This window comes from Mycolicibacterium sp. SMGY-1XX (assembly GCF_059132455.1).
In genome coordinates this window covers 1087558-1547711 of the sequence record NZ_CP101139.1, presented here as the reverse complement: position 1 = coordinate 1547711, position 460154 = coordinate 1087558, and the positions used below count along the sequence as shown (strand labels likewise).

General features: G+C 66.3%; 467 protein-coding genes, 6 tRNA genes, 4 pseudogenes and 1 riboswitch (2 of these 478 only partly in view). Of the genes and pseudogenes, 204 read left to right on the top strand and 273 right to left on the bottom strand.

The window, feature by feature from the left end:
• Nucleotides 1–455 carry the 3' portion of a YciI family protein gene (locus NL241_RS07655; protein ID WP_487691478.1) on the top strand. Its footprint begins 247 nt before the window's first position, so only the last 455 of its 702 coding nucleotides appear in the window; the start codon falls outside the window, past its left edge; the stop codon is at nt 453–455.
• Nucleotides 456–461: 6 nt separating this feature from the next.
• On the top strand, nt 462–1682 hold the full coding sequence (locus NL241_RS07650) for an RNA polymerase sigma factor (protein WP_494397213.1): 1221 nt from the start codon (nt 462–464) through the stop codon (nt 1680–1682).
• On the opposite strand, the gene NL241_RS07645 is transcribed toward NL241_RS07650, so the two are convergent.
• The gene (locus tag NL241_RS07645; RefSeq protein ID WP_494397212.1) at nt 1676–3181 is read right to left on the bottom strand and encodes a sugar transferase; all 1506 of its coding nucleotides are present in this window, start codon (nt 3179–3181) and stop codon (nt 1676–1678) included. The genes NL241_RS07650 and NL241_RS07645 overlap by 7 nt on opposite strands.
• 243 nt (nt 3182–3424) lie before the next feature.
• Complete coding sequence (locus NL241_RS07640; RefSeq protein WP_494398262.1) at nt 3425–3940, bottom strand: arsenate reductase/protein-tyrosine-phosphatase family protein; 516 nt, start codon at nt 3938–3940, stop codon at nt 3425–3427.
• A 334-nt stretch (nt 3941–4274) separates the two neighbouring features.
• Here NL241_RS07640 and NL241_RS07635 point away from each other — a divergent pair, with 334 nt between their 5' ends.
• The 3 genes from NL241_RS07635 to NL241_RS07625 all read left to right on the top strand — a co-directional run bounded on the left by NL241_RS07635 (nt 4275) and on the right by NL241_RS07625 (nt 8410).
• Nucleotides 4275–5474, top strand: a complete 1200-nt coding sequence (locus tag NL241_RS07635; protein WP_494397211.1) for an acyltransferase family protein — start codon at nt 4275–4277, stop codon at nt 5472–5474.
• A gap of 325 nt (nt 5475–5799) precedes the next feature.
• On the top strand, nt 5800–7128 hold the full coding sequence (locus NL241_RS07630) for a UDP-glucose dehydrogenase family protein (RefSeq protein WP_494397210.1): 1329 nt from the start codon (nt 5800–5802) through the stop codon (nt 7126–7128).
• Between the two features lie 277 nt (nt 7129–7405).
• Complete coding sequence (locus NL241_RS07625) at nt 7406–8410, top strand: hypothetical protein (protein ID WP_494397209.1); 1005 nt, start codon at nt 7406–7408, stop codon at nt 8408–8410.
• Nucleotides 8411–8452: 42 nt separating this feature from the next.
• Here NL241_RS07625 and NL241_RS07620 read toward each other — a convergent pair whose 3' ends face one another.
• From NL241_RS07620 to NL241_RS07605, 4 genes are all read right to left on the bottom strand, one after another.
• Entirely contained in the window at nt 8453–9616 is a 1164-nt protein-coding gene (locus NL241_RS07620; RefSeq protein WP_494397208.1) for a sialate O-acetylesterase, read from the bottom strand.
• A gap of 133 nt (nt 9617–9749) precedes the next feature.
• A complete protein-coding gene (locus NL241_RS07615) occupies nt 9750–11114 on the bottom strand; it encodes a flippase (RefSeq protein ID WP_494397207.1) in 1365 nt (454 codons plus the stop codon).
• Nucleotides 11115–11247: 133 nt separating this feature from the next.
• A complete protein-coding gene (locus NL241_RS07610; protein WP_494397206.1) occupies nt 11248–12231 on the bottom strand; it encodes a nitroreductase family protein in 984 nt (327 codons plus the stop codon).
• Nucleotides 12232–12556: 325 nt separating this feature from the next.
• A complete protein-coding gene (locus NL241_RS07605; RefSeq protein ID WP_494398261.1) occupies nt 12557–13285 on the bottom strand; it encodes a WecB/TagA/CpsF family glycosyltransferase in 729 nt (242 codons plus the stop codon).
• Between the two features lie 779 nt (nt 13286–14064).
• Here NL241_RS07605 and NL241_RS07600 point away from each other — a divergent pair.
• Nucleotides 14065–15183, top strand: coding sequence for a polysaccharide pyruvyl transferase family protein (locus tag NL241_RS07600; RefSeq protein WP_494397205.1), 1119 nt, complete (start codon nt 14065–14067; stop codon nt 15181–15183).
• 1241 nt (nt 15184–16424) lie between these two features.
• On the opposite strand, the gene NL241_RS07595 is transcribed toward NL241_RS07600, so the two are convergent.
• From NL241_RS07595 to NL241_RS07565, 7 genes are all read right to left on the bottom strand, one after another.
• Nucleotides 16425–17309, bottom strand: coding sequence for a glycosyltransferase family 2 protein (locus NL241_RS07595; RefSeq protein ID WP_494397204.1), 885 nt, complete (start codon nt 17307–17309; stop codon nt 16425–16427).
• Nucleotides 17309–18346, bottom strand: a complete 1038-nt coding sequence (locus tag NL241_RS07590; protein WP_494397203.1) for an O-antigen ligase family protein — start codon at nt 18344–18346, stop codon at nt 17309–17311. Before NL241_RS07590 ends, NL241_RS07595 begins: the two co-directional genes overlap by 1 nt.
• Nucleotides 18347–18648: 302 nt before the next feature.
• Nucleotides 18649–19635, bottom strand: a complete 987-nt coding sequence (locus NL241_RS07585; protein WP_494397202.1) for an NAD-dependent epimerase/dehydratase family protein — start codon at nt 19633–19635, stop codon at nt 18649–18651.
• Between the two features lie 142 nt (nt 19636–19777).
• On the bottom strand, nt 19778–20590 hold the full coding sequence (locus tag NL241_RS07580) for a glycosyltransferase family 4 protein (RefSeq protein WP_494397201.1): 813 nt from the start codon (nt 20588–20590) through the stop codon (nt 19778–19780).
• Nucleotides 20591–21012: 422 nt separating this feature from the next.
• Nucleotides 21013–22491 carry a tyrosine-protein kinase domain-containing protein gene (locus tag NL241_RS07575; protein ID WP_494398260.1) on the bottom strand — a complete coding sequence of 493 codons (1479 nt, stop codon included), beginning with the start codon at nt 22489–22491 and terminating at the stop codon, nt 21013–21015.
• A gap of 163 nt (nt 22492–22654) precedes the next feature.
• Nucleotides 22655–24511 carry a DUF4012 domain-containing protein gene (locus tag NL241_RS07570; protein ID WP_494397200.1) on the bottom strand — a complete coding sequence of 619 codons (1857 nt, stop codon included), beginning with the start codon at nt 24509–24511 and terminating at the stop codon, nt 22655–22657.
• A 149-nt stretch (nt 24512–24660) separates the two neighbouring features.
• A complete protein-coding gene (locus NL241_RS07565) occupies nt 24661–25062 on the bottom strand; it encodes a hypothetical protein (RefSeq protein ID WP_494397199.1) in 402 nt (133 codons plus the stop codon).
• A gap of 1079 nt (nt 25063–26141) precedes the next feature.
• On the opposite strand from NL241_RS07565, the gene NL241_RS07560 reads away from it, so the two are divergent.
• Nucleotides 26142–27146, top strand: a complete 1005-nt coding sequence (locus tag NL241_RS07560; RefSeq protein ID WP_494397198.1) for an endonuclease/exonuclease/phosphatase family protein — start codon at nt 26142–26144, stop codon at nt 27144–27146.
• A gap of 58 nt (nt 27147–27204) precedes the next feature.
• On the opposite strand, the gene rplA is transcribed toward NL241_RS07560, so the two are convergent.
• The 13 genes from rplA to NL241_RS07495 all read right to left on the bottom strand — a co-directional run bounded on the left by rplA (nt 27205) and on the right by NL241_RS07495 (nt 33689).
• Entirely contained in the window at nt 27205–27915 is a 711-nt protein-coding gene (rplA, locus tag NL241_RS07555; RefSeq protein WP_494397197.1) for a 50S ribosomal protein L1, read from the bottom strand.
• Between the two features lie 70 nt (nt 27916–27985).
• A complete protein-coding gene (gene rplK, locus NL241_RS07550) occupies nt 27986–28414 on the bottom strand; it encodes a 50S ribosomal protein L11 (RefSeq protein WP_011895939.1) in 429 nt (142 codons plus the stop codon).
• A 28-nt stretch (nt 28415–28442) separates the two neighbouring features.
• On the bottom strand, nt 28443–29243 hold the full coding sequence (gene nusG, locus NL241_RS07545; RefSeq protein ID WP_487691496.1) for a transcription termination/antitermination protein NusG: 801 nt from the start codon (nt 29241–29243) through the stop codon (nt 28443–28445).
• Nucleotides 29244–29307: 64 nt separating this feature from the next.
• Nucleotides 29308–29757 (bottom strand): preprotein translocase subunit SecE, encoded by a 450-nt coding sequence (gene secE / locus NL241_RS07540; RefSeq protein WP_494397196.1) that lies wholly within the window; start codon nt 29755–29757, stop codon nt 29308–29310.
• Between the two features lie 95 nt (nt 29758–29852).
• Nucleotides 29853–29925: transfer RNA gene (locus NL241_RS07535), tRNA-Trp, on the bottom strand.
• A 140-nt stretch (nt 29926–30065) separates the two neighbouring features.
• A complete protein-coding gene (gene hadC, locus NL241_RS07530) occupies nt 30066–30569 on the bottom strand; it encodes a (3R)-hydroxyacyl-ACP dehydratase subunit HadC (RefSeq protein ID WP_487691498.1) in 504 nt (167 codons plus the stop codon).
• 3 nt (nt 30570–30572) lie between these two features.
• Nucleotides 30573–31001, bottom strand: a complete 429-nt coding sequence (hadB, locus tag NL241_RS07525; RefSeq protein WP_487691499.1) for a (3R)-hydroxyacyl-ACP dehydratase subunit HadB — start codon at nt 30999–31001, stop codon at nt 30573–30575.
• Nucleotides 30988–31440 (bottom strand): (3R)-hydroxyacyl-ACP dehydratase subunit HadA, encoded by a 453-nt coding sequence (hadA, locus tag NL241_RS07520; RefSeq protein WP_487691923.1) that lies wholly within the window; start codon nt 31438–31440, stop codon nt 30988–30990. Before hadA ends, hadB begins: the two co-directional genes overlap by 14 nt.
• Before the next feature lie 96 nt (nt 31441–31536).
• Nucleotides 31537–31704 carry a 50S ribosomal protein L33 gene (gene rpmG, locus NL241_RS07515; RefSeq protein WP_068915518.1) on the bottom strand — a complete coding sequence of 56 codons (168 nt, stop codon included), beginning with the start codon at nt 31702–31704 and terminating at the stop codon, nt 31537–31539.
• A 35-nt stretch (nt 31705–31739) separates the two neighbouring features.
• Nucleotides 31740–31813: transfer RNA gene (locus NL241_RS07510), tRNA-Met, on the bottom strand.
• 36 nt (nt 31814–31849) lie between these two features.
• Nucleotides 31850–31922, bottom strand: a tRNA-Thr gene (locus tag NL241_RS07505).
• 133 nt (nt 31923–32055) lie between these two features.
• A complete protein-coding gene (locus NL241_RS07500) occupies nt 32056–33243 on the bottom strand; it encodes a globin domain-containing protein (protein ID WP_494397195.1) in 1188 nt (395 codons plus the stop codon).
• A complete protein-coding gene (locus NL241_RS07495) occupies nt 33240–33689 on the bottom strand; it encodes an Rrf2 family transcriptional regulator (protein ID WP_487691501.1) in 450 nt (149 codons plus the stop codon). Before NL241_RS07495 ends, NL241_RS07500 begins: the two co-directional genes overlap by 4 nt.
• 124 nt (nt 33690–33813) lie before the next feature.
• On the opposite strand from NL241_RS07495, the gene NL241_RS07490 reads away from it, so the two are divergent.
• From NL241_RS07490 to NL241_RS07475, 4 genes are all read left to right on the top strand, one after another.
• Nucleotides 33814–34536 carry an MBL fold metallo-hydrolase gene (locus tag NL241_RS07490; RefSeq protein ID WP_494397194.1) on the top strand — a complete coding sequence of 241 codons (723 nt, stop codon included), beginning with the start codon at nt 33814–33816 and terminating at the stop codon, nt 34534–34536.
• 72 nt (nt 34537–34608) lie between these two features.
• On the top strand, nt 34609–35307 hold the full coding sequence (locus NL241_RS07485; RefSeq protein WP_494397193.1) for a crotonase/enoyl-CoA hydratase family protein: 699 nt from the start codon (nt 34609–34611) through the stop codon (nt 35305–35307).
• A gap of 2 nt (nt 35308–35309) precedes the next feature.
• Nucleotides 35310–35957, top strand: coding sequence for a TetR/AcrR family transcriptional regulator (locus NL241_RS07480; RefSeq protein ID WP_494397192.1), 648 nt, complete (start codon nt 35310–35312; stop codon nt 35955–35957).
• A gap of 162 nt (nt 35958–36119) precedes the next feature.
• The gene (locus tag NL241_RS07475; RefSeq protein ID WP_494397191.1) at nt 36120–36494 is read left to right on the top strand and encodes a hypothetical protein; all 375 of its coding nucleotides are present in this window, start codon (nt 36120–36122) and stop codon (nt 36492–36494) included.
• 14 nt (nt 36495–36508) lie between these two features.
• Here the strand turns inward: NL241_RS07475 and NL241_RS07470 are convergent, their stop codons facing one another.
• Nucleotides 36509–36964, bottom strand: a complete 456-nt coding sequence (locus tag NL241_RS07470; RefSeq protein WP_494397190.1) for a carboxymuconolactone decarboxylase family protein — start codon at nt 36962–36964, stop codon at nt 36509–36511.
• Between the two features lie 87 nt (nt 36965–37051).
• Here NL241_RS07470 and NL241_RS07465 point away from each other — a divergent pair, with 87 nt between their 5' ends.
• On the top strand, nt 37052–38032 hold the full coding sequence (locus tag NL241_RS07465) for a pirin family protein (protein ID WP_494397189.1): 981 nt from the start codon (nt 37052–37054) through the stop codon (nt 38030–38032).
• Nucleotides 38032–38364, top strand: coding sequence for a GNAT family N-acetyltransferase (locus NL241_RS07460; protein WP_494397188.1), 333 nt, complete (start codon nt 38032–38034; stop codon nt 38362–38364). The genes NL241_RS07465 and NL241_RS07460 overlap by 1 nt, the downstream gene beginning before the upstream one ends.
• Nucleotides 38365–38377: 13 nt before the next feature.
• On the opposite strand, the gene NL241_RS07455 is transcribed toward NL241_RS07460, so the two are convergent.
• The 3 genes from NL241_RS07455 to NL241_RS07445 form a co-directional block, all read right to left on the bottom strand.
• Nucleotides 38378–38572 (bottom strand): hypothetical protein, encoded by a 195-nt coding sequence (locus NL241_RS07455; RefSeq protein WP_487691509.1) that lies wholly within the window; start codon nt 38570–38572, stop codon nt 38378–38380.
• A 153-nt stretch (nt 38573–38725) separates the two neighbouring features.
• A complete protein-coding gene (gene usfY, locus NL241_RS07450; RefSeq protein ID WP_487691510.1) occupies nt 38726–39022 on the bottom strand; it encodes a protein UsfY in 297 nt (98 codons plus the stop codon).
• Nucleotides 39023–39466: 444 nt separating this feature from the next.
• A complete protein-coding gene (locus tag NL241_RS07445; RefSeq protein ID WP_494397187.1) occupies nt 39467–39685 on the bottom strand; it encodes a hypothetical protein in 219 nt (72 codons plus the stop codon).
• Nucleotides 39686–39954: 269 nt separating this feature from the next.
• Between NL241_RS07445 and NL241_RS07440 the strand changes: the two genes are divergently transcribed.
• The 4 genes from NL241_RS07440 to NL241_RS07425 all read left to right on the top strand — a co-directional run bounded on the left by NL241_RS07440 (nt 39955) and on the right by NL241_RS07425 (nt 43285).
• Nucleotides 39955–40980: an acyltransferase family protein gene (locus NL241_RS07440; RefSeq protein ID WP_494397186.1), complete on the top strand. Its 1026-nt coding sequence runs from the start codon at nt 39955–39957 to the stop codon at nt 40978–40980.
• Nucleotides 40981–41526: 546 nt separating this feature from the next.
• Entirely contained in the window at nt 41527–41892 is a 366-nt protein-coding gene (locus NL241_RS07435; protein ID WP_487691513.1) for a PASTA domain-containing protein, read from the top strand.
• Nucleotides 41893–42139: 247 nt separating this feature from the next.
• Nucleotides 42140–42499 (top strand): PASTA domain-containing protein, encoded by a 360-nt coding sequence (locus NL241_RS07430; RefSeq protein WP_494397185.1) that lies wholly within the window; start codon nt 42140–42142, stop codon nt 42497–42499.
• A gap of 561 nt (nt 42500–43060) precedes the next feature.
• Entirely contained in the window at nt 43061–43285 is a 225-nt protein-coding gene (locus tag NL241_RS07425) for a hypothetical protein (protein ID WP_494397184.1), read from the top strand.
• A gap of 80 nt (nt 43286–43365) precedes the next feature.
• On the opposite strand, the gene NL241_RS07420 is transcribed toward NL241_RS07425, so the two are convergent.
• A tRNA-Tyr gene (locus NL241_RS07420) sits at nt 43366–43448 on the bottom strand.
• A gap of 136 nt (nt 43449–43584) precedes the next feature.
• Here NL241_RS07420 and NL241_RS07415 point away from each other — a divergent pair.
• Nucleotides 43585–44076, top strand: a complete 492-nt coding sequence (locus NL241_RS07415; protein ID WP_487691517.1) for a YajQ family cyclic di-GMP-binding protein — start codon at nt 43585–43587, stop codon at nt 44074–44076.
• A 74-nt stretch (nt 44077–44150) separates the two neighbouring features.
• On the opposite strand, the gene NL241_RS07410 is transcribed toward NL241_RS07415, so the two are convergent.
• The gene (locus NL241_RS07410) at nt 44151–45407 is read right to left on the bottom strand and encodes an MFS transporter (RefSeq protein WP_494397183.1); all 1257 of its coding nucleotides are present in this window, start codon (nt 45405–45407) and stop codon (nt 44151–44153) included.
• Nucleotides 45408–45563: 156 nt separating this feature from the next.
• On the opposite strand from NL241_RS07410, the gene NL241_RS07405 reads away from it, so the two are divergent.
• The 6 genes from NL241_RS07405 (at nt 45564) to NL241_RS07380 (ending at nt 54469) form a co-directional block, all read left to right on the top strand.
• Complete coding sequence (locus NL241_RS07405; protein WP_494397182.1) at nt 45564–47096, top strand: flavin-containing monooxygenase; 1533 nt, start codon at nt 45564–45566, stop codon at nt 47094–47096.
• 2372 nt (nt 47097–49468) lie between these two features.
• Nucleotides 49469–50803, top strand: a complete 1335-nt coding sequence (locus NL241_RS07400; RefSeq protein ID WP_494397181.1) for a fibronectin type III domain-containing protein — start codon at nt 49469–49471, stop codon at nt 50801–50803.
• A 19-nt stretch (nt 50804–50822) separates the two neighbouring features.
• Nucleotides 50823–51020: a dTDP-4-dehydrorhamnose 3,5-epimerase family protein gene (locus NL241_RS07395; RefSeq protein WP_487691521.1), complete on the top strand. Its 198-nt coding sequence runs from the start codon at nt 50823–50825 to the stop codon at nt 51018–51020.
• 399 nt (nt 51021–51419) lie between these two features.
• Nucleotides 51420–52460 carry an NAD-dependent epimerase/dehydratase family protein gene (locus NL241_RS07390; RefSeq protein ID WP_494398259.1) on the top strand — a complete coding sequence of 347 codons (1041 nt, stop codon included), beginning with the start codon at nt 51420–51422 and terminating at the stop codon, nt 52458–52460.
• Nucleotides 52461–52503: 43 nt separating this feature from the next.
• On the top strand, nt 52504–53523 hold the full coding sequence (locus NL241_RS07385) for a transferase (protein WP_494397180.1): 1020 nt from the start codon (nt 52504–52506) through the stop codon (nt 53521–53523).
• The gene (locus tag NL241_RS07380) at nt 53516–54469 is read left to right on the top strand and encodes a TIGR03621 family F420-dependent LLM class oxidoreductase (RefSeq protein WP_494397179.1); all 954 of its coding nucleotides are present in this window, start codon (nt 53516–53518) and stop codon (nt 54467–54469) included. Before NL241_RS07385 ends, NL241_RS07380 begins: the two co-directional genes overlap by 8 nt.
• A gap of 103 nt (nt 54470–54572) precedes the next feature.
• Here NL241_RS07380 and NL241_RS07375 read toward each other — a convergent pair whose 3' ends face one another.
• The 14 genes from NL241_RS07375 to NL241_RS07310 all read right to left on the bottom strand — a co-directional run bounded on the left by NL241_RS07375 (nt 54573) and on the right by NL241_RS07310 (nt 71790).
• Nucleotides 54573–55979, bottom strand: coding sequence for a tyrosine-protein kinase domain-containing protein (locus NL241_RS07375; protein WP_494398258.1), 1407 nt, complete (start codon nt 55977–55979; stop codon nt 54573–54575).
• Nucleotides 55980–56084: 105 nt separating this feature from the next.
• Nucleotides 56085–57494: a glycosyl hydrolase family 28-related protein gene (locus NL241_RS07370; protein ID WP_494397178.1), complete on the bottom strand. Its 1410-nt coding sequence runs from the start codon at nt 57492–57494 to the stop codon at nt 56085–56087.
• Nucleotides 57495–57528: 34 nt separating this feature from the next.
• Nucleotides 57529–58899 (bottom strand): O-antigen ligase family protein, encoded by a 1371-nt coding sequence (locus tag NL241_RS07365; RefSeq protein ID WP_487691524.1) that lies wholly within the window; start codon nt 58897–58899, stop codon nt 57529–57531.
• A 29-nt stretch (nt 58900–58928) separates the two neighbouring features.
• Nucleotides 58929–59642 carry an SGNH/GDSL hydrolase family protein gene (locus NL241_RS07360; protein ID WP_494397177.1) on the bottom strand — a complete coding sequence of 238 codons (714 nt, stop codon included), beginning with the start codon at nt 59640–59642 and terminating at the stop codon, nt 58929–58931.
• The gene (locus NL241_RS07355; protein WP_487691935.1) at nt 59639–60307 is read right to left on the bottom strand and encodes an acyltransferase; all 669 of its coding nucleotides are present in this window, start codon (nt 60305–60307) and stop codon (nt 59639–59641) included. The genes NL241_RS07360 and NL241_RS07355 overlap by 4 nt, the downstream gene beginning before the upstream one ends.
• Before the next feature lie 5 nt (nt 60308–60312).
• Nucleotides 60313–61422, bottom strand: a complete 1110-nt coding sequence (locus NL241_RS07350) for an MATE family efflux transporter (protein WP_494397176.1) — start codon at nt 61420–61422, stop codon at nt 60313–60315.
• 145 nt (nt 61423–61567) lie between these two features.
• Entirely contained in the window at nt 61568–62575 is a 1008-nt protein-coding gene (locus NL241_RS07345; protein ID WP_487691527.1) for a glycosyltransferase, read from the bottom strand.
• Nucleotides 62572–63666, bottom strand: coding sequence for a glycosyltransferase family 4 protein (locus NL241_RS07340; protein ID WP_494397175.1), 1095 nt, complete (start codon nt 63664–63666; stop codon nt 62572–62574). The genes NL241_RS07345 and NL241_RS07340 overlap by 4 nt, the downstream gene beginning before the upstream one ends.
• A 47-nt stretch (nt 63667–63713) precedes the next feature.
• Nucleotides 63714–64853: a DUF1972 domain-containing protein gene (locus NL241_RS07335; protein WP_494397174.1), complete on the bottom strand. Its 1140-nt coding sequence runs from the start codon at nt 64851–64853 to the stop codon at nt 63714–63716.
• Nucleotides 64846–66075, bottom strand: coding sequence for a methyltransferase domain-containing protein (locus NL241_RS07330; protein WP_494397173.1), 1230 nt, complete (start codon nt 66073–66075; stop codon nt 64846–64848). Before NL241_RS07330 ends, NL241_RS07335 begins: the two co-directional genes overlap by 8 nt.
• 2 nt (nt 66076–66077) lie before the next feature.
• Complete coding sequence (gene rfbF, locus NL241_RS07325) at nt 66078–66845, bottom strand: glucose-1-phosphate cytidylyltransferase (RefSeq protein WP_487691531.1); 768 nt, start codon at nt 66843–66845, stop codon at nt 66078–66080.
• Between the two features lie 46 nt (nt 66846–66891).
• Nucleotides 66892–67794, bottom strand: coding sequence for a glucose-1-phosphate thymidylyltransferase RfbA (rfbA, locus tag NL241_RS07320; RefSeq protein WP_494397172.1), 903 nt, complete (start codon nt 67792–67794; stop codon nt 66892–66894).
• 2 nt (nt 67795–67796) lie between these two features.
• Nucleotides 67797–69428, bottom strand: a complete 1632-nt coding sequence (locus NL241_RS07315) for a sugar transferase (RefSeq protein WP_494397171.1) — start codon at nt 69426–69428, stop codon at nt 67797–67799.
• Nucleotides 69429–70596: 1168 nt separating this feature from the next.
• Nucleotides 70597–71790 carry an MFS transporter gene (locus tag NL241_RS07310; RefSeq protein WP_494397170.1) on the bottom strand — a complete coding sequence of 398 codons (1194 nt, stop codon included), beginning with the start codon at nt 71788–71790 and terminating at the stop codon, nt 70597–70599.
• Between the two features lie 75 nt (nt 71791–71865).
• On the opposite strand from NL241_RS07310, the gene NL241_RS07305 reads away from it, so the two are divergent.
• The gene (locus NL241_RS07305; protein WP_494397169.1) at nt 71866–72423 is read left to right on the top strand and encodes a TetR/AcrR family transcriptional regulator; all 558 of its coding nucleotides are present in this window, start codon (nt 71866–71868) and stop codon (nt 72421–72423) included.
• On the opposite strand, the gene NL241_RS07300 is transcribed toward NL241_RS07305, so the two are convergent.
• Entirely contained in the window at nt 72398–72718 is a 321-nt protein-coding gene (locus tag NL241_RS07300) for an ArsR/SmtB family transcription factor (RefSeq protein WP_494398257.1), read from the bottom strand. The two genes, NL241_RS07305 and NL241_RS07300, sit on opposite strands and share 26 nt — an antisense overlap.
• 100 nt (nt 72719–72818) lie before the next feature.
• On the opposite strand from NL241_RS07300, the gene NL241_RS07295 reads away from it, so the two are divergent.
• From NL241_RS07295 to NL241_RS07285, 3 genes are all read left to right on the top strand, one after another.
• Nucleotides 72819–74021, top strand: a complete 1203-nt coding sequence (locus NL241_RS07295) for an MFS transporter (RefSeq protein WP_487691535.1) — start codon at nt 72819–72821, stop codon at nt 74019–74021.
• 259 nt (nt 74022–74280) lie between these two features.
• A complete protein-coding gene (locus NL241_RS07290; protein WP_494397168.1) occupies nt 74281–74592 on the top strand; it encodes a hypothetical protein in 312 nt (103 codons plus the stop codon).
• Between the two features lie 67 nt (nt 74593–74659).
• Entirely contained in the window at nt 74660–75685 is a 1026-nt protein-coding gene (locus tag NL241_RS07285) for an NAD(P)H-dependent glycerol-3-phosphate dehydrogenase (protein WP_487691537.1), read from the top strand.
• Between the two features lie 25 nt (nt 75686–75710).
• Here the strand turns inward: NL241_RS07285 and NL241_RS07280 are convergent, their stop codons facing one another.
• Nucleotides 75711–76583 carry a S1C family serine protease gene (locus NL241_RS07280; RefSeq protein WP_494397167.1) on the bottom strand — a complete coding sequence of 291 codons (873 nt, stop codon included), beginning with the start codon at nt 76581–76583 and terminating at the stop codon, nt 75711–75713.
• A 257-nt stretch (nt 76584–76840) separates the two neighbouring features.
• On the opposite strand from NL241_RS07280, the gene NL241_RS07275 reads away from it, so the two are divergent.
• Nucleotides 76841–77320, top strand: a complete 480-nt coding sequence (locus NL241_RS07275; protein ID WP_487691539.1) for an NADPH-dependent FMN reductase — start codon at nt 76841–76843, stop codon at nt 77318–77320.
• Between the two features lie 134 nt (nt 77321–77454).
• Here NL241_RS07275 and NL241_RS07270 read toward each other — a convergent pair whose 3' ends face one another.
• Nucleotides 77455–77988 carry a hypothetical protein gene (locus NL241_RS07270; RefSeq protein WP_487691540.1) on the bottom strand — a complete coding sequence of 178 codons (534 nt, stop codon included), beginning with the start codon at nt 77986–77988 and terminating at the stop codon, nt 77455–77457.
• Between the two features lie 353 nt (nt 77989–78341).
• Here NL241_RS07270 and NL241_RS07265 point away from each other — a divergent pair, with 353 nt between their 5' ends.
• Complete coding sequence (locus tag NL241_RS07265) at nt 78342–79754, top strand: hypothetical protein (RefSeq protein ID WP_494397166.1); 1413 nt, start codon at nt 78342–78344, stop codon at nt 79752–79754.
• A 7-nt stretch (nt 79755–79761) separates the two neighbouring features.
• On the opposite strand, the gene htpX is transcribed toward NL241_RS07265, so the two are convergent.
• Nucleotides 79762–80661 carry a zinc metalloprotease HtpX gene (gene htpX, locus NL241_RS07260; RefSeq protein WP_487691543.1) on the bottom strand — a complete coding sequence of 300 codons (900 nt, stop codon included), beginning with the start codon at nt 80659–80661 and terminating at the stop codon, nt 79762–79764.
• A 75-nt stretch (nt 80662–80736) separates the two neighbouring features.
• Nucleotides 80737–81744 carry a nonaprenyl/(2E,6E)-farnesyl/geranylgeranyl diphosphat synthase gene (gene grcC1 / locus NL241_RS07255; RefSeq protein WP_494397165.1) on the bottom strand — a complete coding sequence of 336 codons (1008 nt, stop codon included), beginning with the start codon at nt 81742–81744 and terminating at the stop codon, nt 80737–80739.
• A gap of 21 nt (nt 81745–81765) precedes the next feature.
• Here grcC1 and menJ point away from each other — a divergent pair, with 21 nt between their 5' ends.
• Entirely contained in the window at nt 81766–82998 is a 1233-nt protein-coding gene (menJ, locus tag NL241_RS07250) for a menaquinone reductase MenJ (protein WP_487691545.1), read from the top strand.
• A 66-nt stretch (nt 82999–83064) separates the two neighbouring features.
• Here menJ and NL241_RS07245 read toward each other — a convergent pair whose 3' ends face one another.
• Complete coding sequence (locus NL241_RS07245; protein ID WP_494397164.1) at nt 83065–83943, bottom strand: ribokinase; 879 nt, start codon at nt 83941–83943, stop codon at nt 83065–83067.
• A complete protein-coding gene (locus NL241_RS07240) occupies nt 83940–84965 on the bottom strand; it encodes a LacI family DNA-binding transcriptional regulator (protein ID WP_494397163.1) in 1026 nt (341 codons plus the stop codon). Before NL241_RS07240 ends, NL241_RS07245 begins: the two co-directional genes overlap by 4 nt.
• A 160-nt stretch (nt 84966–85125) precedes the next feature.
• Between NL241_RS07240 and NL241_RS07235 the strand changes: the two genes are divergently transcribed.
• From NL241_RS07235 to NL241_RS07210, 6 genes are read left to right on the top strand one after another with little or no spacing between them, the layout of a single operon-like run.
• Nucleotides 85126–86124, top strand: a complete 999-nt coding sequence (locus tag NL241_RS07235; protein ID WP_494397162.1) for an ABC transporter substrate-binding protein — start codon at nt 85126–85128, stop codon at nt 86122–86124.
• A gap of 11 nt (nt 86125–86135) precedes the next feature.
• Nucleotides 86136–86828 (top strand): M24 family metallopeptidase, encoded by a 693-nt coding sequence (locus NL241_RS07230; protein WP_494397161.1) that lies wholly within the window; start codon nt 86136–86138, stop codon nt 86826–86828.
• Between the two features lie 46 nt (nt 86829–86874).
• Nucleotides 86875–87630 (top strand): glutamine amidotransferase, encoded by a 756-nt coding sequence (locus tag NL241_RS07225; RefSeq protein ID WP_494397160.1) that lies wholly within the window; start codon nt 86875–86877, stop codon nt 87628–87630.
• Nucleotides 87627–88382, top strand: coding sequence for an ABC transporter ATP-binding protein (locus tag NL241_RS07220; RefSeq protein WP_487691552.1), 756 nt, complete (start codon nt 87627–87629; stop codon nt 88380–88382). Before NL241_RS07225 ends, NL241_RS07220 begins: the two co-directional genes overlap by 4 nt.
• Complete coding sequence (locus NL241_RS07215; protein ID WP_494397159.1) at nt 88382–89218, top strand: ABC transporter permease; 837 nt, start codon at nt 88382–88384, stop codon at nt 89216–89218. Before NL241_RS07220 ends, NL241_RS07215 begins: the two co-directional genes overlap by 1 nt.
• A gap of 14 nt (nt 89219–89232) precedes the next feature.
• Nucleotides 89233–90042 (top strand): nitrilase-related carbon-nitrogen hydrolase, encoded by an 810-nt coding sequence (locus NL241_RS07210; protein WP_487691554.1) that lies wholly within the window; start codon nt 89233–89235, stop codon nt 90040–90042.
• Here NL241_RS07210 and NL241_RS07205 read toward each other — a convergent pair.
• The gene (locus tag NL241_RS07205; protein WP_494397158.1) at nt 90027–91112 is read right to left on the bottom strand and encodes a M20 family metallopeptidase; all 1086 of its coding nucleotides are present in this window, start codon (nt 91110–91112) and stop codon (nt 90027–90029) included. The two genes, NL241_RS07210 and NL241_RS07205, sit on opposite strands and share 16 nt — an antisense overlap.
• Nucleotides 91113–91221: 109 nt before the next feature.
• Between NL241_RS07205 and NL241_RS07200 the strand changes: the two genes are divergently transcribed.
• Complete coding sequence (locus tag NL241_RS07200) at nt 91222–91641, top strand: GAF domain-containing protein (protein ID WP_494397157.1); 420 nt, start codon at nt 91222–91224, stop codon at nt 91639–91641.
• Nucleotides 91642–91796: 155 nt separating this feature from the next.
• Here the strand turns inward: NL241_RS07200 and NL241_RS07195 are convergent, their stop codons facing one another.
• Entirely contained in the window at nt 91797–92171 is a 375-nt protein-coding gene (locus NL241_RS07195; protein ID WP_487691557.1) for a hypothetical protein, read from the bottom strand.
• Between the two features lie 131 nt (nt 92172–92302).
• Here NL241_RS07195 and NL241_RS07190 point away from each other — a divergent pair, with 131 nt between their 5' ends.
• The 5 genes and pseudogenes from NL241_RS07190 (at nt 92303) to NL241_RS07170 (ending at nt 95834) form a co-directional block, all read left to right on the top strand.
• Nucleotides 92303–93490 (top strand): sensor histidine kinase, encoded by a 1188-nt coding sequence (locus tag NL241_RS07190; protein ID WP_487691558.1) that lies wholly within the window; start codon nt 92303–92305, stop codon nt 93488–93490.
• Nucleotides 93487–94134 carry a response regulator gene (locus NL241_RS07185; RefSeq protein WP_487691559.1) on the top strand — a complete coding sequence of 216 codons (648 nt, stop codon included), beginning with the start codon at nt 93487–93489 and terminating at the stop codon, nt 94132–94134. Before NL241_RS07190 ends, NL241_RS07185 begins: the two co-directional genes overlap by 4 nt.
• Nucleotides 94135–94231: 97 nt before the next feature.
• Nucleotides 94232–94702: a pyridoxamine 5'-phosphate oxidase family protein gene (locus NL241_RS07180; protein WP_494397156.1), complete on the top strand. Its 471-nt coding sequence runs from the start codon at nt 94232–94234 to the stop codon at nt 94700–94702.
• Nucleotides 94703–94720: 18 nt separating this feature from the next.
• Nucleotides 94721–95335: pseudogene (locus NL241_RS07175) on the top strand (ABC transporter ATP-binding protein); the annotation flags it as partial.
• A gap of 202 nt (nt 95336–95537) precedes the next feature.
• Nucleotides 95538–95834: a phosphorylase family protein gene (locus NL241_RS07170; protein WP_494397155.1), complete on the top strand. Its 297-nt coding sequence runs from the start codon at nt 95538–95540 to the stop codon at nt 95832–95834.
• Nucleotides 95835–95841: 7 nt separating this feature from the next.
• Here the strand turns inward: NL241_RS07170 and NL241_RS07165 are convergent, their stop codons facing one another.
• Both NL241_RS07165 and NL241_RS07160 read right to left on the bottom strand, forming a co-directional pair.
• The gene (locus NL241_RS07165) at nt 95842–96558 is read right to left on the bottom strand and encodes an SDR family oxidoreductase (RefSeq protein WP_494397154.1); all 717 of its coding nucleotides are present in this window, start codon (nt 96556–96558) and stop codon (nt 95842–95844) included.
• 99 nt (nt 96559–96657) lie between these two features.
• A complete protein-coding gene (locus tag NL241_RS07160) occupies nt 96658–97113 on the bottom strand; it encodes a winged helix-turn-helix transcriptional regulator (RefSeq protein WP_494397153.1) in 456 nt (151 codons plus the stop codon).
• Between the two features lie 323 nt (nt 97114–97436).
• On the opposite strand from NL241_RS07160, the gene NL241_RS07155 reads away from it, so the two are divergent.
• Nucleotides 97437–97790 carry a glycine betaine ABC transporter substrate-binding protein gene (locus NL241_RS07155; RefSeq protein ID WP_494397152.1) on the top strand — a complete coding sequence of 118 codons (354 nt, stop codon included), beginning with the start codon at nt 97437–97439 and terminating at the stop codon, nt 97788–97790.
• Here the strand turns inward: NL241_RS07155 and NL241_RS07150 are convergent.
• The 3 genes from NL241_RS07150 to NL241_RS07140 are packed head-to-tail and all read right to left on the bottom strand — an operon-like array spanning nt 97744 to nt 100048.
• On the bottom strand, nt 97744–98538 hold the full coding sequence (locus NL241_RS07150) for an SDR family NAD(P)-dependent oxidoreductase (RefSeq protein WP_494397151.1): 795 nt from the start codon (nt 98536–98538) through the stop codon (nt 97744–97746). The two genes, NL241_RS07155 and NL241_RS07150, sit on opposite strands and share 47 nt — an antisense overlap.
• A complete protein-coding gene (locus NL241_RS07145) occupies nt 98538–98981 on the bottom strand; it encodes a cupin domain-containing protein (protein WP_494397150.1) in 444 nt (147 codons plus the stop codon). Before NL241_RS07145 ends, NL241_RS07150 begins: the two co-directional genes overlap by 1 nt.
• A 20-nt stretch (nt 98982–99001) precedes the next feature.
• Complete coding sequence (locus tag NL241_RS07140) at nt 99002–100048, bottom strand: zinc-dependent alcohol dehydrogenase (RefSeq protein ID WP_494397149.1); 1047 nt, start codon at nt 100046–100048, stop codon at nt 99002–99004.
• A gap of 275 nt (nt 100049–100323) precedes the next feature.
• On the opposite strand from NL241_RS07140, the gene NL241_RS07135 reads away from it, so the two are divergent.
• Genes NL241_RS07135 through NL241_RS07125 form a run of 3 tightly spaced genes read left to right on the top strand, consistent with a single transcriptional unit; the run spans nt 100324 to nt 104106 of the window.
• A complete protein-coding gene (locus NL241_RS07135; protein ID WP_494397148.1) occupies nt 100324–101451 on the top strand; it encodes a sugar ABC transporter substrate-binding protein in 1128 nt (375 codons plus the stop codon).
• A complete protein-coding gene (locus NL241_RS07130) occupies nt 101444–102997 on the top strand; it encodes a sugar ABC transporter ATP-binding protein (protein WP_494397147.1) in 1554 nt (517 codons plus the stop codon). The genes NL241_RS07135 and NL241_RS07130 overlap by 8 nt, the downstream gene beginning before the upstream one ends.
• Before the next feature lie 2 nt (nt 102998–102999).
• Nucleotides 103000–104106, top strand: coding sequence for an ABC transporter permease (locus NL241_RS07125; protein WP_494397146.1), 1107 nt, complete (start codon nt 103000–103002; stop codon nt 104104–104106).
• A 2-nt stretch (nt 104107–104108) separates the two neighbouring features.
• Here NL241_RS07125 and NL241_RS07120 read toward each other — a convergent pair whose 3' ends face one another.
• A complete protein-coding gene (locus NL241_RS07120) occupies nt 104109–105020 on the bottom strand; it encodes a LysR family transcriptional regulator (protein WP_494397145.1) in 912 nt (303 codons plus the stop codon).
• Between the two features lie 136 nt (nt 105021–105156).
• Between NL241_RS07120 and NL241_RS07115 the strand changes: the two genes are divergently transcribed.
• The gene (locus NL241_RS07115) at nt 105157–105942 is read left to right on the top strand and encodes an SDR family NAD(P)-dependent oxidoreductase (RefSeq protein ID WP_494397144.1); all 786 of its coding nucleotides are present in this window, start codon (nt 105157–105159) and stop codon (nt 105940–105942) included.
• A 68-nt stretch (nt 105943–106010) separates the two neighbouring features.
• On the opposite strand, the gene NL241_RS07110 is transcribed toward NL241_RS07115, so the two are convergent.
• From NL241_RS07110 to NL241_RS07090, 5 genes are all read right to left on the bottom strand, one after another.
• A complete protein-coding gene (locus NL241_RS07110; protein ID WP_494397143.1) occupies nt 106011–106868 on the bottom strand; it encodes an SDR family NAD(P)-dependent oxidoreductase in 858 nt (285 codons plus the stop codon).
• Between the two features lie 55 nt (nt 106869–106923).
• A complete protein-coding gene (locus tag NL241_RS07105) occupies nt 106924–107658 on the bottom strand; it encodes an SDR family NAD(P)-dependent oxidoreductase (RefSeq protein WP_494397142.1) in 735 nt (244 codons plus the stop codon).
• Between the two features lie 38 nt (nt 107659–107696).
• Nucleotides 107697–108572: an SDR family oxidoreductase gene (locus NL241_RS07100; RefSeq protein ID WP_494397141.1), complete on the bottom strand. Its 876-nt coding sequence runs from the start codon at nt 108570–108572 to the stop codon at nt 107697–107699.
• A gap of 75 nt (nt 108573–108647) precedes the next feature.
• Nucleotides 108648–109664, bottom strand: coding sequence for an alcohol dehydrogenase catalytic domain-containing protein (locus NL241_RS07095; protein WP_494397140.1), 1017 nt, complete (start codon nt 109662–109664; stop codon nt 108648–108650).
• Nucleotides 109665–109703: 39 nt separating this feature from the next.
• Nucleotides 109704–110423: a hypothetical protein gene (locus NL241_RS07090; RefSeq protein ID WP_494397139.1), complete on the bottom strand. Its 720-nt coding sequence runs from the start codon at nt 110421–110423 to the stop codon at nt 109704–109706.
• 125 nt (nt 110424–110548) lie between these two features.
• On the opposite strand from NL241_RS07090, the gene NL241_RS07085 reads away from it, so the two are divergent.
• From NL241_RS07085 to NL241_RS07060, 6 genes are all read left to right on the top strand, one after another.
• Entirely contained in the window at nt 110549–113320 is a 2772-nt protein-coding gene (locus NL241_RS07085) for an AAA family ATPase (RefSeq protein ID WP_494397138.1), read from the top strand.
• Nucleotides 113321–113921: 601 nt separating this feature from the next.
• Nucleotides 113922–114806 (top strand): MBL fold metallo-hydrolase, encoded by an 885-nt coding sequence (locus tag NL241_RS07080; protein ID WP_494397137.1) that lies wholly within the window; start codon nt 113922–113924, stop codon nt 114804–114806.
• 384 nt (nt 114807–115190) lie between these two features.
• Nucleotides 115191–115976 (top strand): sugar phosphate nucleotidyltransferase, encoded by a 786-nt coding sequence (locus NL241_RS07075; protein WP_487691560.1) that lies wholly within the window; start codon nt 115191–115193, stop codon nt 115974–115976.
• On the top strand, nt 115973–116635 hold the full coding sequence (locus NL241_RS07070; protein WP_494397136.1) for a PIG-L deacetylase family protein: 663 nt from the start codon (nt 115973–115975) through the stop codon (nt 116633–116635). Before NL241_RS07075 ends, NL241_RS07070 begins: the two co-directional genes overlap by 4 nt.
• Nucleotides 116623–117678, top strand: a complete 1056-nt coding sequence (locus NL241_RS07065; protein ID WP_494397135.1) for an NAD-dependent epimerase/dehydratase family protein — start codon at nt 116623–116625, stop codon at nt 117676–117678. The genes NL241_RS07070 and NL241_RS07065 overlap by 13 nt, the downstream gene beginning before the upstream one ends.
• On the top strand, nt 117659–118888 hold the full coding sequence (locus tag NL241_RS07060; RefSeq protein WP_494397134.1) for a methyltransferase domain-containing protein: 1230 nt from the start codon (nt 117659–117661) through the stop codon (nt 118886–118888). The genes NL241_RS07065 and NL241_RS07060 overlap by 20 nt, the downstream gene beginning before the upstream one ends.
• Here the strand turns inward: NL241_RS07060 and NL241_RS07055 are convergent.
• Entirely contained in the window at nt 118875–119423 is a 549-nt protein-coding gene (locus NL241_RS07055; protein WP_487691564.1) for a dTDP-4-dehydrorhamnose 3,5-epimerase family protein, read from the bottom strand. The genes NL241_RS07060 and NL241_RS07055 overlap by 14 nt on opposite strands.
• A gap of 14 nt (nt 119424–119437) precedes the next feature.
• Between NL241_RS07055 and NL241_RS07050 the strand changes: the two genes are divergently transcribed.
• Nucleotides 119438–120493 (top strand): class I SAM-dependent methyltransferase, encoded by a 1056-nt coding sequence (locus NL241_RS07050; protein ID WP_494397133.1) that lies wholly within the window; start codon nt 119438–119440, stop codon nt 120491–120493.
• On the opposite strand, the gene NL241_RS07045 is transcribed toward NL241_RS07050, so the two are convergent.
• From NL241_RS07045 to NL241_RS07030, 4 genes are all read right to left on the bottom strand, one after another.
• Nucleotides 120446–121780 (bottom strand): lipopolysaccharide biosynthesis protein, encoded by a 1335-nt coding sequence (locus tag NL241_RS07045; protein WP_494397132.1) that lies wholly within the window; start codon nt 121778–121780, stop codon nt 120446–120448. The two genes, NL241_RS07050 and NL241_RS07045, sit on opposite strands and share 48 nt — an antisense overlap.
• On the bottom strand, nt 121777–122670 hold the full coding sequence (locus tag NL241_RS07040) for a glycosyltransferase (RefSeq protein ID WP_494397131.1): 894 nt from the start codon (nt 122668–122670) through the stop codon (nt 121777–121779). The genes NL241_RS07045 and NL241_RS07040 overlap by 4 nt, the downstream gene beginning before the upstream one ends.
• Entirely contained in the window at nt 122667–123545 is an 879-nt protein-coding gene (locus NL241_RS07035; RefSeq protein ID WP_494397130.1) for a glycosyltransferase family 2 protein, read from the bottom strand. The genes NL241_RS07040 and NL241_RS07035 overlap by 4 nt, the downstream gene beginning before the upstream one ends.
• Nucleotides 123546–123943: 398 nt before the next feature.
• The gene (locus NL241_RS07030; protein WP_487691569.1) at nt 123944–124639 is read right to left on the bottom strand and encodes a demethylmenaquinone methyltransferase; all 696 of its coding nucleotides are present in this window, start codon (nt 124637–124639) and stop codon (nt 123944–123946) included.
• Nucleotides 124640–124731: 92 nt separating this feature from the next.
• Here NL241_RS07030 and NL241_RS07025 point away from each other — a divergent pair, with 92 nt between their 5' ends.
• Nucleotides 124732–125556: an SDR family oxidoreductase gene (locus NL241_RS07025; RefSeq protein ID WP_487691571.1), complete on the top strand. Its 825-nt coding sequence runs from the start codon at nt 124732–124734 to the stop codon at nt 125554–125556.
• Nucleotides 125557–125616: 60 nt separating this feature from the next.
• Here the strand turns inward: NL241_RS07025 and NL241_RS07020 are convergent, their stop codons facing one another.
• Nucleotides 125617–126744 carry a glycosyltransferase family 4 protein gene (locus tag NL241_RS07020; RefSeq protein ID WP_494397129.1) on the bottom strand — a complete coding sequence of 376 codons (1128 nt, stop codon included), beginning with the start codon at nt 126742–126744 and terminating at the stop codon, nt 125617–125619.
• Between the two features lie 103 nt (nt 126745–126847).
• On the opposite strand from NL241_RS07020, the gene NL241_RS07015 reads away from it, so the two are divergent.
• Entirely contained in the window at nt 126848–127519 is a 672-nt protein-coding gene (locus NL241_RS07015; protein ID WP_494397128.1) for a DsbA family protein, read from the top strand.
• On the opposite strand, the gene NL241_RS07010 is transcribed toward NL241_RS07015, so the two are convergent.
• Genes NL241_RS07010 through NL241_RS06995 form a run of 4 tightly spaced genes read right to left on the bottom strand, consistent with a single transcriptional unit; the run spans nt 127500 to nt 131768 of the window.
• A complete protein-coding gene (locus NL241_RS07010; protein ID WP_487691941.1) occupies nt 127500–128000 on the bottom strand; it encodes a DUF3592 domain-containing protein in 501 nt (166 codons plus the stop codon). The genes NL241_RS07015 and NL241_RS07010 overlap by 20 nt on opposite strands.
• Nucleotides 128001–128005: 5 nt before the next feature.
• Nucleotides 128006–129616: a 2-succinyl-5-enolpyruvyl-6-hydroxy-3-cyclohexene-1-carboxylic-acid synthase gene (gene menD, locus NL241_RS07005; protein ID WP_494397127.1), complete on the bottom strand. Its 1611-nt coding sequence runs from the start codon at nt 129614–129616 to the stop codon at nt 128006–128008.
• A gap of 12 nt (nt 129617–129628) precedes the next feature.
• Nucleotides 129629–130438 (bottom strand): alpha/beta fold hydrolase, encoded by an 810-nt coding sequence (locus NL241_RS07000; protein WP_487691942.1) that lies wholly within the window; start codon nt 130436–130438, stop codon nt 129629–129631.
• A gap of 49 nt (nt 130439–130487) precedes the next feature.
• Nucleotides 130488–131768, bottom strand: coding sequence for a glycosyltransferase (locus NL241_RS06995; RefSeq protein WP_494397126.1), 1281 nt, complete (start codon nt 131766–131768; stop codon nt 130488–130490).
• Between the two features lie 39 nt (nt 131769–131807).
• Between NL241_RS06995 and NL241_RS06990 the strand changes: the two genes are divergently transcribed.
• On the top strand, nt 131808–132455 hold the full coding sequence (locus NL241_RS06990) for a TetR/AcrR family transcriptional regulator (protein WP_487691576.1): 648 nt from the start codon (nt 131808–131810) through the stop codon (nt 132453–132455).
• Here NL241_RS06990 and NL241_RS06985 read toward each other — a convergent pair.
• The 4 genes from NL241_RS06985 to NL241_RS06970 form a co-directional block, all read right to left on the bottom strand.
• Nucleotides 132404–133159, bottom strand: a complete 756-nt coding sequence (locus tag NL241_RS06985) for a DJ-1/PfpI family protein (protein ID WP_494397125.1) — start codon at nt 133157–133159, stop codon at nt 132404–132406. The two genes, NL241_RS06990 and NL241_RS06985, sit on opposite strands and share 52 nt — an antisense overlap.
• Before the next feature lie 8 nt (nt 133160–133167).
• Complete coding sequence (locus NL241_RS06980) at nt 133168–134139, bottom strand: GlxA family transcriptional regulator (RefSeq protein ID WP_494397124.1); 972 nt, start codon at nt 134137–134139, stop codon at nt 133168–133170.
• A 54-nt stretch (nt 134140–134193) separates the two neighbouring features.
• The gene (locus NL241_RS06975; protein ID WP_487691579.1) at nt 134194–134622 is read right to left on the bottom strand and encodes a DUF1707 domain-containing protein; all 429 of its coding nucleotides are present in this window, start codon (nt 134620–134622) and stop codon (nt 134194–134196) included.
• Between the two features lie 87 nt (nt 134623–134709).
• Entirely contained in the window at nt 134710–135678 is a 969-nt protein-coding gene (locus NL241_RS06970; RefSeq protein ID WP_487691580.1) for an o-succinylbenzoate synthase, read from the bottom strand.
• Nucleotides 135679–135741: 63 nt separating this feature from the next.
• On the opposite strand from NL241_RS06970, the gene fadD8 reads away from it, so the two are divergent.
• Nucleotides 135742–137352, top strand: a complete 1611-nt coding sequence (gene fadD8 / locus NL241_RS06965) for a fatty-acid--CoA ligase FadD8 (protein WP_494397123.1) — start codon at nt 135742–135744, stop codon at nt 137350–137352.
• A 26-nt stretch (nt 137353–137378) separates the two neighbouring features.
• Here the strand turns inward: fadD8 and NL241_RS06960 are convergent, their stop codons facing one another.
• Genes NL241_RS06960 through NL241_RS06945 form a run of 4 tightly spaced genes read right to left on the bottom strand, consistent with a single transcriptional unit; the run spans nt 137379 to nt 140333 of the window.
• Nucleotides 137379–137978, bottom strand: coding sequence for an SAM-dependent methyltransferase (locus NL241_RS06960; protein ID WP_494398256.1), 600 nt, complete (start codon nt 137976–137978; stop codon nt 137379–137381).
• A gap of 2 nt (nt 137979–137980) precedes the next feature.
• Nucleotides 137981–138718, bottom strand: coding sequence for a PIG-L deacetylase family protein (locus NL241_RS06955; protein ID WP_494397122.1), 738 nt, complete (start codon nt 138716–138718; stop codon nt 137981–137983).
• On the bottom strand, nt 138718–139635 hold the full coding sequence (locus tag NL241_RS06950; protein WP_494397121.1) for an acyl-CoA dehydrogenase family protein: 918 nt from the start codon (nt 139633–139635) through the stop codon (nt 138718–138720). Before NL241_RS06950 ends, NL241_RS06955 begins: the two co-directional genes overlap by 1 nt.
• A complete protein-coding gene (locus tag NL241_RS06945) occupies nt 139632–140333 on the bottom strand; it encodes a glycosyltransferase family 2 protein (RefSeq protein WP_494397120.1) in 702 nt (233 codons plus the stop codon). Before NL241_RS06945 ends, NL241_RS06950 begins: the two co-directional genes overlap by 4 nt.
• Before the next feature lie 31 nt (nt 140334–140364).
• Here NL241_RS06945 and NL241_RS06940 point away from each other — a divergent pair, with 31 nt between their 5' ends.
• The 10 genes from NL241_RS06940 (at nt 140365) to NL241_RS06895 (ending at nt 149728) form a co-directional block, all read left to right on the top strand.
• A complete protein-coding gene (locus NL241_RS06940) occupies nt 140365–141084 on the top strand; it encodes an HAD family hydrolase (RefSeq protein ID WP_494397119.1) in 720 nt (239 codons plus the stop codon).
• 9 nt (nt 141085–141093) lie between these two features.
• Nucleotides 141094–141549 (top strand): nitroreductase family deazaflavin-dependent oxidoreductase, encoded by a 456-nt coding sequence (locus tag NL241_RS06935; RefSeq protein WP_494397118.1) that lies wholly within the window; start codon nt 141094–141096, stop codon nt 141547–141549.
• 4 nt (nt 141550–141553) lie between these two features.
• Nucleotides 141554–142453, top strand: a complete 900-nt coding sequence (locus NL241_RS06930) for a 1,4-dihydroxy-2-naphthoyl-CoA synthase (RefSeq protein WP_494397117.1) — start codon at nt 141554–141556, stop codon at nt 142451–142453.
• A 127-nt stretch (nt 142454–142580) separates the two neighbouring features.
• Entirely contained in the window at nt 142581–143159 is a 579-nt protein-coding gene (locus tag NL241_RS06925) for a hypothetical protein (protein ID WP_494397116.1), read from the top strand.
• 344 nt (nt 143160–143503) lie between these two features.
• On the top strand, nt 143504–144769 hold the full coding sequence (locus tag NL241_RS06920) for a glycosyltransferase family 4 protein (RefSeq protein ID WP_487691590.1): 1266 nt from the start codon (nt 143504–143506) through the stop codon (nt 144767–144769).
• Between the two features lie 2 nt (nt 144770–144771).
• Entirely contained in the window at nt 144772–145806 is a 1035-nt protein-coding gene (gmd, locus tag NL241_RS06915; protein WP_487691592.1) for a GDP-mannose 4,6-dehydratase, read from the top strand.
• Nucleotides 145803–146777, top strand: coding sequence for a GDP-L-fucose synthase family protein (locus NL241_RS06910; protein ID WP_494398255.1), 975 nt, complete (start codon nt 145803–145805; stop codon nt 146775–146777). Before gmd ends, NL241_RS06910 begins: the two co-directional genes overlap by 4 nt.
• Nucleotides 146774–147310, top strand: coding sequence for an LbetaH domain-containing protein (locus tag NL241_RS06905; protein WP_487691593.1), 537 nt, complete (start codon nt 146774–146776; stop codon nt 147308–147310). Before NL241_RS06910 ends, NL241_RS06905 begins: the two co-directional genes overlap by 4 nt.
• 22 nt (nt 147311–147332) lie before the next feature.
• Nucleotides 147333–148469, top strand: a complete 1137-nt coding sequence (locus NL241_RS06900; RefSeq protein ID WP_494397115.1) for a glycosyltransferase — start codon at nt 147333–147335, stop codon at nt 148467–148469.
• On the top strand, nt 148466–149728 hold the full coding sequence (locus tag NL241_RS06895) for a right-handed parallel beta-helix repeat-containing protein (RefSeq protein WP_487691595.1): 1263 nt from the start codon (nt 148466–148468) through the stop codon (nt 149726–149728). Before NL241_RS06900 ends, NL241_RS06895 begins: the two co-directional genes overlap by 4 nt.
• Before the next feature lie 6 nt (nt 149729–149734).
• On the opposite strand, the gene NL241_RS06890 is transcribed toward NL241_RS06895, so the two are convergent.
• The 10 genes from NL241_RS06890 to NL241_RS06845 are packed head-to-tail and all read right to left on the bottom strand — an operon-like array spanning nt 149735 to nt 161210.
• Nucleotides 149735–150490 carry an SGNH/GDSL hydrolase family protein gene (locus NL241_RS06890; protein ID WP_487691597.1) on the bottom strand — a complete coding sequence of 252 codons (756 nt, stop codon included), beginning with the start codon at nt 150488–150490 and terminating at the stop codon, nt 149735–149737.
• A complete protein-coding gene (locus tag NL241_RS06885; RefSeq protein WP_494397114.1) occupies nt 150487–151776 on the bottom strand; it encodes an O-antigen polymerase in 1290 nt (429 codons plus the stop codon). Before NL241_RS06885 ends, NL241_RS06890 begins: the two co-directional genes overlap by 4 nt.
• Entirely contained in the window at nt 151766–152923 is a 1158-nt protein-coding gene (locus tag NL241_RS06880; protein ID WP_494397113.1) for a YveK family protein, read from the bottom strand. Before NL241_RS06880 ends, NL241_RS06885 begins: the two co-directional genes overlap by 11 nt.
• Before the next feature lie 25 nt (nt 152924–152948).
• Nucleotides 152949–153713, bottom strand: a complete 765-nt coding sequence (locus NL241_RS06875; protein ID WP_487691601.1) for an SGNH/GDSL hydrolase family protein — start codon at nt 153711–153713, stop codon at nt 152949–152951.
• Complete coding sequence (locus NL241_RS06870) at nt 153710–155050, bottom strand: Wzz/FepE/Etk N-terminal domain-containing protein (protein ID WP_494397112.1); 1341 nt, start codon at nt 155048–155050, stop codon at nt 153710–153712. The genes NL241_RS06875 and NL241_RS06870 overlap by 4 nt, the downstream gene beginning before the upstream one ends.
• A 27-nt stretch (nt 155051–155077) precedes the next feature.
• Complete coding sequence (locus NL241_RS06865; RefSeq protein ID WP_494397111.1) at nt 155078–155893, bottom strand: hypothetical protein; 816 nt, start codon at nt 155891–155893, stop codon at nt 155078–155080.
• Nucleotides 155890–157116: a lipase family protein gene (locus NL241_RS06860; RefSeq protein ID WP_494397110.1), complete on the bottom strand. Its 1227-nt coding sequence runs from the start codon at nt 157114–157116 to the stop codon at nt 155890–155892. The genes NL241_RS06865 and NL241_RS06860 overlap by 4 nt, the downstream gene beginning before the upstream one ends.
• Complete coding sequence (locus tag NL241_RS06855; protein WP_494397109.1) at nt 157113–158345, bottom strand: MATE family efflux transporter; 1233 nt, start codon at nt 158343–158345, stop codon at nt 157113–157115. Before NL241_RS06855 ends, NL241_RS06860 begins: the two co-directional genes overlap by 4 nt.
• Nucleotides 158346–159593 (bottom strand): hypothetical protein, encoded by a 1248-nt coding sequence (locus NL241_RS06850; protein WP_487691606.1) that lies wholly within the window; start codon nt 159591–159593, stop codon nt 158346–158348.
• Between the two features lie 27 nt (nt 159594–159620).
• Nucleotides 159621–161210, bottom strand: coding sequence for a sugar transferase (locus tag NL241_RS06845; RefSeq protein ID WP_494398254.1), 1590 nt, complete (start codon nt 161208–161210; stop codon nt 159621–159623).
• A 735-nt stretch (nt 161211–161945) separates the two neighbouring features.
• On the opposite strand from NL241_RS06845, the gene NL241_RS06840 reads away from it, so the two are divergent.
• The 5 genes from NL241_RS06840 (at nt 161946) to NL241_RS06820 (ending at nt 167118) form a co-directional block, all read left to right on the top strand.
• Nucleotides 161946–163109 carry a beta-ketoacyl synthase N-terminal-like domain-containing protein gene (locus NL241_RS06840; RefSeq protein WP_494397108.1) on the top strand — a complete coding sequence of 388 codons (1164 nt, stop codon included), beginning with the start codon at nt 161946–161948 and terminating at the stop codon, nt 163107–163109.
• Nucleotides 163109–164020 (top strand): hypothetical protein, encoded by a 912-nt coding sequence (locus NL241_RS06835; RefSeq protein WP_494397107.1) that lies wholly within the window; start codon nt 163109–163111, stop codon nt 164018–164020. Before NL241_RS06840 ends, NL241_RS06835 begins: the two co-directional genes overlap by 1 nt.
• Before the next feature lie 93 nt (nt 164021–164113).
• Nucleotides 164114–164923: an SDR family oxidoreductase gene (locus NL241_RS06830; RefSeq protein WP_487691948.1), complete on the top strand. Its 810-nt coding sequence runs from the start codon at nt 164114–164116 to the stop codon at nt 164921–164923.
• 98 nt (nt 164924–165021) lie between these two features.
• Complete coding sequence (locus NL241_RS06825; protein WP_494397106.1) at nt 165022–166659, top strand: FUSC family protein; 1638 nt, start codon at nt 165022–165024, stop codon at nt 166657–166659.
• 90 nt (nt 166660–166749) lie between these two features.
• A complete protein-coding gene (locus NL241_RS06820) occupies nt 166750–167118 on the top strand; it encodes a VOC family protein (protein ID WP_487691610.1) in 369 nt (122 codons plus the stop codon).
• Nucleotides 167119–167170: 52 nt separating this feature from the next.
• On the opposite strand, the gene NL241_RS06815 is transcribed toward NL241_RS06820, so the two are convergent.
• The 3 genes from NL241_RS06815 to NL241_RS06805 are packed head-to-tail and all read right to left on the bottom strand — an operon-like array spanning nt 167171 to nt 169029.
• The gene (locus NL241_RS06815; protein ID WP_494397105.1) at nt 167171–167479 is read right to left on the bottom strand and encodes a DUF3349 domain-containing protein; all 309 of its coding nucleotides are present in this window, start codon (nt 167477–167479) and stop codon (nt 167171–167173) included.
• A gap of 11 nt (nt 167480–167490) precedes the next feature.
• Nucleotides 167491–167766, bottom strand: coding sequence for a hypothetical protein (locus NL241_RS06810; protein ID WP_487691612.1), 276 nt, complete (start codon nt 167764–167766; stop codon nt 167491–167493).
• A gap of 21 nt (nt 167767–167787) precedes the next feature.
• Nucleotides 167788–169029, bottom strand: a complete 1242-nt coding sequence (locus NL241_RS06805; protein WP_494397104.1) for an inorganic phosphate transporter — start codon at nt 169027–169029, stop codon at nt 167788–167790.
• Between the two features lie 244 nt (nt 169030–169273).
• On the opposite strand from NL241_RS06805, the gene NL241_RS06800 reads away from it, so the two are divergent.
• From NL241_RS06800 to NL241_RS06790, 3 genes are read left to right on the top strand one after another with little or no spacing between them, the layout of a single operon-like run.
• Nucleotides 169274–169576, top strand: a complete 303-nt coding sequence (locus NL241_RS06800; RefSeq protein ID WP_487691614.1) for a DUF3349 domain-containing protein — start codon at nt 169274–169276, stop codon at nt 169574–169576.
• Between the two features lie 41 nt (nt 169577–169617).
• The gene (menE, locus tag NL241_RS06795) at nt 169618–170709 is read left to right on the top strand and encodes an o-succinylbenzoate--CoA ligase (protein ID WP_494398253.1); all 1092 of its coding nucleotides are present in this window, start codon (nt 169618–169620) and stop codon (nt 170707–170709) included.
• A 38-nt stretch (nt 170710–170747) separates the two neighbouring features.
• Complete coding sequence (locus NL241_RS06790; protein ID WP_494397103.1) at nt 170748–171362, top strand: pyridoxamine 5'-phosphate oxidase family protein; 615 nt, start codon at nt 170748–170750, stop codon at nt 171360–171362.
• On the opposite strand, the gene NL241_RS06785 is transcribed toward NL241_RS06790, so the two are convergent.
• Nucleotides 171350–171706 (bottom strand): DoxX family protein, encoded by a 357-nt coding sequence (locus NL241_RS06785; protein ID WP_487691616.1) that lies wholly within the window; start codon nt 171704–171706, stop codon nt 171350–171352. The genes NL241_RS06790 and NL241_RS06785 overlap by 13 nt on opposite strands.
• Nucleotides 171707–171753: 47 nt before the next feature.
• Between NL241_RS06785 and NL241_RS06780 the strand changes: the two genes are divergently transcribed.
• The gene (locus NL241_RS06780; protein WP_494397102.1) at nt 171754–172563 is read left to right on the top strand and encodes a sigma factor; all 810 of its coding nucleotides are present in this window, start codon (nt 171754–171756) and stop codon (nt 172561–172563) included.
• A 91-nt stretch (nt 172564–172654) separates the two neighbouring features.
• A complete protein-coding gene (locus tag NL241_RS06775) occupies nt 172655–173470 on the top strand; it encodes an LLM class F420-dependent oxidoreductase (protein WP_494397101.1) in 816 nt (271 codons plus the stop codon).
• Nucleotide 173471: 1 nt separating this feature from the next.
• On the opposite strand, the gene NL241_RS06770 is transcribed toward NL241_RS06775, so the two are convergent.
• Nucleotides 173472–173798, bottom strand: coding sequence for a branched-chain amino acid transport AzlD family protein (locus NL241_RS06770; RefSeq protein WP_494397100.1), 327 nt, complete (start codon nt 173796–173798; stop codon nt 173472–173474).
• Nucleotides 173791–174468: an AzlC family ABC transporter permease gene (locus NL241_RS06765; protein ID WP_487691620.1), complete on the bottom strand. Its 678-nt coding sequence runs from the start codon at nt 174466–174468 to the stop codon at nt 173791–173793. The genes NL241_RS06770 and NL241_RS06765 overlap by 8 nt, the downstream gene beginning before the upstream one ends.
• Before the next feature lie 74 nt (nt 174469–174542).
• Between NL241_RS06765 and NL241_RS06760 the strand changes: the two genes are divergently transcribed.
• Nucleotides 174543–175886 (top strand): hypothetical protein, encoded by a 1344-nt coding sequence (locus tag NL241_RS06760; RefSeq protein WP_494397099.1) that lies wholly within the window; start codon nt 174543–174545, stop codon nt 175884–175886.
• Here the strand turns inward: NL241_RS06760 and NL241_RS06755 are convergent.
• The 5 genes from NL241_RS06755 to NL241_RS06735 form a co-directional block, all read right to left on the bottom strand.
• On the bottom strand, nt 175812–176306 hold the full coding sequence (locus NL241_RS06755; RefSeq protein WP_494397098.1) for a hypothetical protein: 495 nt from the start codon (nt 176304–176306) through the stop codon (nt 175812–175814). The genes NL241_RS06760 and NL241_RS06755 overlap by 75 nt on opposite strands.
• Complete coding sequence (locus NL241_RS06750) at nt 176303–177394, bottom strand: molybdopterin-dependent oxidoreductase (protein WP_494397097.1); 1092 nt, start codon at nt 177392–177394, stop codon at nt 176303–176305. The genes NL241_RS06755 and NL241_RS06750 overlap by 4 nt, the downstream gene beginning before the upstream one ends.
• A gap of 76 nt (nt 177395–177470) precedes the next feature.
• A complete protein-coding gene (locus NL241_RS06745) occupies nt 177471–178106 on the bottom strand; it encodes a methyltransferase domain-containing protein (RefSeq protein WP_494397096.1) in 636 nt (211 codons plus the stop codon).
• Nucleotide 178107: 1 nt separating this feature from the next.
• A complete protein-coding gene (locus NL241_RS06740; RefSeq protein WP_494397095.1) occupies nt 178108–178749 on the bottom strand; it encodes a TIGR04282 family arsenosugar biosynthesis glycosyltransferase in 642 nt (213 codons plus the stop codon).
• Complete coding sequence (locus NL241_RS06735) at nt 178749–179402, bottom strand: glycosyltransferase family 2 protein (RefSeq protein ID WP_494397094.1); 654 nt, start codon at nt 179400–179402, stop codon at nt 178749–178751. The genes NL241_RS06740 and NL241_RS06735 overlap by 1 nt, the downstream gene beginning before the upstream one ends.
• 89 nt (nt 179403–179491) lie before the next feature.
• Here NL241_RS06735 and NL241_RS06730 point away from each other — a divergent pair, with 89 nt between their 5' ends.
• Both NL241_RS06730 and NL241_RS06725 read left to right on the top strand, forming a co-directional pair.
• Nucleotides 179492–180223 carry a response regulator transcription factor gene (locus NL241_RS06730; protein WP_494397093.1) on the top strand — a complete coding sequence of 244 codons (732 nt, stop codon included), beginning with the start codon at nt 179492–179494 and terminating at the stop codon, nt 180221–180223.
• Nucleotides 180210–181238: a sensor histidine kinase gene (locus NL241_RS06725; protein ID WP_494397092.1), complete on the top strand. Its 1029-nt coding sequence runs from the start codon at nt 180210–180212 to the stop codon at nt 181236–181238. The genes NL241_RS06730 and NL241_RS06725 overlap by 14 nt, the downstream gene beginning before the upstream one ends.
• Before the next feature lie 46 nt (nt 181239–181284).
• Here NL241_RS06725 and NL241_RS06720 read toward each other — a convergent pair whose 3' ends face one another.
• Nucleotides 181285–182601, bottom strand: coding sequence for an aspartate aminotransferase family protein (locus tag NL241_RS06720; RefSeq protein WP_494397091.1), 1317 nt, complete (start codon nt 182599–182601; stop codon nt 181285–181287).
• A gap of 116 nt (nt 182602–182717) precedes the next feature.
• Between NL241_RS06720 and NL241_RS06715 the strand changes: the two genes are divergently transcribed.
• Both NL241_RS06715 and NL241_RS06710 read left to right on the top strand, forming a co-directional pair.
• The gene (locus tag NL241_RS06715) at nt 182718–183728 is read left to right on the top strand and encodes a phosphotransferase enzyme family protein (protein ID WP_494397090.1); all 1011 of its coding nucleotides are present in this window, start codon (nt 182718–182720) and stop codon (nt 183726–183728) included.
• A 63-nt stretch (nt 183729–183791) separates the two neighbouring features.
• Complete coding sequence (locus tag NL241_RS06710; RefSeq protein ID WP_494397089.1) at nt 183792–185168, top strand: FAD-dependent oxidoreductase; 1377 nt, start codon at nt 183792–183794, stop codon at nt 185166–185168.
• On the opposite strand, the gene NL241_RS06705 is transcribed toward NL241_RS06710, so the two are convergent.
• Nucleotides 185123–186256, bottom strand: coding sequence for a nitronate monooxygenase (locus NL241_RS06705; protein ID WP_494397088.1), 1134 nt, complete (start codon nt 186254–186256; stop codon nt 185123–185125). The genes NL241_RS06710 and NL241_RS06705 overlap by 46 nt on opposite strands.
• 170 nt (nt 186257–186426) lie before the next feature.
• Between NL241_RS06705 and NL241_RS06700 the strand changes: the two genes are divergently transcribed.
• The gene (locus tag NL241_RS06700) at nt 186427–187275 is read left to right on the top strand and encodes a hypothetical protein (RefSeq protein WP_494397087.1); all 849 of its coding nucleotides are present in this window, start codon (nt 186427–186429) and stop codon (nt 187273–187275) included.
• A gap of 60 nt (nt 187276–187335) precedes the next feature.
• Here NL241_RS06700 and NL241_RS06695 read toward each other — a convergent pair whose 3' ends face one another.
• Entirely contained in the window at nt 187336–188364 is a 1029-nt protein-coding gene (locus tag NL241_RS06695) for an NAD-dependent epimerase/dehydratase family protein (protein ID WP_494397086.1), read from the bottom strand.
• Entirely contained in the window at nt 188361–189137 is a 777-nt protein-coding gene (locus NL241_RS06690; RefSeq protein WP_487691642.1) for an S-methyl-5'-thioadenosine phosphorylase, read from the bottom strand. The genes NL241_RS06695 and NL241_RS06690 overlap by 4 nt, the downstream gene beginning before the upstream one ends.
• An 86-nt stretch (nt 189138–189223) precedes the next feature.
• On the opposite strand from NL241_RS06690, the gene NL241_RS06685 reads away from it, so the two are divergent.
• The 4 genes from NL241_RS06685 to NL241_RS06670 are packed head-to-tail and all read left to right on the top strand — an operon-like array spanning nt 189224 to nt 191783.
• Entirely contained in the window at nt 189224–189886 is a 663-nt protein-coding gene (locus tag NL241_RS06685; protein WP_487691643.1) for a DUF1345 domain-containing protein, read from the top strand.
• A 21-nt stretch (nt 189887–189907) separates the two neighbouring features.
• Nucleotides 189908–190780 (top strand): 1,4-dihydroxy-2-naphthoate polyprenyltransferase, encoded by an 873-nt coding sequence (locus NL241_RS06680; RefSeq protein ID WP_494397085.1) that lies wholly within the window; start codon nt 189908–189910, stop codon nt 190778–190780.
• A 59-nt stretch (nt 190781–190839) separates the two neighbouring features.
• Nucleotides 190840–191139 carry a DUF2510 domain-containing protein gene (locus NL241_RS06675; protein WP_494397084.1) on the top strand — a complete coding sequence of 100 codons (300 nt, stop codon included), beginning with the start codon at nt 190840–190842 and terminating at the stop codon, nt 191137–191139.
• A 2-nt stretch (nt 191140–191141) separates the two neighbouring features.
• On the top strand, nt 191142–191783 hold the full coding sequence (locus NL241_RS06670; protein WP_494397083.1) for a hypothetical protein: 642 nt from the start codon (nt 191142–191144) through the stop codon (nt 191781–191783).
• Here NL241_RS06670 and NL241_RS06665 read toward each other — a convergent pair.
• From NL241_RS06665 to NL241_RS06655, 3 genes are read right to left on the bottom strand one after another with little or no spacing between them, the layout of a single operon-like run.
• Nucleotides 191749–192003: a metallothionein gene (locus NL241_RS06665; protein ID WP_487691648.1), complete on the bottom strand. Its 255-nt coding sequence runs from the start codon at nt 192001–192003 to the stop codon at nt 191749–191751. The genes NL241_RS06670 and NL241_RS06665 overlap by 35 nt on opposite strands.
• Nucleotides 192004–192050: 47 nt before the next feature.
• Entirely contained in the window at nt 192051–192614 is a 564-nt protein-coding gene (locus NL241_RS06660) for a Clp protease N-terminal domain-containing protein (protein ID WP_494397082.1), read from the bottom strand.
• A complete protein-coding gene (locus NL241_RS06655; RefSeq protein WP_494397081.1) occupies nt 192614–192838 on the bottom strand; it encodes a helix-turn-helix domain-containing protein in 225 nt (74 codons plus the stop codon). The genes NL241_RS06660 and NL241_RS06655 overlap by 1 nt, the downstream gene beginning before the upstream one ends.
• Nucleotides 192839–193146: 308 nt before the next feature.
• On the opposite strand from NL241_RS06655, the gene NL241_RS06650 reads away from it, so the two are divergent.
• Nucleotides 193147–193470 (top strand): hypothetical protein, encoded by a 324-nt coding sequence (locus tag NL241_RS06650; protein ID WP_487691651.1) that lies wholly within the window; start codon nt 193147–193149, stop codon nt 193468–193470.
• An 82-nt stretch (nt 193471–193552) separates the two neighbouring features.
• Here NL241_RS06650 and NL241_RS06645 read toward each other — a convergent pair whose 3' ends face one another.
• Complete coding sequence (locus NL241_RS06645; RefSeq protein WP_494398252.1) at nt 193553–194590, bottom strand: aminotransferase class V-fold PLP-dependent enzyme; 1038 nt, start codon at nt 194588–194590, stop codon at nt 193553–193555.
• 76 nt (nt 194591–194666) lie between these two features.
• Here NL241_RS06645 and NL241_RS06640 point away from each other — a divergent pair.
• A protein-coding gene (locus NL241_RS06640) for an IS3 family transposase (RefSeq protein ID WP_316512199.1) occupies nt 194667–195829 on the top strand; the annotation gives its coding sequence in 2 pieces (ribosomal slippage) (nt 194667–194951 and nt 194954–195829; 1161 coding nt in all).
• A 13-nt stretch (nt 195830–195842) separates the two neighbouring features.
• Here NL241_RS06640 and NL241_RS06635 read toward each other — a convergent pair.
• A complete protein-coding gene (locus NL241_RS06635) occupies nt 195843–196133 on the bottom strand; it encodes a DUF4229 domain-containing protein (RefSeq protein ID WP_494398251.1) in 291 nt (96 codons plus the stop codon).
• Nucleotides 196134–196208: 75 nt separating this feature from the next.
• Here NL241_RS06635 and NL241_RS06630 point away from each other — a divergent pair, with 75 nt between their 5' ends.
• Nucleotides 196209–196373 carry a hypothetical protein gene (locus NL241_RS06630; protein WP_487691652.1) on the top strand — a complete coding sequence of 55 codons (165 nt, stop codon included), beginning with the start codon at nt 196209–196211 and terminating at the stop codon, nt 196371–196373.
• 3 nt (nt 196374–196376) lie between these two features.
• Here NL241_RS06630 and NL241_RS06625 read toward each other — a convergent pair whose 3' ends face one another.
• The 7 genes from NL241_RS06625 to hemL all read right to left on the bottom strand — a co-directional run bounded on the left by NL241_RS06625 (nt 196377) and on the right by hemL (nt 203833).
• Nucleotides 196377–197630: a MinD/ParA family ATP-binding protein gene (locus NL241_RS06625; protein ID WP_487691953.1), complete on the bottom strand. Its 1254-nt coding sequence runs from the start codon at nt 197628–197630 to the stop codon at nt 196377–196379.
• A gap of 349 nt (nt 197631–197979) precedes the next feature.
• Nucleotides 197980–198963, bottom strand: coding sequence for a c-type cytochrome biogenesis protein CcsB (gene ccsB / locus NL241_RS06620; protein ID WP_487691653.1), 984 nt, complete (start codon nt 198961–198963; stop codon nt 197980–197982).
• Nucleotides 198960–200492, bottom strand: coding sequence for a cytochrome c biogenesis protein ResB (gene resB, locus NL241_RS06615; protein ID WP_494398250.1), 1533 nt, complete (start codon nt 200490–200492; stop codon nt 198960–198962). Before resB ends, ccsB begins: the two co-directional genes overlap by 4 nt.
• Before the next feature lie 47 nt (nt 200493–200539).
• On the bottom strand, nt 200540–201304 hold the full coding sequence (locus NL241_RS06610) for a cytochrome c biogenesis CcdA family protein (RefSeq protein ID WP_487691654.1): 765 nt from the start codon (nt 201302–201304) through the stop codon (nt 200540–200542).
• Nucleotides 201301–201906, bottom strand: a complete 606-nt coding sequence (locus NL241_RS06605; protein WP_487691656.1) for a TlpA disulfide reductase family protein — start codon at nt 201904–201906, stop codon at nt 201301–201303. The genes NL241_RS06610 and NL241_RS06605 overlap by 4 nt, the downstream gene beginning before the upstream one ends.
• The gene (locus NL241_RS06600; RefSeq protein ID WP_487691955.1) at nt 201906–202496 is read right to left on the bottom strand and encodes a histidine phosphatase family protein; all 591 of its coding nucleotides are present in this window, start codon (nt 202494–202496) and stop codon (nt 201906–201908) included. Before NL241_RS06600 ends, NL241_RS06605 begins: the two co-directional genes overlap by 1 nt.
• A gap of 17 nt (nt 202497–202513) precedes the next feature.
• A complete protein-coding gene (hemL, locus tag NL241_RS06595; protein WP_487691657.1) occupies nt 202514–203833 on the bottom strand; it encodes a glutamate-1-semialdehyde 2,1-aminomutase in 1320 nt (439 codons plus the stop codon).
• Nucleotides 203834–203946: 113 nt separating this feature from the next.
• On the opposite strand from hemL, the gene NL241_RS06590 reads away from it, so the two are divergent.
• Nucleotides 203947–205347 carry an alpha/beta hydrolase gene (locus NL241_RS06590; RefSeq protein WP_494397080.1) on the top strand — a complete coding sequence of 467 codons (1401 nt, stop codon included), beginning with the start codon at nt 203947–203949 and terminating at the stop codon, nt 205345–205347.
• A 2-nt stretch (nt 205348–205349) separates the two neighbouring features.
• Here the strand turns inward: NL241_RS06590 and NL241_RS06585 are convergent, their stop codons facing one another.
• Nucleotides 205350–206099, bottom strand: coding sequence for a GTP pyrophosphokinase (locus tag NL241_RS06585; protein ID WP_487691659.1), 750 nt, complete (start codon nt 206097–206099; stop codon nt 205350–205352).
• An 87-nt stretch (nt 206100–206186) separates the two neighbouring features.
• On the opposite strand from NL241_RS06585, the gene NL241_RS06580 reads away from it, so the two are divergent.
• Both NL241_RS06580 and NL241_RS06575 read left to right on the top strand, forming a co-directional pair.
• A complete protein-coding gene (locus NL241_RS06580; RefSeq protein WP_494397079.1) occupies nt 206187–206564 on the top strand; it encodes a nitroreductase family deazaflavin-dependent oxidoreductase in 378 nt (125 codons plus the stop codon).
• A complete protein-coding gene (locus NL241_RS06575) occupies nt 206564–206944 on the top strand; it encodes a nitroreductase family deazaflavin-dependent oxidoreductase (protein ID WP_494397078.1) in 381 nt (126 codons plus the stop codon). The genes NL241_RS06580 and NL241_RS06575 overlap by 1 nt, the downstream gene beginning before the upstream one ends.
• Nucleotides 206945–206998: 54 nt before the next feature.
• On the opposite strand, the gene NL241_RS06570 is transcribed toward NL241_RS06575, so the two are convergent.
• From NL241_RS06570 to NL241_RS06505, 14 genes and pseudogenes are all read right to left on the bottom strand, one after another.
• Nucleotides 206999–207481, bottom strand: coding sequence for a pyridoxamine 5'-phosphate oxidase family protein (locus tag NL241_RS06570; RefSeq protein WP_487691662.1), 483 nt, complete (start codon nt 207479–207481; stop codon nt 206999–207001).
• 18 nt (nt 207482–207499) lie between these two features.
• Nucleotides 207500–208099: a TetR/AcrR family transcriptional regulator gene (locus NL241_RS06565; protein WP_494397077.1), complete on the bottom strand. Its 600-nt coding sequence runs from the start codon at nt 208097–208099 to the stop codon at nt 207500–207502.
• Nucleotides 208096–208962, bottom strand: a complete 867-nt coding sequence (locus NL241_RS06560) for an oxygenase MpaB family protein (RefSeq protein WP_494397076.1) — start codon at nt 208960–208962, stop codon at nt 208096–208098. The genes NL241_RS06565 and NL241_RS06560 overlap by 4 nt, the downstream gene beginning before the upstream one ends.
• Before the next feature lie 128 nt (nt 208963–209090).
• A pseudogene (locus tag NL241_RS06555) lies at nt 209091–210977 on the bottom strand (copper-translocating P-type ATPase); the annotation flags it as partial.
• Nucleotides 210978–211030: 53 nt separating this feature from the next.
• Nucleotides 211031–211247, bottom strand: a pseudogene (locus NL241_RS06550) (heavy-metal-associated domain-containing protein); the annotation flags it as partial.
• Nucleotides 211248–211262: 15 nt separating this feature from the next.
• Nucleotides 211263–211514 (bottom strand): hypothetical protein, encoded by a 252-nt coding sequence (locus NL241_RS06545; protein ID WP_487691666.1) that lies wholly within the window; start codon nt 211512–211514, stop codon nt 211263–211265.
• On the bottom strand, nt 211511–212140 hold the full coding sequence (gene mce1N, locus NL241_RS06540; RefSeq protein WP_494397075.1) for a transport-regulating membrane protein Mce1N: 630 nt from the start codon (nt 212138–212140) through the stop codon (nt 211511–211513). Before mce1N ends, NL241_RS06545 begins: the two co-directional genes overlap by 4 nt.
• A complete protein-coding gene (locus NL241_RS06535; protein ID WP_487691668.1) occupies nt 212133–212585 on the bottom strand; it encodes a hypothetical protein in 453 nt (150 codons plus the stop codon). The genes mce1N and NL241_RS06535 overlap by 8 nt, the downstream gene beginning before the upstream one ends.
• A 276-nt stretch (nt 212586–212861) precedes the next feature.
• Nucleotides 212862–213308: a hypothetical protein gene (locus NL241_RS06530; RefSeq protein ID WP_494397074.1), complete on the bottom strand. Its 447-nt coding sequence runs from the start codon at nt 213306–213308 to the stop codon at nt 212862–212864.
• Nucleotides 213305–214276 (bottom strand): porphobilinogen synthase, encoded by a 972-nt coding sequence (hemB, locus tag NL241_RS06525; protein WP_494397073.1) that lies wholly within the window; start codon nt 214274–214276, stop codon nt 213305–213307. Before hemB ends, NL241_RS06530 begins: the two co-directional genes overlap by 4 nt.
• Before the next feature lie 16 nt (nt 214277–214292).
• Nucleotides 214293–216002 carry a bifunctional uroporphyrinogen-III C-methyltransferase/uroporphyrinogen-III synthase gene (locus NL241_RS06520; RefSeq protein WP_487691671.1) on the bottom strand — a complete coding sequence of 570 codons (1710 nt, stop codon included), beginning with the start codon at nt 216000–216002 and terminating at the stop codon, nt 214293–214295.
• Between the two features lie 15 nt (nt 216003–216017).
• Nucleotides 216018–216944, bottom strand: a complete 927-nt coding sequence (gene hemC / locus NL241_RS06515; RefSeq protein ID WP_487691672.1) for a hydroxymethylbilane synthase — start codon at nt 216942–216944, stop codon at nt 216018–216020.
• A gap of 20 nt (nt 216945–216964) precedes the next feature.
• Nucleotides 216965–218332, bottom strand: coding sequence for a glutamyl-tRNA reductase (locus NL241_RS06510; RefSeq protein ID WP_494398249.1), 1368 nt, complete (start codon nt 218330–218332; stop codon nt 216965–216967).
• A gap of 139 nt (nt 218333–218471) precedes the next feature.
• A complete protein-coding gene (locus NL241_RS06505) occupies nt 218472–218738 on the bottom strand; it encodes a glutaredoxin family protein (protein WP_494397072.1) in 267 nt (88 codons plus the stop codon).
• A gap of 85 nt (nt 218739–218823) precedes the next feature.
• Between NL241_RS06505 and NL241_RS06500 the strand changes: the two genes are divergently transcribed.
• The 3 genes from NL241_RS06500 (at nt 218824) to NL241_RS06490 (ending at nt 221202) form a co-directional block, all read left to right on the top strand.
• Nucleotides 218824–219717: an HAD family hydrolase gene (locus tag NL241_RS06500; protein ID WP_487691675.1), complete on the top strand. Its 894-nt coding sequence runs from the start codon at nt 218824–218826 to the stop codon at nt 219715–219717.
• A gap of 67 nt (nt 219718–219784) precedes the next feature.
• Nucleotides 219785–220285, top strand: coding sequence for an FAS1-like dehydratase domain-containing protein (locus NL241_RS06495; RefSeq protein WP_487691676.1), 501 nt, complete (start codon nt 219785–219787; stop codon nt 220283–220285).
• A gap of 11 nt (nt 220286–220296) precedes the next feature.
• Nucleotides 220297–221202 carry a cyclopropane mycolic acid synthase family methyltransferase gene (locus NL241_RS06490; RefSeq protein WP_494397071.1) on the top strand — a complete coding sequence of 302 codons (906 nt, stop codon included), beginning with the start codon at nt 220297–220299 and terminating at the stop codon, nt 221200–221202.
• A 164-nt stretch (nt 221203–221366) separates the two neighbouring features.
• Here the strand turns inward: NL241_RS06490 and NL241_RS06485 are convergent, their stop codons facing one another.
• The 9 genes from NL241_RS06485 to NL241_RS06445 form a co-directional block, all read right to left on the bottom strand.
• Nucleotides 221367–222434: a lysophospholipid acyltransferase family protein gene (locus tag NL241_RS06485; protein WP_494397070.1), complete on the bottom strand. Its 1068-nt coding sequence runs from the start codon at nt 222432–222434 to the stop codon at nt 221367–221369.
• A 36-nt stretch (nt 222435–222470) separates the two neighbouring features.
• Complete coding sequence (locus tag NL241_RS06480; RefSeq protein WP_494397069.1) at nt 222471–223562, bottom strand: SDR family oxidoreductase; 1092 nt, start codon at nt 223560–223562, stop codon at nt 222471–222473.
• 122 nt (nt 223563–223684) lie between these two features.
• A complete protein-coding gene (locus NL241_RS06475; RefSeq protein ID WP_003402602.1) occupies nt 223685–223786 on the bottom strand; it encodes a 30S ribosomal protein bS22 in 102 nt (33 codons plus the stop codon).
• A gap of 133 nt (nt 223787–223919) precedes the next feature.
• Nucleotides 223920–224180, bottom strand: a complete 261-nt coding sequence (locus NL241_RS06470) for a helix-turn-helix domain-containing protein (RefSeq protein WP_487691681.1) — start codon at nt 224178–224180, stop codon at nt 223920–223922.
• A gap of 139 nt (nt 224181–224319) precedes the next feature.
• On the bottom strand, nt 224320–225207 hold the full coding sequence (proC, locus tag NL241_RS06465; protein ID WP_487691682.1) for a pyrroline-5-carboxylate reductase: 888 nt from the start codon (nt 225205–225207) through the stop codon (nt 224320–224322).
• A gap of 71 nt (nt 225208–225278) precedes the next feature.
• A complete protein-coding gene (locus NL241_RS06460; RefSeq protein ID WP_494397068.1) occupies nt 225279–226121 on the bottom strand; it encodes a thioesterase family protein in 843 nt (280 codons plus the stop codon).
• 10 nt (nt 226122–226131) lie between these two features.
• Nucleotides 226132–226989 (bottom strand): sugar phosphate isomerase/epimerase family protein, encoded by an 858-nt coding sequence (locus NL241_RS06455; RefSeq protein WP_487691684.1) that lies wholly within the window; start codon nt 226987–226989, stop codon nt 226132–226134.
• Between the two features lie 22 nt (nt 226990–227011).
• Complete coding sequence (locus NL241_RS06450) at nt 227012–228100, bottom strand: Rv0497 family membrane protein (protein WP_494397067.1); 1089 nt, start codon at nt 228098–228100, stop codon at nt 227012–227014.
• Nucleotides 228097–229113: a Ppx/GppA family phosphatase gene (locus NL241_RS06445; RefSeq protein WP_494397066.1), complete on the bottom strand. Its 1017-nt coding sequence runs from the start codon at nt 229111–229113 to the stop codon at nt 228097–228099. Before NL241_RS06445 ends, NL241_RS06450 begins: the two co-directional genes overlap by 4 nt.
• Nucleotides 229114–229199: 86 nt before the next feature.
• Here NL241_RS06445 and NL241_RS06440 point away from each other — a divergent pair, with 86 nt between their 5' ends.
• Entirely contained in the window at nt 229200–229994 is a 795-nt protein-coding gene (locus NL241_RS06440; protein ID WP_487691688.1) for a DUF3109 family protein, read from the top strand.
• A 139-nt stretch (nt 229995–230133) separates the two neighbouring features.
• Here NL241_RS06440 and regX read toward each other — a convergent pair whose 3' ends face one another.
• The 6 genes from regX to NL241_RS06410 form a co-directional block, all read right to left on the bottom strand.
• Nucleotides 230134–230820, bottom strand: coding sequence for a two-component sensory transduction protein RegX (regX, locus tag NL241_RS06435; RefSeq protein WP_487691689.1), 687 nt, complete (start codon nt 230818–230820; stop codon nt 230134–230136).
• Nucleotides 230821–230828: 8 nt separating this feature from the next.
• Nucleotides 230829–232019: a sensor histidine kinase gene (locus NL241_RS06430; RefSeq protein WP_494397065.1), complete on the bottom strand. Its 1191-nt coding sequence runs from the start codon at nt 232017–232019 to the stop codon at nt 230829–230831.
• 160 nt (nt 232020–232179) lie between these two features.
• On the bottom strand, nt 232180–232926 hold the full coding sequence (locus NL241_RS06425; RefSeq protein WP_487691691.1) for a phosphoglyceromutase: 747 nt from the start codon (nt 232924–232926) through the stop codon (nt 232180–232182).
• 28 nt (nt 232927–232954) lie between these two features.
• A complete protein-coding gene (locus NL241_RS06420) occupies nt 232955–233452 on the bottom strand; it encodes a type III secretion system chaperone family protein (RefSeq protein ID WP_487691692.1) in 498 nt (165 codons plus the stop codon).
• Nucleotides 233449–234771, bottom strand: a complete 1323-nt coding sequence (gene mshA, locus NL241_RS06415) for a D-inositol-3-phosphate glycosyltransferase (protein ID WP_494398248.1) — start codon at nt 234769–234771, stop codon at nt 233449–233451. The genes NL241_RS06420 and mshA overlap by 4 nt, the downstream gene beginning before the upstream one ends.
• Nucleotides 234772–234910: 139 nt before the next feature.
• The gene (locus NL241_RS06410; protein ID WP_487691693.1) at nt 234911–236236 is read right to left on the bottom strand and encodes an ROK family protein; all 1326 of its coding nucleotides are present in this window, start codon (nt 236234–236236) and stop codon (nt 234911–234913) included.
• 177 nt (nt 236237–236413) lie between these two features.
• On the opposite strand from NL241_RS06410, the gene NL241_RS06405 reads away from it, so the two are divergent.
• Nucleotides 236414–237181, top strand: coding sequence for an SDR family NAD(P)-dependent oxidoreductase (locus NL241_RS06405; RefSeq protein WP_494397064.1), 768 nt, complete (start codon nt 236414–236416; stop codon nt 237179–237181).
• A 32-nt stretch (nt 237182–237213) separates the two neighbouring features.
• Here NL241_RS06405 and NL241_RS06400 read toward each other — a convergent pair whose 3' ends face one another.
• Together NL241_RS06400 and NL241_RS06395 are read right to left on the bottom strand one after the other, a co-directional pair.
• A complete protein-coding gene (locus NL241_RS06400) occupies nt 237214–238512 on the bottom strand; it encodes a L,D-transpeptidase (protein ID WP_494397063.1) in 1299 nt (432 codons plus the stop codon).
• A 48-nt stretch (nt 238513–238560) separates the two neighbouring features.
• Entirely contained in the window at nt 238561–239625 is a 1065-nt protein-coding gene (locus NL241_RS06395; protein ID WP_494397062.1) for a UDP-N-acetylmuramate dehydrogenase, read from the bottom strand.
• A 26-nt stretch (nt 239626–239651) separates the two neighbouring features.
• On the opposite strand from NL241_RS06395, the gene NL241_RS06390 reads away from it, so the two are divergent.
• Together NL241_RS06390 and NL241_RS06385 are read left to right on the top strand one after the other, a co-directional pair.
• Nucleotides 239652–240149: a DUF2505 domain-containing protein gene (locus NL241_RS06390; RefSeq protein WP_487691698.1), complete on the top strand. Its 498-nt coding sequence runs from the start codon at nt 239652–239654 to the stop codon at nt 240147–240149.
• Between the two features lie 7 nt (nt 240150–240156).
• Nucleotides 240157–240672 carry a DUF2505 domain-containing protein gene (locus NL241_RS06385; protein ID WP_494397061.1) on the top strand — a complete coding sequence of 172 codons (516 nt, stop codon included), beginning with the start codon at nt 240157–240159 and terminating at the stop codon, nt 240670–240672.
• Here the strand turns inward: NL241_RS06385 and NL241_RS06380 are convergent.
• The gene (locus NL241_RS06380; protein WP_494397060.1) at nt 240669–241148 is read right to left on the bottom strand and encodes a MarR family winged helix-turn-helix transcriptional regulator; all 480 of its coding nucleotides are present in this window, start codon (nt 241146–241148) and stop codon (nt 240669–240671) included. The genes NL241_RS06385 and NL241_RS06380 overlap by 4 nt on opposite strands.
• A 70-nt stretch (nt 241149–241218) precedes the next feature.
• Here NL241_RS06380 and NL241_RS06375 point away from each other — a divergent pair, with 70 nt between their 5' ends.
• From NL241_RS06375 to NL241_RS06365, 3 genes are read left to right on the top strand one after another with little or no spacing between them, the layout of a single operon-like run.
• Nucleotides 241219–242403 carry an FAD-dependent monooxygenase gene (locus NL241_RS06375; protein WP_494397059.1) on the top strand — a complete coding sequence of 395 codons (1185 nt, stop codon included), beginning with the start codon at nt 241219–241221 and terminating at the stop codon, nt 242401–242403.
• A complete protein-coding gene (locus NL241_RS06370) occupies nt 242396–243073 on the top strand; it encodes a dienelactone hydrolase family protein (protein ID WP_494397058.1) in 678 nt (225 codons plus the stop codon). The genes NL241_RS06375 and NL241_RS06370 overlap by 8 nt, the downstream gene beginning before the upstream one ends.
• 7 nt (nt 243074–243080) lie before the next feature.
• Nucleotides 243081–243857, top strand: coding sequence for a class I SAM-dependent methyltransferase (locus NL241_RS06365; RefSeq protein ID WP_494397057.1), 777 nt, complete (start codon nt 243081–243083; stop codon nt 243855–243857).
• Between the two features lie 37 nt (nt 243858–243894).
• Here NL241_RS06365 and NL241_RS06360 read toward each other — a convergent pair whose 3' ends face one another.
• A complete protein-coding gene (locus tag NL241_RS06360) occupies nt 243895–245409 on the bottom strand; it encodes a high affinity choline transporter 1 (RefSeq protein ID WP_494397056.1) in 1515 nt (504 codons plus the stop codon).
• 24 nt (nt 245410–245433) lie between these two features.
• Nucleotides 245434–245539, bottom strand: a riboswitch (guanidine-I (ykkC/yxkD leader).
• Between the two features lie 303 nt (nt 245540–245842).
• Between NL241_RS06360 and NL241_RS06355 the strand changes: the two genes are divergently transcribed.
• Together NL241_RS06355 and NL241_RS06350 are read left to right on the top strand one after the other, a co-directional pair.
• Nucleotides 245843–246658: a carbon-nitrogen hydrolase family protein gene (locus NL241_RS06355; RefSeq protein ID WP_494397055.1), complete on the top strand. Its 816-nt coding sequence runs from the start codon at nt 245843–245845 to the stop codon at nt 246656–246658.
• Nucleotides 246655–247677 carry an LmeA family phospholipid-binding protein gene (locus NL241_RS06350; protein WP_487691703.1) on the top strand — a complete coding sequence of 341 codons (1023 nt, stop codon included), beginning with the start codon at nt 246655–246657 and terminating at the stop codon, nt 247675–247677. Before NL241_RS06355 ends, NL241_RS06350 begins: the two co-directional genes overlap by 4 nt.
• On the opposite strand, the gene deoC is transcribed toward NL241_RS06350, so the two are convergent.
• The 6 genes from deoC to NL241_RS06320 form a co-directional block, all read right to left on the bottom strand.
• Nucleotides 247674–248348: a deoxyribose-phosphate aldolase gene (deoC, locus tag NL241_RS06345; protein WP_494397054.1), complete on the bottom strand. Its 675-nt coding sequence runs from the start codon at nt 248346–248348 to the stop codon at nt 247674–247676. The genes NL241_RS06350 and deoC overlap by 4 nt on opposite strands.
• Complete coding sequence (locus NL241_RS06340) at nt 248348–248758, bottom strand: DUF2599 domain-containing protein (protein ID WP_487691705.1); 411 nt, start codon at nt 248756–248758, stop codon at nt 248348–248350. Before NL241_RS06340 ends, deoC begins: the two co-directional genes overlap by 1 nt.
• Before the next feature lie 4 nt (nt 248759–248762).
• A complete protein-coding gene (locus NL241_RS06335; protein ID WP_487691959.1) occupies nt 248763–249044 on the bottom strand; it encodes a DUF2516 family protein in 282 nt (93 codons plus the stop codon).
• A gap of 44 nt (nt 249045–249088) precedes the next feature.
• Entirely contained in the window at nt 249089–249784 is a 696-nt protein-coding gene (locus NL241_RS06330) for a heparin-binding hemagglutinin (protein ID WP_487691706.1), read from the bottom strand.
• A 76-nt stretch (nt 249785–249860) separates the two neighbouring features.
• Complete coding sequence (locus tag NL241_RS06325) at nt 249861–250277, bottom strand: helix-turn-helix domain-containing protein (protein ID WP_487691707.1); 417 nt, start codon at nt 250275–250277, stop codon at nt 249861–249863.
• Nucleotides 250278–250382: 105 nt separating this feature from the next.
• Nucleotides 250383–251708, bottom strand: coding sequence for a DUF445 domain-containing protein (locus NL241_RS06320; protein WP_494397053.1), 1326 nt, complete (start codon nt 251706–251708; stop codon nt 250383–250385).
• A 125-nt stretch (nt 251709–251833) separates the two neighbouring features.
• On the opposite strand from NL241_RS06320, the gene NL241_RS06315 reads away from it, so the two are divergent.
• Both NL241_RS06315 and NL241_RS06310 read left to right on the top strand, forming a co-directional pair.
• Complete coding sequence (locus NL241_RS06315; RefSeq protein ID WP_487691709.1) at nt 251834–252535, top strand: TetR/AcrR family transcriptional regulator; 702 nt, start codon at nt 251834–251836, stop codon at nt 252533–252535.
• Between the two features lie 26 nt (nt 252536–252561).
• A complete protein-coding gene (locus NL241_RS06310; protein ID WP_494397052.1) occupies nt 252562–253419 on the top strand; it encodes a polyphosphate kinase 2 family protein in 858 nt (285 codons plus the stop codon).
• Between the two features lie 167 nt (nt 253420–253586).
• Here NL241_RS06310 and NL241_RS06305 read toward each other — a convergent pair whose 3' ends face one another.
• The 4 genes from NL241_RS06305 to NL241_RS06290 form a co-directional block, all read right to left on the bottom strand.
• A complete protein-coding gene (locus NL241_RS06305; protein WP_487691711.1) occupies nt 253587–254462 on the bottom strand; it encodes a cyclopropane mycolic acid synthase family methyltransferase in 876 nt (291 codons plus the stop codon).
• Between the two features lie 216 nt (nt 254463–254678).
• The gene (locus NL241_RS06300; protein WP_494397051.1) at nt 254679–255539 is read right to left on the bottom strand and encodes a 3-hydroxybutyryl-CoA dehydrogenase; all 861 of its coding nucleotides are present in this window, start codon (nt 255537–255539) and stop codon (nt 254679–254681) included.
• 149 nt (nt 255540–255688) lie between these two features.
• Nucleotides 255689–256975, bottom strand: a complete 1287-nt coding sequence (gene aceA / locus NL241_RS06295; RefSeq protein ID WP_487691714.1) for an isocitrate lyase — start codon at nt 256973–256975, stop codon at nt 255689–255691.
• A gap of 305 nt (nt 256976–257280) precedes the next feature.
• Nucleotides 257281–258099: an acyl-ACP thioesterase domain-containing protein gene (locus tag NL241_RS06290; RefSeq protein WP_487691715.1), complete on the bottom strand. Its 819-nt coding sequence runs from the start codon at nt 258097–258099 to the stop codon at nt 257281–257283.
• A 143-nt stretch (nt 258100–258242) separates the two neighbouring features.
• Here NL241_RS06290 and ramB point away from each other — a divergent pair, with 143 nt between their 5' ends.
• The 3 genes from ramB to NL241_RS06275 all read left to right on the top strand — a co-directional run bounded on the left by ramB (nt 258243) and on the right by NL241_RS06275 (nt 261839).
• The gene (gene ramB, locus NL241_RS06285) at nt 258243–259658 is read left to right on the top strand and encodes an acetate metabolism transcriptional regulator RamB (protein ID WP_487691716.1); all 1416 of its coding nucleotides are present in this window, start codon (nt 258243–258245) and stop codon (nt 259656–259658) included.
• Entirely contained in the window at nt 259655–260194 is a 540-nt protein-coding gene (locus tag NL241_RS06280) for a carboxymuconolactone decarboxylase family protein (RefSeq protein WP_494397050.1), read from the top strand. Before ramB ends, NL241_RS06280 begins: the two co-directional genes overlap by 4 nt.
• A 103-nt stretch (nt 260195–260297) precedes the next feature.
• Nucleotides 260298–261839, top strand: a complete 1542-nt coding sequence (locus tag NL241_RS06275; RefSeq protein WP_494397049.1) for an HNH endonuclease signature motif containing protein — start codon at nt 260298–260300, stop codon at nt 261837–261839.
• Here the strand turns inward: NL241_RS06275 and NL241_RS06270 are convergent.
• From NL241_RS06270 to NL241_RS06250, 5 genes are all read right to left on the bottom strand, one after another.
• A complete protein-coding gene (locus tag NL241_RS06270; RefSeq protein ID WP_494397048.1) occupies nt 261836–262882 on the bottom strand; it encodes a hypothetical protein in 1047 nt (348 codons plus the stop codon). The genes NL241_RS06275 and NL241_RS06270 overlap by 4 nt on opposite strands.
• A 1-nt stretch (nt 262883) precedes the next feature.
• Entirely contained in the window at nt 262884–264278 is a 1395-nt protein-coding gene (lpdA, locus tag NL241_RS06265) for a dihydrolipoyl dehydrogenase (protein ID WP_487691722.1), read from the bottom strand.
• A 61-nt stretch (nt 264279–264339) separates the two neighbouring features.
• Nucleotides 264340–264888 carry a hypothetical protein gene (locus NL241_RS06260; protein WP_494397047.1) on the bottom strand — a complete coding sequence of 183 codons (549 nt, stop codon included), beginning with the start codon at nt 264886–264888 and terminating at the stop codon, nt 264340–264342.
• Nucleotides 264881–265159: a putative holin gene (locus NL241_RS06255; protein WP_487691725.1), complete on the bottom strand. Its 279-nt coding sequence runs from the start codon at nt 265157–265159 to the stop codon at nt 264881–264883. Before NL241_RS06255 ends, NL241_RS06260 begins: the two co-directional genes overlap by 8 nt.
• 27 nt (nt 265160–265186) lie before the next feature.
• On the bottom strand, nt 265187–265684 hold the full coding sequence (locus tag NL241_RS06250) for a DUF779 domain-containing protein (RefSeq protein ID WP_494397046.1): 498 nt from the start codon (nt 265682–265684) through the stop codon (nt 265187–265189).
• Between the two features lie 62 nt (nt 265685–265746).
• Here NL241_RS06250 and NL241_RS06245 point away from each other — a divergent pair, with 62 nt between their 5' ends.
• On the top strand, nt 265747–267738 hold the full coding sequence (locus NL241_RS06245; protein WP_494397045.1) for a prolyl oligopeptidase family serine peptidase: 1992 nt from the start codon (nt 265747–265749) through the stop codon (nt 267736–267738).
• Between the two features lie 8 nt (nt 267739–267746).
• On the opposite strand, the gene NL241_RS06240 is transcribed toward NL241_RS06245, so the two are convergent.
• Together NL241_RS06240 and NL241_RS06235 are read right to left on the bottom strand one after the other, a co-directional pair.
• Nucleotides 267747–268415, bottom strand: a complete 669-nt coding sequence (locus NL241_RS06240) for a hypothetical protein (RefSeq protein ID WP_494397044.1) — start codon at nt 268413–268415, stop codon at nt 267747–267749.
• Nucleotides 268416–268426: 11 nt separating this feature from the next.
• A pseudogene (locus NL241_RS06235) lies at nt 268427–270002 on the bottom strand (putative alpha/beta hydrolase).
• 136 nt (nt 270003–270138) lie between these two features.
• Between NL241_RS06235 and NL241_RS06230 the strand changes: the two are divergent.
• A complete protein-coding gene (locus NL241_RS06230) occupies nt 270139–270438 on the top strand; it encodes a DUF2563 family protein (RefSeq protein ID WP_487691730.1) in 300 nt (99 codons plus the stop codon).
• 44 nt (nt 270439–270482) lie between these two features.
• Here NL241_RS06230 and NL241_RS06225 read toward each other — a convergent pair whose 3' ends face one another.
• The 3 genes from NL241_RS06225 to NL241_RS06215 form a co-directional block, all read right to left on the bottom strand.
• Nucleotides 270483–271337 (bottom strand): hypothetical protein, encoded by an 855-nt coding sequence (locus tag NL241_RS06225; protein WP_494397043.1) that lies wholly within the window; start codon nt 271335–271337, stop codon nt 270483–270485.
• 28 nt (nt 271338–271365) lie between these two features.
• The gene (gene ppk2 / locus NL241_RS06220; RefSeq protein ID WP_487691732.1) at nt 271366–272223 is read right to left on the bottom strand and encodes a polyphosphate kinase 2; all 858 of its coding nucleotides are present in this window, start codon (nt 272221–272223) and stop codon (nt 271366–271368) included.
• A gap of 63 nt (nt 272224–272286) precedes the next feature.
• On the bottom strand, nt 272287–273798 hold the full coding sequence (locus NL241_RS06215; RefSeq protein ID WP_487691733.1) for an aldehyde dehydrogenase family protein: 1512 nt from the start codon (nt 273796–273798) through the stop codon (nt 272287–272289).
• A gap of 90 nt (nt 273799–273888) precedes the next feature.
• On the opposite strand from NL241_RS06215, the gene NL241_RS06210 reads away from it, so the two are divergent.
• Nucleotides 273889–274689 (top strand): acyl-CoA thioesterase, encoded by an 801-nt coding sequence (locus tag NL241_RS06210; protein ID WP_487691734.1) that lies wholly within the window; start codon nt 273889–273891, stop codon nt 274687–274689.
• A gap of 47 nt (nt 274690–274736) precedes the next feature.
• Here NL241_RS06210 and NL241_RS06205 read toward each other — a convergent pair whose 3' ends face one another.
• Together NL241_RS06205 and NL241_RS06200 are read right to left on the bottom strand one after the other, a co-directional pair.
• Nucleotides 274737–275252: a mycothiol transferase gene (locus NL241_RS06205; protein ID WP_494397042.1), complete on the bottom strand. Its 516-nt coding sequence runs from the start codon at nt 275250–275252 to the stop codon at nt 274737–274739.
• Nucleotides 275253–275271: 19 nt separating this feature from the next.
• Nucleotides 275272–275703, bottom strand: coding sequence for a VOC family protein (locus NL241_RS06200; protein ID WP_487691736.1), 432 nt, complete (start codon nt 275701–275703; stop codon nt 275272–275274).
• Between the two features lie 22 nt (nt 275704–275725).
• Between NL241_RS06200 and NL241_RS06195 the strand changes: the two genes are divergently transcribed.
• A complete protein-coding gene (locus NL241_RS06195) occupies nt 275726–277447 on the top strand; it encodes an N-acyl-D-amino-acid deacylase family protein (RefSeq protein ID WP_494397041.1) in 1722 nt (573 codons plus the stop codon).
• A gap of 8 nt (nt 277448–277455) precedes the next feature.
• Here the strand turns inward: NL241_RS06195 and NL241_RS06190 are convergent, their stop codons facing one another.
• Complete coding sequence (locus tag NL241_RS06190; protein WP_487691738.1) at nt 277456–278277, bottom strand: SDR family NAD(P)-dependent oxidoreductase; 822 nt, start codon at nt 278275–278277, stop codon at nt 277456–277458.
• A 50-nt stretch (nt 278278–278327) separates the two neighbouring features.
• On the opposite strand from NL241_RS06190, the gene NL241_RS06185 reads away from it, so the two are divergent.
• Nucleotides 278328–278699 carry a pyridoxamine 5'-phosphate oxidase family protein gene (locus NL241_RS06185; RefSeq protein WP_494397040.1) on the top strand — a complete coding sequence of 124 codons (372 nt, stop codon included), beginning with the start codon at nt 278328–278330 and terminating at the stop codon, nt 278697–278699.
• A gap of 83 nt (nt 278700–278782) precedes the next feature.
• On the opposite strand, the gene groL is transcribed toward NL241_RS06185, so the two are convergent.
• Nucleotides 278783–280408, bottom strand: a complete 1626-nt coding sequence (gene groL, locus NL241_RS06180) for a chaperonin GroEL (RefSeq protein WP_487691741.1) — start codon at nt 280406–280408, stop codon at nt 278783–278785.
• A gap of 172 nt (nt 280409–280580) precedes the next feature.
• Nucleotides 280581–281138, bottom strand: coding sequence for a TetR/AcrR family transcriptional regulator (locus NL241_RS06175; RefSeq protein WP_494397039.1), 558 nt, complete (start codon nt 281136–281138; stop codon nt 280581–280583).
• Nucleotides 281139–281237: 99 nt separating this feature from the next.
• Here NL241_RS06175 and NL241_RS06170 point away from each other — a divergent pair, with 99 nt between their 5' ends.
• The 3 genes from NL241_RS06170 to NL241_RS06160 all read left to right on the top strand — a co-directional run bounded on the left by NL241_RS06170 (nt 281238) and on the right by NL241_RS06160 (nt 284487).
• Nucleotides 281238–282134 (top strand): SDR family NAD(P)-dependent oxidoreductase, encoded by an 897-nt coding sequence (locus NL241_RS06170; protein ID WP_494397038.1) that lies wholly within the window; start codon nt 281238–281240, stop codon nt 282132–282134.
• 70 nt (nt 282135–282204) lie between these two features.
• A complete protein-coding gene (locus tag NL241_RS06165; RefSeq protein WP_487691744.1) occupies nt 282205–282696 on the top strand; it encodes a cupin domain-containing protein in 492 nt (163 codons plus the stop codon).
• Between the two features lie 87 nt (nt 282697–282783).
• Nucleotides 282784–284487, top strand: coding sequence for a DEAD/DEAH box helicase (locus tag NL241_RS06160; RefSeq protein ID WP_487691745.1), 1704 nt, complete (start codon nt 282784–282786; stop codon nt 284485–284487).
• A gap of 48 nt (nt 284488–284535) precedes the next feature.
• Here the strand turns inward: NL241_RS06160 and NL241_RS06155 are convergent, their stop codons facing one another.
• Genes NL241_RS06155 through NL241_RS06145 form a run of 3 tightly spaced genes read right to left on the bottom strand, consistent with a single transcriptional unit; the run spans nt 284536 to nt 287333 of the window.
• Nucleotides 284536–285351: an HAD-IIA family hydrolase gene (locus tag NL241_RS06155; RefSeq protein WP_487691746.1), complete on the bottom strand. Its 816-nt coding sequence runs from the start codon at nt 285349–285351 to the stop codon at nt 284536–284538.
• 43 nt (nt 285352–285394) lie between these two features.
• The gene (locus NL241_RS06150) at nt 285395–286846 is read right to left on the bottom strand and encodes a PH domain-containing protein (RefSeq protein ID WP_494397037.1); all 1452 of its coding nucleotides are present in this window, start codon (nt 286844–286846) and stop codon (nt 285395–285397) included.
• The gene (locus NL241_RS06145) at nt 286836–287333 is read right to left on the bottom strand and encodes a PH domain-containing protein (protein WP_487691748.1); all 498 of its coding nucleotides are present in this window, start codon (nt 287331–287333) and stop codon (nt 286836–286838) included. Before NL241_RS06145 ends, NL241_RS06150 begins: the two co-directional genes overlap by 11 nt.
• A gap of 24 nt (nt 287334–287357) precedes the next feature.
• Between NL241_RS06145 and NL241_RS06140 the strand changes: the two genes are divergently transcribed.
• The 11 genes from NL241_RS06140 (at nt 287358) to mnhG (ending at nt 299747) form a co-directional block, all read left to right on the top strand.
• A complete protein-coding gene (locus NL241_RS06140; protein ID WP_494397036.1) occupies nt 287358–288284 on the top strand; it encodes an SDR family NAD(P)-dependent oxidoreductase in 927 nt (308 codons plus the stop codon).
• Between the two features lies 1 nt (nt 288285).
• Nucleotides 288286–289494, top strand: a complete 1209-nt coding sequence (gene moeA, locus NL241_RS06135) for a molybdopterin molybdotransferase MoeA (protein WP_494397035.1) — start codon at nt 288286–288288, stop codon at nt 289492–289494.
• Nucleotides 289495–289563: 69 nt separating this feature from the next.
• The gene (locus tag NL241_RS06130) at nt 289564–290259 is read left to right on the top strand and encodes a phosphatidylserine decarboxylase (RefSeq protein ID WP_494397034.1); all 696 of its coding nucleotides are present in this window, start codon (nt 289564–289566) and stop codon (nt 290257–290259) included.
• Nucleotides 290259–291113 carry a CDP-alcohol phosphatidyltransferase family protein gene (locus NL241_RS06125; RefSeq protein ID WP_487691752.1) on the top strand — a complete coding sequence of 285 codons (855 nt, stop codon included), beginning with the start codon at nt 290259–290261 and terminating at the stop codon, nt 291111–291113. The genes NL241_RS06130 and NL241_RS06125 overlap by 1 nt, the downstream gene beginning before the upstream one ends.
• Before the next feature lies 1 nt (nt 291114).
• Nucleotides 291115–293283, top strand: a complete 2169-nt coding sequence (locus tag NL241_RS06120; RefSeq protein ID WP_487691753.1) for an AAA family ATPase — start codon at nt 291115–291117, stop codon at nt 293281–293283.
• Between the two features lie 313 nt (nt 293284–293596).
• Nucleotides 293597–296491: a Na+/H+ antiporter subunit A gene (locus NL241_RS06115; RefSeq protein ID WP_494397033.1), complete on the top strand. Its 2895-nt coding sequence runs from the start codon at nt 293597–293599 to the stop codon at nt 296489–296491.
• A 5-nt stretch (nt 296492–296496) separates the two neighbouring features.
• Nucleotides 296497–296967 (top strand): Na(+)/H(+) antiporter subunit C, encoded by a 471-nt coding sequence (locus NL241_RS06110; protein WP_494398247.1) that lies wholly within the window; start codon nt 296497–296499, stop codon nt 296965–296967.
• On the top strand, nt 296967–298565 hold the full coding sequence (locus NL241_RS06105) for a Na+/H+ antiporter subunit D (RefSeq protein WP_494397032.1): 1599 nt from the start codon (nt 296967–296969) through the stop codon (nt 298563–298565). The genes NL241_RS06110 and NL241_RS06105 overlap by 1 nt, the downstream gene beginning before the upstream one ends.
• A gap of 23 nt (nt 298566–298588) precedes the next feature.
• Nucleotides 298589–299143 carry a Na+/H+ antiporter subunit E gene (locus NL241_RS06100; RefSeq protein ID WP_487691961.1) on the top strand — a complete coding sequence of 185 codons (555 nt, stop codon included), beginning with the start codon at nt 298589–298591 and terminating at the stop codon, nt 299141–299143.
• Nucleotides 299140–299418, top strand: a complete 279-nt coding sequence (locus NL241_RS06095; protein WP_487691757.1) for a monovalent cation/H+ antiporter complex subunit F — start codon at nt 299140–299142, stop codon at nt 299416–299418. The genes NL241_RS06100 and NL241_RS06095 overlap by 4 nt, the downstream gene beginning before the upstream one ends.
• Nucleotides 299415–299747, top strand: a complete 333-nt coding sequence (mnhG, locus tag NL241_RS06090; protein ID WP_487691758.1) for a monovalent cation/H(+) antiporter subunit G — start codon at nt 299415–299417, stop codon at nt 299745–299747. The genes NL241_RS06095 and mnhG overlap by 4 nt, the downstream gene beginning before the upstream one ends.
• Before the next feature lie 6 nt (nt 299748–299753).
• Here mnhG and NL241_RS06085 read toward each other — a convergent pair whose 3' ends face one another.
• The 6 genes from NL241_RS06085 to napA all read right to left on the bottom strand — a co-directional run bounded on the left by NL241_RS06085 (nt 299754) and on the right by napA (nt 303696).
• Nucleotides 299754–300371, bottom strand: coding sequence for an LON peptidase substrate-binding domain-containing protein (locus NL241_RS06085; RefSeq protein ID WP_494398246.1), 618 nt, complete (start codon nt 300369–300371; stop codon nt 299754–299756).
• A 17-nt stretch (nt 300372–300388) separates the two neighbouring features.
• The gene (locus NL241_RS06080; protein WP_487691759.1) at nt 300389–300826 is read right to left on the bottom strand and encodes a hypothetical protein; all 438 of its coding nucleotides are present in this window, start codon (nt 300824–300826) and stop codon (nt 300389–300391) included.
• A gap of 20 nt (nt 300827–300846) precedes the next feature.
• The gene (locus NL241_RS06075) at nt 300847–302007 is read right to left on the bottom strand and encodes a glutamate--cysteine ligase (protein WP_494397031.1); all 1161 of its coding nucleotides are present in this window, start codon (nt 302005–302007) and stop codon (nt 300847–300849) included.
• Entirely contained in the window at nt 301961–302689 is a 729-nt protein-coding gene (sodC, locus tag NL241_RS06070; protein WP_494397030.1) for a superoxide dismutase[Cu-Zn], read from the bottom strand. The genes NL241_RS06075 and sodC overlap by 47 nt, the downstream gene beginning before the upstream one ends.
• 218 nt (nt 302690–302907) lie before the next feature.
• Nucleotides 302908–303372, bottom strand: a complete 465-nt coding sequence (locus NL241_RS06065; protein ID WP_487691761.1) for a LytR C-terminal domain-containing protein — start codon at nt 303370–303372, stop codon at nt 302908–302910.
• A 15-nt stretch (nt 303373–303387) separates the two neighbouring features.
• The gene (gene napA / locus NL241_RS06060; RefSeq protein ID WP_491315479.1) at nt 303388–303696 is read right to left on the bottom strand and encodes a nucleoid-associated protein NapA; all 309 of its coding nucleotides are present in this window, start codon (nt 303694–303696) and stop codon (nt 303388–303390) included.
• A 127-nt stretch (nt 303697–303823) separates the two neighbouring features.
• Between napA and NL241_RS06055 the strand changes: the two genes are divergently transcribed.
• From NL241_RS06055 to NL241_RS06040, 4 genes are all read left to right on the top strand, one after another.
• Nucleotides 303824–304417 carry a peptide deformylase gene (locus NL241_RS06055; RefSeq protein WP_487691763.1) on the top strand — a complete coding sequence of 198 codons (594 nt, stop codon included), beginning with the start codon at nt 303824–303826 and terminating at the stop codon, nt 304415–304417.
• Nucleotides 304417–305307 carry an N-acetylglutamate synthase, CG3035 family gene (locus NL241_RS06050; RefSeq protein ID WP_494397029.1) on the top strand — a complete coding sequence of 297 codons (891 nt, stop codon included), beginning with the start codon at nt 304417–304419 and terminating at the stop codon, nt 305305–305307. The genes NL241_RS06055 and NL241_RS06050 overlap by 1 nt, the downstream gene beginning before the upstream one ends.
• Before the next feature lie 2 nt (nt 305308–305309).
• Complete coding sequence (locus NL241_RS06045) at nt 305310–306131, top strand: exodeoxyribonuclease III (RefSeq protein ID WP_494397028.1); 822 nt, start codon at nt 305310–305312, stop codon at nt 306129–306131.
• Between the two features lie 81 nt (nt 306132–306212).
• Entirely contained in the window at nt 306213–307568 is a 1356-nt protein-coding gene (locus tag NL241_RS06040) for a sensor histidine kinase (protein ID WP_487691766.1), read from the top strand.
• On the opposite strand, the gene NL241_RS06035 is transcribed toward NL241_RS06040, so the two are convergent.
• Nucleotides 307565–308200, bottom strand: coding sequence for a class I SAM-dependent methyltransferase (locus NL241_RS06035; RefSeq protein WP_494398245.1), 636 nt, complete (start codon nt 308198–308200; stop codon nt 307565–307567). The two genes, NL241_RS06040 and NL241_RS06035, sit on opposite strands and share 4 nt — an antisense overlap.
• 57 nt (nt 308201–308257) lie before the next feature.
• On the opposite strand from NL241_RS06035, the gene NL241_RS06030 reads away from it, so the two are divergent.
• Nucleotides 308258–308566 carry a DUF222 domain-containing protein gene (locus NL241_RS06030; RefSeq protein WP_494397027.1) on the top strand — a complete coding sequence of 103 codons (309 nt, stop codon included), beginning with the start codon at nt 308258–308260 and terminating at the stop codon, nt 308564–308566.
• Nucleotides 308567–308574: 8 nt separating this feature from the next.
• On the opposite strand, the gene NL241_RS06025 is transcribed toward NL241_RS06030, so the two are convergent.
• The gene (locus NL241_RS06025; protein ID WP_487691768.1) at nt 308575–310209 is read right to left on the bottom strand and encodes a fatty acyl-AMP ligase; all 1635 of its coding nucleotides are present in this window, start codon (nt 310207–310209) and stop codon (nt 308575–308577) included.
• Nucleotides 310210–310449: 240 nt separating this feature from the next.
• On the bottom strand, nt 310450–311406 hold the full coding sequence (locus NL241_RS06020; RefSeq protein ID WP_494397026.1) for a 4-(cytidine 5'-diphospho)-2-C-methyl-D-erythritol kinase: 957 nt from the start codon (nt 311404–311406) through the stop codon (nt 310450–310452).
• A gap of 354 nt (nt 311407–311760) precedes the next feature.
• On the opposite strand from NL241_RS06020, the gene NL241_RS06015 reads away from it, so the two are divergent.
• Together NL241_RS06015 and NL241_RS06010 are read left to right on the top strand one after the other, a co-directional pair.
• On the top strand, nt 311761–312630 hold the full coding sequence (locus NL241_RS06015; protein WP_487691770.1) for a serine/threonine-protein kinase: 870 nt from the start codon (nt 311761–311763) through the stop codon (nt 312628–312630).
• An 89-nt stretch (nt 312631–312719) separates the two neighbouring features.
• The gene (locus NL241_RS06010) at nt 312720–314207 is read left to right on the top strand and encodes an amino acid permease (RefSeq protein WP_487691771.1); all 1488 of its coding nucleotides are present in this window, start codon (nt 312720–312722) and stop codon (nt 314205–314207) included.
• A 52-nt stretch (nt 314208–314259) separates the two neighbouring features.
• Here NL241_RS06010 and rsmA read toward each other — a convergent pair whose 3' ends face one another.
• The 3 genes from rsmA to NL241_RS05995 form a co-directional block, all read right to left on the bottom strand.
• Nucleotides 314260–315165 carry a 16S rRNA (adenine(1518)-N(6)/adenine(1519)-N(6))-dimethyltransferase RsmA gene (rsmA, locus tag NL241_RS06005; protein ID WP_494397025.1) on the bottom strand — a complete coding sequence of 302 codons (906 nt, stop codon included), beginning with the start codon at nt 315163–315165 and terminating at the stop codon, nt 314260–314262.
• Nucleotides 315162–316289, bottom strand: a complete 1128-nt coding sequence (locus NL241_RS06000; protein WP_487691773.1) for a resuscitation-promoting factor — start codon at nt 316287–316289, stop codon at nt 315162–315164. Before NL241_RS06000 ends, rsmA begins: the two co-directional genes overlap by 4 nt.
• Before the next feature lie 126 nt (nt 316290–316415).
• Nucleotides 316416–317249, bottom strand: a complete 834-nt coding sequence (locus NL241_RS05995) for a TatD family hydrolase (RefSeq protein WP_494397024.1) — start codon at nt 317247–317249, stop codon at nt 316416–316418.
• A 45-nt stretch (nt 317250–317294) separates the two neighbouring features.
• Here NL241_RS05995 and metG point away from each other — a divergent pair, with 45 nt between their 5' ends.
• The 4 genes from metG (at nt 317295) to NL241_RS05975 (ending at nt 322265) form a co-directional block, all read left to right on the top strand.
• The gene (metG, locus tag NL241_RS05990; protein WP_487691775.1) at nt 317295–318842 is read left to right on the top strand and encodes a methionine--tRNA ligase; all 1548 of its coding nucleotides are present in this window, start codon (nt 317295–317297) and stop codon (nt 318840–318842) included.
• Between the two features lie 89 nt (nt 318843–318931).
• Nucleotides 318932–320110, top strand: coding sequence for an NAD(P)/FAD-dependent oxidoreductase (locus tag NL241_RS05985; protein ID WP_494397023.1), 1179 nt, complete (start codon nt 318932–318934; stop codon nt 320108–320110).
• Nucleotides 320110–320994, top strand: a complete 885-nt coding sequence (locus tag NL241_RS05980; RefSeq protein WP_494397022.1) for an RNA polymerase sigma-70 factor — start codon at nt 320110–320112, stop codon at nt 320992–320994. The genes NL241_RS05985 and NL241_RS05980 overlap by 1 nt, the downstream gene beginning before the upstream one ends.
• Nucleotides 320995–321020: 26 nt before the next feature.
• Complete coding sequence (locus NL241_RS05975) at nt 321021–322265, top strand: aminodeoxychorismate synthase component I (RefSeq protein WP_494397021.1); 1245 nt, start codon at nt 321021–321023, stop codon at nt 322263–322265.
• Here NL241_RS05975 and rsmI read toward each other — a convergent pair.
• The gene (gene rsmI, locus NL241_RS05970) at nt 322235–323065 is read right to left on the bottom strand and encodes a 16S rRNA (cytidine(1402)-2'-O)-methyltransferase (RefSeq protein WP_494397020.1); all 831 of its coding nucleotides are present in this window, start codon (nt 323063–323065) and stop codon (nt 322235–322237) included. The genes NL241_RS05975 and rsmI overlap by 31 nt on opposite strands.
• A 35-nt stretch (nt 323066–323100) precedes the next feature.
• Between rsmI and NL241_RS05965 the strand changes: the two genes are divergently transcribed.
• Entirely contained in the window at nt 323101–324645 is a 1545-nt protein-coding gene (locus tag NL241_RS05965) for a dolichyl-phosphate-mannose--protein mannosyltransferase (protein ID WP_487691781.1), read from the top strand.
• Nucleotides 324646–325193: 548 nt separating this feature from the next.
• Nucleotides 325194–326024: a type IV toxin-antitoxin system AbiEi family antitoxin gene (locus tag NL241_RS05960; protein ID WP_487691782.1), complete on the top strand. Its 831-nt coding sequence runs from the start codon at nt 325194–325196 to the stop codon at nt 326022–326024.
• A 6-nt stretch (nt 326025–326030) separates the two neighbouring features.
• Here NL241_RS05960 and arcA read toward each other — a convergent pair whose 3' ends face one another.
• Nucleotides 326031–327239, bottom strand: a complete 1209-nt coding sequence (gene arcA, locus NL241_RS05955) for an arginine deiminase (RefSeq protein WP_487691783.1) — start codon at nt 327237–327239, stop codon at nt 326031–326033.
• A gap of 47 nt (nt 327240–327286) precedes the next feature.
• Between arcA and soxR the strand changes: the two genes are divergently transcribed.
• Both soxR and NL241_RS05945 read left to right on the top strand, forming a co-directional pair.
• On the top strand, nt 327287–327718 hold the full coding sequence (gene soxR, locus NL241_RS05950; protein ID WP_487691784.1) for a redox-sensitive transcriptional activator SoxR: 432 nt from the start codon (nt 327287–327289) through the stop codon (nt 327716–327718).
• 55 nt (nt 327719–327773) lie between these two features.
• Complete coding sequence (locus tag NL241_RS05945) at nt 327774–328379, top strand: alpha-ketoglutarate-dependent dioxygenase AlkB (RefSeq protein ID WP_487691785.1); 606 nt, start codon at nt 327774–327776, stop codon at nt 328377–328379.
• A gap of 7 nt (nt 328380–328386) precedes the next feature.
• Here the strand turns inward: NL241_RS05945 and NL241_RS05940 are convergent, their stop codons facing one another.
• From NL241_RS05940 to NL241_RS05930, 3 genes are read right to left on the bottom strand one after another with little or no spacing between them, the layout of a single operon-like run.
• Nucleotides 328387–329070, bottom strand: coding sequence for a DUF5642 family protein (locus tag NL241_RS05940; RefSeq protein ID WP_494397019.1), 684 nt, complete (start codon nt 329068–329070; stop codon nt 328387–328389).
• 11 nt (nt 329071–329081) lie between these two features.
• Nucleotides 329082–329759: a DUF5642 family protein gene (locus NL241_RS05935; RefSeq protein WP_487691787.1), complete on the bottom strand. Its 678-nt coding sequence runs from the start codon at nt 329757–329759 to the stop codon at nt 329082–329084.
• Nucleotides 329760–329786: 27 nt separating this feature from the next.
• Nucleotides 329787–330263: a TspO/MBR family protein gene (locus NL241_RS05930; RefSeq protein ID WP_487691788.1), complete on the bottom strand. Its 477-nt coding sequence runs from the start codon at nt 330261–330263 to the stop codon at nt 329787–329789.
• Between the two features lie 93 nt (nt 330264–330356).
• On the opposite strand from NL241_RS05930, the gene lpqN reads away from it, so the two are divergent.
• Nucleotides 330357–331064: an envelope biogenesis lipoprotein LpqN gene (gene lpqN, locus NL241_RS05925; protein WP_487691790.1), complete on the top strand. Its 708-nt coding sequence runs from the start codon at nt 330357–330359 to the stop codon at nt 331062–331064.
• A 4-nt stretch (nt 331065–331068) separates the two neighbouring features.
• Here the strand turns inward: lpqN and NL241_RS05920 are convergent, their stop codons facing one another.
• The 21 genes from NL241_RS05920 to NL241_RS05820 all read right to left on the bottom strand — a co-directional run bounded on the left by NL241_RS05920 (nt 331069) and on the right by NL241_RS05820 (nt 351957).
• Nucleotides 331069–331890 (bottom strand): shikimate 5-dehydrogenase, encoded by an 822-nt coding sequence (locus NL241_RS05920; protein WP_494397018.1) that lies wholly within the window; start codon nt 331888–331890, stop codon nt 331069–331071.
• Between the two features lie 13 nt (nt 331891–331903).
• The gene (pat, locus tag NL241_RS05915) at nt 331904–332884 is read right to left on the bottom strand and encodes an acetyltransferase Pat (protein WP_494397017.1); all 981 of its coding nucleotides are present in this window, start codon (nt 332882–332884) and stop codon (nt 331904–331906) included.
• A gap of 134 nt (nt 332885–333018) precedes the next feature.
• A complete protein-coding gene (locus tag NL241_RS05910; protein ID WP_494397016.1) occupies nt 333019–333798 on the bottom strand; it encodes an urease accessory protein UreD in 780 nt (259 codons plus the stop codon).
• The gene (ureG, locus tag NL241_RS05905) at nt 333795–334400 is read right to left on the bottom strand and encodes an urease accessory protein UreG (protein WP_487691794.1); all 606 of its coding nucleotides are present in this window, start codon (nt 334398–334400) and stop codon (nt 333795–333797) included. Before ureG ends, NL241_RS05910 begins: the two co-directional genes overlap by 4 nt.
• Nucleotides 334397–336103, bottom strand: a complete 1707-nt coding sequence (gene ureC / locus NL241_RS05900; RefSeq protein ID WP_487691795.1) for an urease subunit alpha — start codon at nt 336101–336103, stop codon at nt 334397–334399. Before ureC ends, ureG begins: the two co-directional genes overlap by 4 nt.
• Nucleotides 336100–336732, bottom strand: coding sequence for an urease subunit beta (gene ureB, locus NL241_RS05895; RefSeq protein ID WP_494397015.1), 633 nt, complete (start codon nt 336730–336732; stop codon nt 336100–336102). Before ureB ends, ureC begins: the two co-directional genes overlap by 4 nt.
• Nucleotides 336733–336740: 8 nt before the next feature.
• Nucleotides 336741–337400 (bottom strand): urease accessory protein UreF, encoded by a 660-nt coding sequence (locus NL241_RS05890; protein ID WP_494397014.1) that lies wholly within the window; start codon nt 337398–337400, stop codon nt 336741–336743.
• Nucleotides 337393–337833, bottom strand: a complete 441-nt coding sequence (gene ureE, locus NL241_RS05885; RefSeq protein WP_494397013.1) for an urease accessory protein UreE — start codon at nt 337831–337833, stop codon at nt 337393–337395. The genes NL241_RS05890 and ureE overlap by 8 nt, the downstream gene beginning before the upstream one ends.
• Nucleotides 337833–339230: an amidase gene (locus NL241_RS05880; RefSeq protein WP_494397012.1), complete on the bottom strand. Its 1398-nt coding sequence runs from the start codon at nt 339228–339230 to the stop codon at nt 337833–337835. The genes ureE and NL241_RS05880 overlap by 1 nt, the downstream gene beginning before the upstream one ends.
• Before the next feature lie 14 nt (nt 339231–339244).
• On the bottom strand, nt 339245–339439 hold the full coding sequence (locus NL241_RS05875) for a hypothetical protein (protein ID WP_494397011.1): 195 nt from the start codon (nt 339437–339439) through the stop codon (nt 339245–339247).
• An 11-nt stretch (nt 339440–339450) separates the two neighbouring features.
• Nucleotides 339451–340809 carry an amidase gene (locus NL241_RS05870; protein ID WP_494397010.1) on the bottom strand — a complete coding sequence of 453 codons (1359 nt, stop codon included), beginning with the start codon at nt 340807–340809 and terminating at the stop codon, nt 339451–339453.
• A 10-nt stretch (nt 340810–340819) separates the two neighbouring features.
• Nucleotides 340820–341626 carry an ATP-binding cassette domain-containing protein gene (locus NL241_RS05865; RefSeq protein WP_487691802.1) on the bottom strand — a complete coding sequence of 269 codons (807 nt, stop codon included), beginning with the start codon at nt 341624–341626 and terminating at the stop codon, nt 340820–340822.
• Entirely contained in the window at nt 341616–342494 is an 879-nt protein-coding gene (locus NL241_RS05860; RefSeq protein WP_487691803.1) for an ABC transporter ATP-binding protein, read from the bottom strand. The genes NL241_RS05865 and NL241_RS05860 overlap by 11 nt, the downstream gene beginning before the upstream one ends.
• Nucleotides 342494–343429, bottom strand: a complete 936-nt coding sequence (locus NL241_RS05855) for an ABC transporter permease (protein ID WP_487691804.1) — start codon at nt 343427–343429, stop codon at nt 342494–342496. The genes NL241_RS05860 and NL241_RS05855 overlap by 1 nt, the downstream gene beginning before the upstream one ends.
• A complete protein-coding gene (locus tag NL241_RS05850; RefSeq protein ID WP_487691805.1) occupies nt 343426–344385 on the bottom strand; it encodes an ABC transporter permease in 960 nt (319 codons plus the stop codon). The genes NL241_RS05855 and NL241_RS05850 overlap by 4 nt, the downstream gene beginning before the upstream one ends.
• Complete coding sequence (locus NL241_RS05845) at nt 344382–345986, bottom strand: ABC transporter substrate-binding protein (RefSeq protein WP_487691806.1); 1605 nt, start codon at nt 345984–345986, stop codon at nt 344382–344384. The genes NL241_RS05850 and NL241_RS05845 overlap by 4 nt, the downstream gene beginning before the upstream one ends.
• A gap of 201 nt (nt 345987–346187) precedes the next feature.
• Nucleotides 346188–346886, bottom strand: a complete 699-nt coding sequence (locus NL241_RS05840; RefSeq protein ID WP_487691807.1) for a response regulator transcription factor — start codon at nt 346884–346886, stop codon at nt 346188–346190.
• A gap of 86 nt (nt 346887–346972) precedes the next feature.
• Nucleotides 346973–347734, bottom strand: coding sequence for a Rieske (2Fe-2S) protein (locus NL241_RS05835; protein WP_494397009.1), 762 nt, complete (start codon nt 347732–347734; stop codon nt 346973–346975).
• A complete protein-coding gene (locus NL241_RS05830) occupies nt 347731–350148 on the bottom strand; it encodes a N,N-dimethylformamidase beta subunit family domain-containing protein (protein ID WP_494397008.1) in 2418 nt (805 codons plus the stop codon). Before NL241_RS05830 ends, NL241_RS05835 begins: the two co-directional genes overlap by 4 nt.
• On the bottom strand, nt 350145–350585 hold the full coding sequence (locus tag NL241_RS05825) for a N,N-dimethylformamidase alpha subunit family protein (protein WP_487691810.1): 441 nt from the start codon (nt 350583–350585) through the stop codon (nt 350145–350147). The genes NL241_RS05830 and NL241_RS05825 overlap by 4 nt, the downstream gene beginning before the upstream one ends.
• A 160-nt stretch (nt 350586–350745) precedes the next feature.
• Complete coding sequence (locus NL241_RS05820; RefSeq protein WP_487691811.1) at nt 350746–351957, bottom strand: cytochrome P450; 1212 nt, start codon at nt 351955–351957, stop codon at nt 350746–350748.
• Nucleotides 351958–352149: 192 nt separating this feature from the next.
• Here NL241_RS05820 and NL241_RS05815 point away from each other — a divergent pair, with 192 nt between their 5' ends.
• Nucleotides 352150–352719 carry a TetR/AcrR family transcriptional regulator gene (locus tag NL241_RS05815; RefSeq protein ID WP_494397007.1) on the top strand — a complete coding sequence of 190 codons (570 nt, stop codon included), beginning with the start codon at nt 352150–352152 and terminating at the stop codon, nt 352717–352719.
• A gap of 112 nt (nt 352720–352831) precedes the next feature.
• Here the strand turns inward: NL241_RS05815 and NL241_RS05810 are convergent.
• The 5 genes from NL241_RS05810 to NL241_RS05790 form a co-directional block, all read right to left on the bottom strand.
• Nucleotides 352832–352904, bottom strand: a tRNA-Ala gene (locus NL241_RS05810).
• Between the two features lie 45 nt (nt 352905–352949).
• On the bottom strand, nt 352950–354014 hold the full coding sequence (sepX, locus tag NL241_RS05805; RefSeq protein ID WP_487691813.1) for a divisome protein SepX/GlpR: 1065 nt from the start codon (nt 354012–354014) through the stop codon (nt 352950–352952).
• A gap of 155 nt (nt 354015–354169) precedes the next feature.
• Nucleotides 354170–354823 carry a GNAT family N-acetyltransferase gene (locus NL241_RS05800; protein ID WP_487691814.1) on the bottom strand — a complete coding sequence of 218 codons (654 nt, stop codon included), beginning with the start codon at nt 354821–354823 and terminating at the stop codon, nt 354170–354172.
• A gap of 5 nt (nt 354824–354828) precedes the next feature.
• Nucleotides 354829–356097 carry a molybdotransferase-like divisome protein Glp gene (glp, locus tag NL241_RS05795; protein WP_494397006.1) on the bottom strand — a complete coding sequence of 423 codons (1269 nt, stop codon included), beginning with the start codon at nt 356095–356097 and terminating at the stop codon, nt 354829–354831.
• Between the two features lie 59 nt (nt 356098–356156).
• A complete protein-coding gene (locus NL241_RS05790; protein ID WP_487691816.1) occupies nt 356157–357068 on the bottom strand; it encodes a UTP--glucose-1-phosphate uridylyltransferase in 912 nt (303 codons plus the stop codon).
• 83 nt (nt 357069–357151) lie between these two features.
• Here NL241_RS05790 and NL241_RS05785 point away from each other — a divergent pair, with 83 nt between their 5' ends.
• From NL241_RS05785 to mscL, 4 genes are all read left to right on the top strand, one after another.
• Nucleotides 357152–357754 carry a 5-formyltetrahydrofolate cyclo-ligase gene (locus tag NL241_RS05785; RefSeq protein WP_494397005.1) on the top strand — a complete coding sequence of 201 codons (603 nt, stop codon included), beginning with the start codon at nt 357152–357154 and terminating at the stop codon, nt 357752–357754.
• Between the two features lie 60 nt (nt 357755–357814).
• Nucleotides 357815–358138 carry an FmdB family zinc ribbon protein gene (locus NL241_RS05780; protein ID WP_487691819.1) on the top strand — a complete coding sequence of 108 codons (324 nt, stop codon included), beginning with the start codon at nt 357815–357817 and terminating at the stop codon, nt 358136–358138.
• A gap of 73 nt (nt 358139–358211) precedes the next feature.
• Nucleotides 358212–358889, top strand: coding sequence for an SAF domain-containing protein (locus NL241_RS05775; RefSeq protein ID WP_494397004.1), 678 nt, complete (start codon nt 358212–358214; stop codon nt 358887–358889).
• Nucleotides 358890–358980: 91 nt separating this feature from the next.
• Nucleotides 358981–359445: a large-conductance mechanosensitive channel protein MscL gene (mscL, locus tag NL241_RS05770; RefSeq protein WP_487691821.1), complete on the top strand. Its 465-nt coding sequence runs from the start codon at nt 358981–358983 to the stop codon at nt 359443–359445.
• An 85-nt stretch (nt 359446–359530) separates the two neighbouring features.
• Here the strand turns inward: mscL and NL241_RS05765 are convergent, their stop codons facing one another.
• The 8 genes from NL241_RS05765 to NL241_RS05730 form a co-directional block, all read right to left on the bottom strand.
• Nucleotides 359531–359902 carry a hypothetical protein gene (locus NL241_RS05765; protein ID WP_494397003.1) on the bottom strand — a complete coding sequence of 124 codons (372 nt, stop codon included), beginning with the start codon at nt 359900–359902 and terminating at the stop codon, nt 359531–359533.
• Nucleotides 359903–360274: 372 nt separating this feature from the next.
• Complete coding sequence (gene mspA / locus NL241_RS05760; protein WP_487691823.1) at nt 360275–360934, bottom strand: porin MspA; 660 nt, start codon at nt 360932–360934, stop codon at nt 360275–360277.
• A gap of 721 nt (nt 360935–361655) precedes the next feature.
• Complete coding sequence (locus tag NL241_RS05755) at nt 361656–362192, bottom strand: MogA/MoaB family molybdenum cofactor biosynthesis protein (RefSeq protein ID WP_487691825.1); 537 nt, start codon at nt 362190–362192, stop codon at nt 361656–361658.
• 29 nt (nt 362193–362221) lie between these two features.
• Nucleotides 362222–363616, bottom strand: a complete 1395-nt coding sequence (locus NL241_RS05750) for a S1C family serine protease (RefSeq protein WP_487691826.1) — start codon at nt 363614–363616, stop codon at nt 362222–362224.
• A 54-nt stretch (nt 363617–363670) separates the two neighbouring features.
• Nucleotides 363671–365242 (bottom strand): HAMP domain-containing sensor histidine kinase, encoded by a 1572-nt coding sequence (locus tag NL241_RS05745; protein WP_487691827.1) that lies wholly within the window; start codon nt 365240–365242, stop codon nt 363671–363673.
• An 18-nt stretch (nt 365243–365260) separates the two neighbouring features.
• Nucleotides 365261–365947, bottom strand: a complete 687-nt coding sequence (locus NL241_RS05740; RefSeq protein WP_487691828.1) for a response regulator transcription factor — start codon at nt 365945–365947, stop codon at nt 365261–365263.
• A gap of 99 nt (nt 365948–366046) precedes the next feature.
• Nucleotides 366047–366220, bottom strand: coding sequence for a 50S ribosomal protein L32 (gene rpmF / locus NL241_RS05735; RefSeq protein ID WP_487691829.1), 174 nt, complete (start codon nt 366218–366220; stop codon nt 366047–366049).
• 119 nt (nt 366221–366339) lie between these two features.
• Nucleotides 366340–366729, bottom strand: coding sequence for a hypothetical protein (locus tag NL241_RS05730; RefSeq protein ID WP_487691830.1), 390 nt, complete (start codon nt 366727–366729; stop codon nt 366340–366342).
• A 110-nt stretch (nt 366730–366839) separates the two neighbouring features.
• On the opposite strand from NL241_RS05730, the gene NL241_RS05725 reads away from it, so the two are divergent.
• The 7 genes from NL241_RS05725 to NL241_RS05695 all read left to right on the top strand — a co-directional run bounded on the left by NL241_RS05725 (nt 366840) and on the right by NL241_RS05695 (nt 375979).
• Entirely contained in the window at nt 366840–368537 is a 1698-nt protein-coding gene (locus NL241_RS05725; RefSeq protein WP_494398244.1) for an acyclic terpene utilization AtuA family protein, read from the top strand.
• A complete protein-coding gene (locus tag NL241_RS05720) occupies nt 368534–369682 on the top strand; it encodes an acyl-CoA dehydrogenase family protein (RefSeq protein WP_487691831.1) in 1149 nt (382 codons plus the stop codon). Before NL241_RS05725 ends, NL241_RS05720 begins: the two co-directional genes overlap by 4 nt.
• A gap of 109 nt (nt 369683–369791) precedes the next feature.
• Nucleotides 369792–371387, top strand: a complete 1596-nt coding sequence (locus NL241_RS05715; RefSeq protein ID WP_494397002.1) for an acyl-CoA carboxylase subunit beta — start codon at nt 369792–369794, stop codon at nt 371385–371387.
• Nucleotides 371388–371392: 5 nt separating this feature from the next.
• A complete protein-coding gene (locus NL241_RS05710) occupies nt 371393–373363 on the top strand; it encodes an acetyl/propionyl/methylcrotonyl-CoA carboxylase subunit alpha (protein WP_494397001.1) in 1971 nt (656 codons plus the stop codon).
• Nucleotides 373360–374532: an acyl-CoA dehydrogenase family protein gene (locus tag NL241_RS05705; protein WP_487691834.1), complete on the top strand. Its 1173-nt coding sequence runs from the start codon at nt 373360–373362 to the stop codon at nt 374530–374532. Before NL241_RS05710 ends, NL241_RS05705 begins: the two co-directional genes overlap by 4 nt.
• Nucleotides 374532–375308: an enoyl-CoA hydratase family protein gene (locus NL241_RS05700; protein ID WP_494397000.1), complete on the top strand. Its 777-nt coding sequence runs from the start codon at nt 374532–374534 to the stop codon at nt 375306–375308. Before NL241_RS05705 ends, NL241_RS05700 begins: the two co-directional genes overlap by 1 nt.
• Before the next feature lie 62 nt (nt 375309–375370).
• A complete protein-coding gene (locus NL241_RS05695; RefSeq protein WP_487691836.1) occupies nt 375371–375979 on the top strand; it encodes a DUF1707 SHOCT-like domain-containing protein in 609 nt (202 codons plus the stop codon).
• A 43-nt stretch (nt 375980–376022) separates the two neighbouring features.
• On the opposite strand, the gene NL241_RS05690 is transcribed toward NL241_RS05695, so the two are convergent.
• The 13 genes from NL241_RS05690 to NL241_RS05630 all read right to left on the bottom strand — a co-directional run bounded on the left by NL241_RS05690 (nt 376023) and on the right by NL241_RS05630 (nt 389402).
• Nucleotides 376023–376322, bottom strand: a complete 300-nt coding sequence (locus NL241_RS05690) for a DUF4193 domain-containing protein (protein ID WP_487691837.1) — start codon at nt 376320–376322, stop codon at nt 376023–376025.
• Nucleotides 376323–376592: 270 nt separating this feature from the next.
• Nucleotides 376593–376850, bottom strand: coding sequence for a hypothetical protein (locus NL241_RS05685; RefSeq protein WP_487691838.1), 258 nt, complete (start codon nt 376848–376850; stop codon nt 376593–376595).
• Between the two features lie 2 nt (nt 376851–376852).
• A complete protein-coding gene (locus NL241_RS05680; protein ID WP_487691839.1) occupies nt 376853–377248 on the bottom strand; it encodes an STAS domain-containing protein in 396 nt (131 codons plus the stop codon).
• A 138-nt stretch (nt 377249–377386) separates the two neighbouring features.
• Complete coding sequence (locus NL241_RS05675; RefSeq protein ID WP_494396999.1) at nt 377387–379378, bottom strand: vWA domain-containing protein; 1992 nt, start codon at nt 379376–379378, stop codon at nt 377387–377389.
• Nucleotides 379371–380762, bottom strand: coding sequence for a sigma 54-interacting transcriptional regulator (locus NL241_RS05670; protein WP_487691841.1), 1392 nt, complete (start codon nt 380760–380762; stop codon nt 379371–379373). The genes NL241_RS05675 and NL241_RS05670 overlap by 8 nt, the downstream gene beginning before the upstream one ends.
• Nucleotides 380763–380853: 91 nt before the next feature.
• Nucleotides 380854–381516, bottom strand: a complete 663-nt coding sequence (locus NL241_RS05665; protein ID WP_487691842.1) for an LpqN/LpqT family lipoprotein — start codon at nt 381514–381516, stop codon at nt 380854–380856.
• 197 nt (nt 381517–381713) lie between these two features.
• On the bottom strand, nt 381714–383276 hold the full coding sequence (gene purH / locus NL241_RS05660; protein ID WP_487691844.1) for a bifunctional phosphoribosylaminoimidazolecarboxamide formyltransferase/IMP cyclohydrolase: 1563 nt from the start codon (nt 383274–383276) through the stop codon (nt 381714–381716).
• Nucleotides 383273–383902: a phosphoribosylglycinamide formyltransferase gene (gene purN / locus NL241_RS05655; RefSeq protein ID WP_487691845.1), complete on the bottom strand. Its 630-nt coding sequence runs from the start codon at nt 383900–383902 to the stop codon at nt 383273–383275. The genes purH and purN overlap by 4 nt, the downstream gene beginning before the upstream one ends.
• A gap of 34 nt (nt 383903–383936) precedes the next feature.
• Nucleotides 383937–385373 (bottom strand): cell division protein PerM, encoded by a 1437-nt coding sequence (locus NL241_RS05650; protein WP_487691846.1) that lies wholly within the window; start codon nt 385371–385373, stop codon nt 383937–383939.
• A 49-nt stretch (nt 385374–385422) separates the two neighbouring features.
• Complete coding sequence (locus NL241_RS05645; protein ID WP_494396998.1) at nt 385423–386334, bottom strand: DUF5336 domain-containing protein; 912 nt, start codon at nt 386332–386334, stop codon at nt 385423–385425.
• A gap of 207 nt (nt 386335–386541) precedes the next feature.
• A complete protein-coding gene (sfnG, locus tag NL241_RS05640) occupies nt 386542–387678 on the bottom strand; it encodes a dimethylsulfone monooxygenase SfnG (protein WP_487691848.1) in 1137 nt (378 codons plus the stop codon).
• A 31-nt stretch (nt 387679–387709) separates the two neighbouring features.
• Nucleotides 387710–388906 carry a type III PLP-dependent enzyme gene (locus NL241_RS05635; RefSeq protein ID WP_494396997.1) on the bottom strand — a complete coding sequence of 399 codons (1197 nt, stop codon included), beginning with the start codon at nt 388904–388906 and terminating at the stop codon, nt 387710–387712.
• Nucleotides 388875–389402, bottom strand: a complete 528-nt coding sequence (locus NL241_RS05630; protein WP_494396996.1) for a hypothetical protein — start codon at nt 389400–389402, stop codon at nt 388875–388877. The genes NL241_RS05635 and NL241_RS05630 overlap by 32 nt, the downstream gene beginning before the upstream one ends.
• A gap of 107 nt (nt 389403–389509) precedes the next feature.
• Here NL241_RS05630 and NL241_RS05625 point away from each other — a divergent pair, with 107 nt between their 5' ends.
• Entirely contained in the window at nt 389510–390358 is an 849-nt protein-coding gene (locus tag NL241_RS05625; RefSeq protein WP_487691851.1) for an LLM class F420-dependent oxidoreductase, read from the top strand.
• Nucleotides 390359–390459: 101 nt separating this feature from the next.
• Complete coding sequence (locus tag NL241_RS05620; RefSeq protein ID WP_487691852.1) at nt 390460–390606, top strand: hypothetical protein; 147 nt, start codon at nt 390460–390462, stop codon at nt 390604–390606.
• A gap of 10 nt (nt 390607–390616) precedes the next feature.
• Here the strand turns inward: NL241_RS05620 and NL241_RS05615 are convergent, their stop codons facing one another.
• Nucleotides 390617–392149 carry an acetyl-CoA acetyltransferase gene (locus tag NL241_RS05615; RefSeq protein ID WP_487691853.1) on the bottom strand — a complete coding sequence of 511 codons (1533 nt, stop codon included), beginning with the start codon at nt 392147–392149 and terminating at the stop codon, nt 390617–390619.
• 144 nt (nt 392150–392293) lie between these two features.
• Here NL241_RS05615 and NL241_RS05610 point away from each other — a divergent pair, with 144 nt between their 5' ends.
• The 3 genes from NL241_RS05610 to NL241_RS05600 all read left to right on the top strand — a co-directional run bounded on the left by NL241_RS05610 (nt 392294) and on the right by NL241_RS05600 (nt 396533).
• Nucleotides 392294–393445 carry an AAA family ATPase gene (locus NL241_RS05610; RefSeq protein ID WP_487691854.1) on the top strand — a complete coding sequence of 384 codons (1152 nt, stop codon included), beginning with the start codon at nt 392294–392296 and terminating at the stop codon, nt 393443–393445.
• Between the two features lie 11 nt (nt 393446–393456).
• Nucleotides 393457–394536: a MarR family transcriptional regulator gene (locus NL241_RS05605; RefSeq protein ID WP_494396995.1), complete on the top strand. Its 1080-nt coding sequence runs from the start codon at nt 393457–393459 to the stop codon at nt 394534–394536.
• 116 nt (nt 394537–394652) lie between these two features.
• Nucleotides 394653–396533, top strand: a complete 1881-nt coding sequence (locus tag NL241_RS05600) for a S9 family peptidase (protein WP_494396994.1) — start codon at nt 394653–394655, stop codon at nt 396531–396533.
• A 55-nt stretch (nt 396534–396588) separates the two neighbouring features.
• On the opposite strand, the gene sucD is transcribed toward NL241_RS05600, so the two are convergent.
• Together sucD and sucC are read right to left on the bottom strand one after the other, a co-directional pair.
• Entirely contained in the window at nt 396589–397491 is a 903-nt protein-coding gene (gene sucD, locus NL241_RS05595; protein ID WP_487691858.1) for a succinate--CoA ligase subunit alpha, read from the bottom strand.
• 15 nt (nt 397492–397506) lie between these two features.
• Nucleotides 397507–398670 carry an ADP-forming succinate--CoA ligase subunit beta gene (gene sucC, locus NL241_RS05590; RefSeq protein WP_494396993.1) on the bottom strand — a complete coding sequence of 388 codons (1164 nt, stop codon included), beginning with the start codon at nt 398668–398670 and terminating at the stop codon, nt 397507–397509.
• Between the two features lie 270 nt (nt 398671–398940).
• Between sucC and NL241_RS05585 the strand changes: the two genes are divergently transcribed.
• Entirely contained in the window at nt 398941–400032 is a 1092-nt protein-coding gene (locus NL241_RS05585; protein WP_494396992.1) for a M23 family metallopeptidase, read from the top strand.
• A 4-nt stretch (nt 400033–400036) separates the two neighbouring features.
• A complete protein-coding gene (locus NL241_RS05580; RefSeq protein WP_494396991.1) occupies nt 400037–400669 on the top strand; it encodes a hypothetical protein in 633 nt (210 codons plus the stop codon).
• Nucleotides 400670–400723: 54 nt separating this feature from the next.
• Here NL241_RS05580 and pcrA read toward each other — a convergent pair whose 3' ends face one another.
• A complete protein-coding gene (gene pcrA / locus NL241_RS05575) occupies nt 400724–403036 on the bottom strand; it encodes a DNA helicase PcrA (RefSeq protein WP_487691863.1) in 2313 nt (770 codons plus the stop codon).
• Between the two features lie 199 nt (nt 403037–403235).
• Between pcrA and NL241_RS05570 the strand changes: the two genes are divergently transcribed.
• Nucleotides 403236–403571 (top strand): chorismate mutase, encoded by a 336-nt coding sequence (locus tag NL241_RS05570; protein ID WP_487691864.1) that lies wholly within the window; start codon nt 403236–403238, stop codon nt 403569–403571.
• Here the strand turns inward: NL241_RS05570 and NL241_RS05565 are convergent.
• The 3 genes from NL241_RS05565 to NL241_RS05555 form a co-directional block, all read right to left on the bottom strand.
• The gene (locus tag NL241_RS05565; RefSeq protein WP_494396990.1) at nt 403565–404074 is read right to left on the bottom strand and encodes an NUDIX hydrolase; all 510 of its coding nucleotides are present in this window, start codon (nt 404072–404074) and stop codon (nt 403565–403567) included. The two genes, NL241_RS05570 and NL241_RS05565, sit on opposite strands and share 7 nt — an antisense overlap.
• Complete coding sequence (locus tag NL241_RS05560; RefSeq protein WP_487691866.1) at nt 404071–406104, bottom strand: SGNH/GDSL hydrolase family protein; 2034 nt, start codon at nt 406102–406104, stop codon at nt 404071–404073. The genes NL241_RS05565 and NL241_RS05560 overlap by 4 nt, the downstream gene beginning before the upstream one ends.
• A gap of 63 nt (nt 406105–406167) precedes the next feature.
• Entirely contained in the window at nt 406168–407616 is a 1449-nt protein-coding gene (locus NL241_RS05555) for an NAD-dependent succinate-semialdehyde dehydrogenase (protein ID WP_487691868.1), read from the bottom strand.
• Between the two features lie 49 nt (nt 407617–407665).
• Here NL241_RS05555 and pgi point away from each other — a divergent pair, with 49 nt between their 5' ends.
• Nucleotides 407666–409321, top strand: coding sequence for a glucose-6-phosphate isomerase (gene pgi / locus NL241_RS05550; RefSeq protein ID WP_494396989.1), 1656 nt, complete (start codon nt 407666–407668; stop codon nt 409319–409321).
• 82 nt (nt 409322–409403) lie between these two features.
• On the opposite strand, the gene NL241_RS05545 is transcribed toward pgi, so the two are convergent.
• The gene (locus NL241_RS05545) at nt 409404–409865 is read right to left on the bottom strand and encodes a hypothetical protein (RefSeq protein WP_487691870.1); all 462 of its coding nucleotides are present in this window, start codon (nt 409863–409865) and stop codon (nt 409404–409406) included.
• A 327-nt stretch (nt 409866–410192) separates the two neighbouring features.
• On the opposite strand from NL241_RS05545, the gene NL241_RS05540 reads away from it, so the two are divergent.
• Genes NL241_RS05540 through NL241_RS05510 form a run of 7 tightly spaced genes read left to right on the top strand, consistent with a single transcriptional unit; the run spans nt 410193 to nt 416296 of the window.
• Nucleotides 410193–410819, top strand: coding sequence for a flavin reductase family protein (locus NL241_RS05540; protein ID WP_487691871.1), 627 nt, complete (start codon nt 410193–410195; stop codon nt 410817–410819).
• Nucleotides 410812–411648, top strand: a complete 837-nt coding sequence (locus NL241_RS05535; RefSeq protein ID WP_487691872.1) for a carbon-nitrogen hydrolase family protein — start codon at nt 410812–410814, stop codon at nt 411646–411648. The genes NL241_RS05540 and NL241_RS05535 overlap by 8 nt, the downstream gene beginning before the upstream one ends.
• Nucleotides 411627–412868: an FAD-dependent monooxygenase gene (locus tag NL241_RS05530; RefSeq protein ID WP_487691873.1), complete on the top strand. Its 1242-nt coding sequence runs from the start codon at nt 411627–411629 to the stop codon at nt 412866–412868. The genes NL241_RS05535 and NL241_RS05530 overlap by 22 nt, the downstream gene beginning before the upstream one ends.
• Nucleotides 412869–412894: 26 nt before the next feature.
• Nucleotides 412895–413917, top strand: coding sequence for an ABC transporter substrate-binding protein (locus tag NL241_RS05525; RefSeq protein ID WP_487691874.1), 1023 nt, complete (start codon nt 412895–412897; stop codon nt 413915–413917).
• Nucleotides 413918–413949: 32 nt separating this feature from the next.
• Nucleotides 413950–414684, top strand: coding sequence for an ABC transporter permease (locus tag NL241_RS05520; protein ID WP_494396988.1), 735 nt, complete (start codon nt 413950–413952; stop codon nt 414682–414684).
• Nucleotides 414681–415490, top strand: a complete 810-nt coding sequence (locus NL241_RS05515; RefSeq protein ID WP_487691876.1) for an ABC transporter ATP-binding protein — start codon at nt 414681–414683, stop codon at nt 415488–415490. Before NL241_RS05520 ends, NL241_RS05515 begins: the two co-directional genes overlap by 4 nt.
• Entirely contained in the window at nt 415487–416296 is an 810-nt protein-coding gene (locus NL241_RS05510; protein WP_494396987.1) for an ABC transporter permease, read from the top strand. The genes NL241_RS05515 and NL241_RS05510 overlap by 4 nt, the downstream gene beginning before the upstream one ends.
• A 2-nt stretch (nt 416297–416298) precedes the next feature.
• Here NL241_RS05510 and NL241_RS05505 read toward each other — a convergent pair whose 3' ends face one another.
• A complete protein-coding gene (locus tag NL241_RS05505) occupies nt 416299–417309 on the bottom strand; it encodes a LacI family DNA-binding transcriptional regulator (protein WP_487691879.1) in 1011 nt (336 codons plus the stop codon).
• 97 nt (nt 417310–417406) lie between these two features.
• On the opposite strand from NL241_RS05505, the gene NL241_RS05500 reads away from it, so the two are divergent.
• Nucleotides 417407–418429: a 2,5-dihydroxypyridine 5,6-dioxygenase NicX family protein gene (locus NL241_RS05500; protein ID WP_494396986.1), complete on the top strand. Its 1023-nt coding sequence runs from the start codon at nt 417407–417409 to the stop codon at nt 418427–418429.
• Nucleotides 418426–419814 carry an amidase gene (locus NL241_RS05495; RefSeq protein WP_494396985.1) on the top strand — a complete coding sequence of 463 codons (1389 nt, stop codon included), beginning with the start codon at nt 418426–418428 and terminating at the stop codon, nt 419812–419814. Before NL241_RS05500 ends, NL241_RS05495 begins: the two co-directional genes overlap by 4 nt.
• Here NL241_RS05495 and NL241_RS05490 read toward each other — a convergent pair.
• Nucleotides 419807–420670: an Fpg/Nei family DNA glycosylase gene (locus NL241_RS05490; protein WP_494398243.1), complete on the bottom strand. Its 864-nt coding sequence runs from the start codon at nt 420668–420670 to the stop codon at nt 419807–419809. The genes NL241_RS05495 and NL241_RS05490 overlap by 8 nt on opposite strands.
• Before the next feature lie 60 nt (nt 420671–420730).
• Here NL241_RS05490 and NL241_RS05485 point away from each other — a divergent pair, with 60 nt between their 5' ends.
• Entirely contained in the window at nt 420731–421282 is a 552-nt protein-coding gene (locus tag NL241_RS05485; RefSeq protein ID WP_494396984.1) for a chorismate mutase, read from the top strand.
• 65 nt (nt 421283–421347) lie between these two features.
• The gene (locus tag NL241_RS05480) at nt 421348–422229 is read left to right on the top strand and encodes an LLM class flavin-dependent oxidoreductase (RefSeq protein WP_494396983.1); all 882 of its coding nucleotides are present in this window, start codon (nt 421348–421350) and stop codon (nt 422227–422229) included.
• Between the two features lies 1 nt (nt 422230).
• On the opposite strand, the gene NL241_RS05475 is transcribed toward NL241_RS05480, so the two are convergent.
• Complete coding sequence (locus NL241_RS05475; protein WP_487691887.1) at nt 422231–423211, bottom strand: aldo/keto reductase; 981 nt, start codon at nt 423209–423211, stop codon at nt 422231–422233.
• A 100-nt stretch (nt 423212–423311) separates the two neighbouring features.
• Here NL241_RS05475 and NL241_RS05470 point away from each other — a divergent pair, with 100 nt between their 5' ends.
• A complete protein-coding gene (locus NL241_RS05470) occupies nt 423312–424163 on the top strand; it encodes a helix-turn-helix transcriptional regulator (RefSeq protein WP_487691888.1) in 852 nt (283 codons plus the stop codon).
• Here the strand turns inward: NL241_RS05470 and NL241_RS05465 are convergent.
• On the bottom strand, nt 424139–424939 hold the full coding sequence (locus NL241_RS05465) for an enoyl-CoA hydratase/isomerase family protein (protein WP_494396982.1): 801 nt from the start codon (nt 424937–424939) through the stop codon (nt 424139–424141). The two genes, NL241_RS05470 and NL241_RS05465, sit on opposite strands and share 25 nt — an antisense overlap.
• A gap of 124 nt (nt 424940–425063) precedes the next feature.
• Between NL241_RS05465 and NL241_RS05460 the strand changes: the two genes are divergently transcribed.
• Complete coding sequence (locus NL241_RS05460) at nt 425064–425723, top strand: PAS and ANTAR domain-containing protein (protein WP_494396981.1); 660 nt, start codon at nt 425064–425066, stop codon at nt 425721–425723.
• A 24-nt stretch (nt 425724–425747) separates the two neighbouring features.
• A complete protein-coding gene (locus NL241_RS05455; RefSeq protein ID WP_494396980.1) occupies nt 425748–427619 on the top strand; it encodes an acetate--CoA ligase in 1872 nt (623 codons plus the stop codon).
• Nucleotides 427620–427659: 40 nt separating this feature from the next.
• Here the strand turns inward: NL241_RS05455 and NL241_RS05450 are convergent, their stop codons facing one another.
• Nucleotides 427660–428262, bottom strand: a complete 603-nt coding sequence (locus NL241_RS05450; protein ID WP_487691894.1) for a TetR/AcrR family transcriptional regulator — start codon at nt 428260–428262, stop codon at nt 427660–427662.
• Nucleotides 428263–428353: 91 nt separating this feature from the next.
• Here NL241_RS05450 and NL241_RS05445 point away from each other — a divergent pair, with 91 nt between their 5' ends.
• Together NL241_RS05445 and NL241_RS05440 are read left to right on the top strand one after the other, a co-directional pair.
• Nucleotides 428354–429283 (top strand): metal-dependent hydrolase, encoded by a 930-nt coding sequence (locus NL241_RS05445; RefSeq protein WP_487691895.1) that lies wholly within the window; start codon nt 428354–428356, stop codon nt 429281–429283.
• 7 nt (nt 429284–429290) lie between these two features.
• On the top strand, nt 429291–430448 hold the full coding sequence (locus tag NL241_RS05440; protein WP_494396979.1) for a DUF7802 domain-containing protein: 1158 nt from the start codon (nt 429291–429293) through the stop codon (nt 430446–430448).
• Here the strand turns inward: NL241_RS05440 and NL241_RS05435 are convergent.
• On the bottom strand, nt 430389–431201 hold the full coding sequence (locus tag NL241_RS05435) for a DUF1206 domain-containing protein (RefSeq protein WP_487691897.1): 813 nt from the start codon (nt 431199–431201) through the stop codon (nt 430389–430391). The two genes, NL241_RS05440 and NL241_RS05435, sit on opposite strands and share 60 nt — an antisense overlap.
• A gap of 82 nt (nt 431202–431283) precedes the next feature.
• Here NL241_RS05435 and rnhA point away from each other — a divergent pair, with 82 nt between their 5' ends.
• Entirely contained in the window at nt 431284–431742 is a 459-nt protein-coding gene (gene rnhA, locus NL241_RS05430) for a ribonuclease HI (RefSeq protein WP_494396978.1), read from the top strand.
• A 30-nt stretch (nt 431743–431772) separates the two neighbouring features.
• Here rnhA and NL241_RS05425 read toward each other — a convergent pair whose 3' ends face one another.
• The 7 genes from NL241_RS05425 to NL241_RS05395 all read right to left on the bottom strand — a co-directional run bounded on the left by NL241_RS05425 (nt 431773) and on the right by NL241_RS05395 (nt 440044).
• Complete coding sequence (locus tag NL241_RS05425; protein ID WP_494396977.1) at nt 431773–434046, bottom strand: ATP-dependent DNA ligase; 2274 nt, start codon at nt 434044–434046, stop codon at nt 431773–431775.
• A 23-nt stretch (nt 434047–434069) separates the two neighbouring features.
• Nucleotides 434070–434723 carry a cysteine hydrolase family protein gene (locus NL241_RS05420; protein WP_487691901.1) on the bottom strand — a complete coding sequence of 218 codons (654 nt, stop codon included), beginning with the start codon at nt 434721–434723 and terminating at the stop codon, nt 434070–434072.
• Nucleotides 434724–434733: 10 nt separating this feature from the next.
• A complete protein-coding gene (locus NL241_RS05415) occupies nt 434734–435813 on the bottom strand; it encodes an ABC transporter ATP-binding protein (RefSeq protein WP_487691902.1) in 1080 nt (359 codons plus the stop codon).
• Nucleotides 435814–435822: 9 nt separating this feature from the next.
• A complete protein-coding gene (locus NL241_RS05410; RefSeq protein ID WP_487691903.1) occupies nt 435823–436692 on the bottom strand; it encodes a carbohydrate ABC transporter permease in 870 nt (289 codons plus the stop codon).
• A complete protein-coding gene (locus NL241_RS05405; protein ID WP_487691904.1) occupies nt 436692–437657 on the bottom strand; it encodes a carbohydrate ABC transporter permease in 966 nt (321 codons plus the stop codon). Before NL241_RS05405 ends, NL241_RS05410 begins: the two co-directional genes overlap by 1 nt.
• The gene (locus NL241_RS05400; protein WP_487691967.1) at nt 437657–438973 is read right to left on the bottom strand and encodes an ABC transporter substrate-binding protein; all 1317 of its coding nucleotides are present in this window, start codon (nt 438971–438973) and stop codon (nt 437657–437659) included. The genes NL241_RS05405 and NL241_RS05400 overlap by 1 nt, the downstream gene beginning before the upstream one ends.
• A gap of 90 nt (nt 438974–439063) precedes the next feature.
• Nucleotides 439064–440044, bottom strand: coding sequence for a sugar-binding transcriptional regulator (locus NL241_RS05395; RefSeq protein WP_487691968.1), 981 nt, complete (start codon nt 440042–440044; stop codon nt 439064–439066).
• 177 nt (nt 440045–440221) lie between these two features.
• On the opposite strand from NL241_RS05395, the gene NL241_RS05390 reads away from it, so the two are divergent.
• The 3 genes from NL241_RS05390 to ku all read left to right on the top strand — a co-directional run bounded on the left by NL241_RS05390 (nt 440222) and on the right by ku (nt 443632).
• The gene (locus NL241_RS05390) at nt 440222–441628 is read left to right on the top strand and encodes a mannitol dehydrogenase family protein (RefSeq protein WP_494396976.1); all 1407 of its coding nucleotides are present in this window, start codon (nt 440222–440224) and stop codon (nt 441626–441628) included.
• A 102-nt stretch (nt 441629–441730) separates the two neighbouring features.
• Complete coding sequence (locus NL241_RS05385; protein WP_487691907.1) at nt 441731–442651, top strand: carbohydrate kinase family protein; 921 nt, start codon at nt 441731–441733, stop codon at nt 442649–442651.
• Between the two features lie 45 nt (nt 442652–442696).
• Complete coding sequence (gene ku / locus NL241_RS05380) at nt 442697–443632, top strand: non-homologous end joining protein Ku (RefSeq protein WP_494396975.1); 936 nt, start codon at nt 442697–442699, stop codon at nt 443630–443632.
• On the opposite strand, the gene NL241_RS05375 is transcribed toward ku, so the two are convergent.
• The 3 genes from NL241_RS05375 to NL241_RS05365 are packed head-to-tail and all read right to left on the bottom strand — an operon-like array spanning nt 443629 to nt 446226.
• Nucleotides 443629–444657 (bottom strand): NAD(P)/FAD-dependent oxidoreductase, encoded by a 1029-nt coding sequence (locus tag NL241_RS05375; protein WP_494396974.1) that lies wholly within the window; start codon nt 444655–444657, stop codon nt 443629–443631. The two genes, ku and NL241_RS05375, sit on opposite strands and share 4 nt — an antisense overlap.
• Nucleotides 444654–445175 (bottom strand): isoprenylcysteine carboxyl methyltransferase family protein, encoded by a 522-nt coding sequence (locus NL241_RS05370; protein WP_487691911.1) that lies wholly within the window; start codon nt 445173–445175, stop codon nt 444654–444656. The genes NL241_RS05375 and NL241_RS05370 overlap by 4 nt, the downstream gene beginning before the upstream one ends.
• Nucleotides 445176–445179: 4 nt before the next feature.
• A complete protein-coding gene (locus tag NL241_RS05365) occupies nt 445180–446226 on the bottom strand; it encodes a type III polyketide synthase (protein WP_494396973.1) in 1047 nt (348 codons plus the stop codon).
• A gap of 166 nt (nt 446227–446392) precedes the next feature.
• On the opposite strand from NL241_RS05365, the gene NL241_RS05360 reads away from it, so the two are divergent.
• From NL241_RS05360 to NL241_RS05310, 11 genes are all read left to right on the top strand, one after another.
• The gene (locus NL241_RS05360) at nt 446393–447184 is read left to right on the top strand and encodes an SDR family oxidoreductase (protein ID WP_494396972.1); all 792 of its coding nucleotides are present in this window, start codon (nt 446393–446395) and stop codon (nt 447182–447184) included.
• 188 nt (nt 447185–447372) lie between these two features.
• Nucleotides 447373–449487 carry an HNH endonuclease signature motif containing protein gene (locus tag NL241_RS05355; RefSeq protein ID WP_494396971.1) on the top strand — a complete coding sequence of 705 codons (2115 nt, stop codon included), beginning with the start codon at nt 447373–447375 and terminating at the stop codon, nt 449485–449487.
• Between the two features lie 543 nt (nt 449488–450030).
• Nucleotides 450031–450273, top strand: a complete 243-nt coding sequence (locus NL241_RS05350) for a hypothetical protein (protein ID WP_487696181.1) — start codon at nt 450031–450033, stop codon at nt 450271–450273.
• Between the two features lie 7 nt (nt 450274–450280).
• Nucleotides 450281–450529: a hypothetical protein gene (locus tag NL241_RS05345; RefSeq protein WP_487696180.1), complete on the top strand. Its 249-nt coding sequence runs from the start codon at nt 450281–450283 to the stop codon at nt 450527–450529.
• Between the two features lie 58 nt (nt 450530–450587).
• A complete protein-coding gene (locus tag NL241_RS05340) occupies nt 450588–450839 on the top strand; it encodes a hypothetical protein (RefSeq protein WP_487696179.1) in 252 nt (83 codons plus the stop codon).
• A gap of 65 nt (nt 450840–450904) precedes the next feature.
• The gene (locus NL241_RS05335) at nt 450905–452131 is read left to right on the top strand and encodes an Nramp family divalent metal transporter (protein ID WP_487696178.1); all 1227 of its coding nucleotides are present in this window, start codon (nt 450905–450907) and stop codon (nt 452129–452131) included.
• Between the two features lie 2 nt (nt 452132–452133).
• Entirely contained in the window at nt 452134–453192 is a 1059-nt protein-coding gene (locus NL241_RS05330) for a poly-gamma-glutamate hydrolase family protein (protein WP_487696177.1), read from the top strand.
• Nucleotides 453089–453595: an ANTAR domain-containing protein gene (locus NL241_RS05325; RefSeq protein ID WP_494396970.1), complete on the top strand. Its 507-nt coding sequence runs from the start codon at nt 453089–453091 to the stop codon at nt 453593–453595. The genes NL241_RS05330 and NL241_RS05325 overlap by 104 nt, the downstream gene beginning before the upstream one ends.
• Before the next feature lie 141 nt (nt 453596–453736).
• Nucleotides 453737–454510: a DUF1365 domain-containing protein gene (locus NL241_RS05320; protein WP_487696187.1), complete on the top strand. Its 774-nt coding sequence runs from the start codon at nt 453737–453739 to the stop codon at nt 454508–454510.
• Nucleotides 454511–454540: 30 nt separating this feature from the next.
• Nucleotides 454541–455122, top strand: a complete 582-nt coding sequence (locus NL241_RS05315) for a sigma-70 family RNA polymerase sigma factor (protein ID WP_487696175.1) — start codon at nt 454541–454543, stop codon at nt 455120–455122.
• Entirely contained in the window at nt 455119–455823 is a 705-nt protein-coding gene (locus NL241_RS05310; RefSeq protein WP_494396969.1) for an anti-sigma factor, read from the top strand. Before NL241_RS05315 ends, NL241_RS05310 begins: the two co-directional genes overlap by 4 nt.
• Here NL241_RS05310 and NL241_RS05305 read toward each other — a convergent pair.
• Nucleotides 455816–456877: a glutamate--cysteine ligase gene (locus tag NL241_RS05305; protein ID WP_494396968.1), complete on the bottom strand. Its 1062-nt coding sequence runs from the start codon at nt 456875–456877 to the stop codon at nt 455816–455818. The two genes, NL241_RS05310 and NL241_RS05305, sit on opposite strands and share 8 nt — an antisense overlap.
• Before the next feature lie 59 nt (nt 456878–456936).
• Here NL241_RS05305 and NL241_RS05300 point away from each other — a divergent pair, with 59 nt between their 5' ends.
• The gene (locus NL241_RS05300) at nt 456937–457758 is read left to right on the top strand and encodes a TIGR03621 family F420-dependent LLM class oxidoreductase (RefSeq protein WP_494396967.1); all 822 of its coding nucleotides are present in this window, start codon (nt 456937–456939) and stop codon (nt 457756–457758) included.
• A 126-nt stretch (nt 457759–457884) separates the two neighbouring features.
• Here NL241_RS05300 and NL241_RS05295 read toward each other — a convergent pair whose 3' ends face one another.
• A complete protein-coding gene (locus tag NL241_RS05295) occupies nt 457885–458085 on the bottom strand; it encodes a CsbD family protein (RefSeq protein ID WP_487696171.1) in 201 nt (66 codons plus the stop codon).
• A gap of 66 nt (nt 458086–458151) precedes the next feature.
• Between NL241_RS05295 and NL241_RS05290 the strand changes: the two genes are divergently transcribed.
• The 4 genes from NL241_RS05290 to NL241_RS05275 form a co-directional block, all read left to right on the top strand.
• Nucleotides 458152–458224, top strand: a tRNA-Arg gene (locus NL241_RS05290).
• A 99-nt stretch (nt 458225–458323) separates the two neighbouring features.
• Complete coding sequence (locus NL241_RS05285) at nt 458324–459391, top strand: LLM class flavin-dependent oxidoreductase (protein ID WP_494396966.1); 1068 nt, start codon at nt 458324–458326, stop codon at nt 459389–459391.
• Entirely contained in the window at nt 459388–460119 is a 732-nt protein-coding gene (locus tag NL241_RS05280; protein ID WP_487696169.1) for a DUF1684 domain-containing protein, read from the top strand. Before NL241_RS05285 ends, NL241_RS05280 begins: the two co-directional genes overlap by 4 nt.
• Nucleotides 460116–460154: the 5' end (the start) of an LLM class flavin-dependent oxidoreductase gene (locus NL241_RS05275; RefSeq protein WP_494396965.1), read on the top strand. Its footprint extends 1068 nt past the window's final position; the window shows 39 of its 1107 coding nt (coding positions 1–39); the start codon lies at nt 460116–460118; the stop codon falls past the right edge of the window. The genes NL241_RS05280 and NL241_RS05275 overlap by 4 nt, the downstream gene beginning before the upstream one ends.

The window sequence follows — 460154 nt, the reverse complement described above, 5'->3', positions numbered from 1 at the left end:
ACAACCTCGACGACGTTCTGGAGTTGGCCCGGCAGATGCCGGCATGCCGGGACGGGGCGGTCGAGGTGTGGCCGATGGTCGCGTGGGAGGCGCCGACGGAGCAGGTGGGCGCGGATTGGCTGGCGCTACTGCTCGAACCTCCCGGCCAGGTGTGCGGACCCGCCGACGAGGAGCAATGGGCCAACGGCCTGTGCGAGCACCAGGCGTTCGGCAAGGCCGCTGGTGATCACATTCTCGGTGGCGCTCCCCTGCATCCACCGTCGACGGCCACCACCGTGAAGGTTCGCGACGGTCAGACCCTCTTCACCGACGGTCCGTATGCCGAAGGCGCCGAGGTGGCCAACGGGTTCTATCTGCTGCGGGCCGCCGACAGAGACGAGGCCGTCAAGATCGCGTCGATGATTCCCGCTTCGGCGGTCGAGGTCCGGCAACTCATGGGTTGGGCGGTCGCGTAGAACGCCGTGTCAGACCTGGACGGCGTCTTCCGGCGCGAATGGGGTTCCGCAGTGGCGGCGTTGGCGCGCTGGTGCGGCGATCTCACCGTGGCCGAGGACGCCGTTCAGGAAGCCTGCGCCGAGGCACTGCGCGCGTGGAGCCGCGACGGTGTGCCGGACAACCCGCGCGCTTGGCTGGTCACGGTGGGCCGCAACCGTGCGCTGGATCGCCTGCGGCGCGAATCTGCGCGTCCGGGAAAGGAATTGGCTGCCGTGGCCGATGGCATGCTGGTCCGCGCCTCCGGCAGTGAACCGCACCCAGTGCGCGACGATGAGCTGCGGATGATGTTCACCTGCGCACATCCCGCGTTGGAGCGCTCTTCGCAACTGGCGCTGACGCTGCGCCTGGTGTCGGGGTTGACGGTCGCCGAGATCGCTCGTGCGTTGCTGATCAGCGAGGCCGCCGTCGGTCAGCGAATCACGCGCGCCAAGAACAAGATTCGGCACGCCAACATCCCGTTGCGGGTGCCGCCGGCGGAGCTGTTGCCGCAGCGGATGCCGCATGTGCTGTCGTGTGTGTATTCGGTGTTCACCGAAGGCTATTGGTCCACCGGCGGCCCGTCGGCCATCCGCGATGAACTGTGCGATGAGGGCATCCGCCTGTCCGGTGAGTTGTGTGCATTGATGCCGGCCGACCGGGAATCTCACGCCTTGGCTGCGCTTGTGCTGCTGCACGATTCGCGTCGCGGCACCCGGGTGGACGCCGCCGGCGCATTGGTTCCCCTGGATGAGCAGGATCGCCGGCGGTGGAATCAATCCAAAATCGCGCGTGGGCTGGAGCGGCTGCGCAGGGCGCAGGGCTCGTCCGGGCCGTATCTCCCCCAGGCGGTCATTGCCGCCGTGCATGCCTGCTCCCCCAGTTGGGAGCAAACCGACTGGGCCACCATCTGTGCGGCGTATGACCGGTTGGCGACGATGACGGACTCGCCGGTGGTGCGGGCCAACCGTGCGCTGGCGGTCGGCTTCCTTCGGGGTGCGGCAGCCGGGTTGGCCGAGTTGGAGAAGGTCGCCCATGATCCGCGCCTGGCCCGGTCGAACCTGGTGCCGTCGGTGCGTGCCGATCTGCTTCGGCGCGCCGGACGGCACGCCGAAGCAGGGCACTGGTATCGAGTTGCTTTGGATTACAACAGCTCAGAGCCCGGCAGGGCGTTTCTGCGGCGCCGGATCGCGGAGTGCGGGGCTCAGTAGGCGCCGGAGCTGGAGAAGACGGCGCGGACCGTCTTCACCGCGATCACCATGTCGGAGATCATGGTCCAGTTCTCGACGTAGAACATGTCGAGGCGAACCGAGTCCTCCCAGGAGAGGTCGGAGCGTCCGCTGACCTGCCAGAGGCCGGTGATACCCGGCTTCACCAGCAGGCGCTTCTTGGCGTAGTCATCGTAGGTCTTCACTTCGCGTGCCAGTGGAGGACGCGGACCGACGACGCTCATATCGCGCTTGAGCACGTTGATGAACTGTGGCAGTTCGTCGATGCTGAACTTGCGCAGAATGCGGCCGACGGTGGTGACGCGGGGGTCTTCCTTGATCTTGAACAGGACCCCGCCCTCGCTCTCGTTCTGCGAGGCCAGCTTGTCGACCATCTTGTCCGCATCGACCACCATGGTGCGGAACTTGATCATCTCGAACGGTTTGCCGTCGATGCCGATGCGCTCAGAGAGGTAGAACACCGGGCCGCGGCTGGTGAGCTTGATCGCGATGGCGACGGCGATCAGGATCGGCGAGGCGAAAAGTAGCACTGCGCTGGAGAACACAACGTCGAAGAAGCGCTTCTCGAACCGCTTCGCGCCGTGGTACTGCGGCTTCTCGACATGGATGAGCGGCAGGCCGGCGACCGGGCGCATCTGCAGCCGCGGCACCGCAACGTCGACGACGCCCGGCGAGACCAGGAGGTCGATGTTGTGCTTCTCGAGCTCCCATGACAGGTCACGGATGCCGCGGCCGTCGAGACGCTCGGTGGCCGTTACCGCTACCGCCTGACAATCCGTAGCCGCCACGGCGGCCGGAATATTGGTCTCGTCACCGAAGGTGCGGATGGTGCCCACGCCCGGGACGTCGATGTATTTGCGTTGTTCCGGGCCCGCAATGCACGCACCGACGACGCGGTACTCCGTACCTGGGTCTCGTGCAAGCGCTTTCGTGAAATCGCGAACGGCTGGGGCATTGCCCACAACCAGAACCCGGGTAAGGCAATGGCCGTCTTGGCGCGCCTTGACGATCTGGCGGCGGGCCAGCCAACGGAACAGCGCCAGAATCAAAATGCCGGTGGGCAACGCGATCATCAGATATCCGCGTGCGATCTCGAGCTTGAAGAGCATCGAGATGACGGCGACAGAACCGAACGTCGACAGCGTCGCGAGGACTACACGTCGGTACTCCTCAGCGCCGGAGCCGATGATGCGCGGTGAGCGAGAACGGTTGATGGACAACGCCAACATCCAGCCGGCGGCGATAGCGATGGAGACACTGGTGTAGCTCGAATAATGAAGAGCGTGATCCGCTCGAGGCAATTCGCCGAACCGCAGCCATTGCGCAAGTCCAATTGCCAAAACGACACCGAAAAGGTCCACGGCGATCAATCTGCGGGCATATTCCCGCTGCCAACCTGGAACTCGTTTCGGAGAAGGCACGTAACGTTCGTCGCTTCGCATGTTTGCTGACGGGCCTAGGCGGTCATCCACAGCAGTCATTCGTTCCCCCACACATTTACCCCCTTGTGCTGCAACTTTAGACCATCTGCTGTGACGTTCTCAAGGTCAGCACAGCCTTCGCTCAGGAAACTATCACGGCCTGTCCGGTAGCGAGCGAATCGCCGGACGAAATTCACCCCTGCGTAACTTACCGCCAGTGGGCGGCCAGATCCCCGCCCGAAGCATACACCGAAAGGTCACCATTCGGTAACGGGAAATGGTGGCCGGGTGAACGAATAACGCCTAGTCAACTGGCACTGATCGGCGGCACAGCTCCAGTATGGGCGGCAAAAGCTCGGCAATTTGTGTACCAACTTGGATGAAAAATTCGGAGTTCTGCCCGATCGGATCTGGCACGTCGGCGAAGCTGTCGCCGGCGAGCTGAGGGCGGAGGGCAGCAAGCTCAGCGATGTTCTCCGCGCTACCAATCGATACGAGCTTGGCGGCTTCGGTTAAAGTGAACACGCGACGCAAGAGCCGCGGCGCTAGTTCGAGAACCTTGTCCCGGTGCCCCCTCGTCATAGTGAGGATCAAATCTGGGCTTGATGCGACGCGCGCTGTGAGCTGCCTTGCCTGGAAGTTCGACGCATCGCCGCCGAGGTCTTCCAACACTCGCGCCGCATCAAAATGAATGGGATCTCCAATCACGGCCCGCGTCCCCGCGCTTGAAGCAACGAGGCCGGGGATCTCCAAGCGCCTGCCGTATGCGGCCGCGAGCCTCTCTGCGGTTGGCGACCGACAGATGTTCCCGGTACAGATGAAGAGAATATGCAGCGCAAGCCCCTCACTCGGTTTGTGGATGAACGTCCGGCCGCCCCCGCGAACAACTGACAGCCTTGAAGGGTAGACCGCCGTTCAGCGACAAGCACCCGTATGCCTCGGCGAACACGTTACCCATCACACCGCACGCTAATCCCATACTGTTGAAGGTATTCTGCCGCGGGGGTCACCACGCGTCATAGAAGCACCGGCGCTTCGAAGTCGAATCTTCTCTGCGATCCCTTCCCGGGATCTGGAGTTCGGTGCTGCCCTAGTTGCGCCGCGGTAGCGGGCATAGTGCAATGGGTCTCGTTAAGAAGGTGGGGGTGTTTCGGTGGGATTTCTGTTGCGTGGCCGGCAACGAAGGCAAGCAACTGCGGGCCGGTATGCGCACATCGACGCGATGCGTGCGTGTGCGGTGATGCTGGTTGTCGTGGCACATGCGGGAGCGGGTCATATCGTTCCGGGCGGTTCAGGTGTCACCATCTTTTTCGCAATCTCCGGTTTCATCATCACGACACTTGTGCTGAAGGAATCTCAACGAACCGAGCGGTTTGACATCGGCGGCTTCTATGTGAGGCGCGCAGTTAAGCTGGTTCCACCTCTGTTGGTGGTGCTGGTGCTGCCGACAGTCATTTTCGATCTCGCGGGCGGCTCCATCAGTTGGAAAGCCGTTGCTGGGCAGATGCTCTTTTACTACAACTGGATCAAGCTGGACGAGCCTGACGTTTTCCCTGGCTCTGCCGTTGTCTGGAGCCTGTCGATTGAAGAACAGTTTTACATCGTCTTCGCCATCTTGTGGCTATGCCTGGTTAGGAGCCGGCGGGCGGTGCCCTACCTGGCAATTGTGGCGACCGTTTCGATCGTTGCCAGCACAGCACTTCGATTAGTCATAGCGAACCCGTCCAGCGAAGCTGCCGCGGATCGGATCTACTACGGTTCCGACACTCGAGCAGACAGCATTGCGTGGGGCATACTTGCCGCGATTGCTCTCTTTAAATGGCAGAAGCGTGACGGTGAACCTAGCTTGGCCCAACGATTAAGTGGTAGTGATTGGGCGCTGTTCATCGCGCTACTCGTCTTCCTGGCGAGCCTCGTGATTCGAGATGAGTGGTTCCGTCAGACTTTCCGATACAGCCTGCAGAGCGTCACGACCTGCGTGATCGTGCTGTACGGGTTCGCAGCGAGCGAATCAGTAGTGTGGAGAGGCTTTTCCGCGATATGCCGGCTCCGAATCCTCCAGATCGTCGGCCTTGCCAGCTACAGCATCTATCTAGTCCACTTCTCAATCACGAAGTACGTCCTGTCAAGCGCCCCACACATGCCTCGGGCATTGCTGATGTTGATCGCAACGCTGTTAGCAGTCGCCGCCGGCATACTCATCTATCGAACCGTCGAAATCCCTTCGCGGGCTTACTACGACCGCCTACGTGCACGCCGGACCGGGGGCCAGTCACGGACCGAAGCCCCCCCCTCAGTCGTTGTTGCCGCCCCCACGTCAGCTGGCTTAGAACCGCTACCCCCACAGCGCTAATCTTGAGGACCCCATGCGGTGGCACAGTCCGCAATAAAGATCAAGGTGTACAGGAGGACAGTCGGCGGCTGCCGGGGGGACTAGTCAAGTTTCCAAGCGGCGCAAGACTTTTGGTATTGCGAGCGGAACCTTGGCAGACAGGGTGTCCGGATATTGGCCCTCGACTTGGGATTGACATTGGTGTGTAACACACAACACAAGGCACCCAACGGGGTTACGACGTTTGAGCTGAGCCGATAACCTTTTTTACAGCCCTGCTTTCGAAGCGAAGTTTGCAATCCATCCAGTTAGGATGACGCGCGATCACATAAAGGGGAGGAATCGTATGAGCCGCCGTATTGCAGTGTTCGGCACGGGTTACCTTGGCGCAACACACGCCGCGTGTATGGCCGAACTCGGGCATGAGGTTCTCGGGGTGGATATTGACGAGGGGAAGCTAGCGAAGCTCGCCGCTGGGGAGCTTCCGTTCTATGAACCAGGCCTACCTGAGGTACTACGGAAAAACATTGACGAGGGCCGGCTGCGCTTCACCACCTCGTACCAAGAGGCTGCGGGCTTCGCCGATGTCCACTTCATCGCGGTGGGCACACCTCAGAAGCATGGCGAGTTAGCCGCCGACCTCCGTTTCGTCGACTCAGTGATTGAGTCGCTAGCGCCGCTACTCACTGAGCCCGCCGTGATTTTCGGTAAGTCGACAGTGCCAGCGGGGACCGCCGCACGCCTGAGCGCACGGGTGCGCGAGCTGGCCCCCGCCGCCGAATCTATAGATCTGGCATGGAATCCGGAATTTCTCCGCGAGGGTTTCGCAGTTAAGGACACCCTGCATCCAGACCGCATAGTGCTCGGGGTTGAGTCCGGCGGTGGCGGAAACGCCGAGTCAGTGGCCCGCGAGGTATACGCGGCCATCCTCGAGGAAGATGTCCCGTTCCTCGTGACTGATCTCGCAACGGCAGAACTCGTGAAGACTTCGGCCAACGCATTTCTGGCAACAAAGATTTCGTTTATCAATGCGATTGCGGAAGTTTGTGAGGCCACAGGCGCGGATGTTTCTGTTCTAGCTGACGCCATCGGGCATGATGCACGAATCGGGCGGCGGTTCCTTAATGCCGGTATTGGATTTGGTGGCGGTTGCCTACCGAAGGACATACGGGGATTCATCGCAATGGCAGGCGAGCTCGGAGCAGGTCAAGCCTTCGGCCTGTTGCGAGAGGTCGACAGCATCAACATGCGTCGACGAAATAAGATGGTCGAATTAGCCCGACATGCGGCGGGTGGATCCTTTGTTGGCGCGAGGGTCGCAGTCTTGGGAGCCGCCTTCAAGCCGGATTCTGACGATGTCCGAGATTCACCGGCCCTTAACATCGCCGGACAGATCCAGTTGCAGGGCGCGGCCGTGAGTGTTTACGACCCAGAAGCGATGCAGAATGCGCGCCAATTGTTCCCCACGCTGCAATACGCCTCAGATATCGCGTCCGCATGCCGCGGCGCGGATGTCGTTATGATTCTCACTGAATGGAAGCAGTTTGTGGCAATGCATCCCGATGAACTCGCCAAAGCGGTGCGCCAACGCGTAATCATCGATGGTCGGAACTGCTTAGCTCCCGAGACGTGGCGGAAGGCGGGTTGGACCTACACAGGCATCGGCAGGCCTTAACCAAGCCCCGCCATTTGGACACTGTCCGCTTGCGCGACGCCAACGCCGTCTAGCTCGTGGTGCACTTTCTCAGCGCCCAGATGAAAAGTGTTGTACGCCAGGTTAGGCGCCGTTCTGAACAAGCTCACCCGAGCGGACCGGCGCCGCGTGGGGCCTGGGTGACATTGCCCACGCGGGTCAGCCGATAGGCGCGTTCTGGCTGGGGGTTTCCTCTCCTCCGGGTGTGCGCGGGCCCCTCTAGTTCTCGCGGTGGCCGAATAGCTGCTATGAATGGCGCATGGGCACCAGAACTCCAGCGCTTGTGGCCACCGCAATTCTGACCAGTCTGTCCCTCATGCTGGGCTTAATCGTGGTCTCGGGCGAACCGGCTACGGCCGAGGATCGCGGGAAGCGCTCCGCGAGCAAGTTCCCATTCGCAGTTGACGCACCTGTCAATACACCGCTCGGCTCCGATGCCATCTATGCAGATACTACTGATCGAGGTACCGCCGCTTTTCTGGCGGGATTTCCAGAGTTGAACAGTCCAAAATGGACAGTGAGCGTTACGCGGGCCGACGAGGATGATCCGCTCGCGGAGATTCGAGATCCGGAAACAGGCGAGGTAAAGGGAACTGCACGAATTCCTAGGGGAAGTGTCACCTCCGACCCACCGAAATCAGAGGGCGGAGATAGCTGGTTCGCGGCAATCCAACCCGACGGACGCACCGTGGTCGAGTGCTATGGGATGGCGCGCGTCACTGACACTGAATGGACCTCAAAGTATGTCGTCGTTAATGACCTCCGAGGCTCTGGAATAACGGGCGGAACGAGAGCGTCTGGAACGTCCTTACTGATGGGGCTTATTCGGCAAGCCGATATCGAACAGGGACGGATCGAGCACGCCTTGGCGCTCAGCTTGCCGAATGAGACCCTCAAAGCTGGTTACGTCTGGCCGGCACGTCTCGAAGATAATGATGGAGAGCGTAGCTATGAGGGGGTCGTCCCCATGGGAAGTCTCTTTGCCATTCCACCAGGGATCGACGTCACTAGCCTTGGCCTTGATGAAGACGGATTGATGCTCGCGCGAGCGCTGCAGAACTACGGCGCATATGTCGTGGCGCGCTCGAGTACGAATGCGCTTGTCGCAGAGGTTGAAGCAGACCCCAAGAGAGTAGCTAAGCTGCGGGCCGCCTGGAAGAACGTTCTTCACGGCTTGATGCGCCGAGTCTCTAATAGCAGCGCGGAAAACGTGGCGGGAGGTGGCACCCGGCGCCAACCACCCCTTGCTCCTCTAGCGGACTAAGCCGGAGTCCAATGAACGATGGCAGCTCTAGTTCTCGAGCGTCTAGGCCGACGCGGAAACGTACGGCGACGTATTTGTGTCATTGGTGGTAGACGCCCGGACCTGGACACCTCGAGCAGGGTCTGCATCGGCAATAGCTGACAAGCCAATCTCACCCGCCGGTTTCACCATAGGAGCCCACGTCGCCCCGCCGTCGATTGAGTACTCAATCGTAAACAGGGTGTGCCGCGTTGGCGGCGGTTCGTAGGTTGCGGTCACGATCGCTCCCGAACGGACGACACGCAGGTCCTGCGGAGGTATGGCTTTCGATTCGGTGAAATTCCAACGTGCACGGTCGAGCGCGCGCACAAGCGATCTAGCGCGCTCTAGGTTACCCGCAGTAGCGAAGTGAATACTGGAAGCTTGATCCGAACGCATCATTCCCTCGGGTCCGTACACGTATGCGCTATTCAACACGCGCCGCGGCGTATCTGTCAGCGCGTTCTGAATTGCGTTCTTCTCCGTTCGTTTTGACCCTCCACTCACGAACTCAGGCACCATCGAACCCACTACCACTGGAAGGGTTGGGTTAGAGATCGATTCACGGAATGCCGAGACCATGCCGTCCAAGGAGGCGGAGTACTCGGATTGCGACAACGAACCAACATCGCTCTCACCCTGAGACCAGAACAGGCCTACTGCTTTTGATTTCGGTGAGAGTCTCACAACATCGAGGTAATCGTTGACCATCATCGAGTAGCGGTTCAATGGGTCGGAATCTAAAGCCCGATCCCAGGTGCCGTTCTCGGAGGCCTTGAAACCGTCCGGAAGTGGGTTGAGTGACGAAGTTGTGAAGCCAGTTTCGCCCGCTGCTGCCGGAACGACTATGACGCGAGTATCGAGCGGAGCAGACTCAAGCACAGCCCGCCCCAGCGCCGCGTACAGCCCTCCCTCGTCCGCCTCAATCGTCACCAAGTCACGGCCCGACCTGTCGTATTTGACCAACCGAGGGTCAGCGAGATACAGCCCGGAAGGCGCACGCGCGTCACTTCCGGACATATTGCTTTGTCCAGCGGCGATTACTACCAAATCGCGCACTGTCGGCTGCAGCGGCTCATCCTTGGTTCTTAAGAGCAGGAATGCCATGCCGGCGACGACAATGAGAAGCAACACTATGACGATTAGAAGCGCTGTCGAGAGCAGACCGAAGCGACGCCGTTCCATCATGCGCGGATGCTACGTGAATTGGAGCGCTGACACCAATACAAGGAGAGTATGGGCCCTGCCATCCTGAACCGCACAGAATCGAATTGCCGACAAAACCAGAAAGACCAAACGCGGAACGCACCTGCACCGGGTTTCAACGGCCACGCAGCCTGGTGACGAGTATGCCGACGGGTTCTGTGATCGGGCTGAGCGCAGCGCGGGACATATTGTATGCCTGGAAACGGGATTTCTTGCCGAAGAAACACGCAAAATAATTTGCGACTGCATACGAGATCACGGTTGCGACCGCGGCACCCCGTAGACCCAGAGGGTGAATAAGTATAAGTACTAGACTTAGATTAGTCGCTGCGCCTGCGGAATGTCTAACGAGCGATGACCACAGATATCCCTCTGCAATAATCCATTTAGAGTAAACAGCGCCCATAAAGACGAACGGTGACGCCCAAATTTGAATCACCAAAATATCGAATAACGGTCTCAGATCTTCAGGCAATAGCTTCGGAGCTGGGCTTATGCAAACCACGGTCACCAGGATGGATACTGCAAGCCCTCCTTGAAAGGCCCTTGAGTACGCTACACGAAGCATATGCTGATATCGGCTATCATCGCCAGTTTTGTGGCTTTCTTCCAGTGCACGTAAGAGTACCGGAAGCGTGGAGTTCATAATGACTAGGGGCAAGAAGTACGCGAGCTCGCTGGCGCGTGTCGACAGCGCGTAAATTCCAACCGCAGCCGACCCCAATACCGGCTGAATTAGAATCACATCCGCGCGGAGATTGATCTGATTGGCTATCTGCGAAAGGGCTAGAGGACTGGACTCCCTCATCATGGACCCGACCTCGTTTTTCGCGGGCCGTTGCATCGGAGGTGTATTTCGGTCGCGCCAGAACCTGCCGAGAATCCACAGACCGACCAGCACCGCTTCGACAACATACAGACTGATGAAAAGCCACAAGTTCGGCAGCAGCAGCATGCTCATTACTCGTACCGCCAGCATCGTGGTCACACATACGAGCCGGACGGTCGCCGTCCTACGACTGCGCAGGTGTGCCAGGTACCAAAGTTCCGGAGCGTCAAGGGCTCTAAAGAACAGCGACGTCAAGGCAATCAGTGTCGCGATCGTCGCCATCCGGTCGCTACTCGTAAAGCTTACAGCCCCTAGGCACAAATACGTTGCTACGCAGAACATTTCGCGGATTATCAGGATGGCCGCAACTGACTTACCGCCCGTCGCTCCCTCCTTGACGATGTACTTGACGCCGAGGCCGTTGAGTCCGGCGGTCGTGATTGCCAAGCCCACTGAACTGAGTGCGATGGCATAGGAATACACTCCGTAGTCTTCGAGTGGCAGCACCAAGGCCAGCACTATAGAAAAGACTGAACCGCTTGCCAGGTTGGCCACCTGTTGGAGAGCGTTCCATATTGAGTTCTGTCGGATCCTGCGTCGATCATCCACAGACTCGGGACTGAATTCGTCGGCAGTAGCTTGACGCCTCATGCAGCCGCAACTCGTCCGGTCATGTCACATCCTCAATGCTGGCACTAGCGCACTGGTTGGCAGTCTTAGCCCCCAAGCTTAAGTAACCCAGCTGCGACACCAATACGTTCTGGAGCATGGCCTTGCTAATGCCCTACAGACTCCTGTATCGGCGGACACCATCGATCAGCCTTTTGGCGGAGTAGGGAACCAGGGCATCTGGGTCGGCGTAGCCGTAAGCGATAAGCATTACGACTCGTTCGTGATTCTCCAAACCGAGCAACTTACGCATTGCGGCTTCGCGATCGGGCAGATCGGGCCAGTTAATGCAACAGCTGCTTACGCCCTGCGCCTCAAGCCCGTAGATGAGACCCATTGCGGCGAGACAACCATCGATATAAATCAGATGCCGGTCACGTTGGTCGAAAAATGCACCCAGGTTACCTACGATGACTATCAAACCCGGTATTTGATGCCCATAACCGCCCGCTCCCATGGGGATCGCAGCGACTTTTGCGACACTCTTCGGATCATCAAAGATCTCGAAACGATATGGCTGTCGATTACACGCCGTCGGACCTTCTGCCCCAATCTTCACCGCTCTATCCACAATGTCACGTGAAACCGGCTCAGAAGTGAACCATCTCACTGACCTCCGACCAAGAGCCAGCGCCTCCAAGTCGTCGATCTTCACCGAAGTCGTCAGTGTCGTCGCAGGATGGGGTCCGCTTTCCAGCATTCCGGCATCTACTCGAGAGACAGCATCTGCGTATGCCTCGCGCGCTCGCACGATCGAATCCCGGTTGGACACTGCGGTCACTTCAAAATACCGAGCAAGAACGGAGAACATCCAATTGACTTCTGGGTGATGTGGTTCCAGCACGCCTTTAGAGACGCCAATTTGAAACGCCTTGACCGTTTCGTAAATATAGTCGCCCGCAAACTCAGTACGTGTCGGCCTCATTGTGAGGCCTTTTTCGATGCGATGAATGTTGCGTCGGAGTAGGTAGAGGTCGGCTCCGGACTGAACAGACCGTTCGTACGCCCGAATACCTCGCTTGACGTAACGTCGTTCGCGAGTTAGCGCTGTACCAGCCAGCCTGTGCCGTTCTTTGCGGGCGCGACGTTGCGCCTTCACAAGCAGGCCCCCTAGAGCCTCAACATCAAAAGCGTTGCGCTTTAACAACACAGTTCCCCGCCCCCGATTTCGTGGGTTTCGCCTACCAGACAAATCATGGCTTTCTGATGGCCCATCGACCGAGCACGCTGTCGGTCGAGATCTAGGCCCACTTACGACTCCCATAGTATCGAACCTTGCGTAGCTGTCCTGTCAAAGGCAGCGCCACGGCCTTACGCGGTTCCGCGCGCGACCAAACCCGAACAGCCCGCAGCCGGCGTCCAGCGCAAAGTTCACACCCGTATCACCTCTCAAGCGTCTGAGACCACCCGGCTTTGGTTCACCGTCATCCAGGCCGCCGAGTCGTAGCACCTGAGACCACCGCTCCGGGGCTCCGCTTGGTTCGCGAATTCATGCGGATCAGAGAAGGTAGGGCCAGAAAGTCCTTCCCGTACCTGATCAGAAGACGACGGGGCTCACTGAAAGCTCGGTATGCCCACTCCAATCTCCATGTACGGATCAATCGTGGGGCCCGCTGCGCGACACCCGAACTGAAATTGATGGAGTTTCCCAGGCACAGGATTGCCCCAGTGCCCGGGCGACCAGCTATGTCGTAAGCGAGTTCTTCTTGTAGAGGCAGGCCTAGACCGATAACGACGACGCCGCCCGAGCCAGCTTCCGCAACTCGTGCAACCAAGTCGACGCGTTGCGCTTCGTCGACTAGCTCGGACCGCGGCGCAGGCTCGCCAAGCACCTGCCAACCACGCCGATGGCATTCCCGGAGAAGTCGATCGAGTTCCGGACCTTCGGCGCCGCCTACAAGTACAAGCGGCCTGCCGTTGCCGGAGTGCTCGACGAGCGCTTGGAACAAGTCTGAGCCGGCGATTCGTTCCACAGATCTGCCCGAGGCTCTGGACGCCATCCACGCAACAGGCCAACCATCGGCAAGTGACAGTGCAGCGTCGTCATACCTGGTCGCGTACGCCGGCATGTCTCGTACAGCGCGCAAGTGGTACAGATTCGGCGTCACCATGACTTCCCACCGGCGCCGTTTGTCGTCAAGGACCCACGACATCGCGTCGTCAAACGACAGCGCGTCGATCGGGACGCTTACACGGCCCAAACGGATCCCGATCCGCGTCGTGGCGCTAAAGAGGCGCGTGCCATCTTCGTCGTCCGTCGACATTTTCGACCCCCACATGTTCTAGGCGACTTGCCTCATGCCGGGGTCAGTAAACACCACGCACGGCCGTTCTGCCCGATGCAGGTTGACTGCGTATGCGGGTCACTTGCGCACCCTTGCCCAGAAGCAAAAGACGACAAGTTCGCCAAGTTCCGACGTTTATCGCGACATTTGACCAGGGGGCTTCGGGCTCGGATTTATGAAGGAGATGGCCCGCAGGCACTGAAGCGATCCCGCACGTCGGAAGCGCCTACCCCTGCTAGGAGCGCTCACGAAGCAACACTCATCCGCCCGCACAAACTTCGATGCAGCACTGACTGGGCTTTCAGCGAGACGCCGCCGTACTACTCCGCACCCAGGAGCCGACCCCGTAGGACTTTGCTGCGCTCCGGCGAGCGCACGCTACTTGAGTAAAACGTTGTTAACGCTCGGCCGCACCGAGCGATCTCCCGCAGCAGATTTCCATTCGGTGAGACCAGTAGCGGTTGCGATGGACCGGTCAACCCATGTACGCGAATTCTGTTGTCATGAGAACTCGCTCACACCGGCCTACTCTCCTGATACCCCTAACTTTTCACCCGCCAGCTGGGGCCATGAAGGGAACCCGACTATCCTTGGTCTGGCGAGCCACCTAGAAGAGTTGGCCAGGGACAGCAGATTTGAGATATGACGTGACGGTTGAAATTCGGGGAACGACAACCAAGAACAAGGGCGCCCAGCTCATGCTTGAAGCGATTGTCGATCGCCTCGGCACCAAAGTCGATTTGTCAGCTGCGCCAGCAGTGCTCGATTACCCTGTGCGTGCGCAACTCGGGATGTACCAAACATTGCACGTCAACAGATTTCCGCGCTTGTCAGCTTCCCTGGGCTCCGCTCTGTTACCTGAACTTCGGCGGCGCTACGGTCTGATCGCAGATCGCGAGATCACCGGTGTAGTCGATGCTTCAGGCTTTGCCTACAGCGACTCTTTCGGCGCCGAGGTTGCGAAGCGAGAAGCGCTTTACGGTCAACGTTGGCAACGCCGCAGTGTCCCGAAAGTTATGCTTCCACAGGCTTATGGCCCGTTCCACGACGACCAGGTCGCCCATTGGGCACGACAGGTATTGAACCAGGCGACGCTCATCTTCGTTCGGGACTCGACAAGCCGAGCCCATCTGGAGCAGTTATCACTTGATCCGCCCGTCAAGATGGCGCCCGACTTCACCATAGGTATCGCGCCTATTGATACACCGGTTCCAGTGACTGGCGAATTCGTTGCGGTCGTTCCCAATACGAAGCTCGTCACCAAAGGAGTGCTCAGAGAAGCGGACTACATTGGTCACCTCGTTGGACTGACCAGGGCAGCGATTGCCCAGGGTCTCGCACCACTAGTCGTCATCCACGAGTCATCGGATCGTCAACTTGCGTCAACGATAGCCACCCAATTAGACGCGCCTACGTTCGATGACGTACGTCCGCGAGCCTTGAAGGGAGCGATCGGCAAGGCCTCCCTCTTGATCGGAAGCCGCTTTCACGCGATTGTCGGTGGCTTGTCGCAGGCGGTTCCTACGATCGTGATCGGGTGGTCACATAAGTACGCAGCGCTACTCAGTGACTTTGACGTTTCTGAGTGGATGGTAGACCTTGAGGCCGACCCGCAACAGACGGTAAACAGCGTGCTCAAGGATGCACGCGGCGTGTCGCGACTTCGTGATGCCAAGCAATCATTGACAGAACGCGTCGAATTGATGTGGCGCGACACCGAGCAAATACTCAACTTAGACAAGGCAATTCATCCAGCGACGCTATAGGAAACACGCCCAACCGCTCGAAGGCAGCAAGAGGTTAGAGAACAGTTCTCGTGATCGGTAATTCGCGAAGACCAGCCGTGTGGTCGGATTAGTTGTTGGAAGTCGACTGCTCGAGGACGACGACACCGTAGGTGCCTACACAACGAAAGTCCCTTTCGGCGAACCACTTTGACGCCAAAAGGCATCCTGACCAGATCCCGTGAACTGGACGCCACCGTACGGGAATTACTCATAGTGATCGTGTCTAAATCGGTGATGAGCACGCGCTCGGACTGGCGACCAGAAACGACGTTGAAGCGCTCAACGCGAAGTCGGAAGTTAATCGACTCGGCAGAGAGTCGCTTCGCCACGGTTCGCCGGGCTCCTGCAGCACCCCGTTTAGCCATTGCGCTACAACCCGGTTCGGGCCCTTGTCGAAGCGCAACACCGCCGGGATTATCCCCGGGTTCGCCGGCGAGGTTGCCCAGTTCCGCCCCCAGTATCAGCCCCGGTTCAGTCTTGAGCAGCCTGCTCTGGAACTGGCAGCCCAGGCGCTACCGGTGACGCTGCGCTCGACGAGCCCGCCCGAGAGTGCCTTCGAGGGTGTCTTGGTGGAGGATCGGGACGATTATCATCGGGCGCAATCGGTAGAGACGTCGAACTGGAACACGAGCGCCCATACGCGGCTCGATGCCTCTCCGAATCTGTCAGCGGCCTGTTGGACGTGCCGCGGGATCCGTGACACCGGACGGGTAGGGCTCGTAGCCCCTCCTCACGCCGAAGGCGTTGCGCTCTGGGTTGATTCACGATCGACGTGTAGGCGCGGACATCTGTTAGGCCGGGTTGGGACTCGTGCAGCGACCGCATCATGTTCCCAGAGGACCAGATCCGATGCCTCGATGCGAAGTTCCGGGCCAGAATCACGGGCACCGACGAGCGCAACCGTCGCCTGATCCCCGCCAAGCTGGGACACCTAAGCGATCACGCTGCTGGCGCGAGGGCGTCTGAATTCCGATTCTTGGCAGCACAATAATGCTACGCGGATACCCGGTGGCGTTGCAGATCTCGACGATCTGACCGACCGCGAGGCGCTGGCGATCCCTGGCCGCGCCTTCGACCCCAGACAACCAGTTAACATGACTTGGAGGGTTTGATAGGTGCGGCGCCTATTCGGGCGACCCATCCTAGAGAAGCGCTTAGCTACGGTCTCAAGTTCCCCATGCGAAGTAACCTACCGGATTCTTAAGCCGCGCCGCTCTGCGTTATCGCAGGTCAGAGTACCGCCCACCTCGCCGCCGCCACTTCGATACGAGGTCTGTGACCGACAAACTTGCTGCGAAACCGGCCGCATGCATCGTTCGCTCAAGCCTTGTCTCAGCCGTCCGCATTCGGATCCTATGGACGCGTCCGCGAAGGTGCCGTTTTCCGTTCCATGTTAGAACTGAGTTGTGTTTGTGGAGGTAGGCCTCCACCCCCCTCGCCCGTCGCTCATCGCCAGCTGTGAGTTGTGGCCCTTGATGTCGCCGATGAATGGCTAAGTACTGAGGGACGACTGTGTAGCGGAACCCCCCCAGGAGGAATCGCAGAAGGAAATCCTTATCATTTGAGACAGGCAACGCCACATCGAACCCGTTGAGGGCCTCGAAGGCCACACGCCTAATGACGAAATTTGAACCCGTGAAGCCAGGATTCCGTGCGGCCACTGCCGCGGGCGGTAGCTCTGCCGGCATCCGGTTGAATGGTTCTATCGTGCCATCCAAGTCCAGAACGTTTAGCCACACTACGGCCATATCAGCGCCAGTCGTCTCTAGGGCTTCGACGGCCACTTCCAAGAACCGGGGATCCCACAAGTCGTCATCATCTAGGAAAGCGAAGACGTCACCTCTTGCTGCTGTCATCGCGACATTCCTTGATGCCGATGCGCCCCTAGGAAAATCACGACCGAGGTAACGAATTGGGAATGGTGAGCTCTGGGCAGCCTCGTTGACCACTCGTTCCGTTTCCAGGCCCAGAGCGTCGTCGACCACCAATAGTTCGTATGGTCGTGTAGTGGTCTGCTGAATAACAGAACCGACGGATTGTTGGAGAAGTTCTGGACGTTCATGCGTGGGGATTACACACGTAATCTCCACTGTTCTCTCTGCCATCAGCGACCCGCACCAACCTGAACTAGAAATTTGTTTTGCCTGCCCACACCTTTAGATGAATCGGAACCCGAACGCCCCAACATGAGTCCGATTGCAAAGACGGCGAGGTACTGAGATGCCCCGTAAATCAACCAGTTCGCGGCGAGCCCGTGCACCATAACTGTGGTGATGACCGCTGCGAGCGCAGCAGCCGATTGTGGGTCTACCTTATAACGCCGTCGAATCGCGCCGAACGTCAGAACAGTAAGCACAGCTGCTATCGAGACACCGATCAAACCGGTTTCAACCAACAGCTGAACCGGAATACTATGGGGCAGTTGACCCATCGGATTGATTGCCTCATATCGATACACAGTAGAACCCAGCCCCAGCCCTTCTAACGGCGCTCGCTCCCACCAGATCTGAAGAAGCACCTGCCAGTTGAGAAGGCGCCAGTCGAGGCTGTTGTCACTCTCAGCGTCGAAATAGTCGACTCCTTGGAACTCAGCTAAGCGCGCCGAGGCGCCGATTGAAAAGAATAGCGCGACAATCAGGCCGACTCCGAGAAAGATCAAAGCGAACCTGCGCTCCACTGATAATTTTGCATTCAGGGAGAAGAGAACGACGGCCCCCGCAGCCGTCGCGCCGAGAGCGCCCAAGCTCTGCGTGAGCAGAAGCGCCGTAAGCGCTAGAAACGCGACAAAGAGCGAACTCCGTCGCTGCGCTTGTGCGAACGCCCACAAGCAAGCGATAACCCCGACCGCGAAGTAGGCGCCCGCCGCGTTCGCGTGATTGAAAGTACCTACCGCACGACCCGCGGGGTTTAAGCTGGGCAGCCAGTTAGCGGCGTACCCGAGAATCAGTAACACCGCTGGTATACCCACTACGGCGTTAATGCAGAGGGGAAAGTTAGCGGTCGCATCGACTCCAACACGATACGCAAGCAGAAGAATGGCAACAATAGATAGCAAACGCACAATCTCGAGTACAAAGACTAACTCTACTCCGAAATTGTATACAGCAAGACAGGTCCACAAAGTAAAGGCTGTGATGAGCACGGCAGCCGCGAACCTAAACCTACTGCTTGTGCGGCTATCGGTCGGGATCGCTACCGCGAATATCGCCCCAACCGCCACCGCAGCTGAAATGGCCGCGCTCGGAAGAAGAGATCCGCTGATGCTGGACCCTCCAACGTCAGCGACGCTACGAATGAGTATCAACAGTGCGAGTAGAACGACCCTGGGCAGTACCGCAAGACTTAATAAGCCCGCCGATGCACAGATCAGGGCGACAGACACTGCAGTAAAGAGGTCGTCAAACATAGGACCTCGGCCCTAGCAGGTATCGGCGTTGATTCACGTTAGGCGCCGAACTCGACCTTGCCCCACAGGTACTGGTTGTACAGACCTTCGTGGACGGGCACTTTTGCGGCCCAGCCCAGCTCTTGCTTGATCCTGTCGGTACTGCCACCAGTTTGAAAGACGTCACCGGCAACACGATCCTGATATTTGATTTGCAAATCACCGGCAAATCCGCGCAGCAAGTCGAGAACTTCTCGGATTGAAGTGGTGCCGCCACCTGCAACATTGTAAATCTGTCCAGGTGCAACGTCCCGCGTCGCGCTAAGAATATTGGCCGCAACTACGTCGTCGATGTAGGTGAAATCACGGAGCTGAGTGCCGTCCCCGAATATATGAATTGACTCACCTCGGACAGCGGCACGTACAAACCGGGTAAAAGCCATGTCCGTTCGCTGCCTCGGTCCGTATACTGTGAAATACCTCAGCGACACCGTGGGCACACCAAAATTCTCGGCATACAATGTGCATAAGTGCTCCGCGGCAAGCTTGGTCACGCCGTATGGGCTTACCGGTTGTGGTACATCAGACTCCGTTGTTGGATAGCGCTCTGCGTTGCCGTATATCGATGACGACGAAGCATAGACAAGCCGACGCAGCGACTTCGAGCTCTTGGACGCCTCTAACAGCCGTTGCGTCGCACGTATGTTCGCGTCGATATAGGTGGAGAATTCGGTTCCCCAAGACTTCCTCACACCTGGTTGGCCAGCCTGATGGAAGATAACCTCAACGTCCGTCAAGAGAGCATTGATGTCTACAGAATTAAGGTCCGCTTCAACGAGGGTGAACCGATTGTCTTCGATTAAACTCGCAGTATTTCGACGCTTTATCGACACCTCGTAGTAGTCAGTAAAGCAATCAATTCCTACGACGTCATGGCCATCCGCTAGCAGCTGGGCGCTAAGGGTGCTGCCGACGAAGCCGGCAGCACCGGTAACTAAGCATTTCATGGCGTCGACACCGAAGCCATGCGCGAAACTGTCCAGCATACGAATGCCAGATGCGCGCGATTAATGTGTGTTATCACGTCAATCATCCCTCTTCGGTATATAGACCAAGCCTCTGATGCCGGGTACTGAGTGGTGATTTACAGCTGTGGATCCTGATGTCAAACAAGGGCTTTCGCGTTGACTAGCGGTCTCCCGAGGCGTAGATCGCATTGATCACCGCAGGTGCACTCAGATGCGAGACGCTAGTCCTGGCCGCTTCCCGACGAAGTCCAACCGCCTCGCGAACTTTCTGCGCGATCTCTTCGGGGTCGCGCGTGGTGACAAACCCGTTCTGCGAGTTCGCTACAAGAGCTCCTGTGTCTGATCCATCGGTGACCACGGCCGGCAGACCCGAAGCTAGCGCCTCCACAAGTACTCGCGGGTAGCCTTCATATCCGGCGTGCGACGTCATTACAAATACGCCCGAACTCGCCATGAGTTCGCCTACCCTGCTCGGCGCGGTTCGTCCATGTAGGGTCACTCGTTTGCCAATTTCTAGCGGCAGACGCGCCACATAGTCCTGAAGTTCGCGCTCGAGTGTGCCGGAACCCAGAATGTTCAATCGCCATGGGATATCGGTATCAGCCTCGGCAAGAGCCCTAAAGGCACTCACCGCCAACAGAGGGTCTTTCGGTACCTCTAAACGACCAACCCAAATCAATGAGTGCTTGTCCCGATCGGGCGGATCGGCCGGCTTAATCAGATCCGGGTCGAACCAGGTCGGCGAGGCTTGCGTTTGCGGATTCCACTCTCGAACAACGTCAGCGTACGCCTCGTTAAATACAACTACTTGTGCAGCATCTTTCACAACACCGCGTTCAAGACGTTTATGGATGCCGGGTGCTGCTCTCCAGAAGGAATCGGACGTCTGGCCCGTGAGTCCGTCCTCTTGTGTGTGAACAAAGTATGCAGTGCGCTTACCAAGAATTCGACGCAACGACCATGCGGTGTCCACACGATGAGCCTGGAACCACTCCGACCTAGGCAACCTGTTGCGATACCGAATCGTCCCCAGAACCAAGCGTACCGAATGCGGCAGTTTTCTTTTCTGGTCACCAGGATCGAACCGGGCTACCGGAAGAAAATAGATGTTTCCGCCGCCTCGATTATGAACTTCCCATTGCCCCAGCCGACGACCCGGAACGTCGCCGCCCGCGTCGACTCCAACGAAAGCGAACTGTGCACCCGGCGGAAGATAACGCACAATTCCCCTGAGACAGGTATCGATTCCACCCGGGAAAGGGCGGGCAGGATCGAACTGCTGCACCACAATCCTGTCGACTCTGTCTGGGACCGGAGCTTCACCCGCTTGCTTCTGTGGGCTCCTCTTCTGAAAAAGCAATCTTTATCCCCCGATCGTCGTTTGATTGAGCAAGCTCACTCAGTCCGTCGAACCACTTCTGGCTTGGCGCCCGTCGCTTCTACTTCCGCTTCTACAGATTCGTGTGAGGTCGCTGTTGCCGATTCGCCAACTGACTTACTCCGTGTTTCCCGTCGTGGTCCGTCCTCTCCGTAGTAGCTATACCCGTAGCTATACGAGGCGCCCCCCCGCAGTGGAGTCATAGTGTGTACGGCGCCGAGTAACGTCGCGCCTACATCGGACAGGTTCCCGACCGCATGGCTCAATTGTTCCCGCTTCGTCTGTCCGTAGCGGGCCATGATCAAGACGCCGTCGGCACCTGCGGCGAGAATGGCGGCGTCCGTTACTGCAAGCAGTGGTGTCGAGTCGACAATGACGTAATCGAATTGCGCACGCAGTTCGTTCAACAACTTTTTTGCCGCAAGTGATCCCAGCAATTCGCTCGGGTTGGGCGGGATGGTGCCCGAAGTGAGGACGGTAAGTCCCGGGAAGCGCGTTTTTTGCAGTGCCTCGTCCAACAGGGCACCGCCGCTCAGTACTGTGCTAAAACCCACAGGCTGAACTAAATCGAGATATTTGTGCACTGTGGGTCGGCGCATATCACCGTCGACGAGAACAACATTGTGGTCAGCTTCAGCCAGCGCCAATGCGATGTTGATTGCCGTCGTTGATTTACCCTCGCTCGGAGTCGAACTAGTCACGACAATGACGCGCGGAGGATTGTCCACTGCGAGAAATTGAAGGTTGGTGCGGAGCTTCCGGAAAGCCTCAGCGATTGCGGAATTATCACTATCAAAAGCGATTGCTGCATGCTTTCGACGTTCCTTATCAAGCGGGATGCTGCCCACAATTCCTGTGCCGGTTACATCCTCCAAGGTCTTGCGATCTTTGATCGTGTTGTCGATAAGATCGCGAGCCACGGCCAGGCCAACGCCTAGAACCACGCCAAGCGCCAAACCCAACGCGATATTACGCGCAGTCTTGGGTACGACGGGCTCTGCCGGGATCGAAGCACGCTGCTCGACCACAACCCGCGCGTTGGGGGGTGCGCCCGTCTCTGGAGTTTCTAACTCACGGACCATCGCAACGAACTCGTCGGACAACGTGTTAGCGATATCCCGTGCCCGGAGCGGCGACTGATCAAGCACCTTTACGTCGATCAGCACCGTGTCGGGCTTCCCCGTCGCTGTGACGCGCCCCTGCAGAGTGCCCGCACTGGTGTCGAGGCCAAGCTTGTCGATAGTCCGCTGAGCCAGGGTCTCACCCGTGAGGAGCTCTGCATAAGAGGCAACCCGTTCCTGCGACAGCCGGTTTCCCTGATACATCTCAGCTACGGATGCCCCGGCCGTATTTGACACATAGAGTCGAGTGGTCGCTTGATACAACGGCGTTGTCAATAGCGTGAATGCCACTGCAGCTAAAACTGAGGCCACTACCGTCACACAAATAGTGAGCCACCGAGATCGCAGCGTCTTAATAAATTCTTGTAGGTTCAACGCCACCCCTCCACTACTGATTTCGCTAGCCCCCCGCCCGCCGACCGCAACCAGCGCGATCCGACAGAGTATACCTTGATTTTATTTTCGGAACTGTCCGCCGAGATCCTCGACTGAAACATCGAGGGTTTTATATGCCCGTCAGTAAATTCCTCGACGTTGGTCATCCTTGACACGTCGGTACAGACACTTTTGGAACCACATTATCGACGAGCGGTTGCACTGGTACACGCGGCGAACCCGACGATGTCGGTTCGGATAACCGGAATGTGAGTTCTCCTGACTTTCCGGGCGGAATCGCAACCTGAACTTCGAAACTAGGGTGATTGCGCTCGGTCGTGCGGAAGACCTGTACCTGCTGACCATTCGAGAGCGCACTCACCAGTTTTGCATCCTTGGTTACAAGAAGGCGAACTGAGGTCAACATGGTGCCCTTCGGCACGTTAAGCGGAACCCCAGGGAGAAAACCCTCTTTCCCCGATACATAATCCGGAGACGGGACGTCCTGCACTGTATTCGTCAGCCGGATAGTAACCGTCGAATTCCTAGTATCGCCATCGCAGCCATCAGCCACATATTCGATTTCGCGGGTAAGGTAGTAGTCCAATTTGTTCCCGCCAAGGTTATTAACCACGACCTCCGCATACGGTGCAGGATCGTCGGGAATCACGTTGGCGAGTGGAGTTTCCTCAAGAAGGGCTTGGTCGGCTGCGTCTGCGCTCCACACCGCGATACGCCGTTCACTGACGCCTTTTCCGAGTGCGTCGAGTAGCTCACGAGGCTTGTCCAGCCGCCCCGTGACCTTCTTGACTACCTCGGTGGCGATATCCTGAAGGTACTCTTTGCGCGCAAGCTGATCGTCAGGAAAACGTATATACGCGGTCGACTCGGTAAGTTCGACAACATTGTCCTTAGTGACCTTTTCACCGTCGGGCATGGTAACAGATCCAACTGCCTCGAGGATGTAGCTCAAAGCCACGGGGTCCAGAGCGATAACTCCGTCGACGTTCATGCCCGTTTGCTGAGCCCACATTGACTTCCAGATTTGAGCCGCATAGGGGAAATGCGAGCTTTGGTTGCTATTGCGGTAATCCGTAGTCGGATTCGTGAATCCGTAGTTCTCGGCATATTCTGGGCCGAGGTCTAGCGGCGCGAATTGCTTGTCTAGCTCGATGTTAGGCCCCAGCGTATCGACGCTTGGCTCCCCATTCTCGAATCGAAGAATGCCGAATCCGCCCAGAAGTCCCCCTGTACCACGCGCTTCCGCATTGGTCTGGAATCCCATGAAATACGTGCGCGGGCCGTCAGCCCCCATCAACGAGGGCGCCAGCTGGGCGGCAAGAGCAGTGTTGTCCAACAATTGAGCGATATCCGAGGTCTGTTCCTGTAATTCCAGCCGCGCGTCACCGAGGACGGAAATATAACCGGGATCGGTAATGGCCTGAGCCTCCGCATCCAGTCGGCTCGCATTCGCGGACAGCGTGGTTAGCTTCGGTTCCTCGTCTCGCAACGCCATGACGTCCAGCCTGCCGTCAGCGAGCAACTGATCGGGGGCAAGCACTGCGCCGGCCTCAGCCGAAGGCTGCAGCACATCCGCTGCTAAACCCACGACAACGTTGGAGATCTGTTGGCCGGTCTCGAACGGGCTGCCGAGCCAAGGCACTGCCGCCGCAATGTTCCACGGGAGCGAGTGCGTGGCATCGCGCGCAGCCCGTGCATGGGACTGGGCGTCACCCGCGAATCGCGAGGCGCTCTCGGCGTCCCCTTGTAGCAGAGCATCTTTCGCCTGTTGTGCGTTACCGCGTGCCTGTTCCAGGCTGGTCTTGGCGTCCATAGCGCGAAGACCCAGCCAACAGCCGAATGCAACGACAACGACCAGGAGTATCAGGCCTGACCACACGATGCGGCGAGGAGTCAGAAACCCTTGTGCCACACGTGACCGCCTGTTCTCGTCATCTGTCAACAGGTCAGCTTTATCGCCGCCGTCCGACTCATCGCGGGACGGACGTCGCGAGAACATACTCAAATCAAAGATTCCCGTGTTTGGGTGTGGACCGCGCTAGACCGCGTATCCACAACGGCGCCAAACTCGAAACGGCGCGACCCGTCGACTGACGGGCCGCGCCGTTCGAGACAGCAACAGACCAAGGTCGTGCTTGAGCTTCCTATTTAGCCCGCGGTGCCGTAGGGGCCAACACGGAAGATCCGTGCAAACTCGTTGAGAGCCGTGGCAGCCAGACCAACCACAAACTCGCCAACCTGGTAGAACCATCCGGCGATCGGCTGGACGATGTTGGTCCAGATGAACTGGATCGGGTTGAAGTCGCTGATGGCACCAACAGCGGCGGCACCTGCAGTATCGACGGCGGCGTTCAGACCGGTCGGCACGACAGGCAGGCTGCTGAGCTCGGAAGAAACGGAGCTGCCAATGCTCTGCGCGACAGGCGCGAAGGCCGGCGTGGCCTCGGCGATGGCCGGCGTGATGGTGGCAGCGGCAACGACCGCCACAGCTGCAGTGCCGACCTTGACCCTGGTCGAAGCCGAAGAAATTCTTGCGGCAATGGTGGACATTGTCCCCCCTCTTTTCACGGTTGTTTCCTGAGCGGACCCTCAGGTTGCTGTAAGCATCTCAGGCTCCGCGTATCCCGTCAAGGCGAACGGGCTGCTCACGACGTGTCCGGGAGGTTAAATCTAACGCCGCCAACGCATGCGCACCGAAGTTTGCCGGGGAATCCAGCACCCCAGGGCACTTTCAGCAAAACGACGCCACCCGACGGTCTCTGGTGACATGCGGTTGCGCATCCGTGGCCGCCGCCTGCCGCTGTCCTGCGGTGATCGGCGTAAACCTACCGGCCCTGCCTGTGGGGGCGGTCGAGCCCAGCGCGAGGAACAGGTTTCATTTCTGCCAGCCTGAGCCAGACGTCGACGCACTATGCAGTTTCCAGCAACATGCGCGTGGCGACCCTGGTCGCCCCACTGGCGTGCTGTGAAACTCGCTTACTGTCGGCTGTCTGAGTACTGAAGAAGTGCACTGTGCGCGTGTCGACGTACACCCAATGCAACTACTGGTGCCCGCGCGGCTCATTTGGCAGTGGAGCAGCCGCTCCGGCGCACTTGCGACCTTCAACGCTTACACAGGTGAACCGATGGGGGCCGCGGCGCGGATTAGGCGGGTCCGATGCCAATGAAATTCGATCCGCGGTCCGTGCGCCAACTACACAGCGCGTGCCGCCCGTGAGCCGCTTCTGGGTGAGTCGGCACGCCCAACTGCACACTTGACGTCAATTTTGCTGCTGGACAAGCCTGTCAGCGTAAGGTGTCACCGTGCGGGGTGATGTATGCATGTGCGGCCATGACCGCTCGGCCCATGAGCATTACAGGCGAGGTACCGAATGTTCACTGTGCGATTGCCCAAGGCATCGCCGGGACACGGCCCTGAACCGTTTCATCGTGAGAGTGCTGCGCAAATAAGCTGAGTGGCTCGAACTCGTTGCAGCGCAACCAGTTCCACCCCAAAGTTCCAGCCTGCCATCCACCAGTGGATCCCGTGCCCGCGTCTTTAGGTAGGTGATCGCATGGCGATGTGCACGCCAAGCCAACCCGCACCACCGCTGGTAGCCTGTCCGCAGTAGTTGGCGCACAGGGAGGATGTGCTGCTCTCGATGCGCAGACCTCGGGTTCTCTGGGCGATTCTTGCAGTTGTCGCAGTCCTGTCAGCCATTGCCATCCAATTTGTCCGGGCGCAGCCGATCACCAATGTGCTCGAACTCGTTGTGGCTGTCGGCGCACCTTACATCTCTCTTGCGGTGGCGCTCTCAGGCGTTGCGCTAGCGCTGCTGTCACGCCGCGTGATTCTGTCTGTCGTCGCCGTGTGCGTCGCCGTGGCAGCGTTGGCGATCCAAGTGCCGTGGTACTACATCGGAAACTCCCCCGTTGCGGATAGCCCGGCCGGTGTCAGGGTGCTGTCATCGAATCTGCGTTTGGGACAGGCAGATCCATCCTCATTTGTTGCGATTGCCAAGCAGAACGCCGACGTGATCACCGTGTCGGAGCTGACGCCGAAGGCGGTTGAGAACTTCGAAAGCGCCGGAATTGCTTCAGACTTCCCGCATACGGTGCTGGCCCCTCGGCCAGGCGCAGGCGGGATCGGACTCTACAGCCGTTTTCCCCTGACCGCTGTCCCGCCGGGAAAACCGCGGGATTACAGCATGGCAGCAGCGCGGGTGGATGTCCCCGGCGTTCGGTTCGATCCACTGGTGGCCAGCGTGCACGTCACTTCCCCGGTCGCGTCCAAGAGAAACACCGTGGACCAGTGGCGTATTGGGGTTGGCGCGGTGAAGACGGCGATGGGCGCCTTCGCCGTCGCGACTGACCCCGGCGCAGTCATCGTCGCCGGCGACTTCAACAGCACTCCGGACGAGCGTCAGTTCCGCGACCTGATGAGCAACGGCTACCGCGATGCCGTCGAACAAACCGGAGCCGGCTTCGCACCGACGTTCCCGTCCCGCACATGGCATCCTCCGCTGCTGACGATCGATCACGTGATCACCAGAAATGCTGCGGCAGAGTCGATCAAGACGGTGTTCATCCCCGGCTCCGACCACCGAGCACTGCTGGCAACCGTCAACGTGCCGCTGGATCCCACCGCCTCCTGAGACGACGAGACCCTCGATGCGACAAGCGCATCGAGGGTCTCGTGGGCAGATTGCGTTCTTACGCTTCTTCGGTGAAGTTGCGCGTGACGGCCGGGTCCACCGGGATGCCGGGGCCGGTGGTGGTCGAGACGGTGACCTTCTTCAGGTAGCGGCCCTTCGACGACGACGGCTTGGCCCGCAGGATCTCGTCCACCGCGGCGCCGTAGTTCTCGGCCAGCTTCTTCTCGTCGAAGGAGGCTTTGCCGATGACGAAGTGCAGGTTGGCCTGCTTGTCGACGCGGAAGTTGATCTTGCCGCCCTTGATGTCCTGCACGGCCTTGGCCACGTCGGCGGTCACGGTGCCGGTCTTGGGGTTCGGCATCAGGCCACGGGGGCCGAGCACGCGGGCGATGCGGCCCACTTTGGCCATCTGATCGGGGGTGGCGATCGCGGCGTCGAAGTCCAGGAAGCCGCCCTGGATCTTTTCGATCAGATCGTCGCTGCCCACCACGTCGGCGCCTGCGGCGGTGGCCTGCTCGGCCTTGTCGCCCACGGCGAACACCGCGACGCGGGCGGTCTTGCCGGTGCCGTTGGGCAGGTTCACGGTGCCACGGACCATCTGGTCGGCCTTGCGGGGATCCACACCGAGGCGGATCGCGACCTCGACGGTGGCGTCCTGCTTCTTCGACGAGGTTTCCTTGGCCAGCTTCGCCGCTTCGAGCGGGCTGTAGAGCTTGGTCTTGTCGACCTTCTCGGCCGCTTCGCGATATGCTTTGCTGTTCTTGCTCATTGATGTCTCCAGTTCAGAGTGTGTGGTTTGCGGGCCGATGCCAGCCCTCCCACGGATGGGGTGGCGCTATCTACTCGACCGTGATGCCCATGGACCGGGCGGTGCCGGCGATGATCTTGGCGGCCTGGTCGATGTCGTTGGCGTTGAGATCTTCCTTCTTGGTCTCGGCGATCTCACGCACCTGATCCCAGGTGACCTTGGCGACCTTGGTCTTGTGCGGCTCGCCGGATCCCTTGGGCACGCCGGCAGCCTTGAGCAGCAGCTTGGCAGCAGGCGGGGTCTTCAGGGCGAACGTGAAGCTGCGGTCCTCGTAGACGGTGATCTCCACAGGGATGACATTGCCGCGCTGCGACTCGGTCGCGGCGTTGTACGCCTTGCAGAACTCCATGATGTTGACGCCGTGCTGACCGAGCGCGGGACCCACAGGCGGGGCAGGGTTGGCCTGACCAGCCTGGATCTGGAGCTTGATCAGCCCGGTGACCTTCTTCTTCGGGGGCATGCTGGGTGTTCCTTTTCTTTTCTTGTCTTTAGATCTTGGCGACCTGGGTGAAGGTCAGTTCCACGGGTGTCTCGCGGCCGAAGATGGACACCAGCACCTTGAGCTTCTGCTGCTCGGCGTTGACCTCGCTGATCGACGCGGGCAGCGTGGCGAACGGACCGTCCATGACGGTGACCGATTCGCCGACCTCGTAATCGACCTCGATGACCGGGCGCTCGAGCGTGGCTTCGGTGGAGGCCGCGGCGGCGGCACCGCTGGTGGCCTTGGCCGGCTTCTTCGGCTGGCCCTGCGGCAGCAGGAACTTCACCACGTCGTTGAGCGACAGGGCCGTCGGGCGCGACGTCGCGCCCACGAAGCCGGTGACACCCGGGGTGTTACGCACCGCAGACCAGGAGTCGTCGGTCAGGTCCATCCGCACCAGGATGTAGCCGGGCAGCACCTTGCGGTTGACCTGCTTGCGCTGGCCGTTCTTGATCTCGGTGACCTCTTCGGTGGGCACCTCGACCTGGAAGATGTAGTCGCCGACGTCGAGGTTCTGCACGCGGGTTTCGAGGTTGGCTTTCACCTTGTTCTCGTAGCCGGCGTAAGAGTGGATGACGTACCAGTCACCGGGCTTGCTGCGCAGCTCCCTCTTCAGGGTGACGGCCGGATCTTCATCCTCGTCCACCTCGGGGGCCTCGACGGCGTCTGCCGCACCCTCGGGCGCGGCGTCCTCGGTGGCCTCGACCGCGCCGGCGGTGTCGTCGGCCGGCGTCGCCGAGTCAGCGGCGTCGGTGGTCGTCGACTCGCCCGACTCAGCTGCGGGCTGGTCGCCCTCGAAGCTAGTCACGGTTGTCAGTCCTCTCTTACAGTTCAGCAGTTCCGGTGACGGTGACCGTCATGGTGCAACTCCGCTAGCCGAATACCAGCGAAATCAGCTTGCCCAGACCCAGGTCCACCCCGCTGATCAGCGCCACCATGAAGGCCAGGAACACCAGTACCACGGAGGTGTAGGTGACCATCTGCTTGCGGTTCGGCCAGATGACCTTGCGCAGCTCCGCCACCACCTGCTTGAGGTAGGTGAGGACAAAGAGGAACGGATTCCGGGACGGGCCGTCGGCCGCGTCCTTTTTCGTCTTCGCCTTGGGCGCCTTGCCGGATCCATTGGTGCTGGCGTCGGTGTCGACCTCGGTCGACGGCTCGGCGTCAGCGGTATCGCCGGCCAGCGCCCGCTGACGCGAACGCTTGCCGGTTGGACGCTGCGGGGTCACCGTGCCCGTCGCCACCGCTTGGCCGCCCTGGTCACCGGTGTTCTGGTCCGTGGTGCCGTCGGCTGCGTCGGCGTTGTCGCGCTCGTCGCTCACCGCATGCTCCTTCGTGGTCCCTGTCTGGGAGGGCCCTGGTTCCCGTGTCGAACAGCTCGGGTTCCAGTGTCCACCATCTCGATTATTCAGTTGAGCAGGGGCGACAGGACTTGAACCTGCAACCTGCGGTTTTGGAGACCGCTGCTCTGCCAGTTGAGCTACGCCCCTTCGCGGGTTGGATTCCAACCCTCAAAGGTGGGGCTCCACATAACTCGCGCGCTACCCGAGTCGGTCAAACCGCCGGACAGCGCGCTTGGTTACAGGAGATATCCCGAGGTCCGAGTGTACAACGGGGTAATGGCTATCTACTAATCCGCGACTCGGGTGACTTGACCAGTGGCGATGTCGAACTTGATCTTCGCGGACGCTTCACCCTGCTGGCCCATCAAGGTGGTGAAGGCTTCCAGGATCGTCTCGCCGTGTTCGTCGAACAGGGTGTTCCGGGTGACGACGATATCGGCGCCGAAACGCTCGGTCACCGAGATCACTTCCATCACGGGAAAGAGCTTGTCGCCCACTTTGATCGGCTTGTGGTACAGGAACTGCTGATCCACCTGGACGATCTGCATGGTCTCGAAGCCGGTGTCGACCTTGCGGAAGAAGTCCTGCTGCACCAGCAGCGCGACGGTCGAGACGAAGGTCAAGGGCGCCAGCAGGCTGTCATGGCCCAGCGCGGCGGCTGCATCCTCGTCGTAGAACGCCGCATCGTCGTTTTTGACCGCCCGGGCGAACTCACGGACCTTCTCCCGGCCCACGACGAAGTGATCGTCGTACTTGTGGACCATCCCGAGGATGTCAGTTTTGATGGCCATCCGTTATGCCAGCTTCGCTTTCGCCACCGCGCGCCCGAAGATCTTCTTGCCACCGGTGGTCGCGGTGAGCGCGATGGTGACCAACTTGTCTTCGGGGTCGACGGACTTGACCCGGCCGCTGAACACCAGCTCGGCGCCCTTGCCGTCGTTGGGCACCGGCACCACTGCGGTGAAGCGCACGTTGTACTCGGTGACCGCGCCGGGGTCACCCACCCAGGAAGAGACGAACCCGCCACCGAGGCCCATGGTGAGCATGCCGTGCGCGATCGCCACGTCCAGGCCCACCAGCTGCGCGATTTCGTCATCCCAGTGGATGGGGTTCAGATCGCCGGAGACGCCGGCGTAATTCACCAGGTCCTGCCGGGTCAGCGGAATGACCTTCTCCGGCAGCACGTCGCCGACCTTGACCGAACTGAACTCACGCAGAGCCATCGTTGAAGCCACTCTCTCCGTTTTCTTCGCTACGCCCCGCAAGGGTGGTGTAGGACTCCTGAACTAACTCGCCGTCCTGATTCGAGATCAGAACCTTGGTGACGATGATGTCGGTGCCGTGAGCCTGCCGGACCGAATGCACGTACACATCGCTGTAGAGCTTGTCGCCCACCTGGATCGGCTTCAGGAATTTGAACTCCTGGTCCACCTGGACGATCTGCCGATCGGAGATGCCGATCTCAGCATCCTTGAAGAAAGCCAACTGCGAGGTGTATCCGAAGACGGAGACGAAAGTCAGCGGCGCCACCAGGCTGCTGTACCCGAGCTCCGCGGCGGCACTCTCCTCGAAGAACAGGGGATCGTCGTTCTTCACTGCGACGGCGTACTCGCGAATCTTCTCGCGCTCCACCTCGTAATGGTCGGGGTAGCGGTAATGCATCCCGACCAGGTTTCCGGACAACGGCACGGGTTGAACCTACCTAGATCGACTCAACAACAGTTAACGGGCCGACCACCCGGTCGACCCGTTAGGGAATCAGCGCGATTCGCGGTGACCCTGATGCTTGCCACAGTTCGGGCAGAACTTCTTCAGCTCCAGCCGATCGGGGTCGTTGCGGCGGTTCTTCTTGGTGATGTAGTTGCGGTGCTTGCACACCTCGCACGCCAAAGTGATCTTCGGCCGAACGTCAGTACTCGAGGCCACGATTCGTCCTTTTCCAACACGTCTTGTCTGTCTTGTAGCGGTGGGGAGGCTCGATCTCCCGACCTCACGATTATGAGTCGTGCGCTCTAACCAGCTGAGCTACACCGCCCCGATAGGCACGGGCGGCGCCGCCGCCGCGCTACCGAGCCCCCTAACGGAATCGAACCGTTGACCTTTTCCTTACCATGGAAACGCTCTACCGACTGAGCTAAGGGGGCCTGCACCCTCTGCAGCAGCGCACGCTGTTGCTCGGGCCTTAAAGAGGGTACAGCCTGGGGCATTTAGACGCCAAACCGCTGGTCAACACCAGCGGCTTGGCGACAAAATGACCATTCGGGCTTCGGTGGCGGGCTACCCCAGCAGCCAGTCATTGGGCGAGAACAGCTCGCAGTGCACCCGCTCGGCCGGCAGGCCCCGGTCCACCAGTTGGGGACGCACCGCCTGGACGAAGCCGTCCGCCCCGCACAGATAGACGTGCGCGTCCTCGGGCAGGTCGATTCCGTCGAGCACCATGCGGCCCGCGTGGACGTTGGGCTCCCCCGCGGTCACCCCGTCCTCGTACCAAACGTCGAGGGTGGCATTCGGCAGGGCATCAACGAGTTCGCGCTGCCTCTCCCGCAGCGGATGAGCGCCGTCGCCCCGGTCGGCGTGCAGCACCTGCACCCGCGTCTCGGATTGTTCAGCGGCGAGGTACTCCAGCAGGCCGATCATCGGCGTCACGCCGATACCCGCCGAGATCAACACCAGCGGTACCCCCCGGCGAGGGGTGGGCAGGTCCCCGAACGGCACGGTGACATCCAGCAGGTCCCCGACACGCAGGTTGGCCTGGATCCACTCCGAGACCTCACCGGCCGGCTTGACCGCGAAGGTCAGTTCGCCGCCATCGGCGTTCACCAGGCTGTACTGGCGTAGCTGCCGCGCACCGTCGGGCAGCGTGACGCCCACCGAGACATATTGCCCGGGAAGGGTTTTGAACTGGTCGGCGCCGGCGACGGTGACCAGTACCGCCCCGGAAGGGTCATCGACTCGCCCGGTCACCCGCATCCGCCGGTACACATCACCGGGCTGCACTCCCGCGGCGGCGTAGAGATCGCGTTCCAGGGCGATCAACGTGTCCGCCATGATCCAGAACACCCGATCCCAGGCCGCGGCCACCTCCGCGGTCACCGTGTCCGCGCCCAGCACCTCGACGATGGCGGCGAAGAGATGCTCGTGGACGATCGAGTACTGATCGGCGGTGATACCCAGCGACGCGTGCTTGTGCCCGATCCGGGACAGCAGATCGGCCGGATGCGGCAGGCTGGGATCCACCAGATGGGCGGCGAAGGTGGCGATTGATGCGGCCAGCGCCCGCTGCTGCGCACCCTGGGCCTGATTGCCGCGGTTGAACAGATTGCGCAACAACTCCGGGTGCGCCTCGAACATCCGACGATAGAACTCTGTTGTGATCTCGTCGATGTGCGCACCCACCAACGGCAATGTGGCCGTGATGGTTTCGGCGTACTGCGGCTGGAGTTCCTCGCGGGTGGAGGCGGTCATCGTGGATTCCTTTCCATCGGGGTGAGGCTCAAGAGTTGGAGCGCTGGAGTGCGCACCAGGTCTGTGACGGTGTAGCGGTCGAGTTCGGCGTAGAAGGCGTTCTTGGCGTCGGCGAGCGCGCGGCGCAGCCGGCACCCGGCGATCAGCGGGCAGAGTGCGGCGCCCTCGCAGTCGATGACCTCGCGATCGCCTTCCAGCTCGCGCACCAGCCACCCGATGGACGCGGCCCGGCCGGCGTCGGTGAGCGACAGACCGCCCACCCTCCCCCGCCGGGCGTGCACCAACCCCAGGTCCACCAGCCGGGAAACGGCTTTGGCGATGTGGTTCTCCGAAGCGCCGGCACCGGCGGCAATGTGGCGGGTGGTGACCCGCTGCTCGCTGGTCTCGCCCGCGGCCAGCAACATCATGGCCCGCAACCCCAGGTCGGTGAATCGGGTGAGTTGCATGCTGGCGACGCTACTAATTGCGCATCGTAGATGCGACTTTTCAGGCTGTGCCGTTAAACACCCCATGACGTGCGGTTTTTAGACCTGCGATAACGAGTCGTAGAGAGCCTTCTACGCTGGCCGAATGGCTTCCAGCGCAGATGACCGCCTCTACTTTCGCCAGCTCCTCTCCGGGCGGGACTTCGCCGCCGGCGACATGATCGCCACCCAGATGCGCAACTTCTCCTATCTGATCGGCGACAAAGAGACCAAGGATTGCGTCGTCGTCGACCCGGCGTACGCCGCCAACGACCTGCTCGACATCCTCGAGGCGGACGGCATGACGCTTTCGGGTGTGCTGGTAACTCATCACCACCCCGACCACGTTGGCGGAACGATGATGGGTTTCACGCTCAAAGGCCTGGCCGAACTGCTGGAACGGCAGAACACCCCGGTTCACGTCAACACCCATGAGGCGCAGTGGGTTTCACGCATCACCGAGATCCCGTTGGGCGACCTGACGGCCCACGAACACGGCGACAAGGTGCATGTGGGCGCCGTGGAGATCGAACTGCTGCACACCCCCGGCCACACCCCGGGCAGCCAGTGCTTCCTCCTTGATGGTCGCCTGGTCGCGGGCGACACCCTGTTCCTGGACGGGTGCGGACGTACCGACTTCCCGGGCGGCAACGTCGACGACATGTTCCGGAGCCTCCAGCAGCTGGCCACCCTCAGCGGCGACCCTGTGGTTTTCCCGGGCCACTGGTACTCGGAGGAGCCCAGCGCGCCACTGGAAAGCGTCAAACGCAACAACTACGTGTATCGCGCCTCCAGCCTGGATCAGTGGCGCACTTTGATGGGCGGCTGACATTCCTTGACGTTTCGGAACGCTGTTACGTAACGTCGCTTCGAAACGTCATCGGCATGCGGAGGAGCAGTCATGAGCGGCGCGGTCATCTATCGGCACGACGAGTCCATCGCGGTAATCACCCTCGACGACGGCAAAGCCAACGTCCTCGGGTTGGGCATGCAGCAAGCCATCAACGACGCACTGGACAATGCCGAACGCGATGACGTCGGCGCGGTGGTGATCGCCGGAAACCAGAAGGTGTTCAGCGGCGGATTCGACCTGAAGGTGTTTCAGTCCGGGGATGTCGACGCATCTGTGGCCATGCTGCAGGGCGGCTTCGAGCTGTCGCACCGACTCCTGTCGTTTCCCCGCCCGGTGGTGATGGCCTGCACCGGCCACGCCATCGCGATGGGCGCCTTCCTGCTGGCCAGCGGCGATCACCGCATCGCCGCCCCCGGGTACAACATCCAAGCCAACGAAGTTGCCATCGGCATGGTGCTGCCATACGCCGCGCTGGAGGTGATGAGGCTGCGCCTGACCCGGGCCGCCTATCAGCAGTCGGCGGGCCTGGCGAAGGTGTACTTCGGCGAAGCGGCGCTGGCAGCGGGCTGGATCGATGAGATCGCGCTGCCGGAGGCGGTCTTGGAGCGCGCCGAGGAATCCGCGCGCGAGTTCGCCAAACTGCACCGCGGCGCGCACGCGGCATCGAAACTGCGGGCCCGCGCAGAGGCGCTTGAGGGGATCCGCGCGGGTATCGACAACATGAAGGCCGAGTTCGGAATCAAGTAGCCGTGCCGCGGGCCAAGCAACGGACCCCGGAGTTACGCGAGCGCGTGCTGTCGGTGGCCGTGGAGGTGCTGAGTGAAGACGGCGTCTCGGGGCTGACCACCCGCCGGGTCGCCGAACGCGCGGGCACGTCGGTGCCGGCGGTCTATGAACTGTTCACCGACAAGGCGGGTTTGGTCCGCGAGGTGTACTTCGAGGGGTTCCGGCGACTGGGACGGGCGATGGCCGCAGTCCCCGAGACCGCCGACCCGGTCGCCGATCTGAAACACCTGATCCCGGTGTTCCGCCGGTTCTGCCTGAACTACCCGGCACTGGCCCGGGTCATGTTCTCGCGCCCCTTCCAGGATTTCGACCCCGGACCCGCCGAGCTCGCCGCCTCACCCAGTGTGCGAGACATCCTGATCCGCAAGGTGCAACGGTGCGTCGACGTCGGGCACCTGCACGGCAGCCCGGTCGACATCGCCCACGTCCTGTTGGCGTTGGCGCAAGGACTGGCCGTACAAGAAGGCGGCCGCTGGCTGGGGGCGACCCAGGAGTCGGTGGACCGCCGTTGGACGGTCGGGGTGGCAAGCGTGCTGCGTGGCTTTGCTGATATTGGCCCGAAGGCTACTGAGCGCAAGCCGAACAGAATGAAAACCATCGAGAATTCTTAACCTCTTGAATCTAGCTCACCTCCAACGCTTTTCGAGGATGCGATGAGGCGAAGATGACTCCTCGGGACGCCGGAAGAAGAATTTAACTGGTAACGTTCGGCACTCCTGCGCGATGTAATGGGGGACCAAACAGTGGTCCGATGTGACGAAGGGGTTATGCCGGTGAGCGAGAAATCTGGGGGGATGGCCCAGAAGGCCAGACAGTTGGGAATTCTTGGGATCGGCTCGCTGGTGATTGCAACAGGTTTCATGAGCCTCTCTAGTGCCTCAGCTAGTGCAGAAATCAGAGAGACAGCGCCGCGGCCGAATGTGACGAGTCGCCAAGCAACAGTCATTGACCAGAACGCTCTGCGCCGCACGGCTCAAGGGGAGGCACGCGGCGGACTCGGCGATACACGGACCGCGGACGACGGGGTGATTCACGCACAAGGCGAGGTGAGAGACAGCGTGAAAGCTGTGCCGGGCACCAAGGCCGCTCCGTTCAATCTGTCCAGTAAAGGAACGTTCCGTTCAGGCGCACCTATCGGCAGCTGGTGACCAACCGCCTCTGACTATGGTTTGACCGGGTGTCGACTCAGAATCGACACCCGGTTGAACGCGTTGATGGCGATGGCCACCCAGACCACCGCTGACACTTCCCCATCGGTCAAAACCGCACGGGCACGGCCATATTCACGTTCGGCAGTGTCATGATCGGGCAGCGTCGTGGTGATTTCGGCCAGCCGCAAAGCGGCCTGTTCCCGGGCGTCGAACAGTTCGGTGTCGCGCCACTGTGACAGCGTGGCCAGTTGCCGGGAGCTCACACCGGCGGCCGCGGCTTTACGGACATGGACGTCCAGGCAGGTGGCGCAGCCGTTGATCTGCGACACCCGGACATTGATCAATTCCACGAGTGTGCGGGGTAGCCCGTTGTCTTTGGCTGCGGCGCTCACTGCCGTCGCGACCCCAACGGCTGCCCGGTAAGCATCCGGCGCCGCTTTGTCGATCAACACATGCTTGGTGTCCATCGCCCGCCTTCGAGTTGGCCCGCTCGCGCGCGGGTAGGGTCGACCTGTGTCGTCGATGGTAGCCAGCCTCCAGCGGGTGAACGTCCGATGAGCAATCTCGACACGGCTCCCGTCGAGATGGATTGCACAGCCGGACCCAGCAGCGGGATCGAGATTCTCGAGCCGCGCGACGTGCCGCTGGGTGGCCCCCGCGCCATGCGGGTGCGCCGGACCTTGCCGCAGCGGCAGCGGTCGCTCATCGGCGCGTGGTGTTTCGCCGACCACTACGGACCCGACGATGTTCGCGGTGGCCCAGGCATGAACGTCCCGCCCCATCCCCACACCGGACTCCAAACCGTGAGCTGGCTGTTCGCCGGCGAAATCGAACATCGGGACAGCAATGACGTCCACGCGATGGTGCATCCCGGTGAACTGAATCTGATGACCGCCGGGGCCGGCATCTGCCATTCCGAGGTGTCTACCTCTGCCACCACGATCCTGCACGGGGTGCAGCTCTGGGTCGCGTTGCCGGATGACGCTCGGGACACCCAGCGGCGCTTCGATCATTACGCGCCCGAGCCTGTCTCGCGTGACGGCGCCACCTTGACGGTGTTCTTGGGCGAACTGGCGGGTCGACGCTCGCCGGTGTCCACTTTCACGCCCCTGCTCGGCGCACAGGTCGACCTGCCGGTGGGCGGCTCATTCACGGCAGAGATCAATCCGGCCTTCGAACACGGTCTGTTGCTCGACATGGGCAGCCTCGAGGTCGCCGGGCATCCGGTGGCTGTGGGCGAGATGGCATATCAAGGCACCGGGCATACGTCATTGGTGCTTACCAACGTCGGTGACGCCCCGGTGCGGGCGGTGCTCCTCGGAGGGGAGCCCTTCACCGAGGAATTGCTGATGTGGTGGAACTTCGTGGGCCGCAGTCACGACGAGATCGCCGCCTTCCGCGAGGAATGGCAAGCGCAGTCGGCACGTTTCGGGGTGGTACACGGCTACGCAGGCGAGCCGGAATGGCTGCCTGCTCCCCCGCTGCCCACAACACGGCTCAAACCTCGACAGCCGCCCCGCCGGAAGGAAAGCTGATGACGCTCACGGACAAAACTGGCGCGCCGCTGGACATCGCGAAAGCCGAGGACAGGTTCGCGGTGTCGGTGGAGGGAACGCCAGTCGGACTGGCGGCGTTCCGTGACCGCGACGGGCAGCGGGTTTTCTTCCACACCGAGGTGGACGACCAGTTCGGCGGTCGTGGTATCGCCACGGTATTGGTCCGTGAAGCGTTGGTCGCCACCCGGGCAGAAGGCCTGCGGATCGTCGCGGTGTGCCCGCTGGTGTCGGCCTACGTCAAAAAGCACCACGAGTTCGATGACATCGTGGACCGGCCGACGCGCGACATCATGCGCTGGCTGGAAAGTTAGCGCGCCGCTCGTCTCAAACGATCAGCGCTGCGAACACCGCCCCGGTGAGGATGGTGATGATGAGCGCCACGGTGGTCTCCCCGGCCAGCATCGCGACCACCACGGCCGTGATGGCTCCCAGAGCCAGAACGAAAAGCAGAGCGTGCAGAACGCTCTTGAGGGAAAGGTGACCTCCGCCGGCCGGTCGCAGTGCCGCGGGGGGATGCATCAGCGGACCTTGTGCACTGACCATGGCAAGCCCTCTTTCGTTGTGGCGAGAAACACAGTTTAGCGATTTATGTGACGAACGCCACAATATGTTGACGGCCTAAATGTGTTCGTGTCGGACCGACCGGCAAGTCGGTCATGTTCAGCCGCGCCGTTACAGATGCGGGCGCGGATGTTCAGCCATCCACCGACGCTCTACCCGCTTCACCCGCTGATGCTCGAGCGTGATCAGCAGCGCTCCGGCGGTGACCAGCGCCCCGGCCACCAGCCCAAGGATCAGCGGCCAGCCGTCGCGGCTGTACGCAGTGGCGGCGACAGTTCCGGCGATGGCGATGATTCCGAGCGCCAACAGAAACAACCCGGGCCACCACAGCGTGTCGATGAAGGATTCGCCAGCGTGTGGCTGGGTGGTCCGTGCGTGATCGATCGGGTCGTGGAATGCGCCTTTCATTCCCATCTCCCTCCGCTAGAGATGCTTCGAGGCTACGCCTTTTGTGATGTGAATCACATAGAGCGGAGGCGCGTATAAGCGGTGTCAGTAGCTGGGCGCAGCAAGCAGCGATAGCCCGCTCCACGTAGGGTTGTCGCGTATGACGAGGTACGTGACGCGAGTGGTGCTTAGCCGCGCTGACGAGCCAACACGTCGAGATGTCAGCTCGGCTGCGGGTCGTGAACTTTTCCGCGTCTCGTGGACTCTCAGCAAATCCGGTTGCAGCGATCAGGACTTCACGCAGTCGCATAACACGCTCTGCTCGGCTCAGGCGCACGCCACCAAGCTGCTGCAGCGCCTACCGCTCGGCGCGTCGATCGGCGACGTCTACCGAGAGAATCTCGAAGACGACGCGCCACCACGAGCGCGCACCGCGGCGGAACGCTGCGTGTGCGGTCATCCTTCTCATCCGAGCGGGTTCTGCTCGTGCGGCTGTTCGATCAGCGAGACCGACAACGGACGCGATGCAACTGCACGCACCACCACGCCTTCACGCTGACCGCTCTTGCATGCCCGCGCTGCTGCGTCCTGAGTAGACATAAGCACGTTCACCGCTTCGTCACAGCCGTGTGCGTTGGCCGGCAATTGCGTCAGCCGAACGTATGAAAAGTCGCGGTCGCCCATTCGGACACAACAACAGCAAAACTTTTACGACCAGCACTGACAGCCCGCCATGACGGACATTTGAACGTTATAAGCAGCTCACGTCACTTTTCTACGCGTTTGGCGTCCGAAATTGGTCGGGCAACTTCGGATCAAGCAATTTATTGACGCTTGTCGCCAACTGCCGGTTCGCGGACAAACGAGGCGCGGGTTCGCAACCATCGAGCTCGATGGCGACCCTCTCGCGCGGGGTCCGCCCCGGCGGCCGACAGCTGCGAAACGGGGGCATCATGACCACGATCCTGGATCGGTACCAGGAGTCGTCGAGGCGGCGGCGCCGACGGGCGGAACGGGCGAATCATCGCCTCGATCTCCAAGGTTTGAGGGCGGTGGCCGTCGTCGCCATCGTCGCCAACCACCTCTGGGATTGGCCACACCGGGGGTTTGTCGGCGTCGACGTCTTCTTCGTCGTGACCGGCTTCCTGGTCACTACGAGCCTGTTGCGCGACTCGGAAGCCAGCGGGCCGGTGTCATACGGTTCGTTCTACTGGGCTCGAGTACGCCGGATCCTGCCTGCCGCCGTCATGGTCTTGCTCTTCACCTACGGCGCAAGCATCCTGATTCTGCCAAGCGACGAGGCCCACGCCGTCGGCATCGATGCTTTGTACGCCTTCGCCTTCGCGTCGAACTGGTGGTTTGCGAGCGGCGGTGCCGATCCGTTGGCCGTGGCCGCTGCCGCATCGCCCGTACAGCACTTTTGGGCGGTTTCGGTCGAGCAGCAGTTCTACCTCGCGTGGCCCGCATTGCTTGGTGCCCTAGGTCTGCTGGCAATCCACAAGACTCGTGGGCGGCAGTTACGGGTTACGGGCGGCGCCATCGCAGTGCTCACTGCCGTGTCATTGAGCTGGGCGATTTTCGAGGCCGCCACATCTGCGGCGTGGGCCTACTTCAGCACCTTCGCACGACTGTGGGAGTTCGGAGTCGGCGCACTTCTCGCCGTCGCGAGCGGAGTGCTCGCACGTTCACCAAAACTGCTCAAACCACTGCTGTCGTGGACGGGGCTGGGGCTAATTGGCACGAGTATTGTTGTTTTGCAGGATATTTCACCGGAACTTCCGGTTCTCTGGACGTTTCTTCCGGTGGCCGGAGCCGCGTTGGTAATCGCGGCCGGCATCGGTGGCGAGCCACAATTCCAAGGCTACCTACGCAACCGTGTCAGCACCTACATCGGCAATCTCTCATATTCGCTGTACCTGGTGCACTGGCCGGCAATTGTGCTCATCGGATCGCTGCTGGCGATACACCACCTCATTTGAAACCCATTGCGCGAGGCCGATTCCAGCAAGATTCGCGAAACCCGTCGCGCGATCAGGGAGGGCGTTTACACCGTTGAGCGTTCAAGCAAGGTCGGGGTGGTGGCCGCCCTCGTGTTGTTGACAATCGGGCTGATCGCGTATGCCGCTCGGCCGGACGCATACGAACCGTCGACGCCGGCTCCGGTGGAGCAGGTCAACCCGCCGCAGTAGCCGGCTTGCCGCGGGGCGGAATACACAGTTTGCACCGCGAGTTGTGGCCAACGGATACAGACGGCGTATCTCCGGGTCTTCCGGTTGTTCCTGGTATGTCGCTGTGAGGATGCTGCATGCGCCGTGCCGGCTCCCACAGTGGTTGACAAGCTTGTTCACAGCACACACCACTGGTATTTGCAGCTACACGGTTGACAACCTCTGCTCATCGCAACGCTACGGCGTCGTAGCAGCTCTGCGAGGCATTGAGTCACTCGGCAACCGTTGAGTGGCAACACATTCGATGATCAGACCGGTCACCACGGGCTGCCTCGACCCACAGCAACAGGAACTCACATGAAGAAACATCTCACCATCGCTGCCGGCGCCGTTGCCCTGCTTCTCCCCGCAGCCATCGGACTCGCCGGGCCGGCGCAGGCAGCCCAAGCCTTCAAGATGCCGTCGATCGACGGCATGAACCTGCAGGAGGCCGAGGATGCGGTGTCCGCCGCAGCCAAGGGCCTACCCGTGGACATGCACTCGCACAACATCTCTGGCATGGCGCAGAAGCAACTCAGCCTCACCGACTGGCTGGTCTGCGATCAGGTGCCCTCTGCCGGAACGATGGTCAGCGCCTCAACCGATGTCGATTTCGGGGTCGTGCGCGAGTTCGACGCGGCACGCAACACCCTGGACCCGATGGTGGCCGACGCCTGCAAGTAACCGCGAGCGACTGCAGCGCTCCAAGGCTTTGCCATATTCACGCGCGGCTGCGCACATGTAGCGGAGACGTCGCCTCACATGACCGCAGTAGCTAACTGCGACAACGAAACTCGAAGAAACCGGAGCCGCTTCAGCGTTACCATAACGTGACCAGACTCGCGCTCACGCTGGGCGTTAATGGCGTGTGCAGCTAAGCGGCGCTTCCTCGAATCCGATACGTTGGCCTCTCAATCACGAGAGGACCAGAGTGAGAACACGCACTGCAGCCGTCGTCAGCGCCCTCGCGATCGCACCCCTGTTGATCGCGAGCCCAGCTGCCGCCGAACCGGCGCCCACCGCGACAACCACCACGGCAGCCGCCCCGACTCCCACCTTCACCATGCCGTCGGTGACTGGCGTGACCCTCGCCAAGGCCCTCGACACCATCACCGCGCTTTCCCCCTCAACGCAGTTCCGCCTCAACATCCTGCAAGCAGGCAATGAGCCCACTCACATTCAGAGTCCGGGTAGCTGGGTGGTCTGCCGCCAATCACCGGCGGACGGCGGCAAGCTCACTGCGCGCACCTCGATCACCCTGCGTGTCGAGCGCCCCTGGTACGGCTGCTGAGGCAGCACCCGGTTCTGCGCCATCATCAGGCCTGTAATGGTCTGATGGTGGCGCGTCTGTTTTTTGAGACTGATTGACTCCGCAACTTTCGAGAAGCCGATGATCACCCCGCGTCGGCAGCTTGAGCTGGCCGCACATCCTGACGAGCGCTCGACTCGCGCCCGCCAGCTCAATCACACTCTCTGCGTGCAAATAGCCAGCCACATCGCAGCGTCCCCCTGACGTACCGGTCCACTCACACGCCCTGAACGGGCGCGCCTCCCTCGAACCGCGGACGCTGGCGCCCCTTAATTGAGACACTCGTCAATTTTGTGATACAGCTCACACCACAGGGGCCCCCGCCGGACACCCCATTCGAGTAGCTTCGGAACTCACCAGTAGTTTGCGCAAATCGACCGGTGATCGCTAGTAAGACGCATCGGCAGCGCTTTTCGCACGTCAGCAACAGGGGTGGGGTCGTTGTCCTCTACGCTAGAACAACGGTTTAGCAATGCGCGTCTGCATTTTGCCGATGCACGCTTGGAGGGCCGTTACCGCGTTCCGCCGGCGGTGACCTACAGCGTGGTCGCAATCTTGACCGTCGCGACCATCGGATTGACGGCGTACGCGCTGCACGTGGACGCATCTCGCCAACGCCCTCCCCTGCAGGCACCCGTCGGCGCCTCGGCGCTTGAGTCCGAGGGATCAACCATCGTGAGCGTCAGCGATCCCCTCGATGTGACCGTCCTGCAACCCGTGCGGTTGGACACGCAACGCACGGCAACAGCAGACCGGCCGGCCGCCTAGGGACAGGTTCGCTCTCGACCGTTGCTCGATCGAGCCTCGAAACACATCAGGCCCCTCTTTCGAGGGGCCTGAATACTGTGTGGCAGGTACAGGATTCGAACCTGTGTAGGCGTTAGCCGACGGATTTACAGTCCGCTCCCATTGGCCGCTCGGGCAACCTGCCTGGCTTGCGCCGCTCCCGACCGGATGACCAGGCGGGTTTGGTGCGAGTAGCAGGGTACAACGAGGATGTAGGAAAGACGAAAACGGCCGGTTGTTGATGTAGCGGCGGCCACAGTGAGCAGAGGGGAACGTGTCCAATGGCGGATTCATCGTTTGACGTTGTGAGCAAGGTTGACCGGCAGGAAGTGGACAACGCGCTGAACCAGGCCGCCAAGGAGCTCTCCACCCGCTTCGACTTCCGCGGCACCGACACCACCATCGCCTGGAAGGGTGACGAGGCCATCGAACTGGTCAGCTCCACCGAGGAGCGGCTCAAGGCGGCCATCGACGTCTTCAAGGAGAAGCTGGTCCGCCGCGACATCTCCATGAAGGCCTTCGACGCCGGCGACCCGCAGCCCAGCGGCAAGACCTTCAAGGTCACCGGCACCCTCAAGCAGGGCATCAGCAGTGAAGAGGCCAAGAAGATCACCAAGATCATCCGCGACGAGGGCCCCAAGGGCGTCAAGGCGCAGATCCAGGGTGAGGAGATCCGCGTCAGCTCCAAGAAGCGCGACGATCTGCAGGCCGTCATCGCCCTGCTCAAGGGCGCCGACTTGGACGTCGCGCTGCAGTTCGTGAACTACCGCTAGACGTCTTATTTTCTGCGCTAGGGCTGTGATCCATGCAGCAGCACAGCCCTAGCGCAGAAACAAAGCCTGGAGCGCTAGAAGCGCAGTTCGACGGGCCCGGGACGGTTGAGCACCCGGGCCCGGCACAGCAGCGCCACCACGGCGCTGATCACCGCGGCCACCAGGAACGCCGCCCGCACCGACACCAGATCGGCCGTCGACCCCAACAGCGCCGCCGCGATGGGCCGCGAACCGAGGAAACCGACCAGCCACAGCGACATGATGCGGCCGCGGTACTCATCGGGGGCGCGGGACTGCACCAGCGTGCTGAGCCCCGTCATCCCCCAGGAGAAGCCACCGCCGGCCACGGCGAACGACGCCAGCACGGCCGCGGTCCATGGGCTGACAGCGATACCGGCGGTGCCGGCCACCATGAGCCACAGGCCTACCGACGCGGTGACCCCGGGGCTCACCCGCTTGGACAGCAGCGCCTGTAGCACCAGGCCGATGGCCGCACCGATCCCGAACGCCGCCGACAGGTAACCCACCAGGCTGGCGCCGCCGCCGAGTTCCTCGGCCATCGACGGCGCCAGCGTCATCGACGGATCCGAGGCGAAGCCGACGATGCTGACACCGAGCAGCATCAGGAACAGCGGGCGGTCGGCCCAGACGTAGCGCAGCGCGGCGCTGACCCGGTAGTCGGTGTCGGCCGCGTGCTTCTTGGCCCGCGGGAACTTCACCACCAGCAGCATCACGATGAACGCCAGGTGGGTGGCGGCACTGGCGGCGAACGCGGCCGTCGGCCCCAGGTGCGCCAGCGCGAACGCCCCGAGCACCGGCCCGCCGATCCGGGCCAGCGTCAGCGGCACGGTGTTGAGGTTCATGCCGATGGACAGCTCGCCGGGCCGCAGCAGTGCCGGCACGATCGACTGCATGGCCGGCCCGCCCACCACGAAGCCGACGCCCACCACGGCCGAGGCCGCGATGATGGGCAAGGCGGCGGCAAGTCCCTGCGGGTTGTCGGCCAGCACCGACCACGCCGCCAACGACGCCGACCCCGCCAGGCACACGATCCGGCCGATCATCACCTGCCGGATGGGGTCACCCCGGTCGGCCCACTTCCCCGCCAACGGGTTGAGCACGAGCTGCGGCACGAACATCGCCACCCCGAGCAGCCCCACCATGAGTGCGGACCCGGTGGCTTGGAACACCACGACGGCGGCCACCAGATTGTGGGTCCACACCCCGGCCGCGCTGACGAGCTTGCCCCAGAACAACGCACCGAACGCCGGATCCATCAGCAGCCGCCATGCGCTGCGGGGTTGTGCAGGTGCAGAAATCTCAGCGGTCACGTCCACACCTGCCTGAGACAACACACCCTTGTTGCATAGCACATGAATGTTTTCGGCAGGAAGTCGTTACCTCCGGACTCTGGCCCAACCAACCGGTGGATGCCTACCCTGAGGTGACCAGCACCACACCATCGGGGAAATACAGAGGTTCATCACGTGACCGCGACGCAGCTGAACTCAGCCAGGCAATCGGTGACCGAAGAAGTCGACGTCGTCATCATCGGCGCGGGGTTTTCCGGGATAGGCGCGGCCTACCGGATCGCCGAACGCAATCCGGACTTGAGTTACGTCGTGCTCGAGCGACGCGAGCAACTCGGCGGCACCTGGGATCTGTTCCGCTACCCAGGGGTCCGCAGTGACAGCAGCATCTTCACTCTGAGCTTCCCGTGGGAGCCATGGACGCGTCGCGAGGGCATGGCGGGCGGCGACCACATCCGCGACTACATGAACGACGCGGTGCGCAAGCATGGCATCGACCGGCACATCCGCTACCGCAGTCATGTACTGGCCGCCGACTGGGATTCGTCCACCGACACCTGGACGGTGCGCACCGAGACCGAAGGCCAGCCGAAGACCTACCGCACCCGCTTCCTGTTCTTCGGCAGCGGCTATTACAACTACGACCAGGGTTACACCCCGGACTTCCCTGGTATCAACAACTTCGGCGGCCGCGTGGTGCATCCTCAGTTCTGGCCCGAGGATCTGGACTACGCGGGCAAGAAGATCGTGGTGATCGGCAGTGGGGCCACCGCCATCTCGTTGATCCCCGCGCTGACGGAGAAGGCCGCCAAAGTCACCATGCTGCAGCGCTCCCCCAGTTACGTGCTGAGCGGGTCCAGCGTCAACCCGGTCACCGATGCTGTACGAAAGCTGTTGCCGCGGCGTTACTCTCACAGCTTCGCCAAGTGGTACGCGGCCTTCTTCGAAGGACTGATCTGGTTCTGGGCACGCAAGTCGCCGAATTCGATGAAACGGTTCATCCGCCGCCAGGCACTGTCGCAGCTGCCCACGGACTATCCCATCGACGTGCACTTCAAGCCGCGCTACAACCCGTGGGATCAGCGACTCTGCGCGATACCCGACGGCGATCTCTACGAAGCCATCAGCGCCGGACGTGCCGACATCGTGACCGACCACATCGCCCACATCGACGCCACGGGCGTCACCTTGGAGTCCGGCGCGCACCTGGAGGCCGACATCATCGTCACGGCAACCGGCCTGCAGTTGCTGGCGCTCGGCGGGGTGGCCATCAGCATCGACGGAGAAAAATTCAAACCGCAGGACCGTTTCGTGTACAAAGCCCACCTTCTGGAGGATGTCCCCAACTTGGCGTGGTGTGTCGGATACACCAATGCGTCCTGGACGTTGCGGGCCGACATGACCGCCCAGTCGGTGGCCAAACTGCTGGCCTACATGAACTCTCGCGGCTACACCCATGCCTATCCACATCTCGGTGACGAACCGATGCAGGAGAAGCTGGCCTGGGATATCAAGGCCAACTACGTGTTGCGCAATCCCCACGCGCTGCCCAAGTCGGGCACCAAGCGTCCGTGGAATGTGCGGCAGAACTTCTTCGCCGACGCCATCGACCACCATTTCGACCGCATCGACGAGAGCATGGTGTTCGGTCGTTCCGCCGAGGTACGGCCCATCACGCCGTCGGTGAAGGCCCCCGCGATCGCCGGATAGTGCCTGGCGGTGGTTGCGGCGCCGGCCACCACGATGGGCACGGTGACAGCCAAGTATGTCGACCCCTCGACGACATCAGCTGGCACCGGCACCGGTCGGTGACCGTCGCCGCAACCACCGCGGCGGGAACGGTTCCCCGCGCGGGCAGGTGTTTCTGCCCGGCCGAGCAACCCGAGTTCGTCAGCGCCGACGTGACACGGTGAATGTCCGACATCGCAGGAGCGATGCCGGACGTGGCCGGTTGACCACCATGGCGAGCGTCGCCATCTGTCCGCATACTGCCACTCTCACCGAGCAACCCCCGCGATTGACTGAACCGGACATTACGCGACATCCAAAGCTTTTGCACAGTTTCAGCACGCGCATTCCAAGCACTGTCGATGCGAGCGAAAACCCCCGCCTGCGCTGCTGGTTTGCTGAAATCCCGTTGCGCAGACAAGGAGTTTTCGAATTCAAGTACCGCTCCTGGAACTCGACATGTGTTAGCTCCGGGCAACTTTCCGGCAAACATCGGACGACCGTCTCGCGATTGACGCACTACAAAACGTGTCGCGAGCCGGCGGCGTCCTCGCAATCCCTGACCTTTACGACGGCCGAAACCCATCCTGACGCCGTTGCAAGAGCCGTGACCTGACCGTAGCAAGACCTACCCGTTGCGCTACTTCAGGTTTGGCGACCTGCGTAGGCGGAAAACTCTCTGACATACCGGCTCGGGGCGGCCGTCAACCCGTAATGCCCGCGCAGCGTGGTGGCGGTGTACTCGGTCCGAAAACACCCGCGCCGCTGCAGGATTGGCAACGGGTCCCTTGAGCGCTGCGCGCAACGGAGTTACTGGTCGACAGCACCGGGGCCGTTGCGGGCGTGGCGGCTATCAACGCCCGGCCCGCCGAGAGTACCGCGTGCAGGGCCGAGGCTGTGGTGCGCTGCCGCCCCCGAATCTCAGGCCCTGATCGCGCTCTGGGCTCAACGCCAGCCGGAAGGTGCTGCGATACCGCTCGTCGGGGCGTTGCACGTCAGAAGCAGCGATGCGATGAACGCCGTTCACGAACCCCGACGGGCGAGGGCGCCAGTCGCCTCCGAACTGAGCCCCAATACTCGAGCAACACCTCGACCATCGATCGACAGAAGGCTACGGCAATGACATTGGTCATAGCCCGATGGCGCACGCCATCACCACAATGCGATAGCTGACGCAGGTTCGAGTAATTTGCTGGACAAGGTAGCTGCAACGGTAGGTGCACTTGCAATGCGTAGACCCGGCCGCAGACCGGTTCGCCTAAGTAGTCGAAGAGCAGCGAGGTGGGCGCAATCGCTACAGAACGTTAAATCGCTGGTGCACATATGAATCGGCGCGGCAACCAAGTCGGCTTGGCATCCGGGACGGAGGACGATACCCTCCTAGCCAGCCAAAGGATTCAGAAATAACGGGTTGCGGTCCTGAAGCCCTACGATAGCCGCACTGGGTAGCGACAGACCCATCACAAGCATTACCCAACCCCATTTAGATCGCGGTCGCTCCATCAAGAGCGCTCGGTTCCTTGCGCTGCCCAATCGAGCCCAGGAGAAGCATGGCCGCCGAACAAAGTATGGATATGGGAAGCCAGCACGTGAGGACGCCGGACACTCCCCCCTCTCAGGCCAAGCCTGGAGCCACCCACGGCTTCGCGTGCTACGTCGCCCACGCTGGCGCGCTCGCCGTCGCGTTGGGCATAGGGTCCGCGCTAGCGCCAAGTGTGGCGGTAGCGCACGCATTGCCGCATGAAGCCCACTCTTCTTCTCCTGCAACCGAATCTGACAGTCAAGGTATGTCGTCGTCACCAAGATCCGGAGCAGATCGAGGCTCGGCTTCAGCTACAAGGGACGACGCTGACACTGGTTCCGATGCCGCCGACGACACCGCACCAGGCCCTAGCAGAACCGGCAAAGAGAACGATGCCGATGTCCTTGCCGCCGACGATCCTGGGCGTGATGAGGATTCTCCTGGACTCGGCCAGCGGTCGCATGATGACGAAGCCGAGGAATCGACCGCCGCTCCGGCAGAACCGTCGAAGAAGTCCCGAGGAAACCAACAGCCCGCCCCCGCCGGAGACCCTCTGGGCGATGACAGCAGGCAACTCCGGCTCGAGTCAACTCGCCGTCTTGGGCTGACCGTGACCAGAGACGGAGGCGACCCCGCCACTGCCAGTGAACCTGCCGCCGTTGACGACACGGATCGCGCCGAGCCTGCGCCACGACCTGCAACCATTGCTGTGAACGAGCAGTCGGATCCCGAATCATACAGGCGATCAAAGGTATTGGTTTCGCCAGCGAGACTGAGCTCTCTGACGCTACCGCCCGCCAACCCTGCCGCGCCAAACACGCCAGCCGCGCCAATGACGTTATGGACTCTGCTGGCGTCGACGGATAGGCAGCTTCGACAAACCTCCGACAATTCCGCCCCGACCATCGGCTACGACCCGTTGGGGAACAGCCTGGTCGACGGAATCGACTACAGCACCGGCATTCTGGCGATCGATGACCACGAGAATGACCCACTCGAGTTGACAATTACCAACCCGACGCACGGCCGGACCAAGCCCGCTACTCCCGCCGAGCCCGCTGTCACCCCCTCTGCCACCTCGGTTCTGGTCACCTGGACAAAGCAGAACGGTGGCAGTTCGGCGATCACGCGCTATTCCGTGCGGTACCGGTCTACTGGTGGCACTTGGATGATCGCACCGGACGCTGCTGCTACCGCCACATCGGCGACGATCACGGGTCTTCTCCAGAACACCGGCTACGAGATCTCGATGCGAGCATCCAACGCAGTAGGCAACTCGGCTTGGTCGGCAGCGAGACTGACCAAGACCACCGGGGGCACGGCCACGATCGTCCCCAACCCGGCTCCCGAAACCCCTCCGACCGGTAACATTCTGTGGCAGGACAGGTTTGACGCTGCCCCCAACGGGCAGCTTACGAAAGCCTCCGGCGATGCGATGTTCGGTCGCACCGCGGCCGGGACCAGCGCCACCACCTACCGGTACGGAAGCATCCACATCGACCCGGAGGGCGGCAAGTTCCTTCGTCAATCCATCCCAGCAGGCACACTTGGCGGGTTTGTTGTCGCGCCCGTGCTCAGCCAACCCACCGATCACGCCATTCTCAACTACGACATCCGCTTTGACCAGAACTTCGACTGGCGCTGGGGAGGCAAGATGCCCGGATTGGTGGGCGTGGCTCCGGGACACGGTATCTACGAGCCGACCTCTGGCAGCCCGAACCGGAATATCGGCTTCTCCACCCGACTCATGTGGCACGGCCGCGGCGACGACGGGACCCGCCCTTTTCAAGGCAGCCTCGGACCGATCAAAACAGGCACCGACAATGACGTCGTGACGTACATCTACGCCAAGAGCCCGTCGACGGGCTTCAACGGCTACGGCTGGCACACCAGCTTGGCCAGCGAAATGAAGCGCGGGCAGTGGCACCGCATCACCATGGAGGTCGACCTCAACACCGTCGGTAAGCGCGACGGCGTATTCAAGGTGTGGATCGACGACAGGCTTCGCTTCAGCGCCACCGACTGGCAGTACCGCGCCAGTCCCGACGTGGAAATTCAGGCGGTCCTCTACGACATCCACCGCGGCGGGGGGACCGTTCCCCCGAGCTGGGTCAGCTCGCGCAACAGCTATATCGACATCCGCAACATGGTGGTCAACGAACTGTGACTTCACCTGTGACAACCCGGTGCAGCGACTTTTCTCCTGGATTCCCAGCCGCGTTCCGCACGGACGTTTCGAGCAGGGCGAGTCGGAGTTCGTTCGATGTGCCACCGGCGCCGTTCTTGACCTGTTCGTCGATATCCGATGTGATTCACCGAAGTTCGGTGACCACGACGCATTCCGTCTAGGTGGGTTCAGGCACAGATCACCAAGGCTGACGTAGTGCTATCGGATCGATCACCCCACGACCCCACCGAAGATCTGGCGGTCGCGTATGACGACCGAGACCTGGACATCGAGTGGCTGCTGCCAGTTTCGGCGACCTCGGCCCCGAGTTGGACCCGGCTGCGTTCTCGACCCGACCAAGCCAAGGTGGTTACGCGCTGAAACAACAGCAAACAGTTCTGAACGATCGATCGCCTTGCCACCGGCGCCATGAAAGACTCCTAGCTACACCTGAACCCGCAAAGCGCCAACATTCTCTCCAAAAGGCTTCCGCATCACGATTTTTCAGGTAGTCGACAGTGGTGCGCAGCACAACGGCTTGCGCATAGACTGAGAAATTCGGCAATACCTCGGAGGATAGCGGAGAGTGCCGGAAGACACCGATGGGGAAGCCGTTATGCGGATATTGGTCACTGGTCACCAGGGGTATCTAGGCACCGTCATGGTGCCTCTCCTCATCGGGGCAGGGCACGACGTGGTCGGCCTGGACTCCGGGTACTTCGCCGACTGCGTACTGGGACCCGAACCGCAGGACCCGCCTGGATGGCAGCTGGATCTGCGCGATGTGAAACCGGAGCACCTGCGGGGCTTCGACGCGGTCGTTCACCTCGCCGCGTTGTCCAATGACCCGCTTGGTCGTCTGGCGCCCCAGATCGCCCACGACGTCAATCACCACGCATCGGTGTTGCTGGCTCGGTGCGCGAAGGATGCTGGTGTACAACGATTCCTGTACGCCTCCACTTGCTCGGTCTACGGCGCCTCTGGCGAGGGGCTGGTGAGCGAAGAGGCCGCACTCGCACCGTTGACCCCGTACGCCGAAAGTAAGGTCCGCGTAGAGAAAGACGTCGCCGACTTCGCCGACGGATCCTTCTCGCCGGTCTTCCTGCGTAACGCCACGGCTTTCGGATTCTCTCCACGCCTTCGTGCCGACATTGTGTTGAACAATCTTGTTGGCCATGCCGTGTTGACAGGCGAAGTGCGTGTGCTCTCCGACGGCACGCCGTGGCGTCCATTGGTTCACGCCCGGGACATCGCGAAGGCGTTCCTGATCGCACTGGAAGCACCAGTCGAAGCAACACACTGCCGCGCCTTCAACGTCGGAACCGAGGCCAACAATGTGAGCGTTGCCGAGATTGCACAATGTGTGGTTGATGTGGTGCCCGGCGCCAAGCTCTTGATCACCGGCGAGAATGGCGCCGACTTACGTTCGTACCGAGTCGACTTTTCTGCCTTCAGAAATGCGGTCGGGTATGAGGCCGACTGGTCCGTGGCAGACGGTGCCGCCGAGTTGTACAACGCCTACTTGTCGACAGGCTTGACCGCCGACGGGTTCGCCAACTCGTTCACCCGTCTGGCGCGACTCAACGCTCTGGTCGCAGCCGGAGTCGTCGATCGGTCGCTGCGTTGGGTGCGGAGCGATGCCCCAGCCCAGGTGTAGGGCGTGCGGCCATACCGAGCTGAGCCGGGTGCTCGATCTAGGCATGGTTCCAGTGGCCAAGCACTTCCCGTTGGCGCGTGAGCCAGTACGGGCGGACGAGGCGGCCTACCCGCTCGCGATGGATCTGTGCAGCAGCTGCGGCCTTGCCCAACTTGCCGGCGACGACACCGTTAGCGTCGAGCCGCGCGGGATAGAACCGCAAGCCTTAAAAGACCAAGCCGCAGCTGCCATCTCCCTGGTCGAGGCGGCAGGCTGGCTCCGCGGTGACACCGTGCGCGAATTCGGCAGCCCTCATGGAGGAACCTGGATCCCGCTCCTGACCGAACGCGGCTTCGCCACCGCCACGGGCCAGACAACAACAGTCTTGGATTCGTTCGGCATCATGCACGCCCCGGATCAGCAAGAAGCGTTTCGTCTCCGGGCGCAATCCACTGCGCCTGATGGAGTGTTACTCCTGCTCTATCATTCCCTTGCCACCATCGTCAGCAAGGGACAGTGGAATTCTCTGCGAGACGGCCACTTTGCCTACTATTCACTGACCGCTCTGAGTCGACTGCTGAGCACAGTCGGCATGCAGATCGCCACTGCATGGGAGTTCGACCTCTACGGCGGAACAGTCCTGATCGCCGTAGTACACGGGGACGTCGAACCTGATGACACGGTGCGGCGCATCATGGTATCCGAGCAGACACTGGGTATCACGGACAGTTCCGTCGTCGGCGGCCTCCAACGCAGCGCCGATCTTCACATTGCATCGTTACGGGGCTGGCTGGACGCCGCAGCAGCCGCCGGACACGTGGTCTTCGCCTACGGCGCCGCCTCGCGTGCGGTGTCCTTGTTCAGCCGAGCGCAGCTCGACTCGCGGCTCGTCACAGCAGTGGCCGATGCGTCGCCTGCCAAACAAGGTAGACGGATGCCGGCCACAAATATCCCGATCGTGTCGCCGGAGGACTTGGTGGCCGCCAGACCAGATTTCGTCTATCTCACACTTCCCGATCTCCTCCCCGAAGTCAGTGCGCGGTACCCCGAGCTCGATGGCCGGTGGAAGCTCGACGATGGCTGAGCGGCTCCGCTTCATCACACCGATGCCACGACTCACCAGCGACGGCGAGGCGTGGGTTGCCGACCTGCGCCGCCTCGAAAATGCGGGGTTCGACACGGTCTGCATCTCGGAGCACTTCACTCAGGGGTGGCAATTATCCGCCCTTGCGGCAATGGCCTTCGCGGCCGCCAGCACATCGCGCATCCGCGTCCAGAGCCTCGTGCTGCAGAACGACATGCATCATCCGGCCCTGCTGGCCAAACAGATCGCGACAATCGACGTGCTCTCCGGCGGTCGAGTCGAGCTCGGGATCGGCGCGGGATGGAACCGGGATGACTATTACGCAACCGGTCTGCCATTCGATGACGGCCCCACGAGGGTCGCACGCTTGGCCGAGGCTCTCCACATCATCCGTGACTACTTCACCGGTGACCCAGTGCATTTCGCGGGTGACCACTACCGGATTGACCACATGGAAGCACTGCCGCGGTGCAGCCAACGTCCGAACCCGCCGATCCTCGTCGGCGCAGGTGGGCCCCGGATGCTGGAGCTTGCCGGCCGTATGGCCGATATCGTCGGGATACACGCCACGACGAGCCGCGGTCAGATCGACGCCACGTCGGTGCGGGACCTGACGGCCGTTTCGATCAAGGAGAAGATCTCGCGGGTTCACTCCGCCGCCGCGTCCGCTGGGAGGCCGTGCCCGACCATTCAGTTCACCTCCTACCACGTCCGGGTCACTGACGCTCTGGGCGGCGCCGACGGGCCTCGATCGTCATGGGACGCCGAGATCGAATCAGCTCAGGATTTCTTGAAGGGCTCACCCGCAGTTCTGGTGGGTTCCGCAGCGCAATGCGCGGACACACTGCTGGAGTGGCGCGCCCGATTCGGCATCACCTATTGGCATCTCGGCCAAGACGCTCTCGCGGCAACCCGCATCATCGAAGAAGTCCGCTCCCGCGAATAGGGCGGGTGAGGTCATCTTTGCGACCTTCGAGTACGCAACCGACGCGCACTGAGCCTGCAGACAGCCGACGTTGTTCTTCTCCGTAATTTCAGGGCGGGCCAGGTCAATTCCGGCGATTGGCCGCCTTGACGCTCCGTTTGAGCAGATCAGGCACGGGCGCGAAGGTGGTCACTACACCCAGAATGTCGGCGCCGACTTTGTGGAGGCCCTCAACAGCTGACTCGAGATCGTCAACGGTGACATCGCCATACCGGGCGACGATCACCACCGCGTCACTGTAAGTCGCAGCGATCGCCCCATCGGTGTACGCCAACAGAGCGGGGGTGTCGACGAGTACGAAGTCGTAGAGCTTACTGACTTGGAGGAAGATCTTCTCCGCGCTGTCGGAGCTGAGCAGCTCACTAGGACGCGACGACCGTAGACCCGCCGGGATGACAGCAAGACGCAGCGAACTCGGGATGACGACGATGTCGTCGAGCCCGCATGTCCCCGCGAGCGCGTCGGCCAGCCCCCGTTGCCCAGCCATACCAAGACGTTCCGTCAAATGGGCATCACGTAGATCCGCATCCACGATGGCGACCCGATGACCGGCATCCGAGAGCGCCACGGCCAGCCCGACGACCGCCGTGGTCTTGCCATCACCCAGGCCTGCGCTGGTAACCGTCACGATGCCCGATGGGCTGTCCTTGAGCGCGTATGAGAGATTGGTGCGGAGTTCTCTGAAGCCTTCCATCACGAAGGCGTCGCTGGTGACGACTTCGACCGGATCAGTTGAACGTTTCCGAGACTTCGGAACAGAACCAAGCGGGGGCCGACCGGTGATGGCAGCGAGCTCACCGGGCTCGCGCACGCTCCGATTGGTCCGCCGCCGAAGATTGGCCAGCACCAAACCGATCGCGAGCCCAGCCAGGGCGCCAAGTCCGGTGTTGCGAAACGTATTCGGTGCCACGGGAGCTTCTGGAGTAGTCGCCGGCTGGACGAGGGTCACCGTAGGCCTCGGTGTCGAAGGTGCCGTCTTGAGTTGCAACTCATCCACGAAATCAGCGAATTCGAACGCGGTGGCATTCGCGATCTCCCTGGCCATCGTGGGTGATGAGTCGGTGACTGTCAGGTTGATGAGAACCGTCTCCGGCTCGACGGTCGCCTCCACCTTCTCTGCCAGCTCAGCCGGCGGCAGGTCGAGACGAAGACTCTCCACCACTCGTTCGGTGACGGCTTGACTGGAAGCAAGCCGTACCAGCGAGAGGGCCATCTGCTGTGACGCCGAAGTCTCCTGATAGGAGGCGTTACTCACGGGAGCGCCACCGGTTGTGGAGACGAACATACCTGCGCGCGCCGTGTAAGTGGGTGTCGCAGTGGCGGATACGGCAAATCCCAGCAGAGCGCCCACCAACCCGCACGCGAGGCCCAGAACCCAATAATTGCCGCTTATAGGAGGTGGTAAAGATCGGTTTCTCACGTGGACCTCCCCATCAGATGGTTGTGTGACAATGCATGACCAGCGGCACATCGTGGACAACAGCGGATGTATACGGGGCGGATGTCCAGCTCCTGAACAGTCACCTCCTCGTCAGGGGCGATAGGCAGGCGTTCATCATGCAGGCCGACTCGGCATTCAACGCGCACCGTGCACCGCCTGAATGCACCAATCGGGTCCGCTGTCGAAGCGCACCAAGGTCAAGGTGCCGCCCACGGTGAGCTCTATCGGGGTCAGGGTGCCCTCGAAATCGATGTTCCCGCCAGACTCGAAGAACACCGACCCGCCAGAGGCCCTGAAGACCACCGTTTCGCCCGGCCATCGACTCGCAGTCACGGTCCGCACCGGGGTCGTAGATGCATTCAGCGACACCGTAGCTGCCGCTCCCACGCTGATCGCGGGAGCGGGATCGATCCGCCTCGTCAGATTTCGCGTGGTGATGGCTTGACCGCTCATAGTATTCGTCAACGACACGGTGCCACCGCTGTCGTCTGCCGAAGCCATCGACCCGAACCGGCCAAGAAAGACGTTCCCGGAACCGGACACCACCGAACCGTTCTCGGCCCGAATCGAGAAGGCGTCGCGGTCGCCCTGGGCTGAGTTCGCGAAGTGCCCGCGATCCACCCTGTTCAGTCCGGCGTTTGCAAACAGCAGGCCGTTGTCCAGGCCCTCGAAATGGCAGGTGTCAAAGGTGATCGACTCGGCGCCATCGACGTACACACCCAGCTGCGCCTGCTGGAAGGACACGCCCGCGAACAGATGGGTGTGCCCCGTCTTGTTGGACAGGTACTCCGACGAACCGTCGCTCGCCGGGTCATAGTGATCCAACTGCCGGCAGATCTTGGCATTGGTGCCGGGGTGCTCGCCCCGCGATCCGAACCCGTCGATCCTGCCGTTGAGCCACACCGTCTGATTCACCTGACCCGACATCAACAGACTAATCGAACGTTCGGAGTCATTCTTGCGCTCCAGGACCACATTGTCGAATGTCAAGAACTGCACGGGATCTCGCGCGTCCTGACCCCCACCTTGCAGCCACAGTTGCGCTCCTCCGAAATTTCCCACCCGAAGGTTCCTGAAGTCGGAATGCCACAAACCCGATGCATCGTCACCAGCGGCGCGGCGGGCCTGGACGTGGATGCCGTGTTGTTCCTCGTTGTCAGCGGCCTCCAATCCGATTCCTTCGATGAGAACACTTCGGACGCGGCCGGAGTCGATGGTCAGCAGCGCGCCGTTTCTCGATCCCGGGACCGCGCGGATGACCGTGCTGTCCGGGCCCGCGCCGACCATCCTGGTTTGATCTCGAATTATCAGACCGTCCGCCACATAGGACCCAGCCGGCAGGAACAGCGTCAACCCGTTGTCTCTGGCGAAGTCGATCGCATCCTGAAGGATTTTCGACTGATCCGCTCCGCCGGGTATGACACCGAAATCCTTCGCATTGGCCGCGATACCGGCCAGATCGGATACCACTTCCGGGGTGGCGCGGGGGGCCGGAGCCGCGCACGCCGCGCCGCCAAGCGCAGCCGAGGCAGTCACACCCGCCATCAGTAAGCTTCGCCTCCCCACGGCACTGAACCTCTCAGACACGTCGTAATCGCTCTCCGGGCTTGAAAAGCCCTGTCTTCGGCACGGGTGCAGTTTTCAGCGACGGCAACTCCGAACTCCATGCCGGCCCATAGCAGGCCCCCAAGAGAACTGCGAGCCCGAGATAGGTCGCGGGGAAACCCAGGCCGCCCGTCGCCACCGTCCCGACGGCGAGGCAGATTGTTGTGACGAGCAGGACCTTGCGCTGAGTCAAAGCCAGCGCGGTGGCCGGCCAAATGTCCCGAGAGCCGGCACGCACCAGGAGATGACACATGAAGCCTGCGTACAGAACTACGCCCACGATCCCCGTCTTCATCAGGTAATAGGCGTACCCGTTGTGCAGGAAGGAGGCTTCGGTTCGACTGAAATTTGAGGTCGTCGACGCTGTTTCGAGGCCAAAAACCACCCGGCTCCCCCAGCCCTGGCCGACCCATTGCCCCAAGGCCGGCTGGGCGTCGAACTGCAGCATCGCTTGGTTCAGCTCGAAAGCACGGTAGTTGTCGGCGATCTGGGTCTGCGTCTCCAGCCTGGCACCGGACACCTCCGTCAGCGAATTGACCACCCGCGTGATGAAGAACTCGTCGAGGAACACATAGACCGCCTGCAGAAAGAACCGGATGAGAACGTACACAACCACCACCGCCGCCGCGGCCAGGGCTGCGCTGATCAGCAATCTGGGCAGGTTGGCGGCCAACCGGTTGGCCCGGTTGGCGATCAACCCGGCAGCTCCGAGGGCCAGAATGATCAACAGGAACATCAGCCCACGCGACAGGGTCATCAACATCGAGACCACCAGCACCACGGAACAACCGATTGTCAGACGTCTGTATGCCGGCTGCCCGATGTCACGAAGCAGTACCAGCGTCGCGCACAGCGCCGCAAACTGCGTCACCGAACCTCGGCCGGCTTCTAGGCGAAACAGGTACAGATTCGTCGCACCACTCGACAACACCTCGCCGAGCCGCGCCAGGTGCACCACGGAGATGAGCACGCCGGCGGCCACCACCGCGATCAGGAGCAGCCGAAGCGTGCTGCGGCTATACGCGAAGTAGTAGCCCACAGAGAAATACAGCAGGTACGACAGCGAGATACCCAGGTCTCGCTGGAGATCGATGTCCAGAACTGTCCGGCCCCCGACGTTGGCCACCACGGCGGAAAGCAGACCCAGAACCAGGATCCCCACCAACCACAGATCCGCGGTAGGGAACGTGGGTCTGGGAAGTTTCGTGCCGAGAACGGCCGCAATGGCGACAGTCGTCACCGCAACGGCGATGCCGATGATGGGCCCCAGATATTCGGCCACCACAAGCGAGACGAACACCGCCACCGCGAGCAGAGTCCAGCCCAGCGACAGCCGCTCGGTCACCGCCACATCACCGCCGCTGTGAAAGGCCATCAGCCCTGCCTGTTCACGACGACGGCGTCCAGCACGCGGTTGGCGACGGCCAGGTGCCCCCGGTTATTCGCGTGAAACGCATCCGACGGTCCGTTGAAGGTGGGAAGTCCTTCCGGGCCCTTCATTTCCGCGTTCTCCGAGATGTCACTGATGCTGCGGAACACACCGCCACGGGCCTCGCACAGATCCTTGATGATGGTGTCGAACCGCACGGCCACTTCTTTGGGCCGCCAGGCGCCGATACACAGCAGCGCGGCGTCTGGTGACGCGGCCTTGATCCGGTTCAGCAATTCGCCGTAGTCCTGCCGGAAGGCGCGGTGGCTCGTCTCCGTGGCGTCATTGGTACCCAGTTCGACGACATACAGATTCTGATCTCGCGGGATGTCGGGGTTCTGCAGGGCGCGTTGTGCGGTGCCGCCGAGCGAATTGAGCGGATTGTCGGCCACGGGCCCACCTTTACGCCAGTTCTCCACTACCAACTGGTGGAATCCATCGGACGGGGTGGTGGCGTAGAGGCCGTGGTCGAGGGAGTCACCGACGAAGGTCACCAGCATCGGCTCACCCTCGGCCACCGTGACCTCGGCTTTGAAAGGGTTTGATGCCGTGGTCTCCGGGGACCCGAATATGTAGGCGATCACGGCGGTGCAGACGAGAAGGAACGCCAGCCCCACGACGAGCAGAGTGGCGGTGCGGTTCGAAGCGGGCGATCTCATGGCCGCTCCCGATGTCTGAGCACCTTCGCCGGAACTCCACCGATGATGCAATTTGGCGGAAAATCCCCTCTCACCACACTTCCCGCTGCAACTACCGAACCACTGCGGACATGCGCCCCCGCCAAGAAAGTCACGCGGGCACCGATCCATACGTCGTTCTCGACGACCACCTCGAGCTCGCGGGTACCTTGGCTCCGGATGGTGTGGTCCAGCGAATCCGTGATGTGTTCCTGCGAATGGAAGGTGACGTAGGGGCCGGCGATGACGTCACGTCCGATGGTGACGCCGCCGCTGCACCCGATGTGTGCGTAATCGCCGATACCGCTGTAGTCGCCGATTGTCAGCCCGACCCCTCGTTTCGAGAGCTGGCTGGTCGTTGTCACAATCGACCTTCTGCCAACTTTGGCGCCGCGGCCCAGGTTCACGCCGCGGGTACCGCTGGCATCGATGATGGACCCCGCACCCAGTGTGGCGAAGTGCCCGGCAACGAGGTTGCGCTTGCACATGATCTGGACATCTGGTCCGCGAAATACTTTGTGCCGCAGTGTTATCAGCCCCCGCAGCAAGTGCACTGCTCGAGTGAGATACTGGACGTAGAGGAAACTACGGGGAATCCCGGTGTCGACGGTGTAGTTCCGGCCGGAATCCTTGATCACACGATCCACCAAACTCAAGCCACCCGCTCCTTCACGCTTCGTCGTCGCGACCAGACAAGAAACCCAGCGTGGAGTACTGCGACCAACAGCCATGCCGATGCCGACGCGAGCGCAGCTCCGAGCGCTCCCAACGCATCGACGGTGAGGATCGACACCACGACAAGGACCACCGCCCCGAGGGTCGAATTGACCGTGGCCGCAAGATGGTGCCCACGCAGCACCAGCTGTGTGCCAACCACAGCTGCTGCACACATCCCCGAACTCGCCAGCGCCGCGAACGCCACCACGCCCGGGTCGAATCTGAAATCAGGCCATATCTTTCCGCCCAGCACGATCAGCAGTGTCGAGATGATCACGCTTCCCGCCACACCCATCCCGATGCTGCCGACTGTCAAAAGCCTGACGCGGCGCTGGGCGAACGCGTTGTGCGCGGCCTGTATCAGGGCGACGATCGGCAGATAAATGTAGGTGATCCCGGTGAGCGGACGCACCACCGCCTGGTACTGGCCGGCCTCGTCGACTCCCGCCACGAACGAGAGAATGTAGGTGTCGGTCCACGTCAGAAGGAATCCACTCAAGGCCACCGTGAGCCCGGGCAGCCAGAACGCAGAGTTGCTGCGCAAGAACCTCCAGCTGAACCTCCTGGGGAGCCGCGGCCTGCTGCACAACAGCGACGTCAAGATCGCGCCGAGCATTGCCGCTACAGCTGTGTGCGCAAGACTGCCGACGATAGATCCCAGCTTGGGAGCATTCTGCCAACTGACGTTGTATCGGGTGGCCGCCTTCTCATCGCCGTTCTGTACCGCCGCCGACGCGTTCGCCCTGTCACCGATGAGCAACACAGCGCACAGGAAGGCCGCAGCCGCAATGTACCCGAAGGAAAAACCACTGAGCCCGATGACTACCGAGACAACGATACCGACAAGGCAGACAATCGATGCGATTGTTACCGCGTTCTCTCGCAACAACTCCCGCAGATCACCCGGTAGGTCTGAACGAAGCGATGCATTCAAGGACCCGAGGTCTGAGAATTGGAGCGCCGCTTGCAGAACCGACAGACCCAGAATCAGAATGCCGAATTGCCCGACCCCGAGGTTGTTCGGCAGGAAGTAGAACTGAGCCACGGCAAGGGCTCCGGTGAGCAGAACGACACCCACATACGCCGATGGCGACAACCTGCGGTCCCGGCCACCCGCCGTCGGCGGCCCGCCCTGCCGTCCCCCGTTCCGACTCCCCGGCCGGCCACTGTGCGAGGTGACCGCGGACTCGTCAGCGCCAGACTGCAAGCGCATTTTTCATCAGATGTCTCGCCCTGCGGTCCTGACGATCTCGGGCCAAACGAACCGAAGCGCGTACTGCGTTGCCCGAGGTGAACGTCATCCGCCACGCCAATCGCCCTGCCGCCGACGGATGGAACTGTCTTGTGTAGTAGTCGTAAAGGTTCTTGCCCCACATCGTGCTGACATCGATCGACGGATCGTCACCGGAACTCACCGGCGCTGTGACCAACTCGGCTGCCATGGTCTCTTCGGGGGTGCCGGGCGACTCATCAACCGGCGGCGCCGAGGACGCTCCCACCTCGTGGTATGCGTGGGCCCCCGCCAACACCTTGATGCTGAGGCCCGCGTCGAGCACGCGTTGGCAGTATTCGGTGTCCTCGGCATAGAGGAACCAACGCTCGCTCAAAGCGCCGACTCGATCAATCGTCGACCGGGGAATGTACAAGCAGCATCCCGAAGTCCACTCGACGTATTGATCCTCGTGCGAGTGGTGGCTGAGGAAAAGGTGTCGGCCTCGTAGCCGGCGAACCTGCGGAAACGCCCTACTCAAACCGGAATAATGAGTGAACATAGGCCACAGCCGAGGTTGACGTCCGGCCGACATCACACTGATTTCCTCGCCACCGGTCACCAGCGGCGAGACCATACCCAGCGTTGGATCTTCGCTGATGGCCTGCCGCATCATGTCGATGGTGTCCAGATCGACTCTGGCATCGGGGTTCAGAAGCAGGATGTCGTCGTTCCCGGAACGCGCGATGACATCGTTGGCCGCGACCGCGAAGCCGGCGTCGTTGTCGGACATGATGACATCGTCGACATAACCGTCAGCAGCCAACTTTCTGAGGATCTGGGGAGTGTCGTCACGCGAGCCGTTGTCCCTGATCCTGATGGTGATATCGGCTGGCCGGTCGACGAACCACTTCACACAGTCAGCGATGTGGTTACGTGAGTTGAAGGTCACCATGGCGATGGTGAGCGGGTTCGGCGTCTGGGTCATATCTTGCTGACCTCAACGGATTCCACGGCTTTCACGATCTCGCGCTCGTAACGATCCAATCCGAACTTCTCGTTGACATCACGCTGGCCGATCGATGCGAGCGCCGCCGATCGATCGGGATTCGATATTGCCCACAGGCAGCGCTGCGTGAGCGATTCCCGGCTTCCGGCACGGAAGGTGAGGCCGTTCTTCTCGTCATCCACGATCTCTGTGAGACCGTCCACATCGGCAACGATCGTCAACAGGCCGGCCGCCATGCACTCGGCGGCGACGGTACCGAAGGGTTCGATACGGGACGGCACGATGGCGATGTCGGTTTCCCGCAGCACGGGCCGGATGTCTTCCTGGAACCCCAGGAAGACGACGCGGTCGTCGATGCCGAGGTCATATGCAGTTTTCCGTAATTCGGTCTCGAACCACTCGTTCCCGGGGAAGACATTGCCCGCAAGAGTGAGGTTTGCGTTGTACCCGGCGGACACGATGTCGGCTAGTGCGATGACGGCCAGATCCTGACCCTTACGCTCACTCAGGCGCCCCACCACGGTCAACCGCGCCGGGCCCCATGGGGCCGCATCACGCTCAGGCCGATCCACCCGATACTCCGACCAGTCTTTACCGTTGTAGATCACCGTCGCCCTTCGCTGCAACCGCGGAAAAACCGAGACGATCTCTCGCTTCGTCGATTCGCTGTTGCACACAATGAGATCTGCCCACAGAAGCGGGGCATAGAGGAGTCTGCGAACAAGCCGAGGCAACTGTGCTTCAGCCTCGCGCACATGCACGACCACCCGACGGCGCTGCAGCTTGGCTGTGACGATCCACCAGGGCTGGACGATGGTGTTCGCATATACCAAGTCCGGGTCTGCGGAACGTAGGAATCGAGCACGGTGGCTTGAAGTTTCCAGTACGTTCCAGATCAGCTTCAAGGCCTGTAGCGGACTGAGCGCCGACTTTCTCAGCACGGGTACATCGGCGACCACGATGTCTACGCCGGTACCGGAGATCTTCGCTACGAGTGGGCCGTCCGTGGGCACCACGGTCGTCACCGTGTGTCCTTTTCTCACCAGCGCCTGCACGGTCAGCAACGCCATACGGTCGGCTCCGTAGAGCTCGGCCGAGGGATGAGTGACGAGAATCCTCATATCGGTTGCTCTGTCCGCGTCAGCTTGCGACTGGACATCGATTCAAGTGTTGAGGAATACCTTTCACACACCAGGTCCCAGGTATAGGCATGCTGCTGTCGAACACGCACCGCGGCGCTGAGCCGGCTCTGCAGAGTCGTATCGCAGAGCACTTGGTCCATGGCGGTGGCGATAGCGCCGCCGCGAGGTTCGACGAAAAGCCCCGCATCACCGAGAACCTCGCGGTTGTACACCGTGTCGCGAGCCACGGTGGGAGCTCCGCAGGCCATGGCTTGGACGAGTGCTGGATTGGTGCCGCCCACGCTGTGACCGTGGAAATAAGCCCCTGCGTTCTGCCACAACCCGAACAACTTCGCGTCGTCGTTGAGGTGACCGAACCACTTTATCCGGTCATTGGAGTCGGCCAGCTCCTTCGCCTGAGCATCGATGGGACCGCCGTATCCGCTGGACCCGACAATCGCTATATCCCAACGCAGGCTGAGTCGTGTTGCTGCATTGAAGAATTCGGTGACAGTATTCTCGGGAACGAAGCGGGCGACCATGAGCGCATATTGTCGGCGAACCAGTTCATCGTCGAACGTCGTCATCAGGGGTTCCGATGCGCCGTAGGGAATGTAAACGCCCTCACGGCCGTACCGCTCCTGCCACCTTCGACCTATCTCCGCGGAGTCGTATACCAGTCTGTCAGCGTATTTCGCGGTCAACGCCGCCCCGGCCATGAAGGCACTCTTGGCCGCACGACCCCACTTGGCCCGTTCCCACTCGATTCCGTCCACGTTGATCAGCGTCGGGATCCCACACTGCTTGAGCAGCGGCAACCAGAATCCATTGGCGACGTTCATCACCAGTGCGACGTCGGGGCGGGTCTTGGACGCGTGCATTGATGACGTGAGCCCATAGGACAGCGTGCTCAACGATTTCGATTCGATACCGGGAGTCTGGACTCGACGGACTCGGGGATCGCAGGCCGCGTTCCGGTCATCGGCGCTGCCCGCCCGGCCGTACACCGTGACACCCCAACCCTGGTCCGCCAAATATGGTGCGAGACGCCTGACCAGCGTCTCGAATCCGCCGTAAAAACTCGGGTAGCCACGGGTTCCGATGATGGCGACCGAGGGCCGCTTGGAGTCAGGCACCGTGCACCGCCAAGGTGGGGATCGGAACGACGAAGCTGCCGCCCCAGTCTTTGATGAACGACATGTCGGCCATGATCTCGTCACGAAGGTTCCACGGCAGGATGACGACGTAGTCCGGTCGCGCTTCCCGTAGGTAGTCCGGGTCGTAGATCGGTAGATGGGTTCCCGGAAGGAATCGACCCTGTTTATAGGGGTTACGGTCGACGGTGTAGGAAACCAGATCCGACCGGATACCGCAGTAGTTCAGCAGCGTGTTCCCTTTGGCCGGTGCGCCGTAGGCCGCCACCCTGGCTCCCCGCCGCTTGGCGTTGATCAGGAATTCCAGCAGATCGTGCTTGACCTGCTCAACCTGCTGCGAGTAGGCCAGGTGACCCCCAAGCGAGTTCAGCTGTGCGGTTGCCTCTTTGCGCTGCACGTCAGCCACGCGCTCTGACGTCGAGTAGTGGCTCGACTCGGTTCGGCATGCATACACCCGTAGGGAACCCCCGTGTGTGGACAGCTCTTCGACGTCAAACACTCGCAAGCCGTGCTTCTCCAACGCCGACGTGGCGGTCAGCAAGGAGAAGTAGGAGAAGTGTTCGTGATAGATCGTGTCGAACTGGTTGTTCTCGATCAGCTGGAGCAGATGCGGAAATTCCAGCGTTATCCGGCCGTCCGGCGCCAACACCATCGCCATGCCCGCCACGAAATCGTTGAGGTCCGGAACGTGGGCGAGGACGTTGTTGCCGATGAGCAGGTCAGCGCGGATTCCTCGAGCCAAGAACCCGGCGGCCAGATCAGTTCCGAAGAAACCGATTTCGGTAGGTACACCGTCCTCCAAGGCCACGGCCGCGACGTTGACGGCCGGCTCGACGCCCAGGGCCGGAATACCTGCAGCGATGAAGTTCTTCAGCAGATAGCCGTCATTGCTGGCGATCTCGATCACCTGGTCCGCCCCAGTCATGTCGAAGCGCTCGATCATGTTCTCCACGTACTGGCGAGCATGCTCGAGCCACACTGCCGAATAGGATGAGAAGTACAGATAGTCACTGAAGATCTCCTCGGGCGACTCGTACACGACCAGCTGGACGAGAAGGCAGTTCGAGCACACATAGGCATGCAAGGGGTAGAAAATCTCCGGGCCAAGCTGCGCGGAGGCCAAGTAGGAGTTCGCCATCGGCGACATACCGAGATCGCAGAATGACTGCTTGAGCTCCTGATCACACAACCTGCATTGCGCCATGGTCAACTCCAGACCTTCCAAGGCGCCTTGCCGTCATCCCAGAGACCGTTGAGGACGATCTTGTCCCACATCGTGTCCATGCCGTACCAGTAACCGTGATGCCGGTACGCAGCGAGTTGGTTCTCTAACGAGAGTCTTTCCAGTGGAGCCTGCTCGAACACCGTGAGGTAATCATCGATGTAGTCCAGAACTGACGGCTCAGCCACAAAGAAGCCGCCGTTGATCCAGCCACCGTCATCCACCGGCTTTTCCTTGAAGGTCGCCAGATCGCCGTCAATGGCCAGACGTCCGTATCGGGACGGCGGCTGTACAGCTGTGACAGTCAGGAGCGAAGGCCGCATCTGGTGGAATTTGATGACCTCCCGGACGTCGAGGTCCGTCACGCCGTCGCCGTAGGTGAAGCAGAACGTCTCGTCACCTATGTAGGGAGCCGCCTGCTGTAGGCGTCCCCCCGTCATGGTGTGGATACCGGTGTCCAGCAACGTGATCGACCACCGTTCCGACGTCGAGCGCAGTACCTCGACCGTGTTGGTGGCCAAATCGATCTTCACGCTGGAGGAATGCAGGAGGTAATTCGCGAAGTACTCTTTGATGGAGTAGCCCTTGTAGCCAAGTAGGACGATGAAGTCCGTGATGCCGGCACGCTCGTAGATCTTCATGATGTGCCAGAGGATCGGTTGGCCGCCGATCTCGACCATCGGCTTCGGCCGCGTCTCGGACTCTTCACTGATCCGGGTGCCGCGTCCACCTGCCAGAATCACAGCCTTCATGCTTGGTCCTTGATTGGTTGACGGAGGGATGGAGATTCGATGTTCTCTACAACGGCACCTCCGTCTCATCGAGAAGGCCGAGCAAATAGTCGCCGTATCCGGACTTATGTAAAGTTTCTGCCCGGCAACGCAATTCGTCATCGGTGATGAAGCCCCGCCGCCACGCGGCTTCTTCCGGAACGCCGATCTTGAGGCCTTGCCGCTGCTCGATGGTGCGGACATAGTTGCCGGCGTCGATCAACGAGTCGAAGGTGCCGGTGTCCAGCCACGCGGTGCCGCGGGGAAGCACCTCGACTGAGAGTTTGCCTTGCTCCAGGTAGAGACGGTTGATATCGGTGATCTCGTACTCGCCACGTTCTGAGAGCGGCAGGGACGCCGCAAGACCGACGACTTCGTTGTCGTAGAAGTACAAGCCCGGCACCGCGTAGTTGGACTTGGGCGACTTGGGCTTCTCTTCGATGGAGACCGCCGCGTGGTTGCTGTCGAATTCGACCACACCGTATGCCCGTGGGTCCGCGACCCAGTAGGCGAAGATGGTGCCACCTTGGCTGTAATTGAAGCGATTCAGCTGCGACCCGAGCATGGGTCCGTGGAATAGGTTGTCCCCCAGCACCAGTGCGACCGAGCCGTCCCCGATGTGCCTCTTGCCTATTACAAAAGCCTGGGCCAGGCCTTTGGGCGAGGGCTGCACCGCATAGGTGATAGAGATGCCGAACTGCGATCCGTCGCCCAGCAGACGGGCAAATGACGGGCAATCCTCCGGAGTGCTGATGACCAGGATGTCGCGGATTCCGGCAAGCATCAGAGTCGACAGCGGATAGTAGATCATCGGTTTGTCGTAGACGGGAAGCAGCTGTTTACTTGTGCCCGTCGTGATCGGATGAAGGCGCGTTCCGGCCCCTCCGGCAAGGATGATGCCTCTCGGCTTTTCTGGGATGCAGGTAGTCACAATCAGTACGCCCCTTTGCTCAGCAGGACTGCACGCAAGGTCTTGCCGATGATCACGAGGTCTCCCACCATCGACCAGTTGTCCACATAAGAGAGATCAAGGCGAACGGCGTCGTTCCAGGACAGATCAGACCGACCGCTGACTTGCCACAAGCCACTGACGCCGGGCTTCACCAAGAGCCTGCGCAGCACGTCGTAGTCGTAGGCCTCGACCTCGCGCCGTAGCGGAGGACGCGGACCCACAACGCTCATCTCGTTTCGCAGCACGTTGACGAACTGCGGTAACTCGTCGATGCTGAGCCGCCGCAGCACCCGACCCACTGACGTCACCCGGGGATCGTTTCGAATCTTGAACAACACGCCGTCAGATTCGTTGGCCATCATCAAGTTCGGCAGGTGGGCGTCCGCATCGACGACCATGGTGCGGAGCTTGAGCATCGCGAACGGTTCACCGTGTATCCCGATCCGCTCCGAGGAGTAGAACACCGGCCCCTTGCTGGTCAGCTTGATCGCGATCGCGGCGACCAACAGAACAGGTGAGACGGCGATGAGAGCCGTCAAAGCGAAGCAGAAGTCGAAGGCTCGCTTGGAGAAGCGCTTCGCACCCCGGTACTGCGGCTTCTCGATGTACAGCAAAGGCAGCGCTGATGAGGGTCGCATGACCAGGCGGGACAACGCGCAGTCCATCACCCCGGTCGAGACCACGAGGTCTACGCCCATCGGCTCGAGCTCCCAGATCAATTGCCGGATACCCCGGGCTCCAAAGTGTTCCGTGCCGGCGATTGCCACCGTGTCGGCGCCACAGGAGTTGATTGCCGCCAAGGCGTGCAACTCCCCGCCGACGATCGGCACTGACCTGCCGTCGAAATCGAGTTTTTCCCCGCGCGGCGGGCCGTATCCCGGAATGCTCGCTCCGACAACACGATATCCATCGACCGGGCTGCGGGAGAGTTCGGCGGCCAGAGCAGCTGCCGCCCTCCGGTCACCTACCACCAGAACCGAGGTTTGAGATTTGCCGCGTCTGCGCGTCCGGCCTACGTGGTGCCGCCATGCCACACGGCCGGTCAAGAGCAGCGCCATGCCGGACGGCAGCGCCACTGCAAGGTAACCGCGGGCAATGTCGAGCTTCAGCAAGAGCGTGATGATGGCGATCGCTCCGAAGGTCCACAACGACGCGGCAACCACCCGCCGATACTCTTCGATACCGGTACCGATGATCCTCGACGAACGTGTCCGAAAGGCCGAGAGGGCGACCAGCCACCCGAGTGCGAAGGCCGCCGAAAAAGCGGGCACATAGAACGGCGAGTAACCGGGGGGCGAGAGTGTCCAGCCGAAGCGCATGTATTGAGCGGCCACTATTGCTACGGACACCGCGACGACGTCGCTGACGACGAGATTCGTGGCATAGCGCCGTTGCCATCTCGTTCTGTTGACGACTTCGGCCGGCAGACCGTCGCCGCTCGCGATTCCGAAGGGGCGCCCACCGGCCGATTCGATGGGCCGACGGACGGCCCGCCACGGCGATGCCGTATCAGGTGTGGAGCCCACCTCGTCAGCGTCATGGTTCCGTATGTTTCCGGCGCGCCGGGCGCTTACGCAGGGCGTCAGCTGCGATGAATCCATAAAGGCCCCCATACCGCGCGGAAATCCAAACCCGAAGAATTCGCTAGATCGACAACAATGCGAATTCCCATCTCCGTGGCGCAAAAGCTATCACCAGCTTGCGAACTACACAAGCGTGGCAAAAGGACCATCTTTCCCTGCACCAGCAACGCCCTAGAGGCGTGAGTCAGCGCCCGCGCGCCGAGAAAAATACTTTGCAATACTCGCTATACGTTGAGATCAGGGGAATTTTAGGCTTAGCTCAATACGCTAGCCCCGTGACCGCCCTGTTTGCACGAGGACAGTAAAACGCTCCGTCGAAACGCGGCTCCAACACTTGCAGTTTCACCTGATTTCCATCAACGAAAACAGATTCATTCGTACGAAATGCGGAATTCGCCAAAAAAGACTGTTCACGATTTACTCGGCCAGCTATAAATCGTTCGATTGTGAACATATGCCGAGCACCGGCTCCGTGATTTGCTTAATACCGGCCGTTTACGACTCACCAGCTACTGGCCAGCACTACAAACGCGCTTTGCCGGGGCAAATACAGGCCGTTACGGATCCGCAGGCGCCCGAGTCAGCGAACAGAAGGTGCGCGTGCATGTCGCTGTAGATCACCTCGGCAACAGATCCAGCTGGCTGGAGATTCGATACGCACTCAGGACCTCACCTCCCGGCCGAATAGCTAGACGTTCCGTCTCGGGTGGCGCCAATCCGCCACCAAGCTCCTCGAGAGCACGTATCCCCGGGCGAGGACCGAGCTACTGGTGCGTCACCCTTCATACGTCACCAACCGGCTTCGCGGCCGCAATCACGCTCAGCACTGGTGTGCGCCGACAGCGAACCGGGCACGGCGTACGGGCTTCTCCTGCGCGAAGTTCGCCATCATGGGCGGTCAGGGAGATTCGTCATACGGACGACGTCGTGATGCCGGCTTGGTACTCACCCTGGGGCCCTAGACACTCGCCCCCCGACACGAAGGGGCCGCAGCCGCGAGCGATCCCGTGAAGACAGAGTCTTCAGAGCGAAACTCTCTGAAACAGACTGGGCTCAGGATGAATTCGTCATGGCGCAACGAGCCCTTCGCGCCCGATCGACCATCACCCCCGGGCCGACACTGCTTGAGTTTTCCTCGAAGGTATCGATGTGTGCGCTTGTCGCCGAGCGCGGTAAGCCGCTGATCAGCTGAGGCCCCTCACGCCTTTGCCGACGCGAGTTCCGGCGGCATGTCGACCAGACCGTGCAGCGGTCCCGCTGCCCGCGCGACGAGCGGGCTGACGACGGCGACTGCGGCCAGGCTCACGGACACCACCACGGCGCCGGGCAGCCCGAAGGCGTCGGTCGCGACACCGGCGATCGCGGTACCGAGTGCCCCGCCGACCAGCGCGCCACTGTTGAGCCAGCCGAACGCCTCGGTGGCCGACTGTTCCTCGATCTCCAGCGACACCATGAAATACAGCGCCGACAGCGCCGGGGCGAAGCCGAGCCCCGAGAAGAACAGCGCCGCCAACTGCCACGCCAGCACGTCGGTGAGCCCGAACAGCGCCGTCCCGATGGCGACGATCAGCAGCGCGAAGACGAGACCGGCCAGGCCGAAGCGCCGGTGCCCGAAAACCAGCCCACCGATCAGGGATCCGACGCTGGCCACCGCGATGGCCACGCCGGCCATCACGCCGGTGCGGCCCAGCGCCGCCACGATGCCGACCTCCAGCGCCATGAACGACGCCACCAGCGCGAGGCTGGCCACCATAGCGAGGATGACGGCGCGGTTCTTGAGCACGCGGCCGAACGACGAGGTGTTGCGCGGGATCTCGGGCCGAAGACGCCTGGCGCTCAACAGGAACCAGCCGGTTCCGCCCACCGTGATGCCGGCGGACACCACCAGCGGCAACGCCGTCGACACCGCCGAGGCCAGGAACGTCGCCGCAACCGGGCCGATGACCCAGATGAGTTCCTGGGCCGTCGTGTCGAGGGCGAACAGCGCCCGCACCCCGTCGCGCGGCACCAGCTGCGGATACAGCGCGCGCACCACCGGCATCAGCGGGGGCACCGAGGCGCCGATGAGCAACCCGAGGACCATCAACACCGCCGGGGCGGAACCGGCGAACGCCAGCGCCAACATGGCGGCACCGTTGAGCAGCGCGGCCGCCGACAACGTCGGCACCATCCCCAGCCGCCCGGTGAGCCGAGCCGTCACCGGCATCGCGAGCGCCTCTCCGGCACTCATGCAGGCCACCACCACGCCCGCCGTGGCATAAGACCCCGTGCGCTCCTGGACGTGCAGCAGGATCGCCAGCGAGAGCATTCCGAGGGGCAGCCGCGCAAACAATTGCGACGCAGTGACATTCAGCACGCCGGGCACTTTGACCAACTCGACGTAGGTGCGCACCGCTCCTCCAGCCCTTCGCGCGACTATACCGTCCAGACGGTACAGTAGCCGGTCGGCTCGCTTAAGCTCAAGGTCATGACCTCGGCACGCGACCGCATCCTCGATGCCTACGCGGACCTGTTGGCCGCCGAGGGCGAGCGCTACGCCACCCTTGAAGCGGTGGCCGCGAAGGCGGGGGTGTCCAAGGGCGGCCTGCTCTACCACTTTCCGTCCAAGGACCGGCTCGCCGGCGCACTGTGCGAGCGATTGACCATCTTGGCCGCCGAGGACGCCACCGAGATGCGCAGCGCACCCGAGGGGCCGGCGCGTTACTACGTCCGCTCGTCGCATTATGTCGGCACGCCGCTGGACCGCACCATCGTGGCGGTCTCGCGGCTGCGGCAAGCCGGCGACGCCCAGGCTCGTTCGGTTCTGGACGCCGCCTCACGCGAGTGGCTGCAGATCCTGCACCAGGCGCTCGGTGACCTCGACACCGCCCGGGCCATCAAGCTGATGGGCGACGGCCTCTACTTCAACGCACTACACAGCGCGCTCGGCGGCCAGCCGCAGACGACCGCTGCCGATGACGGACTACTGGCCTTGGTCGATCAGATCGTCAAGAGTGCGGCTACGAAGCCGACAGGGCCCGATTAGCGCTGCCCACAACGGCTTCCAACAAGCCGGGCACCGCGGCGTCCACGTCCTCGGAACGCAACAGCTGGTAGGTCTGCCCGTCGGCGACCACCCGCTCGGTCAGGCCCGCTTCGCGCAGGATCTTGAAGTGATGGGTGGCCGTCGACTTGTTGATGCCGTCATAGAGCGTCTGGCACCGCAACGGCTCACCGGCGTTGCGCAGCCGTCGCACCATCTCCAGCCGCACGGGATCCTGCAGCGCCGCCAACACCTGGTGGACCGGCGCCACGGGACAACGCACCACCGTCTCCGCCATGGCTGTGCCCCTCGTCACGAGAAAATAGGTTTGATGATCATCAAACCAGGCGTAAGCTCAGCCGGGTTCGACAATCATCAAACTTACCCCAGGAGGGACGATGGCGCTCGCTTCGACCGACCCGATGCCCGGGACCGGAACTCAGCGATGGGCCTACCCCCTGCTGCTCGTACTCTGCGGTGTGGCGCTGGGCGTCTCGGGACTGCCCGCGCCGCTGTACGGGATCTACGAGTCGACCTGGCACCTCACCCCGTTGGCCACCACCATCGTGTTCGCGGTCTACGCGTTCGCCGCTCTGGCGGCCGTGCTGGTGTCCGGTCGGATCTCCGACGTGGTGGGCCGCAAACCGGTGCTGCTCGGTGCGCTCGTCGCACTGATCGTCGGCCTGGTGCTGTTCCTCATGGCCGAGGACATCGTCTTGCTGCTGATCGCCCGCGCCGTGCACGGTGCCGCCGTCGGCTCCATCGTGGTGGCCGCCGCCGCTGCCCTGCTGGACCTGCGTCCCCACCATGGGCTGCGGTCGGGCCAACTCAGCGGCGTCAGCTTCAACATCGGCATCGCGGTGGCCATCGTCGCCTCCTCGGTGCTCGCGCAGTACGCCCCGCATCCGCTGCGCACCCCGTACGCGGTGATCGCGGTGGTGTGCGCCATCGTCGGCGTCGGCGTGCTGGCACTGCGGGAAACCCACACCAGCCGCTCCTCCGGACCCATCCGGTTCTCCAAACCCGCTGTGCCGCAAGAGATCAAGCCGGACTTCTGGTTCGCCGCGCTGGGGGCCATGGCCTCGTGGTCGGTGCTGGGCGTGCTGTTGTCGCTGTACCCGTCGCTGGCCGCGCACCAGACGCACATCGACAACCTGCTGTTCGCCGGCGGCGTCGTCGGAGTCACCGCGTTTTCCGCGGCGCTGGCCCAGATGGCGGCCACCAAGGTGCCGGCACACCGCGCCGCGATCATCGGCGACGTCGGCATGGCCGTCTCCTTGGTGGTGACGATCCCGGTTCTGAGCCTGCACTCCTGGCCGCTGGTGTTCGTCGCGGCTGCGCTGCTGGGCGCCACCTTCGGCCTCGGCTTCGGTGGATCGCTGCGGCACCTGTCCAAAGTGGTGCCGGCCGATCAACGCGGCGAAACCATGTCGGCGTTCTACCTGTGCGCCTACGCCGCCATGGCCATTCCGACCATCCTCGCCGGTTGGGCCGCCACCCACTGGAGCCTGGCCGCGGTGTTCCCGTGGTTCGCCGCCCTGGTGGCGCTGGCCTGCGTGGCCGCGGCCGGTATCGGGGCCAAGACCATGCGTTCTGCCTGACCGATCAGGATCAACCTGGACCCGGGCGCCCAGTTCCCGCGGTCGTCACCAATTGATGACGACCGCGGGAAGGATATTGACTCAGGGACAGCTGTTCACCGAAACCCTGCGTGCGGCCCGCTTCTGGCGGCCGTCACACTCGATGACGCCCGTAAGGGGAACGTTCAGCGGACTTCGTGGAACCGCGTGTCAGAGGTGGACGGCACACTTCCCGGAAACGTCAACATTTGATGACGACCACGGGAAAGAAGTTGGCTGCATGACGGACATGTCCGAGATAGCTCGGCGCGCCTTGGCCGAGCTCGAACTGGAGATAGAACGCGCCGGCCCGCCTGCACCGGTGGTCCCCGACCCGGTGGTCGCCGAATTGAGCACCGGCGCATGCTGGCGGGAACTGGGCGCCGCACGCGACGATCTCGCCCGCGCGAAAGAGCGGTACCACGCCGCAGTGCTCAACGCCCGCGCGGCGGGTCTTTCGTGGGGCGAGATCGGTCACGTCCTGGGCGTGTCCAGACAACAGCTGCACCGCCGGTACAAACCACAGGAAAAATCTGAGCGCGCTGCGGGATGAACACCGATCAGCACTCACCTTCCCGAACCGCCCGTGAACTCCTGCGCTGCCCAATACCCTGATCGCCATGGCTCCAGCGCAACGTGAACCCAAGGTCGTCGTGCTCGGTGGTGGTTCCTGGGGAACCACCGTCGCATCCATCTGCGCGCGGCGCGGACCGACCTTGCAATGGGTGCGCGCCGAGGAGACCGCCGCCGACATCAACGACAACCACCGCAACTCGCGTTACCTCGGCAATGACGTCCTCCTGCCGGAGTCGCTGCGCGCCACCACCGATTTCTCCGAAGCCGCCAACTGCGCCGACGTCATCGTCATGGGCGTGCCCTCGCACGGATTCCGCGGGGTGCTCACCGAACTCGCGCGGGAGCTACGGCCGTGGGTGCCGGTGGTGTCGCTGGTGAAAGGCCTGGAGCAGGGCACCAATCTGCGGATGAGCCAGATCGTCGACGAGGTGCTGCCCGGACATCCCGCCGGCATCCTGGCCGGACCGAACATCGCCCGTGAGGTCGCCGACGGTTATGCCGCCGCGGCTGTGCTGGCCATGCCCGACCAGCATCTGGCCGCCAACCTGGCAGACCTGTTCCGCACCAAGCGTTTTCGTACCTACACCACCGATGACGTCTGCGGTGTCGAGATGGCGGGTGCGTTGAAGAACGTCTACGCGATCGCCGTCGGCATGGGCTACTCACTGGGCATCGGCGAGAACACCCGCGCCATGGTGATGGCCCGGGCCGTCGCCGAGATGTCCAAACTGGGTGTGGCATTGGGCGGGCAGCGCGACACGTTCGCCGGCCTGGCCGGGATGGGCGACCTGATCGTCACCTGCACCTCGCAGCGCAGCCGCAACCGGCACGTCGGTGAGCAGCTGGGCTCGGGCAAGCCGATCGACGAGATCATCGCCGCGATGAATCAGGTGGCCGAGGGCGTCAAAGCCTCCAGCGTCGTCATGGAATTCGCCGACAAGCACGGCATCGCCATGCCGATCGCCCGCGAGGTCGACGCCGTGATCAACCACGGCTCCTCGGTAGAACAGGCCTATCGCGGGCTCATCGCCGAGAAGCCGGGCCACGAGGTGCACGGCACCGGCTTCTGATACGTCCGCGGGAACGACGCGGCGGTCAGCGCGTCCGCTCGCCGACGGTGACGGTCACGGTCTGTTGATCGCTGCCCCGTACCACGGTGACCGGAACCTGTTGACCGACGCGCGTACTGCGCAGGATCCTGAGCAGGTCCTCGACATCCTGCACGGGTTCGCCGGCAAGATCGACGATGACGTCACCCGGGCGCAGACTCGCCGCCGCCGCGGGTGAACCGGGATCCACCGCGGTGACCAGCGCGCCGCGGTCGGACTCCACGCCCAGCGACCGTTGGATCGCCGGCGTCAACTGCCCCAGCGACACCCCCAAGAACGGGTGCGCGGCGCGCCCGGAGTCCAGAAGCTGCGCCGTGATGTCCAGCACGGTGCTGGTCGGGATCGCGAAACCCAAAGAGACCGCACCTATTTCAGGCGGAATGTAGGCCTCATTGATGCCGACGACACGCCCCTCGGCATCCAGCAGCGCCCCGCCGGAGTTCCCGGGCGAAATCGGGGCGTCTGTCTGAATCAGGTCGACCAGTGAGGACGACTGCGCGGCAGAACCCGGGATGTCGCGGTGCAACCCCGAGATGACTCCCGCGGTGACCGAATTCTGGAAACCGAGCGGACTACCGATGGCGATCGCGTACTCACCGGGCCGCGGCAACTCCGAGCGGTACTCCGGGACCGGCAACCCGGCGCGCTCACTGCGCACCACCGCGAGATCGGTCACCTCATCGGACGCCAGCACCGTACCGCCGGATTCCTCTCCGTCGGCAAACTCCAACACCACTTCCCGGGCCGACCCCACGACGTGAGCGTTGGTGACGATGACATCCGGCTGCAACACCACGCCGCTGCCCACGCCGTCGGGGATCCGGACGGTCACCACGCTGGGCGCGAGGCGTTCAACCACGTCGGCGAATCCAGCACCAGGTGCCGGAACCGGCGACGCGGGTGCGGGTGCGGAAGCTGCAGCGCTGGTGGTGGTCTGCGTCTCGGGTGGCGATTGGGTGCCTGCACAGCCGGTCAGCACCGCGACCGACACACCGACAACTGCAGCCTCCCGAACGCGAACCACCTCTACCTCCTGTGATCGGTACCTCAAGCGTAGGTACACATCGGCCGCTAGTGGAACGCGACAGCAGAAACACTTCGGTGTTGACTGTGCGGGTGACAGTCGTAGTCGTAGGCAATCCCAAGCCCAACTCACGCACCCGTGCCGCCGCTGAACTGGTGGCCCAGAAGCTCAGCGGTTCCGCACCCGAGCACGTCATCGACGTCGTGGACCTCGGCGCCGGCCTGCTCGGCTGGGGTGATCCGAAGGTCGCCGAGGCCAAGGAGATCGTGAAAGCCGCCAGCTCGCTGGTGGTCGCGTCACCGACCTTCAAGGCGACGTACACCGGCCTGTTGAAACTGTTCCTCGACCAGTTCGGCGCCGGCGAGTTGGGGCAGATCACCACGTTCCCGCTGATGCTCGGTGGCTCGTATGCCCACGCGTTGGCGCCGGAGCTGACACTGCGCCCGGTGCTCGTCGAGATCGGCGCCAGCTGCCCGGCGCCCAGCCTCTACCTGTTGGACTCCGACTACGAGAACTCGGCCGACCTGGAGAAGTGGTTGCCGATCGCGAAGCGATTCGTGCCGGCGTCATAACCCGCGCTGCGACCGCGTATCCCGCACCCGCCGGATGATCTCGTCCTGAGTTGTCCGCAACCACCCGAACGTTGAGCCAGCCCACCCTGGCGATGCACTCACTTCGTTGAGGTCGCGGGCGTAGAGCGAGACACTCAGTTCATGTAGGGGTTGGTGCCCTCAGGGCGATCCAGCAGCGGGTTCACCGCGCCGAAATTCCAGCTCGCGGTCGGCCCCAGCACGAAGCCGGTCTGATCGAAGCTGTTGGTGCAGATGGCCGCACCGGCGCCGTCGACGCCGCAGCTGATGGTGCCGTAGCTGATCCGGGTGTTGGCCGGCAGCGGGTTGGCGGGCTTGTCGGAGACGAACAGCGGCCGCGGCGAGCTCGAGAAGCCGGGCATGCCGGTGGCCCCGCCGGTGATGAGGTTGGCTCCGTTGGGCGCTCCAGGGATGGGGCCGTTGCAGCCGTAGGCGGTGCTGCGGCTCACGACGCAGGTGAGCCCTTGCGGAGTGGTGAACGCGTAGAGCCCGGGCTGCACCTCGTAGTCAGCCGGGGCCGCCATGGCGTAGCCGTTGATGTTCGGCGGCGGGGGCGGAGGCGGCGGCGCGGGTTCGGCCGCGGCGGTTCCCGCGGCGCAGGTCAGCGCCGCGCCCGCAGCGGCTACCGCGATCGAAACTCTGCTCAGCACATTGCTCACACTAGAGGTTCGCTCCGGGCCGTGCTCGGTGTTACTCCAGCACGAGAATTCGCCGCAGTCACCCGCGCGGCGCGGAGTTAACCGGAGACACCTGAGATGCACCCTGAGACATACTTAGGAAATCGCCAGATCCGCACCGAGGCGACAATCGCCGCGCACACGTCAATAACCCGGAAGACCCGCAGCTGAGCGGGCATCTCGAATACTTCCCAGCAACGGGTAAGTGGGCTTACACTGCTTAGCGAATTATCAGGATCACGCGGGGAGGCGGTGACGTGGCAGGGGATTTGCGGTCGTCCATTCTGACGACAGCGGCAGTTGCCGCGAGCGTCGCTGGACTCACCGTGATCCAGCCCCTGACGGCGGCCCCGCCGCTGCTGCTCGCCGCACTCCTGATGGACGGCGGCTCCGGCGACATCGACGGCGTGGGCGGTATCGCCGACGCCATCCAGGGCAGGCTGCTGCCCTCAGACGGCCGTGGCGTCATGATCAACTTCCTGACCGGACCGTTCGGCATGTGGAACGCGCTCGACGAATCCGAGGGCTCCTACGGCACCGTGCCTTCGAGCGCGCTGGGTGTCGCCAGTTCGCTGCCGTTCCTCAACCAGCAGGGCTGGACCGTGACGCCCCCCTCGCTGCCCCCGCTCACCCCGAGCCTGGCGCCCGCGGTTCCGCCCGCCCAGGTGGTGCCCGCGCCGGTGGTCACCTTCGATGTGCCGTCACTGCAGATCGGCGAATCGATCGTCACCCCGCCGCCCCAGCCCGTCCCCGCTCCGGGGCCCGGCGATGTCGTCACTTCGTACAAGTTCGGCCTGGGCGCGTACGCGCCGGTGACGCTGCTGAACCCCATCACCCTGACGAACACGGTGGCCGAGTACCTGAATCGGGCGCTGTCGCCGGTCCGGGTCAACCCCGATGGCACGGTGACGTGCCGGGCCGGTCTGTCCTGCGATGACCTGGGCGTCACGACGGAGCGGGTGGGCGACGTCCTCTACGTCACCTTCAAGAACCCCGACGGCAGCCTGGTGAAGGCGAAGGTCGAGACCCGCAACGGCGTCACCTACGTGACCTACGAGGACAACGGCGCACTGCCGCTGGTCCGGCCGCTGCGCGACTATTTCGGGCTGTTCGGCAACGAGCTCGCCGACATCATCGAACCGGCGCTGACGGCGCTGGTCTACTGGGGTTACCGCGACGCCACCGACGGCACCAGCAACAACCTGCTGCCGACACCGGCCGAGACCATCAAGGCGGTCCTCGACTTCCTGGTCGGCGTCAAGGAAGGCATCGAGTCACTGTTCGTGCCGCACTCGCCGGCCGCCGACACCACCCTGGCCCGAGCCGAGGACGCCGAGACCGACGAGCCCGTCGCCGACGAGGACGACACCCCCTCCAGCGAGCCGGAACCGTCCACACCAGCCGAACCCTCGGAAGACCCGCAGGCCGAGGTGCCCCCGCCCGCCGAGGAAACCCCGGCCGAGGAAACACCCGCCGAAGAAGACCAGCAGCCCGTCGCAGAAGAGCCGGCGGATGACGATGCCACCGAGGAAACCCCGGACGGCGACGAGCCGGCCGAGGACACCCCCGCTACCGGCCCCAAGGACGACCAGTCCGACGACGCCGACGACAAAGACCGGGACCGCTACAACCAGCACCGCGACCGGGACAAGGACAAAGACGCCGGCAACGACGAGGACACGGACAAGGCCAAAGGCGACAAGCCCTCCGCCGACACGTCGTCCCCGTCGGAGGGCTGACGCCGGATCAGTAGTGCCCCGGGCCCCGGCCGGCCATGTCCTCGAGCCGGCGGATCCGGTCGGCGATCGGCGGGTGGGTCGAGAACAGCTTGCCGATCTTCTCGCCCGCGCGGAACGGGCTGGCGATCATCAGGTGCGCCTGGTCGGCGAGCTTCGGATCCGGCGGCAGCGGCGCCTGCTCCACTCCCCCTGAGATCTTGCGCAGCGCCGAGGCCAGCGCCAGCGGATCACCCGTCAACTCGGCACCGGACTGGTCGGCCTGGTACTCCCGCGAACGCGACACCGCCATGCGCACCACTGTGGCGGCGATGGGACCCAGCAGCTGGATCAGCAGGATCACAAAGAAGTTGCCGCCGTTGCCTTCCCGGTTGTTGCCGCCGAACATGCCCGCGATCCACGCGATGTTGGCCAGCGCGGTGATCACCGACGCCATGGCGCCTGCGACACACGAGATCAGGATGTCGCGGTTGTAGACGTGCGACAGTTCGTGACCCAGCACGGCGCGCAGCTCACGCTCGTTGAGGATCTGCAGGATGCCGGTGGTGCAGCACACCGCGGCGTTACGTGGGTTGCGCCCGGTGGCAAAAGCGTTGGGATTGGCGGTATCCGAGATGTACAGCCGCGGCATCGGCTGGTGCGCGGCGGTGGCGAGTTCGCGGACGATCTTGTACATCACCGGCGCCTGGATTTCGGTGACCGGCTGCGCGTGCATGGCGCGCAGCGCCAGCTTGTCGCTGTTGAAGTAGGTGTAGGCGTTCATGCCGAGAGCGAACACCAGCGCACCCCAGATCCACACCGTGTTGCCGGTGGCGCCTGCGAACAGGAACCCGACGAAACCGATCAGCGCGGTGAACCCGATCAAGAGCAGAAACGTCTTGATCCGGTTGCCGGTCGGGTGCCAGGTCATCAGCGTCCTCCTGCAGGAAATTGCGACTGTGTCAGCTGATTTAACGACACACGTGGCAATTTGGGTTCCCTGGAGTCAGCCGTGTCTGTTGACGGTGTATTCGACCAGCGATTCCAGCGCGCGGCGACCCGGAAGATCCGGCAGTCCGGCGAGCTCCTGACGGGCCTGTTCGGCGTAGCCGCGCACCATCTTCTTGGCCTCGACGATGCCCTGCGAGGCGCGCAGCAGCTGCAGGGCCTCCGCCACCGCGGCGTCGTCATCGATGGGGTTGGCCAGCAGTTCCCGCAGCCGATCCGCGTCCGGCCCGGTTTCGCGCAGCGCGTACAGCACCGGCAGGGTGTGCACACCTTCGCGAAGATCGGTGCCCGGCACCTTGCCCGACTCCTCGGGGTCGCTGTCGATGTCGATGATGTCGTCGGAGATCTGGAACGCGGTGCCGACGATGCCGCCGAGGCGGAACAGCCGCTCGATCTGGCCAGTGTCGGAGCCGGAGAACGTCGCACCGAACCGGCCGGACGCGGCGATCAGGCAGGCGGTCTTCTCGTAGACCACCTTGAGGTAGTGGTCGATCGGGTCGACGCCCTCGGTGGCCCCGCGGGTTTCCCGCATCTGGCCCGTCACCAGTTGAGCGAACGTATCGGCGATCACCAGCACCGCGTCCGGGCCCAGTCGGGACACCAGCCGGGAGGCCGTCGCGAACAGGTAGTCGCCGGCCAGGATGGCGATGTTGTTGCTCCACCGGGCGTTGGCGCTGGAGGCGCCGCGGCGCACCTGCGCCTCGTCCATCACATCATCGTGGTACAGCGTGGCAAGGTGCACCATCTCGATGACGGCGCCGGCGATGACCACGTCGTCGTTGGTGGGGTCAGGCCCCAGTGACGCCGACAGCACGGTGAACAGCGGGCGGAACCGCTTGCCGCCGGCCAGGAACAGGTGGTGTACCGCCTCGGACATCAGCTCGTCGGCTTTGCCCAGCTCAGTCGCCATCAGCTGTTCGATCCGCGACACTCCCGAGCGGACGCTCTCGGCCAACTCGGCGTCGCCGAAATCAACTCCCGCCACCACACTCGCCGGTGTCCTCACGGGTCCAACATACTGGGCACCATGCAACCCTTCCCCGCCAGCGCCGCCGATGTGGTGGTCGTCGGCGCCGGACCGGCCGGCTCGGCCGCCGCGGCGTGGGCCGCAAGAGCCGGGCGCGACGTGCTCGTGATCGACGCCGCGACCTTCCCCCGCGACAAGGCCTGCGGCGACGGGTTGACCCCGCGGGCGGTCCTGGAGCTGGAACAGCTGGGCCTGGGTCCGTGGCTCGACGAGCACATCCGGCACGCCGGGCTGCGGATGTCCGGGTTCGGTTCGGCGGTCGAGGTGCGCTGGCCCGGGCCGTCGTTCCCGGCCACCGGATCAGCGGTGCCGCGCACCGAACTCGACGACCGGGTGCGCGCGGTCGCGGAGTCCTCGGGAGCGCGCATGTTGCTGGGCGCCAAAGTGGTTGATGCCGACCGAGATTCGTCCGGCCGCGTGACGTCGGTGGTGCTGGGCGACGGGCAGCGGGTGGCGTGCCGGGAGCTGATCGTCGCCGACGGCGCCCGCTCCACGCTGGGCCGGGTGCTGGGCAGGCAGTGGCACCAGGAGACGGTGTACGGGGTGGCCGGCCGCGCGTACCTGGCCTCCCCGCGCGCCGACGAGCCGTGGATCTCCTCGGATCTCGAGTTGCGTTCGATCGACGGCACCGTGCTGCCCGGGTACGGCTGGATCTTCCCGCTGGGCAACGGCGAGGTGAACATCGGTGTCGGCGCGCTGGCCACGGTGAAACGGCCCGCCGAGATCGCCCTGAAGCCGTTGATCAAGCACTACACCTCACTCAAGCGCGACGAGTGGGGCTTCGACGGCGAGCCGCGTGCGGTGTCGTCGGCGCTGCTGCCCATGGGCGGGGCCGTCTCCGGGGTGGCCGGGCCCAACTGGATGCTGATCGGCGATGCCGCGGCGTGTGTGAACCCGCTCAACGGTGAAGGCATCGACTACGGCATGGAGACCGGCCGCCTGGCCGCAGAGTTGCTGGGCACCGGCGATCTGTCGCACGTGTGGCCGCTGGTGCTGCAGGAGCACTACGCCCGCGGCTTCTCCGTCGCCCGGCGATTGGCGCTGCTGCTGACCATCCCGAAGTTCCTCCCGCTGACCGGCCCGCTGGCGATGCGCTCGAGTGTGCTGATGGGAATCGCGGTGCGGGTGATGGGCAACCTGGTGACCGACGAGGACGCCGACTGGGTGGCGCGGCTGTGGCGGGCCGCCGGCGCCGGCTCGCGACGGCTGGACCGCCGCAAACCCTTCACCTGACCTCCGCGAGCGCGCGTGTCTGTACAGCTGCGCGCGGCGTGTCCCGTACAACGACGCGCGCTCGGGCTACTGGGGCGTCGTGAGGTAGTGGTCCACCTCAGCACCGCGCGGGCAGGTCTGGCCGCCGACATCGCGGGTGGACATCGCTGCCGCGACCGTCGCACGCCGCGCGGCCTCCACCACAGCCACACCCGCGGCGATGCCCGCTGCCAGCACACCACAGAACGAGTCCCCGGCGCCGGTGGTATCGACGGCGCGGACCTGCGGACAGGCGATGGCGGTGTAGCTGCCGTCGGCATCACGGACAGCGCACCCGGCACTTCCGAGCGTGGTGATGACGGTCCGGACCGGGAGTTTCGCCATCGCCGATGCGACGTCTCCGTCGACAATCGGTACGTACCAATTCAGTTCGCTGTCGTTCAGCACGAGTAGATCGATGGACGCCCAGAGGTGATCCGGTAGCGGCGCGGCGGGCGCGGCATTCAGGATGACGACGCCCGGCCACCGCAGCGCCGTCTCGACCACGGTTTCGGTGGGAATCTCGAGCTGCATCAGCACCACATCACCGGGGCGGGCAGCACCGACCACCGGAGCGGTGCTGCCATTGGCTCCGGCCGAGACGACGATGCAGTTCTCCCCGGACCCGTCACGGAGCACGATGGCACTTCCGGTGGCCTGTCTGCCTACGCCCAGACCCGCACTGTCGATCCCCTCGGCGGCCAGGACGTCGCGCACGATCGCGCCCCCGGCGTCTGCACCCACCGTACCGACGAATGCCGTCGAAACACCCTGTCGCGCAGCAGCAACCGCTTGGTTGAGGCCTTTGCCGCCTGCCGCGGACCGGGGATCACCGCCCGCTACCGTCTCACCGGGGGTGGGTAGCCGGCGTACTTCGACGATGCAGTCGACGTTCGCACTGCCGACCACCGTCACCGAACCCGTCATCGAATGCCGCTCGACGCACTCGGATCGGTGGACTGACGCACCACCAGCCGCGAGCCGAGCGAGGCACGGATGGTCTGTGCGGTGGCCTTGCCGTCGATGGCCTGCGCCAGCAGTCGAACTCCTTCGGCGGCGATATCGGCCAACGGCTGGGTGATGGTGGTCAACGGCGGCGTGCTCAACGCCGCGAACGGAATGTCGTCGAATCCCGTCACCACCACCTCATCGGGAACCGGCACACCGGCCTCGCGGCATGCCTGCAGGACACCGAGGGCAATCAGGTCGTTGCCACAGACGATCGCATCGGGACGGCGACCGGAATCCAGGATCTGGGCGCCCGCCTTCTGGCCCCACTCGACGGAGTACTCACCGAGCAAGACCGACGCCATGTCGATGTCGAGCCCTTGCGCCCGTGCATGTTTGAGCAGTCCCGCCTGCCGCAACTCCGTGGACGAATCGGTGGGCGTCGCGCTGACGAACGCCACGCGCGAGACTCCGAGCTCGGCGAGGTGCGCCACGATCAACGATTCGGCGAAGTCGTCGTCGATGCCCACCCAGTCGGTGTCGGTATCGCGTGCTCGCCGGTCGATCTGCACGACGGGCACCCGTGAGGCCGCCGCCCGCACCGCGGGCCCGCTGTCGATCTCGTTGGTGGGGCTGATGATAACCCCGTCGACGCGCCGGTTGATCAGCGACGCAAGGCGTTCGGCCTCGATCCGCGAATCGGACTGCGCGTCACACAGCAACATCTGCCAGCCGCGTTCGGCCAGCACCCGGTCGACGTTCTTGACCAAGGCGGTGAAGAACGGATTGGCAATATCGGGGACGACCATTCCGATGGTGTCGGTGCGGCTGCGCCGCAGTGAACTTGCGATGCCGTTGCTGGAGTAGCCGAGTTCTGCCACCGCGTCATCGATGCGACGCGCCAGTTCCGGGGACACCGACCGCGTCCCCGACAGCGCGCGCGACACCGTCGCCGTCGACACCCCGGCACGCTCGGCGACCTGTCTGATTGTCGGACGCACGCTCCCCCTCTCACCGTTGATGCCCAAGTTTCTAACACGGCACCCTTCCGCAGGCAATCGTTTACATCCTGGAAACGCCTGGGTCTTGACCCGGCCATCCACCGAGTGCTTTTGTGTGTTGCACCAGCTTTGTAATCGATTACACCAATCGAGGAGACGCATGACACGCACCTTCCGCTCCCGTCTGGCAGCCATGCTGATGATCACCGCAACCACGGCCGGGCTGGTCGCCTGCGGCAGCGATTCCGACCAACCGACGGCTGACGGGATGACGCCGGTGAACATGGTCATGGAATGGCCTGTCGCAGACGCTTTCTGGACGCCCTTCGTCGTCGCCAAGGACAAGGGCTACTTCTCCGACGCCGGCATCGACCTCACCATCACGCCGCCTCCCACCGTCGCCGACACCATGAAGTTCCTCGGAACCGCAGAGGCCGACATGGCGTTCACCACCACCCTCGACGTGCTGTTCGCCAAGGATCAAGACGCACCGGTGATCGCCACCGGCGCCTACGGAGACCAGAACAACTGGGGTTTGATCGCCCGCGAGCCGTTCGAACTCGCCAGCATCAAAGGCAAGACCGTCGGCATCTACAACGACGCCTGGTCAAAAGCTCAGCTGACCATGATGCTGAACTCCGTCGGCCTGCAACTGTCCGACGTGCAGCTGGTCACCGCCGCGGACAACACCGTGCCGCTGCTTCTGGAGAACCGGGTCGACGTGATCACCGGTGTCACCAACGCGGAGTCCGCCGACGTCCGGGTCAACGGCGGCTTCGACCCGTTCTTCATGCCCGCCAGTGAGCACGGGGCACCCAACGCACCCATCTTCGTGGTGGCGGGTAACACCGACTGGCTCGAGGAGAACCCAGACACCGCAAAGGCTTTCATGGCTGCATCCAAGCGCGGCCTCGAAGACGCGCTGAGCGATCCCGAGGCGGCGATGGCCACCTTCGAGAAGGCCTACCCGGGTTCGGACATGGGTTTCATCGTGGACTCGTGGAACGCCACCGCCGAGATCTTGAAGGCACAGCAACCGCCCTTCGAACAGAGCGACGCGCAGTGGAGCGGGCTGTTGGACGCGGCGGTGGCACAGGACCTGGTGAAGTCGGTGGACGAACCCAGCGCCTACTGGACCAACGACTACCTGCCCGAGTAGAGGCCGCCACCATGTCTTTCACCGACGACTCCCTCGTGACCCCCGACACCGTGACCGTCACGCCCCCGCCAGGCCTGGTCACAGCCCAGCTCCTGGCCCGCGACGTCGCCGAGCTGGCCGCCGACGCGGTGTGGGCGGGCATGACCGAACGGGAGTTGGCACGCTGGGCCGAGCAGACGCTCCGCGCGCGTGGGTCCACCGGGCTGTGGACGATCGTCAACGTCGGCTTCGGCGCGGGCAGCCTGGACTGCTTTCCCACCGTGGCCCCGACGGACCGGATGCTGTGGAACATCGATTCCGGCTACATCGACGTCCATCCCGTAGTCGACGGCTGGTGGGGTGATTGCACTCGCACCTTCGTCGTCGGCGACCAGCCTGACTACGTAGAGGCCAAGGCGCAGATCCAGACGATCCACGACACCGTGCTGGCCGCGGCGTACCCGGGAATGCCGGCCAACGAACTGTGGTCGGTGTTTCGTGACTGCATCGCCGGCACCGGCTGGAGCCACATGGACCGCCTGGGCAACATCGGTCACTCCATCGGCCAGAACGTCTCCTACACGCAGGGTTACATCGACCGCCACAACACGACGAAGATGTGGGGCGGCTGGGCCGTCGAGCCCTTCATCGGCAACCACCTCTACGGCGTGAAGGTCGAAGACGTCATCTGGTTCGGGCCGGAAGGGTGCACCGTGATTCGGTGACCACCTTCGCAGCCCGAGATCTCACCACCACGAAAGGAGTCGGTACATGGCCCGAACGCTCATCGCCGGCGAGTCCTGGACCACCACCTCGATCCACACCAAGGGGTTCGACTCATTCACCACCGTCGCCTACGAGGAGGGCGTGAAGGACTTCTCCGCAGCGCTGGAATCCGGCGGGCATGACGTGACATTCATGCCCAATCACGTTGCCTCTGAGCACTTCCCTACCACCACTGACGAGCTGGAGCGCTACGACGTCGTCGTGCTGTCCGACATCGGCTCCAACACCCTGCTGATGCCCAATGACGTGTTTCTGCGCGGCAAGGCGCATCCGAACCGGTTGCTGGTGCTCCGCGACTGGGTACGCGCCGGCGGGTCGCTGATGATGGTGGGCGGTTACCTCAGTTTCCAAGGCATCGAGGCGAAGGCCAACTACAAGAATTCGCTGCTGGCAGAAGCACTCCCGGTCCTCATGGAAGACGGTGACGATCGCGAGGAGTGCCCCGAGGGTGCGGTACCGCGACTGTTCGGGCCGGATCATCCGTGCACGACGGGGTTGCCCGACACCTGGCCGGCCCTCCTGGGCTTTCAGCGCTTGTCGGCACGCTCGGCGTCGGAAGTTCTGGCTCAGGTCAACGGTCACCCGCTGTTGACCGTCGGACGCTACGGTAAGGGCCGGTGCGCGGCCTTCGCGAGCGACATCGGTCCGCACTGGGCGCCAACGGAATTCACACAGTGGGAGGGCTTCGCCCGGCTGTGGTCCCAAACCGTGTCCTGGCTCGCGGCCAAGGACGTCCCATGAGCCTGCGCCTCGAGGGCGTCTCCCACACGTTCGACGGTATCGAGGCGCTGGCACCGGTGGACCTCACTGTCGAGGACGGCGAGTTCGTCTGCATCGTCGGTCCGTCCGGCTGTGGCAAGTCGACCATCTTCAACATCGTCTCCGGACTGCTCACCCCCACCGCGGGTGCGGTCAGCCTCAACGGTCACGACATCAAGGCCAAGACCGGCCACGTCGGGTACATGCTCCAGAAAGATCTGTTGCTGCCCTGGCGGACCGTGCTGGACAACATCGTGTTGGGCGCCGACGTCCGCGGTCGGGCATCGCGGGACGACCTGCGTTCGGCGGCCCAGATGGCGCAGCGGTACGGCTTGGGCGCCTACCTCGATCACTACCCGCACGCGCTGTCGGGCGGTATGCGGCAGCGGGTCGCGGTGATGCGTACGCTGGCTCTCGACCACCCGGTGATGCTGCTCGACGAACCGTTCGGCGCGCTGGACAGCCACACCCGAATGCTGATGCAGCAGTGGTTGCTTCAGGTCTGGCGCGAGCAACGCAAGACCATCCTGTTCGTCACGCACGACATCGACGAAGCGCTGTTCCTGGGCGACCGGGTGGTGGTCATGACACCGCGGCCCGGGCGGGTGGCAGCCGTCATGAGGGTGGATCTGCCCCGTCCCCGCGACATTCACCTGACCACCGATCATCGCTACGTCGAGCTGAAGTCAACCGTGCTCGACCTGATCTACGGCCGGCCGTCGGAGGTGGCGTGATGAAACGCAACCGCCTCACGACGCTGGCGCTGCCGGTGCTCGGGTTGGTGATCGTCGTGGTGGTCTGGGATCTCGCGGTCCGGCTGTTCGACATCGCGCCCTACGTCCTGCCCAGCCCGCAACGCACCTTCGAAGCGCTGCGTGACGACTGGGACAAATTGGGGCCGGGCACCATCATCACCAGCAAGGAGTTCGTCCTGGGCTTCCTGATCGGAGCGGCGGCGGGTTTCTTCTTCGCCCTGGTGATGTCGTGGTCCAAGACCGTTCAGCGTTTCCTGTACCCCATTCTGATCACCTCGCAGGCCGTGCCCATCATCGCCGTCGCCCCCGCCCTGGTGATCTGGATGGGATTCGGCCTGGCACCCAAGCTCACCATCGTCGCGCTCATCGTGTTCTTCCCGGTGGTCGTCAACGTTCTCGACGGCCTCGCATCCGTCGACAAGGACCTGATCGCCCTGGTTCGCGCGATGGGCGGAACCCCCTGGCGCATCTTCCGGACCGTGACGCTGCCGGCCACCCTGACCCCGCTGTTCTCCGCGCTCAAGATGACCGCCACCTTCGCCGTCACGGGCGCCGTGCTCGGCGAGTGGACAGCATCGACCACCGGAGGGCTGGGGGTCGCGCTGCTGGAAGCACAATCGCGGCTCGACGTGGCCTCGGTGTTCGCCGCCATCATCCTGCTGGTGATCCTGGGGCTGTTGGCATTCGGGGCCGTGGCGCTGGCCGAGATGCTGTTGACGCCCTGGCGGCGTACATCGATCAAACCCGCGTGGCGCAGACGGTTCCGCCCGAATGCCTCCGAACAAGTCGAGCCCGAGAAAGTGGGAGCCCCGTGATCAGGGTCGCCAGCGTGCAAACCAACCCGGTGATGAACGACGTCGCGCACAACGTCGACGCCATGGTCGACGCCATGAGCGAGCTCGCCGAGGCCGGAGTTCAGTTGGCCGTGTTCCCCGAGCTGGCCACCACCGGTTACATGTTCACCGACACCGACGAGTGCCGCGCTGTCGCCGAGGAGATTCCCGACGGCCCCACCACCGCACGCCTGCTGGCTGCCTGCGCCCGATACGACATGCACATCGTGTTCGGCATCGCCGAGCGCGCCGGCGAGCGGCTGTACAACTCGAGCGCTCTGCTGGGCCCGAACGGGCATATCGGCACGTACCGCAAACTGCACCTGTGGAACCGGGAGAACCTGGTGTTCAGCCCCGGCGATCTGGGCCTGCCCGTCTACGAGACACCGCTGGGCGCCATCGGCATCCTGATCTGCTACGACATCTGGTTCCCCGAAGCCGCCCGCACGCTGGCGCTGGCCGGAGCGCAGCTGCTCTGCGTCCCGACCAACTGGGTGCCGCTGACCGCGGGCAATGACGCCGAGGGACGGGCGATGGCAAATGTGCTGTGCACCGCCAACTCTCACTGCAACGGTGTGCCGATCGTGGCCGCGGACCGGTGCGGAACCGAACGCGGCCAGGAGTTCCTGGGCCGCAGCGTCATCACGAACACCAGCGGTTGGTATGCCGCAGGCCCGGCGCCCGCGCTCACCGAGGAGACCATCATCGCCGACCTCGACCTGGACAGCATCCCGGCGGCCCGCGAATGGAATGAGTTCAACAATCCGTTCGCCGACCGTCGCACGGACGCCTATCTACTCCACTGAGAAACCGCTCGACGGTAGTGGTCTGTCGCCGCATCGAGATCACTGAGCAGAATCGACTCGTCGACGGCATGCATGGTCGCCGGGTCGCCGGGCCCCCAGATCACCATCGGAACTCCGGGTAGCGCGGCACTGAATGCGGACCCGTCGGTGAAGTAGGCAACTGGTTCGGCGGTGGCATCCATCGGAAGGCGCGATACCCACTCATCCTCGGCGGAGGTCCACACCGCGGGCAGATCGATCAACGTGTCGACCTCGTGGACCTCGGCTTGCGCTCGCCACCAGTCGAGCAGGGCGTCGCCGTTGGCGACCGTACGATGATCGATGACGCAACTGGCTTGTGCCGGAACGATATTGGGGGCAGCGCCGCCGGCGATCGTCCCCAGGTTCCACGTCGATGTGCCCAGATGGGAATCCGTTGTCTGCGGCAGTTCCACGCGCGCACGTCCGATCACGTCCATCAGCGTCAGGATTGCGTTGCGCCCCAGGTGCGGGGTGCTGCCGTGCGCGGCCACCCCAACGCTGTTGATGCGCAACCACAGCGCGCCTCGATGCCCGAGTCTGACGCTGTTGGCTGTCGCCTCGGGGATGACCACCGCGCCGATGTTCGCTTGGGCGGCGGCGTGGCGCGCTCGTTGCGCACCGGCGGCGCCCACCTCCTCGTCGGAGGTCAGGATCAGAGCGACCGGGACGCCGAGATCCACCGCGTGTTCCACTGCCGCCAACGACGCGACCAGGCCGCCTTTCATGTCGGTGGCACCCCGGCCGACCAGCCGTCCGTCATGCACTTCGGCGGCGAACGGAGGATACGACCACCCCGACAGCGGCCCCGTCGGCACCGTGTCGACATGACAGCAGAACGCCATTCGACGGGCGTCCGGCCGGGCGGCATTGGTCAGGATCGCCCACGGATGGGCGCCACCCAGGTCGGCCTCCACCTGCACGGTGCTGTCCTTCGCACGGAGAACGGACAGGCAGAGCTCGATCGCCTCCCGCTGCGGCGCGGGCTCCCCGGACACGGTCTGCAGCGCAACCAACTCGGCGAGCAGACCTCGCATATCCACTCGAGCCACCACCTTCAACAGTGCATCAAAAGCCTGTGACGACAGACCATCTCACGTTTCACGTCGACCCTACTCGTTGTCCACCCAGACGGCAGGGTCGACGGCTAGGGTCAACTCGATGACCGACGCGCACCGAGTTCACGTCTATCGCGCACCCCTGCGCTCGCGGCGTGACGACATCGACCCCGCCGCGACGCTGGCGCGTGCGCTGTCGCTGGGCATGTGCGGGTTCGGCGAAGCGCCGCAGAACCGGGTGCGACGCTTCGCCGAGGCCGAGGACGGTTCACTGGTGTGGACGCGCGACGGCGACGGCCTGTTCTGGCTGGGCCGGATCGACGGCCCCTACAGCTACGACCCCGACGGTGCGGTCGTCGACCTTGTGCACATCCGGCCGTGCACCTGGGGGCCGAGACCGTTCACCGAAGCAGCCACCCCGGCTGCCGTCGTCGCCACCTACGGCCGCGGCGGCCGCAACTTCCAGCAGATCCACCACCCGGCCGTCGGCGCCCAGAGCCAGGCGCTGTGGACCCGACGCTGAGTTCCTGCCAACCGTGATGCAATCACCGCCAACCGGAAATCACGGCGGTGAGCTGCTGGTTGTACCTATCAGAACAGCCGCAGAACGTGATTGAGAGGGGCCGTACGGTCCGCCTGGAACTTCTCTCGCCAGGCGGGCCGTACGGGCAAATACCCTCACGCCGAACGGCTCAGATGCGGTCCGTCGTACACGTCGACGATGTGCTTCTCCCCACGCCGCAATGCGCGCACGCGCACCGACCGGCGCCCCCCAATGTCCAGCAACGCGGTGAGTCCGGGATTGGCGTGCACCAACTGATTGCGTGCGTGTTCGGCCGGAACATCCTCGTGCACAGCCTGATCCAGTTTGGCGGTCAGCATCGTGACCCACCGGTGCCGCAGTGCCAGCAGGATGCCTTCCTCGTTGCCGAACAACCGGTCGATGTCAGATGCCCTGTCGGCGAGGGCTTGCGGAATGTCACCGTCGGCCGCCGCGATATCGATCAATTCGCCCATCAGCGCCATGCGCTCGTGCAATTGTGACCATGTCATGGCTCGAACCTACGAAGCCGAACCTGCGCCCGCGTCGTGCCCGGATCTGGTTTCCGGATCCGCCCCCGGGCGGTCCCGCTGTCCTACTCCGGCATGATGTGCCCGCGGGGAGAACTCTCTACGATCGAACGGTGCTACGTGATGTGACGGAGTACGTGGTCGATCGGCTGCGCGCCAGAGGCGCGCTGATCCCCCACGGCTTCACGTGGACGTTCGTGGTGACCGTCGACGTGAGCCTGCTGGCGATCCTGATCGCCGCCGGACTACAGCGAGTGCACACGGGTCTGCTGCCGTCGCTGGTCGCCGCGCTCATTGCATTCTCACCGCCATTGTTGTTCTTCTTCTCCGGCATCAAGTTTCATCCGGCGCTGATCTGGCTCACCACCTCGGCCGCCACCGCCATCCTGTTGTTCAGCACGCCGGCCCCCATCGACTCCGACATCGCCCCCATGCTGCTGGTGGTGATGATCGGCATCGTCGCCTCGCACACCACGGTGCTCCCGGGAGCGCTGGCCGCGGCATCGGCATGCGCGCTGTTGCTCGTCGCCGCCGCGTCGCACCACATCGACGCGCTGCCGCTGTACCTGACCGCGGTGGGGCTGGGCTGGCTCGTCGGCTTCCTGATGCGGATCCAGCAGCAACTGCTGGTCAGGCAAGCGGAGAACCAAGCCGCCCTGGCCGAACTCGCCGCCGCCGACGAACGCCGCCGCATCGCCCGCGAAGTGCATGACGTCATCGCCCACTCGCTGAGTGTCACGCTGCTGCATCTCACCGGAGCCCGGCGCGCGTTGCAGGAAGACCGCGACGTCGACGACGCGGTGGACGCCCTGGAGCAAGCCGAACGTCTGGGCAGGCAGGCCATGGCCGACATCCGCCGCACCGTCGGGTTGCTCGACGGCGCGCCGCTGCGCACCGCACCCGAGCCCGGTATCGACGACATCCCGCCGCTGGTGGACGATTTCGTCAAGGCCGGGCTGTCGGTGCGGCTGCATGTCAGCGGCTCTCCCGACCGCGTCTCCCCGGCGGTGGGCCTGGCGTTGTTCCGCATTGCCCAGGAGTCGCTGGCCAACATCGCCAAACATGCCCCGGAGTCGACATCCTCGGTGCTGCTGTCGTTTTCGCAGTCGTCCGCGCGCATCAGCGTGGACAACCGCTTACCGGTGGCGGTGCAGAGTTCCGAAGGCCGGGGCGTGCGCGGTATGCGGCAGCGGGTCGAGTTGCTCGGCGGGATTCTCGACGTCGGGCCCAGCGGCGACGAGTGGTCGGTGCGCGCCGAGATCCCGCTGGGCGAAGGTGGCCGATCCTGGTGCGGCCGATGACCGAGGACGTGATCCGGGTGCTGCTGGTCGACGATCAGGACCTGGTGCGCTCGGGGTTGCGCCGCATCCTGCGGCGCAAGGACGGCTTCCTGATCGTCGACGAATGCGCCGACGGCGACGAAGTGCCCGCCGCGGTGACCGCACATCTGCCTGACGTGGTGGTGATGGACCTGCGGATGAAGCGCGTCGACGGGATCGAGGCGACGCGGCGCCTGGGCGGCACCCCGCCGGTGCTGGCGTTGACGACGTTCAACGAGGACGAGCTGCTGTCCGGGGCGCTGCGTGCGGGGGCGGCCGGGTTCGTGCTCAAAGACTCCTCAGCCGAGGAACTCATCCGCGCGGTCCGGGCCGTCGCGCGTGGGGACAGCTACCTCGATCCGGCGGTGACCTCGCGGGTGCTCAGCACGTATCGCCGCTCCCCCGCCGGCACACCCGAGGCCGTCACCGAGCTGACCGCCCGCGAGCTCGACGTGCTGACCCTCATCGGGAAAGGCCGGTCGAATGCCGAGATCGCCGACGACCTGTTCATCTCCGGTGTCACCGTCAAGACCCACATCGGCCGCATCTTCACCAAGCTGAACCTGCGGGACCGGGCCGCCGCGATCGTGTACGCCTACGACCACGGCATCGTCGCACCCCGGTAGTGGGATTTGGGCGAATCCACAGTCATTTCACTGATGCCGTATCGGAGCAACTATTGGCAGCCTTGGTTGACAAGTACTCAACAGAACGGAATCAGCGATGAGATTGAACCAGGCGGCTCGCGAGGTCATCGGCGACGGTGCCAATGCCACCCTGGTGACGTTGAGCCCCAGGGGCAATCCGCAGGTCAGCGCAGTCTGGGTCGGGCTGGAAGAAACGCCGCGGGGCGACGAACTGGTGACCGGACACCTCAAAGAGCATGTCAAGGTGAAGAACATGCGCCAGCAGAGCTTGGTCGTCGTCGGCATCTTCGATCCGAACCCGGACCACTGGGAGGGTGTGGTCAAACCGTTCCTGCGGATCACCGGTACGGCCACGGTCGAGGAGGCCAACATCGTGGAACTGGAGCGCAGACTCGCCAAGTCGGTCGGCAACCCTGAGGTCGAATGGCCGCCGGCGGGATATGACAACGGGTATCTCACCCGCATCCACATCGATAAGGTCGGTGGTATGGGCCCGTGGGATGCCGGCGCCGGCACCCGTATGACAGATATCGTCAACGAAGGGTGATCAGGTATCACACTGTGACAGGTCAGCCCCGGCCGCTACGCACGCCTTCTTCGGACTTCTTTCCGAGGTCGGGGTCGACATTGCGCCCGAATCCTCGGCGGGCTCGAGACGCCGACCTCAGGCCGGGTGCTGGTGGCCGGCGAGGAGCCCGAAGAGGCACGCAAACGCCACCACCTGTCGATCGCCTTTCAGGACGCCGCGCTGTTGCCCTGGCGCAGTGTCGAGCCCAACATCCGGCTGGCACTGCAGGTGGGCCTGAAGGGTTTCGAGTCGGCCGAACCGGCCCAGCTGTCGGGCGGGATGCGCAAGCGAGCGGCTATCGCCCGCGCTTTGATCACCGAGCCTCGCACACTGGCGCTCGACGAACCACTCGGCGCGCTCGACGACCTGACCCGGCGCCGATTGAACCTGGAGCTCATGCGGATCTGGTTCGGGCGCGAACTCACCACCTTGTTGGTCACCCACGGTATCGGCGAGGCTGTGTTCCTGTCCGACACCGTCGTGGTGATGTCACCACGGCCGGGCCGTGTCAGCGCCGTCATACCGATCGACCTCCCAAGACCGGGTACTCCGGAAGTCATGCGCAGCAGTAAGTTTCATGCGCTCGAGGATGCCGTGAGTGCGCAATTGTAGGAAGCCTGACGGGAGCATCGAGCGCCCACCTCGAAGCCGCGCCCGGGGACATCGACGATCGCGTACTGCTGCCGGGTGATCCCCGCCGGGCTGAACACATCGCCGCAAGGTTCCTGACGGAAACTGATTCGGCCATGTCCGCCTCGATCTTCGTGCCGGTGCTCTACGCGCAGTCGGCGGATTTCACCTTGGTCGAGGCGGCATGCCGGGGCTGCGACACCCGCGGGGTACCGGTGCACATGGGCAGCGTCTACTCCACCGACAGCTTCTACGCCGACCAGCCGCGCACTTACGAGTTGCTGCTCGGTACGGGACGTTGGCCGTCGACATGGAGGCCGCCGCGCTGTATCTGGTGGCGGCCGAACACCGAGTGCGTGCGCTGACTCTGCTGACCGTCACCGACGGGGTGCGCGACCAGGAGGATCTCGACGCAGCAGAGCGCCGGGACACCTTGGACACCATGGGCTCGGTGGCTCGGGACGCCCTGCTCGAGAGCTGACCCGATCTCACGCGTGGCGGGCGCCGCCTTCGACGTGGATGGTCTCACCGCTGACGAAACCCGCTGACAGCAGCCACATCACGGCGTCGGCGATATCAGCCAGACCACCAACCCGACCAGCCAGGGTGCCCTGCGCGGACTGCGCGAAGAATGACTGCCGCTGCTCGGCAGGTATCTTGTCCCAGGCCCCGGAATCGATGATGCCTGGCGAGACCGCGTTCACCCTGATGGGTGCCAGTTCCTTGGCCAGCGCACTGGCGGTGAATTGCACTGCACCGTTGGTGATCGCCATGACACTGTAGGGCGCCGAAGGTCGCCACGCCACCACCCCGGAGAACAACACCATGGACCCGCCGGCCGACATCTTCGGCGAGAAGTGCTTGGCTACCAGCAACGGCCCCACGACCTTGGCCTGGAATGCGCCGAAGACCTTGGTTTTGTCCAACTCGGTCACCGCCGAGTTGTGATGAGCGGCGGCGGTGATCACCACGTGGTCGATCACCGGGATCGACGCGGCCGCCTCGGCAATGGTGGACTCGTCGTCGAGGTCCAGGGCAATGCCGGTGGCACCTGGTAGATCAGCGGCCGCCGCTGCGGCCGAGGCGCCGTCGCGACCGGCGATCACCACCGTGGCACCCGCGTTGGCGGCACGGCGCGCGATCGCCAGCCCGATGTTCTTGGTGCCGCCGATGACCACCACGGGCGGCCAGCGAATCGGTGTCAACCATGTTCAGTTCCTCCTCAGGTGAGCAGTGCGCCCACGAGAGTAGAGATGCACCCACGGTATCTTCAACGAAACCTGCTGCAAAGAAGCACTATTGGCTCAAGGGTGACAGCGGAGCGCCGAGTCGGCAACCGAGTTTGCCTCCAGGATGTCATCAGCGTGTGCTTCGGCCCACTGCCGGACGGCCGCCAGCGGAACCTGCAGCGATTGGCCGAGTTCGGTCAGGCTGTAGAGCACTGGCGCAGGCATGCCGACGAGTTCGGTGCGGTTGATCAGGCCGTCGAACTCCAGCGCACGCAATGTCTCGGTCAGCGTCTTTGAGGTGATGCCCCGGATATGGCTTTTCAGTTCGTTGAAACGCATCGGATTCGCTGCCAATGCCACGATCACGAAGATGGTCCAGCGGGTTCCGATGCGGTTCAGGATCTTGCGGCTGGGACAGGTGGGCGCCATCACGTCGTACGCCTTGGGCGATACAGCTGATTTCATTGCACATCCTCGAGGAACAGGAAAACCATGAATTCCATTGTCTCGAAACAGCACTTGTAGCGCCACCTCACTTCCTCACGGGAAGTTGGCACCCTTGCAGGGAAGTGCCGGTCGGGGGTTACGCTCGGCCCCATCCAGCACTGTCCGAGAGGGGCGATCGATGAGTCGACCGGTACGAGTAAGACACATCACGCTGTCCTTTCACGACGCCGCTGCCGAACAGGTGGAGTTGGTCTTGCGGTCCCACAGCCACGAGATCGAGCGCATTAGCGCGCCGCACGAGAAGATGTTCCAGGCGATGGGCCGCTGTGACGTCGACCTTCTGGTCTCCGCCTGGCTGCCGTGGAGCCATGGCGGAGTACTTCGCCCCGATAGCAGACAGCGTTCGCATGCTGACGGTCCTGTACGAGCCGTACCCCATCTGGGGTGTTCCCGACTATGTGCCTGCCGAGATCGCCTCCATCCCCGACTTGTTGACGCCAGCGGCGCTGGAGCACATGCACCGGCGGATCCAGGGCATGGCGCCCGGAGCGGGCATCAGCGAGATGTCACCGAGAGCCGTTGTGGAGTATGGACTCAGCAGTGCCGGTTACCATTTCGAGAACGGTACCGAAGATGATTGCATCGGCGCCTTCGTCGACGCGGTACAGCACAAGCCGACGGTCATCGATGCCATATACCGACTTCTCGCGTTGATCAGGCGGCCGTGTATCCACCGTCGGCGGCGATATTGGCTCCGGTGATAAACGATGCCGCCGGCGACAGCGCGAAGCAGATCACTTCAGCAAGTTCATCGGGCTGCGCCAACCGTCCGATCGGGTGCGCGGCGGTGATGGCGCCGCGCGCGGCTCCGGGATCTGGTTGTCCACCGAGATAAGCGTCGAGGACCGTGGTGGTCACTGATCCGGGGCTGACCACGTTGCAACGGATTCCGTGGTGAGAGTAGTCGACTGCGATCTGCCGGCTCAGTTGCAGCACCGCTCCCTTGCTGGCGCAGTACGCCGGTTGGCCGGCCAGGCCGACGGCGGCCGAGATCGATCCCACATTGACGATGGCCCCGGCGCTCTGCGTACGCAGGAACTCCCGCACAGCGGCGCGACTGCCCAGGAAGGCGCCCCGGGCGTTGACCTGCATGGTCAACTCCCAGTCGTCGACCGTGGTCTCGACCAGCGGCTTGGTGACGATCACTCCGGCGTTGTTGACGTACCCGTACAGGGGGCCCAGCTCGGACACGGTACGGCGAACCACGTCGTCGACAGCCGCCTCGTCACTGACGTCGGCCTGCAGGCCGATGGCTTTGACACCGGCGTCACTCAGCTCGGCTGCCACGGCCTCCGCGGCGGTGAAATCCTTGTCCACCACCGACACCGAGGCGCCGCGGACACCACTGAGCAGCGCGGTGGCCCGGCCGATCCCGTTTCCCGCTCCGGTGACGACGACCACCCGGGCTTCGAGTGAATATGCATCGACGGCGGGCTGGCGCGTGGCCATCACAGCTCCAGCGCGGTGTTGGCACTGTCGAAGAATTCGACAGTGGTGAAGATCAATTCGCGCTCGCCGATGTTCTCCAGATCGTGCAGCAGATACTCACCGGGGCCGAACTGAAAATGCCGGGTCTCCCCCGCGCCGTAGGACACGTCGCGGGTGGTGCCGTCGCTGGTGTGCTGCCGGCTCGAACCGGCCGTCACCGCAGTCCAGAAGTAGTCGAGAACGTGCCGGTGGGCTCCCAGTCGCTCACCCGGTTGTAACCGGATCTCCCACACCCGCACCCGCGGGGTCTCGCTGAGCAACTTGCCGCCCACCTGGCCGTTGAAGGCGTTCGTGGCGAATTCGGACTTGAGGTCTTCGCTCCACCCGTCGAAGTCCCGGCCCACCAACACACCGGCAAGCGGCTGGTCGGTCAACATCGTGGGCGAGTCGGTGGTCCTTGTCATGTTCATCCCTCCGTGTGAAATCAATTGTGTGAGAACAAGATCTTGCAGGTTTTCGTGTCGACCAGAACATCACGCATCGCGCGTTCGGCCTCGGCCCACGGATATACGGCTGTCACCAGCACGTCGGTTCTGACGTGTCCCGCGGCGATGGCGGCCAAGCCGATGGGCATTGCCTCCCGGGAGGCGAACCCACCGAGAACCGAGAGCTCCTTGGCCACGATGTCGGTGGTGTCGATCGGAGTGGGTCCACCAGAACCGAGTCCGGACAGCACTACTCGCGAACCCGGCGCGGCCATGCTGATTGCCTGACTGACAACAGCCTTGGATCCGGTTGCTTCGATGATCAGGTCAACCCCGGGCTGTCCCGGCACTGCTGAGCGGATCGCGTCGAGGACGTCCTGGCTCAGGGGGTCCACCGCGATATTGGCACCGACCTGCAGAGCCGAGCGACGGCGATGCTCATGCGGCTCGGAGGCGATGATCACCGAGGCGCCGGCGGCTCTTGCCATGCAGATCGACAACAGTCCGATGGGGCCGGCCCCCAGCACCAGCACACTCTCGCCGGGCCGCAACCGTCCCCGGTGCTGCACGAAATTGACCGCACAGGCCAGTGGTTCGGCCAGCGCGGCGTCGTACATGGTGACGCCCTCCGGTAGCGGGGTGACCCGCGAGGCCGGCACTCTGACATAGTCGGCCCAGCAGCCGTCGGCCAGAATGCCCAGGTGCGACCAGTCCGCACACAGGTTGAAACGGCGTGACCGACACTGGCTGCACCGGCCGCAGGGCAGCATCGGTTCAACCGCTACAGAGTCCCCCACCCGTAGTCCGGTCGGCGCCTCGCCGCGCTGGGCGGGACCCATCTCCACCACGGTCCCGACGAATTCGTGACCCATCACCACCGGCAGCGCGTCGGGCCGGGTCAGTGTCCCCTCATTGAACATGTGCACGTCGGTGCCGCACAGGCCCGAGTACGCGGGTGCGACGATGACGTCACCCTGTGTGGGCGTGGGGTCTTTGACCCGTTCTCGCCGTCCTATCCCGATATCGCTCATCACGAAGGCGTGCAACGGTTTTCCTCTTCTCCGGTGGTCTCGGACCGGCGGTGCCGCCGGTGACACATCCCACTCCCGTGCGTCCACAGTGCGCCACGGCCCACCGCCGGACAAGAAGAAAAGTTCCCGGGTCGCCATAGGCGCGGACTATGTATAGGCGCCCCCGATGGACACCTCGAAGTTTCGATACTCGACTAGTGACGTGAGACGGAGCACATTCACAGAGGCGACGCGTTCGCCCACACAACTCGACCAGACCCGGCGCGTCTGCGCCGACAGTGAGGAATGCGATGACACCACCTGAGAATCCCCCGAACGAGAACGCCGGCCCGATGCCGGTCGGCAAACCGTTGCCCGAATCCGTCATCGAGGCACAGAGCCTGGTGAAGACGCACTCGTCGCTCGGCCGGCGCAAGCTGATCCGCTATCTCGGCGCATCCACCGTCGCGTTGGCCGTCACCGGCGCTGCCCTGCACGAGTTGTCCACCGAGGATCCCAAGGACGTCGTCGGCGCGATGAATGACATGGGCGCCAAACTGAGGATGCTCGGCACCAACGGATCGCTGACCGTGTCGTGGTACGCCCAGGGCAAGGACACCATGCAGCACTGGTGCAATGTCTATGGGATCGACCTGACGTGGATCGACGGTCAGGGCGACAGCAACAAACAGCGCGCAGCGCTGGATTCAGCCGCCGAACGTGACTGGGACATCGCCGGCATCACTCCCGCCACCGCAGGAACCATCGTCGAGCCGGTGAACAAGATCGCCGACCGAGGCACCGGCGTCTTCGAGATGACCTCGAACATCGGCGGCCCCAATGACCAGGTGAACGTCTTGACCTCGGTCACCCAGTCCTCGTACGACATGGGCTACCAGGTCTCGAAGATGTTGTTCGAATCCGTGGGCGGCACCGGCACCGTGATCAACACCCGCGGCATGCCGGGCGGATCCGACGAGGCGGGGCGGTACCAGGGCTTCCAGGCCGCACTTCGCGAATACCCCGGGATGACCCTGCTGACCGAGGATTTCGCGCGCTGGGACAGGGCCAAGTCGCAAGACCTCTGGCAGAGCTATCTGACCAGGTTCCCCGAGATATCGGTGGGATACTGCCAGAACGACGACATGGCCTTCGGTGCGCTCAACGCTATCGAGAACGCCGGCCGCAGCGGCATCAAGGTCGGCGGGTGCGACGGTATGCCCGACGCCATCACAGCGGTGGACGAGGGCCGGCTGGCCGCCACCTTCCGCCACTCCTCCTGCCAGATCCACTCTCTGCCGGTGATTCTCGGCCTGGCATGGAAGCTGGGTGCTGTCAAGGAGATCCCACCACACGTCGCCGTAGTGGGACCACTGGTCACCAAGGACAACTCGGCCTCGGTGAAGTTCCTCCAGGAGGCGGGAGTGGTCTATGCCTGAGCAGACCGTCGAGTTGCCGAGCACCACGACGACTACCCCACCCGCCGAGGTGATTCTGCAACTGCGCGGCGTCACCAAACGATTCGGCCCCACCCTGGCGCTGGACGGGGTTGACCTCGAAGTGCGGCGCGGCGAGATCCATGCCCTGTTGGGACACAACGGCGCCGGCAAGAGCACGCTGATCAAGACCCTGGCCGGTGTGCACGTTCCGGACGAGGGCACGATCAACCTCGAGGGCCGCAACCTGGTGTGCAGCTCGCCGGCCGACGCGCTGGCGCACGGGATCGCTGTTGTTTACCAGGAACTCTCGCTGTTCGGCCCGCTGTCGGTCGCTGAGAACCTGGTGGGGAGCGCCGGCGGCGGACTCGACAAGTTCTCCTGCGTCGTCACGCCGCGGGCGATCGTACGGCGCGCGAAAGAGCAGCTGACCACGATGGGACTGGACATCGATCCCAACCGCCCGGTCGAAACGTTACCCGTCGGCGAGCAGCAGATGGTCGAGATCGGTCGGACACTGTCCTCCGGCGCCCGGATCATCGTGCTCGACGAACCGACCAGTGCGCTGAGTCCGGCCGAGACGGCAATGCTGTTCAAACTGGTTCGCGACATGGCGGCACAGGGCATCTCGTTCATTCTCATCAGCCACTTCCTCGACGAGATCATGGACAACGCCGACCGCGTGACAGTCATGCGCGGCGGACGCAGCGAGGGCACCGTAGACGTTGCCACCACCAGCAAGCGCGAACTCCTCAAGCTGTCGCTCGGCGATCCCGACAAGGTGCTGGAGACGACCTATGGTGACGCGGGGACCACGCTGCCACCGCGAACCCTGGCTCCGCTGGTCATCCGCGGCGAAGCCGTGCGCATCGCACCGCGGGTCCGCTCCTTCGACCTGCAAGTCCATCAGCGGGAGATCGTTGCGATATACGGCGAGATCGGCTGCGGACACGAGGATTTCGCTGACGCGGTATTCGGCGTGAAGCACCTCGACTCCGGTGAACTGGTGGTTCTCGGGCATCCGATGGATCGTCAGGACACCGAGACCATGCGCGAATGCGGCGTCGGCTACATTCCCAGCGACCGCCGCCGCGCCCTGGCGCTGGAACGCAGTGTGGCCGACAATGTGAGCCTGCCCAGCCTGCGGCACATCAGCGCCAGACTACTGCGCCCAGGCCGGGAACGCGCCTTGGCCGGCGAGCTGGCGACCTGGCTGGGAATCCGCGGCGGCAACCCCACGGCTCCGGTGAAGAGCCTCTCGGGCGGCAATCAGCAGAAAGTGCTGTTCGCCCGCTGGCTCGTGCACCCACCGAAGCTACTGGTACTCAGCGAGCCCACCCGGGGCATGGATCTACGCGCCAAAAGCGATGTCCTGAGGACCATCGCCGGCCTCCGCGACCGCGGCGCCACCATTCTGCTGACCACCAGCGAGCCCGAAACCGCACTGGCGGTGGCGGACCGGGTGCTGGTGGCCCGCCGCGGCAGCATCGTTGCGCAATTCTTCGACTGCACCATCAATTCCCGAGACCTCGTGGAGGCAACACTGTGACCGTGCTCGAACGACCGGCCGCCCGCCGGTCCCTTTCCGAATGGGGCGCCTCGAACGCCCTGATCCTCGGCCCGGCAGCCGCATTGGCTCTGCTGGTGGTCGTGTTCACCGTCCTGGCCCCCGGGTCGTTTCTGTCCGGTGCGAATCTGAGCAACATTGCTTCGCAGGTCTCGGTGCTGGCCGTCATGGCCACCGGACTGACCATGGTTTTGCTGCTGGGGCAGATCGACCTGTCGGTGGCCAATGTTTCCTCGTTCGCCGGGGTGGCCTGTGCCACGTTCTTCTCCGGTCAGGCCTTCGGCTTGTTCCTGTTCGGGCAGGCGCACTTCCCTGCCGGGCTGACGTGGGTGGCGCTCATCATCCCGATCGCCCTGGCCGGTCTCCTGGGCTGGGTGGCCAGCTTGCTGATGAACCGGGCCGCCATCCCGAGTTTTGTTGCCACCCTTGCCATCTACGAGGTGGCCAGCGGCTGGTCACTGTACTGGAGCCAGGGCAACACTCTCTACGATGTGCCGCCGCTGGTGAAGGCACTCGGTAGCGGCCGCATCGGTCCCATCCCCACCATCACCGTTGTCGCAGTGGTCGTGCTGCTGGCCGGGCACCTCCTCTTGCAACGCAGTCGGTTCGGCCGCCACATCTACATGACGGGGGCGTCGAAAACCGCCGCCGAACTCTCCGGCGTCGCGGTGCGCTCGGTCACGCGCAACGTCTTCATCCTGTGCGCCTGCCTCTCGGCTTTCGCCGGCATCCTGAACGTCGGTCGGCTGGGTTCGGCACAAGCCGAGCTCGGAAACGACCTGCTTCTTCCTGCGATCGCCGCCGTGGTGCTCGGCGGCACCTCCTTGTTTGGCGGTGTCGGCGGAATGGGCCACACGGTGCTGGGCCTGCTCATCTACGGGGTGCTCGACAACGGCCTGGACCAACTCAACGTCGACATTTTCCTCAAGCCCTATATCCGTGGCCTGTTCCTCATCCTGGCCCTGGTGCTCAACACCCTGGCCATGCGTCTGGCGGCCCGATCGAGCACCCGAAGGGTGGAAAAGTTCGCCAACGAACAGGGCGCGCCGTCACCGAACGTCACCGCGCAGTCCCCACCGCCGACAGGGTAGGGCTACAGCTCGAAATAGTCCTCCGGTAACGACGACGCCGGCATCAGACCGTGCACAGGGTCGCGGATTTCATCCACGAAGCTGTGCACGATCTGCGGCATCGCCGCGCTGGAGTATGCGGCCAGCCGTCGGATCAGCGGCCGCTGCGCCGACAACACCAGCGCGTCGATGTTGGCGGGAACGACGTTGGCCGGCAACAGGGCCGGTCCCAGTCCGGCAGCGGCCAAGCGGGCCGCCGTTTCCACCTGGGAGGTCCGCACCGCGCCCGCCGGAGCGAAACCGAACGCTGAGCACACCGCCGTCACCACGTTCGACAGCCCGTGGGTTGCCTCGTAGAGCACCCACGGGCGCTCTGCCAACTCCCGCGGATCGACAGTGGCCTGCCCTGCAAGCGGGTCATCCGGCGGCAGCACGAACACGAACTCCTCGGCCCCGACTTCGAGCACCTCTCCCATCGGCAGGCGCGGCAGCGGTCCGAATCCGAAGTCACCCTGGCCGTTGATCAGGCTCTCTTCCAGACGGTCGGCGTGGGTGTGCTCGTGCAGACGCAACGCCATCTTGGGATGCGTCTCACGCCACCGTTTGGCCACCGGCGGGATGATGCCCACCGCCAGGGAGGTGACCGTGGAGATCTCCAGTTCTCCCAGGACGCCCTCGGTGACAGCTTGTACCGCGCGCTGAGCGCGACCGACATCGGCGACGATGCGTTTGGCTTCGACGAAGAACGCCCGGCCCGCGGGTGTCAACCTCAATCCGCGTGGCAGGCGTTCGAACAGCGCGCCGCCCAGCTCCTTTTCGAGTGTGGTGATCTGGTGCGACAACGAGGGCTGGGCCAGATAGAGGTTGGCCGCCGCCTGGGTGATGGAACCTGCCTCCACCACCGCGACGAAATACTCGATCTGCCGCAGCCTCATTCGATCTCCCGGGTATAGCAATTCATCTATATGAGCCCCAAAGAAAGTGTCCTGGACAACTATGGGTCCGAGCGGAGAAGGTAGCACTGCGGATGTGGTCTGCACCACTGTTCGACTCGACCGGAAGGAACTTCATATGGACACCAACCTCAAAGGCAAGACCGCGATCGTCAGCGGCGCGGCATCCGGGATCGGTTTCGCCACCGTGCAATTGCTCATCGCCGAAGGTGCCAACGTCATCGGCGGAGATCTGCAGGCGCAGGCGCTGGCCGACCTCGACGACCGCGTGGTACCGGTGGAAGCTGACCTGTCCACCGACGAAGGCAACGAGGCCGTGGTGACGGCCGCGCTGGACCGGTTCGGCGGAATCGACATCGTGGTCAACAATGTCGGCACCTTCCCCTACCGCGACGGCTTCCTGTCCACCACCATCGACCAATGGCGCCAGGCCATCGAGATCAATTTCCTCTCGGCGGTGCGCCTGACCAAGCTGGCGCTGCCCGCCATGATCGAGCGCGGATCAGGATCGATAGTCACGGTGGCCAGCGAGTGCGGTCGCCAGCCCGATGTCTTCTTCGTCGACTACTCGGTCACCAAGGCCGCGCTGATCAATCTCTCCAAATCGTGGGCGAATGAGTTTGGCGCCAAGGGCATTCGGAGCAACATCGTCTCACCGGGGCCCACCAGAACAGCACAGTGGGACAAAGCCGGCGGCTTCGCCGAGAGCCTCGCCCAGGAATACGGTCTGGGCAAAGAAGAAGCCATCAAGCACTTCGCCACCGAAGTTCGCAAGCTACCGGTCGGCCATATCGGCGCGCCCGAGGATGTCGCCGCCGCGATCGTGTTCTTGTCCTCCGATCTGGCCAAGCAGGTCACCGGTGCCGAATACACGGTCAACGGCGGCAGTTACATCGCCGCCTGACCCCGGGCCCACCGGTCGGCGCTGGTGGCCTGCCAGCGCCGACCGGCATCAAACAACCCGTAGCAGTTCTAGCCTTCCGGCAGGTCGACGGGGTACGGTTGCCCGAAATCGGCCGATCGTGCCACCGCCGCCCATCGTTGATCGTCGGCAAGCAGCTGCTGATCCTGCGCGACGGCGGCCTCGATGGCAATGACTCCCAGCGGCAAGTGGTACGGCAGCTGCGGTTTTCGCGAAAGCCGGACCAGGATCTCAGCCGCCCGCTCCGGATCACCGGCACGCACGGCGTCGCTTTCACGAATGGCATTCATGGCACCGACCGTATCGGCGTACCGCTCGGGAATATCGCCGATCTGCATCGACGATCCGGCCCAGTCGGTGGCGATACCGCTGGGTTCCACGACCAATACCTTGATGCCGAAGGGCTCTGTCTCGGCTTTCAACACCCGACTGAAACCGTCGATCGCGAACTTGGCCGCCTGGTACGACGCGATACCGGCCGATCCGCCCGTACGTCCGCCCATCGACGAGATCTGGATGATGGTGCCGCCGCCCTGCTGCCGCAGCACCGGGACCGCCGCCTTCGACACGTTGTAGACACCCCAGAAGTTGGTCTCGAACTGCGCCCGGAAATCGTCGTCATCGCCGGTCTCGATGGGCGCGACGTTGGCGTACCCGGCATTGTTGACCACCACATCGACACTGCTGAACCGCTCACGTGCGGTCGCCAGCGCGGCGACGGCAGCCGCCGGATCGGTCACATCGAGTTGGATCGGGAGAATACGATCGCCGAATTCCTCGCTCAGATCGGCCAGGTGCGCGGGGTTGCGGGCGGTGGCGGCGACGCGATCACCGGCCTGCAGCGCCGCACGTGTCATCGCCCGGCCGAGCCCGCGCGATGATCCGGTGATGAACCAGACTGTGCTCATTAGTGTTTCCTCCGCTGTGTGATGGTTGTGCGGCTGAATGACGTGTGGCGCCCGCCTAGGACGCGAATCGGGCACTGAGTCCCCCGTCGACGTTCCAGCAGGCCCCGGTGACGAAGCTAGCCAGATCGGACGCCAGAAACGCTGCCACGGTGGCGATCTCGTTCGGGTCCGCGATACGCCCGAGCGGCTGGGTGCCGTTCAGGTGTGCCCAGGAAGCAGCCGGATCAGGTTGTGAGTCATATTGTTTGATCATCGGCGGGGTGCGGACGTATCCGGGGCAGACGGCGTTGACGCGAATGCGCTCGGGCGCCAGTTCCAGAGCCAGGGATCGCGTCAATCCCAACACCCCGGCCTTGGCCGCGGCGTAGGGGAACGTGCCGCGACGAGTGAGGTGAGCATGTATCGAGGAGATGTTGACCACTGCGCCCCCTCCGAGTGAGCGTTGTTGCGCGCTCACGTGTTTGGTGCACAGCCAGACTGACCTGAGGTCGACGTCGAACAGACGGTCCCAGTCCTGCGCCGAGAGGTCCATGGGATTGTCGAGCAAACCAACTCCGGCGTTGTTCACCAGCACCCCGATGGGACCCATGTCCGTAGCGATGGCGTCCACGACGCTGGCCACCTGCAACTCCGCGGCGACATCGCACAGGTAGAACGCGGCGCCCGCTCCGATGTCCGCGGCCGCGCGCCGGCCCGCCGACTGGTCACGGTCGAGGATGGCAACCCGTTGTCCGGCCGCGACGAGGCGGCGGGCGATCGCCAGCCCGATCCCCGAGCCACCCCCGGTCACCACCGCGGTCCCCGGCCCCGGGGGTAAGCACCACGGGGTCACAGCTGCGCGTCGGTTCTGGCGACAACATCCCGTTGCGCTTCAAGCTCAGCCAGACGTTGCATCAGACCCTGGTGCATCGCCGTATAGGCGTCGGTGCCCAGCACCAGGCGCAGCTGGGCCGGGTCGACGTCGACGCTGGCGATCATGGCCTGGGCCATCTTGACCGGGTCCCCCGGTGACGGCGGTAAGGCTGGATCATTGATGCGCCTGGTCATCGCTGCCGGGCTGCTGTCATAGGCAGCCAAGCGATTCTCGGCCAGCTGGGCAGAGCCCGAACGAAACTCAGTACGCGCGCCACCGGGCTCGACAATGGTCACGCCGATGCCGAACGGTGCGACGTCCTTGGCTGTGGACTCCATGAAGCCTTCGATACCCCACTTGCTGGCATGGTAGAGCGACGCTCCGGGGTTGGTGGCTTGACCGCCATATGTGGAGAGTTGCAGGATTCGTCCACCGCCCTGGGCCCGCAGGTGCGGCAACGCGGCTTTGACGACATGGATGGCGCCGACCAGATTGGTGCCAATCTGGGCCGCGATCTGCGCGTCGGAAAGTTCTTCCACAGCTCCGAACAATCCGTATCCGGCGTTGTTGACCACCACATCGATCCGACCCCACCGCTCGAACGCACCATCCACCACCCGATGCACCGCCGAGGTGTCGGTGACATCCAGGACATCGACGCCGAATCGGTCGCCGTACGCCTCCTGGAGGTCGGCGACCGAATTCGGTTTACGGACGGTGCCCGTCACCCGATCACCCCGCGCGAGCAGCAGCTCGCTGAGATGGCGACCGAAGCCGCTGTTCACTCCTGTGATGAACCAATTGCGGTGCGTCATAGCTTTCCGTTCGGTGAAGATGATTCGCTCGGTCACTGTCCGATGCAACGGCCTAAAGGCGCCAACCATTCCCGAAAAGCTGCTCTGGCCAATGACATTCACAGAGCTGGCTCATGGCATCGTCAGCACCACCCGGAAGCGGGCCTCGTTGCGCATCATCCGGGCGTACCCGTCGGCGACGGAATCCAAGGGCATCTCCTCGGTCCACGCCCGGATACCCTGCAGGGCAGCGAAATTCAGGGTGTCCTCGATGTCGGCCGCGCTGCCGGCGGGATGTCCGTGCACTGTCCCGGTGGAGTTGATCAGTTGAAGCGGTGTGACGTGAACAGGATCCGCCGACACCCCGAGCGTCAACAGCTCGCCGTGCGGGGCAAAGCCGTCGATGGCGGCGCTCATGGCCGCCGAATTCGTGGCCGTCGCGGCCACCACCCGCGCGCCTCCGAGTTTGCGTAGTTCGGCGGCGACATCATCGTTGGTGGAGTCGATGTAATGGTGCGCGCCCAGTTCTTCTGCCAGCGAAGATTTCTCGTTGCCGCGGGCGATGGCGACGGTGCGGTAGCCCATCTTGGCAGCGAACTGCACGCCCAGATGACCGAGCCCCCCGATGCCCAGAATGGCCACCAGATCGCCTGGCCATGCGCCGGCTCGCCGGAGAGAGTCGAACATTGTGACTCCGGCGCAGGCCAGCGGCGCGGCCTGCGCCGCGCTGAGCTGGTCCGGAATGCGTGCCAATGCACTGCTGGGCACAACCACGAGCTCGGCGAAGCCGCCCCTGAAGGAGGCGCCGGTGATCTTGGCCTGCGTGCAGTGCATGAACTGTCCTCTGCGGCAGTAGAAACAGTGCCCGCAGTAACCTCCCGACCATCCCACGGCCACCCGGTCGCCCACATTCCATCCGACGACGCCGTCGCCGAGCGCATCGATGCGCCCCGCGACTTCGTGCCCAGGAGTCATGGGGAACGTGGTTCCCGGAAGGTGCCCGGCAGCCAGCTGTGAATCGGAATGACAGATCCCGCACGCTTCTACGCGGACTCTGACGGTGCCGGGACTGGGTTCTGGCACCTCGAGATCCGTCAGCTCCAGAGGTCCAGAGGGCGACTTGACGTCGACGGTGCGGTAAGTGGGCATCAGCATTCTCTTTCTGAGTAGTTCGGCCGCCGCGGAAGGTCAGCGCACCCTGATATCGGACAGTTCGATGGACACCATCGGTCGGTCATGGATCGGACGGCCGGTGCCGTCGCGCAGGTAGATCATTCGGGTGGCGGGCACCACCAGGCCGTCGACCTCGCAGAAGTCGCTGAGGTAGTGCACAGCCGGCGCGGCACCCGCGATATCGACGTCGTAGTCGCGTCGCCGGATGAACCCGTTGTCATCGATGTAGAGCGTCTGCCATGCACTGTGGGTGTCGATCCCCGCCGGATAGTGCACCCGCAACCGCCGCCAGGTGTGCGTCCCCTCGCACCATGTGCCGTCCTGCCGGAGTTTGACCCCGGACATGGTGAGGCTCAACGGTTCAGCGACATACGTCCACAGCGAATACCCGATGAAGTAGGCGGCCTGCAGATTCGACCATGGCGACTGCAGACCGTGACCGCCGAAGGACAGCCGCGGGTGGGCCAGGATCTCGATGAGATCGCCGTCGACCGTTTCGATGCTCACCCGCTCGAGGCAGTAGACGGACTTGAAATCAGAGCCGCCGAAAGGGCGCACGCTGGCGCGCTGGTCCTTGAGCCACACGGTCATCTCACCGTCACCGGCTGCTTCCGGTACGCCTTTGAGGGCCCAGAGCTCACCGCCGAGGCGCTGGTGCGCCACGACGGCGGTTGCGCGAACCCACCGGGTGCGCCCGCCGTAGGCGTCCAGCACCTCATCGAGGATGTCGCGCATGCGGACACCATGTCACCGCGCCGCGGGCGCGGGCATCAGTCGAATGACTCGAGTCGGCCCGAACGCTGATACGTCGGTAGGGTTGCCGGCGACGGATCTGCTGTCAGGAAGAGAAGTTCGCGCAAGTGCTGGGTCGTGCTCGGGAACTGGAGATCGGACGGGCCGAACTCGACGCCGTCGTGGCCGACGGGGCGGGCCGCGCGCTGGTGATCGAGGGCGAGCCGGGGCTGGGCAAGACCACCCTGGTAACCGAGCTGGCCGCGCAGGCCCGCGCGGTCGGCTTCCGCGCACTGTCCTGCGCGGGTGTGCAGAGTGAATCTGGGATCGGCTTCGCCGGGTTGCACCAGCTCATCTACCCGCTGTTGGATCTGGCGCCACGGTTGCCCACCCGGCAGCGGGTCGCTGTGCTGACAGCATTCGGGATCGAGGACGGTCCCACACCCGAGCGTCTCTTGATCAATCTCGCGGTACTCGGGCTGATCGAGGAGGCAGCCCAACAGCAACCGCTGGTGCTGGTGGTCGATGACGCGCAATGGCTGGACCCGTCGACGCTGGATGTGGTGACCTTCGTCGGACGCCGGCTGAGAATCGCGCAGGTGCTGTTGCTGTGTGCGGTACGCCCGGACCCGGCCGGTCAACCGCGTCATCTCGAGGAGCTGCCGCGCCTCCGGCTGGGCGCGCTGCCCGTCGATGCCGCCACCAATCTGCTCGATCAGGTGATCGAGGGCGACGTGGCATTGCACGGCCTCGGCACGTCTACCCGCGCCCGGATTCTGGCCGAGGCCTCGGGAAACCCGCTGGCGGTGATCGAACTGGCCACCGCACTGGCCGACCAGGACATACCAGATCAGCCGTGGTCGGACGCGCCGTTGCCCACCACCCGGCGCATCGAGAATGCGTTTCTGGGCCAGCTTTCGGGTCTCAGTCCAGCCGAACAGACGCTATTGCTGGTGGTTGCCGCCGCGGGCACATTGACGGTGGGTGAACTCAATCGCGCCGCCGGGCATCTGGGAGTAGGCGACAGTCAGTACGCGACGCTGCACACCTGCGGGCTGACGAAGATGGCCGCGGGCCGTCTGGAGGTTCGGCACCCGTTGATCCGGTCGGCGGTTTACGGTGCCGCCAGTCTGACAGCACGGGCCGCGGCACATCGCGCTGTCGCTGCCGCCCTGGAGAACCCTGCGCGCGCCATGTGGCACACCGCGGCGGCAACCTATGGCCCTGACGAAGCGGTGGCGGCCGAACTGGAACGTGCGGCAGCCACCGCCAGCGCCACCGGCGCGCACGCCGAGGCCGCGGTGGCCCTGCGAAGAGCTGCGGCCGTCTCGCCCGAGGACAACGGCAAGCTGCGTAGGCTGACGGCAGCCGCAGAAGCGGCTCGCCGGGCCGGACTGGGCGGGGAAGCCACCGCGATCCTTGACGAGGCGGTTGCCCTGCAGCCCGGGTTGCGCGAAGCCGTGCAGTTGGAGGTGACGCGTTACGTGCTCGCCGCGATGGGGGCGGCACCGGGTCGCTCCGTTGTCGAACTGACCCGCCTGGCTACGCAATTCGGCCGTGAACCGGCTCCGGAAGCGCGGTACGGACAGGCTTTCCTGCTCGCCGCCGCCACCATCCGCTGGCAGATGTATGGCCAGGCCGCCGACGATCGCGAAGCTGTCACCGCAGGCCTGCGACAGGCGCGACCGGCGAATGCCGAGGCACCGGTGGTACAGGCCATGCTGGACATCGCTGATGCCACGATCGCACACCGCGGAAACACGACTTCTTTTGCGGTGCAGGCGAAATCGCTGATAGAAGACTTCCGCGACGATCCGCTGTTGCTCAGCGCCATCGCGTTGGCGTGTGAGTACACCTGGAATCTCGATACCGCCGAAGAGGCGTGGTCGGCGGTATCTGCGTGCGCCACCGCGGTGGACTCCCCGGTTCACGAATCAGATGGCCTACGCGGTCGTGCGCAGCTGTATCTGCATACCGGAGAACTGGATGAAGCGCAGGTGGCCGCCGACGCCGCACTGCGGCTGGCCGACAGCGCCGCCATCCCAGGGATGGCAGCCGCGGCGGCGGCCACCCTGGCCAGGGCATCGGCCTGGCGAGGTGATTTCGCCACCGCCGAAACGGCACTCATCCAGGGACGTGACTGGGTGCGCACCGACCCGGATGTGGTGTGGAATGCCCAACTACTGTGGGCATCCGGGTTGGCAGCCTTAACCATGGGGGACCATGCCAGAGCGGTGGCCGACCTGTCACGCCTGGCAGCGCATCCGCAGGTTGACCTCTGGGCCGTCGGCGATCTGACCGAGGCCGCCATCGCAGCCGGACAGCCCGATCTGGCGCAGGCGGCGGTACGACGCGCGCTCGATGAGGCCGCCCATATCGATTCGGCATTCCTGACGATGCTCTCGCACCGCTGCCTCGCCGAGTTGTCCACCGACCCCGACGACGCCGAAGCCTCGTTCGTGACCGCTGTGGCCGCGGGTGCCAACAGCACCGCGACGTTAGAGCAAGCCAGAACTCAGTTGGCGTTCGGGCAGTGGCTGCGCCGCAAACGGCGCATCGTCGCCTCACGAGAGCACCTGGCAGCGGCCGCCAACGCCTTCACGGCGGCGGGCGCGCGACCCTGGGCCGACAAGGCCAGAGCCGAACTGCGGGCCGCCGGGGTGGCTCCTGCGACCGGTTCTGCGGTGCGGTCTTCGGAATTCGAGTCCCTGACCGCCCAAGAACTGCACATCGCTCGGTTGGCCGCTGCGGGCTTGACGAACCGCGAGATCGCCGACCGCGTGTATCTCTCACACCGCACCGTCGCCGCGCACCTCTACCACGTCTTCCCCAAACTCGGGGTCACCACCCGAAGCCAGCTCGCGGCTGCACTACAGGCGCATGCCGCCGCAACGGGCTGACTGCCTGCGCATCACCACCACCTTCCCGATGGCGTGACCGTATTCGATCTCCTTGTGCACCTGACGAATTCCTCAGCATTCAGTCCGGTGATCGTGTTCGCCACCTTGTCCTGATCACACCGTTGTCGACGAGATCCGCTGTCGCGGCCAGGAGCCGCTGCTGGGCGAGCATGTCGTGGCCCAACAGCGCGCGGGTGACATCAACTCTCAATGCCAGGCGATGCCCTTGCGCTTCACCGCCGCAGTTCCGGGACGTCGATGGTGACGTCCACCAACGCCTCTGGATTGTCTATCGGCAGCGCCTCGAACGACGCCACCGCATTCATCGTTGTCACGTCGGCTCCCACCGTGAGTCGTCAGTGACAGGCGTCCTGCGTCGCCTCTCGGCACCGGCCACCGCCAACCTTCGTCGAACCCGCATACCCGACGCATCAGTCGAATGACCACTTCACGCGCAAAACCGTGTGGCCATGGCAGCCCGACGGGGAGCGGTTGAGCCGGTGCATGACTCGTTCGAAAGCAGTCAAACGTCTGGTGCCCGAGGCTCACCGCCGCGGTAACGCTGTAACAGCAGAGTTCCGCCACACGACAGGAGAACACGATGAACACCGAGGGCACAACCGTCGACAGCACCCGCTGGGGCGGTGCCCCGCAGACCAGGTCAATGTCGATCGGCGACATCACCGTCACCTACATTCAGGACGGCACCGCGCAGATCGCGCCCTCGGTCCTGTTGCCAGACAGCCCACCATCGTTCTGGGACGCCAACACTGACCTGCTGGACCCCGACGGTTACCTACTCCTTGGAGCCGGCGGTCTGCTGGTGCGGGGCGACGATTGGTCGATTCTGATCGACACCGGCCTGGGACCGTTGGCCATCACCCCGTCGCTGGAGGGACTGGGCCACGTGCAAGGCGGTGCTCTGCTGACTTCCCTCGCCCGGCAGGGGCTCACCCCAGCTCAACTGTCGGCGATCGCCATCACGCATCTGCACGCCGACCACATCGGTTGGTGGGCCAATGGAACCGGCGCTGACGGGCGGGGGCCGTTCGCTGACCTACCCGCCTACATCGGCGCCGCGGGGTGGGAGCACGGCAAGAACACGGGAGACCCGACGCTGGCGCCCGCGATCGAGGCACTCGCCCGCGCCATCCGTGCCGTCGCCGACGGAACCAACATCGCGCCCGGGGTGACAGTGCTGGCCACTGCGGGGCACACCCCTGAGCACACCGCCTATGTCATCGAGTCACGCGGGCAACGGCTGATCGCCTTCGGCGATGCCTTCCACTCCACTGCGCAGTTCGCGCACCCAGAGTGGGCAGACAGCATGGACCACGACGCGTCCGCGGCCCGCGCCACCCGGATGTCGCTGCTGCACATGCTGACAGAACCAGGCACCTACGGGTTCGGCGTGCACTTCGCCGACGTCACATTCGGCAGGGTGGTCGAAAGTCGAGACGGCTACGCGTGGCGACCCGTCCTCTGACCCCGGCAATTTGCCCCTTGCTTGGGTGGCGATTCCGAGTACAGGACCAGGCGCTGACGCGCCACTCGGAGCGACCCACGGGCGCCAAGACCACCTGATGGGTTGCCAAAGTTCCTCGCCCACTGCGCGGAACGTAGATAAAGCGCAGTACACTTGCTGCTCGCGGTAAGACGTGTTAGTTGCTACACATGAATTGAAACGCACGCTGAAGGGTGCTAGTTTCGAGACATCTCCTCGGGTATCGCTCAGATCACATCCCCGATGGTTAAGCGGTACGGATTTGCGGGTAATGAGGTCGGCGAGATGTCGATGACAGTGCACCAGTGGTAACGGTCCGATCGTGTCAGCGCGTGACCGTGACCGGTGTTCAACAGGGAGCGAAGTATGAAGGTTGTCTTGTTCTGCGGTGGCTACGGGATGCGGATGCGCACCGCGCAGGACGACGTCATACCCAAGCCACTCCAGATGGTGGGCCCACGCCCGCTGGTCTGGCACGTGATGCAGTACTACGCCCACCACGGCCACAAGGACTTCATCCTGTGCCTGGGCTACGGCGCAGAGAAGATCAAGGAGTACTTCCTGCGCTACAACGAGACCCCCTCGAACGACTTCGTGCTGGCCGACGGCAAGGTGCAGATGCTGTCGTCGGATATCGCCGACTGGACCATCACCTTCGCCGAAACCGGTATCGAATCCCCCATCGGCGAGCGGCTCCGCCGGGTCCGTAAGTACCTCGGCGATGACGACTACTTCCTGGCCAATTACGCCGACGTCCTGACCGATGCCCCGCTCGACACGATGGTCGAGAACACCGTCAACAACGGGGCTCTCGCCTCGATGCTGGTGGTTCCGCCGGCCTCGTCGTTCCATTGTGTCGACCTCTCCCCCACCGGTGAGGTCAAAGAGGTCCAGCCGCTGGCCGAGATGTCCGTCGGGATCAACGGCGGCTATTTTGTGCTGCACCGTGACGTCATCGACCTGATTCCGGAGAACGGCGATCTGGTGGGTGACGCCTGCTTCTCCTTGGCCGGCACCGGAAAGTTGATCGGCTACCGCCACGAAGGGTTCTGGAAGCCGGCGGACACCTTCAAAGAGCGCGCCGAACTCGACACCGACTACAACAAGGGCGTGCGGCCGTGGGCGCTCTGGGAGAACAAGGCCGCCGCGTGACGACGCTGTCACCGCAGAGCATTTCGAGTGTCGCGGTGGTCGGGGCGCACTGCGACGACATCGCGATCGGCGCCGGAGCCACCCTGCTGCAGCTGACCCGGCGCAATCCCGGCCTCGTGGTCCACGCTCTGGTGCTCACCGGAGCCGGGACCGAACGGGAGATCGAGGAGAAGAACGCGTTTGCGGCGATGTGCGGCGACGCCCAGGTGCACCTGACGGTAGCCGGCTTTCCGGACGGCAGGCTGCCCCTGCACTGGAGTGAGGTGAAAAGCCGGGTGGCCGAGTTCCGGCGCACCTGCGAACCCGATCTGGTGATCGGCCCGCAGCGACACGATGCCCACCAGGATCACCGGCTGCTCGCCGAGGTGATGCCCACCGAGTTCCGCGGGCACCTGTACTGGGGCTACGAGATTCTCAAGTGGGAGTCGGATCTGCCCACCCCCAACGTGTTCCACCCGGTCACCGCGGAGATCGCCGCGCAGAAGGAACGGCTGCTGCACACCAGCTATCCCTCCCAGACCGGCAAGCCGTGGTTCGACGCCGAGGCCTTCCTCGGCCTGATGAGAATCCGCGGCGTCCAGTGCCAACACCGCTACGCCGAAGGCTTTGTCGCGGACAAGATCACTATCGAATTGGAAGAACACTCATGCGTGTCTTGATCACCGGATCCGACGGTTACCTTGGTGCGCTGGTGGCGCCGTACCTGCATTCCCACGGTATCGAGGTGGTGGGGCTGGACACCGGCTACTACAAGTCGGGTTGGCTGTGCTCGGAACGTCTGGCCGGCACCGGGCCCTACACACCGGCGACACTGGTCCGCGATATCCGTGACGTCACCGTCGACGATCTCCGCGGTTTCGACGCCGTGGTGCACATGGCGGAGCTCAGCAACGACCCGCTGGGCGACCTGATCGGCGAGGTCACCTACGACATCAACCACGGGGGCAGCGTCCATCTGGCGCAGTGCGCCAAACAGGCTGGGGTGACGCGGTTCGTCTACATGTCCTCGTGCAGCGTGTACGGCGCGGCGGACGGTATCGTCGACGAGACCAGCCCGCTGAATCCGCTGACGGCGTACGCGAAGTGCAAGGCCATGGTGGAACGGGACCTGACCGCGATGGCAGACGACGGTTTCTCGCCGACGTTCCTGCGCAACGCCACCGCTTTCGGCGCCTCGCCGCGGATGCGGTTCGACATCGTGCTGAACAACCTTGCCGGACTGGCGTGGGTGAACAGCACCATCGCCATGACCAGCGACGGCACCCCATGGCGTCCGCTGGTGCACGGCCTGGACATCGCCCAGGCGATCAGGTGCGCGCTGACCGCCGACCGCGAAACCGTGCACACTCTGGTGGTCAACGTCGGCAGCGACGAGAACAACCGCACCGTGCGCGATATCGCGACAGCGGTGGGTGACGAATTCCCGGGCTGCACGGTCACTTTCGGCCCACCCAGCGCGGACCAGCGCAGCTACCGGGTGGACTTCTCCCGGATCCGGAACGTGTTCCCCGAGTTCACCGCGCAATGGGACGTGGCCCGCGGAGCTGCACAGCTGCACCGCGTGTACGGCGCCATCGAACTGACCGAGGCGATGTTCTACGGCCGCGGCCACACCCGGCTCAAGCAGATCGAATACCTGCTTGCCACCGGACAACTCGACAGCCGACTGTTCTGGAGTGAGCATGCGCTGCAGACTGTGTGACTCCGACCGGTTGCGCAGCATTCTCGATCTGGGCGCCACACCGCCCTGCGAGAAGTTCCTCTCCGAAGCCGAACTCGATCTACCGGAATCGACATACCCGCTGCATCTGCGGCTGTGTGAGGATTGCCTGCTGCTGCAGATCCCGGCACTCATCACTCCGGAGGACACCTTCACCGAGTACGCCTACTTCTCGTCGTTCTCGGACAGCTGGGTGGCGCATGCCAAGACATTTGTCGCCGAGACCACCCGACGGCTGGGGCTGGGACCCGACTCGCTGGTGGTCGAGGTGGCCAGCAATGACGGATACCTGCTCCAACATGTGGTTTCGGCCGGAATCCCCTGCCTCGGTATCGAGCCGTCGGTGAATGTCGGCCTCGCAGCGCGAGAACGCGGAGTGCCCACCACCACCGCCTTTCTGGACGAGGCCCTGGCGGCCGACGTGCGGGCTGAACACGGCCCTGCCGACCTGGTGGTGGCCAACAACGTGTATGCCCACATCCCGGATCTCCTCGGCTTCACCCGGGCGTTGCGGGCACTGCTGGATGACCAGGGCTGGCTCAGCATCGAAGTGCACCACGCGCTGGATCTGGTGCGGTACGGCCAGTTCGACACCATCTATCACGAACATTTCCAGTACTACACCGTGTTGTCGGCCATGCGGGCGTTGGCCAGTGCTGATCTGGCGGTGGTCGATGTCGAGCTGTTGACCACCCATGGCGGATCGATCCGGCTGTGGGCGCGTCCGCTCGCGGCTGCCGGAGAGCCCAGCCAGCGGGTGCGTGACGTGCTCGCCACCGAAGCCGCCCACGGGCTGCACGAGGTCGACGGATACCGTCAGCTGAAGGGCCGCACCGAGGCGATTCGGCACGAACTGCTCCGCTTCCTGCTGGACTGCCGCGCCGAAGGCAAACGCGTGGTCGGCTATGGCGCGCCGGGCAAGGGCAACACGCTGCTCAACTACGCCGGCATCCGCTCGGATCTGATCGAGTACATCGTCGACCGAAACCCCTACAAACACGGCAGATTCACCCCCGGTACGCGGATTCCGATCCACGATCCCGCCCTGCTGGCCATCGACCGGCCCGACGTGGTGCTGGCCTTGCCGTGGAACCTGGAAACCGAGTTGACCGCGCAGCTGAGCTATATCGCCGAGTGGGGCGGGCAACTGTACTTCCCGCTGCCGGAGATGCATCGGGCTACAGCTTGGTGAGCAGCTCAGCCCAGCTTCCCGCCGCCGCATCGCGTGCCGAGATCTGTGTCACCGGTTGCGGCCACGCGATGGCGAGTTCGGTGTCATGAGGGTTGACCGAGAGGTCCTCGGCCGGGTCGTGCGGCCGGTCGATCCGGTAGCACACGTCGGCCTCGGGAGTCAGTGCCTGAAATCCGTGCAAGAACCCGGGCGGGATGTACAGATGGCGAAAAGTGTTGTCGTCGAGCAGGAACGTCTGCTGCTGACCGAACGTCGGCGAATCTCTGCGGATATCGACCAGCACGTCGGACACCGCTCCCCGGGCGCACCGCACCAGCTTGGCCTCACCCCGGCCGGAACGGCCGTGCATCCCGCGCAGCGTTCCCTGCACCGAGCGGGACTGGGAGTCCTGGACGAAGGTCGCCGACACCGCCGCACCGAGGTAGCTGTCGAAGATGTCCGCATCGAAGGTCCGCGAGAAGAAGCCACGGTGATCATGATGAGGTTCGTTGTTGAGTACCAACACATCCGCCAGCCGCGCCTGCTCGATCCGCACCGGGTGATTGTGGCATGAAATCGTGTCGCGGATGCGCCGGACCGGATCTGCATCCGGTGCTGGATCTGGGTCTGGTGCCGGCGGCCGACCATTTCCCGCCGGCGGAAACACCGCTGTCCGACCGGGAATCGACACACCCGCTGAGCATGGTCCTGTGTTCGGGGTGCGGGCTGGCGCAATTGGCCGACGACGACACCGACACCGAGGAACCGCGCGGTATCGAGCCGTTGGCGCTGCGATTACAAGCCGCCGACGCGGTGCACCGAGTGGCCGAGGCCGGCTGGTTGCGCGGTACCACCGTCCGGGAGTTCGGCAGCCCCCACGGCGGAAGTTGGCTTCCGCTGCTACCCGACTTCGCCAGCGCCGAGACCGCCCTCATCGTGCTGGACTGCTTCGGGATCATGCACGACGCCGACCAGCGGGAGGCGTTCCGTATCCGCAGCGCCGCGACGGCCCCGGGCGGGGTGCTGCTGCTGCAGTTCCACTCACTGTTGACGATCGTGGAGCAGGGTCAGTGGAATGCCCTGCGGCACGGCCACTTCGGCTACTACTCACTGACCGCGCTGCGCAGACTGCTGAGTGCGGTGGGGATGAGTGTGGCGGCGTCATGGGAATTCGACCTCTACGGAGGCACCGTCTTGGCCGCCGCAGTGCACGGTCACGCCGAGCCCGACCCGACCACCTCGGCGATCCTGGAGCGCGAACAACGCTTCGGAATCACCGAACCGTCGGTGGTCGCACAACTGGGGCGCGGTGCCCGTGCTCAGTCAGCAGCGTTGCGAAACTGGCTGGAATCAACGCAGAACCGGGTCTACGCCTACGGGGCGTCCTCCCGTGCGGTGGCGCTGTTCTGCCTGGCCGGCCTGGACCGGCGGCTCCTGGCGGGCGTCGCCGACGCGTCCACCGCCAAGCAGGGTCGCCGAATGCCGGGCACCGACATCCCGATCATCGCTCCGGAGACCCTCGAAGCCGCGGCACCCGACGAGATACTGCTCACCGTCCCCGACATCCTCGGCGAAGTGTCACAACACTTCCCCGGGCTGAACGGGCGGTGGCGCACCAGCTGGTGAATCCGCGTCGGGCGGATTGGCCCGCGCCAGCCAACCCGGATCCCGTTTGTTGCGCCGGAAGTAGCGCAGCACCGGCACGATCAGCAGCGCGGCGGTCACCGATTCCACCGCCAGGTAGGCCCAACCCACACCGATGACCCCAAACATGTCGGTGGTCACGAAAGACCCGCCGATGATCAGCGTCGCCGCCGTGACCCGGATACCGAAGATCAGCCCCAGGCGGCGCTCCACCCGGGCGAAACCCTCGTAGATGGCCGACACCGCTGACAGCGGGATGAACAGTGCGGCAAGGTACAACAGCGACTCGCCGTGCTGCCGGTACTCCCCACCCACCAGGCCCAACGCGAACGGGCCCGCGGTCACCAGCCCCAGACTGCCGACGAGCGCGGCGATCGAGGTCATCTGCACCATCCGCTTCGAGAGGCTCGCCACCTTGTCGGGGTGTGCTGCGACCTCGGCCACGAACGGGCTGATGATCAGGTGCATGGTCATGTACAGCACGCTGACGATGGCCCACGCAATGGTGAAATGCGCGTTGGCCACTGCGCCGAACTGGCTGAGCACGATCAGCGGCACCACCAGAGGTGCGACCACCGAGGCCGCGGTGAGACCGAACGACGGCCCGAAGTACTGCGCGATCTCCCGGCGGGGCGGCAGGGTGGGGGCGGCCAGGAATCGCGGGTCGGTGCGGTAGCGGTGCTGCATCGCCGCCAGGATGACGATCACCGCGAGCGCGCCCGTCACACCCCAGGACAACACGATGGCCAGCGCACTGCCGGTCCACGCGAAAGCGACGAGGGCCACCAGCTTGACCACGGCGTGGAAGGTGTTCTTGGCCGCCGCCCAGCGGGCGACGCCCAGGCCGGTGGTGGCCTTGTCCTGCAACGTGAACAACGCATGCTCCACCACCAGCAGTGGGTACAGCAGCACCATCCAGCTGGACACGAAAAGCTCGTCGGGCCCCAGGAACACGGCTCCGATGCCGGCGACCAACGCCGCACACGCGACCACCAGGAAACCGCGCAGCAGCAGCCCGCCGGTGCGGGTGCCGGCCAGAGGCAGGAACCGCTCGAACAGCGCGTCGATACTCAACAACGACAGCGCCGCCAGCATGATCGCCGAGTTCAGCACCGCCGACCCGACGCCCACCGCTTCTGGCGGGTACAACCGCGCGGCGGCACCCCAGAACGCCAGGCCCAGCACGCCGGTCAGCAGGTTGGAGAAGATCAGGGAGTAGGTGTTCAGGCGCAGATTACGCTGCGCGGGAGCCTCTTCCGCCAGCGTCATCGATGCCGTCGCGCGTCACGGCGTTTACTGATCGCGAAGAGGACGATTCGCCGTAACTGCTTGTCGTAGGTGTTGACCCGGCAGATCATCCGGTCGGTACCCGTGATGCCCCAGCGTTGCTGCGCGGCGAGGACACTGACAAACGCCTTGTGCTGCGCCAGCTGTGAGCGAACCGCCATGGTGGCCGAGACGGTCTGGCTGCCGAACCGGAACGACGCGAGAGTGCGTGGGATGCCGTAGAACTCGCCGTGATGCAGCAGGCGGACCCACAGCTCGACATCGGCGAGGAACAGCAGTTCGTCACGGAAACCGCCGGCACGGAGGAAATCGGCGCGCCGGAACATCACCGCCGCGGGGGCTCCGATGGGGTTGGTTCCGCTGCGGACGATGCGCCGGACCACACGGTCGGCGGGGTGGCGTCCGATGACTCCCCGCAGGCCACGGCCGGGCCGCAGCAGCACGCCTTCGTCGTCGACGAAATCGGTCTGCACGCCGACAAGGGCGACGTCGGGGTTGCTGTCCAGGACAGCGGTCTGCGCGGCGACGCATTCGGGGTGCAGGATGTCGTCGGCGCACACGAGTTTGACGTAGTCGCCCCGGCACTCGGCCACCGCACGGTTGAAGTTGTCCACCAGCGGAACCGTGGAATCGTTGCGGACCACGCGAATCCGGTTGTCGTCGAAGCTGTTCAGCACCGCTGCGGTGCCGTCGGTGCAGTTGTTGTCGAGCACCACCACTTCGAAGTCGTCGTGCCGTTGTGCCAGCAGACTCTCGATGGTGCGGCGGATGTGCCGTTCGGCCTGGTAGGCGGGCACACACAGCGACACCTTGGGACGGTCGGCGTCGCCGGCGGCGGCGGGCCGGCTGTCCACCTGCACCAGGCCGGTCACTGCGCTCGCTCCCGGGGCAGATTTTCGACAGTGGGTGCGGTGACCGCGCGGCGGCCGAGGCGGCGGCGGAGGAAGGTGCCGAACGGGATGACGTTGGTGTCGGCGCTGGTGCGCGGGGCTTTCACCCTGCTGTGCGAATGGAATTCGCTGCAGATGGTGCGCAGCACCCGCAGGCCGTCGCGCACCGCATTGAGATTGCTCTCCCCGTGAATCCGGTTAGCCTCGTGGCTGTGCACCTCGGCGATGGTCAGACCGCGTGCGACGGCACGGACGTTGACCATCGTCTCGATCTCGAATCCGTCACCCCACTGCGGTTCGCGAGTGGTGCTGTCCGGCAGGTCGATGACGTCGAGGCAGTACCGCCAGAAAGCGTTGTAGCCGTAGCACAGATCGCTGTAGGTGGCCGAGAACAGGATGTTCACCAGTGCGTTGAGTCCCCAGTTGCCGGCGCGGCGGATCCTGGTGATGTCGACGCTGCCGCCGCCGGCGATGAAGCGGGAGCCCTTGGCGAAATCGGCGCCGGCCAGCAGCGCGCCGACGAAACGAGGGATCTCCGCCGGATCGGTGCTGCCGTCGGCATCGATGGCGACGATGATGTCGCCGGAGGCGGCGGCGAACCCGCAGGCGAGTGCATTGCCCTTGCCTTTCCGGGTCTGCTGGATGTGCACGGCGTCCGGCCACAGCTGGCGGGCGACGGCCACGGTGTCGTCGACGGAGCCACCGTCGACGACCACGATCTCATCGATCCCGGCGGGCATGCGTTGGGCAACATGCGGCAGGTTTCGCGCTTCATTGAGCGCCGGGATGATCACCGACACCGAGGGCAGCGGGTCATCACCCGGCAGGGCGTCGCGGATACTGATCGCAGGGGTCATCAACACGTCTTCCGTTACAGAGTCGGGCGGTCTGGCTGCGGGCGTTTCTGTGGATCAGATGCGCATGACTTTTTCGGCCGTCCCCCGAACGCCCTGCGTTGGCTGATCGTTACGGTAGCTAATTCGTAACACGGCTCCTTGTACCCAAGCGAGCCAGAATGTATGCAAATGATGAAGGTCACATATTGACATGCCGGTCGATTGCTGGAATTGCAAATGACGGTCACGAAGATAACATCGCAGCTGTTGGTCGCCGATAACGAGGCCCAAGTGGCAGAAACTGTCTCGTTTGCCACTTTTGCACGCATCGGTCAAGGGCAAAGCCAGCCCGCCCGGGCCGGGCCCACGGCAGGACGCGCCACATTACGAAAGAGCACATTTCCAGCAGTGATGCTGGCTCAGACCCCGATGGGTTTGGTGGCGGCGTGCAGAGCGACAATGCCTGCAGTCAGATTGCGCCACCGGACCTGCGACCAGCCAGCCTCCGAGATCAGCCGCGCCAATGCCGCCTGATCGGGCCAGGCGCGGATGGACTCGGCCAGATACTCATAGGACTCCGGATCGCTGGACACCACGCGTGCCATCGCCGGCAGCGCCCGCATCAGGTACTCCTTGTAGACGGTCGCGAACACCGGAACCGTCGGCGTGGAGAACTCGCACACCACCAGGCGGCCACCCGGCTTGGTCACCCGCGCCATCTCGCGCAGCCCACCCACCGTGTCGACCACATTGCGCAAACCGAAGCTGATGGTCACCGCGTCGAAAACCCCGTCATCGAACGGTAATTTCGTGGCGTCGCCGGCCACCTTCGGGACGGGCCGGGCGGCGCCGGCGGCCAGCATGCCGACCGAGAAATCGCACGCCACACACCACGCGCCGGACTTCGCGAGTTCCACCGTGGACACGGCCGTACCGGCCGCGAGGTCGAGCACGCTGTCCCCCGACCCGATCCGCAACGCCGACCGGGTGGCGCGCCGCCAGAAGCGATCCTGGCCCATCGAGAGCACGGTGTTGGTGAGGTCGTAACGACGGGCCACGGCGTCGAACATCGAGGCGACCTCGTGGGGGTCCTTGTCCAGCGTCGCGCGGCTCACCTACTTAACGCTACCTGTGAACTTTTGCCTTCCGGGAATGGGCGTCATCCGCCAGTGTTGGTAGCCGAAGACAGCAACCACGAAGGGGCAACATGGCAGAGAAGGTCTGGTTCATCACGGGCACCTCCCGCGGCTTCGGCCGGGAGTGGACGATCGCGGCGCTGGAGCGCGGCGACAAGGTTGCCGCGACGGCCCGCGATACCGCGACCCTGGACGACCTGGTGGCCAAGTACGGCGACGCCCTGTTGCCGATCACACTCGATGTCACCGACCGCGACGCCGACTTCGCCGCCGTGGCGCAGGCTCACGAGCACTTCGGCCGACTCGACATCGTGGTCAACAACGCCGGCTACGGACAGTTCGGGTTCATCGAGGAACTCTCCGAGCAGGAAGCGCGCGACCAGATCGAGACGAATGTGTTTGGCGCCCTGTGGATCACCCAGGCCGCTTTGCCGTACCTGCGGGCACAGCGCAGTGGGCACATCATCCAGGTGTCCTCCATCGGCGGGATCACCGCCTTCCAGAACGTCGGTATCTACCACGCCTCGAAGTGGGCACTCGAGGGTTTCTCACAGGCACTGGCGCAGGAAGTCGAGTCGTTCGGTGTGCACGTCACGCTGATCGAGCCGGGCGGTTTCGACACCGACTGGGCCGGGCCGTCGTCCAAGCGCGCGACACCGCTGCAGGACTACGCCGAAGCCCACGAGGCGGCCAACGCCGCCCGCGCCAAGCGCGTGGCCAAGTCCGGCGATCCGGTGGCGTCGGCACAGGCGCTGCTGAAGGTGGTGGACGCCGAGAAGCCGCCGCTGCGGGTGTTCTTCGGCGAGCTGCCGCTCTCGTTGGCCAAAGCCGACTACGAGAACCGGCTCAAGACCTGGGAGGAATGGCAGCCGGTCGCGGTGCTCGCCCAGGGTTAGTCGGGATTTGGGCGCGCTGGTAACCGCTCAGCGGTTGCGAGCGCGCCCAAATCGCACGGTTTAGGCGGCGCGGGCGCGGCGGGCGCCCAGGACGGCCTCGTAGTGACCGAGCAGCTCATCGCAGATCGCCGGCCAGGTGCGGCTCAACACGCTGCGCCGGGCCGCACCGGTGTAGCGGCCACGCTCGGCCAGCAGGTGATCCACCGCCGCGGGCAGGCGTGATTCGAACTCCGGCACATCGAGCAGCAGACCGGTGCGCAACGGCGACACCAGATCCCGTGGCCCGCCGGCGTTCGGCGCGATCACCGGTACACCCGAGGCCATGGCCTCCTGCACGGTCTGACAGAACGTCTCGTGCTCACCGGGATGGACGAACACATCCATCGACGCGTACGCGGTGGCCAGCTGCTCACCGTACAATGCGCCGGTGAAAACCGCTGATGGCAAAGCATTTTCGAGCTTCTGACGGTCGATGCCGTCGCCGACGATCACCAGCTGCAGATCCTCTCGCTGAGCCAGTGCGGCCAGGCGCTCGACGTGCTTTTCCGGCGCCAGCCGGCCGACGAAGCCCACCACCGGTTTCCCGGACGGCGACCACACCCGGCGTAACTCATCGGAGCGGGCCGACGGCGCGAAACCGGTGACGTCGACACCGCGACCCCACTTGTGTACCCGCGGGATGCGATGAGCGGCAAGGTCTTCCATGGCCGCAGTGGACGGCGCCAGGGTGCGGTCGGCGCGGCTGTGCAGATGCCGCGTCCACGCCCACGACGCCCGTGACAGCGCCGGGACACCGTAGCTGGTCGCGAACCCGGCGACATCGGTCTGGAACACCGCCACCGTCGGCACCCCCAGGTACCGGGCCGCGTGCAGACCGCCGTACCCCAGCAGGGCCGGCGACGCCAGGTGCACGATATCGGGGTCGAAACCCCGCAGCACCCCGACCATTCGGGGCCTCGGCACACCCAACGGCAGTGAGGTCACCTTGGGGAACATCTTCGACGGCACCCGGTGGACCCGGATCCCGTCATACAGTTTGTCGGCCGCCGGCTCGCCACGCGGAGTGTCAGGGGCGATCACCAGAGCCTCATGACCGGTGCGGCGCAGATGCTCCAGCACCCGCAGCACCGAGTTGGTGACTCCGTTGACATTCGGCAGGAAACTCTCCGCGACGATCGCAACGCGCACGCCAGAACCATGACAGGACAGGCTTTCGGCAAGGTTGCCGCCAGGAAGACGTCACGCGAAGAGTCGGCGAGACGGTAGGTTTTGTGCCGAAAGCGAGGTTTTGATGCGACACACGAGGACGGTCGTCGCGCTGACGGCGGCGTTGGCGCTCACGCTGACGGGCTGCGCGAAGGAGATCGCCGGCGTGGCCGTGCCCGACCCGCGTCAGCCCGGGGTGGCACTGACCCCGGACGGCTTCGGCATCGTGACCGGTTTCGCCGACGCCCCCGTGCAGGTGGAGATCTTCACCGAACCGCAGTGCTCGCACTGCGCCGATCTGCAGGCCATGCACGGCGAAGACCTCAAGGCCGCCATCGAGAACGGCCAGCTGACCGTCACCTACCGCCCGTTGACCTTCCTCGACGACGAGTACATGACCGACTACTCCGCCGCCGCCAGCAACACCATGTTCCTGGCCGTCGACCAGGCCACCGACGCCGGGACCTTCCAGACCTACGTCGAAGACCTGTGGGCCAACCAGGATCTGTCGTTCTTCGATTTCACCGATCAGGATTTCGCCGATATCGCCACCGACAGCGGGCTGGCCGACGAGATCGTCGCGCGCATCGCCGACGGCGAGTCCGCCGTGGACCCTGTGCAGCTGCTGGAGGTCAATTTCGCCGCGCTGGAGGATGTTTCGCCCGACAGCCTGGGCACCCCCCTGGTGTACGACCTGAACAACGACGAGGTGGTCGACATCACCGAGGACGACTGGCTCACGACGCTGCTGCGCTGAGTTCGAACCGTTTCTCCAATGCCGCCAGCCCGAACAGCGCCGCGGCCGCCACCAGCCAGCCGACGACGGCCACCGACAGGGCCGGGATGATGGCCAGCAGTGCGTTGCGGTCCTGGACGCGCACCAGGTCCGGGTTGGACCGGTCGTATTCGACGTAGATCCGCATACCGTTCTCCAGCTCCGACGGGTACAGCACGCCCAGCTCCGGCCGGTAGGTCACCCGGTCGGGGGTGACGAACTCGATGGTCGAGCGGCGCGGGCCGGCGTCGAGCACTTCGGCCGCGGCCACCCCCATGTTGCTCTCGATGGCCAGGTCGTTGCGGTAGGCCCCGGCCACCAACAGCACCGACTGCAGCGTCACCAGCGACACGATGACGAGCACCGCCACCCGCGCCCAGCGGATGAAGCGGCCCGGCCTGGTGTGCGACACCTCGCCGCCCGGGCCATGCAGCAGGATGTCCCAGACCCCCTTGAGCCTCAGGAGCACTACAGCGCCGCCTTGATCGCCGCGTGCAGCGCCCGCAGCGACGAACGGTCGGCCTTCACCTCGAGCACCCGCATCCCGGTGAACGGTTCGTCGAGGGCGGCAGGCAGGTCGGCGAGTTCGAGCGGGGTGTGGTCGACGTGGTAGGCCCGGCACAGGGCGCCGACGTCCACGTCGTGCGGGGTGCCGAACACCCGGGACGACACGTCCTGGAAACGGGGGTCGCCCTGCTCGAGCAGTTCGAAGATGCCGCCGCCGTTGTCGTTGGACACCACGATGGTCAGCTGCTGCGGCGACGGTTCGGTGGGCCCGATCAGCAGGCCCGAACTGTCGTGGACGAAGGTCAGGTCGCCGATCAACGCGATGGTCCGGCCCGGATGCGCCAAGGCGGCGCCGACGGTCGTCGACACCGTGCCGTCGATCCCGGCCACACCGCGGTTGGACCGCACCTTCACCCCGTGCGGCAGCAGCCCCACCAGGGCCGCGTCGCGCACCGGGTTGGACGCACCCAGGATCAGCTGGTCGCCGTCGCGCACGGTATCGGCGATGGCCGCCGCGACGTGCAGGCCGGTGGTCAGCGGGTGCGCCTGCAACTGGGTGCGCACCGCGTCGAGCGCGTGGGCGTGGACGTCGGCGCAGCGCTTGAGCCACGCCGGGTTGGGCGCGCCGCTGGTGATGGCCCGGGTGCCGGTGGCCTGGGAGTTGCCGGACACATCCGGCCAGCGCGGCCCGGTGGTCAGCGCGAACACCGGCACCGACGGGTCGGCCAGCAGCGACGACACCGGACGGTGCAGGGTCGGCCGGCCGGCCATGATGACCTGTTTGGGATGCAGCAGCGGCAACGCCAGCGGGTGCAGCGGGTTGGCCGCAGCCGGTGCGGTGGGCTCGGCGACCGTCGGCAGCTCGGCCAGCGCGGGATGTGCCCCGGCGCCGTGACCCGAGATCACCACGGTGTCCGGGGTGATGTCGATGTCCAGCGGCTGATCGAAGCTCACCGGCGGGGTGTAGGTCCACGGCCGGCCGTTGGGCCTGCCCGCAGGTATCGGGCCGTTATCGGTGTCGGGGACCAGCGGCTCGCGCAGTGGGATGTCGAACTGGACGGGGCCGGCGTTGCCGCTGCGCGCGCCGGTGGCCGCGACCAGGACCCGGCACGTCGCCGACCGCCACTGCGCAGCCTGCTTTTCCACGGCGTCTTCGGCCAGACCCAGGCTGATGGTGGCGCGCACCTGCGTACCGAAGTAGCCCAGCTGCTCCATGGTCTGGCTGGCGCCGGTGCCCAGCAGCTCATAGGGACGGTTGGCGCTCAACACGATGAGCGGGACACGGGCGTAGTTGGCCTCGACCACCGCCGGGCCCAGGTTGGCCACCGCGGTGCCCGAGGTCATGGCGATCGGCACCGGCGCTGCTCCGGCGACCGCCAGACCGATGGCCAAGAAGCCCGCGGTGCGTTCGTCGATGCGCACGTGCAGGCGGATGCGGCCCGCGCGGTCGGCGTCGGCCAGGGCGAATGCCAGCGGGGCGTTACGCGAGCCGGGACACAGCACAACGTCCCGGACGCCGCCGCGGACCAGTTCGTCGACGACGATGCGTGCCTGTGCCGTCGAAGGGTTCATTACTACAGCCTGTCACAAGACGTTCAAGGAGCGCCTCGGCGTGTTTCCGGCCCCGAAGAACTCCAGGATCGCGGTGTTGACGGCCTCGGGCTGTTCGATGAACCCGAGGTGGCCCGCCTCCCGGATCTTGCGGAATTTCGCATTCGGGATGGCGTCGGCCACCTCGGCGCCCAGGTGCGGCGGCGTCACCACGTCGTCGGCGAACCCGATGACCAGTACCCGGTTGGCGATGCTGCGGTACACCGGCAGGCGGTTCTCGTACGGCGCCACCTGCAGTTGCGCCAGCAGGCCCGGGGTGTTGCGCTCCGGCCACATGGTGAACATCTCGATCCAGTCGGCCGCCACCCGGTCGTTGTTCAGGGTGACCGGCGAAAAGCTCTCCAGCATACGGATTTTCGCGCTGTAGTCCGGCGGCAGCTCGACACCGGCTTCCATCCGCTTCTTCTCGGCCTCGATGAAGAATCCGCGGGTGTGGTCGTGACGGCCGCGGGTGGCCATCAGGACGGCCTCGCTCACCAGCTCGGAACGCGCGACCATGAGTTCCTGGGCGATGAAGCTGCCCATCGAGACCCCGACGATACGAACCGGCCCGCCCACCAGCTCTTCGATCAGGGTGGCGGTGTCGTTGACCATCGTCGCGGTGGTGAAGCCGTTGGCGTTCTCGGTGGCGCCGACGCCGCGGTTGTCGAACGTGAGGACCCGGTAGCCCGCCCGCTGGAAGGCCGGCACCTGGTGTAGATGCCACGTGCGTCCGGCTCCCCCGCGTCCGGCGATGAACAGCACCGGGTCACCGGAGCCGCGGTCGTCATAGGCCAGGTTGATCACCCGGCCCAAGTTACTACGTGCGATTACGACCGCTCAGCGCGCCTTTTCACGCCCGGGTGCGCGCCGCGATCACGTTGTCGACCACCGCGGCCAGGCCGTCGAATCCGGGCGCCGCGGCGATGTCCGCCGCGACGCGACGGCTCGCCTGCCGGTAACGCGGCTGACTGAGCACCGCCATGATGTCCCGCTTCAGCGCGCGCGGGCTCGGTCGTTCACTTCTGATCCGCCGTCCGACGCCGGACCAGGCCACCCGGGCCCCGACCTCGGGCTTGTCCTCTTTGCCGCCGGTGGCCACGATCGGCACACCGTGGCGCAGCGCGTACTGCACCCCGCCGTATCCGCCGTTCGTGACGTAAACGGCTGTGCGGGGCAGCAATTCGTCATAGGGCAGATATGTCGCCGCGCGGGCGTTGGCGGGCAGCGGGGGCAGCGTGTCGAGCGGGCGGTTGCCGGTTGAGACCACCACCAGCACGTCCTCGTCGGCCATGGCGAGCAGCGTCGGCGCGATGGCCTGGTCGTAGTCGACGTTGGCGACCGTGCCCTGGGTGACGTGCACGACGGGCCGTGTCCCGTCCAGATCGGACCACCACTGCGGCAACGGAGCGTGTGACACCCCTGACAAGGGGCCGACGAAGTGAAGCTCCGGCGGTGCGTCGCTCACCGGATACTCGAACGACGGCACGCCGAACTGGACGACCGCGTCTGCTCGGCGCGGCCAGTTCATCAGGGTGCCCGGCATGTCGACGCCGTGCACCTGCCGGTGCAGGTCATTGATCGTCCGATAGGACTGTCGCAGCACGTGGCGACTCACCGCGAGCAGCGCGGCGTTGCGCGGGCGGTTGAGCACTCGGGCCGGCCGAAGTCCCATGCCGAACGGCGGGATGTCGTGGCTTTCGACGCACAGTGGGATGACGCCGCACATGACGACGGCCGGGCGTTCGGGACGGCGGTGCGCGAGCAGGAACGCGGCGCCGAGAAACACCGGGTCGGCGAGAACGACGTCCACAGGTCGTGCTGCCATGGCCGTGACGATCGCGTGGTACTGCGCCTTCGCGGGCCGGGCGAACACGTGCTCGACGTCGAACGCGATGGCCTTCGTGCCCGTCAGCTTCGCCCGCTCGGGGAAGCTGTCGAACAGGGACTCGTCGTAATCGGCTTCGGCGGGCAATGGCAGGTGGGTCGCTCCCGTCGCGGCGATCTTGTCCGCGAAGCGTGCCCCGGTGAGGAATCGGACGTCGTCGCCGCGCCTGACGAAGTTCTCGGCGGCGGCCAGCAGCGGCGTCACATGACCGTGTGCAGGAATGCAGGCGATGAGGATGGATGGCATGGCAGTCCCCCTGACTACTGCACTGTAGTATTCAATACTGTGCCACCCAAGTCAATACCGAAACCCCGCAAATACCAGTCCGAGCTGCGCCAACAGCAGGCCGAGGCGACCCGCAACCGCGTTGTGGACGCCGCCGCGCAGCTGTTCGCGTCCGAGGGTTACGCGGGCACGACGCTGGGTCGAATCGCGGCGGCGGCGGGGGTCTCCGCCGAAACCGTGCAAGGCCACGGCCCCAAGGCGGCCCTGCTGATCGCCGCGATCGAGCAGGCCGCGGTGGGCGTCTCCGGCGAGGAGAACATCCTCAACGTCGAGGTGGGACGCCGGCTGGTGGCCGCGCGAGATCCCGACGAAGCCATCAGCCTGCTCGTCGCGGCCCAGAGCGAGGTGCACACCAGAATCGCGCCCCTGGCCGAAGCACTGATCAGCGCCGCCAACGGCGACCCCGAGCTCGACCGGTACCGTCGCGATTTGATAGCCGGCGTGACGCTGCAGTGGCGACGCGTGTTCGACGCCTACCGCGAACGGCGCTGGATCCGCACGGACGTCCCGGTGGACGAACTGGCCGAGGGCTCAGCGGCATTGGGCAGCGTGGAGACCTATCTGCGACTGATGGCGTGCGGCTGGGACCTCCAGACCTATGAGCGGTGGTGCCGACGGATGCTGGCCGAGACGGTGTTCGCGCGCTGAGCCCGAAGTCGCCCGATGGCCTCGTCCCACAGCAGCAGCGTGCTGGCCTTGAGGGCTTTCGGTTTGACGAGATCGCGGCCGAGCAGGGCCGTTGCGGTGGCCTTGGTGGCGGCGGACGCCTTCGAGAAGTGACCGGAATCAAAGGGCGGCTGCGGGTCGTATTCGATGACCAGCTGCACGGTCTTGGCGTGCGCCTCATCGGTCAGGCGCGCGGCCAGCCACAGGCCCAGGTCGATCCCCGCCGACACGCCCGCAGCCGTCAGGACTTTGCCTTCGTGGACGATCCGCTGGTCACCGACCGGTGTCACACCGAACGCCCTGAGCACCGGCAGCGCCGCCCAGTGCGACGTGGCCCGCTTGCCGTCGAGCACCCCGGCGGCGGCCAGGATCAGCGACCCACTGCACACCGACGTCGTCCACAAGGTCTGCTGGTGCACCTGCCGCACCCACGCCAGCAGCTTCTCGTCGCGCGCGTGCTCGACGGTGGTCATGCCGCCGGGGATCAGCAGCACGTCGGGGGCCGGCGTCTCATCGAAGGTGTGCGTGGCGCCCACCATCAACACACCGGAATCGGCTGCGATGGGCCCGGTTTCGTGCCAGACGAACCGCACCTCGGTGTCGGGCAGATTGCGCAGCACCTCGTAGGGGCCGATGAAATCCAGGGCGGTGAAGCCGGGATAGACGACGATGGCGAGCTGAGTCATGGTTTCTCCTAGGCGAACATGCGGCGGTACTGGTCGGGCGGAACGCCCAGGCGCCGAATGAAGTTGCGGCGCATGGTTTCTGCAGTGCCGAATCCGCAGCGGGCGGCGATGGCGACGACGGTGTCGTCGGTCTGTTCGAGCTGGCGGCGGGCCGCCTCGGTGCGGATACGTTCGACATAGGCCCCCGGCGCCTCCCCCACCTCGTCGGTGAAGACGCGGGTGAAGTGTCGCGGACTCATCGCCGCGCGACGGGCGAGGTCGGAAATGCTGTGCGCGGCACCGGGTTCGGCTTCGATGCTGTCCTGGACCTCGCGGATCGGCGCGCGTTTGGCCCGCGGCATCCACACCGGCGCCGCGAACTGGGTCTGTCCGCCCGAGCGCCGCAGCGGCAGCACCAGCCAACGCGCGACGGCCTGGGCCAGTTCGGTGCCGTGGTCGTCCTCCACCAGGGCCAGTGCCAGGTCGATGCCCGAGGTGACGCCCGCGGCCGTCCACACCTTCTCCGAGCTCCGGACGAAGATGGGTTCGGGGTCGACGTGCACCAGCGGGTACCGGGTGGCGAGCCGGTCGGCATATCCCCAGTGGGTGGTGGCCCGGCAGCCGTCGAGCAGCCCCGCGCCGGCAGCAAGAAAGGCACCGGTGCAGACGCTGACCACACGGCGGGCCTGCGGTGCGACGGCCCGGATCCAGTCCAGCAACCGCGGGTCCGCGTCATCGGAACCACCGCCGCCGGGCAGCACCACCGAGTCCACCGGCTCACGCGGATCAGGCAAGGGAGCCGCGACAAAGGTCAGCCCGGTACCCGTCGACACCGCAGCCCCGTCCAGCGACACGATTCTCACGTCGTAGCCGCGCCGGTATCCCTCGTCGCCGTGTTCGGCGGCCAGCAGCAGGGTTGCCGCAGTGAAGACGTCGAAGGGCCCAACCAGGTCCAGCGACTGGATGCCCGGGTATCCGAGAATCACCACCGCCCGCCGCATGGTGTCGATCGTGACGCACAGACCTCATGGCGTCTACGCCATGGAGCCCACAGATCAGGACATGACGCGCTTGAGGCCGAGCCGCACGGGAATCGCGTGGGACGCCAGCCCGACGCCCGCCCCCAGGATCGGCCATACCGGCCAGAAGTAGGTCGCGCCGGCGAACAACGCCGTGGCCGCCCACACCGTCAGCACGATGACGACCATCAACAGGTAGGCCGCAAGGTGGATACGCACACTCAGCCGCGCCGCCCGGGCCGCGGCGGCCTGCCGTTGCGGGTCGTGTCTACGGATGACCGCCGGGAGATCAGCGACCAACGGACCGAGCTCGGCGACGGTGCTCGCCGCGAAGGTGCGATCCATCCGGCCTTCGTACTCGGGGAAATCCAGGTAGCCCTGCGTCAGCGCCAGACCGAGCTGTGCTGCGGTGCGCTCGCGGTCGGTGTCACCGATCCGCCGGTCCGCGATCGTGGTGGAGGTCATCAGCGCGCTCCCATCTTGTCAGTGTCTAGTTGCAAATCTAGACAGTGACAAGTTCGCGCGTCAAGGGTGCCTCCTCCGGACGCGGACTCACCTCCGGGCGAGAACGGCGTGACACTCGCCGATGCGGGTGCGCCACCAGTCGCGCCGGTCGGCGGGCGCCTGCAGCGCATCGAGGCGGGCCGGGTCGGGCGTCACGGGGGCGACGGGCAGGAATCCGTCGACGGGAACTCGCGCCTCGGCCACGTCTTCGACGAACAGGCCGCCGGTGCCCAGCCCGCACGCATGGTGCAGTGCCGGCAGCGCGGCGGCCGCGGTCAGACCGACACCGATACCGACCGCAGAATCCAGGGCGCTGGACACCACCACCGGGATGTCGATCTGGCCGGCGATCGTCAGGAAGGCCGAAACCCCGCCCAATGGAGCCACTTTCAGCACCGCGATGTCGGCGGCACCCTCACGGACCACCAGCAGCGGGTCCTCGGCCTTGCGGATGCTCTCGTCGGCGGCCACCGGAACCCGCACGCGGCGGCGCACTTCGGCGAGCTCGGGCACCGTCGCGCAGGGCTGCTCCAGATACTCCAGCGGTCCGTCGGCGGTCAGCGCGGCCGCGGCCGTCACCGCCTCGTCCACCGCCCAGCCACCGTTGGCGTCCACCCGCACTGTCGGGATCAGCGCCCGCACCGCATTGACCCGCGCCACGTCGTCGGCCAGCGTCTGCCCCGGTTCGGCGACTTTCACCTTGGCCGTGCCCGCCCCCGGGAACCGCGCCAGCACCTCGGGGACCTGCGCGGCCGGCACGGCGGGCACCGTGGCGTTGATGGCGATCCGATCGCGATGAGTCGGCGGCGCGCTGTGGTAGGCCGAGTCGATGGCCGATGCCAGCCAGTGCGCGGCCTCGGGCGGCTGGTATTCGAGAAAGGCGCCGAACTCGCCCCAGCCGGCAGGGCCGTCGAACAGCGCGATCTCGCGACTGGTGATGCCACGGAACCGCACCCGCATCGGCAGCGTGACCACGTGCACCCGGTCCAGCAGGTCGTTCAGCGCAGGCAACGGCATGAATCGAATGCTATTGGCCCCGACTGCTGACTAGAACTGCAACACGTTCTAGTCTTGGGTCTCATGAGTGACGAACTGCTGCGCCACCCCGTCCACTCCGGCCACCTGCTCGCGGGGGCGCTCAAGCGCCACCGGAGCAAGCCGCTACTGCATCTGGGCGACACCACACTCACCGGCGGGCAGCTCGCCGACCGCATCAGCCAGTACATTCAGGCATTCGAAGCGGTGGGCTCGGGAAGCGGAACAGCCACCGGCCTGCTGTCGCTGAACCGGCCTGAAGTCCTGATGATCGTGGGCGCCGGGCAGACCCAGGGCTACCGCCGCACCGCACTACACCCTCTCGGCTCGCTCGACGACCACGCTTATGTGCTCTCCGATGCCGGGGTGACGTCGCTGATCATCGATCCGCAGCCGATGTTCGTCGAACGGGCGCTGGGCCTGCTGGGCAAGGTGGACTCGCTCAAGCAGATCCTGACCATCGGCCCGGTGCCGCCGGAGCTGGCCTCCTCGGGTGCCACCGTCCTCGACCTCAACGCCGAGGCCGCGAAGTTCTCACCCCGTCCCCTGGTCGCCGCTGATCTGCCGCCAGATCACATCGGCGGGCTGACCTACACCGGCGGCACCACCGGCAAACCCAAAGGCGTGATCATGACGGTGCAGGCCACCACCACGATGACGACCATTCAGCTGGCCGAGTGGGAGTGGCCGGAGACCCCGCGATTCCTGATGATCACCCCGCTGTCGCATGCCGGTGCGGCGTACTTCCTGCCGACCGCGATCAAGGGCGGCGAGATGTTCGTGCTGCCCAAATTCGATCCCGCCGAGGTGCTGCGTGTGATCGAGGAGCAGAAAATCACGGCGACGTTCCTGGTGCCGTCGATGTTGTACGCGCTGATGGATCACCCGGATTCGCGGACGCGGGATCTGTCGTCGCTGGAGACGGTGTATTACGGCGCGTCCGCCATCAATCCGGTTCGGCTGGCCGAGGCCATCAAACGTTTCGGGAAGATCTTCGCGCAGAACTACGGGCAGTCCGAGGCGCCGATGGCCATTTCGTATCTGGCCAAAGCCGATCACGACGAGAAGCGGCTGTCCTCCTGCGGGCGTCCGACGTTGTTCGCGCGCTGCGCGTTGTTGGACGCCGACGGCAATCCGGTGCCGCAGGGCGAGCCGGGTGAGATCTGTGTGTCCGGGCCGTTGTTGGCCGGCGGGTACTGGCAGCTGCCCGAGCAGACCGCGGAGACGTTCAAAGACGGCTGGCTGCGCACCGGCGACATGGCTCGCGAAGACGAGGACGGTTTCTGGTTCATCGTCGACCGGGTGAAGGACATGATCGTCACCGGCGGGTTCAACGTGTTCCCCCGCGAAGTCGAGGACGTGATCGCCGAGCACCCGTCGGTGGCGCAGGTGTGTGTGGTCGGCACTCCGGATGACAAGTGGGGCGAGGCCGTCACCGCGGTGGTGGTGCTGCGTCCGCACGCGCCGTCCGATGAGGCTTCCGTGGCGACGATGACGTCCGAAATCCAGGCTGCGGTGAAGGAACGCAAGGGGTCGGTGCAGTCACCCAAGCAGGTCGTGCTCGCCGAGTCGCTGCCGCTGACAGGGTTGGGCAAGCCGGACAAGAAGGCCGTGCGGGCGCAGTTCTGGGAGGGTGCGACGCGCTCGGTGGGCTAGGGTCTCGCCCGAGAACCAGGGTGATGTCACCGCGCGCCGGGGACCTGCTCCCGGGCGGCCACCGACAGCCCGTCGCCGGTGTCGAACACGTCGATGACGACGTCGTCGTCCCGGTAGCGGCCCAGGCGTGTCAATCCCGTTGCCGCCCACAAAATCTCGTGCACCTCGTCACCGGCGAGAGGGTAGTCGGCCACGGGATGGCGCCAGTGCGCGGCCAGCACCGTCGCACCCTGCCCCAGCCGCGGGATCTCGCGCGCCACCACGTCCGTGAGCAGGTCGGCATCCAAGTAGTAGCCCACCTCACTGAGCACCACCAGATCGAACGGCCCGGCGGGCCACGGCTCGTCGAGCGCCCCGCGCGCGAAGGTGGCACCCGCAGCCACCCGCGTGGCCGCGGTCTGCAACGCGGCATCGGCGACGTCGACCGCGGTGACGTGATCGCAGCGCTGCGTGAGCAATTCCGTGAGAACACCGATGGAGCAGCCCGGTTCGAACGCATGCCGATAGCGGCGCTGCGGCAGCATCGCCATGGTGATGGCGTACTTGCGCTGCTCGTACCACCGCGAGGCCAGCTCCCAGGGATCGTCGGCGGCGGCGTACATGCGGTCGAAGTACTCTCCGGAGATCTTCACCGGAACACCACCTCCCCCACCGCCAGCAGCCGGCGCACCACGAACGGCGCCAACACCGGCGACGCACCGCCCGAGGCGTCGACCTGACTCCGAAAACACTGCACCGCCCGATGTTTCCGCTCGACAGCGTGCCGGTCCAACGGCACCGACCCGGCCCGGTCCCACGGCACCACAGCATCCCCCGGGTCAGCCCAGTGCCACATCCACACCGGGTACTCGACCAGCGTCGCCCCCGCGCGGGCGGCGGCCACCGCAGCGGCCCGGCCCGCCGCCTCGTGATCGGGATGGCCGTCACCGCGCCACGTCACCGCGCACCACACCCCGGGGTTCAGCAGGTCGGCGAGCCGCTCGACGAGGCGCTCTTCGTGCTCGGCGATCCGGCCGTCGGGCAGACCGAGGCGGATCACCCGTTGCACCCCGAGAACAGCGGCAGCACAATCGAGTTCGGCTCGTCGGGTGGCTTCCAGGCGCATCCGGTCGACCTGGTTGGTCTCGGGGTGGGCGGCGCCGCCGTCACTGATCGACACCACCGTGACGTCGACACCGCGAGCCACCAAGGCGGCGATCATCCCGCCGGCACCGAGGGTCTCGTCATCGGGATGCGGCGCCACCACCACCAACGCCGGGCACTCGCGCAGGTCCACCGGCGGCGGGGGTTCACCGGCCAGCCAGTCCTCGATCGAGGTGCCCGGCTCCGTCAGCGGCCGGGCGGCGAAGCGGGGGCCGTTGCTCATCACCGAACCGCCAGCCGACCCAGTGCGGCGAGGTCCCGCTCGGCGTGGCTCTGGCGGACGTAGACGGTGAGATCGGCGACGCGCTGGGCGTGCCGGGCATCCATCCCCAACGGGCCGGGCCCCAGCGCGCGGCCGGTGCGGGTCAGTGTTTCCTCGACGGCGTGTTCGACGACGGCGCGGGCGCGACGGGCGAGCAGCTCGCCGTGGGCCACCGGGTCCACCGCGTCGATGTGCTCGGCGGTGGTCTGCAGCACGGCCGCGGCGGCGGTGAGCGCGGCGTCGACGGCGCCCAGGTGTGCCAGTGCGTGCTCGTCGGCGGCCTTCTCGTAGAGCGGGGCGGCGACGGCCCGGGCTCCGCCGAGCCAGCAGGCCGCCACCCCGATGGCGCCGTACCAGAACCCCGGCCGGCTCAGGTACGCACCGGGGGCACCGACGGCAACAGCCGGGGCCTCGGTGAATTGCACTGAGCGGGTGTCACTTCCGGCCATGCCGGCGTTGGCCCAGGCACTCGGCAGCGGTCGCGCGAACGGATCGGTGAGGCTCACCGCGTAGAGGGCGCGCTCACCGTCGGGCCTGCGCGCGGTCACCAGGGCGTGGCTGCAGAAGCCAGCTCCCGAGCACCATGGTTTGACACCGCTGAGCGTGACCTCGTCACCGTCGGCCGAGGCCGTCACCACCTGATCGGAGGCTTCGGCGGCCCAGACGCCCCACAGCTGATCGGGCAGCGGTGGTTTGGCACCGAGCTCGTCGAGGATCGCCACGGCGTCGGTGTGCGCCTCGGCGATCCGGGCGGCGACGAGGTCGGTTTCAGCCAGCTCCGCGAGGCGGCGCCACCGCTGTGCGGTGGCGCCCGAGGCGGGCAGCGGCAGATCCAGCAGACCATCGGCGAGCCAGCGCCGCACGGTTTCGACACTCAAGTGGAATCACCTGCGAGAGAACGCAAATGGGCGGCGAACCCGCCGGGTGCGCGACCCTGACTACGCGCCGACGTCGCCACCGACAACGCCGGGTCACGGCGGATCCGGTGGCCGCCGGCCTCGAAGCGCTGCACCAGATCCACGTCCTCGCCGGTGGCCAGGGGCTTAAAGCCGCCGACCTGCCAGTAGGCGTCGGCGCGGAATCCCATGTTGGCACCGTGGATGTGCTGGTGCTCCCTGTCGGTGCCGCGGTGATAACCGCGCAGATACCGGCGCAGCACCTGCGCGGGCAGGCGCCGCCAGTCGGTGATCCGCACCACGCCCAGCACCATGTCGGCTCCCCCGTCCGAACAGGCGTCGAACTGCCGGATCAGCCAGTCCGGGTCCACCCGGGAGTCGGCGTCGGTGGTGGCGTACCAGGTGTGCTCGTCGCGGCCGCGCAGCGAGGCGGCGAAGGTGAACCCGGCCGCGCGAGCCGCCCCGACATTGCCGGCCTCGACGGTCACGAAGTGCACATCGGGACCATAGGCGCCGGCGAGTTGCTCGCTGTCGTCGTCGCAGTTGTCCAGGACCACGACGACCGACACCGGCACCGGAGCGCAGGCGGCGCTGGTGAGCACGGCGCGCAAGCAGCGTGGCAGGTGGGCCTCTTCGTTGTGCGCGGGGATCACGACAGCCGCTGCGGATACAGTACTCACGCGGGGGATATATCCATTCTGCGGCGAATTCATGCCGGCGGGCACAGTGGCGAGTGGCACCATGGCAGGCGTGCACAACGCCGCGCTGTTCGACTTCTCCGGCACACTGTTCCGCCTGGAGGAGGATGCGAGCTGGTTCGAAGGCATATCGGTCAACGACGCAGAGGTGGACGGACACGTGCAGGCCGAGCTGATGCGCCGGCTCACCGCCCCCACCGGACGCTCGGTCGACATGGGCCCCGACGAGTACCACGCCTGGGTGAACCGCGACCTCGCCCCGCACCTGCACCGTGAGGCCTATCTGCATGTGCTGCGCGAGTCCGGGGTCGCCGACCATCACGCGGAGTCGCTGTATCAGCGGGTGATCGACCCGTCTTCGTGGACGCCGTATCCCGACACCGCCGAGGTGCTCGCGTCGCTGAAAGGGCTGGGGGTGCGGACCGCGGTGGTATCCAATATCGCGTTCGACATCCGTCCCGCGTTCGCGGCGATCGGGGCCGACAAGCACGTCGACGAATTCGTGTTGTCCTTCGAAGTGGGTGCCGTCAAACCGAGCCCGGAGATCTTCACCACCGCGCTGGAACGTCTCGGCGTCGCAGCAACCGAGGCCGTCATGGTCGGCGACAGCGACGAAGCCGACGGCGGCGCCCGCGCGGTGGGCTGCGGTTTCCTGCTGGTGGACCCGCTGCCCACCGCTGAGCGGCCCGACGGGCTGCTGCAGTCACTGCGGCAGTACGGATTCGCGGTCTAACCTCGAGGAATGGCCGACGAGCAGATCCGCCCGCCGTGGTGGCTCAAACCACTGAACAAAGTTCTCATGGGCGTCCAGAAGACACGCCTTCCGGTGTTCGGCAAAGAAGGACTTCCGGTGCTCACGGTGGTGGGGCGCAGATCGGGCAAGCCGCGCTCCACCCCGATCTCGCCGATGACCGTCGACGGGAAACGGTATGTGGTGGGCGGATTCCCCGGCGCGGATTGGGTGCGCAACGCCCAGGCCAACCCGAATGCGGTACTGAGGCAGGGCCGTCGCAGCGAGCAGGTGCGGATGGTGGAGATGACGGCTGAGCAAGCCCGGCCGCTGCTGCGGGTGTTCCCCGAGAAAGTGCCCACCGGACTGAGTTTCATGAAGAACGCGGGCCTGGTGTCGGAGGGCACACCGGAGGAGTTCGAGGCATTGGCCGGCCGCTGCGCGGTTTTCCGGTTCGATAGCGTGTGAACCCGTGAGCGAGAACCCCTTTGACCCCAGTCTGTGGCGGCCTGTCGACGGCTTCGATTTCACCGACATCACCTACCACCGCGCGCGCGGCGACGCGACGGTGCGGGTGGCGTTCGACCGGCCCGAGGTGCGCAACGCGTTCCGGCCGCACACCGTCGACGAGTTGTACCGGGCGCTCGACCATGCCCGGATGGATCCGTCGGTGGGGGTGGTGTTGCTGACCGGCAACGGTCCCTCACCCAAGGACGGCGGCTGGGCGTTCTGCTCGGGAGGCGATCAACGCATCCGCGGCCGCAGTGGTTACCAGTACGCCGACGGCGAGACCGCCGACACGGTGGATGTGGCGCGGGCGGGCCGGCTGCACATCCTGGAGGTGCAGCGGTTGATCCGGTTCATGCCCAAACCGGTGATCTGTCTGGTCAACGGCTGGGCCGCCGGCGGCGGGCACAGCCTGCACGTGGTGTGCGATCTGACGTTGGCCAGCCGCGAGCATGCCCGCTTCAAGCAGACCGACGCCGATGTCGGCAGCTTCGACGGCGGTTACGGCAGCGCCTACCTGGCCCGGCAGGTAGGCCAGAAGTTCGCCCGCGAGATCTTCTTCCTCGGCGAGGCCTACACCGCCGAACACATGCACCAGATGGGTGCGGTCAACCGCGTCGTCGACCACGCCGACCTCGAGACCGTCGGCCTGGAGTGGGCGGCCGCGATCAACGGCAAGTCGCCGCAGGCCCAGCGCATGCTGAAGTACGCGTTCAACCTGCTCGACGACGGTCTGGTGGGCCAGCAGCTGTTCGCCGGTGAGGCCACCCGGCTGGCGTACATGACCGACGAGGCCGTCGAAGGCCGGGACGCCTTCCTGGAGAAGCGCGACCCCGACTGGACCCCGTTCCCCCGCTACTTCTGAGGGATTTCGGCCCGGTCGCCGAGCTCGAGGTACGAGAGCGAGAGCGGGCCGGGCTGGTGATTTCGGCGCGTTCGTAACCGCTGAGCGGTTACGAACGCGCCGAAATCACGGGATAGGCTGCCGGGCCATGCGCATATTGCTCGCTCCGCTGTGGGTGCGGGCGGCCTATTGGGGCCTGGTGGGTGCCGTCATCGCGCTGCTCGCGGGTGCGTTCTCGGCGGGGTCGCACCGGCCGATCGTGCTGAACTGGCCGTGGGGCACCGTGGCGTTCGTGCTGGTGGCCCTCGGCGTCGCCGCCCTGCTGACCTGGCGCTCGCAGACCGCCCGCCTGCCCTACGCCGCGCAGGTGGAGGGGCTGACGCCGGCGCAGCGGTCGGCGGCCATCCGCGCGACCACCGCGGGACCGGCGCCCGAGGACCCCGAGGTTCTCAAGGCGGCACTGCGGCTGGGGCAGGTCTACCTCGATCAGCAGAAGACCAACCGCCGCCGCTACCAGGTGCTGATGGGTGTCCTCGTCGCGATCGCCCTGTTCCTGTTGGTGGTGGCGGCTGTCGAGGGCGATGCGTGGGGTCTGGTGTACCCGATCATCGTGCTCGTGGTGGTGCCGCTGACGCGGTGGTGGACCGAAGCAGTGGTACAGCGCACGCAGCGGCAGAACCGGATGCTGGTGAACGCCCGCCGATCTGCGCGCAAGAAGCGCGTTTGAACGTTCCGTGAATTGCTGGGCAACTTCGTGGATTGCCCGGGGCAGCACCCTCGGCGTGTGGCTGCGTTGCTGGCGTGCGCCCAAGGCCCTGCGGCAGTGCTGACTGTCGGCACCCCCAGCTAAAGCGCCGACGGTCTGCAGCACACGTATGAAAGTGTGCTTCGACCAATCCGTTCAGTAGGTGCATCTGCAATCAATCCAGCGCCAAAATCCCAGTTCATCACGCTTTATCCATTTCTTTTCCCTGTTCGAGTTGCGCACCCCAACCATCGCGCTCATCCTTTGCTAGAAATCGTGTCGCAAGTTCATTTTCTTCTGGTACCGCCGGGCTGAGAGGTGAGGCAATGGATGCCTTCCGCGTGCTGATAATGGGACTCAACTACGCTCCAGAGCCGGCCGGGGTCGCCCCGTACACAACCGGTCTCGCCAACGGCCTGGCAGCCCGCGGGCACCGGGTCCGCGTCCTGACCGGACTGCCCCACTATCCCCAGTGGGCGATCGCGCCGGGCTACGAGAACGGCCGGCGGGTGAAGCCGGACGACGGGCCTGAGGTCACTCATCTGGTGCACCACGTGCCGCCGCCGGGCAGCCTCTCCGGTCGGTTACGGATGGAACTCAGCTTCGGCCGGCGCCTGGCCTCCTCCTCGTGGGGCACACCCGATGTCATCGTGTGTGTCAGTCCGGCGCTGCTCGCGACGGGCATGGCGATCGCCCGCGCGAAAACGCTGCGGCACCGGCCCGGCATCGGCGTCTGGGTGCAGGATCTTTACGGCCTCGGCGTGGTGGAAACACAGACCGTCGGCAGCCGATCCGGTGCGGCGGTCGCCGCCGCGGAAAGAGCGATCCTGCGCTCCGCCGACGGCCTCGCGGTGATCCATGACCGGTTCAAAGCCAGTGTGGTGACCGGTCTCGGCATCCGCCCCGAGAAGGTCTCGGTGATCAGGAACTGGACGCACGTGAGTCCCTCCAATCCGAGCCGACGCGACCAGACCCGTCTCGAACTCGGCTGGGGCAGCGACGAGATCGTGGCCCTGCACGCCGGGAACATGGGCGCCAAGCAGGGGCTGGAGAACGTCATCGCGACCGCGCAATTGGCCCAAAAGCTGGGCGTGCGAGCGCGTTTTGTGCTCCTCGGCGATGGCAACCAACGCGCGAAGCTTGAGTCACTGAGCCGCGGTGTCGACACGGTGCAATTGCTGGCACCACTGCCCGACGACGAGTATCGCGCTGCGCTGCTCGCTGCTGACGTCCTGCTGGTCAACGAGGCACCCGGCGTCGGCGACATGGCCGTACCGAGCAAGATCACGTCGTATTTCACCTCCGGTAACCCGATCGTCGCCGCCACGCGAGCCGACAGCATCACCGCCTCGGAGATCCTGCGATCGGGCGGAGGCCTGGTGGTACCACCCGATGACCCGGCGGAACTGCTCTCCGCCGTGCGACAACTGGGCACCGATCCCGAGCTCGCCCGCCGCCTGGGGCAAGCAGGCGCCCGGTTCTGCAGCCAGAACCTGTCGATGCCACACGCCATCGACGAATTCGAAACCTGGATCGGCCAACTCGCTTCCACAACTCCACGCACGCCGGCCAATCACGAAAGGTCACTCTAGCGATGACGAAACGCGCACTGATCACTGGAATCACCGGACAAGACGGCTCCTACCTGGCCGAGTTGCTGTTGCAGAAAGGCTATGAAGTGCACGGCCTGATCCGCCGCGCCTCGAGCTTCAACACCTCCCGCATCGACCACCTCTACGTCGATCCGCACGACCCGAATGCCCGGTTGTTCCTCCACTACGGCGACCTCAGCGATGGGGTCCGGCTGGTCACGTTGCTGATGAAGATCGACCCGCACGAGGTGTACAACCTGGCCGCGCAATCGCATGTGAGGGTGAGCTTCGATGAACCTGAACACACCGCAGACACAACCGGTTTGGGATCAACTCGTATCCTCGAAGCTGTCCGCATGGCTGGACTGCACTGCCGGTTCTACCAGGCATCCAGCTCGGAGATGTTCGGCGCCAGCCACCCGCCGCAGAACGAAGAAACCCCGTTCTATCCTCGCTCGCCTTACGGGGCGGCGAAGGTCTACTCGTACTGGATGACGAAGAACTACCGGGAAGCCTACGACATGTACGTGGTGAACGGCATTCTCTTCAACCACGAATCTCCGCGTCGCGGAGAAACTTTCGTCACCCGCAAGATCACCCGCGCGGTGGCCCGCATCAAAGCCGGCGTCCAGCAACATCTCTACATGGGCAACCTGGATGCGGTGCGCGACTGGGGTTACGCGCCGGAGTACGTCGAAGGGATGTGGCGGATGCTGCAGGCCGACGAGCCCGATGACTACGTGTTGGCCACCGGACAACAACACACGGTCCGAGACTTCCTCGAGTTCTCCTTCGAGTACGCCGGTCTCAACTGGGAAGACCACGTTCGCTTCGATGAGCGGTACTTCCGGCCCACCGAGGTGGATTCGCTGATCGGTGACGCCGGCAAGGCCGAGCGGCGGCTCGGCTGGAAAGCTCAGGTGCACACCCCGGAGCTGGCCCGGATCATGGTCGAGGCGGACACCCGGGCGTTGGGGCTGGAGGGCCGGCCGTGGATCGATCAGCCGGCGATTCCGACCTGGCGGCTCAGCGCATGACCGCCCTGGCCGAACTGTCCCGGGTTCCGCTGCAACGAAACGGCGTGACCTATATCGCCGGACACCACGGCATGGTCGGATCCGCGATCTGGCGCCGCTTCCAGCAGGCGGGCTTTCGCCGCCTGGTGGGGCTGTCGTCGAACGAGCTCGACCTCACCGACCGCAACGCGGTGCACGGCTTCTTCCGGGACACCTGTCCCGCCGTGGTGGTGATCGCCGCGGCGAAGGTGGGCGGTATCAACGCCAACAATTGCCACCCGGCCGACTTCCTGTCGCAGAACCTGCAGATCCAGCTGAACGTGATGGACGCCGCCCTGGCCGTCGGTACCCCGCGATTGCTGTTCCTCGGGTCCTCCTGTATCTACCCGAAGTACGCCCCACAGCCGATCCTCGAAAGTTCGTTGCTCACCGGGCATCTCGAGCCGACCAACGATGGCTATGCGATCGCCAAGATCGCCGGAATCCTGCACGTGCAGGCGGTGCGGCGGCAGTACGGGCTGCCGTGGATCTCGGCGATGCCCACCAATCTGTACGGGCCGGGCGACAACTTCTCGCTGGAAGGCTCCCATGTGCTTCCGGCCCTCATCCGGCGCTACGACGACGCCGTCCGCAGCGGGCAGCACAGCGTGACGAACTGGGGATCCGGCACTCCGCGACGAGAGTTCCTGCATGTCGACGACATGGCTGATGCCTGCCTGCACCTGCTGGAGCACTATGACGATGCGGCCCAGGTCAACGTCGGGGTGGGATACGACAACACCATCGCCAGGATCTCCCAGATGGTGGCCCGCGCAGTCGGTTTCGAGGGCCAGACGCGATGGGACACCTCGATGCCCGACGGGACACCACGGAAGCTGCTGGACGTGTCGCTGCTGCGCGACTCGGGGTGGACCCCGAAGATCGACCTCCACCAGGGCATCGCCAGCACCGTCGAGTGGTATCGCAGCAACCGCGATCGGGTCCGCAGATGACCACCCCGCGCCGGTCGCTGGCCGGATTCACCGGCGACGGCTACGACAAGGGCCGCGCTACCGTTGTCCAGCTCCTGTGGTTGGTGGTCTCGACCACCGTGCTCATGCCGTGGTGGTGCCCCGGCGCGGTGCGGGTGGCCGCACTGCGGGCGTTCGGCGCGCGAATCGGTCCGGGCACGCTGGTGCGCCACCGCGTCCGCATCCACTGGCCGTGGAAACTCCACATCGGCGCGAACTGCTGGATCGGCGAGGGGACCTGGATTCTCAACCTCGAGCCGGTCACCCTCGGCGATGACGTCTGCATCTCGCAGGACGTGTTGTTGTGCACAGGCAGCCACGACCGCCGCTCCCCCACCTTCGAATTCGACAACGCACCCATCCGCATCGACGACGGCGCCTGGATCGCGGCACGGGCCACCGTGCTGCGCGGAGTCAAGATCGGCGCCGACGCGGTGGTGGGTGCGACCGCACTGGTACGCACCGATGTCGCGGCGGGAGCGGTGGTCGTGGCACCCGGCGCCGTCGCGCTCTGATAAATGAACCGAGGACCACCACATGCGAATCCTCCACATCGTCACGCTGCTGTCCCCGGACTCGGCCTACGGCGGTCCCGTCCGGGTTGCCCTCAACCAATGCGCGTCCTTGAACGGCCGCGGACACCAGACCATGGTCGCCGCAGCTGCTCGCGGCTATCCCACGCCCCCCACCTCCCTGCAAGGGGTTGACGTGCAGGGGTTCCCGGCGAAGACCATGGTGCCCAACATCGGGTTCGCGGGCCTGCGGGCGGCGGGGATGACGCGCTGGTTGCGACGACACCTCCACGACATCGATGTGGCGCATGTGCACCTGGCCCGCGACTTCGTGACCCTGCCCGCCGCCCGCGTGCTCGCCGAGACCGGAACTCCGTTCGTGGTCCAGCCCCACGGAATGGTGGACCCCAGCAGCCGGCTGCTGGCCAAACCCCTGGACCGGGTGTGGACTCAGCCCACACTGGAAACAGCGGATACGGTGTTCTACCTGAATCCCCGCGAGAAGTACGACCTGAGGTCGGTGGCGCGGCGCCCGCTGTCTCTGCGGGAACTGAACAACGGTGTGCCCGAATCGGTTTCGCGGTCTACCGATGTGCGCCCCAGGCACCGGCCGGAAGTGCTGTTCTTGGCCCGGCTGCACCCGCGCAAACGTCCCGGGATCTTCGTCCAGATGGCTCAGCGCCTGCTCGAGGAGGGATTCGACGTCGATTTCACGATCGCGGGACCCGACGAAGGCGCCAAACGCGACATCGACCGCCACCTTGCCGTGAAACCCGACAGCCGGATCCGCTACGAAGGCTCGGTGGCCCCCGAGGACGTCACGACGCGACTGTCTGCCGCGACCATCTATGTACTGCCGTCGGTCGACGAGCCCTACCCGATGAGTGTGCTGGAGGCCATGGCGGTGGGATCGCCGGTGGTGGTGACCGACAGCTGCGGGCTGGCCCCGATGATCACCGCCACCAAGAGCGGGCTGGTAGCCGGGCCCGACCTCGACTCGCTGGCCGATTCCGTGCGCCAACTGCTCACCAACTCGCTGCTGCTGCGCCGGGCCAGCGCCAACGCCCGCCGAGCCGCGGCCGAGCGGTTGGGTATGGGACCGGTCACCGACATCCTCGAGGAGAGCTATCGTCGCGCTCTGGACGGACACCGCTCGGCGTGACCGACCCCGGGAAACCCGCGCCCCAGAACAGCAACACCCTGATCGGCCGGCGAACACTGCTGACCGCCGGGGCCGCCGCGACCGCGGGCGCCGTGGGGGCCGTGGTCGCCGGCTGCGGCGGGGCCGCCTCGGCGCCGAACTCGCCGCAGTCGGCGATCTGCGACGCTCCGCTCCCGTCACTTCCGCACCCCGTCGAGGGATTCGCCGTCGCGACAGATCCGGCATTCGCCGGGGGCGCCGACCCGACGTGGACGCGCGACTCCTCCGATGCCATCCGCGCAGCCGCGGCCACCGGGATGCCGGTGTATCTGCCGCCGGGGTCCTACCGGTTCCAGGGCCCCGGCATCGACGCGCCGGCACCCGCGATCTTCGGCGCCGGGCAAGGGGCCACCACCGTCTCCCTGCATCCGATGTCGTATTTCATCGACTCCAGCCAACCGTGGACTCGCCTCACGCTCACCGGGATTCGGTTCGACGGTGGCCTCGGCCACGTCCGTAACACCAGTAACCAGTCGAACGTGACCGATATGCACCGGGTATCCGATTGTGCCTTCATGGACTACAGCGGTTGCAGCATCTCGCACAACAGCACCGACCATCCGTACTGGAAGATCGAGAGGAACATCTTCCGCGCGTCGAACTACGTGTCATCGATCGGGATCGCGCTCTCCGGCCTGACCGACGGCACCACCATCTCCGACAACGCGTTCCTGAGCAACAGAGTTCACGTCAAACTCGCCGACGGCGGCAACAACGCCTACATCTACAACAACGACTTCCTGCGGTTCGGTCCTCGAGAAGGTGTACCGCGCATCGACGTGTGGTTCGTGCCGGCGGCAACCGAAGTCAATGCAGGCGCGGGGATGGTGCTGACGCGATGCAAATTCGGCAACGAGTTCCTGGACCGGGACGACCTCCGTATCGTGTACGCCGACGACTCCGCCGGAGAACTGACCAGCGTCCGGTGGCCGGTGCTGGACCAGCCGTCCGTGGGCTGGATCGCTGGGCACACGGTGACGCACGTGTTCACCAACGGCATGGGCGATTCCGCGCTGATACCTCTGGTGCGATCGACGACGTCGAACATCGTCGGCGGCTATTACGGGCCGGTGACCCAGGCCGGCAATACCGGCGCACCGATTCTCTCCAGCGTGAACCGATTGCGCGACAAGGGAAGGAGCAACGTCTTCGGACCACTGCTGAGGGCCAACAGCAGCACGGCCGACCTGCCGGAGTTGGTGGTGTCGGACACCGATTGAGCGCCGTCAGGGCTCGGACAGCGCCGTGTTGATCACCGCCCACAGCCGGTCTGCGAGATAGCGGTGCCCGCCGTCGGTGGGGTGCACATCGTCGGCGCCGATCAGCTCGGGGGTATCTGCCAGCCACGCTTCCTCCAGTGGGTCCACGTACGTGGCTCCCTCGGATTCCGCCGCTTCGCGCAGCACGTCATCGGTGGCCACGGCGGCGTCGCTGGGCGACGGGCCCGGCCACACCGGCCCCACCACGATCAGCTTCGCCGCCGGCGCTCGCTCACGAATGGTGCGCATCGCCTCCCGCGCTGCGGTGCCGAGCTCATCGAGTGACTGACCGACATCATTGGTGCCACCGAAGACGACAACCACCTCATCATCGGCGGTGATCGTGCGGTCCACCGCGTCCAGGAAGGTGACGCCGAACGGGCCCGGGTTCACGTAACCGCTCCCGCCGGTGGCGTCGACCGTCGGCGCAACGGATACGCCCTGCTCGCTCAGCCGGCGCCACACCAGTGCAGGCCAACCCCGTTCCCCCATCCCGCCTTCGGCGGTGCCCGCCGTGTAGGAGTCACCGATCACGGCCACCGGCCGCCGGCGGTCCGCCGGCACCACAATGGCATCCGCATCGTTCTGGGCGGCCCACGCGCCCGCAACGTCCTTGGCCCCGGTCGAGCCGGTGGCCACCGCGATGCCGAGCGACACCACGATGATGACACTGCTGAGGACACCGGCGATCTGCCATCGGAGCGCCGAACGCTGCCCGATCATGACGGCACCACCGCACCGTAGGACAGCCGCGGTATCCGGACCCGCTGCCTGACCAGGTAACCCACCACACACAACACCAGCGCCACCGAGAAGACGCGCCACACCATCCGCGACGAATACTGAAGCGACAGAACCGAGATGATGGCGGCCAACATCAGTGGCAGGAATGCGAGGAAGCCGTACCTGCCGCGCTGGAAGTTGTACCCGGCGTAGCTGCACACCCAACCCATGAAACCGAACAGCCCCATCTGCCCCAGCCACCCGGTGGCGCCGAACCAGCAGCCGGCGAACGACAGCGGCACCCACTCATAGGGCCAGTAGCGCTCCAGTTCCATCGGCTGAGCCGTTCCGGGCAGGATGTTGGCGTTGCCGAGCAGCACATCCAATCCCACCTCGTAACGCACGGACTGTTCGGCGACGGGAACCGACGCGAAGATCGACGCGAGAAGCTGTTTGACCGGCAAGAGGTAGGAATCGGTCGAGGACTGTGCGTTGTCCACCACGGTCGAGACGACGGTCGGTATGTTGACCAGCCCGTGTTGCATACTCCGCGCCTGCAGCACCACCGCAAACGAGAAGACAGCGAGGACAACAAGACCCACGGCACCGAGCAACGACACCACACTGAACCGTCGCGCGACCACACTGTGCCTGATCATCAGGATCGCCCCCACCAGCGGGAAGATCAGGGCGGTTCGACTGCCCGTGCCGGCCAGGCCCACGAACCAGACGATCGATGACGCATAGATCGACAGCCGCATCACTTTGTTCTGTTCGCCGGCCGACATGCCGAGCAACAGCACTCCGACGACCATGGCCAGCGGGAAGGACGCGCGCAGCAGGAAGTCATTGCCGTTGTACTGGCCGTAGAACTCGCGATCGAAGAATGCCGAACCCACACCCGCCACCCAGGCGCAGAAGCCGCCGACCGAGATGGCCAGGAGGGTGAGTTTGGCCCGTTGCGAGGGCTGCCACACCGCCTTCTCGGCGGCGAACAGCGCCGGCACCCGAGGAACACAGAACGCGCCGGCGGCCGCACCGATGGCCGCCCAGCAGAACGCCTGCACGGCAAGGGAACTCTCGAATGCGGGGGCGATGACGCGCGGGGGCAGCCCGGCACCGCCGGCGTCCTTGGCCCACTCCCAGATCGGGCCGCCCAGCGCCGCGGTGAACATGACGGCCGCCATCGTGACCGCCGGAACCGCAGCACGATTCACCCGCAGCATCCACCACAGCGATCCCCCGGTGACGATTCCCGCCGCCAGCACCAGCGCGCTATTGAACACCGTGGCCCCGTCCGTGCGAATTTAGCACGGGGTCAGGTCCGCGCGCCGCGGTCCCCCCGCCGGGACCTGCCGCGGCCGCGGGGGCCCGCTTCGGCGACCCGTCGACGATGAAGACACCTTTGACCGCGGTGCCGTGCGCCTCCAGAATCGCGCACACGTCGGCAACCGAACGGACCAGGGTGACACCCTTGCGGCAGACCAGAATCGTGTCGAACGGCCGCGAGAACAGCAAGGAGGCCTGGCGGCCGTCATCGAGCAGGGTGGGTGCCACGAACACGGTGTACTTGGCGTCATCGACATCCACCACGTCGACCTCCAGCAGCGGTGTGCTCCGAAGGGGGATGTCGCGACTCGTCGCCGAATCGACAAGCTGGTCGACGAACTGCGCACAGCCGTCAGACGCGGTGGCCGCCACGAACAACAGTGGCGCCGGCCGCGGTGAACCCAGGATCAGCGCCTGCGCCCGTTCCAGGTCGATCGATGTCCCGCTCAGTCGCACCGTCTCGACGAACGGCGTGGCGATCAATTTCCGCAGCGCATCCGGCGCGCGTACCACCGGGTGCTTGCGGTTGTACCACACGCTGACCAGGGCACCGATCCCCGCGCCGAGCACACCCGAAACAGTCAGCAGCAGTGCGGGTTCCAGACCCAGCTGCACCGCGGGAAGCTGATCCGGCGGGGTGACAACGCCCACCGTCGGCCCCTCGCGGACACCACTCTGCGCCTCGACGGCTTGAGCGAAGTCCGGAAGCGCCACCCCGTAGGCCTTCGCCAACGCGACCGCGGATTCGGGCGTGGGCCCCGTGACGTCGATGCGGATGAGAGACGTCTGGTGAATGGCCGTGGCGCTGACCCGATCCGTGATCTCGGCGGCAGACAGGGGAACATCGAGGGATTGGGCCACCGCCGTCAGCAGGGGTTCGCTGGTGATCAGCGACAGATACAGCTGCGCACGGTTGGACGCGTACTCGTCGCCCATCACCGCATCGGTGGGGCTGGAGCTCACAGGTGGAGCGATGTAGACGGTGATGCTCGCCTGATACGACGTGCCCGGCAGGTAGGCGACGGCGGCGCCGCCCAGCAGACCGAGCAGCAGCCCCGCCATCATCATCAGTCCGGCCCGCCCCAAAAGCCTTGTCTTGAGCATCAACTCGACTCCCTCACTGGCCGGCTCATCGTCCCGCCCTGCTGTCCATCGCCCAGACGACCACCGGTGACATCAGGTCGGCGATCCTGGTGTGTCCGGCGTCGGTGGGATGTACGTTGTCCTGCCCCAGAAGGCCCACGCCGACGCTGAACCAGTGGTCGGCGATGGGGTCGATGAACCGCGCCGCAGCTTCGCCGGCGGCCGAGGCCACCGCGTCCCTGATCGAGAGGAGCTGCCGGGGTGGATCGTCGTCCATCCAGGTGGGCCCGACCACCACCACCGAGGCAGCGGGCGCGATCGCGGTGATTCGTCTGTAGGTCTCCGTCGCCGCCGCCTTGACGTCGACGGGTGCGGCCACGATGTCGTTGCGGCTACCGCAGATCACCACCACATCGGTTGCCGGCCCGACCAACCGGCTGACCTGGTCGGGGAAGGTGAGCCCGGTCCCGCGCGCCACGTACCCCGACCCGGCGCCGGTGGAGGTGTCGGTGATGACCCTCGCTGGCCGTGCCTGGTTGATCAGCGCCCCGATCTGAGCGGTCCAGTTCTTGTCGCCTCGTCCGCCCTCGTCGGAACCGGCGGTGAAGTCGCCGATCACCACGATCTGTTCGTCGAAGAAACTGGCGGCGCCGTTGTCCGGGGCCGCCGTCCCCGGGTTCGCGTCGCCGGTGAGAGGCAGCACCGAGAACCGGGGTGGTTGAGACGCATTCACGCGATGTGCGACGGCCACGCCCAGCAGTGTGGTCACCACCATCAGCAGTACAGCGGCGACGGTGCCGATGGTCTTCATTGCACCGCCACCTCCACCTTGGCGGGCGCTGCTTCGGCCGGCGGACCGGACGACCCAACACTGCGGCCGGCCTGGGCGCCGGCCCGGAACAGCGCATTGCGGGCGTGGACGGCGACGATCCCGATCACCGGAATCCCCATGCCCTGCAGCAGATACACCGCGTCGTGCAGATCCGGCAGCAGCGTGTGCCTGAAGGTGACGACGAGCAGACACGAATTCGCCTGTGCGGCGAGTGTGATGGCGGTGGGTGACACGAGCAGCGGCGGACCCGCCACCACGGTGTGCTCGGAGCGGGTGTCGAACACCGCGCCGGCCTCACCGAGCGTGCGTCTCATGATCAACGTGTCGATCCCGTCGGCCTTGGTTCCGAGACCGACGTGCGTGAGGTTGTTGACCGCGCCGGCCTCCGCGCAGTCGCCCCAGGACGCCTCGCCGGCAAGGACATCGGTGAACCCGGCCACCGCGCGGTGCTCGCCGTCCGGACGCGCCCACACCGCGGTCACGGTGCGTCCGTAGGCCGCCAGAGCCGCGCCGAAACCGCCCGCGAGCCGCCCGACAACACTGTCGGAGGCGGCGTCGAGTCCTGTGACCAGCACCGCCCCCGACCCTCGCCCATCTGCCGTGCACCCCAGTGCGATCCTGCGGAAGGTGGCATCGCCGGCCTGGAGCACACCCTCTCGGGACTCCACGGTGCCGCGGTACGGCAGCCCGGCCCGGGCGATCTGACCGGCGTTACGGATCACCTCGTCGGTGCGGTCCCGGTACAGCGCCAACAGTGTGCCTGCGATGAATCCGGCCAGCCCCGCCAGCAGCGCAGTGCTCAGGGGGTTGCCGACGCGCGAGACCGCCGGTGGATCGCTGGTGAGGTTCACTCCGGTCAGTGAGCCGTCCCGGCCGGGCTGTTCGAGTTGGGCCACATACTGTTTGAAGACCTGTTCGACGGTCGCCAGGATCCTGACCGCGTCGTCGGCCGAGGGCGCGGTCACCGAGACCACCAGCATCGGCATCGCCGCGGAGATCTGGGCGTCCAACGACGCTCGGATCAGCTCCGGCGTGAACCGATCGCCCAGAGCGTGCGCGGCCCGGGTGGCCACCTCGGCGCTGTCGATCAGCTGGGCGTAGGTGGGCGCGCGGAGTTGAGCAACGCGCTCACCGCTGTAGGCGTCCACCGCGGTGCCGAGACTGCCGTAGGTGGCGATCATCACCCGGCCCTGCGCCGTGTACTGCACCGGACCGGCCAACGACCACGCCAATGACACCGACGAACCGAGCAGGGTGCAGATCACCACAATTCGCCAGCGGTGACCCAGTACCCGGAAAATCTCTTGAATCTCCACACACTCCCCCTTGCTGTAAACCAGCCCTCACCACGCGTGGACGTCGACGAAATACGACCGGTGATCACTGACCGCAACCTGTTGGAACACCTGATACGTCACGACCGACCCGCGGTTGGTGGTGATCCGGCTGTCGCTGTACACCCGCGTCCGGCCGTCAGGCCCGTCGATCCGCGCGACACCCTTGTCGTAGTTGATCTCGATGGTGATGCGGTACGTGGTGTCGTCGGACAGCCTCTCGGCGAAGGTCTCCGATCCGACGCTGGCCACCCGGCCGTTGTTGACGACGCTGAATTCGATCTTGGTGGGGGTGATCACCACGTGACAGGGCGAGGTCAGGTTCGACATGGCCGTGTCATTCTGCGGCGCATCAACACCGACGATGATTGCCGCAGAGCCGTTGTCGGTGCTACCGGGCCGGAACCCGAACTGCGCGGCCACCTTCGACACGGCGTCGGGCAGATCGGCGGAGATGTACCCCGAAGCCGGTCCTGCCGCCACGGCATTGTTGGTGAGCTTGCCGTCGCTGATCCTGAGCTCAGCTCCAGCGGCACCGTTGGTGGATTCGAGCCACGGTTGCCCGCTGTCGGCCACCAGCACCGGACCGTTGGGCAGCACCGCGAAGTTCTGGAACAGAACCGGTCCCGTCGCCGGGGTGATGCCGCGGTACAGCGCGACGGTCACTGCCGCCAGGACCACCGCGGTCACGACACCCAACAGGTACGCCGCCCCCAACGCCGCGTCGGTCCACTTCTGCGCACGGCCCAGAATCGGTGCTGCCGAGATTGTTTCGGTTTCGCCGGGAGATGGCTCCTCCAAGACGGCACCGCGGCGCCGGTTCATGATGCTTCGCATGTCGACGGGGCCGGAGCACCGGCGAACCGGTTGCCGATCCATGCGGCGATGAGCTCGGTGTCGCCGAGATCGTTGTGCCCCGCCGTGGGGATCTCGACATGCTCGATGATTCCACCGCCGCGACAGCTGCGTTTCACCGCCACCGACACCCAGTCCGGGACCACCGTGTCGTCGCGCAGACCGTTGACCACGAGCATGGGGGCAGACAGCGATTCCTGCGGCAGGGCGATGCGCCGCAGGGCATCACGCAGGACGTTCTCATCGCGGATGCTGGTCGGTCCCACCTCGTCGGCGTTGAGGACAGCGGCGTGGGCGGACAACGGGCGGGGGCCGCATCCGATGAGTGACTGCCGCAGGCCGGCCACCCGGCCACGCAGGAAGTGGTCGGCGCGCACGGACGGGTCATACGTCGACAGGCCGGCGATCAGCATGGGGAACAACGCCAGCTGCGACTCCGTGAGTGTCCCCGCCATGGCCCGGTCGGCGAGTTCGCTCAGCTCGACCGCGGGTGAGAGTGCCACGGTGCCGAGCAGGTCGAGCCCCGCACCGTAGAACCTGTTGAACTCGTTGACGGCCCACGCCGCCTGCCCGCCTTGCGAAGGACCGATGGCCACCCACCGGGTTCCCACCGTCGGGTACAGGTTCCGCAGGGCCCGCACCGCGTCGATCACGTTGTACGCCGCGGTCCTCGGCTCCAGGTACGGATGCTCACCCTCGTCGCCCAGACCTTCGTAGTCGGTGACGGCGACGGCGAAGCCGGCACGCACGAAAGACGTCACGGTTGGGGCATCGCCGAACAGGTCAGGTGACTGCGAGGGCGCGCAGCCATGGGTGATCCCGGTGGTGCCGTGCGCCCACGCCAGTACCGGCCATCCCCCGGCCGGCGGCGGTCCGGGCGGAAGGAAGAAGGTGCCCCCGACCCGGGTCTGGCCGCCGGTCACACCGGAGGTCGACAGGTACACCGCCTGCACGTCGGAGATGCGTTCTGCACCCGACGATGCGAAGGTGGCGGAAACCACTTCCCCTCGCGTCGCCACTGTTTTCTCGCTCGCCGCCGGAGCGACGGTGGCCAACGGCGTGGGGATGGCCGCAGACGCGTCGGCGGGTCCGTCGCCTTCCTGGACGGCAACGCAGCCGGAAACCAACCACACCAGCGAAACTGCCAGCCCTACAACGTGATACCGGTTCATGATCACCTCCTGCGGCGTCATCGGGTGTGCTGCGCCGGTTTTCGCGTGCCGTGTCGCCGGTAGACGAGCGTGGCCGGGAGGACGAACAGCACGGGGTTGGCGATGGCAGCCACCGTGAAACCCCACACCAAGCTGGTGTCGACGCCGCCCAACAGGTAACCGGCGGCGTAGCCGCACACGGTGGTCAGCACCAGCACCGTGCGGCCGATGGTGGGGATGGCGTGGTGGCCGAGCAGGCGCAAGGTGAAGGTGTCGATCATGGCGAAACCCGTGGTGAGTGCCAGGGCACCGACCAGGAGCACCCCCACCACCAGTGAATGGTTGTCCACCCCACGCAGATTCACGCCGGTGACGAGCAGGAAACCGAGCAGTGCCAGCACCAGAACGAGCGACAGTGCGCCCAGGATGACGGCCAGCCTTCTGCCCCGCCTGATCAGATCGGCGTCGTGGGCGTGGGATTCGCGGGTGGCGCCGTCGGACAACAGGTTGTACGCCGAGGCGGCCAGCACGAGATTAAGCGGGCCCAGCAGCGTCTGGGCCAGCCGTACACCGCCGATGTACTCCGAGGACCCGACGCTGCCGAACACCAGCAGCGGCACGGTCGACACTGCCTGCCCCATGACAAAATCGACGAACTGGGACGACGCGTCGCGCCACAGCAGCCGCAGCGAGACGTGACCGGACACGGCCGGCAGCCGTAACCCGAGGTAACCCAGGGTGGTCAGGTAGGTCAGGTTCACGAAAAGGAAGAACACGTCGACGTCGGCGCTCCACCACAACACCGCCGGCGCCAGCAGCGTCACCGCAAGCCGCGAGATGTCGCCTCGGGCCACCTCCCAGCGCCGGTCCAGCGCCATCGCGCGCATACGCAACCACTCCACCAGCACCGGCAGGGTCGCGCTCAGCCCAAAGGCTGTCAGCCACAACGGATCTGTCACACCGAGAAATACCGCGGTGACGGCCGTCAGCAGACCTGTGCAGGCGGCGCCGAGGGCGGCACTTCCGGTATCGACATGAGCGTTCTTGTTCGTGCGGATCTCGATGAGGGCCGGCTGGAACATCGCTGCCCGCACCGCACCCATGGCAGTCATGGACACCAGGATCAAGAGCGAGAAGGTGGTGAAGTCGCGCGGTGTCATCACCGCCGCCGCCGCCACCATCGCCAACGCCCCGGCCCCGCTGGAGCTGGCCTGCGCCAGAAGCAGCGGTTGTTCGGCGAGGCGACGTGCGACGCCGGTGAGCGTCGGCACTTATCCCGCCCCGCTCAGGACGGTCGACCCGAGGTACCCGGCGGGATTCTCGGCGACCGCGGAGATGACCCGGTCGATGTCCGCTCTGTCATACGAGCCGGAGAAGTACGACGCGGTGAAGTGGAAGCAGCTCTCCTGGTCGCACATGGCCGTGATGGTGATCTGATGGGGCAGGGTCGGATCATTGATCAGTACATAGGCCACCGGCTGCCCGTCACCGAGCCACTTGATCTTCTTCATCGACGGATGCCGGGAAGGATCCGAGAAGGTCAACCGCGTCTTGGTGGGCCACTCGGAGGCGAGCGGTTTGTCCTTCGGCCAGCCCCGGAGCCGGCGCTTGGCCACCGATCCCGCAAGCCGCACCAACGGTGCCGCGCCCTTGAGGGCCGACGCGAACTCGGCCCCGAACTGCTGAACATCGATTCCGGGCGGTGCGGTCAGATCGGCTACCGCCGACAGATTGGCCAGCGTCGTGTGCCCCTCACCCAGGTAGCGGCGCAGGTCGACGAGCACGCTCAGATCATCGGTGGTTTCCAGACCGTGCGCTTCGAAGGCAGCGCGCAGCGCGTAGACGACGGCCGCGGTGACCGAGGTTTCCGGAAAGTGCTGTTTGCGCAACGCTTTGACGGTGCCGAGGAACTCGGGACCGGTCTTGACATAGGTCATCACGATGTCCTCGACCCCGACGGGTGGGTACGCCCGGGTGGGCAAGGCGGCAACCGCCGAGTTTCCGCGCAGTCCTTCGACGATGCTGCGCGGCGAACTCCGCAGCGTTCGGCCCAGCGCCGACAGCAGCGGCCGCCGGACGTTGGGCATCAGATAATCGGTGATGTCGGAGCCCGTCGCCACGGCAGTGAGCTCGAGACATGCGGTGGCGTCTCCGATGCCGTGGTCGAAGCTGAGCATCACGTAGTCACCACAGAAAGTCACCACCAGCGGCTCGTTCTGGGTGGACGCGCGGGCGACGAAACCCTCGAAGTCGGAGAGCATCTCATCAAAATCCTGGGCGGGAACAATGGTCACCGCACCACAGCTTTCGGGATCGAAGAGCCACTTGTCGGTGGTCGACGACGGCTGCAGGCCCACCCGGGCCGAGGGGCCGCGTTGAGCCAGCCGCTGGAAGGACGCCAGGGTGTGCTCGGCTCCGAGATGTCGCACCGGGCCGATCAGCAGTGATGTGCGCTTGCCCGCGAACGCCACATCTGTCGGGCCGACCTTGACGTACCGCTTGCCTTTGTGGACATTCATCGACTGACCTCACCTTTCTCGAGCACCTCAGTACGCACCTTTGCGCTCCAAGACGGCACCAACTGTTTTCACCACGATCAGCAGATCCCCCACCATGGACCAGTTGTCCACATACGAAAGATCCAGCCGCACAGCGTCACTCCAGTCGAGATCCGAGCGACCACTGACCTGCCACAGCCCGGTGATGCCCGGCTTGACCAGGAGCCGGCGCAGCACGTCACGGTCGTACCTGTCGGCTTCCCTGCGCAAGGGTGGGCGTGGACCCACCACACTCATCTCATTGCGCAGCACGTTGATGAACTGGGGAAGCTCGTCGATGCTGAGCTTGCGCAGGACGCGTCCCACCCGGGTGACGCGAGGGTCGTCACGGATTTTGAACAGCACACCGTCGCTTTCGTTGTGCGACAGCAGGCTCGGGAGCTGTTTGTCCGCGTCTTGAACCATGGTGCGGAACTTCAGCATCGGGAACGGTTCGCCGCCGATACCGATGCGCTCGGAGCAGTAGAGCACCGGTCCCCGGTCGGACAGTTTCACCGCCAGCGCAGCGATGAGCAGGATCGGGGACGCCACCGCCAGAACCGCAACGGCGAAACAGACGTCGAACGCCCGCTTCTGGAAGCGTTTGGTTCCGTGGTACTGCGGCTTCTCCACGTGCAGCAGCGGCAGGCCGGAGATGGGCCGCATCACCAGACGGGACAACGCGACATCGGCCACCCCCGTGGCCAGGATGAGGTCGACCCCCATCGGTTCGAGCTCCCAGGCCAGGCGCTGGACGCCACGAACCCCGAACGAGTCGGCACTGGTGATCATCACGGTGTCCGCACCACACGTGTGGGTGGCGTCGACCACGTGTGCCTCACCACCGATGATCGGGATATCGCCGCCGTCGATGCTCAGATACTCACCGCGCGGTTCGCCGTAGCCGGCCACACCGACGCCGACGATCTGGAAGCCTTCCCTGGGATTGCGCGTCAGCTCGGCGGCGAGTTCACGCACCGCGGCGAGATCTCCGAAAGCCAGCACCGCGGTCTGGTAGTGCCCCTGACCGCGGCGGCTCGAAATGTGCTTACGCCAACCGTATCTCGCGAGTACGAGGCCCATGGTGCCGACGGGCAAGGCCACCGCCAGGTAGCCGCGCGCGATGTCGACGCGGAGCAGGAGTGTGACGATTGCGATTGCCCCGAACGTCCAGAACGATGCCGAGATCACCCGCCGGTACTCCTCGAAGCCGCTTCCGATCACTCGCGGGGATCGGCTGCGGGACGAGGCCAGCGCGTAGAGCCAACCGACCGCGAACAGTACCGAGAACGTAGGGACGAACCACCGCGGATAACCCGCCGGCATCAGATCGGAACCGAACCGAACGTACTGCGCCAAGACCACCGCCGCGCACACCACGACGGCGTCGGTCACTCGTAGCCGTGCGGCGTAGCGACGTTGCCAACTGGTGCGCTCGAATACTCCCGCGGGTACCCGTACCACCGGTGACTGTCGCGGAGCGGTCATAAGTCGCGGCACCAACGCTTCTCCGTAGCCGCTGGCCTGCCGGTCTGACGGCGCAACCACCGCGGCGATACGCGCACCGCCCCTGGCGTTCTCGTCGCCGAGCGGCCACATCTTCATCTGGTCCACAGTCGGCCCCCGCACCCACAGTGCCCCGACCGGCCCTCCACACAGCTGGGTTCGGCGCCGGCGAGCGCGCCGTCCCTGGCCTGAGCTGCAGTCACCGCGCCCTCCCGTACAGCAGATAACTGACATTGATTTGCTGTGGACCCTACGGCGGCCGTTGTCTCCGTGCAGTCCGAGAATCGGCCGTTCGTTCCCGACGAAAGGACCACTTTGTTTGCTGAATGATGCTCAGTGATGGTTTTTTGGTGCCGGTTCGCGTTCCTGTTGCACCTGGCGACGCTTTGCGCCGACGCCGACTCCGGCTCCAAGAAAGCAGATCGGACACCGGGCGCAGACTCACCATCGGGATGTGGCGCGACCGCCTTGCGAGCCTTGTTATACCTGATCAAGCTTTGTTACCAACAGTTTAACGGGAGCAACCGAGACGGCAGATCCACCGAATGCCGCAGTGGTTTTCCCGCAGCCGGCGACTACCCCATTTCCGGAATGGGACTCATCGTGAGTTGTGTTCACGACTGCGTGGGCTTACGCTCTCGGCAAATCACAGAAAATTGCCTGTCGAGCCGATCCGGCCGGCGTGCAGAGCAGATCATCGCGGAGGTTCCTGAATCAAAGATTTCCGTCGCTGTGGTTGATTTCGCAAATTCAAGAGTCGCGCCACATGCCCGGTGGTGCGGCCCCGCTCCACACTCGGGGCACATGGACAAACGGTGAGGAAACGACATGCCAGACAACAGGATCAGCGTCACGGGGGTTGGCGTGGTGAGCGGTTACGGGTGGGGCCGCGAAGTGTTCTGGGAGGGACTGTGCAGCGGCAAGTCCGCGGCGCGCCACCTCAGCGGCTACGGCGACGATCTCGAGGAATTCGCCTGGCTCGCCCTCGTCCCGGAGGGAGGGCGCCTCGAGGACGGCGAGGGGTTGTTCGGCCGCGCCTTTCTGGCGGCCGGCCGTGAAGCCGTCGCGGACGCGAGCAGCCGCGGCTGGCGTCCCGGCCGCAACGTCGGAGTGGTTCACGTCGCGTGCTTCAACGACATGTACGGCTGGCGTGAGTTCAGCCGCGGAAACGCCCGCCGGTCCCGCGATTTCGTCCGAGTGTTCCCCTCGACGCCGGCGGCGATGTTCATGAAGGAGTTCGGGTTTCGTGGACCCTCACTCATGGTGTCGGCGACCTGTTCCTCGACCAACAACGCCCTCCTGGTCGCCAAGCTGTGGCTGCGAACCGGCGCGGCGTCCGACGTGGTGGTGGTCTCGGCCGATTTGTCCTTCACCCCGGAAGTGGTGGCAGGTTTCACCCGGATGGGTGCCTCGGTCATCGACGCCGAACCGCTCGACGCGTGCCGCCCGTTCCAGGAAGGTGGGCGGGGATTCCCGCCGGGCGAGGCAGCTGTCGGATTCGTGCTCACCACCGACAGTGTCGACGCCTACGCCGAACTGCTCGGCGGCGCGATGACCAGCGATGCCCACCATCCCACGGGCATGGATCCCTCCCACGCCGAGGTGGTGCGCTGTGTGTCGGAAGCACTCGCCGACGCCGGTATCACGGCGCCCGATGTGGAATACCTGAACGCACACGGCACCGGCACCGCACAGTGCAACGCTGCCGAAACCGACGTGCTGGAACAGGTTTTCGGCACGAAACCACCGCTGGTGTACGCACTGAAACCGTTGATCGGGCACTGCCTGGCCAGTGCCGGGGCGGTCGAGTTGGCAGCCGGGGTGATGGTCTACGAGCGTGGTGTCATTCCCGCACCGCGGATCGTGAGCCCAGCTCACCCGCGTCTGCTCGACGGTGTCACGCCGTTCGGCGGCGGCGCCACCCTCAAGACGTCGATGGGAATGGGCGGATACAACTCGGCCGTCCTCATCGGGCCGGCGGAAGCCGCATAATGACCGTCACCGTCGACGTGCTCAGCGTCGGTTCGGGCTCCGGCGTACTCGGGGCAGCCGTCTCGGCGGCCCGCGCCGGCATGTCCGTCATGTACACCGACCTCTTCTCCGCCCGGCCGCACGCGGGTCAAACGGCCGCGTTGCCTCTGTCATGGTCCGGTGTGCTGTTGCAACGATGGGGGGTGCAGACCCTGGACCGCCATACCCACGCGTACCTGGACGAGGTGACCGCCGATATCGGCGATCCGGACCTGACAGCCGAACTCGAGGGTGTCACCGTCACCGAACTGCGGCCAGGCCTGCGTCGTGAAGACGGTTCCGTGGCACCGTTCCGCGGTGCTCAACTACGCAACTGGTCGCGGCAGTGCCTGACCGCGACCACCGGCGTGATATCCACTCGTGTCACGTTGCCCGGCGCGGTGAAGATCAGATCCGCCTCAGGCGAGGCGATCGAGGTCAGTGACATCGTTTCAATGCCAGAAGAAGGGATCGGCGAAGTCGACCTGCATTCCTGGCTTCTCGGCCGTGCCCGCGAATACGGCGTTCAGATCGTCACCGGACAGGGTTTGCACCGACTCCTGTTCGCCGATGATCAGGTGTTCGGCGGCATCATCGACACCCCGTCCGGCAGCCAAGTCGTGCGATCGCGCCACGGTGTACTGCTCGGAACCGGAATCCGGGACCACAGGCTGCCCCGGCCGGCGCTTCCCTGTGCACGCACCCGACTGTGCCTGAGCAGCCGCAACGCCAGCAGATTCGCCCGTTTGGAGTTGGTGCCGGACCAGGAGCTGCCGTCGCGTCGGCCATCGACGAGTTTGGGGCGCCGCGGCGGCGGCACAGTTTCATCCGGGCAGGCGCACGCGCGTCGACCGATCTTGCGCAGCGGCCGGGGTAAGCGCTCACGCGCCTGAGTCCGCAGCGCCCACAGGGGTCCGGCGGCCGGGCGAGGGTCTCTAGACTGTGCGTCCGTGAACCCGCTGCGCCTGGTGACCGATGCGATCGCGATGGCTGGGATGCGACCGCCGCTGTCGCTGCCGAGCCGGACCAACGTCGCGTTGGAGGGTAAACGGGTACTGCTCACCGGCGCGTCCTCGGGTATCGGTGCGGCCGCCGCTCTGAAGTTCGGCGCGCGTGGTGCGACGGTGTTCGTGGTCGCGCGACGTGCCGACCTGCTCGAGGAGGTGGTGGGGCGGATCACCGAGGCCGGTGGCACCGCCCGAGCCTTCCCCTGTGACCTGTCGGATTTCGACGCCATCGACCGGCTGGTGAAAGATGTTGGGCCCGTTGACATCCTGATCAACAATGCCGGCCGTTCGATCCGTCGTCCGCTGGAGGAGTCGCTGGACCGCTGGCATGACGTCGAGCGCACCATGACGCTGAACTATTACTCGCCACTGCGGCTGATCCGCGGTGTGGCCCCTGGGATGCTCAAACGCGGTGACGGCCACATCATCAACGTGGCGACCTGGGGTGTGATGAACGAGTCGGCGCCGCTGTTCGCCGCCTACAACGCTTCGAAGGCGGCGCTGAGCACCGTCAGCCGGGCCATCGAAACCGAATGGGCGCCCAAGGGAATCAAATCGACCACCCTGTACTACCCCCTGGTGGCCACGCCGATGATCGCACCGACGCGCGCCTACGACGGGTTACCGGCGCTGCGCGCCGAGGAGGCCGCCGACTGGATGATCGACGCTGCCCGCACCCGGCCGGTGCGGATCGCCCCGCGGATGGCGGTCACGGCCCGCGCGCTGGACACCGTGGCCCCCGGTGTCGTGACGGCCATCATGAAGCGGCAGAACTTCCAGCCGGGCTGACAGTGCTCCGCGCGCTGTTCGGTCTGCGTCCGTCACCGCCTCGTCTCGGGCTCGCGACCCGGACGGCGATCAGTGCCGCGCTGCCCATTCTGATCGGCGTGGCAGTCGGTGACGTCGGTGCGGGCCTGATCGCGACGCTGGGCGCGTTCACCGCACGGTTCGGCGGTGACCGGCCCTACCTGAACCGGGGCGCGCAACTGGCCGTCATCGCGCTGTCCCTGGCCGCGGCCGTCACCGTCGGAGCCTGGGCGGCCCAGACGGCCTGGACCGCGGTGACTGCGGTGTCGCTCGTCGCGCTGGTGGCGGTGTGGCTGTGTGCGGCGTTGGCGGTGGGCCCGCCCGGCGCCTACATCTTCGTCCTGGTGTGCGCGGCCGGCGTCGGCGTCTCGGGTTCGCATCTGCCGCCCTGGCACATCGGGCTGCTGGTGCTCGCCGGTGGGGCGATCTCGTGGGTGGTGCAGATGCTGCCCGCCCTCGCCGACTTCCGTCGTCCGGAGAAGACCGCCGTGGCCGCCGCGGGTGCGGCAGTCGCCGGCTACCTCGAGGCGCCCGATTCCGAAACCCGCCGGGCCGCCGCCGAAGCGCTGCACCGCGTGTGGACGGTTCTGGTGACCTATCAGCCGCGGGAGACCCGGCCGGCCGGTTCGGTGAACCGGTTACGCCACACCAACCATGCGCTGCACGTGCTGTTCACCGACGGAATGCGTGCCACCGCAACCGGTTCCACCATTCCCGACGACTGGGTGCGCACAGCGCGCAGCCTTGCTGCGGGCGAGGTGGCTCCGGAGTCCGTCGTCGCGCCGGTGGCACCCCGGCCCGCACTGCGCCCACCCGGGGTGGGCGCCAGGCTGGCCGATGCGCTGCGGCCGGGCTCGCAGACGGTGTGGGTGTTGCGGCGCGTGGTGATCGCCGTGCCGTTGGCCGGTGTCGCGGCAGCGGGGTTGGGCCTCGGCCACATCTACTGGGCCATGGCCGCCGCGGTCCTGGTGCTGCACCTGGGCGCCGACCGGACCGCCACGCTGCAACGCGGCGGGCAGCGACTGGTCGGAACGTGGGCGGGACTCGGACTCGCAGCGGCGATCCTGGCGATCCACCCGCAGGGACTGTGGCTGGCTCTGGTGGTGCCGGCGCTGCAGTTCCTCGTCGAACTGCTCGTGGTCCGCAATTACCTGTGGGCGACGGTGTTCATCACCGCGACGGCCCTGACCATCTCGTCGGGCGCGCACCAGGTGGACGCCGGGCCGCTACTACTGGACCGCGGGGTGGACACGGCGATCGGTTGCGCCATCGGGGTGCTGGTGTATCTGCTCAGCGCGGGCCGCCAAGAAGCCAACCGACTGGCCGAAGCCCTGGCGAGCACGCTCGAACACACGGCGGCCGCGACGGAACACCTGGAGGTTCGGCGCGCCCGCCGGGACCTGCAGCTGAGCATCATCGCGCTCGGCACCGCCTACGACGCGGCGATGGCCGGGCCGCACCGCCACCGCGACGTGGCGGCCAGACTGGCCCGGGCGGTGGCGGCGGCCGAACACCTGGGATACCTGACGGTCGCGGCGTCCTGGGCCGCCGAGCACGGGCGCACCGACCCGCTCCTCGACGACGACACCACCACGTATGTGGCGACGTTGCGCGGGCTGGCCGCCGCGGTGCGCAGCGCCGTGCCGCCACCGGGAACCGACTGTGTTCCCGCAGTGGTGCGCGCGGATGTCGCCGCCGTGGCGGACACGCTCAGGTGACGCGGGCGCCCTGACCGAGGTCTTGGCGCCGCAACCCGGACTTTCGGCCCATGTGTCGGTTTGGGCGAACCGGGGTGATAGACAAGGGCCATGGAAATCCTGGCCAGCCGTGTGCTGTTCCGGCCGGCGGACTACCAACGGTCGGTCGAGTTCTACCGCGACAGCCTGGGCCTGGCGATCGCCCGCGAGTACGCCGGCGGCACGGTCTTCTATGCCGGACAGTCGCTGATCGAACTGGCCGGCCACGGGAAGCCGATGACCGGAGGTTCGCTGTGGCTGCAGGTGCGTGACCTCTATGCCACCCAGGCCGAGTTGCAGGACCGCGGCGTCGAGATCACCCGGGAGGCCAGACAAGAACCGTGGGGCCTGCACGAAATGCACGTCGCCGACCCTGATGGCGTCACCCTGATCTTCGTGCAGGTGCCCGAGGATCACCCGCTGCGTCGCGACAGCCGCTGAAACCACAAACGCCGGGTCCTGCTCACGAGCAGAACCCGGCGCTGGTGGATGATCAGTGCGAGGGCGTGGCCAGCGGCCAGCCCACCGAGGCGAGCCGGGCCGAAACCTGGTGCATCTCCTCGGGATTCGGCTCCTTGTCGATCAGCGAGTGAATGGCGTCGCGGATCTGCTCGTCAGTGACGGGGGTGTCGGGTTTCCCGCTCGTGAGGATCGAGCGGGCTGCGGCCACCACTTCCTCTTCACTGAGAGTCCGCTTGAGCAGGGCCAGCAGCGCGAAGTGGTCCTTGGGCGGGACACCCTCGGGGAATCCGGCGTTCAGCCAGCGGATGACGTTGTTGAACGTGCTCTGTGTCTCGGTCATGGCAGCCTCACTCAAGCGAAGGGAAAGAGGTTGACACCGAAGTGATGCTCGATCGTGGTTCTGGTGATCCACAGCAGGGCCACCAGGATCACGGCGCCGACGAGGACGAACAGCGCCAGGCCGAGGAACTTCAGCAGGGGGTTGGTCGAGTGCACGGTGCCGTCGGCGTCAGCCACGCCGGCGCCGTGGGAGTAGGCAACCAGTCCGGTGGCGAACAGCGCGGGCAGTCCCGCCCCGAGAACCAAGCCCACCACCAGCACCTTGAAGATGCTTTCCACATAGATCATGTCGATTCCTCAGTTCTGCGATCAGACGGTGGTGGTTTTCGGGGTGTCGGTGATGTCCCGCAAGTCGGCCGGCACGACGGAGTTGGTCGAGTCGTCCCAGTCGGCGTTGACGTTGTTGTGGTCGACCTTCTGCTGCTGGGCGCGCCACCACATGTAGAACGACAGGCCCACCAGGATCAGGAAGATCAGCCCGTCGCCCACCAGTTGCGTGGTGAACCCCGCCACGGTGTGGGACACCCAGAACGCCAGCGCACCCACCAGGCCCGCCGCGGGCAGCGTGACGATCCACGCCAGCGCCATCCGGCCGGCCACCGCCCAGCGCACCGAGGCGCCGGGCTTGCCGACGCCGCTGCCCAGGATCGAGCCGGTGGCCACATGGGTGGTGGACAGCGCCATACCGGCGGCCGAAGAACTCAGAATGATGGCGGCCGAGGAGGCTTCCGCGGCCAGGCCCTGCGGGGACTCGATCTCGACCAGGCCCTTGCCGAGTGTGCGGATGACGCGCCAGCCGCCGAGGTAGGTGCCCAGCCCGATGGCCAGCGCACAGCTGGCGATGATCCAGAACGGCAGCCCGTCCTCGGCGACATTGCCGGTGAGGTGGCCGGTGGTGATGAGGGCCAGAGCGATGACACCCATGGTCTTCTGCGCATCGTTGGTGCCGTGGGACAGCGCGACCAGCGAGGCGGTGGCGATCTGGCCCCAGCGGAAGCCTTCCTCGCGGCGGTTCTTCACCACCTTGCGGGTGATCCGGTACACCAGCCAGGTGCCGCAGGCGGCAACCAGCCCGGCGATCACCGGGGCGGCGATGGCAGGGATGAGCACCTTCTGCGTCACGCCGGCCCAGTTGACGCCGGCCAGCCCGATGGCCGCCAGGCCGGCGCCGATGAGCCCGCCGAACAGTGCGTGCGACGAGCTGGACGGGATGCCGAACAGCCAGGTGAGCAAGTTCCACAGGATGCCGCCGATGAGTCCGGCGAAGATGATCGTCAGGCCGGTCGAGGCATCGATGTTGGGCAGCAGGGTGCCGGTCTTGCTGTCCTGGATCTTGAGCACCGACGTCGTTACCGTCAGCGCCACTTCCACGGACAGGAAGGCGCCGACGAGGTTCAGCACACCCGCCAGCAACACCGCGGTCTTGGGCTTCAGCGCACGAGTCGCGATGGACGTGGCCATGGCGTTTCCGGTGTCGTGGAAGCCATTGGTGAAATCGAAGGCCAGGGCCGTCGCGATCAGCAGGATCAAGATGATCATCTCTGCGCTCATGCCGCTAATTGTGAGACCAGCGAAGCGAATTCAACTAACCGAAGATCGCCTCGCAGCGTTAGCTGAGCTGCCTTTATACATACTCCCAGGTGACGTTCATCTGCCGTTCACCGAAACCATGGCGGCCGTTGGTACACCTCTTCCGGTGGGGACATGAAACGAACCGTTTGCCTCCAGGCGGGTACCGTCTGGCCGAGCACACGACGGCACACCATCAAAGCGCCCCTCGATCGGAAGTGAAGACGTGAACCGGTTCCTCAGCGCAGTGGTGAATTGGCTGCGCGCCGGCTACCCCGACGGCGTGCCGCGCAACGACTACCTGCCCTTGTTCGCTCTGTTGTCGGGCCGACTGAGTACCGACGAGGTGAAGCAGGTGACCCGCGAACTGCTCAACCGCCCCGACCTCGACGACGCCGACATCGGCGCCGAGATCGTCCGCCTCACCGACGGCCTGCCGTCGCCCGCCGATATCGAACGGGTGCGGGAGCGGCTGGCCGCCAAAGGGTGGCCGCTGGATGACCCCCGCGACGCAGAGGAACGGCCATAACCACGCTGCGCACGCTCGTCGTCCCGCCGTCGGCAGCGGCGCTGGCGGCCGCACTCGAGCCGGTTCTCGACGGCCGCGGGAACGCCCTGCTGCCGCTGCCTCCCGGTGATCCGCGCCAGGCGGAGTTGTTGCAGACCGCCCTGCGAGCCGGCGAGGAGATCGACGACGATGTGGCGCTCGTCGTCTCGACCTCCGGGACCACCGGCACCCCGAAGGGCGCCATGCTGACCGCGGCGGCGTTGACGGCCAGCGCCACCGCGACGCATGCCCGACTCGGCGGCCCGGGTAGGTGGTTGTTGGCGCTGCCCTCGTATCACATCGCCGGACTGCAGGTGGTGATCCGCAGCGTGCTGGCCGGCACCACGCCCATCGGGCTCGACCTGTCGAACGGATTCGACGTCGGCGTGCTGCCGGACGCCGTGGCCGCCATGGGCCCCGGGCGCCGCTACACCTCCCTGGTGGCCGCACAGTTGGCCAAGGCGTTGCCCGACCCGGCCGCCACCGAGGCGCTGGCCGAATTGGACGCGGTGCTGCTCGGCGGCGGGCCCGCGCCGGCGCCTGTCCTGGAAGGCGCTGCGGCAGCGGGTATCTCGGTGGTCCGCACCTACGGTTCCAGTGAAACCGCGGGCGGGTGTGTGTACGACGGTGTCCCGCTCGACGGGGTGGGCGTGCGCATCGATGACGGCCGGATCGTGCTCGGTGGGCCCACGTTGGCCAAGGGCTACCGCAATGTTCCGGTGGACGACCCGTTCGCCGAACCGGGCTGGTTCCGCACCGACGACGCCGGGGTGCTCGAGGATGGGGTACTGCGGGTGGTGGGCCGTATCGACGAGGCCATCACGACAGGTGGGCTGAAGGTACTGCCCCAGCCGGTGGAAGCGGTACTGGCCACGTGGCCCGGGATCGCCGACTGCGCTGTGTTCGGGCTCCCCGACGACCGGTTGGGCCAGCGGGTGGTGGCCGCCCTGGTGCTGTCCGGCCCCGCGCCGACGGTGGCTGAGCTGCGCGCGCATGTCGCGCAGTCGTTGGATCCGACGGCCGCACCGCGGGAGATCCACGTGGTCGACGAGCTGCCGCGGCGCGGGATCGGCAAGCTGGACCGCCGTGCGCTGGTGGCCCGCTTCTCGACGTAGCCGCGGAATCGGCGGCCCCGCGGAGCATCATGTAACCCATGCGCCGTGAAGTCAGCACCGTCGAAGAGCTCCGCGCCCTGGTCGGAGAACCGGCCGAAGCCGTGAAGAAGAAGGTCAGCCCGAAGCTGGCGCCGATTCACCGCGACTGGCTGGCGCATTCGCCGTTGTGTTTTGTGGCGACCACCGACAGTGACGGCAACATCGACGTCTCCCCCAAAGGTGACCCGCCCGGGTTCGTTCACGTCATCGATTCGACGACCATCGCGATTCCGGAGCGTCCCGGCAACAAGCGCGTCGACGGATACCTCAACGTGTTGCAGCGGCCCCGCGCGGGCACGCTGTTCCTGGTGCCTGGTCGCGGTGACACGTTGCGGATCAACGGCGGCGCCACCATCGTGGCCGACGCCGACTACTTCGATTCGCTGGTCGTGGCCGGCAAGCGTCCGATCCTGGCGCTGGAGATCGCCATCGAAGAGGTGTTCTTCCACTGCGCCAAGGCTTTTCTGCGCTCGGACGCGTGGAAACCGGACAGCTGGCAGCCGGACGCGCTGCCCAGCGTCGCGCAGATGGTCAAGGCCATGGATGCCGGCCTGAGCCTGGCCGAACTGGAAGCGCAGTTCAGCGAGGAGAGTATGCGCACTCAGTTGTACTGAGCCAGTGCCGTTACCCACGATGCCACCGCCAGCAGCAGGTAGGTCAATGGGAACGCCAGGTTGTGCAGCACCCGGGTTTTCACATGCACCGCCACTGCGCCCAGGAAGAACAGCACCAAACCCGTTGCGGCAGCGCAGCCCAACGCGGGCACCACGAATCCGGCCAGCAGGCCCAGGCCACCGGCGGCTTTGCACAGGGCCAGTGGGGTGATCCAGGACTGCGGCACGCCCACCTCGGCGGAGTTGGCCAGGACGAAACGGGCGCGCGCCAGATCGGCGGCGGCGATACCGAGGTTGGCAGCCGCGGTCACCACCGTGACCACCACATAAAGGGTTACAGTCATGTTCTTCCTCCGCTTTTAGGGTTTGTGCGACCTGTTGACGTTTCAGCGTGGGAAGAGGTGACATTGTGCAGGTCAGCGACGTCTTCGACGAGCACCGCTCCCGCCTGATGAGCGTGGCGGTACGGATATTGGGCTCGGCGCACGACGCCGAGGACGCCGTGCAGCAGACCTGGCTCAAGGCCGCGGGCGCCGATCTCGGTGCGGTGCGTAACCCGGCGGGCTGGTTGACCACTGTGTTGAGCCGCGAATGCCTGGACATGCTGCGGCACCGGCGAACCTGGGTGCCACTCGATGAGGACGTCGCGCAATGGGACAGGGCGACAACCGATCTGGTCGACAGTGTGGGCCTGGCGATGCTGGTGCTCCTGGACCGGCTCTCCCCGGCCCAACGGGTGGCGTTCGTACTGCACGACGCGTTCAGGGTGCCGTTCGCCGATATCGCCGCGGCGCTGGGCACCACCCCGTCGGCGGCCAAGCAGCTGGCCAGCCGGGCACGACGGGCCGTGGCGGGAGCCGCGGCGGTACCCGCAGACCGGGATCACGTCCGGCTGGCCGAAGCGTTCCTGGCGGCGTCCCGAGACGGGGACATCGCCACCCTCCTCGACGTCCTGGCACCCGATGTGGTGCGCCGGGTGGACCCGATCCTGGTGCCCGCGGAAGTGCCCACGTCGGTGCACGGTGCCCGCGCGGTCGCCGAGGAGACGCGGTTGTTCGCCGCCCGCGCCCGCGCCGGCGCGGTGACCGTGGTCGACGGCGAACCGGTGATCGCGATCGTGGCCGGCGGCCGGGTACGGATCGTCATCCGGCTGACATTCGAGGCGGGGCGGATCAGCGTCGTCGACATCGCGCCCCTTTGAATCAGCCCGAATTTAATCGCCTGCCGAGGAATAAGGGGTCAGGTGGGCGACTTGTCCACGGGGAGAGCCCTATTCACTGAGGAGATGATCCATGTCGCGACCCATTCGGACCGGTGTGCAGTTGATTCCCGGCGGAGCACCGGACTACCGGACGTGGCGCGAGGCGGTCCTGCGCGCCGAAGAGCTGGGCACCGACATCATCTTCGGCTACGACCACTTCCACGCCCCCAACTTCGCCGGCATCGTCGATGCGTTGCCGATCCTGGCCGAGACCCAACCCGACGTGACGAACTTCGAGGGTTGGACGGCGCTGGCCTCCTGGGGTGAGATCACCACCCGCGCCGAGATCGGCCTGCTGGTCAGCGGCATCGGGTACCGCAATCCCGACCTGCTCGCCGACATGGCGCGCACCGTCGACCACATCAGCGGTGGCCGCGTCATCCTCGGTGTCGGCGCCGGCTGGTACGAAAAGGATTACACCACATACGGTTACGACTTCGGCACGGTGAAGTCGCGGGCGGACCTGTTCGACCAGGGCCTGCTGCGTATCGAAAGCCGGTTGAGCCAACTCAATCCCGCACCGGTGCGCAAGATCCCGATCCTGATCGGCGGCTCGGGCCAGAAGCGCACCCTGCCCGCGGTGGCCCGGCACGCCGACGTGTGGCACACCTTCCTGCCGATCGAGCTGTACCGGCAGGCCAGTGCCCGCCTCGGTGAGCTGGCTTCCGGGTTCGGCCGAGCCGATGGTGATATCGAACGGTCGGTGCCGTGGGAGGACGAGAACAGCGCCGACCAGTACGTGGACGCCGGAGCGACACTGTTCACCACCGAGATTCGGCCCACGGCAGACGGTTACGACTTCACCGCGCTGGAGAGGCTGCTGAAGTGGCGGGCCAATCGGAGCTGACTCACGCCAGCGCCGAGACCAGGCTGACGTAGACAGCGGTGCCCACCAGGATGCTGAGCAGCGCCTGCCGCCGCCACAGGTGCAGGCCTGCGGTGACGGCCACGCCGATCACCAGGAACAGCACCTCCCGTGGGGTTTGTCGCTGCGCACCGTGCAGGGTGTAGATGGCCAGCATCACCATCACCCCGACGGGCATGTGCACGCTCAGATACCGCACCACCGTGCTGTGCCGCATGGGTGCCAGCACCGCGAACGGCAGCGCGCGCAGTGCCCACGTCACGGCGGCGCTGACCGCCACCAACAGCGCGATGTAACCGTTGTCAGGCATCGTCGCCTCCAAAATGCTTGCGCAGCAGTAGCACCGCGGTGAACGCCGCGAATGCGCACACCAGCAGCTGACCCGGGGCCACCACCCATGCAGCCACCGCGCACGCGGCGGCGGAGACAGCTGTCAGCGGATCGGGACGCTGCCGGTAGGCGTCGATGGCCAGCACGATGAACAACGCCGTCAGCGCGAAATCCAACCCCTCCAGCCGTTCGATGGGCAACGCCTCACCGAGCACGCCCCCGAGCGTCGCACCTGTCACCCACAGCAACTGGAAACACAGCTGCATCAGCAGGATCGGCCGCGTCGTCCAGTCCCGGGCCTCCGGGCTGACACCGACGGCATACGCCTCGTCGGAGAGCGTGTAGGTGCTGTACAGCTTGCCGGGGATCCCGCGCACCCGGTGCAGCGGGAAAGACAGCGCATAGAAGATGTGGCGGGCGTTGACGATGAACGTGGTCAACGCGACCGTCGCCACGGGCGCAGCCGCGGCCACCAGCGGCACCATCAGGAACTCCAGGGATCCGGCGTAGATCACGGCGGCGAACGTCGGCGCCCACCACCACGCCAGTCCGGCGTGCACCACCACAAAGCCCAGCGCCATCCCCAGTGGGATGAACGCCAGACCGATCGGCGCCGACAAGGCGAACACCTGCCGTAGGGAATGAGCCATCCGCCCAGTGTGCGACACCGGGGTCACCGAATCGTCAGACCGGGCCCGCAGCCGGGCACATAGGGTGGGAGAGTGTGAAGACCGGACGCCGTGAGTTCGTTGCCGTCGCCCTGGCCGTACTTCTGGTTGCTGCTGCGTTCGTCGTCCCCAAGCTCCATCTGGGCATCGTCACCCCGCTGATCAACGCCGACGCCGAACGGTTCGAGGCGTTCGCCGGCGCCGCACCGATCTTCGGGTGGTGGGACGCGCACGTCGGGTGGGGCACGGTGCCCGCCATCCTGATCGGTCTGGCGGCGGTGCGGTGGGGTCAGTCGGTGGCGCAGCGGCTGGGATTTCGGACGTTGCTGCTGGTGACGTGGGTGACGTCGGCGGCCTGGGCGTTCTCGCTGGCCATGATCGACGGCTGGCAGCGCGGTTTCGCCGGGCGGCTCACCGCCACGCACGAGTACCTGCGCCAGGTGCCGACCATCGACGACATTCCGTACGCGGTGCGGTCATTCGCCGGCCGGATCGTGGACTATCAACCGGATTCGTGGATGACGCATGTGTCCGGGCATCCACCGGGGGCGTTGCTGACATTCGTCTGGCTGGACCGGATCGGGCTCGGCGGCGGCGCCTGGGCCGGGTTGTTCTGTCTGCTCGTCGGCTCTTCGGCGGCCGCGGGGATCCTGGTGGCGGTGCGGGCGCTGTCCGGGGAGGACCTCGCGCGCGGCGCGGCCCCGTTCGTCGCGGTGGCGCCGACGGCCATCTGGATCGCGGTGTCGGCCGACGGGTACTTCGCCGGTGTCGCCGCCTGGGGTATCGCGTTGTTGGCCCTGAGCGTGCGCGGCTCCTGGTGGTGCGCCGCACCGGCGGGACTGTTGCTCGGCTGGGCCATCTTCCTGAACTACGGGCTGGGGCTGATCGCACTGCCCGCGGTGGCGGTACTGGTGTCGGCGTCGTCCGTGCGGGTGGCGCTGCGGACGTTGGGCGTGGCGGTGGTCGCGGCATCGGTGGTGGCCGCGGTGTTCTACGCGGCCGGATTCTGGTGGTTCGACGGCTATCACGCGGTGCAGGAACGGTATTGGCAGGGCATCGCGCTGGACCGGCCCTTCCAGTACTGGGGCTGGGCCAATCTGGCGTCGACGGTGTGCGCCATCGGTCTGGGCAGCGTGGCGGGTGTGGCGCGGGCGTTCGACTGGCCGGCTGTTCGCGCGCGGTCCGGCATTCACCTGCTGGTGCTGGCGGCGCTGCTGGCGATCCTGTGCGCCGACCTGAGCATGCTGAGCAAGGCGGAGACCGAACGCATCTGGCTGGGGTTCATGGTGTGGTTGACGGCCGCTCCGGCGCTGCTGCCGGTGGCCTCACGCCGGTGGTGGTTGGCGCTCAACGTCGTCGGCGCGCTGCTGCTCAACCACCTCATCCTCACCAACTGGTAGGGATTTCGGCGCGTTGGTAACCGCTGAGCGGTTACCAACGCGCCGAAATCCCACGTAGGCGAAGGTGAGGACCCAGACGATGGCCAGGGCGATCCACAGCCCGGTCGGGTAATCACGGTCCAGCACCGAAGGATTGGTCGGTCGAGCGCCGGGCGTGTCGAACACCGGGACCGCCAGCAGTACCAGCGTCACGCTGAGCAGGGCCGCCACCGCCACCGGCGTCCAGACCGTGCGTGGCAGAACCCGTCGGCCCGCATAACCCAACGCGGCCACCAGCGGCGCGAACACGAAGTCGTGCAGCAACACACCGGCCAGCGCCCACAGCACGATCCGCAGCAACGTCGGCCAGGAATTCTCCAACAGCAACACCACGCCGTAACCGATCAGCGCCGCGCCCGCGACGCCCAGCGCGGCCCTCATGTGACCACCTCGATACGCGTCAACCACTTCGTCTGCAGCACACCAGGTCTCGACGGGGCGATCAGCCGGCAGGGATACCCATGGTCGATGTCGAGGGTCTGCCCGTTGAGCTTCAGCGCGATCAGCGTCCTGTCGTCGCGGGCGTGCTTCGCCGGCAGCACGGTCCGAGAGTACGGCCCCGGCGGTTCCAGCGAGATCATCCGCAGATCGGCGTCGCGAGGCGCCCCGACGGTGGCGACGAGCTCGGCCAGCACCACACCGGTCCACTCGGCGTCGCGGCTCCAGCCTTCGACACAGGCGATCGGCAGCCGGTGCGTGGTCTGCGGCAGGTTGTTCAGGTCCTCGACGGTGAACCTCGTGGTGTTGGAACCGTAGACGACGGTGAGCCGGTAGTCGGGTGCCCGCGCGGTCCGCAGGACGCCCGCCTCGGCGCCGGAGCGGTTGACGGGCAGATCCTGGGGCCCGTCACCCGAGCGCGGTGCCAGCACCGAGATATGACGCAGCCACGGCACGCTCTGCCCCACGGTGGCTGTCGTCGCCACGCCCACAGCCAGCCACGTCCCGCGCAAGACGGCCCGCCGTGACACCGGAACACCGAAATCCGTCGGCTCCTCGAAGGCACGACGGATGACGGGCAACTTCACCGCGACGTGCAGGATCACCGAGCCGAACACCACATAGGACATCGCGTAATGCACTGTGGTGAAGAAGAATCCGAACGCATACCACTGCGCGATGTTCATCAGGCCGGTCACCAGCTGGAAGATCATCGAGGCGACGAGCACCAGGATGGAGCCGCGCTCGAGGAGCCGCAGCGGTGAGCCGATCACGGGTCGTTCGAACAGCTTCGGCCACACCGACCACAGCTTGACCACCAGCAATGGCACCGCGGCGATACCGGTGGCGACGTGCAGTCCTTGCGTGAGGCGGTACAGCCACACCGGTCTGGTGGGCCACGGGAACCACGGCTGCGGATGCTGGATGAGGTGGCTGATCAGCCCGGTCAGGAAACACACCGTGACGGCGATGCCGAGCCACACCCCGACTCGGCCGGTGATCGCGGTGCCGCGCAGGGTGGTTCGGCTCACGAGCGCACAGATTTGTACGGAAACCCTCGGCGTGTTGTGTACAGACACGCGCGCTCGCCAGAGGGGGGCGGGGGCATCAGGCGGCCAGGGAGGCGACCACCCGGTCGCCGATCGAGTGGATGTCGTCGACGGCCAGGCCCACATCGGAGGCCAGTTGCGCAGCGCAGTCGACGCCCACCCACGCCCAGCGGAACCACGGGCCGATCGTTTTCCTGGTCTCCAGCCGAATCCAATCCACCTTCACCCCATGGGATTGCGGGTCGAATTCGGCCAGACACCGGCCACCGTGGCGCAGCAGTTCCGCCGAGCGGCGCAACACCCGCCACGGGTCGCCACCGAGACCGACATTGCCGTCGGCCAGCAGGACGTTGTGCCAGCGCCCGGTGCCCGGCAACGGGTCGAACAGATCGCGCCGCAAGGCCGGCGCCCCGCTGTCGCGCGCCAGGTCGATCGCCGTCGGCGACAGGTCCACCCCCAGTGCCGGGATTCCCCGCTGCACCAGATTGGCCACCAAACGTCCTGGGCCACAGCCCAAGTCGATCGTCGGGCCATCGCACATGTCGAGCACCACCGCGTCAAAATGCGCTTCGGCTTTCGAGGCCTGCCGCCCGCCGAGCCAGGTGCGCACCGGCAACCGGTCGGTGCTGCCGTCGTCGTGGCGGATCCAGCAGCGTTCACCGTTGAGGGCACGCTCATAGAGATGGCCGAACATGTCAGACCCCCACGAATCTGCTCGCGGGGCCGCACAGTGCCCGGACAGCATCCAGATCGTCGATGGTGTCCACATCATCGAGCTCCGGCAGCAGCGTCACCTCGGCGCCGGTGGCCCGCAGCGCTGCCAATGTCTGTGCACCGGTATCGGATCGCGACATCGGAATGTCCGCCAGGCACTGCGCCGTCGTCGCCGCGCTGACCCCCAGCGCCCACCATCCGCCGTCGCCGGCCATGCCGAGCACCGCGTCACCGTCGAGCAGTTGCCGCGCCGAACCACTCAGCAGTTCGGCGGTGACCTGGGGGGTGTCCATCCCGATCTGCAGCACGGGCAGGCCGGCCGAAGCGTCGGCGTGCGCGTGCACCAGGCGCTCGGCGAAACCGTCACCGCGCTGCTCGATCACCACGAACGACGCCAGCAGCTCCCGGATCTCAGCAGCCCGCGCCGCCTTCGTCAGATCCCCGGTGAACGCGACCACCCGGCGGGTCACGGGTGCGGCGACAACCGCATCGAGAGTGTCCAGCAGCGCCGCCGCGGCGACGTCGGCGGCGGCGTCGTCACCGATCGATGCGGCCAGCCGGGTCTTGGCCAGCCCGGGAACCGGAGCTTTGGCTACGACGAGAAGACAGCAAGGGAGCTCCATCAGTTGATCGCCTTCCAGAAGTCCACCGCGGCATGGAAGCTCCCCCGAACGGAACCGCTGACCTTCGACACCCCACCGGTGCGGGGTCCGTACGCGACATCCAGTTCCACCACTCGCCAACCCGCCGCGGCGGCGCGGACCAGCAGTTCCAGCGGATACCCCGATCGGCGGTCCTGCACACCGAGGTTCAGCAAATCGTCCCGACGCATCACCCGCATGGGTGCGATGTCGTGGACTGCAAGGCCATGCTTGTGACGCAACCGGAAGCAAACCGCCGCGGTGCCCAGGCGGGCGTGCCACGGCCAGCGCAACCCCCGTACCGGCCGCCGCCGTCCGGTCACCATCTCGGCGCCGTCGAGTGCGGCCACCAACCGCGGCAGATCGCCGGGATCCAGTGACCCGTCGGCATCGATGACCGCCACGATCGGCGACGTCGCGGCCACCACACCGGCATGCACCGCCGACCCATAACCCGGTACCCGTTCCGCGACCACCTGGGCGCCGTGACCTCGCGCGACCTCGGCGGTGTCGTCGGTGCTGTTGTTGTCGACGACCAGCGCCCGGTACCCCGGGGGAATTGCTGCGAGCACCCCGGGCAGGGCCTCGGCCTCGTTGAGGCAGGGCAGCACCACCGTGACCGGACAGTCGGGCATGACTTCCGACGGTAGCAGTGAAATTGGCACCGATCCGGACCGCCGTCGGTGACGAATGCCTTACATCATCGCAGGTAGATGAGCTTCGAATGAGTGGAGATGGTGAGTTGGGAGCCGTGGGCGCGCGTGTGCTGATCGCCGACGACGACGTGGTCGTCCGCGATGTCGTGCGCCGATACCTGGAACGTGACGGGTTGGAAGTCGCTGTCGCCGACAACGGCACCGACGCGTTACGCATGCTCGGCACGGAACGGATCGACGTGGCGGTGCTCGATGTGATGATGCCCGGACCCGACGGGCTGACCTTGTGCCGCAGTCTGCGGCAGGCGGGTGACTTCAGTGTGCCGGTGATCCTGCTGACCGCCCTCGGCGAGGAGGACGACCGGATCGCGGGGCTCGAAGCCGGCGCTGACGACTACGTGACGAAACCGTTCAGTCCTCGTGAGTTGGCGCTGCGCGTGCGCTCGGTCCTGCGCAGGTCGCCGTCGCCGCTGGGCGCGTTGCCATTGGACATCACCGTCGGTGAGTTGACGGTGTCCTCGGCCTCGCGCACCGTGACCCTCGAGGGCCGCCCGGTGGGCCTGACCAACCGTGAGTTCGACCTGCTGATGTTCTTCCTCACCCACGCCGACACCGTGTTCACCCGCGAGGAACTTCTGCAGCGGGTGTGGCACTGGGACTACGGCGACCTGTCCACGGTGACGGTCCACGTCAAACGGTTGCGTTCCAAACTCGGTGACCACCACCGGGTACAGACGGTGTGGGGCCGCGGCTATCTGTGGCAGAGCGCGGCCGACGAGGACCCGCATGCCGCCGGCTGACGTGACCGAGATCGTCCTGCTCGTGCTCGCCTCCTCGGTGCCCGTTGTCCTGTTGGGGGCGTTGATCATCCGGGTGGCCCGGAGCTGGTCGCTGGCGGTCAGCATGGTGGTCCTGGTGCTGATACCGGTGGTTGCCACATTCGCCGGCGTGTTGGGCGCCAGTAGCTTCATGATCACCGAGACATTCGAGAAAACGGCCATCGTCTTGGTGATCGTGTCGGTGGTGACCATTCCCGCCGCGGTGATGCTGGCCCGCTATCAGGCCCGAAGAACCGTGTGGGAACAGGAGATCCGCGACTCCGAACGCGCCGCCGAACAGTCCCGGCGCAAGCTGGTGGCCTTCGTGAGCCACGATCTGCGCACCCCCCTGGCCGGCATCCGCGCGGTGTCGGAAGCCATCGCCGACGGCGTGGTCAGTGATCACGAGGTCCGTGAACACGCCAAACACATCGAGCAGGAATCGATTCGGCTGTCCGAGATGGTCGATGACCTGTTCGAGATGTCGAAGATCAACGCCGGGGCCGTCACGGCGTCCTATGACCGGGTGGCCCTCGACGAGGTGGTCGACGACGTAGTGCGCGCCCACCGCATCACCGCCGATCGGGCCGGTGTCGCGTTGCGTGCCGACCTGCCCGGGGCGCCGGTCAAGGTGATCGGCAGCGACCGCGCGCTGGTGCGGGTGCTGTCGAATCTGGTGGCCAACGCGATCGCCCACACCCCCTGCGGCGGTACGGTCAGGCTGGAGCTGGGCCGCGACGAGCAGGGCGCCTGGGCGAGGGTCGACGACACCGGAGTGGGAATCGACGAAGCCGACCTGGGGCGGGTGTTCGACGTGGCCTACCGCGGCTCCAACGGGCGTGTGCCGCGGTTGGATTCGTCGTTGCCCAGCGGGTCAGGGCTGGGTCTGGCCATCGCCGCCGGCCTGGTGCAGGCCCACCACGGCACGTTGTCGGCGCACAACCTCGACACAGGAGCCCGCTTCGAGGTGCGGCTGCCGCTGGCTACGGAGGCTTGAGCCGGCCCGCTCTCCCCGGCTCGTCCCTCACCGCCTCGGCGACCGGCTACCGAGCCTTGAGCACCGCCTCGAACTCCGTGCAGAACCAGTCCACATCTGCCATCGAGAACACCAGCGGCGGACGAATTTTCAGCACATTGCCGTCATGCCCGCACACCGACAACAGCACCCGTCGCTCCCGGAGCGCATTGACCAGCCAGCGCGCCCCGGCACGGTCGGGTTTCTTGGTCTCGGGATCGCTGACCATCTCGACGCCGATGTAGAGACCCGCACCGCGGACGTCACCGACGCCGGGATGCGCGAGCGCGATCTCGGTCAGTTCCCGCCGCAGCGTCGCACCCACATTGGCTGCATTGCTCATCAGCCGTTCGTGCTCGATGACGTCGAGGACGGCCGACGCCGCGGCCATGGACACCGGGTTACCGCCGAATGTGTTGAAGTAGGGCATCCCGACGGCGAACGATTTCAGGACGTCGGAGCGGGCCGCCATGGCGGCGACCGGCATCCCGTTGCCCATCGGTTTCCCGGTGGTCAGCAGATCGGGAGTGACCCCGTGGCGCAGGCACCCCCACATCGAGTCACCGGTGCGGGCGAAACCCGGCTGCACCTCGTCGGCGATGAACACTCCCCCGCGCGAGCGCACCACGTCGACGGCGGGTTTGAGCACGTTCGGGTCGGTGTAGATGCCGTCGGACGAGAAAATGGTGTCGACGATCAGGCACGACACCCCGTAACCGGCCTCGCTCAACTCGTCGGCGGCGGCTGCGACATCAGCGGCGAAGCGCTGGGCCAGTTGATCGCCGGGCACCCGGTAGCTGTCTGGCGGTGGCACCGTGCGCACATTCGGACCCTGTGTACCGGGCCCGCCGAGTGACGGCGAGATGGCGGTGACAGCGGCGGTGTTGCCGTGATAGGCGTCGGCGGTGATGATGACACCTGTTGCGCCGGTGTGCATTTCAGCCACCCGCAAGGCCAGGTCATTGACCTCGGAGCCGGTGCAGGCGTACATCACCTGATCGATCTCGAACGGCAGCGTGTCCAGTAGCCGCTGCGAGTAGTCGATGATGGCCTGGTGCAGGTAGCGGGTGTGGGTGTTGAGCGTCGACAGCTGCCGGGTGACGGCCTCCACCACATGCGGATGGCAATGCCCGACGCTGGCCACATTGTTGTAGGCGTCGAGATACCGCTCACCTTCGGCGCCGAAGAGGTACGTGCCCTGCCCGCGCACCAGATGGACCGGGCGTTCGTAGAACAGCCGGTACGCCGGGCCGAGCATCTCCTCCCGCTTGGCGATCAGCGGTTCAGCCTGACCGGTGGCGCCGGCCGAGTAGCTGTTGGAATCCATGATGTTGGAGAAACTCATAACGCCACAACGATGCCATCTGCGCCGGATTCCGTCGCGGCGAGCATCTCGAAGTACGTAATTTGTACGGGACGCGCCCGGTCGCGCAAGTGGTTTGGGTGCCGCACACTGTTCCGATGCCAGGTCTGCCACCCAACCACCAGGACTTCGCGCGCGCGGCGCTGCCCGCTTATGGGCTTGCCGCCGACACCCCGCTGCGGCTGCTGAGCCTGTCGGAGAACGCCACCTACTTGGCGGATACCGGGCTCGAGCCCCTGGTGGTGCGAGTGCACCGGCCCGGCTACCACTCCCTGTCGGCGATCCGCTCCGAGCTGAGCTGGATGGCGGCACTGCGCGACGAGACCACAGTGATGACACCGCATCTGATCCCGGCCCGCGACGGAAGCGATGTGGTGAGCGCCGATGTGGCCGGGACGCGGTTGTACGTCGACGCGGTCTCCTACATCCCCGGGTGCACCGCCGAAGAGCAGCCCGACGCGGTGGGCTTCGATCAGCTGGGCCGATTGACCGCGCTCATGCACAACCATGTCGAGGACTGGCAGGCCCCGGATTTCTTCACCCGGTTCCGGTGGGATCTGGAAACCACCATCAGCCCGGTCGCGCGCTGGGGCGACTGGCGCGGCGCGCCCCACCTCAGCGACGCCGACACCACGGTGATCGGACTCGCCACCGAACGAATCATCGAGCTTCTCACCGCATTCGGCACCGAGGCCGATCGTTTCGGCTTGGTGCACGCCGACCTGCGCATGGCCAACCTCATGGTGGATCCCACGAATCCGGCCGCACCGATCACCGTCATCGACTTCGACGACTGCGGGTGGTCCTGGCATCTGGCCGATCTCGGTGCGGTGGTGTCGTTCATCGAAGACACCCCGGAGGCCGAACGTATCATCGCCGACTGGCTGCGCGGCTACCAGGAGGTACGCAAACTCCCCGACGAGCACCTCGAGCTGGTGCCGACGTTCGTGATGCTGCGCCGCGTCATGTTGTCGGCCTGGATCGGTAGCCACGCCGACGCCGACGCCGCCCGAACTCTGGCACCGACATTCGCTGCGGGCACCGCCCGGCTGGCCGAGCGCTACCTCGGCGACGACTCCTGGCTGAAAAACTCGATATGGGGTAGTTGACTACGCTAGTCGCCCCCGGCGCCCCGCCCGAGACTGGCTGCTCAGGCCTATCAAGGGGGTGCCATGAGCCGACTGGGCGAGCATGCAGTGGTTTTGGGGGCAAGTATCAGTGGACTACTCGCTGCGCGGGTGCTCTCCGAGTTCTACGACCGGGTGACCGTCGTGGAGCGCGACACTTTGCCCGAGGATGTCGACAACCGGCGCGGTGTCCCGCAGGGGCGGCACGTGCACGTGCTGCTGGCCAGCGGGTCCGATGCCGTCGAACAGCTGTTTCCCGGAATCCTGGACGCGTTCCTCGGCGACGGCGCCGTCGAACTGTCCACCGATCGGCTGAGCGATTTCTGGCAAGTGCTCAGCGGCCAGAACCTGCGCCGCGAAGATGGGCGTTTCGACCGCGCGTTCCAGATGTACCAGTCGACCCGTCCATTCCTGGAAACCCATGTCCGTCAACGTCTTCGACGATCCGATACGGTGACTATCCTGGACTCACACGACGTGGTGAACTTGACCGCCGAGGGCAATCGCATCACCGGGGTGGCGGTCGCACCACACCGCGGCGGGCCGACGCGAGAGATCGCCGCAGACCTGGTGGTCGACGCCATGGGCCGAGGAGCGCGCACTCCTGCGTTTCTCGAGTCACTGGGCTACCAGCGACCACCTGAACTCGGCACCGTCGTACGGGTGTCCTACACGAGTCAGTTGCTGCGGATCGCGTCCCCGGAGCCGCCTGCGAAGCTCTTCTTGATCAACGCCAAGAAAGGCGGCACCGCCGGCGGGGTGCTGGCCAAGTGTGAGAACAACACCTGGCTCTTGACCAGCGTGGGCATGGTGGGCATCGAGCCGCCCACCGAGTGGGATGCGTTGCGAGACTTCGCCGAGAGCTGGGCACCCGAGCCCATGATGGCAGCCCTGCGCCGCGCCGAACCGATCGGCGAACCGTCTCGCTACCGCTACGCCTCCACCCAGTGGCGCCGCTACGACCGGATGCACCGCTTCCCCGACGGCCTCGTGGTCTTCGGCGACGCAATCTGCAGCTTCAACCCGATCTACGGGCAGGGCATGTCGGTGGCCGCGCTGGAAGCGCTCGCGTTGCGCGACTGCCTGCGCGCCGGTGACGATCAGCTGGCCCGGCGGTTCTTCGCGGCGACGTCCGAGACGATCAACACCGCCTGGCAGCTGGCCACCGGCGCTGATCTGGCGATCCCCGAGGTGCAGGGCCGCCGCACGCCGGCGACCCGGTTGCTGGGCTGGTACACCGACCGCGTCATCGCACGATGTGCCTCCGACCTCGTGGTGCACGAGCAGTTCGTGCGGGTGACCAATCTCCTGGATCCGCCCACCCGGTTGATGCGGCCGGCGATCATCCGGCGGGTGCTGGGCCGTGAAAATCCGGTTCAGTCCTCCAGCGAGGCCCCGAGCCGTTCGGCGGCGGTCACATAGTCCTCGATGAACTCCAGCACCACGTCGCGGGCGGGTTTCACCTTGTTCATCAAGCCCACCCCCTGCCCGACGAAGTAGGTGGCCAGCGCCTGGGCGCCCGGATGTCCTTGTGCGGCAAGCTTGTCCACCCGGCGCAGCACCGGCTCGACGAGCATGTTCTGCAGCGGGAGCGGCAGGGTCTGATGGCCCTCCCTGGCGGGCTGCCAGGCGTTGGTCCAGTCGGACACCAGCTGACGGGCGGGCTTGCCGGTGCGTCCCATCGACCGCACGGTGTCGCGCGAGGAGGCGGCCAGCATCTTCTGGACGGTGTGCGGCGCGGTCTCGGCCTCCTCCGTCGTCAACCACACCGAACCCGTCCACGCACCCGCGGCGCCCATCGCCACACAGGCAGCCATCTGCCGGCCCGTCACGATGCCGCCCGCCGCCAGCACGGGGACGTCCTTGCCTCTGGGGTGCGCCTCCAGCGCTTCGAGGACCTCGGGCACCAGCACCAGCGTCGACACCTCACCACAGTGTCCGCCTGCCTCGGTGCCCTGGGCGATGATCACGTCGACCCCGGCCTCGGCCTGCTTGATGGCGTGCTCCTTGGCGCCGACCAGCGCGGCGACCGGGACACCGCTGCTGGCGCCGGCCTCGATCATGTAGGCCGGTGGGACACCGAGGGCGTTGGCCATCATCTTGATGGGGTGTTTGAGCGAGACGTCCAGCAGTTGCTCTCCGGTGTCCCCCGACAGGTTGGAGCCGCCGTGCCGGGGCCGATCGTCGAGCGGGATATCGTGTGCAGCAAGCAGTTCGGCGACGAAGGTGCGATACTCGGCGGGAATGCGGTCCACCAGTTGACCGGTGGACAGCGACTCGCCTTTGCCCTCGAACTTGGCGGGCACGATGATGTCGACGCCGTAGGGCTTGCCGCGGACCTCGCTGTCGATCCAGGCCAGTTCCTGCTCGAGCTGGTCAGGGGTGAACGCCGTCCCGCCCAGCACCCCGAACCCGCCCGCATTCGTCACGGCAGCCACCACGTCGCGGCAGTGGCTGAACGCGAACAACGGGAACTCGATGCCGAAGCGATCGCAGATCGGTGTCTTCACCCGATCAGTATTGCCATCATCACTTGACGCCTGTCAAGTAGGGCCAGCATCTCGGGTTGAGGCAGAACTCAGTCGACGATCTGGCCGGATTTTGTTGACTGAGCTCCGCCTCAACTGGCTTGTGGATGCGTGTCGACGCGCTGCGGCACGTTCGTGCCAATGTCGCCCTCGTGTCAAGAGTGTTCGTCGGAAGTGAAGCAGTCGCGGCGGGGCTCATTACGAAGTACCGGCTCGCCAAGGATTATCAACGCCTGCTGCCCGACACCTATGCACCCAAGGGTGAACTGACGCTCGAGGACTGGATCCTGGCCGCGTGGAAATGGTCCAAAGGCAAGGCCGTTGTGACCGGACTGACAGCCTCGGCCTGGCACGGCGCGAAGTGGATGGATGCGAACACCCCAGTGGAGCTCAATCTGGCCAACACCAAACCTCCGCCGGGTGTTGTCACCAGGAATCAGACCATTTTCGACGACGAGGTGCTGACGTGTCGTGGCATTTCGGTGACGACTGTGGCACGTACCGCATTTGATGTGGCGCGCCGCGACACCAGCCGGCAGACCATCGCCCGACTCGACGCGCTGGCCCGTGCCACCCACTTCGACAACGCTGCGGTCTTGGAAGTGGCGCGGCGGCATCCCCACGTGAGAGGCCTGTCCTCAATGGCCTCGATGCTGGCGCAAGTCGACGCCGGAGCCGAGTCGCCACAGGAGACGTATCTGAGGCTGACGCTGATAGACGCAGGCTTTCCACGACCGCAGACCCAGATTCGGGTGCCGCGCCCCGACGGCCGCAGCTACTACCTCGATATGGGATGGCCCGAGCTGATGGTTGCGGTCGAATACGACGGTGAGCACCACAGGACTGACCGTGAGAGCTTCGCCAACGATGTTGCGCGCGCGGAACACCTGGCCGCCGCGGGCTGGATCGTCATCCGGGTGCTCAGGGATCACCGGCGCCCGGAGATCATCGCACGAGTGCGACGGGCCAGGCAGGTGCGTCTGACACCGAGAGCGAGTTGAGACGGAGCTCAGTCGACGATTTCGCCGGTTTTCGTCGACTGAGTTCCGCTTCAACGGGACCTAGTCCCGCAGCGGGGCGAATGCAAAATCCCGCAAGCCGTCCCGCGGCGACACCGCGGCGCGGAACCCCAGCGTCTGCGCGGCCCCCTCCGGCGAGGCGACGATATGGCGGACATCGCCACTGCGGTACTGCCCGGTGATCTCCGGGGCCGGGCCGCCGCGTGCCTCACACACCAGATCGGCGACCTGCAGGATCGAAATCGGTTGTCCTGAGCATACATTGGCGGCGAGAAAGCCGTTGCTGTCACTTTCCACCGCCGCCACATTCGCAGCCGCGACGTCGCTGACGTGGACGAAATCGCGCATCTGCCCGCCGTCTTCGAACACCCTGGGTGCCCGTCCCTTTTCCAGAGCCGAGCGGAAGATCGCGGCGACACCGGAATACGGTGTGTCACGGGGCATACCGGGGCCGTAGACGTTGTGATAGCGCAACGCGATAGCCGAACCACCGGTGGCCTCGGCCCAGGCCAGCGCGTAATGCTCCTGCGCGGTCTTGCTGGCGGCGTACAGACTGCGCGGCCGTAGCGGTGCGCTCTCGGGTACCAGGGTCCAGCCCACCTCTTCATCGCCGAGCGGGCAGCGATGCTCGAACATCCCGGCGTCCAGATCCTCCCGGCGGCGCGGCACCGGATCGACGGCCCCGTGCACCGGGCATTCGAAACCACCCTGGCCGTAGACCACCATCGACGACGCCAACACCAGCTTCTGCACGCCGGCGGCGTACATCTGCGCCAACAGCACCGTCGTCGCGTAATCGTTGTGCCTGCCGTACGCGGGCGCGTCGGCGGCGTCCACCCCGGCGCCCACCATCGCCGCCTGGTGACACACGACGTCGACCCCATCGAGCAGATGCGCCACGATGTCCGGGGCTGCCACGTCGCCGCGCACCACACCGTCGGGAAGGCGGCCGTCGTGATGCGCCGCGGGGAGCAGCACGTCGAGACCGATCACCTCGTGCCCTTTAGCTTTCAGCGCGGCCGACACCTGCGAGCCGATGAACCCGGCGGCGCCGGTCAGCAGAACCTTCACGGCAAGTCGATCGGCAGCGTCACGCCTTCGTGCGGTGAGCAGTGCGTGCACGTGTGTTCCTGCGGCACCGACTCGATGGCCTCGTGCACCAGCTTTTTGAACGGCACCAGGTTTCTCTCGAATTCGGCGAACACGTCCACCGCCTTGACCCCGCTGCCGGCCTCCACACCCGCATCCAGATCGGTCACCAAAGCGATGGCGGCATAACAGATTTCGAGCTCGCGGGCGAGTACCGACTCCGGGTAACCGGTCATGTTGATCAGCGAGAAGCCCTCCCGGGCATACCACTGGCTCTCCGCCCGGGTGGAAAATCGAGGCCCTTCGATGACCACCATCGTGCCACCGTCCACCACGTCCGGCAGGTCGGTGACCGCTGACCGCAGGTCCGGGCAGTACGGGTCGGCGAAATCGACGTGGATACCGCCGGAGTCGAAATAGGTGGCGGCGCGCCCGCTGGTGCGGTCGACGAGCTGGTCGGGCACCACCATCGCACCCGGGCCCAGATCGGGTGTCAGACTGCCGACGGCGCACGGGCCGAACACCCGCCGCACCCCGAGGGAGCGCAGCGCCCACATGTTGGCGCGGTACGGCACGGTGTGCGGGGAGAACTCGTGTTTGACGCCGTGGCGCGGCAGGAATGCCACCTCGTGCTCACCCACGGTGCCGACGGTGACGGCCGCGCTGGGCGCCCCGTACGGGGTATCGAGGCTGACGGTGCGGGCGTCGGCCCCGAAAAACGAGTAGAAACCGCTGCCGCCGATGACTCCGAGCATCCGTCCATTCTGGTGCATGACCGGTGCCGCCGACTCGTGACGGTGCTGTGACATCCGCTTCCCAGCAACGGTGGTTGACTGCCCTGGTGGCTGTTGTGTCCGCATTCAGTGCAGATGGCCCGGCCGTTGTCCGCCTAGCCGGTGCCGCCGCCGGCGGCGTCGTCGCGGCGTTGGTGGTGGCGTCGACGGCCGGTGTTCCGTACGCCCCGGCGGCGGGTTGGGTGGTGGTCGCCTCGATCTACCTCGCCTGGACGTGGCTGCTGGTGGGACGGATGGATGCCGAGCGGACCGAGGCACATGCGCGGCACGCCCACGAGGAGGACTCCACCCGTGGCTTCACGCAGGTGATGATGTTGCTGGCCAGTGTGGGCAGCCTCGGCGGCGTGGGTTATCTGCTGGCCGCCGAATCCGCCAAGGGTGGTGACGTGCCGGCCGCCGTCGTCGGAACCCTGTCGGTGGCGGCGTCCTGGTTCGCCGTGCACACCGTTTTCATGCTGCGCTACGCCCGGCAGTACTACACCGGCCCGCCCGCGGCCATCGACTTCAATCAAGACGACAAGCCCGCCTACGCGGATTTTGCCTACCTGGCCTTCACCCTCGGCATGACGTATCAGGTGTCGGACACCAATCTGCGCAGCCGGGACATCCGGTCCACCGCCCTCACCCATGCCCTGCTGTCGTTTCTGCTGGGAGCCGTGATCCTGGCGATGACGCTGAATCTCGTGGTGGGCCTGACGGCGATCAACTGAGGTCGTGGGACGATCATCGGCATGGCCACCGTCGCGCAATGGATCGAAGGCGCTCGTCCGCGGACGCTGCCGAATGCGGTCGCGCCCGTCATCGCCGGCACCGGCGCGGCGGCCTGGCTGGACGGCGCGGTCTGGTGGAAGGCGCTACTGGCCCTGGTGGTCTCCCTGGCCCTGATCGTCGGGGTGAACTACGCCAACGACTACTCCGACGGGATCCGCGGTACCGACGACGTGCGGGCGGGGCCACTGCGGCTGGTGGGCTCGAAGGTGGCCTCACCCCGGTCGGTGCTGACGGCCGCGGTCATCAGTCTGTTGCTTGCCGCGATCGCCGGTCTGGTGCTGGCGATCGTCAGCAACCCGTGGCTGATCGCCGTCGGCGTGGTGTGCATCGCCGGTGCCTGGTTTTACACGGGCGGGTCGAAACCCTACGGATACTTGGGTTTTGGCGAGATCGCGGTTTTCGTGTTCTTCGGGCTGGTGGCGGTGCTGGGCACGCAGTACACCCAGGCGTTGACCGTCGATTGGGTGGGCGCCGTGGCGGCCGTCGCGATGGGATGCCTGTCGTCGGCGGTGCTGGTGGCCAACAACCTGCGCGACATTCCCACCGATACCGAGTCGGGCAAGATCACGCTGGCGGTGCGACTCGGCGACGCACGCACCCGGACGCTGTACGTGGTGCTGCTCGCGGTGGCCGGCCTGGCGACCATCGGCCTGGCGTTCGCCACCCCGTGGTGTCTGGTGGGCTTGGTGGCTGCACCGTTGGCGGTACGCGCCTCGCGGCCTGTGACGTCCGGCAAGGGCGGACCGCAGCTGATCCCCGTGCTCCGCGACACCGGCCTGACCATGCTGGTGTGGTCGATCGCCGTGGCCGTCGCGTTGTTCCTCGGAAGCTGACCCTCGACGATCTCGCCGAGACCGCGTTGCGGTGACATGTTGTCCTGCACAATCTCACCGTGAGCGCGTGGATGTTCGACAACCGTCCTCAGGAATGGCTCTTCGACGCCCACCGCCCCGCCGGCTGGTACCCGGACCCGGCGGGCACCGACCGTTGGGAGTACTGGAACGGACGTGCGTGGAGCAGACGGCGAAACCTGTCGGGCATCCCATCGCGCGTGATCACCCCTTGGCGCCTGTGCGCCGCGCTCGCGACGATGGTCGGATTCGGTCTGCTCAACGCCGCTGCACTTGTTGTGTTGACCGACGGTTTGCCGTCGCTGATCCGTGTGATCAGCGATGTGCTGCAGTCGCTGTAGCGATGCGCCGCATTTCAGCCGACGAGTGCGACCGTCTGTGGTCCGGGTGGACACCATGGGAGGTGACCCGCCGGCTGTCCGGCGTCACCGCGCCCTGGTACGTCGCTGCGGGCTGGGCGATCGACCTTTACCTCGATGGCGCACCGCGGGCCCACGGCGACCTCGAGATCGGTGTCCCCCGCAATCGGTTCGACGACATCATCGATGCGCTGCCGGGGTATGAGTGGGATTGCGTTGGCGACGGATGCCTGGGCCCCTATCCCGACCACGCCGATGCCACGCACCAGACCTGGCTACGCGACCGGGCGACGGGCCGGTACCACCTGGACGTGTTCCGGGAACCCCATGCCGGCGGCCGCTGGGTCTGCCGCAGGGATCCATCGCTCACCATGAGCTACGACGAACTCATTCTGCGCACCGCTGACGGCGTACCCTACGTCATCCCCGAGGTGGCGCTGCTGTTCAAGGCGAAGAATCCGCGCGCCAAAGACATCCACGACCTCGCACGCGTGCTTCCCGCGATGCCGGACCACCGCCTCGCCCGACTCTGGGGATGGCTCGACGTGATCCACCCCGGCCACCCTTGGCTGCTCACCATCGGCGCGGTGCTCACGCCCCAGAAGGCACCGGATAGCGGTCGTTGACGTCGGCATTGGAGTCCTTGCGCGCACAGTGGGCGCAGCAGAAGATGCCGTCGTCGGTTTCGATGCCGTGGCCGAGAATTCGGCAGCCGCAGTGGACGCACTCGGGTGCGAGCTGTGCTGCAGCGCATTCCACGCTGTCGAACGTCGCGGAATGGCCGTCGGCGAAGGTCACGGTGAAAGCTTTGTCGTAGTCGTTGCCGCAGGTATCGCAGATCGTCATGAGACTTGAGTGCCCGCCGAACCCAGAGCCAAACAGTCACGCGTTGTTCAGGCGGCCTTGTCCAGTAGCGACTCCACGGCCGCGCGCAGCTGGTCGACGCCGACGTGCTCGGTGATCAGCCCGACGGCCCGAGGGTCGCCGCCGCGCAGAACGGCCAGCAGCACATGCTCGCTGCTGATCTCTTTACTCTTGTGCGCCAATGCTTCTCGCAGTGCCAGCTCGAGGGTCTTCTTCGCGGATCGGGTGAACGGGATGTGGCCGCGGCGCCGCCGGCGACGTCCGGAACGACGCAGTGCGTCGCCGAAGGCGTCGGGCCCGAAGCCGCGTTCCACCGCCGCGCGCACGGCATGCAGGTCGATACCGATGGCCCGCAACGTCTCGGCGTCATCGTCGAACGCGCCGCGGTCGGGGTCAGCGGCGGCAAGGCGGGAGCGCACCGCGTCGGCCGTGAGACCGAATCCGCCCAGCACGGTGGACAGGTCACGGCCGGCGCTCTGCAGCACCCCGACCAGCAGATGCTCGGCGCCGATCTCACGGGCATCGAGATCGCGGGCCTCCTCCTGGGCGAGCACCACGGCAACGCGGGCGGTGCGGGTGAAGCGTTCGAACATCATCGCCTCCGGTTGTACTTCTGATGAACGGCCTGGCGGCTGACTCCGAGCGCGTCGGCGATGGCCTGCCAGCTCCAGCCCTGTTCACGGGCGTTGGCCACATGCAGCGCTTCCAGCCGCTCCTGTAGCCGCTGCAGGGCTCCGATGGCGCGCAGCCCGACCGCGGGGTCGACACTGCCCAATTCGTCGGGGTGCTCCAGCGGAGGCGACGCGGACTCACTCATGCGTGTCAACGTAACTTGACGAGAGGTTCGCGTCAACCAATCTTGACACCGCTGTGTGGGCCACGTTGCTACGCCGGCTGCGCTGAGACTGCGGTCACTGCGGGAAGCATCGGCGTGCCGGCACACCCCCGGCAGTCTCGACGAGTGATCACTGCCACCCGAGAACCAAATGCTGCCAATGGAATTAATCCCCTGACATGCTGGTTTAAGCAAGCAGACCGGAACGAGAAACCGATCCGAACCGCGACCCACAGATCTCTCTGCGAGGCACGATTCGCAACCAAAGAAGTACAGAGAGAAGCACGACCATGAAGAAGTTTGGCTTTGCCACCATCGCCGCCACCGCCCTCACCGCAGGCTTCCTCGGCCTGGCCGCCCCGGCCATCGCCGCTCCCACCGGAGCCGGCAACGCCCAGGACACCATCTCCAGCCTCGAAAACCAGGGCTACAAGGTGATCGTCAACCGCCTGTCGAACGCCCCGCTGAATCAGGCCAGCGTGGTCTCCGTAGGCCAGGGCCCGACATTCACCCACACCAACACCAACAACGGCAATGAAGGTGGCTACTCCTCGGTCAACGACCGTCAGTTCGCCCCGGACAACGTGAAGACGGTGTACGTCAACGTCAAGTAACGGCCGACGACCTCGAGACGGGCGCCCAAGCGGGCGCCCGTTTCGTGTGTGAGGAACACCCCCCCGGCACGCATGCCGGCGGTCAGCCGTGCAGCGCCTGCAACAGCCGATCGACATCGTCGTCGGTGTTGTACAGATGAAAGCCCACCCGCACCCGCCCGGCCCGTACCGCGGCCCGAATCCCGGCCTGCCTCAGGCGGATCGACACCGCGTCGGTATCGGCAACGGTCAGCGACACAATGGCCGAGTCAACGGCCGGCATCGTCAGCTCAGCGCGCACACGGTTGGCCAACCCCACGGTGTGCGCGTGCACGGCCGCACGGTCCAGACCGGCCAGCCAAGGCAGGCTCGCGCCCGCACCGATGGCGCTGACCCACGACGGCGACGCGTCGAGACGCCTGGCACCGGAGGCCAGGCGCAGCGGGAGGCCGTAGACGGTGGCCCAGGGGTTGTCCCCCGCATACCAATTCGCCGCGTGCGGGGTCAGCTTTTCGAGCACCGAGTCGCGGACCGACATCCAGGCCATCCCGCGCGGCGCCAGGAGCCACTTGTACGCCCCACCCACCGTCACGTCCGCCCACGACAGATCCACATCGCACCAACCCAGCGCCTGCGTGACATCGATGACCGTCAGCGCCATCCCGGCCTCGGCGCGAAGCGTCTCGACGTCGAGCACCGATCCGGTCGCCGACTGCGCCAGACTGACCGCCACCGCGTCGAACTCCCCCGCCCGTCGCTCCAACTCACCGGGAGCCAACTCGGTGACCGTCACTCCGCGCGCCGCTTGCGCGGCGAAGGGGAAACTCACACTGGTGAACTCGCCGGCCAACGTCGCGACCCGAGCACCGGCGGGCACCGCGGCCGCCACCAACCCCAGCAGCGCCGACACACTGCCCCCGATCGCCACGGCGGCGGCCGGCACGCCGACCAGCGCGGCGTAACCGGCACGGGCCGCCTCGACGTCCCGGTCGAAGTCGGGCGCATACACCGCACCCCGGCGCCACGCATCCACATGAGCAGCGACTGCCTCGGCGACGAAGGTAGGCGGCAGCCCGACCGTGGGCGAGTCCAGGTAGCCGTCGGCGCCCGAGAACTCGGCACCGAACGCGACCCGGCTCAGGAGGAAGGGTCTGCTGCACGAGTAGGTGACATCTGAGTCGGCTTGCCCTGGGTGGGCAGGCTGGGAGGATGTCCCCATGGCAAGGCCCTATCCCCGTGAGTTCCGCGACGACGTCGTGCGCGTGGCCCGCAATCGCGATGACGGGGTGACGATCGAGCAGATCGCCACCGATTTCGGGGTGCACCCGATGACGCTGCAGAAATGGCTCCGTCAGGCCGACATTGACGAGGGCGCCAAGCCCGGCAAGACCACCGGCGAGTCCGGTGAGCTGCGTGAGGCCCGGCGGCGGATCAAGCTGCTCGAGCAGGAAAACGAGGTCCTGCGCCGTGCCGCGGCGTATCTGTCGCAGGCCAACCTGCCGGGAAAAGGATCTACCCGCTCGTGAAAGAGCTCGCCGCCGACGGGATCCCCGTCGCGGTGACGTGCCGGGTCCTCAAGCTCGCTCGCCAACCGTATTACCGCTGGCTGGCCTCCCCTGTCACCGACGCCGAACGCGTCGAGGCCTACCGCGTCAACGCCCTTTTCGACGCGCACCGCGATGATCCGGAGTTCGGATATCGCTACCTGGTCGAGGAGGCCCGCGACGCTGGCGAGCCGATGGCCGAGCGCACCGCCTGGCGCATCTGCTCCCAGAACCAACTGTGGAGCGTGTTCGGCAAAAACCGCGGCAAGAACGGCAAGCCCGGCCCACCGGTCCACGACGATCTCGTCGAACGCGACTTCACCGCCGACGCGCCGAATCAGTTGTGGCTCAGCGATATCACCGAGCACCGTACCGGTGAGGGCAAGCTTTACCTGTGCGCCATCAAAGATGTGTACTCCAACAGGATCGTCGGCTACTCCATTGACTCCCGAATGAAGTCCCGACTGGCCACCCGTGCACTGCACAGCGCGGTGGCCCGACGCGGAGATGTCGCGGGATGCATCCTACATTCGGATCGAGGATCTCAGTTTCGCTCAAGGCGATTCGTGCACGCACTGCACCATCACGAGATGGTCGGCTCGATGGGCCGTGTCGGCGCGGCCGGCGACAACGCTGCCATGGAGAGCTTCTTTTCCCTGCTGCAGAAGAACGTGCTCGACCGCCGCCGCTGGGACACCCGCGAGCAACTCCGAATCGCGATCGTCACCTGGATCGAACGCACCTACCACCGACGCCGCCGACAAGCCGGCCTTGGCCGGTTGACCCCGGTGGAATTCGAAGCCATCATGACCACACCGGCCAGTCAGGCCGCGTGACCGAAACTGTCACCTACTCGTGCAGCAGACCCGAACTGTCCTCACCGCGCAGCCGCGCCTGCAGCTGTGCGCGGTCGCGCTTCCGCCGTTCGTCGACGGCGGCGATGCTGGCGGTGGCCCGCTTGCGCAACGGCGCGAAGATCCAGATGCCCAACGGGAGCGCGATCACGATGGCGAAGAGCAACGCGATCACCACCGGGAACTCCTCGATCCCGATCAGCTGGGCACCGAAGAAGATGGCCGCCGCCAGCACTCCCACCAACAGCAGCCGCGCAACCAGGTAGGCCAGTACATCGATCATCATCTGACTGGTCCGGGGCTGTTCAACCACGAACCCGAGCCTACCGACGCGCGTATATTCGGACCAAGGAGGTTATTCGTGTCGTTCCTGGTCCTCATGCTTCTTCTGGCCGCAGCGGTGTACGTCGGCTGGCGGGTCTACAAGGCTCGCGCGGACCGTCCGAGACCCCGAACCATCGGGCCCGACGACGATCCCGAGTTCCTGTGGCGGCTCAACCACCCGGACAACAAGCCGCGGTCGTAGAGCTCAGAAGCGCGTATCTGCACCACGATTCGCGCTGGGAAATCCATCGGCGACCACAGCTGCCAGTTCGATCAGGGACTCCCGGGTGTCTCGCCGCAAGCGCTCCAGATCGATCTCCGCGCCCTCCTCGAGATGCGGGTCGAAGGGCACCAGCTGCACCGCCCGGCACCGCCGCGAGAAGTGATCCACCACCTTCTGGATGTCGATCTTGGCAGACCGCGGCCGCACCGCATTGATCACCGCGACGGAGTTGCGGACCAGCTCCTGATGGCCGTGCGCGTCGAGCCAGTCCAGCGTCGCCGAAGCGCTGCGGGCACCGTCGACCGAACCGGAGCTGACCACCACCAGGGTGTCCGCCTTCGCCAGGACGGCGGACATCGCCGAGTGCATCAGCCCGGTCCCGCAGTCGGTCAGCACGAGGCTGTAGAAGCGTTCGAGTACCTGCAGAGTCCTGGCGTAGTCGTCGCCGCTGAACGCTTCCGACACCGCGGGATCGGTCTCCGAGGCCAGCACCTCGAGCCGGCTGGGACCCTGCGAGGTGTAGGCCCGGATATCGCTGTAGCTCTGGATCCGCGCCGCGTCGTGCAGTAGGTGGCGCACCGTCGCCTGCGTCTCCAGTGGCACCTTCTGGCTGAGCGTGCCCCGGTCGGGGTTGGCGTCCACGGCGATCACCCGGTCCCCGCGCACCGAGGCGAAGGTGGAACCGAGTGTGGCGGTGATGGTGGTCTTGCCGACGCCGCCTTTAAGCGACACCACCGCGATGCGATAGCAGCCCGCCAACGGCTGCCTGACATGCGCGACGAGATTGTTGCGATGAATGTCCTTCGGACTCTCACCGACATTGATCAGCTTGCCCGAGGCCAGGTAGAGCGCGCGCCGCCATCCGCTCGACGGTGGCGGTTTCACCTCCCGCAACAGCGAACTGCTGGACAAGTCGGGGTACGGCGTCTGCGGGATCTCCGGCCGGTACGGCACGGGTAACGCGCTGGGCGGCTGCCCGAAATCGGGCTGCGCATACTCCGGCTGGGCATACTCGGGCTGCCCAAACTCGGGCTGCGCATACTCCGGAGCCGGGTAGTCCGGGCGAGGTGCACTCGGCGGCGACACGAAGTGAAAGCGTTCGGTCTGCGGTTCCGACGACTGCTGGTGCTGTGGGACATCCGGCCATTCCGGTGGCGGCGGGTTCCAGCGCGGCGCGGGCGCCCCGGACAGTCCGGTGGGCTCGCTGAACCGCTGCTCGGACCGGAACCCACTCAGCGGCCGCGGTGGGCCGTCGCTGACGGCCGGCGTGCCGTACCCGGGCGTGTGGAACTCGGTGTAGGTGGTCGGCGGCTCGGGCTTCTCGTGCGCCGGCGAGTCGTGCTGCTGCTCCTCGGCGGGCTGCTCGGCGAACCATGTTGTCGGCTCGTCCTTTTCAGGATCGTTTTCCCGACCGTGGCGGCCTTCAGCGCTGTGCGACGGGACCTCCTGCTCCCGGCCCTGCGTCGCCCTCGTCCCTCGGTCTCCTGGACCGGTCAGGGTCTCCTGCTCCCGGCCCTGCGTCGCCCTCGTCCCTCGGTCTCCTGGACCGGTCGGTAGATCAGACAACACTTCTCCTTCGAATAAGTCAGCTCACCCCGGCGTAGGAGTGCAGACCCACGGTCACCAGGTTGATGAAGAACAGGTTGAACACCATCGCCACGAAGCCGACGATGTTGATCCAGGCCGCCTTACGGTCGCGCCACCCGGCCGTCGAGCGGGCGTGCAGGTAGGCGGCGTAAACCACCCAAGCGATGAACGACACCGTCTCCTTGGGATCCCAACCCCAGTAGCGGCCCCATGCCTCCTCGGCCCAGATGGCACCGAAGATCACGCCGAAACCGAACACCGGGAACGCGAAGATGGTGGTGCGGTAGGCGATTCGATCCAGGGTCTGAGCGTCGGGAAGGCGCTGCACCACACGCGCCACCGCCCCGTCGCCATTACCGAATCGTGACATCTTCAGTAGGAACAGGATGCTGGCCACACCGGCGATCAGGAACACCCCGGAGCCCAGGCTGACCACCGACACGTGGATGGGCAGCCAGTACGACTGCAACGCGGGCATGACCGGGGCGGCGTGGCTGTAGAGCCACTTGCCGGACACCGTGAGCAGGATCAGCACCGGCACCAACACGAACACCCACAGCGACCGGTACTGCGGTTTGCGCAGCACCACCACCGAGCCGATCAGCCCGCACAGGCAGGTCAGGTTGATGAACTCATACATGTTGCCCCACGGCACGCGTGAGGTGGACAGCCCGCGCAGCACGATGCAGGCCAGCAGCGCGGCGATACCGACGTACACCAGCGCGATACCCGTGCGGCCGATGCGTTCGTCGACGGGCCGCCGCGGAGTGTCGGCCACCAGGCCCGGGCGGTCGCTGTCGACCGCGACCGATCCGTTGTGTGAACCGGCCATCACCAGTTCGCGTTCGGTGACCTTGCGGCTGCGGCTGTAGGCCAGCTCGACGGCCAGCAACAGCAGCGCGACCACCAACACCACGACCGACGACGTGAAAGCCCAGTCCGAATACCGGGCCAGCCCGATGTCGACGGCATCTGAGTTCATCGAACCTTCTCTCTAGACGGGGCCGGTGACGCGTCGGTGGAGGCCAACAGTCGCTCCGTCAACTTCTCGAACTCGTCTCCCCAGCCGGAGTTGTCGGTCCGCGCCAAGCCGCCGAGCTCGACGTTCACGGTACCGTTTGCGCTGGCTGGGGCAATCCGCACCCAGATCCGGCGCCGGCGGATGATCAGCGACACCATCAGCCCGCCCATCATGGCCAGCGAAAACACCAGCACCCAGATCTGACCTGGGTCGTGTGAGACCTGCAGGTTGACGAACGGGGTGGCCCCGTCGAACCGGACCGTGGTGCCGTCCTGCAGCCGGACCTCTTCCCCGGCGCGCAGGTTCACCCGTTCCTCCCGGGTCAGCCGGCCCTGGTCGATCAGCCGCGGATCGAGGTCCCAGATCGACTGCGGGCGGCCGCTGTCCAGGCCGGCGTCACCACGGTAGATGTCGACGGCGACCGCGGGGTCGTTGAGCTCCGGCCAGCTGGACGACAGCAACGTCCCGTCGAGCTGAGCGGTGGGCGCGAACAGCCCCTGGATGGCGATCTGCTGGTTGCGTCGCTCATCGGGGTCCGGGTACATACCCGCGGGCGGATCGATGCGCACCGCACCGGAGGACAGGAACGTGGTCTGGTCCTCGGGGCGCCACTGGATGGTCTGGCTGCGGGTCTGCCCATCCGGGAACGTGACAGTGAAGCTCGGCGCGAAACCGCGGCCCTGCAGATACACCCGGTCGCCGCCGACCCGCAGCGGATGATTGACCTCCAGCCGGTACGGCTGCCAGGTGTCGGTGGTCAGGTCCTCGCCGTACTGGTATTCGATATCGGCGGCAAACGAGGTGGCCTGCCCGTTGGACAGGTACTTCGCCTCGAAGTCGTTGACGCGCACACACATCGGGTTCAGTGAGGTGCCGTCGACGGTGTTGCCCGCGCGAAACGAATCGAAGGCCGCCGGTGAGGCCGAGCAGAAACCCGGGCCGCCGGTGATCACGATGACATTGCCCTCGTAGCTGAACAGCTTGCCCGCCGCGACCGCCACCAGGATCCCCAGCAGGGAGAAGTGGAACACCAGGTTGCCGAACTCGCGCAGGTAGCCCTTCTCGGCGGAGATCTCGGTGATCTGGCCGGTTTCGTCTTTCCGTATGGTCTTGCGCCAGCCTCGCAGCCGTCCGGCGATCTTCTCGGCCAGCTGATCGGGCTCGGCTTCGACCGTCGCCTCGTGATGCTTCGGCAGCCGCGCCAGGTTGCGGGGCGCGGGCACCGGGACGGCCCGCAGGCTACGGGCGTGTTCGACCATCCGCGGGGTCAGGCAGCCCACCAACGAGATGAACAGCAGCACGTAGATGGCGGTGAACCAGAAGCTGGAGAACACGTCGAAGAACTGGAAGCGGTCCAGCCACGGCCCGATGGTCGGATGCTCGGCCAGGTATTCGTCGACCTTGCCGGCATTGAGGCTGCGCTGCGGCACCAGCGCGCCGGGCACCGCGGCCAGCGCGAGCAGGAACAGCAGCACCAGCGCTGTGCCCATCGAGGTGAGCGCCCGCCAGGTGTTGCGAATCAGGGCGAGGAGCCTTCTCAAATCGGCAGCCTCACGTCACTGACGAAAGCGTCGCGCACATAGGACACGAAGTCGCTCCACAGTCCGGTGACCAGCGCCAGGCCGACGAGGATCATCAGCACTCCCCCGATGATCTGGATGGTGCGGGTGTTGCGGCGCAGCCAGCCGAGCCCGCCCACGGCCCACGACGACCCGAACGCCAGGATGATGAACGGCACCCCGAGGCCCAGGCAGTAGGCGATCACCAGCGTCACGCCGCGCGCCACGCTCGCGCCGTCGGTGGCGGAGGCCACCGTGATGACCCCGGCCAGCGTCGGGCCCAGGCACGGCGTCCAGCCCAGCCCGAACACCGCACCCAGCAGCGGTGCGCCCGCCACCGACGACACCTGCCGCGGGGTGAACTTCGCCTGCCGCTGCAGCGCGGGGATGAAGCCGATGAACGCCAGGCCCATGATGATGGTCAGCACACCACCGACCTGTTGCAGCACAACCTGATTGGTGATCAGTGTGGTGGTCATGCCGAGCACGGCGACGGTGCCCAGGATGAACACGGCGGTGAACCCGGCCACGAACAGGACCGCCGAACCGGCGATGCGGACCTTCGAGACGGTCTTGACGGTGCCCCGGTCATCGACGCCGACGACGGCCGCGAGGTAGGACAGATAGCCCGGCACCAGCGGCACCACACACGGCGACGCGAAGGACACCAGCCCGGCCAGCACACATGCGCCGAGCGCCAGCAGCAGCGGCCCGGTGGCGGCGAGTTCGGTGAAACCGGTCATTGTGTCGAGCCTTCTACACCCTCTTCGGCGGCCAGCCGTTCGACCACCGGTTGCAGGTCCTCGGCCAGCAGCTCGCGCAGGAACACCGCGGCCACCCGATGCTCGCGGTCCAGCACGATGGTCGACGGGATGACCGTGGTCGGGTACTTGCCGCCGAAGGCGATCATGGTCCGCATCGCCGGGTCGTAGATCGACGGGAACGTGATGTTGCGGTCTTTGATGAAGTCGACGGGAGCGTCGCGGTTGTTGTCGCGCACGTCGATACCGAGAAACGCCACGCCGCTGGCTTTGGTGGCGTCGTAAACCTGCTGCAACTGGGTGATCTCGGTGCGGCAGGGGGCACACCACTGGCCCCACACGTTGATGACGACGACGTCGCCGGCGAAATCCTCCAACGACAGGGTGGTGTCGGGATCCATCAGATCCGGGCCGCTCAACGGGCCGGGGGTGCCCCGGTCGGCGGGCGGGTCGTAGAAGATGTCGGTCTGCCCGCCCGGCGCGACGAACTCGAAGGTGCCGCCCTGAGCCACGGCGTCGTCACCGGTCGAGCATCCGGTGAGTGCGAGCAGCAGCACGCACCCCAGGATCACCAACCGACGCATCACAGGTGTCCAGCCGGCTCCGCGTAACCCCAGCCGATCAGCTGGTCACCGTCGAACTCGAACGACGTCAGCGACGCCAGGTTGCACATCCGGGCGCCCTTGGTGGGCAGGTGGGCCAGCCGCTTGCCCGTCATCGCCCGCCGCAACGTCTCGACGGGTAACTGGTGGCTGACGCACACCGCCTCGTGGCCTTCGGCTTTGACCCGCGCCCGGTGCACGGCCGCGATCATGCGCGGGGCGACCTCCTTGTACGGCTCCCCCCACGACGGCTTGAGCGGGTTGCGCAGTTTCGGCCAGTTGCGGGGATCGCGCAGCGCACCGTCACCCGGGGCCACCCGTTGTCCCTCGAAGATGTTCCACGACTCGATGAGATCGGCGTCGGTGTCGATGTCCAACCCGTGCCGCGCCGCGGTCGCGGCGGCGGTTTCCTGCGCACGCTCCAGCGGCGAGGCCACCACGTAGGTGATGTCGCGGTCGGCCAGCCAGTCCGCGACCGCTCTGGCCTGCTCGCGGCCCCGGTCGGACAGGTGGTAGTCCGGCAGCCGGCCGTAGAGCAGTTTGTCCGGGTTGTGCACCTCGCCGTGGCGCATCACGTACACCCGTGTCTTCACGCGTCGGGGCCCTCCGCTGTCGCCGCGGCGCGGGCGGCGTTCGGCAACGCCGCCGCGATGTGCTCGAACGCGTCGTCATCGAGAGCGGCTGATACGAACCAGGTTTCGTACGCGCTGCACGGCGGATAGACACCGGCGTCGAGCAGCGCGTGGAAGAACGGCGGGAAACGCCAGGTCTGGGTGGCCCTGGCGCCGGCGAAGTCGGTGACCGGCGCGTCGGTGAAGAAGACACTGAGCATGTTGCCGGCGCGCTGGATGACGTGGGGCACAGACTCTTTGGACAACGCCTCGGACAGCAGGGCATCGAGGCGGTCGGCGTTGGCGTCCAGCCTTGCGTAGGCGGCGTCGTCGGCGTTGCGCAGCGTCGCCAGCCCTGCGGCCATGGCCACCGGGTTACCGGAGAGGGTGCCGGCCTGATAGACCGGGCCCAGCGGCGCCAGCCGCTCCATCACCTCGGCGCGACCACCGAACGCGGCGGCCGGCAGGCCACCGCTCATCACCTTGCCGAAGGTGAACAAATCGGCATCCACGGGGTCGACGCCGTACCAACCGCTGCGGCTGACGCGGAAGCCGGTCATCACCTCGTCGAGGATCAGCAGCGCGCCGTGCTCGGCGGTGATACGCCGCAGTGCCGCGTTGTACCCGGGCCCAGGCGGCACGGTGCCCATGTTGCCGGGGCTGGCCTCGCTGATCACCGCGGCGATCTGGTCACCGAAGTCCTTGAAGGTCTGCTCGACGGCGGCGACGTTGTTGTAGGGCAGCACGATGGTGTCGGCGGCCTGCGCTCCGGTGACCCCCGGCGACGACGGCAGTCCCAGGGTGGCGACACCGGAGCCGGCGTCGGCGAGCAGCGCGTCGACGTGGCCGTGATAGCAGCCGGAGAACTTGACGATCTTGGGCCGGCCGGTGAAACCGCGGGCCAGCCGGACCGCACTCATGGTGGCTTCGGTGCCGGAGTTGACCAGCCGGACCTTCTGCACCGGCGCGACGCGGCTGATGATCTCGTGCGCCAGTTCCGACTCGCACGGAGTGGGCGCCCCGAAGGACAGGCCGTGCTGTGCGGCGTTGGTCACGGCTTCGACGATGGCCGGATGCGCATGCCCCAGGATCATCGGGCCCCACGAGCACACCAGGTCGACGTAGCGGTTGTCGTCGGCGTCGGTGAGCCAGTAGCCCTGGCCTTTGACCAGGAAGCGGGGGGTGCCGCCGACCGAGTTGAACGCTCGGACCGGCGAATTCACGCCGCCGGGGATCACCGCGGAGGCATCGGAGAAGAGCTTGGCGGACCGCTCGGTACTGGTCTTGGTACTGCTCACGACCACCAGTGTCCCAGTTCGAACCAAATCGTCCACTACAGGGTGTAGTTGACTGGTCCGACGCATTCGCCGAAACGGTGACGCAGACCACACTGCCGGGGCAACACTGAACCATGCGCGTCGCGCTGACATTGGCGTCAGTGATCGCGCTGATCTGCGCCTGCGCCACGGCACCCCAGCCGGCCACGGCCTGGCGAGGCTGCGGTGACCACCTGGAGTGCGCCACGGTGACCGTGCCGGTGGACTGGGCGCGACCCGATGGGCCGACGCTGGAGCTGGCAGTGGCCCGCTACCCCGCCGCCCACCACCGGCAGGGCACCGTGTTCTTCAATCCCGGCGGCCCCGGCCTGTCCGGCGTCGACGCCCTGCGGGAGCGCGGCGCCCAGTTGTCGGCCCTGGTGGGCGGCCGGTTCGACATCGTGAGTTGGGATGTGCGGGGCAGCGGCGGGAGTTCCCCGATCTCCTGTGCCGACGGCGAGTCCACGCCGCTCGACTACGGGACGGGCCCGCTGCCGGCCGACTTCGCCGCCCGGTGTGGTGCATTCCACGGCGAACTGCTGGCACATCTGAGCACTGCGGCCACCGCCCGCGATCTGGACCGCTTGCGGGTGCTGTCGGGTGAATCCCGGGTGTCGTTCTACGGCGAGGGTTACGGCAGCTTCCTCGGGCAGACCTACGCCAACCTGTTCCCGCAACGGGTTCGGGCCATGGTTCTCGACGGCATCGTCGACCCGGTGGCCTACACCGCCGGCGCCGAGGAACGGGTGGCCAACACCTTGGCCGATGCGGCCCGGGTGTTCGACGAGTTCGCGCGGCTGTGCCGCGAGGCGCACGGCTGCCCGCTCGAAGACGCGAACGAGACGCTGGCCGGTGTCCTCGAGGCGGTGACGTCGACGCCGCTGGGCCTGCTCACCTACGAAGCAGCGCTGGTGGCGCTGCACAGTTACCTCGGCACCCCCGCCCGATGGCCGGAGATGGCCGCCGCCCTGGCTGCCGCCGCGGACGGCGACGGGTCCGCGCTGGCACAGCAGGCCCGACGGCTACGCCCCGGCCTGGCGGCATCGATCCCGCCGGCGGCCGGCATCGGGTGCGCCGACAGCCCCGCCCAGGTGTCGCGGTCGACGTCGCCGGCGCGGCTGAGTCTGTTCACCGCGATGAGCCCGGTGGACGGGCCGCTGGCGACGTGGTGGTCCTGGATGCCGTGCGCGTCCTGGCCGGTGCACGGCGCTGAGGTCTACACCGGCCCCTGGAGCACCCGCACCGAGACCCCGATCCTGGTGATCGGCACCACGGCAGATCCCGTCACCCCGTACCGCAACGCGCGAACCGTCAGCGCGCTGCTCGGCAACGCGGTCTTGTTGACCCACACCGGTTACGGCCACCCGAGCGCCGCCGATCCCAGCGACTGCACAACGGCCGCGGTACGCGAATACCTGGTGTTGCTGCGCGCACCGCGCGACGGCACGGTGTGCCCGTCGAACCACCATCCGTTCGACCCGGATTTCGGCCGGTGAGGTCAGGGGGTGGCCAGGAACCGGTGCCGCATCAGCCGCGCCACCACGCCGTCGGGCATGGGAATGCTGCCGCGCGCCAGCTCGACGGGCACCGGTGGCAGATCGCCGTGCACGTCCCGGTGCAGCCGCTCCATCTCGGTGTCCAACCGGGCCGCGGTCACGGCGGCCTCTTCCAGGCTCCGGGAGATCTCGGCGGGCACCTCACCGTCGAACTTGTAATAGATCTTGTGCTCGAGGCTGGCCCAGAAATCCATGGCGACCGTGCGTAGCTGCACCTCCACCGGGACGGTGACAGCGCCGGTGGACAGGAACACCGGCACTTCGACGATCAGGTGCAGGCTGCGGTAGCCGTTCGGTTTGGGCTGGCGCACATAGTCTTTGACCTGCAACACGGTGACGTCGTCTTGACGGGTCAACGCTTCGGACACTCGGTAGACGTCTGAGGTGAAGGAGCAGGTGACGCGCACACCGGCGATGTCGGTGATCTTTTCGCGGATGGTCTCGAAGCGCGGCTCGCAGTTCTTGCGCTGGATCTTGTCCAACACGCTCTCCGGTGTCTTGAGCCGACTGGTGACGTGCTCGATGGGGTTGTACTGCTGCAGGTGCTGGAATTCCTGTTGCAGGATGCCCACTTTGGTGGCGATCTCCTCCATGCCGAACTTGTAGGAGAACATGAAGCGCGAGAACTCGTCGCGGAGCTTCTGGAATTCTTCGAGATCCCACATCGGTTCGGCGTCGATTACCTCGCTCATGCCACCAGCATGCCGGTTGAGGCTGTCAGCCCTGTTCAGAGCTGTCGGCCCTTGCCCGGTCAGACGTGCGCAGCCGATGATGACCCCATGCAACTGCCGCAGTGGCTGGCCGAGTTCAACCGGTACGTCACCAACCCGATCCAGCGGCTCTGGGCGGGATATCTGCCGATGATGGGCATCCTCGAGCACGTCGGCCGCACGTCGGGCCGCACCTTCCGTACGCCGCTGATCGTGTTCCCGACCCAGGAGGGCGTGGCGATCCATCTGACCTACGGGCCGGACCGGGACTGGCTGAAGAATCTCAGGGCCGCCGACGGCCGGCTGCAGCGGCACGGCCGGACGTTTGTGGTGACTGACCCACGGGTGGTGCCCAAATCGGAAGCCACACAGCAGGTCACCGGAGTCGCGCGGCTGTTGTTCGGGCGACTGCCGTTCGACCAGAGCGTTCTGCAGCGCAGGCTCTGATGCGGTTCGCCGATGCTCGCGCCCGGTTCAACCGTCGGGTGGTCAACCGGGTGGTGCGCCCCCTGTCGGGTCGGGTGGCGCTGTGGTCGCTGGTGGAACACGTCGGTCGGCGCAGCGGCACGGTCTACCGCACTCCGGTGTCGGCGTTGCGCACACCCGACGGCTTCGCGGTGCTACTGCCCTACGGCGAGAACCGCGACTGGGTGCGCAATCTTGTTGCTGCCGGTGCGGGACGAATCATCGTGGGTGGACATACTTTTCAGGTGCGGTCTCCGCGGATCGTCTCAACCGCGGATGTCGTGCCGCTGCTGTCGTCGCCGTGGCGGACGGTGGTCACCCGGCTGCGCACACCGTCGGCGCTGCTTCTCAGCCGGGTGTGAGCGGCGGCGCGGTACTGGTCCGGATCACGAACCTCTCCGACACGGCCGATCTGGTCACGCGCGCCAGGTGAGCAGCTCCCCCGCGCCCTGCGTCATCACCGTGCCCTGCATGAGGCGCAGCCGCGTCGGGGTCAGCTTCCAGCCGGCGAACGCGTCCGACGTCGGCCCGTCACGCCAGGGTTCGATGATCGCGGGGTCGTAGCCGACCGGCTCGGGTCCGGTCTTGAAACGCTCCCAGAGCGCGATGCGTTCGTCGTCGTCGAAGATCCAATCCACCGTACATTCGGCGCTACAGGTGTCGTGCGACGGCGACCAGTAGTTGATCGAGATCTCGGGGTGGGCGGCGATGTGCGCCTTCTTGATCGGGGTGGGAGCGGTGGCGATCCAGCCCGTCAGCTGCGCGCCGTCCCACTCCCAGATGGGGTGCAGGACGCGGCTGCGGGGCCGACCGTCGGCGTCGACGGTGGCCACCGACGCCCAGACGATGGTGTGAGCCATGTCGACGAAGGCAGGGGCTACTTGATCCAGTGACGTCATGGGCTCAAAGTTAACTGCCTAGACCGATACGGTGCGCAGCATTTCCGGCAGGCTCGGCAAGAAATGCACGGTGGCGAAGTCCCGCAGATCGTCGGCGGTGTCCAGCGGCCGCGCACCCGGCAGCAACAAGGCCATCATTGCGTACCGCAGAATCGCGTCGGCCAGGTCGTTGACCACCGCGGGCCCCATCCGCTGCACGAACCCGGCAGGGAAGATCACCTCGAGCGCGGTGGCGATGCGCAGTACCGCCGCTCCATAGTGCTCGCGGGCCAGCTCCAGCGCCAGGGCCGGGTCGTCGCCGATCAGCTGGTTGAGCACCCGGTGGTTACGGAACTTCAGGATGGCCGAGGTGAACGCTTCGACATAGTAGTTCGACTGCGGCCCTTGGTTTTTGAGTTCCTCGGCGATGTCGGCGCACAGGGCGACGTTCTCGCGGTCGATCACCGCGGCCACCAGCTCGTCGCGGTTGGCGAAGCGGCGGTAAATGGTGGTGCGGCTGACCTTGGCGCGTTTGGCGACGTCGTCCAGGGCAACCCGACGAAAGCCGTGCCGGTCGAATTCGGCGACGGCGGCGTCGAGGATCCTGGTGGTGGCCGGGTCGTCGGCGACGGTGATCATGCGCTCTCTCGGGAGAACCCGGCGGCGGCGATTCCGTTGTAGCGCACCGATATCGGAAGCTGGTCCCACAGCCAGTTGACCGGACGCGAGCGCCAGAACGCCGCGAAACGCTGATAGTGCTTCTCCTGCTTGGCATTCCAGGGGAGGTTGAGGGTGGCGCGGGCCTGCGGCGGCATTCCGCCAGTGGTGAGGAACGCGGCCAGCGGGTTGAAGACGCGCCTGAGCACCGCCCACGCGGCGGGATGCATACCCTTGGGTTTCGGGAAGCCCTTGGTGACGTAGCCGACGCTGTAGGTGGCCGACGGGTGGGCGGTCACCACGTCGTCCAGCATGCGCTGCCAGTACTTTTCGAAGTCGGCGTAGGTGGCGGGCATCGGCCGGTCGCTGACGCCGTAGCGCCGGTACCAGGTCTTGGACTCCAGGTACATCTGCTCCTTCTCGGCGTCGGTCAGCCGCTTGACGAAGGTGTCGGCGAAGTAGAAGACCTGATCCAGGAAGGTGGCGTGCGCCCAGAAGTAAGTGTCGGGATCCAGTGCGTGGTAGCGCCGCCCCTGCTCGCCCGGCATCTCGCCTTTGATGTCGTGGTGGAAGTCGCGGACCTGCGGGCCGGCGTTGTCGTCCTGGGAGCCGTACACGGTCCGAAAGATCGGCGGCAGCGACCGTTTGATGCGCGCCGCGGTGTCGGCGAAGAACACCGAATGGTCCTGCACGCCCTGGCCGAGTTCGGCGAGCATCAACTGCAGGACGCCGGGGCGCGGGCCGATGAGGAACATCCGGTTGTCGCCGAAGTAGCGCCAGATGAGCGAGTCGGCGCCCAGCGGCAACGCGTCGGTCTCGGCAGGGCGGTCCGCGAGTTCAGTCACTGCAACAGTGTTACAGATTCTGCACTTTGTTCCAACTCGGGGTCCCACTCGGGTCGCCGAGCGCACGCATTTGTACGCGACACGCCGCGTGGGCCGGTACAGACACGCGCGCTCGGCCTTGAGTGGGGTCAGGTGAAACGGCGCAGGCGCAGGCTGTTGCCCACCACCAACACCGACGACGCCGCCATGGCCGCCCCGGCGATCATCGGATTCAGCAGCCCCAACGCCGCCAGCGGAATGGCCGCGGTGTTGTAGGCGAACGCCCAGAACAGGTTCACCCGGATGGTGCGCAGGGTGCGCGAGGCCAACCGCAGCGCCGTCGGCACAGTCCGCAGGTCACCGCGGACCAGCGTGACGTCACCGGCCTCGATCGCCGCGTCGGTGCCGGTACCCATCGCCATCCCGATGTCGGCGGCGGCCAGGGCCACCGAGTCGTTGACACCATCGCCGACCATCGCCACTTTCGCGCCGTCGGCCTGCAGGCGCTTGACGGCCTCGGCTTTCTCGGTGGGCAGCACGCCGGCGATGACGTTCTCGGGCGCGATACCGATCTCGCCGGCGACCGTGCGCGCGACGGTGGCGTTGTCGCCCGTCAGCAGCACCGGGGTGATGCCCATGGCCTTGAGCTCGGCGATGGCCTCAGCGCTGCTGGGCTTCACTACATCCGCCAGGCGGATGGTGCCGCGGACGCGACGATCCCACACCACCTCCACGCCGGTCCCCGGCGCCGCCGCAGCCGGTGCCAGCAGGTCCAGCCCGGCGATCGAGCCCTCCCTCTTCACGCTCACCCGAACGCCGTCGACCACACCGGCGACACCGATGCCGGGCTGGTTGGCGAAGTCGGTGACCTCGGGGATGTCGAAACCGCGCTCCCGTGCGGCCGCGACGATGGCGGCGGCCACCGGATGTTCGGAGGCCGCCTCGACGGCTGCGGCGAGCCGCAACACCTCGTCGGCGTCCTCACCCGGGCGAGCTTCGACGGCGCTGACGGTCATCCGGCCGCTGGTCACCGTGCCGGTCTTGTCCAGCACCACGGTGGTGATACCGGTGACGGTTTCGAGCACCTGCGGATCTTTGATCAGCACGCCGAGCTGGGCGCCCCGGCCGGTGCCGACCAGGATGGCCGTGGGTGTGGCCAAACCGAGCGCGCACGGGCAGGCGATGATCAGCACGGCCACCGCGGCGGTGAAGGCGGTGGACGGTGCGGCGCCGGCGAGCAGCCAGCCGGCGACGGTCAGTGCGGCGATCACCAGGACCGCGGGGACGAAGACCGCCGACACCCGGTCGGCGAGGCGCTGAATGGACGCCTTGCCGTTCTGCGCGTCGGTGACCAGCCGGCCCATCCGGGCCAGTTGCGTGTCGGCGCCGACCTTGGTGGCCCGTACCCGGATACGGCCGTAGGTGTTGACGGAACCGCCGAGCACCGACGACCCTGCCCTCACATCGACGGGCACGGATTCGCCCGTCATCGCCGAGGTGTCCAGAGCGGAATCGCCGTCGACCACGTCACCGTCGGTGGCCACCCGCTCCCCCGGCCGGACCACGAAGACGTCGCCCACCTGCAGCTCCGACACCGGGATCTGCACCTCGGCGCCGTCGCGCACCACCACCGCGTCTTTTGCGCCCAGTGACAGCAGCGCCCGCAGCGCCGATCCCGCCGAGCGTTTGGCCCGTGCCTCGGCGTTGCGACCCGCCAGCAGGAACACCGTGACGGCCGCGGCGACCTCGAAATAAACGTGTGCGTGCAAGTGCGGTCCCGGGTTGGTGACGACGGCGAACGTCGACCACAGGAAGGCGGCCAGCGTGCCGAGGGAGACCAGGGTGTCCATGGTCGAGGCGCCGTGGCGAGCCGCACGAACCGCGGCGCGATGGAACGGGAAGCCGCCCCACACCACGATCGGTGTGGTCAGCGCCAGCACCACCCACTGCCAGCCCGTGAACTGCCATGCCATCACCATCGACAGCACGACCACCGGGACCGCCAGCACCGCGGAGCCGATGAGCCGGGGGCGCAGATCGGTTTCCCCGGTCTCCTGCACCGGCGCGTCATCGCCGGGGGCACGAACAGCGGAGGCCTGATACCCGGTGGCTTCGACGGCCTTGATGAGCTGACCGACCGTGACGGCGGGATCGTGCTCGACGTGGGCGCGTTCGACGGCCAGGTTGACGCTGGCGCGCACACCGTCGAGGTCGTTGAGGCCACGTTCGACGCGCGCCGCGCAGGACGCACACGTCATCCCGCGGAGATCGAGATCGGTTGCGACAGTCACCGGTGCGTTGGCCATGCCGCCATAGTACCCCTAGGGGGTATGGGTTTGTGACCTCCGCCAGCGAGCTACTCCGACCACGGCCAGGATGCCGGCGACCGTGACCAACAACAACGCCAGGACCAGTGGTGGAGCGTGCCACGCCACCGAGGTGGTGGCCGGCTCCCCCTCGGTGATGGGCGCGACGGCCACGACTGCACGCACATTGGCCGCGCTGATCACGGCTCCCACAACAGCCACCGCCGCCAGGACCACCTCGACGATGGCGCGACGCCGCGCCGTCATGCGTGCTCGCGGCGGCGCTCGACCAGCTCGGTCAACGCCGCCCGCAACTCGGAGTGCCGGCGCGCCCAGGCCTGCGCGGTGCGTCCACCGGTGAGCTTCAACCCGATTCCGGTGCGCCCGCGCGGCACGCCGGTGAGTTCACCGAGCGCCCGCGACGACTGCCACTTCTCCACCACCGCGGCATCGTCGCGGGGCGGGGCCTTCGTGGGTTCGTCCGGGATCTCCGCGGGATCCAGGCCCGCTTTTTTCATCGCGCGGTTGGCCAGCGCATTGTTTCGGCCCGAACTCTTGGCGGCGGTCCTGTTCAGCCGGCGGTCGTCGTAATAGCTGCGCATCGTGTTCGTGGGGGCGGGATAGACGGCGACGATCTCGTCGACCCCGATGGTCTGCATGCCCTGCCGCAACGACGTCTCCGTCAGTTCGACCGAGGTGTGGATGCGGGCAGCTTTGATCTGCACCGCGATGAAGCCGGACACCAGCACCAGGAATGCCAACGGAACGATCCACTGCACGCCGACCCCACTGGTGATCTGAATGGCCAGCATGGCCAACGCGGCGCCCGGGCCCGCCAGCACCCAGTACCAGCTGGCACCGTCCTCGGAGAACAGGATGTCCTCGTCAGCCATGCGCGGCGTCCTGTTCGTTGAACCAGGCGATGGCCGGTGGCCGAATGAGCGCCACGGTGCCGAAGAGAATCGGCAACACCGCCACCAGCGCCAGCAGATGAACGATCTTGATCAGCACCGCGACGCCGACGACGAGCACTGTGATGGCGACGGCGAAGGCAATGGTGGCGCGACGGAACCGTGGATCGCCTTTGCGGGTTTTGCCGGCCAGGAAGCCCAGGGCGGCGCCGACGACGATCGAGAAGATCCCGATGCTGCGCTGGAAGGTCAGGTAGCTCCGCAGCTTGTCGTCGCTGATACCGGCGTCCGCGACGGACCGGGCGGTCTCGAAGTTCAGCGTTGTCGCCATCAATCCGTTCACCACCAGGAGGACGGCGCCTGCGATGAGCAGCCAGAATGCGATGTCCACCACGCGCGGTCGTGGAGTGGCCGGAGTCGAGGTCATGGTCGCGCCAGCTTACGCCCGGCGATCGATCGCCCGAGGGACGAGGGCGTGAGGAGCGGGCACCTCAGCCACGCCCGGCGATCGACCGCCCGTGTTTCGCGCACATATATGTGCACAGCTACGTCCGACCGGCGTGTCGCGCCGTAAACCACATATGTGTCGCGGACCGCCCGGCGCATATATGTCCCCAGCTACGCCTGACCGGCGTGTCGCGCCGTAAACCACATATATGTCGCGGAAAGCGACGCCGACGCCGCCAGCACAGCGGGCGGAGACTCAGCGAGTGAAGAAGGCGTTGGCTTCCTTGCGGTGCAGCAGCACTATCCCGCCGCCGATCAGCACCGCGCCGACGATGCCGCTGACGGCGAAGATCACCGCGGCCACCGCGGGCCGTCCGGTGGCGAACAGGCCGAAGCCCATCGAGACGATCGCGGCCATGCCACCGGCGGTCAACACCGTCCGCGTCCACCGATAGCCGGACCGCATGAGGATCAGGAACGTCACCACCAGCGAGTCCGCCACGACGAGGAACAGCAGCGAGATCCCGATGGCCAGCGGCACCCGGCCTTCGGCGGACAACACGTCGGCGATGTAGTTGATGGTCATCAGCGGCACGGCGATCACCCAGAGCCAGAAACCGGTGTCGACGTCGGCGGGACGCTCCGGCTTGGGCTTGGGCTCAGGCGAGGGCGGCTGGTGATACTGCGGTGCGGGAAAGCTCACGCCAACCAACCTGCCACGTCGGCGGCCCAGTAGGTCAGCACGATGTCTGCGCCCGCGCGCCGGATACCGACGAGCGACTCCAGGGCCGAGGCCTGCAGATCGATCCACCCGTTGGCCGCGGCGGCGCTGATCATCGCGTACTCACCGGAGATCTGATAGGCGGCCACCGGCACCGGCGAGATGTCGGCACACGCGCGCACCACGTCCAGATACGACATCGCAGGCTTGACCATCACCATGTCGGCACCCTCGGCGAGGTCGAGTTCGATCTCCCGCAACGCTTCCCGCGCGTTACCGCTGTCCTGTTGGTAGGTACGGCGATCACCTTGCAGGCTGGAACCGACCGCCTCGCGGAACGGCCCGTAGAACGCCGAGGCGAACTTGGCCGCGTACGCCAGGATCGCCACATCGGTGTGCCCGGCAGCGTCCAGTCCGTCGCGGATCTCGGCCACCTGACCGTCCATCATGCCGCTCGGCGCCACCACGTGTGCGCCCGATTGTGCTTGCGCCACAGCCAGTTTGATGTACTGCTGATTGGTGGCGTCATTGTCCACCCGGCCGCGGTCGTCGAGCACACCGCAGTGACCGTGGTCGGTGAACTCGTCCAGGCAGGTGTCGGCCATGATCACGGTGTCCTCACCGAGATCTTTGACCAGGTCACGCAACGCCACGTTGAGGATGCCGTCGGCCTCGATGCCGATGGACCCGCGCGCGTCTTTGTCCTCGTCGCGGGGCACACCGAAGAGCATCAGCCCGCCCACCCCGGCGGCCACCGCATCGGCAGCCGCCCGGCGCAAAGAGTCTCGGGTGTGCTGCACGACACCCGGCATGGACGAGATCTGTCGCGGTTCGTCGATACCGTCGGCCACGAACATCGGCAGCACCAGATGCCTTGGCTCCAAGGAGGTTTCGGCCACCAACCGGCGCATGGCCGACGTCGACCGCAACCTGCGTGGACGTTGACGCATACCTAGCGGCTTACCGTCACCGACGACGGCTCTTCTTACGCGGCGGAGGCAACGCACCCTCGGCACGCAGCCGGGCGGCGTGCTCGGCGAGCGCCTCGACCAGCGGACCGACGGCGGCCGTCTCCGGCTGCACGTCCACCCGCAGACCGAATTCGGCTGCCGTCTCGGCGGTTTTCGGGCCGATGCACGCAACGATGGTGCGCGCGTGCGGCTTTCCGGCGATGCCGACGAGATTGCGCACCGTCGAGCTGGAGGTGAAGCACACCGCGTCGAACCCACCGGTCTTGATCATCTCGCGGGTCTGCGCGGGCGGCGGAGCCGCACGCACCGTGCGGTAGGCCGTCACGTCCTCGATCTCCCAACCGCGGTCACGCAGACCCTCGGCCAGCGTCTCGGTGGCGATGTCGGCACGCGGCAGCAACACCCGGTTCACCGGGTCGAAAACGTCGTCGTACGGCGGGAACTCGTCGAGCAGGCCCAGCGAGGACTGCTCACCCGACGGCACCAGCTCGGGGCTGATACCGAAGGCACGCACCCGGTCGGCGGTCGCCTCACCCACGCAGGCGATCTTCACACCGGAGAACGCACGGGCGTCGAGCCCGAACTCACCGAACTTCTCCCACACGGCGCGCACCGCGTTGGTGGAGGTGAACACCACCCACTGGTAGCGGCCGTCGACCAGACCCTTGACGGCGCGTTCCATCTGGGCGGGGCTGCGCGGCGGCTCGACGGCGATGGTGGGCACCTCAATGGGCAGCGCGCCATGGCTGACCAGACGGTCACTCATCTCGCCGGCCTGATCCTTGGTGCGCGGCACCAGCACGGTCCAGCCGTAGAGAGCCCGGCTCTCCCACCAGTTCAGCTTGGCGCGGTGCGAGACGGTCTTGCCGATGGTGACCACCAGCGGTCCGGTCAGCGGGCCCGCGGGCTCGCTGGCGCCGATGGCGGCGCGATCGGTCAGCTCATGCAGGGTGGCCTCCACACTGCGCTGTGCACAGGTAGTGCCCTGGGCGGTGACCACACAGGGGGTGCTCTCGACCAGTCCGTGTTCGATCAGCGTGCGCGCCGAATCGGCGAGATGCTGCGGTGTGGCGTGCAGGATCAGGGGGCCCGGTGCGGCGGCCAGCGCGGCCCAGTCGACGTCACCGCGCACGTCGGCCACGGTGTGCGCCGAACCCAGGGGCAGGCCGGCGTAGGTGGGCACCGCGGTCGCGGCGGGCAGGCCAGGCACGATCTCGAAGGACAGGTTGGTCTTGGCGACGGCGTTGACCTCGGCGAGCACCGAGTCCAGCGACAACGGGTCACCGGCCACCAGGCGCACCACGTCGACGCCGGTCACCCGGGCCTCGTGCGCCAGGGTCTTGGCCACCTCGGCGGGATCACCGAGCGCCGGACGGATGTCCGGGCCCAGGTTCACCACCGGCGGGGCGATCTCCTCGGCGACGACGCCATCGGCCCCGGCCTGCGGCCCGGTGTCGTCGCCGCCCTTGGTGGCCTTGGTGTCCTTCTCCGGCGCCGGCGCCGGACCGGAGGCCGGTGGCAGCTCGGAACCGGCCAGTGCCAATACTGGTTCGGGTACGTCGGGATCGGTGAACACCAGTGCGGCGTTCACCAAGACGGTGCGCGCCCGCGTCGTCAGTAGGCCCGGATCCCCCGGTCCCGAACCGACGAACAGGATGCGTCCCGGCTTCGGCTTACGGCCTCGACCACTAGATAGGGAGGTCATGTGTGACTCCTGCTCTCATCGCGTGTCCGAAATGAGTTCACGCGCCCCCAGCTCGAACAACTCCGTAGCCACCGCGAGCCCTAGCTCGTCGGCGCCTGCGGGAGTCCCGATGCCGGACGCACGAATCACGTCGGATCCGTCCACCGCCGCCACGCAGCCGCGCAGCGACAGTTCGTCGAAAACGTGCCCGTCCTCATCGATCGACTCGACCACCTCGGCAATCGCGCCTACCGGTGCGGAGCAGCCCGCCTCCAGCTTGGCGAGCAAGGTTCGCTCTGCGGTGACCGCAATCCGGGTGTCCGCGTCATCCAAAACGGCCAACGCTTTTTCCAGATCGGTGTCGCCGGCACGGCACTCAACGGCCAGTGCCCCCTGAGCCGGTGCCGGCAACATCTGTACCGGCTCCAACGTCTCGGTGACCGCGTCGAGGCGTCCGATACGGGCCAACCCCGCTCGGGCTACCACGATGGCGTCGAGATCTCCGCTGCTTACCCTGTTCAACCTGGTATCTAGGTTGCCTCTTAGGGGGCGGATTTCCAAACCGAGACCCAGTGCTCTAAGCTGCGCGGCCCGCCGCAGGCTCGACGTGCCGATCACCGAACCGGCCGGCAACTCCCCCAGCACCAGCCCGTCGCGGGCCACCAACGCGTCGCGGGCGTCCGCACGCGGCGGAATGGCCGCGATGACGAACCGGGGGTCCTGCGCCGTCGGCAAATCCTTGTAGGAGTGCACGGCCATGTCCACCTCTCCCGAGGCGATGGCTTCGCGGAGGGCAGCTGTGAAAACACCCACCCCGATCTCGGCGATCGGGGCCGACGAACGGTCGCCATCGGTGGAGATGATGACGAGTTCGGCTGCGTGCCCGGCGGCGATGAGAGCGTCTCTGATGGTGCCCGCCTGCGTCGTCGCGAGCAGGCTGCCACGGGTACCGATGCGAATCACGGGTGTCGGAAGCCTTGTAATTATCCGGCTGCCTCGGGTTGTGGACCTTCGTAATCGGTTGGCACCAAAGGCAATTCACCCGCAGTGGCAACCGCGTCAACGGCGGTCGGGTCGAGTTCGAACAGTTCACGAAGCGCTTCGGCGTAGCTGTCGCCGCCGGGCGCGCTGGCCAGCTGCTTCACCCGGACGGTCGGCGCGTGCAACAGCTTGTCGACCACTCGGCGCACCGTGTTGGCCACCTCGTCACGGTGCACGGTGTCCAGCCCGGGCAGCCGGTTGTCCAGGCGCAGCAACTCTGCTTCCACCACGTCGGCGGCCCGCTGCCGCAGCGCGGTGACGGTGGGCGTGACCTCGGACATGCGCTGGCCGGCCAGGTAGGTGGCAACCTCGGTGGCCACGATCTGACGGGCGGCGTCGGCGTCGGACGCTGCCGCACGTGCCGACGGCTCCCGCTGGATCCGGTCCATGTCGACCACCCAGACCCCGGGCAGTCCGACCACGGCGGCGTCCACATCGCGGGGCATACCGAGATCGCAGATGACCAGTTGCCGGTTGTCGCCGTCAGCGCGGTGGGCCAGGGCATGGTGGACGTCGGCCAGTGACACCACCGGGCGCACCGCGCCGGTGCTGGTGATCACCACATCGACGTCGACCAGGGCGAGGGCCACCTCGTCCAGCCCGTGGGCGTGGGCGTCCACCCCCTGCTCCCGGAGGTTCTCGGCGAGACGCTCGGCGCGCTGCATCGACCTGTTGAGTACGCGGACCCGGCCGATGCCGGCACGCACCAGATGTGCGGCGGACAGCGCTCCCATGGAACCGGCGCCGATCACGGCCGCGGTGCGGCCGACGAGGCTGTCCAGACGGGTCTCGGCCATACCGAGCGCGACCGACACCACCGAGGCACCGGCGGCGTCGATGCCGGTCTCACTGTGCACCCGCTTGCCGACCGACAGTGCCCGCTGCGACAACTCGTGCAGCGTGCGGCCGACGGTGTGGTTGGCCTCGGCGGAGGCGTAGGCGCGCCGCACCTGGCCGAGCACCTGCTGCTCGCCGATGACGGCGGAGTCCAGCCCGGAGGCCACCGAGAACAGGTGCTCGACGGCAGCCTCGGCGTAACGCACGTAGGCGTACTTGGTGAGATCACCCATCGACATACTGGAGTGCTCCGAGAGCACCTGCCCGATCACCGACAAGCCGCCGTGGAACGCCTCGACCACGGCGTAGACCTCGACCCGGTTGCAGGTCGAGAGCACCATCGCCTCGGTCACCAACGGTGACTGCAACACCTGATCGATGATCTTGGCCTGATCGGCTTCGTCGGTCGACAATTGCTCCAGAACGGAGACCGGTGCACTGCGGTGCGACACTCCGAACAGCAGGACGCTCACAGACACGCCACCAATCGAGCGATCACCCAGCACGCTCCCTTGCCGCCAACGGTGAAAAAGCTTGCCAACTTCGGCAGAAACTGACACCCACGGTAACCGTCCGCGTTGCAGGCCACCAAATTGATGGCTGTTTTCTTTCTCACGTACCCCGAGCTGCCAGGTCTGCGCGCAACTGGGGTTCGTCGACATCCCAATAACTGTGTTCGGACCCGTCGAGCATCACCACCGGCAGCCGGTCCCCGAACTCGGCACGCAGGCTGGTGTCCCCCTCGGCGGCGAGTGCGTCGACGTCGACCGTCGTCAACTCGAAATCCAGCTCGGCAGCCAACGCGGCCAGCCGTTCCCGGACCCGCACGCAGATACTGCAGCCGTCCCGTGTCAGCAATTGCACCTGTGCGCGACTCACCTGAGTCAGTCTCCCATCCCAGCCCAGCTCACCCGTCTTAGTAGGGTGAACCCTGCGGCAGGTAGGCGCAGGAAGGGGGTCCGCGATGCTCGGGCGCCACGTCGACGGTGCACAGGGGGTCGCGGGCGAGGCCAGCGCTGAACGGGCAGCACAAGGCCTTTCCGAGGCCGAAGCCGCCGAACTCGACTCCGCGGCACCGCCTCCCCCACCGCCGGCCGACCTGACCGCGGCCGCGTTCTTCGACGTCGACAACACCCTGGTGCACGGATCATCCTTGGTGCACTTCGCCCGCGGCCTCGCCGCGCGCAAGTACTTCACCTACAGCGACGTACTCGGATTCGTCTACGCGCAGGCCAAGTTCCAGCTGACCGGCCGGGAGAACAGCGACGACGTGGCCGAGGGACGACGCAAGGCGCTCGCATTCATCGAGGGCCGGCCGACCTCCGAGCTGGTGGCCGTCGGTGAGGAGATCTTCGACGAGATCATCGCCGACAAGATCTGGCCGGGAACCCGTGCACTGGCGCAGATGCATCTGGACGCCGGACAGCAGGTGTGGCTGGTGACGGCCACTCCTTACGAGCTGGCGGCGACGATCGCGCGCAAACTGGGCCTGACCGGCGCGCTGGGCACCGTGGCGGAGTCCGAGAACGGGGTGTTCACCGGCCGACTGGTCGGCGAGATCCTGCACGGCACCGGCAAGGCGCACGCCGTGCGGGCGCTGGCCATCAGGGAAGGCTTGAACCTGCGGCGGTGCACCGCCTACTCGGACAGTTACAACGACGTGCCCATGCTGACGTTGTGCGGTACCGCGGTGGCGATCAATCCCGATGCCGACCTTCGCGACCTCGCCCGAGAGCGCGGCTGGGAGATCCGCGACTTCCGCACCGCCCGCAAGGCGGCCCGCATCGGGGTGCCGTCGGCCCTGGCGCTGGGCGCTGCCGGCGGGGCCCTGGCGGCCATCGCATCCCGCCGACGATGACCCCACCCCACCCGGCGTTGATAAGCTGCGCCGCTGAAGACCAGTGCAAAGGACGCGTCACCAAGCCATGGCCATAGCTGAAGAGATCATCGGCACGCATTACCGGTATCACGACTGTTTCGTGGTGGGCCGGGAAAAGATCCGCGAATTCGCCAGTGCCGTCAAAGACGACCATCCCGCACACTACGACGAACAATCCGCCCAGGAACTCGGCTACGACGCCGTGGTGGCCTCACTCACCTTCATCGCGGTCGCCGGCCGGCGGGTGCAGATGGAGATGTTCAAGAAGTTCGACGTGGGCATCAATCTGGCGCGGGTGCTGCACCGGAACCAGAAGCTCGAGTTCCACCGCCCGATCGTTGCCGGTGACAAGCTGTACTTCGACTCGTACCTCGATGACGTGACCGAATCCCACGGCGCGGTGATTGCCGAGCTGCGCTCTGAGGTGACCGACGCCGAGGGCAAGCCGGTGCTGACCACCGTCGTCACCATGCTCGGAGAGGCCGTCAGCGACGCCGATACCGATGCACAGGTCGCGGCAATTGCGTCGCGGATCACCGGAGCATAGTGTCGGCGCCTATGCCCAAGGCCAGCGAGCACTCACAGGACGGCGCACTGACGCCTCACTTCGAGGACGTGCAGACGCACTACGACCTGTCTGACGACTTCTTCCGGCTGTTCCTGGATCGCACCCAGACCTACAGCTGCGCGTATTTCGAGAAGGACGATTACACCCTGGAGCAGGCGCAGATCGCCAAGATCGACCTGTCGCTGGGCAAGTGCGATCTCAAGCCGGGCCAGACGCTGCTCGACATCGGCTGCGGCTGGGGTGCCACCATCCACCGCGCGGTGGAGACCTACGACGTCAACGTCATCGGCCTGACACTCAGCGAGAACCAGCACGCGCATGTGCAGCGGCTGCTGTCCGACTCGGAGATCGTGAAGAAGTCCGGTCGCAGCGCCGAGGCACGCCTGCAGGGCTGGGAGGAATTCAACGAGCCCGTCGACCGCATCGTGTCGATCGGCGCGTTCGAGCACTTCGGGCGCGACCGCTACGAAGCCTTCTTCGCCAAGGCCTACGATCTGCTGCCCGACGACGGCGTGATGATGCTGCACACCATCGTCAAGCCCAGCGATGAAGAGTTCGCCGAGCGCGGCCTGCCGCTGACCATGCGCAAGCTGAAGTTCTTCAAGTTCATCATGGACGAGATCTTCCCCGGCGGTGATCTGCCGCAGGTGACCAAGGTCGAGCAGCGCGCCACCGAGGCGGGCTTCACCGTGGCGCGGGTGCAGCCGCTGCGACTGCACTATGCGCGGACGCTGGATTTGTGGGCCGAGGCGCTGGAAGCGCGCAAAGACGAGGCCATCGCGATCCAGAACGAAGAGGTCTACGAGCGGTACATGAAGTACCTCACCGGCTGTGCCGAGCTGTTCCGCGAGGGCTACACCGATATCTGCCAGTTCACGCTGACCAAGGGACGCTGACAGCCCGGCTTTCTGGTTGACACTGCGCTGACGCCCGGTTTTCGACGCAAACTCGGGCGTGAGCGCAGTGTGAAACCCAGGCGCGCGTCTGCAGCTCGACCTCAGCCGACTTCTCTGGGCTGAGGCTCTTCACCGCAGACTCGTACCTCGTCTGCGGCTCGACCTCAGCCGAAGAACATGTTCCGGCGGCCCGCCAGCAGCTGATACAGCGTCTGCTGGATGGTTTCGCGCACCTGATCGGTCAACTCGAAGGTGACCATGGGGTCATCGGCGGCCGCATCGTCGTAGTCGGCCGTCTCGATGGGCGTACCGAATGCAATGTGCCACTTCGACGGCAGCGGAATGAGCCCGACCGGGCCCGCCCACGGAAACAGCGGTGTCACAGGGAAATACGGCAATCCGAGCAGCCGCGCCAGCAGCTTCACATCGGCGAGCATGGGGTAGATCTCTTCGGAACCGACGATGGAGCACGGGATGATCGGAGCCTTGGTATGCAACGCCGCGGAGACGAACCCGCCGCGGCCGAACCGCTGCAGTTTGTAACGGTCCTTGAACGGCTTGCCCAGCCCTTTGTAGCCCTCCGGGAACACCGCGGTGAGCTCGCCGCCGGCCAACAGGCGGTGCGCGTCGGCCGTGCAAGCCATGGTGTGACCGGCCTTGCGGGCAGCATGTCCCAGCACCGGCATGTCGAACACCATGTCGGCGGCCAGCAGCCGCAGGTCGCGACGGGTGGGGTGGTGGTCTTTCACCGCCACCGACGTCATCAACCCGTCGAACGGCAGCACCCCGGCGTGGTTAGCCACCACCAGGCCCGCACCCGTCTCCGGCAAGTTCTCGATACCGCTGACCTCGACCCGGAACCAAGACTGGAACAGCCCTCTCAGCAAAGGGAGGAACACCGCCTCGTTGAGGTGCGGATCGAAGCCGAACTCGTCCACCACGTAGTCCCCGGTGAAACGCTTGCGTGCGAATTCGGCAACCGCCGCGATCCGCTGCGCGAGCTCATTGGGGACGTCGTTCTCGGCAGAGGTGGCGCCGGCGAAGTTGCGGTGGGCATCGATCTCGCGGACCACCGCGGCCATCTGCTCGGCCGACGCGCGGTCGGCGGGATCGGACAGCAGCGACGGATGTCTGCGAGCCGCCTCAGCGCGCAGACCCGCCCGCCGCGCTGCCGCCGCTCGACTCGAATTGCCATGCAGCGGAATGACTTTCGCTTTGGGCTCACCCGACACGATGGCCACCCTTTCCCCACCCGATTGAATCCATACTCAGCTTCCCCAGCGCTGCGCTGCCGCCACTGCGCGACTCTCCACTGAGCGTACCCACCGCGGGTCGATAATCGGAGTCAAACCTCGACCTCGCACGTAGTCATCGAAGGCCTCGACCGTGGTCCACTTCGGTTCGTACCCAAGCTCTGTGCGCATTCGCGTGGTGTCCATGACGCGGCCGTAGCTCATGTACGCCAGGTGATCGCGATTGAATTCCGTAGCGCTGGTAGCGCGTAACAGCGAATCCATGGCACGCACGCCCACCGACGGAAGCGGCAGAGCGAGACGCCCGGAGCGCCGGATCGCCTGCGACATCATGATGATCCCGGTGGCGCCGACGTTGAATGTGCCCGGCTTCCCGGCCATCGTCGCGCGCTCCAGTGCCCCCAGGGCATCCTGTTCGTGTAGCAATTGCAGACGGGCGTCCCGGCCCACGACGGTGGGCACCACGGGGCCCGCCAGGTAGCGCGACAGGGCGGTGTCCATGGCCGGCCCGATCATGTTCGCCAGCCGCAACAACGTCACCGCGATGTCGGGGCGCCGCCGGTACAGGCCGCGGGCGTAACCCTCGATGTCGATGCTGTCGCGGGCGAAACCGTCCCGGGGCGGACGTCGGCTGCTGCTGTCCTCGGTGAACATCACCGGGTCGTACGGACTGGAGCCGTACACCTCCGACGTGGACTTGAGCACCACCCGCCGCACCGACGGCGCTTTCTGGCAAGCGGCGAACAACTGCATGGCGCCCATGACGTTGAGTTCTTTCAGCGTCGCGCGCCCGCCGGAGCGCGGCGCGTAGGAAGCGGCGGCGGCGTGCACCACGGTGTCGACGTCGCCGTTGCGAATCACCTTGGCGATGAACGGGTTCCGGATGTCGGCGCGGACGAATTCAGCCCGGCCCATGCGCCGGAGCATGTCCTTGCTCGGAGTCACCGCATCCACGGCGATGACCCTGTCGATCGAGGGGTTGGCCGCCAACCGGGCAGTCAGATATCCGCCCAGGAACCGGCACGCACCAGTGACGAGCACAACCTTCGGTGGGTGCAAGGGGTTTCTGGGATCTGCGGTGTCGCGGTCGCCGCCGCCCGATTCCATCCAGCCAGGTTACCGGCCGGTCACGCCGACGGCATCACTACTCGGAGACTGGCAGGCAACCCACCAGGGTTGCACAGGACGATGCGGGCCCACCCCCAGGCAGGCCCGCATCTCCGATGCGTTTACTTACCGAGTTTTCTGCGCTGCACCCGGGTGCGACGCAGCAGCTTGCGGTGCTTCTTCTTCGACATCCGCTTGCGCCGCTTCTTGATAACTGAACCCATGAACTCCGCTGCCTACCTGCGCGCTTTCGGCGCGCTCACTGACACGACTGAACCTGGCCACCTTACCGAAAGAGTGGCCGCTTACGGAAAACGGGCTCCGGGGCCGCCTGGGCGCCCTGTGCCCGCCCCCTGATCAGCCCGCGTCGAAGTACGAGGTCTCCAGCAGGTCGTGGACCGCTTTGGCGTGCACGCGGAACGAGCGCCCCACTCGCACGGCCGGCAGTTCGCCGTTGTGCACGAGTCGATACACCGTCATCTTGCTGACCCGCATGAGCCCGGCGACTTCGGCGACAGTGAGGAACTGCGTTCTGGCAGCCGGTTGGCCGTCACCGGCTCCACCGTCACGCTTGCCGCTCGCAGAATCCCGTGCCGATGGCCCGTTCATAGACGTCATCGCAACCCAATCAATCAGGCACGGCCAGTTCCAGCGGCTTCCCCACCGCTGGCACGAACACGCGCTTACAACGAGGAGAATAGCGGGGCAGATGGGGTTACTGCGACGGGTGTGGGGTTATCGATCGAAAATTCCTGAACTACTCAGATGTAATTCCCAGCTGCTCAGAGCGCTTTTTGGCGGCTTCGACGGCGTGTGCCACCGCTGCCCGCAAACCTCCGCGCTCGAGCTCGCGCAGTCCTGCCGCAGTGGTCCCTCCCGGCGACGTCACAGTTGCGCGGAGCTGGGCCGCCGTGGTGTCCGGGCCACTCGACACGCCTCCGCCGACACCCCCCTCAGCGGCGGCGCGTCGCCCGTCGTCGATCTGTTCCAGCAACATCGCCGCCGAGCCCGCCATGGTTTGCACGGCCAGATCCGTAGCAACCGATCTGTGCAGCCCGGCATCGACCGCGGCGTCCACCAGCGCCTCCACCATCAGGAAAAAATAGGCCGGCCCGGACCCCGATACGGCGGTCACGGCGTCCAGCTGACTCTCGGCGACTGTGAGCACTCCGCCCACGCAGTCGAACATCTCCGCGACGCCCTTGAGTTGCTCGGCAGAGGCGAACCGTCCGCGGGCCAGTGCGGTCACGCCGCCCCCGACGAGAGCCGGTGCGTTGGGCATCGCACGCACGACAGGTGAGCCGGCCGGAAGACGCGATTCGTAGAACGACGTCGCCACCCCGGCGGCGATACTCACGAACACCTGCTCCGCGCTGTCTGCGTCGGCCTGAGAGGCCGCCTCGGCCACCTCGGCGACGACCGACTCCACATCCGACGGCTTGACGGCGACCACGATGTACTGGGCGTGCTCGGCGGCGTCGCGCGGCGAGGTGACGAGCACCGAGTACTTCTCGGCGAGATACCTGGCGCGCTCGGGCATCCGCTCGGACACCACGAGATCCTTGACCTGTCGACCGGCCCGCAGCAGGCCGGCCAGCAGCGCCTCACCCATGTTGCCGCCGCCGATAATCGCGATTCTTGCCATGTGGGGCAATCTAGCGTCAGGTCCGCCGCGGCCCGGTCACGAGGCCGGGTGAGACTCGTCGCAGTGCGCCTCTAGCGCCGCTGTCGCAGCTCCGACGGATCACGGGCGGGCACCAGGGCCAGCTGACGGGTCTGCACGACCACGCGGCCCGCACAGTCGACCACGAGGTAGTCCTGGTCGAACCAGTGCTGCCCGATCTGCGTCGTGGTCGACAGCACCCGTAACCACCCGTCGGCGGGCCGGCCGCGCAGGTAGGCGGTGAGCTGCACCGTCGGTGCCCAGCCGCGGCGGTCGACGGCGAACGTCACCGGCGCGGAGATGTCACCGCACAGCAGCGCGAACAGCACATCCGGGGCCTCGTCACGCGGACGCACCCAGATGCGGGTGTGCGGCGTCGCCGCGCCCGGCTGCAACTGCGACAGATCGGGCCGGATATCGCACCCGGCGACCAGATGGTTGACCCCGGCCAGGGGATGTCCGGGTCCGATCGGGTCGACGTCGGCGGGCGGCTCTGGGCTCATGAGCCCGGGCACCGGATTGGTCTCCAGAAGCGGCGCAGCGTGCGGTTCAGGGATCCCGACGGTGACAGCTGCACGTACGGCCACCCGCCCGTCCTGGGTGAGATCGACGTCGACGAGGTTGACCTGGCGTCCGCGCTTGCGGACGGTGACCTCCAATTCCACCGGCCCTGGATCCGGCGCCCGCAGGTAGTTCGCCGACACCACGAGCGGTTCGGCGTCCTGCCCGACCGCTGTCCGCGCCGCCTTGGCGCACAACGCCAGCATCACGCCGCCGTGGATCTTGGGGCCGATGGTCCAGTGCTCGTTGAGGTTGCCCGCGAAAACCGCGGAGTCCTCCTCGTGCGTGCTCAACTGCAGGGTCATGGCATGGGAGAACAACGTGGGTGCCGTCATCAGATCCTTCTCAGCGCAACAGATGCGTCCGGGCGAAGGTCAGCGATTCGGTCAGGAGTTCCTCCCGCTCGGCTACCGACCTGGCCCCCGATGTGGTGACCTCCAGGATCACATGCCCGGCGAAGTCGCTGGCGGCCAGCATCTGGCAGATCTCGGCGGTGGGTTGTGTGCCGCGCCCGGGCACCAGGTGCTCGTCGGTGGACGACCCCTTGCCGTCGCACAGATGCAGGTGCACCAGGCCATCGGGCCCATCGATGCCCATCCGCTCCGCCATCTCGATGGCATCGGTGCCCGCGGTGGCGGTGTGTGACAGATCCAGCGTGTAATGCGCGTGGTTGCCGTCCAGCGGGTCATAGGACGGTGCGAACGCAGAGATCCCGACCCCCGGCCCGCCGCCACGTTTGCGCATCCGCTCGATCGACGATTGTCCGGTGCCGAAGAACCGGTCGGCGCGGAACGGGAACATGTTCTCCACCGCAACCAGCACCTCGCTGCCGGCCTCCAGCTCGGCCACCTGGTCGCTGAACCCTTCGGCGTAGCGCCGTTGCCAGCGAAACGGCGGATGCACCACCACGGTCTGCGCACCCAGCTGCTCGGCGGCGCGCACACTGCGGTCCAGTTTGGTGATGGGGTTGGCCCCCCAGACCCGCTGTGAGATCAGCAGGCACGGAGCATGTACCGACAGCACCGGCATCGAATACCGGGCGGAGAGCTTCTCGATGGCGGCGATGTCCTGGCTGACCGTTTCGGCCCAGACCATCAACTCCACACCGTCGTAGCCGAGGCGCGCGGCGTACTCGAACGCGGCCTCGGTCCGCAATGGATAGACCGAGGCCGTGGACAAGCCGACCTTGATTGCAGGGCGCACCGGTGGATCGCCTGGGCGGGCGCTAGCTGGCCTGCAGCAACGCCAGCGGCCCGAAGGTGACCAGAGCCCCCACCGCGACCGCAGTCAGCGTGCTGCCGATGTCCTCGGTCTTGCGTACCACCCGGACACCGACCACCAGACCCAGGATGACCAGGACGCCCAGGATGAGGGCGACGATGCTGTTCCACTTCCACAGCTGGTCGAAGGCGATGAACAAGCCGGCACCGAACGCCACCGCCACGATCGACTGGACCGCGATCAGCAGACCCCGCACCGCCAACTGTCCGCGCGTGGGCCGGTCCTCGGCCGTGGTGGGTTCTCCGGCGGTATCGACCCGGGTTTCGGTGTCCTCGTCGGTGTCGTCTTCCAGGGCCTCGGCGACCTCGAGCTCGTCGCCGACCGCCAGCTCGGAGTCCTCGGTGCCCCGGCGGGCCAGATCATCGGCCACCGTCTGGCCGCCGAACAGCGGTCCGCTGGTGGCACGTAGGTAGGTCTGCAGGTAGGAGGCGTCACCGATCCCGAGTTCGTCGGGCTTCTCCTCGGTGTCGGGCACCTCGGTTTCGGCCGAATCCGGCGCACGCAGCTCGGTGTCGGGCGTCTCGGCCACCGGGACGTCGGCGTCCACCGCATCGTCGACGACCGGGTCCGGGCTCATGGTCTCGGCGTCGGCCGGAGTAACACCCTTACGGGCCACCAACGGGAAATGGCTGCGTTCCGGTTTGACCGCGGGTCCGCGCCGGGCCACCGGCGCATCCGCCAGCTCCGGTCGGCTGGCCGGGCGGGCTTCCGGTGCGGCGGCGCTGCCGTTGCCGTTGGTCCGCGCTGCGGGCTCCGCGTCGACCGGCTTGGGTGCCGGTTCCTGCGCCGGGGCCTCCGGCTGCGCGTCGGCCTGCGGTTCTTCCTTGACCGGCTCCTCCACCACGGGGATCTCGCCGGTGCGCACGATCGGGATCTCGCCGGTGAGCTCGGCGACGGTGACGGCATCACTGTTGCCGCGGCGACGGCGGCGACGTCCCCCTGGCGGGGCCGCGCCGATGGTGCCGTTCTTGGCGAGCAGCTCAGCTACCGAGATGGGCCTGGTGCTGGCTTCGCTGTCGTTTGGTCCAGTCATCGTCTGTTGCCTCTCGACCGGTTGTCACGCCGATCCTCCGTGCGGCCTCCAGCATCGCGCACCGGAGTCTCCACAAGAGCCGTGCCGTCGGCTTCGCTGTCCAGTTTGCGCAGGATCAGTCCCTCGCGCAGAGCCCACGGGCAGATGTCCACGGATTCGATCGACAGCGCTCGCATGGTCGCCTCGGCCACCAGCGCACCCGCCACGATCTGCGGGGCGCGCTCGGTGCTCACTCCTTCCAACTCCGCACGGTCAGCCGCGGTCATCCTAGAGATGAACGCTATGAGCTGTCTGAGACCGTTGGCCGTCAGCGTCCGCTTCACTCGCGGGCCCGCACCCGACGGGGCGGCCCCGGTCAGGCGCGCCAGCGACCGGAATGTCTTCGATGTCGCCACCGCAAGATCCTGACCGCCCGCCTTGAGCAAGGTGGCACTCGCGTCGGCCAGCTCGCTGTCGAGCCAGTCCTGCAGCGCCCCGATGGTACGCCGGCTCGGGGGGTCGTCAGGAAGCCACTCGCGGGTCAGCCGGCCGGCCCCCAACGGGAGCGACAACGCCGCATCGGGTTCCTCGTCGACGCCGTTGGACAGTTCCAGGGAACCGCCGCCGATGTCGATGTTGATGATGCGGCCCGCGCTCCAGCCGTACCAGCGGCGCACCGCCAGGAACGTCAGACGGGACTCGTCGACACCGGTGAGCACTTGCAGTGCCACCCCGGTCTCGGCGCGCACCCGCGCGATCAGCTCATCGGAGTTGGTGGCGTCGCGGACCGCCGACGTCGCGAACGCCATCAGCTCCGCGCACCCCGAGCTGGCCGCGATGCGCGAGAACTCGTCGATGGTGGTCACCAGTTTGTCGGCGCCCTTGCGGGTGATCTTGCCCGAGTTGTCGATCGCCTCGGCAAGCCGCAGCGCGGCCTTGGTCGAGCTCATCGGTGTCGGGTGACCGCCGCGGCGCGCATCGACCACCAACAGATGAACTGTATTGCTGCCCACGTCGAGCACGCCCAATCGCACGCACTCAAACCTATACCCAGGGATGTCGCGCCCGGCTGCATGTCTTGAACAACGGTGATAGGCGGTTTCGTCTACCGTTGGACCTCGTGACAGCCTGGCACCCGGACCATCCCGGCGAAGTCGACCTCGACTTCCCCCGGGAATGGGTGGAGTTCTATGACCCCGACAACGCCGAGCACCTGATCGCAGCCGACATGACCTGGCTGTTGTCGCGGTGGACGTGCGTGTTCGGCACCCCTGCCTGTCAGGGCACGGTGGCGGGGCGCCCCGATGACGGCTGCTGTTCGCATGGCGCGTTCCTGTCCGACGACGACGACCGCGCGATGCTCGACGACGCGGTGAAGAAACTGACGGATGACGACTGGCAGTTCCGGGACAAAGGCCTGGGCCGCAAGGGTTATCTCGAGATGGACGAGTACGACGACAAGCCGAACCTGCGGACACGCAAATACAAGGGCGCCTGCATCTTCCTGAACCGGCCCGGCTTCAAGGCCGGGATCGGCTGCGCGCTGCACACCAAGGCGCTCAAGCTGGGCGTGGAGCCGCTGACCATGAAACCCGAGGTGTGCTGGCAGCTGCCGATCCGGCGCACCCAGGACTGGGTGACCCGCCCCGACGGGGTGGAGATCCTCAAGACCACGATCACCGAATACGACCGTCGCGGTTGGGGTTCCGGCGGCGAGGACCTGCACTGGTACTGCACCGGCGACCCCGCCGCGCACGTCGGCAAGAAACAGGTCTACCTGTCGTATGCACCCGAGCTCACCGAACTGCTGGGCGAGAAGGCGTACGCCGAGCTGGCCGCGATGTGCAAGCGCCGCAGCGGTTTAGGCCTGGTCGCGGTGCACCCGGCGACCCGCGCCGCCGAGTCCCACGCCTAGCCGCCGTCCCCGTCGTTGGTTTCTGCATCTGGGTTGTGATCCGTGCGGGTCCACAGCCCTGGCGCAGAAACAAGCCGCGGGCTGGGCCCGGCCCGCTCTCCCCGGCTCGTACCTCGCCGCCTCGGCGACCGGGCTGGGTCTAGCCTTCCAGCTTGTAGCCCAGCCCCCGCACCGTGACCAGATGCACCGGGTTGGCCGGGTCGGATTCGATCTTGCTGCGCAGTCGCTTGACGTGCACGTCGAGGGTCTTGGTGTCACCCACGTAGTCGGCACCCCACACCCGGTCGATCAACTGGCCACGGGTGAGCACCCGCCCACTGTTGCGCATCAGGTACTCGAGGAGGTCGAACTCCTTGAGCGGCAACGTGATCTGCGTACCGCTGACACTGACGACGTGCCGCTCGACATCCATCCGCACGGGCCCGGCTTCGAGCACCCCGTCGGCCAGCCCCAGGTCGTCACTGTCACCGCCGCGACGCAGCACCGCTCGAATCCGGGCGATCAGTTCGCGGGCGGAGTACGGCTTGGTGACGTAGTCGTCGGCGCCGAGTTCCAGCCCCACCACCTTGTCGATCTCACTGTCGCGCGCGGTCACCATGATCACCGGAACACTGGAGCGGGCCCGCAGTTGTTTGCAGACGTCGGTGCCCGACATCCCCGGCAGCATCAGATCGAGCAGCACGATATCGGCTCCGGCACGGTCGAATTCGGCCAGTGCGGAGGGACCGTCGCCCACCACCGTGGCTTCGAAGCCCTCCTTGCGCAGCAGAAACGCCAGGGGATCAGCGAGCGACTCCTCATCTTCCACGATCAACACACTGGTCATCGACGTCATCATTCCTCTCCGTCGGTGTAGAAGTCAGTTTCGAGGTCTACCTGTCCGGTGAAGGCCGGGATCGACAAGGTGAACGTCGACCCGGTTCCCGGTTGGCTCCACACCCGGATGGACCCGTTGTGGTTGGCGGCGACATGCTTGACGATCGCCAGACCCAATCCCGTGCCACCGGTTTCGCGCGACCGCGCCTTGTCGACGCGGAAGAATCGTTCGAACACCCGTTCCTGATCGGCGCGGGCGATCCCGAATCCGCGGTCGGTGACCGCGATCTCGATATTGTCGCCGCGACGGCGCCGGCTCACCGACACCGTCGAACCGTGCGGCGAATACGCGATGGCGTTGGAGATCAGGTTGGCCAGCGCGGTCACCAGCAGCGGCTGATTCCCCAAGACCCGCAGCCCCGTCGGGGCGTCGGTGGTGATGTCGATGTCGGCGTTGTCGGCGGCCACCTTGTATCGCGAAAGCGCTTCGGAGACAACGGTGTCGACGTCGACCGATTCCAGATCCGGCAGCCGCTCTGCACCTTGCAGACGGGACAGTTCGATCAGCTCGCCCACCATGTTGGCCAGCCGGTTGGATTCGGCGAGCACCTTCCCGCCGAACCGGCGCACCAGTTCGGGATCCTCCGGTGAGGACAGCAGGGCTTCGGCCAGCACGCCCATGGCGCCGACCGGTGTCTTGAGTTCGTGGCTGACGTTGGCGACGAAATCGCGGCGGGTGGCCTCCATGCGCGCGTGCTCGGACTGGTCGTCGACGTAGAGGACGGCAAAGCGTGCGTCCTCCTCGGCCAGCAGCCGCACCTGCCCGCGCACCGAGAGTCCGGACCGTCCCGACGGGCCGGGCCGGCGCGGTGACAGGTCGATCTCACCGGGCTCACCGGTGGTCAGCGTGCGTTGGGCGGCCAGCCAAGCCCGGTCGTCGAGCAGCCGGTCCCGGACCACACCGAGCGCAACCGCCTCGTCGTTCATGAACACCACGTCGCGGTGGATGTCGACCACCACGATGCCCACCGGCGCGAGTGAGACCAGCCGTCGCAGCATCTCCGAGACGGTGATGCCATGGGCCAGGGCGGCCGCACGCCTACGACGTTCCACTATCCGGGGCACCACGGCGGCGCCGATAGCGATACCTGCCGCCAGCGCGACCAGGGCGCAGACCCCGGCGACGATGAACGCCGACAGCACACTCACGCGAAAATCGTACGCATCGAGTGAACGCCATCCCAGCAGCGTGAGGCCATTTCGGGACAAGTCACACGGCCACGACCAGGTGTTTCTCCCCCGTTTGGGAGCCGTTCACCTGGGTTCAACCGGTGTTTGCCCACTGCCCGCTACTCCCGGGGCTCGCCGGCTACTTGGCTCCCTGGCTCGCCACCGCGGCAGCGCCCGCGGCAGCGGCCTCCGGATCCAGATAGGTGCCGCCGGCGACCAACGGTTTGAGCTCGCTGTCCAGGTCGTAGCGCAGCGGGATACCGGTGGGGATGTTCAGGCCCACGATGTCCTCATCGGAGATGCCGTCGAGGTACTTCACCAGCGCGCGCAGCGAGTTGCCGTGGGCGGCGATCAGCACCGTCTTGCCGGCTTGGAGATCGGGCACGATGGTCTGCTCGAAGTACGGCACGAAGCGGGCCACCACGTCGGCCAGGCATTCGGTCAGCGGACCACCGTCGATGTCGGCGTACCGCGGATCGGTGTCCTGGCTGAACTCGCTGCCCTTCTCGATCGGCGGCGGCGGGGTGTCATAGCTGCGCCGCCACGCCATGAACTGCTCTTCGCCGTACTTCTCTTTGGTCTCGGCCTTGTTGAGCCCCTGCAGGGCGCCGTAGTGCCGCTCGTTGAGCCGCCAGTCGCGGTGCACCGGGATCCAGTGCCGGTCGGCGGCATCGAGGGCGAGGTTGGCTGTGGTGATGGCACGGCGCAGCAGCGAGGTGTACAGCACGTCCGGCAGCACGCCTTCCTGCACCAACAGCTCACCACAACGGACCGCTTCGGCTCGGCCCTTCTCGGTCAGATCGACGTCCACCCAGCCGGTGAACAAATTGAGCGCGTTCCATTCGCTCTCGCCGTGACGAAGAAGCACCAAGGTCGATTCAGCCATGGCGCAAGTCTCTCACGAGGGCAGGTGTTCAGTCGTCGATGAGGTGCTCGAACGCCTTGAGGTTCTTCAGCGATTCACCGCGCGAGACCCGCCACTCCCATTCCTTCTGGATGGAGGTGCGAAAACCCAACTCCAGCAACGTGTTGAAGTCCTGGTCGACGGCTTCGAGCACCTGGCCGAGCACCCGGTCGATCTCGTCGGCGGTCACCGACTCCAGCGCCATCCGCCCCACCAGATAGATGTCGCCGACGTTGTCCAGGGTGTAAGCCACGCCGTAGAGCCGCCGGTTGCGCTTGAGCAGGAATTTGTAGACGCCCTCGAAATTCTCGTCGGGTCTGCGGCAGACGAACGCCTCGACCCGCACCGAGTGCTCGCCGATGCTGAGGATGGTGTTGGTCTTGAGTTTGCGTTCGCCGGGAAGTTCGACCACCAGGCCGGGCAGGCCGCCGTGCGCGCCTTCGTGGCGGGTGTACACCAGCTCGCGGTCGTCCAGTGCGGTTTCGATGACGTCCTGCACCTCTGTCATGCGCGGACCCCGCGCCGACGGCTCCACCGGCGGGCACCTCGACGTCCCGCCAGTTCCCTCACCGGGTCGCGGTGATGGGTGCGGGCGTAGTCACTGACGGCCCGGCCATAGGCGGCCAGCAGGTCATCGACGGTGCGTTCCCACGAGAAGTTCGAGGCGTGCGCGACGGCGGCGCGGCCCATGGACCCGAGGTCACCGGCCAGCAGAGACTCGATGCCGTCAGCCCAGCGCCGGGGATCGTGTCCGGACACCAGGGCGCCGGTGGCGCCGTCGCGGACCGCCACCGGCAGCCCGCCGACAGCGGCGGCCGCAACCGGGGTGCCGCACGCCTGCGCTTCGATGGCCACCAGCCCGAAGGATTCTGAGTAGCTGGGGACGGCCACCAGGTCGGCGGCGCGGTACACCTGCACCAACTGATCCCGCGATTGCGGAGGAAGGAAGGTCACCCGGTCCGAGATACCCAGTTCGGCGGCCAACGCAACAAGTCCGTCCGGCGTGGCGAGGCCGGTGCCGGATGGACCGCCGGCCACCACCGCGCGCAGGTGCGGCACCAGCGCCACGGCCCGCAGCAGCACATCGGGCGCCTTGAGCGGCTGGATCCGGCCGACGAACGCGACAGTGGGTGCGCTCGGATCCAGTCCGAGCGCTTTGCGCGCCTCGACTTTGGAGCCCGGGGTGAAAGTCGCCAGGTCAACACCTGGATGCACGATGTCGATACGCGCGGGATCGGCGTGATGCAGTGAAACCAGTTGGCGCGCTTCGTCATCGGTGTTCGCGATCAGGCGGTCGGCCTCGTCGACCACCTGCTGCTCCCCCACCGAGCGCAGCGGCGGTTCCGGGGAATCCCCATCGGCCAGCGCGGCATTCTTCACCGCCGCGAGGGTGTGGGCGGTGTGCACCAGCGGCACTGCCCAGCGGTCCCGGGCCAGCCACCCGACCTGACCGGAGAGCCAGTAGTGACTGTGCACGATGTCGTAGTAGCCGGGCTCATGGGTGGCCTCGGCGCGCAGCACCCCGGCGGTGAAGGCGCACAGCTGCGTCGGCAGATCGTTTTTGTCGAGGCCCTCGAACGGCCCGGCCACCACGTTGCGCACCAGCACGCCGGGGGCCACCTGCACCACCGGCTCGTCGGAGGACGAGGTGGCCCGGGTGAAGATCTCGACGTCGACGCCGCGGCTTGCAAGGTGCAGGGCACTTTGCATGACGTAGACGTTCATCCCGCCGGCGTCACCGGTACCCGGTTGGGCCAACGGCGAGGTGTGGACGGACAACACGGCAACGCGCACACCCCCATCCTTACACCCCGGCCGGTCGACGATGCGGGCGAGGAACGAGTCCCGAGGAGGAAGGGCCGGCCGAAAAGGCACCCCGGCCGGTCGACGATGCGGGCGCGGGGGTTCCCCCAGCGAAGCGAGGGGGCGAACGAGTCCCGAGGAGGAAGGGCGGCCGAACCGCGGTTCAGGCGGTGGCCTCCGGCGTGGCGAGTACCCGCGCGCTGGTCGCGGCGCGCCGCATCGCCGCCAGCGGGTCCGCATACAGTCCGCCGAGCGAGACGATGCCCGCGCCGGCTTCCTGCACCCGGTTGCCGAAGGCGCTGACCCGGATGTCGCGGGCCGGCAGCACCGAACGCGCGGCGAACGCCGCCTCGACGTCTTCCATGGCTTCGGGGTACTCGGTGAACGCCTGCCCGCCGACCACCAGATCGTCGGGGTTGAGCAGGTCACGCAACAGCGCCACCGCTTCGCCGAGCACCCGGGCCCGCTCGGCGAGCAGTTCACGGGCGGGTTCACTGCCGTCACGAGCGGCCCGCAGCACCGTGGCGATCGAGGCATTCGGCGTGGTGTCGGAGACGATGCCGAGTCGTCGGGCCGCCGATAGCACCGCTTCGTCACTGACGGTGGACTCGAGTTGCCCTGAGCCACCGAGCAATTCGGACTGGGCAGGCAGATTGGCGATGGTGCCGGGACCGCTGACCGGACTGTGCACCCGGCCGCCGATCACCAACGCGTAGCCGACGGTCTCGCGGGCGTAGACGTACAGACTGGTGGCCGAGGGATTGGCGAAGCGCCGCATGCCCAGCAGCAGCTCGGCGCCGGCCATGGCGTCGACGTGCGCGGCCACCGACACCGGAAGACCGAGCGTCTCGGCCAGCACCGGACCCACGGGAGCCTGCGTCCAACCAAGGCGCTGATGGTCGACATGGCCGGTGTTGCCGTCGACGGTGCCGCCGATCGCCACGCCCACCCACAACGGCCGACGGCGGTGCCAGCGGGCCAGGTAGCGGCGGGCGCTGCCGGCCAGCGATGCCAGCGCCTGCCCCTGGGGGCCACGCGGCGTCGGGGTCTCGACGACATCGAGGGTGCGGCCGAAGAGGTCGGTGGCGACGATGCTGGTGGTGCGGGCGCCGATGTGCACACCGAGAGTCAGGTAGGGCTCGTGGTTGACCTCGACGGGCACCCGGGGCCGGCCGATGGCGCCGGAGGCGGCGAGGTCAGCGCGCTCGCGCAGCAGACCGGCGTCCAGCAGAGCGGTGACCTGGCGGTTCACCGTCGCGATCGACAGCGAGGTGACCTGGGCGATGACATCGCGGGCGATCGGACCGCGCAGCCGTGCGGCGTTGAACACCGCTGCCGCGGCGGCGTCACCGATGCGCAGCGCCGGCGCGACGATGGCGTGCCGGGTACGCAGGGGATGTGCCGAGCTACGCGGTTTGGCGCTCTCGAGGGGACGAGCAGCCCGGCCGCTGACGGTGGAAGCGGTCTTGCGGGTGATTGCTGCAGTCATGGGAAATGTCCTCGGTTAGTCGAAGCGGGCGGGCTGCGGGCCACGCCGTGCGACTCGGGAAACTCCCGGGGTGCGTCAGGCGCAGCAATGACCGGGACAACAACACATCCCGGTAAGCGCGCTCTGGACTCCCATCAACACGTAGAGCAACTTAGCACGGTTACTAGAGTTGGGCCGATGACGACGCCTTCGAGTTCCAGTAATGCCGACGACCGCCGGGTAGCCGTAGTGACCGGCGCCAGCTCGGGGATCGGTGAAGCCACTGCCAAAGTGCTTGCGGCCCAAGGCTTTCACGTGGTCGCGGTGGCTCGCCGAGCCGATCGCATCGAGGCGCTGGCCGCGGAGATCAACGGCACCGCTGTTGTGGCGGACGTCACAGACGATGCCGCGGTGGCAGCGCTGGCCGACCAACTGCCCGGCCCGGTGTCGGTGCTGATCAACAACGCCGGTGGCGCCAAGGGCCTGGCCCCGGTCGCCGACTCCGATTACGACCACTGGCGCTGGATGTGGGAGACCAACGTGCTGGGCACGCTGCGGGTCACCCGCGCGCTGCTGCCCAAGCTCATCGACTCCGGTGACGGCCTGATCGTCACCGTCACCTCCATCGCCGCGTTCGAAACCTACGACGGCGGGGCGGGTTACACCGGGGCCAAGCACGCCCAGGGCGCCCTGCACCGCACTCTGCGCGGAGAGCTGCTCGGAAAGCCGGTGCGTCTCACCGAGATTGCCCCGGGTGCGGTGGAGACCGAGTTCTCCCTGGTGCGGTTCGGCGGCGATCAGGACCGCGCCGACAAGGTGTACGAGGGCATCACCCCGCTGGTGGCCCAGGACGTCGCCGAGGTGATCGGGTTCGTCGCTTCCCGGCCGTCGCACGTCGACCTGGACACCATCGTCATCCGGCCGCGCGACCAGGTGGCCAACGGCCGCTGGAACCGGAAGGTCTAGGGACCGCCCAGCCGTGAGGGACGGCGCGAAAGTCAGCCGCCCGGCTGGCCCGTCGGCACCGGCGCACCGGTCGGTGTCACGGGCGCGGTGCTCGGCAGGTTGACCGGCGCCGCCTCCGAACTGATGGCCGACATGGATTTCCACTCGTCCCACGGCACCGCCCAGTCCCAGATGTCACCGTCGGCGTAGGACAGCGGGATACGGGTGCCGGTGACCTCCACCGGGTCGCCGTATAGCGCGGCGTTGAAATACTGCTCGGCGTCGGTGATCGACAAGTTGATGCAGCCGTTGGTCACGTTCGAGTTGCCCTGCGCGCCGGAGCTGGCCGGGTTGGCGTGGATGAACTCGCCGTTGTTGGAGATCCGCACCGCGAACCGCTCGCGGACGTTGGCGTACCCGGCGGCCGGGTTCGTCATGTAGAAGTCCTCGTACTTCTCGGTGACGACGTGGATACCGCTGCGGGTGACGTTACGGTCCAGGTCACCTTCGCCGTAACTGCACGGGAAATCCATGATGACGCCGGCGTCGGTGAGCACCTGGATGCGGTGGCTGGAGGCCTCGGCTTTGACCAGCTGGAATCGCCCGACGGTGAAGTCCAGCGTCGAGTCGGCGGCGCCGTAGGCGTCCTGACCGAACGGCACCCCGTAGAAGTTGGCGTCGACGTGCACGGTGGTGCCGGCCGGGTAGTACTCCTTGGTGCGCCAGTGCATCCGGGAGCCACCCGCCTCGTCGGGTAGCCAGCCCCAACTGCCCTCGACCTCGGGTGTGGTGGTCACCTTGACGGCCTTCTCGACCTCGGCGCGGTCCTCCTCGGCGATCGACGCGTCGAACTGCAAGATGATGGGCGCCGCCACACCGACGGTCTGACCGTCGGCCAGCTGGAACTGCCCGCTGACCGTGGTGACGGGCTGCACGGTGGTGAAGCTGCCGGCGACGGGCACCGACTTGCCGTCCTCACCGACCGCCGACCCGCTCCAGGTGTACTCGACTCCGTAGCCCAGGGGTTCGGCGGTGGTGAATTCGTTGCGGTCCCGGTTCAGATTGCCCGCGACGACCTTGCCGTCGGGGTTCGTCAGGGCGATCCGCTGGAACCAGCCGTCCTTCACCTGCACCCGGATGGGCTCGGTGGGGGCGACGTCGGTCGCGGACACTTCCGGGCTGAACGTCAGCGTGGGTTCCGGCGGTGGCCCTTGCACCGCCTCCTCGATTTTGTCGGTGGCCTCCGCGCAGGCGGCCAGCACTCCCGGTGCCGCGACGCCGAGCGCCAACGCACCGAGTGCGCGGCGCCGGTTCAGCAGCTTGGAGGCGGGCAGGTCACGGTCGGGGGTCACGTCGTCCCAGGGTACGGACGGGTCTGACAGTGCGCGAAATCGAGCAGCTCAGATGACACAACCGACGAGCACCGGCTCCGGCTCGAGCCGCACCCCGAAGGTAGCAGCCACCCCGTCGCGGATCTGGCGGGCCAGCGCAAGGACATCCGCGCTGGTCGCCGTACCACGATTGGTCAGGGCGAGCGCATGCTTGGTGGACAGCCCGGCCGGCGCATCCGGGCCGGGGAATCCCTTGGCGAAACCCGACTGCTCCACCAGCCAGCCCGCGGCCAACTTCACCGCCTCGCCGGCCGGATAGTGCGGTACCGGACCTACCGCGATGCCCTGGATGCGTTCGAAGTCGGCGACGCTGACCACGGGGTTGGTGAAGAACGACCCGGCACTCCAGGTGTCGTGATCGAGGTCGTCGAGCACCATGCCCTTGCGGCGGCGCAGCGCCAGCACCGCCGCCCGTACCTCCGCGGGGTCGGCGCGCTCCCCGGCGTCGACTCCCAGGGTGGTGGTGAGCTCGCCGTAGCGCAGGGGCGCGCTGAGGCCCGACGCGTCGAGCGCGAACTCGACGTCCAGCACTACCGGCGCCGGGCCGGGGGTGATCGGGTGTTTCAGGATGCTGGTCCGGTAGCCGAAGCCGAGTTCAGCACCGTCGACCCAGCGCGTGTCGCCACTGACGCGGTCGAGCAGGCACACCCGGGTCAGGGTGTCGGACACCTCGGCTCCGTAGGCGCCCACGTTCTGCACCGGGGTGGCACCCGCCGAACCCGGAATTCCCGACAGGCACTCCAGACCGCCGAGGCCGGCGGCGATGGCGGTGACCACCACGTCATCCCAGACCGCACCCGCTTCAGCGCGAATGAGATTGCCGTGCAGGCTGATTCGAGGCGTTGCCAGATGCACCACAGTCAGATCGTCGAGGTCGTCGGCCACCAGCAGATTCGATCCGCCGGCCAACACCAGCGGCTGCTCGTCAGTCAGCGCCCGCAGGGTTTCGACCACCTGCTCGGTAGTGGTGCAGGTGATCACGCGGCGCGCCACCGGCCCCACCCGCAGAGTGGTCAGGGGCGCCAGCGGCACCTCGTGGGCCACCGCCGCGCCGCCGAATGGCAAACCGCTCACAGCCGGTAACGGTAGCCTCACGGGCTATGCCGCGTTCATTCGACATGTCCGTCGAGTACGAGGGCAGCGTCGAGCAGGTCCACCAAGCGTTCAGCGACGAGCAGTACTGGCTGGCCAGGCTCGCCGAGGCCGGACCCGGGGACTCGACGCTGGATTCACTGGAAGCACTCGACGACGGCAGCGTCGTCATCGCCACCACCCTGGTGCTGCCCCGTGAGTTCCTGCCCGCCGTCGCCACGCAGTTCCTCAGCGGCGATATGCACATCTCCCGCCGCGAGACCTGGGCCCCGGTGAGCGACGGCAGCGCCTCCGGATCCGTGGACTGCGCGATTGTGGGCGCACCCGCCACCATGCGGGGCACCAGCACGCTCGCGCCCAACGGCGGCGGCGCCCGGATGGATCTGCACGCCACCGTGGAGGTGCGCATCCCGTTGGTGGGCGGCAAGTTGGAGAGTTTCATCGGAAGTCAGTTGACGAACCTGCTCATCGAAGAACAGCGCTTCACCACAGCCTGGCTTGGTTAGGTCCGCGATGACCCGCCGCATGGAGTACGTCGTCACCTTCGACGCGCCCGCCGAGAAGGTCTATCAGGATTTCGTCGACCGCGAGTTCTGGGAGGCGCTGATGGACGCCTACCGGTGGATGAAGACGGATTCGCAGTTGACGTCGTTCACGTCGGGCGAGTCCGGCACCGACATCGAGTTCCGGCAGGTGATGCCGCGCAGCGAGCTGCCGCCGGTGGCCCGCGCCGTCATGCCCGTCGACATGGTGGTCACCCGAGAACAACACTTCGACCCCTTCGACCACAGCACCAACCAGGCCGAAGGCACCTACAAGGCCTCCATTCCCGCGGGGCTCGGGCATTTCGGCGGCCGCTATTTCCTGACCGAGACCGACGCCGGCAGCCAGCTGCGTCTGGCGACCTTGTGCAAGGTGAACATCCCGCTGGTCGGTGGGACCTTGGAGCAGCTGATCCTGTCCAACATCACCGGGCTGTTCGATGCCGAGGGCGCCTTCATGTCGGATTGGGTGGCCACCCACCACTAGCTGGGTCGGGGTGACACCTCCTCGTCGATGTTGTCGATGAGCTCGGCCATCGTGTGGTGCAGCCGGGTGAGGAACGTGTTGAGTTCGCCGACGACCTCGGCCGGGGTCTGCTCGAACACCGCCTCGACGCGGCGCGTCATCGGGTCGAAGAACCCGCCTGCCAGGGTGGCCACCGAGGGGACACTGCGCAGCGTCACGACGCGCCGGTCTGTGTGTTCACGGCTTCTGGTCAGCAGGTTCGCCGCCTCGAGACGGTTGAGCAGCGACGACGTGGCCCCCGAGGAGAGTCCGATGCGGCGGGCCAGCAGCGCGGGTGTCAGTGGCCGGCCCATGTCCTCGGCGTAGAGGATCTCGGCGAACGCCGCCGCGTCGGCCGAGTGCACCCCCAGCCATCTGGCCAGCTGACGGGTGAGCTCGGTGTAGTCGGCTGCGAACGTGCGTAGCCGCTCCATCACCTGCCGGGCGTCCGGTTCCACCAGTTCTCCCCCATTCTCGATGTATCTTCATCATAGAGACACTTCACGGTGAAGATAGTTAGGACACTCGATGGACATTCTGGTATCAGGTGCCAGCATCGCCGGCCCGGCGGTGGCTCACTGGCTGGCCAAGGCGGGCCACCACGTGGTGGTGGTGGAACGCGCCGAGGAACTCCGGACCGCCGGGCAGAACATCGACGTCCGCGGACCAGGGCGAGAGGTGTTGCGCCACATGGGAATCGAAGATGCAGTGCGGGCAGAGACCACGGGTGAACTGGGGCTGCGGTTCGTCGACGAGCGCCGGGTTCTCGCCGAGTTCCCCGCCAGTCATGACGACAGCTCCGGCGCCACCGCTGAAGTCGAGATCCTGCGGGGGCGCCTGTCCCACCTGATCGTGGAGGCGGGCCGACCCGATGTCGAGTACCTCTTCGGCGATCAGATCGCCGAACTGGACTCCGACGACGACGGCGTGACGGTGCGGTTGCACAGCGGATCGACCCGCCGGGTGGACGCGGTGATCCTGGCCGAGGGCTCCCGTTCCCGCACCCGGGACCGCCACTTCGACACCGTGACGCTGCGGGAACTCGGGCTCTACACCGCCTACGGCACCATCGCCCGCAGCAGCGGCGATGACAACTGGTGGAACTGGTACAACACCGTCGGCGGTCGATCCATCACCGTGCGTCCCGACAATCTCGGCACCCTCCGTGTCGCACTGTCCTTTCTGTCCGCACCGACCGGGCTCGAGAATCTGTCCCCGGCCGCACAGCGCACCGCCCTGAGCGAGGTCTACGCCGGTGCCGGCTGGCAGGCCGACCGCATCTGCGCAGCGCTGAGCACTGCCGACGAGCTCTACGTCGACTACCTCACACAGGTGCGGACGCCGACCTGGACATCGGGGCGTGTCGTCCTGTGCGGTGACGCCGCCTGGTGCGCCACCCCGATCAGCGGCGTCGGTACCACGCTGGCACTGACCGGGGCGTACATCCTGGCGGGTGAAATATGTTCGGCACCTTCACTGTCGGAGGCTCTGGTGAACTATGAGCGACGGATGCGACCGATGGTCCACACCGCACAGAAGCTGCCGCCCGGGACACCCCGGTTGGCGCACCCCCGCAGCCGCGCAGGCGTGACGGCGTTACGGACCGCGGTGCGCATCGCCGGTTCACCGCCGGCGCGCGCGCTCGCCGGCCGGTTCTCCTCCCCCGACGCCGCCTCCCACGAGCTGCCCCACTACCCCGCGTTGCATGCCTGAGGACTTTCTGGCGGTCCCCGACGGCGCAGGGCCGTGGCCGGGTGTCGTGGTGATCCACGACGTCGGCGGCCTCACCGACGACATCCGCCGGGCCTGCCGCAGAATGGCCGACGCCGGGTTCCTGGCGTTGGCGCCCAACCTCTTTCACCGCGGCGAGCGACTGCGCTGCGTGGTGGGGATGGTGCGCTCGCTGAAATCGGGGACCGGCCGCGCCGTCGACGACATCGTGGCCGCCCGGGACCGGTTGGCCGGCGACCCCCGGTGCACCGGCCGGGTGGGCGCGGTGGGGTTCTGCACGGGCGGTGGATTCTGCCTGATGCTCGCGCCGTCGGGCACCTTCGATGCCGTGGCACCCAATTACGGCAACTGGCCACCGGATGCCGGGTCCCTGACCCGCAGCTGCCCGACGGTGGCGAGCTACGGCGCGCGGGACAGAGCGCTACGCGGTGACGCCGCCCGGCTCGAGGCCAAGCTCACCGAAGGTGCTGTACCCCATGACGTCAAGGAGTACCCCGGCGTCGGGCACTCGTTCATGAACGACTGGCGCGATGCGCCGCTGCGGCTGCGCGTCTTCGAGTCCTTCGCCGACTTCGCGTTCTCCGAGCCCGAGGCCGACGACGCCTGGCGGCGCATCGTCGAGTTCTTCGATCAGCACCTGAACCTGCCATGATCGGGGGGTGAGCAAACCGCTCGGCGCCATCACCCGCGGCACCACCGGCCGTAACCGGTTGCGCCGCTGCGACCGCTGGATGGTGCACTCCCCGCTGGTCCGCGACGCACTGCAGGCCGCCGCCGACCCCCTGGTGGTCGACCTGGGCTACGGCGCGCTTCCGGTCACCACGCTCGAGATGGCGGCGCGTCTTCGGACGGTGCGCCCCGACGTGCGCGTCGTCGGACTGGAGATCGATCCCGAACGGGTGCGGGTTGCCCGGGAAGCGGCCACTGAAGTCGAATTCCGTTTGGGCGGTTTCGAATTGGCGGGTCTGCGACCGGTGCTGGTGCGGGCGTTCAACGTGCTGCGGCAGTATCCGGTCGAGGAGGTGCCGCAGGCCTGGTCGACGCTGCAGGCCGGGCTGGCGGCCGGCGGGCTGATCGTGGACGGCACCTGCGACGAGCTGGGCCGGCGCTGCTGCTGGGTGCTGCTGGACCGCGACGGACCGGTCAGCCTGACGTTGGCCTGCGATCCGCACGACATCGAACGTCCCTCCGATCTGGCCGAACGCTTGCCGAAAGTGCTGATCCACCACAATGTTCCAGGCCAGCCGATCCACGCCCTGCTGGATGCGGCCGACCGCGCCTGGGCGGCCGCAGCCGGTCACGGGGTGTTCGGCCCGCGGGTGCGCTGGCGGGCGATGCTGACGGCCCTGCGCGACAACGGTTTTCCCGTTGAACAGCAACGGCGCCGCTTGCGCGACGCCGTGCTGACCGTTCCGTGGGCACTGGTGGCGCCCTAGTTCGCCGAGCAGGAAAGTCCGAGACCCAGCCCGTGGTCTACACGGGATCGAGTTCCGGCCGTGTTGCCGGGGTTTCGTCCAGTGCATCGTCGAGGTCCTGGGCAGTGGAGATGTCCAGCCCCCGCAGGTGGGCAGGCGGCGTCGCCAACGACACCCCGACATAGGTGAGCAGTCCCGCCGCGAACGCGATGAATGTCGGCCATCCGTCGAACGACGCGCTGATGAGATCGTTCGGAATGTAGAGGATGGTGTTCTCCACTCCGAACATCGTCGGCGTCATCACGAACAGCACGATCCGAACCACGAACCCGACGGCGATCGCGGCCACCGCAGCCGTCGTCGTCCCCCGGCGCCACACCAGCCCGAGGATGAACGGGACCGCCAAGCAGGCCAGCATCAGATCGAAGGCCAGGGTGAGCAGGATTCCAGTCTGCTGGACGTAGATGGCGAACAGGATCGAGAACAGCGTCATCGGCACCATCGCGATGCGGGTGGCCCGCAGCAGCGGATCCCGCTGGCCGGGTACCTGCACGCGGCGCACTCCGCCCAGGTTGCGCACACAGACGTTGGAGATCGCCAGAATGGCGCCGTTGGCGGTGGACATCGACGCCCCCACCAGGCCGCAGAGCACCAACACGGTCAGCCCCACCGGGGCGTACTGGTCCAGCAGCACGAACAGCACCGGGCCGTCGAGTTCGGCGGGCATGAAGGAGTGCGCGGCCAGCACGACGAGTCCGAACGGCACACAGATCGTCACGGTGCCCGCGGCCGCGGTGAAACAGGCCTTGCGGGCGGCTTCCGGCGATTTGGCGGAGAACACCCGGGCCATGAAGTCGATCGCGACGATGTCACCGATGCCCAGCGCGATCAGGGTCGCCCAGTTGATCACCGCACCCTGGGCGGGGTCAGACAACTGGCCCAGCGCCAACGGCCCCATGCCGTCGGCGATCTCGAGGCCGTGAGTGTTCATCATCCAGAAGAACAGCCCGAGCGCGCCGATCAGGATCAGCGCCATCTGGATGATCGCGGTGTAGGCGTCGGCGATCAGCCCGCCGGTGCCGGTATAGGCCACCGCGATCGCGGCGATCAGCACCACGCCGAGCCAGTACGGCATGCCGAGGAAGTAGTTGAACAGGAAGCCGCCCGCCACCAGGTTGCCGGCGACCAGCATGCAGAACGCGACGGCCAGCAGGACTGACGCGGCCACCTCGACGGAGCGGCCGAAGCGCAGCCGATAGTAGTCGGGGAACGACGTCAGCCCCATCCGGTTCATCGGCTTGGCGAAGAACAGGCCGGTGATGGTCAGGCAGAGCGCCAGGCCCAGTGGCAGCGCCGCCCCGGCCCAGAACCCGAATTCGAAGGCAAGGTCGGTGTTGCCGAGGGTGGCGTTGGTGTCGACGGCCGCACCCATGAGGGCGCCACCGACGAGCCAGAAGGGCAGCATGCGGCCGCCGACCAGGAAGTTCGAGCTGTCGCCTTCGATCCGCTTGGACACGTAAAAACCGACTGCGACAACGACAGCAATGCTGATGGCAACGCCAAGAAGAATCACGCGGAGCCTCCCGTAAACGATGGAGTCTCCCGGGCTTTTGTCCCGCCGTGGAGCGACCTGCGCCGTTGCCTGCCGCCTGCACCTCTTGGACCAGACCTGCCACCGCAGCGGAACCCTAGGCGCGCCTCATAGCAATATGAGTCAACTGACAGGTAATCGTCGCTGGGTTACGCCGAGTAGCCTCCGGTGTAAATCCCGTGTTTCGGTGTGCGCACAGCACCCGCCTCATCCCTCCGGAGGGCGGCTCACCTCCCCGGCCTCGTCCCTCACCCGCCTCGGCGCCCGCCGCCACATCCTCCCGGAGGGCGGCTCACCTCCCCGGCCTCGTCCCTCACCCGCCTCGGCGCCCGCCGCCACATCCCTCCGGAGGGCGGCTCACCTCCCCGGCCTCGTCCCTCACCCGCCTCGGCGCCCGCCGCCTACCCTGAAGTGCATGCGCATCGCCCTCGCCCAGATCAAGTCCGGCACCGACCCCGCGGCCAACCTGAAGATCGTCGAGGACTACACCCGGCGGGCCGCCGACGACGGCGCCTCGCTGGTGGTCTTTCCCGAGGCGACCATGTGCCGGTTCGGTGTGCCGTTGGCACCGATCGCCGAGCCGGCGGACGGCCCGTGGGGCGACGGTGTGCGGCGCATCGCGGCGCAGGCCGGTGTGACGGTGGTGGCCGGGATGTTCAGCCCGGCCCCCGACGGACGCGTGACGAACACGCTGGTGGCGGCGGGGCCGACGGCCGACGCACACTACGACAAGATCCACCTCTACGACGCGTTCGGGTTCGCCGAGTCGAAGACGGTGGCGCCGGGCCGCCAGCCTGTGCTGATCACCGTCGACGGCGTGACGGTTGGGCTGACGACGTGTTACGACATCCGGTTCCCCGAGTTGTACGTGACGCTGGCGCTCAGTGGGGCCGCCCTGATCACCGTCAGCGCCTCCTGGGGCGCCGGGCCCGGAAAACTGGACCAGTGGACGCTGCTGGCCCGCGCCCGGGCGCTCGACACGGGCAGCTTCCTCGCCGCGGTGGACCAGGCTTACCCCGGCGACGACATAGCCGCCAGCGCGCCCACCGGCATCGGTGGCAGCCTCGTGGTGTCCCCGCTCGGTGAGCCGGTTGCCACCGCAGGCGCAGATCCTCAACTCCTGACCTGCGATGTCGACATCGCCAAGGTGGACAAGGCCCGGGAAGCTCTGGCCGTGCTGCGTAACCGCTCAGAGTTCGCTCAATTGGATAAGGCAGAATCGCGACGGTGACGAATCCGCCACAGGGCCCCGACGATCAGACGTCGTGGGCCCGGCCCCCGCAAGGTCCCCCGCCCTCTCAGCCCACGGAACGTTTTCCACGGCAGGGCGCCCCGGACCCGGCAACTCAGTACATCCCGCAGTCCCGGTTCAATCCACAGAGCCCGATGGACGACCCCACCCAGGCGACGCCGCAGTGGTACCCGCCGCAGGACCCGTCGTACGCCGGACCGCAGGCCGGCGGCGCTGCGCCACCCGTTGACGGCGGCGACGGCGGCGACAAGGACCGCGGCCTCCTCGGCTGGTTGAAGGATCCGTTGTCGCTGGTCCTGGTGTTGGTCATCGTGGTGGCCCTGGCCGCCGCGGGCGTGATCGCCGGCGAGTTGTACGCCCGTAAACGTGCCGATGAGGTGGTGGGCGCGGCCGTGGCGTGCATCGTCAAGGACCAGGCCACCGCATCCTTCGGGTTCACACCGCCGTTTCTGTGGCAGCACATGACCGGCCACTACACCAACATCTCCATCGAGACGGCGGGCAACCAGATCCGCGAGGCCAAGGGGATGAAGCTCAACATCGACATCAAAGATGTCCGGCTCGAGGACTCCGGCAACTCGGGCGGCAGCATCGGCTCCCTGGTCGGCAACGTCACCTGGAGCGCCGAGGGCATCAAGCAGACGGTGCAAGGTGTCATTCCGTTGTTCGGGGGCATCGTCTCCGAGGTGACCACCAATCAGAACGACGGCACGATCACCTTGGAAGGCGCACTGGGTAGCGTCACGGCGCGGCCCACCACCGTCAACGGCGGGCTGTCCCTCGAAGTGCTGCAGGTCAGCGGTCTGGGCTTCACCCTGCCGCGCGAGACCGTGCAGCCCGCGCTCGACGTGTTCACCGGCGAATTGACCAAGAACTATCCGGTGGAGATCCAGCTGCAGAACGTGCAGGTCACCGATTCCGGTGTGACCAGCCAGTTCTCGGTGCAGAACTCCAGCATGCCGCGTGGCGGCGAGGATCCCTGCTTCGCCGGGCTCTAACCGAGTCCGTCGAGCACGGTGCGTGACGCCGACAACCCGAGCCGGGTGGCGCCGGCATCGAGCAGGGCCACCGCGTCGGCGGCCGTGCGGATACCACCGCTGGCCTTGATGCCCAGCCGTCCGCCCACGGTGTCGGCCATCACCGCGATGGCGGGCACCGAGGCACCGCCGGCCGGGTGAAAGCCGGTCGAGGTCTTGACGAAGTCGGCGCCGGCATCGGCGGCCGCGCGACAGACAGCGGCCAGGGTGTCGGCATCGGCCAGGCTCAACAGCACCGCCGATTCGACGATCACCTTGAGCAGCGCCGAGGGGATGGCTGCGCGTACCGCGGCGATCTCGGCCCGCACCGCCGCGAAGTCGCCGTCGAGCGCCGCCCCGACGTCGATCACCATGTCGACCTCGGCGGCGCCGTGGGCGACGGCGAGTTCGGCTTCGGCGGCCTTGATCGACGGGGCGTGCTTACCGGACGGGAAGCCGGCCACGGTCGCGACGGCCAGTGAGGGTGGGCTGGCGGCGGCAGCCGCAGCGACCACCGACGGTGACACGCAGACGGCAAAGACACCGAGGTCGACAGCTTCTTTGACCACGGCGGTGACGTCCGCCGCGGTGGCCTCGGGTTTGAGCAACGTGTGGTCGACGAGCGCGGCCACCCGGTCCCTGGTCCACGTCATCAAAAAGGCTCTTCGGTGCCGCCGGGGTTGCAGTTGGCCTCGTACATCTCGGCATCACTGACCTCCGGCCGCCACGGCTCGAGGTTCCAGCTCACCTTGCCCGGATTCACCAGTTCGGCGAATCCCCAATGGCAGAGGAACTGCTCGCGCATCCCGGGAATGGCCGCGTCAGGTGAGAGGGCCAGCACCTCACCCCAGGCCTGTTCGCCCGCGGTGCGGTGGCCGATTTCGCCCGCGAGCACGCGGCCCGCGGCGGTGGGATAGACCCGCAGGCTGGACAGGTCACCCCACTTGGCCCACTCGACATGAGAGATGTAGGGCGGCGACGGGTTGTCGGCGCCGGCCGCCGGTGCCGTCACAATGCCCACGCTCAGGCAGGCTGCCACCGCAGCCGCAGTCAGATACCGCATGGATTCAGCGCGACTTTCCCTGGATCTCAAGCAGTTTGGGCCGGACATCAACCAGGTAGACGCCGGCGGCGCACGCGGCGATGGCCGACCCGAAACCGGGACCCATCACCACGGCCAGCAGCAGCGCCACACCGAGGATGATCAGCCACACCGGCTTGGTCAGTTTGTCGACGGCGGTGTAGGCGTCGGGCCGTTGCAGAGCGGCGTGCACCAGCGCGTACAACGTCGCGATCAGGACGCCGATATGCACCGCATACAGAACGAGACCCGCCACACCTTGAAGCATCACGGCTCCAAGCGTAGGCGGGTCCCGTACCGCGCGTCGAGTTGCTACTTCTGGGTGACCTTCTTGGCCGGTGCCTTCTTGGCCGGGGCGGTCTTAGCGACGGTCGCCGGCGTGGCTTTCTTGGCGGGGGCAGCCTTCTTGGCCGGAGCGGCCTTCTTGGCGGCCGGCGCCGGAGCCTTCTTGGCGGCCTTCTTCACCGGAGCGGCGGCATCCTCGGCCTTCTTGGGCAGCTCGACACCCACCAGCTTGGCGGCGCGCTCGCCGACCGCGCGGGTCTGGGTGGCGACGGTGCCCAGCGCGTCCTGCGTGAGCTCGACGGCCTGGTCGACATAGCCTTCGGCCCGCTCGGCGGCCTCTTCCAGCGCCGGCTGCGCGCGCAGACGCTCGATGGCGGCCTCACCGCGCTCGATCAGCCTGGTGTAGGTGGTCTGCGCCTGCTCGGCGTAGCCCTCGGCGACCTTGCGCAGTTCGTCGGCGGTCAGCTTCTCCTGCAGCTCGCCGAACTGCTTGGGCAGGTCTTCCTGGAGCTTGGTGATGCGATCACGGGTCTCGTCCACCGCGGTGGTCAGTGCGGCGCGACGCTCCTCGGCGCGTGCACTGGCGTCGGCGCGGGCCTCTTCGGCACGCTCACGCAGGGTGGCGACGATCTCGTTGACGGTGGCCAGCGCCAGATCAGCAGCGCCGACGGCAGCGAGCAGCGGGGCTTTGAGGTCTTCGACAGTGGGGTTGTTCTCAGCCATGGTGGCTCCTTTCGTGGTTGCAAGATTCGTTGTCATGAATGTTGGCTTTTCTCAGCGGTTTTCGAATGCGGAGGAATCAGTCAGTGGTGAACTCCTCACCGGCAGCTTCAGATGCCTCGGCGGCAGCCGCTTCGTTCTGCTGGATGAAGCTGGCATAGATGTCGAGCAGCACCTGCTTCTGCCGCTCGGTGATCGCCATGTCGGTGACGATGGCATCGCGAACCGCGTTGGGCTCACCAGGCTCCAGGATTCCCGCCTGCACGTAGAGCACCTCGGCAGAGACCCGGAGCGCCTTGGCGATCTGGTTCAGCACTTCAGCGGAGGGCTTACGCAGCCCCCGCTCGATCTGGCTGAGGTAGGGATTGCTCACTCCGGCCTTTTCGGCCAATTGCCGTACCGATACCTGCGCCGCCTCGCGTTGCGCCCGGATGAAACTGCCGATGTCGGACGCAGCGTGGGTCACCACAGCGGCAAGATTTTCGTCTTGCGACATCTGGTTTTCCCTTCCTCGCGTACCGGGTATCAATGGAGTGTCTGGAACTGACAAAATCCACGGTACGTGAGGGTGCTAGCTTTTGCAAGCACTAGTTAGCGCAGGTCAGAATATGATTTGTGCCACTGAGTAGATCACCAGGCCGGCAAGTGCGCCCACCACCGTGCCGTTGATCCGGATGAATTGAAGGTCACGGCCCACGTGCAGCTCGATCCGCCGGCTGGCCTCGTCGGCGTCCCAGCGTTCGATGGTCTCGGTGATGATCGCAGTGATCTCCACCCCGTACTGCGACACCAGGTGCTGCGCGCCGCGGATGATCCAGTTGTCCACCTTGTCCCGCAATTCGGCGTCACTGCACAGTGATTCACCGATTCGTATCACCGAATCGGCGACCCGGGTGCGCAGCGCCGACGACGGATCGTCGACCCCTTCCAGCACAAGACGTTTCAATGTCCGCCAGGCCGTCTCAGCGGCATTGGAAACCTCGTCGCGGGCCATCAACTGCTCTTTGACCGATTCCGCCTTGGCAATGGTGGCCGGGTCGTTCTGCAGGTCGTCGGCGAACTCGAACAGGAACCGGGTAGCCGATTGGCGCAGTTCATGATTCGGGTTGCGGCGCACCTTGTCGGTGAAATCCATCAGCTCACGGTGAATCCGGTCGCCGAGCAACTGGTCGACGAACTTCGGTGACCAACTGGGGGAATCCCGGATGACCACGCGCTCGATGGTCTCCCCCGCATTCAGCGACCACTCGAATGCCCTGTCGCACAACAGCTGGATCAGCGCCTCCTGCCGGTTCTCGGCCAACAGCGTCGCCAGCACCCGTCCCACCGGCGGTCCCCATTGCGGTTCGGCGATCCGGCGCACGATCATCTTGTCGATCACGTGCTGGATGTCCTCGTCACGCAGCAGTTCCACCCCGACCCGCAGCACCGTGGCGGACTCGCTGGCCACCCGCGTCGCGTTGGCCGGTTCGGCCAGCCACTTGCCGAGCCGCCCAGCGATTTCGGCATCACGGATCTTGGTCTCCACCACCGGCGGCGACAAGAAGTTCTCCCGGACGAAAGTGCCGAGGCCCTCGCCCAGTTGATCCTTCTTGCGCCGGATGATCGCCGTGTGGGGAATCGGAATGCCCAGGGGATGTTTGAACAACGCCGTCACCGCGAACCAGTCGGCCAGCGCACCGACCATTCCCGCCTCCGCGGCGGCCCGGACGTACCCGACCCACCCGGCGGCACCCTGTGACTGCGCCCAGGTGCACACCAGGAAGACGATCGTGGCCGCCACCAGGAAGCCGAGAGCGACGAGCTTCATCCGCCGCAGCGCACGGAGCCGTTCGGTATCGGCTTGCGGGTCGGCACCGGCAAACGATTCAGCAAGCGACGTCCGCTCGGGCGCATTTCTCACGGCCACTCCTCCATCATCCGCCATGCCCACACCACTCCGAAGAAAGATCGTGATCCAGTTACTGTGACCCCGGCCCGAGGCCAGATCCGGCCCGCATGGGTGATTCCCACTAGTATCGGGTCTTAACTAGTGAACGGAATCGCGCGACAGTGGCTCAACAGTCCCAGGCTGGACCCATCAAGGTAGATGGGCGTAAGCGGCGCTGGCACCAGCACAAGGTGGAACGGCGCAATGAACTCGTCGACGGCACCCTCGGCGCCATCCGCCGGCGCGGCCGCGATGTGAGTATGGACGAGATAGCTGCAGAAATCGGCGTCTCCAAGACCGTGTTGTACCGCTACTTCGTCGACAAGAACGACCTCACCACCGCGGTCATGATGCGCTTCGCGCAGACCACGCTGATTCCCAACATGGCGGCCGCGCTGTCGACCCACCTCGACGGCTACGACCTGACCCGCGAGATCATCCGGGTGTATGTCGAAACGGTGGCCGCTGAGCCCGAGATCTACCCGTTTGTCTTCGCGAACAGCTCCGCCAGCAAAAGCAAAGTGATCGCTGACAGCGAACGGATCATTGCCGGGATGCTTGCGGTGATGTTCCGCCGGCGCATGCAGAAGGTCGGGATGGACACCAAAGGTGTCGAGCCGTGGGCCTACATGATCGTCGGCGGCGTCCAACTCGCGACGCACTCGTGGATGTCGCACCGGAGGATGAGTTCCGACGAGCTGATCGATTACCTGACGATGCTGTCCTGGAGCGCGCTGTGCGGCATCGTCGAATCGGGTGGGTCGCTCGAGCGCTTCAGCAGCCAGCCGCACCCGCTGCCCGAGCTGCCGACGACAACGGACTGACTCGCCGCGCGGTTAGGCTCGCAGCCATGGCCGACCTCCCCGCCCAGTGGACCCACGAGCCCCACAAAGTCCTCGCCTTCCGCCCCGGCGACACGGTGGCCGATATCGACACCGGCGCCACCCCGGGTTTCAAGGGCTGTAAGGCCGATGCTCCCGCGTTGCAGGCCCAGCGCAACGACCGGTTCGCCGAGTTGCAAGAGATGCTCTACGCCAACAGCCGATACGGGGACACCAGATCGGTCCTGCTGGTGCTGCAGGGCATGGATACCGCGGGCAAGGGCGGAATCGTCAAACACGTCGTGGGCGCGGGCAATCCGCAGGGCATCCGGTACACCAGCTTCGGAGTGCCGACCCCGGACGAGCGCGCGCACCACTACCTGTGGCGGATCCGCAACGCGCTGCCTGCCGGTGGGCAGGTCGGCGTGTTCGACCGTTCACATTACGAGGACGTGTTGATCGTGCGGGTGCGCAACCTGGTTCCGCCGGAGGTCTGGGGCGCCCGCTACGACGAGATCAATGCGTTCGAAAAGGAACTCGTTGACGACGGCACAACTCTGGTGAAGGTGGCGATGTTCGTCTCGCTCGACGAGCAGAAGCGGCGTTTGGCGCAGCGGCTGGAGCGCCCGGACAAGTACTGGAAGTACAACCCGGGCGACATCGACGAGCGTGCCTTGTGGCCGGCCTACCAAGAGGCGTATCAGGCCGTCCTGGACAGGACCTCCACGGAATACGCGCCGTGGCACGTGATTCCGTGCGATCGCAAGTGGTACAGCAGGTTGGCGATCACCGAATTGCTGATCGAGTCCCTGAAGTCGCTCCAGTTGTCGTGGCCGCCAGCCGAGTTCGACGTCGAGGCGGAGAAGGCGCGACTGGCTGTGCTCTAAGCCGGATCTCCTTCGCCTGCTCGTGCCTCGCAGCCTCGGCCTGCGGCTGTGCTCTAAGCCGGATCTCCTTCGCCTGCTCGTGCCTCGCAGCCTCGGCCTCCGGCTGTGCTCTAAGCCGGATCTCCTTCGCCTGCTCGTGCCTCGCAGCCTCGGCCTCCGGCTGTGCCCTAAGCCTTTTCGAGGGTGAACTGGCCGATGTTGGTGATCCCGCGGCGGAAGAAGTCGGCGCACCCGGTCAGGTACTTCATGTAGCGGTCGTAGACTTCCTGACCCTGCATGGCAATGGCCTCGTCCTTGGCCGCTTCCAGGTTTGCAGCCCACATGTCGAGCGTGCGCGCGTAGTGCGGCCGCAGCAGGTGCGTGCGGGTGAGATTGAAGCCAGAATCGGCGGCCAGCTTTTCGATGTCCTCGACGGCGGGAAGTCGTCCACCGGGGAAGATCTCGTCGACGATGAACTTCATGAACTTGAGATCGCTGAGGGTCAGCTTGATCCCGTTCTCCCGGAAGAACTTCTGAGTATGCGCCAGGATGGTGTGCAGCAGCATCACGCCATCCGACGGCAGGATGTTGTAGGCCCGCTCGAAGAACAGCGGGTAGCGCTCCACTTTGAAAGCCTCGAAGGCACCGATCGACACGATGCGGTCGACGGGCTCGTTGAATTCTTCCCAGCCCTGCAGTCGGATCTCGACGCGGCGCTCGGTCTCGATCTTGGCCAGCCGTTGGCGCGCCCACTCCGACTGCGCCTTGCTCAAGGTGATGCCGATGACGTTGACATCGAACTTGGTGACGGCGCGCTCCAGGGCACCGCCCCAGCCGCAACCGACGTCGAGGAGCGTCATACCCGGTTCCAGGCCCAGCTTGCCCAGCGCCAGGTCGAACTTCGCGTTCTGGGACTCTTCGAGATTCATGTCGTCGCGCTCGTAGTACCCACAGGTGTAACCCATGGTGGGTCCCAGGAAGAGTGCGAAGAATTCATTGGAGATGTCGTAAATCGACTGCGATTCTTCGTAGTACGGCGACAGTTCAGGTTCGACCACAGCCATGATGAGACAATCCCTCGAGCTAGAAATCAGTTGTTCGAGGCCACCGGTTTCGCGCGGGAATCAACTGTCCACCTGCGAGCCCGGTCTTCCCCGACCGACCCTACGGGCCTAACGGGTCACCCTAATCCAGACAGCCGTACAAAGGCTAATGAATGCATTCCCCGGCGCGTCCGCCAGCCCTTCAAAACACGGCTTCCGCGCAGTTCAGTCGGGGTATCAGTAGGTGTAGAAGCCCCGTCCGGATTTCTTCCCGAGCTGGCCCGCTTCGACCATGCGCTGCAGTAGCGGCGGCGGACCGTACAACGGCTCTTTGAATTCGTCGAACATCTTGTCCGCGATCAACTTCAGGGTGTCCAGGCCGATCAGATCGGACAGCCGCAGCGGGCCCATCGGGTGAGACAGACCGGCAACCACGGCCTTGTCGATATCGTCGATCGTCGCGACGCCGGCCTCGGCCATGCGGATGGCCGAAAGCAAATACGGGACCAGCAGTGCATTGACCACAAATCCGGAGCGGTCCGCGCAGCGCACGACCTGCTTGCCCAGCACCTCCCCGGCGAACTGCTCGACGCGGGCTGCAGCCTCGTCGGTGGTGACCAGCGTGCTGACCAGTTCGACCAGCGGCAAAACCGGGACGGGGTTGAAAAAGTGCAGCCCCAGCACACGGCCGGGATCCTTGGTCGCCGCAGCGATTTTCATTATCGGGATGCTCGAGGTGTTGGACGCCAACACAGCATCTGGGTCGGTGATGATCTCGTCGAGCTCAGCGAAGATCTTCGCTTTGACCGTGTCGTCTTCGATGACGGCCTCGATGACCAGCTGACGATCTGCCAGATCGGCCAGCGAGGTGGTGAATCGCAGGCGGCCCAGGGCGGCGTCACGGTCTCCGGCGCTGAGCTTGCCTTTGGACACGGCCCGGTCGAACGACGCGCTGATCCGTTCGCGCCCGGCCGTCGTGAACTGCTCGGTGGTGTCGTACACCAGCACGTCGGCTCCGGCTTTGGCCGACACCTCGGCGATGCCCGAGCCCATCTGTCCGGCGCCGACAACGCCTACGCGTTCGATACTCACCTGCATCCTCTCTGCGGACAGCAACAACCCCGCCCAGGATTCTGAGCGGGGCGCGCACTGTCGAGTTTGACCTCAAAACATGCGCGAGCGCGCGTGTTCGTACGTGTGTCACCGCGTGTCACTGTACAAACACGCGCGCTCGGCCTGGGTCTGGCTTAGTGGAACTGACCCTCTTCGGTCGAGCCCGCGAGCGCGGTGGTCGACGAGGTGGGATCCACGGTGGTGGCGATGCGGTCGAAGTAGCCGGCGCCCACCTCACGCTGGTGCTTGGTGGCGGTGTAACCACGCTCTTCGGCGGCGAACTCGCGCTCCTGCAGCTCGACATAGGCGGTCATCTGGTTGCGGGCGTAGCCGTAGGCCAGATCGAACATCGAGTAGTTGAGCGCGTGGAAGCCGGCGAGGGTGATGAACTGGAACTTGAAGCCCATGGCGCCGAGTTCCTTCTGGAACTTCGCGATGGTGGCGTCGTCCAGGTGCTTCTTCCAGTTGAACGACGGCGAGCAGTTGTAGGCCAGCAGCTGGTCCGGGAACTCGCTCTTGACACCCTCGGCGAACTTCTTGGCCAGCTCCAGGTCCGGGGTACCGGTCTCCATCCAGATGAGGTCGGAGTACGGCGCGTAGGCCTTGGCGCGGGCGATGCATGGCTCGAGTCCGTTGCGCACCCGGTAGAAGCCTTCCTTGGTGCGCTCGCCGGTGATGAACGGCTGATCGCGCTCGTCGACATCGGAGGTGATCAGCGTGGCGGCCTCGGCGTCGGTGCGGGCGATGACCACGGTGGGCACGTCGGCCACGTCAGCGGCCAGGCGAGCCGAGGTCAGCGTGCGGATGTGCTGCTGGGTGGGGATGAGCACCTTGCCACCGAGGTGACCGCACTTCTTCTCCGAAGCCAGCTGGTCCTCCCAGTGCGAGCCGGCGACACCGGCGGCGATGAGAGCCTTCTGCAGCTCGTAGACGTTGAGGGCACCGCCGAAGCCGGCCTCGCCGTCGGCGACGATCGGGGCCAGCCAGTTCTCCACCGAGCGGTCACCCTCGACCTTGGCGATCTCGTCGGCACGCAGCAGCGCGTTGTTGATCCGACGCACCACCTGCGGCACCGAGTTGGCCGGGTAGAGGCTCTGATCGGGGTAGGTGTGGCCCGAGAGGTTGGCGTCACCGGCGACCTGCCAACCCGACAGGTAGATGGCCTTGAGGCCGGCGCGGACCTGCTGGACGGCCATGTTGCCGGTCAGCGCACCGAGGGAGTTGACGAACTCCATGTCGTGCAGCTGCTCCCAGAGCACCTCGGCGCCGCGACGGGCGAGGGTGTGCTCCTCGACGACGGTGCCCTGCAGGGCCACCACGTCGGCGGGGGTGTAATCGCGGGTGATGCCCTTCCAGCGGGGATTGGTGTCCCAATCGTGCTGGATCTGTTCGGGCGATTTGGGCGTGCCAACGGTTGACATGTGGGTCGGCTCCTTGGGGTGTGACGAAGAGCAGCGAGGCGCTGCCGGAGAAATCGGTCAAGCGCCCTTGGCGTTGCCGGGATCGCCGGGTTGTTAACGCCTGAGCAGCTTCACTGGTGTGCTGACACCAAGATGCCACTGTCCATCGGTGCAGGTCCAGCCATTTCGTTGCCAATTTTCGCCACACCTTCACAAACTCTTGCAAATTTTGCGAAGCTGGCCTGTCGCTGAACCGGTTCAGTAGCTACTCACCAGTAACGAGAATGACGCAGGTCAGACCGGTGAATAGCAGGACAACGGTACTGTTAAAGCGAGAAGAGCGAAGCGATGGCTTTCGTCTCTCCACCCACCGAATATGTGAGCGTCGTCACAGTCCGATCGACCAGATCCGGACCGAACTGTTCGGTCGAACCCGCTGGATGCACGTGCGAGAAGATCTCGAGCTTGTCGCCGAGCGCGACGGGCAGGTCGTGCTCGATGGTCACCCGCAGCGGTCCCTCGAGCAGTTCCGGATGGGAGAACAAGTAGTCCTCGATCACCGTCCAGTACACCGAGTTGTTCATGTGATCGAACAGGTCGATATCCGCGACGCGGACCGGATACTCCCGGATCTCGGCGGCGTCGTCGCGGTGCCCGGCCTTGAGATAGGCCTTCCAGCGCAGCCGGTTCACCGAGGTGGTCTTCTGCAGCCCGGCCAGGAAGTCATCGGAGATGCGCGACGGGCCCTGCGTCTCGCGGTTGATGTTGATCCAGAACGCCTCGGATTCCATCAGGCCGCCCTTACGGCCGTCGATACGCACGCGCATCTCGCACCACCGGTTGGAGGTGCCCGAGCACCAGCGGCGCATCCGCAGCATGTCGTTGAACTCGATGGGACGGATCAGGTCCAGCATCGTGCGGCGGACGATCCACAACGGATGAGTCTCCTCGAACCCCAGTTCCCGCAGGTGGTCCTGACCGATGTCCTGAATATGCCGGCAAGCCGCGTCGAAGCGCAGGCGCCCGGTGCGGTCGATGTCGCCCACCCGCAACGGCCATTCACGGTCGAACACATCGGGATGCGGGTCTGGGACAGGCATCATCGCTTTGGCCAGGCCCGTCAAAGCACCCGTGTTGCTCACCATCGAACCTTCTTCGTTGCGTACTGCGGTCCCGAGCCCCCGTTGCGGAACCCAGCGCGATCATGCCAAACCACCAGAGCCTGGGCCACCAGCGTGCCGTTGCCAATTCTGCGAAGAAGGCATTAACACCCGGGTAGGGTGGGCGGATGGCCAAGACCTACGTCGGTTCGCGGGTGCGGCAACTGCGCAGCGAACGCGGTTTCAGCCAGGCAGCCCTGGCACAGATGCTGGATATTTCGCCGAGTTACCTCAACCAGATAGAGCACGATGTGCGGCCATTGACCGTGGCGGTGTTGCTGCGCATCACGGAGGTGTTCGGAGTCGACGCCACCTTCTTCGCCTCCCAGGACGACACCCGCCTGATCGCCGAACTACGCGAGGTCACCTTGGATCGTGACCTGGGTATCGAAGTCGACCAGTCCGAGCTGGCCGACGTCGTCAGCTCCCATCCCGCAGTGGCCAAGGCCATGGTCAACCTGCACCGGCGGTACCGGCTCGCCAACGCCCAGCTGGCCGCCGTCACCGAAGACCGGCACGCCGACGGCAGCGGCACCGGCTCGATCACCATGCCCCACGAGGAAGTGCGCGACTACTTCTACCAGCGGCAGAACTATCTGCACGAACTCGACACCGCCGCCGAGGATCTCACCGACCGTATGCGCATGCACCGCGGCGACCTGGCCCGCGACATCGCGCAGCGTCTCGCCCACGTGCACGGTGTACGGATCATCCGCCGTATCGACCTCGGCAACACCGTGCTGCACCGCTATGACCCGGAGACCAAGACGCTGGAGATGAGTGCGCACCTCTCCGGTGGTCAGCAGGTCTTCAAACTGGCTGTGGAACTGGCCTACCTGGAATTCGGCGACCTCATCGACACTCTGGTCACCGAAGGCAATTTCACCAGCGACGAGTCGCGCATCCTGGCCCGGCTCGGGTTGGCCAACTACTTCGCCGCCGCGGCGGTGTTGCCGTATCGCCAGTTCCACGACGTCGCCGAGAACTTCCGCTACGACATCGAACGGCTCTCGGCGTTCTACGCGGTCAGTTACGAGACCATCGCACACCGGCTTTCGACATTGCAGCGGCCGTCGATGCGCGGAGTGCCGTTGTCGTTCATCCGGGTGGACCGGGCGGGAAACATGTCAAAACGTCAGTCCGCCACCGGCTTTCACTTCTCCTCGTCGGGCGGCACCTGCCCTCTGTGGAACGTGTACGAGACCTTCGCCAACCCCGGCAAGATCGGGGTCCAGATCGCGCAGATGCCCGACGGGCGCCATTACATGTGGGTGGCACGCACGGTGGAACGCCGCGCGTCGCGCTACGGTCAGCCCGGTAAGACGTTCGCGATCGGGCTGGGCTGCGAGCTCCGCCACGCCCACCGACTCGTCTATTCGGAGGGGCTCGACCTGTCCGGCAATCTGGCGACTCCCATCGGCGCGGGCTGCCGCGTCTGCGAACGGGACAACTGCCCGCAGCGGGCATTTCCCGCACTGGGCCGCGCGCTCGATCTCGACGAGCACCGCAGCACCGTCTCCCCCTATCTGGTGAAGCAGCCGTGAGCGCGCGTGTGCCCGCGACCAGCGGCCTGCGCGACGTCGGACCCATCAACTGGGTGATCTGTCGACTGGGCGCCCGCGGGATCAGGGCGCCGCAGTTTCATCTCTTCAACGCGCTGTCGCGGCACTCGGCGCTGTTCTGGGCGTGGCTGCCCTTCTCCGGGGTCCTGCTGTACTGGGGCCGGCTCTCGCGCTTCGAGGCCGAGCTGGTGATCTTGCGCGTCGGTCACCTGCGCGACTGTGAGTACGAGCTGCAGCAGCACCGGCGGCTGGCCCGCTCCCGCGGTCTGGATGCGGCGTTGCAGGCCAAGGTGTTCGAAGGTCCGGATGCCGACGGACTGACCGACCGCCAACAAGTACTGCTGCGCGCCACCGATGAGTTCGTGCTGTCACGCGAGGTGTCCGCGCAGACCTGGGCGGCGTTGTCCGGGTATCTGAACCAGAAGCAGCTCATCGAATTCTGTCTTTTGGCAGGGCAATACGACACCCTGGCCGCCACCATGAACACCCTCAAGCTGCCGTTGGACTTCCCGGACTGAGCGCCTGTGGATCAAGTCGGGACTGTGGACAACCGGCCTTGAATCTGGGTGCTTTGAACGTGGCGCTCCGAATTCGTCGGTGGTGGTGCGCAGCATCGGGGGTATGAGTTCGCCGCCGACAGCCACGCTCGAGGACCCCGTGTTGGGGGCCTTCGATGCCATCGATGCTGCGGTGACGACGTTGCTGGCCTCCGACCCGACGCAGCGGTCGGTGCCGGAGCACAAGGTGTTCCTGGCCCGCACTCAACAGATCCTCAACCGCCTGCCCACCCTGCACCACCGCGAGATCGCCGCATTGCGCCAACAGGCCAGCCCGGCCGAACTCGGCGACACGCTGCAGCGCGCGCTGGCCGAGATCCTGCGGGTCTCGCGCGCCGCAGCCAAGAAGTTGGTCGACGACGCCGAGAGGCTCGGTCCGCGCACCGCTTTGAGCGGAGAACCCCTGCAGCCCTGGCTGGCAGCCACCGCCACGGCACAAGCTGAAGGGGAGATCAGCGCTGAGCACGTGGCCGTCATACGGGAGTTCATGTCTGCCCTACCCGACCACGTCAGTGTCATGGCGCGTGACCAGGCAGAAGCCACCCTGGTCGCCAAGGCCCGGGTGAAGCGGCCAGATGCGCTGAAAAAGGACGCCCTGGATCTGCACCTGGAGTTGGATCAGGATGGAACATGCCCGAACGAGCCGAAACCTCGTTCCCGCCGCGGGGAGATCCGGGTGGGCCCGCAACAGAAAGACGGCTCCCGCACCGTCTCGGGCACCCTGTCACCAGAAGCCGCGGCCACCTGGGAAGCGGTGAACGCGAAGTGGGCAGCCCCCGGGGCGTGTAACCCCGCTGATGAGTCTCCGGGCATCGATGAGGTCACCGAGGACGCGGCGGCCCGTGACGGCAGGACCCAACCTCAACGCAATCACGATGCGTTCCTGGCAGTCGGACGCGCCATGCTCGCGTCCGGACAGTTGGGCAAACACCACGGGCTGCCGGCCACCATCATCGTCTCCACCACCCTGGCCGAGCTCGAAGCCAAAGTCGGGATCGGGGTGACGGCCGGCGGCACCCGCCTGCCCATGCTGGATGTGCTGCGTCTGGCTCGGCACGCCTACCACTACCTGGTGATCTACGGCGACAAAGGCGAAGTTCTGCACCTCGGGCGTACGCGACGTACGGCCAGTCCGGCCCAGCAGATCGTGCTCTTCGACCGCGACCGGGGCTGCACCCGGCCCGGGTGCACGGTGCCCGGGTATGGGTGCGAAGCCCACCATGCGCAGCTGGACTGGGCCAACGGCGGCATGACGAACATCGATGACCTGGCGTTCGCCTGCCCGAAGGACAACAAGCTCGTCACCGAAGGTGGCTGGACCACGCGCAAGAACATCTTCGGCGAAACCGAATGGATACCCCCGGCCCACCTCGACACCGGGCAGCCCCGAGTCAACGAGTTCCACCATCCCGAACGGCTCCGCCGACCCCGGCCCGTGCCTGCACCAGACCGCGTGATCAAGCCCGGGCTCGACGACCCCGGAGTCACCGTGCCGGTGCCGGCCGCCGGGTCAGGCCCAGCGGAGCCGGGCGTCATTCGACCGGCTTCCAGGAACGGGCAACGGCCGCCCGCCGAGAACAGTGAAGACGCTGACGAACGGAACTAACCGGCCGGCGTCGGCGCGGGCGTCGACGTCGGTGTCGGCGCGGGAGCCGAGGTCGTGGGCTCGGTGGCGCCCGGAGCTGGATCAGCGTCAGGATCAGCGGGCAGAGGCGCCTGGCCGCCGAACGTGGTGGTGCCGTCGGGAGACACCTCGAAGCCCTGGGTCTGCCCCGCAAGCGTGCCGTAACAGGCGACGCCACCTTCGATGGCCATGCACGTCGTGCCCATCTCACTGACCCGGTAGCCGGTGGGCAGTTGACGGATGGTGCCGGGGTAGACCGGCTTGTCGTACTTCGGGTCGTCGGTCTTACGGATCCCGACCGGACCGGGTAGCTGAGCGAAGACCTCGTTCTCTCCCCCGCTGACGCCCGGCAGCTTGCCGTTGCAGCCCACTTCGCCACCGCTGAACATGGCGATGGTGCAGGTCAACCCGTTGCCGACGGTGAACACCGGGAAGATGTTCTTGGCTCCGGCACCGACGATGTAGTTGTCGTCGCCCACGACGAAATCGTTCGGATCGGGGAAGCCCTCGGGCAGGCCGGTGGTGGCCGGTCCGACGCCGGTCTTCTCGGCAGAGATCTCCAGCCACTGCAAATCGGGCCCAGAACCCTTGGTGCACATGGTCTTCGGCCCGTCACCCACCGCGCACTCGAAATCCTGGTAGGTGATCTTGGATCCCGTGGGCAACACCCGGGCTGCGCTACCCGACGGCTTCACGAACTGCGGATTGGCGGTGGCCCGCAAACCACGGTCGGCGGCGTCGGCCGCCAGCACGATCTCGTTGACACCCGCGCGGGTGTTCGGCAGGCGTCCGTCGCAGCCGGCGGACCCGTGCGCCGGACGGATGGCGCACAACAGACCGTCCGGCGTCTGGAAGTACACCTCGCCTTGGGCCACGAGACTGTCCACGAAGCCGTCGGCGGGCATCGCCCGATAGCCGCTCAGGTCGGGTGCACCCGAGCTCGCCGGCTCGGCCACCGCGGGTCCGGCGGCCAAAGCTCCGAGGGCGAGAAAGGCGGAGGTGAGAGCAGGTACGAGGCGCAACACTTCAGAAGTTGATCATGTGGCCGGTCAACCCGTGGAAGCATTCCTGCAATGCCTCCGACAGGGTCGGGTGGGTGTGCACGTTGCGCGCCAGCTCGGTGGCCGTCAGATCCCACTTCTGCGCCAGCGTGAGCTCGGGCAGGAGCTCGGCGACATCGGGTCCGATGAGGTGCCCGCCGAGCAGCTCGCCGTACTTCTTGTCGGCGATCAGCTTCACGAAACCGGTCGGGTCGGCCAGGCCGTGTGCCTTGCCATTGGCGGTGAAGGGGAACTTCGCGACCACGACGTCGTAGCCCTCGTCCTTGGCCTGCTGCTCAGTCAGACCGAAGCTGGCCACCTGCGGCTGGCAGAACGTGGCACGCGGCATCATCCGGTAGTCGCCCAGCGCCAGGGTCTCGGCGCCGGCGATGGTCTCGGCGGCCACCACACCCATGGCCTCGGCGACGTGAGCCAGCTGCAGCTTGCCCGTGACGTCACCGATGGCGTAGATGCCCTTGACGTTGGTGCGCATGTAGTCATCGATCGCGATACCGCCGCGGTCGGTCAGCTCGACGCCGGTCTTCTTCAGGTCGTAGCCGTCGACGTTGGGCACGAAGCCGATGGCCTGCATGACCTTGTCGGCCTTCAGCTCGTCGGACTTGCCGTCCTTGCTGATCTTGACCGTGACCGTCGACCCGTCGTCCTCGATGGACTCGACCTTGGTGCCGGTGAGGATCTTGACGCCGAGCTTCTTGTACTGCTTCTCGATCTCCTTGGAGACCTCGGCGTCCTCGTTGGGCAGCGCGCGCGGCAGGAACTCGACGATGGTGACGTCGACCCCGTAGTTCTTCAGGACGTAGGCGAACTCCATGCCGATGGCACCTGCGCCGGCGATCACGACGGAGCCGGGCAGCTCGCGCTCCATGATCTGCTCTTCGTAGGTGATGACGTTCTTGCTCAGCTTCGTCCCGGGCACCAGCTTGGTGTGGGCGCCGGTGGCGATGATGGCGTTGTCGAAGGTGACCTCTTCGGTGCCGCCGTCGTTGAGATCGACCGCGATGGTGTGGTCGTCGGTGAACTTGCCGTAACCGTGGATCTCGGTGATCTTGTTCTTCTTCATCAGGAAGTGCACACCGGCGACGCGACCGTCGGCAACCTTGCGGCTGCGGTCGAACGCAGCCCCGTAGTCGAAGGTGGCCTCACCGCTGATGCCGAACGTCTTGGCTTCCTTGGTGAAGATGTGCGCGATCTCCGCGTTGCGCAGCAGCGCCTTCGACGGGATGCACCCGACGTTCAGGCAGACGCCGCCCCAGTACTTGGGTTCGATGATGGCGGTGTTCAACCCCAGCTGTGCAGCGCGAATGGCTGCGACGTATCCACCGGGTCCGGCTCCGAGAACGACGACGTCATAGTGAGTCACGCGGACCAGCCTAGTGGTCGCCTATTTCGCTTGCTTAAGCCTGTGGCGAGATTGCACGACGCTAGGGCGACACCCACCCGTATACGTACGCCGCGTACAGCGCGCCCGCCGCCACCCCGGACGCGAACGGCGACGTCAGCACCGCGATCGACGTGGCGGACAGCCCCGGCCGCTGGTCCGGAAGCGACACCAGCAGCGCGCCCACCATGCTCACGATCACATACATCAGCACGCCGACTTCGACCCAGGTCTTGTCGGGTGCGTGAAACCACCAGTAGTAGAGGCCGAGTCCTATCGCGCCGGCCACCAGCCACACCCCGAAGAGCACGGTGATCAGCTTCCACGACTTCAAGTACTGATACTGGCTGGGCACGGCCACCGGTTGCGCCGGGACGGACGCCTGCGGCTCCCGTTCGGCAACCAGGACGTCGGTGGGCGCAAAGATGTCCTCGACCGGTTCGACGTGCGAAAGCTGCGGGTCGAACCACGGGTTGCGCTGATCGGAGCCGGCACTGCGCGTCATCGGCGTCGGATGTGGACCGGTGTCGAAGATGGGCGCCTCGTGCGGCTGGGTCAGTGGCATCGAGCCGGTGTCCGCGCGATCAGGCACCGTTGACCACCTGGATCAGGACCAGCACACCGAACCACCCTGGCGCGACAGCCAACAGAAACGTCCCCCAAACCGTCACCCAACGACTGCCCGCCGTCAGGATCAGCACCAGACCCAACAACGTCGGCGCCGCCAGCACCAGCGCGATCGCCGCGTCGGGGCGCATGGACACGTGGACCAACAACGTCGTCAGGACCCCGATGACCACTCCCACGGCGCTGCCCACCAACATCGCGCCGGTCAGCAGCCACGCCCTCGGGAGCGGAATCACGGAAAAACCCTACGTCGGGTCGACCCGCTATCCGGGGATCTGCGCGGCGCGTCCGCTTGGGATCGGGCACACATCGGCGGCTTCGGCCACCACCTCACCGCGCGGGCCTGGCGGTTGGACACCTGCCTCGTATTGCGCTCCGGTGAGCGCCGGAACCGCCTCCAGCTGGGTGTTCTCGTCGTCGGTGAAGGCGCGGCCGCGGGACAGGAAACGGACACCCTCGGGCGATTCGAGGCTGAAACCGCCACCCCGGCCGGGCACCAGATCGATCACCAACTGCGTGTGTTTCCACGTCTCGAACTGTGGCCCGGAGATCCACACCGGCACTCCGGCCCCCACGTCGAGCACGCCGAGCAGAACGTCGCGATCGCCCACCACGAAATCGCCCACCGGGTAACACATCGGGGACGACCCGTCGCAGCATCCACCGGACTGATGGAACATCACCGGGCCGTGCTGCCGCTGGAGCGAATCAAGCAGATCGGCGGCGGCGCGGGTGACCAGGGCGCGCGACGGTGCTGTCATACGCGTCACACTACGCCGAGGGCCACGATGTCGGCCTGTGCGCGGAGGCCACAATGTATTTCGTGGCTGATGACCCGTACCTGTGGCTCGAAGACATCACCGGCGACGAAGCACTGGAGTGGGTGCGCGCACACAACGAACCGACTCTGGCCGAGTTGAGTGACGACCGGTTCGAGGAGATGCGCCGCGAAGCGCTGGAGGTGCTCGACACCGACAGCCGGATCCCGTATGTGCGTCGCCGCGGGGAGTACCTGTACAACTTCTGGCGCGACGCCACCAATCCGCGCGGCCTCTGGCGACGGACGACGCTGGAGAGCTACCGCACCGACGACCCCCAGTGGGATGTCGTGATCGACGTGGACGCGTTGGCCGAGACCGATGACACCAACTGGGTGTGGGCCGGCGCCGACGTCATCGAACCGTCCTACACCCGGGCGCTGGTGAGCCTGTCCCGCGGCGGTTCCGACGCCGCGATCGTCCGCGAGTTCGACATGGTTACAAGGGAGTTCGTGACCGACGGATTCGAAGTCGGCGAAGCCAAGACCCAGATCAGCTGGGAGAGCGATGATTCGGTGCTGATAGGCACCGATTTCGGGCCGGGATCACTCACCGAGTCCGGGTACCCCCGGATCGTGAAACGGTGGCATCGTGGGCAACCTCTGGCCGACGCCGAAACCGTGTACGAGGGTGCGGCGACCGACGTGATCATCGCGGCGTCGGTGGACCTGACGCCCGGCTACGAGCGCACCTTCATCAGTCGCGCCATCGACTTCTTCAACGACGAGGTGTATCACCTCCGCGACGGCGAGCTGGTGCGGATCGACGCCCCCACCGATGCGTCCGTGGGTGTCCATCATGACTGGCTGCTCATCGAGCTGCGCAGCGAGTGGACCGTTGGACAGACCACGTACCCCGCCGGGGCACTGCTGGCGGCGAACTATGACGAATTCCTGGCCGGCACAGCGTCCTTGGATGTGGTGTTCACCCCGGACGCTCACACCGCGCTGCATCAGCACGTGTGGACCAAGGACAAGCTGGTGCTGGTCACCTTGTCCGATGTGGCCAGCAGTGTCGCGGTGTTGACGCCGGGCACCTGGACCGCCGAACCGATGCCGGGGATTCCGCCGAACACCAACACCGTGGTGGTCGCGGCCGACGACACCGTGGACGAGGTGTTCCTGGACTCCAGCGGGTTCGATTCGCCGTCGCGGCTGCTGCACGGGCCGGTTGACGGACCGCTGGACGAGGTGAAGGCCGCCCCCGCGTTCTTCGATGCTGAAAATCTGACTGTGACACAGCATTTCGCGACGTCCCTGGACGGCACCCAGGTGCCCTACTTCGTGGTGGCCAGTGGTCCCGGACCCCGCCCGACGCTGCTCGGCGGCTACGGCGGTTTCGAGGTGGCCCGCACACCCGGGTACGACGGGGTGCTGGGCCGGCTGTGGCTGGCCCGCGGCGGCACCTACGTGCTGGCCAACATTCGTGGCGGCGGCGAGTACGGCCCGTCCTGGCACACGCAGGCCATGCGGGAGAACCGGCACAAGGTCGACGAGGATTTTGCCGCGGTGGCAGAGGATCTGGTGGCACGCGGTATCACCACAGTCGAGCAGTTGGGTGCCCAGGGCGGCAGCAACGGCGGGCTGCTGATGGGCATCATGCTGACGAAATACCCGGAGTTGTTCGGCGCGTTGGTATGTCAGGTGCCGCTACTGGACATGAAACGCTTCCACCTGCTGCTGGCCGGGGCATCCTGGGTGGCCGAGTACGGCGACCCCGACAATCCGGACGACTGGGAGTTCATCTCCGCGTACTCGCCGTATCAGAACATCTCATCTGATGCGCACTACCCCGATCTGCTGATGACCACCTCCACCCGCGATGACCGGGTGCATCCCGGGCACGCGCGCAAGATGACCGCCGCGCTGGAGGAGGCGGGTCATCGGGTGCGCTATTACGAGAACATCGAAGGCGGTCACGCCGGCGCGGCCGACAATGCGCAGACGGCGTTCAAGTCGGCGTTGTCCTATTCGTTTTTGTGGAAGGTGTTGGGCTAGAGGTCAAGTCAGCCCCTGAGTGCGCGGGTGGACGCGTGCGCGGCAAGGTAACACACGGCGAACAGTCCTGCTGACACCACCGACAGGATCACGAACTGCAGAATCTGACCTCGGGCAACACGTTGCTGATGCATGGCATCGATGGCCCCGTACAGCAAAGCTGCCACAACCACGATGCCGAGCCCCAGAAGTCCCCATCGCAGATCTTCGCGGGTGGCGACGTACATCCACATGTTTCCGGTCCCGATGCTTCCGACCGCCACGGCCATCAGCCACCAGAGTTTGCGGGCCGAAACAGTGGGGCTGTAGGGCTCGGCGTCGACGCTTCCTGCGGCTCCGTTCCCACGACCAGTCGCCGCAGGAGGAGCGTCGAAAGCGATCACCCGTGTGCCGAGCTTGATGTACTGGGTTGCGAAGTACGCCCTGATTACCATCAGGAACACTGCGAGAAGTCCCAACAACGCTCCGGTTAGGAGGTTCGGCAGGGATGCGAGGACGGCGCACGCTACCGCTCCGAAGGTGCTCGACCAGTAGACCTTGCGTTGCCAGCTGAGGTCGCGTTTGGTTCCAACAATTGCGACAGGAACCAGCAAGCAGATCACCGCGGCAACTGCAAAAACAAGCGTATGCGGGCTGCTGATGGTCGGCTGAGAAGCCGCTTGTTCGAGGGCTGTCAACGAAATGCCTCTCATTTTCCCTTCATCCATTCGAGTGCGCCCTCCGCGAGTTTTTGTCCGCCGAAGGCGCCGGCAGTTCCGAAAACGAGCGCGCCGACGAAAGCCCCGGGGGGCCCTGCGACGGCCCCTCCTGCCATTCCGCCCACTGGCGCCATCGCCCAGGCCCCCGCCATGCCGCCGCCTGCCTTGGCCAGGACATCGACGGGCGAGGCATCGTTGACGAATATGTCATAGACCCCGGTTCCGAATTCGATGGCATTGCCCACTGCTCCAAGGCGACCACCGAACTTGGTCAGGGCTTCGATATCGGCAGGGGTGTAGGCCACGCCCGGCTCCCAATGTCGGCCGGTCGGCAGGCGTGAGGCGAACTCGTCCACAGCCCGCTGGCCCGCGCCGAACACATTGGATGCCGCTCCCGCCGCATCGAGGTACTCCTGGGGCATGACGCCGCGCGCGATGCCCTCGACGACACTGGCAGCGCCGGTGGGTGTCATGCCGCCCAGCTGTAACTGTTCCTGCAAACGCGTCAGAGTGGTGACGCGGTCCTGCATTTCCAACTGGTTCATCATCCGGGTTGCTTCGTCGGCAGACATCGGCTGCTTGCTCCACAGCAATTGCGCGTCCATGAGCTGGCGCTGCATCGTCAGTCGCGCATTGGCGCGATCCCGCATGTCGCCACCCAGGACGGGGTCCTTGGCCACGGGCCCAAGGGAATTGGCCATGTTCCAGTCGGCCAGGCGGCTGCCCGCAAGCCGGGCGGCCTCCTCCTGCTCATGCGGTCCGTCGTACCGGGCGGCCCCACTGGCGGGATCGGTGATGCTGGTGTAGTCGTCGAGCCGCCGGTCCGCGGCGACCTCGTCCAGACTCCAGCCGAGGTGGCCATGGTTCTTCTCACCACCGGGAGCACTGGCGACAATTGCGCGGTCACGTTCCAGGGGACCGGATTTCACGTAGTCGTCGACCGCTTCCTTTGGCGTATCGCCCGGCACCGCATCGGATTCGTCGATGGCAGCGGGAACGTACCCTGACTCCATCAACGCGGTCTCACCGCTGTGCAATTGACCGATATAGGCGCCGCGGATGGATTGGACGCTGTCCAACACCGTCTTGGTGATCTGTTGCGCTTCGCCGATGGACTCAGATACTTTGTAGGGCAGCGTGTTCACCTGCTCCGCGATCTCGTTGTCGATGTCCACCAGGTCGGCGTTGAGGTCAGCGATCTGCGCGGCGCTGTCCTTCTGCGCGGTGGCCAGCGCAGCGGCAGTCTGCTGCAACGTCACCGCGATCTTGGCCAACTCGTCCGGCTGCCCGCCGAGTGCGGCACTCACCCGCTGCACCTCGGCCGAATCATTGATGGGGTGCTCGACGGTGTCTTCGCCGTCCCACGACTCGGTGAACTGTTTCTTGGCGGCGTTGAATTGGTCGTCGGCATCTTTGAGATGGCTGCCCGCCGCGTGAAAGGCATCGGCGGTCGCTGATCTCGCCGGGGTCGCCTGCCTGGATATCGTCGTTGATCTGCCACGGGTCACCACCGGCGGTGGCAACAAGTGAGCCGACGTCCAGGTATCGCAAACTCGGTTTGCTCATGATCCCTCATGCCTCACCACGTCCTGACCGTACCGGCAGTTTCACCCGTCGCAAGCCACCATTTCGCCAGAAGATCGGTGACTTGCCGGTTCACGACAACAGTCCATAATGGAGCCTATCGAGCAAAGGACACAGCATGTTTGTTGACTTCGGCGGCCTCCGGGGCGGCGCCAACACGTCCTACACCGCTGCCGACCACGCCTATGCGGGCGCAGGCCGGCTGAGCAGGGCGAACATCGGCAGCACCATCTTCGGCGATTTCGACGAGGCAAAGTCTTTCCAACAGGCCCTCAGCAGCGCACGGAGCCGGCACGCCAAACTGGCCGAGGAGCAGTACACCTCGCTGGGCGCCGTCGGCGACAAAGCCCACGTCGCCACCAACGGATTTGTTGACATGGAAATGAAGAACGCCGCCACACTCGACGACGTGTACTGAGCGCGCGCAGTACACAGAGACGGTCTGGTGGCCGCGTACGCGCGCTAAGCCGGTTCCCGCACCGTCCGGCGGAACACCCCACCCAACATCGCGAACAGCACGCCGACGGCAACCAGTCCGCCGCCGACGGCGAGCGTCAGATTGAGCCAGTGGTGCATGCTGTCGATCGCCGTATTCACCAGCGCATCAACCAGTGCCCGGATGTCACCGGAGGTGTCGCCGAGTGCGGCGTCCAGCCGTTGCCGGCCGATCTCCAGCCCGGCCCACCCGACCGCACCCACGATCAAAGCCGAGACTCCCAGCGCAGCAAGCGCTTTGCCGCGCGAATGCGCAGCGGCCAACGTCAACAGCGCGAACACCGCCGCCAGGCCCACCGCGCCGATGGTGAACCACGGGCCCCAGGTGCCCACTGACTGTAACCGACCGGGACGCAACGCTTCCGGGGCGTTCTGGGTCAGCGGTACCGGTAGCGACTGCGGTACGTCGATGTTGTGGTTCTGCAATGTCTGTTTGAGCGACGTGTCGTTGAGCATGGGCCCGATGTCCACCACCCAGCGGCCTTGGGCGTCGGTCTGCGAATCCACGGAATCGGTGAACAACCAGCGGTGGGCGAAGCGGTTGGCCTCGGCGAACTGCTGCGGGAACGACGGACTGGCGGTGTAGCTCGACGTCAACGCCGCCACCAGATCGGGCTGCAGCCCCGGTCCCAGATCCAGGATCTGCGTCGTCAACTCCCCCGCCATCGCCTGCTGCAGTGCGGGTTGCGACGCGGCGTCCTCGGCGAACCGCGCGTAGCCACCCTCGTTCACCAGGTTCGTCTGCACCCACACCGCGGGTACGGCAAGCGCCAATGTCACCGTGGCAAGCAGCCACAGCAGCGTCGCAAGCACCGCACGCACAGCAGCTGCCCCTCCGGAGCGCGTGCGATCAGTCCGACAGCGCGCGCCCCACGATCAGCGGATCGGCGCGGCCGACCACCTCATGGTCTTTGTTGTCGTAGTCGAACTTACCGAGCACATAACGCATGGCGTTGATGCGGGCACGCTTCTTGTCATTGCTCTTGACGACGATCCACGGCGCCACCTCGGTATCGGTGAGGGCGAACATGTCCTCTTTGGCGGCGGTGTAGTCGTCCCATTTGTCCAGTGAGGCCAGGTCGGTGGGCGAGAGCTTCCACTGCCGGACCGGGTCGACCTGCCGGATGGTGAAGCGGGTGCGCTGCTCGGATTGTGTCACGGAGAACCACAGCTTGATCAGGCTGATGCCGTCATTGACCAGCATCTGTTCGAACAGCGGGACCTGTCGGACGAATTCGGCGTGCTGCTTGGGTGTGCAGAAGCCCATCACCCGCTCCACGCCGGCGCGGTTGTACCACGAGCGGTCGAACAAGACGATCTCCCCCGCGGCCGGCAGGTGGTTCACATACCGCTGGAAATACCACTGGGTGCGCTCACGCTCGGTCGGCTTCTCCAACGCGACCACGCGTGCACCACGCGGGTTGAGGTGCTCCATGAACCGCTTGATGGTGCCGCCCTTGCCCGCGGCGTCGCGGCCCTCGAAGACGATGACATGCCGGTGCCCGTTGGACTGGCTCCACTTCTGCAGCTTGAGCAGTTCGATCTGCAGCAGCCGCTTCTCTTCTTCGTACTGGCTGCGCCTCATCCGCTCGTCGTACGGATAGTTCTCCCGCCACGTGTCGACAACCTGGTCTCCCGGCTGGATCAGCAGCACCGGGTCATCGTCATCGTCGTCCAGGACGGTGTATTCATGAGCATCTGCCAGCACCGGCGAAACGTAACCGCCGCCGTGTACGCGACGGTGACCAGCGAGTGAACGATGGGTGGCGGGTTACTTCGCACCCTTACGCGGCACGGACAGCGCGACCTTGGTCATCAGCTTGTTCATCCGGGCCAGCGCCTTGAGCGAGTTGTTGTAGTACGTGCCGCCCGCACCGACGCTGGTCCGCGGCACCACCACCGTTTCCTGCCGACAGAACTTGCGCACGCCGTCGATGCCGCCGAACCTGGCGCCGATGCCGGAAGTCTTCCACCCACCCATGGGCGCAGTGGTGCACATCAGGTTGGAGATCACGTCGTTGATGTTGACGGCACCGCAGTCCAGTTGCACCGCAATGTCTTTGGCGCGCTGGACATCCTTGGAGAACACCGAGGCACTGAGACCGTAGGGACTGTCATTGGCCAGCCGCACCGCCTCGGCCACCGACGAGACCTTCATGATCGGCAGGGTGGGCCCGAACGTCTCCTCGGTCATACAGGCCATGGAGTGGTCCACGTTCACCAGCACGGTGGGCGGGTAGAAGCTGCCCGGCCCGTCCGGACGTGTGCCACCGGTGAGCGCCTTGGCGCCCTTGGCCAGCGCGTCATCGACGTGGCGGGCCGTGACCGACACCTGGCTGTCATCGATGAGGGCTCCGAAGTGGTGGCCCTCGCCTGCGCCCATGTCCAGCTTGTTGACCGCGTGCACCACGGCATTGATGAACTGGTCGTACACCGCGTCGAGCACATAGACCCGCTCCACCGACACACAGGTCTGCCCGGCGTTGAACATCGCACCCCAGACCGCGGCGTTGGCGGCCAACGGGATATCGGCGTCCTCGCAGACGATCATCGGGTCCTTGCCGCCCAACTCCAGGCTGACCGGGGTGAGCCGGCGCGCAGCGCGCTCCATCACCTTGGCGCCGGTGGCCGACGACCCGGTGAACTGGATGTAGTCAGCGTTGTCGACCACGGCCTCGGACACCAGCCGCGCACCCTGAGCCAGCGCGAGCACGGGCGGCGCCCCGCTCTCGGTCCAGCCGCGCAGCAGCACCTCGGCGGTCAGCGGGGTGCGCTCCGACGGCTTGAGCAGCACCGAACACCCGGCGGCCAGGGCCCCGATGGCGTCCATCATGGCGTTGGCCACCGGGTAGTTCCACGGCGCGATGATGCCGACGACGGCGCGCGGCCGGTAGTGCACGGTGATCTTCTTGATGGCCATCAGCGGCGACGAGGCCGGCCGGGTCTCCGGAGCCAGGGCCTTCTCGATGTTCTTGATGTAGTACGACAGGATCATCAGCAGCATCGGGACTTCCTGCGCCGCGTCGGTGGCCGACTTGCCCGTCTCGGCGATCAGCAGCCGTTCGATCTCGTCCCGATTGTCGGCGAGCCACACCGCGTAACGCGACAGCGTTCGGGCGCGGCCTTTCGGTCCGCGGCGTTCCCATTCGCGCTGCGCTTCACGCAGGTCGGCGGCAATGCGCGCGACGTCGGCGGGGTCGGTCCAGCTCACCTCGCCGGCGACGGCACCGGTTGCGGGATTGAGGATGGTCCCGGTGGTCTTGACTTCACTGGTGGCGGTCATGAGGGCCATGTTAACCACCATGTGTGACGGACATCGCACCGGGGTTGACACCTGTCAAATGAATTCGCGCCGACCGGTAGGTTGAGCGTCATGACCCATCCGTTCGACGTCGCGCTCGCCCTCGATTCCCGCGACGGCTCGGCGCGGGGACGCACCACGCCGGAGTTCGCGAACATGGTGGGCCCGTTCGGGGGGCTCACCGCCGCGGCCTTCATCCGGGCCATCGAAGAGCACCCCGATCGGCTGGGCGACCCGGTGTCGCTGACAGTGAACTACGCCGCGCCCATCGCCGACGGCGCCTTCGTCATCGACCTGCGCCCCGCCCGCACCAACCGCACCAATCAGCACTGGACGGCCGAACTCATCCAGGATGGCGAGGTCAAGACCACCGCCACCGCGGTGTTCGGAGTGCGCCGCGACACCTGGTCGGACACCGAATCGCAGCCACCGGCGGTGCCCGGTCCCGACGACGCCGCAGCGCAGGACATCTCGAGCTTCGTGACTTGGACCCGCAACTACGAGATGCGGTTCGTCGAAGGGTCCATGCCCGGCGAGGGCGCCGCCGAGAGCAGTGACTCGACCACCACCCTGTGGGTGCGCGCGCAGCCCGAACGTGCCGTGGACTTTCCCGGGCTCACCGCGCTGTGCGACGTGTTCTACCCGCGGGTGTTCCTGCGGCGGGGGCAGTTCATCCCGGCGGGCACCATCTCCTTGACCGTGTACTTCCACGCCGACGCCGCCGAGCTGGCCGCGCAGGGCTCCGACTGGCTGCTGGCAACCGCACGCGCCCAACGCTTTTCAGGTGGTTTCTTCGACCAGAACGCCCAGATCTGGGGCCGTGACGGCACCTTGCTCGCCGTCACGCACCAGATCGTCTACTTCAAGAGCTAGATCCGACTGTCTCGTTCCACACCGGCCTCGTCCCTCGGCCGGATCGGTCACTCGAAGATGCCCCGCACGTATGCCGCCTGTCCGAGGTGCTGGGCGCAGTCGTCGATGACACTGACCAGCCGGACACTGGCCGTCACCGGCGGATCCCAGTTCTCGTCGATGACCCGCTCCAGTTCGTCGGCATCGAGTTTGGCCACGTAGGCCAGTGTGAGCTCGTGCACCGCACGGTAATAGCCGACCAGGTTCTGCGAGCTGGCCTGGACTTTCGCGACGTCCTCCGATGAGTGCCCGTAGCCGGTGTCATCGCGCGGGAGGTCGAGACCGAATTTGTCGACCCACCCGCCGGCGGTCCAGGCCTGTTCGACGCCGGCGACGTCGGCCACCTGCGCATCCTGCACGCGGGCGCTGTGCCAGAGCAGCCAGGCCACGGTGTTGGCATCCGGTGTCGGCCGGTAGGTCAGCACCCCGTCATCGAGCCCGTCGGTGATCTCGTCGACATGCTCGATGAGCCGGGTGAACGCGTCGCGCAGCAGGTCCTGGATAGCGTCTCGAGGTTCAGCCATGACTTCGACGCTACGCCGCTCAGGCGTAGGAATTCGGTCCGAGCGACCCGTGCGAATCGCCATGACCGGCAGGGCCGCCGCCGTGGAACACCGCCTCGACATTGTTGCCGTCGGGATCACGGACGAACGCGCCGTAGTACTTCTCGTGGTACTCCGGCCACAATCGTGGTTCGTGAAGCGGCTCGGCGCCCAACGCCAGCGCCATGCGGAAGAACGCCTGCACGTCCTCCGGGGACGGCGCCGAGAACGCGATGTGCGTCTCCCGGTTGGGTCCGGCCGCCTCCCCCGCGCTGGCGTCGGCGATCCAGAACGTGGGGTGCCCTTCGGTGCCGTAGCCGACGGCAACACCGAAATCCATCTGCCGGCTGTACCCGAGTACACCCAGCACCTTGTCGTAGAACTCCTGCGATGTCGCCCAGTCGCTGCAGTTGATTCCGAAGTGATCGATCACGTCGCCATCGTATGTTCGTGGGGTGACACATGATCTGGTTATTCGTAACGGCACCATCGTCGACGGGCTCGGCGGGGAACCGTTCGTCGGCGATGTCGCGATATCCGATGGGGTGATCACCGCCGTCGGCACGGTGGCCGACGGCGCCGAACGCGATATCGACGCCTCCGGGCTGCTGGTGACGCCGGGCTTCGTGGATCTGCACACCCATTACGACGGGCAGGCCATCTGGTCGGACCGGCTCACACCGTCCTCGGCGCACGGTGTCACCACCGCGGTGATGGGCAACTGTGGTGTCGGCTTCGCACCGTGTCGCGCCGAGGATCACGACGTGCTGGTCGACGTGATGGCCGGGGTCGAGGACATCCCGGGGGTGGTGATGACCGACGGTCTGCCGTGGACATGGCAGACGTTCCCGGAGTACCTCGATGCGTTGTCGTCGAGACAGCGCGATATCGACGTGGCGGTCTACCTGCCGCATTCGCCGCTGCGGGTGTACGTGATGGGTCAGCGCGGCGCCGACCGCGAACCGGCCACGCCTGCCGACCTCGAGCAGATGCGAGACCTGGCCGCCGAGGCGATGCGGGCCGGCGCGCTGGGGTTCGCATCGTCGCGGTTCGCGTTCCACAAAACCGAAAGCGGCTCGCCCATACCGAGTTACGACGCCGGCCGCGACGAACTCGAAGCCATCTTCGCCGGCGTGGCCGACGGCGGCGGCGGGCTGATCCAGTTCGTCCCCGACATCCCGGCCGGCGGTTTCGAAGGGGTGCTGGCCCAGGTGTTCGAGGTCGCCGCCGAAGCGGGTCTGCCGGTGACGTTCTCGCTGCTGACCGGGAACGTGGGGGATCCCCTGTGGCCCGAGGCCATGGCCTTGATCGAGAAGTCCAACGCGGCCGGCGGGCAAGTGGGCGCGCAGATGTTCCCCCGGCCCATCGGGCTGGTCGTCGGTCTGGAACTGACCGCGAATCCCTTTGTGCTGTACCCGAGTTACCGCGAGATCGCCGACCTGCCGCTGGCCGAACGGGTGGCGCAGATGCGTCGCCCCGACGTGCGGGCCCGCATCCTGGCCGACTCCCCCACCCCAGGTCACCCACTGCTGTATTTCGCCCAGGCGTGGGACTGGATGTTTCCGCTGGACGACGACCCGGACTACGAGCCGGACGCCTCGACGAGTGTCGGCGCGCAGGCCCGCGCCCGCGGAGTCAGCCCGATGGAAGAGGCTTACGACCGGCTGCTCGAGGACGGCGGACACGCCATGTTGATGGTGGCCATGGGCAATTTCGAGAACAACTCCCTCGACACGGTGGGCCGGCTGATGCGCCGCGACGATGTGGTGCTCGGCCTCGGTGACGGCGGCGCGCACTACGGCATGATCTGCGATGCCGGGTTCCCGACGTTTCTGCTGACACACTGGGCCCGGGACCGTGACCGGGGCCGGCTCAGTGTCGCCGAGGCCGTCCGCGAGCTGACTTCGGTGCCCGCACGGGTGGCGGGTCTGGCCGACCGCGGCCGAATCATGGTGGGCTACAAGGCCGATCTGAACGTCATCGACCACGGCGCGATGCGGGTCCACAAACCCGTGATCACCCGCGACCTGCCCGCAGGCGGTCGTCGCCTCGATCAAACCGCCGACGGCTACGTCGCCACCATCGTCTCCGGTGAGGTGATCGCCGAGAACGGTGTGCCCACCGCGGCGCGGCCCGGGCGGCTGGTGCGCGGTCGGCAACCCGAGCCGGCACCCTGACCTGGCGGTCAGCGCGCTGAGTCGCGCTTGAGCGCCGGGTGTTGACCGGCAAGCACCTTGAGCAGCACCTTGCGCGGCAGCAGCGCCATGACGTGCTTGGCGATCTGGTTCGCCCGTCCGGCGATGACGCTGCCACGGTCACCGTCGAGAGCGTCGATGCCGATCCTGGCGACCTCGCGCGCCGGCAACCACATGAACTTCGGGAAGGCGTCGGCGAAGGTGCGTTCGTCCATGCCGGCCGCCTCGAGGAACCCGGTGCGCACCGGGCCTGGATGCAGAACCGCAACGGTGACGCCGGTGCCGTCGAGTTCGGCGCGGAGCCCTTCGCTGAACGTCGCGACGAAGGCCTTGGTGGCGGCATAACCCGCTTGCCCCGGAAACGGTTGGAAGGCCGCCGTGGAGCCGACGTTGAGGATGGCACCGCGCCCGCGCGGCACCATCTGCTGCACGGCACGGGTGGTGAGGTCGATGACGGCCTCGACGTTGACGCGGACCTGAGCGATCTCGTCGTCCACCGGGGCGGTGGCCACCGCACCGATGACGCCGATGCCGGCGTTGTTGACCAGGATGTCGACGGTCAGGCCACGCGCGTCGAGCTCGTCGAAGAGTGCGGCGCGCGCATGGGGGTCGGCAACATCGCAGGCGATCACCTCGACCCTGACAGACCCGGCGAGTTCGGCCGCCAGTTCCCGCAGCCTGTCCTCGCGGCGGGCCACCAGGGTGACGCCGTGGCCGCGCGCGGCCAGCTCGCGGGCCAGGTCGGCCCCGATGCCGGACGAAGCGCCGGTGATGACGGCCGTGCTGGTGGGGCTGGGCGGTGGAAGTGCCATAAGCCCGACAACCCATGGGCCGGGCGGCGCTATTCCAATAAGCTCGCCGAATGAGTGTCAAGGTGGATCTCGATCAGCTGGCCGATGCACTCGCCGATTACACGTTCGCCTACCTGATCACCGTCAGCGACGACCATCATGCGCACACCGTCGCGGTGGATCCGGCGCTGTCCGACGGTGTGTTCGACGTCGGGTCGGTGGGCAACAGCACGCGGCGCAATCTCTCACCCCGTGACGGCGTCACCCTGCTGTGGCCGCCGCGCGAGCCCGACGGTTACACGCTGATCGTCGATGGTCGCGGCGAGTTCGTCGGCGATGCCCTGCGTGTCGTGCCCAGCCGTGCCGTACTGCACCGCAAGGCGGCGGCCGGGTCCGTGACAAAGCCCGGATGCAAAGACGACTGCCAGCCGCTGGAGAGCTGAGGTCCCGCTGGACGTTCCTGAGCATCAGGACAACGAAAAGGCCCGGCCCCGCGAACGGGACCGGGCCTCTCTTCGAACGGGACTCAGAAGTCCATACCGCCCATGCCACCGGTCGGGTCGCCCGCAGGTGCGGCGGCCTTCTCCGGCTTGTCGGCGACGACGGCCTCGGTGGTGAGGAACAGCGCCGCGATGGACGCCGCGTTCTGCAGCGCCGAGCGGGTGACCTTCACCGGGTCGGCGACGCCGGCCTTGAGCAGGTCTTCGTACTCGCCGGACGCAGCGTTCAGGCCGTGGCCCGCGGGAAGGTTCGAGACCTTCTCGGCGACAACACCGGGCTCGAGGCCGGCGTTGAAGGCGATCTGCTTCAGCGGAGCCGACAGCGCGACACGCACGATGTTGGCGCCGGTGGCCTCGTCACCGGTGAGCTTCAGCTCATCCAGCGACGGAGCCGACTGCAGCAGGGCCACGCCGCCACCGGCGACGATGCCCTCTTCGACGGCAGCCTTGGCGTTACGCACGGCGTCCTCGATGCGGTGCTTGCGCTCCTTGAGCTCCACCTCGGTGGCAGCGCCGGCCTTGATCACCGCAACACCGCCGGCCAGCTTGGCCAGGCGCTCCTGCAGCTTCTCGCGGTCGTAGTCGGAGTCGCTGTTCTCGATCTCGGCACGGATCTGGGCCACACGACCGGCGATGGCGTCGGAGTCGCCCGAGCCCTCGACGATGGTGGTCTCGTCCTTGGTGACGACGATCTTGCGGGCCTGGCCCAGCAGCGAGATGTCGGCGGTCTCCAGGGACAGACCGACCTCTTCGCTGACGACCTGGCCACCGGTGAGGATGGCGATGTCCTGCAGCATGGCCTTGCGGCGGTCACCGAAGCCCGGAGCCTTGACGGCCACGGACTTGAAGGTGCCACGGATCTTGTTGACCACCAGGGTGGATAGGGCTTCGCCCTCGACGTCCTCGGCGATGATCAGCAGCGGCTTGCCGGCCTGGATGACCTTCTCCAGCAGGGGCAGCAGGTCCTTGACGGTCGACACCTTGGAGCTGACCAGGAGGATGTAAGGATCCTCGAGGACGGCTTCCTGACGCTCGGCGTCGGTGACGAAGTAGCCCGAGATGTAGCCCTTGTCGAAGCGCATACCCTCGGTGAGCTCCAGCTGCAGGCCGAAGGTGTTGGACTCCTCGACGGTGATGACACCCTCGTTGCCCACCTTGTCCATGGCCTCGGCGATCAGGTCGCCGATGGTCTGGTCGCCCGCGGAGATGCCGGCGGTGGCGGCGATCTGGTCCTTGGTCTCGACCTCCTTGGCCGACTTCAGGAGACCCTCGGTGACCTTTTCCACGGCCTTCTCGATGCCGCGCTTCAGGCCGAGCGGGTTGGCGCCGGCGGCCACGTTGCGCAGGCCCTCACGAACCAGCGCCTGTGCCAGCACGGTGGCGGTGGTGGTGCCGTCACCCGCGACGTCGTCGGTCTTCTTGGCGACCTCTTTGACCAGCTCAGCGCCGATCTTCTCGTACGGGTCCTCGAGCTCGATCTCCTTGGCGATGGACACACCATCGTTGGTGATCGTGGGGGCGCCCCACTTCTTCTCCAGGACGACGTTGCGACCCTTGGGGCCCAGCGTCACCTTTACCGCGTCGGCGAGGCTGTTCAGGCCCCGCTCGAGGCCGCGACGGGCCTCTTCGTCATACGCAATTGTCTTAGCCATTGCGAAGTGATTCCTCCGGATTGGAATGGCACGTCTGTCGGCCGGAATCAGTGCCCGCGACGGACGGCTGTGGGCTGTGCGGCCCCTGCCTCACCGTCCCGACCTGGCACTCACATGGCGCGAGTGCCAACGTCATTCTTAGCACTCGCCCATGCCGAGTGCAAGGAAACGATCAGGTGCGCAATCCGTCGGCGATCACGTCGGCCACCCGCTCGGAGACGTCATTTCCGTACAGCTGCGCCGACTTGCAGACCAGCAGTAGCGCTTTGACTTCCATGACGCCCACATCGGTGCGGACCGAGCCCGCCCGCTGAGCGGCCGTCAACAATTTTTCGAGCGTGCCGAGGAATTGCGCTTCCGCCCCCGGGGCGGCCGTCTCGAGGTCTATTCCGTAGCCGGCCAGTGCATCCACCAGTCCGTAGTCGGTGGCACCGGTGCGCACCATCGCGCGCAGGAACACGAACAGGGCCTGGCCGGGACCTTCGGATTCGAGCAGCGCGAGGGCGTGTTCGCCGATGCGCCGGATCCGGTCTTCGAAGACGGCGCCGAACAGGGCCTCTTTTGTCGGGAAGTGCCGGTAGACCGTGCCCGCTCCGACGCCGGCGCGACGGGCGATCTCGTCGATCGGGACGGCAAGGCCCTCAGCGGCGAAGGTGTCATAGGCGACCTCGAGCACCTTCGCCCGGTTGCGGGCAGCGTCGGCGCGCAGCGGGCGGGCAGTTTCGCTCATAGCGCACCTCCTCTAAACGGGGCGATCGTTCCGTATAGTCGATCCAAGCGGGGCGCACGCCCCGGTTGATCCAGGATACTCACGCGAGGAGCACCCGAGATGACCGTATGGACCACCACCGACATCCCCGACCAGACCGGCCGCACGGCCGTGATCACCGGCGCCAACACCGGGCTGGGTTTCGAGACCGCCAAGGCCCTGGCCGCCAGGGGCGCGAACGTCGTACTCGCCGTCCGCAACACCGACAAGGGCAAGGAAGCCGCCGCGCGGATGGGTGGCAACGTGCAGGTCCAAGAACTCGACCTGACGTCATTGGCATCGATTCGCGAGGCCGCCGAGGGACTGCGCGCGCGCTTCGACAAGATCGACCTGCTGATCAACAACGCCGGCGTCATGACCACCCCGAAGGGCACCACCAAGGACGGGTTCGAGCTCCAGTTCGGCACCAACCACCTCGGCCACTTCGCGCTGACCGGCCTGCTGCTGGACTCGCTGCTCGACGTGCCGGGCGCGCGGGTGGTGACGGTCAGCAGCAACGGCCACAAGATGGGCGGCGCCATCCACTTCGATGACCTGCAGTGGGAGCGCAAGTACAACCGGATGGGCGCCTACACCCAATCGAAGCTGGCCAACCTGCTGTTCACCTACGAACTGCAGCGCCGACTGGCTCCCCGCGGGAAGACCATCGCCGTCGCCGCGCACCCGGGAACCTCGACCACGGAACTGGCACGCAACCTGCCTCGACCGGTCGAGCGGGTCTTCATGGGAGTCGCCCCGCTGATCGCGCAGAGCGCCGCGGGCGGCGCACTGCCGTCATTGCGGGCCGCCACCGACCCGGGTGTCCTGGGCGGCCAGTACTACGGACCCGACGGCATCGGACAGTCCAAGGGCAACCCCGTCGTCGTCGCCTCCAGCGCCCAGTCCTACGACGTCGCCCTGCAGCGCCGACTGTGGACCATCTCCGAGGAACTCACCGGGGTGACGTTCCCCGTCTGAACCGCGTCGCCCGGCCCTCCCTCCCCGGCTCCTCCGTCGCCGCCTCGTCGACCGGGCTATCGTGAGGCGGGTGTCTCTGGTTGTGCCGCCATACCCGCCCGCGCGTTTCCACGGCGACCCCGAAGTCAGCGCTTGGCTCAAGCGCGGTGACGAGCCGCCGGACTACGACGCCTTCGGGCTGGTCCAGTACCACTATCTGGCCAACCAACAGGACACCGGCGGCGACTACGGCCTGTACCGGGTGGAGATCGCGGCCGAAGGCGGCGGGCCGGGCCCGCATTTCCACCGGGCCATGTCGGAAGCCTTCTTCGTGCTGTCGGGGACCATCGAGCTCTACGACGGCACCGAGTGGAAGACGGGCGGGCCGAAGGACTTCCTGTACGTGCCGCCGGGAGGCATCCACGGCTTCCGCAATGTGGCCGACGAACCGGCGTCGATCCTGATGCTGTTCGCCCCCGGGGCGCCCCGCGAGCACTACTTCGAAGGGTTGGCGCAGCTCGGTGAGCTGAGCGACGACGAGCGCCGGGAGTGGTTCATCAAGAACGACAACTTCTTCGTGTGAGGTTTATCGACACGAGACACGCCGGGCGAAGTCGCGCGCACGGAACCTATTGCCCTAGGGTGGATTTCCGTCGAGAGGAGTCCCAGGGTGCGGGCTGAAGCAGCGCCCAGCACCCAGTCACTGCGGAGCTGGCAGCGAAAGGCGCTGGTCAAGTATCTGACCACCAAACCGCGCGATTTTCTGGCGGTCGCCACCCCCGGCGCGGGCAAGACCACGTTCGCACTGCGACTGGCCGCCGAGATGCTCAACGAGCGGGTGGTCGACAAGGTCACCATCGTCGTCCCCACCGAGCACCTGAAGATCCAGTGGGCACGCTCCGCCGCCAACCAGGGCATTGCGCTGGACCCGAAGTTCTCCAACTCGAACTCGCAGACGTCCTCGGAGTACCACGGCGTCGTCGTCACCTACGCGCAGGTGGCCAGCCACCCGACCCGGCACCGGGTGCGCACCGAGAACTACAAGACCCTGGTGATCTTCGACGAGATCCACCACGGCGGCGACGCCAAGAGCTGGGGCGACGCCATTCGCGAAGCATTTGACGACGCAACGCGACGCCTCGCGCTGACCGGTACGCCGTTCCGAAGCGACGACAGCCCCATCCCGTTCGTCAACTACGAACCCGACGGCAACGGCCTGATGCGCAGCGTGGCCGACCACACCTACGGCTACTCCGACGCGCTCGCCGACGGTGTGGTGCGTCCGGTGGTGTTCATGGCCTACTCCGGCGAAGCCCGCTGGCGCGACAGTGCGGGTGAAGAACATGCCGCGCGGCTGGGTGAACCGCTGAACGCCGAGCAGACCGCCCGCGCATGGCGCACGGCCCTGGACCCGGCGGGTCAGTGGATGCCCGCGGTGATCGCCGCGGCCGATATCCGGCTGCAGCAGAAGCGCCAGCACGTGCCGGACGCCGGCGGCATGATCATCGCCTCCGACCAGACCACCGCGCGCGCCTACGCCAAACTGCTCGAGACCATCACCGGTGAGGTACCCACGGTGGTGCTCTCCGACGACAAAGGCGCCTCGGACCGCATCACCGAGTTCTCCAAGGGCACGAGCCGCTGGATGGTGGCGGTGCGCATGGTGTCCGAAGGCGTGGACGTGCCCCGGCTCTCGGTCGGGGTGTACGCCACCAGTGCCTCGACGCCGCTGTTCTTCGCCCAGGCCATCGGCCGCTTCGTGCGGTCACGCCGAGCCGGTGAGACCGCGAGCGTCTTCCTGCCGTCGGTGCCCAATCTGCTGCTGTTGGCCAGTGAGCTCGAGGAACAGCGCAACCACATCCTGGGTAAGCCGCACCGCGAGTCGCAGGGGGATGAGGACCCGCTGGACGCAGAACTGGCCAAGCAGAAGAAAGACGAGGCCGGCGAGGAGGAGAAGGCGTTCACCTCACTGGGCGCCGACGCCGAGCTGGACCAGGTGATCTTCGAGGGATCCTCGTTCGGCACCGCCACCCCCGCCGGCAGCGACGAGGAAGCCGACTACCTGGGCATCCCCGGCCTGCTCGACGTCAGCCAGATGCGTGACCTGCTGAGCAAGCGGCAGGTGGCCCAGCTCGAAAAGCGCACGGCCTCAGGCGAACCCGCGGTCCCCCGGGCCACCCACGGCCAGCTGCGGGATCTGCGCAAGGAGCTCAACGCCCTGGTGTCGGCGGCCCATCACCGCCTCGGCAAGCCGCACGGCTGGATCCACAACGAACTGCGCCGGATCTGTGGCGGCCCACCCGTCGCGGCGGCCACCACCGATCAGCTCAAAGAGCGCATCGAGGCCGTGCGTCAACTCGGCTTCGGCCAGTGACTCCCGGGGTGTCACCGCCACTCCAGCGCCGGTGAAACTCCCAGGTCCTCAAAGACCCAGCAGCGCAGGCAGGTCCGCCACCGAGTCGATGACGTGGTTGGGCTGCATGGCGAATTCGTCTGCGGCCCAACGGTCCAACGTGTCCTGACGGAACTTTCCGGTGCGCACCAGCACGCCCGTCATCCCGACCACCTGGGCGGCCAGCACGTCGTTGTTGAGGTCGTCACCCACCATGAACATCTCGTCCGGTTCCACACCGAGGCGCGCGGCCGACGCCAGGAAACCCTCGGGGGCGGGCTTGCCGACGGCGGTGGCCTTGCGCCCGGAGCACTCCTCCATCCCGGCCAGGTACATGCCGGTGTCGATGCGCAGCCCCTCGGTGGTGGTCCACGACATGCTGCGATGCATGGCGACGACGGGTACCCCCTGGGCCATCCAGTCGTAGACCCAGGACAGCGTCACGTGGTCGTACTCGGGGCCGGCCCCGCCGAGCAGCACCACATCCGGTTTGTCGGGCATCGGTCCGCCCCGGGTGTCGACCGAGGACACCAGATCGATGCCTGGCATGTCGTCGGCGATGGCACCGCTGTTGACCAGGAAGCAATGCGCGCCCGGATAACGGTCACGGACGAAATCGGCGGTCAGCACCGCGGCGGTGATGACCTCGTCGGGTGTGACGTCCATGCCGGCGTCGGTGAGCAGTTCGGCGATCTGCACCCGGGTGCGGGTGGTGGTGTTGGTCAGGTAAGAGCGCGCAATCTGGTTGTCCGCCAACGTCCGCAGGGTATCTGCGGCGCCGTCGATCGGCTTCCACGACGTCACCAGCACACCGTCGATGTCGAAGAGCACTCCACCGGTAGCCATGGTGCGACAGTAAACGCAGGAGGTCGGTGCGCAACTTGTGGGCTCAAATCGACGGCTGCGCCCACGCGGACTGCGCCACCCAGGGCGACGCCTGCCCGGCGATGACCCACGCCTGATCGGCCGGCACGTCGATCACCACATACCGTTTGGTGCCCGCGGCCGTTGCCGCGATGAGCGTGGCCACACCAGAGCGGCGCTGAAACGGCGATTGCCGCACCGTCCACCCGATGATCCCCTCGGTGGCGATACAGTCGCGGCGGCGTTCGGCGCTGCCGCTGCGCGCGACCAGCCACCTGCTGTCGACCCGGTGCCCGAGTGCGCGTACCCGGTCGGCGGCCAGCAGCGCGCACACCACCGTCGCCACCGCCAGCACCACCCACGTCCAGGCCGGAACACCGCGCACCACGGCAAGGACCGTCAGGACCACCGCCGCCACCGCCGGCACCATCAGCCCACGGGTCCAGCGACGCCGGGCCGCCGCCGGCCCGTGGCTGCGCAACTCACCGGACACCGGAGCCGGGTCGCCGATGAGGGTGCTCAGTACACCGTGCGCGGTGGCCGACGGGCACGGCGGCAGCAGCAGTGAGGCCTCCCCCGCACCGTTGACCCCGGTCATGACGGCGTCCAGGCGCGCGCCACCGAAGATCCGCACCAGTAGCGGCTCCCTGATGGTGCCGCCGCGCAGTCTGCGCATGTCGAAGGTCTGCTCACGCACCCGCAGCAGACCGTGTTGCAGATGCAGCGTGGCCCCGGCGAAACGTTGCCGCAGCACCAGGTTCCCGTAGCTCAGCAGCGACCTGGCCACCGACAGCACCACCGATGCCGCGACCACGACGACGACCAGCGTCGCGACGGCCGCGGCGACGCCGAAACGCTGTGCGGCATTCAGGCCGGACTCCACCACGTCGGAGCGTTGCAACGCCGCACCCAGCCCGGCCTGGTACACCAGACCGACGGCCGCGCCGATCATCACCAGCCCCGACATGCTCAACGGGCTGTACCGCAGCCAGGACGGCTCCCAGCGCGCCAGCACCGTGTCGTCGGCACCCTGGTCGTCCGCACCCGCCAACAGCACGGCCCGTAGCCGGGCAACTTCACCAGCGGGCACCGCATCGAGCTCAAAAGCCTTGTCGCCGTGAGCTTCCTGACCGGTGCTGATGCGAAGCACGGTCAAACCCAACAGCCGGTGCAACAGGCGGGCATCGGTCTGCACCGACCTGATCCGGTTGCGGGGAACGGTCAGCACATTGCGCTGCACGACGCCGACCCGCAACTGCACCTCATCGGCGTCGATGCGATAACTGGTGGTGAACCACCGCGCCACGCCGAAACAGATGATGCCGGCCAGCCCGAGCAACGACCACAGCGGATTGTTGGTGGCCGACCCCACCACGATCGATCCGATCAACAACGGCAACTGCCGCAGCACCTCGTGCACGGGATGCACCAGCAGCATCCGCGGGCTCAGCCGACTCCAGACCGGTTCAGGTTGCATCGCGCTCACCGATCGCGGCGATGTCGGTCAGCCGTGCCACTATCCCGTCGGCGACCGCCGAATCCAGCGCGACGATCTGCACCGCACCCGCCGACGACGCCGTCGTCACCGTCACGTTGGCCAACCCGAACAGGCGGTCCAGCGGTCCCCGGTGGGTGTCGACGGTCTGCACCCGCGAGATCGGCGCGATGCGTCGCTCCTGCACCAGCCACCCGGTGCGGGTGAACACCGCCTTGTCGCTGATCTCCCACCGGTGCACCCGATACCGCCAGACCGGCACCACGAAGACCGAGACCACCGCGCACACCACCACCGCAACAGCCACCGCCACCTGCAGCAACGCCGCCCGCTGATCGAGGAAGAACCAGACCGCGAGCCCGATCAGCACCACCAGCCACGGGATCGCCGCACTGAGCGCCCACACCAGGGGCGCTTTGGTGCTCGGCGGGTACAGCGGATCACGCACACCGTCCATGGTGTCGAGCATGCCTGGTACGTAATGTCTCGTGGTGTGAGCGTGACATCGAGCAAGTGGACTGAAGACAACGTCCCCGACCAGAGCGGTCGCCTCGCGATCGTCACCGGCGCCAACACCGGGCTGGGTTTCGAGACCGCCAAGGTGCTGGCCGCCCGCGGCGCCCGGGTGGTGATCGCCGTCCGCGACACCGACAAGGGCAATGCCGCCGCCGCGCAGATCCTCGGCAGCGTGCCGCGGGCCGACCTGGCCGTGCAACCGCTGGATCTCGGTTCGCTGCAGTCGGTTCGGACCGCCGCCGAGGAGCTGAAAGCCACCTACCCGCGGATCGATCTGCTGATCAACAACGCCGGGGTGATGTACCCGCCGAAGCAGACCACCAAGGACGGCTTCGAGTTGCAGTTCGGCACCAACCACCTCGGGCACTTCGCGCTGACCGGCCTGCTGCTGGAGCATCTGCTGCCGGTGCCGGGCTCGCGGGTGGTGGTGGTCGGCAGCATCGCGCACAACATCCGCGCCGGCATCCACTTCGACGACCTGCAGTGGGAGCGCAGCTACAACCGGGTGGCCGCCTACGGGCAGTCGAAGCTGGCCAACGTGATGTTCGCCTACGAACTGCAGCGCCGGCTGGCCACCGCACAGGCCAACACCATCGCGGTGGCCGCGCACCCGGGCGTCTCCAACACCGAACTGATGCGCCACATCCCGGGTTCCACCCTGCCCGGTTTCAACAAGCTCGCCGGCCTGGTGACCAACAGCCCGTACATGGGCGCACTCGCCACCCTGCGCGCGGCCACCGACCCCGCGGTCACCGGCGGTCAGTACTACGGCCCCGACGGCTTCCGGGAACTGTGGGGACATCCCGTCCTCGTCGACTCCAACAAGCAGTCCCATGACGTCGCCGTGCAGGAGCGGCTGTGGTCGGTGTCGGAGGAGCTCACCGGCGTGCGGTTCCCGGTCTGAGATGCGCAGCGTCGAGGAACACCAGCGGGTGGTCGCCGCTCTGCTCACCCCGCGGGCCGGGATCCGGCTGCCGCTGACCGAGGCGGAGGGGTTGGTGCTCACCGCTGATGTGGTGGCGCCGCTGTCGCTGCCCGTATTCGACAACTCCGCGATGGACGGCTACGCGGTGTACGCGCCCGATGTCGCGGAGGCGTCGGTGCAGGCTCCGGTCCGCCTGCCCGTGGCCGAAGACATCCCGGCCGGACGCACCGATCCGCTGACCCTGCAGCCGGGCACCGCACACCGGATCATGACGGGTGCGCCATTACCCGAGGGGGCGACGGCGGTGGTCCCGGTGGAGCGCACCGACGGCGGCACCGAGCAGGTGGAAATCCGCGCGACGGCGCCGCAGGGCCAGCACGTCCGGACCGCGGGCGAGGACGTCACCGCCGGGACGACGGTGTTGCGCGCCGGGCAGGTGGTCACTCCGGCCGCGCTGGGGCTGGCGGCCGCGCTCGGTATCGCCGAACTCGAGGTGGCGCCGCGGCAGCGGGTGCTGGTGATGTCGACGGGCACCGAGCTGGTGGCGCCGGGAGTCACGCTTGCGCCCGGCCAGATCTACGAGTCCAACGCACCCATGCTGGCGGCGGCGGTCCGCGAGGCCGGCGCCGAAGCCACCAACGCACCGATGTCCAGCGATGACGTCGACGAGTTCCGGGCGGCGCTGGCCGGCCATCTCGCCGACGTGGACCTGATCATCACCACCGGCGGTGTCAGTGCCGGCGCGTATGAAGTGGTCAAGGACGCATTGGGCGACGGCCAGGACGACAGTGCGGTGGAGTTCGTGAAGGTGGCGATGCAGCCGGGCATGCCGCAGGGCGCAGGGCGCGTCGGTGGCGTCCCGATCGTGACGCTGCCCGGCAACCCGGTCAGCGCGCTGGTCTCGTTCGAGGTGTTCGTCCGCCCGGCATTGCGCGCGGCGATGGGCCTGCCCGACGCCGACCGCCCGCACCGCACCGCCGAGCTGGCCGAGACTTTGACCTCGCCGGCCGGCAAACGGCAGTTCCGGCGCGGGGTGTACGACGCGGCGGCGGGCACGGTCACCAGCTACGGCCCGCCCGCGTCACACCATCTTCGCTGGCTGGCCTCGGCCAACTGCCTGCTGGAAATCCCGGAGGAGGTCACCGAGCTCGCAGCGGGGTCACCCGTGCGAGTCTGGGACCTTACTTAGTCTCTGCAGGTAGGCCCCACCTCCCCGGCTCCTCCGTCGCCGCATCGGCGACCTACTTAGTATGGGCTTGTGGCCAGACGCCCTCGCTCGTCCGAAGCTTCCCATCTAGTCGACCTGGTGCGCTCCACCGTTCCGCCCATGCACCGGGCCGGCGTGCCGTTCGTCGGCGCCAGCCTTGCTGTCGCCGCCCTGGGCTACCGGTCGCGCTGGTTGCGCACCGCAGGCCTGGTTGCCGCTGCCGCACACGCCGGCTTCTTCCGGCATCCGAAGCGGGTGCCCCCCACCCGGCCCGGGGTGGTGGTGGCCCCGGCCGACGGCCAGGTGTGCCTGATCGAGCACGCCGTGCCACCGCCAGAACTCGGTCTGCCGGATGTGCCGCTGCCGCGTGTCAGCATCTTCCTGTCGGTGCTCGACGCCCATGTCCAGCGGGCGCCGATCGGCGGTGAAGTGATTGCCGTCGAGTACAAGCCCGGCCTGTTCGGCACTGCGGACCTGCCGTCGGCCAGCGCCGACAACGAGCGCAACTCGATCGTCATCCGCACCCCCGACGGCGTCGACATCATCACCACCCAGATCGCCGGTCTGGTGGCCCGGCGCATCGTGTGCGACGTCAAGGCCGGTGACAAGCTGTCCATCGGCGACACCTACGGCCTGATCCGTTTCGGTTCCCGCCTGGACACCTACCTGCCCGAGGGGTCGAACCTGTTGGTCAGCCTCGGGCAACGGGCGATCGCCGGAGAAACCGTCCTGGCCGAGCTGCCGTAATGCCGAACCGGAACAAGCAGCGCCCCAGGGCGATGCGAATACTGCCCAGCGCCACCACGGTGCTGGCCATCTGCGCGGGGCTGACGTCCATCAAGTTCGCCCTGGACGGGCGCCCGCACATCGCGCTGGCTCTCATCGGCGCGGCGGCGGTGCTCGACGGAATCGACGGCGGGATCGCCCGCGCACTGGACGCCCAGTCGCGGATGGGTGCCGAGATCGACTCGCTGGCCGACGCGGTGAACTTCGGGGTGGCGCCCGCGCTGGTGGTGTACGTGACCTTGCTGCCGACGTCGCCGGTCGGCTGGATCTTCGCGCTGCTGTACTGCGTGTGCATCGTGCTGCGATTGGCGAGGTTCAACGCGCTGCTCGACGACGACACCAAACCCGCCTACACCCGGCAGTACTTCACCGGTATGCCCGCGCCGTGCGGGGCCGTCGGCGTCATCGGTCCGCTGGCCGCGCTGCTGCAGTTCGGCGAGGGCTGGTGGACGTCGCAATGGTTCGTCTGCCTGTGGTTCGCCGCCAACGCCACGCTGCTGATCAGCCGGGTACCTACGCTGGCACTGAAGTCGGTGTCCATGCCGCCCAATGCCGCGCCCATCCTGCTGATCGCCATCGCTGCGGCCGCGGCCGCCCTACTGCTGTTCCCGTACGTGCTGGTGCTGCTGATCATCGTCGGTTACCTGTGTGTCATCCCGTTCACCGTCCGCAGCCAGCGTTGGGTGGCGGCCCGGCCCGAAGCCTGGGACGCCAAACCCAAGGAACGCCGCGCGCAACGTCGTGAGATCCGCCGCGGTAAACAACCCAACCGCCGCTCGATGACGCGACTCGGGCTGCGCAGGCCTGGCGGCTGAGGTGGCGCCCCACGTCACCCTGACCGCCCGGCTGAACACCTCGGCACTGGATTCGCGCCGCGGCGTCATCCGGCTGCATCCGGAGGCAATCGCCGCACTGGGCATCCGCGAATGGGACGCGGTGTCGCTGACCGGCGCTCGCACCACCGCCGCCGTGGTCGGGGTGGCCGGCCCCGGCACGCCCGTCGGGACCGCGCTGCTCGATGACGTCACCCTGTCCAACGCCGGGCTGCGCGAAGACGCCTCGGTGGTGATCTCCCCCGTCACCGTGTACGGCGCGCGGTCGGTGACCGTCACCGGCTCCAAACTGGCCAGCGGCTCGGTGTCGCCCGCCACCCTGCGCCAAGCGCTGCTGGGCAAGGTGATGACGGTCGGAGACACGGTGTCGCTGCTGCCCCGCGACCTCGGGCCCGGCACCTCCACCTCGGAAGCCAGCGCCGCCCTGGCCCGGACCGTGGGCATCACGTGGACCTCGGAGCTGCTGACGGTCAGTGCGGTGGACCCCGCCGGACCGGTGAGTGTGCAACCCAATTCCATGGTCAGCTGGGGCGATGAGTCGCGGTCTGCCGCTGTTGTGCCGCGGGTCGACGCGGAGCCTGCGCATCCGACGGTGAGCTTCGACGACCTCAAAGGGGCCCACGCGCAGGCCGGCAAGCTGACCGAATGGTTGAAGCTGGCCCTCGACGAGCCCGAGTTGCTCGAAACCCTGGGCGCCACCGCCAATCTCGGGGTGCTGGTGTCCGGCCCCGCCGGGGTGGGCAAAGCCACTCTGGTCCGTACGGTGTGCGCGGAACGCACACTCGTCGAGCTCGACGGGCCCGAGATCGGCGCGCTGGCCGCCGAATCCCGGTTGGCTGCGGTGGCAGCCGCGACGTCCCGGGTCCGCGACGGCGGCGGTGTGCTGCTGATCAGCGATGTCGATGCGCTGCTGCCGGCGTCGGCCGACCGGCCACCCGAGCCGGTGGCCAGCCTGATCCTCGCCGAGCTGCGCACTGCCATCGCCACGCCCGGGGTGGCGTTCGTGGCCACGTCCGCGATGCCCGATGGCCTGGATCCGCGGGTGCGCGCCCCCGACGTGTGCGACCGCGAGCTGGGCCTGTCGCTGCCGGATGCCGATATCCGCCGCCAACTGCTGGAAGTGCTGCTGCGGGCGGTACCGACGCGAGACCTGGACCTGACCGAGATCGCCGGGCGCACTCCGGGATTCGTGGTCGCCGATCTGGCCGCCCTGGTGCGCGAAGCGGCGCTGCGCGCTGCCGGACGGGCCAGCACCGACGGAGCACCCCCGGTGCTCACCCAGGACGATCTGGCCGGCGCGTTGACCGTCATTCGCCCGCTGTCCCGCTCGGCCACCGAAGAAGTGTCGGTCGGCTCGGTCACCCTCGCCGACGTCGGCGACATGGTGGCCACTAAACAGGCGCTCACCGAGGCCGTGCTGTGGCCGTTGCAGCATCCGGACACCTTCACCCGGCTCGGGGTGGAACCGCCGCGGGGGGTGCTGCTCTACGGGCCGCCCGGTTGCGGCAAGACGTTCGTGGTGCGGGCCCTTGCCAGCACGGGCCGGCTTTCCGTCCATGCCGTCAAGGGCGCCGAGCTGATGGACAAGTGGGTGGGCTCGTCCGAGAAGGCGGTGCGCGAATTGTTCCGCCGCGCAAGGGATTCCGCACCCTCGCTGGTGTTCCTCGACGAGATCGACGCGCTGGCGCCGCGGCGCGGGCAGAGTTTCGACTCCGGTGTCACCGACCGCGTGGTGGCCGCCCTGCTGACCGAGCTCGACGGCATTGACCCGCTGCGCGACGTGGTGGTGCTCGGCGCCACCAACCGGCCCGACCTGATCGATCCCGCGCTGCTGCGGCCCGGGCGGCTGGAGAAGCTGGTGTTCGTCGAACCCCCGGACGCCGAGGCGCGCCGTGACATCCTGCGCACCGCGAGCAAGTCGGTGCCGCTGAGTGCCGATGTGGACCTCGATGCGCTGGCCGGCGAGCTCGACGGGTACAGCGCCGCCGATTGTGTGGCGTTGTTGCGGGAGGCCGCGCTGACGGCGATGCGGCGATCGATCGACGCCGCCGATGTCACGTTGGCCGATGTGTTGCAGGCGAGGGCGACGGTGCGGCCGTCGCTGGACCCGGTTCAGGTGGAGTCGCTGCGGGAGTTCGCGGCCGGCCGCTGACCGCCGGACAGCGCGCCGGTGGTCGCCGAACCGTGGGCCGAGTTCCCCCGCGCGTCTCCGGCCGGATGCATCGGGGGCTGGTCATCGGTGGCCGCGCCCACCGGATCGTCGTCCGTCTGTTGCTCAAAGACGTTGCGGCCAACCGACATTCGCACACGCGTGCGATGGCGTGAATTCAACCGCGGGTCAACCCCGTAGAATGGCCGTAAAGAACCCGTAAAGATCAAAGCCCACCAGTGGGCTGACACCCCGACGTAAGTCGACGCGAAAGTGCGCGCACCCGCGTGCCGAGCGCCAGAGAAAACGGAGTGCCATGCTCGCCGTCCTGTTAGCCCATGCCGTGGCCGCCCTGGTGGCACCGCTGTTGGTGAACGGATGGGGACGACGGGCGTTCTATCCCCTGGCCGTGGTACCTGCCGCGTCGCTGATCTGGGTGGCCACCAACTGGCCCTCCAACCAAGCCGATGATCACAAGGTCACCATCAACTGGGTGCCGGAGCTGTCGATGGACATCGACCTGCGCTTCGACACCCTGGCCGCCATCATGAGCGTGCTGGTGCTGGGCATCGGGGCCTTGGTGCTGTTCTACTGCGCCGACTACTTCCACCACCACGACGAGCACACCGAAAACCGGCTGCCCAGCTTCGCCGCCGAACTGGTGGCCTTCTCCGGCGCCATGTTCGGGTTGGTGACCAGCGACAACCTGCTGCTGCTCTACGTGTTCTGGGAGCTGACGTCGGTGCTGTCCTTCCTGCTGGTCGGGCACTACGCCGAACGCGCCACCAGCCGTCGCGCCGCCACCCAGGCACTCATGGTGACCACCGCGGGTGGCCTGGCGATGCTGGTCGGCATCATCATCCTGGGTGAGCTCGGCGGTAGCTACCTGCTCTCCGATCTGGTGGCCAACCCACCCGTCGGGCTGGCCGTCAACGTCGGCATCGTGCTGATCCTCATCGGCGCCCTGTCGAAATCAGCCCTCGTCCCGTTCCACTTCTGGCTTCCCGGCGCCATGGCCGCGCCCACCCCGGTGAGCGCCTACCTCCACGCCGCCGCAATGGTGAAGGCCGGCGTCTACCTGGTCGCTCGGATGAGCCCCGGCTTCGCCGACGCCGCGCCCTGGCGGCCGATGGTGATCGGCCTCGGCCTGCTGACCATGGTCCTGGCGGGCTGGCGCGCCATCCGTGAGTACGACCTCAAGCTCATCCTCGCGTTCGGCACGGTCAGCCAGCTCGGCATGATCAGCGTTCTGGTCGGCACCGGTGACGGTGATGTCATGCTGGCCGGCTTGGCCATGCTGTGTGCGCACGCCATGTTCAAGGCTTCGCTGTTCATGGTCACCGGCGTGATCGACCATGCCACCGGCACCCGCGACATACGCCGGCTGGCCTGGCTGGGCGGCCGGCTGCCGGTCCTGATGACCATCGCCGCGGGCGCGGCCGCCAGCATGGCGGCTCTGCCGCCGTTCCTGGGCTTCGTGGCCAAAGAGGCCGACTTCGAGACCCTGATGCACAGCCCGTCGCTGGGCACCTGGGCGCCGTGGGTCACCGCGGGCATCGTCACCGGCTCGGTGTTCACCACCATCTACAGCCTGCGCTTCCTGTGGGGCGCGTTCGCCAAGAAAGGGCTGCGCGAACCCAGCACCCGCGTGGCCAACCTGCACCGCCCACCGGTGACGTTCCTGGTGGCTCCCGCCGTGCTCGCGGCGGCGGGGCTGCTCTTCGGGCTGATGCCGAACATCCTCGAGAAGGCGCTGGATCCCTACGCCGAGTCGCTGCCGGGCGGCGCCAGCTACCACCTGGCGCTGTGGCACGGCTTCAACCTGCCGCTGCTGCTGTCGGCCATCGTCCTGGCGGCCGGCACGGCCTCCTTCGTCCTGCGCGGACGGCTGCGCCGGGCGCGGATGGATTTCCTGCCGCTGGGCAACGCCGACCGCGTCTACGACGCCACCATCCGCGGTCTGGACTGGGTGGCGTTCCGCCTCACCGGAGCCACGCAGCGCGGCTCCATTCCGGCCACCCAGTCGGTGATCCTGACGACGCTGGTGTTGGTGCCCATCGTGGTGCTCATCGCCGGCGGGCGCGATCGGCCGGACTTCCAATTGTGGGAGTCGGTCCTGACCCCGGTGGTGGGCGTGCTGATGCTGGCGGGCGCGCTCGGGGCCGTGGTGATGCGCAACCGCCTGGCCGCGGTGCTGCTGGTGGGCCTGACCGGATACGGCTGCGGCGTCATCTTCGCCTTCCACGGCGCCCCTGATCTGGCCCTGACCCAGTTCCTGGTGGAGACGCTGACGCTGGTGATCTTCGTGCTGGTGCTGCGCACCCTGCCCGCCGAGGCCGAAGCGACGCACATGAAGCGCTTCCGGCTCCCACGCGCCGCCCTGGCGGTCGCCGTCGGGGCCACCGTGACCACGCTGGCCGTCTTCGCCATGGCCGCCCGCAGCGGCCGGCCCATCGCCGACCTGCTGCCCGATGCCGCCTACTACCGGGGCCACGGCTCCAACACCGTCAACGTGCTGCTCGTCGACATCCGCGCCTGGGACACCCTCGGCGAGATCTCGGTGTTGCTGGTCGCCGCCACCGGCGTCGCCTCGTTGGTGTTCCGCCACCGCCGCTTCGGCGCGGCACCGCGCATCCCGCAGACCAGCCAGCCCGCCGGCCAACCCGACATCGGGGTGGTGATGGCCTACAGCCCCGCCGCCAGCGACACCACCTGGCTGCGCGGCAGCGAGTACCGCGATCCCCGCTACCGCTCACTGGTGCTCGAAGTCGCGACCCGCTTCATCTTCCCGCTGATCATGGTGCTGTCGGTCTACTTCTTCTTCACCGGACACAACACCCCGGGCGGCGGCTTCGCCGGCGGTCTGACCGCCGGACTGGCGCTGGTGCTGCGCTACCTGGCCGGCGGCCGGTACGAGCTGGGCGAGACCCTGCCCCTGGACGCGGGCAAGATCCTGGGTGTCGGACTGGGCTTCTCAGCGGGCACCGCGGTGGCGTCGATCCTGCTCGGTGCGCCGGCGCTGTCGTCGGCGATCATCGAACTCGACGTGCCCGTGCTCGGCCACATCAAGTTCGTCACCGCCTTGTTCTTCGACCTCGGGGTGTATCTGATCGTGGTCGGCCTGGTGCTCGACGTCCTGCGCAGCCTCGGCGCGCGGATCGATGTCGAGATGGTCGACAGTCCGCGCCGACCGGTAGGAGCACGTCGATGACCGGTATGACTGTCTACGTCGTGCCCCTGATCATGATCGGCGGCCTCACCACGTGCGGGGTCTACCTGCTGCTGGAACGCAACCTGACCCGCATGCTGCTCGGGCTCCTGCTGCTCGGCAATGCCATCAACCTGCTGATCCTCACCGTCGGCGGCCCCTCCGGCAATCCCCCGGTCCGGGGTCGCACCAGCGGCGACAACACCACGACGGCCGACCCGCTGGCCCAAGGCATGATCTTGACCGCCATCGTCATCACGATGGGTATCGCGGCGTTCGTGCTGGCGTTGGCCTACCGCTCGTACCGGCTGACCACGGCCGAAGAAGTGGCCAACGACCCCGAGGACACCCGGGTGTCGCAGGAAGCCGAGGCGGCCCAAGCTGACGAAGACGCCGTCGAAGGCACCACCCCGCGCCATCCCGACACCGACGAACCCGACGAACTCGACGCCCTGCCCGGGCATGAGGGGTCGCGCTGATGCTTGCTCAGATCCTGATCCCGCTGCCCGTGCTCATCCCGTTGCTCGGCGCCGCCCTGAACCTGATCGCGGGCCGGAAACCGCGCGGACAGCGCGTCATCACCGTCGCGGCGCTGTCGGCGGTGGTCGCGGTGTGCGCCACGCTGGTGTACCTGGTGGACCGCGACGGAACCCAGACGCTGCAGGTCGGCGGCTGGGGCGAGAGCGAACCGGGTATGGGCCCGCTGGGCATCACGCTGGTGGCCGACCGGTTGTCGGCGCTGATGCTGCTGGTGTCATCGATCGTGCTGCTGGCCGTCATGTTCTACGCCGTCGGTCAGGGCATCCGCGACGGTGACGAGCGCCAGCCGGTGTCGATCTTCCTGCCCACCTACCTGGCGCTGTCGGCGGGCGTGTGCAGCGCCTTCCTGGCCGGCGACCTGTTCAACCTCTACGTCGGCTTCGAGGTGCTGCTGTCCGCCAGCTTCGTGCTGCTGACCATCGGCGGCACCCGGGACCGGGTTCGCGCGGGCATCGCCTACGTGATGGTGTCGATGGTCTCGTCGATGATCTTCCTGTTCGGCCTGGCTCTGATCTACGCCGCCACCGGCACCCTGAACATGGCCGAGCTGGCGGTGCGCCTCGACGATGTCAGCGACGGCACCCGCAGCGCCCTGTTCGCGGTGCTGCTGGTCGCCTTCGGCATCAAAGCCGCCGTGTTCCCGCTGTCCACCTGGCTGCCCGACTCGTACCCCACCGCCCCGGCACCGGTCACCGCGGTGTTCGCCGGTCTGCTCACCAAGGTCGGCGTCTACGCCATCATCCGGGCGCACACCCTGCTGTTCCCCGACGGCGGACTGGACCCGCTGCTGCTGGTGGCCGCACTGTTGACCATGGTGGTCGGCATCCTGGGCGCCATCGCGCAGAGCGATATCAAACGTCTGCTGTCCTTCACGCTGGTCAGCCACATCGGCTACATGGTGTTCGGCATCGCCCTGTCGAGCCAGCTCGGGATGTCGGGTGCCATCTACTACGTCGCGCACCACATCCTGGTGCAGACCACACTGTTCCTGGTGGTCGGTCTGATCGAACGCCAGGCCGGTGCGTCGACCTTGAAGCGGCTCGGCGGGCTCGCGGCGGCAAGCCCGCTGCTGGCCTTCGTGTTCATCGTTCCGGCCCTGAATCTGGGTGGCATCCCGCCGTTCTCGGGTTTCATCGGCAAGGTGGCGCTGCTGGAGGCCGGAACAGCCGACGGGTCCGTGCTGGCGTGGATGCTGGTCGGTGGCGGTGTGGTGACCAGCCTGCTGACGCTCTACGTGGTGGCCAGAGTGTGGACCAAGGCGTTCTGGCGGGCCCGGGCCGATGCGCCGGAAGGTGGGCGGTCGACGGCCTCCCCGGCTGCGCTGCTCGACGACGACGAGGACATCGCGTTCGACGACCGCGATGACGTGGGCCGGATGCCGGTGGGCATGGTGGTCCCGACCATGGCGCTGATCGCCGTCGGGTTGGTGCTCACCGTGGCGGCCGGTCCCATCTTCGCCTACAGCGAGCGTGCCGCCGAGGAAGTGATCAACCGCGACCAGTACATCACCGCGGTGGTGGGGGGTGACCGCCCGTGAGAAAACGACCACTGCGCTGGGTCATGCTGCGGCTGTCCGTGCTGGCCGGCCTGACCGCCGTGTGGATCCTGTTGTGGGGCAACATCTCTGCGGCCAACGTCCTGTCCGGCCTGGCCGTTGCGCTGCTGATCACCGTCGCCCTCCCGCTGCCACCGGTGCCGGTACAGGGCAAGGTGCACCCGCTGTCGCTGCTCAATCTGATCATCCGGGTGGCCATCTACCTGGTGATGTCCAGTTTCCAGATCGCCTGGCTGGCCATCCGCCCGGGACCACCGCCGCTGAGCGCGGTCCTGCGGGCCAAACTGACCGTGAAATCGGACCTGGTGCTGGCCCTGGCGGTCAACATCTACAACCTGATTCCCGGTTCGATCGTCTTGGAGATCGACCAGGTGCGCCGGTTGATCTACTGCCACGTCATCAACGTGGGCTCCGACAAGGCGGTCAAACAGTTCTACCACCAGGTCGAGGTGGTGGAACGCCTGCTCATCGCCGCCTTCGAGCGCGACGAGGAGTGGAAACCGGCCTCCAGGGAAGAACTCGAGGCCGATCCGGAAAGCACTGAGGAGGCGCCGCGATGAACACCATCTGGCTGATCGCCGCGGTGATGCTCGTCGCCGCTGCCGCCATCACGATGTTCCGGCTGCTGGCCGGACCGAGCACCCTCGACCGGCTGGTCGCGCTGGACACACTGGTGGCGGTGACCATGTGCTCCATCGGCACCTGGGCCGCGTTCAGCCTCGACACCACGGTCACCTACAGCTTGGCGGCGCTGGCGTTGATCAGCTTCGTCGGTTCGGTGAGCGTGGCCCGTTTCCGCGTGCCCGACACCGAGAATCGGGGCGCCAAACGATGAACACATTCGATGTCATCTCGGCGGTGCTGGTGCTGGCCGGCTCGGCGCTGGCCCTGACGGCCGCCGCCGGGGTGGTCCGGTTTCCCGACACACTGTCGCGTATGCACGCCGCCAGCAAGCCCCAGACCCTGGGGCTGCTCCTGGTGCTCTTCGGCGCGGCACTGCGCCTGCGGGGCCACCCCGATGTGGGCATGATCATCCTCACCGGCTTGTTCACCATCATCACCGCCCCGGTGGTGGCGCAACGGGTGGGGCAGCTGGCCTACCGCGAGCAGCGTGACCGCGAGGAACTGCTGACCAAAGACGAGATGCGCGAACACCGCAACTAGCGCGCGTCACTCACCGGAGAGCTGGAACTCGACCATCGCGGTCACGGTGTCCACGGCGTCGCTCAACGCGGTCAGCCGATCGGCAGGCGACGGCGCCGCCAGCACCGAGTACTTGTCGGCGATCCCCATCGGCATCCGCGCGGCCAGCTCGTAGAGCCGCTGCCCGGCGGTCACGTCCACGCCGTCGCCCAGGACGGCTTCCCGCTCGGGCAGATGCGCGTCGCGGGCCAGAGCGATCCGCTCGAACAACCCCCAGATCCGGTCTTCCAGCGCCACGACGTCGCTGCCGCGGACCGGGCCCGGCTCGTCGGGCCACGACTCGACGACGGCACGCGGGTAGGGATCGTCGGACAACCACTGGAGAACCCGGATACGTTCGGTGAGAGGACATCTGAGTCGGTACTTGCCGTCGCCGTAATCTTCGAACGCGGCGATGCGCGCCCGCACTCCGACGTCGTGGCGGTCGTCCCCGCCGCCGACCTCGCGCCCACGGGCGATCAGCACCACCCCGAACGATTTGTCGTCCCGGTCGAGGGTGTCCTGCACCAGCGCGGAGTAGCGCGGCTCGAAGATCCGTAGCGGCAGCTCCTCGCCGGGCAGCAGCGCGGTTTCCAGCGGGAACATCGGCGTCGCGGCGGTGGTCACCGTATTCCCTGGCCTTCCAACACTTCCCGGACCGGAGTCGAGGGTTCGGCGAACGTGCACAACGCACTGGTGACAGTGATCCACAGCTCGGGGTTGAGCGCCACCAGCTCATTCTCCTCCCCGATCGCGCTGATCACCTCACGCTGGGCGTCCTCGTCGAGGTCGATGTACTCCTCACACGTGGTGTCCGCCACCGCCGGTGTTCCCGGTGCGCCGGGGGCGCTGGTGCGGGTGGGCACCGTCGACGACGAGGGCGCACCCGGCCGGGGCGCCGACGTGGTGGTCGACGGTGCGCGCGTGGTCGTGGTCAGCGCAGGAGCATTCGGATCAGCCAGCGGGGTGCCGTCGACGGTGCTGGTGCAGGCCACCACCCCCGCCGAGGCGATCACGACCCCGGCGAGCACCTGCGCGGCGTTGCGGATCGTGAAATGCATTTCTGCTCACACCCAATTCGCTAGATGACCAGCTCGTCGATCAGTGCATCGACCACCATACGCAGGTCACCGTCGTTCTCTTCGGCGACTCGGCGCTGGCGTTGATACGACGCGCCCCGACGCGGGAGGTCGGCGACGCGCGCCAGTTCGTCGGAGCAGTGCAGTGAGCGTGCCACCGGCTCCAGCCGGGTCAGCAGGTCGTCGAGGTCCTCGGTGACCAACCGCTCGTTGCTCTCGGCGTCCTGGATGATGATCGCGTCCAAGCCGTACCGGGCGGCGCGCCACTTGTTCTCCTGGACGTGCCACGGCGGCATCACCGGCAAGGCCTCGCCGGCGTCGAGACGCCGGTCCAGATCCACCACCAGGCAGTGGGTCAGTGCCACCAGCGCGCTGAGCTCGTCGAGGTTGGACACCCCGTCGAAGATCCGGATCTCCACGGTGCCCAGATGCGGGGACGGACGGATGTCCCACCGGACTTCGTTGATGTGGTCGATGATGCCGGTCTTCTTCTGGTCGTGCACAAAGCCTTCGAACTCGCGCCACGACTGGAACTGGAACGGCAGCCCCGCAGTGGGCAACTGCTGGAACATCATTGCGCGGTTACTGGCGTAGCCGGTGTCCTCACCCTCCCACCACGGGGACGACGCCGACAGCGCCAGCAGATGCGGGTAGTGGTTGAGCAGTGAGCTGATGATCGGCATGACCTTGTGCGCCGAGGACACCCCGACGTGGACGTGCACACCCCAGATCAGCATCTGCCGTCCCCACCACTGGGTGCGGTTGATCAGCTCGGCATAACGCGGTGCGTCGGTGAGCTTCTGCGCCGCCGCCTCCGCGAACGGGTGGGTGCCTGCGCAGAACAGCTCCATGCCGCGGTCGCGGACCACCTGCCGAACGGTGCGCAAGGTGGTGGCCAGATCCTCCATCGCCTGCCCGGAGTTGAAGCAGATGCCGGTGACGATCTCGACGGTGTTGCGCAGCAGTTCCTTGTGCACGTGCGGGTTCTCGCCCAATTCGGCGATCACGCCCGCGGCCTCGTTGCTCAGGTCCCGCGTCACCGCGTCGACAAGCGCGAACTCCCATTCGACGCCGACGGTCGGCCGGTAGGAACCGGCGAAATCGATACGGTTGGCGTTATTCGCCGCCGATAACACCGCAAGCCACCCGGCTGCCGGCGTCACCGGTGGCCATCGTCGTGGCATCCGGGCCCGGGGTGCCGTTGACCTGGTTGTAGCGCTCGGGCGGGATGTTGGCGAAGTTGTCCGCCTTCTCGTGGATGATGATCGCGGTCTTCTCACCTGCCAGCAGATCGTCCTCGGTGAAGGCGTCGGTGGTGGTGACCAGGCGGGCCGAGCCGTCCTCGCGCACCTGCAGCGAGCTCAGGTCGCCGCTGGCCGGGTGCCCGCTGTGGCCGGGCACCTGGAAGTGTCCACCGGCCGAGTTGAAATCGCCGGGCGCGCCTCCGGTGGGGGCCACCGAGTTGGCCTCGCACTTGCCGACCTGGTGGATGTGCATGCCGTGGAAGCCCGGAGTCAGCGTCCCGGTGCCGGTGGTCTCGACGGTGACGGTGGCGTAGCCGGCGCTGAACTCGAATGTGGCCGTTGCCACCTCGGTTCCGTCGGGTGCGTTGATGGGCACCTCGAGTGTGGAACCACTGCTGCTCTCGCCACTGCCGCCGTGGGATTCCGAGCCTTCCTCCGCAGAGGGGGCCGGTGAACCCGTCCAGACAGGAGGATTGGTCCCCGGAGTGGTCGCCACCGGCTCGTTGGGGGCGCACGCAGTCAAACCGACCACGGGAGCGACGAGCGCGACTGCAACGGCTGTTTTCTTGGAGGCAGATTTCTTCAAGAGACTGGCGGGCATGGGCTGAGCCTAACTGTTTGCAGTCCGGCCCTGCCTCCCCGGCTCCTCCGTCGCCGCATCGGCGACCGGCCCAACCTGTTCGCAGTCCGGCCCTGCCTCCCCGGCTCCTTCGTCGCCGCATCGGCGACCGGCCCAACCTGTTCGCAGTCCGGCCCTGCCTCCCCGGCTCTCCCCTCGCTCCGCAGGGGTCCCCCGCCGTCGCCGCATCGGCGACCGGCCTAACCTGCGACCACCACGATCAGGCCGGGTGGTTGCTCGGCGACCTCCGGAATGCGGGGTTCCACGGGCGCTTCCAGCAGCCGGCCCAATTCCTCGGCGGCCTCCTGCTCACCCTCGCCGAAGTACACGGTGGTGACGGGGACGTTCGGCAGCACCAGATTGCCGACCTCGGTGACATTCCAGTTGTCGTCACGCAGCCGGGTCGCGGTGCCCTCGGCCGCGCCCGGGGTCTCGGAGATGTTGAACACCCGCACCTCGGGACGAGGAGCGGGTTCCTCGGTCTCGGAGGTGGGGGCGGGAGCCGACGTCGTTGTGGTCACAGCCGGACCGGCAGAGGTGTCGTCGTCACCACCGGAACTCAAGGCCTGGAAACCGACCAGCAGGAAGACGATGCCCAAGAACAACAGCACCATCACTATGGCGCGCAGTGGCAGCCCGGAGGAGTCAGGAACGCGCTCGTTCATCGCGCCAACCCTAGCTCAGGTGATGTCGAAGCCCAGCTTGCGTGCCGCGCGCGCCTTCTGCCTGCTGGCCCGCAGCCGACGCAGTCGCTTGACCAACATGGGATCCGCCGCCAACGCCTCGGGGCGCTCCACGAGCGCATTCAGCACCTGGTAGTAGCGCGTGGCCGACATCGAGAACAGCTCTTTGATCGCTTCCTCTTTCGAACCCGCGTACTTCCACCATTGCCGTTCGAATGCGAGGATGTCGTGCTCACGACGGGTCAGCCCATCGCTGAGCTCAGCGTCGTCCCCCGAACGCTCAGCCCTTGCCATGGCGCCTTCCATGTCGCTCCCTTATAACCATTCGCCAACGAAATGACATCGGTGTGGTTCTGCGCGAGTATTCAACCACGCTCGCGACAATTGGGACGGCACCCAAGCCCGCGCGTCGGCTGACTTAAGCTTGCCGACCATGGCCGTTGTTCCAATCCGCATCGTGGGAGACCCCGTCCTGCACACTCCGACCCAGCCGGTGGAAGTCGGCCCGGACGGATCCTTGCCCGCGGACATCAAAGAATTGATCACCGATCTGTACGAAACGATGGACGCCGCGTACGGAGTCGGGTTGGCCGCCAACCAGATCGGCGTGCCACTGCGGGTGTTCGTCTACGACTGCGCCGACGATCGCAAGAAGACCACGCGACGCCGCGGTGTGGTGATCAACCCGGTGCTCGAGACCTCCGACGTGCCGGAGACCATGCCCGACCCCGAGGACGACGAGGAAGGTTGCCTGTCGGTCCCCGGCGAGAACTTCCCGACCGGACGGGCGGACTGGGCGCGCGTCACCGGCCTCGACGCCGACGGCGCCCCCATCACCATCGAGGGCACCGGGTTGTTCGCTCGCATGCTGCAGCACGAAACCGGCCATCTGGACGGGTTCCTCTACCTGGACCGGCTGATCGGCCGGCATGCCCGCGCCGCCAAGCGCGCGGTCAAATCGCATGGCTGGGGCGTGCCCGGGTTCTCCTGGACCCCCGGTGAGGGACCGGATCCGTTCGGGCACTGATGAGTGACCTTCCGGCCGTGGGAAACCGGGTCAGCATCCGGTATCGGCTGGATGACGGCTTGACCGACGTCATTGGTCATCTGGAGGCGGTGTCCCCGATGGTGCGGGTGCGCACCGCGTCCGACGGCACGGTCGAGGTGGCGCCGTCGGCGATCGTCAGCGTGCGTGAGCTGTCCCACCGCCCGGTGCGCAACTCCGAGATCCGCGCCCTCGAGCACGCGGCGGCCCTGGCCTGGCCCGGTACCGAGCGGCAGTGGGTGGGCGGTTGGTTGGCGCGCGCGGCCGGCGGTCACACCAGCCGGGCGAATTCCGCCGTGCCGCTGGACATGTCGGCCACGTTGGCAGAGCTGCCCGCGGTCGCGGACTGGTACCGGTCGCGTGGACTGCCGCCCTGGCTGGCACTGCCCGAGCGGTTGGTGCGGGTCAGTTCCGAGGGCATCAAGGCGAATCGGGTGATGGTGTGTGACATCAACCCGGCGACCGCGCCCGGGGTGACCTTCACCGAAATTCCCGACGCGGCGTGGCTGTCACTGTATGAACGCCCGGTTCCCACTGAGGTGCTCACCGCCGTCGTCGACGGTGTGGTGACCTTCGCCGCACTCGGCGGCGCCGCGGTGGGACGAGGCGCAGTGACATCAGCGCCCGATGGCGCACGCTGGCTGGGTATTTCAGCGGTACGGGTGGCGCAGGACCAGCGTCGCCGCGGCCATGCCCGGTTGATCTGCCAGGCGCTGCTGAACTGGGGCGCCGAACAGGGCGCACAGAAGTGCTATGTGCAGGTGCTGGCCGACAACACCGCGGCGATCCGGCTCTACGAGTCGATGGGTTTCACCCTGCATCACCGCGTGCGGTACGTGTCGGTGGATTCCGTTCTGCCCCCTAAGGTGTGAGCATGCGCTTGGCCACCTGGAACGTGAACTCCATTCGCACCCGGGTGGATCGGGTGGTGGACTGGTTGGAGCGCGCCGACGTCGACGTGCTCGCGATGCAGGAGACCAAGTGCACCGACGCACAGTTCCCGACGATGCCGTTCGCCGCCTTGGGATACGAGATCGCCCACGTGGGATTCAACCAGTGGAACGGCGTGGCCATCGCGTCCCGGGTCGGACTGGAGAACATCGAGGTGGGGTTCGAAGGTCAGCCCACCTGGAGTTCGAAACCCGAAGTCGAAGCGGCGGCCGAGGCGCGGGCCCTGGCGGCGACGTGCGGTGGGGTGCGGGTGTGGAGCCTGTACGTTCCCAACGGTCGCACCCTGGCCGATCCACACTATGTCTACAAGCTCGGTTGGCTTGCCGCACTGCGAGATACCGCGGCAGGATGGCTCAAGGACGACCCCGGCGCGCGGATCGCGCTGGTGGGCGACTGGAACATCGCGCCCACCGACGATGACGTCTGGAGCGTGGCGGCCTACGAAGGCCACACCCACGTGTCCGAACCCGAACGCGCCGCATTCACCGCCATCAACGATGCCCAATTCACCGACGTCGTGCGGCCTTTCACCCCCGGGCCCGGCGTGTACACCTACTGGGATTACACCCGACTGGCCTTCCAGAAGCGTCGCGGTATGCGCATCGACTTCATCCTGGGCTCACCGGCACTGGCCGCGCATGTACGCCACGCCGAGATCGACAAGGACGAACGGCGCGGCAAGGGCGCCAGCGACCACGCCCCGGTGCTGGTGGACCTCGAGGATCTGCCGCCGGGAGTTAGCTGAGGCCGCCGGCGGCGCGGTGCCGGGACCACGCTTGCCGGGCCACGAGGAGGAGTGACGCCGTCCGTCAGGCAAGATGTCCCCGTGTCCAGTTCCGTGCTCGATCGGCTGTTGCGGGCACTGGCACGGATTCTGTCGCTCCGCACCATCGTCGTCATCTCGGGCCTCGGTGTGATCGCCACCGTGCTCACCATCGGCGCCTGGGTGTGGATCGGCATCACCAATGACCAGTACAGCCAGCTGGATCGCCGGCTGGACTCGGTGAGCAGCCTCGGCGATTTCTCCAATCTGCTCAGCGCACCCAGCGCCGGTGACGTCGAACAGGTGACACCCGACGGCAACCTGGTGCGCACGGCGCGTATCGGCGGTGTCACGGTGTCGGCACCGCCGTCGGTGGTGCTGCCCGAACTCGGCACCGGCTACACCAACACCACCATCGACGGCGTCGAGTACCGAGTCCGTACATTCGCCGCCGGCCCGGCGTCCATCGCACTGGGCGCCCCGGTGGCCGAGACCGAACGCCGCATCGACGCGTTGCACCTTCGGGTGTTGATCATCTGCGGCAGCCTGATCGCGGGCACCATCGTGGTCGGCTGGTTCATCTCGCTGATCATGGTCAACCCGTTCCGGCTGCTCGCCCAACAGGCCCGGGCCATCAACGCCCAGTCGAACCCCGATGACGTCCAGGTGCGCGGTGTCCGCGAGGCCGAAGAGATCGCCGAGGCCGTCGAGGGCATGCTCGCCCGCATCGGCACCGAGCAGCAGCGCACCAAAGACGCCCTGGAATCCGCGCGCGACTTCGCCGCCGTCGCCTCCCACGAGCTGCGCACACCCCTCACCGCGATGCGCACCAACCTCGAGGTGCTCTCCACGCTGGATCTGGACCGACCGCAGCGCGAGGAACTGGTCAGCGACATCATGCGTACCCAGACCCGCATCGAGGCCACCCTGACCGCGCTGGAGCGGCTCGCGCAGGGCCAGTTGACCACCGCCGACGACCTGGTGCCGCTCGACATCACCGAGCTGCTGGACCGCGCGGCCCACGACGCCATCCACAGCTACCCGGATCTGAAGGTGTCGCTGATACCGTCGCCGACGGTGCTGATGCTGGGCCTGCCGGCCGGGCTACGGCTGGTCATCGACAACGCGATCGCCAACGCCGTCAAACACGGCGGGGCCACCGAGGTGCAGCTGAGCGCGGTCAGTTCGGCGGCCGGTGTCGAGATCGCCGTCGACGACAACGGCTCCGGGGTCCCGGAAGCCGAGCGCACGGAGGTGTTCGAACGCTTCGCCCGGGGCTCCACCGCGTCCCGCTCCGGATCCGGCCTGGGCTTGGCACTGGTCGCCCAGCAGGCCGAATTACACGGCGGCACAGCCGCTTTGGAGAAGAGCCCCCTGGGTGGCGCGCGGCTGGTGCTGCGGCTGCCGGTGCTCTACTAGCTCTTGACGCCGACGGTGATCAGATCCGACAGCAGCATCGTCCACAGCGGGCGCTGCACCCGGTGCTGATCGGCAACGGTCAGTCCGGCGCCCTCGAAGAGCCGCCGCATCTCCTTGGGGGACGGGTTGTGGGCCGGGTTGCGCAGATCGGCGGACAGTTTGTGCAGAGGGAGTTGTTGTCGGGGGCTGATGGTCGTCACCGCCACCAGACCGCCGGGTGCCAGCACTCGATGGAACTCCCGTAAAGCTGCGGGCTGGTCGAAGAAGTGGAACGCCGATGTCGTGACCACCGCATCCAGGAAACCGTCCTCGAAGGGCAGTTGCTCCGCGGGTGCCTTCATCCAGCGCACGCGGTCGGAGCGCTGGCGGGCCTGGGCCAGCATGCCGTCGGACATGTCCAGCCCGTAAACCTCGTCGGGGCGCAGTTCCCATTCGATGCGGTCGGTCAGGATTCCGGTGCCGCAGGCGATGTCGGCGACGCGCTCGACTCCGCGCGCACGCAAGACACTCACCACCTCGTCCTGCGCGGGCCGGTAGACCCAGCGCTGCAGACAGGGTTGGTTGTAAGCCGGAGCAGCGAAACTCCAGAACTTGGCGATCGAGTCGTTCAAGCCGCGGCGCTGCGTCGTGATCGTCACTTCACCGAGTGTAGGACCGGCTTGTCGGTGGGTCGATCTACTGTGCCGAACATGAGTTCGAACAATGACATCCTCGCCGCGTTGAACACCATCGACGAGGCCACCCGTGTGGTCGCGAAGCATTTTCACGACCTTCGGCCCACCGATCAGCGGGCCGTGCTGCTGCGCCTGGAGACCGTCAACAAGCAGATGGCCGGCGTGCAGCGGAGCATCCTCGCCGGCATGGTCTCCGGTCCCACGCCCGTCGAGTTCGTCGGCGCCTCGTGGGATCAGGTGCTGGCGCGGCGCCTGCGCATTCCGGTCGCGGAGGCGCACCGGCGTATCGCCGAGGCCACGCAGAACCAGCCGCGGAGCGCCTAGACCGGCTGCTAGGTGACCAGTGCCACCGAGTTCGCCCGGCGCAACTTGCCCGAAGGCGTCTTCGGGATGGTCCCCGGTCCGAGCACGACGACGTTACGCGGGCGCACGTCCACCTCGGTCACCACCTCGTGGGCCACCTGGCGTTCGATGCGGTGCACCTCGTCGGGGTCCTGGTAGGCGTTGGACTCGACGGCGACGGCGAACGTCTCGCGTGAGTGGCCGGCATCCAGCCGGACGGCCACGGCGCAGCCGGGGCGCACGCCCTCGACGCGTCCAGCGGCCCGCTCGATATCGGTCGGGTAGATGTTGCGGCCCGCCATGATGATGACGTCCTTCACGCGGCCGCACACCACCACGTGTCCGTTGTCGGTGAGATAGCCCAGGTCGCCGGTGTCGTACCAGCCGTGCTCGTCCTGTGCCGGGATGAAACCGCCCATGGTGATGTAACCGGGCGTCAGCGACTCACCGCGCAGCTCGATGACACCGACGCCCCGGGGCGGCATCACATTGCCGTGTTCGTCGACGATGCGGGCCTCGAGATCAGTCAGCAGCGGGCCGAGGGTGGCCAGGCGGCGGGTGTTGCCCTTGGTGGCGGGCACGGCCTGGCGCAGCGCGGCCAGCAGGTCGGCGTCCACCTCGTCGACCACCAGACCGGCGTTGCACTCGGAGAACGAGACCGCCAACGTGGTCTCGGCCATGCCGTAGGCCGGCAGGATCGCCGATTCCTTGAGGCCGAAGGGCTTGCCGGCGTCCAGCAGGTCCTCGACGTCGGCGGGTTCCACGGGCTCGGCGCCGGACAGCGCGAAGCGCAGGGTCGACAGGTCGAACTGGCCGGGCTGGGCCTGGCGGCGCAGCCGCTTGGCCAGCAGCGCATAGGCGAAGTTGGGGGCCGCGGTCATCGTGCCCTTGTACTTGTCGATCAGCTTGGCCCACAGCAGGGTGTCCCGCAGGAAGTCCATCGGCGTGACCTTGACCAGTTCGGCGCCGAAGTACATCGGGATGGTGAGGAAGCCGACCATGCCCATGTCATGGAAGCAGGGCAGCCAGCTGACCATCACGTCTTTGTCGACTTCGTACTCGGCGCCGATGAACATCGCCTCGGCATTGGAGTAGATGTTGCGGTGCGTGATCTGCACCGCCTTGGGCGAACCCGTCGAACCGGAGGTCAGCTGCATCAGCGCCAGATCGTCTTCGCCGGTCTCCACCGGATCGATCGGCTCCGCCTCGAGCAGGTCACCGATCTTGAGGACCTTGATGCCCTTCTCCTCCAGCACCGGGATGGCCACCAGGAAGGGCTCGGACACCACGACGGCCTTGGCCTCGATCATCTGGATCACCGTCAGGGTGTCCTCGGCCCACACGGCCAGATCGGTGCGCGGCGTCGGCTGGTGCAGCATCGTCAGGCTGGCGCCGCGCATCCACAGCGCCTGCGCCGTCGGCGCGATCTCGACCGGGAAGCCGGCCAGCACGCCGATCGCGTCACCGGGGCCCACGCCGCCGGCGGCCAGGCCACCGGCGATGCGGCGGGCCCGCTCGTGCACCTCACCCCATGTGTGCCGCACGGGCTCGTGCGGTTCACCGGTGACCATGCCCTTCGAGCTGGTCGCGGCGTTGTAATACATCTTCTCGGTGAACCTGCTCACGAGGACCTCCTCGGCTTCCGGAGCGACTCGAACGTAGGGGATGTCTGCTGCGGACCGTAGGAGGCGCGCGCACACAATAGAGCTGCGGTTAGGTCTCGAAATGGGTGAATTCCGCGCTGTGGCTGCTGCCCGTCAAAACGCCCGCCGACGGAGCCGGAGGGCGTTCTAGAGGCAACGCATGTCAAATCGGTACTCACCACCGGGAGCCATCTTAAACTCCTCTTAAGTAACTGCCAAACGTTACGGAGTCGAACGGGTTGGCACCACCCGCGCGCCCTGCACCGGCCCGCTCGCCACCCGCACCGTTCGGCACACGCCGGCGCCGGCCAATTCGGTGCCCACATCCACCGCCGCACCCGCCGACGCGCACAGGAAAGCGCAGGTGGGACCGGAGCCGGAGACGATCCCGGCCAGCGCCCCGGCCTCCATGCCCGCCCGCAACGTGCGTCGCAGCGCCGGGTCGAGGCTCAGCGCCGCGGCCTGCAGCTCGTTGCCCAGCAGCGGCGCCAGCTGCGCCGGGTCGCCGGTTGCCAGCGCGGTCAGCAGCGGCTCGGTGTCCCCCAGCCGCGGCGGCTCGCCCACTTCCCGTAACCGGTCGATCTCGGCGAAAACCTTGGGCGTCGACAGGCCGTTGCGGCCGAACGCCAGGACCCAGTGGAAGGTGTTGCGCGCCAGCACCGTCGCCAGTTCCTCACCGCGGCCGGTGCCCAGCGCAGTGCCGCCGTGCAGGGCGAAGGGGACGTCACTGCCCAGCTCGGCGGCCAGGGCGTGCAGATCTCGGCGGGGCACCCCCTGCTCCCACAGGTGGTTGACGGCCACCAGCACCGCGGCGGCGTCGGCGCTGCCGCCGGCCATCCCACCCGCGACGGGGATGGCCTTTTCAATGGTGATCGCGACGTCGGGTGTGCGGCCCACGTGCTCGGCCAGCAGTTCGGCGGCCTGCCAGGCCAGATTGCGTTCGTCGATCGGCAACGTCTCGGCGCCCTCCCCCACGATGTCGAGCGACATCACGTCGGCGGTGCGCACGGTGATCTCGTCGAACAGTGACACGGCGTGAAAGACGGTGGTCAGCTCGTGGTAGCCGTCGGCGCGGGTGTCACCGACGGCGAGGAACAAGTTGACCTTGCCCGGGACGCGGACCGTCACAGATCCAGTCGGCACCCATTCAGCGGCGGTGCTCCCGTCGGATGCGGACACCGCAAAAGGGTAGCCCGGTCGACGATGCGGGCGAGGAACGAGCCCGAGGAGGAAGGGCCGGGCTCCAGGATTCAGCCCGGTCGACGATGCGGGCGCGGGGGCACCCCCAGCGAAGCGAGGGGGCGAACGAGCCCGAGGAGGAAGGGCCGGGCTCCAGGATTCAGCCCGGTCGACGATGCGGGCGCGGGGGCACCCCCAGCGAAGCGAGGGGCCGAACGAGCCCGAGGAGGAAGGGCCGGGCTCCAGGATTCAGCCCGGTCGACGATGCGGGCGCGGGGGCACCCCCAGCGAAGCGAGGGGGCGAACGAGCCCGAGGAGGGCTGAAAAGATCCAGCCGGAAACTACGATTAAAGGGTGCCGCGTCCAGGTGAGGACTTCCACGGGTACGTCGTAGCCCAGGCGCTCGGCCACGGCGGCAGCGCCACCGTGTATCTGGCCCGTCAACCGTCAGCAGGCAACCGCGCGGTGGCCTTGAAGGTGCTCTCCCCCGGCCATCGGACCGAGAACCGGCTGGAACGGATGTCGCGCGAGTTCGACTTCGCCAAGCGGCTACCGCACCCCCACATCATCGAGGTCTACGACCGCGGGACCGACTGGCTGGCGATGCAGTACATCGACGGCGGCAACGCCACCACCTTGCACAGTCTGGACCTCCGGTTGCAGGCGCTGGCGCAGATCGCCGAGGCCCTGGACTTCGCTCACCGGCAGGGCATCGTGCATTGCGACGTCAAACCCGCGAACATACTGGTGCACAAGGACTTTGCGGCCGGCGGTGCAGTGCTCATCGATTTCGGGGTGGCACACTCACTGGCCGAGGACATGGCAATCCGGTTGTCTCGTGATGCCACCCAACGACTCTCCCTCGACCCGGCCAGACGCATCACCCATCAGCGCACCGAACACCCCGCCACGGTCCAGGCGTCACTGCCCTACGCTGCGCCCGAGCTGCTCGCCGGACGCTCGCCGTGCGCGGCCACCGACGAGTACGCCCTGGCGTGCACCGCTGTGGAATTAATCACCGGCACACCGCCTTTCGTCGCCCAGACGGCAGGCGCACTGATCGACGCACAGCTGCACCAGGTGCCGCCGCGGATGTCACGCCAGGTCTCGTGGTTGCCGCACGCCTTCGATTCCATTCTGGCCAAGGCCATGGCGAAAGACCCGGACGCGCGTTATGAGACCTGCTCAGAAATGGTTTCGCTGATTACCCGCCTTTTGCGCTGATCAAACGCTGTTTTTGCGACATAGTTCTGTAACCTATGTTTTACCGCTGCCGAGTTGCCGTGTCCGCGTTGCGAACTAGCGTCTCAGTGATGGGAACCGCTATCGAATATGACAATTCCGCGCTCGCCCATGAGGAAGAGGGTTACCACAAGGGGTTGAAACCCCGGCAACTACAGATGATCGCCATCGGCGGTGCGATCGGCACCGGGCTGTTCATGGGCGCCGGTGGACGCATGAACAGCGCCGGGCCGGGACTGTTCATCGTGTACGCGGTGTGCGGTGTCTTCGTCTTCTTCATCCTGCGCGCCCTGGGCGAGCTGGTGCTGCACCGGCCGTCGTCGGGTTCGTTCGTCTCCTACGCGCGCGAATTCCTGGGCGAGAAGGCCGCTTACGTCGCGGGCTGGATGTATTTCTTCAACTGGGCCTGCACCGCCATCGTCGACGTCACGGCCGTCGCCCTGTACATGCACTACTGGGGTGCGTTCGACGCCGTTCCGCAATGGACCATCGCGCTGATCGCACTGGTCATCGTCCTGACCGTCAACATGATCTCGGTCAAGATCTTCGGCGAGATGGAGTTCTGGGCCGCCCTGATCAAGGTGGTGGCGCTGGTGTCGTTCCTCGTCATCGGGATCGTCTTCCTGGCGGGCCGTTTCGAAGTCGAGGGACAGGCCACCGGATTCTCGGTGGTCACCGACAACGGGGGCCTGCTGCCGACCGGCGCGCTGTCGCTGGTGCTGGTCACTTCGGGCGTCATCTTCGCTTATGCCGCAGTGGAATTGGTGGGCACCGCGGCGGGCGAAACCGAGGACCCGCCGAAGGTGATGCCCAAGGCCATCAACTCAGTGGTGTTCCGTATCGCGGTCTTCTACGTCGGTTCGCTGGTGCTGTTGGCATTGTTGTTGCCGTACACCACATATCAAGAGGGTGAGAGCCCGTTCGTCACCTTCTTCTCCAAGATCGGTGTGCCGGCGGCCGGGGACATCATGAATTTTGTGGTCCTCACCGCGGCGATGTCGAGCCTCAACGCGGGCCTGTATTCCACCGGCCGCATCCTGCGCTCGATGGCGATGAACGGCAGCGCCCCGCAGTTCACCGCGAAGATGAACAAACGCGGTGTGCCGTTCGCGGGTATCGCCCTGACGGCGGCATTCACCGTACTGGGCGTGTTCCTGAACCTGATCGTTCCGTCGGAGGCGTTCAACATCGCGCTCGATCTGTCGGCGCTGGGCATCATCGCCTCCTGGGCCACGATCGTGATCTGCCAGATCCAGCTGTACCGCTGGTCCAAGAAGGGCATCGTGTCGCGCCCGTCGTTCCGGCTGTGGGGCACGCCGTACACCAGCTACGCCACCCTGGTGTTCCTCGGCGCGGTGCTGGTGTTGATGTGCTACGAGAACTACTGGAATCTGATCGCTCTCCTGGTGATCGTGCCCGCGCTGATCATCGGGTGGTACGCGGTGCGCGGCAAGGTCCTTGCCATGGCACAAGAGCGCGTCGGCTACACCGGTAACTATCCGATCGTCGCGCAGACACCGTTGCAGAACGAGTTCCTGAACAAAGACGCCGAGGACTGACACAACACAAAAGAGCCGGCCCGCGATGGGCCGGCTCTTTTGAAAACGAGGGTCAGAACTGCCGGGCGCTCTGCTGCTCCTCAGCGGTGGGCTCCGCCACGGTGCCCGAGCGCTGCAGCAGCCGGACGAACTCGGCGACGGCCAGGGTCTCGCCGCGACGGGCCGGGTCGATGCTGGCGGCCAGCAGCCGGCTGGCGGACTCGTTGCCGGATCCGGCCCATTCCAGGAAGGCGTTGCGGGACGTCTTGCGCCGCTGCGCGAAGGCGATGTCGACGAGTTCGAACACCTTGTCGCGGAAGCCCTCTTCGGTGGGCCACGGCGATGTCTCATAGCGGTCGATCCGGACCAGACCCGAGTACACCCGGGGAATGGGCCAGAACACCGTCGGCGACACCATGCCGAAGCGCCGGACACGGCCGTAGAAGCGCACTTTCACGCTCGGCACGCCGTAGTCCTTGCTGCCCGGCTCGGCCGCCAGTCGCTCGGCCACCTCGGCCTGCACCATCACCATCACGGTGCGGATGGACGGGAACTCCGCGAGCAGGTGCAGCAGCGCCGGGACGGCGATGTTGTACGGCAGGTTGGCCACCAGTGCGGTCGGCTCTTTCTCCAGCTCCGACTTACGCAGCGTGAGGATGTCCTGGTTCAGGACGGTCAACCGGTGGATCTCGCTGTGCGAGTGCTCGGCGATGGTCTGCGGAAGGCGTTCTGCCAGAACAGGGTCGACCTCGACGGCCGTCACGGTGGCGCCACGGTCGAGCAGGCCGAGTGTCAGCGACCCGAGTCCGGGTCCCACCTCGATCACCGTGTCGTGTCGATTGACACCGGAGGCGGACACGATCCGGCGCACTGTGTTGGCGTCGTGAACGAAGTTCTGTCCCAGCGACTTACGCGGACGAAAATCGAGCTCTTTCGCCAGGTTCCGGATCTCGGTCCGACCGAGAAGGCGAATCGTCATGAAACCCCTGTTCTACCGCTGCACGTTGGCCATGCGCCCCAGCCCTGGCGGGCTCGAGTGACTTCTGCGATTGCTATCTGTTCTTCACGAGTTGCCAGGTCTGCACGGGAAGCATAGCGCAGGCCACCCTGTCGCTCCCATGTGTTTTGGTCAAATTGGACACCACCGAAATAGCCGTTGCCTGTATTGATGGCCCAATTACCGCCCGATTCACAACGTGCGAGCGCGTCCCAAATCAGACCGTTTGTCACCTCTGGAACCTCGGTCCCGGGCTTTGCGCCGACCCGCAGCACCGACTGGCGAGCCGGCGTGACAACCATGTTCGCGACCGGCAGCCGGCCGGTCTCGGCGCCGTTGACAGTCGCCACGGCAAACGTCACGTCCTGGGTCCCGGGGGCCCCGGGATCCTCCAGCACCTGACGGCTCATGTTCATGGTCGGATCTTCGATTCGTTGTGCGATCGGTTTCAGCGGTAGCCGTTCGGTGACCTTCTCCATGCGGATACGTGTCACCTGGATCTGCATACCCGCGATGACCGGCGATGATGCTGCCGGAACCACCCGGTCGTTCTGTTCGAGCGGCACGCCGGCCTCGGCGAGCAGGCTCGCGACGTTGGGCGCGGCCAAGGTGACGGTGCGGATGGCGCCGGCGTCGTTGATCTGCACGGTCTTGGCGCTCACCACGGGAAGCGACATGCCTTCGAGAGGAACGCGGCTGCCGCGGGATGCCGCTGCCGGAGCGGTATCGGTCATCGCCAACTGGGCCAGCGCCTCGTCCACCGTCGACGCGGTGGTCCACACCTGCTTGGTGTCCTGGCCGTCGAAGGTGATCTCCAGCGGCTTGCTGCGGCGCAGCACGATGTTCTCGGCGTCCTGCACGCGCTGGTCGGCGGCGGGATAGAGATCGTCACGCTCCCCGACGTCGAAGCCGTTCTCGGTCACGACGTCGATGACGCGGGATTTCATGGTGGAAACGGTCATGGGCGCCCCGTCAACCGTCAAGGTCACGGTCTTGTGGGCGGTGACGGCGAAGCCGCCCGCCACGGCGAGGGTGACGAGCAGAGCCGCAACCAGAATCCGCAGTATCGGTGAGCGTGTCTGATGAAGTTCGGTTAGTGCGTTCAACGTGCGAATATCCCGGTTCCACAGTCCACGAGGACCCTGATGGGTCCTCGATTATCACGAGACGGTAACGAACCGAGTGGAGGGGCGGCAACCCAGCGACGACCGCCATGGCGTCTTACCCCCCTGTCAATTAGCGCTTGAATGCAAACCATACACCGTGCGGGCGTTTGCTGCGCTGCGGCTGGCAAGCATTGTCTCCGGTTTGCCGACGATCTCGGCGAGGGCCCGCACGGTGTACGGCAGGCAGTACGGCTCGTTGGGCGCTCCGCGGTAGGGATGCGGGGTCAGAAACGGTGCGTCGGTCTCGACCAGCAGCTGGTCCTCAGGGACAAGCCTGGCGGCTTCGTGCAACGCCTTGGCGTTGCGGAAGCTGACCGTGCCCGACAAACTCAGGTACCAGCCCGCGTCGACGCACGTGCGCGCCATCTCGGCATCAGACGAGAAGCAGTGGAAGATCACCGTCTCGGGGGCGCCCTCGCCGCGCAGCACATCCAGCACCGCGGCGTCGGCGTCGCGGTTGTGGATCATCAACGGCTTGCCGGTTCGCTTGGCCAGGTCGATATGCCAAGCGAAGCCTTCCCGCTGGGTGTCGGGATCCGCGCAGCCCTCCAGTCGGCCCGGCCAGTACAGGTCCATCCCCGTCTCACCGATGGCCACCACCCGCGGATCGGTGGCCAGCTGCTCCAGCTCGGCGCGCGCGGCGTCGTCCAGGGCGTTGGCCCGGGTCGGATGCATGGCCACCGCGGCGTACACCCGCTGGTCCCAGTGCGCGGCCTGCACCGCCCAGCGAGCCGCGGCCAGATCGTCGGCGATGGTCACCACGGCCTCGACACCGACGGCGCCGGCCCGGTCCAGGATCTCCGTCACACCCGCGGCGTCGGTGGCCCCACAGGCGTCGAGGTGGGTGTGCGCATCGATCAGCGGCGCCAGGGGCGGCGGCGCCGGGGGTGCATCACGCATGGCTGAACGTTTCGAACTCACCGCCACACCATAAAGTGGGGCCTGATGAGCGAGCCTTTCTACGTGACCACCGCGATCGCCTACCCCAACGGCGCACCGCATGTCGGGCACGCCTACGAGTACATCGCCACCGACGCGATCGCCCGCTTCAAGCGGCTCGACGGTTTCGACGTGCGCTTCCTCACCGGCACCGACGAGCACGGCCTCAAGATGGCGCAGACCGCGGCGGCCGAGGGCATCTCGACCGCGGACCTGGCGCGGCGCAATTCCGACGTGTTCCAGCGGCTTCAGGAGAAGCTGGGCGTCACCTTCGACAGGTTCATCCGCACCACCGACGCCGACCACCTCGAGGCCTCCAAAGCCATCTGGAATCGGATGAACGAGGCCGGCGACATCTACCTGGACTCCTACGCCGGCTGGTACTCCGTGCGGGACGAACGCTTCTTCGCCGCCGACGAGACCGAGGAACTGCCCGACGGCACCCGGATCGCCACGGAGACCGGCACCCAGGTCACCTGGACCGAGGAGCAGACGTACTTCTTCCGACTCTCGGCATACACGGACAAGTTGCTCGAGCTCTACCGGGCACACCCGGAGTTCATTGCTCCCGATGTCCGGCGCAACGAAATCGTGAGTTTCGTCTCGGGCGGCCTGACCGACCTGTCGATCTCGCGCACCACCTTCGACTGGGGCGTCCCGGTCCCCGATCACCCCGACCACGTGATGTACGTCTGGGTGGACGCGTTGACCAACTACCTCACCGGGGTGGGTTTCCCCGACACCGACTCCGCGTCCTACCGCCGGTTCTGGCCCGCTGACCTGCACATGATCGGCAAGGACATCATCCGGTTCCACACCGTCTACTGGCCGGCGTTCCTGATGTCGGCGGGCCTTACGCTGCCGAAACGAGTGTTCGCGCACGGGTTCCTGTTCAACCGCGGCGAGAAGATGAGCAAGTCCATCGGCAACACCGTCGACCCGTTGGCCCTGGTCGACGCCTTCGGCCTCGACGCCGTGCGTTTCTTCCTGCTGCGCGAGGTGCCGTTCGGCCAGGACGGCAGTTACAGCGAGGAAGCCATCATCTCGCGCATCAACACCGATCTGGCCAACGAGCTGGGCAATCTCGCGCAACGCTGCCTGTCGATGGTGGCCAAGAACCTCGACGGTGTGGTGCCCGACCCCGGGTCACTGAACGCTGACGACACCGCGTTGCTCGCCGACGCCGACGCCCTGCTCGGAAAATCCCGCGAGGCGTTCGACCAGCAGGCCATGCACCAGGCCCTGGAAGCCATCTGGCTGACCCTGGGTGCCACCAACCGGTACTTCTCCGCCCAGGAGCCGTGGGTGCTGCGCAAGTCGGAGTCTCCGGCCGACCAGCAGCGATTCCGGTCGGTGTTGTACGTGACGATGGAAGTGGTGCGTATCGCGGCGCTTCTGGTGCAGCCGGTGATGCCCACAGCGGCGGCCAAGCTGCTCGATCTGTTGGGTCAGCCGGCCGAGCAGCGGGATTTCACTGCCATCGCTACCCGCCTGGCCCCCGGCACGGAACTGCCGGCGCCGACGGGAGTCTTCCCCCGCTACCAGACCGAGTGATCTGCGCCACACCCTGTCACATCCGGATGACCGGCGGTGTCTTGAGGTCAGGCGGCTCACCGAGGAGCCCACTGACCGAAGGACGAGAAATGAATGCAGACAAGAGCACCCGTGCCATCGTGATCGGCGGCGGCTATGCCGGAGTGCTGGCAGCCAACCGGCTGACCCAGCAGTGCGCGGTCACGCTGATCAACCCCCGCCCGCAGTTCGTCGAACGGATCCGGCTGCACCAGCTGGTGGCCGGCAACGACGACGCCGTGGAAGGGTATGACAGCCTGCTGCACGGCGATGTCGAGATGGTGGTCGACGCGGCCGCCCGCATCGACGCGCCGGCCCGGCGCGTCATCCTGGCCTCCGGCGCCGAGCTCGGGTACGACTACCTGGTGTACGCGGTCGGCAGCACCGGATCGGTTCCCGTAGGTGTGCCCGGGGCGGCCGAGTTCGCTTACCCGCTAAGCGATTTCGAGCAGGCCGCGCGGCTGCGTGACCGGCTCGCCGACGTTCCGCTGTCTGCGCCGGTCGTGATCGTGGGCGGTGGGCTGACCGGCGTCGAGGCCGCCTCGGAGTTCGCCGAAGCGGGTCGTCAGGTCACCCTGGTCACGTCGATCCTCGGCCCGTCACTGTCGGCAGCCGGCCGCAAGTCGGTGGCCAAGCGGTTGCGCAAGCTCGGTGTCACGGTGCTCGACGGCGCCGCAGTCACCGCGGTGTCCGCCGCCGAGGTGCAACTCGACGGTGGCCGTTCACTACCCAGCGCTGTGACCGTGTGGACGGCCGGTTTCGGCGTGCCGGGCCTGGCGGCCGCCAGCGGACTCACCACCGACGCCCTCGGACGCCTGCTCGTCGATGAGACACTGACCAGCGTGGACGACTCGCACATCATCGCCGCCGGCGACGCCGCGTCGCCCTCGGATCTGCCACTGCGGATGAGCTGCCAGGCCGCCCTGCCGATGGGCGCCCAGGCCGCCAACACCGTGCTCGCACGCATCGCCGGCACGGATCCGGCCACCCTCTCACAGGCGATGACGGGTCAGTGCATCAGCCTGGGTCGCGCCGGCGGGACCATCCAGCTGGCACACACCGACGACACCGTGCGCAACCTCTACATCAGTGGTCGCACAGCGGCTTTCATCAAAGAGCAGGTCTGCAAGGGCACGCTGGGTTTCCTGCGCAAGGAAGCCCGCAAGCCGGGCTCGTACTTCTGGCTCAAGGGCGGCAAGCGGGACCGCCGGCTCGCGCACGCCCAGCAGCAACAACGGGTCACCGTCTGATGGACGAGCACGCCGAGCGGTTCACCCACCTGCGACCACTGCTGTTCACCATCGCCTACGAAATCCTGGGTACGGCAACAGAATCCGATGACGTGCTCCAGGAGAGCTATCTGCGGTGGGCGCAGGTGGATCTCGATACGGTGACCGACACCAAGGCCTACCTCGCCCAGCTGGTGACCCGCCAGTCGCTCAATGCTCTTCGGGCACAGTCGCGACGGCGCGAGGAGTACGTCGGGCCGTGGTTGCCGGAGCCACTGTTGGTGCAGACACACGATGCCAGCGCCGATGTGGTGCTGGCCGAGTCGGTGTCGATGGCCATGATGGTGGTGCTCGAGACGCTGACCCCCGACGAGCGCGCCGTCTTCGTCCTGCATGAGGTGTTCGGGTTCGGGCATGACGAAATCGCCTCGGCCATCGGCAAATCGGCGGCAGCGGTGCGTCAGATGGCGCACCGCGCCCGCGAGCACGTGCAGTCCCGCCGCAAGCGGTTCTCGCCCGTCGACCCGCAGGAGTCGGCCGAGCTGACCACCCGGTTCTTCACCGCAGCGGCCACCGGTGATCTGGAGCAGTTGGTGTCGATGCTGTCGCCGGATGTGGTGTGGACCGCCGACAGCGACGGCAAGGTGAGCGCCGCCCGCCGCCCGGTGGCTGGTGCCGTCAACGTCGCCCGCCTGATCCTGGGCCTGATCCGGATCGCCGGCGACACCGGACGCGTCGAACCCGCGATGTACAACAACACTCCGGCGCTGACGCTGTACCTGGGGGAGCGCCTCGAAGGTGTCATCCTGTTCGACTACACCGACGGCAAGATCACCAATTTCTACGCCATGCGCAACCCGGAGAAGCTCGGCACCGTGCTGGTACCGCGGCAGATCAGCCGGTGAATTCCGGCGTCTGCCAAGCTTGAGGCATGCGCATCGACCGGCTGGGCAGTCTCGGCGGTTCACCCGTCGTGTTGCGCGCTGTCGCCGCTGCCACCACCCGGCTGGGATTGGCCCCACCGGCCGCGTTGTCCGGCGACTGGTTCGGGTCGTCAGCGGTGATCGCGCCGACACTGTGCGCCGAGCCGACGCCGCCGCAGCAGGCCTTCGATGTCGAACCGGGTACCGGCGGCGGTGGCGCGGTGGGCGGTGGCTGGCTCGGTTATCTGTCCTATCCCGACGCCGGCGCCGACGGCACCGCGCACCGCGTCCCGGAGGCGGCGGGCGGCTGGACCGATTGTGTCCTGCGCCGCGACGACGACGGGGTGTGGTGGTTCGAGGATCTGACGGGCGCGCCCATGCCGGACTGGTTGCGCGACGCCCTCGGTGTCGCGGTCGCGGCCAGACCGTGGCGCATCGATTGGTCCGCCCCGGATCGGGCCACCCATGAGGCCGGGGTGCTGGCCTGCCTGGACGCGATCGGCGCCGGCGAGGTGTACCAGGCCTGCGTGTGCACCCAGTTCACCGGCGAGCTGCGCGGCGAGCCGCTGGAATTCTTCGCCGACGCGGTGGGGCGCACCTCCCCGGCCCGCGCGGCGTTCGTCGCCGGGCGGTGGGGCGCGGTGGCGTCGCTGTCACCTGAGCTGTTCCTGCGCCGCCGCGGCCAGACCGTGTGGTCGAGCCCGATCAAGGGCACGTTGCCGTTGCACGCCGATCCGGCCCTGCTGCGCGAGTCGGTCAAGGACGTCGCCGAGAACGTCATGATCGTCGACCTGGTCCGCAACGACCTGGGCCGCGTTGCGGCCACGGGGACGGTGCGGGTGCCGGAACTGCTGGCGGTCCGGCCCGCCCCCGGGGTGTGGCATCTGGTGTCGACCGTCGCCGCCGAGGTGCCCACGACCGTCACCAACCGGGAACTGCTGGAGGTCACCTTCCCGCCGGCGTCCGTCACGGGCACCCCTAAACAGCGTGCGCGCGAACTGCTTTCGGGGTGGGAACCACGTCGTCGCGGTGTCTATTGCGGCACCGTCGGGCTGGCGTCACCGGTGGCGGGCACCGAACTGAACGTCGCCATCCGGACCGTGGAGTTCGACGCGCACTCCCGTGCGGTGCTGGGGGTCGGCGGCGGGATCACCGCCGATTCGGACCCGGCCGCCGAGTGGGCGGAATGCCTGCACAAGGCGGCGCCGACGATCGGCCTGCCTCAGTCGCGCGACTTGAGCACGGCGTCGTAGAGCGCGCGCCGCGATGGCGCGCCGGGGTGTGCGGCCACCACCTGCTGGCACGCGTCCTTGACCCGCACCCCTTGTTCCGTCAGTTCGACGACCTCGGCCACCAAGGTGTCGAGATCCACCTGCGGAACCGCTCCGGCGAGCACAACCGTGATCTCGCCCAGTACGCCGTCGGCAGCCCACTCGGCGAGTTCGGCCAGGGTGCCGCGGACGATGTCCTCGTGGGTTTTGGTCAGCTCGCGACACACCACGGCCCGGCGGTCGCCGCCCAGCACGTCGGCGGCCTCAAGAAGCAGGTCGGCCAGACGGCGCGGTGACTCGAAGAACACGCAGGTGCGCTGCTCGGCGGCCAGCATGCCGAGCCACGCCCGGCGGGCCTTCCGCGGCGCGAAGCCCTCGAAGCAGAAGCGGTCCGACGGCAGACCCGACACCGCCAGCGCCGTGGTGACGGCCGACGGACCGGGCAGGCAGCTCACCGGTATCCCGGCCTCGACGCAGCCGGCCACCAGCCGGTAACCGGGGTCACTGATCAACGGCATGCCCGCGTCGGTGACCGCCAGCACCGTCGCGCCGGCTTTCATGTCCTCGATCAGGGCGGGCGCTCGTGCCTGCTCGTTCTGGTCGAACAGGCTGACCACCCGGCCGCCCAGCCGAACCTCCAGCGCGGTGGCCAGCGTCCGGATCCGCCGGGTGTCCTCGGCGGCGACGATATCGGCGGTTGCCAGAGCGTCACGTAGGCGTGCCGACGCGTCGCCAGGTTGCCCCAGGGGCGTGGCGCCCAGCAGCAGACGGCCACCACTCATGGGATGCGAGCCTACGGTCCGTAAAATCGCAGCCGATGACCGCTCCCACCACTGTGCTGCCGGAGCGTGCCGTACCCGTGATCAGCCCCGGCCCGCTCGTCCCCGTCGCCGATTTCGGTCCCGTCGACCGGGCGAACGGCTGGATCATGACCGCGATCGTCACCGCGCTGGCATTGGTGACACGATTCCTGAATCTGCAGTCGCCCACCGACGGCGGCACCCCGGTCTTCGACGAGAAGCATTACGCCCCCCAGGCGTGGCAGGTGCTGCACAACGGCGGGATCGAGGACAACCCCGGTTATGGGCTGGTGGTGCACCCGCCGCTGGGCAAGCAACTGATCGCGATCGGCGAGTGGATCTTCGGCTACAACGGGCTCGGTTGGCGGTTCACCGGAGCGCTGCTCGGCGTGATCATGGTGGCGCTGGCGGCCAGGACGGTCCGGCGGATCAGCCGGTCCACACTGGTCGGCGGGATCGCCGGAGTGCTGTTGGTCGCCGAGAGTGTGTCGTTCGTGACGGCCCGGACGGCGCTGCTGGACGGGTTTCTGGTGTTTTTCGTCGTCGCCGCGTTCGGGGCGCTCATCGTCGACCGCGACCAGGTGCGGATGCGGATGCACAACGCGCTGCTCGACGGCCGCATCAACGAAACGCCGTGGGGCCCTCGCCTCGGGGTGCGGTGGTGGCGCTTCGGCGCCGGCGTACTGCTGGGCCTGGCGTGCGCGACGAAGTGGTCGGGCCTGTACTTCGTGTTGTTCTTCGGGCTGATGTCGCTGGCTTTCGATGTGGCCGCCCGTCGTCAGTACCGGGTGCCGCGGCCGTGGCTGGGAACGCTGCGGCGCGATCTCGGCCCCACCGCCTACGTCATGGGTGTGATTCCGCTGGCGGTTTATCTGGCCAGCTTCTGGGGCTGGTTCGCGTCCGAGACCGCGGTGGACCGGCACGCCGCTGGGCAGGAAATCGGCGAACGGCAGTGGTGGCAGCCACCCGATGCCATCCGCTCGCTCTGGTACTACACGGCCAAGGCCTATGAGTTCCATTCCGGGCTGACCAACGCCGCGGGCAACCACCACCCGTGGGAATCCAAACCGTGGACCTGGCCGATGTCGCTGCGGCCCGTGCTCTATGCGATCGATCAGGACAACGTCCCCGGCTGCGGTGTGCAGTCCTGTGTGAAGGCGGTCATGCTCGTCGGCACCCCGGCGATGTGGTGGCTCGCGGTTCCGGTGCTGCTGTACACGGCGTGGCGCACCTTCATCCGCCGGGACTGGCGCTACGCCGTGGTGTTGGTCGGCTACTGCGCCGGCTGGCTGCCGTGGTTCGCCGACATCGACCGGCAGATGTACTTCTTCTACGCCGCCACCATGGCACCGTTCATGGTGATGGCGATCGCGCTCATCTGCGGCGACATCCTCTACAAACGCAATCAGAACGCTGAGCGCCGGACCCTGGGGTTGCTCGTCGTGTGCTTCTACATGGCGCTGGTCGTGACGAACTTCGCGTGGTTGTTCCCGGTGTTGACCGGACTGCCCATCTCCCAGGCCACCTGGAACATGCAGATCTGGCTGCCCAGTTGGCGCTAGCTCCGGGTTCCCCTCCTGGGTGCTACGCCGATCCGCAGTCCACGGTCGCCGGCCGCCGCCCACTGGGACTGCCCAACAACCCCCACCTGCGCCACCAACCCCCAAACACCGCCAACCGCCCCCACCGGCGCAGCCCACGACCGCCACACACCCCGACCCGCGCCAACCACACGACCCTCAGCTGCACCCGGGCGTAGCACCCGGACAGTCGGGTGGTGCCGCCCCGCACCACCGCGCAGGAACTCCCCCGCGGCCATATCCCACCCCGCACGCTATGCCGATCCGCAGTCCACGGTCGCCGGCCGCCGCCCATTGGGACTGCCCAACAACCCCCACCTGCGCCACCAACCCCCAAACACCGCCAACCGCCCCCACCGGCGCAGCCCACGACCGCCACACACCCCGACCCGCGCCAACCACACGACCCTCAGCTGCACCCGGGCGTAGCACCCAGGATCCATACACACCTGGTGATTGATCCCCAGTTGACGGCGTCGGCGGTTGGCGGCGCGACAGGGCGCCGTCATCGCGCGTCACGATGACCCGTGATGCGAGCAATCATCGGCAGCGAACTCTTGGCCGCGGGCATCCTGACCCGAGGCCAACTCCGCGCCCGGTACACCCGGGTGCTCACCGACGTGTATCTGCCACGCGATTGCGAACCGACGGTCGTCGACTACGCGGAGTCCGCTTGGCTGTGGTCGGGACGCACAGGCGTCATCACCGGTATCGCGGCCGCAGCGCTTCACGGAGTCACCTGGATTGACGTCGACGCGCCCATCGAAGTGCTCACCAGCAGGAGATCCTCCGACCCCAGACTGATCACCAGAAGAGAACGCCACCACGACGACGAAGTTCGGAGGCTCACATCCGGTGTGTTGATCACCTCGCCGGCGCGCACGGCGCTCGACCTCGCCCGTCACCACCCACGCCTCGTCGCGGTGAAACACCTCGACGCGCTGGCGGCCGTCACCGGCATCTCGCGGACCGAGATCGCCGCGCTGACCCACCGCTACCGGGCGGTCCCCAACATCAGAGAGTGCTGGGATCCGTTGCGACTCATGGACGGTGGCGCCAAGACGCCGCGCGAAACCGAGCTGCGTGTGGCGATGGTTGACGCCGGCCTACCGAAACCCGCCACGCAGATCTGGGTGAACAACGGCGCGCGGTCCGCCATCGTTCCACTGGGTTGGGAACAACAGCGGATCGGGCTCACCCCCGCCCACCTGCTCGACAAAGGCGACCAACTCAGCCGCAGCAACATCCTGCAACTGATGAACTGGATCAACCTCTTCGTCCCGGCGGACGAGAAGCTGACGACCACCGCCCACTGGGTCCGTGAGGCGTTCCATGTCCAAAAGTGCCGGGGCCTGTTCTGAACGGAACTACAGCGGGTCGCGCGCCGCCGGACACGACATACACCGCGGCCCGCCCCGGCCGGTACCCAGTTCGGATGCCGCGATGCGCAGCACCTCGATACCCGAATCCTCCAGTCGCGCATTGGTTTCGGTGTTGCGTTCGTAGGCGACGACGACTCCCGGCGCCAGGGCCAGAGTGTTGTTGCCGTCATCCCACTGCTCCCGCTCGGCCGTGACGGGATCCAGACCGGTGTCGATCACCCGCAGCTTGGCGATTCCCATCGCGTCGGCCGCGGCATCAACAAACGGCGCGGCCCGGTCGATCTTGACCCCGCCGCCGTCGACCCGGTGAATCGTGAACGCCGACAACGAGTCCACGATGTTCGGGTACATCACCACAGCGTCGGTGTCGACCATCGTGCACACCGTGTCGAGGTGCATCTGAGCGCGTTCCTGCGCAATCGGCACGGCCAGCACGGTGTGCGCCAGATCGTCGTCGAACAGGCTGCGCGCCAACGCCTCCGCACCCGCGGGGGTGGTGCGCTCCCCCACCCCGACCGCCACCACACCGGGCGCCAGCAGGAGCACGTCCCCGCCTTCCACCGGTGCCGACCGCGACTCGTATGCCCGTCGCACTCCCAGGAACCGCGGGTGATGGGCATAGATGAGGTCGGTCAGCGAAGTCTCGCGGATCCGGGCCGGCATCGACAGGGAGGTGATGGCCACCCGCGGCCCGATCCAGAACGACGAGTCCCGGGTGAACAGCAGATTGGGCAGCGGGTCGATCACAAAATCGGCGCCATGATGCATACGGCGCACCAGCGACAGTTCCTGCTCGCCGAACGGCAACTCGTCAAAGGTCATGCCCGCCATCAGCACATGAGCCAGCGAATGGGCGTCGAGGGTGCGCAGGTACGCTGCGAGTTCCTGCGACAGCGGTAATCCCAGCCGGCGGGCATCCACCGCCGCGGAGATCCCGTGCATGCGTGCCGCGCCGCTGGCCAGCGCTTCGGACAACAAGTCGGGCAGCAGCAGCACTTCGACACCGCGCGAACGCAACAGCGCGGCGAAGGCGTCGTGCTCCTCCTGCGCACGCGACACCCAGGGCAGGCCGTCGAAGAGCAGCGTGTCGTTGTTGCGGGGAGTCAGCCGCTGCAGCTCGGCGCCCGGCCGATGCAGGATCACCACCCGCAACCTGCCGACCTCGGAATTCGAGCCAAGCTGGGCGACACTCACGTCTAGCACCGTAGCGCGATTCCGTGCCTCAACTATTGTTCAGGTGTATGGAGACCAACGATCTGGCTCCCGGGGAGCTGGCCCACCGGGCCGGCGTCGCGGTCTCCGCGCTGCATTTCTACGAGCGCGAAGGCTTGATCAGCAGCCGTCGCACCTCGGGTAATCAGCGCCGCTACGCCCGCGACACCCTGCGCCGGGTCGCTTTCATCCGGATGTCGCAGCGCCTGGGCATCCCGCTGGCCAGGGTGCGTGAAGCGCTGGCGACGCTGCCCACCGACCGGGTGCCCACCAGCAAGGACTGGGCCAAGTTGTCGGCGGGCTGGCGGCAGGATCTCGACGACCGCATCCTGCACCTGCAGCGCCTGCGCGACAACCTCGCCGACTGCATCGGCTGCGGCTGCCTGAGCTTGAAGACGTGCATGCTCTCCAACCCCGGTGACGTACTCGCCGAGAACGGGCCGGGCGCCGCGCGGCTCTAGACATCCCGTCGCTTCGCTCGCGGTTTTCGAACGCGTGTGCGATACAGTGGAACACGTGTCTGTGGCAGTTCAGGATTCCCTGTTCGACCATGAAGAGCGCCGCACCCTGTCCAACGGCGCGTGGATCGACGTCCGCTCGGGGTGGATCGAGGACGTCGAGTACGCCCGCACGCTGTTCGACGAACTGCGCGAGGCAGTACCGTGGCGCGCCGAGCGCCGCAAAATGTATGACCGCGTGCTCGATGTCCCGCGACTGGTCAGCTTTCACAACCTGCTCGAGGGGCCGGTGCCCCACCCGGCCCTCAAGCAACTCCGCCGGCGACTCAACGACATCTACGCCGGCGAACTGGGCGAACCATTTGTCAGCGCAGGCCTGTGCCTGTATCGCGACGGCAACGACAGTGTGGCCTGGCACGGCGACACCGTCGGCCGCAGCAGCACCGAAGACACCATGGTCGCGATCGTGAGCCTGGGTGCCGCACGCACATTCGCGTTACGGCCCCGCGGCGGCGGGCAGTCGCTGCGCATCCAGCACGGCCATGGCGACCTGCTGGTGATGGGCGGGTCGTGTCAGCGGACGTGGGAACACGCCATCCCGAAAACCAGCAAGCCGACCGGGCCCCGGATCAGCATCCAGTTCCGGCCCCGCGACGTGCGCTAGTGCCGCGTCAGCCCGCGCGGATGGCGGCCACAGCGTCCGACAGCAACTTCTCCGCGCGCGCCGTGTCCACCGGCACCACCGGCTTGTCGGGAACCACCAGGGGATTGGCCGTCACGATCACCTGGTAGTCGCCGAAGTGCGCCAGATAGCTGTAGATCTCCCCGGTCTGCGGTTTGCCGTTGACGGTGGTCTGCAGCACGCGATGCACGCCCTGGGTCTGCACCCCGTCGATCTGGGGTGTCGGGACCACCTCGACGGTGCCGCGCAGTGCTCCGCCGGCGAAATTCACCTTCTGGCAGTTGTCGGGCCGTTCGACCGTCGGGACGGGTTCGCTGGTCTCCATCGCGATGGTGATGAACCGCAGACCTTCCCCTTCAGCCGACACCGCCGCCATGTTGCCCTTGAGGTCGGCGGGCATCTGCTGGCCCGCGGCGAACTGCGCGCAATCGGCCGGTTCGAATTTCAGCCCTTCCGGCAGTTTCTGCGCCGCGAGCAGCTTGGGGTCGATGCCGGTGGTGGGCACCTCGGTGACCTTGAACTCCGGTCCGAAAGAACCTTTCAGCTCGGAGACCTTGGCGATATCGGCCGACGAATCCTCGGCCGCCTCACCTTCACCCGAGGAGCATCCGGCGAGTGCGCCGACGCTCGCGAGGGCAACCGGGATGACGACGATTGCTTTGCGAATCCACATCGAGGGTCAATCTACCCACGCAAAGTGCCGACCGCCGTCACCAGTAGGTCACTGGCGTACTGCGGCGGCAGCGGCACATCGATCGATCCGGGATCCGTCACCAATGTGACGAACACCATGTGCTCACCGACGTACGCCATGAAAGTTTCAGCCCGCGAATCGGTTTCGGTTCCGGATTCCACCACGTTACGGATCACGCTGCTGGCGCCGAGCGTGGCCGCGCCGTCGATCACCGGCGCATCCACCAGGCTCACCTCGGCTGAGGACCCCCCGTAGTTCATCGCCCACCGGCCGCACTCGGCGAGGAGCACGGGGTCCAGCCCCACCAGACCCGTGCCGCCCGACACCACCACGACATGGATGATTCCGCCCGGTCCGGATCCCGACACGCCCTGTGCCGGTCCGTCGGGCATCGGGTCCACCAGCGCGGCGCACTGCGGCGGCTCCGCTGTCCATCCGCGGCCGAACCCCCAGAACGCCACCGGTGACGAGGCGTAACCGCCGACCTCGGCGACCTCGTAGCCCTCGGGCAGTTCCGGCCGGATCCGCCGGATGCGGTCAGGGTCGACGTCGGCGGTGTGCAACTCCGGCGCCGCGGTGGGCGACGGTTCGGTTGCCGGGGGCACGCTCGGCGCTGCGCACGCGGCCAGCACGGTGACAGTCAGGACGCCCAGCGTCAATGACTTCACCGGCCCTTACTACCACAGGCGGATGCGTCAGCGGTTGAGGCGCCAGATATCGGACGACATCACCGTGGCGAATGTGCACCACAGCGGATACGGCGCAAGCGCAAGTCCCGCTTGTGGATTCACCTTTGCCGTGCGCCGCGCCAGGTCCGCACTGCTGAGTGCCAGCGCTCCCGCCGCGATCGCCGAAGGGCCGAGCTTGTGCGCTTTGAAGAACAACCAACTCCAGCTCGCGTTGAGCACCAGGTTGGTGCCCAGTGCGGCGATGTACGCGCGTGCTTCGGCGGGATTCTGGGCGCGCAGCTTGTCGATGGTGCCGGCCGAGGTGATGGCGATATCGCCGTACAGCGTGGTCCAGGCCACCGGGAACACTCCGTTGGGCGGCACGTAGGACGGCTTCTTCAACGTCGGGTACCAGGTTTCGACACCGGCCTTGCTGGCGATGCTTCCGATGACGGCCGCGGCCGCGGTGCCGAGTCCGGTCGCGATCAAGGTGCGTGAGGGCATGGTCTGACGCTACCTGTCGCCTTTTCGTCACCCGCCGGTGCTTTGCTCACCGTAGGCTGCCCGGGGAGAACCATCTCGAAGGAGACCACACCGATGAAGAAGCTCACCTCAGTCGCTGGTGCGGGCATCACCGCGCTCGCCCTCGGCCTCGCCCTCGTGGGCTGCGGCTCGGACTCGTCGACCGAGGCCACCAGCTCGTCGACCACCAGCAGCGTGGAGGAAGAGACCTCGACCACCTCCGCGGAGGCCGCATCCCCGACACCGGCCCAGCCGGCCGGCGCCAACGAGACCATCCAGGACTACATCGTCCAGAACGGCATCCAGGAATCCGGGGTCAAGCGTGGCGATCCCGGCACCCCCACGGTCAACCTCCCGGTCCCCCCCGGTTGGCAGCAGCGCGACGATCTCGCCGAGGCACCGTACGGCGCCATTTTCTTCCCCGGTAGCGCGGTGCCGGGGAACCCGCCCCGGATCCTGGCGCTGATGTCGAAGCTGACCGGTGACGTCGACACCGAGAAGCTGCTCCAGTACGCCCCGGGCGAGTTGCAGAACATGCCCGGCTGGCAGCCGATGAACCCGGGCACCCGCAACCAGCTGAGCGGATTCGAGGCGTTCCAGATCGCCGGCGCTTATGAGATCGATGGCCGCAAAGGCATGATCGCGCAGAAGACTGTCGTCATCCCCGCCGATGACGGAGTGTTCGTGCTGCAGCTCAATGCCTATGCCGACCAGAGCGAAGCCCCTCTCCTCGGCGACGCCACGGCACTCATCGACCAGCAGACGAAGATCACCGCCGCCTGAGTTATCAGGCCCGCGAGATCCTCGACGCTTCGGCGATCTGCTCGGGCGACGGCCGCACCCCGGTGTAGCGCTCGAACTGTTCGGCGGCTTGCAGGGCGATCACCTCGGCTCCGGTGATCACCTGCTTGCCCGCCGAGCGGGCCGCGACGATCAGCGGCGTCTCCGACGGCAACGCCACCACGTCGAACACGGTGTCGGCAGCGGCGATCATGTCGGCGTCAAACGGGCTGTCGTGTTCTTCGGGTCCCCCTGCCATGCCGACCGGGGTCACGTTCACGATGATCGAGGCCGTCGCCCCGCCGACATGGGGACGCCAGTGATAGCCGAGCCGCTCTGCCAGCTCGGGGCCGGCCGTTTCGTTGCGCGCGACCAACGTTCCCTGCTGAAACCCCTTGTCGCGGAACGCTGATCCCACCGCGCTGGCCATGCCGCCACTGCCGTGGACCAGCACCGTCTGCTGCGGGTTCAGGCCGTACTGCGCGATCAGTTTCTCGATCGCGATGTAGTCGGTGTTCGCCGCGGTCAGCACGCCGTTGTCGTTGACGATCGTGTTCACCGAATTGATCACCCGCGCGGAATCCTCCACGTGGTCGACGAGCGCGAGCACATCCTGTTTGAACGGCATCGACACCGAGCAACCGCGAATCCCCAGCGCCCGGACCCCGCCGATGGCCGCCACGATGTCGGTGGTGGTGAACGCCTTGTAGAGGAAGTCCAGTCCGAGTTGGTCGTAGAGGTGGTTGTGGAACCGGGTGCCGATGTTGCTGGGCCGCGCGGCCAGCGAGATGCACAGCGTGGTGTCCTTCGACAGCGGTGGTCGTGTCATCGCCGCTCCTGCCCTACAAGGCCCGGATCATCTGGCGGGCAACATCTTCGATGCGTTTCTCGGTCTTGCTGTCAAACGGCAGCGCGGTGGGCACGTCCACCACGGTGGTGACGATTCCCAGGTCCTCCCGTTCCCAGCGGGCGCCGGCTCTGTTGAAGATGGTGCGCATCGCCAGATTCTCCGACAGCACCCGACCCGAAAAGGTCTTGACCCCGGCCACCCGGGCCGCCACCGCCAACGCACCCATCAAGTAGGTCCCGATCCCCCGGCCCTGATACTCGTCACCCACCGTGAACGCGATCTCGGCGGTGCTGCTGTCACGTTCGTCGCGCACGTAACGCGCGTCGGCCACGACATCGCCGTTCTCGGTGGTGACCACCCAGACGAAGTGGTCGACGTAATCGACTTCGAACAGGTAGCGCATCAGCGCTTCGGTGGGCACCCGCGGCGACTGGAATCGCCGGTAGAGCGTTTCGCTGGAGAACTCGACGGGCCCGTTCGTGGTGCGCGCACTGTCGCCGGGCAGCACCGGCCGCACCAGTAGCCGGGTCCCGTCGGTCGTGGTCATCGGGATCGGAGTGATGAACGCCGCGAGGCGCTGGCGGGCGGTGCGGATGAGCATCGCGAGCACACCCGGCAGTTCGATCAATTCGTCGAACGCCTGGTCCCCGCCGACCCACCCGTCGAGCTCTTCGATCGCCGTGACGGTCGCGGTGCGCGGCGAATGCCGTAGCAACGCGATTTCGCCGACGATGCGCCCGGATGCGACGTCGGTGACAAACGAATAGCCGTCGTCACTCTCGCGTGAGATCTCGACCCGGCCGTGGTGGATGATCAGGAAGAAGTCGGCGGAATCGCCCTGGGTCATCAGGGTCTCACCCACGCCGGCCTTGATCGGCTTCAGCTCTCTGGCCAGCGGATACAGGTCGGCGCCGAAGCAGTCAGCGAACACCGAGAGGGCTGCGAGGTCGCTGGCACGCTGGACTAAGCTCATCGCCACGTCATCGTCCTTCCGATGGTTCAAACGTTACCGGAGTGCCCCGGCAACTCGGGGCCGATGAGGCGGAGTGAACATGTGAGGGCCGGGCGTGACGGGCTCGCTGAATTCGTAAACCGGGGGGCGCACCACTACGCCGCGGGTACCACCGATTCGGCAAGCGCCAGCACCGCGGTGATCGCTGAGCGCAGCACGCCGCCGTCGGCTGCCGAGATCCGCACAGCCCAACCGCAGTCGTTCGGCAGCGCACTGCCCCCGAGGTACACCGGTCGATCGCCGTTCAGTACGGCAAGGGACTCGACATCGTCGGTGTGCGGTAGGGAACCTGCGCCGATGACGTACACCGTGGCAAATGCTGTGGGGGCACGGCGAACTCGCGGCATCGCCTCCAACAATTGGGCGTCGCGCGCCAGGAGAACCCCGTCGGGACCGCACACCTGCACCACGGATTCGTAGCTGCCGAACAGCTCATCGGTCAGGTCGGGATGCAGCACCACCGCGTCGCACAGGACCGCCCGGCCGCCAGGTTCCACGCGCACCCGGGTGCACTGCCGGTAGCGGGCATGCGGGGTCAGGATGCGCGGTGCGGGATCGAACACCAGGTCACTGTGTCCGTCGACCCCCAGCTCGGTGTCCTCCACTGTGACGGCGCCATCGGCAATCCCGCTCACCGTGGTGGCACCCTGGCCCCGCACCACCGCTGATCCGCGGTCCACCGCACGGATACGTTGCACCACCACATCGCCGGGTATCAGCGTGCCCGCGGCATTCTGGATGGTCACCGCTCCGACACAGGGCCGGGCGGGATCACTGAACACCCGGCCGACCAACAACGGCCAGCGATAACGGCGGCGGGTCAACGCAGTGCGCCCGCCGACCGCGGCGAAGGTCAGGTCCAGGGCGGCGCTCACACGAAGAGCACTTCCCGTTCCAGCACATCCATCAGCGCGTCCACGCCGTCGCCGCCGCGGGCGCTGATCGCGACCACCGGACGGCCATTGCGGACGTCATCGGCTTCTTTGAGCATCAGCGGCAGGTCCACCCCGACGTGTGGGGCCAGGTCGACCTTGTTGACCACCAACAGGTCACAGCGCAGCACACCGGGCCCCCGCTTGCGCGGGATGTCGTCACCGCCGGCGACGTCGATCACGAACAGCCAGTAGTCCACCAGGTCGCGCGAGAAGGTCGAGGCCAGATTGTCCCCGCCGGATTCCAGCAGGATCATCTCGGTATCCGGGAACTCGGCCTCCAAGGCGTCCGCAGCCGCCACATTCAGCGACGGGTCCTCCCGGATCACGGTGTGCGGGCAGCCGCCCGCCTCGACGGCCCGCACCCGCCGCGGGTCGATCAGCCCGGAGCGCCGCACCCGCTCGGCATCCTCGGCGGTCACCAGGTCGTTGGTGATCACCGACAGCACCCGCCCCCGGGCAGCGAACCCGGCCAGCAGCGCCTCGACGAGCGCGGTCTTACCGGAACCGACCGGTCCGCCGATACCGACGCGCGCAGCTTTCATCGCAGCATGTACTTTCTCGAAAAGGGCACGGAAACCGGCGCTTCCGCGGTGAGCAGCTGTCCATCGGCGTACACGTCGAAGGTGCGCGGATCCACCTCGACGTGCGGCAGCGCGCTGTTGCGCACCATGTCCTTCTTGCGCAGACTCCGCACCGAGGTGATGGGCAGGACGTTCTTGCGTAACCCCAGTCGCTCCGGCACGCCGGCATCGACGGCGAGTGAGGACATGAACACAAATCCGAGTTCGGCGGCGGCGTCACCGAGGGCACCCCAGTTCGGGCGCTGGATCACCGGCTCGGATGAGGAGATGGACCCGGCGGCATCCCCCAGTGCGGCCCAGGCCACAAAACCGTTCTTGAGCACCTGACGCGGCTTCACGCCGAAGAACGCCGGCTGCCAGATCACCAGGTCGGCCACCTTGCCCACCTCGACCGAGCCGATGTGTGCATCGACGCCTACCGAAATGGCGGGATTGATGGTCAGTTTCGCGATATAGCGCTTCACCCGCTCGTTGTCGGCAGCCACGGTCTTCTCCTCCGGAAGCCGGCCCACCCGCTGCTTCATCACCGCGGCCAATTGCCAGCAGTTGGCGATGTTCTCCGCCACCCGGCCCATCCCCTGGGTATCGCTGCCGAAGATGGAGATGGCCCCCATGTCGTGCAGGAAGTCTTCGGCGATCATGGTCTGCGGCCGGATGCGCGCCTCGGCGAACGCGATGTCCTCGGGCGCTTCCCAGTTCATCAGGTGCGCCAGCATGGTCATCGGCACCCCTTCGTCGAGTCCGCCCAGGGTGTACGGGTTGGTGGGGTTGGTGGTGCCCGGGATGACGTTGTCGTAGCTGACGCACCGGATCAGGTCGGGCGCGTGTCCACCGCCGGCGCCTTCGATGTGGTACAGGTGGATGGTGCGGTCGCCGATGGTCGACATCGTGGTCTCGGAGAAGCCGAACTCGTTGATCGAATCGGTGTGCAGATGCACCGCGAAGTCAGCGGAATCGGCTGCTGTCAGCGTCTTGTCGATGATCGAGGGTGACGCACCGAAATCCTCGTGGATCTTCACCGCACCCGCGCCTGCGGCCACCATCTCCAGCACCGCGGCAGGATCCGACGAACCGCGGCCGAACGGAACATAGTTCATCGGCGAGTACTCCCCCGCCTTGAGGAACAACCCGAGATTGCGGGGACCGCCGGTGGCCACCTCGAACGTCGGCCCCAGGGAGCCGCCGATCAATGTGGTGGTGCCCGTGGACAGGGCATGTTCGGTCTGCTGCGGTGAGATCAGATGCGCATGGGTTTCGATGGCGCCGGCGGTGACGATCATGCCTTCGGCGGGAATGGGCGTGGTGGCCGTGCCCACCACCATGCCCTCGGTGATCCCAGGCATGACATCCGGATTGCCCGCCTTGCCGATACCGACAATCCGGCCGTCGCGAATACCGATGTCGGCTTTGACGATTCCGGCCACCGCATCGACGATCAAGGCGTTCATGATCACGTAGTCCAGCGCACCGTCGGCCACCGTCGTCGACGGCCGGTAGCCTTCCCCGTCACGCACGGATTTGCCTGCGCCGCTCAGGAGTTCGTAACCCGCAACGGTGTAGTCGTGTTCCACTTCGACGAAGAGGTCGGAGTCGGCCAAGCGCACCCGGTCCCCCGTCGTGGGCCCGAACACCCGCGCATAGGCCGCGCGATCGATACTCGTCACCGCACCGCCTCCAGCGGTCCGTCACACGTGCCCGAGAAGCCGTGGATCACCCGGTCCCCCGCCATGGGCACCAATCGCACATCCACCGGGATTCCGGGTTCGAAGCGCACCCCGGCGCCCGAGGCGACGTCCAGTTTGTACCCCCACGCTGCGCGCCGGTCGAACTCCAGAGCGGCGTTGGTCTCGAAGAAGTGGGTTTGGCTGCGTACCTGGATATCCCGATCACCGCGGTTGACGACGGTCAGCGAGACCCGCTCCACGCCGGGGAACAGTTCGACCGGTTGGTCGCCGACGATGATCTCGCCGGGCTGGATATCGTTGCGCCCCGGGATGATCGGGTCGATCAGCGTCACCAGTTTGGTGCCGTCGGGAAACGGAGCGTCCATCGTCACGATGCGCACCATGTCCGGCACCCCCGGCTCGCACTGATCGGCGCGCAACAGCGCCGCGGCGCGGTCGATCACCTCGTCGTAGGCCAGGTTCTTGCGGGCCGCCAGCATCACCTCGTCGACCAGCAGCGCCACCGCTTCCGGATGGCTCAGCAGTACTCCCTCGCGGAGATTGCGTCGCGCCAGTTCTGCGGCACTGAACAGCGTGAGCCGCTCGATCTCGGTGGGCGTCAGATTCACAGATGCTCCTAACTGGCGAAAAGCCGGATGCCGTCGCCGCGGCGTTGGGCGGCGATATCGGCGTAGGCGGTGAAGGCGGCGGGGGTGTCGCGGGGTTCACGCCGCAGCAGGTCGAGAAGCACAGGGGTGCACGCCGAGTTCACCCGTTGCCCACCGAGATGTCCGATGATGCCGAGGCGGATGGCGGCACCGACTATTCCGGAGAGCACCTGCCACGCCGCGATGGTTTCGGCCGTCTCCAAGGTGACACCGGCCGCCCGGAGGCAAACGGCTTGCGCCACCGGCAAGTGCCCGGGCACGGTTCCCGCGACGACACGGCTGCGGTACTCGGTGACACCGCCGTCGACGATCATCGAGAAGGTGCTCAACGTGGCGGCACCGGCGCGCCGGGAGGCCTCCCGCAGCACCGACATTGTGGCGACCGCTTCGGCGAGGCCGTCCACCCCCGCAGGGTCACGCTGCGCCCAGGCCTGCCTCATGAGCACCCGGTCGCAGTGATGCCAACGACCCTCCAGTTGTTCGGAGGCGAATGCGGTGACGTCATCCTCATCGTGAACCAGGCCGTCGCGGTAGGAGCCCTCCAGACCCGACGAGAACGCGAACCCGCCGGAAGGAAACGCGCTGTCGCCGAACCGGATTGCGGCCAGCAACTGTCCCAGCTCAGGCACGCCGGACCTGTCCGCTCTCGAGGAGGTCGGCGATCCGCGCGGTGTAGTCCGGCTCCGGCCCCTGCAGGTGTACCACCAGCGTGTCGGTGTGCTGATCGACCTTCCAGTGCAGGTGACCGGCCAGGAACCCCAGCCGCAGTGCCGCCGCCGCGTCGACGGCCCGCAGGGTCAGTGTCTGCGGCGCCCCGGCGCGCACCACCACGGCCCGGTCCGTCTCCAGGAGCAGCACCGCCCCGTCGGCCAGTGCACTGTCCCGTGGCAGCACCACCGCGTAGTCGACACCTGCATCAGAGGTCACCCGCAGGCGCTTGCGATCCAGGTCGTGGACATCGAGATGGACGTACTCGACCGCATGCTGGTGTTGCAGGTCGTGCAACCGGCCGGCGACGGCATCGTCGGAGGTCCACCCGACGATGCGCTCGAGGAGCTGCATCAGGCGGCGACCGGCGCGATCTTGCCGACCACGTCGGTGTTCTGCTCCAGCGCGTAGCCCACTTGCAGGATCTCGGGCTCCGCGAACGGCTTTCCGAGGATCTGTACGCCCAGCGGCAGCCCTTCGTCGGTGAAGCCGGCGGGTACCGACAGAGAGGGCAAGCCGGTGACGTTGGCCGGCGCCGAGTACCGCACGTACGCGGCCGTGGCCGCTTCGACGCTGCCGTCCGGCCAGGTGATGAACGGGTCGGAGCGCAGTGTGGCCGGCCCCACCAGGGTGGGCGCCAACAGCACATCGATATCGCTGAACATCTCTTTCCATGCTGCTTGGATCAACGTCCGCAGGCGCAACGCGTTGACGTAATCGGTGGCCAGTTCGGCGGCACCGGTTTCCAGCAGGGTACGCACCTCGTCGGTGAACTTCTCCGGCGAATCCCGCAGGTGGTCCTGATGGTAGGCGGCGGCCTCGGGCATCATGATCGCCCATTCGGTGGGAATGATGTGCTCGGCCAACGGGATCGTGACCTCCACCAGTTCGGCGCCCAGACCTTGCAGGGTGGTGGCGGCAGCCTGGGCCGCCGCGGCCGCTTCGGGGTCCAGTTGCTGGTTGTAGTAGTTGGCCGGGATCCCGATCTTCTTGCCCGCCACCCCGGCACCGATACCGCTGACCATATCCGGCACCGGCACATCCACGGTGGCGGGATCCCGGCGGTCGTAACCGGACATGGCCGCCATCACCAGCGCGGAGTCGATCACGTTGCGGCTCAGGGGCCCGACGTGATCGAGCGACCAGGACAACGAGGCGACGCCGACGCGGGATGCGCGACCGAAGGTCGGTTTCAGGCCGACGGTCCCGCACAGCGAGGCCGGGATGCGGATCGAACCGCCGGTGTCACTTCCGAGGGCGACGTGGACGACGCCCGCACCCACCGCGGCACCTGAACCGCCGCTGGAACCGCCCGGTGTGCGGTCCGGCGCCCAGGGGTTACCCGTGGTGGGAGTGGTGGCCCCGTAGGCGAATTCATGGGTGTGGGTCTTGCCGATCAGCACCATCCCGGCGTCGTACAACTTGGTCACCGATGCGCAGTCGGTGTCGGGCACGTGTTCCTCGCGCTGCGCCGAGCTGGAGGTGGTCTTCACCCCGGCGGTGTCGTACAGATCCTTGACGCCCAGCGGAATGCCGTGCAGCGGCCCACGGTAGTTTCCGTCGGCGATCTCCTTCTCGGCCAGTTTGGCTTGCTCCAGCGCCAGTTCGGGGGTGACGGTGACGAAGGCGGTGAGCAGCGGCTCCGTTTCGGCGAGCCGGTCCAGTGACGACTGCGCCACCTCGACCGGCGAGACCTCCTTGGCCTGGATCTTGGCGGCGACCTCGATCAGCGGGAGTTCGTACAGTTCCATGACGTACCTTTCGTTCAGTCCCAGCTGGCTTTGAACCCGACGGCGGGCACGGTTTCGCCCAAACCGGGTGTGGATGCCTTGCGGATCAGCGCGAGCGTCGACGAGTACGTCTCGTAGTGCTCGGCCAACCGTTCCGCGGGCACCGTCACGCCGGCGAAGTCGAAGACCGCCGCGATGGCTTCCTCAGATGGAATGTCACTGTCAGACATGGCTTCTCCTCTCAGATGGGTAGGGGTACGTCAACACAGCCGGCGAGCTTCTCGAACGCTCGCCCGGCGCCCAGCACGCCCGCATCGGCGCCGGGCCGGCCCATCAGCTGCAAGCCGATCGGCAGCCCGTCCCCACCGAATCCGGCGGGCACGGTCAGGGCGGGCATCCCGGTGACGTTCGCCGGAACGGTCAGAGCGTTGATCGCCCACAGGATCGGGGTGACCTGACCGCCGAACGGTACTTCCGTCGAGCCGTACGGCGGTGCGGTCATCGGGATGGTCGCCGAGGCCAACAGATCGATACCGGAGGCGAACATGGTGTCCATGCCGGCGATGACGGCGGCTCGGGCCCGCAGTCCGTCCAGATAGTCCACCCCGGTGTAGGCGGCACCGGCGGCCAGAGCCTCCTGGACATCAGCGCCGAACTTGCCGGGACTCATCCCGGTCTGCCTGGCGTGCCAGGCGGCGGCCTCGACACCGCACACCACTTTCACCACGTCCGAACTCAGCTCGACGTCGGGGAATGTGACGGGGCGGATGGTGGCCCCGGCGCGTTCCAGCGTCCGCAGGGCCGCCTCGAATGTCGTCGCGACGTCCGCGTCGAGCCGGTCGCAGAAGTAGTCCTCGGCGATCCCGATGGTCAAACCCTGTGTCCCACGCCCGAATTCACCGCGGAAGTCGGGAACGGCGGCGTTGCTGCTGAACGGGTCAGCCGGGTCGTGTCCGGCGATCACCTCCAGCAGCGCCACCACGTCGTCGACGGTGCGCCCCAGCGGGCCGGTGTGATCCAGCGTCGAGCTGAGCGCACTGACCCCTCGGCGGCTCACCGTGCCGAAGGTGGGTTTGTGTCCGGTGACCCCGCACAGGGCGGCCGGAATGCGGATCGAGCCACCGGTGTCGGTGCCCAGCCCGGCGGTGGTCACGCCCGCGGCGATGGCCGCGCCGGTACCGCCGCTGGAGCCGCCGGGGATGCGGTCCAGCGACCACGGGTTGCGGGTGGGTGGGGTGTTCACGCCGTAGGCGTACTCGTGCGTGGTGGTCTTGCCGAGGATGATCGCGCCGGCGGCCCGCAGCCGCCGCACCGCCTCGGAATCCTCGAGCGCCAGATGCTCAGGCGCACCCAGGGATCCGTTGCCCGTACGGTATCCGCCGACGTCGTAGATGTCCTTGACCACCACCGGGACTCCGGCCAGCGGGCCGGTGGCGCCGGTGTCGCGTTGCTGCTGTGCCACGGCCAGCGCCTCATCGGCGAAGACGGCGGCGAACGCGTGGATCTTGTCCTCGGTGTGGGAGATCTGCGCCAGGGCGGCGCGCACCGCGCCCACCGGGTCCAGATCGCCGACGGTGGTGTCGGTCAGTGTGTCGGTCATGGTGTTGTCCTCAATTCGCGACTGCCAGTTCGGGTTCGAGCACAGCGTCGACCAGCTTGCGGGTGATCTCGGTTTTCGGTTCGGTGAGCAGTTGATCCACCGGCCCCACTTCCACGAGCTTGCCGTGGTCGAGCACGCCGGCGTTCTCACACATGTGCTCGACGAGCGCCAGGTTGTGGGTGATCAGCATCATCGTCAGATTGCGTTCACGCTGAAGGTCTTTGAGCAGATTCAAGATCTGGGCCTGCACCGAGACGTCCAGCGCGGCCGTCGGCTCGTCCAGGACGACAAAATCCGGGTCGGTGACCAGGGCGCGCGCGATACCCAGACGCTGCCGTTGCCCACCGGAGAACTCATGGATGTAGCGGTCATAGTGCGACGGCAACATCCCCACCCGGTCCAGCAGATCCAGTGTCTTCGCGCGTGCTTCCGCCGCTGACGCGGTGCGGTACAGCGTGAGCGGGTAGGAGATCTGCGCGCCCACACTGCGTCGTGGGTTGAACGCCGATCCGGAGTCCTGGAATACCATCTGGATCTGCCTGCGGTAGCGCCGCATGTCGAGGTCGGACAGTCCGACCAGTTCATTGCCGTCGAAGGTGACCGACCCCGAGGTCGCCTTCTCCAGCCCCATCACCATGCGGCCGGTGGTGGTCTTACCGGAACCGGATTCGCCGATCAGGCCGAATGTCTGGCCCCGGGTGATGGTGAAACTCACCGCGTCGACGGCGACGAATTCGGCCCGCTTGCCGTCTTCTCCGCGTATGGAGAACACCTTCTTGAGCTCGTTGACGCGGACCAACCGGGTGTCAAGCGACATGTTGCTCCTTTTCGGTGTTGCCGTGGAATTCGAACAGCCGCCGCTGCGCGCGGGGCACCGCGCGGGCGGCGTCGTCGAGATGCAGTCGTGGCACCGCGCGCATGAGGCCCTGGGTGTAGGGGTGCTGCGGTGAGTTCAGCACCTGGTCCGCGGTCCCGGTCTCGAGCACGTCGCCGCGGCGCATCACGGTGACATCGGTGCACACGTGCGCCACCACACCGAAGTCGTGGGTCACCAACAGGATCGAGGTGCCGAGCTCGCGGTTGATGTCCAGCAGCAGATCCAGGATCTGCTTCTGCACGGTGGCGTCCAGCGCCGTGGTGGGCTCGTCGGCCAGCAGCAGCTCCGGCCGGCACGACAGTGCGATGGCGATCACCACGCGCTGGCGCTGGCCGCCGGAGAGCTCATGCGGGTAGGCCTTCATCCGTCGCTTCGGTTCAGGCAGCGCCACCAGCTCCAGCGCCTCGAGCGCCTTGGTCCTGGCGGTGGCCTTGTCGACGCCTTGATGCAGCCGGATCACTTCCATGAGCTGCGCCCCGACCGTGAACGACGGGTCCAGGGCCGACAACGCGTTCTGTGACACCAGGCCGATGTGCGGGCCACGGATCGCCCGCATCTGCTTGTCGGTTTTGTCCAGCAAGTTCTCGCCGCGGAACAGGATCTCGCCGCTGGTGATCTCGGCCCGGTTGGTACCCAGCAGCCGTAGTACGGCCAGCGAGGTCACCGACTTGCCGGAACCCGATTCGCCCACCAGGCCGAGGATCCCGCCTTCGCGCACGGCAATGTCGGCATTCTTCACCGCATGCACCACGCCGCCGTCGGTGTGGAAGTCGACGGACAGATTCCTGACGTCCAGGATGTCACTCATCAGCTGGTCTGCTTTCTGGGATCCAGGGCGTCGCGCACCCCGTCGCCGATCAGGTTGAACGCCAGGGAGACCACGAGGATCAGCAGACCGGGAATGGTGGCCACGTGATAGATGCCTTCGAGCAGCACGTTCTTCCCGTCGGCGGTCATGATTCCCCAGTCCGGGGTAGGCGGGATGACACCGACACCGAGGAAGCTCAGCCCGGAGGCGACGACGATCATCAATCCGCACAACGTGGTGGCGTACACCAGAAGCTGCACCACCACGTTGGGCATCAGTTCGCGGAACATCAACAGCAGCGGATTGGCGCCGTAGGCCCGCGCCGCTTCCACGTAATCCTTGCTCGATTCCTGCACGGTGGCGGTGTAGGCGACTCGAGCCATGTAGGGGATCAACGTGATTCCGATGGCCAGCATCACGTTGCCCAGGCCCGCACCCAGCACGGCCGACAACGCAATCGCCAGCAGTACCAACGGGAACGCGAACAGTACGTCCAGTACCCGCATCAGGGTCTCCCCGGCCCGGCTGCGTTGGAAGCCGGCGAACAGGCCGATCAACAGTGCCAGCGGGAACACCACCAGCACCGGAACCACGGCCACCATCAACGAGTTGCGGCCGCCGTAGAGCAGCCGGGTCCAGATGTCGCGGCCCTGGCCGTCCAGACCCAGCAGGTGCCCGTCGGTGCCGATACCCGCGAGTCGGTTGACGGGGTCACCGGCCACCGGGCTGTAGGGGGTGAGCAGCGGGGCGAAGATGGCCGCCAGCGCCACGAGAACCAGCACGATCAGCGACGCGACGGCCCACTTGTCGCGGCTGAATGCGCGAACCGCCAGGCGCCACGGGGGTTTCGGTTTCGCCGCGCCGGCTGCCCCGCCCGCCGGTGCAGGTTCTGTGGTGGCCGGTACGGTGCCGACAGCTTCTGCAAGGGAACTCATGGGGTGACCTTCCTTCGGGTCCGCGGATCGAGGAGGCCGACCGCCATGTCGGCGACGAGGTTGATGATCACGAAGGCCAGCGCGATGAACAGCACCCCGGCCTGCACCACCGGGATGTCGCGCTGGGTGATCGAGGTGTAGAGCTGCTGCCCCAGGCCCGGCCACCCGAACACCACTTCGACGAACACCACACCACCGAGCAGATACCCGACCTGCAGGCCGACGATGTTGACGATGGGCGGCAGCGCATTACGCAGACCGTGGCGCCACAGCACCGACGTGGTGGACAGGCCGGACGCCCGCAGAGTCCGGATGTAGTCCTGTTGCAGGATGTCGACCATCACGCTGCGGGTCATCCGCGCGATCACCGCCAGCGGCACCAGTGCCGCCGCGATGGCCGGAAGAACCAGATGCGCCAACAGATCCGGGAACCCGCCGGGGAACCGGGGGTTGTACATGCCCGAGGTCGGCAGCCAGCCCAGGGTGATGGCGAAGCCGCCGATGAGCAGCAGACCGAACCAGTACACGGGCACACTGGCGCCGGCCAAGGAGATCACCATCGACGCACGGTCGAAGATGCTGTACTGCTTGTGCGCGGCGATCACACCCAGCGGGACCGCGATCACGATGCACAGCACCAGCGCGGCGCCGGTGAGGATCAGGGTGTTGGCGAAGCGGGGCACCATGATGTCGGTGACGGGCGCGTTGACCGTCAGCGAGCGGCCCAGATCGCCCTGCAGCAGGCCACCGAGGTAGTCGAAGAACTGCACGGGCAGCGAGCGGTCCAGGCCGAGTTCGGTCCGCAGCGCCGCCACCGCCTCGGCGGTGGCGCCCGAGCCCAGGATGGTCACGGCGGGGTCGCCGGGCACCATCTGCAGCAGCAGGAAGACCACGAGGCTGACGCCGAACAACACCAGAAGTGTTGACAGCAGCCGCGATCCGATGACTCGGGTCATTGTTCGAGCCTCACTTCCGTCAGGTCGTACCACTCTTCGCTGGCCGAGACGAACCCGGTGACGTAGGGCGCGAGCATGTACGGGGCCTTGTCGTTGACGATCGGAACCAACGCCGCGTCGTCGCTGACGATGTTGTTGGCCAGTTGCCAGAACTTCTCCGCCTCGGCCGGGTCCAGTGCGGTGATGGCGTTGTTCATCGCCTCGTCCAGAGCCGGGTTGTCGTAGTAGCCGACATTCGGGCCGTTGGGTGCCTGCAGCTCCGAGGAGGTGACGATGTAGAGCCAGTACGGGCTCGTCATCCCCCACGACATCTGCGCCATTCCGACGCCGTCCTGCATACCGCGGGCCCACACGCCGAGGTACGAGATCCATTCCTGTGTCTGGATGTTGACGTCGACGCCGATCTCGGCGAGGTTCTGCTGGATGAACTCGGCCATCTGGGCGGGCATGATCTGCCCGGAACCGTCGGTCGAGGTGATCAGGGTGGTCTGGAAGCCGTTCTCCAGCCCGACGGACGCCAGCAGCTGCCGGGCCTTGTCGAGATTGCGCTCATAGGCGTCGCGCCGCTCGACGTAACCGCCGGCCGACATGGCCTGCACGCCGTAGGCCGGATTGACCGAACCGCGCAGCAGGTCGCGTGCCATACCTTCGCGGTCGACTGCGAGATTGATTGCCTGACGCACCTCGGGAATGGAGGTGTACTGGTCTTTCATGTTGAACGACAGGTACCAGGTGTGCGGCGGAATGCCCTCGGACAGTTGATAACCCTCGTTGACAAGGTTGTCGATGCTGTCTGGGTTGGGTACCGCGATCATGTCGACGTCCCCGGACCGCAGCGCCGCGGTGCGGGCGGACGGGTCGGGCAGCGGCCGGAACACCACACCGTCGATGTAGGGGACCTTGCCCCAGTAGTCGTCGTTGCGGACCAGGTCGATGCGTTCGCCTCGGATGCGCTCCTTGAACTCGAAGGGTCCGGTGCCCACCGGGTGATCAGCGATGTCGTCGCCGTACTTCTGCAGAGCGGTGGGGCTCATGATCGCGGTGGACCCGTTCCCGCCCTGGGTCAGCATCCGCAGGAACTCCGAGAAGGGTTGTGTCAGGCGGATGTTGAGGGTTTGGTCATCGGTGGACCGGACCGACTCCACGAACTTCCACACGAAGCTGGTCTGCCCGGCTGCCCTGGCCGAGTACTGCGGGGCCGCTTTGTCCCACATGCGGCGGATGTTGTATTCCACGGCTTGCGCGTTCAGCGGTGTCCCGTCGTGGAACTGGACGCCGGGGCGAATGTGGAAGGTGTAGTCCAGACCGTCGGCGGAAACCTCCCACGACTCGGCCAGCGCCGGCTTGAGCGGCGGGATGGTGGCCTCGCTGGACGGAATGGTCAGGTCCTGGTCGACCAGCGGCTCGAAGATCTGCCGGTTGATCCGCCACGACACCCAGCCGCCGGCCACCTGCGGGTCGAGGATGTCGGCTTCGGACTCGATGGCGATCACCATGATGTTGCCGGTCTCAACGGGCCCCCTTGAACAGCCCACCATGGCGACGGCCGCGAGCAGCGCGACGACGCAGGACGTGAAGAGCCGGTTTACGCGGTGCCGCATGAACGTTCGGATTCTGGTGTCATCCGTGGAACCTCCGGGTAGTCGAGTGGACTGCGCTGTCGAGGGACTGTGTTCCACGGTAGGCGTGCTCACCCACCGGGAACATCCGTCAGACGACGTATTTGATTGGTAGAGAATAGATTCCGGAGACATGCCGATGGGCCGGGTGACGCAGAGGTCACCCGGGCGGTTGATCGGAACTCAGACCGCGAGCTCCGTGGCGTGTACCGCGGCCGCCACCCGGTTGGCCACCCCGAGCTTGCGCAACACCCGTTCGACGTGGGTGCTCACCGTGCGTGGTGACAGGAAAAGCCGTTCACTGATCTCGGTGTTGGAGAGCCCACATCGCAGCAACGCGAGGATCTCCTGCTCACGCGGTGTCAACCTGGCGCGCGCCTTGGCGCGCAACCGGGTGACGTACTTGGTGAACAGCGGCCGTGCGGTCTCCACCATGCACCGACTACGAGCCGAGAAATCGGGGTGCTCCATGTTGGCCTGGCACATACCGACAACCTCGCCGGCGCCGTCGTGGAGAATCATCATGAACCCGTTGGTGAAACCCTCCGGCCGCAACACCTTGGCTCCGCTGTAGGACTCGGGGAACTCGGGTACGTCACGCCAGTCCATCACCCGCGTGGGATCGGCGAATTGCCTGGTGAACTCCGGCATCGACTGGATGTCCGAGCTGAGGTGAGCCGCTACCGCCTCGGAGTAGCCGATCGAGTTGACCAGATGGAAACCTTTGTGCCCCGGAGTCTTGTACGCGAGCAGGAAAGTGTCACAACTCGTCTCGACCCGAACGAAGTCGATGGCCCCGCGAATCCGCACCTCGGTATCGGTCGAGGCCATGGAAGCCGCGATCGAGGCGAAGTCTGGTGTCTCGTGTGCCGCCCGAGTCATGCATACAAGTGCACTACGGACCGACGACAACGAGGTTCAGGTCCTGTTTCCGTACCGTTAAGGCCTGGGTGAGATAACCCACATCATCAGAAGGTCAGCCCCGCCATCACGCGCTGTGCCGCCTCGGTGGAACGGGTGTCCTGATCGCCGAACACCGCCCACACCACAGTGCTGCGGGTGTGACCGGCAGGGCGGCTGAGGGCGACGAATGTGCCTGCGCCACTTCCCGAAACGCCACCTGCCGAAACGCCGGGGACCACGACGACGTTCGGTGACACGGCCAGCACTTCGCGCCCGCCCAGCGCCGCGGTGACTGCGAGCGCCGCGCGTTCCGGGGTGGTCAACCAGTTTCCGGACACCAACTGCGAGCCGTCTGCCACCAAGGTTCCCCGCGGCGCCGCAGCGGGGAGGGAGAGCGCATCGGGAGCGGTCAGGGTGATGTTGACGAACAGCAGCGATCCCCACTGCGTCAGAGGCACTTCGACAACCCTGCGGCCGTCGCCCAGGAATTCGGCGCGGGCGTGCCCTCCGGGATCGTTGCTGCTGTCCAGGACTTCACCGTGCGCGCTGAATGCGCACGCCAGATGCGGGCAGCGAACGTTCTGTGTGCTGCCGCAGTGCACCGGCACGGACATGCAGCCGCCGAACGGCCTGGCGTTGATCGCCGCCCTCAGCCCGCCGGATGTGCGGACCACGTGGGCGGCGTGGTAGCCGATGGTGGCGGGAAGTACCGCCCCCACCTCGGTCAGTTGTTCGCTGAATCCGACACACACCCAGGTGTTGGTCCAGTCGCTGCCGTCGGCCGACGGGTGCCTGCCACCCGATGCCGGCCGCAGCAGCAGATTCACCGGGCCAGCTCCTCGGGCAGGTGGAAATTCAGCGCCGGGGTCGAGGTGAACCGGCCGCGGGCATGGATCTGTGAGGCATCGGGCTCGGGTAACGGGCCGTCCTGGGAGAAGTGATTCAGCACATTCGCGGTCAGCGTGGAGATGTTGTTGTGGTAGTTGTTGTGAGAGAGGCTGCCGCAGTAGGAGATCGAGCTGAACGCCCAGACCGCTCCCCCGTTGGGTGTCTCGTGGAACGCCATATCGGCGCGGATCCGCGGGTTCTGTGTACCGGTGTGCCCGGGTGCGTTCGTCAGGATCAGCTCGGTCACGGTCAGATAGGCGTCGGTGTGCAGACCGGCCGACGTCGCCACGAGCAGAGTGTGCGGCGGAGAGCCCAGCGTGGTGTCCACGGTGTCGAGCTCCGCCCCGGCCGCCCCACCGCCGACAAGGCCGAAGTCGCCGAGCCGCTCGTCGTAGTCGATCCCCTCGAAGGCCCACGCCACCCGCGGGTCGACGCTCTCCGGGGTGCGTTTGAAGTAGGTCGAGATGTCGAAACCCTGTGCCACCATGGAGGTTCCGCTGACGGCGGCCATGTCACGCCCCAGGAACCGCCACATCCCGCCCAGTTTGCCGTCGCTCTGGTGGTAGTACTCGCCGGGCTGCGCCTGCCAGGGTCGGATACCGGATTCACACCGGCGCAGTTCGGTCACCTCGCCGCGGCCGTAGGCGGGATGGAAGGTGTGGCGCCAGTAGAACCCGTCGCCACCCATGTACATGAGCCGGCCGCCCCGTTCCTTGTACGCGTGGATGGCGTCCAGGTAATGGCCGTCTTTGTGCTCGGGGTGCGAACCGGTGAGCAGGACGTTGTAACCCTCGATGCGTTCCAGGCCGTCGTAGCTGATGTCCTCATCGGTGATCACGTCGAACTGGTAACCCAGTTCGGTCAGCCAGTCGATCAGGTGCAGGTCGGCGTTGAACTGCCACGGCGACTGGGTGAGCCAGGAGTCGTACTTGGGCCGCACGTTGAGCACCGGGCGCAGCCGCGACGAAATGTGCACCCCTGACCCGTCGCTGTGAGTGTCATAGAGCGAGTAACCGTACTCCCGGTGCACGGACAGAAAGATGTTCTCGCGCGCCATGATCGGCGTGCGGTAGAGCAGCGCCTCGACGCTGCCGAAATTGCTGGCCTGGTGCTCGTTGGCATAGGCCATGTAGTCGATGGTCGACATGATGACGGCGATCTTGGCCTGCGGACGGCCCACCGGGGTGCGGACCGTGAACGGGAGGTAGTCCTCGTCGCCGTCGGCGGTGGTGAGTTTGATGGCGTACACCGCGCTCGGCAGGTCGTGCGGCACCGCGAGGGTGAAGTCGACATCCCACCGGGCGTCGTCCAGGTCGTCGTCGTGGAAGTGAATGGCGCCGTATTCGCGGTGATCAACGCTCCAGGCGACCTGCGCACCACTCCAGTTGTGGCCTGTCATCCCGCGGGCGGGCATGCCTACCAGCTCTCCGTCGAGCCGGTAGGGACCACAGTCCACGATCGTGCGAGTGGGGATCTGCAGGCCGAAATCCCACGCCGCCACCACGGCGGCACCCAGTTCCGGGCTGGGTCCCAACCCGCGGCGCTCGTCCATACCGGGTGCCGCACCGAGCTTCATCGTTTCGATCTCGAGCCGGCTCAACACGCGACCGCACAGCCGGGCGGAGTCGATCTTGCCGTTGTAGTGACCGGTCATCGTCCACCCGTGCGGCTGCCGCGACTGCGCGTCGGCGGTCGTGGCGGTGGGATGCGCGGCGAAGGTGAACGGCACCGAGGTGTGGGTGATCGGCTCGGCGAAAACGCCTCTGACCGGTGCCGGCACGGGATCCAGCGCATAGCGGATCTGCGGTTCGTGATGCAGCACTGCCTCTTTGGTGACGGCGTCGAAGGTCGCGGCCACGAAATGCCAGGCCCGGTCACGCACCGGCTCGGCAGCTGTGAGCGTCTGGCCGTCCACCCGTAGACAGATCCGGCCGTCGAGATCCAGGAACAGCCCGTAACCGCTGCCGTCGGCCCACTTGCCCATGATCATCTGCTCGCCGGGCGCCCAGTAACCGTCGACCTTGGTGGGCATGGTCGGCCAGATCCAGCACTGCATGGTGAAGCTGTCCACGCGCAGGGGACGGCGGTCGGCGACCATGCCGTACGACCCGGCGTGGATGGCCTGCGGCCGGCCCGGATAGTCGCCGTTGACCGGTGATTCGATGAGCTGTTCTTTGAAACCCGGCCCGCTCGGGTGGGTGTCGCCGTGGATCAGCTTGACCAGCTCGGCGCGGTAGGAGGCCGGTCCGTCGCAGTTGACGTGGAAGTCGACGGTGTCGCCCTGCTCCACCGACCACTTACTGCCATAACCGGTGAGCCGCAGCATCTCCGGATACATGTCGGTGTCGGTCATGCCCAGTTCTCCCCGCGGGCTTTCCAGGCCGGCGTGTAGTGCTCGGGCATGCCGTCCTCGGCCGGGTACTGCTCGAGGCGCAATGTGAAGATCTCGGCCTGCGCGGCCTGCTCGTCGGTGAACACGCGGTCGTCGATGAACTTCGGCGGCACGCCGCGCACACCCGAGAGACGGGCGATACGCCATTCCCGTTCAGGTTTGGTGCAGACGATGACGAACTTGCCGCCGAATGCGCCCGCGGGCTGCATCCGCAACCGGGTGAGCACGCGGTCGAGTTGCATGTCGTCCTGGATTCCGCCGTGCGCGCCGATGGCGCTGCCCGGCTTTTCGGTGCGGACCACCGAGAATCCCGGCACTCCCTGGAAGTCGCCGACACTCGCCTCGATCGCCTGACGGATCTTTCGCCGGGTCTCGTCATCCTGGGGGATCGGGATCATGCGAGTCCACGTTATGGATCCGCGGCCCGGGAAACCATCGGGCAAATGACGGATATTGTCCCGACCTGACCGGCTGTCCTCACAGGTCGGACGCGCCGCCGTCCACCAGCGGCTCCGTGCCCGTGGTGTACGTAGCATCGAAGGCGCGGTTGCTGCTTGGTCATCTGAACGCCAATCTCAGGTGGTCGAGTCGGCGAACGAGGATGCTGGGTAGCCATCGGCCGACGTCGGCCGCCTCGATCCAGGTGGTCTGTTCCAGCAGCATCCGTAAGACGATCTGGGCCTCCAGCCGGGCCAGTGCGGCCCCGACGCAGAAATGTGCACCCTTGCCGAACGAGATGTGCCCTTTGGCGCCTCTGCGGTCGAGCCGGAATTCATTGGGTTGGTCGAACTGTCGGGGATCGCGGTTGGCGGCCCCCCACATCAGCAGCAGGCGCGAATCGGCCGGCACATCGACCCCGGCCAGCGTGGTGTCTCTGACCACGTGGCGGTAGTGACCGCGAAACGGCGACTCGTAGCGCAGCGTCTCCTCGATGAACGCACCCAGCAGTTCAGGATGGGCGCGGAGCTGTTCCTGAATGTCGGTGTGACTCACAAGAATCCACGCGGCGCTGCCCAGCAACGAGGCGGTGGATTCGCCTGCGGCGCTGAACAAGGTGAGCATGATGGCCAGTGCCGGTAGGTGCTCCACCTCACCGCAGGTGTAGCGGGCGGCGAGGTCGCCGATGAGTCCCGGCGTCGGGTTTTGGTCAGCCTTAGCGAAGTGCTCCATGACGTAACCGGACAGCTCCATCGCGGCCCGGCCTGCGGCGTCCAGTTGGGCCGAACTGACCACGCCGTCAAGCAGGGTGGTGGTGGCGTAGCCCAGCCGGATCAGCGTGTCGACATCTTCCTGGGGCAGCCCGAGCAGGCGGGCGACCACCATCATCGGGAGCCGGTTGGCCACTGCACTCATCCACTCGATCTGCCCATCTGCCACGCCTTCGGACCACAGCTGGACCGCAGTCGCTCCGGCGAACTCTTCGATCACGCGTATCCGCTTGGCGGTCAGGTGGGGCACCAGCAGCTTGCGGTGCGCATCGTGCAGTGGGTCGTCGGCAGTGGCCAGCGCGTGCTGCGGGCCGCCCAGCGGCCCCATGTCGAAAGGGGTGACAGTCCCGTCCCGATACACCATCGTCGCGGTCAAGTTGGACGAGAAGTCCTCGACGCGACTGACGGCCTCTGTCACGGCGTCCCAACCGCACACCGCGTAGAAGAAGGAGCCACCGATGCGCAGCACCGGTGCTTGGCCGCGCATCCGGTCATAAAGGGGGTAGGGGTTCTTTAAGGCATCTGTGCCGAAGAATTCGGTAGCGTCCGCCAATAGGGTCATGCGCTCAGGGTGAGCTCGACGTATACCGGCGTCAACGGTGTAAGCCGAACATGAAAACCGACTCGACACGGACACGGCTGCGGGATTCTCGAGCCACTCAACCGACCAGCGCGTTCGCTGAGAAATCGGCCGGCATTCTTCTCACGGTGATAAAACGGCGTCATGGGGTTGCGGCGAGGGAACACGTGACCGATGGCGACTGACGACTGGCTGGTCGGGCGGGACCGCCACAGCGAGGCCGCCGAGCGGATCTACGCCGCAGCCGCGGACCTGATGTCCCGCCACGGATACGACGCCTTCAGCATCGACGCTTTGGCCGCCACCGTTCACTGCTCACCGTCCACCATCTACCGCCACGCCGGGGGCAAGGCCGCGATCCGCGACGCCGTGCTGGGCCGGCAAGCCGAGCGCATCCTCGACTCGGTTCGCGAAGCCATCGCAGAGCTGACCGGTCCAGACCGCATCGTCACCGCCACCACGGTCGCCTTACAACGCCTGCGAGCCGATCCGCTCGCAAAGATCATGCGCTCGATGGTCACACTCCCCGGCGAGGAGTGGCTGACGGATTCCCCTGTCGTCAACCGCTTGGCCACCGAGATGGTCGGCATGACGACGCCCGATCCCGTTGCCGCACAATGGCTGATCCGTGCATTCCTTGCGCTGTGGTACTGGCCGATCAAGGACGCCGACACCGAGGATCACATGGTGCGGCGGTTCCTCGGGCCGCCCTACGCGGTCGACACCGACTCGGTAAGGGCGTGAGAGTTCGGTGTTCGCCGACCACCTCGATGCGGCAATCACATCTACTGCGGACGGACCGCGGACGGCCCAATGAGAAAGCCGCAGATCAGGTCTCTGATCTGCGGCTTCACTGTGGAGCTAAGGGGAATCGAACCCCTGACCTTCTCGATGCGAACGAGACGCGCTACCAACTGCGCTATAGCCCCTTGGTCGGTAGCACAGGCTACCAGTCGGGGCGGGTCAAGCAGAAATCACTGCCCCGCGGCCCGCGGGAGGTCGTACTCCCGGGAGAACGGCACGTAGTCGAGATGCTCGAAGGCCGGGTCCTCGTCGTCGATCTCCAGCACGGCGGCACCCGGGCGGCGCAACCGGGCCGGGACCACATTGAGCTCGTGGTCGACGGTGTTCTCCACCCCGAGGCGGGAACGGGCCATGCGTTGCATACGGCGGCGCCGCAGCCGCTCCTCGATGCGGGTCTGACGACGCAAGTAGGCCAGATAGAGCAGCGTGATGAGGCCCACCGCGGCGGTGGCGTACCACATCGTCGTGGACCACAGATAGGCCGCGCCCGCGGTGACGAGCAGCAGCACCGCCATCGACATCAGCATCCGCTTGCGGAACCGGTACTTGCGCGCGCTGACCGCGGCGGCGGTCTTGGACTCGAAGCGACGGGCTCGCGACGCCGCGGGCATGGCGGTGGTGGGCGGGTCGGCCTCGGCTTCCAGGCCTGAGGTGTCGTCGATGTATTCGTACTCGTCGGCGGTGCCGTCATCCGGTTCGGCAGCCTGCGCCGCCGGCTCCTGTGCCGGTGTCTCCGTGGCGCTTTCGGCGGGCTCCTCAACGGCCGACTCCTGGTCACCGAAGTCCAGCGGCAATTCCTCGCCGTGTTCGGGAGCCTGTTCCGCGGCCGGCGTGCTCGCCGTCTCCGATTTCGCGACGGGCAGCGCACCCGAGTCCATTTCGACCACGTCGACGTCGAGGTAGCCCTCGTCCTCTTCGGCGATGGACGTCACGACGGCGACTGTGCGCCCCCGCGACGGTTTGCCGGTGACGACGACGGGGCCGGTTTCGTCCTCGTCGTAGTCGTCGAGTTCTTCTTCGGGGCGCCACTCGGGATCGCTGCGGTGGCCGGCGGCCGGCTTTCCGCGCCGGATCAACCGTGCGGCGCGGCCGCCGCCGTTGAGCACGCGGGTGGCCAGGGCGACGTCGCTGGTCCGTTTGACGGTGTCACGCTTGTTGATGAGCATGGGCACCAGCACGAACAGCCAGAGCACGACGAGTGAGATCCAGAGCAACGACTGGGGGATGCTTGGCATGGTGGCCTGCTCCTTTCCCCTCCAGGCTAGGTCGGCTGACCTGCGCAACCAGGGCGGCGCGCCGAGGTCAATTACACACCTGTAATTCCTCGGATACAAGCACCATTAGTCACAGATGTCACATCTGCAACAGCAGCCTCGCCTGTGAACGCGCTTCAGACCCACTGCGCACGACCGGTCCGTACCAACGTCGAGGTCACCGAACCGTTCACCTCTTCCACCGTCAGGCCCACCAGGAGGTGATCGCGCCAGCCGCCGTCGACATCGAGGTAACGCCGCAGCAGCCCCTCCTCACGGAAGCCCGCTTTGGCGAGCACCTGGCGGCTGGCCGCGTTCTCGGGCCGCACGGTGGCCTCCACCCGGTGCAACATCACCGCGCCGAAACAGTGATCCAGGCCCAGCGCCAGGGCACCCGTGGCCACCCCGCCCCCGGTGACCTCGCTGTGCACCCAGTAGCCGATCCACGCCGAACGCAACGCACCGTGTGTCACATTGCCGATCGTCAACTGCCCGGCGAACTGCCCGTCCAATTCGATGATGTAGGGCAGCATCCGCCCTCGGCGCGCCTCGGCCCGCAAGCCGGAGCACACCGACGGCCACGCCGAAACAGCATGTCGCGCAGGCCAATCCAGCTCCGCGGTGGGTTCCCACGGCTCGAGGAACTGGCGGTCGGCGATCCGGATCCGGCTCCACTGGGCGGCGTCGCGCATACGGACCGGACGCAGCCGCACCACACCGGCGCGCACCCGTAGCGGTCCGACCGCCGAGGGCCACCCCGGGTGCACGGAGTTGGACCGCCAGAAGTTCACGTCGGTCAGCCGCGCTGGGCCAGGAACGCGACGTCCACGGTTTCCCCGGTGCGCAGCTGTTCCACATCGCTGGGCACCACCACCAGACAGTTGGCTTCGGCGAGGGTGGCCAGCAGATGCGACGACGAACCAGGGGCGCCGCCCAGCGCCTGCACCAGATACTCACCGGTGTCCTGATCACGCATCAGCTGCCCGCGCAGATAACCCTTGCGGCCGGCCACCGACGAGATGGGTGACAGCGTGCGCGCCTGCACGACACGCCGGAGCGGCTGCCGCTTGCCCAGCGACAGCCGGATCAGCGGCCGCACCATCACCTCGAACACCACCAGGGCACTCACCGGGTTGGCAGGCAGCAGGAACACCGGCACCCCGTCGCGGCCCAGCTGCCCGAAACCCTGCACAGAGCCAGGATGCATCGCGATCCGGGTGACTTCCATCTCACCGAGTTCGGACAGCACCGAGCGCACCCCTTCGGCCGCCGCGCCTCCCACCGCACCGGCGATGACGACGATCTCCGCGCGGCTGAGCTGCCCTTCGACCACTTCCCGCAGTTTCGCCGGATCGCTGTCGACGATCCCCACGCGGTTGACCTCGGCGCCGGCATCCCGTCCCGCCGCCGCCAGCGCGTAGGAGTTGACGTCATAGACCTGCCCGGTTCCCGGCGAGCGGGAGACGTCGACCAGTTCGCCGCCGACAGAGAGCACCGACAGCCGCGGCCGGGGGTGCACCAGCACCCGGTCGCGTCCCACGGCTGCCAACAAACCCACCTGAGCGGCACCGACGATGGTGCCCGCGCGCACGGCCACGTCACCGGGCTGGACGTCATCACCGGTCCGACGCACGTAGGCACCCGACCTGACGCCGCGCAGTACCCGAACCCGGGACTGCCCGCCGTCGGTCCAGCGCAGCGGCAGTACCGCATCGGCGAGCGTGGGCATCGGCGCCCCGGTCTGCACGCGCGCTGCCTGGCGCGGCTGCAGCCGGCTCGGGGTCTTGGTCCCGGCCTCGATCACCCCCATCACCGGGAGGCTGATCTGGCCCGAGGCGGCCCCGCCGTCTTCGTCCCAGCCGTCCGAACCATCGATACCCAGGACGTCGACGCTGCGCACGGCGTACCCGTCGATCGCAGCCTGGTCGAACCCGGGCAGGGGGCGTTCGGTCACCACCTCTTCGGCGCACATCAACCCCTGCGCCTCAGCGATCGCCACCCGAACGGGTCGCGGCGCCACCGCCGCGGCCTGTACCCGGGCCTGCTGTTCCTCCACCGAACGCACAGTGCGCCTTTCTGTATCGGCCCCGGCTGGGTCTGTCTCGGGCCCGGGCCGACGCAGCGCTACTGCTCGCTCAACCCCAATCGCGAAACCAGCCAGCTGCGTAGTTCCGGGCCGTAATCGTCACGGTCCAAGGCAAAGTCAACCGCAGCCTTAAGGTAGCCGCCGGGATTTCCCAGGTCGTGTCGAGACCCCCGGTGCACCACCACGTGCACGGGATGGCCCTCTTCGATCAGCAGCGCGATGGCGTCGGTCAGCTGGATTTCCCCGCCCACGCCCTTGTCGACCCGCCGCAGCGCATCGAAGATGGCGCGGTCCAGGACGTACCGGCCGGCTGCGGCGAACAGCGACGGCGCGTCCTCGGCCTTCGGCTTCTCCACCATGCCCTTGACCCTGAGCACATTCGGGTTCGCCGCGTCCGGGACGGTTTCCACGTCGAACACGCCGTACGCACTGATCTCGTCTTCGGGAACCTCGATGGCGCACAACACGGTGCCGCCGCGCTTGGCCCGCACCTTGGACATGGTCTCCAGGACACCGGTGGGAAGCACCAGGTCATCCGGCAGCAGCACGGCCACGGCGTCCTCGTCGGGCAACAAGGTGGACTCGACACAGCCGACGGCGTGGCCCAACCCCAACGGCTTCTCCTGCACCACGGACTCGACCTTGATCAACGCGGGCGCACGGCGGACCTTCTCCAGCATGGCCTTCTTGCCGCGGGCTTCCAGCGTGCCCTCGAGCACCAGGTCCTCGACGAAGTGCGCGACCACGCCGTCCTTGCCCTCGGAGGTGATGATGACCAGTCGTTCGGCGCCGGCTTCGGCCGCTTCGGCGGCAACCAGTTCGATACCCGGCGTGTCGACGACGGGCAGCAACTCCTTGGGCACGGTCTTGGTGGCGGGCAGGAACCGGGTTCCCAGACCGGCTGCGGGCACGATTGCCGTGCGCGGAATGGGTACCTGAGGTGCGTTCATCGTTCACACCCTAACTGCAATGCCGAGGTCTTACAGGCTGGCCGTCGGGTCCGGCGGCTGCTAGTTCTGTACCCGTGAATGCGATGTCGAAAGCCTTGTTGCGCGAGCAACTGATCGCCTCGCGACGAGCGGTGCCCGAGGCTGTTCGCCAGGCTGAGGCCGCGGCGCTGAAAGCACACGTGGCGTCGATCGCGCGGTTGGCCGAGACCGTTTGCGCCTATGTACCGGTACGCGCGGAACCGGGGACGCCAGCGTTGTTGGACGCGCTCGCGGCGGCCGGCGCCCGGGTGCTGCTGCCGATCAGCCGGGTCGATTCCGCGGGCACCCCGCAGCCGCTGCGGTGGGGCCGATACTCCCATGGACAACTCGTCCCCGCCGGATTCGGCCTCCTGGAACCGTCCGGTGAGGCGCTGCCACCGGAGGCTGTCGCCGAGGCGGGCGTCGTGCTGGTCCCCGCGCTCGCCGTCGACCGCCGTGGTGTCCGGCTCGGCCGCGGCGCCGGCTTCTACGACCGATCGCTGCCGCTGCGCGACCCGGCGGCCAGGCTCATCGCGGTGGTTCGCGACGACGAACTGCGCGACGAACTCCCCGGTGAACCTCATGACGTCCGCATGTCGGATGCGCTGACCCCGGGGCAGGGAATGGTGCCGCTGGGGGGCGCGCCGGGAATGCACCCGACCGAATAGCGGTTCTAGCACTTGGCACGGTAGAGTGCTAAGGAAATTCTGATCTTCCCGGAGGTTCGTGTGCCGACCTACAGCTACGCATGCACCGAGTGCGGCGACCGCTTCGACGCAGTGCAGGCCTTCTCCGATGACGCGCTGACCACGTGCACCAAGTGCGAGGGCCGGCTGCGCAAACTGTTCAATTCCGTCGGCGTGGTGTTCAAGGGCAGTGGCTTCTACCGCACCGACAGCCGCGAGAGCAGCAAGAGCTCGTCCACGGCATCCTCCTCCAGCACGGGCTCGGACTCCGGTTCCGGCTCCAGCGAGAAGTCGTCCAGCTCCAGCGACAAGAGCTCCAGCGACACCAAGAGTTCTTCTCCCGCGCCTGCAGCGGCATCAAGCTAGCCGCTCCCCGGTTATCCACAGGCGGCCCGCCCGGTGAGTGCGGGCCGCTTGTTGTGCTGTCTACGCTGTCGCCATGAGACTGGGCCGCACCAGTAGCCTCGATCCCACCCTGTTCACCCGCTTTCGCCAAGCGCTGCAACCGGATTGGGTGCACTCGGTGCGCGCGCGCCGGGTGGCGGCGGGCGCGCTGGTGGTCCTGGCCGCGGCGGCGGCGCTGCGGTCCGAGCCTGGCGGCGCCCACGCCGACGCCGTTGTCGCGATCAGGGACCTGAGCCCCGGTGTGGTCGTGACCGCAGACGATGTTCGTATCGAGAGTCGTTCTGCTGCAACACTTCCCGACGGAACGCTGGCCGACCCCACTGCGGTGGTCGGCGGGGCCCCCGCCGGCCCGGTACGTCGCGGAGAGGTCATCACCGATGTGCGCCTGCTCGGCACCCGGCTGACCGAGGCGGCGGCGGGACCCGACGCCCGTGTGGTGCCGCTGCAGCTGGCCCAAGACGCGATTCTCGACGTGCTCCGCGAGGGTGACGTGGTGGATGTCATCGCCGCTCCCCCGTCGGCGCCCGGGCCCGATGCGGGCCCCACCGGCCGCACCGTGGCCACCGACGCCGTGGTGGTGTTGGTCTCACCCGATCCCGGCGGGCTCGCCGGCGCCGGGGACCGTGTGGTCCTGGTGGCGCTGCCGGCTGCGGCGGCCACCGCCGTCGCGGCGGCCAGCCTTGGCCACACCATGACGTTGACTCTTCACTGACGTCCCCACCGTTGACCTGACCCTGGGCCACCGGGCGACTAACGTCTCAAGATCTGGACAACATGTCACCCGATGACAGGAGAAGTCACCCATGTTGAAGGGGTTCAAGGAATTCATCGCGCGCGGCAACATCGTCGACCTGTCGGTCGCGGTGGTGATCGGTACCGCGTTCACGGGTTTGGTCACGGCATTCACTCAGAACGTCGTGCAGCCGCTGATCGACCGGATCGGCGCAGGCCCCGAAAAGGAGTACGGAATCCTGAAGATTCCGCTCGGCGGTGATCAGTTCGTCGATCTCAACGCGGTGCTGTCCGCCGGAATCAATTTCATCCTGGTGGCCGCTGTCGTGTACTTCGTCATCGTGCTGCCGTACAAGAAATTGCGCGAGCGCGGCGAGGTGGAACAGGCCCAGGACACCGAGTTGAGCATCCTCACCGAGATCCGCAACATCCTGCACAGCGCGAACAACGGCACCGGCCCCGACGAGCATGTCACCGGCCCGGGCACCGGACCGAGCCCCGACACGGCGCGACACACAAGCGCGGACAAGAACTGAACTGCCTCACCACGATTCGGGTCCACCGACAAAACCGCCCCCGGCTGGGAAGCCGGGGGCGGTTTTGTTTGCGATCGTCAGACGGTCACCAGTCACCGATGGGCGGCGAGAACTCGAAGGCGCCGTTGGACTCCAGGTTGAACGGAGCGGCGGTGGTGCCGACGACGGCCTTCACACTGTCGCGGGTCTCACCCTGGGCGTGCACGATGCCCGCGTCGCCCGAGCGGGTGGACAGGAAGCCGCGAGCTTCACCGATGGCGGTGGCGCGCAGCGAGTTGTCGTCGATGACGAGAGCCTGACGGCTGGTCACCTGCGGGGTGGGGGCCACCTCCTCGACTTCCGCGCTGGCCGTTCCGCTGCCGAGGCTCATGAACGCTGCGGCTACGGCGAACGAACCGAGACCAAGAGCACCCAGCTTCTTGGAGCTACGGATGAGGCCACTGGCGTTTTCGGCCATCGGCGCTTCCCTTCATTAGTGAGGACCCGAAGGACCCATTGGTTTAAGTCGTAGAGCTTCCTGAACAATACCAGTCAAAGTCCCTGTGCGGGCGCTGAGACCGGAAAATAGAACTTGAACTCACGGTGATTTGTTTTTCGGCGTCGGGAATCTCCGCCCGCACCCGAAACTTCCTGGCAGACAACCGAATCCGGCCCTCCGATGGGAGGCTGCCGGCCGCGGTGAAACAGCGCCGCATCGGCAATTGACAGGAAATCACAGGGTTTCGCCATTCTTGCGAAATGCACGGCCGCGAACGCCGGTTCTACCCAACAAAACGACCCCCGGCAAGGCCGGGGGTCGCTTTGTCAACGAACTAGCTGAGTCGAAAACTCAGTTCATGTTCCAGGGCTCGCCGTAGGTGGTAACGCTGTCACCGGCCGAGGAGATCAGTCGAGCGTAGGGGCGCAGCAGCACGCCACCGGCCGCACCGGTCACGGTGCCGTGCGCGTTGGAGACCGCAACCGCACCGTTGGCGCCGGCGACGTCCACGGAGAACGTGGCGACTTCCTGGATGCCGGGGCCGTTGCCCAGGTCAGCCGAGATCGAGACGCCGGGGAACAGCGGCGGGGTAACGACGGCGGGGATCAGGTCCAGGCCGAGTCCACCGGTGATCGGGTTGAATTCGCCATAGTCCTGACCGTCGAACGCGATGTTCGGGGTGGTGTAGCTGAAGTTGATGCCCACACCCAGCGACCACGGGAAGCCAACCTGGTAGCCCAGCTCGAGCACGCCCTCGAAGTCGTCAGCGCCCTCACCGGTCACTGCGTAGACGGCCTTGCCGGAGTGGAACCACTCACGGGTGAGACGGTTGCGGTCCAGCGGGAAGACACCGTTGAGGAACGTGTCCCACTGCTGGATGGTCAGGGTGCGGCCCTGGCCGTCGACGAGGCTCAGTTCATTGTCCAAGCCAGCATGCGAGGTGCCCGTGCTCGCGAACAGAGCCGCGATGGAGGCGATCAACGCCACCAGCACCCGACTGATTACCTTCATGTTCTCCCCAGCTGTGTTGGCGGTGATCCCGGGGCGGTTTCACCGAGTTGGCGGTTTTCGTGGTTGGCATGTTCACACCGCACACGAAGCAAGAGGTCACAAATGAGAGGCCTCACATGCTGCTCTTACGTTTTGCTCATCGTTGATGACGGGAGAAACATAACGGCAGGGCATACGGGCGGCAACGCGGGGCCCCTACGCGCCGCTCCTGGAATCCCGCTGGAAGAAGTTTGCTGAACGGCTGTGTCGGCTTGACACAACAACCCCGTGCGCATCAGGGGCATCCACTGCCGCATCCCCCATTATCACGTGTCCGCGCGATCCGCGCGAGAATGGAAAAACCGCAGATCAGGCGGGTTGAATCCAAACGTTATGTCAGCCGTGATGAGGGGGAATGTTGTCCCGCCACCAACGCTCGCGGTCGGCGTCACCGCGGCCGGCGTCCGGATCACGCTCGTCGGAGGATTCCTGGGGAATTTCCGAACCGAAGATCTTGTTAACTGAATCCCTGTCCCGCGGAGATAACGCCATCACAAATCTTTCCTGGTGTGAGCAAGATCACATTCTGCACGTTTGTTCTGTTCACTTACACGAAACATTGCGGCAGCATTAGAGAACGGTTGGAGAGTTCCGAGCCCGAAGATGGCGCGCACATTGAAAACGCCGTCTGAGTGCTCCCCCAGAGTTGGGTGAGCGCTCAGACGGCACATGGACGTCGGAGTCAGATTTCCAGGCTCGAGAGCTGGCCGATGATCTGCGCCGCCAGCGGGCTCAACGTAGCCATCCCGTCGCGCACGGCGGGGCGTGACCCGGCGAGATTCACCACCAGGGTGCTCCCGGAGATACCTGCCAGTCCCCGAGACATTCCGGCGTCGATGATGCCGGCAGACAGCCCGGACGCACGTAACGCCTCGGAGATCCCCAGCAGCTCGCGATCGAGGATGTCGACCGTCGCCTCAGGGGTGACGTCGCGGGGTGTCACCCCGGTTCCGCCCACGGACACCACCAGGTCCACACCGCCGATCACCGCGGTGTTCAGCGCGTTCCGGATCTCCACCTCGTCGGAGGCGACGACCACCACACCGTCGACCACGAATCCCGCTTCATTGAGCAGCTCGGTGACCAACGGACCGCTGTGGTCCTCTTCGTCACCGTGCGCGGTCCGATCGTCGACGACGACGACGAGAGCCCTACCCACCAGGTCATGAGGCTGTTCCATGGAAGCAACCGTATATGTGGAAGCAGACTTCGTCCGCATCGTTTGCGGAGGAGCCGTCCGAATCACCATCACTGGTCGGCCTTCCCCAGCGTCACCTGCAGGGTCTGCGGGTCATTGCCGTCGGCATCGACGTAGGTCAACGTCACCTTCTCCCCTGGCGCCTTGGACCGCACCGCGGCCACCAGGGCGCCGGCTCCCGAGATGGGCCGGTCGTTCACCTTGGTGACCACCACACCGTTGGGCAGGCCGGCCCCGGCGGCCGCCCCACCCCGGGTGATCTCCACGATCTTGGCGCCGTTGATGGCGGTGTCGTTGCTGACCTGGACGCCCAGCGACGCGTGCGAGGCCGACCCCGTGCTGATCAGCTCATCGGCGATGCGCTTGGCCTGGTCCACCGGGATCGCGAACCCCAGCCCGATCGAGCCCGACTGCGGCTGATCCTCGCCGCCACCCAGTGTGGCGATTGCCGAGTTCATCCCGACCAGCTCGCCGTTCATGTTGACCAGCGCACCGCCGGAGTTGCCCGGATTGATCGCGGCATCGGTCTGGATGGCATCCAGCACGGTGTTCTGGTTCTTCGCATCACCGGCGGTGGACACCGGCCGGTTGAGTGCGCTGACGATACCGGTGGTGACCGTGCCTTCCAGGCCCAGCGGCGAACCGATCGCCACCACATCCTGGCCCACCCGCAGGTCCGCTGATGAGCCCAGCGTGATCGGGGTGAGCCCCGAGACACCTTCGGCGCGGATCACGGCGACGTCGCTGGCCGGGTCGGCACCCACCACCTTGAAGGGCGCGGTGTTGCCGTTGGAGAAGGTCACCGTCGTGGTGGGAGCGGCCCCGCGCGTACCCGGGCCCAGGGGAAGGCCCGGACTCGCTTCCGGCCCAGCGGCAGACGGTGCCCCGGCGGCCGACACCACGTGGGCATTGGTCAGGATCAGCCCGTCCGGCGACAGAATGATCCCGGAGCCCTCCTCATGCGCCCGGCCGAGGTTGAGCTCCAGCTTGACCACGCTGGGCACCACCTTCGCCGCGACCTGCTCCACCGAGCCGGCGGGCGCGTTCGCCGCCGGCATCCCCGGAGCGGCACCGGTGGCCGTGGTGAAGGTGTTGACCGGCCTGTCGTCGGGATGTGCCACCATCGCCACCCCACCGCCAATTCCGGCCGACACCACGGCAATAGCCATGGCCCCCGCGAAAAGCTTGGTGCGCGAACGCTTCTGGTACTGCTGATGCGGCGGTTGGCCGGGCACCGGGTAAGCGCGGTAGCCGGCGGACTGGCGCGGGTCGTGCTGCTGGTGACCACCCTGCGGCTGCGTGGCATACCGCCAGTCGTATTGAGGCACTGGCCCCTGTTGAGAACCCGGAGCGTAGTGACCGTGATAACCCGGACCCGCAGGCGAAGTGGGGTGGTGCTGTCCCGAGTGCTGCGGGTGGGGCGAATACCTCGGGTGGTTGGTCATCGGGGTCTGATCACCGGTCCTTCGACAGTCGGCCGCGACCGGTGGCTCAGGCGGTCACGGCAGGGGAACGTCTCTCGTTGACAACCACCTTGCCTCCGTCGACTGAGAATCGACTGAGACAACACCCTGTTGTGATCGTGTCGTTGCCTTATCTGTGACCTGCGGCACCGAATCGGCGTCGTCGGCCCCCACGGCGCCGTCGCCGGCGTCGTCGTTCGGATACGGCGCGGGTGATCCGGGCCGGCCCGGCAGCAGGACGAAGAACGAGGTTCCCGGCGGCTGCCCCCCGGGCACGGTGTCTTCCACACGCAGCGCACCACCGTGTTTGAGCACCACCTGCTTGACGATGGCCAGACCCAGCCCGGAGCCGGGCATCGCGCGCGCGGCGGTGGCCCGGTAGAACCGTTCGAACACCAGGTGCCGTTCCTGCAGCGGGATACCGGGACCATGGTCGGAGACAACGAGTTCGGCGTGTGACGGGTCCACCTGCTTCAGCCGCAGCCCCACCCGGCCGCCCGACGGGCTCCACTTGGCGGCGTTGTCCAACAGGTTGAGCACCGCGCGCGACAGACCGGCGGCGTCGCCGTAGACCTGCCACGGCGTGACCTCGACGTCGAACTCGATGTCACTGCGGCGCCGCCGCACCCGTTCGAGGCTGCGGTCGACGACCTCGGTCATGTCGACGGGTTCGTAGATGACGCCGCCGGCTTCGTCACGCGTCAGATCGACGAGATCGCCGACCAGCGTGGACAATTCCTCGATCTGGCCGATCACGTCGGAGCGCAGATCGTCCATCTCGGCTTCCGGGATGCTCGCCGCGCCCGGTCGGGTCGAGGCCATCAGCAGCTCGACATTGGTGCGCAACGACGTCAACGGTGTGCGCAGCTCGTGACCGGCGTCGGTGACCAGACGGGCCTGGCGTTCCCGCGACTCGGCCAGGGCCCGCAACATCATGTTGAACGCCTCGGTGAGCCGGGCCAGTTCGTCGCTGCCGAACACCGGAATGGGCCGCAGGTCGTCGGTGCGGGCCACCCGCTCGGCGGCTTCGGTGAGCTTGGCGACCGGCCGTAGCCCGGTCCTGGTGACCGCGGCCCCCGCGATCGCAGCGACCGCCACCCCGACACCGCCCACGATCAGCAGCACCCAGCGCAGCTTCATCATCACCGCATCGGTGGGGGCCAGGCTCTTGGAGATCAGCAGCGTGCTGCCGTTGGGCAGGTGCACCGCCAGCACCCGTTGATCGGCTGCGGTACGTCGCGACATGAAGAGCTCACCGGCGATCACGGCTTTCTCCGTCGCCCCGATCGGCAGCGTCTGGCCTTCTTGGTTGGCCGTATAGATGGACCGGCCGGGGTTGATCAGCATCGCGTTGACATCGGAGTACGCCGTGCCCTCGATGGCCTTGCCGGGATCCGAGGCCAGCGAGCCACTGGCGATCAGCAGCTGGGCCCGGCTCTGCAGCTGATTGTCGATGTCGTCGTAGAGCGCCGCGGACACCACCGCATACACCGCGAACGAGATCAGCACCACCACCATGGCCACCATGGACATCGCGAGCAACATCACCCGCCATCGCAGTGACAACGATGTCGTGGCTCTGGATTCGCGCCGGTTGGACCGTGCCATCTCTTCAGGCCCGGCGTCTCAGGGCGGCGTCTCGCGAAGCACGTAACCCACTCCGCGGACGGTGTGGATCAGTCGCGGCTCGCCCTCCGCTTCGGTCTTCCTGCGCAGATATCCGACATACACCTCGAGCGCGTTACCCGAGGTGGGGAAATCGAAGCCCCACACCTCTTCCAGGATGCGGCTGCGGGTCAGCACCCGGCGCGGGTTTGCGATCAGCATCTCCAGCAACGCGAATTCAGTGCGGGTGAGGCTGATCTGCCGTTGCCCGCGGGTGACCTCACGGGTCACCGGGTCCAACGTCAGGTCGCCGAAGGTCAGCGCGACGGCTTCCACTTTGTCTTCAGGCCCGGTGCGGCGCAGCAGCGCGCGCATCCTGGCCAGCAGCTCCTCCAGAGCGAATGGCTTGGGCAGGTAGTCATCGGCGCCCGCGTCCAGGCCGGCCACCCGTTCGGACACCGAATCGCGAGCGGTCAGAACCAGAATGGGCAGATCATCGCCGGTACTGCGGAGCTGGCGACAGACCTCGAGCCCATCGAGCCTCGGCATCATCACATCGAGGACCACCGCGTCGGGACGGTCGGTGGAGATCGCATTGAGGGCCTCGACGCCATCCTCGGCCAATGAGACCGAGTAGCCGTTGAAGGAAAGGGAACGACGCAGGGACTCGCGCACCGCGCGATCGTCATCAACGACAAGAATGCGCACGGCCACCAGTGTTATCCCAATGTCTGAGAGCGGCCTGAGAGGCGCTCCGAGGAAGTTCCGAAGAAATTCCGGGCGCCCCGGTCACGGAGCGACCGAAGCTCAGCGCTTGTCGAGGTCGACGAGGCCCAGCCGAGCGGCCTTCAGCAAACGACGCGGCACCTTGTGCTGGGCGCCGGCGACGGTCACGTTGACCAGTCCGGTGGCCTCGGTCTTCCACTGCGCGCGGCGGCTACGGGTGTTCGCGCGCGACATCCTGCGCTTGGGCACAGCCATGACGTGCATCTCCTTGCTTGTGTGGTCCGCCGCGCGAAAAGAGCACACGACGCGGCGACGATTGCGATACAGAATAGCCCGCGAGCAGCGTCGGCTCCAAAACGCGCCGGCCTGACCGGCTAGCGGCGACTCTCCGCCCAGCCCACCAGGGTGGCCGGGACCATCACGGCGAGCACCCCGAGCACGCCGATGCCCAGGCAGATCATGGCAGGCCGGCCGTCGCTGATCAGCCAGACCCCGCCCACCGCGACCACCGCGCTCATCACCGCACCCAGCGCCAGGAGCTTGTGCCCACCCACGCCGGCGCGCCGGCGGGCAGGCGAGTTCCAGCGGGACCGGTCGCCGTCGCGGAAGTTCTCCACCAGCGAGGCCAGACCGAACACGGCGAACAATGCCCCGGCCCACGTCGTCGAACCTCGACTGAACTCGACCGCCGGACTGACCAGCATGCCGACCCCGGCACCGACCCACACCACGCCCGCGATCAACATCAGCGTCCGGAATGCCATGCGGCCAGTCTCGGTGGCGCCCGGGGCGGCAGCAATTCACCCTTGACTCGGTACCGCGGGTCCCGGGTAACCTACCGGTTGGTTGGACGACGGGAGAATGTGTGACTGTGCTGGTTCCGCAGGTCCGTATCGGGAACTGTTCGGGCTTCTACGGTGACCGGCTGTCGGCCATGCGGGAAATGCTCACCGGCGGCGAGCTCGACTATCTCACCGGGGACTACCTGGCCGAGCTGACCATGCTGATTCTCGGCCGGGATCGGATGAAGAACCCCGACCGCGGATACGCGAAGACCTTCTTGATCCAGCTCGAAGAGTGCCTGGGCCTGGCGCTGGAGAAGAAGGTACGCATCGTCGCCAACGCCGGCGGCCTGAACCCGGCCGGCCTGGCCGCGGCCGTGAGGACCCTCGCGAAGCGGCTGGGCCTGTCCGTCGATGTCGCATACGTCGAGGGTGACGACCTGCTGTCCAGGGCCGCCGACCTGGGCCTCGGCAGCCCCCTGACCGCCAATGCGTACCTGGGCGCGTGGGGCATCGCCGACTGTCTGCACTCCGGCGCCGACGTGGTGGTGACCGGCCGGGTCACCGACGCTTCGGTGATCGTCGGCCCCGCCGCGGCCCACTTCGGTTGGGACCGTGCCGATTACGACCGGTTGGCCGGAGCCGTGGTCGCCGGACATGTCATCGAGTGCGGGGTGCAGGCCAGCGGCGGGAACTTCGCGTTCTTCGGTGACGTGCCCGACCTGCTCCATCCGGGCTTCCCGCTGGCCGAGATCTACGCCGACGGCACCTCGGTGATCACCAAACACCCCGGCACAGGTGGGCTGGTCAGCGTCGACACCGTCACCGCGCAGCTGCTCTACGAGGTCACCGGCGCGCGATACGCCAACCCGGACGTGACGGCGCGCCTGGACCGCGTGGAGCTCACCGATGACGGGCCGGACCGGGTGCGCATCAGCGGTGTGACGGGCGAAGCCCCTCCCCCGACCTACAAAGTGTCACTCAACAGCATCGGCGGTCACCGCAACGCCATGACCTTCGTGCTCACCGGGCTGGACATCGAGGCCAAAGCGATGTTGGTGCAGCGACAGCTGGGCGCGGCGCTGACCACCACCCCGGCCGAACTGGAGTGGACGCTGGCCCGGACCGACCACCCCGACGCCGACACCGAGGAAGCCGCCAGCGCCCTGCTGCACTGCGTGGTCCGCGACCCCGACGCCACCGTTGTGGGCCGCCAGTTCTCCAGTGCGGCAGTCGAACTCGCCCTGGCGAGCTATCCCGGCTTCCATGTGACGGCACCCCCGGGCGACGGACAGGTGTACGGCGTGTTCACACCCGCCTATGTTGATGCCGGCGCGGTCGCCCACACCGCGGTGCACGCCGACGGCACCCGCGTCGCGATCGTCCCCGCCTCCGAGACCCTCCCGTTGACCCCGGCCGCGGAGCCGGAGTTGCCGTCTCCCCTGCCCCGCGGTTCGACCCGCCGTGCACCGCTGGGCACCGTCGCCGGGGCCCGCAGCGGCGACAAAGGCGGCTCGGCCAATGTCGGGGTGTGGGTGCGCACCGAGGATCAATGGCGTTGGCTGGCACACCTTCTCACCGTCGAGAAGCTCAAGCAACTGCTGCCCGAAACGGCCGCACTCGATGTCACCCGGCACCTGCTGCCCAATCTGCGAGCCGTCAACTTCGTGATCGACGGCCTGCTCGGGCAGGGCGTCGCCTATCAGGCCAGGTTCGATCCGCAGGCCAAAGGCCTCGGTGAGTGGCTCCGCAGCCGTTACGTCGACATCCCGGAGGACTTTCTGTCGTGAGTACCTGGAACACCCCCGAGCGTGAGCAGCTCCGCAAGACAGTTCGCGGTTTCGTCGACCGGGAGATCACCCCGCACATCGAGGAATGGGAGCGGGCCGGCGAGCTGCCGCGCGACCTGCACCGCAAGGCGGCCGACGCGGGCCTGCTGGGCGCTCCTTTCCCCGAACACGTCGGGGGTGGCGGCGGTGACGGCGCCGATGCCGTGGTGATCTGCGAGGAGATGCACGAAGCCGGCTCGCCAGGCGGAGTTTTCGCATCGCTGTTCACCTGCGGTATCGCGGTGCCGCACATGGTGGCCTCCGGGGATCGGCGGCTCATCGAGCAGTTCGTCGTCCCCACCCTGGCCGGCCAGAAGATCGGGGCGCTGGCCATCACCGAGCCCGGTGGCGGCTCCGACGTCGGACACCTGACCACCAGCGCGGTCCGCGACGGGGAGTTTTACATCGTCAACGGCGCCAAGACCTACATCACTTCCGGGGTGCGCGCCGATTATGTGGTGACCGCGGTGCGCACCGGCGGTCCCGGCGCCGCCGGCGTCTCGCTGCTGGTGGTCGAGAAGGGCACCCCGGGTTTCGAGGTCAGCCGCAAGCTGGACAAGATGGGGTGGCGCTCCTCCGACACCGCCGAACTGTCGTACACCGATGTGCGGGTTCCCGCCGCGAATCTGGTGGGCCCGGAGAACTCCGGCTTCCTGCAGATCGCCGGGGCATTCGTCTCCGAGCGCATCGGCCTTGCCGCCCAGGCCTATTCGAGCGCACAGCGCTGCCTGGATCTGACCGTGCAGTGGTGCCGCGACCGGGAGACGTTCGGGCGTCCGCTGATCTCGCGGCAGTCGGTGCAGAACACCCTGGCCGAGATGGCCAGGCGCATCGATGTGGCCCGGGTGTATTCGCGCCATGTCGTCGAACAACAGCTCAACGGCAACCCGAATCTGATCACCGAAGTGTGTTTCGCCAAGAACACCGCGGTCGAAGCCGGTGAGTGGGTGGCGCATCAGGCGGTGCAACTGTTCGGCGGCATGGGGTACATGGCCGAGTCCGAAGTCGAACGGCAGTATCGCGACATGCGGATCCTGGGGATCGGCGGCGGAACCACCGAAATCCTCACCGGCCTGGCCGCCAAGACACTTGGATATCAGTCATGACTTCGCCGCCTCCTCCTCATCGCTCCTGCGCTGCTGCCCGACTCCTCAGCGGCTCGTCCCTCGCCGCATCGTCGTTCGGGCGCGTCGCTCTGCATCGTCGGCGGCGCTCATGACCGCGCTGCAGTCCACCCTCGACCCCACGTCCCCGGCCTTCACGGAAGCCGCCGACGCGATGGCCGTCAAACTCGCCGAACTGAACGGTGAGCTGGAGAAGGCGCTCGCCGGTGGCGGCGAGAAGTACGTGCAGCGCCACCACGGTCGCGGCAAGCTCACCCCGCGGGAACGCATCGAACTGCTGGTGGACGAGGATTCACCGTTCCTGGAGCTGTGCCCGCTGGCCGGATACGGCAGTCACTACCAGGTGGGCGCCAGCCTGGTCATCGGCATCGGCGTCGTCGAAGGTGTCGAATGCATGATCGTCGCCAACGACCCCACGGTCAAGGGTGGCACCAGCAACCCCTGGACCATCCGGAAGTTGTTCCGGGCCAATCAGATCGCGCTGGAGAACCGGCTCCCGGTCATCTCACTGGTGGAGTCCGGCGGCGCCGACCTGACCACCCAGAAAGACATCTTCATTCCGGGTGGCCGTCAGTTCCGTGACCTGACCCGGTTGTCGGCGGCGGGCATCCCGACGATCGCGCTGGTGTTCGGCAATTCCACGGCGGGCGGCGCCTACATCCCGGGTATGTCGGACCACGTGGTGATGATCAAGGAGCGGTCCAAGGTGTTCCTGGCGGGCCCGCCACTGGTCAAGATGGCCACCGGCGAGGAATCCGACGACGAGTCGCTCGGTGGCGCCGAGATGCATGCTCGCACATCGGGTCTGGCCGACTATCTGGCCGTGGACGAATCCGATGCGCTGCGTCTGGGCCGTCGCATCGTGGCACGGCTCAACTGGCGCAAGCGCGGGCCCGCACCGGGCCCGGTCACCGAGCCGATGTTCGACGCAGCCGAGCTGGTGGGCATCGTGCCCGCCGATCTGCGTGTTCCGTTCGATCCCCGCGACGTCATCGCCCGGGTGGTCGACGGCTCCGATTTCGACGAGTTCAAACCGCTCTACGGCAGCTCGCTGGTCACCGGCTGGGCGCGGGTGTACGGATATCCGATCGGCATCCTGGCCAACGCGCGCGGGGTGCTGTTCAGCGAGGAGTCGCAGAAAGCCACCCAGTTCATCCAACTGGCCAATCGCAGCGACACCCCATTGCTGTTCCTGCACAACACCACTGGCTACATGGTGGGCAGAGCCTATGAGGAACGCGGCATGATCAAACACGGCTCGATGATGATCAACGCCGTGTCCAACTCGACGGTGCCGCACATCTCGCTGCTGATCGGGGCGTCCTACGGTGCGGGTCACTACGGCATGTGCGGGCGCGCCTACGACCCGAGGTTCTTGTTCGCCTGGCCCAGCGCCAAATCCGCGGTGATGGGTGGGGCCCAGCTCTCGGGCGTGTTGTCGATTGTCAACCGAGCCGCCGCCCAGGCCCGCGGCCAGGAGTATGACGAGGCCGCCGACGCCGCGATGCGCGCGGCGGTGGAAGGACAGATCGAGGCCGAGTCACTGCCGATGGTGCTGTCGGGGATGCTCTACGACGACGGGGTGATCGACCCGCGAGACACTCGCACGGTGCTCGGGATGAGCCTGTCCGCCATCGCCAATGGCCCGATCGAGGGGACGTCGAACTTCGGCGTCTTCAGAATGTAGGGAACGTGATCGCACGAGTTCTGGTGGCCAACCGCGGCGAGATCGCCCGGCGGGTCTTCGCCACCTGCCGGCGCCTCGGCCTGGAGACGGTGGCCGTCTACACCGATCCCGACGCCGACTCCCCGCACGTCGCCGAAGCCGATGTGCGTGTCCGGCTGCACACCAGCTACCTCGACGCCGCGGCGATCATCGCCGCGGCCACCGCCTCCGGAGCCGACGCGATCCACCCCGGCTACGGATTCCTCTCGGAGAACGCCGATTTCGCCGACGACGTGCTGGCCGCGGGACTCATCTGGATCGGCCCGCCGGTGTCCGCGGTGCGGTCGATGGGCTCGAAGATCGAGTCCAAGAAGATCATGGCCGCCGCCGGGGTGCCGGTGCTCGACGAGCTGGACGCCGATGCGGTGACCCAGGCACAGCTGCCCGTTCTGGTGAAGGCGTCCGCCGGAGGCGGCGGACGCGGTATGCGGGTGGTCACCGAACTCGGCGAGCTGGCCGAAGCGGTGAACGCAGCCCAGCGTGAGGCGCAGTCCGCCTTCGGTGATCCGGCGGTGTTCTGCGAACGTTATCTGCCGACCGGGCACCACATCGAGGTCCAGGTGATGGCCGACCAGCACGGCACGGTGTGGGCGGTCGGCGAGCGTGAGTGCTCCATCCAGAGGCGTCATCAGAAGATCATCGAAGAGGCCCCGTCGCCGTTGGTGGAACGCACTCCGGGTATGCGGGCCGAGTTGTTCGACGCGGCCCGCAAAGCCGCGGGCGCCATCGGCTACACCGGCGCCGGCACAGTGGAATTCCTCGCTGTCTCGGACACCGACGGGTCCACCGAATTCTTCTTCCTCGAGATGAACACCCGGCTGCAGGTCGAGCATCCGGTCACCGAGGCCACCACCGGACTTGACCTGGTGCAGCTGCAGCTCGCCGTCGCCGACGGCGCCAGGCTCGACCCGGAACCCCCTGCGACATACGGACATTCGATCGAGGCCCGACTCTACGCCGAGGACCCCGCCAAGGCCTGGCTCCCGCAGTCCGGCACCATCCACCACTTCGAGGTGCCCACCGCACGAACCGCGTTCAGCAGTACCGGCGGCACCGAGATCCGGCTGGACTCCGGCATCGTCGACGGCTCTTCGGTATCCATCCACTATGACCCGATGGTGGCCAAGGTGATCTCCTGCGCACCCACCCGCACGCAGGCGGCCCGGCTGCTGGCCACCGCCTTGACCCGCACCCGCCTGCACGGTGTGCGGACCAACCGCGACCTACTGGTGAATGTGCTGCGGCACCCGGCGTTTCTCGACGGCGCCACCGATACCTCGTTCTTCGACACCCACGGGCTGGCCGCGCTGGCGGCTCCGTTGGTGGACTCCCGGGGAGCCCGGCTCTCGGCCGTCGCCGCTGCCCTTGCCGACGCCGCACACAACCGGGCGGCAGCGCCGGTGCTGGCCTCGGCACCCAGTGGCTGGCGCAACCTGCCCTCGGGCAACCAGGTCAAGACCTACCGGACGCCCAGCGGCGAGGAACGCGTGGAGTACCGCGTCACCCGCGGCGAGATGACACTGCCCGGCGACGACGGTATCGGGGTGCGCACAGCGAGCCCTGATCAAGTGGTGCTGACCGACGCCGGCGGCGTCGAGATCCCGTTCGATGTCCGCCGGTACGGCGCCGACGTCTTCGTCGACTCGGCCTTGGGGTCGGTGCATGTGGTGGCGGTGCCGCGGTTCGTCGAACCGGGTTCCAGCACCGCCGCGGGCTCGCTGGTGGCCCCGATGCCCGGCGTCGTGGTGCGGGTGGGCGCCGAAGCCGGCGCATCGGTCACCCGAGGTCAGCCGTTGGTGTGGCTGGAAGCCATGAAGATGGAGCACACCATCGCCGCCCCCGCCGACGGCGTGCTGACCGAACTGAAGGCAAGAGCGGGCGATCAGGTCGAGGTCGGCCAGGTGCTGGCCGTGTTGAACACCGAGGGAGAGCAATGACAGGCTTTGTCGAGGGCTTCATAGAGGGCCCGGAGCGCACGGCGCTGCGCAAGTCGGTGGCCGCGTTCGCGGCCGACTACGGGCAGGACTACTACCTGGAGAAAGCCCGCGCCGGCCAGCACACCGACGAGTTGTGGCGTGAGGCGGGCAAGCTCGGGTTCATCGGAGTGAACCTCCCTTTAGAGTACGGCGGCGGCGGGGCGGGCATGTACGAGCTGAGCCTGGTCATGGAGGAGATGGCCGCCGCCGGGTCGGCACTGCTGATGATGGTGGTATCGCCCGCCATCAACGGCACCATCATCTCCAAGTTCGGGACCGACGAGCAGAAGCAGCGGTGGATCCCCGGCATCGCCGACGGCACCATCACCATGGCCTTCGCCATCACCGAACCCGACGCCGGTTCCAACTCGCACAGAATCACCACCACCGCGCGCCGCGACGGCAGCGACTGGATCCTCAGCGGCCAGAAGGTGTACATCTCCGGTGTCGACCAGGCCCAGGCCGTCCTGGTCGTCGGTCGCACCGAGGACCACAAGACGGGCAACCTCAAACCCGCGCTGTTCGTGGTGCCCACCGACACTGCCGGGTTGAGCTACACCAAGATCGACATGGAGATCGTCAGCCCCGAGTTCCAGTTCCAGCTGTTCCTCGACGAGGTGCGGCTGCCTGCCGACGCCCTGGTGGGCTCGGAGGACGCCGCGATCGCGCAACTGTTCGCCGGGCTGAACCCCGAGCGGATCATGGGCGCGGCCAGCGCGGTCGGGATGGGCCGCTTCGCACTGGCCAAGGCCACCGAGTACGTCAAGACCCGCCAGGTCTGGAAGACACCCATCGGCGCGCACCAGGGGATCTCACATCCGTTGGCGCAGAACCACATCGAGGTGGAGCTGGCGAAGTTGATGATGCAGAAGGCCGCCTCGCTCTACGACGCCGGTGACGATTTCGGGGCGGCCGAGGCCGCCAACATGGCGAAGTACGCCGCGGGTGAGGCCTCGGTGCGCGCCGTCGACCAGGCGGTGCAGTCACTCGGCGGCAACGGGTTGACCAAGGAGTACGGGGTCGCCTCGATCCTCACCGCCTCCCGACTGGCGCGTATCGCACCGGTGAGCCGCGAGATGATCCTCAACTTCGTCGCACAGACATCACTCGGCCTCCCCCGCTCCTACTGATGACCGGCCCCCTCGTTGCCTACCGGGTCCAGTCCGGCGCCGCGTACCTGACCCTGGACTCACCGCACAACCGCAATGCGCTGTCGACCGCGTTGGTGGGGCAGTTGCACGAAGGCCTGCGCAAGGCGACCGCCGATCCGCAGGCGCGTGTCGTGGTGCTCGGCCACACCGGTGGCACCTTCTGCGCGGGCGCGGATCTGAGCGAGGGTTCGACGGGTGATGCCAGAGCGCAGGCCGTCGCGCGCGCCACCGAGATGGCGACGCTGCTGCGCGCGATCGTCGAATGCCCGCTGCCGGTGATCGGGGCGGTCGACGGGCATGTGCGGGCCGGCGGTCTCGGATTGGTGGGCGCCTGCGACATCGTGGTGGCGGGACCGCGCAGCACCTTCGCGCTGACGGAGGCCCGCATCGGTGTGGCACCGGCGATCATCTCTATGACGCTGCTCCCGAAGATGTCTGCGCGCGCCGCGGGTCGCTACTACCTCACCGGTGAGACGTTCACCGCAACCACCGCCGCCGAGATCGGGCTGGTGACCGTGGCCGCCGACGATGCCGCGGCGGCGGTCGGTGGGTTCGTCACGGAATTGTCGAAAGCGTCACCCCAAGGGCTGGCTGCGTCAAAAGCGCTGACCACAGCGGCGGTGCTGGCCGGTTTCGACGCCGATGCCGAACGGCTGAGCCAAGATTCGGCGGCGTTGTTCGTCAGTGACGAGGCCAGGGAGGGGATGCTGGCTTTCCTCGAGAAGCGCCCGCCGCGATGGGCATTGCCGAGCTGACGGTGTATCGATTTCGCCGCCCACCTTTGCGGTTGACAACGATCGTCGTAGGCTCGTGCCTGATGAGCAATTCAGCGCCGCGGGACTCATCGTTGCGAGCCGCAGACAACGGTCGGATCCAAGAAGACCGGGTCCAGGTTGCGCAACTGCTGACCGATGCCGCGGCGCAGGGCACGCTGAATCTCGCCGAATTCGAGGACCGGCTCGCGCGGGCGTACGCCGCCACGTCCTACGAAGAGCTCGAGCTGCTGTCGGCGGACCTGCCGGGGATCGCCAACACCCGCCGGGGCGCGTGCAAGCCCGCGCCCTCGACGGTCCTGCTGGCCATCATGAGTGGTTTCGAACGGCGCGGCCGCTGGAATGTCCCGCGGAAACTGACCACCTTCACGCTGTGGGGCGGCGGTGTCGTCGATCTTCGTTATGCGGACTTCACCTCGGCCGAGGTGGACATCCGCGCGTATTCGGTCATGGGCGGGCAGACAATCCTGCTTCCCCCCGAGGTCAACGTCACCGTCCGCGGCACCGGCCTGATGGGCGCGTTCGACCACAATGTCGGGGAAGCCGGCACTCCCGGCGCACCCCAGATCACCATCACCGGTTTCTCGCTGTGGGGCAGCGTGGGCATCAAACGCAAGAAACGCCGCCCCCCGGCCAACGAACTCACCGCCTGAGACGAGAGTCCTCAGAGCGGCTGTCGCGCTGCCGGTCCGGCCGTCACGCGCAGTCAGCGCAGGTCAGGGTGTCCGGCACGGCCAGTCGGCTGCGGTGGTACACCAAAAAGCAGCTCGAACACGTGAACTCGTCGGCCTGCTTGGGGATGATCTTGACCACCAGTTCTTCCCCGGACAGATCCGCACCGGGCAGCTCGAACAGCTCAGCGAACTCGCTGGGGTCGTCATCGACGGCGGCGTCACCGTGCACCGTCAGACCGGAGGCCACCTCCTGGATCGGATCCGCCGGGGTGTCTTCGACGTCTCGGCGGCGCGGTGCGTCGTAGTCGGTAATGGTTGCCATCGTCCCTCTTTCAGCCGGTGAGCGGGCGTTGACGCACCACACCGTCGTCAACGTGCGATCGGTGTTACCCACCTTTGCGCCGATCCACACCACCAATCCGAGAAAATTTCTTCGCACACCGAATGCACTGTCCCACAACGATTTTCGCAGTCGCTCCGAGTTGGCCGTGCCGCCGCGGACTAGTCACGCGGCGGCACAGTCACTACAGTGCGTACCCACTGACGTCCAGAGACAACGGTGCACCCGAACTCTTAACCGGCGCGAAACGGGTCAGGCGTTGTTCAGCAGCGCACGGAACTCCGCGTGCTCGGCATAGCAGTCGATCCACGCGGCCACCTTGTCGGTGTAGTCCTCCGACAACGGGTGCTTCTCCCGCATCACCGCGGTGAGCACGTCCCGGATCACGATCGTGAACTCGCCGACTCCGAGGTTGACGAACGCCATGTCACGTTCGGCTTGTGTCATCGCCGCCCGGTGTTCGTCCACCAGATCCCACGCCAGATCGGCTTCGTTCGGTCGTCGCTTCATAACTAGGGCGTGGGGTCGATCCCGAGGTTCTCGAGCGCGGCGTCCAGGGTGGGGCACATGTTGATGGCCTCGGCGAGCCCGATCAGGGTCAGGGGTCGGCTGGTCGCCGGCCCGTCGGCGACGACGGCGAACTTGACGTCGTCGTCGAGTTCCCGGCGCACCAGCGCCAGCACGTTCATGCCGTGCGAGGCCAGGAAGTCGACGCCGGACAGGTCGACGATCACCGCCGACGGCTCTTTCTTCAGCACCTCCGACAATCGCTGCTCGAGATGCGGCGCGGTGATCATGTCGATGACGCCGGAGCAGCCGACGATGACGGTGGATCCCCACCAGTGTTCGGTCACCACACATTCAGGCAGGTCAGCGTGGCCGTCGAACTGGCCTTTGGAGTTGTTCACCGGATACCTCGCGGTCCATAGCTGGCTGGCTGGCTGGCTGCGCTCGACTCGCGGGCACGGGCTGAACCGGGCAAGCATGTGCGCGAAATGCACCACAAGCCTAGCTGCCAGGCGCGCATCACGGTAGCCCAGTCGAGTTCACCGGCGTTTGCGGGCCTTCAGATAGTCGCCCACCACGGCGGCACCGAGACCGTCGACGTCTGGCACCACCACGCGGCCCTGCACGCGGCGGGCCACCTGATCGATGAACCGGGCCAGGCCCGGATCGCTGCCCAGCCGGAAGATGGTGACCTGGGCGCCCAGACGCGCGACCTCGTCGAAACCCTTCACCGTGTGGGCGAGGGTCAGCTTGTGCGGCGGGTAATCAAAAAACACCTGCGGCCCACCCTCTGAGGCACCCCAGTTCTCCAGGTGCGCCGTCGGCTCCCCGTCGGTGACCACCAGCACCACCGGTTGCGCGTTGGGGTGACGGCGCAGGTGCCGGGTGGCCAGCGCCAGCGCGTGATGCAGGTTGGTGCCCTGCTCGTAGACGCCCTCGAGCCCGGTGAGTTCGGCGGCGGTGACCGTCCGCGCATAACGCCCGAACGCGATGATCTGCAACGCGTCGGACCGGAAGCGTGTACTCACCAGATGGTTGAGCGCCAACGCGGTGCGCTTCATGGGCAGCCACCGGTTCTCCATCACCATCGAGAACGAGGTGTCCACCAGCAGGGCCACCGCCGCCTGGGAACGGGTCTCGGTTTCGGAGACCTCGACGTCGTCGACGCTGATGTGGATGGGCCCGTCCTGCCGGTCGGCCACCGGGGTGCCCGCCCGTCGCAGCACGGCGTTGGTGAGCGTGCGCGTGACGTTCCACGGTTCGGTGTCACCAAAAGCCCATGGCCGGGTGGCGCCGGTGAGTTCGCCCGCCGCACCCGCGCGCCGGGTCTCACGCTCGCCGTGGCGGCCCGAAAGCTGTTGTGCGACATCGCGCAACGCCGCCTGGCCCAGTTGGCGCATGGCCTTGGGTGAGAGCCGCCAGCGCCCGTCGGAGCTGCGATCCAGGAACCCCTGGTTCATCAGGGCCTTTTCCAGGTCGGCCAGGGTGCGGGCGTCGATGGCGGCGTCCTCCCCGAGCTGTTTGGCCAGCATGTCGAGGTCGACGTCCTCCATCGAGGCACCGGCGTAACTCTGGGACAGCTGCTCGGCGAGCTGTTCGAGCTCGGCGATATCGGCCAGCGCCTGGGCGCCCTCCCCCATGCCGAGCGGTTGATCACCCGAGAAGTTCTCCGAGCCGTCCCAGTCCTCGCCCGGGCGTGCCGACTGCAGATGCGCGTCGAGCCGGTTGAGCGCGTTCATCAGTGATGGCGACCCGAACGCGTTCTGCGCCAGCGCATCGAGTTCGGCGCGCTGATCGGCGCTCAGGCTGTTGCGGAAGCGTTGGGCCGCCGCCGATCGTTTGGCCAGCGAGTCGAGCAACTCGTCGATGTTGCGCGGGTTCTCCGGGAAGAAGTCGCCGTGCTTGTTCATGAAATCGTCAAAGTCCTGCTGGGTGGCCTGGCCCTGGGCGTTCTTGTCCAGCAGGTCGTTGAGGTCGTCGAGCATGTCGTTGACGCGCTGACGGTCTTCGTCGGTGGCGTTCTCCAGCGCCTGCTTCATCCCGGCGAACCGCTGGTCGAGCATCTCGCGGCCCAGCAGATCGCGGATCTGGTCGTACTTCTGCCGGGCCTCGTCGGAGCGCCAGTTGTAATCGGCCAGTTCCTCGACCGCCTTGGCCGGCGACGGGGACAGCGACTCGAGTTGCAGTTCGCCGAACCTGGCGTCGTCGTCGAGGGCCCGCGCCAGCTCCTTCCGCTCGGCCAGCACCGCCTCGTCGAGCAGCTTCTTGACTTCCTGCAGGGTGCCGTCGAGGTTGTTGCGCTGTAACAGCTGACGGCGTTTGCGGTGGGCTTCGGCGGCCAGTTTGTCGGCGCCGGGCAGATTCCTGGTGCCACGGCGCAACAGCTCGGACAGGGCCCGCCGCGGCGAGGTGCCCTCCATGACGTCCTGCCCGATCTGCTCCAGCGCGTCGCGCAGATCCACCGGCGGCGCCAGCGGATCCGGCCCACCGGTATATCGCGAGTACCGCGAGGTGTGGCTGGCTCTAGCCATAAATGGTTTCGCCCTCTCCGGACACTTTGTCGATCCGCTTCGCCAGATACAGCGCTTCGAGTGCCAACTCGACAGCCGCGGCCCGCTCACCGTCGGATTCCGCGTTCAGCCGCTCGGCGATGGCATCGATCACCGGCAGCTCCGGCAACGCCGCCAGCACGTCCTTGGCCGACACCCGCTCGCCCGTCGTCACCGGCTGGTCGGCTTCCACGGCGGCCACCAGGGGGCCCACGTCCAGGCCACCGAGAACCCGCTGTGCGGTTTCGGCGGTCGCGCGGCGCAGCAGATGCTCGAGGACTGCCTGCTCGCGCCCCTCCTCACCCGCTTCGAATTCCAGCTTGCCGCGCAGCACGTCGACGATGGTGCTCAGGTCCACGACGCGGGCCACGGGGTCCGGCTCGCCCAGGATCGCCGAGCGGTGCCGGGCCGAGGCGGCCACCGTCTCGGCCGCTGCGATCGCGAAGCGGGCCGACACACCCGATCGTTGATCCACCGACGTCGATTCGCGCAGCAGCCGGGCGAACCGGCCGATGATCTGCAGCAGATGATCGGGCACTTCGGCCGACAGGTGTGCTTCCTGCGAGATCACCCCGACCTCGGCGTCGAGTTCCTGCGGGTAGTGCGTGCGGATCTCCGCACCGAACCGGTCTTTGAGCGGGGTGATGATGCGGCCGCGGTTGGTGTAGTCCTCAGGGTTCGCGCTGGCCACCACCAGGACGTCCAGGGGCAGCCGCAGGGTGTAACCGCGAACCTGGATATCGCGCTCCTCCATCACGTTGAGCATCGCCACCTGGATGCGCTCGGCGAGGTCGGGCAGCTCGTTGACGGCGACGACGCCGCGGTGCGCACGTGGGATGAGTCCGTAGGCGATGGTCTCGGGATCGCCCAGGCTGCGGCCTTCGGCCACCTTCACCGGGTCGATGTCGCCCACGAGGTCGGCGACGCTGGTGTCCGGGGTGGCGAGTTTCTCGGTGTAGCGCTCGCTGCGGTGCCGCCATGTGATGGGCAGGTCTTCGCCGGATTCGGCGACGCGCCGCACCGATTCGGGGGTGATCGGTGAATAGGGATGCTCGCCCAGTTCGGAGCCGGCGATCACCGGAGTCCACTCGTCGAGCAACCCGATGAGCGAGCGCAGCAGACGGGTCTTTCCCTGACCGCGCTCACCCAGCAGAACGAAGTCGTGCCCGGCGATGAGGGCCCGTTCCACCTGGGGCAAGACGGTGTCCTCGAACCCGACGATGCCGGGCCACACCGTCTCGGCGGTGTCGCCCGCAGCCAGCCGTGCCAGCAGGTTCTCGCGGATTTCCTGCTTCACACCGCGCTCCTGATGGCCGGAGGCGCGCAGCTCGCCGAGGGTGCGGGGCAGATCGTTAGGTGATGTCACGACCTCCACGCTACGACGGTCACCGACATCAGGCAGCCGGTCCCTGCTCTCAGCGAAAAGTTCGGCGCGCGGGAATAACCCCGGAGAACGGTCAGCCGGCGGTCGGGGCCAGCATCTGGAAGCCGCCCAGAATCTGTTCGGTGTCGTCCTGATAGACGGGATCTGCCGGGTTGTCGGTCTGGGTGGTGACCGTCGCGGCATAGGTCCGGTCATCGGTGTGCATGACCGCGATCAGGACCTGCGCGGGTAACTCGCCGACGGGTTCGATCGGCGGGGTGAGGTAGTTGATGACCTCGGCGGGCAAGCCGCACAGGGTGGTTTCGGTGACGGTGACTTCGGTGGCGCCGAAACCGCTTTCCAGCGATTCGCGTTGCTGCTCGAAGACCACCGACGGGTCCTCGATGCCGGGCTTGCTTTCCAGGGTGACGACCACGGTGGGCGCAAAATCGTCGCTGGCGAGCGCGACATTGCTCATCGTGTACCGGAACAGGTCGTCGTCGAGTTCGGAGAACCGTTCCCAGCCGTCGGGCTGCGGGATGCGCAGCACTGGCTCACCCTCGTCGAGCGGTTCGACGTCCGACAGCGGGGCGTCGACCGGCGTGCAGTCGCTGCCGTCCGAGCCGGTCGCCAGTCCGGGACCCGACAACAGCTCCTCGGACGCCACCGGCTCGGCGTCGACATAGCGGGTGCACGACACGGTGAGCGCCATCGGCACCGCTGCCACCAACAGAACCGCCGTCATCCGTGCTGTCACGACAGTGACATTAGTCGGCTCACTCGGCGGCGGGGCCGTCGCCGTTGAGGTATGCACTGTTTCCCCAAGCAGTCAGCAATGGCCAGTGCCCCACCTTCTCCTGCTTGCGGGCGTCCCTCACCAGCCTCGGACTCGGGCCCCACCCCAAGCCCGAGCTCCTTCACCTGGCTCGTCCCTCACCAGCCTCGGACTCGGGCTCAGTGCGCGAAATGCCGTGCACCGGTGAGATACAACGTGATGCCGGCCTTGGCGGCCGCTTCGGTCACCTGATCGTCGCGCACCGAGCCACCCGGGTGCACGATCGCGCGCACGCCGGCGGCGGTCAGCACCTCGAGACCGTCGGGGAACGGGAAGAACGCATCGGAGGACGCGACGGCGCCCTGCACGCGGTCGCCACCGCGCTCGACGGCCAGCCGGGCCGCGTCGACCCGGTTCACCTGTCCCATACCGACACCCACAGTGGCGCCGTCCTTGGCCACCACGATGGCGTTGGACTTGACCGCCCGGCATGCCCGCCATGCGAACACCAGATTGCTCAAGGTGTCCGGATCGGCGGGCTCCCCGGTCGCGAGCACCCAGTTGGCCGGGTCGTCGCCCGGCGCGTCGAGCTCGTCGCGCTGCTGCACCAGCAAGCCGCCGCTGACCTGACGGAACTCGGTGGCCCCGGGCTGGGGCTCCGAGGCCACCAGCACACGGATGTTCTTCTTGCGCGCCAGGATCTCGACCGCACCGTCCTCATAGGCGGGCGCGACGATGACCTCGGTGAAGATGTCGGCGACGGTCTCGGCCATCTCGACGCTGACCGCGGTGTTGGTGGCGATCACCCCTCCGAAGGCGCTCAGCGGGTCACACTCGTGGGCCTTGCGGTGCGCGTCGGCCACCGAGACCGAGGAGATCGCGATGCCGCAGGGATTGGCGTGCTTGATGATCGCCACGCAGATGTCCTCGTGGTCGAACGCCGCCCGCCAGGCCGCGTCGGCATCGGTGAAGTTGTTGTAGGACATCTCTTTACCGTGCAACTGCTCGGCCTGCGCCAAACCCGGCCAGGCTGCGTCGTCGGTGTACAGCGCCGCCTGCTGATGCGGATTCTCGCCGTAGCGCAGCACCGCGGAGCGGCGCCACGTCCCACCGAACCACGCGGGCAGCTTCTGGGCGGGTTCCTCCCGGGCCAGGACATCACCCATCCACGACGCCACGGCGACGTCGTATTCGGCGGTGTGCCGGAAAGCCAACGACGCCAGTATCTTCCGTTCCGCCAGGGTGAAGCCACCGTCCCGGACCGCAGCCAGCACCCCGTCATAACCGAGCGGGTCCACCACCACGGCCACGCTGGGATGGTTCTTGGCCGCGGCCCGCACCATCGACGGGCCGCCGATGTCGATCTGCTCGACACATTCGTCCTCGCCGGCGCCGGAGGCGACCGTCTCGGTGAACGGGTAGAGGTTGACCACGACGAGTTCGAAAGCCGCGACGCCGAGTTCCTCCAGGGCCGCGGCGTGCTCGGGCTTGCGCAGGTCGGCGAGGATCCCGGCATGCACCCGGGGGTGCAACGTCTTGACCCGGCCGTCGAGCACCTCGGGGAAACCGGTGACATCCTCCACTGGGGTCACCGGAATGCCTGCTGCGGCAATGGTTTTGGCAGTCGATCCGGTTGAGACGATATCGACACCCGCCTCGTGCAGACCATGAGCAAGATCGGTCAGGCCGGTCTTGTCGTACACGCTGATCAACGCACGCCGGATCGGCTTACGCTCGCTCATCCGATAACTGCCTTTCGTCCACTCCAGGTCACGCCGCGGGTAGCGAGCGCGGCCAGCACGTCCACCAGGAGACGTCGTTCGACCACCTTGATGCGTTCGTGCAAAGTCTGTTCATCGTCGTCGTCCTCGACGGTGACGGCTTCCTGCGCCAGCACGGGACCGGTGTCCATACCCGCGTCGACGAGGTGCACCGTGCAACCGGTCACCCGGACGCCGTACTCCAGGGCCGCGGGTACCGCGTGGGCACCGGGGAACGCGGGCAACAGCGCCGGGTGGGTGTTGACCACCCGGCCGGGAAAGCGCGTCAGGAACTGGTTGCCGAGGATCTTCATGAACCCCGCCGAGACCACGAAATCCGGTGAATGTGCCGCCGTCGCAGCCGTGATGGCGGCATCCCAGGTGGCCCGGTCCGGGTAATCCCGCAGGGGGACGGTGTAGGCGGGCACGCCGGCGTCCGCGGCGATCTCCGCGGCCCGGCACTCGCGGTCCACCCCGACGGCCACCACACGTGCCGGGTACTCCCCGACTGCCGCATCCAACAGCGACCTCAGCAGCGATCCGGTGCCCGAAGCCAGGACGACCAGCCGTGCCGGCGCGCTGGGTGGCACGTGGAGGGGTTGCTGCACGAAACGAGCTTAGTCGGTCCCACAGGGGGTGCCGTCAGCGCTTCCCGTCGTCGGCGGAGCCGTCGTTGTCGGCCTCGAGCAGGTCTTCGGCGTCGGGCAGGTCGGCCAGTGCTTCGTGATCGACCGGCGGTAGCGGGGGCACCGGTTCCGGCTCGGGCAGCGGGTCGGGTTCCGGCTCGGGATCGGGTTCAGCGGCCGGGGGCACCTGGGCGCCGTCGCTCGAGGGAGCCGGTGCGGGCAGGATCAGCGGCGCGGTCTGCGCCTCTGCCAGCACCTCGTCATCCGGCTCGCCCAACGCCTCGGGGGCGGCCGCCTCGGCTGCCGGTTTGACTCGTCTGGGCCGGCGCACCAGGCCGTTGGCCATCACGATCGTCACGCCGCCGACGACGAAGAACCACAGGAACGCCGCGGGCCCGAACGTCGCATGGTCCACGCCGACCGCACCGAAGTTGCCGAGCTGTCCGCCGCCGGCATAACCGAGCAGCGCCATCACACCGGCCGCCAGCAGCGACGCGGTCAGCAGCCGCACCAGGGCCGGCCCGAGCGGCAGGGGCGTGCGGGCACATTGCTGTCCCAAGGCGACGCCGGCGGCGGCACCGACGATCAGCAGGGCCACCCACACCGGCCCCAACGGCGGGGTCGGTGCCGCCGCCAGGATGGGGACCGCCGGGATGTCACCGCCGAAGACGGTGAACGAACTGAATGTCGCGAATCCGATGTGGGCGCTCGACCCGACCGCCATGGCCGCGGCGCCGACGATCACGTTGGGGGCGTACAACACCGACAGCACGGTCAGGCTCAACTGGCCGAAGGCTGATTCGGTGATGCCGAACAGGTCGTGCATGGTGCCCCAGTGCACCACCAGGGCGGCGGCGGTCACGGCCGCCGAGAGCCCGAACAGCGCCAGCACTCCGGCCGTCGCCGCGCGAACCGAACCTGCCATCCAGTCAGGCAGTGGGGACGTCGCGAGCGCCCGCCGCCCCACTTTCGAGCCCACGCCGATCACGGCGCCGATCCCGTGCAGCACCAGAACGTTGAGGAAGGCGTGGCCCGCGCTGGGCGTCTGCAACTGCGTCAGCACCGATGAGGCGTCGTGCACCACTGCCAACGCCAACGCCGCGACCAGCAGGGGTCCGCCGATGGCCGACGCCACGATCCACCGTGTGACAAACCACGACGAGCGCGCCGAGGTGGCTTGTGCGGTGGTGCGCGCGGTGCCCCACACCATCAGGAGTGCGGGTAAGAGCGGCATGACTCCGAGCACGCGGCCGCCGATCGAGATCGGCACCTGGTGTACCCCGAGCCACATGCTGGCGATGGCGCCGAACGCGCCGGTCATATCGCTGTTCGCGATCAGCAGCTGGACCAGCACCACCGCCGCGATGATGACCAGTGCGACCAGCGCTGGACCGAAAGCGACCCTGATCAGGTCACGTGTCTGGCGTGCCCCTGCCGTGCGATTGTCCTGCATTCACGTCAGATCCGCCGCACCTGGACACACCAGGTGCGGCGGCGCCGGACTACGACGAAGTGGGGCCGGGTGACGGCGCCGACTGCTGGGTCTGCGGCTGCTGCGGCGGCTGAGCGCTGTGCTGCCCTGACCCGACCGCGGGCGGCGGGCTGAAGCTGGGGAAACCCGTCGGAGGCGTCGGCGGGCTGTTGTCGCTGCCCGACTGGCCGTAACCGGGGGTGGGGCCGGGCGAGTACGTGCCGTACTGGGTGGGATAACCCGGCCGCGGACCCTGCGGCTGCTGGCCCGGGGCCTGTTGGCCGGGCGTTTGGGGGTAATAGCCGCCGCCGGGCGGCCCGTACTGCCCGTACTGCGGCTGCTCGAACTTCGGTCGCGGCGTCGGCGCGGACAGGACACCGGCCTCCAACAGCAGCGCGCCGATGGCGACGATCGCCTGCAGCACGCTGAATGCCAGCACCAGCCACGCGGCCCAGCCGGTGGTCACGTAGTTCGAGGTGTTGAACAGCTGGCTCACCACCACCAGGACGCCGAGAACCGAGAGGATGGCGACGACGGGGAAATGTCCTCTGACCTTCGGCACCAGGCCGACGGCCGCCAGCAGGGCCGCGAGCAGGGTGGCGAGGGTCAGGAACACCCCGCCACCGCTGGTGGCCTCGACACTGATCGGGCCCAGTTCGGCGCTCGAGGTGAAGACCGGGCCGAAGCTGGACAGGTAGGCAGCCAGTCCGAGCACCACCACGGCGGCGGACAGATAGAGCGGGAGCTTGCTGGGCCCCGGTTCGGCGGCGGGCGCGAACGACTGGGTGGGAGCGTTGTACGAACCGGACGGGTATGCCCCGGAGCCGGAGTACGAACCGGAATCTGCGTAGGAACCGGACTGATACGAGCCGGGAGGCTGCGCCGGCGGAAAGCCGCCTGGCGGGTTACCGGGTGAGCCGGGTGAGCCGGGTGAGTAGGTCATGACCTCTCCTGTGTCGTTGGGCGCCGAGGTGGCGGCGCTTACATCGGACCCACTTCATGGGCCCCCGCTTCATGGACTAGGCCGACGAACACCTGCGTCGGCATTCGAGGCGGGGATTCGCGTCATCCACGCTAGCGCACCAACCTGCGGGTGCCGTGCGCCGATCCGCGTGTCCTCCACAGCGGTCATGCCACCGGGCTCCGGCCCTCAGGCGCCGGCCGACACCAGTGCTGGTCGTCCCGGAGATTGGGTGTCGGCTGCTTCGATCTCCCGCACCAGCGGCAGCACCCGGGCACCGAAGTACTCGATCTCTTCCTGGAAATGGAGGAAGCCGCCGAGGATCAGGTCGACTCCGCGCTTGCGGTAGGCCGCGATGCGTTCGGCGATCTGCTCAGGGGTGCCGATCAGCTGGGTGCGGAAACCGTCGTTGTACTGCACCAGGTCCTCGAAGGAGGAGTCCGCCCACATCCCCTTCTTGTCGCCGGTGGAGTTCCCGGCCTGCTGGACCGCACCGCGGAACCCTTCGACGGCGGGTTTGTTGGCCTTGGCCACGATTTCGCGCAGGACCTCCTTCGCTTCCTTTTCGGTGTCCCTGGCGATGATGAACCCGTTGAGGCCGATGCTGACCTCCCGGCCCACCTCACGGGCGTGGTCTCGCACCTCCACCACCTGCTCGGTGATGCCGTCGAAATCCTTGCCGTTGGAGAAGTACCAGTCGGCGTAGTACCCCCCGTTGCGGCGGGCGGCGGTGGAGTTGCCGCCCTGGAACAGCTCGGGGTTGGGGCGATCCGGGGTGTTGAGGGGCTTCGGCTTCAACGTGAAGTCATGGATGCGGTAGAAGTCGCCGCGGAAGTCCACGTCATCCTCGGTCCAGATCTTGCGCAGCACCTGCAGGAACTCGGCGCTGCGCCGGTAGCGCTCGTCGTGTTCGAGCCACGGCTCGCCGAGATGGGTGAACTCGTCTTTGAACCAGCCGGATACGACGTTCACCGCGAACCGCCCGCCCGACAGATGATCGGCCGTCGCGCCCAGCTTGGCCAGCACCGCCGGCTGCCACAGGCCTGGATGCACGGCGGCGATCACCTTCAACCTCTCCGTCGCCAACAGCAGCGCCAGGGAGAAACTGGTGGACTCGTGCTGGTATTCGGCGCCGTAGCTGGCCTCGTAGCGGACCTGACTGAGGGCGTATTCGAACCCGTTGTTCTCCGCGGTCTGCGCCAGTTTCTTGTTGTACTCGTAATTCCAATCCGTGCGTTGCTCGATGGTGCTGGTCACCAGGCCGCCGCTGACGTTGGGCACCCAGTACGCGAACTTGACGTTCTCGGCGATACGTTCTGTCGTCATGGCGCGATCACACCGCGACCGCCGGTACCGGTCACCCTTTTGAATCGCCCAGAGTCCTAAGGGGGCCCACCACGGCGATCGGTGTGGCGGCAATGCCGTTGAATCCGGTGGAGGTCACGGTGGTGTAGGCGCCCATCATCGGACTCACCAGCACGTCGCCGACAGTCAGCGCAGGCATCGGGTAGTCCCGCGCCACCACATCGGTGCTGTCGCAGCTCGGCCCCGCCAGGGTGACCGGCTGTAACTCCGCTGCCGCCCCGTCCACCACCTCGGCGAGCGCGAGGATCGGCGGGTGAACGTCTTCGGTGAGGATGTTCGAGTACGACCCGTAAAGACCGTCGTCGAGGTAGTGCCACACCCGCCCGTTGCGCAGTCTGGTGCCGACCACCGAGGTCAGCAGCGTCATGCTGCCCGCGGCGAGGAACCGGCCGGGTTCGGCGAGCACCGTCAGGCCGTGCCCGGAGCCCAGCGCGGTGCGGATCTCGGCAGCCACGTCGTGCAGCGTCGGCATCGGGTCGCGATAGGTCACCGGGAAACCACCGCCGATGTCGATGGCGTTCGCCTGCACTCCGAGGTGGTCCTCGACCCGGGCGGCGAGTTCGAGGGTGGTGCGCACCGCGGCGCCGAAGGACGTCACCGACGACCCCTGGCTGCCGACGTGAAAGGTGAAGCCGTGGAACTGCACTCCGGCGGCAACCACGTGCTTGACCAGCAGCTCGGCCTCCGCGGGATCGGCGCCGAACTTGGTCGACAGATCCGATTTGGCAGATGCGTTCGGGAACCCGAGACGCACCAGTATCTGGATGTCCGGAGGTAGGCCGCTGAACTTCTGCGCTTCGACGGGGTTGTCGACGACGAAGGTCCGGATCCCGGCGCGGTATGCCGAGCAGATGTCGGCGAGTTTCTTGACGGGATGGGTGTGGATGCACCGAGACATCGGGATGCCAAGCGAATCAACGAGTTCTATCTCGCCGTTGGAGGCGACGTCGAACCCGCCGCCTGCCGCCGCGACGGCCGCCAGCACCGCTGGGTGCGGCGCCGCTTTGACCGCGTAGTGGACGTTGACGCCCGGAAGCGTCTCGGTGAAGGTGCGGTACTGCGCGGTGACCTCCCCCGGGTCGAGCACCAGTAGCGGTGTGCCGTGGGCGTCCAGCAATTCCTGCCAGTGGTGGGCACGGGCCTGCACTCTGAGCTGCTCACGAAGCCGTGACCGACGCCGAGCGTTCATGGTCCACCTCCGCCCCCGTGGGCCTGCGCACGACGAGCAATCGCTGGAACCGCTCGTAGCTGACTATCGCCAGCACGTAGAACCCGGCGTCGGCGGCCAGTTTCGCGAAGATCCACCCGGCCACCATGTTGTCGAACATCAGCGGGCCCGCGTAGAACGCCAGCGGCCGGATGGCAAGGCTGTCGATCCCCTCGGCGGGACCGAATTCGACGGCGATACTGCGCAGCGCCAGCCCGTTGGCGACCAGCAACCGCCGGCCGCGAGGAAGGTGCGTGTGGTGGCGGTAGGTGGTGCGCACTGCGGTGAGGAACGCCATGGCGTAGTACCCGGCCGACGCGCCGACGGTGGCGACGACGGCGGCTGCGGCCAGCGAGCCGGTGGCCAGGTAGGCGATCGTCGCGCCGCCCAATTCGCAGATGGTGCTGGCGATTTCACACGGCAGATACCGTCGCATCCACTCGCAGATCTTGTTTCCGGCCGCTCGCCTGGTCCCCACATTGCGCACTGTTCCGGTTGTCTGCGTGCCCTGTCGTGAGTAGCGCGCTACGCGAATCCGCCGCAGCGGCCCTTGCCCTATCGGTTAGAACACGTTCTAATTCTGTCATGGATTACGGGCTCGTACTGTTCACCAGTGACCGCGGTATCGCACCGGCCGCTGCGGCCAAGCTCGCCGATGACCATGGCTTCACCACCTTCTACGTGCCCGAACACACTCATATCCCGATCAAGCGTCAGGCTGCGCACCCCACCACCGGCGACGAGTCACTGCCCGACGACCGCTATATGCGCACCCTCGACCCGTGGGTGTCCCTGGGCGCCGCCAGTGCCGTCACCTCGCGGGTGCGGTTGTCCACCGCGGTGGCCTTGCCGGTCGAGCACGACCCGATCACCTTGGCGAAGTCGATCGCCACGCTGGATCATCTGTCCGGCGGCCGGGTGAGCCTGGGTGTCGGATTCGGTTGGAACACCGACGAACTCGCGGATCACAACGTGCCACCCGGTCGGCGCCGCACCATGCTGCGCGAGTACCTGGAGGCGATGCGCGCGCTGTGGACCGAGGAAGAGGCCGAATATGACGGCGAATTCGTGAAATTCGGCCCGTCGTGGGCATGGCCGAAACCGGTGCAGTCCCACATCCCGGTCCTGGTCGGAGCGGCGGGTACCGAGAAGAACTTCAAGTGGATCGCCCGCAGCGCCGACGGTTGGATCACCACGCCCCGCGACTTCGACATCGACGAGCCGGTCAAACTGCTCCAGGACACCTGGGCCGCCGCGGGCCGCGACGGCGCACCGCAGATCGTGGCGCTCGATTTCAAGCCGGTACCCGAAAAGCTGGCCCACTGGGGCGAACTCGGTGTCACCGAGGTGCTGTTCGGCTTACCGGACAAACCCGAGGCGGAGGTCGCCGCCTATGTGGAGCGGCTGGCCGGCAAGCTCGGCGCGCTGGTGTAGCCGACTCGCGTAGCCGACTACGCGTGAACAACAGGGTGCCGCAGACGACAGTCCGTGGGTGAGGCCTCACGCAGGCGACGTTCATCCCGGAAGGAATTCCCATGCCCGGCATCAGCCCACTGATCATCCAGTTGTTCGACGACCCGCATGCCAGGCACCGCCACGGCAATCGGGAAGACACCAGCAAGCAACGCCGGTCCGAATCCAAGGGACGGGTGCTGCGGCGCCGGCGCCGACATGACGACTGAGCGATCGCTGTCACGCGGACAGCTCGGCGCGGTTTCCGTTCTCCGTGGTCCGCACGCTGATCGCCGCGCCCAGCGGATCACCGTCACTCATGAGGGCCACCAGCTCTTCGTTCTCGGTGGTGGCCATGAAGCGCGAGCCGTCGGTATCGAGCCGGCCGACGATGATCCCGGTGCGCACGGGCCAGTCGTGGCGCACCGAATAGGTTTCGATGGCGCCGGTGCCGTCGACGGTCTTGGTCACCGGCACCGTTGGCAGTGCGGCGACTTCGGCGTTGAGCGCCTCGCTGCGGCTGGTCCGCCACGCGACGGGCTCGGTGGAGTAGATGCCCACCGAGTACTTGCTCATGATGCCGCCGTTGGCGCCGACGAACCCGAACTGGCCGGGCTTGTCCCGCATCTCGGCCACGGTCTCGGCGATACCGTGCAGTGAGTAGCTGTTGCCCGGGCCGCCGAAGTACGGCAGCCCGCCGGTCAGCGTCAGGCCTCGTGGATCGTCACCGGAGATCCCGAGGGCTTCGCAGATGACGAACACCGGGAACGGGAAGCAGCTGTACAGATCGAATGTCGCGATGTCGTCGACGCCGATCCCGGCCACCCGCAGCGCCTCGTGGGCCGCTCGCCCGGCGGCGGGGCTGGCGCCCAGGTCGGGGCGGACCAGCAGTGCCTGCTCGACGAGGTCGGAGTGCCCGTGCAGGTACACCCATTTCTCTTCCGGCACCCCGAGCCTGCGTGCGGCGGCCACCGACATCAGTACGGTGGCCGCGCCCTGGTTCACCGTGTCGCGTGCGACGAGCAGCCGTGGGTACGGGTCGCAGATCATCCGGTTGTCGGCGGTGACGGTTGTGATCTCCTCCACCGAGCGCTCCACCGGTGACGACGAGAACGGGTTCTTGGCAGCCACTTTCGACATCGGCGCGAACAGCTCCGCCATCTGGTGGCGGTACTGGGCGACCCCGAGGCCCAGCCGGGCTCGGCGCGCGTTGTCCAGCAGGCCGTACTGCACCGGCGCCCCGGTCAGGCCATGGGTGACGGTGTACTCATCGATATAGCTGTAGATCTGGTGTCCCCGGTCCTCCAGCTGACCGTCGACATGTTCGGTGAAATCGGGTTTGTCGTCCCTGTCCGCGAAGTACCGCGCCGTGGAGCCCGGCTCGGACCCGATCACCATGGCGACCTCGATGTCCCCGGCGGCAATGGCGGTGGCGAATTCGGTGACCACCTTCTGCGAGCCCTGCCCGCCGACCGGTTCGAGCACCACGCGCGCCGGGTCGGCACCGAGACGCCGCATCACCGACCGCGGATAGTTGTTGGATCTTCCGAGCACAGCCGGCATGGGTCCGGAGATCTCGAACTGCCGCAGGCCCACCACCACTTCGACCGCGCGTGCCACATCCTCCGGCCGCGCCCCGGTGTCCGCCAACGCCGCCCGGGCCGCCTCGGTGGCCAGTTCCACCGCAGACATCCCGCGATAGTCCGCTTCATCGATGCGCTCGGTGAACTGCCCGACGCCGACGATGACGGGCGTGCGTGGATCGACGGGCATGGCAGACCTCCTCGGAGTAACTACTTCGACACGCTAATAGAACATGTTCTTGTTTGACGACCCGGATGGGTTTCCAGCCTGCTGTACATCAGAACCGATGTACGCCAATATTGGCGTACATCAAGGTAGGCGTACAGTGAAGCGATGAACTGGCCCCTGCGCCCCATGACGCTGGTGGTGGGCGGCGTCGTGCAACCCGACGACGTGGTGGGCAGGTACCGCGAAGCCGAGGCCGTCATCGCGGCACTCCCCCACAGCGGCGCGGTCCTGGTGGGCGACCGGCGCCACGGCAAGACCTCCTTGTCGCGTGTGGTGCAACAACAGGTACGCCGGGCCGGGGCCCTGGTAGGCGCCGCAAGCGCCGAACGCGGTACCTACGCCGATTTCGTGTCGGCGCTGGCCGCCGAACTCGCCCGCTTCGAACCGGGCTGGCGCAAGGAACTGTCGAAGCTGCGGGTGACGATCACCGCCGGACCGGTGACGGTGGAACGCGACGCCCGGGCCGCAACCGCCATGGACGAGTTGCTTCGCCAAGCCGTCGACCGCGCGCATGGACGTCAGGTGGTGCTGTTCATCGACGAGGTCACCGTGCTGGCCCGCAAGCTCGAACGGACGCAGCCCGGATCCGGGGAGGATTTCCTGCGCACCTTGCGCCGCTTCCGCCAGGACCATGGCGGTCGCGTCGCAACCGTCCTGTCCGGATCGATCGGCTTCCACCACGTGTCCGAGGATGCCCCGAGCACCGTCAATGACATCCGCAAGATCGCGATAGGGCCTATCCGGTCGGATCACGCGACGTACCTGGCCGGATGTCTGCTGCTCGGCGTGGGCGCTTCCCCGGCGGACGCCGGTCGAACGGCGCCGGCCCTTGCCGAGGCCGCCGAAAACGTGCCCTACTACATCCAGCATCTGGTCCTGGCCTCACAGGAACAGTGGTCGCGCACCGGCGCACTGCCCTCACCAGACCAGATCCCCGGACTCGTCACCGCCGCCATCGAGGACGTCAACGATCCCTGGGATCTCCGGCACTACCGGGACCGCCTCGACACCTACTACGGCCCAGCCGCAAGCCTTACTGCGAACCTGCTCGACGTCTATGCCCACTCGCCGCGGCCCCTCGGCGTCGACGAAGTGATGAAACTGCTTGCCAGTGAAGGTAATCCGATCCACGATCGGGACCGGGCGGTCCGGATGATCGAACGTCTGGAACTCGACCACTACCTCGAAAGACGCGGTGACGCCGACCGCTTCGCGTCACCTCTGATCCAGCGCGCCTGGAAGGCGATGCGCAGGTGAACAGTTCGCCTGTGGCGCACACCCCCTCGGCGATGAGCACCGCCGACCTCGATGCCGCCACAGTTGGCCGGGAGGCGCTCTTCGCGCGCCTGGTACGCCGCATCAGCGGCGCCGCGCGGGACGGTTCGCGACCGCACACCTTGCTCGTCGCGCCGCGCGGCGGCGGTAAGACACACACCGTGCGCGTCGCAGTACATCGCGCGATGGTCGATACCGCAACCGCCGAAAGGACGCTCCCCGTCCTGATTCCGGAGGATGCGCTGGGCATCGGCTCCTACCTCGACCTCCTGGTGGAGGCGGCGCGGGCCATCGGCCCCGACGTCCACGAGACATCGCGCGCCCTGCGCCGGGCCAAGGATGTCATCGGGATCGAGCAGGCGATCTCGGGGGCCGCTGCGGGACGTATGGTGCTGCTGGCCGTCGAGAACCTGGATCGGGTGTTCGACGGTATGGGCATCGATGGGCAGGGCAGCCTGCGCGCCTGGGTGGAAACATCCACCGAGGTGATGATTCTCGCCACCACACCCGCATTGTTCCCCGGAGTGTCGTCGCGGCGTTACCCATGGTACGGGTCGTTCATGGTGGAGCAACTGACCGATCTCGAGCTGCCCGACGCTGCGGCCATCGTGGCGGGCGCCGCCCGCAGCAGCGGAGCCGACGATCTCGCTGCATTTGTCGAATCAACCACCGGCACAGAGTCTTTGACCGCCATCCATCAGATCATCGGTGGCGCGCCGCGACATTGGCAGCTGCTCGGCCAATTGGCCGACGCCGGCATGCTCCAGGCGGTGACGCCCGCCGTCGATGCGCTCCTGGACCGCCTGGTTCCGAACTACCAGCGGCAGATGGCCGAACTCCCACCCGGGGAGCAACGCCTGGTCGTCGAACTCGCACGCGGCGACGGACCGCGCACCGTCAGCGATCTGGCCTCCGCTGTCGGCGTATCGAATCAGTCGGCGGCGACGGCACTGGGCCGCCTCACGGCGTCACACTGGGTGACGTCGGCGAAGAACGACGCCGACCGCCGCTCCACCTGGTACGACCTCTCCGATCCGCTGCTGCGGCGCGTGCTGCGGTACCGGGATCACTGAGACAACACCAAGGGTCGCTTGACGCGCCTGTCACTTGGTGACACAGTGGAGATGTCACTAAGTGACAGACAGACATCGCCCAACCGGCACACGGTCCCCGATGCCGAAAGGACACCGTGACCACAACGACTGCACCACAACGTATTTCAGTCGAGGAATTCTTCAGCCCGCCCGAACGCGCGGGCGCCGCCATCTCACCGGACGGCACCCGGATCGCCTACCTGGCGCCGTGGCGCAACCGCCTAAACATCTGGGTACAAGATCTCGACGCTCCGGACTCCGAACCTCGCTGCGTCACCGCCGACGAGACCCGGAGCGTGTACATCTTCAGCTGGACCCACGACTCACGCCGGCTCCTGTACATGCAGGACAACGGTGGTGACGAGCACTACCACGTCTACCGCGTCGACCTCGACGACCCGGACGCCACCGCCGTCGACCTCACCCCGTTCCCCAACACCCGGGCGTCCTACGAACTGCTCAGGGCGCGTCCGGGCAAGGCTGTCGTGCAGCACAACGCCCGCAACGGCGAGCTGTTCGATGCCTACGAACTCGACATCGCCACCGGCGAACTCACGCTGCTGGCGGAGAACCCCGGCAACGTCGTCACCTGGATCGCCGGTCCGGGTGGTCATCTGTTCACCAACACGCTGACCGCCGACGGGGACGTCGAGATCTCGCAATGGGATCCGGACACCACGACGCTTCGCCCCGTCAAGGTCTACGACGGGCGCGACTACCCATTGGGCATCTATCCCGTCGCACCCACTCCGGACGGCACCGGGCTCTGGCTGGGCTCCTACGACGGAAGTGACCGCCTGCGCCTGGTGCGCCTCGATGTGGCGACCGGGACCGAGACCGTTGTGGACAGCCATCCCAGCTTCGATCTGGGCGCGCAGATCACACTGCCCTCGCCGTTCATCCTCAGCGAGCAGACCGGTGAGCTGATCGGCGCCCGTTATTACGGTGAGCGACAGGTGATTCACGCGTTGGACCCTGATTTCGCCATCGTTCTGGACAGGCTCAACGCCTTGTCGGACGGTGATCTGGGAGCGATCTCGACCGACGACAGCGGGCAGCGCTGGGTGGTCAGTTTCAGACACGACCGCGATCCCGGTATCACCTACTTCTACGACAACACCACGGGCGAGAGCAGGCTGCTGTTCCGGCCCTACCCGAATCTGGACCCGGCTGCGCTGGCGCCCATGACACCGGTCTCCTTCCCGGCCAGGGACGGACTGGAGCTACACGGGTATCTGACACTTCCCGTCGGCCAGGAGCCGGCCAACCTGCCCATGGTCCTGTTGGTGCATGGTGGACCGTGGGCCCGGGACTGCTGGACCTATCAGCCCGATGTGCAGCTGCTGGCCAACCGTGGATATGCGGTGCTGCAGGTCAACTTTCGCGGATCAACCGGCTACGGTAAGGCCTTCACCCAGGCGGCCATCGGTGAGTTCGCCGGAAAGATGCACGACGATCTCATCGATTCGGTGGACTGGGCCGTCAAGCAGGGTTACGCCGACCGTGACCGGGTGGGGATCTTCGGCGGCTCGTACGGTGGCTACGCCACGTTGGTGGGCGTCACCTTCACCCCGGACGTCTTCGCCGCGGCCATCGACTACGTCGGGGTCTCCAGCCTGCCCAATTTCATGAAGACGCTGCCGAATGTGGGCCGGCGCTTCCTGGCCACCAATTGGCACCTCTATGTCGGCGATCCGGCGGACCCCGCGCAGGAAGCCGATATGCTGGCCCGCTCGCCGATCACGAAGGTGGATCAGATCCGCACCCCGCTGCTGGTTGTCCAGGGCGCCAACGACTCTCGCGTGGTGCAGGCCGAGTCCGACAACATGGTCGCCGCGCTGCGCGCCCGCGGCGTGGAGGTCGAGTACATGGTCAAAGAGGACGAAGGCCACGGATTCGTGAACCCCGAGAACAGCATCGACATGTATCACGCGGTCGAGCGGTTCCTCGCCGAGCACCTGGGCGGGCGCCCCTAGTCCCGTCAACAGAAAAGGCCCCCGCATCGGCGGGGGCCTTTTGCTGTGTGGAGATCTACAGCTTGCTGAACAGCTCGCGTGCCTTGGCCGCAGTCTCGGACGGCGTCTTGCCGACGGCCACCCCAGCGGCCTCGAGTGCTTCTTTCTTGCCCTGCGCGGTGCCCGCACCATCGGAGACGATGGCGCCGGCGTGGCCCATGGTCTTGCCCTCCGGAGCGGTGAAGCCCGCGACGTAGCCGACCACCGGCTTGGTGACGTTGGCCTGGATGAAGGCGGCGGCCTTCTCCTCGGCGTCGCCACCGATCTCACCGATCATGACGATCAGCTTGGTCTCGGGGTCCTTCTCGAACGCCTCGAGCGCGTCGATGTGCGTGGTGCCGATGACCGGGTCACCGCCGATGCCGATGGCGGTGGAGAAGCCGAGATCGCGCAGCTCGTACATCATCTGGTAGGTCAAAGTGCCCGACTTCGAGACCAGACCGATCGGGCCCTTGCCGGTGATGTTGTTCGGCGTGATGCCGACCAGCGACTCACCGGGGGTGATGATGCCGGGGCAGTTCGGACCGATGATGCGGGTCTTGTTGCCTTTTTTGACGTTGTAGGCCCACGCGTAGGCGCTGTCCTGCACCGGGATTCCCTCGGTGATGACCACCAGCAGCGGGATCTCGGCGTCGATGGCCTCGATGATGGCGTCCTTGGAGAACGCCGGCGGCACGAAGGCGATCGACACGTCGGCGCCGGTCTCCTTGATGGCCTCGGCCACCGAACCGAACACCGGTAAACGGACGTCCTTGCCATCTTTGTCTACGTGGGTGACCTCAGTGCCGGCCTTGCGTGCGTTCACGCCGCCGACGATCTGGGTGCCGGCCTTGAGCATCAGCGCGGTGTGCTTGGTGCCTTCACCGCCGGTGATGCCCTGGACGATGACCTTGCTGTCCTTGTTCAGGAAGATTGACATAAGTTGTTGGCTCCCTTACTTGTTGGCCAGCTCGGCGGCCTTGTCGGCCCCGGAGTCCATGGTCTCGGCCTGCACGACCAGCGGATGGTTGGCCTCGGCGAGGATGCGACGGCCCTCTTCGACGTTGTTGCCGTCGAGGCGGACCACCAGCGGCTTGTTGGCCTCGTCGCCCAGAATCTGCAGCGCCTTGACGATGCCGTTGGCCACCGCGTCACACGAGGTGATGCCACCGAAGACGTTGACGAACACGCTCTTGACCTGGCTGTCGCCCAGGATGACATCCAGGCCGGCCGCCATGATCTCGGCGGAGGCGCCGCCGCCGATGTCGAGGAAGTTGGCGGGCTTGACGCCGCCGTGCTTCTCCCCGGCGTAGGCCACCACGTCGAGGGTGGACATGACCAGACCGGCGCCATTGCCGATGATGCCGACCTCGCCGTCGAGCTTGACGTAGTTGAGGTCGTTCTCCTTGGCCTTGAGCTCCAGAGGATCGGTGGCGTCCTTGTCCTCGAACTCCTCGTGGCCGGGCTGACGGAAGTCGGCGTTGGCGTCGAGGGTGACCTTGCCGTCGAGGGCCAGGATCTGGTCATCGGGCGTACGGACGAGCGGGTTCACCTCGACGAGGGTGGCGTCTTCGCCGATGAACACCTCCCACAGCTTCTGGATGGTGATGGCCGCGGCGTCGAGCACCTCGGCGGGCAGGTGGCCCTTCTCGGCGATCTCCCGCGCGAAGGCCAGGTCGACACCCTTGACGGCATCGACAGGCACCTTGGCGAGGCGCTCGGGCTTGGTGGCGGCCACCTCTTCGATCTCCATGCCGCCCTCGACCGAGCACATGGCCAGGTAGGTCCGGTTGGAGCGGTCGAGCAGGAAGGAGATGTAGTACTCCTCCGCGATGTCGCTGGCTTCAGCGACCAGCAGCTTCTTGACGACGTGGCCCTTGATGTCGAGGCCCAGGATGTTCTGCGCGTGGGTGAACGCGTCGTCGGGGGTGGCGGCGTACTTCACACCGCCGGCCTTGCCACGCCCGCCGACCTTGACCTGCGCCTTGACCATCACAGGCTTGCCGATCTCCTCGGCGATGGCCTTGGCGTCCTCGGCCGAGTCGGTCACCCGTCCGGGAGTGGTCGGAACGTTGTGCTTGGCGAACAGCTCTTTCGCCTGATACTCGAAAAGATCCATGTGGCTCACTGTCTATCTGCCGGAAGTGGCGGCATCGTTTTTTTGATGACGTTCGGTTTCTCAGGTCACGCCGGGGGGAACTTTATCGACATCAGTGGTCGGCGATACCACCGCCTACCGCTCATGTGGCAGATGTCACCGGCGGGGTATTAGTGATACAACTCACAATCCCCGCCGGAGTCTTTGCTTGGCTTGCCACTTGTATTGGAATTTGGTTAACGTCTCCTGGTCCAGATAACGCTTTGGTCACGACTAGAGGGACGTTTCAGGTTGGCGCAACACCACTCGGCACCCACTCCCACCAGGGACGAGCCGAAAAGTGCACGCGACATCTCGCGGTTTTCGAGCCGCTTCATCGACCCCAACGAGGTCACTGACATCGTTCCGTTCAATGACTTCGGCGCTGAGTTCGGCACTCTAGAGGACGTGAATTTCCGCAGCAGTGCGTTCGACGGCGCTCCCCTCGACAAGGGAGTGCTTCACGCACCGGAGCTCGACGACCTGCACGACATCGATGACATCGCCGCGGCCCTGCTGGTCCGGCGCACCGATCTCGATGACGTCCACCTGATCGAGGACGCCCCCTCCGGCAACGCCTCGCTCGACGATGCCGACGACCTTGGGTACGACCCCGACCTCACTGAGGTGATCCCGCGCGCGGGGCAGCATCGCAAGCCCGCCGCCAGCGCCCTCAAGGGCCGCGTGATGATCGCCGCCATGGCCGCAGGCGCCGCCGCAGCGGCCGCGCACTCCGCCATCAACCCGTCCGAGACCGCCTCCGCCGAAGCGGTGCTGGCCGCCGACCAGATGTCCATGAACGGCGCGATGAACACCGCGTCGCAGGGCATGCAGATGGTCACCGTCAATCCGACCGCGATGGCGAGCATGCACTCCGAGGAGCTGGCCAAGGGCGCCGCATTCGCCCAGGAGCGCGCCGAGCGTGAAGCTCGCTTGCAGCGCCCGCTGTTCGTCAAGCCCACCCAGGGCATCTTCACCTCGGGCTACGGCTACCGCTGGGGCGCCCTGCACGGCGGCGTGGACATCGCCAACGCCATCGGGACTCCCATCTACGCGGTGTCCGACGGTGTGGTGATCGAGGTGGGCCCCACGGCCGGCTACGGCGCGCTGGTGAAGCTGCGCCACTTCGACGGCACCGTGACCCTCTACGGCCACATCAACAGCTGGAACGTGAGCGTCGGTGAGCGTGTGTTCGCCGGCGACCAGATCGCCACGATCGGCAACCGGGGTAACTCCACCGGCCCGCATCTGCACCTCGAGGTTCTGGTGAACGGCACCGACCGCATTGATCCGGTGCCGTGGCTGGCCAAGCGCGGCATCAGCGTCGGCGCCTACTCCGGCTGACCTGGTGCCAGAGCCAGATCCTTCTCAGGACTCATCCGAGCACACCCGCATCATCCGGCGCGCACCTGCCTCGCCTCCACCTCCGCGCCAACCACCGCCCGAGGACACCCGAACCGGCATCATCCGCCGGTCCCCCACGGGTTCTCTTCCGGCGCAACAAGATCCGCGGACCACGCACATCCCTACCCCCGCCGAGGCTCCCACCGGACTCATCCCGCCCGTGCCGGCGCCCGTGCCCGCCCCCGCAGCACCCGTCGCACCTGTCGAGCCGTCGGCGCGCAGTGCCATCGCCACGTGCGTCGTCGCGATCCTCAGCGGTTGGGCGGTGTCGGTGGTGGCCACCGACCTCATCACCGGCTGGTGGCAGACCGACAGACTGTTCTGTCTCGGGGTCGGCTTTCTGACCTTCGTGTTCGCCGCGTCGACGATCTCGGGCGTGGTCACGGTGCTGCTACGACGCGCGGTCGGTCACTACCTGATCCTCACCGGTGCGGTCGTGGCGCTGCTGACCTTCGGCGCGGTGTTCATCGCCGGTGCGCAGGTGCCGTGGCCGGTGTTTGTCATTCCGGTGTTCCCGGTACTGAGCGTGCTGCTGGCCTTCCTGCCCGGCACCCGTCGATGGACCCGCGCCGGCTGAATTCGGTGCTGAGCCAGGATCACCCGAAGTGGCTCAAAGCCGGGCGCCGCGCTCCTACAGCTTGGTGATCGGCGCGTGGTTGTGCATCAGTTTGACGCGGCCCGCGCTACCGAAGTCGATGAGCGACATCGCCGATTCGCCGACGCCGTTGACCTCCTCGACCCGCCCCAGCCCGTACTTGTCGTGGGTCACCCGGTCTCCCGGTTCGAGCGTGATCACCTGACGATTGCGCGCGGGGGCACTACGCCCGGGCGCCGGCCGCGGGGTTCCGTACCGCCCGGCATTGCCCACTGGCGCGCTGAACGCGGACGGGGTGGCGTCGGTGCGCCGCCAATCGATGAGATCCTGCGGAATCTCGCGCAGGAAGCGCGATTCCGGGTTCAGCATCGGCTGGCCCCACGACGAGCGCACCTTGGCGCGGCTCAGATACAGGCGTTGCCGCGCACGGGTGATCCCGACATAGGCCAGACGGCGCTCCTCGGACAGCTCCTGCGGGTCGCCGAGTGCACGCATGTGCGGGAACATGCCGTCCTCCCAACCCGTCACGAAGACCACCGGGAATTCCAGCCCCTTCGCGGTGTGCAGCGTCATCATCGTCACGACACCGGAACCGTGTTCGGGAATCTCGTCGGTGTCGGCCACCAGAGACACCCGTTCCAGGAACTCGGCCAGCAAGCCCGTCTCGGGGATGTCCTCGTCCACCGGGTCTTCTTCGTCGCGCAGCGCCAGGGCGTTGGCCCGGTCGGTGCTGAATTCGTGTGCGACGCTGACGAGTTCGTTGAGGTTGTCCAGCCGCGCCAGGTCCTGCGGATCGTTGGACGCCTCGAGCTCGCGCCGGTACCCGGTCCGGTCCAGCACGTCCTCCACCAGATCGCCGAGCTCGTCGTCCAGTTTCGCGCGCATCTGGTCGAGCATCTCCACGAACGCCGCGATGGCCTTCTCGGAGCGGGTGTTCAGCATCGGAACCTTGCCCTCGGCGGCGGCCTGCAGGGCGTCGTTGAACGTGGCGCCCGTGTTCTCGGCGTACACCGCGACACAGGCTTCGGCCCGGTCTCCGATACCGCGGCGCGGGGTGTTCAGGATGCGGCGCATGCTCACCGCGTCACCCGGATTGTCCAGCACGCGCAGGTAGGCCACGATGTCGCGGATCTCCTTGCGCTCGTAGAAGCGCACGCCCCCAACGACTTTGTACGGAATGCCGGCGCGGATAAAGACCTCTTCCAGCGCGCGGGAGGAGTTGTTGGTGCGGTAGAACACCGCGACGTCGTTGTAACTGATCTCGCCACGGTCCGCCAACGCGTCGATTTCCTGCGCCACGAAACGCGCTTCATCGTGTTCGTTGTCGGCGACGTAGCCGACGATCAGCTCGCCTTCGCCGGAATCGGTCCACAGCCGCTTCTCGCGCCGCCCGGCGTTGCGGGCGATCACCGAGTTGGCGGCGTTGAGGATGGTCTGGGTGGACCGGTAGTTCTGCTCGAGCAGGATCGTGGTGGCGTTCGGGTAGTCGCGCTCGAAGTCCTCGATATTGCGGATGGTGGCGCCGCGGAAGGCGTAGATCGACTGGTCGGCGTCACCGACCACGCACAGCTCACCGGGCGGCACACCATCGTCTTCGGGCAGGTCGTGGCCCACCAGCTCGCGGACCAACATGTACTGCGCGTGGTTGGTGTCCTGGTACTCGTCGACCAGGATGTGCCGGAACCGGCGCCGGTAGTACTGCGCGATCTGCGGGAAGGCCTGCAGCACCGCCACCGTCTCGCCGATCAGGTCGTCGAAGTCCATGGCGTTGGCCGCGCGCAGCCGACGCTGATACTCGCCGTACACCGAGGCCACCGTGCGAGCCAGGTCGTCGGCGGACTCGTCGAGATCGGTCACCGCACGTTCCGGATCGATCAGTTCGTTCTTCAGGTTCGAGATCGCCGTGGCCAGCAACCGCGGGGTGTACCGCTTGGTGTCCAGCCCCATGTCCTTGCCGATCATCAGCAGCAGGCGGCGGGAGTCGTCGGCGTCATAGATGGAGAAGTTGGAGTTCAGCCCCGGCAGCAGGGACGCCTGGTTGCGCAGGATCCGCACGCACGTCGAGTGGAACGTCGACACCCACATGGACCTGGCTCGGGGCCCGACCAGTTGCGCCACCCGCTCGCGCATCTCGGCGGCGGCTTTGTTGGTGAACGTGATGGCCAGAACCTGCCCGACGCCGACATCGCGCGCGGCCAGCAGGTAGGCGATGCGGCGCGTGAGCACGGCCGTCTTTCCCGACCCGGCGCCGGCCACGATCAGCAGCGGCGTGCCCTCATGCAGCACAGCTTGGCGCTGCTGAGGGTTGAGTCCCTCCAGCAGCTGGTCAGTTTCGGTGGTGAGAGTCATTTCGTGCTCAAACCTACCGCTGCGCACAGACACTTTGCGCCGATGGCGCCCTTAGTGGCACACTCGATCCGTGCTCAATGCGAAGCGTCGATTTTTTTACGGGTACCGGATTCCGGTGCCCGGCGCTTAGCTGATTCCCTGAGCCCCGTGGTCCGAATCCGGATCCGGGGCTCTTCTGTTGCGTGAGGCCCGAAACCGGATGAGACCCAAACCACCGAAAGCGCCACCCACCAACAGTGAGAACGCGGAGCAAGACATGAGCATCGAAGCAGACACCCAGCGCGAAGCCTCGGCTGAGGACATCGATCAGCTGCGCCTCGAAATCGACCGCCTGGACGCCGAGATCCTGGCCGCGGTCGCCCGCCGCACCGAGGTCTCCAAGATCATCGGCAAAGCGCGGATGGCCTCCGGCGGCACCCGGCTGGTGCACAGCCGCGAGATGAAGGTGATCGAGCGCTACAGCGAACTCGGACCCGAGGGCAAAGACCTGGCGATGCTGTTGCTGCGCATGGGCCGCGGCCGCCTCGGTTACTGAAGCAACTGCGGCAGCAACACGCGGGTATCCGGGACGAACGGCCACGCCGGATCGGCCAGATGATCCTTGAACTCGCTGTCGGTCCACCACCATCCCTCGGCGATCTCCTCCGGCTGATGGCGCAGCGGCCCGTCATAGCGGATCCCGAAGGCGAACAGGTGACACCGCATCGGCCGGCCAGCCCACACCCCGTCCCAGGCCACCGACGCCAGCGGCACCGGCGTCCTGCCTGTGACACCGAGCTCTTCCTCCAGTTCGCGGACCGCGGTCTGTAGCGGTGTCTCCCCCGGGTCGATGACGCCGCCCGCCAGGCAGTCGTGCATACCGGCGAACACCGCCTTGGTGTCGGTGCGCCGGTGCACATAGATTCGCTGACCATCCCCGGAACGGACCAGCACCCCGGCGCTGCCGTGCCACAGCCCTTCGGCGTACACCTGCGCTCGCGGGGCCGCACCGATCACCCGCCCGTCGGCGTTGTACACCGCGACGGTTTCGTCGGTCACTGCGACAGCGCTTTCACCAGCCACGGCGCCAACCATTCCACGGCCTCAGGGGTGGGATGCAGGCCGTCACCGCGCAACCGGATCCCGTCGACCCGATTGGTGTAGACACCGCCCGGCCCCATCTTCTTGTTCAGATCCAGCACCGTCACGTTCGGCCGGTCCGCGGCGACCTCCCGCAACAGGGTGTTCCACGCGTTGGTGCGCGCCGGCCGGTCCTCCGGATAGAGGCTGCCGTCGGATCGTTCGGCGCGCCGGCTGTACGGCGCCGTGGTGACGACGACGTGCGCGCCGGTGGACCCGAGAATGTCCAGCGCCCGGGTCAATTCGCTCTTCAGATAGGCGTCGTAGTCGTCGTCGCCGACGTGGGTCCACTCCCCGTCGTGCATGCGGTCGACGATCTCCCACCGACCGATCATCAACAGCACCGAATCCGGCCGCGAATGCTGGACGCGCTGGGCCCAGCGCTCCGGCCAGGTGTCGCACTCCGGCTTCTGGTTGAGCTCCTGGCCCGTCGTCCGGTAGGGCCCGCCGCGGGCGATGCCACAACCGATGGTCGTGTAGTCGGCCATCCGTAGCTCCGGGGTCTGGGGGAAGTAACGCATCAGCGTCCACGCCACCGAATCACCGAACACGGCCGCCGACGGAATGCCGGGCTTGGCGGTATCCGGCCCCACCACCACCGCCCGCTCGGGCATCACCATGGCCGCCGATGAGATGTCCAGCGCATCATCCTGGGCAGGGGTTGCATCAACCCGGACGAACGTCGCCGTCACAACGGCCGCCGTCGCCGCGGTGGCCGTCGCCAGGCGCAGCATGGGTACCGAGGCGGGCCGCCATTTCTGCACGGGCTGCTCGATCGCCCACCACGACAGCGTGGCCAGCGCCAGTGTCACGGCACACCGCACCGCGAACAGCGACCAGCCTGACCAGCCGGTGCGTTCGCCGTTGAGCACCAGGAACACCGGCCAGTGCCACAGGTAGATGCCATAGGAGATGGTGCCGAGCCACACCAGCGGCCGCAGCGCCAGCACCCGCGCCACCGGGCCCCGCTGGTCCAGGGCCACCGGCACCACCACCAGCACCGCACCCACGGCCGTCGCGATCAGCAGACCGGAGCGGAAGTCGTCGACGTCACCGGTGGCGCGGTGTGCTGCCACGGCCAGGACCGCGACACCGATCAGTGACACCAGCCGCGCGACCCAGCGGACCCACCGCGATGTCAGGTGATTGCCGCCCGCGGTGACCGAGGACCAGTCACGCACGAGCAGGGCGGCCGCCGCCGCGCCGATCAGCAGGGCCTGCACACGGGTGTCGGTGCCGAAGTAGACCCGGTTCAGGTTCTGCTCGGACACCAGCAGGATCGCCAGCGCGGCGGACCCGGCCGTCCCGGCCAGGGCGAGCGCGAACACCGTCAACCGCACCGCCCGCAGCCCGGGTGTCACCTTCCGCACGGCCAGAAGCAGCAGCGCCACTGCGACGATCAGCAGCGGCCAGGCCAGATAGAACTGCTCCTCGACTCCCAGCGACCACATGTGCTGCAGCGGCGAGGGCGGGCTGCCTTGCGAGAAGTAGTCGGTGCCCTGAGCCACGAACGCCCAGTTCGCCACCCACAGGAAGGCGGCGACCGCGTCGTTGCGCAACTCCCCTGTCGCGTCGGGCGGGAACAGCTGGCGCACCAGCAGTACGGCCGCCACCACGATCAGCAGAGCGGGCAGCAACCGGCGGGCGCGGCGAATCCAGAACTCGCGCAAGCTGATCCGCCCGGTACGACCGAGCTCGTCGAGGAGCAGCGACGTAATGAGGAAACCGCTGAGGACAAAGAAGACGTCGACGCCCAGGAAGCCGCCGGGCACACCGGGAACGCCACCGTGCTCGGCGAGCACCAACACCACCGCCACCGCGCGCAGACCGTCGAGTGCCGGGATGGCACGGCGTCCTGACGAACGCAGGCGTGGCGAGGACGCCTCAGTCACCCACCGACGACGCCCGCCGATGCGGACGGGCCCCGCAGTCACGTCCAGACCTCCCATGTCGCCCGAGGGGAGTCTAGAAGTGCCGCGAGGCCCGATCCGGGAGGCGCTCCGGGGTGGCGCTCAGTTCGTCAGAGCGATGTATTTCGTGTCGAGATACTCCTCGATGCCCTCGGTGCCACCTTCGCGACCGAAGCCGGATTCCTTGATGCCACCGAACGGTGCGGCGGCATCGGAGATGACTCCGCGGTTGACGCCCACCATGCCGGATTCGATGCCCTCGGCGACCCGCAGTGCGCGGTCCAGCGACTGCGTGTAAACGTAGGCGGCCAGACCGTATTCGGTGTTGTTGGCCGCAGCGATGCCCTCTTCTTCGGTGTCGAAGCCGATGATCGGCGCGACGGGCCCGAACACCTCCTCCTTGAGGATCCTGGCGTCGGCGGGCACGTCGGTCAGGACGGTGGCCGGGTAGAAGTAGCCGGGACCGCCGGGGGCCTGCCCGCCGACGGCGACTGCTGCGCCGCGGTCCACCGCGTCGGAGACCAGCTCACCCACCTTGGCGAGCTGCTTCTCGTTGATCAGCGGACCCAGTTTCGAGGAATCTTCGAGCCCGTTGCCGAGCGGGAACTCGCTCATCCGCTTCACCAGCTTCTCGGTGAACTCCTCACGCACCGCGTTGGCGACGTGGAACCGGTTGGCGGCGGTGCAGGCCTCGCCGCCGTTGCGCATCTTGGCCAGGATCGCGCCGTCCACGGCGGCGTCGACATCGGCGTCGTCGAACACGACGAACGGCGCATTGCCACCGAGTTCCATCGAGGTCCGCAGCAGCTTGTCGGCGGACTGCTTGACCAGCGCCTTGCCCACCCCCGTCGATCCGGTGAAGGTGAGCTTGCGCAGCCGCCCGTCATCGATCAGTGCGCTCGTGACGGCACCCGGGTCGCTGGTCGGCAGCACCGAGAGCACACCCTTGGGCAGACCGGCCTGATCCATCAGCTTGGCCAGCAGCAGCATGGTCAGCGGCGTCTCCTGAGCCGGCTTGACGATCATGGTGCAGCCCGCGGCGAAGGCCGGGCCCATCTTGCGGGTGCCCATGGCCAGCGGGAAGTTCCACGGCGTGATGGCATAACACGGGCCGACGGCCTGTTTGGTGACGATGATGCGGCCGGTGCCGGCCGGGCTCGGGGTGTAGCGACCGCCGATGCGGACGGCTTCCTCGGCGAACCAGCGGAAGAACTCCGCGCCGTAGGTCACCTCGCCTTTGCTCTCGGCAACCACCTTGCCCATCTCGAGGGTCATCAGTGCGGCGATGTCGTCGGCGTTGGCGGTGATGGTCTCGAACACCGATCGCAGGATCTCGCCGCGCTTGCGGGCCGGGGTGGCGGCCCACTCGGCCTGCGCACCGGCGGCGGCGTCGAGCGCGGCGATGGCGTCGGCGGCGGTGGCGTCGGCGACGGTGGTCAGGACTGCACCGTCGGCGGGATTCAGTACGTCGAAGGTCGACGAACCCTGGCGTTCGTCACCACCGATCCACAGTCCGGTTGGAACGGATGACAGCAGCTTGGCGATGTCCATACATCCATCATCTACCCCTTCTTTGCACCGCCCGCATTAGGGTTTGGGAATGACCGAAATCGCGGATATCTCCCAGACTCCAGCCTGGAATGCACTTGCCCGTCACCACGATCAGATCGGTACGACGCACCTCCGCGAGATCTTCGATCAGGACCCCGGCCGTGGTGAGGAACTGACCCTGACCGTCGGCGACCTGTACATCGACTACAGCAAGCACCGCGTCACCCGCGAGACCCTGCGCCTGCTGATCGACCTGGCCAAGGCCGCCGATCTCGAGGGTCGCCGCGACGCCATGTTCGCCGGCGAGCACATCAACACCTCCGAGGACCGCGCCGTTCTGCACACCGCGTTGCGGCTGCCGCGGGACGCGTCCCTGACGGTTGACGGCCAGGACGTGGTGGCCGACGTGCACTCGGTGCTCGACGCCATGGGTGAGTTCACCGACCGGCTGCGCAGCGGCGAGTGGACCGGGGCGACCGGCGAGCGCATCAAGACCGTGGTGAACATCGGTATCGGGGGGTCCGATCTGGGACCGGTGATGGTCTATCAGGCGCTGCGGCACTACGCCGACGCCGGCATCTCGGCGAAGTTCGTCTCCAACGTCGACCCGGCCGATCTGGTGGCCGCCCTGGCCGACCTGGACCCCGCGACGACGCTGTTCATCGTCGCGTCGAAGACGTTCTCGACGCTGGAGACGCTGACGAACGCGACTGCGGCACGACGCTGGCTCACCGACTCCCTCGGCGACGCGGCGGTCAGCAAGCACTTCGTCGCGGTATCGACGAACAAGAAGCTGGTCGACGAGTTCGGCATCAACACCGACAACATGTTCGGCTTCTGGGACTGGGTGGGTGGCCGCTATTCGGTGGACTCCGCGATCGGGCTGTCGGTGATGGCCGTGATCGGCAAGGAGGCGTTCGCCGATTTCCTGTCCGGCTTCCACCTCGTCGACGAACACTTCCGCACGGCGCCACTGGAATCCAACGCGCCGGCACTGCTCGGGCTGATCGGGCTGTGGTACTCCAGCTTCTTCGATGCGCAGTCCCGCGCGGTGTTGCCCTACTCCAACGACCTGGCGCGCTTCGCGGCCTACCTGCAGCAGCTGACCATGGAGTCCAACGGAAAATCGGTGCGCGCCAACGGCACTCCGGTCACCACGGACACCGGCGAGATCTTCTGGGGTGAACCGGGCACCAACGGCCAGCACGCGTTCTATCAGCTGCTGCACCAGGGCACCCGCCTGGTGCCCTCGGATTTCATCGGCTTCTCCCAGCCCACGGATGACCTGCCGACCGCCGACGGCACCGGCAGCATGCACGACCTGCTGATGAGCAACTTCTTCGCCCAGACCCAGGTGTTGGCCTTCGGCAAGACCGCCGACGAGATCGCCGAGGAAGGCACTCCCGCAGATGTGGTGCCGCACAAGGTGATGCCCGGAAACCGCCCGTCGACGTCGATCCTGGCGACGCGCCTCACCCCGTCGGTGGTGGGCCAGCTGATCGCCCTCTACGAGCATCAGGTGTTCACCGAAGGCGTGATCTGGGGTATAGATTCGTTCGACCAGTGGGGTGTCGAGCTGGGCAAGACGCAGGCAAAGGCGTTGCTGCCCATCCTCACTGGTGAGCAGTCACCGCCCGAGCAGTCGGACAGCTCCACGGATGCACTGGTGCGCCGGTATCGCCAGGAGCGCGGCCGGGCGGGCTGAGCCAGAAAAGCACAACGCGACGCACGATCGAGGTGATCGTGCGTCGCGCTGGGTTCTCAGGTGCTACTCGGGCCCGTCAGATCTAGGGGGCCGGGATGGTGGCACAGCCGACGTTCGGGATGCAGCCAGTCGCTCCACCGGGTCCGGCGGTGCCGCTGGGGCCGACCGGCGAGAGGCTACCGCTGGCGCCACCCGGTCCTGCCGTCCCGGCCGGTCCGCTCGGAATGGCACCGCTGGCACCGCCGGGGCCGGCCTCGCCCGCAGGGCCTACCGGTGAGAGGCTGCCGCTGGCGCCACCGGGGTTGGCTTCACCACCGGGACCGAAGGGGATGGCACCGGCCGCACCGCCCGGGCCTGCCTGACCCCCGGGGCCACCGGGGATGTTGACGTCAGCGCCGCCGGGGCCGACGATGCCGATGTCCGCGCACGGAGTTCCATCAACGTTGACGCATGGTGGCGGTGGCGGCGGAGCGGGCTCAGCCATCGCTGCTGGGGCGAAGGCGAACGCCGCGGCCGCGGCACCTGCGAACAATGCTGGAGTCATCTTCGAAAGTTTCACCATCATGTCAGTGGAACTACCACCTCAGCCAAATCCCTAAACCACTAGAAAACCTTTACGGCGGCGGAATCGAAAACCGCCGCCATGGATGCAACCCGTTGTCCTTCACCGGAGTTGACTACACGGGCCCATCGATTCATCTGCCTCCGGACGCGCGACGCCGCCCGGAAACAGGCGGTCCGACCAGGCCCGAATTGTTAACACTGGGTAAATCGCGCTCCACCGGTTGCCGACGCTGGCACCCTCCATGACCATAGGTGCAACCGCTTGCGCAAGGCATTGCACGAGCGATTTCGCAGAGGAGGACTCCAAGTGCCGTCGAGGCAGATCGACATCACCGCGCTGGACCCCGCGCTGGCATACAAAGTGCTGGTCGGCGCGGTTCAGCCCCGGCCGATCGCGTGGGTGTCCACCGTCGCCGCCGACGGGACCACCAATCTGGCCCCGTTCAGTTTCTTCACGGTGGCCTCCCGGGAGCCCGCAACCCTTCTGGTCTCGATCGGACCCAAGGCCGACGGCGGTGTGAAGGACACCTTGGCCAATGTGCGTGCCACGGGAGACTTCGTCGTCAACGTCGCGTCGTTCGACCACCACCTCGCGGTGAGCGCGACAGGGGCCACCGTAGCCCCGGAGGTAGACGAGTTCGAGTTGGCGGAGCTGACGCCCGTCGCCTCGGATGTGGTGCGCGCACCCCGGGTCGCCGAGGCACGGCTTTCCATCGAGTGCCGGCTGCGTGAGGAGCATCAAATCGGCACGGACACAGTGATTTACGGCACCGTGTTGCGCGTCCACGCCGCCGAGGGCGTGCTGGACGACACGCTGCGGGTGGACAACGACGTGCTCAACCCGCTCGGCCGGCTGGCAGGCCCGTGGTTCTCGGGACCCCTGACCGGCATTCCCGAAGGATGGCAGCCCGCCGAGACGGTGACCCATGGCTGAGTCCCTGCGCGTTGGTGTTGTCCAGCTGAAGGCCATCCCGGGCCGCGCTGAGGTCAACCTCGCCAACGCCGAGCGCCGAGTCGCTGAACTGGCCGGCCAGGGCGCCGGCGTCGTCGTACTGCCCGAACTGTTCGCCACCGGCTACGACCTGGACATGGACCTGGCCACGGCCAGCCTCGACGCCGAGGAGCACACCCAGGCCGTGATCGGTTGGGCCCGCGAACACGACTTGGTGATCGCCACGGCTCTGCTCACCCGCTCGCCGGACGGCGAGCTGATCGACCTGGCCGTCGTCATCGGCGCCGAGGGAGTTCTGGCGTCGGCGTCCAAGCGGTTCCTGTGGGGCGGCGAACGGCGCAAGTTCGGCCGTCGGGTGGAACCGGGCGCTCTGGTCAAAACACCCTGCGGCACAATCGGTGTCGCAATCTGTTATGAGGCAGGTTTCCCGGAAGTGGTGCGTGATCTGGCGCTGCGGGGAGCCGACATCATAGCCATCCCAGCCGCTTTCGGCCGTCAGCGGCTCTACGCCTGGGAACTGCTCACCCGCTCACGCGCCCTGGAGAACGGCTGCTTCGTGGCGGCGGCCGGCCTGACGGGCACCAATCCCGGCGGAGTCTCGTTCGCCGGGCACAGCCGCATCATCTCCCCCACCGGCGACATCCTGGCCGGGCTCGCCCGCTCCGAAGGCGCTGCCCTGGCGTCGATAGACCTGGCCGATATCGATCACTCACGTGCCGCAATCCCTTACCTGTCCGACCTCATCGCCGATCGCGTCGAGGCCGCCGCTGAAGACGAAGGAGAACAAACATGGCTGACGTCGACGTCGTGATCTGCGGAGCGGGTATCGGCGGCCTGGCCGCCGCTGCCGCGCTGCGCGGCAAGGGCATCAGTACCACCGTGCTGGAGCAGGCACCTCAGCTCGGTGAGGTGGGCGCCGGACTGCAGATCGGCCCCAACGCCACCCGCGTGCTGCACCATCTCGGTCTGCAGGATGCAATGGACCGCATCTCACTGGAGGTGCAGGAGACGGTGAACCGTCGCTGGTCCGATGGTTCGATCATCGCCAAGACCACGCTCGGAGCAAGCGCCACAACACGTTACGGCTCGCCGTACCTCCAGGTGCACCGCGCCGACCTGCACGACGCGCTGTTGTCGGCGGCCGTTGACGACGGCTTCTCCGGGCCCCCTGCGCGGATCCTGACCAACAGCACCGCCGTCGGCGTCGACGAAACCGATCCGCTGCGCCCGAAGGTACTGCTCTCCGACGGCACCGCGATCGCCGGCAATGTGGTGATCGGTGCCGACGGCATCCGATCGACCATCCGCGCGTACATCGGTGCTCCCAATGACGTCGAAGACAGTGGCGACATGGCATTTCGCACCCTGATCGACGGTGATGCGGTGCGTCAGGACCCCGCTACCCGCTTCCTCGTCGACTGGCAGGCCGGCAATGTGTGGTTCGGCCCCGGAGGCCATCTGGTGGTCTACCCCGTGCGCCGCCAGAAGCTCATCAACATCGTGGGCATCTTCCCGATCAGCGAGGACGTCTCGCGCGACTGGAGCAGGCCGGCCACCCATGAGGAACTGCTGGCCGCCTATCAGGGCTGGGATGACCGGGTCATCGCGCTGCTGAGCAAGGCCACCGGCCCGATCATGCTGTGGGCGCTCAAGTGCCAGGAACCGTTCTCGCAGTGGAACCGCGGCAACATCGCGCTGCTCGGCGACGCCGCCCACTCGATGGTTCCCTATGTCTCCCAGGGCGCTTCGCAATCCATCGAGGACGCGGCGGTCCTGGCCGAGGAACTCGCCGACACAGATTCCGCCGGCGTGGCCGTCGCGCTGGAGGGCTACGTCCAGCGGCGCGCCGAACGTGCCCGCGCCGTGCAGATCGCCGCGATGGACAACCGCGGTGTCTTCCACCTGCCCGACGGGCAGCAGCAACGTGAGCGCGATGCAAGGATGCGCGCGGTCGCCAAGAACGTCGACACCAAACTCGACTGGATCTACCAGGGCACACCGCTGGGCGGCTTGACCGTCTCGGCCCGCTGAAACCCCCTCCACCCGAAAGGCACACCATGAAGATCCGCAGAACCCGGGCAGGAATCGCCCTTTTCGCCATCCCGTTGCTCATGACCGCCGCATGTGGTTCGTCGGACTCGTCGGAAGAGTCCGCCGAGGGCGGCTCCCCCGTGGTCAAGATGGACGGCGTGGTGCCCGACCCGTTCGGCGTCGTACCCGTGTTCGTGAAAGAGGAAGGGCTGGACAAGAAGTACGGGTTCACCCTCGAGTACACCGAAGGCGACCCGGCCGGCGGCACCACCCCGTTCCTGCAGGGCCAGGTGCAGTTGGGTCCCGGCGACGCGGTGTCAGCAGCCATCGCCAACGGTGAAGGCCACGACACCGTGGCGTACTACCCGTTGATGTCGCAGACCGCCGGTGTGATCGCCAGCGGCGCCAGCGGTATCAAGACCCCGGAAGATCTGCGCGGCAAGCGAGTAGGCCATTTCGGCAACGACTCCGGCACCACCCAAGCCATCACGCTGACCCTTAAGGACGGCTGGAACATCGACGTCAACAAGGACCTGACGCTGGTGCAGTCCTCACCCGAGGCGCTGCCGGCCCTGCTGGCCAAGGGCGAGGTGGACGCGATCTTCAACTTCGAACCCTTTGGTGACCGCGCCGTCCAGATGGCTCAGGGCACCCGGGTGCTCGAAGTGACCAAGTACTGGCAGGACAAGGAAGGCTGGGCTCCGCCGCTGGCGATGCTGTGGTCCAACCGGAGCTGGCTCACCGAGAACCCGGAACTGGCCAACAACGTCGTCGCCGCCTACAGCGAGGCCATGCAGACCATGATCGACGCCAATTACGAGACCTTCAAAGAAGAGCCGTACAAGTCGTTCCTCGATGCCGAGTCTGATGAGGAGCTCGACCGGCTGGTCAGCTACTGCCAGAGCCTGCCCTGCTACACCAACTCCTGGACCGAGGAAGACGCCACGGCGATGAACGACTGGGTCAAGATGATGGTCGACGACGGCATGCTGCCGAATTACCCCGAGAACGCGCCGGCCGCCACGCTCGACTCGGTCCTTGCCAAGTAAGTCGTTCCATGTTGAGTAGACGGACCCAATCGGTGCTGTACTCCGTTGCCGGCGCCGCCTCCATCATCGCCCTCTGGGCGTTCGGTGGCGCCGGCAGCAACTTCATCGCCCCGATCGGCGAGGTGTTCGGCGAACTGCCCACGTTCCTGGCCGATCCCGATGTGTGGGCCAGTGTCGGCGAGACCTGGATGCGGGTGCTGCTCTCGCTGGCCCTCGGCCTGGCGCTGGGCATCGCGGTGGCGGTGGTGATGTGGAAATCGGACTTCTGGGGCCGGTTCGCCAGCGTGTACGTTGCGGTGTTCATCACGGTCCCGAGCACCATCACCGCGCTCATGGCGGTGTCGTTCTTCCGCAATGTCGAACTCGGCGCCGTGGTGGTGCTGGTGGCCACGATCTTCCCGTTCGTGGCGCTGGTGGTGCTCTCGGCCCTGCGCGGGGTGGACTCCGGCCTGCTGGAAATGGCTGCGACATACCGTTATTCACGGTGGCAGTACGTCCGGGAGATCCTGGTGCCCCACACCGCGGGCGCGGTGATGACCGCGGTGCGCAATGAGCATGCCCACCTGTGGAAGGTGGTCGTCGTGGTGGAGATCTTCCTGGTCAGCAGTGGCATGGGATTCCAGTTCGACCGTTCGTTCTCCAAATTCAACCTCGTTGACGTGATGCTGTGGCTGATCGTGTTCGCGGCCATCTTGTTGGCCACCGAATACCTGGTGATCAGGCCGCTGGAGAAGAAAGCCCAGCACTGGACAGGAGTGTCGTCATGACCGTTCACCTCGAACCGCCCGCAGCGACAGAGCAGATGAATTTTCTCGATCTACAAGGCATCTCGATCACCTACGGCACCAAGACCGCCGTACGTGACATCGACCTGCGCATCGGCGCGAACGAGTTCGTCTCGATCATCGGCCCCAGCGGCTGCGGCAAGTCGACGTTGCTGCACGTGTTGGCCGGGTTGAAGTCGCCGGCGTCGGGGCAGATCACCTACCGCGACGCCGATGTGACCGCCGACGTAGGCAAGCGGCTGCGCACCGGCTACGTCTTCCAGGATCACCGGCTACTGCCGTGGCGCAGCGTCCGGCGCAACATCGAGATCGCGATGCGCAGCGCGGGTGTGCCGAAAGCTGAGTGGGACAGCCAGATCGAACGGTATCTGGCGCTGCTGCAGGTCCGCGACCACATCGACGCCCTGCCGATGAACCTCTCCGGCGGGCAGCGCCAGCGGGTGTCCATCGCTCGCGCACTGGCGGTGCGCCCCGACCTGGTGCTGATGGACGAGCCGTTCAGCGGGCTCGACGAGGTCACCGGGCGCACCATCCGGGTCGAGCTCGACCGGATGCGGCAGAGTTCGGCGACGCCGACGTTGTTCGTGACGCACTCGATCCGGGAAGCGTTGTACCTGTCCGACCGGATCCTGGTGCTCAGCCGCGGCCCCGCCACGGTGCTCAAAGAGATCACCATCGATCTGCCACGGCCCCGCTCCTACGGTGATCCGCGGCTGGTCAAGCTGGAGGAGGAACTGGTCGACGAGGTGCTGCAGGTGTGGGAACCCACGGCGGAGACGCGGTCGTGACGACCCTGGACACCCCGGCAGTCGCCGGCGTGACCCCGGCGCCCGGCCCGAAGCGAAACCTGGCCTGGATCAATCGGTTCGGCGCTCCGGCGCTGGCGCTTCTGGTGGGGCTGGGGGTCTGGGAACTGGCCAGCATCACCTCCGACGGCTGGGTGCCGTCCATCGCGGACCTGTTCGCCGCGACGGGCTCGGTGTTCTCCTCCGACACCTTGGTCGCCGATCTGCTCATCACCTTGCGACGGGTGCTGCTGGTGTGGGCCGGATCGGTGGCGGTGGGCCTGGTCCTGGGCGTGGCGGCCGGATTCAGCTGGCAGCTGCGGGCTTTCCTGCGCCCGATCCTGGCGGTGGCCCTGGCGGTGCCGGACATCGTCTACATCATCATCGTGATCCTCATCCTCGGAACCGCCGAGAGCTCCGGCATTCTCGCGGTGATCCTGGCCATCGCGCCGCTGGTCGTCAACGTCACCATGGCGTCGGTGCTGGCCCGCGATGTGCGCCTCGACGAGATGGCCGCCGCCTACAAGTTCGGTCCGCTGACCTACATGCGGCACGTGCTGTGGTATCAGCTGCGCCCCGCCGCCGAAGCCGCGGCCAGGACGTCGTTCGCGTTCTCGTGGAAGCTGATCGTGCTACTGGAGGCCATCACCTCACCCGATGGGATCGGGGCGCGGATCATGCAGGAGTTCAAGTATCTGCGCCCGGCCGAGATGATCGTTTACGCACTGCTTTTCACGGCGCTCATGAAGGCCATCGAAGTGCTGGTGATCGACCGGTTCCTGCGCACCAAGCCCGGCCCGGTGTCATGAGCTCAGCCGGTGGTGGACTCCCTGATCACCAGTTCGGTGGGCAGGGTGGTCGACGAGGTGGGCAGGCCGTACAGCACGGCCAGCAGGGTCTGTACGGCGCGCACGCCCATCTCCTCCATGGGGCTGCGCACGGTGGTCAGCGGGATCATCAACTCGCCGGCGACGCCGATGTCGTTGTACCCGGCGACGGCCACGTCGCGGCCGGGTCTGCGGTCGAGCTCACGCAGTGCGCCCATCACACCGATCGCCGAGAAGTCGTTGACCGCGAAGATCGCCGTCGGTGGCCTGGCCTGGGTCAGCAGTTGCATCGCACCCTGGTGGCCGTGGTCGGCGTCGAAGCCCAGTTCGAGGATGTTGGCCGGGGGCACCTCCACACCCGCCGCGGCCAGGGCGTCGACGCAGCCGTTGACCCGGTCCACACTGGTACTGGCCCAGTTCGGCCCGGCGATGATGCCGACCTCGGTATGGCCAAGGGCGGCAAGGTGTTCCCCGATCTGGCGACCGCCGCGGTAGTCGTCACCGCACACCGACAGATAGCCGGGGCTGCGGCGCGACACCAGCACGAACCGCACCTTGCGGCGCTCCAGTTCGGCCAGGTTGGAACCGTCGAGGCGGGCGTCACCGAGGATCAGGCCGTCCACCCGGCGCCCCAGCAGCAACTCGAACCGGCGTACCTGTTCGGCCGGGATGTCGTGGGTGTTGGCCACGAACGTCTCGTAACCGGCCTTGTCGGCCTCACTCTCGATGGCGTCGTACACCAGCGACAGCACGATGTCGGTCAGATGCGGAACCAGCACACCGAGTGCGGTGGAGCGGTTGGTGGTCAGGCTCGCCGCGTTCGGGTTGGGCGTGTAGCGAAGTTCCTTGGCCAGCGCGACGATTCGGGCGTCGGCGGCGCTGACCTCGGCCCCCGGAGTGGCCGCGCGGCGCAATGCCCGCGACACCGTGGACACGTGCACCCCGGCGGCGTCCGCGATCGTGCGCAACGTCACCGGACCATCGGGTGTCACCACGCAAGCCTCCCTCACCTGTCCCCCGCAACCGAGCACACATCATAAGCAACCGTTCGCGCAATACGTTGCGCAACTCAGTATCAAAGGAGATGTGACCATGAATCTGTCCGGAGTCGACCTGGTGAAGCTGTTCGCCCGCGAGTTCGAGCTGTGCAAGATGTCCGCCGGTGAACACGTCATCGTGCTCACCGAACCGACCAGCCGGCCCGACTATGTGGCGGCCGCCTTCGGTGCCGCCCAGCAGTTCGGCGCGCACGTCGCCACCATCACCGCCCCCTCCGGCACCCCGATCCCGGAACCGGCCACGCACACCGGATCCGGCCCCGGGCTGCAGTCGGTACTGGACAACCGGGTCATCCAGGAGACCCTCAAAGCCGCCGACATGGTGGTGGACCTGACCCACGAGGGCTTTGTGCACGCCCCCGTCCAGTCCGAGATTCTGGCCGCAGGCACCCGCATCCTGTTCGTTTGCGACGCACCCGATGTGCTGGCCCGCAACCTGCCGTCGGTGGACGACACCGAATTGGTGGAATCCGCGCGCGATCTCATCAAGGCGTCGAAGGTGATGACGGTGCGTTCCGAGGCCGGCACCGATTTCACCGTCGACCTGATCGACAGCCACCCCGGCTTCCAGAAGGGTTTCGTCGACAAGCCGGGCAAGTGGGATCACTGGCCCTCCACCATGGTGGTGTGCTGGCCGATGACCTCCAACGGCACGATCGTGCTGACCGCAGGCGACATCCTGCTGCCGTTCAAGGAGTATGTCTCCAGCGACATCCGCCTCGAGGTGGTCGACGGGCGGATCGAGGACATCAGCGGCGGCCCCGACGCCAAACGGTTACAGCAGTTCTTCGACGACTCCGACGATCAGTGGGCCCGCTCGCTGTCGCATATGGGCTGGGGCCTGATGAAGTCCGCCAATTGGTTTGCCACCGCGATGTATTCGAAGCACGAGATCATGGGCATGGATGCGCGCGCCTTCGCGGGTAACTTCCTGTGGTCCACCGGCCCGCACCCGTTCCTGGAGCACGATTCGTTCGCCCACCTCGACATCGCCATGCGCGGCTGCTCGATCGTCGTCGACGACACCCCGGTGACCAAAGACGGTCGGTTGCTGTGAGCGACATACTCGACCAGGACGCGTGCGCTCAGGCGACGGCGGTCCAGGATGGGATCATCTCGCCGCGTGAACTGGCTGAAGCCGCGATCACACGTATCGAGACGGCCAATCCGGAGCTCAACGCGCTGAGCTGGGAGCGTTTCGAGCAGGCTCTCGACGAATGCGAGCGGGTCAATCCCGCCGCACCGTTCGCGGGGGTGCCCATCCTGCTGAAGGACCACCGCTGCACGGCGGCGGGTCAGGAGACCCGCTACGGCACAACCGTGTTGGCGAACACCCGCACCCCGGGAACGGTGGACAGCAACATCTACCGTGCCATCGTCGACGCCGGCTTCGTGGTGCTGGGCCGGACCACGGTGCCCGAGTTCGCGACAGCGTTCATCACCGAATCCGACGCCGCCGGGGTGACCCGCAATCCGCGGGCGCTCGATCGCACCCCTGGCGGCTCCAGCGGCGGCGCCGCCGCGGCAGTGGCAGCCGGCATGGTGGCCGTCGCGCATGCCACCGACGGCGGCGGCTCGATCCGGCAGCCGGCCAGCTGTTGCGGGCTGGTGGGCCTCAAGCCGTCCCGCGGCCGGGTCAGCCTCGGCCCCGACGCCGGTGAATCCTGGGCCGGCGCCACCGTGGAGGGTGTCATCACCAGGACCGTGCGAGACGCCGCCGCGGTCACGGCCGCCCTCGCGCGGCCATTCCTGGGTGACCCGTATTCGGTTGCGGGACCGGCGATCACACCAACCCCCGACGCCATCACCCCGCAGCGGATCGGTGTCATGCGGCAGCACCCGTCAGGCAGCCCGTGGCCGTCGGCCGACGTCCGGGCGGTTTTCGAAGGCATCACCGCCGTGCTGTCCGACCGCGGGCATCAACTCAGCGACAGTTTCCCCGCCGCCCTGACCGAGACCGAGTACCAGCGGCACTACGACACCATCGTCGACGTCGACGTCGAGCTGTTGTCCCGCAAGGTCGAAGCCCTGCTGGGTCGCCCTATCGAGGATTCCGAACTGGCCCCGCGGAACGCGCAGAAGCGTGCCCGGGCACGCGCTCTGGGGGCACCGGCCTACCTGGAATCGCGGTACTGGCTGGCGACGTGGACCTACCGCCTGCAGTCGTGGTGGTCGGATTGTGATCTGCTGATGACACCCACCATGGGCGATCTGCCGTCCCTCGTCGGCGGCGATGATGCCAGCATCGCGGCCCGTTCTTCTGCAATGACGGTCATGACGAACTTCGCCAACATCGGTGGCCTGCCGGCGATCAGCCTGCCGCTGGGCCAGACCGACGCCGGGATTCCCATCGGCATCCAGTTCGTCGGCCGTCCCGGCGCGGAGAACACACTTGTTGCGCTGGCCAAGGACTTCGAGGCACGGGGCCCCTGGTTCATTTGAGCAGTTTCGACATCCGCCGGTCGGCGAGCACCTTGCCGCCGGTCTGGCAGGTGGCGCAGTACTGAAAGGACTTGTCGGCGAACGACACTTCGCGCACGGTGTCCCCGCAGACCGGGCACGGCATCCCGGTGCGGGCGTGCACCCGCAGCCCGGATCGTTTCTCGCCTTTGAGGGTGGCGGCCTGCTGACCCACCGATCGTGAGACCGCGTCGGTCAGCACGGTGATCATCGCGTCGTGCAGCGCGCCGAGCTGGGCTTCGGTCAGCTTCCCCGCGGTGGCGAACGGCGAGAGCTTGGCCACATGCAGAATCTCGTCGCTGTAGGCATTCCCGATCCCGGCGATCACCTTCTGGTCGGTGATCACCGACTTGATCCGCCCGGTGTTCCCGCGCAGCACCGCAGCCAGTTCGTCGGGCCCGAGCGACAGCGCATCGGGTCCCAGCGTGGCGATGCCGGGGACTTTCGCAGGATCGTCGACCAGCCACACCGCCAGCCGCTTCTGGGTTCCCGCCTCGGTCAGGTCGAAGCCCGGGGCCTCCCCGGGCGTGCCCAGGTGCACCCGCAACGCGATCGGGCCCTTGCCCGGCTTCAGCGGGTTGGCGGCCAATTTGTCGGACCACCGCAGCCACCCGGCCCGCGACAGATGGGTGATCAGGTGCAGCTCACCGATCTGCACCCCCAGATACTTGGCCCATCGGTGGGCGCCGGTGACGGTCTGCCCGTACAGCGCCGTGACGGGCGGATCGAAGGTCTTCAACACCGAGAAAGCCGACACGTCGATACGGCCCACCGGCAAGCCGACGGCATGACTGCGCAGATAGTCGGCGAGCGCTTCGACCTCGGGTAGTTCGGGCACGGTGTCCAGTCTGCCGACCATTCCGAAGCCTTGTCACCCGTTATCCGCAAAGATGAATCGGTGCGCCTTCGCTGTCTCGCAGTTCCTCTGGCCGTCGCGGCCCTCTTCGCCGGTGCCCCCGTCGCCTCCGCCGAGCCCAGCCCGCTCTACACCTTGGTCGACACCGTCGCCCAGCGGCTGCAGACCGCCGAGCCGGTGGCGGCGTTCAAGTGGATCAACGGCGGCCCCGTCAACGACCCGCCACGGGTCGCGGTGGTGCTCGACACCGTCGCGGCGGACGCCACCGCGCAGCAGGTCGACGCCATGTACGTGCGGCTGGTTTTCCAGGACCAGATCAACGCCAACGAGGGCATCCAGTACACCCGCTTCGGGCAGTGGAAACTGGATCCCGCGGCGGCGCCGGCCACCGCGGCGGACCTGGCGGCGTCGCGGGACGCGATCAACGGCTTCAACAAGACGATCGTCAACGAGATCTCGCTGCACCGGGATACGCTGCTCGGCCCGGCTTGCCAACAGGCCTTGGACAGCGCCGAACAGGCGGTGATCCACGACCGCGGGCTGGATCCGATGTACCAGCAGGCGCTGGCGACGGCCACCGGCTCCTACTGCTAGAGAATCGCCCCCACCACCCGCCTTTTTCGACCACAAGAACTAGAACGTGTTCTAGTCTGGGCGTCATGCGGTTCACCTATGCGGAAGCCATGACCGACCCGACCTACTACATCCCGCTGGCCAAAGCGGCGGACGAGGCCGGGTACCACGCGATGACGATCCCGGACAGCATCGCCTACCCCCTCGAGTCGGATTCGGAGTATCCGTACACCGAGGACGGCAACCGCGAGTTCCTCGACGGCAAGGCGTTCATCGAGTCGTTCGCGTTGATCGGTGCGCTGTCGGCGGTGACGACCAGACTGCACTTCAACATCTTCGTGCTGAAGCTGCCGATCCGGCCGCCGGCGTTGGTGGCCAAACAGGCCGGCTCGCTGGCGGCGTTGTTCGACAACCGCCTGGGCCTCGGCGTCGGCACCAGCCCGTGGCCGGAGGACTACGAGATCATGGGCGTCCCGTACGCCAAGCGCGGCAAGCGGATGGACGAGTGCATCGACGTGATCCGGGGCCTGACCTCCGGCGACTACTTCGAATATCACGGCGAGTTCTACGACTTCCCGAAGACGAAGATGACGCCGGCGCCGACGAAGCCGGTGCCGATCCTGGTGGGCGGGCACGCCGACGCCGCGCTGCGCCGCGCCGCCCGCAACGACGGCTGGATGCACGGCGGCGGCGACCCCGAAGAACTCGACCCGCTGCTGGCCAAGCTGGCGAAGTTCCGCGACGAGGAAGACCGCATCGGGCAGGCCGAGGAGTTCGAGATCCACGTCATCTCCATCGACGGATTCACCCTCGACGGCATCAAACGCCTCGAGGACAAGGGCGTCACCGACGTCATCGTCGGCTTCCGCATCCCCTACATCAAGGGCCCCGACACCGAGCCGCTGGATGCGAAGATCCGCAACCTGGAGTGGTTCGCCGAGAACGTCATCGCCAAGGCTGGGTCCTGACTCACCGTTCGGAATCCAGCGCGGCCATGTGCTCGGCCGGGTAGCGGGTACCGGAAATCTGGCCGACGGGCACGGCCGCTTCGATCTTCGCGAGTTGGGCGTCGTCGAGTGCCACCCCGATGGCGCCGAGGGATTCGGTGAGCCGCGTCCGGGTCTTCGCACCGACCAGCGGCACGATGTCATCGCCTCGGGAGCCCACCCAGGCGATCGCGGCCTGTGCCACCGTGATGCCGAGTTCGTCGGCGACACTGCGCAGGGCCTCGACCAGCGCCAGGTTGCGGTCCAGGTTGTCGCCGGAGAAGCGGGGGGTGTGCAGCCGGAAGTCTCCTTGGCCGCCACTGGTTTTCGACCAGTGCCCACTGATCAGTCCCCGCGACAGCACGCCGTAGGCGGTGACGCCGATACCGAGTTCGCGGCAGGTGGGCAGGATCTCGCGCTCGATGCCGCGGTCCGCCAGGGAGTACTCGATCTGCAGGTCGCTGATCGGGCGGACGGCCGCGGCGCGCCGGATGGTCTCCGAGCCGACCTCGGACAGCCCGATATGGCGCACTTGACCGGCGTCGACGAGTTCGCCGATGGCGCCGATGGTTTCCTCGATCGGCACAACGGGATCCAGCCGCGCCGGCCGGTAGACGTCGACGTAGTCGGTGCCGAGGCGCTGCAGCGAATACGCGAGCGCGGTGGTGACGGCGGCGGGCCGGCCGTCGAACCCGACCATCGCGCCACCCACACCGACCTGGGCGCCGAACTTCACGCTCAGCTGATAGCTCTCGCGCGGAACGCCGCGCAACGCTTCGGCGAGCAGCAGTTCGTTGTGGCCCATGCCGTAGAAGTCGCCGGTGTCCAGCAGCGTGATCCCGGCGTCCAGTGCGGCGTGCACGGTGGCGATGCTCTCGTCGCGGTCAGCGGCACCGTAGGCGCCCGACATGCCCATGCAGCCGAGCCCGAGTGCCGAGGTCTTGAACGTTCCCAGTGTGTTCATGGCCCCAGTCTTGGCCGGATCCGGCGGCGTAACGAGGACGCGTTCAACCAGGGAGCGGGAGTCCCTGTCACCGGATCGGTGCGGCCGCCACAATGAGGTGATGGACCGGGACGCCCTCGCGGACTTTCTGCGCCGCCGACGAGTTGCCATGCAACCGGCCGAAGTAGGGCTGCCGGCGGGCACGCGCCGGCGCACCGCGGGCCTGCGCCGCGAGGAAGTCGCCCAGCTCACCGGAATGTCGGTGGACTATTACAGCCGGCTCGAACAGGCCCGCAGCACGCAGCCCTCGCCGCAGATGGTGCGGGCGCTGGCCCGCGCACTGCGCCTCACCCGCGACGAGACCGATCACCTGTACCGGCTGTCGGGACATGCCGTGCCTGACCGCACGGGACCGTCGACGCACGTGCGGCCCGCGCTGCTGTTCGTTCTGGACCAGATGCGCGACGCCGCCGCGTTCGTCTGTTCCGACACCTACATCATGCTCGCGCAGAACGACCTGGCCAGGCTGTTGATGGGCGATCTGGTGCCCCAGGACAAGGGATACCGGGCCAGCATCGCCTGGCAGTGGTTCGTCGAACCCGACGGCCGAACCCGCGTACCGGAGCCGCAACGGCACACGCACAGCCAGATCACCGTCGCCGACCTGAGGGCCGCCTGGGCGCGCCGTCGGGACGACGCCGACATGCGTGAGCTGGTCGACAATCTGCTGGCCCACAGCGCCGAGTTCGCCGAGTTGTGGGCACGCCATGAGGTGGCCGTCCGGCGCATGCAGCAGAAGACCTTTCACACCGCGGTCGGCCCCATCACCCTGGACTGCGAGACGCTGGCCACCGACGACAGCCAGACGTTGGTGGTGCTCACCCCGCCGGCCGGATCATCGGCGCTGCAGGACCTGCAGCTGCTCAGAGTCGTGGGACGGCAGGCGGATCAGAGTTCGTCCCACACCGGCTGACGTTTCTCCCGCAGCGCCATCGCCGCTTCGGTCGGGTTGTTGGTGAACCCGGTCAGGATCTGGGTGCGGTTCTCGAGCTCCTTGGCGTGCCGCAGGCTGGAGGCATCCAGCGCGACGTTGAGCCCGGTCTTGGTCTGCCACACCCCGTAAGCGTTGTTGGCCGCGATCTCGCGCGCTTTGCGCAGCGCCGCCTCCAGCAGTTCCTCGGGTGGCACCACCTCGAAGACCAGGCCGATGCGGTGGGCTTCGGCGGCGTCGATGATCCGGCCGGTGAGCATCAACTCGCGCGCCACCCCGGCCCCGACGATCTTGGGCAGCAGATAGCTGGTGCCCATGTCCAGCGAGGAGAACCCCGCCTTGATGAACACCGAGCCGAAGCGGGCCCGCTCCGAGGCGATGCGGATGTCACAGTGCAGCGCGTACGCCAGCCCGCCTCCCACCGCGGCGCCGTTGACCGCGGCGATGACGGGAATGGGCAGCTCGTAGAGCCGGGTCAGCTGATCGGCCAGCCGCACCTGCCCGTCATAACTGGTCTTGAACGGTGCCTTCGCCGGCTTCACCCAGGGCTGACCCGTGCCGGACAGGTCGGCGCCGGCACAGAACCCGCGGCCCGCGCCAGTGAGGATCGCCACTCGGTGAGCACCGGATTCCAGCTCGTCCATGGCGGCATCCAGACCGTCCAACAACGCCCCGTCGATGGCGTTGAGCTTGTCCGGGCGGTTGAAGGTGATGCGTGCGATGCCGTCGTCCACAGTGTCGAGTTGCACAGCCGCCATGCGCTGACAGTAGGCGACACCCGTGGCGTCGCTTGACCGGAACGCTGCGACCTCCTAATTTCTGTGACGCACCGGTTGAACATCCAGCCGCCCTTTTCCCGATGTTTTGTTGAAGGACGACTGGATGCACGACGGTGTTGACCCCGCTTCGCCCGAAGCTCGGTCACCGCAACTGCGCGTGGGCTGGTTCCGCTTCTTCTTCGACGACCAACGCTGGGAATGGTCGGCGGAGGTTCAACGGATGCACGGCTACGAACCCGGTGAAATCACACCCACCACGGATCTGGTGCTGTCGCACAAGCATCCCGATGACCGGGATCGGGTCGCCGCCCTACTCGAAGAGATCCGGACCACCCACCAGCCGTTCAACACCCGGCACCGCATCATCGACGCACGGGGTTCCGTGCACGACGTCGCGGTGGTCGGCCACCCGCTCACCAACGACGGGCACGTCATCGGGACGCAGGGTTTCTACGTCGACGTGACACCCGGTGAGGCGATGCGCCAGCAGACCATCAGCGCCGCCGTCGCCGAGATCGCCGAGAACCGGTCGGCCATCGAGCAGGCCAAGGGCATGCTCATGCTGATCTACCGACTCGATGCCGACCGCGCCTTCGACCTGCTCAAGTGGCGTTCCCAGGAGACCAATACCCGGTTACGCAACCTCGCGGTGCAACTGACCGCGGACTTCCTGGCGCTCGACTTCGACGACACCCTGCCGACCCGCGCGGAGTTCGACGAGGTTCTGCTCACCGCACATCTGCGGATCACCGACACCGGCTAGAGTGCGCGCGTTACGGTTCGACAGGTGGGCGGATACACCGAGCTGTTCCAAGCCAGCATCACCGACCCAGCGGCGTTCTGGGCGCAGGCGGCGCAGGCCGTCACCTGGACACACGCACCGCAGCGCATTCTCGACGACGCCGATCCGCCGCACTACCGCTGGTTCCCCGACGGGGAGTTGAACACGTGCGCCAACGCACTGGACCGCCATGTCGCCGACGGTCGCGGTGACCAGCCGGCGTTGATCTACGACTCCCCCGTCACCGGCACCAAACGGACCTACACCTATTCCGAACTGCTGGACCAGACAGCACGTTTCGCCGGTGTGCTGCGCGGTCTCGGTGTCGGGGTCGGTGACCGGGTGGTGGTCTACCTGCCGATGATCCCCGAGGCGCTGATCACGATGCTGGCCTGCGCTCGGCTGGGTGCGGTGCATTCGGTGGTGTTCGGCGGATTCGCACCGCACGAATTGGCCGTCCGCATCGACGACGCCCGCCCGGCCGTCGTCGTCACCGCGTCCTGCGGTATCGAGCCCACCCGCACCGTCGAGTACAAACCGATGATCGACGCTGCCATCGCGCGCTCGCAACACCCGCCGCGACACTGCGTCGTGGTCCAGCGCGACCACCACCGCTGCGACATGATCGACGGCCGCGACCTGGATTACGCCGCACTGATGTCGACCGCGCGGCCGGTGGATCCGGTGCCGGTGCCCGCCACCGCGCCGCTGTACGTGCTCTACACCTCCGGTACCACCGGCAAGCCGAAGGGCATCGTCCGCGACAACGGCGGGCATGCGGTAGCGCTGCTGTGGACCATGCGCCATGTCTATGACGTCCGGCCCGGCGAGGTGTTCTGGGCGGCCTCCGATGTCGGCTGGGTGGTGGGCCACTCCTATATCGTTTATGCGCCACTGCTTCTGGGCGCCACCACGGTGCTCTACGAGGGCAAGCCCGTGGGCACTCCGGATCCCGGAGCGTTCTGGCGGGTTGTCACCGAACACAACGTCAAGGTGCTCTTCACCGCGCCCACCGCCATCCGCGCCATCCGCAAGGAGGACCCGACCGGTTCGTACGTCGCGAAGTACGACCGGGCCTCGCTGAAGTACCTGTTCGTCGCCGGCGAGCGGTTGGACCCCGACACGCTGCACTGGGCCGCGGAGCAACTCGGTATCCCGGTGATCGACCACTGGTGGCAGACCGAAACCGGCTGGCCCATCGCCGCCAATCCCATGGGGGTAGAACAGTTCCCGGTCAAGGCCGGGTCGCCGACGTTCCCGATGCCGGGTTACGACGTGCGCGTCCTCGGCCATGACGGACAGGACTGCCCACCCGGCGTGGAAGGCGACATCTGCATCCGGCTACCGTTGCCGCCCGGGACACTGCAAGGCATCTGGGGTGATGATGCGCGCTATCAGAAGTCGTATCTGGCCGAGCATCCCGGGTTCTATCTCACCGGTGACGGCGGGTTCGTCGACGACGAGGGCTACCTGTTCGTGATGGGCCGCATCGACGACGTGATCAATGTGGCCGGACACCGTATGTCGACGGGCTCCATCGAGGAGGTGTTGGCCACCCACCCGGCCGTCGCCGAGTGTGCGGTGATCGGCGTGCCCGACGAGATCAAGGGCCAGGTGCCACGTGGGCTGGTGGTACTGAAGGCCGGAGCCTCCGCCGAGGGGCTGGCCGAGGAACTGATCACGTCGGTGCGCGACGAGATCGGGGCGGTGGCAGCGTTCCGTCTCGTCGACGTCGTACCCGCGCTCCCCAAGACGCGCTCCGGGAAGATCCTGCGAAAGACGTTGCGCGGCATTGCCGCCGGCCGCGACGAGCCGGTGCCGTCCACCATCGAGGACGCTTCGGTGCTCGATGCGCTGGGCCCGATCCTGCGGCACTGACCTACCTACGCCCATACCGCCGTTGGCGACGGCGTGGCTGTCACCGCTGGGCCAGTATCGCACCGCCCAGCCACCGCCGGATGAACCGGCGCAGCTCGTCGCGGCTGCGGCCGGACTCGTCGGGGGCGACGAAAAACGACAGCATCACGCGCAGGGTGAACTCGACGAGTTCGCGCAACGCCTGCTGGTCGTAGCCGTAGCGCTGCCAGTCCACGTCGAACCGGGTGATCATCCGCATCCCGAACGTCTGGGCCTCGGGGGACGTCACACTCGAGGTACCGCTGCTCAGGTACGGCGCTGACAGCAGGATCCCCAGATGTGGTGTGCGCGTGACCTCTTCGAGGGTGAAGAGCACACCTTCAGTCATCGCGTCCGCCGGATCGGCGATCCCGCGCACCGCCTCGGTGAGGCGATCCAGGAAGCCGTCCACCGAGGCCACCGCCGCGGCATGCATCAGCGATTCGGCGGTGGGAAAGTACCGGTACACCGTCTGGCGGATGACGCCCAGCGAATCGGCGACCTGAGCGATGCTCACATCCGAGCCGCTCTCGCCGATCAGCGCCACCGCCGCGGCCACAATCCGCGCAGTGGCTTCCTCGTCGCTGGCCGGTGGCCGGCCGTCCCAACCGCGTCTACGGGCCATGTCCGCAGGATATCCGGCATTGACGGATGGCGACCGATGCAGTAATCATACACACAGGACGTTTGTTGTATGATTACCGGCGGGAGCCCCCATGACAGATCTCATCGTGCGCAAGATGCGCTTCGCGTTTGCCGAACACCATGTTCCGTTCCTGTGGAATGAGCAGAACCCGGCCTTCTCGAGCATGGCCAACGCGGTCTCGTTCCTGGCTATCGCGTTCGAGAAGATGATCGGACACATGATCACCGAGGCCATGCCGCTGATCACCGATCCCGCGATCGCCGAGGAAGCGCAGGCATTCGTCCGTCAGGAGGGTCAGCATTCGATGGCCCACCGCCAGCACGCCAAAGGGCTGATCCGGAGCTACCCGGGCCTCACAGAGACGCTGGACCAGGTGATCGCGATGTTCGACGACATGACCGCCCACACGCCGCTGAAGTACCGGCTGGCCTACACCGCCGACCTCGAGGCCACCTTCACCCCGGCGTTCAAGCTGATGCTCGACCACGACGACACCCTGTTCGCGCCCGGAGACGACCGGGTGGCCTCGCTGTTCCTCTGGCACTTCGTCGAAGAGGTGGAGCACCGCAGTTCCGCGCTCCTCATCTACAACTCGGTGGTGGCCGACCCCTGGTACCGGATGCGGGTCGCGCCGTCGATCTTCAAGCACGTCTGGGCGGTGCTGCGGGTGGCCTGCGAGGGCTTCAACAAGCACGTTCCGATCGAGGAACGCAAAGTCGACGCCTTGTCGATGTTCTCCGTGCTGAGCCGCAAAAAAGCGCTCCAACAACGGCTTCCGTTCTTCTCGACCGCTGACGACGGCCCGTTCGCCAATGCATTCAGCCATCTGCCGGCCAAGGAAGTGCTCGTCGCGCTGTCGGGCATCGTACGCAGCCAGATCCCCGGACACGATCCTGCCTACGAGACCCTGCCCGCACTCGCCGACGAGTGGTTCAGGCGTTACGAGACCGGCTACGACGTCACCCGGTGGTATACGTCCGCCGACAAGCAGAATGCCTGAGTTCGCCATGTCTGACCTCTGCACCCCGACTTTTGCGGATCTGGCTGCCCGCCTGGGCTTTTCATGCCAGACAGCCGGCGGACTGATCGAGTTCCGCACGCCGTTCGCGCTCGAGAACTGGACCCTGCCGGTACTGGAGCTCACCGTCATCGTCGGTGCCGTGTTGACCCTCGTCCTCGCGATCAGCCGGGCACGCCGGCACGGCGATCCCACCAACCTGGTGTTGTGGTTCGGAGCCATCGCCTACCTGCTCATCATCGAACCACCGCTGTACTTCCCCGCCGCCTTCGGCATCGAGGAACACGTCGACACGATGTTCGCCCACAACGTCTTCACCGTCGAGTTCCTCTGGGGCCGGCTGCCGCTCTACATCGTCGCCATCTACCCGATGATGGCCACGGTGGCCTACGAGATCGTCCGGATGCTGGGCGTTTTCCGTCGGCACGGGCTGCTGGTGGGGGCGGCGTGCGTCGGCTTCGTGCACCACGCGTTCTACGAGATCTTCGACCACCTGGGTCCGCAACTGCGGTGGTGGGAGTGGACGCTGGACAACCCGATTAACCAACCCTTTTTCGCGTCGGTGCCACTGCCCAGTGTCGTGGTGTTCGCGGCACTGTGGCCGATGTCGTTGACTTTCTGCGTGCGGCTGTTCGTGGGCCGCCACGTCGACAGCGGTGCCACGTTCAGCGGGGCGCAGTTGGTGTGGCGCACCGTCGTGGTGGGTGTGCTGGCCTCCGTCGGCACCGCGGTGCTTCCTCTGCCCGCCACCGTCGCCGCCATGCTGACCGGCAGCACCGACATCGGCGGTGTCGTCTACGCCGCCGAACTGGTGACGCTGAGCGCGGTGTCCGCCGTGGCGCTGGTGAACCAGTGGCGCACCGCGCGCCCCGGGGGCACAGGCGAGTACCGAAACCCGCTGATTCTCGGTTACGCGACGGCGTATCTGGTGGTCATGGCGCTGCTATGGGCCACTGCCCTGCCGGCCTATCTGGAGTCGGTTGACGGCGTGACGCCTGACGGCGATCCCGTGGGCAGTCTCTGGTACACCGGGCTGTGCTTTGTGACCGCCGGGCTGAGTCTGGCGGCGGCGTACACCGCGACCCGGTCACATCTTGGTGTAGCGGGCCATCGCGAAACTGTAGAAACCGTAGCTGACGATTCCTAGCGCGGCGGCGATCACCAGCGCCGGACCGAAGGGCTGGGCGGCGAGCGCTTTCAGTGCGCCGTCCAAACCGGTGGCCTTGCTGGGGTCCGCCCGGCTGACCGCGACGACCACCACTACCCCGGTGCCGACGATCGCCAGACCTTTGGCGATGTACCCGACGGTCCCCAGTCGACGCACGAGGGTGCTCGTCGAACCCTTGAGGTCTTCCAGGAAGTTCTGGCTGCCTCCCAGATAGACGTGGTAGGCGCCGACCGCGACGATGATGACCCCGGCGAGAATCAGCGTCACCGTCCCGGCCGTGGTCTGCATCAGTCGGGCGCTCAACGTCGAATTCTGTTGGCCGGCCGACTCCCCCGCTCCGCGGGCGAAACCGAACGTGGACCATGCGAGCGCAAAGTAGATCGCGGCGAGCCCGAATGCCTTCGCACGATCGGATACCTCCAGCAGGGTCCGTTGCGTCTTCGGGTCGGTGGAGCGCCCGAGTGCGGTCTCGACCAGACGCCACAGCGCCATCGCCAGGAATCCGCCGGCGGCGACCCACAGCGCGAAACCGCCGCCGGGTCTGGCGGCGACCTCGGCCAGTGCGCCGGACTGGTCAGCCGCACCGCCGGCGCCCTGTGCCACCCGGACGGCGAGGTAGCCCACGGCGATGTGCAACAGTCCGCTCACCACATAGCCGAACCGGGCGAACCGTTCGAACGCGCCGTTCTGGACGATGTCCGTCACGGTCGCCGGGGAGTCGTCGTCAGCCATCGGCCACAATCCTATTGCTCGCGCATCACGAGGTCGGGATGTCGGTCCGCACGACGATGATCTCAGCGCCTATCCTCAGCGGGTGACTTCCGAAGATGTGGTGATCATCCACACCGACGGCGGATGCCGGCCCAATCCCGGTCCGGGTGGTTGGGGAGCCGTACTGCGCCAACGCCACCACGTCCGCGAGATGTGCGGCGGCGAGCCAGGCGCCACCAGTAACAACCGGATGGAGCTGACGGCCCCGATCATGGCGCTGGAGGCGCTCACCAGACCTGTTGTGGTGCATCTGTATACCGACAGCACCTATGTCCGCAACGGCATCACCAGGTGGGTGCTGGGCTGGGAACGCAACGGCTGGATGACCGCGGCGAAGCAACCGGTGAAGAATGTCGACCTGTGGCAACGGCTGCAAGCGGCGTGCGCGCGACACCAGGTCGAATGGTTCTGGGTGAAGGGCCACTCCGGTGTGGGCGACAACGAACTGGCCGACGTCCTGGCCACCCGCGGTATGGAAGAAGCGATCGCCGCTGCGGTCTGAGCAGTTCCCGTTCTGAGCGGCTGAACACCCTCAGGACTCCCGCACCACATTCCCCGGCTCCTTGTCAGGACGCAGCCCGCGCCAACTCGGGTGGCGCAGCCGGTCGTCGGAGGTCCACTCGCCGTAGCGCACCTCACCGACGTGCACCGGCTCGACGTAGGTGACCCCGCGCGCGTCCACCCCGGAAAGCCGAACGTTGAACGGGGATCGGTCGGTTTTCAGCGGCGTCAGCAGCTTCTTGAGCTTGGTGAGCTCCTTCTCGGTGAACCCGGTCCCGACGCGGCCCACGAAGTCCAGACCGTTGTCTCCGGGAATTCCCATCAACAGCGCCCCGATACCGGACGAGCGGCCGCCTTCACCTTGGCGCCAGCCACCGATGACAATCTCCTGGGTGTTCCAGTTCTTGTCCTTGATCCACGACGACGACCGCCGCCCAGGCTGATAGGTCGAATCCCACTTCTTGGCGACGACGCCTTCCCACCTACGTTTGCGCGAGTATTCGAGCGCTTCGGCGCCGTCGCCGGGAAGCTGCTCGGGCACAATGAGATTGGTCCCGTCAGCCAGTGTCTCCAGGAGCTTGCGGCGATCCCGGTACTTGGCTTTCATCAGTGACCGGCCGTCGAGGTAGAGCAGGTCGAACGCCCAGTATTCGATGCGGGTGGCGCGCACCCGGTTCTGCATCTCGGAGAAGCTCGGCACGCCGTCCTCGGTCAAGGCCACCACTTCGCCGTCGAACAGCACGTGGTGGTCGGCGAACTCGGCGGCCACCGCGGCCAGCGCCGGGTACTCCGAGGTGACGTCGCGACCGCTGCGGGTGCGCAACAGCATCGACCCGTGATCGGCGTCGAACAGCAGGCGGTAGCCGTCCCATTTGCCTTCGAACGCCCATTGGCCGGCCTTCAGCTTCTCCACCGACCCGTGCGTGGCCAGCATCGGCGCCAGATCTGAGGGCGTCGGGGTGGGTTGATCCTTGGTGCGGTGCGCCAGCCAGTTCTTGCCGCCGGTCTGGATCAGGGCGTAGCGGCCGGAGATCTTGGAGCCCTTCAAGGTGACAATTACTTCACCCTTCTTGCCGTCGACGCTTTCCCCGTCGACACCCGGATCACGGAACTTCTCCGCCTCGTAAGTGCCGGAGTCCCAGACGATCACCTTGCCGCCGCCGTATTCACCTTTCGGGATGTCACCTTCGAAGGTGGCGTACTCCAGCGGGTGGTCCTCGGTGTGGACGGCCAGGTGGTTCACCGACGTGGTTTCCGGCAGATTCTTCGGCACCGCCCAGGACACCAGCACCCCATTGCGTTCCAGCCGGAAGTCGTAGTGCAGCCGTCGTGCGTGGTGTTCCTGGATGACAAACGTATTGTCCTGGCCGACAGCGGGTTTGGTATCCGGCACCGGCTCCGGCGTCTTGCCGGGATCCCGCATGCTGCGGTAGGTGGTCAGTTTGTCGGCGACGGGGGCGTCAGCATCCAGGGCCGCCAGCAGGTCCCCGTCGCGGGCCACCCGCTCCAGGACTTCGTCGTAGGTGAGGTGTTGCAGATCGGGATCTTCGATCTCTTGCCAGGTGCGCGGCGCGGCCACGGTGGGCCGCTCGCGGCCCCGCAACGAGTACGGCGCAATTGTCGTCTTCGATCCGCTGTTCTGACTCCAGTCCACGAACACCTTGCCCGCCCGCACACTCTTGGTCATCGTGGCGGTCACCCGCTTCGGCATCATCTGCTCGAGCTGCTGGGCCACCCGTTTGGCCAGCACCACCGCGCCCTGCGAGCTGACCGGGGTCTCGAACTGTGCGTAGAGATGCAGTCCCTTGCTTCCGCTGGTCAGTGGATAGGCAGTGAGGCCGATGCCGGCCATCAGTTCCTTCACCTCGTGGGCCACCTCGCACAGCTGCGGCATGGTGACGCCCTCGCCCGGGTCGAGGTCGAAAACCAGGCGCGTCGCCGGACCTGGTCTACCGTTTACGAACATCCATTGCGGCACATGCACTTCCAACGATGCCTGCTGCGCGATCCAGGCCAGCGCCTCCTGGCTGTCCACAATCGGATAGGTGGTGGTGCCCGAACGGTGGGTGACGCTGCCCCGCGTCAGCCACTCGGGCGCCGAGGACGCCAGCTGCTTCTCGAAGAACGCCGGCTCCTCGACACCGTTGGGCCAGCGCTTGCGGGTGGTGGCGCGGCCCGCGGTGTGCGGCACCATCACCTGCGCGATCGCCACGTAGTAGTCGAAAACGTCCTGCTTGGTGGTGCCCGTCTGCGGGTAGAGCACCTTGTCGGCATTGGTCAGCCGAACTCGTCCAAGGCGCTCCATAGCAGGACGGTATACCCGATCGGCTAGACCTCTGTCATGGCAGCGACGATCTCTTCGGTGTCGGGCAGCGCATGCGCCAGGTAGGCGAAGTTCACCAGGGCCGCCTGATAGCCGTCGCCGCGGACCGGATGTCGAGGCCCGGCGGTGGCGTCACGGACCACGGCGACCTCAAAACCCTGCTCGAGGAGATCGCGCAGATGTGACTCCACACAGATGTTGGCGAGCATGCCGCACAGGATCACCTTGGTGATCCGTCGTTTTCGCAGCTGGAGCACGAGATCGTTGGTTTGTGGGCCCCAGACCTTGTGTGGGCTGGCCACCACGGTCGCGGTGTCCTCGATGAAGGCTCGGAGCTCATCGAGCCAGTCCGCGCCGGAACCGGCGAAGCCGTCGAGGGTCAGCGCACCGGCCCGCGCAAAGGTGTCGGTCCGGAGTTCGTCGGTTTCCAAGGGCCCGTTGAACAACCACTGGTGATCGCTCGGATAGAAGTAGTGCGGCGAGACGAACAGTGGATAGCCGCCCATGCGGGCGGCATCCAACAACTCGACGAGATGCTCGACGGTGTTGTTCTCGCCGATACTGTCCGCCAACACCTCCCAATTGCGCCCGGTCGGGCTCAGTACGTCGTTCTGTGGGTCGATGATCACCACAGCGGTATCCGACGGGTGATACTGCACCGAGCTCGCCCTAGATCCGTTCCCCGCTCTCCGGGTGGAACAGGTGCACCACACCGTCGGCGACCTTGTGCAGTTCCACGGTCTCGGCCAGCCGGGCCGGTGCCCGCTTGATCGAACGGGCGACCAGTTGCACTCCCGGTGCGGCATGGGTGTACAGGTAGGTTTCGCTGCCCAGGTCCTCCACCAGGTCCACCACCACGTCGATGCCGCCACCGGTGGACACCTCGAGGTGCTCGGGCCGGATCCCCACGGTCACCTCTTCCAGGCCGGCATTGTGCAGGGCGGACAGTTGGTCGCGCTCCAGGGGCAGCGTGGAGTCCTCGCCGATCATGACGCCGTCGCTGACGATCCGTCCGGTCAGCAGGTTCATCGCCGGTGAGCCGATGAATCCGGCGACGAAGGCGTTGGCCGGCTTGTCGTACAGGTCTGCCGGTGAGGCGAACTGCTGCAGTTGACCGAACCGCAGCACCGCCACCCGGTCACCCATCGTCATGGCTTCCACCTGATCGTGGGTGACGTAGACGGTGGTGGTGCCCAATCGGCGTTGCAGGGCCGCGATTTCGGTGCGGGTCTGCACACGCAGTTTGGCATCCAGGTTCGACAGGGGCTCGTCCATGCAGAACACCTGCGGCTCACGCACGATCGCCCGGCCCATGGCCACCCGCTGGCGCTGGCCACCGGAGAGCTTGGCGGGCTTGCGGTCCAGGAATTCGGTCAGGTCGAGCAGTTTGGCCGCGTCTTCGACCTTGCGACGCCGCTCGTCGGCCGACACCCCGCGCAGCTTCAACGCGAATCCCATGTTCTCGGCGACGGTCTTGTTCGGATACAGCGCGTAGTTCTGGAACACCATGGCGATGTCACGGTCTTTCGACGGGACCCCTTTCATGTTCTTGCCGCCGATTTCGATATCGCCCTCGTCGATCTCCTCGAGTCCGGCGAGCATCCGCAGCGCGGTGCTCTTCCCGGACCCCGACGGCCCGACCAGGACGACGAACTCGCCGTCGTTGATGTCGAGGTTCAGTGAGTCCACCGCGAGTTTGTCCGAGCCCTCGTAGATGCAGGTCGCGTTCTTGTAGGCGATCGATGCCATTGTTTGCTCCTATTTGATTGCGCCGAAGGAAAGTCCACGGACCAGCTTGTTCTGGGCGAACCACCCGCACAGGATCACGGGAAGCGCCGACATGGTTGCGGCCGCGGACAACACGGCCCAGTACTGCCCCTCACCGGCGATGAACCCCACCAGGTACACCGGCATGGTCTGCGCGTTGACCGCGGTGAGGTTGACGGCGAAGAAGAACTCGTTCCAGGCGAAGATCACACAGATCAGCGCCGTGGCGGCGATGCCGGGCGAGACCAGCGGCAGGATCACCTCACGCACCGAACGCCACAGACTCGCGCCGTCCAACGAGGCGGCCTCGAGCAGCTCACCAGGAACCTCGAGGAAGAACGAGCGCATCATCCACACCGCGATCGGCAGGTTCATCGCGGTGTAGAGGATGACCAGCGCCCAGATGTTGTCCAGCAGACCGACATTGGAGACGATCACATACAGCGGCAGGATCACCGCCACCACCGGCAGCATCTTGGTGCTCATGAAGAAGAACAACGCGTCCTGGGTCTTGCGAACCGGGCGCAGCGACAACGCGAACGCCGCCGGTGTGCCGAGCAGCAGCACCAGGATGGTCGACAGCCCGGTGGCGAACACCGAGTTGAGCATCGCCGGCCCGATGCCCTGACTGAACACCGCACCGTACTGATCCAGCGTCGGGGTGAAGATCAGCTTCGGCGGGCTGGTGGCCGCATCACCTTCCTGTTTGAAGGAGGTCAGGATCATCCAGAACACCGGGAAGAAGAAGCCCAGGCCCACCAGCCAGGCCACCACCCCCCAGGCACTGAACTTACGGGACTTCTTCTTCGATGCCTCCGCCGAAGCGGCTCCGGTGGAGGTCTTTTCGACTGTGGTGGTCATCAAGCAGCCTCTTCCTTGCCGGTGAACGATTTGAAGATCAAGCGCAGGGCGAAGTTCGCGATGACGATCGTGAAGATCACCACCACCACACCCATCGCCGCCGCCTGGCCCATGTCGAAGCCCAGGAAGGCACGCTGATAGATGTAGAACGGCAGGTTCGCACTCGCGATGCCCGGGCCACCCTGGGTCATCATGTAGATCGCGTCGAAGGTGTTCACCAGGTAGATCGCACCCAGCACCACACCCAATTCGATGAACCGGCGCAGATGCGGCAGTGTCAGTTCCCTGAACGACTGGAACGCCGTGGCGCCGTCGACGCCGCTGGCCTCCAGGATGTCGCGCGGCATGGACTGCAGGCCGGCCAGGATCAGCAGCATCATGAACGGCGTCCACTGCCAGATCAATTCGACCATCACCATCACCAGCGGGAACTGACCGATCCAGTCCACCGGCCCGATCCCCACCAGCGACAGCACCCAGTTCAGGATGCCGTTGGTGGGATCGAGAATGGTGGTCTTCCAGATCAGCGCCGCCGCAACGGGTGTCACCAGGAACGGGGTGATCAGCAGGGTGCGCACGATCCCGCGACCCAGGAACGCCCGGTCGAGCAACAAGGCCAGCAGCAGCCCGAAGAACGCCGAGATCACCACCACACCGACGATCAAGATGACGGTGTTCAACGCCACCGACCAGAACTGACTGTCCTTCACCACCGCGATGTAGTTGTCCAGCCCCACGAACTGCCGCGACCCCGGACGCACCAGGTTCCACGACAACGTGGAGTAGTACAGGGTGAACAGGAACGGCACCTGCGTCACCACGATCATGAAGATCAACGCCGGCAGCAACGGCCCCCGCCTGCGCCAGCCTTCGGCCCGGCTCACCCCGAAATCCTGGTTCTCCCGGATCCGGCGGACCCGTTCCGCCTCACCGACGCCGGCTTGGGTATCAGCTGTGACAGTCATCAGTTCTCCTGATAGGTCTTGCCGACGACCTCGGCGTATTCCTGCGCTTGTTCCAGCGCGTCGTTGACGGACTTCTGTCCGGCTATCGCTGCGCTGATCTGCTGGCTCACCCGGGTTCCCAGATCCTGGAACTCCGGGATGCCGACGAATTGCACGCCGGTGTACGGAACCGGTTGCACAGTAGGCTCATTGGGGGTGGCGTTCTCGATCGACCGCAGTGTCAGCGGCCCGTAGGACTGCGAGATCGCCTCATACTCCGGGAGCTCGGTGTAGGTCGAGGTCCGGCTTCCGGGTGGGACGCGCGCCCAACCCAACTCTTCGCCGACCAGCTTCATGTAGTCCTTGCTCGTCATCCACGAGATGAATTTCCAGGCACCGTCGGGATTCTTGGCGGCTTTGGGGATTCCCAGCGCCCAGGTGTAGAGCCAGCCCGAGTTCGGCTTCTCGACGATCGGGGCGGGCAGGTAGCCGATCTTGCCCTGCAGTTCGGGGTAGGACTTCGGATCCTCGAGCACCGACACCGCCGACGTGGCGTCGTACCACATCGCCGTCTGCCCCTGCCCGAACAGGTTGGCGCATTCCTGGAAACCTGTTGAGGCGGCGCCGAGTTCACCCGATTCCCGGAGCGTGTCGACGTAGAAGTTGACCGCTTCCTTGACCTCGGGGCTGTTGAGCTGGGCGTTCCACTGTTCGTCGAACCAGCGGCCGCCGAAGGTGTTGATCACGGTGTCCAGCGGGGCCAGCACCTCACCCCAGCCGGGCTTGCCGCGCAGGCAGATACCCGCCCGGTCATCGGTCTTGAGCTGCTTGGCCCAGTCCCGTACCTCCTGCCACGTGGGCTGGAAGTTCGGGTCCTGATTCACCTGGATGCCGGCCTGCTCGAAGAGGTCCTTGCGGTACATCAGGAAGGACGACTCGCCGTAGAACGGCACCGCGTACATGTTGCCCTCATACGACAGCGAATCGCGCAGCGACGAGATGAAATCGTTCTCGTCGTAACCCGGTGTCTCCCTGGCGTACTCGGAGAGATTCAGCAACCAGCCGTCCCTGGCCCACTGCGGTGTCTCGAAGTTGCTGATCATCACCACGTCGAACTCACTGCCGCCCATGGCCGTGGACATGGTGATCTTGGCGCGTGCCTGATTCTCCGACAGGGTGATGAATTTCAGCTTCGTTCCGGGGTTCTCGGCCTCGAACCGCGTCGACAGCTCCTGGGCGTCGGTCATCTGGGAATTGGAGACCAAGGCGATGGTCACCTCGTTGTCGGAGGCGCCGAGGCTGCCCGCCCCGGCGCAGCCGGTGATGAGGGTGAGCATGACCGCGGACAGGCCTGCGGCCAACCGGTGGAGAGCTCGTCGCCGCGGTTTGGTCGTCGTGGGTGCTTTCACCTTGAACCTCACTTTGTGTTACTGACTCAGAAGCCAACGGGCACAGTCGATATCGCACACCAGGAAGCGGGCCAGCCCGCCGCGCAGCGCGCCGAGCGTGGCGTGGTGTTTGGTGACACCACTGGACACCAGGATGGTGGCGGGGCACGCCTTGATGTCTTCCAGCGCGACCGAGACCGCGCGGCGTTGTAGTTCACCGTCGACCGGAGTGCCGTCGGCGTCGAAGAACCGGCCCCCGATCTCACCGACCGCGCCCAGCGAGACCAGTTCGTCGAGCATGCCGGTGTCCAGGAAGCTGCCTTCGAACAACGTCGTCGACGTCGACACCGCCCCGATCCCGAAGATCATCACGTCGGCCCGGCGCCCGGCTTCCAGCGTGCGCGACATTCCCGAGTCGCTGCGGATGGAGTCGACGGTGGCCGGGTCGGCGTACAGCGGCGCGGGCAGCCGGTAGGTGTCGGCGTGCAGTACCTCTGCGCAGCGACTCAGGATGTACTCGGTGCCGGTCTGGTAGGCCGCTGTCGACATCGAGCCGTCGAGCTGGACCACGGCCCGGCAGGTCGCCACACCGGTGGGCAGCGCTTGAGCCACCGCCACGTTCTCCGGCCCCCAGGTGAAGCCCAGGGTGTCACCGGGGGAAAGTCGTCGCGTCAACAACGCCGCGGCGGCCCTGCCCACGCTCGCGAAAGTCTCCGGCCGGCCCGGCGATCCGAGGTCGACACCGTGTCCGGCGACCACGGCCTCGGCGAGACCGAACCGCTCCTCGAGCGCGCGCTCCTCCTCGGCGTGCAGGTCATCACGCAGGTCGGTGGGGACGACGATCTCGATGCGGACCAGCCCGCGGGTTTTCGCACGGGCCACCAGCCGGCCTGCGGTGGGCCGGGATACACCGAGCCGCTGCGCGATCTGCGCCTGAGTGAGGCCGTCGAGGTAGTACATGGTGGCCGCGCGCAGGGCAAGGCGCAGGTCCTCGCGTTTGGCTTCATGAGCAGGCGACATGCGGGACCCCGCAGCTGCACCGCTGGCCACCGTCACGGATCCCGCCTTTCCGCCACCCGTGAGCATTTGCTCATGGGTGCGAGTAGATGCTCACCACGCTAACATAGGAAATGTGACGCACACAACACCTCTCCCGGTCCATATCGTCAGCGGTAACGTCAGAGAGGTGGTGTGGTCATGAAACTGAACAAACAAACGCTGGCCGAGATCACGGTCGCCAAGCCGAGCTATGACCGCGACGAGATCGGGGTCGGCATCGTGCATTTCGGTGTCGGCGGTTTCCACCGCGCGCATCAGGCGTACTACCTCGATCAGCTGTTGGAGCAGGGTCTCGCCAAAGAATGGGGCATCTGCGGTGTCGGGGTGCTACCCGGCGACCAGAAGATGCGCGATGCCCTCGAAGCACAGGACGGGCTGTACACCCTGATCCTGGTCAATCCCGATGGCAGCCGCGACGTCCGCGTCATCGGGTCGATCGTCGATTACCGCTACGCGCCCGATGACCCCGAGGCCGTCATCGAATTGCTGGCCGCGCCGACCACCCGGATCGTCGAGCTGACCATCACCGAGGGTGGATACCAGATCACCAATGCCGACGAATCATCGGTGTTCGGGCTGGTCACCGCAGCGCTGGAACGCCGGCGCGACCGCGGTGTGCCCTCGTTCACCATCGTGTCCTGCGACAACATCGAGGGCAACGGCCACGTCGCGCAACAGGCCTTCAGCGAATTCGCCGACAAGCACCACCCCGGCCTGTCCGCGTGGATGGCCGAGAACACCCGGTTCCCGAACTCGATGGTCGACCGGATCACCCCTGTCACCACCCCCGACGTCATCGAAACGCTGGCCGAGCAGGACGGGATCGAAGATCTCTGGCCGGTGGTCGCCGAGCCGTTCACCTCCTGGGCGCTGGAGGACAAGTTCGTCGACGGACGCCCGCCGTACGAGGACGTCGGCGTGCTGACCGTCGAGGACGTCACCCCCTACGAGCTGATGAAACTGCGATTGCTCAACGCCGGCCACCAGGGACTGTGCTACTTCGCCTACCTGCTCGGCTACCGGCTGGTGCACGATGCCGCCTCCGATCCGTTGATCGCCGACTTCCTCATCGACTATTGGGATTCCGAGGCGACTCCCACTCTGCTGCCGGTTCCCGGCATCGACCTGCCCGCCTTCAAGCGCACCGCCATCGAGCGGTTCGCCAACCCCGGGGTGCGCGATACCGTCGCGCGGTTGTGCGCCGACTCCTCGGACCGCATCCCGAAATGGCTTGTGCCGGTGATCCGTAAGAACCTCGAATCCGGTGGGCCCATCCGGCTCTCGGCCGCGATCGTCGCGAGCTGGGCGCGGTACGCCGAAGCCGTCGACGAACAAGGTGAGCCCATCAAGGTCGTCGATCAGCTGGCCGAACAGCTGATCCCGATTGCCCAGTCCCAGAAGGACAATCCGCTGGCCTTCATCCAGAACGAAGCCCTGTTCGGTGATCTCGCTCAGCAGCCTCGCTTCGTCGAGGCCTATCAGTGGGCGCTGGACTCGCTACACCGCGACGGCGCGAAGGCGACGCTGGAAGCGCTACGCAAGTGACCCACCGAGTAGCGAGTGCGCGAGGGACGAGCGTAGGAGCGGATCGCCCATGACACAGCGAGTAGCGAGTGCGCGAGGGACGAGCGTAGGAGCGGATCGCCCATGACACAGCGGGCTCTGGTCATCGGTGAAGCCCTGATCGATATCGTCGAACGAGAGGGGCGGGCCACCGGTGAGCACGTGGGCGGCAGCCCACTCAACGTCGCGGTGGGCCTGGCGCGGCTGGAACGCGACGTCGACTTCCTCACCCACATCGGCGACGACGAACACGGCCGCCGCATCGGCGATTACGTCACCTCGGCCGGGGTGTCTCTGGTGGCCGGCAGCGTCAGCGCCGAGCACACGCCCGTGGCCCGCGCCCGGCTGGACGACACGGGTGCGGCCACCTACACCTTCGATCTGACCTGGAAGCTGTCGGGCACGCCGGAGGTCGGCCCTCCGCTGGTGGTGCACACCGGGTCGATCGCCACGGTGCTCGAGCCGGGTTGCCGTGCGGTGGCCGCCCTGCTGGACACCTACCGGGTATCGGCGACGGTGACCTTCGACCCGAATGTCCGGACCGACCTCATCACCGATGCCAATCTGGCGCGCGACCGCATCGAGCGGCTGGTCGCCAAGAGCGATGTGGTCAAAGCCAGCGATGAGGACCTGCGCTGGCTCGCCCCGGACGTCGAGCCGGAGGAGGTGGCCCGCCGGTGGCTGGCGGCGGGCCCGGCGATCGTGGCCGTGACCAAGGGCGGCGACGGCGCGTTCGCGGTAGCGCAGGCGGGTGCGGTGTCCGTGCCCGCGCGCACCGTGGACGTGGTCGACACCGTCGGCGCCGGGGACTCGTTCATGACCGGTCTGCTCGACGCGCTGTGGTCGCTGGGTCTGCTCGGCGGCGACCACCGGCCCGCGTTACGCGCCATCAGCACCGATCAGTTGCGGTCGGTGTTGGGCGCGGCGGTGCTGAACTCGGCGCTGACCGTGGCCAGGGCCGGCGCGGACCTGCCGGACCGTGCGACGCTGGACGCGGCTTCCTAGAGTCTTCGGCGTTTGCCGTGCGGTGAAGTAGGCCATACTGGCGTAATGCGGTCCATCTGGAAGGGTTCGATTGCGTTCGGCCTGGTGAATGTGCCGGTCAAGGTCTACAGCGCCACCGAGGACCACGACATCAAGTTCCATCAGGTGCACGCCAAGGACAACGGGCGCATCCGCTACAAGCGGGTCTGCGAGGTCTGCGGCGAAGTGGTCGAGTACCGGGACATCGCCAAGGCCTTCGAGTCCGATGACGGCCAGAGTGTGGTGATCACCGACGAGGACATCGCCACGCTGCCGGAGGAACGCAGCCGCGAGATCGAGGTGCTGGAGTTCGTGCCGGCCAGCCAGATCGACCCGATCATGTACGACAAGAGTTACTTCCTGGAGCCCGACTCGAAGTCGTCGAAGTCTTATGTACTGCTGGCCAAGACATTGATGGACACCGATCGGCTGGCGATCGTGCACTTCGCCCTGCGCAACAAAACCCGGCTGGCCGCACTGCGGGTGATGGACATCAACAAACGTGACGTCATGACCATCCACACGCTGCTGTGGCCCGACGAGATCCGCGACCCGGATTTCCCGGTGCTCGACCAGAAGGTCGACATCAAACCTGCCGAGCTGAAAATGGCCGGCCAGGTGGTGGATTCGATGGCCGACGATTTCAATCCCGATCAGTTCCACGACGATTACCAGGATCAGCTGCGCGAACTCGTGGAGGCGAAACTCGAAGGCGGCGAGGCATTCACCGTCGAGGAGAAGCCCAAGGAACTCGACGAGACCGAGGACGTCTCGGATCTGCTGGCCAAGTTGGAGGCCAGTGTGAAGAAGCGCCGGGGGGCGTCGTCGGAGGACGACTCCGAAGACGAGAAGCCGGCCAAGAAATCACCGGCGAAGAAAGCCCCGGCCAAGAAGACCGCCGCGAAGAAAGCGCCGGCCAAGAAGGCAGCCGCGAAGAAAGCCCCGGCCAAGAAGTCGAGCTAATGCCCCAGCGTGTTGACCGCCAGCCGGAAGGCGGCCGGAAGCGCCGCTGCGCCCGGCACGATTGCCTTCTTACCGAACCGGGTGGCCGTCGCCAGCACGAGGCCGCGGGTCAGTAGCCGGTAGCGCCGGGTGATCCGGTGCCAGTCCTTCTCGTAGTCGGCGGGACGCTCGGCGACGATCGCCGTGACGGCGGCTGCGGCTTGTTTGACGGCCAGGCTCATGCCTTCCCCGGTGAGTGCGTCCTCGTAGCCGGCGGCGTCACCGACGAGCAGCACCCGGCCCGCGACGCGGCGCGACACCACTTGGCGCAGCGGCCCGCAGCCGCGCTCCTTGGTATGGGCGACGCCGCGGAGCCGAGCCTCCAGCCACGGGAAGCAGCTCAGGTCGGCCCGGTTGGTGCTGAGGATCGCCACACCCACCAGATCGGGCTCGACCGGCGTGACATACGCCTCGCCGAACGGCGACCAGTGCACCTCCACGAAGTCCGACCACACCGGGACGTGAAAGTGCTTGCGCAGCCCTACTCTCCGCGGGCTGCCGACCGACGAATCGATACCGACCGCGCGGCGCACCGCCGAGTGCAGGCCATCGGCACCGACAAGGTAGCGGGCGCGGATGCCGGCGGCGGTGACCCCGTCGGCGTCCTGGGACACCGTGCCCACCTTGGCCGAAACCCACTCGGTGTCCACCTGTTTGGCGCGCTCCGCGAGTGCCGCGTGCAGCGTCGTACGCCGGATTCCTCGACCCAGAACGGGACGACCCACTCCGTCGCGGAAACACGCTTCGGCGCGCCGCTTGCCGTCGGAGTAGGCGATACCACGGAACGGCATTCCGGCGGGGTCGACGCCCAGGGCGGACAGTTCGGCGAGTCCGCCCGGCATCAGACCTTCGCCACACGCTTTGTCGATCGGAGAGTCCCGAGGCTCGACGACGATCACCGAAAGGCCTTGCGCGCGAGCGTGTAGCGCGGTGGCCAGTCCCCCGGGACCGCCACCGACCACCAGAATGTCGGCGTCGAAACTCATGTCCTGGCAGGCAGCGTGTATCCCAGCGCCTCGTTCTCCACCCGCAGGCGGACGCGCAGCAGTGCCGCGTTGGCCACGGTGAAGCAGAGGGCGGTGATCCAAGCGGTGTGAATCAACGGCAGCGCAATGCCTTCGATGATCACAACCAGATAGTTGGGATGGTGCAGCCACTTGTACTTGTATGGGCCGGTGTTCACCAGCGGCGCGTCCGGGATGACGATCACCAGGGTGTTCCACCGCTTACCGAGGGTGGTGATACACCACCAGCGCAGCACCTGGGTCAGGACGGCGATGACGAGCATCGTCCACCCCAGCCACGGGATGAAGGGACGGTCCAAGGCCCACACCTCGACGACGCAGCCGATCAGCAACCCGGCGTGGATGATCACCATCACCGGATAGTGCTCGCGCCCATATTCTTTGCCGCCGTGGGCGAGCGCCCACGTGGCGTTGCGTTTGGAGACGACGAGTTCGACGAGCCGCTCGATTCCGACGGCGAGTATCAGCAGGTAGTACACGGCCCTACCAGCGCAGCAGGACGAGCTCGGAGCAGAACCCCGGGCCCATCGCGATCATCATGCCGTAGCTGCCTTCGGCAGGCGGTTCGGCAAGGTTGGCCCGCAGCACGTCCAGCACAGACGCCGACGACAGATTGCCGTTGTCGCGCAATGAGTTACGGGTGTGATCCAGTGCATCGGCAGGCAACTCGAGCACGTTCTGGATCGCGTCGATCACCTTCGGCCCGCCGGGATGCGACACCCAGGTGCTGATATCGGTGGTCTTCAAACCGAACTCGGCCAGGAACAGGGTCACGTCCTCGCCCAGGTACTTCTCGGCCACGTCGGGCACATCGGCCGACAGCACGATCTTGAAACCCTGGGTACCGATATCCCAACCCATCACCGCTTCGGTATCCGGGTAGAGCCGGCTGCGAGTGGCCAGCACCTGCGGTCCGCGACGCTCGCGACTGGCGCCGGTGGCGACGACGGCGGCGGCACCGTCACCGAACAGGCTGGAGGCCACCAGGTTGGCCACCGACATGTCGTCACGCTGTACGGTCAGCGAGCACAGTTCCACCGCGAGCAGGACGGCCACCTGATCCGGAAAGGCGCGCAGGTAGTCATGCATCCGGGCCACCCCGGCCGCCCCTGCGACACAACCCAATCCGAACAGCGGCACCCGCTTGACGTCAGGGCGCAGCCCGACCCGGCCGGCCAGCCGCGCTTCCAAGGTCGGCACCGCGAGCCCGGTCACCGTGGTGGAGAAGATGACGTCGACGTCCTCGGGGCGCAGCCCCGCCTTGTCGAGCGCCGACACCAATGCGCGCTCGCCGATCTGCAGCGCCACCTCGAGATAGGCCGCGTTCGCTTCGGAAAAGCCAGTCAGTTCGGGATACCGCATCAGCGGCAGCGCGAGATTGCGATGCTCGACACCGGCGGCCGCAGCGAACCGGTGGAACTCAGGGCCGGCAAAGTCCGCCAACGCCGAAATCACGTCTTGTTGGGAATGGCGGTGGGGCGGGAACTCCACTGCCGCAGCCGCAATCGCGGGTGCCATGTCGTCGGTCATCGGCTCAGGCTAGGGGTTGAGCTTTTCATATTGGTGGCTACGTTTTGGGCCCTCACCTGGTTCAATGACCGCGCGAACGTCGCCAGAATCACCGATTGGAACCTGTTCTAAAAACCTTCGGCAATGCGCGGCACAACCACCCGCCGCCTTGTTACCGTGTGCCGCGATGATCCTCGACAGATTCCGCCTGGACGACCAAGTAGCCGTCGTCACAGGCGCAGGCCGCGGCCTCGGCGCGGCAATCGCACTGGCATTCGCGCAGGCAGGGGCCGATGTCGTCATCGCCTCGCGCACCGAATCGGAACTAGATGCCGTAGCCACGCAGATCCGGGAGGTGGGACGCCGCGCGCACGTGGTCGTCGGCGACCTCGCCCACCCGGACACCACGGCAACGCTGGCGCAGGTGGCTGTGGACACCTTCGGCAAACTAGACACCATCGTCAACAACGTTGGCGGAACAATGCCTGGTCCGTTGCTGGACACGCCGACCCAGGCCTTCAAAAATGCATTCACATTCAACGTGATGACGGCGCACGCGCTCACTTCCGCTGCAGTACCACTGATGTTGGAGCACAGCGGCGGCGGCAATGTCATCAACATCACCTCGACCATGGGGCGCCTCGCCGGGCGAGGGTTTGCGGCGTATGGTACGGCCAAAGCGGCGCTGGCACACTACACGCGGCTTGCCGCATTGGACCTGGCCCCGCGGGTCCGCGTCAATGCGATCGCGCCGGGCTCCATCCTCACCTCCGCCCTCGATGTGGTGGCGCAGAACGACGAGCTCCGGACGCCCATGGAGAAGGCCACGCCGATGCGCCGGCTGGGCGACCCACTCGACATCGCCGCGGCCGCGGTCTATCTCGCCTCACCGGCGGCCAGCTATCTCACCGGCAAGACGCTCGAGGTCGACGGCGGCCTCACCTTCCCCAATCTCGATCTCCCCATCCCCGATTTGTAGGAGCACACGCTTCGCCGGCCAAACACTGTTGCCGGCCGGTGTCGAACTGTTCGATCTCAGGATCACGCGTGTCAAGCCGTGCGCATCGGGTTGTGGATGAAGCGTTGACTGTGGATAAGTAGGCGCTTGTCGTGGTGGATTGCCTTGTGGCGCATGTCTTGTCGGTGGGCGTGGGTAGTGTCGAAAGCATGTTCGAAGAGCTGATTGATCCGACCACCTGCGGGGATTTGTCCCCCGCGGCGATGGTCGATGCCATCGGCGCCTTCCACCGCGCTGAGGCCACCATGGTCGCGCACAAATGGACGATGATCGCCCGCCTGCTGGCCCACCACAAAGACCACGCCGCCGCCGAAGAGAAAACCTGGGCCTACGACGAATGGAACGCCGTGCGTGATCAGGTGGGCCCGGTGATGCGGCTGAGCGCACGGCGCGCCTCCACCCAGATGCGCCTGGCCGAAGGGCTCGCCCGGTCCCCGAAGGTCGCGGCACTCTTGGCGGCCGGCGTGATCAACACCCGGGTCGCCGAAACCCTGATCTACCGCACCGAGCTGCTGCTGCCGTCGGTGCAGGCCACCGTCGATGCCGAGCTCGCCGCCCGGGCGGGCGGCTACACCCTGCTCTCCGACGACGACCTGGTGCTCGCCATCGACGCCATCATCGAAGAACACGACCCCGATGCGGTGCGCCGCTACCGCGAGACCGCCCAAGGCTGTGATGTGGGGTTCGGTAAACGCGATGACGCTACCGGCACCGCGTCGCTGTATGGGCGGATCTCGGCAGCTGATGCGGAGTTGGGGATGCGGGTGCTGGATGCACTGGCCGCCACCGTCTGCAGCAACGATCCCCGCAGCAAAGGCGAGCTCCGCGCGGCGGCGCAAGGGGCGGTCTACGCCCGGCGGGACCGGTTGGTGTGCCAGTGCGGTGCCGGCGACTGTGTGGCCGCGACGCTGCCGTCGGCGGTGCCCACGGCGGTGATTCACGTGCTGGCCGAACACGGCGCCCTCGAACATGTGCTGGCCCAACTCGACGCCCTGCGCCAACCCCCGTCCGGGGACCCGAACGTGGTGGCGCCGGCCATCGACTACCCGGGGCTGGCCCGCCAGGCCGCCGCCGCCGAAGCCACCCGCATCCCCACCCCACCCACGCCGCCACCCTGGGAAAACAACACCCCCACAACCGAACCCGAACCCGAGTCGGAGACTGAGGCCGAGGCCGAGGCCGAACCGACGGTCGGCGGTGAACCCGACTGGTCGCACTGGTGGACCACCTCACACCGTGACGACGACGAGGACGAGCCACCCTGGGCGCCTACCACCCCACCCCCGCTGGAAGCACCTGACAAGACAGACAGCGGGGACGGGGACGACGACATCGACGAGGGCGCTGACCGCATCAATGAGACGGACAAGACCGACGGCGCCGTCGGCGACACCGAGACCGTCACCGTGGACGAGAGCGACAACGGAGATGACCGCGCCGGCGACACCGGTACCGACGACCCCGGGGACGAGGGCGAGCCGCCGTGGGGCACCGGCAGTGCCCCGCCACCCCCACCCGGACCCACCACCCCCGACACCGGCGGCGGAACCACCGCAGCCACCCCCGACGCTGCGGTCGACCGGGTGAACGACGCTGCCTCCGAGCAGGTCTGGACCCAGGATCTGCCGCAGACACCGGCCGCGCACACCCCACCACGACGGCCCCGCCCCGCAGTCACCCTCGGTGGCACCCTCATCCCACTCGACCAACTCGCCGCCATGCTCCGCGACGGCGCCACCGTCACCGCTCTCCCGATCCCGCCCGCAGCACCCGCCCGCGGCTACAAGTTCACCGGCAAGGCCCGCGAGTTCATCCAATGCCGGGACATGCGATGTCGGTTCCCGGGCTGCACCCGCAAAGCCGAATACGCCGACATCGACCACACCGTCCCGCACGGCGACGGCGGACCCACCCACCCCTCCAACGGCAAGGTCCTCTGTCGAGAACACCACCTCGCGAAAACCTTCGGTCAAGGCTGGCGCGACGAGCAACTGCCCAACGGCGACGTCCGCTGGACCGCACCCACCGGCCACACCTACATCACGCAACCGACGAGCAGACTGCTGTTCCCCGACTGGAACTCCACCACCGCCACCCTGCCACCCCCGACACCCACAAGACGCCGCACAGCGCACCCGGGTATCACCATGCCCACCCGCAAACGCACCCGCGACCAAGACCGCCAACAACACATCAACGCCGAACGCGAACACAACGCCCTGCAACGCGCCCTCGGGAAACCCCCACGGAGACCACCGTTCTAGAGGTGTCGCCGCACTGAGGGCCACGCCCACGCACTTCTATGGCTGCGCGGCGCCGATACGACCCAGCAGACCCAGGTGTGGCGGGCTCCAGCCCTGCAGCTGCTGAGTCCGCTCACTTGAGGTCGTATTGTCCAGTGCCGCAGCCCATCCGGCCAAGCCAAACTGCTCGGTGGCCTGCCGCGGGGAAACGTTGACCGCTGGGTGGGCGCCAACCGGGCCACCAAAGCACGGACCCCCTTGTCAGCCAGCGGGAGCGCCGCAACCTCCGCCGATGCTGTTGAGCCCGGCTTGCTGAGCCTGGGGTGGGGCTCGGTGATCCGTCAGCTCGCGGCCGGGCTCGGGATCACGCTCGACAAGATCCCCGAAGACAACGCCACGGCCGTCGTCGTCAGGCAGGTAACCCGCCTCCGCGAGGACTTGTGCCCGGATTGGTCCAGCCGGCCGAGCCCGGCATATGCAGCTTGTTCGACACACCTCGTGTCACTGGCAAAGGGCTGTACGCTTCATCCATCCGACAATCCAACCGAGGTTAAGGACCAAGGGATGAAGTCACGTTTCACCGTCGCCGCACTGCTCGCAGCCGCAGGTGCCGCTGGGGCCATCATGGCCGCACCGCTGGCGTCGGCTGAACCCACCACGAACTGCACGCAGGCGGGCAACGTCGTTTCCGGTACCAGCACTGTCTGCCAGAGCCCGGGCAACGCCCAGATCACCAGCTCGCCCGGTCAGCTCGGGGAGACCCAGTGGGGCATGTGGCCGTGGGGTGGAGGCATGTGGGTTCTCTGACCCCGGCATGAAGGCCTCGATCAAGGTTCTGGCACCGCCGCTGACAGCCGTCGCGTTGTCGGCGGCGGTGTTCCTTTCTCCGGCCGCGACCGCACAGCCGCAGTGCGGGAACGTGTCGCCGCAGACCACTCGGTGCACCACCAGCGGGGGCAGCAACCAGATCGTCACGACGCCGCCGGCCATGGGGCAACCCACCTGGCCCGGCTTCATGTATCGCTACTGGGACTACCCGAACTACGTCGTGCAGTTCCCATAAAAATGCCTGGTCAACGGGTTTTTTGAGGCGTAGCATCGACTCATCGATCGGAGCGATCATGAGTAGGTCAACACTAGTCTTCACCCCGCCGCTGACAGCCCTGGTGCTGTCGGCGGCGGTTCTGTTTTCCCCGGCGGCACTCGCCGCGCCGGACTGCACCAATGTCTCGCCGCAGACCACCCGGTGCAGCACCAACGGCAGCACCTCCATCTACACCTCGCCACCGCCACTGGACTACGGCTGGCCGGGCTGGGGCTACGGCTGGGGTTATGGCTGGGGCGGATCCGGCTTGATCATCGGGTTCGGGTAGTTCGTCACGGAGATTTCGGCTAACCTAACTTTCTGATTCGTTGACGCGGACAGAGAGTTGGGGCATTGAGCCAGGCCACCAAGACGCCACTGCAATCCGGGTTCGTGCTGCTCGGGCCGGCGTTTGTTGCTGCCATCGCCTACGTCGACCCCGGCAACGTGGCCGCCAATGTCAGCGCCGGAGCGCAGTTCGGCTTCCTGCTGGTCTGGGTGATCCTGCTGGCCAACGTGATGGCCGGGCTGGTGCAATACCTGTCGGCCAAGCTCGGCCTGGTGACCGGGCGCTCGCTTCCCGAAGCCATCGCCGACCACACCCGCAGGCCCACCCGCATCGCGTACTGGCTACAGGCCGAATTGGTGGCCATGGCAACCGATCTCGCCGAAGTGGTGGGTGGAGCCATCGCCCTGTACCTGCTGTTCGACCTGCCGCTGCTGGTGGGCGGCATCATCACCGGCGCCGTGTCGCTGGGTCTGCTATTGATACAGGACCGTCGCGGACAGCGCATGTTCGAACGGGTCATCACGGGCCTACTGCTGGTCATCGCCATCGGATTCATCACCAGCTTGCTGGTGCAACCGCCGTCGGTGGCCGAGGTGGCTCCGGGGTTGATCCCCCGATTCGACGGGGCCGAGAGCGTGCTGCTGGCCACCGCGATGCTGGGTGCGACGGTCATGCCGCACGCCGTCTACCTTCATTCCGGGCTGGCCCGGGATCGCCACGGCAATCCCGCCGCCGGGGCACCCCGGCGCCGACTGCTGCGCATCACCAAGTGGGATGTCACCCTGGCCATGCTGGTCGCCGGCGCGGTGAACCTGTCGATGCTGCTGGTGGCAGCCACCCATCTGCAGGGCCGTGAGAACACCGATTCCATCGAAGGCGCACACGCGGCGGTCCAGGACACGCTGGGCCCGACGATCGCACTGTTCTTCGCGATCGGCCTGCTGGCGTCGGGGTTGGCGTCGACGTCGGTGGGCGCCTACGCCGGCGCCATGATCATGCAGGGCTTGCTGAAGGTGTCCGTCCCTATTCTCGTGCGTCGGCTGGTGACCTTGATCCCTGCGCTGATCATCCTCGGGGTGGGTTTCGACCCCAGCCGCGCGCTGGTGTTGTCGCAGGTGGTGCTGTCCTTCGGTATCCCGTTCGCGTTGATCCCTCTGGTGCGGCTCACCAGCTCGCGCACCTTGATGGGCGCCGATGTGAACCAGCGGCTGACCACTGTTCTGGGCTGGGCGGTGGCCGCACTGATTAGTCTGTTGAACGTGGTGTTGATCTATCTGACGGTGACGGGCTGAGCTTGGCGGTGCGTCATCTCTACTTCGCGTACGGGTCGAACCTGTGCGTGCAGCAAATGGCGCGCCGGTGCCCTGATGCCGTGTCGCCGCGGCTGGCCACCCTCGCCGATCACGACTGGTTGATCAACGAACGTGGTGTCGCCACCATCGAACCGTTTGCCGGATCCCAAGTGCACGGCGTCATCTGGGACGTGTCGGATCGCGATCTCGCCACACTGGACAGCGCCGAAGGTGTGCCGGTCCGCTACCGGCGCAACCGGATGACGGTCGATACCGAGGCCGGACCGACCACGGTGTGGGTGTACGTCGATCACCGGGTCGAACCCGGCGCGCCACGGCCGGGCTATCTCGAGCGGATCATCGACGGCGCACGACAGCACGGCCTTCCCGAGCGATGGCTCGAGTTCCTGCGGCGCTGGGATCCGGTGCACTGGCCTCGCCAACTGGGTCCCGCGTCTCCGGATGCACCCACGTCACTGTCGGCGCTGCTCGCCCAACCCGGAGTGCGCGAGACCAGCACCCTGCGGTCGACGTTCGGCTTCATGGCGATTCACGGCGGTGGACTCGAGCGGATGACCGACGTCATCGCCGAACGTGCGGCCGATGCCGCCGGCGCGTCGGTATACGTGGTGCATCACCCCGACCACTACCCACACCATCTCGCGTCGGCGAAGTACGTTCCGGCGGAGTCGACACGGCTGCGCGCATTCCTGGACCACGTCGACTCGGTCATCTCGGTGCACGGTTACGGCCGGCTCGGACGCAGCACACACCTGCTCGCCGGCGGTGGTAACCGAACACTGGCCGGCCATGTCGCCCGGCACGTCGACGTTCCCGGCTACCAACTGATCACCGACCTCGACGACATTCCCGGTGAGTTGCGTGGACTGCACCCCGACAACCCCGTCAACGTGCCTGTTCGCGGCGGCGTACAACTGGAACTCTCGCCTCGCGTGCGTGGAATCAGCCCGCGTAGCGCCATGCCCGGGGACGACGGGCTCTGCCCCGCCACCTCCGCGTTGGTCCAGGGGCTGGCCGAGGCCGCCCGGAGCTGGCGCTGACCTTCCGGCCACCTGCTGTTCACGTTCTGTTCGACGCCCAGCTTTCTTGTTGGTCAATGCCAGCCAATTCGGTTGGTGGACAACTAGAGTGAGTCCATCTCGGCTATTGGAAGGTTGTAACGCGTTGCCTCGGAACTCACACACCCCGTCCGTCGACAGTCGGTCCCTGGATATCGCCAAAGGTGTCCTGGTGGCATTCCGCGGGTGTACCCCTGACGAAGCTTTCACCGAACTGGCAGCCGTCTCCAAGCAGAACGGGCTCGGCACCCTGGCGCTGGCCCGCGCGCTCGTACAACTCGCCGAAGGTTCACTCGGCCTGGTCACCGGACCCGCGGCCGAGGCCGCCGCGCAGACCTGGGGGCATCTGGTCGACAGAGCCCGGGGCACTGCCAGCGTCGTCTGAACCAGCCCTGGCCGCTCTCGACGAACCACCGGAAAATCTGACGTGACCCATCCGGTGGGCCGCCAACTCCGAATACCAGATGTGCGGTTCAACGAGACGAGCAAACGGTCAGTCGTGCTCACCGGCAGCGGTGCGGCGGGGATGGAATCCGCCGCCCCGGCGCTGTATCGCACCCGTGTCACCCACCTGCGCCGCGCACCGGTGCACCACTATTTCGAGCACAAGAGCTACAGCTGGTATATCGACATCGACGAACCGCCCCGATTGCCGCGGGCGTTGCGGCCCTTCGCCCGATTCGAGGCCGGCGATCACTTCGAGGCGCCGGCGGAGGGCCCGGACACGTTGCGCCGGCGTGTGGAGACCTTCCTTGCTCGCCATGACGTCCATCTGCCCGGAGGCCGCATCACCGCGCTGATGAACGCCCGAGTGCTCGGCTACGTGTTCAACCCGCTGAGCCTGTTCTGGTGTCACGACGCCACCGGCGAGGTGCGCGCTGTCATCGCCGAGGTACACAACACCTACGGCGACCGGCACGCCTACCTGTTGCCGCCTGATCAGGGTCAGCCGGCGGTGGTGCCCAAGCGGCTCTACGTATCTCCCTTCAATGACGTCGACGGGCACTACCTGGTTCGGGCACCGCGCCCGGAGCAGGATCTCGACGTCACGATCTCCCTGCACCGCGACAATCACCCGGCATTCATCGCGACCCTGCGCGGCAGCAGGCGCAAGGCCAGCACCGGCAACGTGGCCGGGTTACAGATCACCGCACCACTGGCTCCGCTGATGGGTGCGTTGAGTATCCGGGTACAGGGCATCACGTTGTGGCTGCGCCGCGTGCCTGTGGTGCCGCGCCCGCAAGGCTGCCCCGTCACCCCCGCGCGTGTCCTCGAATCCGAGGAGGTTCACCAGTTGTGAGCGGGACACCTACCTTCGGTGGCGGCTGACATGACGGCTCTCGCCTTGCCGCCCGTTAGGCTCATGCACGTGACGGACCTCGACGCGCTGTTACGCCAGGTGGCGCGACGCGACGCCGACGCGTTCGCAGCGTTCTACGACACCACCCGCGCACGGGTGTACGGCCTGGTCACCAGGGTTCTCCGCGATCCCGGGTACAGCGAGGAAACCACCCAGGACGTGTACTTGCAGGTGTGGCGCTCAGCCGAGAATTTCGACCCCGCCGCCGGCTCGGCCCTGTCGTGGTTGATGACCTTGGCGCATCGACGCGCCGTCGACCGGGTGCGTTCCGAGCAGGCGGCGACGCTGCGTGAATCCCGCTACGGCGCGGCCAACGTCGAACCGGCCAGCGACCACGTCAGCGACGCGGTGATCCTGAGCGAGGAACGCCAGCAGGTGGTCGCCTGCCTCGACGGGCTCACCGACCTGCAGCGCCAATGCATTCAAATGGCGTATTACGACGGACTGACGTATGTGCAGGTCTCCGAACGACTTTCGGCGAACCTGGCCACCGTCAAATCTCGGATGCGCGACGCGCTGCGTGGCCTGCGCAACTGCTTGGGGCTGCGATGACCAGGCCGATCGACGACGACGTGATGGATCTCGCGGTGCCCTACGCGCTGCACGCGCTCAGCGAGGACGAACGCACCAACGTCGAGGCAAGGGTGGCGCAGTCCGGTGAGGCGCAGGCGTTCTACGACGAGGTGCGTGCCATCCGTGAGGCCATGGCCACGCTCTCGGCCGCCACCGCCATCGATCCCCCTGACTCGTTGCGCGCCGCGGTGCTCTCGGCGGCCGCCTCCGACGGGGTACGGACATTGCCGCAACGCCGCAACTGGCGTCAGATTGCCCTGGCGGCGGCCGCGGTGGTGGTCATCGGCCTCGGCGCACTGGGTGTCGGCATGGCGCTGCGCCCTGCAGCTGCGCCGTCGCCAGCGGAGCAGATCTTCGCCGCTCCGGACGTGCGCACGGTGTCGGGCGAACTGCCCGCAGGCGGCCAGGCCACGCTGGTGTTCTCGCGTGAACGCGATGCGGCCTACCTGGTGATGAACAACGTGCCGCCCCCCTCGGCGGGCACGGTGTATCAGATGTGGTTGCTGCGTGACGGCCAGGCGGTGCCGGCGGGCACCATGGATTCAGCGGCGGTCACCCCGTCCACCACTGCGGTGGTGCCCGATATCGGGGACTCGACGGCGCTGGCGTTCACCGTCGAACCTCCGGGTGGCTCCCAGCAACCCACGAGCGAACCGTTCGCGAGCCTGCCCCTCACCTGACCGTGGCGGCCGCCACCTCCGCCAGCACGTCGTTGATGTCGTGGGCGCGCCGCCAGGCCCGGCGTTGTCGCATGGCGCCGTTGCCGTCCTGCAGCACCCGGCCCACCTCTGCGACGACGTACTCGTAGTCACCGGCGGCTTCCAGCGCCGGGCGCAGCTCTTCGACGAACGCGTGCAGAAGCGACGGCATCAGGCCTTCGGCACCGTCGCGGGCGCATCGCCAATAGGTGGCGTGCAGAAGGTGATCCGGCACGGCGCGGTCGAGATCGGGGCGGTTCAGCACGGTCATCACCGCGCCGCGGGCCAACGTGGCCAGCAGGGTGGCGTCGGCCGCGGTGGCGCAGACGTCCGAAACCCGGATCTCCACAGTGGGGAACTTCGCCGACGGGCGGGCGTCCCAGTACACCATGCCGTCATCGAGAATCGCTCCCGCGCTCTGCATTTCGGCGATGGCGTCGTCATACTCGGCCGCCGACTGCAGGTGCGGCGGTGGGCCGGCACTCGGCCAGCGGGCCCACAGGATGCTGCGCCAGCTCGCATAGCCGGTGTCGGTGTTGCGGTAGATCGCGGAATTGGCGCTCACCGCCAGCAGCAGCGGCAGCCACGGCCGCAACCGCGTGCAGACCCGGACCGCGGCGTCACGATCAGGCACCGCGACGTGGACGTGGCACCCGCTGATGCCCTGCTCGTGGGCGATCATGCCGAACTCCTCGGCGATGCGGTGGTAGCGGGGCTTGTCGGTGATCGGGAACTCGTGCGGCACGGTGGGAGGCAGGGCCACGGCCAACAGGCGGGCGTTTGCCTTCTCAGCGGCTTCGGCGGTGAGCCGCCGCAATCTGGTGACCTCCGCGAACACGTCGTCGCGGTTGTGGAGAACACCTGTGGCGGTCTCCACCTGGCAGGTGGTGAGCTCCATCTGCAGTTCCACGTCCTGCTCGGCGGCGTGACGGGCGACTTCGGAGTTCTTCGCCACAGGCGCCCCGGTATCCGGATCCGCCAGCAGGAACTCTTCCTCGACGCCGATGGTCGGCGGGTCACCGAATGCAGTGGTCATCGCGGCGGAATACACCAATGCCGGTGCGGTCAAACGCCGCGCGCGTAGCATCACAGCCGATGAGCCAGAACTTCCGCTTCGGCGTGGGTGTCAACCGGGTGCATTCACGGACCGCGCTGATCGAAAATGCCAGGCGTTTCGAGGATCTCGGCTACGACGTTTTCATCGTGCCCGACCATCTGGGAGCCATCGCGCCGTTCCCGGCGCTGGCAGCGGCCGCGGCGGTGACGTCGACCATCCGGCTGGGTACCAACGTTCTCAACGCGGGGTTCTACAAACCGGCGCTGTTGGCCCGCGACGCGGTCGATGTGGACCTGATCAGCGACGGCCGGCTCGAACTGGGGCTCGGCGCCGGGTACGTCCGCGAGGAGTTCGAAGCCGCTGAGCTGCCCTACCCGAGTGCAGGCCAGCGGGTCACCCACCTCGAACACGTCGTGGGATACCTACTTGAGCACCACCCGGCGATACCCCTGCTGGTGGCCGGCAACGGGGACCGGGTGCTCACGCTCGCGGCGCGGCAGGCGCAGATCGTGGGGCTGACGGGCTCCGACGTGGGCAGGGGCGTCGACGATCCGCTTGCCGAGCGCGTCGACTTCGTGCGGACCGCGGCAGGTGACCGCTTCGACCAACTCGAGCTGAACCTGACCATCACAGCGTCCCCCGAGGACGACTCCGGCAAGCCCGATCTGTCGCTCACCCGGCGTTACGCGCCGAATGCCACCGACGAGGAGCTACTGGCCATGCCCGGAGTGCTGTCGGGCACCCCACGTGACATGGCCGACCAGCTGTGCCGGTTGCGCGATGACTACGGCATTCCGTACTTCACCGTGATGTCGCGCCAAGCCGACCAATTCGCGAAAGTCATAGCAGAACTGCGCTGACACCCACGGTTTACCTGTGGTTCACCGTGGGTAAAGCGCAGTCCATGTTCACGCAGCGGATCACGAAGGCCCTCGCGTGGGTCCGGGGATATCCCGCCGGGACCGTACCGCGCGGCCATGTTCCCCTCATCGCACTGTGCGGCGGCTCCTCGAACGGCCACGCACGGCGTCCTTGAGCTTCTCGCCGGCCGTCCGGACGCTGACGTTGAGCCGGTCCGCCCTGCCCTCAGCCTGAAGGCGGCGGTTTCCGGTTGCTTTGCCCACCTTTTCCTTTGCCATGCCGGCGAGCTTGTCGACCTTGATCCATGCCTTGTCTGCGGTACTCATGGCTTCAGAGTTACCGACGATGCGGCGGCTGAAACACCCCACGGCGCCGAGTACACTCCCACCGTCGCCCCCGTAGCTCAGGGGATAGAGCACGGCTCTCCTAAAGCCGGTGTCGCAGGTTCGAATCCTGCCGGGGGCACTAGTTCGATGCGCACGGCTCGCTCGGCTGGTAGCCGCACGATTCAGGACGACGCAAACTCTTGGCAGGTCAGGGTGGTGCCGCCATCCTGAATCCATCGTGAAGTTCCTGCTGCTGACGCTGATTGCGCACCACCCCGACCCGACCACCGGGCAGAAGCGCAGCGCTGCGGCGAGGCTGCGTGAGGTGGTCGAGGCGGCAGTGCTGGCCGAGGAGCTGGGGTTCGACGGGTTCGCCGTCGGCGAGCGCCATGAGGATCCGTTCATCTCGTCGTCTCCCCCGGTGCTGTTGAGTCATATCGCGGCCAGGACATCGACGATCGCGCTGTTCACGGCGGTGACGACGTTGAGCCTGCTGGACCCGGTGCGCGCCTTCGAGGATTACTCCACGCTGGACAACCTGTCCGACGGCCGGCTCGAGCTGATCATCGGCAAGGGCAACGGTGCCGCCCAGGCCGAGCTGTTCCACGTCACCACGGACGACCAGTGGGACCGCAACCGCGAGGGCTACGAGCTGTTCCGCCGACTCTGGGCCGACGAGCACGTCACCTGGTCGGGTCGGTTCCGTCCCGAACTCAACGACGCCAAGGCACTACCCCGGCCGCTGCAACCGAAAATCCGGATCTGGCACGGCAGCGCCACCAGCATCGACTCCGTCGACCTCGCCGCTCGGCACGGTGACCCGATCTTCTCCGCCAACGTCACCAATCCCATCGAGCCGTACGCCGAGCTGATCCGGCATTACCGCGACCGCTGGGAGTTCTACGGCCACCGGCCCGATGACGCGCTCGTCGGCGCCGGCACCGCAGGCTTTCACGTGGCGTCCACCTCCCAGCAGGCCATCGACGAGTTCCGGCCCACCTTCGAGACCCGGCTGGACTTCCAGCGCCGGGTCGGGCTACCGATCGTGTTCGAGACCATCGAGGACTTCATCGACCGCAGCTCGGCGCTGATCGGCTCACCCGAACAGGTCGTCGACAAGGTGGGCCGCTACCACCAGCAGTTCGGTCACGAGGTGATCCATCTGAGCGCCGACACCGACGGTGTGACGGCCGTCCAGAAACGCCGCAGCCTCGAACTCTTCCAATCCGCCGTCGCACCCGTGCTGCGCGCGCAGATTCCGAGCAGACCGCTTGTCGCGCAATCAGAAAGGACATCCATCTCATGACCGACTGGAACGAGTGGCACCGGGAGCGGGAACGTTACTACGGCGATCCCTTGGGTTGGGTCAGCATCACCGGGCTGTACTGGCTCTCGGAGGACTTCGAGACCATCGCCGATCTGCCAGGCAGGTGGCGAGCTGACGCGGACGCGGTGTACATCGAGGGCATCGAGGGAACGCAGCGGCTCGAGCCCGCCGAGGGTGCGCCGGGTCTGCTCGTCGAGGACGGGGACCGCCGCATCGAGGTGATCCGCCGTACCGGTTCGGTGGCGCTCCGGGTACATGACCCGAAATCCCCGCATCTGCAGTCCTACACCGGCATCCCCACCTATGCGCCCGATGACCGGTGGCGCGTCGGCGCCACGTTCACCCCGTACGAGAAGCCCGTCACCGTGACCACCGGTGCGGTGGTGGAGGGGCTCGAACACCACCACACCGCAGTCGGCACCATCGACTTCGAGATCGACGGGGCCGCACAGCAATTGGTTGCGTTCGGTAAGGCGGCCACGGGTCTGCAGGTGCTGTTCACCGACGCCACCAGTGGGGTGACGACGTACCCGGCGGCGCGGTCCTTGTCGATCGACGCACCGGACGACGGCGGCGCGGTGATCCTGGACTTCAACCGCGCGGCCAACCTGCCGTGTGCGTTCACCGACTACGCGACCTGCCCGGTGGCGCCGGCCCAGAACCGGTTGCCCGTGGCCGTCGAGGCGGGCGAGAAGACACCGCGATGAGCCGGGTGCCGTTGTCGGTCCTGGACCTCTCGCCG

Coding starts and splice junctions, on each gene's coding strand:
- NL241_RS06790 (WP_494397103.1), top strand. CDS start 170,748: ATGCGCCGTGAAGTCAGCACCGTCGAAGAGCTCCGCGCCCTGGTCGGA.
- NL241_RS06080 (WP_487691759.1), bottom strand. CDS start 300,826: ATGCATTTCACGATCCGCAACGCCGCGCAGGTGCTCGCCGGGGTCGTG.
- NL241_RS07180 (WP_494397156.1), top strand. CDS start 94,232: ATGAGATTGAACCAGGCGGCTCGCGAGGTCATCGGCGACGGTGCCAAT.
- NL241_RS06500 (WP_487691675.1), top strand. CDS start 218,824: ATGCTCGGGCGCCACGTCGACGGTGCACAGGGGGTCGCGGGCGAGGCC.
- NL241_RS07215 (WP_494397159.1), top strand. CDS start 88,382: ATGAAACGCAACCGCCTCACGACGCTGGCGCTGCCGGTGCTCGGGTTG.
- NL241_RS06835 (WP_494397107.1), top strand. CDS start 163,109: ATGACCGTCACCGTCGACGTGCTCAGCGTCGGTTCGGGCTCCGGCGTA.
- NL241_RS05425 (WP_494396977.1), bottom strand. CDS start 434,046: ATGGAGCGCCTTGGACGAGTTCGGCTGACCAATGCCGACAAGGTGCTC.
- ureG (WP_487691794.1), bottom strand. CDS start 334,400: ATGAAAGCTGCGCGCGTCGGTATCGGCGGACCGGTCGGTTCCGGTAAG.
- NL241_RS05460 (WP_494396981.1), top strand. CDS start 425,064: ATGCACGACGGTGTTGACCCCGCTTCGCCCGAAGCTCGGTCACCGCAA.
- NL241_RS05545 (WP_487691870.1), bottom strand. CDS start 409,865: ATGACTCCAGCATTGTTCGCAGGTGCCGCGGCCGCGGCGTTCGCCTTC.
- NL241_RS06085 (WP_494398246.1), bottom strand. CDS start 300,371: ATGTTCCCGCTGGAAACCGCGCTGCTGCCCGGCGAGGAGCTGCCGCTA.
- mspA (WP_487691823.1), bottom strand. CDS start 360,934: ATGAAGGTAATCAGTCGGGTGCTGGTGGCGTTGATCGCCTCCATCGCG.
- NL241_RS06190 (WP_487691738.1), bottom strand. CDS start 278,277: ATGGCACTTCCACCGCCCAGCCCCACCAGCACGGCCGTCATCACCGGC.
- NL241_RS06920 (WP_487691590.1), top strand. CDS start 143,504: ATGGATGCCTTCCGCGTGCTGATAATGGGACTCAACTACGCTCCAGAG.
- NL241_RS07645 (WP_494397212.1), bottom strand. CDS start 3,181: ATGACTGCTGTGGATGACCGCCTAGGCCCGTCAGCAAACATGCGAAGC.
- NL241_RS05930 (WP_487691788.1), bottom strand. CDS start 330,263: ATGCCCTCACGCACCTTGATCGCGACCGGACTCGGCACCGCGGCCGCG.
- NL241_RS07225 (WP_494397160.1), top strand. CDS start 86,875: ATGGCCCGAACGCTCATCGCCGGCGAGTCCTGGACCACCACCTCGATC.
- hemB (WP_494397073.1), bottom strand. CDS start 214,276: ATGCGTCAACGTCCACGCAGGTTGCGGTCGACGTCGGCCATGCGCCGG.
- NL241_RS06850 (WP_487691606.1), bottom strand. CDS start 159,593: ATGAATGTCCACAAAGGCAAGCGGTACGTCAAGGTCGGCCCGACAGAT.
- NL241_RS05360 (WP_494396972.1), top strand. CDS start 446,393: ATGATCCTCGACAGATTCCGCCTGGACGACCAAGTAGCCGTCGTCACA.
- NL241_RS06905 (WP_487691593.1), top strand. CDS start 146,774: ATGACCACCCCGCGCCGGTCGCTGGCCGGATTCACCGGCGACGGCTAC.
- purH (WP_487691844.1), bottom strand. CDS start 383,276: ATGAGCGAGCGTAAGCCGATCCGGCGTGCGTTGATCAGCGTGTACGAC.
- sfnG (WP_487691848.1), bottom strand. CDS start 387,678: ATGACGACAGAACGTATCGCCGAGAACGTCAAGTTCGCGTACTGGGTG.
- NL241_RS07060 (WP_494397134.1), top strand. CDS start 117,659: ATGCGCTGCAGACTGTGTGACTCCGACCGGTTGCGCAGCATTCTCGAT.
- NL241_RS06565 (WP_494397077.1), bottom strand. CDS start 208,099: ATGATCACCGTCGCCGACGACCCGGCCACCACCAGGATCCTCGACGCC.
- NL241_RS07090 (WP_494397139.1), bottom strand. CDS start 110,423: ATGCGCGACATCCTCGATGAGGTGCTGGACGCCTACGGCGGGCGCACC.
- NL241_RS06095 (WP_487691757.1), top strand. CDS start 299,140: ATGAACACCATCTGGCTGATCGCCGCGGTGATGCTCGTCGCCGCTGCC.
- NL241_RS06480 (WP_494397069.1), bottom strand. CDS start 223,562: ATGGAATCGGGCGGCGGCGACCGCGACACCGCAGATCCCAGAAACCCC.
- mnhG (WP_487691758.1), top strand. CDS start 299,415: ATGAACACATTCGATGTCATCTCGGCGGTGCTGGTGCTGGCCGGCTCG.
- ccsB (WP_487691653.1), bottom strand. CDS start 198,963: ATGAACTCAGATGCCGTCGACATCGGGCTGGCCCGGTATTCGGACTGG.
- NL241_RS05855 (WP_487691804.1), bottom strand. CDS start 343,429: ATGAGTTCCCTTGCAGAAGCTGTCGGCACCGTACCGGCCACCACAGAA.
- NL241_RS05965 (WP_487691781.1), top strand. CDS start 323,101: ATGACCGCTCCCACCACTGTGCTGCCGGAGCGTGCCGTACCCGTGATC.
- NL241_RS06765 (WP_487691620.1), bottom strand. CDS start 174,468: ATGGCTCATTCCCTACGGCAGGTGTTCGCCTTGTCGGCGCCGATCGGT.
- NL241_RS05870 (WP_494397010.1), bottom strand. CDS start 340,809: ATGACCGACACACTGACCGACACCACCGTCGGCGATCTGGACCCGGTG.
- NL241_RS05880 (WP_494397012.1), bottom strand. CDS start 339,230: ATGGAACTGTACGAACTCCCGCTGATCGAGGTCGCCGCCAAGATCCAG.
- NL241_RS07445 (WP_494397187.1), bottom strand. CDS start 39,685: ATGGGCGACCGCGACTTTTCATACGTTCGGCTGACGCAATTGCCGGCC.
- NL241_RS07015 (WP_494397128.1), top strand. CDS start 126,848: ATGCGACACACGAGGACGGTCGTCGCGCTGACGGCGGCGTTGGCGCTC.
- NL241_RS07495 (WP_487691501.1), bottom strand. CDS start 33,689: ATGCAACTCACCCGATTCACCGACCTGGGGTTGCGGGCCATGATGTTG.
- NL241_RS05755 (WP_487691825.1), bottom strand. CDS start 362,192: ATGCGGACGAAGTCTGCTTCCACATATACGGTTGCTTCCATGGAACAG.
- NL241_RS07285 (WP_487691537.1), top strand. CDS start 74,660: ATGGCTCCAGCGCAACGTGAACCCAAGGTCGTCGTGCTCGGTGGTGGT.
- NL241_RS06970 (WP_487691580.1), bottom strand. CDS start 135,678: ATGCCGTTGCCTGCGCTGAACGACCTGCTGGACCGGGTGCACGTGGTC.
- rsmA (WP_494397025.1), bottom strand. CDS start 315,165: ATGACGATTCGCCTTCTCGGTCGGACCGAGATCCGGAACCTGGCGAAA.
- NL241_RS06910 (WP_494398255.1), top strand. CDS start 145,803: ATGACCGCCCTGGCCGAACTGTCCCGGGTTCCGCTGCAACGAAACGGC.
- NL241_RS06375 (WP_494397059.1), top strand. CDS start 241,219: ATGGACATTCTGGTATCAGGTGCCAGCATCGCCGGCCCGGCGGTGGCT.
- NL241_RS06745 (WP_494397096.1), bottom strand. CDS start 178,106: ATGTTCGGCCATCTCTATGAGCGTGCCCTCAACGGTGAACGCTGCTGG.
- NL241_RS05570 (WP_487691864.1), top strand. CDS start 403,236: ATGAGACCCAAACCACCGAAAGCGCCACCCACCAACAGTGAGAACGCG.
- regX (WP_487691689.1), bottom strand. CDS start 230,820: ATGACCAGTGTGTTGATCGTGGAAGATGAGGAGTCGCTCGCTGATCCC.
- NL241_RS07500 (WP_494397195.1), bottom strand. CDS start 33,243: ATGACCGCCTCCACCCGCGAGGAACTCCAGCCGCAGTACGCCGAAACC.
- menD (WP_494397127.1), bottom strand. CDS start 129,616: ATGAACCCTTCGACGGCACAGGCACGCATCGTCGTCGACGAACTGGTC.
- NL241_RS07115 (WP_494397144.1), top strand. CDS start 105,157: ATGGACACCAACCTCAAAGGCAAGACCGCGATCGTCAGCGGCGCGGCA.
- NL241_RS06055 (WP_487691763.1), top strand. CDS start 303,824: ATGGCCGTTGTTCCAATCCGCATCGTGGGAGACCCCGTCCTGCACACT.
- usfY (WP_487691510.1), bottom strand. CDS start 39,022: ATGAAAGGCGCATTCCACGACCCGATCGATCACGCACGGACCACCCAG.
- NL241_RS06880 (WP_494397113.1), bottom strand. CDS start 152,923: ATGCTCAAGACAAGGCTTTTGGGGCGGGCCGGACTGATGATGATGGCG.
- NL241_RS06730 (WP_494397093.1), top strand. CDS start 179,492: ATGAGTGGAGATGGTGAGTTGGGAGCCGTGGGCGCGCGTGTGCTGATC.
- NL241_RS07330 (WP_494397173.1), bottom strand. CDS start 66,075: ATGGCGCAATGCAGGTTGTGTGATCAGGAGCTCAAGCAGTCATTCTGC.
- NL241_RS06980 (WP_494397124.1), bottom strand. CDS start 134,139: ATGCGGCGGGCGGTGGTGATTCTCGGATACCCGGGCATCCAGTCGCTG.
- NL241_RS06150 (WP_494397037.1), bottom strand. CDS start 286,846: ATGCAACCTGAACCGGTCTGGAGTCGGCTGAGCCCGCGGATGCTGCTG.
- NL241_RS05825 (WP_487691810.1), bottom strand. CDS start 350,585: ATGATCCCGATCCCCCAGGATGACGAGACCCGGCGAAAGATCCGTCAG.
- NL241_RS05790 (WP_487691816.1), bottom strand. CDS start 357,068: ATGAACGCACCTCAGGTACCCATTCCGCGCACGGCAATCGTGCCCGCA.
- NL241_RS06520 (WP_487691671.1), bottom strand. CDS start 216,002: ATGACCTCCCTATCTAGTGGTCGAGGCCGTAAGCCGAAGCCGGGACGC.
- NL241_RS07315 (WP_494397171.1), bottom strand. CDS start 69,428: ATGGGGGCCTTTATGGATTCATCGCAGCTGACGCCCTGCGTAAGCGCC.
- NL241_RS06145 (WP_487691748.1), bottom strand. CDS start 287,333: ATGCTCGACACCATGGACGGTGTGCGTGATCCGCTGTACCCGCCGAGC.
- NL241_RS07135 (WP_494397148.1), top strand. CDS start 100,324: ATGACACCACCTGAGAATCCCCCGAACGAGAACGCCGGCCCGATGCCG.
- sodC (WP_494397030.1), bottom strand. CDS start 302,689: ATGCCCGCCAGTCTCTTGAAGAAATCTGCCTCCAAGAAAACAGCCGTT.
- NL241_RS07385 (WP_494397180.1), top strand. CDS start 52,504: ATGGTTCCAGTGGCCAAGCACTTCCCGTTGGCGCGTGAGCCAGTACGG.
- groL (WP_487691741.1), bottom strand. CDS start 280,408: ATGGCTAAGACAATTGCGTATGACGAAGAGGCCCGTCGCGGCCTCGAG.
- NL241_RS05645 (WP_494396998.1), bottom strand. CDS start 386,334: ATGACCTACTCACCCGGCTCACCCGGCTCACCCGGTAACCCGCCAGGC.
- NL241_RS07440 (WP_494397186.1), top strand. CDS start 39,955: ATGACCACGATCCTGGATCGGTACCAGGAGTCGTCGAGGCGGCGGCGC.
- NL241_RS05385 (WP_487691907.1), top strand. CDS start 441,731: ATGACACAGCGGGCTCTGGTCATCGGTGAAGCCCTGATCGATATCGTC.
- resB (WP_494398250.1), bottom strand. CDS start 200,492: ATGGGCACAGCGCTGGTGCTGCTGTTCCTGCTCGCGCTGGCCGCGGTG.
- NL241_RS07340 (WP_494397175.1), bottom strand. CDS start 63,666: ATGGCGTTGCTGACCGTGCAGGCGCTGGTGAGAAAAGGACACACGGTG.
- NL241_RS06045 (WP_494397028.1), top strand. CDS start 305,310: ATGCGCTTGGCCACCTGGAACGTGAACTCCATTCGCACCCGGGTGGAT.
- NL241_RS05480 (WP_494396983.1), top strand. CDS start 421,348: ATGCGGTTCACCTATGCGGAAGCCATGACCGACCCGACCTACTACATC.
- NL241_RS07185 (WP_487691559.1), top strand. CDS start 93,487: ATGACCGAGGACGTGATCCGGGTGCTGCTGGTCGACGATCAGGACCTG.
- NL241_RS06305 (WP_487691711.1), bottom strand. CDS start 254,462: ATGGCTGTGGTCGAACCTGAACTGTCGCCGTACTACGAAGAATCGCAG.
- NL241_RS05690 (WP_487691837.1), bottom strand. CDS start 376,322: ATGGCAACCATTACCGACTACGACGCACCGCGCCGCCGAGACGTCGAA.
- NL241_RS06985 (WP_494397125.1), bottom strand. CDS start 133,159: ATGACTCAGCTCGCCATCGTCGTCTATCCCGGCTTCACCGCCCTGGAT.
- NL241_RS05940 (WP_494397019.1), bottom strand. CDS start 329,070: ATGTGGATTCGCAAAGCAATCGTCGTCATCCCGGTTGCCCTCGCGAGC.
- NL241_RS06105 (WP_494397032.1), top strand. CDS start 296,967: ATGCTTGCTCAGATCCTGATCCCGCTGCCCGTGCTCATCCCGTTGCTC.
- NL241_RS07585 (WP_494397202.1), bottom strand. CDS start 19,635: ATGCTGGACAGTTTCGCGCATGGCTTCGGTGTCGACGCCATGAAATGC.
- NL241_RS05535 (WP_487691872.1), top strand. CDS start 410,812: ATGGCTGAGTCCCTGCGCGTTGGTGTTGTCCAGCTGAAGGCCATCCCG.
- NL241_RS06735 (WP_494397094.1), bottom strand. CDS start 179,402: ATGCCCGACTGTCCGGTCACGGTGGTGCTGCCCTGCCTCAACGAGGCC.
- NL241_RS07300 (WP_494398257.1), bottom strand. CDS start 72,718: ATGGCGGAGACGGTGGTGCGTTGTCCCGTGGCGCCGGTCCACCAGGTG.
- NL241_RS05435 (WP_487691897.1), bottom strand. CDS start 431,201: ATGGCTGACGACGACTCCCCGGCGACCGTGACGGACATCGTCCAGAAC.
- NL241_RS05355 (WP_494396971.1), top strand. CDS start 447,373: ATGTTCGAAGAGCTGATTGATCCGACCACCTGCGGGGATTTGTCCCCC.
- NL241_RS07595 (WP_494397204.1), bottom strand. CDS start 17,309: ATGGCAGAGAGAACAGTGGAGATTACGTGTGTAATCCCCACGCATGAA.
- pgi (WP_494396989.1), top strand. CDS start 407,666: ATGACCGAAATCGCGGATATCTCCCAGACTCCAGCCTGGAATGCACTT.
- NL241_RS07620 (WP_494397208.1), bottom strand. CDS start 9,616: ATGATGGAACGGCGTCGCTTCGGTCTGCTCTCGACAGCGCTTCTAATC.
- NL241_RS05395 (WP_487691968.1), bottom strand. CDS start 440,044: ATGTCGCCTGCTCATGAAGCCAAACGCGAGGACCTGCGCCTTGCCCTG.
- NL241_RS05465 (WP_494396982.1), bottom strand. CDS start 424,939: ATGGCGGCTGTGCAACTCGACACTGTGGACGACGGCATCGCACGCATC.
- NL241_RS07235 (WP_494397162.1), top strand. CDS start 85,126: ATGACACGCACCTTCCGCTCCCGTCTGGCAGCCATGCTGATGATCACC.
- NL241_RS06290 (WP_487691715.1), bottom strand. CDS start 258,099: ATGGTGAGCAACACGGGTGCTTTGACGGGCCTGGCCAAAGCGATGATG.
- NL241_RS05995 (WP_494397024.1), bottom strand. CDS start 317,249: ATGCGTGATGCACCCCCGGCGCCGCCGCCCCTGGCGCCGCTGATCGAT.
- pcrA (WP_487691863.1), bottom strand. CDS start 403,036: ATGACTCTCACCACCGAAACTGACCAGCTGCTGGAGGGACTCAACCCT.
- NL241_RS06865 (WP_494397111.1), bottom strand. CDS start 155,893: ATGAACCGGCGCCGCGGTGCCGTCTTGGAGGAGCCATCTCCCGGCGAA.
- menJ (WP_487691545.1), top strand. CDS start 81,766: ATGCAACCCTTCCCCGCCAGCGCCGCCGATGTGGTGGTCGTCGGCGCC.
- NL241_RS05865 (WP_487691802.1), bottom strand. CDS start 341,626: ATGTCGCTTGACACCCGGTTGGTCCGCGTCAACGAGCTCAAGAAGGTG.
- NL241_RS06570 (WP_487691662.1), bottom strand. CDS start 207,481: ATGACGTCACTGGATCAAGTAGCCCCTGCCTTCGTCGACATGGCTCAC.
- NL241_RS06580 (WP_494397079.1), top strand. CDS start 206,187: ATGCAACTGCCGCAGTGGCTGGCCGAGTTCAACCGGTACGTCACCAAC.
- NL241_RS06320 (WP_494397053.1), bottom strand. CDS start 251,708: ATGGCGGATGATGGAGGAGTGGCCGTGAGAAATGCGCCCGAGCGGACG.
- NL241_RS07390 (WP_494398259.1), top strand. CDS start 51,420: ATGCGGATATTGGTCACTGGTCACCAGGGGTATCTAGGCACCGTCATG.
- NL241_RS05400 (WP_487691967.1), bottom strand. CDS start 438,973: ATGCTCACCCTCATCACCGGCTGCGCCGGGGCGGGCAGCCTCGGCGCC.
- lpqN (WP_487691790.1), top strand. CDS start 330,357: ATGAAGAAGCTCACCTCAGTCGCTGGTGCGGGCATCACCGCGCTCGCC.
- NL241_RS06670 (WP_494397083.1), top strand. CDS start 191,142: ATGCGCCGCATTTCAGCCGACGAGTGCGACCGTCTGTGGTCCGGGTGG.
- NL241_RS06325 (WP_487691707.1), bottom strand. CDS start 250,277: ATGTCGCAAGACGAAAATCTTGCCGCTGTGGTGACCCACGCTGCGTCC.
- rsmI (WP_494397020.1), bottom strand. CDS start 323,065: ATGAGTGGTGGCCGTCTGCTGCTGGGCGCCACGCCCCTGGGGCAACCT.
- mce1N (WP_494397075.1), bottom strand. CDS start 212,140: ATGGCTGACGAGGACATCCTGTTCTCCGAGGACGGTGCCAGCTGGTAC.
- NL241_RS07360 (WP_494397177.1), bottom strand. CDS start 59,642: ATGAGATCGCCCGCTTCGAACCGCACCGCCACTCTGCTCGTCGTGGGG.
- NL241_RS05815 (WP_494397007.1), top strand. CDS start 352,150: ATGGCGACTGACGACTGGCTGGTCGGGCGGGACCGCCACAGCGAGGCC.
- NL241_RS06215 (WP_487691733.1), bottom strand. CDS start 273,798: ATGACCGCCACCAGTGAAGTCAAGACCACCGGGACCATCCTCAATCCC.
- ku (WP_494396975.1), top strand. CDS start 442,697: ATGCGGTCCATCTGGAAGGGTTCGATTGCGTTCGGCCTGGTGAATGTG.
- NL241_RS05975 (WP_494397021.1), top strand. CDS start 321,021: ATGCGCATCGACCGGCTGGGCAGTCTCGGCGGTTCACCCGTCGTGTTG.
- NL241_RS05620 (WP_487691852.1), top strand. CDS start 390,460: ATGCCCGGCATCAGCCCACTGATCATCCAGTTGTTCGACGACCCGCAT.
- hadB (WP_487691499.1), bottom strand. CDS start 31,001: ATGGCTCTGCGTGAGTTCAGTTCGGTCAAGGTCGGCGACGTGCTGCCG.
- NL241_RS05345 (WP_487696180.1), top strand. CDS start 450,281: ATGAAGGCCTCGATCAAGGTTCTGGCACCGCCGCTGACAGCCGTCGCG.
- NL241_RS07630 (WP_494397210.1), top strand. CDS start 5,800: ATGAGCCGCCGTATTGCAGTGTTCGGCACGGGTTACCTTGGCGCAACA.
- NL241_RS05960 (WP_487691782.1), top strand. CDS start 325,194: ATGCGAGCAATCATCGGCAGCGAACTCTTGGCCGCGGGCATCCTGACC.
- NL241_RS07490 (WP_494397194.1), top strand. CDS start 33,814: ATGGCTTCCAGCGCAGATGACCGCCTCTACTTTCGCCAGCTCCTCTCC.
- NL241_RS06660 (WP_494397082.1), bottom strand. CDS start 192,614: ATGTTCGAACGCTTCACCCGCACCGCCCGCGTTGCCGTGGTGCTCGCC.
- NL241_RS05980 (WP_494397022.1), top strand. CDS start 320,110: ATGGACGAGCACGCCGAGCGGTTCACCCACCTGCGACCACTGCTGTTC.
- NL241_RS07570 (WP_494397200.1), bottom strand. CDS start 24,511: ATGTTCTCGCGACGTCCGTCCCGCGATGAGTCGGACGGCGGCGATAAA.
- fadD8 (WP_494397123.1), top strand. CDS start 135,742: ATGAGTGACGAACTGCTGCGCCACCCCGTCCACTCCGGCCACCTGCTC.
- NL241_RS05850 (WP_487691805.1), bottom strand. CDS start 344,385: ATGACCCGAGTCATCGGATCGCGGCTGCTGTCAACACTTCTGGTGTTG.
- NL241_RS05445 (WP_487691895.1), top strand. CDS start 428,354: ATGACAGATCTCATCGTGCGCAAGATGCGCTTCGCGTTTGCCGAACAC.
- NL241_RS06340 (WP_487691705.1), bottom strand. CDS start 248,758: ATGCGGTATCTGACTGCGGCTGCGGTGGCAGCCTGCCTGAGCGTGGGC.
- soxR (WP_487691784.1), top strand. CDS start 327,287: ATGGAGACCAACGATCTGGCTCCCGGGGAGCTGGCCCACCGGGCCGGC.
- NL241_RS05525 (WP_487691874.1), top strand. CDS start 412,895: ATGAAGATCCGCAGAACCCGGGCAGGAATCGCCCTTTTCGCCATCCCG.
- NL241_RS06600 (WP_487691955.1), bottom strand. CDS start 202,496: ATGCGCCACGGCGAGGTGCACAACCCGGACAAACTGCTCTACGGCCGG.
- NL241_RS07295 (WP_487691535.1), top strand. CDS start 72,819: ATGGCGCTCGCTTCGACCGACCCGATGCCCGGGACCGGAACTCAGCGA.
- NL241_RS06410 (WP_487691693.1), bottom strand. CDS start 236,236: ATGACTGCAGCAATCACCCGCAAGACCGCTTCCACCGTCAGCGGCCGG.
- rpmF (WP_487691829.1), bottom strand. CDS start 366,220: ATGGCTGTGCCCAAGCGCAGGATGTCGCGCGCGAACACCCGTAGCCGC.
- NL241_RS05845 (WP_487691806.1), bottom strand. CDS start 345,986: ATGCGGCACCGCGTAAACCGGCTCTTCACGTCCTGCGTCGTCGCGCTG.
- NL241_RS05695 (WP_487691836.1), top strand. CDS start 375,371: ATGAGCAATTCAGCGCCGCGGGACTCATCGTTGCGAGCCGCAGACAAC.
- NL241_RS06665 (WP_487691648.1), bottom strand. CDS start 192,003: ATGACGATCTGCGATACCTGCGGCAACGACTACGACAAAGCTTTCACC.
- NL241_RS07380 (WP_494397179.1), top strand. CDS start 53,516: ATGGCTGAGCGGCTCCGCTTCATCACACCGATGCCACGACTCACCAGC.
- NL241_RS05700 (WP_494397000.1), top strand. CDS start 374,532: ATGACCGGCCCCCTCGTTGCCTACCGGGTCCAGTCCGGCGCCGCGTAC.
- NL241_RS05860 (WP_487691803.1), bottom strand. CDS start 342,494: ATGAGTGACATCCTGGACGTCAGGAATCTGTCCGTCGACTTCCACACC.
- NL241_RS07565 (WP_494397199.1), bottom strand. CDS start 25,062: ATGTCCACCATTGCCGCAAGAATTTCTTCGGCTTCGACCAGGGTCAAG.
- NL241_RS06490 (WP_494397071.1), top strand. CDS start 220,297: ATGCCCAAGGCCAGCGAGCACTCACAGGACGGCGCACTGACGCCTCAC.
- NL241_RS07375 (WP_494398258.1), bottom strand. CDS start 55,979: ATGTGCCGCTGGTCATGCATTGTCACACAACCATCTGATGGGGAGGTC.
- NL241_RS06310 (WP_494397052.1), top strand. CDS start 252,562: ATGGCCGACCTCCCCGCCCAGTGGACCCACGAGCCCCACAAAGTCCTC.
- NL241_RS07400 (WP_494397181.1), top strand. CDS start 49,469: ATGACGTTATGGACTCTGCTGGCGTCGACGGATAGGCAGCTTCGACAA.
- NL241_RS06590 (WP_494397080.1), top strand. CDS start 203,947: ATGCGCGTCGCGCTGACATTGGCGTCAGTGATCGCGCTGATCTGCGCC.
- NL241_RS07080 (WP_494397137.1), top strand. CDS start 113,922: ATGAACACCGAGGGCACAACCGTCGACAGCACCCGCTGGGGCGGTGCC.
- NL241_RS07195 (WP_487691557.1), bottom strand. CDS start 92,171: ATGACATGGTCACAATTGCACGAGCGCATGGCGCTGATGGGCGAATTG.
- NL241_RS07485 (WP_494397193.1), top strand. CDS start 34,609: ATGAGCGGCGCGGTCATCTATCGGCACGACGAGTCCATCGCGGTAATC.
- NL241_RS07370 (WP_494397178.1), bottom strand. CDS start 57,494: ATGGCGGGTGTGACTGCCTCGGCTGCGCTTGGCGGCGCGGCGTGCGCG.
- NL241_RS05410 (WP_487691903.1), bottom strand. CDS start 436,692: ATGACCACCACAGTCGAAAAGACCTCCACCGGAGCCGCTTCGGCGGAG.
- NL241_RS06250 (WP_494397046.1), bottom strand. CDS start 265,684: ATGACAGCACCGTCGCGCGCCCTGGTCACCCGCGCCGCCGCCGATCTG.
- NL241_RS07025 (WP_487691571.1), top strand. CDS start 124,732: ATGGCAGAGAAGGTCTGGTTCATCACGGGCACCTCCCGCGGCTTCGGC.
- sepX (WP_487691813.1), bottom strand. CDS start 354,014: ATGCCAAGCATCCCCCAGTCGTTGCTCTGGATCTCACTCGTCGTGCTC.
- NL241_RS06650 (WP_487691651.1), top strand. CDS start 193,147: ATGAAGAAGTTTGGCTTTGCCACCATCGCCGCCACCGCCCTCACCGCA.
- aceA (WP_487691714.1), bottom strand. CDS start 256,975: ATGTCAACCGTTGGCACGCCCAAATCGCCCGAACAGATCCAGCACGAT.
- NL241_RS05450 (WP_487691894.1), bottom strand. CDS start 428,262: ATGGCCCGTAGACGCGGTTGGGACGGCCGGCCACCGGCCAGCGACGAG.
- NL241_RS05830 (WP_494397008.1), bottom strand. CDS start 350,148: ATGACCGACACCGACATGTATCCGGAGATGCTGCGGCTCACCGGTTAT.
- NL241_RS06975 (WP_487691579.1), bottom strand. CDS start 134,622: ATGACCTCCACCACGATCGCGGACCGGCGGATCGGTGACACCGACCGC.
- NL241_RS05530 (WP_487691873.1), top strand. CDS start 411,627: ATGGCTGACGTCGACGTCGTGATCTGCGGAGCGGGTATCGGCGGCCTG.
- NL241_RS05875 (WP_494397011.1), bottom strand. CDS start 339,439: ATGTCTGACAGTGACATTCCATCTGAGGAAGCCATCGCGGCGGTCTTC.
- NL241_RS05730 (WP_487691830.1), bottom strand. CDS start 366,729: ATGGCATTCCGGACGCTGATGTTGATCGCGGGCGTGGTGTGGGTCGGT.
- NL241_RS07220 (WP_487691552.1), top strand. CDS start 87,627: ATGAGCCTGCGCCTCGAGGGCGTCTCCCACACGTTCGACGGTATCGAG.
- NL241_RS06840 (WP_494397108.1), top strand. CDS start 161,946: ATGCCAGACAACAGGATCAGCGTCACGGGGGTTGGCGTGGTGAGCGGT.
- NL241_RS05300 (WP_494396967.1), top strand. CDS start 456,937: ATGAGCCAGAACTTCCGCTTCGGCGTGGGTGTCAACCGGGTGCATTCA.
- NL241_RS07065 (WP_494397135.1), top strand. CDS start 116,623: ATGCGTGTCTTGATCACCGGATCCGACGGTTACCTTGGTGCGCTGGTG.
- NL241_RS05750 (WP_487691826.1), bottom strand. CDS start 363,616: ATGACCAACCACCCGAGGTATTCGCCCCACCCGCAGCACTCGGGACAG.
- NL241_RS06890 (WP_487691597.1), bottom strand. CDS start 150,490: ATGATCGGGCAGCGTTCGGCGCTCCGATGGCAGATCGCCGGTGTCCTC.
- NL241_RS07155 (WP_494397152.1), top strand. CDS start 97,437: ATGCTGACGGTCCTGTACGAGCCGTACCCCATCTGGGGTGTTCCCGAC.
- NL241_RS05315 (WP_487696175.1), top strand. CDS start 454,541: ATGACGGCTCTCGCCTTGCCGCCCGTTAGGCTCATGCACGTGACGGAC.
- rplA (WP_494397197.1), bottom strand. CDS start 27,915: ATGAGCAAGAACAGCAAAGCATATCGCGAAGCGGCCGAGAAGGTCGAC.
- NL241_RS06065 (WP_487691761.1), bottom strand. CDS start 303,372: ATGAACGAGCGCGTTCCTGACTCCTCCGGGCTGCCACTGCGCGCCATA.
- NL241_RS05785 (WP_494397005.1), top strand. CDS start 357,152: ATGTCGAAAGCCTTGTTGCGCGAGCAACTGATCGCCTCGCGACGAGCG.
- NL241_RS05305 (WP_494396968.1), bottom strand. CDS start 456,877: ATGACCACTGCATTCGGTGACCCGCCGACCATCGGCGTCGAGGAAGAG.
- NL241_RS06425 (WP_487691691.1), bottom strand. CDS start 232,926: ATGGCTGAATCGACCTTGGTGCTTCTTCGTCACGGCGAGAGCGAATGG.
- NL241_RS05705 (WP_487691834.1), top strand. CDS start 373,360: ATGACAGGCTTTGTCGAGGGCTTCATAGAGGGCCCGGAGCGCACGGCG.
- gmd (WP_487691592.1), top strand. CDS start 144,772: ATGACGAAACGCGCACTGATCACTGGAATCACCGGACAAGACGGCTCC.
- sucD (WP_487691858.1), bottom strand. CDS start 397,491: ATGTCAATCTTCCTGAACAAGGACAGCAAGGTCATCGTCCAGGGCATC.
- NL241_RS07130 (WP_494397147.1), top strand. CDS start 101,444: ATGCCTGAGCAGACCGTCGAGTTGCCGAGCACCACGACGACTACCCCA.
- ureE (WP_494397013.1), bottom strand. CDS start 337,833: ATGCAGCTCCTCGAGCGCATCGTCGGGTGGACCTCCGACGATGCCGTC.
- pat (WP_494397017.1), bottom strand. CDS start 332,884: ATGAGCTTAGTCCAGCGTGCCAGCGACCTCGCAGCCCTCTCGGTGTTC.
- NL241_RS07605 (WP_494398261.1), bottom strand. CDS start 13,285: ATGTCGTGGGTCCTTGACGACAAACGGCGCCGGTGGGAAGTCATGGTG.
- NL241_RS06680 (WP_494397085.1), top strand. CDS start 189,908: ATGGCCACCGTCGCGCAATGGATCGAAGGCGCTCGTCCGCGGACGCTG.
- NL241_RS06390 (WP_487691698.1), top strand. CDS start 239,652: ATGCCGCGTTCATTCGACATGTCCGTCGAGTACGAGGGCAGCGTCGAG.
- NL241_RS06115 (WP_494397033.1), top strand. CDS start 293,597: ATGCTCGCCGTCCTGTTAGCCCATGCCGTGGCCGCCCTGGTGGCACCG.
- NL241_RS06170 (WP_494397038.1), top strand. CDS start 281,238: ATGACCGTATGGACCACCACCGACATCCCCGACCAGACCGGCCGCACG.
- NL241_RS07305 (WP_494397169.1), top strand. CDS start 71,866: ATGACCTCGGCACGCGACCGCATCCTCGATGCCTACGCGGACCTGTTG.
- NL241_RS06925 (WP_494397116.1), top strand. CDS start 142,581: ATGCGCATATTGCTCGCTCCGCTGTGGGTGCGGGCGGCCTATTGGGGC.
- NL241_RS07145 (WP_494397150.1), bottom strand. CDS start 98,981: ATGACAAGGACCACCGACTCGCCCACGATGTTGACCGACCAGCCGCTT.
- NL241_RS06470 (WP_487691681.1), bottom strand. CDS start 224,180: ATGACGTCTATGAACGGGCCATCGGCACGGGATTCTGCGAGCGGCAAG.
- NL241_RS06335 (WP_487691959.1), bottom strand. CDS start 249,044: ATGCTTCAAGGTGTGGCGGGTCTCGTTCTGTATGCGGTGCATATCGGC.
- NL241_RS06010 (WP_487691771.1), top strand. CDS start 312,720: ATGGGAACCGCTATCGAATATGACAATTCCGCGCTCGCCCATGAGGAA.
- NL241_RS05295 (WP_487696171.1), bottom strand. CDS start 458,085: ATGAGTACCGCAGACAAGGCATGGATCAAGGTCGACAAGCTCGCCGGC.
- NL241_RS05675 (WP_494396999.1), bottom strand. CDS start 379,378: ATGGCTAGAGCCAGCCACACCTCGCGGTACTCGCGATATACCGGTGGG.
- NL241_RS05555 (WP_487691868.1), bottom strand. CDS start 407,616: ATGGACATCGCCAAGCTGCTGTCATCCGTTCCAACCGGACTGTGGATC.
- ramB (WP_487691716.1), top strand. CDS start 258,243: ATGGCCAAGACCTACGTCGGTTCGCGGGTGCGGCAACTGCGCAGCGAA.
- NL241_RS06495 (WP_487691676.1), top strand. CDS start 219,785: ATGGCCATAGCTGAAGAGATCATCGGCACGCATTACCGGTATCACGAC.
- NL241_RS05390 (WP_494396976.1), top strand. CDS start 440,222: ATGAAACTGAACAAACAAACGCTGGCCGAGATCACGGTCGCCAAGCCG.
- sucC (WP_494396993.1), bottom strand. CDS start 398,670: ATGGATCTTTTCGAGTATCAGGCGAAAGAGCTGTTCGCCAAGCACAAC.
- NL241_RS05365 (WP_494396973.1), bottom strand. CDS start 446,226: ATGACCGACGACATGGCACCCGCGATTGCGGCTGCGGCAGTGGAGTTC.
- NL241_RS06370 (WP_494397058.1), top strand. CDS start 242,396: ATGCCTGAGGACTTTCTGGCGGTCCCCGACGGCGCAGGGCCGTGGCCG.
- NL241_RS07435 (WP_487691513.1), top strand. CDS start 41,527: ATGAAGAAACATCTCACCATCGCTGCCGGCGCCGTTGCCCTGCTTCTC.
- napA (WP_491315479.1), bottom strand. CDS start 303,696: ATGGAAGGCGCCATGGCAAGGGCTGAGCGTTCGGGGGACGACGCTGAG.
- NL241_RS05375 (WP_494396974.1), bottom strand. CDS start 444,657: ATGAGTTTCGACGCCGACATTCTGGTGGTCGGTGGCGGTCCCGGGGGA.
- NL241_RS06755 (WP_494397098.1), bottom strand. CDS start 176,306: ATGAGGGCCGCGCTGGGCGTCGCGGGCGCGGCGCTGATCGGTTACGGC.
- NL241_RS07455 (WP_487691509.1), bottom strand. CDS start 38,572: ATGCATCCCCCCGCGGCACTGCGACCGGCCGGCGGAGGTCACCTTTCC.
- NL241_RS05625 (WP_487691851.1), top strand. CDS start 389,510: ATGGATTACGGGCTCGTACTGTTCACCAGTGACCGCGGTATCGCACCG.
- NL241_RS06460 (WP_494397068.1), bottom strand. CDS start 226,121: ATGACGGCACCCACGTTGTTCTCCCATGCCATGACCCTGCAGTTGAGC.
- NL241_RS06355 (WP_494397055.1), top strand. CDS start 245,843: ATGCGCATCGCCCTCGCCCAGATCAAGTCCGGCACCGACCCCGCGGCC.
- NL241_RS05340 (WP_487696179.1), top strand. CDS start 450,588: ATGAGTAGGTCAACACTAGTCTTCACCCCGCCGCTGACAGCCCTGGTG.
- NL241_RS05500 (WP_494396986.1), top strand. CDS start 417,407: ATGAATCTGTCCGGAGTCGACCTGGTGAAGCTGTTCGCCCGCGAGTTC.
- NL241_RS07290 (WP_494397168.1), top strand. CDS start 74,281: ATGACGGACATGTCCGAGATAGCTCGGCGCGCCTTGGCCGAGCTCGAA.
- NL241_RS06805 (WP_494397104.1), bottom strand. CDS start 169,029: ATGAGCGCAGAGATGATCATCTTGATCCTGCTGATCGCGACGGCCCTG.
- NL241_RS06935 (WP_494397118.1), top strand. CDS start 141,094: ATGGCCGACGAGCAGATCCGCCCGCCGTGGTGGCTCAAACCACTGAAC.
- NL241_RS06385 (WP_494397061.1), top strand. CDS start 240,157: ATGACCCGCCGCATGGAGTACGTCGTCACCTTCGACGCGCCCGCCGAG.
- moeA (WP_494397035.1), top strand. CDS start 288,286: ATGCGCAGCGTCGAGGAACACCAGCGGGTGGTCGCCGCTCTGCTCACC.
- NL241_RS05475 (WP_487691887.1), bottom strand. CDS start 423,211: ATGAACACACTGGGAACGTTCAAGACCTCGGCACTCGGGCTCGGCTGC.
- NL241_RS06405 (WP_494397064.1), top strand. CDS start 236,414: ATGACGACGCCTTCGAGTTCCAGTAATGCCGACGACCGCCGGGTAGCC.
- NL241_RS05405 (WP_487691904.1), bottom strand. CDS start 437,657: ATGACTGTCACAGCTGATACCCAAGCCGGCGTCGGTGAGGCGGAACGG.
- NL241_RS06575 (WP_494397078.1), top strand. CDS start 206,564: ATGCGGTTCGCCGATGCTCGCGCCCGGTTCAACCGTCGGGTGGTCAAC.
- NL241_RS06155 (WP_487691746.1), bottom strand. CDS start 285,351: ATGGCTACCGGTGGAGTGCTCTTCGACATCGACGGTGTGCTGGTGACG.
- NL241_RS05560 (WP_487691866.1), bottom strand. CDS start 406,104: ATGGGAGGTCTGGACGTGACTGCGGGGCCCGTCCGCATCGGCGGGCGT.
- NL241_RS05745 (WP_487691827.1), bottom strand. CDS start 365,242: ATGGCACGGTCCAACCGGCGCGAATCCAGAGCCACGACATCGTTGTCA.
- NL241_RS05715 (WP_494397002.1), top strand. CDS start 369,792: ATGACCGCGCTGCAGTCCACCCTCGACCCCACGTCCCCGGCCTTCACG.
- NL241_RS05615 (WP_487691853.1), bottom strand. CDS start 392,149: ATGCCCGTCGATCCACGCACGCCCGTCATCGTCGGCGTCGGGCAGTTC.
- NL241_RS05320 (WP_487696187.1), top strand. CDS start 453,737: ATGGAATCCGCCGCCCCGGCGCTGTATCGCACCCGTGTCACCCACCTG.
- NL241_RS06275 (WP_494397049.1), top strand. CDS start 260,298: ATGAGTTCGCCGCCGACAGCCACGCTCGAGGACCCCGTGTTGGGGGCC.
- NL241_RS06450 (WP_494397067.1), bottom strand. CDS start 228,100: ATGACTGGACCAAACGACAGCGAAGCCAGCACCAGGCCCATCTCGGTA.
- NL241_RS05415 (WP_487691902.1), bottom strand. CDS start 435,813: ATGGCATCGATCGCCTACAAGAACGCGACCTGCATCTACGAGGGCTCG.
- NL241_RS06585 (WP_487691659.1), bottom strand. CDS start 206,099: ATGAGCGAGGTAATCGACGCCGAACCGATGTGGGATCTCGAAGAATTC.
- NL241_RS06230 (WP_487691730.1), top strand. CDS start 270,139: ATGTTTGTTGACTTCGGCGGCCTCCGGGGCGGCGCCAACACGTCCTAC.
- NL241_RS07150 (WP_494397151.1), bottom strand. CDS start 98,538: ATGGCCACGCGCCAGCCCGCCGTCGATGCATATTCACTCGAAGCCCGG.
- NL241_RS05920 (WP_494397018.1), bottom strand. CDS start 331,890: ATGACACGACCACCGCTGTCGAAGGACACCACGCTGTGCATCTCGCTG.
- NL241_RS05440 (WP_494396979.1), top strand. CDS start 429,291: ATGTCTGACCTCTGCACCCCGACTTTTGCGGATCTGGCTGCCCGCCTG.
- NL241_RS06940 (WP_494397119.1), top strand. CDS start 140,365: ATGCCGGCGGGCACAGTGGCGAGTGGCACCATGGCAGGCGTGCACAAC.
- NL241_RS06785 (WP_487691616.1), bottom strand. CDS start 171,706: ATGACTGTAACCCTTTATGTGGTGGTCACGGTGGTGACCGCGGCTGCC.
- htpX (WP_487691543.1), bottom strand. CDS start 80,661: ATGACCTGGCACCCGACCGGCAACCGGATCAAGACGTTTCTGCTCTTG.
- NL241_RS07415 (WP_487691517.1), top strand. CDS start 43,585: ATGGCGGATTCATCGTTTGACGTTGTGAGCAAGGTTGACCGGCAGGAA.
- NL241_RS07200 (WP_494397157.1), top strand. CDS start 91,222: ATGACCGACGCGCACCGAGTTCACGTCTATCGCGCACCCCTGCGCTCG.
- NL241_RS07230 (WP_494397161.1), top strand. CDS start 86,136: ATGTCTTTCACCGACGACTCCCTCGTGACCCCCGACACCGTGACCGTC.
- NL241_RS06815 (WP_494397105.1), bottom strand. CDS start 167,479: ATGACCGAGACACAGAGCACGTTCAACAACGTCATCCGCTGGCTGAAC.
- NL241_RS06740 (WP_494397095.1), bottom strand. CDS start 178,749: ATGGAGCTCCCTTGCTGTCTTCTCGTCGTAGCCAAAGCTCCGGTTCCC.
- hadA (WP_487691923.1), bottom strand. CDS start 31,440: ATGCATTACCGCTACCCCGACCATTACGAGGTGGAGCGCGAGAAGATT.
- NL241_RS07465 (WP_494397189.1), top strand. CDS start 37,052: ATGAGCAATCTCGACACGGCTCCCGTCGAGATGGATTGCACAGCCGGA.
- NL241_RS07035 (WP_494397130.1), bottom strand. CDS start 123,545: ATGACCCCTGCGATCAGTATCCGCGACGCCCTGCCGGGTGATGACCCG.
- NL241_RS06125 (WP_487691752.1), top strand. CDS start 290,259: ATGCCGAACCGGAACAAGCAGCGCCCCAGGGCGATGCGAATACTGCCC.
- NL241_RS06720 (WP_494397091.1), bottom strand. CDS start 182,601: ATGAGTTTCTCCAACATCATGGATTCCAACAGCTACTCGGCCGGCGCC.
- NL241_RS07470 (WP_494397190.1), bottom strand. CDS start 36,964: ATGGACACCAAGCATGTGTTGATCGACAAAGCGGCGCCGGATGCTTAC.
- NL241_RS06995 (WP_494397126.1), bottom strand. CDS start 131,768: ATGCCATCCATCCTCATCGCCTGCATTCCTGCACACGGTCATGTGACG.
- proC (WP_487691682.1), bottom strand. CDS start 225,207: ATGGCAAGAATCGCGATTATCGGCGGCGGCAACATGGGTGAGGCGCTG.
- NL241_RS06635 (WP_494398251.1), bottom strand. CDS start 196,133: ATGATGATCGATGTACTGGCCTACCTGGTTGCGCGGCTGCTGTTGGTG.
- NL241_RS06875 (WP_487691601.1), bottom strand. CDS start 153,713: ATGAAGACCATCGGCACCGTCGCCGCTGTACTGCTGATGGTGGTGACC.
- rfbF (WP_487691531.1), bottom strand. CDS start 66,845: ATGAAGGCTGTGATTCTGGCAGGTGGACGCGGCACCCGGATCAGTGAA.
- NL241_RS05775 (WP_494397004.1), top strand. CDS start 358,212: ATGAGACTGGGCCGCACCAGTAGCCTCGATCCCACCCTGTTCACCCGC.
- NL241_RS06185 (WP_494397040.1), top strand. CDS start 278,328: ATGAGTGTCAAGGTGGATCTCGATCAGCTGGCCGATGCACTCGCCGAT.
- deoC (WP_494397054.1), bottom strand. CDS start 248,348: ATGACGTGGACCAGGGACCGGGTGGCCGCGCTCGTCGACCACACGTTG.
- NL241_RS05985 (WP_494397023.1), top strand. CDS start 318,932: ATGAATGCAGACAAGAGCACCCGTGCCATCGTGATCGGCGGCGGCTAT.
- NL241_RS06655 (WP_494397081.1), bottom strand. CDS start 192,838: ATGAGTGAGTCCGCGTCGCCTCCGCTGGAGCACCCCGACGAATTGGGC.
- NL241_RS06100 (WP_487691961.1), top strand. CDS start 298,589: ATGCTGCGGCTGTCCGTGCTGGCCGGCCTGACCGCCGTGTGGATCCTG.
- NL241_RS06110 (WP_494398247.1), top strand. CDS start 296,497: ATGACTGTCTACGTCGTGCCCCTGATCATGATCGGCGGCCTCACCACG.
- NL241_RS06955 (WP_494397122.1), bottom strand. CDS start 138,718: ATGAGCAACGGCCCCCGCTTCGCCGCCCGGCCGCTGACGGAGCCGGGC.
- NL241_RS06860 (WP_494397110.1), bottom strand. CDS start 157,116: ATGACGCCGCAGGAGGTGATCATGAACCGGTATCACGTTGTAGGGCTG.
- NL241_RS06205 (WP_494397042.1), bottom strand. CDS start 275,252: ATGGCTGAACCTCGAGACGCTATCCAGGACCTGCTGCGCGACGCGTTC.
- NL241_RS06690 (WP_487691642.1), bottom strand. CDS start 189,137: ATGCTCGGAGTCATCGGCGGCAGCGGTTTCTACTCGTTTTTCGGGGCC.
- NL241_RS06770 (WP_494397100.1), bottom strand. CDS start 173,798: ATGCCTGACAACGGTTACATCGCGCTGTTGGTGGCGGTCAGCGCCGCC.
- NL241_RS06535 (WP_487691668.1), bottom strand. CDS start 212,585: ATGACCTCGACTCCGGCCACTCCACGACCGCGCGTGGTGGACATCGCA.
- NL241_RS05470 (WP_487691888.1), top strand. CDS start 423,312: ATGGACCGGGACGCCCTCGCGGACTTTCTGCGCCGCCGACGAGTTGCC.
- NL241_RS05650 (WP_487691846.1), bottom strand. CDS start 385,373: ATGCAGGACAATCGCACGGCAGGGGCACGCCAGACACGTGACCTGATC.
- NL241_RS07625 (WP_494397209.1), top strand. CDS start 7,406: ATGGGCACCAGAACTCCAGCGCTTGTGGCCACCGCAATTCTGACCAGT.
- NL241_RS06900 (WP_494397115.1), top strand. CDS start 147,333: ATGCGAATCCTCCACATCGTCACGCTGCTGTCCCCGGACTCGGCCTAC.
- NL241_RS06715 (WP_494397090.1), top strand. CDS start 182,718: ATGCCAGGTCTGCCACCCAACCACCAGGACTTCGCGCGCGCGGCGCTG.
- NL241_RS07615 (WP_494397207.1), bottom strand. CDS start 11,114: ATGAGGCGTCAAGCTACTGCCGACGAATTCAGTCCCGAGTCTGTGGAT.
- NL241_RS06845 (WP_494398254.1), bottom strand. CDS start 161,210: ATGTGGCCGCTCGGCGACGAGAACGCCAGGGGCGGTGCGCGTATCGCC.
- NL241_RS07245 (WP_494397164.1), bottom strand. CDS start 83,943: ATGACGGGTTCGGTGACGGTGGTCGGCAGTGCGAACGTCGACTGCATC.
- NL241_RS06810 (WP_487691612.1), bottom strand. CDS start 167,766: ATGATCTATGTGGAAAGCATCTTCAAGGTGCTGGTGGTGGGCTTGGTT.
- mscL (WP_487691821.1), top strand. CDS start 358,981: ATGTTGAAGGGGTTCAAGGAATTCATCGCGCGCGGCAACATCGTCGAC.
- NL241_RS07120 (WP_494397145.1), bottom strand. CDS start 105,020: ATGAGGCTGCGGCAGATCGAGTATTTCGTCGCGGTGGTGGAGGCAGGT.
- NL241_RS06475 (WP_003402602.1), bottom strand. CDS start 223,786: ATGGGTTCAGTTATCAAGAAGCGGCGCAAGCGGATGTCGAAGAAGAAG.
- NL241_RS07170 (WP_494397155.1), top strand. CDS start 95,538: ATGCCGGGGCTGCGACACCCGCGGGGTACCGGTGCACATGGGCAGCGT.
- NL241_RS05610 (WP_487691854.1), top strand. CDS start 392,294: ATGAACTGGCCCCTGCGCCCCATGACGCTGGTGGTGGGCGGCGTCGTG.
- NL241_RS07050 (WP_494397133.1), top strand. CDS start 119,438: ATGAAATCGTGTCGCGGATGCGCCGGACCGGATCTGCATCCGGTGCTG.
- NL241_RS06300 (WP_494397051.1), bottom strand. CDS start 255,539: ATGCAGGTGAGTATCGAACGCGTAGGCGTTGTCGGCGCCGGACAGATG.
- NL241_RS06710 (WP_494397089.1), top strand. CDS start 183,792: ATGAGCCGACTGGGCGAGCATGCAGTGGTTTTGGGGGCAAGTATCAGT.
- NL241_RS05840 (WP_487691807.1), bottom strand. CDS start 346,886: ATGACTCGGGCGGCACACGAGACACCAGACTTCGCCTCGATCGCGGCT.
- NL241_RS05765 (WP_494397003.1), bottom strand. CDS start 359,902: ATGGCCGAAAACGCCAGTGGCCTCATCCGTAGCTCCAAGAAGCTGGGT.
- NL241_RS06830 (WP_487691948.1), top strand. CDS start 164,114: ATGGCTGGGATGCGACCGCCGCTGTCGCTGCCGAGCCGGACCAACGTC.
- rplK (WP_011895939.1), bottom strand. CDS start 28,414: ATGCCCCCGAAGAAGAAGGTCACCGGGCTGATCAAGCTCCAGATCCAG.
- NL241_RS06210 (WP_487691734.1), top strand. CDS start 273,889: ATGACCCATCCGTTCGACGTCGCGCTCGCCCTCGATTCCCGCGACGGC.
- NL241_RS06820 (WP_487691610.1), top strand. CDS start 166,750: ATGGAAATCCTGGCCAGCCGTGTGCTGTTCCGGCCGGCGGACTACCAA.
- NL241_RS07075 (WP_487691560.1), top strand. CDS start 115,191: ATGAAGGTTGTCTTGTTCTGCGGTGGCTACGGGATGCGGATGCGCACC.
- NL241_RS07045 (WP_494397132.1), bottom strand. CDS start 121,780: ATGACGCTGGCGGAAGAGGCTCCCGCGCAGCGTAATCTGCGCCTGAAC.
- hadC (WP_487691498.1), bottom strand. CDS start 30,569: ATGGCCATCAAAACTGACATCCTCGGGATGGTCCACAAGTACGACGAT.
- NL241_RS06605 (WP_487691656.1), bottom strand. CDS start 201,906: ATGCGTCGGTTGGTGATCCTGGGGTGCGTGCTGCTGCTCGCACTCACC.
- NL241_RS05685 (WP_487691838.1), bottom strand. CDS start 376,850: ATGAAGCGACGACCGAACGAAGCCGATCTGGCGTGGGATCTGGTGGAC.
- NL241_RS06545 (WP_487691666.1), bottom strand. CDS start 211,514: ATGACGGCGCGGCGTCGCGCCATCGTCGAGGTGGTCCTGGCGGCGGTG.
- NL241_RS05350 (WP_487696181.1), top strand. CDS start 450,031: ATGAAGTCACGTTTCACCGTCGCCGCACTGCTCGCAGCCGCAGGTGCC.
- NL241_RS05820 (WP_487691811.1), bottom strand. CDS start 351,957: ATGACCCTATTGGCGGACGCTACCGAATTCTTCGGCACAGATGCCTTA.
- NL241_RS06175 (WP_494397039.1), bottom strand. CDS start 281,138: ATGAGCGAAACTGCCCGCCCGCTGCGCGCCGACGCTGCCCGCAACCGG.
- NL241_RS07345 (WP_487691527.1), bottom strand. CDS start 62,575: ATGACCCAGACGCCGAACCCGCTCACCATCGCCATGGTGACCTTCAAC.
- NL241_RS06050 (WP_494397029.1), top strand. CDS start 304,417: ATGAGTGACCTTCCGGCCGTGGGAAACCGGGTCAGCATCCGGTATCGG.
- NL241_RS06030 (WP_494397027.1), top strand. CDS start 308,258: ATGAGTTCGAACAATGACATCCTCGCCGCGTTGAACACCATCGACGAG.
- NL241_RS06610 (WP_487691654.1), bottom strand. CDS start 201,304: ATGACCGGTTTCACCGAACTCGCCGCCACCGGGCCGCTGCTGCTGGCG.
- NL241_RS07110 (WP_494397143.1), bottom strand. CDS start 106,868: ATGAGCACAGTCTGGTTCATCACCGGATCATCGCGCGGGCTCGGCCGG.
- NL241_RS05280 (WP_487696169.1), top strand. CDS start 459,388: ATGACCGACTGGAACGAGTGGCACCGGGAGCGGGAACGTTACTACGGC.
- NL241_RS06330 (WP_487691706.1), bottom strand. CDS start 249,784: ATGGCTGAGAACAACCCCACTGTCGAAGACCTCAAAGCCCCGCTGCTC.
- NL241_RS06775 (WP_494397101.1), top strand. CDS start 172,655: ATGTCGCGACCCATTCGGACCGGTGTGCAGTTGATTCCCGGCGGAGCA.
- metG (WP_487691775.1), top strand. CDS start 317,295: ATGAGCGAGCCTTTCTACGTGACCACCGCGATCGCCTACCCCAACGGC.
- NL241_RS07460 (WP_494397188.1), top strand. CDS start 38,032: ATGACGCTCACGGACAAAACTGGCGCGCCGCTGGACATCGCGAAAGCC.
- NL241_RS06420 (WP_487691692.1), bottom strand. CDS start 233,452: ATGACAGAGGTGCAGGACGTCATCGAAACCGCACTGGACGACCGCGAG.
- NL241_RS05515 (WP_487691876.1), top strand. CDS start 414,681: ATGACCGTTCACCTCGAACCGCCCGCAGCGACAGAGCAGATGAATTTT.
- NL241_RS05635 (WP_494396997.1), bottom strand. CDS start 388,906: ATGAACGCTCGGCGTCGGTCACGGCTTCGTGAGCAGCTCAGAGTGCAG.
- NL241_RS06725 (WP_494397092.1), top strand. CDS start 180,210: ATGCCGCCGGCTGACGTGACCGAGATCGTCCTGCTCGTGCTCGCCTCC.
- NL241_RS05310 (WP_494396969.1), top strand. CDS start 455,119: ATGACCAGGCCGATCGACGACGACGTGATGGATCTCGCGGTGCCCTAC.
- NL241_RS07095 (WP_494397140.1), bottom strand. CDS start 109,664: ATGCCCACTTACCGCACCGTCGACGTCAAGTCGCCCTCTGGACCTCTG.